The organism is Streptomyces iakyrus (genome assembly GCF_000717055.1).
Taxonomy (GTDB): Bacteria; Actinomycetota; Actinomycetes; order Streptomycetales; family Streptomycetaceae; genus Streptomyces; species Streptomyces iakyrus.
On record NZ_JNXI01000002.1, the window covers coordinates 230,687 to 568,187 of the forward strand.

General features: G+C 72.3%; 282 protein-coding genes and 8 pseudogenes (1 of these 290 only partly in view). 146 read left to right on the forward strand and 144 right to left on the reverse strand.

Annotated elements, in window-relative coordinates:
- Window positions 1-25 carry the final stretch of a VWA domain-containing protein gene (locus OO68_RS03580; RefSeq protein ID WP_033306608.1) on the forward strand. Its footprint begins 1,241 nt before the window's first position, so 25 of the gene's 1,266 nt are visible here — the last part of the coding sequence; the start codon falls outside the window, past its left edge; the stop codon is at window positions 23-25.
- Entirely contained in the window at window positions 25-813 is a 789-nt protein-coding gene (locus OO68_RS03585; protein ID WP_033306609.1) for a hypothetical protein, read from the forward strand. Before OO68_RS03580 ends, OO68_RS03585 begins: the two co-directional genes overlap by 1 nt.
- A 55-nt stretch (window positions 814-868) precedes the next feature.
- On the opposite strand, the gene OO68_RS03590 is transcribed toward OO68_RS03585, so the two are convergent.
- The gene (locus tag OO68_RS03590) at window positions 869-1,495 is read right to left on the reverse strand and encodes a winged helix-turn-helix transcriptional regulator (RefSeq protein WP_033306610.1); all 627 of its coding nucleotides are present in this window, start codon (window positions 1,493-1,495) and stop codon (window positions 869-871) included.
- Window positions 1,496-1,582: 87 nt separating this feature from the next.
- Between OO68_RS03590 and OO68_RS03595 the strand changes: the two genes are divergently transcribed.
- The 5 genes from OO68_RS03595 (at window position 1,583) to OO68_RS03615 (ending at window position 5,529) form a co-directional block, all read left to right on the forward strand.
- Window positions 1,583-2,791 carry a pyridoxal phosphate-dependent aminotransferase gene (locus tag OO68_RS03595; protein ID WP_033306611.1) on the forward strand — a complete coding sequence of 403 codons (1,209 nt, stop codon included), beginning with the start codon at window positions 1,583-1,585 and terminating at the stop codon, window positions 2,789-2,791.
- A 141-nt stretch (window positions 2,792-2,932) separates the two neighbouring features.
- The gene (locus OO68_RS03600) at window positions 2,933-3,499 is read left to right on the forward strand and encodes a DUF2243 domain-containing protein (RefSeq protein ID WP_033306612.1); all 567 of its coding nucleotides are present in this window, start codon (window positions 2,933-2,935) and stop codon (window positions 3,497-3,499) included.
- On the forward strand, window positions 3,499-4,350 hold the full coding sequence (locus OO68_RS03605; protein ID WP_033306613.1) for a cytochrome c oxidase assembly protein: 852 nt from the start codon (window positions 3,499-3,501) through the stop codon (window positions 4,348-4,350). The genes OO68_RS03600 and OO68_RS03605 overlap by 1 nt, the downstream gene beginning before the upstream one ends.
- 59 nt (window positions 4,351-4,409) lie before the next feature.
- On the forward strand, window positions 4,410-5,045 hold the full coding sequence (locus OO68_RS03610; RefSeq protein ID WP_033306614.1) for a hypothetical protein: 636 nt from the start codon (window positions 4,410-4,412) through the stop codon (window positions 5,043-5,045).
- A 58-nt stretch (window positions 5,046-5,103) separates the two neighbouring features.
- Window positions 5,104-5,529 carry an acyl-CoA thioesterase gene (locus OO68_RS03615; protein WP_033306615.1) on the forward strand — a complete coding sequence of 142 codons (426 nt, stop codon included), beginning with the start codon at window positions 5,104-5,106 and terminating at the stop codon, window positions 5,527-5,529.
- Window positions 5,530-5,574: 45 nt separating this feature from the next.
- On the opposite strand, the gene OO68_RS03620 is transcribed toward OO68_RS03615, so the two are convergent.
- From OO68_RS03620 to OO68_RS03630, 3 genes are all read right to left on the reverse strand, one after another.
- Window positions 5,575-6,120 (reverse strand): sigma-70 family RNA polymerase sigma factor, encoded by a 546-nt coding sequence (locus OO68_RS03620; protein ID WP_033306616.1) that lies wholly within the window; start codon window positions 6,118-6,120, stop codon window positions 5,575-5,577.
- 136 nt (window positions 6,121-6,256) lie between these two features.
- The gene (locus OO68_RS03625) at window positions 6,257-7,087 is read right to left on the reverse strand and encodes a hypothetical protein (RefSeq protein ID WP_033306617.1); all 831 of its coding nucleotides are present in this window, start codon (window positions 7,085-7,087) and stop codon (window positions 6,257-6,259) included.
- A gap of 21 nt (window positions 7,088-7,108) precedes the next feature.
- A complete protein-coding gene (locus tag OO68_RS03630) occupies window positions 7,109-7,948 on the reverse strand; it encodes a lytic transglycosylase domain-containing protein (protein WP_051814379.1) in 840 nt (279 codons plus the stop codon).
- Between the two features lie 647 nt (window positions 7,949-8,595).
- On the opposite strand from OO68_RS03630, the gene OO68_RS03635 reads away from it, so the two are divergent.
- The 8 genes from OO68_RS03635 to OO68_RS03670 all read left to right on the forward strand — a co-directional run bounded on the left by OO68_RS03635 (window position 8,596) and on the right by OO68_RS03670 (window position 17,027).
- Window positions 8,596-9,054: a DUF6668 family protein gene (locus OO68_RS03635; RefSeq protein WP_033306618.1), complete on the forward strand. Its 459-nt coding sequence runs from the start codon at window positions 8,596-8,598 to the stop codon at window positions 9,052-9,054.
- Window positions 9,051-9,341 carry a hypothetical protein gene (locus OO68_RS03640; protein ID WP_033306619.1) on the forward strand — a complete coding sequence of 97 codons (291 nt, stop codon included), beginning with the start codon at window positions 9,051-9,053 and terminating at the stop codon, window positions 9,339-9,341. The genes OO68_RS03635 and OO68_RS03640 overlap by 4 nt, the downstream gene beginning before the upstream one ends.
- 77 nt (window positions 9,342-9,418) lie before the next feature.
- Window positions 9,419-9,703, forward strand: coding sequence for a hypothetical protein (locus tag OO68_RS03645; RefSeq protein ID WP_033306620.1), 285 nt, complete (start codon window positions 9,419-9,421; stop codon window positions 9,701-9,703).
- A 22-nt stretch (window positions 9,704-9,725) separates the two neighbouring features.
- Window positions 9,726-10,544 (forward strand): DUF8175 domain-containg protein, encoded by an 819-nt coding sequence (locus tag OO68_RS42080; RefSeq protein WP_051814381.1) that lies wholly within the window; start codon window positions 9,726-9,728, stop codon window positions 10,542-10,544.
- Window position 10,545: 1 nt separating this feature from the next.
- The gene (locus OO68_RS03655) at window positions 10,546-11,766 is read left to right on the forward strand and encodes a hypothetical protein (protein WP_033306621.1); all 1,221 of its coding nucleotides are present in this window, start codon (window positions 10,546-10,548) and stop codon (window positions 11,764-11,766) included.
- A gap of 175 nt (window positions 11,767-11,941) precedes the next feature.
- The gene (locus OO68_RS03660) at window positions 11,942-13,435 is read left to right on the forward strand and encodes an SCO6880 family protein (protein ID WP_033306622.1); all 1,494 of its coding nucleotides are present in this window, start codon (window positions 11,942-11,944) and stop codon (window positions 13,433-13,435) included.
- Between the two features lie 218 nt (window positions 13,436-13,653).
- The gene (locus tag OO68_RS03665) at window positions 13,654-15,222 is read left to right on the forward strand and encodes a putative type IV secretion/conjugal transfer ATPase (protein ID WP_403551847.1); all 1,569 of its coding nucleotides are present in this window, start codon (window positions 13,654-13,656) and stop codon (window positions 15,220-15,222) included.
- A gap of 74 nt (window positions 15,223-15,296) precedes the next feature.
- Window positions 15,297-17,027: a type IV secretory system conjugative DNA transfer family protein gene (locus OO68_RS03670; RefSeq protein WP_078625178.1), complete on the forward strand. Its 1,731-nt coding sequence runs from the start codon at window positions 15,297-15,299 to the stop codon at window positions 17,025-17,027.
- Here OO68_RS03670 and OO68_RS03675 read toward each other — a convergent pair.
- Both OO68_RS03675 and OO68_RS03680 read right to left on the reverse strand, forming a co-directional pair.
- Complete coding sequence (locus tag OO68_RS03675; protein ID WP_051814385.1) at window positions 16,930-18,210, reverse strand: DUF418 domain-containing protein; 1,281 nt, start codon at window positions 18,208-18,210, stop codon at window positions 16,930-16,932. The genes OO68_RS03670 and OO68_RS03675 overlap by 98 nt on opposite strands.
- Window positions 18,207-18,602 (reverse strand): DUF3592 domain-containing protein, encoded by a 396-nt coding sequence (locus OO68_RS03680; RefSeq protein ID WP_033306624.1) that lies wholly within the window; start codon window positions 18,600-18,602, stop codon window positions 18,207-18,209. Before OO68_RS03680 ends, OO68_RS03675 begins: the two co-directional genes overlap by 4 nt.
- A 125-nt stretch (window positions 18,603-18,727) precedes the next feature.
- On the opposite strand from OO68_RS03680, the gene OO68_RS03685 reads away from it, so the two are divergent.
- The 5 genes from OO68_RS03685 (at window position 18,728) to OO68_RS03705 (ending at window position 24,401) form a co-directional block, all read left to right on the forward strand.
- Window positions 18,728-19,771 carry a C40 family peptidase gene (locus OO68_RS03685; protein WP_245236895.1) on the forward strand — a complete coding sequence of 348 codons (1,044 nt, stop codon included), beginning with the start codon at window positions 18,728-18,730 and terminating at the stop codon, window positions 19,769-19,771.
- Between the two features lie 42 nt (window positions 19,772-19,813).
- Window positions 19,814-20,299, forward strand: coding sequence for a DUF4913 domain-containing protein (locus OO68_RS03690; protein WP_033306625.1), 486 nt, complete (start codon window positions 19,814-19,816; stop codon window positions 20,297-20,299).
- Window positions 20,300-20,474: 175 nt separating this feature from the next.
- Window positions 20,475-21,380 carry a hypothetical protein gene (locus OO68_RS03695; protein ID WP_033306626.1) on the forward strand — a complete coding sequence of 302 codons (906 nt, stop codon included), beginning with the start codon at window positions 20,475-20,477 and terminating at the stop codon, window positions 21,378-21,380.
- 111 nt (window positions 21,381-21,491) lie between these two features.
- Complete coding sequence (locus tag OO68_RS03700) at window positions 21,492-22,769, forward strand: serine/threonine-protein kinase (protein ID WP_033306627.1); 1,278 nt, start codon at window positions 21,492-21,494, stop codon at window positions 22,767-22,769.
- 30 nt (window positions 22,770-22,799) lie between these two features.
- The gene (locus tag OO68_RS03705) at window positions 22,800-24,401 is read left to right on the forward strand and encodes a glycosyl hydrolase (RefSeq protein ID WP_033306628.1); all 1,602 of its coding nucleotides are present in this window, start codon (window positions 22,800-22,802) and stop codon (window positions 24,399-24,401) included.
- A gap of 116 nt (window positions 24,402-24,517) precedes the next feature.
- Here OO68_RS03705 and OO68_RS03710 read toward each other — a convergent pair whose 3' ends face one another.
- The gene (locus OO68_RS03710) at window positions 24,518-27,547 is read right to left on the reverse strand and encodes an AfsR/SARP family transcriptional regulator (RefSeq protein ID WP_329503643.1); all 3,030 of its coding nucleotides are present in this window, start codon (window positions 27,545-27,547) and stop codon (window positions 24,518-24,520) included.
- A gap of 203 nt (window positions 27,548-27,750) precedes the next feature.
- On the opposite strand from OO68_RS03710, the gene OO68_RS42950 reads away from it, so the two are divergent.
- Window positions 27,751-29,148, forward strand: coding sequence for a hypothetical protein (locus OO68_RS42950; protein ID WP_051814387.1), 1,398 nt, complete (start codon window positions 27,751-27,753; stop codon window positions 29,146-29,148).
- 11 nt (window positions 29,149-29,159) lie between these two features.
- Here OO68_RS42950 and OO68_RS03720 read toward each other — a convergent pair whose 3' ends face one another.
- The 8 genes from OO68_RS03720 to OO68_RS03755 form a co-directional block, all read right to left on the reverse strand.
- Window positions 29,160-30,806, reverse strand: coding sequence for a serine/threonine-protein kinase (locus OO68_RS03720; RefSeq protein ID WP_033306629.1), 1,647 nt, complete (start codon window positions 30,804-30,806; stop codon window positions 29,160-29,162).
- 82 nt (window positions 30,807-30,888) lie between these two features.
- The gene (locus OO68_RS03725; protein ID WP_033306630.1) at window positions 30,889-32,277 is read right to left on the reverse strand and encodes a nucleobase:cation symporter-2 family protein; all 1,389 of its coding nucleotides are present in this window, start codon (window positions 32,275-32,277) and stop codon (window positions 30,889-30,891) included.
- Window positions 32,278-32,546: 269 nt separating this feature from the next.
- The gene (locus OO68_RS03730; RefSeq protein WP_033306631.1) at window positions 32,547-33,926 is read right to left on the reverse strand and encodes an 8-oxoguanine deaminase; all 1,380 of its coding nucleotides are present in this window, start codon (window positions 33,924-33,926) and stop codon (window positions 32,547-32,549) included.
- 118 nt (window positions 33,927-34,044) lie between these two features.
- On the reverse strand, window positions 34,045-34,968 hold the full coding sequence (gene pucL / locus OO68_RS03735) for a factor-independent urate hydroxylase (protein ID WP_033306632.1): 924 nt from the start codon (window positions 34,966-34,968) through the stop codon (window positions 34,045-34,047).
- Window positions 34,969-34,974: 6 nt separating this feature from the next.
- Window positions 34,975-35,373, reverse strand: a complete 399-nt coding sequence (gene uraH, locus OO68_RS03740; RefSeq protein WP_033306633.1) for a hydroxyisourate hydrolase — start codon at window positions 35,371-35,373, stop codon at window positions 34,975-34,977.
- A gap of 7 nt (window positions 35,374-35,380) precedes the next feature.
- Entirely contained in the window at window positions 35,381-35,890 is a 510-nt protein-coding gene (gene uraD / locus OO68_RS03745; protein WP_033306634.1) for a 2-oxo-4-hydroxy-4-carboxy-5-ureidoimidazoline decarboxylase, read from the reverse strand.
- A gap of 132 nt (window positions 35,891-36,022) precedes the next feature.
- On the reverse strand, window positions 36,023-36,391 hold the full coding sequence (locus OO68_RS03750; protein ID WP_033306635.1) for a helix-turn-helix domain-containing protein: 369 nt from the start codon (window positions 36,389-36,391) through the stop codon (window positions 36,023-36,025).
- Window positions 36,388-36,639 carry a hypothetical protein gene (locus OO68_RS03755; RefSeq protein ID WP_033306636.1) on the reverse strand — a complete coding sequence of 84 codons (252 nt, stop codon included), beginning with the start codon at window positions 36,637-36,639 and terminating at the stop codon, window positions 36,388-36,390. Before OO68_RS03755 ends, OO68_RS03750 begins: the two co-directional genes overlap by 4 nt.
- Window positions 36,640-36,800: 161 nt before the next feature.
- Between OO68_RS03755 and OO68_RS03760 the strand changes: the two genes are divergently transcribed.
- The 5 genes from OO68_RS03760 to OO68_RS03780 all read left to right on the forward strand — a co-directional run bounded on the left by OO68_RS03760 (window position 36,801) and on the right by OO68_RS03780 (window position 41,526).
- Window positions 36,801-37,622, forward strand: a complete 822-nt coding sequence (locus OO68_RS03760) for a TIM barrel protein (protein ID WP_033306896.1) — start codon at window positions 36,801-36,803, stop codon at window positions 37,620-37,622.
- A gap of 25 nt (window positions 37,623-37,647) precedes the next feature.
- A complete protein-coding gene (locus OO68_RS03765) occupies window positions 37,648-38,538 on the forward strand; it encodes a 2-hydroxy-3-oxopropionate reductase (RefSeq protein WP_033306637.1) in 891 nt (296 codons plus the stop codon).
- A gap of 207 nt (window positions 38,539-38,745) precedes the next feature.
- Window positions 38,746-40,203: a catalase gene (locus OO68_RS03770; RefSeq protein WP_033306638.1), complete on the forward strand. Its 1,458-nt coding sequence runs from the start codon at window positions 38,746-38,748 to the stop codon at window positions 40,201-40,203.
- A gap of 309 nt (window positions 40,204-40,512) precedes the next feature.
- Complete coding sequence (locus OO68_RS03775) at window positions 40,513-40,749, forward strand: hypothetical protein (protein WP_033306639.1); 237 nt, start codon at window positions 40,513-40,515, stop codon at window positions 40,747-40,749.
- Window positions 40,750-40,908: 159 nt separating this feature from the next.
- Window positions 40,909-41,526 carry a hypothetical protein gene (locus tag OO68_RS03780; protein WP_033306640.1) on the forward strand — a complete coding sequence of 206 codons (618 nt, stop codon included), beginning with the start codon at window positions 40,909-40,911 and terminating at the stop codon, window positions 41,524-41,526.
- A gap of 93 nt (window positions 41,527-41,619) precedes the next feature.
- On the opposite strand, the gene gcl is transcribed toward OO68_RS03780, so the two are convergent.
- Window positions 41,620-43,404, reverse strand: a complete 1,785-nt coding sequence (gcl, locus tag OO68_RS03785; RefSeq protein ID WP_033306641.1) for a glyoxylate carboligase — start codon at window positions 43,402-43,404, stop codon at window positions 41,620-41,622.
- Between the two features lie 209 nt (window positions 43,405-43,613).
- Between gcl and OO68_RS03790 the strand changes: the two genes are divergently transcribed.
- Window positions 43,614-44,423, forward strand: a complete 810-nt coding sequence (locus tag OO68_RS03790; RefSeq protein WP_033306642.1) for a hypothetical protein — start codon at window positions 43,614-43,616, stop codon at window positions 44,421-44,423.
- Between the two features lie 39 nt (window positions 44,424-44,462).
- Complete coding sequence (locus OO68_RS03795; RefSeq protein WP_033306643.1) at window positions 44,463-44,969, forward strand: GNAT family N-acetyltransferase; 507 nt, start codon at window positions 44,463-44,465, stop codon at window positions 44,967-44,969.
- Between the two features lie 37 nt (window positions 44,970-45,006).
- Here the strand turns inward: OO68_RS03795 and OO68_RS03800 are convergent, their stop codons facing one another.
- Both OO68_RS03800 and OO68_RS03805 read right to left on the reverse strand, forming a co-directional pair.
- The gene (locus OO68_RS03800) at window positions 45,007-46,593 is read right to left on the reverse strand and encodes an AMP-binding protein (RefSeq protein WP_033306644.1); all 1,587 of its coding nucleotides are present in this window, start codon (window positions 46,591-46,593) and stop codon (window positions 45,007-45,009) included.
- Entirely contained in the window at window positions 46,590-48,269 is a 1,680-nt protein-coding gene (locus tag OO68_RS03805; protein WP_033306645.1) for an AMP-binding protein, read from the reverse strand. The genes OO68_RS03800 and OO68_RS03805 overlap by 4 nt, the downstream gene beginning before the upstream one ends.
- Window positions 48,270-48,394: 125 nt before the next feature.
- On the opposite strand from OO68_RS03805, the gene OO68_RS03810 reads away from it, so the two are divergent.
- The 3 genes from OO68_RS03810 (at window position 48,395) to OO68_RS03820 (ending at window position 53,270) form a co-directional block, all read left to right on the forward strand.
- The gene (locus tag OO68_RS03810; protein ID WP_033306646.1) at window positions 48,395-49,219 is read left to right on the forward strand and encodes a helix-turn-helix transcriptional regulator; all 825 of its coding nucleotides are present in this window, start codon (window positions 48,395-48,397) and stop codon (window positions 49,217-49,219) included.
- A 204-nt stretch (window positions 49,220-49,423) separates the two neighbouring features.
- Window positions 49,424-52,276 (forward strand): helix-turn-helix transcriptional regulator, encoded by a 2,853-nt coding sequence (locus OO68_RS03815; RefSeq protein ID WP_033306647.1) that lies wholly within the window; start codon window positions 49,424-49,426, stop codon window positions 52,274-52,276.
- Between the two features lie 202 nt (window positions 52,277-52,478).
- Window positions 52,479-53,270 (forward strand): S1 family peptidase, encoded by a 792-nt coding sequence (locus OO68_RS03820; protein WP_033306648.1) that lies wholly within the window; start codon window positions 52,479-52,481, stop codon window positions 53,268-53,270.
- Window positions 53,271-53,371: 101 nt separating this feature from the next.
- Here the strand turns inward: OO68_RS03820 and OO68_RS03825 are convergent, their stop codons facing one another.
- The 4 genes from OO68_RS03825 to OO68_RS03840 all read right to left on the reverse strand — a co-directional run bounded on the left by OO68_RS03825 (window position 53,372) and on the right by OO68_RS03840 (window position 59,965).
- Window positions 53,372-54,487 (reverse strand): winged helix DNA-binding domain-containing protein, encoded by a 1,116-nt coding sequence (locus OO68_RS03825; protein WP_033306649.1) that lies wholly within the window; start codon window positions 54,485-54,487, stop codon window positions 53,372-53,374.
- Between the two features lie 95 nt (window positions 54,488-54,582).
- On the reverse strand, window positions 54,583-56,496 hold the full coding sequence (locus tag OO68_RS03830) for a caspase family protein (protein WP_209442538.1): 1,914 nt from the start codon (window positions 56,494-56,496) through the stop codon (window positions 54,583-54,585).
- Complete coding sequence (locus OO68_RS03835) at window positions 56,493-57,665, reverse strand: hypothetical protein (protein ID WP_051814389.1); 1,173 nt, start codon at window positions 57,663-57,665, stop codon at window positions 56,493-56,495. The genes OO68_RS03830 and OO68_RS03835 overlap by 4 nt, the downstream gene beginning before the upstream one ends.
- A 77-nt stretch (window positions 57,666-57,742) precedes the next feature.
- Complete coding sequence (locus OO68_RS03840; protein WP_051814390.1) at window positions 57,743-59,965, reverse strand: CHAT domain-containing protein; 2,223 nt, start codon at window positions 59,963-59,965, stop codon at window positions 57,743-57,745.
- 6 nt (window positions 59,966-59,971) lie between these two features.
- Here OO68_RS03840 and OO68_RS03845 point away from each other — a divergent pair, with 6 nt between their 5' ends.
- Window positions 59,972-60,232: a hypothetical protein gene (locus OO68_RS03845; RefSeq protein WP_033306650.1), complete on the forward strand. Its 261-nt coding sequence runs from the start codon at window positions 59,972-59,974 to the stop codon at window positions 60,230-60,232.
- A 27-nt stretch (window positions 60,233-60,259) separates the two neighbouring features.
- On the opposite strand, the gene OO68_RS43700 is transcribed toward OO68_RS03845, so the two are convergent.
- The 4 genes from OO68_RS43700 to OO68_RS43705 are packed head-to-tail and all read right to left on the reverse strand — an operon-like array spanning window position 60,260 to window position 68,105.
- Complete coding sequence (locus OO68_RS43700) at window positions 60,260-64,663, reverse strand: AAA family ATPase (RefSeq protein WP_051814392.1); 4,404 nt, start codon at window positions 64,661-64,663, stop codon at window positions 60,260-60,262.
- Window positions 64,656-65,750, reverse strand: coding sequence for an effector-associated domain EAD1-containing protein (locus OO68_RS03855; RefSeq protein ID WP_033306651.1), 1,095 nt, complete (start codon window positions 65,748-65,750; stop codon window positions 64,656-64,658). The genes OO68_RS43700 and OO68_RS03855 overlap by 8 nt, the downstream gene beginning before the upstream one ends.
- Window positions 65,751-65,754: 4 nt before the next feature.
- On the reverse strand, window positions 65,755-66,786 hold the full coding sequence (locus OO68_RS03860; RefSeq protein WP_033306652.1) for a trypsin-like peptidase domain-containing protein: 1,032 nt from the start codon (window positions 66,784-66,786) through the stop codon (window positions 65,755-65,757).
- Window positions 66,787-66,824: 38 nt separating this feature from the next.
- Window positions 66,825-68,105, reverse strand: a complete 1,281-nt coding sequence (locus OO68_RS43705; RefSeq protein WP_051814394.1) for an alpha/beta hydrolase — start codon at window positions 68,103-68,105, stop codon at window positions 66,825-66,827.
- Window positions 68,106-68,427: 322 nt separating this feature from the next.
- Between OO68_RS43705 and OO68_RS03870 the strand changes: the two genes are divergently transcribed.
- The 3 genes from OO68_RS03870 to OO68_RS03880 all read left to right on the forward strand — a co-directional run bounded on the left by OO68_RS03870 (window position 68,428) and on the right by OO68_RS03880 (window position 70,595).
- Window positions 68,428-68,892: a hypothetical protein gene (locus tag OO68_RS03870; RefSeq protein ID WP_051814397.1), complete on the forward strand. Its 465-nt coding sequence runs from the start codon at window positions 68,428-68,430 to the stop codon at window positions 68,890-68,892.
- A gap of 186 nt (window positions 68,893-69,078) precedes the next feature.
- Window positions 69,079-69,648, forward strand: a complete 570-nt coding sequence (locus OO68_RS03875) for a cysteine hydrolase family protein (RefSeq protein WP_033306903.1) — start codon at window positions 69,079-69,081, stop codon at window positions 69,646-69,648.
- 62 nt (window positions 69,649-69,710) lie between these two features.
- The gene (locus tag OO68_RS03880) at window positions 69,711-70,595 is read left to right on the forward strand and encodes a bifunctional helix-turn-helix transcriptional regulator/GNAT family N-acetyltransferase (protein ID WP_033306653.1); all 885 of its coding nucleotides are present in this window, start codon (window positions 69,711-69,713) and stop codon (window positions 70,593-70,595) included.
- Between the two features lie 21 nt (window positions 70,596-70,616).
- Here the strand turns inward: OO68_RS03880 and OO68_RS03885 are convergent, their stop codons facing one another.
- Both OO68_RS03885 and OO68_RS03890 read right to left on the reverse strand, forming a co-directional pair.
- A complete protein-coding gene (locus OO68_RS03885) occupies window positions 70,617-71,990 on the reverse strand; it encodes a DUF1996 domain-containing protein (protein WP_033306654.1) in 1,374 nt (457 codons plus the stop codon).
- Window positions 71,991-72,120: 130 nt separating this feature from the next.
- Window positions 72,121-72,852, reverse strand: a complete 732-nt coding sequence (locus OO68_RS03890) for a flavodoxin family protein (protein WP_033306655.1) — start codon at window positions 72,850-72,852, stop codon at window positions 72,121-72,123.
- A gap of 124 nt (window positions 72,853-72,976) precedes the next feature.
- Between OO68_RS03890 and OO68_RS03895 the strand changes: the two genes are divergently transcribed.
- Window positions 72,977-73,978 (forward strand): NAD-dependent epimerase/dehydratase family protein, encoded by a 1,002-nt coding sequence (locus tag OO68_RS03895; RefSeq protein WP_033306656.1) that lies wholly within the window; start codon window positions 72,977-72,979, stop codon window positions 73,976-73,978.
- A 366-nt stretch (window positions 73,979-74,344) separates the two neighbouring features.
- Here the strand turns inward: OO68_RS03895 and OO68_RS03900 are convergent, their stop codons facing one another.
- Together OO68_RS03900 and OO68_RS03905 are read right to left on the reverse strand one after the other, a co-directional pair.
- The gene (locus OO68_RS03900) at window positions 74,345-75,457 is read right to left on the reverse strand and encodes a sensor histidine kinase (protein WP_033306657.1); all 1,113 of its coding nucleotides are present in this window, start codon (window positions 75,455-75,457) and stop codon (window positions 74,345-74,347) included.
- 2 nt (window positions 75,458-75,459) lie between these two features.
- Window positions 75,460-76,233 carry a response regulator transcription factor gene (locus OO68_RS03905; RefSeq protein ID WP_033306658.1) on the reverse strand — a complete coding sequence of 258 codons (774 nt, stop codon included), beginning with the start codon at window positions 76,231-76,233 and terminating at the stop codon, window positions 75,460-75,462.
- Between the two features lie 128 nt (window positions 76,234-76,361).
- Here OO68_RS03905 and OO68_RS03910 point away from each other — a divergent pair, with 128 nt between their 5' ends.
- The 3 genes from OO68_RS03910 to OO68_RS03920 are packed head-to-tail and all read left to right on the forward strand — an operon-like array spanning window position 76,362 to window position 78,477.
- Entirely contained in the window at window positions 76,362-77,072 is a 711-nt protein-coding gene (locus OO68_RS03910; protein ID WP_033306659.1) for a glycosyltransferase family 2 protein, read from the forward strand.
- Entirely contained in the window at window positions 77,069-77,722 is a 654-nt protein-coding gene (locus OO68_RS03915; protein ID WP_033306660.1) for a TIGR04282 family arsenosugar biosynthesis glycosyltransferase, read from the forward strand. The genes OO68_RS03910 and OO68_RS03915 overlap by 4 nt, the downstream gene beginning before the upstream one ends.
- Complete coding sequence (locus OO68_RS03920; RefSeq protein WP_033306904.1) at window positions 77,719-78,477, forward strand: class I SAM-dependent methyltransferase; 759 nt, start codon at window positions 77,719-77,721, stop codon at window positions 78,475-78,477. Before OO68_RS03915 ends, OO68_RS03920 begins: the two co-directional genes overlap by 4 nt.
- 316 nt (window positions 78,478-78,793) lie before the next feature.
- Here OO68_RS03920 and OO68_RS03925 read toward each other — a convergent pair whose 3' ends face one another.
- Complete coding sequence (locus OO68_RS03925; RefSeq protein ID WP_033306661.1) at window positions 78,794-80,035, reverse strand: molybdopterin-dependent oxidoreductase; 1,242 nt, start codon at window positions 80,033-80,035, stop codon at window positions 78,794-78,796.
- Between the two features lie 113 nt (window positions 80,036-80,148).
- Between OO68_RS03925 and OO68_RS03930 the strand changes: the two genes are divergently transcribed.
- Window positions 80,149-81,507 carry a hypothetical protein gene (locus OO68_RS03930; protein ID WP_403550911.1) on the forward strand — a complete coding sequence of 453 codons (1,359 nt, stop codon included), beginning with the start codon at window positions 80,149-80,151 and terminating at the stop codon, window positions 81,505-81,507.
- Between the two features lie 23 nt (window positions 81,508-81,530).
- Here OO68_RS03930 and OO68_RS03935 read toward each other — a convergent pair whose 3' ends face one another.
- Window positions 81,531-82,043: an ATP-binding protein gene (locus OO68_RS03935; RefSeq protein WP_051814401.1), complete on the reverse strand. Its 513-nt coding sequence runs from the start codon at window positions 82,041-82,043 to the stop codon at window positions 81,531-81,533.
- A gap of 224 nt (window positions 82,044-82,267) precedes the next feature.
- Window positions 82,268-82,633, reverse strand: a complete 366-nt coding sequence (locus OO68_RS03940) for a hypothetical protein (protein ID WP_033306662.1) — start codon at window positions 82,631-82,633, stop codon at window positions 82,268-82,270.
- Between the two features lie 258 nt (window positions 82,634-82,891).
- On the opposite strand from OO68_RS03940, the gene OO68_RS03945 reads away from it, so the two are divergent.
- The 5 genes from OO68_RS03945 (at window position 82,892) to argG (ending at window position 89,994) form a co-directional block, all read left to right on the forward strand.
- The gene (locus OO68_RS03945; RefSeq protein WP_033306663.1) at window positions 82,892-83,305 is read left to right on the forward strand and encodes a hypothetical protein; all 414 of its coding nucleotides are present in this window, start codon (window positions 82,892-82,894) and stop codon (window positions 83,303-83,305) included.
- A 154-nt stretch (window positions 83,306-83,459) separates the two neighbouring features.
- The gene (locus tag OO68_RS03950) at window positions 83,460-85,268 is read left to right on the forward strand and encodes a methylmalonyl-CoA mutase family protein (RefSeq protein WP_033306664.1); all 1,809 of its coding nucleotides are present in this window, start codon (window positions 83,460-83,462) and stop codon (window positions 85,266-85,268) included.
- Window positions 85,268-87,442 carry a methylmalonyl-CoA mutase gene (scpA, locus tag OO68_RS03955; protein WP_033306665.1) on the forward strand — a complete coding sequence of 725 codons (2,175 nt, stop codon included), beginning with the start codon at window positions 85,268-85,270 and terminating at the stop codon, window positions 87,440-87,442. Before OO68_RS03950 ends, scpA begins: the two co-directional genes overlap by 1 nt.
- On the forward strand, window positions 87,439-88,434 hold the full coding sequence (meaB, locus tag OO68_RS03960; protein ID WP_033306666.1) for a methylmalonyl Co-A mutase-associated GTPase MeaB: 996 nt from the start codon (window positions 87,439-87,441) through the stop codon (window positions 88,432-88,434). Before scpA ends, meaB begins: the two co-directional genes overlap by 4 nt.
- A 105-nt stretch (window positions 88,435-88,539) precedes the next feature.
- Complete coding sequence (argG, locus tag OO68_RS03965; protein ID WP_033306667.1) at window positions 88,540-89,994, forward strand: argininosuccinate synthase; 1,455 nt, start codon at window positions 88,540-88,542, stop codon at window positions 89,992-89,994.
- A 68-nt stretch (window positions 89,995-90,062) separates the two neighbouring features.
- On the opposite strand, the gene pntB is transcribed toward argG, so the two are convergent.
- Both pntB and OO68_RS03975 read right to left on the reverse strand, forming a co-directional pair.
- Complete coding sequence (gene pntB, locus OO68_RS03970; RefSeq protein ID WP_033306668.1) at window positions 90,063-91,496, reverse strand: Re/Si-specific NAD(P)(+) transhydrogenase subunit beta; 1,434 nt, start codon at window positions 91,494-91,496, stop codon at window positions 90,063-90,065.
- A 6-nt stretch (window positions 91,497-91,502) separates the two neighbouring features.
- Window positions 91,503-93,059, reverse strand: coding sequence for a Re/Si-specific NAD(P)(+) transhydrogenase subunit alpha (locus tag OO68_RS03975; protein ID WP_033306669.1), 1,557 nt, complete (start codon window positions 93,057-93,059; stop codon window positions 91,503-91,505).
- Window positions 93,060-93,359: 300 nt separating this feature from the next.
- On the opposite strand from OO68_RS03975, the gene OO68_RS03980 reads away from it, so the two are divergent.
- Window positions 93,360-94,889, forward strand: a complete 1,530-nt coding sequence (locus tag OO68_RS03980; protein WP_033306670.1) for an MFS transporter — start codon at window positions 93,360-93,362, stop codon at window positions 94,887-94,889.
- A 9-nt stretch (window positions 94,890-94,898) separates the two neighbouring features.
- Here the strand turns inward: OO68_RS03980 and OO68_RS03985 are convergent, their stop codons facing one another.
- The 3 genes from OO68_RS03985 to OO68_RS45250 form a co-directional block, all read right to left on the reverse strand.
- Window positions 94,899-95,351, reverse strand: a complete 453-nt coding sequence (locus OO68_RS03985) for a VOC family protein (protein WP_033306671.1) — start codon at window positions 95,349-95,351, stop codon at window positions 94,899-94,901.
- Window positions 95,352-95,412: 61 nt separating this feature from the next.
- Window positions 95,413-96,273 (reverse strand): helix-turn-helix domain-containing protein, encoded by an 861-nt coding sequence (locus OO68_RS03990; protein WP_051814403.1) that lies wholly within the window; start codon window positions 96,271-96,273, stop codon window positions 95,413-95,415.
- Window positions 96,274-96,310: 37 nt separating this feature from the next.
- A complete protein-coding gene (locus tag OO68_RS45250) occupies window positions 96,311-96,463 on the reverse strand; it encodes a hypothetical protein (protein ID WP_245236896.1) in 153 nt (50 codons plus the stop codon).
- Window positions 96,464-96,552: 89 nt separating this feature from the next.
- Here OO68_RS45250 and OO68_RS03995 point away from each other — a divergent pair, with 89 nt between their 5' ends.
- The 4 genes from OO68_RS03995 (at window position 96,553) to OO68_RS04010 (ending at window position 100,090) form a co-directional block, all read left to right on the forward strand.
- Window positions 96,553-96,969, forward strand: coding sequence for a substrate-binding domain-containing protein (locus OO68_RS03995; protein WP_245236904.1), 417 nt, complete (start codon window positions 96,553-96,555; stop codon window positions 96,967-96,969).
- A 264-nt stretch (window positions 96,970-97,233) separates the two neighbouring features.
- Entirely contained in the window at window positions 97,234-98,676 is a 1,443-nt protein-coding gene (locus OO68_RS04000) for a family 43 glycosylhydrolase (RefSeq protein WP_106974256.1), read from the forward strand.
- Between the two features lie 61 nt (window positions 98,677-98,737).
- A complete protein-coding gene (locus OO68_RS04005) occupies window positions 98,738-99,664 on the forward strand; it encodes a polysaccharide pyruvyl transferase family protein (protein ID WP_033306672.1) in 927 nt (308 codons plus the stop codon).
- A gap of 105 nt (window positions 99,665-99,769) precedes the next feature.
- Window positions 99,770-100,090 carry a DUF3040 domain-containing protein gene (locus OO68_RS04010; RefSeq protein ID WP_033306673.1) on the forward strand — a complete coding sequence of 107 codons (321 nt, stop codon included), beginning with the start codon at window positions 99,770-99,772 and terminating at the stop codon, window positions 100,088-100,090.
- A gap of 15 nt (window positions 100,091-100,105) precedes the next feature.
- On the opposite strand, the gene OO68_RS04015 is transcribed toward OO68_RS04010, so the two are convergent.
- The 3 genes from OO68_RS04015 to OO68_RS04025 form a co-directional block, all read right to left on the reverse strand.
- On the reverse strand, window positions 100,106-101,086 hold the full coding sequence (locus tag OO68_RS04015; RefSeq protein WP_033306674.1) for a glycosyltransferase family 9 protein: 981 nt from the start codon (window positions 101,084-101,086) through the stop codon (window positions 100,106-100,108).
- Between the two features lie 85 nt (window positions 101,087-101,171).
- Window positions 101,172-101,771: an HAD-IIIA family hydrolase gene (locus tag OO68_RS04020; RefSeq protein ID WP_033306675.1), complete on the reverse strand. Its 600-nt coding sequence runs from the start codon at window positions 101,769-101,771 to the stop codon at window positions 101,172-101,174.
- The gene (locus OO68_RS04025) at window positions 101,768-102,769 is read right to left on the reverse strand and encodes a glycosyltransferase family 2 protein (protein WP_033306676.1); all 1,002 of its coding nucleotides are present in this window, start codon (window positions 102,767-102,769) and stop codon (window positions 101,768-101,770) included. The genes OO68_RS04020 and OO68_RS04025 overlap by 4 nt, the downstream gene beginning before the upstream one ends.
- A gap of 145 nt (window positions 102,770-102,914) precedes the next feature.
- Between OO68_RS04025 and OO68_RS04030 the strand changes: the two genes are divergently transcribed.
- Window positions 102,915-103,703 (forward strand): polysaccharide deacetylase family protein, encoded by a 789-nt coding sequence (locus OO68_RS04030; protein ID WP_403550898.1) that lies wholly within the window; start codon window positions 102,915-102,917, stop codon window positions 103,701-103,703.
- A 28-nt stretch (window positions 103,704-103,731) separates the two neighbouring features.
- Entirely contained in the window at window positions 103,732-104,172 is a 441-nt protein-coding gene (locus OO68_RS04035; protein WP_033306678.1) for an Immediate-early protein 2, read from the forward strand.
- 33 nt (window positions 104,173-104,205) lie between these two features.
- Here the strand turns inward: OO68_RS04035 and OO68_RS04040 are convergent, their stop codons facing one another.
- The 5 genes from OO68_RS04040 to OO68_RS04060 all read right to left on the reverse strand — a co-directional run bounded on the left by OO68_RS04040 (window position 104,206) and on the right by OO68_RS04060 (window position 110,835).
- On the reverse strand, window positions 104,206-105,357 hold the full coding sequence (locus OO68_RS04040) for an XdhC family protein (protein ID WP_033306679.1): 1,152 nt from the start codon (window positions 105,355-105,357) through the stop codon (window positions 104,206-104,208).
- Window positions 105,358-105,394: 37 nt separating this feature from the next.
- Window positions 105,395-106,852: an NCS2 family permease gene (locus tag OO68_RS04045; protein ID WP_033306680.1), complete on the reverse strand. Its 1,458-nt coding sequence runs from the start codon at window positions 106,850-106,852 to the stop codon at window positions 105,395-105,397.
- Between the two features lie 109 nt (window positions 106,853-106,961).
- Window positions 106,962-109,361: a xanthine dehydrogenase family protein molybdopterin-binding subunit gene (locus tag OO68_RS04050; protein WP_033306681.1), complete on the reverse strand. Its 2,400-nt coding sequence runs from the start codon at window positions 109,359-109,361 to the stop codon at window positions 106,962-106,964.
- Between the two features lie 2 nt (window positions 109,362-109,363).
- Window positions 109,364-109,945 carry a (2Fe-2S)-binding protein gene (locus tag OO68_RS04055; RefSeq protein ID WP_033306682.1) on the reverse strand — a complete coding sequence of 194 codons (582 nt, stop codon included), beginning with the start codon at window positions 109,943-109,945 and terminating at the stop codon, window positions 109,364-109,366.
- On the reverse strand, window positions 109,945-110,835 hold the full coding sequence (locus OO68_RS04060; RefSeq protein ID WP_033306683.1) for an FAD binding domain-containing protein: 891 nt from the start codon (window positions 110,833-110,835) through the stop codon (window positions 109,945-109,947). The genes OO68_RS04055 and OO68_RS04060 overlap by 1 nt, the downstream gene beginning before the upstream one ends.
- 306 nt (window positions 110,836-111,141) lie before the next feature.
- Between OO68_RS04060 and OO68_RS04065 the strand changes: the two genes are divergently transcribed.
- Window positions 111,142-112,815, forward strand: coding sequence for a PucR family transcriptional regulator (locus OO68_RS04065; RefSeq protein ID WP_033306684.1), 1,674 nt, complete (start codon window positions 111,142-111,144; stop codon window positions 112,813-112,815).
- A 165-nt stretch (window positions 112,816-112,980) separates the two neighbouring features.
- Window positions 112,981-113,748: a hypothetical protein gene (locus tag OO68_RS04070; protein WP_245236897.1), complete on the forward strand. Its 768-nt coding sequence runs from the start codon at window positions 112,981-112,983 to the stop codon at window positions 113,746-113,748.
- 273 nt (window positions 113,749-114,021) lie between these two features.
- On the opposite strand, the gene OO68_RS04075 is transcribed toward OO68_RS04070, so the two are convergent.
- Complete coding sequence (locus OO68_RS04075; RefSeq protein WP_033306686.1) at window positions 114,022-114,858, reverse strand: GntR family transcriptional regulator; 837 nt, start codon at window positions 114,856-114,858, stop codon at window positions 114,022-114,024.
- A gap of 176 nt (window positions 114,859-115,034) precedes the next feature.
- Here OO68_RS04075 and OO68_RS04080 point away from each other — a divergent pair, with 176 nt between their 5' ends.
- Window positions 115,035-115,886 carry a (2Fe-2S)-binding protein gene (locus OO68_RS04080; protein WP_033306687.1) on the forward strand — a complete coding sequence of 284 codons (852 nt, stop codon included), beginning with the start codon at window positions 115,035-115,037 and terminating at the stop codon, window positions 115,884-115,886.
- 303 nt (window positions 115,887-116,189) lie between these two features.
- Window positions 116,190-117,230 (forward strand): DUF2637 domain-containing protein, encoded by a 1,041-nt coding sequence (locus OO68_RS04085; protein ID WP_033306688.1) that lies wholly within the window; start codon window positions 116,190-116,192, stop codon window positions 117,228-117,230.
- Window positions 117,231-117,287: 57 nt separating this feature from the next.
- On the opposite strand, the gene OO68_RS04090 is transcribed toward OO68_RS04085, so the two are convergent.
- Together OO68_RS04090 and OO68_RS04095 are read right to left on the reverse strand one after the other, a co-directional pair.
- Window positions 117,288-117,770, reverse strand: coding sequence for an ATP-binding protein (locus tag OO68_RS04090; RefSeq protein WP_245236898.1), 483 nt, complete (start codon window positions 117,768-117,770; stop codon window positions 117,288-117,290).
- A 427-nt stretch (window positions 117,771-118,197) separates the two neighbouring features.
- Window positions 118,198-118,818 carry a hypothetical protein gene (locus OO68_RS04095; protein ID WP_033306689.1) on the reverse strand — a complete coding sequence of 207 codons (621 nt, stop codon included), beginning with the start codon at window positions 118,816-118,818 and terminating at the stop codon, window positions 118,198-118,200.
- A gap of 189 nt (window positions 118,819-119,007) precedes the next feature.
- Between OO68_RS04095 and OO68_RS04100 the strand changes: the two genes are divergently transcribed.
- The gene (locus tag OO68_RS04100) at window positions 119,008-120,423 is read left to right on the forward strand and encodes a helix-turn-helix domain-containing protein (RefSeq protein ID WP_245236899.1); all 1,416 of its coding nucleotides are present in this window, start codon (window positions 119,008-119,010) and stop codon (window positions 120,421-120,423) included.
- Here the strand turns inward: OO68_RS04100 and OO68_RS04105 are convergent.
- Together OO68_RS04105 and OO68_RS43720 are read right to left on the reverse strand one after the other, a co-directional pair.
- Window positions 120,420-122,162: a pyruvate dehydrogenase gene (locus tag OO68_RS04105; RefSeq protein WP_033306690.1), complete on the reverse strand. Its 1,743-nt coding sequence runs from the start codon at window positions 122,160-122,162 to the stop codon at window positions 120,420-120,422. The two genes, OO68_RS04100 and OO68_RS04105, sit on opposite strands and share 4 nt — an antisense overlap.
- Window positions 122,163-122,228: 66 nt before the next feature.
- Window positions 122,229-124,232, reverse strand: a complete 2,004-nt coding sequence (locus OO68_RS43720; RefSeq protein WP_078625163.1) for a protein phosphatase 2C domain-containing protein — start codon at window positions 124,230-124,232, stop codon at window positions 122,229-122,231.
- A 210-nt stretch (window positions 124,233-124,442) separates the two neighbouring features.
- Here OO68_RS43720 and OO68_RS04115 point away from each other — a divergent pair, with 210 nt between their 5' ends.
- Complete coding sequence (locus tag OO68_RS04115; RefSeq protein ID WP_033306691.1) at window positions 124,443-124,925, forward strand: DUF456 domain-containing protein; 483 nt, start codon at window positions 124,443-124,445, stop codon at window positions 124,923-124,925.
- A gap of 17 nt (window positions 124,926-124,942) precedes the next feature.
- Here the strand turns inward: OO68_RS04115 and OO68_RS04120 are convergent, their stop codons facing one another.
- The 4 genes from OO68_RS04120 to rsgA all read right to left on the reverse strand — a co-directional run bounded on the left by OO68_RS04120 (window position 124,943) and on the right by rsgA (window position 128,556).
- The gene (locus OO68_RS04120; protein ID WP_033306692.1) at window positions 124,943-125,437 is read right to left on the reverse strand and encodes a methylated-DNA--[protein]-cysteine S-methyltransferase; all 495 of its coding nucleotides are present in this window, start codon (window positions 125,435-125,437) and stop codon (window positions 124,943-124,945) included.
- Entirely contained in the window at window positions 125,437-126,846 is a 1,410-nt protein-coding gene (locus OO68_RS04125) for a DNA-3-methyladenine glycosylase 2 family protein (protein WP_033306693.1), read from the reverse strand. Before OO68_RS04125 ends, OO68_RS04120 begins: the two co-directional genes overlap by 1 nt.
- A gap of 63 nt (window positions 126,847-126,909) precedes the next feature.
- Window positions 126,910-127,347 carry a hypothetical protein gene (locus tag OO68_RS04130; RefSeq protein ID WP_033306694.1) on the reverse strand — a complete coding sequence of 146 codons (438 nt, stop codon included), beginning with the start codon at window positions 127,345-127,347 and terminating at the stop codon, window positions 126,910-126,912.
- A gap of 90 nt (window positions 127,348-127,437) precedes the next feature.
- A complete protein-coding gene (rsgA, locus tag OO68_RS04135) occupies window positions 127,438-128,556 on the reverse strand; it encodes a ribosome small subunit-dependent GTPase A (protein WP_033306695.1) in 1,119 nt (372 codons plus the stop codon).
- Window positions 128,557-128,895: 339 nt separating this feature from the next.
- Here rsgA and OO68_RS04140 point away from each other — a divergent pair, with 339 nt between their 5' ends.
- On the forward strand, window positions 128,896-129,297 hold the full coding sequence (locus OO68_RS04140) for a DUF4234 domain-containing protein (protein WP_033306696.1): 402 nt from the start codon (window positions 128,896-128,898) through the stop codon (window positions 129,295-129,297).
- Window positions 129,298-129,311: 14 nt separating this feature from the next.
- Here the strand turns inward: OO68_RS04140 and OO68_RS04145 are convergent, their stop codons facing one another.
- The 3 genes from OO68_RS04145 to OO68_RS04155 all read right to left on the reverse strand — a co-directional run bounded on the left by OO68_RS04145 (window position 129,312) and on the right by OO68_RS04155 (window position 133,498).
- Complete coding sequence (locus OO68_RS04145) at window positions 129,312-130,805, reverse strand: cellulose-binding domain-containing protein (RefSeq protein ID WP_033306697.1); 1,494 nt, start codon at window positions 130,803-130,805, stop codon at window positions 129,312-129,314.
- A 233-nt stretch (window positions 130,806-131,038) separates the two neighbouring features.
- Entirely contained in the window at window positions 131,039-132,361 is a 1,323-nt protein-coding gene (locus OO68_RS04150; protein ID WP_033306698.1) for a radical SAM protein, read from the reverse strand.
- 129 nt (window positions 132,362-132,490) lie between these two features.
- Window positions 132,491-133,498 carry a hydroxyacid dehydrogenase gene (locus tag OO68_RS04155; RefSeq protein ID WP_033306699.1) on the reverse strand — a complete coding sequence of 336 codons (1,008 nt, stop codon included), beginning with the start codon at window positions 133,496-133,498 and terminating at the stop codon, window positions 132,491-132,493.
- 171 nt (window positions 133,499-133,669) lie between these two features.
- Here OO68_RS04155 and OO68_RS04160 point away from each other — a divergent pair, with 171 nt between their 5' ends.
- On the forward strand, window positions 133,670-134,926 hold the full coding sequence (locus tag OO68_RS04160; RefSeq protein WP_033306700.1) for an FAD-binding protein: 1,257 nt from the start codon (window positions 133,670-133,672) through the stop codon (window positions 134,924-134,926).
- A 29-nt stretch (window positions 134,927-134,955) separates the two neighbouring features.
- Here the strand turns inward: OO68_RS04160 and OO68_RS04165 are convergent, their stop codons facing one another.
- On the reverse strand, window positions 134,956-135,300 hold the full coding sequence (locus OO68_RS04165) for a helix-turn-helix transcriptional regulator (protein ID WP_033306701.1): 345 nt from the start codon (window positions 135,298-135,300) through the stop codon (window positions 134,956-134,958).
- Window positions 135,301-135,527: 227 nt separating this feature from the next.
- Between OO68_RS04165 and OO68_RS04170 the strand changes: the two genes are divergently transcribed.
- The 9 genes from OO68_RS04170 to OO68_RS04210 all read left to right on the forward strand — a co-directional run bounded on the left by OO68_RS04170 (window position 135,528) and on the right by OO68_RS04210 (window position 146,629).
- Window positions 135,528-136,232, forward strand: a complete 705-nt coding sequence (locus tag OO68_RS04170) for an ANTAR domain-containing protein (protein ID WP_403550881.1) — start codon at window positions 135,528-135,530, stop codon at window positions 136,230-136,232.
- Window positions 136,233-136,402: 170 nt separating this feature from the next.
- The gene (locus tag OO68_RS04175; RefSeq protein WP_033306702.1) at window positions 136,403-137,650 is read left to right on the forward strand and encodes an ROK family transcriptional regulator; all 1,248 of its coding nucleotides are present in this window, start codon (window positions 136,403-136,405) and stop codon (window positions 137,648-137,650) included.
- A 232-nt stretch (window positions 137,651-137,882) separates the two neighbouring features.
- A complete protein-coding gene (locus OO68_RS04180) occupies window positions 137,883-139,145 on the forward strand; it encodes an ABC transporter substrate-binding protein (protein ID WP_033306703.1) in 1,263 nt (420 codons plus the stop codon).
- A gap of 20 nt (window positions 139,146-139,165) precedes the next feature.
- The gene (locus OO68_RS04185) at window positions 139,166-140,131 is read left to right on the forward strand and encodes a carbohydrate ABC transporter permease (protein ID WP_033306704.1); all 966 of its coding nucleotides are present in this window, start codon (window positions 139,166-139,168) and stop codon (window positions 140,129-140,131) included.
- Window positions 140,128-141,009, forward strand: coding sequence for a carbohydrate ABC transporter permease (locus OO68_RS04190; RefSeq protein WP_033306705.1), 882 nt, complete (start codon window positions 140,128-140,130; stop codon window positions 141,007-141,009). The genes OO68_RS04185 and OO68_RS04190 overlap by 4 nt, the downstream gene beginning before the upstream one ends.
- Window positions 141,010-141,021: 12 nt before the next feature.
- On the forward strand, window positions 141,022-143,895 hold the full coding sequence (locus OO68_RS04195) for a glycoside hydrolase family 2 TIM barrel-domain containing protein (RefSeq protein ID WP_033306706.1): 2,874 nt from the start codon (window positions 141,022-141,024) through the stop codon (window positions 143,893-143,895).
- A 125-nt stretch (window positions 143,896-144,020) separates the two neighbouring features.
- Window positions 144,021-145,016, forward strand: a complete 996-nt coding sequence (locus tag OO68_RS04200) for an ABC transporter ATP-binding protein (RefSeq protein WP_033306707.1) — start codon at window positions 144,021-144,023, stop codon at window positions 145,014-145,016.
- A gap of 1 nt (window position 145,017) precedes the next feature.
- Entirely contained in the window at window positions 145,018-145,821 is an 804-nt protein-coding gene (locus OO68_RS04205; RefSeq protein ID WP_033306708.1) for an ABC-2 family transporter protein, read from the forward strand.
- A 1-nt stretch (window position 145,822) separates the two neighbouring features.
- Window positions 145,823-146,629, forward strand: coding sequence for an ABC transporter permease (locus OO68_RS04210; protein ID WP_033306709.1), 807 nt, complete (start codon window positions 145,823-145,825; stop codon window positions 146,627-146,629).
- Here OO68_RS04210 and OO68_RS04215 read toward each other — a convergent pair.
- Window positions 146,619-147,911, reverse strand: a complete 1,293-nt coding sequence (locus OO68_RS04215) for an MFS transporter (RefSeq protein ID WP_033306710.1) — start codon at window positions 147,909-147,911, stop codon at window positions 146,619-146,621. The genes OO68_RS04210 and OO68_RS04215 overlap by 11 nt on opposite strands.
- A 248-nt stretch (window positions 147,912-148,159) precedes the next feature.
- On the opposite strand from OO68_RS04215, the gene OO68_RS04220 reads away from it, so the two are divergent.
- The 3 genes from OO68_RS04220 to OO68_RS04230 all read left to right on the forward strand — a co-directional run bounded on the left by OO68_RS04220 (window position 148,160) and on the right by OO68_RS04230 (window position 150,607).
- Entirely contained in the window at window positions 148,160-148,942 is a 783-nt protein-coding gene (locus OO68_RS04220) for a hypothetical protein (RefSeq protein WP_051814408.1), read from the forward strand.
- 89 nt (window positions 148,943-149,031) lie between these two features.
- The gene (locus OO68_RS04225; RefSeq protein WP_033306711.1) at window positions 149,032-149,640 is read left to right on the forward strand and encodes a TetR-like C-terminal domain-containing protein; all 609 of its coding nucleotides are present in this window, start codon (window positions 149,032-149,034) and stop codon (window positions 149,638-149,640) included.
- Between the two features lie 52 nt (window positions 149,641-149,692).
- Window positions 149,693-150,607, forward strand: a complete 915-nt coding sequence (locus OO68_RS04230; protein WP_051814439.1) for a phosphotransferase enzyme family protein — start codon at window positions 149,693-149,695, stop codon at window positions 150,605-150,607.
- A 24-nt stretch (window positions 150,608-150,631) separates the two neighbouring features.
- Here OO68_RS04230 and OO68_RS04235 read toward each other — a convergent pair whose 3' ends face one another.
- From OO68_RS04235 to OO68_RS04255, 5 genes are all read right to left on the reverse strand, one after another.
- Window positions 150,632-151,453, reverse strand: coding sequence for an isocitrate lyase/PEP mutase family protein (locus tag OO68_RS04235; protein ID WP_051814410.1), 822 nt, complete (start codon window positions 151,451-151,453; stop codon window positions 150,632-150,634).
- A gap of 77 nt (window positions 151,454-151,530) precedes the next feature.
- Entirely contained in the window at window positions 151,531-153,213 is a 1,683-nt protein-coding gene (locus OO68_RS04240) for a DUF2264 domain-containing protein (protein ID WP_033306713.1), read from the reverse strand.
- Window positions 153,214-153,292: 79 nt separating this feature from the next.
- Window positions 153,293-154,336 (reverse strand): rhamnogalacturonan acetylesterase, encoded by a 1,044-nt coding sequence (locus tag OO68_RS04245; RefSeq protein WP_033306714.1) that lies wholly within the window; start codon window positions 154,334-154,336, stop codon window positions 153,293-153,295.
- Between the two features lie 218 nt (window positions 154,337-154,554).
- Complete coding sequence (locus tag OO68_RS04250) at window positions 154,555-155,967, reverse strand: RICIN domain-containing protein (protein ID WP_033306715.1); 1,413 nt, start codon at window positions 155,965-155,967, stop codon at window positions 154,555-154,557.
- 1 nt (window position 155,968) lies between these two features.
- On the reverse strand, window positions 155,969-157,090 hold the full coding sequence (locus tag OO68_RS04255; protein WP_033306716.1) for a glycoside hydrolase family 43 protein: 1,122 nt from the start codon (window positions 157,088-157,090) through the stop codon (window positions 155,969-155,971).
- A gap of 219 nt (window positions 157,091-157,309) precedes the next feature.
- Between OO68_RS04255 and OO68_RS04260 the strand changes: the two genes are divergently transcribed.
- The gene (locus tag OO68_RS04260) at window positions 157,310-159,403 is read left to right on the forward strand and encodes an autotransporter-associated beta strand repeat-containing protein (protein WP_033306717.1); all 2,094 of its coding nucleotides are present in this window, start codon (window positions 157,310-157,312) and stop codon (window positions 159,401-159,403) included.
- 12 nt (window positions 159,404-159,415) lie between these two features.
- Here the strand turns inward: OO68_RS04260 and OO68_RS04265 are convergent, their stop codons facing one another.
- From OO68_RS04265 to OO68_RS04275, 3 genes are read right to left on the reverse strand one after another with little or no spacing between them, the layout of a single operon-like run.
- Window positions 159,416-160,243, reverse strand: coding sequence for an MOSC domain-containing protein (locus tag OO68_RS04265; protein ID WP_033306718.1), 828 nt, complete (start codon window positions 160,241-160,243; stop codon window positions 159,416-159,418).
- A gap of 23 nt (window positions 160,244-160,266) precedes the next feature.
- Complete coding sequence (locus OO68_RS04270; RefSeq protein ID WP_033306719.1) at window positions 160,267-161,385, reverse strand: aminoglycoside phosphotransferase; 1,119 nt, start codon at window positions 161,383-161,385, stop codon at window positions 160,267-160,269.
- Window positions 161,386-161,394: 9 nt separating this feature from the next.
- Complete coding sequence (locus OO68_RS04275) at window positions 161,395-162,777, reverse strand: amino acid permease (RefSeq protein ID WP_033306720.1); 1,383 nt, start codon at window positions 162,775-162,777, stop codon at window positions 161,395-161,397.
- 130 nt (window positions 162,778-162,907) lie between these two features.
- Here OO68_RS04275 and mmuM point away from each other — a divergent pair, with 130 nt between their 5' ends.
- Entirely contained in the window at window positions 162,908-163,819 is a 912-nt protein-coding gene (mmuM, locus tag OO68_RS04280) for a homocysteine S-methyltransferase (RefSeq protein ID WP_033306721.1), read from the forward strand.
- 113 nt (window positions 163,820-163,932) lie between these two features.
- Here the strand turns inward: mmuM and OO68_RS04285 are convergent, their stop codons facing one another.
- Window positions 163,933-165,537 (reverse strand): carboxylesterase/lipase family protein, encoded by a 1,605-nt coding sequence (locus OO68_RS04285; protein WP_033306722.1) that lies wholly within the window; start codon window positions 165,535-165,537, stop codon window positions 163,933-163,935.
- A gap of 371 nt (window positions 165,538-165,908) precedes the next feature.
- Between OO68_RS04285 and OO68_RS04290 the strand changes: the two genes are divergently transcribed.
- Both OO68_RS04290 and OO68_RS04295 read left to right on the forward strand, forming a co-directional pair.
- On the forward strand, window positions 165,909-166,952 hold the full coding sequence (locus tag OO68_RS04290) for a LacI family DNA-binding transcriptional regulator (protein WP_033306723.1): 1,044 nt from the start codon (window positions 165,909-165,911) through the stop codon (window positions 166,950-166,952).
- 221 nt (window positions 166,953-167,173) lie between these two features.
- Entirely contained in the window at window positions 167,174-167,599 is a 426-nt protein-coding gene (locus OO68_RS04295) for a helix-turn-helix domain-containing protein (protein ID WP_033306724.1), read from the forward strand.
- Window positions 167,600-167,636: 37 nt separating this feature from the next.
- Here the strand turns inward: OO68_RS04295 and OO68_RS04300 are convergent, their stop codons facing one another.
- Both OO68_RS04300 and OO68_RS42085 read right to left on the reverse strand, forming a co-directional pair.
- Window positions 167,637-168,176: a peptidoglycan-binding domain-containing protein gene (locus OO68_RS04300; protein WP_033306725.1), complete on the reverse strand. Its 540-nt coding sequence runs from the start codon at window positions 168,174-168,176 to the stop codon at window positions 167,637-167,639.
- 241 nt (window positions 168,177-168,417) lie between these two features.
- Window positions 168,418-169,071: pseudogene (locus OO68_RS42085) on the reverse strand (ThuA domain-containing protein).
- 156 nt (window positions 169,072-169,227) lie between these two features.
- On the opposite strand from OO68_RS42085, the gene OO68_RS04310 reads away from it, so the two are divergent.
- Window positions 169,228-169,632, forward strand: a complete 405-nt coding sequence (locus OO68_RS04310) for a VOC family protein (RefSeq protein ID WP_033306726.1) — start codon at window positions 169,228-169,230, stop codon at window positions 169,630-169,632.
- Here OO68_RS04310 and OO68_RS04315 read toward each other — a convergent pair.
- Complete coding sequence (locus OO68_RS04315; RefSeq protein WP_033306916.1) at window positions 169,612-170,301, reverse strand: helix-turn-helix transcriptional regulator; 690 nt, start codon at window positions 170,299-170,301, stop codon at window positions 169,612-169,614. The genes OO68_RS04310 and OO68_RS04315 overlap by 21 nt on opposite strands.
- Window positions 170,302-170,379: 78 nt before the next feature.
- On the reverse strand, window positions 170,380-171,315 hold the full coding sequence (locus tag OO68_RS04320) for an AraC family transcriptional regulator (protein WP_033306727.1): 936 nt from the start codon (window positions 171,313-171,315) through the stop codon (window positions 170,380-170,382).
- Window positions 171,316-171,396: 81 nt separating this feature from the next.
- Here OO68_RS04320 and OO68_RS04325 point away from each other — a divergent pair, with 81 nt between their 5' ends.
- Window positions 171,397-172,266 carry an NmrA family NAD(P)-binding protein gene (locus tag OO68_RS04325; protein ID WP_033306728.1) on the forward strand — a complete coding sequence of 290 codons (870 nt, stop codon included), beginning with the start codon at window positions 171,397-171,399 and terminating at the stop codon, window positions 172,264-172,266.
- A gap of 12 nt (window positions 172,267-172,278) precedes the next feature.
- Here OO68_RS04325 and OO68_RS04330 read toward each other — a convergent pair whose 3' ends face one another.
- On the reverse strand, window positions 172,279-173,445 hold the full coding sequence (locus OO68_RS04330; protein ID WP_033306729.1) for a YihY/virulence factor BrkB family protein: 1,167 nt from the start codon (window positions 173,443-173,445) through the stop codon (window positions 172,279-172,281).
- 110 nt (window positions 173,446-173,555) lie between these two features.
- On the opposite strand from OO68_RS04330, the gene OO68_RS04335 reads away from it, so the two are divergent.
- From OO68_RS04335 to OO68_RS42965, 17 genes are all read left to right on the forward strand, one after another.
- Window positions 173,556-175,190: an acyl-CoA dehydrogenase family protein gene (locus OO68_RS04335; protein ID WP_033306730.1), complete on the forward strand. Its 1,635-nt coding sequence runs from the start codon at window positions 173,556-173,558 to the stop codon at window positions 175,188-175,190.
- A 264-nt stretch (window positions 175,191-175,454) separates the two neighbouring features.
- Entirely contained in the window at window positions 175,455-176,732 is a 1,278-nt protein-coding gene (locus OO68_RS04340; RefSeq protein ID WP_033306731.1) for a GAF domain-containing protein, read from the forward strand.
- A gap of 175 nt (window positions 176,733-176,907) precedes the next feature.
- Window positions 176,908-178,218 carry a hypothetical protein gene (locus OO68_RS04345; RefSeq protein WP_033306732.1) on the forward strand — a complete coding sequence of 437 codons (1,311 nt, stop codon included), beginning with the start codon at window positions 176,908-176,910 and terminating at the stop codon, window positions 178,216-178,218.
- A gap of 66 nt (window positions 178,219-178,284) precedes the next feature.
- Complete coding sequence (locus tag OO68_RS04350) at window positions 178,285-178,857, forward strand: GNAT family N-acetyltransferase (RefSeq protein WP_033306733.1); 573 nt, start codon at window positions 178,285-178,287, stop codon at window positions 178,855-178,857.
- A gap of 126 nt (window positions 178,858-178,983) precedes the next feature.
- Entirely contained in the window at window positions 178,984-179,067 is an 84-nt protein-coding gene (locus tag OO68_RS48420) for a putative leader peptide (RefSeq protein WP_311241247.1), read from the forward strand.
- A 127-nt stretch (window positions 179,068-179,194) separates the two neighbouring features.
- On the forward strand, window positions 179,195-180,892 hold the full coding sequence (locus OO68_RS04355; RefSeq protein WP_033306734.1) for a nitrite/sulfite reductase: 1,698 nt from the start codon (window positions 179,195-179,197) through the stop codon (window positions 180,890-180,892).
- A complete protein-coding gene (locus tag OO68_RS04360; protein ID WP_033306735.1) occupies window positions 180,889-181,077 on the forward strand; it encodes a hypothetical protein in 189 nt (62 codons plus the stop codon). The genes OO68_RS04355 and OO68_RS04360 overlap by 4 nt, the downstream gene beginning before the upstream one ends.
- Window positions 181,074-181,784 (forward strand): phosphoadenylyl-sulfate reductase, encoded by a 711-nt coding sequence (locus OO68_RS04365; protein ID WP_033306736.1) that lies wholly within the window; start codon window positions 181,074-181,076, stop codon window positions 181,782-181,784. Before OO68_RS04360 ends, OO68_RS04365 begins: the two co-directional genes overlap by 4 nt.
- Window positions 181,785-181,807: 23 nt before the next feature.
- The gene (cysC, locus tag OO68_RS04370) at window positions 181,808-182,344 is read left to right on the forward strand and encodes an adenylyl-sulfate kinase (protein ID WP_033306737.1); all 537 of its coding nucleotides are present in this window, start codon (window positions 181,808-181,810) and stop codon (window positions 182,342-182,344) included.
- The gene (gene cysD, locus OO68_RS04375; RefSeq protein ID WP_033306738.1) at window positions 182,341-183,276 is read left to right on the forward strand and encodes a sulfate adenylyltransferase subunit CysD; all 936 of its coding nucleotides are present in this window, start codon (window positions 182,341-182,343) and stop codon (window positions 183,274-183,276) included. Before cysC ends, cysD begins: the two co-directional genes overlap by 4 nt.
- Window positions 183,277-183,278: 2 nt before the next feature.
- Complete coding sequence (locus OO68_RS04380) at window positions 183,279-184,613, forward strand: sulfate adenylyltransferase subunit 1 (protein ID WP_033306739.1); 1,335 nt, start codon at window positions 183,279-183,281, stop codon at window positions 184,611-184,613.
- A gap of 222 nt (window positions 184,614-184,835) precedes the next feature.
- Window positions 184,836-185,939 (forward strand): aliphatic sulfonate ABC transporter substrate-binding protein, encoded by a 1,104-nt coding sequence (locus OO68_RS04390; protein WP_033306740.1) that lies wholly within the window; start codon window positions 184,836-184,838, stop codon window positions 185,937-185,939.
- A 49-nt stretch (window positions 185,940-185,988) separates the two neighbouring features.
- Window positions 185,989-186,777 (forward strand): ABC transporter ATP-binding protein, encoded by a 789-nt coding sequence (locus OO68_RS04395; RefSeq protein ID WP_033306741.1) that lies wholly within the window; start codon window positions 185,989-185,991, stop codon window positions 186,775-186,777.
- On the forward strand, window positions 186,764-187,660 hold the full coding sequence (locus OO68_RS04400; RefSeq protein ID WP_033306742.1) for an ABC transporter permease: 897 nt from the start codon (window positions 186,764-186,766) through the stop codon (window positions 187,658-187,660). Before OO68_RS04395 ends, OO68_RS04400 begins: the two co-directional genes overlap by 14 nt.
- A gap of 5 nt (window positions 187,661-187,665) precedes the next feature.
- A complete protein-coding gene (locus OO68_RS04405; RefSeq protein WP_033306743.1) occupies window positions 187,666-188,406 on the forward strand; it encodes a sirohydrochlorin chelatase in 741 nt (246 codons plus the stop codon).
- A 164-nt stretch (window positions 188,407-188,570) separates the two neighbouring features.
- Window positions 188,571-192,506: a WD40 repeat domain-containing protein gene (locus OO68_RS04410; RefSeq protein WP_033306744.1), complete on the forward strand. Its 3,936-nt coding sequence runs from the start codon at window positions 188,571-188,573 to the stop codon at window positions 192,504-192,506.
- Complete coding sequence (locus OO68_RS42965) at window positions 192,503-193,312, forward strand: hypothetical protein (RefSeq protein ID WP_051814412.1); 810 nt, start codon at window positions 192,503-192,505, stop codon at window positions 193,310-193,312. The genes OO68_RS04410 and OO68_RS42965 overlap by 4 nt, the downstream gene beginning before the upstream one ends.
- A 3-nt stretch (window positions 193,313-193,315) precedes the next feature.
- Here OO68_RS42965 and OO68_RS04420 read toward each other — a convergent pair whose 3' ends face one another.
- Window positions 193,316-194,143 (reverse strand): GvpL/GvpF family gas vesicle protein, encoded by an 828-nt coding sequence (locus OO68_RS04420; protein ID WP_033306745.1) that lies wholly within the window; start codon window positions 194,141-194,143, stop codon window positions 193,316-193,318.
- Window positions 194,144-194,291: 148 nt separating this feature from the next.
- Here OO68_RS04420 and OO68_RS04425 point away from each other — a divergent pair, with 148 nt between their 5' ends.
- Window positions 194,292-195,149 (forward strand): transglutaminase-like domain-containing protein, encoded by an 858-nt coding sequence (locus OO68_RS04425; protein ID WP_033306746.1) that lies wholly within the window; start codon window positions 194,292-194,294, stop codon window positions 195,147-195,149.
- Here OO68_RS04425 and OO68_RS04430 read toward each other — a convergent pair.
- On the reverse strand, window positions 195,130-195,504 hold the full coding sequence (locus tag OO68_RS04430) for a nuclear transport factor 2 family protein (RefSeq protein WP_033306747.1): 375 nt from the start codon (window positions 195,502-195,504) through the stop codon (window positions 195,130-195,132). The genes OO68_RS04425 and OO68_RS04430 overlap by 20 nt on opposite strands.
- On the reverse strand, window positions 195,497-196,045 hold the full coding sequence (locus tag OO68_RS04435) for a DUF1697 domain-containing protein (protein WP_033306748.1): 549 nt from the start codon (window positions 196,043-196,045) through the stop codon (window positions 195,497-195,499). The genes OO68_RS04430 and OO68_RS04435 overlap by 8 nt, the downstream gene beginning before the upstream one ends.
- A gap of 340 nt (window positions 196,046-196,385) precedes the next feature.
- Here OO68_RS04435 and OO68_RS04440 point away from each other — a divergent pair, with 340 nt between their 5' ends.
- Entirely contained in the window at window positions 196,386-198,638 is a 2,253-nt protein-coding gene (locus OO68_RS04440; protein ID WP_033306749.1) for an MMPL family transporter, read from the forward strand.
- Between the two features lie 104 nt (window positions 198,639-198,742).
- On the opposite strand, the gene OO68_RS04445 is transcribed toward OO68_RS04440, so the two are convergent.
- Window positions 198,743-199,060: a hypothetical protein gene (locus OO68_RS04445; protein ID WP_033306750.1), complete on the reverse strand. Its 318-nt coding sequence runs from the start codon at window positions 199,058-199,060 to the stop codon at window positions 198,743-198,745.
- Between the two features lie 200 nt (window positions 199,061-199,260).
- Here OO68_RS04445 and OO68_RS04450 point away from each other — a divergent pair, with 200 nt between their 5' ends.
- Window positions 199,261-200,211, forward strand: a complete 951-nt coding sequence (locus OO68_RS04450) for a zinc metalloprotease (protein WP_033306751.1) — start codon at window positions 199,261-199,263, stop codon at window positions 200,209-200,211.
- 26 nt (window positions 200,212-200,237) lie between these two features.
- Here the strand turns inward: OO68_RS04450 and mgt are convergent.
- The 5 genes and pseudogenes from mgt to OO68_RS04475 all read right to left on the reverse strand — a co-directional run bounded on the left by mgt (window position 200,238) and on the right by OO68_RS04475 (window position 205,607).
- Window positions 200,238-201,492 (reverse strand): annotated as a pseudogene (gene mgt, locus OO68_RS04455) (macrolide-inactivating glycosyltransferase).
- Window positions 201,489-202,268, reverse strand: coding sequence for an ErmE/ErmH/ErmO/ErmR family 23S rRNA (adenine(2058)-N(6))-methyltransferase (gene erm, locus OO68_RS04460; RefSeq protein ID WP_033306753.1), 780 nt, complete (start codon window positions 202,266-202,268; stop codon window positions 201,489-201,491). The pseudogene mgt and the gene erm overlap by 4 nt, the downstream one beginning before the upstream one ends.
- Window positions 202,269-202,543: 275 nt before the next feature.
- A complete protein-coding gene (locus OO68_RS04465) occupies window positions 202,544-203,824 on the reverse strand; it encodes an ABC transporter substrate-binding protein (protein ID WP_033306754.1) in 1,281 nt (426 codons plus the stop codon).
- A complete protein-coding gene (locus tag OO68_RS04470; RefSeq protein ID WP_033306755.1) occupies window positions 203,824-204,657 on the reverse strand; it encodes a carbohydrate ABC transporter permease in 834 nt (277 codons plus the stop codon). Before OO68_RS04470 ends, OO68_RS04465 begins: the two co-directional genes overlap by 1 nt.
- Window positions 204,654-205,607 carry a carbohydrate ABC transporter permease gene (locus OO68_RS04475; protein ID WP_033306756.1) on the reverse strand — a complete coding sequence of 318 codons (954 nt, stop codon included), beginning with the start codon at window positions 205,605-205,607 and terminating at the stop codon, window positions 204,654-204,656. Before OO68_RS04475 ends, OO68_RS04470 begins: the two co-directional genes overlap by 4 nt.
- A 159-nt stretch (window positions 205,608-205,766) precedes the next feature.
- Here OO68_RS04475 and OO68_RS04480 point away from each other — a divergent pair, with 159 nt between their 5' ends.
- On the forward strand, window positions 205,767-206,633 hold the full coding sequence (locus tag OO68_RS04480; RefSeq protein ID WP_033306757.1) for a phosphotransferase enzyme family protein: 867 nt from the start codon (window positions 205,767-205,769) through the stop codon (window positions 206,631-206,633).
- Window positions 206,634-206,693: 60 nt separating this feature from the next.
- Here OO68_RS04480 and OO68_RS04485 read toward each other — a convergent pair whose 3' ends face one another.
- The 4 genes from OO68_RS04485 to OO68_RS04500 all read right to left on the reverse strand — a co-directional run bounded on the left by OO68_RS04485 (window position 206,694) and on the right by OO68_RS04500 (window position 211,103).
- Window positions 206,694-207,416 carry a 3'-5' exonuclease gene (locus OO68_RS04485; protein WP_033306758.1) on the reverse strand — a complete coding sequence of 241 codons (723 nt, stop codon included), beginning with the start codon at window positions 207,414-207,416 and terminating at the stop codon, window positions 206,694-206,696.
- Between the two features lie 131 nt (window positions 207,417-207,547).
- Complete coding sequence (locus tag OO68_RS04490; protein ID WP_033306759.1) at window positions 207,548-208,789, reverse strand: DUF5919 domain-containing protein; 1,242 nt, start codon at window positions 208,787-208,789, stop codon at window positions 207,548-207,550.
- 102 nt (window positions 208,790-208,891) lie between these two features.
- Window positions 208,892-210,214 carry a copper amine oxidase gene (locus OO68_RS04495; protein ID WP_033306760.1) on the reverse strand — a complete coding sequence of 441 codons (1,323 nt, stop codon included), beginning with the start codon at window positions 210,212-210,214 and terminating at the stop codon, window positions 208,892-208,894.
- 58 nt (window positions 210,215-210,272) lie between these two features.
- Window positions 210,273-211,103: a hypothetical protein gene (locus OO68_RS04500; protein ID WP_033306761.1), complete on the reverse strand. Its 831-nt coding sequence runs from the start codon at window positions 211,101-211,103 to the stop codon at window positions 210,273-210,275.
- 181 nt (window positions 211,104-211,284) lie between these two features.
- Here OO68_RS04500 and glgX point away from each other — a divergent pair, with 181 nt between their 5' ends.
- The 3 genes from glgX (at window position 211,285) to OO68_RS04515 (ending at window position 217,277) form a co-directional block, all read left to right on the forward strand.
- On the forward strand, window positions 211,285-213,417 hold the full coding sequence (gene glgX, locus OO68_RS04505; protein WP_033306762.1) for a glycogen debranching protein GlgX: 2,133 nt from the start codon (window positions 211,285-211,287) through the stop codon (window positions 213,415-213,417).
- A gap of 105 nt (window positions 213,418-213,522) precedes the next feature.
- Complete coding sequence (gene treY / locus OO68_RS04510; RefSeq protein WP_033306763.1) at window positions 213,523-215,892, forward strand: malto-oligosyltrehalose synthase; 2,370 nt, start codon at window positions 213,523-213,525, stop codon at window positions 215,890-215,892.
- A 134-nt stretch (window positions 215,893-216,026) separates the two neighbouring features.
- Window positions 216,027-217,277, forward strand: a complete 1,251-nt coding sequence (locus tag OO68_RS04515) for a M14 family zinc carboxypeptidase (protein WP_033306764.1) — start codon at window positions 216,027-216,029, stop codon at window positions 217,275-217,277.
- 3 nt (window positions 217,278-217,280) lie between these two features.
- Here OO68_RS04515 and OO68_RS04520 read toward each other — a convergent pair whose 3' ends face one another.
- Together OO68_RS04520 and OO68_RS04525 are read right to left on the reverse strand one after the other, a co-directional pair.
- The gene (locus OO68_RS04520; RefSeq protein WP_051814413.1) at window positions 217,281-218,645 is read right to left on the reverse strand and encodes a M14 family zinc carboxypeptidase; all 1,365 of its coding nucleotides are present in this window, start codon (window positions 218,643-218,645) and stop codon (window positions 217,281-217,283) included.
- A gap of 177 nt (window positions 218,646-218,822) precedes the next feature.
- Entirely contained in the window at window positions 218,823-219,374 is a 552-nt protein-coding gene (locus OO68_RS04525; RefSeq protein ID WP_033306765.1) for an FHA domain-containing protein, read from the reverse strand.
- A gap of 172 nt (window positions 219,375-219,546) precedes the next feature.
- Here OO68_RS04525 and treZ point away from each other — a divergent pair, with 172 nt between their 5' ends.
- Complete coding sequence (treZ, locus tag OO68_RS04530) at window positions 219,547-221,292, forward strand: malto-oligosyltrehalose trehalohydrolase (RefSeq protein WP_033306766.1); 1,746 nt, start codon at window positions 219,547-219,549, stop codon at window positions 221,290-221,292.
- Window positions 221,293-221,305: 13 nt separating this feature from the next.
- On the opposite strand, the gene OO68_RS48235 is transcribed toward treZ, so the two are convergent.
- The 8 genes from OO68_RS48235 to OO68_RS04565 form a co-directional block, all read right to left on the reverse strand.
- Window positions 221,306-221,440, reverse strand: a complete 135-nt coding sequence (locus OO68_RS48235; protein ID WP_280922461.1) for a hypothetical protein — start codon at window positions 221,438-221,440, stop codon at window positions 221,306-221,308.
- A 397-nt stretch (window positions 221,441-221,837) separates the two neighbouring features.
- Window positions 221,838-222,836, reverse strand: a complete 999-nt coding sequence (locus OO68_RS04535) for an aminoglycoside phosphotransferase family protein (RefSeq protein WP_033306919.1) — start codon at window positions 222,834-222,836, stop codon at window positions 221,838-221,840.
- A gap of 46 nt (window positions 222,837-222,882) precedes the next feature.
- Window positions 222,883-224,010, reverse strand: a complete 1,128-nt coding sequence (locus OO68_RS04540; protein WP_033306767.1) for an aminopeptidase P family protein — start codon at window positions 224,008-224,010, stop codon at window positions 222,883-222,885.
- 212 nt (window positions 224,011-224,222) lie between these two features.
- Window positions 224,223-224,783 (reverse strand): PDZ domain-containing protein, encoded by a 561-nt coding sequence (locus tag OO68_RS04545; RefSeq protein WP_033306768.1) that lies wholly within the window; start codon window positions 224,781-224,783, stop codon window positions 224,223-224,225.
- 203 nt (window positions 224,784-224,986) lie between these two features.
- Window positions 224,987-227,155 (reverse strand): germacradienol/geosmin synthase Cyc2, encoded by a 2,169-nt coding sequence (gene cyc2 / locus OO68_RS04550; protein WP_033306769.1) that lies wholly within the window; start codon window positions 227,153-227,155, stop codon window positions 224,987-224,989.
- A 68-nt stretch (window positions 227,156-227,223) separates the two neighbouring features.
- The gene (locus OO68_RS04555) at window positions 227,224-228,408 is read right to left on the reverse strand and encodes a damage-control phosphatase ARMT1 family protein (RefSeq protein ID WP_033306770.1); all 1,185 of its coding nucleotides are present in this window, start codon (window positions 228,406-228,408) and stop codon (window positions 227,224-227,226) included.
- 79 nt (window positions 228,409-228,487) lie between these two features.
- A complete protein-coding gene (locus tag OO68_RS04560) occupies window positions 228,488-229,135 on the reverse strand; it encodes a ScbR family autoregulator-binding transcription factor (protein ID WP_033306771.1) in 648 nt (215 codons plus the stop codon).
- Between the two features lie 289 nt (window positions 229,136-229,424).
- On the reverse strand, window positions 229,425-231,224 hold the full coding sequence (locus OO68_RS04565) for a S8 family peptidase (protein WP_033306772.1): 1,800 nt from the start codon (window positions 231,222-231,224) through the stop codon (window positions 229,425-229,427).
- A 370-nt stretch (window positions 231,225-231,594) separates the two neighbouring features.
- On the opposite strand from OO68_RS04565, the gene OO68_RS04570 reads away from it, so the two are divergent.
- Window positions 231,595-232,524 carry a lytic polysaccharide monooxygenase auxiliary activity family 9 protein gene (locus OO68_RS04570; protein WP_033306773.1) on the forward strand — a complete coding sequence of 310 codons (930 nt, stop codon included), beginning with the start codon at window positions 231,595-231,597 and terminating at the stop codon, window positions 232,522-232,524.
- Window positions 232,525-232,541: 17 nt separating this feature from the next.
- Here the strand turns inward: OO68_RS04570 and OO68_RS04575 are convergent, their stop codons facing one another.
- Complete coding sequence (locus tag OO68_RS04575) at window positions 232,542-233,183, reverse strand: hypothetical protein (protein WP_033306774.1); 642 nt, start codon at window positions 233,181-233,183, stop codon at window positions 232,542-232,544.
- Window positions 233,184-233,706: 523 nt separating this feature from the next.
- On the opposite strand from OO68_RS04575, the gene OO68_RS04580 reads away from it, so the two are divergent.
- Window positions 233,707-234,378 (forward strand): DUF6230 family protein, encoded by a 672-nt coding sequence (locus tag OO68_RS04580; protein ID WP_033306775.1) that lies wholly within the window; start codon window positions 233,707-233,709, stop codon window positions 234,376-234,378.
- Window positions 234,378-234,824, forward strand: coding sequence for a DUF6114 domain-containing protein (locus OO68_RS04585; RefSeq protein ID WP_209442540.1), 447 nt, complete (start codon window positions 234,378-234,380; stop codon window positions 234,822-234,824). The genes OO68_RS04580 and OO68_RS04585 overlap by 1 nt, the downstream gene beginning before the upstream one ends.
- Before the next feature lie 33 nt (window positions 234,825-234,857).
- Here the strand turns inward: OO68_RS04585 and tatA are convergent, their stop codons facing one another.
- Entirely contained in the window at window positions 234,858-235,073 is a 216-nt protein-coding gene (gene tatA, locus OO68_RS04590; protein ID WP_033306776.1) for a Sec-independent protein translocase subunit TatA, read from the reverse strand.
- A 77-nt stretch (window positions 235,074-235,150) separates the two neighbouring features.
- On the opposite strand from tatA, the gene OO68_RS04595 reads away from it, so the two are divergent.
- A complete protein-coding gene (locus OO68_RS04595) occupies window positions 235,151-236,704 on the forward strand; it encodes an LCP family protein (protein ID WP_033306777.1) in 1,554 nt (517 codons plus the stop codon).
- On the opposite strand, the gene mgtA is transcribed toward OO68_RS04595, so the two are convergent.
- Both mgtA and OO68_RS04605 read right to left on the reverse strand, forming a co-directional pair.
- Window positions 236,695-239,205 carry a magnesium-translocating P-type ATPase gene (gene mgtA, locus OO68_RS04600; protein ID WP_033306778.1) on the reverse strand — a complete coding sequence of 837 codons (2,511 nt, stop codon included), beginning with the start codon at window positions 239,203-239,205 and terminating at the stop codon, window positions 236,695-236,697. The two genes, OO68_RS04595 and mgtA, sit on opposite strands and share 10 nt — an antisense overlap.
- Window positions 239,195-239,542, reverse strand: coding sequence for an ArsR/SmtB family transcription factor (locus OO68_RS04605; protein WP_033306779.1), 348 nt, complete (start codon window positions 239,540-239,542; stop codon window positions 239,195-239,197). Before OO68_RS04605 ends, mgtA begins: the two co-directional genes overlap by 11 nt.
- Window positions 239,543-239,716: 174 nt before the next feature.
- Between OO68_RS04605 and OO68_RS04610 the strand changes: the two are divergent.
- From OO68_RS04610 to OO68_RS04635, 6 genes and pseudogenes are all read left to right on the forward strand, one after another.
- Window positions 239,717-240,064, forward strand: a pseudogene (locus OO68_RS04610) (SAM-dependent methyltransferase); the annotation flags it as partial.
- 204 nt (window positions 240,065-240,268) lie between these two features.
- Window positions 240,269-241,273 (forward strand): sugar ABC transporter substrate-binding protein, encoded by a 1,005-nt coding sequence (locus OO68_RS04615; protein WP_033306780.1) that lies wholly within the window; start codon window positions 240,269-240,271, stop codon window positions 241,271-241,273.
- 191 nt (window positions 241,274-241,464) lie between these two features.
- Complete coding sequence (locus tag OO68_RS04620; RefSeq protein WP_033306781.1) at window positions 241,465-243,879, forward strand: nitrate- and nitrite sensing domain-containing protein; 2,415 nt, start codon at window positions 241,465-241,467, stop codon at window positions 243,877-243,879.
- Between the two features lie 14 nt (window positions 243,880-243,893).
- Window positions 243,894-244,325 carry a roadblock/LC7 domain-containing protein gene (locus OO68_RS04625; RefSeq protein ID WP_030838918.1) on the forward strand — a complete coding sequence of 144 codons (432 nt, stop codon included), beginning with the start codon at window positions 243,894-243,896 and terminating at the stop codon, window positions 244,323-244,325.
- Window position 244,326: 1 nt separating this feature from the next.
- A complete protein-coding gene (locus tag OO68_RS04630; RefSeq protein ID WP_033306782.1) occupies window positions 244,327-244,686 on the forward strand; it encodes a DUF742 domain-containing protein in 360 nt (119 codons plus the stop codon).
- Complete coding sequence (locus OO68_RS04635; protein ID WP_033306783.1) at window positions 244,673-245,257, forward strand: GTP-binding protein; 585 nt, start codon at window positions 244,673-244,675, stop codon at window positions 245,255-245,257. The genes OO68_RS04630 and OO68_RS04635 overlap by 14 nt, the downstream gene beginning before the upstream one ends.
- 54 nt (window positions 245,258-245,311) lie before the next feature.
- Here OO68_RS04635 and OO68_RS04640 read toward each other — a convergent pair whose 3' ends face one another.
- The 7 genes from OO68_RS04640 to OO68_RS04670 all read right to left on the reverse strand — a co-directional run bounded on the left by OO68_RS04640 (window position 245,312) and on the right by OO68_RS04670 (window position 251,748).
- Window positions 245,312-245,857 carry a hypothetical protein gene (locus OO68_RS04640; RefSeq protein WP_033306784.1) on the reverse strand — a complete coding sequence of 182 codons (546 nt, stop codon included), beginning with the start codon at window positions 245,855-245,857 and terminating at the stop codon, window positions 245,312-245,314.
- 124 nt (window positions 245,858-245,981) lie between these two features.
- Window positions 245,982-246,938, reverse strand: coding sequence for an ABC transporter substrate-binding protein (locus tag OO68_RS04645; protein ID WP_033306785.1), 957 nt, complete (start codon window positions 246,936-246,938; stop codon window positions 245,982-245,984).
- A 77-nt stretch (window positions 246,939-247,015) separates the two neighbouring features.
- The gene (locus OO68_RS04650; protein ID WP_033306786.1) at window positions 247,016-247,681 is read right to left on the reverse strand and encodes an ABC transporter permease; all 666 of its coding nucleotides are present in this window, start codon (window positions 247,679-247,681) and stop codon (window positions 247,016-247,018) included.
- The gene (locus tag OO68_RS04655) at window positions 247,678-248,394 is read right to left on the reverse strand and encodes an ABC transporter permease (RefSeq protein WP_033306787.1); all 717 of its coding nucleotides are present in this window, start codon (window positions 248,392-248,394) and stop codon (window positions 247,678-247,680) included. The genes OO68_RS04650 and OO68_RS04655 overlap by 4 nt, the downstream gene beginning before the upstream one ends.
- Complete coding sequence (locus OO68_RS04660) at window positions 248,391-249,515, reverse strand: ABC transporter ATP-binding protein (protein ID WP_033306922.1); 1,125 nt, start codon at window positions 249,513-249,515, stop codon at window positions 248,391-248,393. The genes OO68_RS04655 and OO68_RS04660 overlap by 4 nt, the downstream gene beginning before the upstream one ends.
- An 80-nt stretch (window positions 249,516-249,595) precedes the next feature.
- On the reverse strand, window positions 249,596-251,053 hold the full coding sequence (locus tag OO68_RS04665; RefSeq protein WP_033306788.1) for a sensor histidine kinase: 1,458 nt from the start codon (window positions 251,051-251,053) through the stop codon (window positions 249,596-249,598).
- Window positions 251,050-251,748 (reverse strand): response regulator transcription factor, encoded by a 699-nt coding sequence (locus OO68_RS04670; RefSeq protein WP_033306923.1) that lies wholly within the window; start codon window positions 251,746-251,748, stop codon window positions 251,050-251,052. The genes OO68_RS04665 and OO68_RS04670 overlap by 4 nt, the downstream gene beginning before the upstream one ends.
- Window positions 251,749-251,957: 209 nt before the next feature.
- On the opposite strand from OO68_RS04670, the gene OO68_RS04675 reads away from it, so the two are divergent.
- The 3 genes from OO68_RS04675 to OO68_RS04685 are packed head-to-tail and all read left to right on the forward strand — an operon-like array spanning window position 251,958 to window position 254,467.
- Window positions 251,958-253,244 carry a ferredoxin reductase family protein gene (locus OO68_RS04675; protein ID WP_033306924.1) on the forward strand — a complete coding sequence of 429 codons (1,287 nt, stop codon included), beginning with the start codon at window positions 251,958-251,960 and terminating at the stop codon, window positions 253,242-253,244.
- Window positions 253,245-253,257: 13 nt separating this feature from the next.
- Complete coding sequence (locus OO68_RS04680; RefSeq protein WP_033306789.1) at window positions 253,258-253,671, forward strand: FMN-binding protein; 414 nt, start codon at window positions 253,258-253,260, stop codon at window positions 253,669-253,671.
- A 4-nt stretch (window positions 253,672-253,675) separates the two neighbouring features.
- Window positions 253,676-254,467 (forward strand): FAD:protein FMN transferase, encoded by a 792-nt coding sequence (locus OO68_RS04685; RefSeq protein WP_051814416.1) that lies wholly within the window; start codon window positions 253,676-253,678, stop codon window positions 254,465-254,467.
- Here the strand turns inward: OO68_RS04685 and OO68_RS04690 are convergent.
- From OO68_RS04690 to OO68_RS04715, 6 genes are all read right to left on the reverse strand, one after another.
- Complete coding sequence (locus tag OO68_RS04690) at window positions 254,392-255,330, reverse strand: Dyp-type peroxidase (protein ID WP_033306790.1); 939 nt, start codon at window positions 255,328-255,330, stop codon at window positions 254,392-254,394. The two genes, OO68_RS04685 and OO68_RS04690, sit on opposite strands and share 76 nt — an antisense overlap.
- A gap of 132 nt (window positions 255,331-255,462) precedes the next feature.
- The gene (locus tag OO68_RS04695) at window positions 255,463-257,517 is read right to left on the reverse strand and encodes a beta-galactosidase (RefSeq protein ID WP_033306791.1); all 2,055 of its coding nucleotides are present in this window, start codon (window positions 257,515-257,517) and stop codon (window positions 255,463-255,465) included.
- A gap of 28 nt (window positions 257,518-257,545) precedes the next feature.
- Window positions 257,546-258,364, reverse strand: a complete 819-nt coding sequence (locus tag OO68_RS04700; RefSeq protein ID WP_033306792.1) for a carbohydrate ABC transporter permease — start codon at window positions 258,362-258,364, stop codon at window positions 257,546-257,548.
- The gene (locus OO68_RS04705; RefSeq protein WP_033306793.1) at window positions 258,361-259,302 is read right to left on the reverse strand and encodes a carbohydrate ABC transporter permease; all 942 of its coding nucleotides are present in this window, start codon (window positions 259,300-259,302) and stop codon (window positions 258,361-258,363) included. The genes OO68_RS04700 and OO68_RS04705 overlap by 4 nt, the downstream gene beginning before the upstream one ends.
- Before the next feature lie 114 nt (window positions 259,303-259,416).
- On the reverse strand, window positions 259,417-260,769 hold the full coding sequence (locus OO68_RS04710; RefSeq protein WP_078625164.1) for an ABC transporter substrate-binding protein: 1,353 nt from the start codon (window positions 260,767-260,769) through the stop codon (window positions 259,417-259,419).
- 20 nt (window positions 260,770-260,789) lie between these two features.
- Entirely contained in the window at window positions 260,790-261,848 is a 1,059-nt protein-coding gene (locus OO68_RS04715; RefSeq protein ID WP_106974259.1) for a LacI family DNA-binding transcriptional regulator, read from the reverse strand.
- 263 nt (window positions 261,849-262,111) lie between these two features.
- On the opposite strand from OO68_RS04715, the gene OO68_RS04720 reads away from it, so the two are divergent.
- Window positions 262,112-264,973, forward strand: coding sequence for a branched-chain amino acid ABC transporter substrate-binding protein (locus OO68_RS04720; RefSeq protein ID WP_033306795.1), 2,862 nt, complete (start codon window positions 262,112-262,114; stop codon window positions 264,971-264,973).
- 8 nt (window positions 264,974-264,981) lie between these two features.
- On the opposite strand, the gene msrB is transcribed toward OO68_RS04720, so the two are convergent.
- The 4 genes from msrB to OO68_RS04740 form a co-directional block, all read right to left on the reverse strand.
- Window positions 264,982-265,389, reverse strand: coding sequence for a peptide-methionine (R)-S-oxide reductase MsrB (gene msrB, locus OO68_RS04725; RefSeq protein WP_033306796.1), 408 nt, complete (start codon window positions 265,387-265,389; stop codon window positions 264,982-264,984).
- 14 nt (window positions 265,390-265,403) lie between these two features.
- Window positions 265,404-266,795, reverse strand: coding sequence for a UDP-N-acetylmuramate--L-alanine ligase (gene murC / locus OO68_RS04730; RefSeq protein WP_033306797.1), 1,392 nt, complete (start codon window positions 266,793-266,795; stop codon window positions 265,404-265,406).
- 168 nt (window positions 266,796-266,963) lie between these two features.
- Window positions 266,964-267,437, reverse strand: a complete 474-nt coding sequence (locus OO68_RS04735; RefSeq protein ID WP_181361211.1) for an indole-3-glycerol phosphate synthase — start codon at window positions 267,435-267,437, stop codon at window positions 266,964-266,966.
- Between the two features lie 244 nt (window positions 267,438-267,681).
- Window positions 267,682-268,497, reverse strand: coding sequence for a pyrimidine reductase family protein (locus tag OO68_RS04740; protein WP_033306799.1), 816 nt, complete (start codon window positions 268,495-268,497; stop codon window positions 267,682-267,684).
- A 37-nt stretch (window positions 268,498-268,534) separates the two neighbouring features.
- Between OO68_RS04740 and zapE the strand changes: the two genes are divergently transcribed.
- The 9 genes and pseudogenes from zapE to OO68_RS04785 all read left to right on the forward strand — a co-directional run bounded on the left by zapE (window position 268,535) and on the right by OO68_RS04785 (window position 277,742).
- Window positions 268,535-269,632, forward strand: a complete 1,098-nt coding sequence (gene zapE, locus OO68_RS04745; protein ID WP_033306800.1) for a cell division protein ZapE — start codon at window positions 268,535-268,537, stop codon at window positions 269,630-269,632.
- 198 nt (window positions 269,633-269,830) lie between these two features.
- Complete coding sequence (locus tag OO68_RS04750; protein WP_033306801.1) at window positions 269,831-270,259, forward strand: hypothetical protein; 429 nt, start codon at window positions 269,831-269,833, stop codon at window positions 270,257-270,259.
- A gap of 78 nt (window positions 270,260-270,337) precedes the next feature.
- A complete protein-coding gene (locus OO68_RS04755) occupies window positions 270,338-270,919 on the forward strand; it encodes a carbonic anhydrase (RefSeq protein ID WP_033306802.1) in 582 nt (193 codons plus the stop codon).
- Window positions 270,920-270,927: 8 nt separating this feature from the next.
- Window positions 270,928-272,412 carry a SulP family inorganic anion transporter gene (locus tag OO68_RS04760; protein WP_033306803.1) on the forward strand — a complete coding sequence of 495 codons (1,485 nt, stop codon included), beginning with the start codon at window positions 270,928-270,930 and terminating at the stop codon, window positions 272,410-272,412.
- Window positions 272,413-272,584: 172 nt separating this feature from the next.
- On the forward strand, window positions 272,585-273,469 hold the full coding sequence (locus OO68_RS04765) for a slipin family protein (RefSeq protein WP_033306804.1): 885 nt from the start codon (window positions 272,585-272,587) through the stop codon (window positions 273,467-273,469).
- 90 nt (window positions 273,470-273,559) lie between these two features.
- Window positions 273,560-274,966 carry an alkaline phosphatase PhoX gene (locus tag OO68_RS04770; RefSeq protein WP_033306805.1) on the forward strand — a complete coding sequence of 469 codons (1,407 nt, stop codon included), beginning with the start codon at window positions 273,560-273,562 and terminating at the stop codon, window positions 274,964-274,966.
- An 87-nt stretch (window positions 274,967-275,053) separates the two neighbouring features.
- Window positions 275,054-275,948 (forward strand): annotated as a pseudogene (locus OO68_RS42090) (PPK2 family polyphosphate kinase).
- 68 nt (window positions 275,949-276,016) lie between these two features.
- Window positions 276,017-277,534 (forward strand): FAD-dependent oxidoreductase, encoded by a 1,518-nt coding sequence (locus OO68_RS04780; protein ID WP_033306927.1) that lies wholly within the window; start codon window positions 276,017-276,019, stop codon window positions 277,532-277,534.
- 28 nt (window positions 277,535-277,562) lie between these two features.
- The gene (locus OO68_RS04785) at window positions 277,563-277,742 is read left to right on the forward strand and encodes a hypothetical protein (protein ID WP_033306806.1); all 180 of its coding nucleotides are present in this window, start codon (window positions 277,563-277,565) and stop codon (window positions 277,740-277,742) included.
- On the opposite strand, the pseudogene OO68_RS04790 reads toward OO68_RS04785, so the two are convergent.
- Both OO68_RS04790 and OO68_RS43730 read right to left on the reverse strand, forming a co-directional pair.
- Window positions 277,734-277,934: pseudogene (locus OO68_RS04790) on the reverse strand (ABC transporter); the annotation flags it as partial. The gene OO68_RS04785 and the pseudogene OO68_RS04790 overlap by 9 nt on opposite strands.
- Window positions 277,918-278,127, reverse strand: a pseudogene (locus OO68_RS43730) (ABC transporter ATP-binding protein); the annotation flags it as partial. The pseudogenes OO68_RS43730 and OO68_RS04790, both read right to left, overlap by 17 nt.
- Before the next feature lie 42 nt (window positions 278,128-278,169).
- Here OO68_RS43730 and OO68_RS04795 point away from each other — a divergent pair.
- Window positions 278,170-278,934: an aminoacyl-tRNA hydrolase gene (locus tag OO68_RS04795; RefSeq protein ID WP_051814418.1), complete on the forward strand. Its 765-nt coding sequence runs from the start codon at window positions 278,170-278,172 to the stop codon at window positions 278,932-278,934.
- Between the two features lie 70 nt (window positions 278,935-279,004).
- Window positions 279,005-279,466, forward strand: coding sequence for a DUF7144 family membrane protein (locus tag OO68_RS04800; RefSeq protein ID WP_033306807.1), 462 nt, complete (start codon window positions 279,005-279,007; stop codon window positions 279,464-279,466).
- Window positions 279,467-279,481: 15 nt separating this feature from the next.
- On the opposite strand, the gene OO68_RS04805 is transcribed toward OO68_RS04800, so the two are convergent.
- Window positions 279,482-280,054: a potassium channel family protein gene (locus OO68_RS04805; protein ID WP_078625165.1), complete on the reverse strand. Its 573-nt coding sequence runs from the start codon at window positions 280,052-280,054 to the stop codon at window positions 279,482-279,484.
- A 180-nt stretch (window positions 280,055-280,234) separates the two neighbouring features.
- Between OO68_RS04805 and OO68_RS04810 the strand changes: the two genes are divergently transcribed.
- Entirely contained in the window at window positions 280,235-281,773 is a 1,539-nt protein-coding gene (locus OO68_RS04810) for an MbnB/TglH/ChrH family RiPP precursor modification enzyme (RefSeq protein WP_033306808.1), read from the forward strand.
- A gap of 22 nt (window positions 281,774-281,795) precedes the next feature.
- Here OO68_RS04810 and OO68_RS04815 read toward each other — a convergent pair whose 3' ends face one another.
- From OO68_RS04815 to OO68_RS04825, 3 genes are read right to left on the reverse strand one after another with little or no spacing between them, the layout of a single operon-like run.
- Complete coding sequence (locus OO68_RS04815; RefSeq protein ID WP_033306809.1) at window positions 281,796-283,280, reverse strand: APC family permease; 1,485 nt, start codon at window positions 283,278-283,280, stop codon at window positions 281,796-281,798.
- Window positions 283,277-284,833, reverse strand: a complete 1,557-nt coding sequence (locus OO68_RS04820) for a GMC family oxidoreductase (RefSeq protein ID WP_033306810.1) — start codon at window positions 284,831-284,833, stop codon at window positions 283,277-283,279. Before OO68_RS04820 ends, OO68_RS04815 begins: the two co-directional genes overlap by 4 nt.
- Before the next feature lie 29 nt (window positions 284,834-284,862).
- Window positions 284,863-286,329 carry an aldehyde dehydrogenase family protein gene (locus OO68_RS04825; RefSeq protein WP_033306811.1) on the reverse strand — a complete coding sequence of 489 codons (1,467 nt, stop codon included), beginning with the start codon at window positions 286,327-286,329 and terminating at the stop codon, window positions 284,863-284,865.
- A 272-nt stretch (window positions 286,330-286,601) separates the two neighbouring features.
- Here OO68_RS04825 and OO68_RS04830 point away from each other — a divergent pair, with 272 nt between their 5' ends.
- Entirely contained in the window at window positions 286,602-287,372 is a 771-nt protein-coding gene (locus OO68_RS04830; RefSeq protein ID WP_033306812.1) for a TIGR04222 domain-containing membrane protein, read from the forward strand.
- Window positions 287,373-287,486: 114 nt separating this feature from the next.
- The gene (locus tag OO68_RS04835) at window positions 287,487-289,091 is read left to right on the forward strand and encodes an alpha/beta hydrolase (protein ID WP_033306813.1); all 1,605 of its coding nucleotides are present in this window, start codon (window positions 287,487-287,489) and stop codon (window positions 289,089-289,091) included.
- Here OO68_RS04835 and hemQ read toward each other — a convergent pair whose 3' ends face one another.
- A complete protein-coding gene (gene hemQ / locus OO68_RS04840) occupies window positions 289,092-289,823 on the reverse strand; it encodes a hydrogen peroxide-dependent heme synthase (protein ID WP_033306814.1) in 732 nt (243 codons plus the stop codon).
- A 4-nt stretch (window positions 289,824-289,827) separates the two neighbouring features.
- Window positions 289,828-291,273, reverse strand: a complete 1,446-nt coding sequence (hemG, locus tag OO68_RS04845) for a protoporphyrinogen oxidase (protein WP_033306815.1) — start codon at window positions 291,271-291,273, stop codon at window positions 289,828-289,830.
- A 157-nt stretch (window positions 291,274-291,430) separates the two neighbouring features.
- On the opposite strand from hemG, the gene OO68_RS04850 reads away from it, so the two are divergent.
- Window positions 291,431-292,414: a DUF4349 domain-containing protein gene (locus OO68_RS04850; RefSeq protein ID WP_033306816.1), complete on the forward strand. Its 984-nt coding sequence runs from the start codon at window positions 291,431-291,433 to the stop codon at window positions 292,412-292,414.
- 27 nt (window positions 292,415-292,441) lie between these two features.
- Window positions 292,442-293,830: an FAD-dependent oxidoreductase gene (locus OO68_RS04855; RefSeq protein ID WP_033306817.1), complete on the forward strand. Its 1,389-nt coding sequence runs from the start codon at window positions 292,442-292,444 to the stop codon at window positions 293,828-293,830.
- Window positions 293,831-293,953: 123 nt separating this feature from the next.
- Here the strand turns inward: OO68_RS04855 and OO68_RS04860 are convergent, their stop codons facing one another.
- The gene (locus OO68_RS04860) at window positions 293,954-294,286 is read right to left on the reverse strand and encodes a hypothetical protein (RefSeq protein WP_078625166.1); all 333 of its coding nucleotides are present in this window, start codon (window positions 294,284-294,286) and stop codon (window positions 293,954-293,956) included.
- 72 nt (window positions 294,287-294,358) lie between these two features.
- Here OO68_RS04860 and OO68_RS43735 point away from each other — a divergent pair.
- Window positions 294,359-294,751, forward strand: a pseudogene (locus OO68_RS43735) (MFS transporter); the annotation flags it as partial.
- 203 nt (window positions 294,752-294,954) lie between these two features.
- On the opposite strand, the gene hemE reads toward OO68_RS43735, so the two are convergent.
- Entirely contained in the window at window positions 294,955-296,022 is a 1,068-nt protein-coding gene (gene hemE / locus OO68_RS04865) for a uroporphyrinogen decarboxylase (protein WP_033306819.1), read from the reverse strand.
- Window positions 296,023-296,124: 102 nt separating this feature from the next.
- Here hemE and OO68_RS04870 point away from each other — a divergent pair, with 102 nt between their 5' ends.
- From OO68_RS04870 to OO68_RS04880, 3 genes are all read left to right on the forward strand, one after another.
- Entirely contained in the window at window positions 296,125-296,799 is a 675-nt protein-coding gene (locus OO68_RS04870) for a DUF3000 domain-containing protein (protein WP_078625167.1), read from the forward strand.
- A gap of 364 nt (window positions 296,800-297,163) precedes the next feature.
- Window positions 297,164-297,826 (forward strand): response regulator transcription factor, encoded by a 663-nt coding sequence (locus tag OO68_RS04875; RefSeq protein ID WP_003993737.1) that lies wholly within the window; start codon window positions 297,164-297,166, stop codon window positions 297,824-297,826.
- A 186-nt stretch (window positions 297,827-298,012) separates the two neighbouring features.
- Window positions 298,013-299,302, forward strand: a complete 1,290-nt coding sequence (locus tag OO68_RS04880) for a ribonuclease D (protein WP_078625168.1) — start codon at window positions 298,013-298,015, stop codon at window positions 299,300-299,302.
- Between the two features lie 15 nt (window positions 299,303-299,317).
- Here the strand turns inward: OO68_RS04880 and OO68_RS04885 are convergent, their stop codons facing one another.
- Genes OO68_RS04885 through OO68_RS04895 form a run of 3 tightly spaced genes read right to left on the reverse strand, consistent with a single transcriptional unit; the run spans window position 299,318 to window position 302,408 of the window.
- A complete protein-coding gene (locus OO68_RS04885) occupies window positions 299,318-300,148 on the reverse strand; it encodes a carbohydrate ABC transporter permease (RefSeq protein WP_033306822.1) in 831 nt (276 codons plus the stop codon).
- Window positions 300,145-301,095: a carbohydrate ABC transporter permease gene (locus OO68_RS04890; protein WP_033306823.1), complete on the reverse strand. Its 951-nt coding sequence runs from the start codon at window positions 301,093-301,095 to the stop codon at window positions 300,145-300,147. The genes OO68_RS04885 and OO68_RS04890 overlap by 4 nt, the downstream gene beginning before the upstream one ends.
- Window positions 301,095-302,408, reverse strand: a complete 1,314-nt coding sequence (locus tag OO68_RS04895; RefSeq protein WP_033306931.1) for an ABC transporter substrate-binding protein — start codon at window positions 302,406-302,408, stop codon at window positions 301,095-301,097. The genes OO68_RS04890 and OO68_RS04895 overlap by 1 nt, the downstream gene beginning before the upstream one ends.
- Before the next feature lie 163 nt (window positions 302,409-302,571).
- Between OO68_RS04895 and OO68_RS04900 the strand changes: the two genes are divergently transcribed.
- The 6 genes from OO68_RS04900 to OO68_RS04925 all read left to right on the forward strand — a co-directional run bounded on the left by OO68_RS04900 (window position 302,572) and on the right by OO68_RS04925 (window position 312,638).
- Window positions 302,572-304,941 (forward strand): glycoside hydrolase family 2 protein, encoded by a 2,370-nt coding sequence (locus OO68_RS04900; RefSeq protein WP_033306824.1) that lies wholly within the window; start codon window positions 302,572-302,574, stop codon window positions 304,939-304,941.
- Window positions 304,938-305,972 (forward strand): LacI family DNA-binding transcriptional regulator, encoded by a 1,035-nt coding sequence (locus OO68_RS04905; RefSeq protein ID WP_033306825.1) that lies wholly within the window; start codon window positions 304,938-304,940, stop codon window positions 305,970-305,972. Before OO68_RS04900 ends, OO68_RS04905 begins: the two co-directional genes overlap by 4 nt.
- 235 nt (window positions 305,973-306,207) lie before the next feature.
- Complete coding sequence (locus OO68_RS04910) at window positions 306,208-307,425, forward strand: thiolase family protein (protein WP_033306826.1); 1,218 nt, start codon at window positions 306,208-306,210, stop codon at window positions 307,423-307,425.
- Window positions 307,422-309,551, forward strand: a complete 2,130-nt coding sequence (locus tag OO68_RS04915) for a 3-hydroxyacyl-CoA dehydrogenase NAD-binding domain-containing protein (RefSeq protein WP_033306827.1) — start codon at window positions 307,422-307,424, stop codon at window positions 309,549-309,551. The genes OO68_RS04910 and OO68_RS04915 overlap by 4 nt, the downstream gene beginning before the upstream one ends.
- A gap of 163 nt (window positions 309,552-309,714) precedes the next feature.
- A complete protein-coding gene (locus tag OO68_RS04920) occupies window positions 309,715-311,154 on the forward strand; it encodes a cellulose binding domain-containing protein (RefSeq protein WP_033306828.1) in 1,440 nt (479 codons plus the stop codon).
- Window positions 311,151-312,638 (forward strand): polysaccharide deacetylase family protein, encoded by a 1,488-nt coding sequence (locus OO68_RS04925; protein ID WP_245236901.1) that lies wholly within the window; start codon window positions 311,151-311,153, stop codon window positions 312,636-312,638. Before OO68_RS04920 ends, OO68_RS04925 begins: the two co-directional genes overlap by 4 nt.
- An 85-nt stretch (window positions 312,639-312,723) precedes the next feature.
- Here OO68_RS04925 and OO68_RS04930 read toward each other — a convergent pair whose 3' ends face one another.
- The 3 genes from OO68_RS04930 to OO68_RS04940 all read right to left on the reverse strand — a co-directional run bounded on the left by OO68_RS04930 (window position 312,724) and on the right by OO68_RS04940 (window position 317,010).
- The gene (locus OO68_RS04930) at window positions 312,724-314,493 is read right to left on the reverse strand and encodes a glycosyltransferase (RefSeq protein ID WP_033306830.1); all 1,770 of its coding nucleotides are present in this window, start codon (window positions 314,491-314,493) and stop codon (window positions 312,724-312,726) included.
- Entirely contained in the window at window positions 314,490-315,761 is a 1,272-nt protein-coding gene (locus tag OO68_RS04935; RefSeq protein ID WP_033306831.1) for a nucleotide sugar dehydrogenase, read from the reverse strand. The genes OO68_RS04930 and OO68_RS04935 overlap by 4 nt, the downstream gene beginning before the upstream one ends.
- 229 nt (window positions 315,762-315,990) lie before the next feature.
- Complete coding sequence (locus tag OO68_RS04940; RefSeq protein ID WP_033306832.1) at window positions 315,991-317,010, reverse strand: PLL family lectin; 1,020 nt, start codon at window positions 317,008-317,010, stop codon at window positions 315,991-315,993.
- A gap of 82 nt (window positions 317,011-317,092) precedes the next feature.
- On the opposite strand from OO68_RS04940, the gene OO68_RS04945 reads away from it, so the two are divergent.
- A complete protein-coding gene (locus tag OO68_RS04945; RefSeq protein ID WP_033306833.1) occupies window positions 317,093-317,464 on the forward strand; it encodes a PIN domain-containing protein in 372 nt (123 codons plus the stop codon).
- Window positions 317,465-317,776: 312 nt separating this feature from the next.
- Here OO68_RS04945 and OO68_RS04950 read toward each other — a convergent pair whose 3' ends face one another.
- The 9 genes from OO68_RS04950 to ngcE form a co-directional block, all read right to left on the reverse strand.
- Complete coding sequence (locus tag OO68_RS04950; protein WP_033306834.1) at window positions 317,777-319,291, reverse strand: amino acid permease; 1,515 nt, start codon at window positions 319,289-319,291, stop codon at window positions 317,777-317,779.
- Between the two features lie 136 nt (window positions 319,292-319,427).
- On the reverse strand, window positions 319,428-321,350 hold the full coding sequence (dxs, locus tag OO68_RS04955; RefSeq protein WP_033306835.1) for a 1-deoxy-D-xylulose-5-phosphate synthase: 1,923 nt from the start codon (window positions 321,348-321,350) through the stop codon (window positions 319,428-319,430).
- A gap of 182 nt (window positions 321,351-321,532) precedes the next feature.
- Complete coding sequence (locus OO68_RS04960) at window positions 321,533-322,825, reverse strand: sugar ABC transporter permease (protein ID WP_033306836.1); 1,293 nt, start codon at window positions 322,823-322,825, stop codon at window positions 321,533-321,535.
- Window positions 322,822-323,613, reverse strand: a complete 792-nt coding sequence (locus OO68_RS04965) for an ATP-binding cassette domain-containing protein (protein ID WP_030838725.1) — start codon at window positions 323,611-323,613, stop codon at window positions 322,822-322,824. Before OO68_RS04965 ends, OO68_RS04960 begins: the two co-directional genes overlap by 4 nt.
- Window positions 323,614-323,802: 189 nt before the next feature.
- Window positions 323,803-324,903: an ABC transporter substrate-binding protein gene (locus OO68_RS04970; RefSeq protein WP_033306837.1), complete on the reverse strand. Its 1,101-nt coding sequence runs from the start codon at window positions 324,901-324,903 to the stop codon at window positions 323,803-323,805.
- A gap of 133 nt (window positions 324,904-325,036) precedes the next feature.
- Window positions 325,037-326,248 carry an ROK family transcriptional regulator gene (locus OO68_RS04975; protein ID WP_033306838.1) on the reverse strand — a complete coding sequence of 404 codons (1,212 nt, stop codon included), beginning with the start codon at window positions 326,246-326,248 and terminating at the stop codon, window positions 325,037-325,039.
- A gap of 499 nt (window positions 326,249-326,747) precedes the next feature.
- Entirely contained in the window at window positions 326,748-327,671 is a 924-nt protein-coding gene (locus OO68_RS04980; RefSeq protein WP_033306839.1) for a carbohydrate ABC transporter permease, read from the reverse strand.
- A gap of 3 nt (window positions 327,672-327,674) precedes the next feature.
- Window positions 327,675-328,601: a carbohydrate ABC transporter permease gene (locus OO68_RS04985; protein WP_033306840.1), complete on the reverse strand. Its 927-nt coding sequence runs from the start codon at window positions 328,599-328,601 to the stop codon at window positions 327,675-327,677.
- 43 nt (window positions 328,602-328,644) lie between these two features.
- Window positions 328,645-330,099, reverse strand: coding sequence for an N-acetylglucosamine/diacetylchitobiose ABC transporter substrate-binding protein (gene ngcE / locus OO68_RS04990; protein ID WP_033306841.1), 1,455 nt, complete (start codon window positions 330,097-330,099; stop codon window positions 328,645-328,647).
- A 382-nt stretch (window positions 330,100-330,481) separates the two neighbouring features.
- Between ngcE and OO68_RS04995 the strand changes: the two genes are divergently transcribed.
- Together OO68_RS04995 and OO68_RS05000 are read left to right on the forward strand one after the other, a co-directional pair.
- The gene (locus tag OO68_RS04995; protein ID WP_078625170.1) at window positions 330,482-334,279 is read left to right on the forward strand and encodes a GH92 family glycosyl hydrolase; all 3,798 of its coding nucleotides are present in this window, start codon (window positions 330,482-330,484) and stop codon (window positions 334,277-334,279) included.
- A gap of 20 nt (window positions 334,280-334,299) precedes the next feature.
- The gene (locus tag OO68_RS05000; RefSeq protein WP_078625171.1) at window positions 334,300-336,291 is read left to right on the forward strand and encodes an alpha-glucuronidase; all 1,992 of its coding nucleotides are present in this window, start codon (window positions 334,300-334,302) and stop codon (window positions 336,289-336,291) included.
- Here the strand turns inward: OO68_RS05000 and OO68_RS05005 are convergent.
- Window positions 336,285-337,406 (reverse strand): annotated as a pseudogene (locus OO68_RS05005) (beta-galactosidase); the annotation flags it as partial. The gene OO68_RS05000 and the pseudogene OO68_RS05005 overlap by 7 nt on opposite strands.
- Window positions 337,407-337,501: the final 95 nt, after the last annotated feature.

The following is a 337,501-nucleotide window of genomic DNA, read 5'->3' on the forward strand; positions in this document are numbered from 1 at the left end:
GGTCGCGGTCTGGAGGACCAACTGATGCGAGTGGTACGAGCGTTGAGCGCGGCGTTGCTGACCCTCGGCCTGGCGGCCGCGCCGGCGGCGGCCGACGCCTCGCCGAGTCCGTCGCGGGACGGCACGGCGGCCCCGACACGGGCCGGTACGTCGTTCCGCACGGCGGCGGAGATCGAGCAGGGACAGCCGGCCACGGCGAGCGGTTCCACGGGTGACTACCTGTACTGGTCGTTCCCCGCCGACACCGGGCAGCGGCCCACGGTCGAGGCGACGGTGAAGCTCCCGGAGAGCCACGCCTCCCAGACCTGGCAGATCGACGTCTACGACGGTCTGCGCCGCCGCCAGGCCTGCCAGTACGGGGCGCAGACACGCACCGCGGCGGCGGACGCCTCCTCCGTGGAGCTGGCCTGCGTGCTGCGCACGGTCCGCGCCTGGTCGGAGCCGTGGGCGAACGATCCGCTGCCCGGCACCTACTACGTCCGGCTGACGGCCACCGGCGTCGCCACCGCCGACCTCGGTCTCCCGGTCGGCAGCGACGTGCGGGTCGGCTCCCGGGACATCGGCGGCTCCGCGGCGGTGGACGGCTCGCTCGCCGAGCCGCTGGTGCCGGGCATCGCCACGAAGCCCGGGGAGGAGCGGGAGGACGCGGCGGTACTGGCCGGTCTCGAACCCGAGGACGGCTGGGCGTCCGGCCGGTGGTCGGACCGGTGGGTGTGGACCGCGGTCGGCGGGATCCTCGCCGCGCTGGCCGGGGTCGGCGGGTACGCGCTGACGCGCGGGACGGGACGGCCGTCCCGGGTGCCGTCCGCCTGACGATTCCGATCCCGCTGATGGTCACGCAGAAGGCCCGCCGACCGCGGGCCTTCTGTCATGTCTCGCGCAGCGCCTTGGCGAGCGCCCCCTCGCCGCTCACCTCGACCCGCCCCGCGCGCACGGCGTGGGAGAGGCTCAGCTCACCGCGGGCGATGGCCGTGCACGTGGCCGTGTCCAGGGCCAGCCGGGCGTCCGGCTCCCCGGGCGCGGGTCCGTCGCCGTACACGGGCCCCTCCCCGGCACCGGCGTGCAGATGGAACAGGCCTTCCTCCAGGCTGACTTCGACGAGCCCGTCCCCGTCCAGCAGGCGCAGCAGGGGCAGGGCGAACCAGTGCGCCCGGACCGCGTCCGTCGGCCGGCGTTCCCCGAGCCCGGAGCGCCCCCACTCCCCCAGCGCCTGCAACACCGGCAGCAACTCCCGCCCACGGGGGGTCAGTTCGTACACGAAGGCCGCACCGGGCGGCGGCAGCCGGCGCCGGGTCGACAGGCCGTCGCGTTCCATGTCCTTCAGCCGCGAGGCGAGTACGTCGGTGCTGACCCCGGGCAGGTCCGCGTGCAGGTCGGTGTAGCGGCGGGGACCGGCGAGGAGCTCCCGGACGATCAGCAGGGTCCAGCGGTCGCCGACGACATCGAGCGCACGGGCGGCGGAGCAGTACTGGTCGTAGCTTCGGCGAGGTGGCATGCGACGCAGTCTAGACAAGTTGTTGGACTTTCCAAGCGTGTACTTGGTAAAACCAAGCGACACAGTTCGGCAGAGGAGAAGCGGCGCATGGAGTTCCGGCAGTCGAGCAAGCTCAGCGAGGTCTGTTACGAGATCCGCGGCCCGGTCATCGAGCACGCCAACGCCCTGGAGGAGGCGGGCCACAGCGTGCTGCGCCTGAACACCGGCAATCCGGCGCTCTTCGGGTTCGAGGCTCCCGAGGAGATCCTCCAGGACATGATCCGGATGCTGCCGCAGGCCCACGGCTACACCGACTCGCGCGGCATCCTCTCGGCCCGCCGCGCGGTCGCCCAGCGTTACCAGACCCTCGGCCTGGAGGTCGGCGTCGACGACGTCTTCCTCGGCAACGGCGTCTCCGAACTGGTGTCGATGGCCGTCCAGGCGCTCATCGAGGACGGCGACGAGATCCTGATCCCCGCCCCGGACTTCCCCCTCTGGACGGCGGTGACCACCCTCGCGGGCGGCAAGGCGGTCCACTACCTGTGCGATGAGCAGGCCGACTGGTACCCCGACCTCGACGACATGGCGTCGAAGATCACCGACCGGACGAAGGCGGTCGTGATCATCAACCCGAACAACCCCACCGGCGCGGTCTACCCCAAGGAGATCGTCGAGGGCATCCTGGGCCTGGCCCGGCGGCACGGCCTGATGGTCTTCGCCGACGAGATCTACGACCAGATCCTCTACGACGACGCCGTGCACCACTCGGCCGCCGCCCTCGCCCCCGACCTGGTGGTCCTCACCTTTTGCGGCTTGTCCAAGACCTACCGCGTGGCCGGCTTCCGCTCCGGCTGGCTGGTGGTCACGGGACCGCGGCAGCACGCCAGGGACTACCTTGAGGGCCTCACCATGCTGGCCTCCATGCGGCTGTGCGCCAACGCGCCCGCTCAGTACGCCATCCAGGCCGCGCTCGGCGGCCGGCAGTCCATCCGCGAGCTGACCACCCCGGGCGGCCGCCTGCGGGAGCAGCGGGACGTGGCCTGGGAGAAGCTGAACGAGATCCCCGGCGTGACGTGCGTGAAGCCCAAGGGCGCGCTGTACGCGTTCCCGCGTCTCGACCCGAAGGTGCACAAGATCCACGACGACGAGAAGTTCGTCCTCGACCTGCTGCTGCGGGAGAAGATCCAGGTCGTCCAGGGCACCGGCTTCAACTGGCCGGCCCCTGATCACTTCCGCATCCTGACCCTGCCGCAGGCGGACGACCTGGAGGCGGCGATCGGCCGGATCGGCCGGTTCCTCGGCGGGTACCGCCAGTAGGCGCCGGGCCATTCCGGGAGCGTGCGGGACGGCCGGAAACGGGTCTTTGAGCCGGATGGAGGCCGAGCGCAGGGCGTGAGCGCCACGCAGAGGGGAACGTCGTCTTCGGTTCTTCCCCCCAGGCGAGAGCGGAGACGATCAATGGCCACCACGCAGGGTGAGTCCCGGGCCGGCACCGCACGACCGGCGGACCTACGGCTGCCGGGCATCGTGCTCGGGGTGGGGATGGGCGGATTCGCCGACGGCATCCTGCTGCACCAGTTGCTCCAGTGGCACCACATGCTCTCCAGCACCAACCAGGACCGCATCGGGGTGAAGTACTACGACCCCCACACCGTCTCCGGTCTGGAGATGAACACCCTGTGGGACGGCGTCTTCCACACCGTGTGCTGGCTGGCGGTCCTGCTCGGGCTGGCCGTGCTGTACGCGCGGGTCACCCACGACCGGCGGCGGGTGTGGACCTCCCGGGTGCTGTGGGGCTGGATGCTGGTCGGCTGGGGCCTGTTCAACCTCGTGGAGGGCGTCCTGGACCACCACGTCCTCGGCATCCACCACGTCTACGCCGGGGAGGGCCAGGTCTGGTGGGACATCGGCTTCCTCGTCCTGGGCGCCCTGCTGGTCGCCGGCGGCCACCTGCTCCAGCGCGGCGGCCGGTTCTTCGACCCCGGTGCGCCCGCCGCGGGCCGCCGTGCGGGCCGGCAGGGCTGATGGAGCACCACCACCCGCCCGGGCACGGGCAGGACGCGACCGGCGGCGCCCTGGACTGGCTGCCGCCCGCGCTCGTGCTGCTCGCCGCCGCCGGTGCCTACCTCCTGCTCGTCCGCCGGGCGCGCCACCGCAATCCGGTCCTCGGCTGGAGCCGGTGGCGGACCGGTTTCTTCCTCGCCGGGATCCTCCTGCTCGGTGTCGCGCTGCTGCCGCCCGTGGCCCCCTTCGCCCACGGGGACTTCCGCGGGCACATGGCCCAGCACCTCCTCATCGGCATGTACGCGCCGCTCGCCCTGGTCCTGGCCGCCCCCGTCACGCTCCTGCTGCGCACCCTGTCCGCGTCCCGTGGCCGACGGCTGACCGCGGTGCTGCACAGCCCGCCCGCCCGCGTGATCTCCCACCCGGCGGTCGCGCTGGTCCTCTCCACGGGCAGCCTCGTGGCGCTGTACTTCACCCCGCTGTACAACGCGACCACGGCCGGCCCGGCCGCGCACTGGCTGCTGCACGCGCACTTCCTGCTCTCCGGATGCCTGTTCGCCCACGCCATCGCCGGCCCCGACCCGGCCCCCGCCAGGCCGGGTGTCCGGGCCAGGCTGGTCTGCCTCGGCGTCGCGATCGCGGCGCACGCCGTGATCTCCCAGTTGATCTATGCCGGCTTCCGGGTCCACATCCACGCGCCGGTCGACCAGGTGCAGGGCGGCGCGGAGATCATGTACTACGGCGGTGACCTGGCCGAGCTGCTGCTGGCCGCCGCGCTGGTCGCCACGTGGCGGCCCGAGCCCCGGCGCGCGGCGAGCCGTGGTGGGTGGCGGGGAGTCGTCCCGGCCCGGAATGTCAGTGGCGGGTCGTAGCCTTCGAGCAGGTGGGGCGAGATGCCCCGAAACGGCCCGCGGCCGGAGAGGAGCACGCCGTGACCCGACCGCCGACCGCCGCGCAGCGGCGTGTCATCGACGCCGCCGACCCGGTGACCGGGCGGCTCCGGGGCACGGAGCCGCAGCTGACGGCACTGGTGAAGCGGGGGCTGGCCTTCCGGCACCCGCGGCCGCCGCACGACCACTTCCTGACGCCCGAGGGGCACCGGGTGCGGCAGGGCATCACGCCGGTGCCCGAGCCCGCCGGGCCCGGGGAGGCCCCCGCGTCGACGGGCGTGTTCGCGGCGCGCGTCGGCGGTGAGGAAGCCGCTGCGGATGCCGGGCCCGCCCGGCGCCGTGAGGTGCACAGCGCCTGGCAGGGGCTGCTGGAGCTGCGCCGGATGACGAACCCCGGCGGGGCCACGGACCGGCCGTGCGGCTGGGAGCGTACGCATCTGGTGCGGGCCGCCGCGCTGGCCCTGGAGGCGGCCGGGCACGCTCCGGCGGGGCGGGAGGGCGGGGGCTACCGCGTGCGGGAGACGCCGCAGCCGGAGGCCGTCGCCGTGCACGAGCCGGACGGCGCGGCGCTCCGGGCCTGCGCGGCCACCCTGGAAGGGGCAGGCTGGCAGGTGAGCGAGCACGGTGAGCCGCGCACCGGGAACCGGTATCTGCTGGCTTCACCGCGCCGGGCGTGATGGGCATGCCAAGATCGGTGGATCGTTGCGCAGTGCACGAGAACCCGAAGGGGAAGCCGTGAGCGAGCCGTTTTCCGTCCCTGTGACCGTCCGCGGATACGAGACGGACGTCCAAGGACACCTCAACCAGGCGGTCTACCTGAACTACGCGGAGCACGCCCGCTGGTCGCTGCTCCATGCCGCCGGGATCAGCCAGTCCGCCCTCATCGGAAGCGGCGTGGGCCCGGTTGCCCTGGAGACGACCATCCGCTACAAACGCGAACTGCTCGCGGGCGACGAGGTCGAGGTGACCTGCGCCTTCGAGTGGGGTGGCGGCAAGACGTTCCGGATCGAGCAGAGCGTCGTGAAGGCGGACGGCTCGGTGGCCGCGGAGATCACGGCGGTCGGGGGGATCCTGGACCTGGAGAAACGCAAGCTGGTCGCCGATCCCGCCGAGGTCTTCAGGAAGCTGGCGTCGGACCCGGGGCTGTTCGGGCTCTCGTAGGGCGGAGGGCCGGGCCCCGGCGGGCGGTCGCCCGGCGCGGGCCGGTCAGCGCACGCCGCGTTCCTCCAGAGCCACCCTCAGGCTGCGCAGGGCGTAGTAGACGCGGGACTTCACGGTGCCCTGGGGGACGCCCAGCGCGGTGGCCGCCTGGTGCGTGGTGCGGTCGGCGAAGAAGGTGGCCTCCAGGGCCTCGCGGTGAGCCGGCGTCAGGGCGCCGAGGGCGTCGTGCAGGACGATGGACGACAGCATGCGTTCGATGTCGTCGGCGTCGCTGCCCAGTTCGGTCAGCCAGTCGGCGCCGCCTATCTCCTGCGGGCGGGCCGCCTTCGTCCGGTGTGCGTCGATCACGAGGTTGCGGGCGATGCGGAACATCCAGGGGCGTACGGCCATGCCCTCGGCGTCGGCGAGCGTCTGCTTGTTCCAGCAGCGCAGCAGCGTCTCCTGGAGGATGTCCTCCGTGCGGTGGGTGTCCCCGCCCAGCATGCGCAGCACGTACGAGTAGAGGGCCGGGCCGTGCTCCAGGTAGAGGTTCCTCAGCGCCCGTTCCTCGGGCGACACGGCGCTCGCGGACCCGATCACCGTCACGTTCATGATGTGCTCCTGCTCCTTGGGGCGGCCCGCCCAGCCGTGGCGGCTGGAACCCGGGCCTCCGGTGGAACGGAGTGTGGTCAGGAGCGTTCCACGCTCGTTTGACGCTCGGTCCACGGCTCGTACATCGCCCGCCCGGTCACACGCGAGCCGACAGAGACTCCACCTGGGCGCGCACCCGGCGGGCCAGCCGTTCGTCGGCCGGCGCGAGGCGGCCATCGCCGCGCAACCGCTGCCACATGTGCAGCAGTTCGCCGCCGTGGATGACCGCCGCCCTGCCGTCCTCCAACCGCTGCCAGGCGGCCGCCGCCCGTGCGATCGCCGCTGGGGCCCCCGGGTCACCGGCACCGCACAGGATGCGCGCCACCGAGAGAGCCAGCACGGTCGCCTCCCTGTGGTCCCCGCGCAGGTGTGCCAGGTACGCCTCCATGGCCCGTGCCTCCAGCGCGTCCGGGTGCTCCGTGCCCGTCGAGCGCGTCAGTGCCTCGCGCAGGGCGGTCACCTCGGCGGACGCCTCCTCGATGCGGTCGGCGGCCGTCAGCGCGTTGATGTGCGCCACCCGGTCCGCGAGTTCCGGCGCGAGGGGGCGGGACGGCCGCGGAGGCGGGACCGCTGCGGGAGGGGCCGTCGCCGCAGCCCGGGCCCGGGCGACCGCCGCGGCGACGGCAGAGACGGGAGCGGGGGCGGCGACGGGAGCCGGCGGCGGTTCGGGGGTGCGGCCCGCCGCGTCCGTCCGCTCCGCCGGGTCGAGGAGGCGGCTGGAGCCGTCGGGTGCCACCTGAAGCACGAAGTGAGCCCCTGCGGGGCCGTCGTTCACCGTGGCCTCGACCGCGGCGCCGCGCTCCTGCGCGTGGCGTTGCAGACGGTCCAGCACGGCCTCGTGCACCGAACCGCCCTTTTCGACGACCAGGAGTTCGCCGTTGATCTCGGCGAGTCCCTCGCCCGGGATGCGTACCGCGAAGTGGGGCATGGCTGCGAGTCCTCCTGATGCTCACGTGCCGGAAGCGGCGGACGCGGACGGGGAAGCCGTGGGCACCGGGTCCGTTCCCGGGGTGACGCCCGGGGTGACTCCGGGGGTGGCACCGGGTGGCGGGGCGGCCACACCCGCGTACTTGGCGAACTGGGCCCGGACGGCGAGGACGTAGCCCTGTGCCTCGTTCGTCTGCGGCACCCCCTTGGCCGCGCGCACGGTGTCCATCCCCACGTGGTAGCCGGCCAGCGCGAGGTCAAGGACGCTGCCGGTGGCCTCGTTCGCGTCGATCATCCGCTGCGCCTGAGCGGCCAGATCGCACAGATGACGGCCCTGCGCCATGATCGAGTCCTCGGCGTCGAACGCCGAGGTCTCGTCGTTGTCGTCGTCGTCCTCGCCGTACTTCTCGAAGACCGCGGGCGGCAGCTGGGAGATGCCCTCCTCGCCGTTCTCGCCGACCAGTTCCCGGTTGAAGCCGGACTCCCGCTCGATCTGCGAGGCGATGACGACCGGGCCGATCGCCCCGCACAGGTCACCGGCCTCCTCGATCGGGTCCACGAGATCCTCCGGCACCGTCGAGGTGTCCAGCTCGCCGCCGCCGTCGCCGTTGAAGACGGCGATCACCTCGTCCGCGTCGTCCGCACCGGCGGAACCGTCTCCGCCTCCGCCCGAGAACAGCAGGATCAGCGCGATGAGCGGCGCCAGCAGCACCCCGAACCCGCCGATGATGATGATCACGACCAGGGTGCCGAGCAGCGCGAGCGGCGACAGCAGGCAGCCGCAGCCGGTGCCGGCGGCGATGGTGTTCCGGACGGCGGTAGAGGTCCCGCCCTCCCCGCTTTCTCCCGTGCCCGCGCTCATGTGGGCCCGCCTTCTTCCTCTTGCCTTGAACCGCGACGGCTGGACGGCCCGTTGTGCTGTCGACGGGCTCGGGAGATCGAAACGGGTCCGGGAGCAATTCAGTTCAAACCCGTGGACATCAGATGATTCAGCACACCGAACCACGAGCGGAGAAGGAGGGCTGACCGCACATGAGCACTCCTGAGACGACGTCGTCGAACCCGCAGTCATGGGTCCGGGGGCCGAAGCCCGGACGGCCGGCGGCCCCCGGTGGCGGTACCTCCGGCACGGGCGCACCGCAGAGCGCGGAACAGGGTCCGGCCCTCTCGGCGGGTCGTGCCCGCACGACACCTCCGAACGCCGCGCGGACGCCGGGGCCGGGCCCTGTGCCCGGCCCTGACCCCTTGCCGGCGCCGGGCACGGTGCCGTGGTCGGGCACAGAGCCCGGGCCGGACATGAGGCCGGCGCGGGGCACAGGGCCGGGGCCAGGCACGACGCGGGGGCCGGGCACGACACCGGGGCCGGGCAGGACCCCGAGGCCGGAGCCGAGGCCGAGGCCGGGCACGACACCGGGGCCGGGGCCGGCCACCCGAGAGGGCTCTGCCGTCTCCGCCCTCCGGACCCCGCCCCCTGCCCCCGGTGACGGCGAGGCTCCCTGGGACGAGCCGGTGCGGCGCACCCCGGTGCGCGGGAGGTCAGGGGAGGAGATCGGGTGGGTCAAGGCCCACGGCGGGGCCGGCGCCACCTCGCTCGCCGAGGCGCTCGGCGGGGTCGACGTGGGTGCGCGCTGGCCGGACCCCGCCCGGGGCGAGCCGCGCCGGATCATGCTGGTCGGGCGGACGAGTATGCGCGGACTGGGCGCCGTGTCCCGGGCGTTGGCCGCGCTGAGGGACGGCAGGGCCCCGCAGGGGGTCGACCTGCTGGGTGTCGTCCTCGTCGCCGACGCCCCCGGCAGGCTCCCGCTCGGCCTGCTGCGCCGCGTCCGCGTCGTCCGCTCGGTCGCGCGCGTGCAGCGCGTGCCGTGGATCCCGGCCTGGCGCGTGGGCGGTCAGCCCGCGCGTCTGCCCCGGCAACTCGGCGTGCTCGCCGGCCTGGTCGGCGCCGACGGTGAAGGAACCGAAGCATGACCTCACCCCTCACGGGCCTCGCCCTGCCCTTCGGCGGGCGGCTCGCCGCCTACAACCCGACCCCCGACGCGGGCGCCATCCTCGGGGTCCTCGCCTGGTGCGCCTCGGCCGCGGGCGTCGCCGGCCTGCTCATCGTCGGCATGCAGATGGCGATCCAGCTACGACGCGGCGAACCGGGCGAGGGCGGCACGTACTTCCGCGGCTTCTTCTTCGTCACCCTCGCCTGTCTGCTCGCCACGACGGCCGGCCCCATCGTCGCGTTCCTCGGTGACCTGTCCCTTCACTGAGGGACAGGCGCCTGCATGACACCACCCCTCTCACCCGCTTCCCGCGCCCGCCGCGGCGCCGACCACCCGGAGATGCCATGTCCCTGCTCCACGAAGCCACCAACCTGCTCGCCGCCGGTGTGCCCCAGCCGCAGAGCAACGCCCCCGGCGAACTCACCAGCAAGGTCAACACCGTGCTCGGCATAGCCGCCTGGGCGGGCACCGCCGCCGGCGTCGCCGGGGTGCTGATCACCGGCACGATGATGGCCATCTCGCTCAAGCGCGGTGAGAGCTCCGAGCACATGAGCCGTCTGGGCATGGTGCTCGGCGGCTGCGTCCTGGTCGCCACGGCGGGTCCGCTGGTCGGCTTCGTCTTCAACTGAGCGCGACGACGGGACGATCGAGATGTTCACGCGCAGGGAGTACCGGGAGCCACGCCGGTACCGGTCCGATCCGTCGGAGCCGTACTGGAAGCAGCGCGGCTGGCAGGTGTCGGCGGCGTTCCTCGGCGTCGTCGTCCTGCTGAGCGGGATCGTCGCCCTGACGGCGGGCCGGGGCACCGCGGACGGCGGCGCGGGCGCCCCGCCGTCGAAGGGGCCGCTGTCCGGCACCCCGGCCATGAAGGACGGCCGGCCCGACGGCTGCCGCACCGACGACAGCCGCGGCGACGTCATGCCCACGTCCCCGCCGGACGACGTCGACTGGCGCGCCCTCGGTGGCGCGCGCGTGCCCGTCTCCGCGTCGGCCGGTCCCACCCTGGCCCAGGGGCCCGTGTGGTGGTGCTTCGCGCACACGCCGGCCGGGGCCGTGCTGGCCGCCCACGTCATTCCCTCGCACATGAGCGGACCGGACTGGCGGACGATCGCACAGGAGCAGGTCGTGGCCGGCCCAGGCCGGGACCTGTTCGTCTTCAAGCGGTCCACCGTCCGGGACGACGCCCCGGGCGGCACGGGGGACAACGGCTCGGCCTCCGGCTCCCGCCCGGACGCCGGGTCCGGCAGCTCGTCCGCCGCCTCCTACGCGGGATTCTCGGTGCCCGCGTACTCCGGCGAGGCGGCGACCGTGGAGCTGCTGCTCAAGACCGGTCAGGGCTACGCCACGACCTCCGTCGCCCTGCGCTGGAGCGGCGGCGACTGGAAGGTGCAGCCCTCCGACAACGGTGCCCTGCACACCCCGGTGAAGGCGGTCCAGGGAACCAACGGCCATCTCCTCTGGGGGGTTTGACATGGCGTGTCCGACCGGTAATCCCATCGTCGACATCGCGGTCGGGTTCTTCAGCTTCCTCGGCGACCCCATCGGAACCATCGTCGAAGGGGTGGCCAACGCCGTCCTCGCGGGCGCCATCGCGGTGTTCGGGGCGCTGACCACCGGCATCCCGACCCTCTCGGGGACCACCACCGCCCAGGACATCAACAGCCAGACCCAGTGGATCGTGGTGTATCTGGCGGTCGGCTCGCTGCTGTTCGCGTCCGCCCGGATGGCGATCGAGCGGCGCGGGGCGGCCGGCACGACCGCGCTGAAGGGCATCCTGCGGGTCGTGCTGGTCTCGGGTGCCGCCACCACCGTGGTCACGGCCGCCGCCGCCCTCTCGGACGACTACTCCACCTACCTGTTCAACGCGGGTGCGGAGAAGCAGCTGAGCGCCGTGGGCGCCTGCTCCGACGGCAACGGCATCGAGGCCTTCCTGCTGCTGGTCCTCGCTTTCCTGCTGCTGATCGCCGGCATCATCCACACGATCCTGCTCTACATCCGGCTCGGCGTCATGATCCTGCTGCTGGGCACCCTTCCGCTGGCCGCCGCCGCGTCGATGACGGACTGGGGCGGCGGCTGGTGGCGCAAGCACCTCGGCTGGATGATCGCCTGGCTGTTGTACAAACCGGCGGCCGGGCTGGTGCTCTACGCGGGCTCGGCCATGATCAGCTCGGGCCGGGACGGCGGCAGCGACATCAACGAACGCATCGCCGGTATCGGCGTGATGCTGCTGTCCGCCGTCGCCCTGCCCGCCCTGCTGAAGCTCGTCGTGCCCGCCACCGCCGCACTCGGCGGGGCGTCCGCGATGTCCGGGGCGATGTCCACGGTCGGCGGGTCCCTGGCGTCCGGCGCCCGTTCGCTCGGCACCAGCGGCGCCGGCGGCGGGCAGAGCGGTCCGCGCGGCGCGTCGGGGGCGTCCGGTTCGGGCGGCTCGGGCGGCTCACAGGGCGCGTCCGGGGCCTCCGCCGCGCCGGGCGCGCCCGGTCCCGGCAGCGCGGGAGCCCCGGGCGCGCCGGGCGCCGGGGCGGGCGGCGGTGCCGGCGGAGGCGGGGCGGCCGCGGGCCGGGCCGCCGCGGCGGCGGGCGGCCCGGTCGGTGTCGCCGTCGGGGCGGCGGTGACGGCGGCGCAGGTCGTCGGCCGTACCGCCTCCGGCTCACTGGAGGGCGCCGACCCGGACAAGGGGCACAACACCTGACCCCTGCGGGACGGACGGTCCGACGCTCCTGCCGGACCGTCCGTGCCACCCCGATCGGCCGTCGGGCTCCCGATCCCCCCGGGAGTCCGGCGGCACCCCTCCTTCGCCGTGCCGCCCGTGTCCCGGCCCGTCACCCCACCACTCCAGTGCACTTCACGAAGGGAAAACGGACCCCATGTCCACGGAAGCCGTCACCCACCCGACCTACGGGAACTGGCGCCGTCCCCGGCGTCCCGGGCTCGGCCCGCTCGGGCTCGTCGGCACCTTCGGTGTCTTCGGCGGGCTCGTCCTCACGCTGCTCGCGTCCCTGATCTCGCTGTACGCGGCGATGGTGGTGTTCACCCCCATCGCGGTGCTCCTGGCCCCGCTCGCCGTCCGCACTCAGGACGGCCGCAACGTCTACCAGTTGATGGCCCTGCGCATCGGCTGGCGACGGCGCAAGGCCAAGGGGGCGCACCTGTACGTCTCCGGGCCGCTGTCCGCCCGGCCCGGGGGCCGGTTCCGTCCGCCGGGGCTGCTCAACAAGGTGACCGCGATCGAGGGCCGGGACGCCTACGACCGCCCCTTCGGCGTGCTGCACCACCCCCACCGCAACCTCTACACGATCGTGCTGGGCTGCGACCCCGACGGCGGTGCGCTCGTCGACCCCGACCAGGTGGACGTCTGGGTCGCGCTGTGGGGCGAGTGGCTGGCCCGGCTGGCCCATGAGCCGGGCCTGCGCGGCGCGTCGGTGATCGTGGAGACCGCCCCCGACCCCGGCACCCGGCTCGCCCACGAGGTGCTGCCCCGCATCCGGGCGAACGCGCCGGCAGCGGCCCGGGCCGTGATGGAGGAGGTCGTCGAGCGGTACCCCACCGCGTCCTCCGAGATGCACACATACGTCAGCCTCACCTACGGCGTGCCCGCCAACCAGCGCCGGAAGAAGGAGGACGTGATCACGGACCTCGCCATCCGCATCCCAGGCCTGCTCAGCGGTCTGGTGGCGGCCGGCGGCGGAGCGGCCTACCCGCTGTCGGCGGAACGGATCGCGGAGGTCGTCCGGGTGGCCTACGACCCGGCGGTCGCCGCCGACGTCCTCGACGCCCGGGCCCGGCACGGCGGCACGGGCCTGGAGTGGGAGGACGCCGGCCCGGCCGCCGCCGTCGAGACCGTGGGCAGCTACCAGCACGACTCGGGGATCTCCCGGACCTGGCTGATGACGCTGGCGCCGCGCGGCACCGTCCGGTCCTCGGTGCTGCGGGGCATGCTGGAGGCAGCGCCCGGCACCCGGCGCAAGCGGATCGCCCTGGTGTACCGGCCGATCGACCCGGCCACCTCGGCCCGGATCGTCGAGGCGGACCGGCGCAGCGCCCAGTTCATGGCGACGTCGGGCCGGGGCATGGTGCAGGCCCGTGCGGCCTCGGAGATGCGGGCGGCGGAGCAGACCGCGGCCGAGGAGGCGTCGGGCGCGGGGCTCGTGGAGTTCTCGCTCATGCTGACGGTCACCGTCGACACCATGGAGCAGCTCGCCGACGCGAGCGTCACCGTGCGCAACCTCACGGCCGCTTCCCGGGTACTGATGCGGCCCGCGGACCGGATGCAGGCGGCGGCGTTCAGCTGCACACTGCCCGCCGGGATCCTCCCGTGGGAGCAGACCCTGATCCCCCACGAACTTCAGGAGGCGCTGTGAGCCGGCGCGAGGAGAAGCGGGCCGAACAGGCCGACCGGCTGGCCGAGTTGCGGGCGGGCGAGGAACTGGCCGCGCTGCGCGCCGGAGCGGGTGCCGCCCGGCCGGTCGAGCCCGGACGGGGCGAGGAGCCGGGCGAGGACGGCGGCGGGCGGAGCCGTAGGGGCCGGAAAGGCCACAGAGGCCGGAAGGAGAGCGGGTCCCGTCCGCGCGAGATTTTCGTGCCGCCGCGCGGCTGGTACGGGCCCGGGGGCGGGCGGGTCGGTTACCTGGACCCGCCGACCATGTGGCGGGCCACCACCGTGCAGGCGTGCGGCATGTGGCCGTTCGCCGCCGGTTCCGGCTCGCCCATGACGGGCGTACCGCTGGGGCAGCACCTGTTCACCGGGGCCACGGTCTGCGGCGACCCGTTGAACTGGTTCACCCGGGCCCGCTACATCTCCAATCCGTCGCTGTTCATGCTCGGCATGCCGGGCCTGGGCAAGTCCACGCTCGTCAACCGCATGCTGATCGGTCTGTCCGCGACCGGCGTCGTCCCGCTGGTGCTCGGTGACCTCAAGCCCGACTACGCCGACACCGTCCGCGCCCTGGGCGGCCAGGTGATCTCCATCGGCCGTGGGCGGGGCGGCATCAACGTCCTCGACCCCGGCGCCATGGGCGCGGCGGCGGCCCGGATCGGCGGCGAGGCGGGCGAGGTGCTGAAGGCCGAGACGCACGGCCGGGTGCTGAACATGGTGGCGGCGCTGATCACGATCGTGCGCGGCCGGCCGATGGACGACCACGAGCAGTCCGTGCTCTCCGCCGTCCTGCACCACCTGCGCGAACGCACCCCGCAGGGCCGTACGGTGCTGCTGCCGGACGTGCTCAGGGTGCTCGCCGAGGGCCCCGACCGGGTGCGCGCGGTCACCCTGGACCGGGGGGACGACGCCCGCTACCGGGACGCCGTCGACCCGCTGCACCGCTCCCTGCTGGGCATCCTCGACGGTCCGCTGGGCGACACGTTCGCCTCCGAGACCTCCACGCGCATCGACCCGGCCGCCCCGGCGGTGTGCATCGACATCTCCGGCATCGGCGAGGCCGACACCCAGCTGACCGCCGCCGCGATGCTCGCCGCCTGGTCCGACGGGCTCGGCACGGTGGCCGCCTCACACGCTCTCGCGGACGCCGGCCTCGAACCGCGGCGCTGGTTCTTCACGGTGCTCGACGAGTTGTGGCGCCCGCTGCGCGCGGCCTCCGGCATCGTCGACCGCATCGACGCGCTGACGCGCCTGAACCGCTCCCTCGGCCTGGGCGACGCCAAGATCACCCACACGCTCAAGGACGCCGAGGCCCTCGGCACCGACGCCGACCGGGCCAAGGCCCGCGGGTTCGTCGAGCGGGCGGGGATGGTGGTGTGCGCGGGGCTGCCGAAGGCGGAGATGGAGGATCTCGGCAAGGTGGTGGGGCTGTCCCGGCGCGAGATCGAGCTCGTGTCGTCGTGGTCCTCCCCGCCCGGCTGGGGGGTCTCGGGGGAGCACGAGGAGCCGCCCGGCCGGGGCCGCTTCCTCATCAAGGTCGGCGGGCGCCCCGGTATCCCGATCAAGGTCGCCATCACCGACGCCGAACGCCGGCTGCACGACACCAACACCCGGTGGACGGCGAACGAGCAGACCGTCGAGCGGGCCGTCGAGCAGGAACTCGCCCACACCGCCGCGCAGGTGGCCCGGGCCGCCGGGGAGGGGGCGTACGCGCTGCCCGGCACGCCCGAGGGCCCGGCGCCCGGCGGCGGCGCGGGGAGGTGGACCGCGTGAGAGCCCCGGGCACCGGCAGCGCGCACGATCAGCTGCCGTGGGCCATCGTGGCGCTCGCCGGGACCGGTCTGGTCATGTTCGCCGTCGTCTGGTCCGGCGGGACCCTCGGGTCGGGGCTGACCGGCAACGGCTGGCACGGCCCCCCGTTCGCCCTGTCCACCGTCACGCGGCTGGTCACCGGCGGGCCCGGCGGCCTGTGGCCCGGGACACCGGCCGCGGCGCTCTACGGCGGCATGCTCGGGCTGCTGACGCTCGTCGCCCTGCCCGTCGCCCTGCTGATGCGCTCGCTGCTGGGCCGGGCCGGCCGCACCAAGGGCCTGGCCGGGCGGCGCGAGCTCGCCGCGATGTGTCCCAAGGGCATCGAGGGCCGCGCCCGCGCACTGCGCCCCTCCCTTCAGGGCCGTGACCGGCTCCACCCGGACGAGACCGGCAACCTGCTGGGCGACCTCATGCCCAACGGGCCCGAGTTGCGCAGCAGTCACGAGGACGTGGAGCTCGACCTGATGGCGCCGCGGGCCGGCAAGTCGACCGGCATCGCGGTCCCCCGGGTGCTGCGTGCCCAGGGCGCGGTCCTGCTCACGTCCAACAAGTCGGACGTGTACGCCGTCACCCGCGGTGAACGCGAGAAGGCGGGCACGGTCTGGACGTTCGACCCGCAGGGCATCGCGCACACCCCGCGCGCCCTGTGGTGGGACCTGCTGGGTGAGTGCCACACCATCGAGGGCTCCCGCCGCATGGCCGGTCACTTCGTGGCGTCCGTCAACGACGACACGGCGAAGAAGGACTTCTGGATCTCGGCAGCCCAGAACACCCTCACCGCTCTCTTCCTGGCGGCGGCCCGCAGCGGCACCCGCCTGCCCGAACTGCTCGGCTGGCTCGCCGACCCCGCCGACCGCACCCCGGTCGACCTGCTGCGCGACGCCGGACTCGCGGCGATGGCCGAGCAGTTGCAAGGCACCGTCCGCGGTGCCGTCGAGACCCGGGACGGCATCTACGAGACCGCCCGCCAGACCGTCTCCTGCCTGCTCGACCCGGAGATCCTCGCCTGGGTCACACCCGACCCCCGGCTCCCGGAGTTCCGCCCCGACCGGCACGTCCTCGGCCGGGACACGCTCTACCTGCTCTCCAAGGACGGGGGCGGTTCCGCGGCCGGCGTCATCGCCGGGCTCGCCGACGCGACGATGCGGGCCGGTGTGGTGGCCGCCGAGCGCATGGGCGGCCGGCTGGATCCCCCGCTGACCGCGGTCCTCGACGAGGCCGCCAACGTCTGCCGCATCTCCGATCTGCCCGATCTGTACTCGCACTTCGGCTCACGGGGCATCAACGTCGTCACGCTGCTGCAGAGTTACCGCCAGGGCGCCCGGGTCTGGGGCGAGGTCGGCATGGACGCGCTGTGGAGCGCGGCGACGGTCAAGCTCCTCGGCGCGGGTCTGGACGACGCCGACTTCGTGCAGAAGATCTCCACGCTCGTCGGCCAGCACGACGTGCGCACCCCCACCGTCTCGCGCGGCAAGGAGGGTACGTCCCGGTCGTACTCCTACCGCCAGGAGGCCGTCCTGCCGCCGGACCGTATCCGTGCCCTGCCCAAGGGCACGGCCCTGCTGCTGGCCACCGGCGTCAAGCCCGCGCTCGTCCGGCTGCGTCCCTGGTACAAGGAGCCCGGCGCGGCGGCGATCTCGGCTGCAGCGAAGGCGGAGACGGCGGCCATCACCGAGCGGGCCGCACGTCGTCTCCCGCCCGGTCGGCGCGCTGTTCCGGGTCTTCCGGGGCCGCAGGGCGTGCCGCTGTCGAAGCAGGTGTCGTGACCCCGCGCGACAGGGCCCGGGGGCGCCGTCCCCGGGTGACGGCGCGCAGCAGGTGCTCGGCCGGCCCGTACCGCGTCCGAGCCGCGAGCCACGCGCCGAGCGCCAGCTGCACGGTGTAGAGCGGGACGCACCCGCCCAGGACCGCGACCGTGCCGACGCGGCCGTAGAGGCCCAGCCCGTAGCCGGAGAACACCCAGGCGAGGACGAGCGACTGGGTGAGGTAGTGGCTGAGCGCCATGCGCCCGGCGGCGGCGAGCACACCGGCCGCCGCCGGGACGCGGGCCGTGGACCGGCGCGTGAGCAGCAGAAGCAGACCGCAGGCGTACGACGTGGTGAGCGCCGGGGCGGTCAGGACGGTGGCCGCCTGCCCGACGAAGAACCAGCGGCCGTCCAGCGGCCCGCTCGCGCAGCAGGCGGCGAGCACGCCACCGCCGAGGCCGAGCGGCAGCCACCGCAGGGCCGTCCGGCGCAGCCAGGCACGGTCCCGGGCGCGCCGTTCGGCCAGCCGGGACTTCGCCGCCGCCAGCCCGCCGAGGAACGCGGCCAGCATGGCGGGCGCGTACAGCAGGTCGGTGCCGAGCGCGGCCGGCAGATCCCGCAGGTGGGTGCCGAGCACCGAGGCGGCGTCGCCCCGGTAGGCGGCGGCGCGCTCGGCGGCCCGGGGCGCGTACGCGGTGGCGGTGACCGGCTCGGTGAGGGCGACGGTCAGCAGCCCGTACCCCAGCAGCAGCGCCGAAAGGAGCAGCAGCAGGGTGGCCGCGAGTCCCAGCGCCGCTCGGACGCCGAGCCCGCTCAGCCCGTACAGCACCAGGGCGAGGACGGCGTACGTCGTCAGGACGTCCCCGGGGTACAGCAGGACCGCGTGAACCGCGCCCAGCGCGAACAGGCCCGCCGTGCGCCGCAGATGACGGGGGGCGAAGGCAGCACCGGCCCGGCGCGCGGCTCGGGCCTGAAGGACGAAGCTGTAGCCGAAAAGGAAGGAGAACAGGACGTAGAACTTTGCGGTGACCAGCGCGGTCACGAGCCACCCGGCGACCCGGTCCGGGGCGGGGGTCCCCGGTCCGCCGCCGTAGACCGTGGCCGGGCCCGCCACGAGCAGGGCGTTGACCACGAGGATGCCGAAGAGGGCGAACCCGCGCAGCACGTCGAGTTCGCCGACCCGCTGAGCACCGGCCCGGTTCATCCGGCCGTCACGACCCCGGTGCCGAACGCCAGTGTGGCGGACAGGAACCAGCCGAACGACGGGGCCAACAGGTGCCGGGACGTCCACAGTCTGGCCCCGGTGGGCCGATCGCGCGCGTACACGACCGGCACGCTGTCGCCGACCGGGGGCAGGCCGCAGAACGGCCCGAGCGGGCCCGGATCGAGGACGAATTCCCTTCCCAGGTGGTCGGAGAACACCACCACCAGCCCCCCGCGCCGCGGGTCGGTCGCCGCACGGGCCGTCACGCGCCCCACCACCCGCCGGCCGCGCGCCCACAGGGCGGCGGCGGTCGCCAGCGCCCGGACCGCGGCCAGCAGGCTGCCGAGGCCGAGCCCCGTGCACAGCGCGAGCAGCACCACCTGTGCGTTCACATCAACCCCTTCGCCCGGCGCCCTGCTGGCACAACGGCCCGCGGGGCCGCCCGGTTCACACCGTCCTTGAACCTCCGCGGGGGAGGGGGCCGTTGTGCGGGCGTCCACGTGACCGCGAAGGAGCCATGAACCGCATGACACACATCCCGGGCGCGCACGGCCGTCGGACGGCGGCCGTCGTCACGCTGGCCCTGGCCCTGACGGCGACGCTCCACCAGCCCGCCGTCGCCGAACCGCAGACCCTCGCCGAGGCGCGCGCCGAACTCGACCGCCTCTACCACCGGGCCGAGGTCGCCACGGAGCAGTACAACGCGCTCGACGCCAAGGTCACCCGGCAGGAGAAGCGCCTCGGAACGCTCCGGACTCAGGTGGCCTCGGCCGAACGGAAACTGAGCCGTCTGAGCGGACTGGCCGGGGCGGCGGCCCGCTCCCAGTACCGCGGGGGCGGTGTCCCTGCCGAGGTGCAGTTCGTCCTCGCCGGTGATCCGGAACGCGCGCTGGACAACGCGTCCCTGGCCCGCCAGGCGCAGCTGGCCACCCGGCGGACGGTCAGCACCCTGACGACGGCGGAAGAGGAACTGCGCACCCACAGCAACGCGGCGGCCGAGGAGCTGAAGCGGCTGCGGAAGAACCGCGGCTCCCTCGGCTCCCACCGCAGGACGATCCGGTCGCGCATCGAAGAGGCCCGGAAGGTGGAGTCGCTGCTGGAGGTGAAGCAGCGCCGTGAACTGGCCGCACTGGAACGCAGGACGGCCGACGAGGCCCAGGCGGAGTGGGTGCGGTCGGGCGTCCTCGACGGCGCGGGCACCGAGGGCAGCAGCGCGGGCCGCGAGGCCGTGGCCTTCGCGACCAGGGAGCTCGGCAAGCCGTACGTCTGGGGCGCCGAAGGCCCCGGCTCCTACGACTGCTCCGGCCTCACCTCGCAGGCGTGGCTGGCGGCGGGCGTGGTCATCCCGCGCACCTCGCAGGAGCAATGGCGGCTGCTGCACCGCGTCCCGGTGGGGAAGATGCGCCCCGGTGACCTGATCATCTACAACGCCGACGCCAGTCACGTCTCGCTCTACACCGGCGGCGGCCGGATGATCCACGCCCCCCGCCCGGGGCGGCACGTGACCGTGGCGCCGGCCGGGTCGATGGAGATCCTCGGGGTGGTGCGGCCCGACGCCTGACCACCTCAGCCACCGTTTCCACCCCCTCGGCAGGAGATCGCCATGTCCACCACTCAGACGTCCCCCTCGGTCGCCGGGAGCCAGGCCGCCCCGCCCTCCCCCGCGCCCGGCGAGGAGAAGCCCTCCCCGCCGCGCTTCATCCTCTACCTCGACGGGCCCGCGTACGCGCAGACCCTGCGCCAGCTGACCCTGTGGACACACCACGTGCTGCTGCCGGTCTACGGCAGGGAGGTCAGCTCCCAGTCCCCCTGGTGCTCCGTCTGGTGGGAACACCCCGAGGCGGTCGCCCGGTTGCACGGCCTGTGGCTCGCCTGGGGCGATCTCACCGGGCCCGGCTCCGACATGACCGGACCGGCCGTCTGGCACCGCGACCACCTGTCGTCGGTCATGGACACCCTGCGCGACCCGCAGGGCCCTTTCGCGGGCTGCAAGCCCGGTATGCACCGCCCGAAGGCGGCACCCACCGTCGAGACGATGGATCCCTTCGGACCGCCGCCGCCTCCTCCGCCGCCGTCCCCGTGGTCATGACGGCCGCCGGGTGAACACCCGCGCCCCGCGCGGCGCGTGCGGGCGAAGGGGATGAACCGTCCGCCCCCGCGGGCGCGTTGTGTTCGCGATCGGTGCAGCCATCCGGTCGGCGGTGCCGGTCCCGGCACCGTCACAGGCTCCCCAGGAGCCCTCACCTCCCGGAAGGAAGGGTGACATGGCAGGATCCGAACACTCCGACGACAGCGCCAACTCCAACGCCAGTTCCTACTCGTCCGTCAGGATCTCCGACGACGGAAGGCAGGCGCGGGCCCGGGTCTCCAGCGCGGCGGTCCCGGACGACGCGCCCCCGCTGTTCGCCGGCGCCGGCACTGGCGTGTACGACCAGACCGCCCGGCAGTATTACGCGGTCAACACGGCCCAGCCGAAGGGCCAGCAGGTCGCGCGGTGGAGCAAGAGCGCCGCCGCGTGGGTCGCGGAGAACAAGTCCCGCGTCGTCAAGGCACTGGTCGACGTCGCCCCGACGATCATCCAGGGCGCCTCGGCGTTCACGTCCGGCCGGGCCGCCACGATCGTGAACGGCGTCGGCATAGCCGCGCAGGCCGGTGTGGCCGGCTACGAACTCTACGGCCAGCATCAGCAGTCGAGGGCGGGCGGCCACGTGGACCCGGTCCAGGTGAGCGCGAGCGTCGGCAGGCTCGTTTCCACGGCGCTGAACACCTACGCCGCCGTTGCCGACCAGGAGTCCTCGACGACCAAGATGGTCGGCGGAGCGGGTTCATGGGTGGCCGGAGGCGCCACGATGACCGACGTCATGCACCACGCCCACACCGACCCGGGACGGACGGCGCAGGACCCCGGCTACGAGATGTACGGGATGCACCGCAACCCGGTGCTCGGCAACCAGCCGGGACAGTATCCGCCCGGGTTCACCCCGGCCACGGCGCCGCCGTCCTCCACTTCGTCCCTGTCGGCGCCGGCCGGCAACGCCCCGGTCAACAACACCCCGGCCGGGAACTTCAGCCCGGCCGGCACCTCCAGCGGACGCGTGAGCAGTCAGCAGCCGGCACAGACGCAGCCGTCCGCGAAGGCCCAGGGCAAGAAGCCGGTCGGCCGCCGCTGAGGGACACCGCACCGCCGTACCGGCGCGGGCGTGCCGGGGCTGAACCGCCGGCCCCGGCACGCCCGCTGCTGTCCCCCTTGTCCGCACCTTCCGACCTGAGAGAGGGCCACCGTGGCGGATGACAACGCGGCCTCCCCGAACCGGAACGGGCCGGCCGCGGAGCGTCCCGAGGCCGCACTGGCGCGTCAGCTGATCGCGACCGAGTACCGCCTGCGGGAAGGGCGCCGCGGCACCGGACGCGACGCGGCGGACACGCCGGGCGTCTGGAGCCGCCTGGCGGAGCGCCTGCGCACGCTCGTCGGCCGGCTGTCCGGCCGGTACCGGGCCGGTGCCGGCGGCCCGGACGAAGGCGCGGCCGGGTCCTGGCAGCCGGTCCCGGCGCAGACGACCGCCCCCGACCCGACCCGTGTGGACGGGCTGTCCCCGGAGGGTGCCGGACCGTCGGCGCACCCGGACATGGTGCGCCTGGAACGGCGGATCGGCCGGCTGCCGACGCTTCGGCACGAGGCCTTCGAGGACGCGGTGCTCCACCTGCTGCGGACCGACGACCGGTTCAGGAAGGCGTACGAGCGGTCCCCGGAGAGCATGCCGACGGTCGCCCGGTACGCGGCCAACGCCCATATGCGGGAGGCGCTGCGGGAGTCGTCTGCGGGCGCGGACCCACAGGAGCGCGCGTCGCCGCGGGTCGGCCCGTCCCGGACCGCGTCGGTCGCGCGCGCGAACGTCACCACCGGCAGTGCTGCGCAGACGGAGACCGAGGCGGGCACCCGCACCGCCGCCGAGGCGCTGGACGCCGTCCGCGACCGGATCATGGCAGCCGACGCACGGCAGTTCGCGGCGCTGCGCGCACGCTGGGAGCGTGCGGCCGGCCGGGAGCGGCCGGACACCGCACCGCCCCCGGCCCGGGACCGGAGCGGATTCGGGGGCCCCGGGCAGGACGAGATGGCCGACGGGCAAGCCTTCCGGGCGGCCCAGCGGGGCCAGTGGGAACGACTCGGCACCGGCGCCACCGCCTCCTCCGCCTCCACCGCGGCCCTCGACGGCGAGGGCTTCCGGGCCGCCGTCGAAGCCCGGCGGGCGCAACTGGGCAACGGCCCCACCGCCGTTCCGCGCTCCACCGACGCCTTCGACGGCCAGGCCTTCCTCGCGGCCGAGCGAGCCGCTCAGGGAGCCGGGCGGGACCCGGACCGCGCCGGGCCGCCGACGGACGCCGTCAGGAGCACGCCCCCGCCGCCCCTGCTCAGCAGCGAGGGACACGCGACCGTACGCAACTCCCTCGACACCCTTCGGCCCTTCGCCACCTCCACGGCCCCGGACACGCCGACGCGTCCGCACCGCCCCGCGCAGGTCCACACCCCCACCACCCCCCAGAAGAGAGGACGGACATGACGTACGTCGCCCCGGAGGGAGGCGAGGTCCGTGCGTAGACCGCTCCCGCGCCGCCCCGCCTCGTTCCTGCTCGCACTGCTCCTGGTCGTGGCCGGTGTCACCGGTATCGCGCTGCTGATCCAGAACCAGCGCTCGGACGGCGTGAGTATCGCGGGGACACCGGCCGCCGGCGTCGGTTCCCCCGAGCACACCGTCACCTTCCGCAACACGACGGACCACCGCATCTGGATCGGCAGCACGGTCAACGCCGACGGGTCGGCCCCGCTCACCGGGCTGCCCACGCTGGACCCGGGCCGGTCCCCCACCGTCACCGTCCCCGAGCAGTCCGGCGCCGGGCACTGGCGCGGCAAGTTCTTCGCCCGCGAGGGCTGCACCGGCGAGGAGGGGAGCACGTTCCACTGCGCCGTCGGCGACTGTGGCCCCTACGCCGACCGGTGCTCGACCGGTGAACAGCCGACCGGTCTGGCCGAGTTCAACTTCGACCCGAAGGACGGCGCGACACCCTGGTACAACGTCAGCTACGTCAACGCCGTCGCCGCGCCGATCACCATCACGCCCGACGGCGTGACACCGCCCGACTCGGGCGAGTGCGCGCCGGCGGGGTGCGCCACGGACCTACTGGCCGCCTGCCCGGCGGACAACCTGGTCCGGGACGAGGCCACCGGCCGGCCCCTGGTCTGCGTCAACCCGAACCGGGACGCCACGACGCCCTACAGTGACGCGCTCGCCGCGAAGTGCCCGACCGCGTACAGCTGGTCCAAGCACGACACCGAGCAGGGCAACCAGGTCGTGTACCAGTGCCGGGAGTGCACGGGCCTGACCGTCACGTTCCACGGCAGCGGCGACGGCGCCACCGCGCCCGGCCCCGCCGCCCCCGGGCAGCCCCGTAGCGGCGACACCCCGGCGGCCTCCGGCAAGGGCGTCGCCCTGAACCCCGTGGCGGGCGCCCCCGAGGCCCTGGCCGACTCCGGTTCGTCCTGGTTCTACAACTGGGCCTCCTCCGCCGGCGGCGTCACCGGCACCACCGGCGCCGAGTACGTTCCGATGATCTGGGGGCCCGGGTCGGTGACCGACGCCGAGCTGGGGCAGGCGGCCCGCGAGGGGAAGGCGCTGCTCGGCTTCAACGAGCCGGACCGTCCGGACCAGGCCGGCCTGTCCCCCGAGCAGGCGCTCGACCTGTGGCCCCGCCTGGAGTCCACCGGCCTGAGGCTGGGCGCGCCCGCGGTCGCCTCCGGCGCGGACGTGCCAGGCGGCTGGCTGGACCGGTTCATGACCGGGGCCGAACAGCGGGGCCTGCGGGTCGACTTCATCCCCGTGCACTGGTACGGCGCCGACTTCGGGCCCGGCGCGGCCGACCAGTTGCGCGGCTATCTGCAGGCCGTCCACGACCGCTACAAGAAGCCGGTCTGGCTCACCGAGTACGCCCTCACCGACTTCTCCCGGGGTGCCCCGCGCTACCCGGGTGAGCAGGAGCAGACCGACTTCGTCCGGTCGTCGACCGAGATACTGAACAAGCTGGACTTCGTCGAGCGGTACGCCTGGTTCGCGCTGTCGAGGGAGACCAGCCCGACGGGTCTGTACGACGGGGCGGTGCCCAACGCGAGCGGGCGGGTCTACCGCGAGGTGCGCTGAGGCACCGCCCGGCAGTAAGGACGGGCCCCGGCGTTGAACCGTCCTCACCCCGCACGCGTTGTGCGGATGCCTGCCGGCGCATCGCCGGCAGGCATCACCCACGAAGGAGAGCCATGTCAGGCGGTCCGTCTCGGCGCGGCCTCCCGGGCGCGCGCGTCGGCCGGGCCGTCCGGCAGGCGGTCGAGCCGCTCACGAACCTGCTCGGCATCCGGATGGCCGAACTCCGCGAAGATCGCGAGGGCGTGCCGCCAGCTCGCCCGGGCCGCCTCGGGCTCTCCGCCGTCGAAGTGGACATCCCCGAGATGGCCCAGCGTGTGGCCCTCGCCCCAGCGGTTGCCGATGTCCCGGTGGGTCGCGAGCGCCCGGTGGTAGTGGCCGACGGACTCGCCGTGGCGGCCCAGCCGGTGATGGATCGTGCCGAGGATGTCGAGGGTGACGCCCTCGACCCAGCGGTTGCCGCCCGCCCGCAGGACGACCAGCGCCCGCTGGAGGCAGTCGAGGGCCTCGTCGTAGCGTCCCATCCGCTGGTAGGCGTCGCCCAGGTTGCTCAGGGCGATGCCCTCACCCCAGACGTTGCCCGCGATGCGGTCGAGGGCCAGCCCGCGGCGGGCGTACTCGACGGCTTCGCGGAGCCGGCCCGCGTGCAGGTAGGCGTCGCCGAGATTGGCGATCACCGATGCCCGGGCCACCCTGTCCCCCAGCTCCCGGCTCAGCGCCAGCGCCAGGCGCAGGTGCTCGACGGCCTCGTCGAACCGGCCGGCGCTGCGCAGCGCGGCGGCCGTGTCGGCCAGGCCCTGGGCCTCCCCTTCCCGATCCCCGGCGCCGCGGGCTGCGGCCAGTCCCGTCCGTGTGGTGTCCAGCCAGTCGTGCACGTGGCTGCGGAGGTAGAAGAAGCCCCACAGGACAGCGGGCAGTCGCCACGCGGTGCCGGTGTGCCCGGCCTGGGCGGCCTGGTGCACGGCGACGATCAGGTTGGGCCGTTCGGCCTCGCACCAGTCCAGCGCCCGTTCGTGCGTGGTGAACTCCAGCGGCCGGCAGTCCTGCGGCCGCGGCTCCAGCGGGATGCGACGACGGGTGGGGGTGATGTGCGGGTAGGCCGCGTCGGCGGTGTGCAGATACCAGGTCAGCAACCGCTGGAGCGCCAGATCCCGGTTTTGCGGGGTCTCCTCCACCCCCACGCGTTCGGCGGCGTACACACGGAGCAGGTCGTGCAGGGTATAGCGCCCCGGGAAGTGCTCGGTGAGCAGGTGGGCACGGGTCAGTTCGGCGAGGAGCCCACGCGCTTCACGCGCAGCGAGTCCGGCCAGGGCGGCCGCCGCCGGCGCGGAGATGTCCGGCCCCGCGTGCAGCCCCAGGAGCCGGAACAGACGCGCGGCCGGAGCGGACAGCGCCTTGTAGGACCAGGAGAAGACCGCCCGCACGTCGGTGGTGATGTCGTCGCCGCCGGTGAAGGCGTCCAGGCTGCCGTGGCTTTCGTTCACCTCGTCGGCGATGGCGCTCAGCGGGAACCCGGGGTGGGCGCAGGCGTGCGCGGCGACGATGGCGAGGGCGAGCGGCAGGCGGGCGCACCGCGCGATGATCTCGTCCGCGGCCCGTGGTTCCGCGGCCAGCCGGTCGCTGCCGAGGCGCCGGGCCAGCAGGTCGTGCGCCTCGGCCGGGGAGAGCTGGTCCAGCGTCAGGGGGTGTGCCCCCTCGCCGGCGACCAGACCCGTGAGCCGGTTGCGGCTGGTGACGATGACCAGGCAGCCCGGGGAGCCGGGCAGCAGCGGGCGCACCTGCTCGGTGTCGCGGGCGTTGTCGAGCAGGATCAGCACCCTGCGGCGGGCCAGCAGGCTGCGGTACAGCGCGACCTGGGCGTCGAGGCCGGCGGGTATGCGCATCGGCGGTACGCCGAGGGCGTCGAGGAAGCCGCGTACCGCTTCGTCCGGCGTCAGCGCGGAGCCGGTCGGGTCGAAGCCGCGCAGGTTGACGTAGAGCTGACCGCCGGGGAACCGTTCGGCGACGCGGTGGGCCCAGTGCACCGCCAGGGTCGACTTGCCGATCCCGCCCATGCCTCCGATGGCGCTGATCACCACGGTCGACGGGGGGCTGCCGTCCCGGGGCAGCAGGTCCCCGATCAAGCCGAGTTCGGTGTCCCGCCCGGCGAACGTGGGGAGGTCCGCGGGCAGTTGGGCGGGGCGGGCCGGCTGGAACGGCGACCCGTGCGGGTCGGCGGGGCCGGGCCGGGCCGCGTCGTCCGGCGCCGTCCCTCCCGCCGTGGCACCGTCGTCCGTCGTCCCGTCCTGCGCTGCGGCGCCGGACCGTGCCGCCCGTACGGACGGCCGGGCCCGCCCGGGCGCCGCCGGAGCCGGGCTCCGGGCCTGGTGCGGCATCAGGGCCGGGTCGGCCGCCAGGATGCGGTCGTGCAGGTCCTGGAGCGACAGCCCGGGTTCGACGCCCAGTTCCGCCACCAGGGCAGCGCGTGTCCCGCGGTACGCGGCCAGTGCCTCGGCCTGCCGTCCCGAGCGGTACAGGGCGAGCATGAGCAGGCGGCACAGCTCCTCGCGCAGGGGGTGTTTGGCGGTGAGCGGGAGCAGCTCGGCGATCACCTCATGGTGGCGTCCGAGTTCGATATCGGCGTCCAGCCGGGCCTCCAGCGCGGTCAGCCACTCCTCGTCCAGCCAGGAGCGCGCCGTCTCGGCGAGCGGGCCGGGGACTCCGGTCAGTGCGGCGCCCCGCCAGCCGTCCAGCGCTGCGCGCAGCAGGTCCGCGGCGGCGGACACGTCACCCGCGGCGCGCGTCTTCTTCGCCTCCGCGACCCGGCGCTGGAACACGGCGAGGTCCAGGCCGTCGTCCGGAACGCGCAGCAGATAACCGTCACCGACGGAGACGAGTGCCCGGGGCTGCTCCGCCGGACCGCGGTCGGGCTCCAGCACCTTGCGCAGGCGCGACACGTAGGTCCGCAGAACGGAGACGGCGGCAGCGGGCGGCTCCTCTCCCCAGACGGCGTCGATGAGGTCGCCGAGCGGCAGAGGGCGCCCGCGTCGTAAGAGGAGCGCCGCCAGCACCACCCTCTGCTGCGGTGAGCCGAGGTCGAGTTCCCGCTCCCCGCGCCATGCCCTGACCGGCCCCAGCACAGCGAAACGGAAGGTATTCACGTAGTCCACGTTCGGACTCTAGTGCGCACCAGCTCCGGCACGCCCACTGCCTCGGAACATGCCGTTCCGTCACCTGTCACCGCTGACGTACCGCTCTTTCCCCTTTTTACCCGCGAGTTGAACCGTGGACGACCGGTGTCCGTTGCGTACGCGGGCACCGCCGACACCGCCCCGGCCGCGCGACCGGCCGGGAACACCAGAGAGGAACGCCGATGAGCCCGGGCCAAGAGGAAGCGGACGAGCCGGTCACGGTGGCCGAACACGCCACGCAGCGGGGGCCGTCCGAGCCTTCCCCGCACTTCACGGTGGTCATCTCCGGCGACGGATCGGCAGCCGTCGACGGCGAACCGGTGCCGGTCGCGGAGGGGACGACGGTCGACGCAGCGATCCTCGACCTCCTGCACGCACACGCGCGCGACCGGAACACCGCCGTCACGGCGGCGATCTCCGACCCCGCCGCCGGGTATGTGGCACACGTCGAGGTCTTCCCCGACGGCTCCAGCGCGCTGCGGCAGCAGGAGGAAGCGGAGGGAGTGACGGATCCGGCGACGTCCCTCGTCCACGAGGCCGCCGGCCCCTCCGAGGACGACCGGGACGACCGGGACGATCCTGACGTCGTCGACGAGGCGGCCTACGCGCTGCCCGAGTCCGAGAGGGCCCCGGCCGCCCGCCCCGTACCACAGCCCGCACCCGCCCGCCGGCCCGGCGCACGCCAGTCGGACGACGAGTTCGGCGGGCCGGGACTGCTCGGCAGGCCGCTGGTGATCGGGCCGGTGGCGCTCGGTGTGGCCGCCCTGGTCGTCGTGCCGCTGGTGATCCTGGGCAGCGGCGGTTCCGGTGACGGCGGAAACCGGGAGGAGACGGCCGCGCGTGCGGGCGGTTCGCCTTCGGCCTCACCGGCTCTGTCGCCGTCCTCGCTGCCGATCCCGCCGCCGTCCGTCTCCCCGTCGGCCGGGTACAAGGACAAGACCAGGGACAAGGACAAGGACGGGGACAAGGAGGGGAACGGCAAGAAGCCGACACCGAAGGACACGTCGGGGGCGAAGGGCTCGGGCAAGGTCACCGTCACCGTCACGGCCAGGCCCCCGGCGGCCACCACCACCGTCACCGCCGAGCCCGCGCAGGAGACCGCGGCCAGTGCCGTGAAGCGGCTCGCCGCGAACGACCCCTCCGGACGGCACATCTGCTACCGCGCGTACGTCTCGGGGCAGGGCTGGCAGAAGCCGGTGTGCGACGGCACGATCGCCGGCACATCGGGCCGGAACCGGCCGATCAAGGCCCTCAACATCGCGGTGCACGGTGTCGGCGGATCAGCCGCCAACGCCTTCCGGCACTCGGCGAAGCCGGTCGACGGCCGCGGCGCGTGGCAGCCCAGCTGGACGGCCGTCACCGGCGACGGCCGGAACTTCACCATCGGCAGCGCCAAGCGGAACGCGCCGAACATGCTGGGCTTCGCGATGAACGTCGGTACCGGCGAGATCTGCAACACCGTCCGGCTGCGCGGCCACGACTGGGGCGAACGGGCGTGCAGCAAGCCCCGCCCCGACTTCACCTTCGGCGGCACCCTGGACAACGAGGTCTGGCTGGAGGCCGTGAAGCTCACGGTGTGAGCGTGTGGCGATCACGTCGCCGCACGCTGCCAGATCGTCATGTCCATCGTGAGGGCGGCGAGTTCCGGCAGCGCGGTCGACTTCGTCTGGACCGTGAGCAGGGCGATGTCCCCGGTTTTGTGCTTGACGCAGATCTGACCTGCCACCGGCACCGAGGCCAGCGGCCAGCGGCGCTGGTCGGCATGCGCCAGCATGAGCCGGCACTCGTCGAGGGAGACGCCCTCGTCGGTGAACATCTGGATGAAGACACTGGTGTCGCTCTCCAGCGCACATCCGGCGTCCTCGCAGTCGAAACGGATGTCGCCCTCGCGGTCGTCGCGCTGGAACGGCTCCTCGAAGCTCAGCGAGCTCTTCGCGTCCAGCCTCTGGAGCGTCCGGCCGATGGGGCGCGGCGTCCCGGAGGCCGTCGGGGAGGGCTGCGTGGCCCGCGGTGTCCGGCCCTCGGCATCCGCGACGGCCCCGGAGGCCGAAGGCGACGGCGTGGACGCGTCCCCCGACCGCCCGGACCTGCCCGGGTCAGGCGTCGCCGGTGCGCCGGCCACCCAATCGCGGAACCTGTTCCCCGCGTCCTGGACGGTCCACAGCAGGCCGCCCAGGGCCACCACCCCCGCCGTCACGGCCGCGGCCGTGATCAGCGCGGTGCGCCGGCCTCGGGCACGCCGCTTCCCCGGCCCGCCCGGCAGCGGCTGGGGCTGGGTGACGACCAGCGGCTGATGCTGGACGCGTGTGGGAGTGGAGAGACTCGTGGGAGCGGAGAACGGGGCCGGGACCGTCGGCTCCGGTCCCGTGACGTCCCGCCACACGGCCGGGCCCGCGCCCGCGTCGGCGTCCGCGCCCAGTCGCCGCCGGCACCAGTCGACGATCTCCGCCAGGTCCGCCCGGTCCTTCGGATCGGCGGCCAGGCATCGGTCGAACAGCGGTCGGAGCTGCTCGGGCAGCACGGACAGATCGGGCCGGTCGTGCACGATCCGGTACAGCACGCCGAGCGCCGATCCGTCTCCGTACAGAGGGCGGCCCAGGGCCGCGAACGCGGCCGTCTGGCCCAGGGCGAAGACGTCGGTCGCCGCCGTGACCTCGCCCACGGAGGCTTGCTCGGGGGCCATGAAGTGGGGCGTGCCGACAGCGGCGCCGGTGGCGGTGTGCGAGGTGAAGCCGGCGGCCAGCGAGATGCCGAAGTCGATCACGCGCGGCCCGTCGGCGGCGAGCAGCACGTTCGACGGCTTGAGGTCCCGGTGCACGATCCCGGCGGCGTGAATGGCCTGGAGTGCCTCGGCCACCCCCGCCACCAGCCACAGCACCGCGGGCACCGGCAGGGGTCCCCGGCTGGCGACCGCCTCCGCCAGGGACGGGCCGGGCACGTACAGCGTGGCCGCCCAGGGCGGTGTGCCGTCCGCGTCGGCGTCGATGAGCTCGGCGGTGTACGCGCCCCGGACCCGCCGGGCCGCCTCCACCTCCCGGCGGAACCGCCGCCGGAACTCCGGGTCGTCGGCCAGTTCCGGCCGGACCACCTTGATCGCCACCGGTCGGCCGCCCTGCGTGTGCGAGAGGTAGACCCGGCCCATCCCACCCGCACCGAGCCGGGCGGCGAGGCGGTATCCGGCCACCACGGGCGGATCGTCGCCCCGCAACGGCTGGAACACCTCGGTCGCGTGGTTCATCGGCTCGTCTCCCCCTCGTCCCCTGGTCCCCCGGTCAACCAGGAGTTGACCAAGGCAGAAGCCTAAGCGGAGTCCGGCGGGCTCATGACGCGGCCGGGGCCTTGGGCGGGCTGGTGAGTTCCTCGCCCGCCTCCATCGGGTGGGTGACGTCATGGGCGTCGCGGCCGTGCCGGCCCAGGTGGTTGAAGACCAGGTTGAGCAGCACGGCCGCCACACAGCCCGTGGAGATGCCGGAGTCCAGGACGATCCGGGCCGTCTCCGGGAAGGCGTGGTAGAACTCCGGCGCCGTGATGGGGATGATGCCGACGGCCAGGGAGACCGCCACGATCAGGACGTTGTTGTCCCGGTCCAGGGCGGCCCGGACCAGGGTCTGGATGCCGCTGGCGGCGACCGAGCCGAACAGGACCACGCCCGCCCCGCCGAGCACCGGGCGCGGTACGACGGCGATCAGCGAGGCCGCCATCGGGCACAGGCCCATCAGCACCAGGAAGCCGCCGCCCGCGGCGACGACGTACCGGCTGCGGATCTTCGTCATGGCGACCAGGCCGATGTTCTGCGCGAAGGCGCTGCACATGAAGCCGTTGAAGAGCGGGCTGATCGCCGAGCCGAGGGTGTCGGCGCGCAGGCCGGCCGCGATGGTCCTCTCGTCGGCCGGGCGGTCGACGATCTCGCCCAGCGCCAGCATGTCGGCGGTCGATTCGGTCATCGACACCACCATCACCACGCACATCGAGATGATCGCGGCGAGCTGGAACTGCGGGGCGCCGAAGTGGAACGGGGTGGGGAAGCCGATGACGGCCGCCTCCGCGACGGGGCCGAAGTCCGTGGCGCCGAACGGGATCGCGATCAGCGTGCCGATCACCAGGCCGAGCAGCACGGCGATCTGCTTGACGAAGCCCGTGGTGAAGCGGCGCAGCAGCAGCACGATCAGCAGGGTGACGGCCGCGAGGCCCAGGTTGGTCGCCGAGCCGTACTCGTGTGCCGTCGGATCGGGTCCCTGCGCCCAGCCGAAGGCGACCGGGAGCAGCGATATGCCGATCAGGGTGATGACCGTGCCCGTGACCACGGGCGGGAAGAAGCGGATCGCCTTGCAGAAGACGGGGGCCGCCAGGAAGCCCAGGAGTCCGGCGACGATGACCGCGCCGAAGATGATGGGCAGGGCGTCGGACTTGTCCTCCGTGGAGGCGACGATCGCGGTCATCGGGGCGACACCGGCGAAGGTGACGCCGTTGACGAACGGCAGCCGGGCGCCGATCTTCCAGATACCGAGGGTCTGCAGGAAGGTGGCGAGGCCCGCGGTGAACAGGCAGGCGCCGGTGAGGAAGGTCAGGTCGCCGGCGGAGAGGCCGATGGCCGCGCCGACGATCAGGGGCGGGGCGACGACGCCCGCGTACATGGCGGCCACGTGCTGCAGGCCGGTCGTCGCCATCTTGAGTGCGGGGAGTTTTTCGTCAACGGGGTGGTCGGCCACGGCGGCGTCCCTCCGGTCGGTTACACGGCTGGGCCCGAGGGCCGCCGTGGGTGTCAGGGAGGTGGTGCGGGGGTGGTCATGGGGGCACCTCCCTGCTCGAGCGAAGCCGAGAGCTTGGGGAGGGACCGGACATGCGGCGGACGGCGTGGGTGGCCGTTCCGGGGCGCGCGCGTGTACGCGCGCGCCCCGGAGACGACCGCCGTGGTCCCCGCTCGGGTCCACGGCCACCGGCCGGGAGCCGTCCCTCCCGGCCGGAGTCATCCGGGTGGTCAGGCCTCGGCGGCGATCCTCGCCAGGCGCCGGGCCTCGTCCCGCGTGGCGCGGGCGATGGCGTCCTCGTCAGCCGTGAGCAGCCGTCCGTCCTCGACGATCTGCCGGCCGTCCACGAAGGAGGCGGTGACCGGGGCCGCCGCGCCGAAGACCAGGGCGGTCACCGGGTCGGCGATGGAGGCGTGGGCGAGGGTGTCCAGCTTCCACAGCACGAGGTCGGCGAGCTTGCCGGGCTCCAGCGAGCCGGTCTCCGCTGCCCTGCCCAGGACCTGAGCGCCGCCGTACGTACCGAGCCGCAGGGCCTGACGGGCGTTCAGGGCGGCTTCCCGGTGGGCGCCGAGGCGGTTGATGAGGAGCGCGTTGCGCAGCTCGGTGTGGAGTTCGCCGGACTCGTTGGAGGCGGTGCCGTCGACGCCGAGGCCGACCGGGACGCCGGCCGCGAGCATGTCGGGGACGCGGGCGATGCCGGCCGCGAGGCGGGCGTTGGAGGAGGGGCAGTGCGCGACGCCGGTGCGGGACCGGGCGAAGGCGGCGATGTCGGAGTCGTTCATGTGGACGCAGTGCGCCATCCACACGTCCTCGCCGAGCCAGCCGGTGGACTCGAAGTAGTCGGTCGGGCCCATGCCGAACAGTTCGTGGCAGAACTTCTCCTCCTCCACGGTCTCCGAACCGTGGGTGTGCAGCCGGACGCCGAGGCGGCGGGCCAGCTGGGCGCCGTCGCGGAGCAGTTCGGTGGAGACGGAGAAGGGCGAGCAGGGCGCGACGGCGACCTGGGTCATGGCGTCGAAGGAGGAGTCGTGGTGCCGGCGCACGGTCTCCTCGGTGGCCGCCAGCGCACCGTCGAGGGTCTCGACGGCGAAGTCCGGGGGCAGGCCGCCGTCCTTCTCGCTGCGGTCCATGGAGCCGCGGGCGAGGGTGAAGCGGACGCCCATGTCGCGGGCGGCGCCGATGATCGCGCCGGAGAGGTCGCCGGAGCCGCGCGGGAAGACGTAGTGGTGGTCCATGGCGGTGGTGACGCCGCCGCGGGCCATCATCGCCAGCGAGCCCTGGGCTGCCGCGCGGACCATCGGCTCGTCGATGCGCGCCCAGGTGGGGTACAGCGCGACGAGCCAGTTGAAGAGGTTGTGGTCCGTGGCCAGGCCGCGGGTGATCCACTGGTAGAAGTGGTGGTGGGTGTTGATCAGGCCGGGGGTCACGAGGTGGCCTGAGGCGTCGATACGGCGTGCGACGTTCTCCAGGCCCTCGGGGGCCGCGCCCGCGCCGAGTGACTCGATGCGGTTGCCGGCGAGGACGACGTGCCCGGAGGCGTACTCGGTGTCGTGTCCGTCGACGGTCGCGATCGCGCAGTTCTCGATGACGATGCGCCGCTCAGCTGCCATGGTTCGTCCCTTTTCACGAAGTGTGCTGAATCGAAGAGGGCACGGCAGGACCCTGGGAGTTTTGAGTGCCGTGGCCGGGAGAAGGGTTCCCCGGCCACGGGTGCCGAAAGGGGGAACGTCAGAGGTTGGTGAGGTCCTCGGGGATCCGCGCCTCGCAGCCGTCCCGCAGGATCGTCGCCTCGATCAGGCCGTACGGGCGGTCGGCGGCGTAGTACACCTCGTTGTCGTTCTTCAGCCCGAACGGCTCCAGGTCCACCAGGAAGTGATGCTTGTTCGGGAGGGAGAAGCGGACCTCGTCGATCTCGCTGCGGTGGTTGATGATCCGCGAACCCATTTGGTACAGGGTCTGCTGGAGCGAGAGCGAGTACGTCTCGGCGAAGGCCTGGAGCATGTGCTTCTTCACCTGCTCGTAGGACTTCTCCCAGTTGGGCATGCGCTGCTCGTCGTCGGTCCAGTTGAACCGCCAGCGGCCGGAGACCTCGGTGGCCAGGATGCGGTCGTAGGCCTCCTTCAGCGTCGTGTACTTGTCCTTGACGTAGCCCCAGAACTCGGAGTTGGTCGAGTTCATCACGACGAGGTCCTTGAGGCCGGAGACGACCTCCCACTTCTCACCGTCGTAGGTGATCTGGGTCAGCCGGACCTCCTGGCCCTTGCGGACGAAGGAGTGCTTGACCTCGTCGGCGCCGATGAACTGCGAGGTGGCGTCGGAGGCCTCGATCCGCTCCCAGGCGTACTCCTCGATGCGGATCCGGGCCCGGTGGATCGGCTCCTGGCTGGTGACGAAGTGCCGGGCGAGGTGGATGCCGAACTGCTCGGCGGACTCGATGCCGTGCTCCTTGGCGAACGCGTACACCGTGTTCTTGGTGGTGTCGGTCGGCAGCACGTTGGCGTTCGAGCCGGAGTAGTGGACCTCGTCCATGTCACCGGAGAGGGCGACGGAGACGTTGAGGTCCTTGATGTGGTGGGTGGCGCCGTCCCGCGTGATTTTGACGACTCGGTTCTCGGCCTTGCCGTACTGGTTCTGTCCCAGAATGGTGGGCATCTCTAGCTAGCTCCCTCGGTATACGGAGTAGCCGAACGGGTTGAGCAGCAGCGGTACGTGGTAGTGCTCACCGGCCTCGACGGCGAAGGTGATCGCCACCTCGGGAAAGAACGCACCGCTGTCCCGATTCGCGGGGGCGTCCTGCTGCGCATCGGCTTGCTTCTTCGCAGATTCTTCGAAGTACGGCTCCACCGCGAAGTCGAGCCGTACGTGGGTGGTGCCCTCCGGCAGCGCCGGCAGGTCCTTGCACCGCCCGTCCGCGTCGGTCGCGGAGCCGCCGAGCGCCTGCCAGTGCGCGGTCCGGCCGGTGCGGGCGGAGAGCCGGACGGCGACGCCCTCGGCGGGGCGGCCGACGCTGGTGTCCAGGATGTGCGTGGACACGGACGCGGTGGCGGAGGTGCTCATGCGGCTGTCAGTCCTCTTCGACGAGTCGGGCCAGACGGATGCGGTTGATCTTCCCCAGTTCGGTGCGGACGATCTCCCGCTCCCGCTCCGGCGGGTTGCCGATCCGTTCCCGGACGGCGTCGCGCATCTGCTCGCCCGTCCGGCCGGTGGCGCAGATCAGGAAGACATGGCCGAACTTCTCCTGGTAGGCGAGGTTCAGTTCCAGCATCTCCGCCTTGAGTGCGTCGGAGGCGCCGGCCATGCCGCTCTGCTCCCGGGCCGAGGTGGGGTCACCCGGCATGGGGCGGCCGATGGGCGGATGACCGGCCATCGCCTCGTCGAGGTCCGCGGCCGTCAGCTCCGCCATGGCGGCGTCGCTCTCGGCGTACAGGTCCTCGCAGGTGGCGTAGGGGCGGGCGGCCAGCAGGCGCTTCGCCCACGCCGTGGAGGCGCACGCCTCGCGGAGGGCGGTGTACGCCGCGTGCTCCTCCAGGGCGTTGAACCGGGTCAGGCCCGGCGGCGTGGAAGTGGACGTCACGGGAGCCTCCGTGGCCGGTGTCGGCCTTCGTGCTGAACGGGCGTGCCGATAGCTAACGCCCTCCCGCGACAGCACGTCAACAGTTTGTTGAAAATTCGGTGGCGCGAAACCGGACCGCCGCGGGCCGGCCGGTCAGGCCCCCTTCTCGCGGTTGAGGTAGTTGTAGACGGTGAACCGGCTGACGCCGAGGGCGCTCGCCACGGTCTCCACGCCGTGCCGTACGGAGAAGGCGCCGCGCGCCTCGAGTATGCGCACGACCTCCTGCTTGGCCCTGCGGTCCAGGTCGGCCAGCGGCACGCCCTTGCGGCGTTCCATGGCGGCCAGGATGTGATCGAGGGAGTCGGCGAGCTGCGGCAGCCGGACGGCGACGGCGTCCCGGCCCTCCCAGGCGAGGACGACGTCATCGGGACCGGCCTCGTCGGGCGGGATCATCTCGCCACCCATGGCGTCGACCAGGGGTTTCACGGCCGCGATGAACGGCTCGTCCCCCGCGCCGCTCACGCCTCGCCCTCCTCGACCACGTTGACCTGGAGCGTGACCCGGGTGGCACCGGCCTCCAGGGTCTTGCGGAGCAGGGTGTCCACGGCGGTGAGCACCGCGTCGGCGCCGCCCTCCGCGGTGTTACCGAACGGGCCCACGTCCACGGCGTCCAGCTCGGCGCTCTGCACGACCTCGCGGGCCACCACCGCGTGCGCGGGCGCCTCGTCCAGGTCGAACGGCTCGGTCGTGAACTCCACTCTCAGTCGCACGCGCTCAACCTAACGCGCGGGACGGACTTTCCGGCAGCCCCTCTTGACAGCCCTCGCACCCCACAGGCAATCTTCCGTTAAGCAGAAATACGATTCCACCATACGGAATAAGCGCCATGGACGCTCGCACCATGGAAGACACGGAAGGGAGCGCCGCCCCGATGGGATTCGCAGACCAGCGCTTCAACGTCAACCTGTCGATCCTCTTCACGGAGCTGCCCCTCCTGGAGCGTCCCGCGGCCGCCGCCGCGGCGGGCTTCACCGCGGTCGAGCTGTGGTGGCCCTGGGTCGACTCGCCGGTCCCCGGGCAGTCCGAGCTCGACGCCCTCAAGCGCGCGATCGACGACGCCGGCGTCCAGCTCACCGGCCTGAACTTCTACGCCGGGCAGCTCCCGGGCCCGGACCGCGGCGCCCTGTCGGTTCCCGGTGCGGAGTCGGAGCGGTTCCGGGCCAACATCGACGTGGCCGCCGGTTTCGCCGCCTCCCTGGGCTGCACGGCCCTCAACGCCCTGTACGGCAACCGCGTCGAGGGCGTGGACCCGGCCGAGCAGGACGCGCTCGCCCTGGAGAACCTGGTTCTCGCGGCCCGGGCCGCCGACCGGATCGGCGCGGTCCTGCTGATCGAGGCGCTGAACAAGCCCGAGTCGCCGCTGTACCCGCTGGTGTCCGCGCCCGCCGCCGTCGAGGTCGTCGACAAGGTCAACGAGGCGACCGGCCTCGGCAACGCCCGCTTCCTGATGGACCTCTACCACCTGTCCATGAACGGCGAGGACCTCCCGTCGGTGATCGAGCGGTTCGCCGCGAAGACCGGCCACGTCCAGATCGCCGACAACCCGGGCCGGGGAGCCCCGGGCACGGGCTCACTGCCCCTCGAAGACCTCCTCGGCCGGCTGACGAAGGCGGGCTACGACGGCTGGGTCGGCCTCGAGTACAAGCCGGGCGACCGCCCGAGCGCCGAGGCCTTCGACTGGCTTTCCCGCTGACCCCGCATCTGAAAGGCACCCCATCATGAGCACACTCCCCAAGATCGCCTGGATCGGACTCGGCATCATGGGCTCCCCCATGTCCGAGAACCTGATCAAGGCGGGCTACCAGGTCACCGGCTACACGCTGGAGCAGGACAAGCTGGACCGCCTGGCGGCCGCGGGCGGCACCGCCGCCGGTTCGATCGCCGAGGCCGTGCGGGACGCCGACGTCGTCATCACGATGGTCCCGGCCTCTGAGCAGGTCGAGGCCATCGCCTACGGCCCCGACGGCATCCTGGAGAACGCGCGGTCCGGCGCGCTGCTGATCGACATGTCCTCGATCACCCCGCAGACCTCGGTCGACCTGGCGAAGGCCGCGCAGGAGAAGGGCATCCGGGTGCTGGACGCCCCGGTGTCCGGCGGTGAGGCGGGGGCCGTGGAGGCCGTGCTGTCCATCATGGTCGGCGGCGAGCAGGCCGACTTCGACCAGGCCGAGCCGCTCTTCGAGGCGCTCGGCAAGACCATCGTGCTGTGCGGCCCGCACGGCTCCGGCCAGACCGTGAAGGCCGCCAACCAGCTGATCGTCGCCGTCAACATCCAGGCGTGCGCCGAGGCCGTGGTCTTCCTGGAGAAGTCCGGGGTGGACCTGAAGGCGGCCCTGGACGTCCTGGGCGGCGGCCTCGCCGGCTCGACCGTGCTGACCCGCAAGAAGGACAACTTCCTCGGCCGGGACTTCAAGCCGGGCTTCCGGATCGACCTGCACCACAAGGACATGGGCATCGTCACCGACGCCGCCCGCAACGTCGGCGCGGCCCTGCCCGTCGGTGCCGTGGTCGCCCAGCTGATCGCGTCCCTGCGCGCGCAGGGTGACGGCGGCCTGGACCACTCGGCGCTGCTGCGGGCCGTGGAGCGGCTCTCCGGCGCCCAGGTCTGACCCTCCCCCGACCCTCGTGACCCCGGGGGTCCCCGATCCCGGGCGGCGCCGCCGCTGACACCTGTCCTGTCGCGCCCAAAGCGGCTGCGCCGCCCGGAACCAGCCATGCCCACCGCTTCAACAAATTGTTGACGCTCCGCTCGCCCCGACCCTAGGCTCCACAAAGCGGAAACATATTTCCGCTGCCCTCTCGTACGGAAGGTCACGATGCCGCAGCGCGTGCTCACCACCGAGTCCGGCGCCCCCGTCGCCGACAACCAGAACTCCGCCACCGCCGGTGCCGGTGGCCCGCTCCTGCTCCAGGACCAGCATCTGCTGGAGAAGCTGGCCCGCTTCAACCGCGAGCGCATCCCGGAGCGCGTGGTGCACGCCCGCGGCTCGGGCGCGTACGGCCACTTCGAAGTGACCGATGACGTCACGGACTTCACCCACGCCGACTTCCTGAGCGAGGTCGGCAGGCGCACCGAGGTGTTCCTGCGCTTCTCGACCGTCGCCGACTCGCTCGGCGGGGCGGACGCGGTGCGCGACCCGCGCGGTTTCGCGGTGAAGTTCTACACCGAGGAGGGCAATTACGACCTCGTCGGGAACAACACCCCGGTGTTCTTCATCAAGGACCCCATCAAGTTCCCCGACTTCATCCACTCGCAGAAGCGCGACCCGTTCACGGGCCGTCAGGAGCCGGACAACGTCTGGGACTTCTGGGCGCACTCCCCCGAAGCCACGCACCAGGTGACCTGGCTGATGGGCGACCGCGGCATCCCGGCCTCCTACCGGCACATGAACGGCTACGGATCGCACACCTACCAGTGGACCAACAGCCGTGGCGAGGCGTTCTTCGTCAAGTACCACTTCAAGACCAACCAGGGCATCCGCTGCCTGAGCAGCGAGCAGGCCGCCGAGATCGCGGGCAGGGACCCCAACTCGCACCAGACGGACCTGCTCCAGGCCATCGAGCGGGGCGTGCACCCGTCCTGGACGCTCCACGTGCAGCTGATGCCGGCGGCCGAGGCGGCGGAGTACCGCTTCAACCCGTTCGACCTGACCAAGGTGTGGCCGCACCAGGACTACCCGCTCCGGCGCGTGGGCCGGCTGGTGCTGGACCGCAACCCGGACAACGTCTTCGCCGAGGTCGAGCAGGCCGCGTTCTCCCCGAACAACTTCGTGCCGGGTATCGGCCCCTCCCCCGACAAGATGCTCCAGGGCCGCCTCTTCGCCTACGCGGACGCCCACCGCTACCGCCTGGGCGTCAACCACACCCTGCTGGCCGTCAACGCCCCCCGCGCCACGACCGCGCAGAACTACGGCCGGGACGGCCTCATGGCGTCCAACCCGCAGGGCCGGTACGCCAAGAACTACGAGCCGAACTCCTACGACGGCCCGGTCGAGACCGGCCGCCCCCTGTCGGCGCCGCTCGCGGTGCACGGCCACACGGGCACCCACGAGGCGCCCCTGCACACCAAGGACGACGACTTCTTCCAGGCGGGCGAGCTGTTCCGGCTGATGTCCGCGGAGGAGAAGTCCCGCCTGGTCGCGAACATCGCCGGCGGCCTGTCCCAGGTCTCCCGCGACGACGTGATCGAGAAGAACCTCGCGCACTTCCACGCCGCCGACCCCGAGTACGGGCGGCGCGTGGAGGAGGCGGTCCGCTCCCTGCGCGAGGACTGAACTCCCTGACCGTGTCCGACCGCCCGGGGCGACCCGGATGAGGGGTGGTCCCCCGGGCACGGACACGGTCAGGGCGCGGACCGCGGCGGCGTGCGAGCCAGTGCGGTGGTGAAGGGCCCGGCCCGGCTTCTCGACCTGAGGGAGGCCGGCCCCGGAGCCCGTCGCACCCGCCGCGGTCCCAGCACCGCCCACCCCTCTCCCCCCGACTCCGTCCGGCGGCGCGAACGTCCTGTCGCGCCCAGCCTCGCGCCGCCGGACGGCCTGCCTCCCCGGGGTGCGGAACCGTCCCGTTCGCAGCAGCCTGAAGGCATGGCACCTCCCACCGAACACCCGCATGTCGTGGTTCACGCCCCCGCCCTGGACGGCTCGCGCCGGGTCACCCTGGGCGAGGAGCCGCTGGGCGTCGCGACCCACGCCGACGACGTCTCCGAGATCCTGCGCCTGGCCGACCTGTACGTGACCGACGTCGCCGAGAGCGACCTCGTCGAGTGGCAGGGCGGCGGGCCGGACGACTGGCCGGGGCTGTCGGAGCACCACGAGGCGTGAGCGCGTCTACGGCACCGGCCGTACGTCCCGTACGGCACCCTCAAATGAACCTCTGAACCCGGCCCCGGGGGCTTCAACCGCCCCCGGGGCCGGGCACATTCTCGTCACACGGGGCCCGTCGGCACGGGGGCGGCGGGCCCCGGTACGGGGGGTGAGGCCATGAGCGACGGTACGGCGGTCCGGCTGGAGCCGCACGAGATCGCACTGCTGGGGGAAGGCCCGCGGGCCGCCGTCACCGTCGCCGTGGTGGAGCTGCGTCTGCGGGGCCTGGTGGAGGCGGACCTGCCCGGGACGATCCGGGCGCGTGCCGCGGACGGCTTGGAGGCGGTGCGGCCGCCTTCTCCTCTCGCGGCCGCGGTGCGCGCCCGGCTGCGCGAGCCGGCCGCCCAAAAGAGCCTCGTGAAGGATTCGGACATCCGGCTCGCGGTGGCCCTCATGCGGATCCCGCTCGCGGAGGCGGGGCTGCTGCGCTATCCCCTGCTCGGGCCGACCCGCGCCGCCCGCCGCCACGTCCGCGGCCTGCGACAGGACCACCCCCTGCCGGCGAGCAGGCACGGCCTGAGCGACGGTGAACGGCTGCTGCTGGTCGCCCTGCACGGCGAGGCGGCCCTGCGGCTGCTGGTGCCGCGCTTCGCCCTGCGGGCGGGTCTGGTCCGCCGAGCCGAGGTGGGCGGCAAGAGCCTCCTGAAGAACTCACCACGCGGCCGGGGTGGCGGGGGCGGGGGTTACCACTACTGCGGTGGCGGCGGGGGCGGCTGCGGAGGCGGAGGGAGCTGACCCGGTGCGTGCGGCTGCGGGCAGGCGGCACGGGAGATGCCTGAGGGGCGGTCCGTCCTCATGGACGGGCCGCCCCTCTGGCTCCGCTGTGCGTCAGGCCTTCAGCGTCCGGACCGCGGTCGGCGCGTGGCCGGGCTCGGTGGCGATCTCCTCGAACTCCACGACGTTGCCGATGTCGTTGGTCGTCGACATGGAGATGTTGGTGACGCGCTCCAGGATCGCCTCGACGACGACCGGGACCCGGTGCTCCGCGGCCAGCTTCTTGGCCTGCTCGAAGGCATCGCCCAGCTCCGCCGGGTCGGTGACGCGGATGGCCTTGCAGCCGAGGCCCTCGGCGACCTTGACGTGGTCGACGCCGTAGACGCCGAGCTCCGGGGAGTTGAGGTTCTCAAACTCCAGGTTGACCTGGAAGTCGATCTCGAACGCCCGCTGCGCCTGGCGGATCAGCCCCAGGTAGGAGTTGTTCACCAGGACGTGGACGTAGGGGATCCGGTGCTGCGCGCCGACGGCCAGCTCCTCCAGCATGAACTGGAAGTCGTAGTCGCCGGAGAGGGCGACGACGGACGCCTCCGGGTCGGCCTTGGCGACGCCGAGCGCGGCCGGGATGGTCCAGCCGAGCGGGCCCGCCTGACCGCAGTTGATCCAGTGGCGGGGCCGGTAGACGTGCAGCATCTGGGCGCCGGCGATCTGCGAGAGGCCGATCGTGGAGACGTACCGGGTCTCCGGGCCGAAGGCCTTGTTCATCTCCTCGTAGACGCGCTGCGGCTTGATCGGGATGTCGTCGAAGTGCGTACGCCGCTGGAGGGTCGCCTTGCGCTCCTGTGCGGCCTCGGCCCACGCGGAGCGGTCGGGCAGCGCGCCGGCGGCCTTCAGCTCGCGGGCGACCTCGACGAACAGCTCCAGGGCGGCCCGGGCGTCGGAGGCGATGCCGTAGTCGGGGGCGAAGATCCTGCCGATCTGGGTGGGCTCGATGTCGACGTGGACGAACGTCCGCCCGGCCGTGTAGACGTCGAGCTTGCCGGTGTGGCGGTTGGCCCAGCGGTTGCCGATGCCGAGGACGAAGTCGGACTCCAGGAACGTGGCGTTGCCGTAGCGGTGCGAGGTCTGGAGGCCGACCATGCCGGCGTTCAGCTCGTGGTCGTCGGGCAGCAGGCCCCAGCCCATCAGGGTCGGGACGACCGGGGTGCCGGTCAGTTCGGCGAACTCGACGAGGAGTTCGGCGGCGTCGGCGTTGATGATGCCGCCGCCCGCGACGATCAGCGGCCGCTCGGACGCGTTGAGCATCCCGATCGCCTTCTCGATCTGGGCGCGGGTCGCGGCGGGCTTGTAGACCGGGAGCGGCTCGTAGGTCTCCGGGTCGAACTCGATCTCCGTCAGCTGCACGTCGATCGGCAGGTCGATGAGGACCGGGCCGGGGCGGCCGGAGCGCATCAGGTGGAAGGCCTGCTGGAAGACGCCCGGGACCTGCGCGGCCTCCAGCACGGTGACGGCCATCTTCGTGACCGGTTTGGCGATGGAGGCGATGTCGACGGCCTGGAAGTCCTCCTTGTGGATCACGGCGGTCGGGGCCTGGCCCGTGATGCACAGGATCGGGATGGAGTCGCCGGTCGCGGAGTACAGGCCCGTGATCATGTCGGTGCCGGCCGGGCCCGAGGTGCCGATGCAGACGCCGATGTTGCCCGGGTGGGTGCGGGTGTAGCCCTCGGCCATGTGCGAGGCGCCCTCGACGTGCCGGGCGAGGGTGTGGGTGATGCCGCCGGAGGCTTTGAGCGCCGCGTAGAACGGATTGATCGCCGCGCCGGGGACACCGAACGCGTCGGCGACGCCCTCACGCTTGAGGATCTCAACTGCCGCGCGGGCAGCGGTCATTCGAGCCATCGAGTACTCCTGCTTCGGCTGTCGGATTCGCACTCCCGTCGCGCCCCGCGGTAAGCTCTTCCGTATTGCGGAATTTATTTTCTACTATCTGGAAGGAATGTATGCGGGGCGGGCGAGGGGCGTCAAGAGACGCCAAGCTCCGGACAGGGCGGGGAGCGAGGGAGCACGATGGGCACGCTGTCCCGACGCGACACGGTTCTGGAGTGGCCATGACCGAGACCGTTGCGGTGCGCTGCCCGGCCTGCCGCCGCGAGCACCGCTACACGGCTCCCGCGTACCCCTGCGCGTGCGGCGCGCCGGTCGCCCCGCGACTGGACCGCGACGGCTCGCCGACGCCCGTCTCGCACCGCGTCTGGCAGGACGAATGGGTGACGGTGCGATGCGGCTCCTGCGGGCGGCCCGGCGAGTGGCCGCACCCGGAGGTGGGGTGCGCGTGCGGGGTGGTGCTGCGGGTGGCGGTGGTGGAGGGCCGGGGCGGCACCGGGGACGAGGAGGCGGCGGCCGACGGAACGCCGCCGACCGAGAGCACGGGGACCGGCCGGACTGCGGCGGTGGGCCGGGGTGAGACATCCGCCCGGGAGATGTCGCCGGCCGGGGGCGGCCGGGAGCCGACGGCGGCCGCCCGGCCCCCTTTCCGCTCCGTCACCATCCGCACCGCCCTCGACGCCGTCACCGCCACCGCGCTGTATCTGCGCTGGCTCGGGTACCGGGGTGTCCGGCGGGCGGATCAGCGGCCCCCGTCCGGGATCGGACTGGCCGCCCGCGGTGTCGTCGCGCAGGTGGACCCCGCCGTGCGCCCGGCGGGTCTGCGGGAAGTGGAGTGCCTGTGGCTGACGGCCATGACCGAGTCCGCGGACGGCCTCTACTTCTCCCTCGCCGGGTACGCCGACGACGCCCGGGCCCGTGCCGATGCCCTGGGCGTCCCGCTGTTCGTCCTGGACCTCACCGGCACACCGAGGCCGGTGAACGCCCCGGCCGAGGCGCTGGCCGCGACCGGCTCCGCAAAACGGGCCCCCTGACCACGCCACCGCGCCGCACACTCACCGCATACTCACCGCATGCGCATCCGCCCCGCGACCCCGGCCGAACCCCCCGTCCTCCAGGACATCGAACGGGCCGCCGGCGCCCCCTTCCGCGACCTCGGCATGCCGGAGATCGCCGACGACGAGCCGCCCGCCCTCGACGTCCTGGAGCACTACCGCAGGGCGGGCCGCTGCTGGGTCGCCGCCGGCCCGGAGGACCGGCCGGTCGCCTACCTCCTCGCCGAACCGGTCGACGGCGCCCTGCACATCGAGCAGGTCTCGGTCCACCCGCGGGCCGCACGCCGGGGCGTTGGCCGCGCCCTCCTGGCCCACGCCGCCGACCGCGCCCGCGAGGAAGGGCTGACCTCCTTGACACTGACGACTTTTGCGGACGTCCCGTGGAACGCCCCTTACTACGAGCGCCTCGGCTTCCGCCCGATCCCCGAGGAGGACCTCACGCCCGGCCTCCGCGCGATCCGCGCCACGGAGGCCGCACACGGCCTGGACCGCTGGCCGCGGGTGTGCATGCGCGCACCGCTGTGACGGGCGGGCAGGCCTCCGCACCGCCGCACGCCGCCCCTCAGCCGTCCGCGAACCTCTCCCGCAGCTCCACCTTGCGTACCTTCCCGGACACCGTCATCGGGAAGGAGTCGAGGATCCGTACCCGGGCCGGCACCTTGTAGTGCGCCAACTGCCCCTCGCAGAAGGCTCGCAGCTCCTCCAGGGTCGGCGGGTCGTCCGGGTCGCGGGCGATGACGCAGGCCAGAACCTCCTCGCCGTAGCGCTCGTGCGGGACGCCGACGACCTGGACGTCCTGGATCTTCGGGTGGCCGTAGAGGAACTCCTCGATCTCGCGGGGGTAGATGTTCTCCCCGCCCCGGATGATCATGTCCTTGATGCGGCCGACGATCTCGACGTAGCCGTCCTCGCGCATCACGGCGAGGTCGCCCGTGTGCATCCAGCGGCCGGCGTCGACGGCCTCGGCGGTCTTCTCCGGCTCGTTCCAGTAGCCGAGCATCACGCTGTAGCCGCGGGTGCACAACTCACCTGCCGTGCCACGCGGTTGCGTGACCCCCGTCGCCGGGTCGACGATCTTGACCTCGATGTGCGGCAGGACCCGGCCGACCGTGCCGGTGCGGTGCTCCAGGTCGTCGTCCCGGCGGGTCTGGAGGGACACCGGGGACGTCTCGGTCATGCCGTAGCAGATGGAGACCTCCGCCATGTGCATCTCGGCGACCACCCGCTTCATCACCTCCACCGGGCAGGGCGAGCCCGCCATGATGCCGGTGCGCAGGGAGGAGAGGTCGTAGGAGGCGAAGTCGGGGAGGTTCAGCTCGGCGATGAACATGGTCGGGACGCCGTAGAGCGAGGTGCAACGCTCCTGCTGGACCGCGTCCAGGGTGGCCTTGGCGTCGAACGACGGGGCGGGGATGACCATGCAGGCGCCGTGCGAGGTGGCGGCGAGATTGCCCATCACCATGCCGAAGCAGTGGTAGAAGGGCACCGGGATGCAGATCCGGTCCTGCTCGGTGTAGGCGATCAACTCCCCCACGAAGTATCCGTTGTTGAGGATGTTGTGGTGGGAGAGGGTCGCGCCCTTGGGGAAGCCCGTCGTGCCCGACGTGTACTGGATGTTGATCGGGTCGTCGCAGGAGAGTTCGGCGTACGCCGCGTCGGGGGTCGCCCGGCCGAGCAGCGCCTCCCAGCCCGGATCGCCGAAGTAGACCACCTCCCGCAACTCCGGTACGCGACCGCGGACTTGCTCGACCATCGCCCGGTAGTCGCTGGTCTTGTGACCGAGGGAGGCGAACAGCAGGGAGACGCCGGCCTGCTTGAGGACGTACTCCACCTCGTGGGTGCGGTACGCCGGGTTGATGTTCACCATGATCGCGCCGATGCGGGCGGTGGCGTACTGGACGAGCACCCACTCGGGGCAGTTGACGGCCCAGATGCCCACCCGGTCGCCCTTGGCCACCCCGGAGGCGTGCAGGGCGGAGGCCAGCTCGTCGACCGCCGCACCGAACTCGGCGTACGTCCAGCGCCGTCCGGACGGCACGTCGACCAGGGCCTCGCGGTCCGGCCAGGCGGCCACCGCCCGGTCCAGACTGGCTCCGATGGTGTCGCCGAGCAGCGCCGTCCGGCCGGTGCCGTGGCTGTAGGAGTTCACCGGAAGTCCTCCTCGCGGTATTCGGCGTCCGACCCGGCCGCCGTGGCCTCACGCAGCTCGATCCGGCGGATCTTGCCTGAGACGGTCTTGGGCAGGGCGCCGAACTCCAGCCGGCGGATGCGCTTGTAGGGGGCCAGCGTCTCGCGGGAGTGCTCGAACAGGACCTTGGCCGTGTCGGGGCCGGGCTGCCAGCCCTCCGCCAGGACGACGTAGGCCTTCGGGACGGCGAGCCGCAGTTCGTCCGGGGCGGGCACGACCGCCGCCTCGGCGACCGCGTCGTGCTCCAGCAGCGCGCTCTCCAGCTCGAACGGGCTGATCTTGTAGTCGGAGGCCTTGAAGACGTCGTCACTTCGCCCGATATAGGTCAGACAGCCTTCTTCATCCCTGGCAGCGACGTCTCCCGTGCGGTAGTAGCCGCCCGCCATCGCCTCCGCCGTGCGGTCCGCGTCGCCGTGGTAGCCGGTCATCAGGCCGACGGGGCGGTCGGACAGGTCGAGCGCGATCTCGCCCTCCGCCGCGCCCGGCGCGCCGGACACCGGGTCGAGGAGTTCGACGCGATAGCCGGGGCTCGGCCGGCCCATGGAGCCGGTCTTGAGCGGCTGGCCGGGGCTGTTGGCGACCTGCACGGCCGTCTCGGTCTGGCCGAAACCGTCCCTGATGGTGCGGTTCCAGGCCCGGCGGACCTGCTCGATGACCTCCGGGTTGAGCGGCTCGCCGGCCGCGACGACCTCGCGGGGCGGGGTGCGCAGCTGCGTCAGGTCGGCCTGGATGAGCATGCGCCACACGGTCGGCGGGGCACAGAAGGTGGTGACGCCCGCCCGGTCCATCTCGGCCATGAGACGGACGGCGTCGAAACGCGTGTAGTTGTGCAGGAAGACGGTCGCCTCGGCGTTCCACGGGGCGAACAGGTTGGACCAGGCGTGCTTGGCCCAGCCGGGTGAGGAGATGTTCAGGTGTACGTCGCCGGGCTTCAGTCCGATCCAGTACATGGTGGACAGATGGCCGACCGGGTACGACGTGTGGGTGTGCTCGACGAGCTTGGGCCGGGCGGTGGTGCCCGAGGTGAAGTAGAGCATCAGCGGGTCGTCGGCCCGGGTGGGGCCGTCGGGGGTGAAGTCGGCGGAGGCGCCGTAGGCGTCGTCCAGCGGCAGCCAGCCGTCCGGCACGGCACCGGCGGCGCCTGCGGCGATGCGCGTGTAGTGGCCCGGGACCTCGGCGAACTTCCCGGTGTCCTCGGGGCGCGCGATGACGTGCCGGACCCGGCCGCGCTCGACGCGGTCACGCAGGTCGGCGGGGCCCAGCAGCGGGGTGGCCGGGATGACCACCGCGCGCAGCTTCATCGCGGCGAGGGCGGTGATCCACAGTTCGGCCTGGTTGCCGAGCATGACGAGGATCCGGTCCTCGGCGCGCACGCCCAGCTCGCGCAGCCAGGTGGCGAACTGCGCCGACCGTACCGACATCTCCCCGAAGGACAGCCGGGTCTCGCGGCCGTCCTCCTCGACGAGGTGGAGGGCGGTGCGGGCGTTGCCGTCGGCGATCTCGTCGAACCAGTCGAGCGCCCAGTTGAAGTACTCGGGGCGGGGCCAGCGGAAGCCCGCGTAGGCCGTCGGGTAGTCCTCGCGGTGCTCCAGCAGGAAATCCCGCGCGTCGCGGAACAGTGCCGTCGCCGATGTCATCTGTCCTCCTGGGTGCCGGACCATTGCCGGGCGGCTCCGAGCCATCGTGTAATCCGTGATGCAGGTCTCACTACCCCCGAACGGGGGGTGCGCCCGCGCAGGAACCGTAGTGAAGGGGCGATCAGGTGACGACAGACGCGTCCGACGCGGTCGAGATGCGCAACGCGCTGCTGCGTCTGCGGCGGGGCACCGGCCTTCCGATCGCCTTCGGCGGCCTGCTGGAGGCCGGGCAGCAGATGCGCATCACCGAACTGAGCGGCACGGCGACGCACGCCCTGCGGTCGCTGGTGGTGACGTCCGGCACCGGTCTGGGCGGCAAGACGGTGGCGCTGTCCCGGCCGTGCGTGGTGACGGACTACTCGGCGTCGCGGCAGATCAGCCACGAGTACGACGCCCCGGTGGCCGCGGAGGGGCTGCGCTCGGTGCTGGCCGTGCCGGTGGTGGTGCGGCACCGGGTGCGCGGGGTGCTGTACGGGGCGCTGCGCACGGCCCTGCCGCTGGGCGGCCGGATGCTGGACGCGGCGGTCGAGGCGGCGCGGGACGTGGAGCGGGCGCTGGTGGTCCGGGACGAGGCCGGCACGCTCGTCGCCGGGGCGGGTCCGGGGTGGGAGCAGGTGCGGGAGGCGCACGCGGCCCTGCGGGCGCTGGCGGGGCGGATCGCGGACCCGGAGCTGCGGGCGGAGCTGCTCGGCGCGTGCGCGCTGCTGACGGCCGAATCCGCGGGACCGACGGCCGAGTGCGGCGGGCCGGTCCGGGTCCGGCTGGCGCCGCGCGAGGTGGACGTCCTGGCGTGCGTGGCGGCGGGTGCGACGAACGCCGTCGCGGCCGACCGGCTGGGCGTGACGCCGGAGACCGTCAAGGGGTACCTGCGGTCGGCCATGCGGAAGCTGCGGGCCCGCACCCGTGGCGAGGCCGTGGTCGCCGCGCGCCGGGCGGGGTGGTTGCCGTAGGTTTGTGGTGTTTTCTGTCGCACGTGCTGATTCGAGCTGCCGGACGGTTCCCGACGGGGCACCGGCCTCGTGTCCCGCCGCATTCGGGAGACCGATGAATTCGCCCGCCGGCACCTGTTGTAATTTCCCTCACCACACCGTCCCTCCGAAATTCAAAGAGCCGTTGCCTAATATTGGCCAGGACACGACACAGGGAGGGGAGCCGTGACCGTGCGACGGGACTTCCAGGAGCCTCCCAGGAGCCGCCCCGACCTGGTCATCGGCCGGGAGGAACTGTTCACCTCGGCCCGTGAGCAGCTCGGCCGGGGCGGCAGTGTGCTGCTCCACGGTCCGGCCGGAATTGGAAAGTCCACGGTCCTGCGGGCGCTGGCCGCGGATTACGGCGGTGCGGCGCGGACGGTGTTGCGCTGCTCGGCGACCGAGTCGGAATCCCACCTGCCCTTCCTGGCGCTGGCCGACCTGTTCGGGCTGGTCCTGGAGGACGTGTCGGGTGCGCTGCCCGGCGCCCAGCGCACCGCCCTGGAGTCGGCGCTGACCGGACGTGGCGAGTCCACGCTCCAGCGGGACGGGCTCGCACTGCGCCTGGCGGTGCTGTCGGCGCTGCGCGTCCTCGCCGCGAAGGGCCCGGTACTGGTGGTCGCCGACGATCTCCAGTGGCTGGATGCCGCCAGTGCGGAACTGCTCGGCTTCGCGGCCCGCCGGCTGGGTGACACGCCCGTGCAGATGCTGTGCGCGGTGCGGACCGAGGGCCAGGAGTACGACCGGCACCTGCCGGCGTCCCCGCCCGACACGCTCGCCGTCCGGCTGGGCCCGCTGAACCGTACGCAGGTCTCGGCGCTGCTCGACCACCGCGGCTACACGCCCCTGTCGCGCTCCACGATCCGCGACATCCACCGCACCAGTGGCGGCAACCCGCTCTTCGCGCTGGAACTGGGCCGGGCCCTGGCCGAGAGCCCGGCCCGGCCGCGCCCGGGCGAGCCGCTGCCGGTGCCCACCTCGCTCCGGGCCCTGGTGCTGAGCCGGCTGGAGATGCTGTCGGACGAGGCGCGCCGCACCCTCCTGGTGGCCAGCGCCGGCGCCCGCCCCACCCTGGCGCTGCTGCACGCGGCCGGCCGGGAGCACGCCGAGGCCGAGACGGCCCAGGCGGCCGCCCTGGGGCTGCTCGCCACGGACCCCGAGGCGCCGGCCCTGCGGTTCGCGCACCCGCTGATCTCGGCGGCGCTGTACGCGGAGGCCCCGGCGCAGGAGCGGCGGGCCGTGCACGCCGCGCTGTCCACGGCGGCATCCGACCCGATCGAGCGGGCCCGGCACCTGGCCCTGGCCACCACCGGCACCGACCCGGACGTGGCGGCCCGGCTCGCCGAGGCCGGTGCGCTGGCCCGGGACCGCGGCGCCCCTTCCGTGGCCGCCTCGCTCGGGCTGCTCGCCGCCCGGCACACCCCGGTGGACAGCACCCCGGGCCCCGACGAACGCCGTCTGCAGGCAGCGGAGGACGCGATCACCGCCGGCGAGGCCGATCTCGCCCGCGACATCGCACGTGACGTACTGACGCGTGCCACCGTGCCCGCGGAGCGGGTGCGGGCGTGGATGGTCGTCATCGAGGCGGCCGGGCAGGCCCTCGGCGAGGTCGACGCCGTCTTCCCGCAGGTCCTGGCCGACGCGGGCGACGACCCCTGCCTGCTCGCGCAGGTGTACTACCAGCTGGCCTGGCGCGGCCTGGTCGTCGAGGGCGACTTCGCCGAGGCCCGCCAGGAGGCGGCGCACGCGGCAGAGCTCGCCGCCCGGGGCGGTGACCGCCGGACCGAGCTGATGGCGCTGTCCTTCCAGGCCTCCACCGAGACCCTGATGGGCCACCCGGACGCCCCCGCGACCGTCAAACGGGCGCTGAAGGAACCCCAGGACCCCTACGTGGCCTGCCACCACAACGGCGCCGGGTCGGCCCGGTTCCGCTGGCTGATCATGAGCGACCAGCTCCCCGAGGCGCGGGCGACGATCACCTCGCTGCTGCGCGAGGTGCGCCGGCGCGGGATGGTCGAGAGCGAGGTGCACTTCCTGCGTTTCCTCGCCGACACGGAACTGCGCTCCGGGCACTGCGGCCGGGCCCTGGACCTGGCCCGCGAGAGCCTGCGGCTGGCCCGGGACTCCGGGATCGGCGAAGGTGCCTCGGCCATGCTCGCCTCCCTCGCGGAGGCGTCCGCCGGGGACGTCGACCGGGCGCTGGCCCTCGCCCGGGAGGCGGCGGACCACGCCGAGGTCGACGGCGACCAGATGTACCTGTCCCGGGCCCTCGCGGCGCTGGGCTACGCCCAGTTGGTGGCCGGCGACCCGGCCGCCACCGTCCGTTCGCTGCGCCGGGTGCGGGAGCTGGAGCAGGGCCTCGGCATCAACGACCCCGGGCGCGGCCGCTGGCACGGCGACCTCGCCGAGGCGCTGGTCCGCATCGGCGAGCCGGGCGAGGCCCAGGACGTCATCGACACGACCCGGGCGCACGCGCTGCGGCTGGGCCGGCAGAGTGTGCTGGCCGTTCTGGACCGGGCCGAGGCGCTGGTGCGGGCGGCACGGGGCGAACACGAGGCCGCCATCGTCCGGTTGACGTCCGTGCAGGACCGGCTCGGCCGGCTCGGGTACGGCCTGGAGGAGGCGCGGGCCGCCTTCGCGCTGGCCCGCCTGCGCGCCCAGTCCGGCGCCTTCCCCCGTACCGGCGCGCGGCCTCTGCCGGGACCGGCGTCGTACGACGAGGCCGCCCGGCTGTTCCGGCGCTGCCGCGCGCTGCCGTGGCTGCGGCAGGTCGACGCCGCGGCCACGGCCGGTTCCGCCGCGGCGGAACCGCCCGCCGCCGCGCCGGCCGTCGCCCTGGACGCGCTGGAGGGGCTGGCCGCGATGGAGCGTCAGGTCGCCTCGCTGGTGATGGAGGGCGCGACCAACCGGGAGATCGCGGCGCGCCTGTTCATCAGCGTCAAGACCGTCGAGGCGACCCTCACCCGGGTCTACCGCAAGCTCGGGATCCGCTCCCGGGTGGACATCGTCCGGCTGGCCGCGGGCCGCCGGACGACCTGACCCACCTGGGTTTACGCGACCGGACCGAGGGTTATCCCTGCCCAACTCCCTTAGGGGGTTCCCTCATTGGGAGCCCCCTCGTCCGGGCTCTAGCTTTGGGGCGTGCCGCTCGCCGGGCACACGGAGATCCGAACAAAGGCGTCAGGGTCCCCGTGCACGACCACCCGCGCGACCCCCCACCGGCAACTCCCCAAGGAGACCCATGTTCGGGCTCAACGCTGCCAAGAAGGCCGCCGCCGTCGCCGCGGCGACCGCTGCCGCCGCCACGACCGCGCTGCTCGCCGCCCCCACGGCCGTCGCCGCGCCCCAGCCGATCGTCGGCGGTACCACCACCACGACGTCCGCGTACCCGTTCGTCATGCAGATCACGGACGCCTCACAGAACCAGTTCTGCGGCGGCACGCTCGTCTCGCCCACGAAGGTCGTCACCGCCGCGCACTGCATGGTCGGCGAGACGACCAGCAGCGTGCGCGTCGTCGGTGGCCGCACCTACCTGAACGGCACCAACGGCACGGTCGCCAGAGTCGGCAAGATCTGGATCCACCCGAACTACACCGACGCCACCAACGGCGAGGACGTGGCCGTGCTGACGCTGTCGACGTCGATGCCGTACACCCCGGCGAAGTACGTCTCCTCCTCCCAGACCTCGGTGTACGCGGCCGGCACCACGGCCCGCATCCTCGGCTGGGGCACCACCTCCTCGGGCGGCAGCAGCTCCAACCAGCTGCGCACCGCGACCGTACCGACCGTGTCCGACTCCAGTTGCGCGAGCTCCTACGGCTCCGACTTCGTGCAGAGCGACATGGTGTGCGCCGGAAAGACCTCCGGCGGCGTGGACACCTGCCAGGGCGACAGCGGCGGCCCCCTGCTCATCGGGGGCGTCCTGGCAGGCATCACTTCCTGGGGCGAAGGCTGCGCCCAGGCCGGTTTCCCGGGTGTCTACACCCGGCTGACCACCTTCTCCAACCTGGTCACGACGCAGGTCAACTCATGACCGCCCACTAGCTCCTGAGTACCCCTCAGGTGAAAGACCAGGGGGCGTTGCGGGCCTCCACGAGCGGCCCGCAACGCCCCCTCTCCATGCCGGGACGGGCTCTAGCCACGCACGACGCCGAACCTGATGTCGTACGACGACCCCGGGTGCATGACCCGCAGCATCCGCTCACCCTCGGCGGTGACCTCGTCCCGCCGGGCCCGGGCGAGGCGGTCGAAGGGCTCGATCACGAGCGCGTCCTCCTCCAGCCGCCACAGGCCCGCGAGGAAGCCGTCGACGAGGAGCGTGCGGTGGGCCAGGTTCCCCTGCCACGAACGGCCCCGGTGCTCGGGCGGGACGACGCGGGTGCGGTCGGCGTGCGAGAGCAGCAGGTTGTCGAACTCGGGGAGGAAGCGCGGCGGCGCGGGGGTCTCCGGGTCGGGGCGGGGGGCGTCCGGGAGGTCGAAGAGTTCGACGCCGGCTTCGTCCCGGAAGGTCACGAGCTGCGGGCGGAGGCGTTCGAAGGCGTCGCGCAGCCGGGTCATTCCGGCCCAGGCCTGCATGTCCCGCACCGAGGCCGGGCCGAAGGCGGCGAGATAGCGCAGGACGACCGCGTCGGGCGCGGGGGCCGGTCGCGCGGGCCGGCCGAGCCAGTGCTCGGCGGTGGTGAGACGGACCTGCCCGCTGCGTCCCCACAGCCCCCGGGGCGTCACCTGCACGAGCGGGAGGCGGCAGCGGGCGGCGACGGCCAGGGCCTGCGGATCGGCGTCGGGCCACTCCCGGAGCAGGGCCTCGCGCAGCTGCGTCATGGTGCGCGGCTCGGTCTCGACGAGGTCGCGGGCGATCGCGGCGAGCCGCTCCAGGTCGACACCGGCGAGTCCTTTGCGGAACGTGACGAGCTCCCGGTCCCGGGCGGGCTGCACCAGCGGGCGCAGCGTGAGGCAGTCGTCCGCGGTGTGGGTGTGGATGGTGGAGCGCATCGTGACGATCCGGACGGCCTCGCGGTCCGCCATCAGCCGGGACAACGCCTCGGGGGTGAACCCGTCGAGCCGGGCGGCGAGGGCGTAGTACGGCGGCTTGACGTTCTGCGCCTGGAGCCCGACCAGATGCTCGACGGCCGCCGCGACGGACAGCCGGGCGCGGCGCAGGAGCAGCTGGCGGTCGAGGGTCGCACGGTTCAGGGCACGCGTGCCGAGCAGGGGTGCCGTGCCGGTGACGCTCCGCTTGGTGTTCGTCATGTGAGGACGGTAGCGGGGCTTGCGGACAGGTTCTGTCCGCGACTCCGGGCCGCCACGGCTTCCCCCGGCCCGGCGACCGCTCCCGTCGGAGAACGCTAGAACTTCGCAGTACGGGAACAGGCCGGGCCGCACGGGCACAGCAGAAAGGTGACCCGGCGGACCGCGTAGCGGACGGAGCCGAGCCGTCCGCCGATCTCGCGGGTCCCGGTATGGACGAGGCGGGCGAGTGCCTCGAACACCGGTGAACCGCCGCGGACACCGACTCCAGCGCGAGTGAGCGCCCGCAGGTCCTGCGGGGCGTCGGAGAAGACCGCGATGAGCGTCTCGTAGCGTGCGGACTCGACGGGCACGCCCGCCGGCCATAGGAAGGGCATACCCGGATCGTGGCCCCCGGGCTCCTCGCCCAGCGCGCGTCGTTCTGCCGGGTCGAGGGTGATCCCGGCGGGTTCCGCCTGGTTCAGGACGGTGATGCGGCCCGCGACACCCACGTCGAGGACGTTGGCATAGACGGTCTCCCCGCAGGTACCGGCATGCGCGACGCTCACCCGCAACCGGTCGGTCAGGTGCAGCAGGGCGCCGTCCGTGACACGGCCCGCCCCGGCGGACACCGCCAAGTCGACCGGTGCCGGCAGGTCGTCGACACCGTCGCCCAGGCTCCGCAGCCGCAGCGAAGCGGCGAGATCCCGGACGTGGCCGCGGAGTTCGGCGAGACTGCCGGGTTCCAGGGCGCGGTGGGCCCGGTAGAGCGGCAGGCCCGTCGAGTCGTAGAGCATGTACGTGGGACCGGCGAGTGCCACGGTGGCGATGTCGGTCGGGTGCTCGGCGGCGTCGGACCGCACCCCGATACCGGGCAGCTCCGCGAGAGCGGCGACGACCGGTTCCGTGGGAGTCCCGTCGGCCGCGGTGACCCGCACATCGAGATCACGGCCCGCACTTCGCCACGGGTGCGCCATGGAGCCGTCCGGTACCGGCCGGCCGTCGACCGAGTCCAGCAGGGCCGCGTCCCCGACCAGATGGGTGACCCGCACGACCGGCGCGACCGACTCATCGGGGGCGCTTCCCGCGCGGCAGAGCAGGAACTGGTCCTCGGGCCCGATCCCGTGGAGCCGAGCGCCGTCGAGCCACGCCTGGCCGGTGCCGAGGTCCGTCCGTACCGGGTGGGGCTGCTCCGTATGGCGCACGCCGAGCGTGAACGGGATCCGGTCGACTGGCCCTTCCGCCTCGGGCCGCTGGAGCGGTGTCATGGCGAGGACCTCCTGACGGACGCGGTCCATGACGGCCCGCCAGGTCGTGTGCGCATCGGCCCGCAGCGCCGCGATCAGGGAGGCGGTGAACAGGCCGTGCGACCCGCCGAAGTCGAACGAGTAGTCCTCGTAGGCGCGCTGGTGCGAACCGCACGCAACGAGTCGTACCGCGTGCGGGTTGGCGTCGAACCAGTCCTCATGGGGGTGCTCGTCACGCAACCGCCGGAACTCCGCCCCCGCGCTGTCCCAGCGGCGTGCCACAGCGGCCTTCGGCCACTTCGCGTCCCACCCGCGGACCTGCATCCCGTCGCGCACACCCTCGCGCGCCATCCGGGCGCTGAAGCAACAGTCCAGAACGGTGGTCACGTCGGGTGTGCGCAGCGTCAGGCGCCATTGCAGGGCGCTCAGTTCCTCCGCGAGAATTCCGCGGAAGTCCTCCGCGTCCGTCCGAGCCACGTCCGTCGGCAGGATGAACCGCAACTCTCCGGGTATCCCGGGAGTCACGGTGGTCGAGCGGCTGCCGTGGCCGGCGTAGAACACCACGACGCTGTCACCCGGCTTCGTCACCCGGATGAGGTCTTCGTAGGCGCCGAGGATGCCGCTGCGCGACGCCGTCGCCTCCTGGAGCCGGTTCACGTCGAACCCGCGCTTCGCCAACAGGTCCACCACGAGCTCGGCGTCGTTGTGGCATCCCGTCAGGGCGCCGGTCTGACTGGCGATGACCAGCGCCCGGCGGGTTCCGGCAGAAGCCGGTTGTTCGCTCACGATGTCTGCTCCCTGGGTTCCGTTGGTATTGCACCCGCTCGCCCCGTCGGCCCGGCGCGCATGCCGGGGAGTTGGGCCAGCTCCGGTGGGAGTTCGTCGGGGTCGGTCGCCGGCAGCCAGGCCAGCCGGGCTTCCTTGAACTCCGCGGCCTCGGTGGCGCGCCCCGTGATGTGCAGGAGCCACCAGGTGGTCGTGGAGACCGTCGCGGTCAGCGCGTGTCGCTCTCCGAAGTGAAGGCAGGCCTCGTCCGCGGTGTCGTAGGCCAGGTCGACGCACAGGGGGACCCGGCCCAGTGCGTGCAGGGCCAGGCAGAGGTCTGCCTGAGCCAGGAGTACAAGGGGATGACGTGAACCCAACGTTCTGCGGCCGGTCTGCACCAGGGTGCGCAGACCCTCCTCGACGGCCTCGGCCTCGCCCGCCAGGAGCGCCTTCATCAGCTCCTTTTCCCGGTGCCGGAACTCCGATTCCATGTCGGGCGCGGGCGCGTCGGTCGGGGGCTCGTCCGCTGTCCGCCCGGATTGGGCCCCGGCTGCGCTCACCACGTGCAGGATCGAGGTCCCGGAGTGGGTCATGCCGATGGCGGAGAAGACCCGGTCCGCACGTGCGCGCGCAGTCCGGCACCAGTCCGCGGAGCCTCCGTCCCAGTCGCCGAGTTGCCGGAGCAAGGCGAGGAGTTGCTTGCGGAGCGCCGGCGACGCCCGCAGCCAGGCCGCCCGGGAGACGAGCACCAGGAGCACGTGCTTCAACAGAGGAACGACGCGTGCGAGTTCCCTTCGGTACGTGCCCTCGAAGTCGGTCTCCGGCAGTTCCTGCGGCGGCTCCGCGACGATGATGACGCACAAGGAGAAACGGGCCAGAAAGACGCCGGTGTCGTACCAGAACCCGGCATCGCCCGGCAGCGCGTTGCGGACGTCCACCATCAGGCAGTCGAAGGAGCGCTCGTGCACGGGGTCCACCGCCGTGGCCGGGTTCTCGTGTTCCTGTCCGAGCAGGTCGTCGAGACGCGGGACCAATGTCGACAAAGAGGGCAGCGAATACATCGTGTTGCGGACCCGAATGGCCTTGTCCTCGTGCAGGCGCGGCCCCTGGCCTGCCCCGACGATCATCTTGAGGTGTCGATGCCCCTCACCGAAGTCGAAGTACAGCTCCTCGATGTCGATGCCGAACACCAGGCCATCGGGAGGGCGCGCCTGCGATGAAGGGGGCGAGGGCGGCACGATGTCCCGGTCTCGCCGGGCGTTCCCGCTCACGGCAGTCCGAACGACTGGAACGCCGCCCAGTAGTAGGGGTGGGCGGTGTCCGGTCCGGAACGTATGACCTGCTGCGCACGGTGGAGGGCGGCCGCCGGACCGACCCGGCGCAGGCCGTTGTAGAAGTGGTGCATCAGCGTGGCCGTGACCCGGTCGTCGACCTGCCACAGCGGACCGATCACCGCTCTCGCCCCAGAGGCGAGGAGGACGCCGGGCAGGCCGGAGTACTCGTTGCCCGGGAGTGCCCGGGACAGCCCCGAGTGGCAGGCGGCCAGGACGATCAGGCGGGCGCGCAGCTGAAGCCGCACCAGGTCGGGCGCCCAGAGCAGATGACGATCGGCGCCCGTCCCGGTCATGTGCAGGGCGGACAGATCCGGATATCCGTCGAACGTGATGCCGTGGCACGCGAAGTGGACGACATCCGCCTCCGGCAGATCGGCGAGCACCGTCGCCTCGTCGATACCGGAACCGCTCTGGACCGTTCGGTCGTAGAAGCCCGAGGCCGCGTGGACGAGCTCGGCCGCCGCGTGCGGCAGGCTGCCGTCCGGATCACCGACGCCGACGAACCTTTCGACGCGGCGCCTGTGGCGCGACTGCTCCAGCATGGCCAGCAGTACCGAGAGGCTCGGCACGTACGAAACGGCGCGACCGGCGCCCAGCGGCGACGGATCGAGCACGGCCAGCGGTACGGACCACAGCGCACCGGAGGGCACGATCACGATGCGCCGCCGGTCCGCGACGACCTTCCGAACGGGGTCGACACAGGCCGCGGCGAGGGCGGCAGAGACCGTCGCGAGTCGGGAGCAGTCGTCGTGCGATTCCGGGGACGTCGCGAGCCGGTGGTAGTCGGTGCAGAGGCGCTCCGTGGCCTGGACGTCGTAGGCCGCGACGTTGTCGGCCCCGTCGCGGGTGATGCCGTAGATCTGGCCGATCGGCGTGTACACGAGGACGATGTCGTCTTGGGGAAGGCGCTCGGCCAGCGCGGCCGCCGAGGCCGGCCCGAACCGAGGGTAAGGCGGAAGAGCCGTCGTGAGGACGTGCTCGTCGTCGTCCGACAGCGCTCTGCGCAGTCGTTGCAGTGCCGTCCCCAACTGCTTGTGCGACCCGCCCGTTCCCGCGTCGGCAGCGGACTGGCCGAGGTAGCGGACCGCCTGCTGTTTGTACTGTGTCGACAGCGATGTGGCCGGGGCCTCGGCGTCGGCCCAGAGCCTGTTCAGCGTCAGCAGCCCGAGCAGGCTGCGGCTGGTGTTGCGCTCCAACGTGTCGAGGGCCTCGACCGGGCGTCCGGCACGTTGGGAGCTCTCCGCTGCCTCGAGATAGATCGCGCCCAGTGACACGGACCGACTGCGTTGCGTCGCGGCCGAGCGAACGTGGCGCCGGTCTTCCTCGGCGGTGCGGACGGCCTGGTGCAGACGATCGGCCGTCACAACGTCACCGGCTTGCCCGTCGAACGCGCGCAGTGCGGCGAAAAACTGGTCGTGGGCGCTCGTGGGCGACGCCTCGGCGACCGGTGTGCTCGGGTCGATGACCACCAGTTTGCGGGCGCACTCGTTGCGCCAGTGCGCCTGTGTCCCGGCGTCGTCGCTGAGCAGGTGCACGGAGTCCATGCACCAGCGCAGTGCCTCGGCCGCCTCTTCGGAGGCGGACCACAGGAGCCTGGTGCCGCGGACGTAGGAACGGAACCAGGCTCCGTAGTCGGCGTCCACCTCGGCCAGCCGGTCCAGGTAGAACTCGGACCTGCCGACGACCCGGGCGGTCGGCAGGTCCGAGTCGATGGCCAGGACGACGAGTGCCCGACGTAACCCGCCTTCGGAGCCGGCCTTCCGGAACGCGGCCTCCGCCAACTCCGCGTGACGCAGGGCCGCGCCGAGGTCACCGGTGGCACGGTCGCCGCGCACGAGTTCCCACAGCTGGAACTCGACCTCACCCTCCATGTCGTAAGCACGTCGCTCATGCAGTGCCCGGACCGCGCGCCGAAGATGAGCGATCGCCTCCTCGGTGCGTCCGAGCGACTGCAGGATGCCCGCCTCCCGCCAAGCGATCATGGCCGGGTCGGTGCTCAGCTCCGCCGGATCCCGCAGCCCCGCCCACTGCAGCGTGACCTGCATCGCCTCGCTCGCCGGGTCCGCCCCGGAAGCCACCTGAGCACGCACCGCGGCGACGCCGTGGGCACGGCAGTCCCGCAGGGTTCTGCGGACGCGTTCGAGCGTCAGCCGCACGCTGCTGTGCTGCGGATCGCTCCGCTCCCGTGCCGCCGCGTCCGCGACGAGCCGGTCGAGGACCGCTTCGGCCTCCTCGGTCAGGAGCTCCGGCCGTCGCTCGACGGCGGCGAGGAACGGCAGCGGGCCGTCGAACGACTCGGTGAGGAACGCATGGACCGCCTGGGCGGCGGTCGACGGCGCACGATCGTCCAGGGCGCGCTCCTGCTGTCCGGGGTCGGGCGGTGGCGAGAGGGACGAGGATACCGACTCGATTCCTCCCGCTGAACCACATATGCCGAAAGGGAAGTCCGGTCAGTCGCCATCCTCGGGGTCCACGACGAGGACGACCCGGCTGGCGGACCGGTTGCCCTCCTCCACCGCGACCCGGTAGAGCCCCGGCGCCGGGAAGGTGACCTCGGCGACCGCATACCCGTCGTCGTACTGGCGTGCCACAGCCACGAGCAACGGAGACGGATTGTCGATGTGGCGGCATCGGACGGACACCTGCGACCATGCACCGCGCACCTGGATCATGCAGCTCTTCCCCGCCTCCACGAGGTCGGACAAGGACAGGGAAAGCTCGTGCCGGTCGGACGAAGGCAGCCCGATGCCCCCGTCGTCCGACAGTGCGCGCGCGAGGCCTCGTCCGGACGAGCCGGGGACGGCCTCGGTCACGTGCTCCGCCGACAACATGAGTTCCACCCAGTTCAGGACAGTGCGATGCATCGTCAATGCGCCGTACTGGACCGGGACGAAGAAGTCCGCGCGCGTCGGCGAGCTCGCGGACTGGCAGGGCACCACACCGTCGCCGCCGAGGTCCCAGCGGCTGAGGTTGCCGTGCTGATCCCTGATGGGCTCCCCGTCGTTGTGCGTCCGCACCGAACTCAGCAGGGGGTGGACCGTGCCGTCTGCCCTGAGGTGGACGCTCTGCACAGTGGGCTGTCCGCTGCCCACCACGGCCCGGAAGAGTGACACCGGAGAAGCCGCGTCCGTGTCGCGCCGGGTGCGCATCGCATCCCTGGCGAGCGCCGTGTCGCCGCCCAGCCATCCGATGTCGTCGAGTTCCAGGCGTCGCACCTCCCCGTCGTGGTGCTCGACGCAGCGGTAGTCGGGCAGCAGGTCGTAGAAGCCGGGCAGGGTCCGCATGACCTGCCGCAACGCCAGGGTATGCCCGGCCGCCAATCCGGAGTTCCGGTAAGGACCCAGCATTTCCAGGGCTTTGGGGACACCGCGGAAGGGCGTCCCCAAGCACAGGACCTGCCGCGTGACCTCGGCGAGGCCGCGGGCCATCGCCGCGCGGACGACGAGCCCGCCCGTGGAGTGGGCGACGAACACCAGCCGCGGCTCGCGTGCGTCGTATCCTGCTCTGCCGCCCGTCCGGGCGACCTCCGAATGGGCTCGCCAGCGTTCCAGGTGGCGGGTGGCCGCCTGCGTCAGGAGGGCCGCGTTGTGTGCGGCGGACAGGCGCCAGTCATAGGGAAACGCCAGTACGGCATCGGGATGGACGGCGGAGTCCCTGACGGTCCGCAGCAGGTGGGCATACGGTTCCAGACCACCGAGGACGGGCGCCCAGGCGGGTGCCCGCAGGGGGCCGACGGGACGGACGCGACGGGTGTCGCCGGAGCGCTCGTCCGCCGTGAGCTCAAGAGCTCGGGCTGCGTTCCGCCACCACGTACTGAACAGGCCCGTCAGGCCGTCGTGTCCCCACAGCAGCCTGCCGGACTCCGTGTCCTCCAGAGCGCTGCCCATGAATCCGGGCACCACGACCACGGCGTCCTGGGCTGCCCCCGGCATCGGGATGGCCGAGCCAGGCCGGCTGCCGGTTCTGCTCCTCGTGTACGAAGCCTGGTCGACCTCGTACTGGTAGGTGCTGACCAGGGCGTGGTTCCAGGACGGTTGCCGCTCTGCGCGGCTGTCGATGTAAGCGCCGACGACCTCACCACGGACGGTGCTGTTGTGACCGGCCAGCCAGGTCGAGGAGCTCTCGTCCTGCCCGGTGTCCGTCTCGTCGTCGTCCTCCCCCCGGGCGGCCGGTTCCCTCTTCGCGGCCCGTGTCACCTCGGCGAGGTCTCGTACGTCGTCGTCGCTGAGCGACGTCCGCAGGATCTTGCCGGAAGCGCCCTGGACATCGACTCCGAGCAGCCGGGCGGCCTGTGACACCAGCTCCGGCACGTGATCGCCCACCTCGGCGGCGAGTTCACGGACGAGAGCGGGATGCCGGGCCCGCTCTCGTGAGCCGAGCCGGGAGACGTGCTCCACCACCTCGTCCCGCAGCCGCCGTGCCTCCACGGTGTCCGCGCGGTCCTCCCGCCGGTACAGGCGCAGTTCGGCCACGGCGACGCTCAGCGGGAGTGCCTCGCCGAGCTCAGGGGTCTCGGCCGCCCGGCGTGCCTGGCGCAGAAGAGTACGCGCGGCACCGAAGTGTCCGAGGTCCTCGTCGATCCGGGCGCCGCTCACGGCGATCTCCACGAAGCCCCGGGCGTCGGAGAGACGGGAGGCCAGTTCGAGCGCCGGCTCGACCAGCCGACGCGCCTCCACCATCCGGCCCAGCACGGCCAGCGCGCGGATGCGCAGTGCGGCCAGGGCGAGGTCCTCAACCACGTGGTCCGGACGTTCGTCCAGCAGGAGCAGGGTCTCCTCGGCCCTGCCTTCAGCCAGGCAGGCGGTGCCGGCGCGCAGCGCCTGCCGTGCCCAGGTCTCGTCATCGGCCTGGCGCAGCAGGTCGGGGGCGACGGTGAGGCCGAGCCGTTCGGAGAGGTAGATCCGGCCGCGAGCGGGCAGTTCTTCGAGGGCGGAGTCCAGCAGCGGGCCGGCTTCGATCAGCCACCGGCGATCCAGCGTCTTGGCCGACTGCCCCAGGCACAACCGGTGGTAGAGCTCTTCCGCCCGGTGCTCGACGGCGTTGACGGGATCTCGCTCGGCCAGGTCCGCATAGTAGGCGACCGCCTTGCGGTGGATGCGCTGGACGAGGGCGCGCCCCTCGTCTCTCAGCATCGGCAGCATCACGCGGCGCACATCGGCGCGGTGGACGACGGCTTCCCGCCCCGGTGTTTCCTCGACGAGAGCCGCCTCTTCCCGGAGCCGCCGGAACAGGGCTCGGGCGCGTCGCTCGTCGACCTCTCCCAGACCGCACGGTCCGGCCAGTACGTGGCGGATGACGTCCGGGGTGACACGGCGGACGGTGAGCCCCGGGCTGGCGATGCGTCGCAGCCCCGGATCCTCCAAGTGGTCGAGGATGCGCCGGTAGAGGATGCCCTGGCGCTCTTCCGGCTGGAGCCGCAGCTGCACTTGGCGGCGCAGCGACGCGTCGCGCAGGGCTTGCGGCCCTTCCCTGCGGAAGAGGTCTGCGGCCAGTTTCAGACTGAGCGGGTCGGATCCGACCGTCCGGATGACGGTCTGCAGCGCGGCTTCGTACTCCCGGCCACCGCCGGGCAGCAGCCGGCGCAAGTAGCCTTCCGCGGTGGCGGGATCGAAGCCCGCCAGCGGCACGCGCGCGAACCGTCCGTCGTCGACCGGTGCACGGCCCGCGGCGATGATCCGCAGCCACGGGCAGGAGTCCTGCAGGACTTCGAGGAAGTCCAGCAGCCGGGCCAGGGCGAAGGCCCCCTTCCGCTGGGCCTGTTCGAAGGTGTCGAGGACCAGAAGGACCGGCCGGTTTCCGGGATGCAGCACGCTGGTCACCAGATGGGCGAACCGGGCTACGAGGGCCGTCTCGTCGCTCCGGCGTCCCGTTCTCGGGCCTAGGGTACCCCGCAGCTCGCCCTCCGCCCTGCTGTCCGCCTGCAGGGTGGTGCGCACCGCTCCCAGGAGCTCGGGCACCGCGGGCCCGTCGAGTGCGGGTACCAGTGCCCGCAGCTGCCGCAGCATTTCGCCCAGCACCGTGAGCGGTTGCTCCGGCACCAGGTCGGTGCGATCGAAGGGGATATACGCGTAGAGCCGCCCATGCGACGGCCGAGCCCGTGTGACGCCGTCCAGCACGAAACGGGCGACGAGGGTGGACTTGCCCACGCCGCCGGGGCCGTGGATCAGCAGCCAGGGAGGCCGCCCCGGTGGGCCGTCCGCACCGGTGCGGACGTGCCGGGCCAGTTTCTCCAGTTCCCGCTCGCGCCCGCAGAACGTGGCATCGGCCAGCGCGTCCAAGGGCTGGAAGAGTCTCGCCAGATCGATGTGCCGGCTGATGTCCTGTACGCCGGGCAGGGTGAGGGATCGTTCGGCCAGGGCGGCGCGGGCGCGTGGCGCGTCGTCGAGCCAGCCGGCGACGGTGAGGGCGGCGTGCAGCTCTTCCAGGCGCAGTTCGTCGAGCGGCCGCGCGGTGCCGGTCAGGAGCCGCTCAGCGCAGTCCCGCGCGGTGTCCTGTCCTGCCCCGACCCCCGAGCGCAGGGCCGCCAGCAGGCGGTCCGGGGTGCCCAGTCGTTCCAGCGTCGTCGTTCGCGCGGCCGGAAGCAGTCGCCAGCGCCGGCCCTGACGGGTGGTCACCCGCTCGCAGTCGTGTGAGAGGAACTCACGCAAGGCCGCTTCCGCCGTGCGTCCGGCGGGCCCGTCTCCCTCCAGCTCGGCCGCGTCGAAGGCGCTCACCAGGACCGTCCTCTCCCGCAGCGCCCACCGCTGCGGTCCCGCGTCATCGGCGCCGGACACGGCACCGGCGGAAGGGGCCGAGCGCAGAAGGTTCAGGACATCGTCCGCGGTGATCTCCCTCCCGGGTGAGGACTCAGCCACCTGTTCCTCCGTACATCTGGTAGAGCTGCCGGCCGCGGAGCGCGGCCAGATGGGAGATCCGTTCGAGCGGCAGGGGCAGGCCGGGGTCGTGATCGCCGCCGGTGGCCTCGCGCAGCACCTCCTTGACGAGGAGATCGGCGACGGCCGGGTCGATCCGCGCCCCGGCGCTCACCGCGATCGAGCAGAAGAACTCATGCAGGTGCTCCACACCGATCGGGCCCAGGTGCGTGCGCCACACATACGGATCGGCGGACGGCTGGAGTTGTCCGTCGTAGGCGATGAGGACCATGTTGAGGCGGTCACCGGTCTCCCCGTCGACCACCGCTTCCGCGAGGCCCTCCACCATCCGCAGGGCCGATGGGGTCAGCGCCGTCCCGACCATGCCGTCGAAGACGAGCCAGTGGTCCTCCGACAGGGCGCGCATGTGCCGCTTGGCCACGTTCACCAGCCGTCTGACGTGGGTGGCTTCGGAGGCGAAGGGGTCACCGTGGCCCAGATCCCAGCCGAGCTGGTCGGTGAGCGCGGCAGCGATGTCGCTCACCTCGACGGGCGGCACGTACGCGGACAGATCAATCTTGTAAGGGGTGATCTTGCGATTGCCGAGTACGTGGCAGAGAAGGAACCACGTCCAGGTCTTGCCACACCTGCGGTCACCGTCGACGATCAGGACCCGGCCACCGGGGGCGTCAAGCATCTCACGCAGGGTCGCGCGCAGTTCGCCCCGGTCGATGAACGCCCTCGTCCGTCCGCCGCCGACCAGCAGCGCCGCGCAGGGGTCGCGCTCCGCCGCGGGCGGCTCCTGGGACAGGAGCACCTTGAAGATGTCGTACTCGGCACTGTTCGGGTGCTGCGCGACGACCTGAATCAGTTCCCGCAACTTGCGTGCGGAGGCCGCGTGTTCCAGCACGCGCGGCCAGATGTCGGTGAGGGGTCCTCTCCATTCGATGGCTGCGGGGAGGAGACCGACGGCCGCGACGAACTGCCGGACGGAGGCCTCTCTGTCGTGGACCTTCAGCAGCACGTCCAGGAGTTCGCGGGCTTGCGGATCGTCGAACGCGAAGACGGTCTGGTCGAGCAGGAGCGCCACTGTGTCACCTCAGCCCCGCGTTCGCCAGGCCCGCTGCGACCCGCTCGATCCTGACGCCCTCATTGCGGTACTCCGCCTGTGCGCTGAGCGGGCCGATCCTGGTCCAGCGGCGGTGCAGGGCGACGAGCCGCCACCGCTCGTCGAAGACGGGCGAGCCCGACGACCCGCGGTCGGTGTCGGTCCAGTACTGGACGATCTCGTCGTCGACGTAGCGCACGACGTTGTGCCGCGCGGCGAGCTTCTTCACCCCGCCGTTGGGGTGCTGGATGATGTAGAGGCGGTCGCCCACCTCCAGGGTGGCCCGCTCGGGCAGTTCGATCACGACCGCGTCGTCCGGCAGGGGTCCGACCGCCTTGACGACGGCCCAGTCGTCCGTCTCGTCACCGACCACGGAGCCGGGATCACAGGCGACGCTCACATGCTCCAGGTCGCGGCCGTCGAGGTCCTGCTCGTAGCCGAACCAGGCGTCCACCCGCCCCGGTCGGCTGCCGCTGCCGCACAGGACATGATGGTTGGTCAGCAGCAGGTCGGGGCTCACCCGGAACGCCGTGCCGTGGTAGCGGCGCCCGCCGTCGTCGGTAACGAGCAGTCGGCACACCGCCGTTGCCTGTTCCGTCCCCCGGCGCAGGAAGGCCACGTCCTGGAAGGTGTTGCTGCTGAAGATCCGCCGCTCCAGGGGATCGGGGTCGGAGAAGTCCTTCCAGGTGCCTGGCGGAGGGTCCGCTGCGGGCGCCTCCAGGACCGGCCTGTCGCCGATCAGTTCCTTGAGACGCTCCGCCACCGCGAGGTCCGGCCCGCTCTCGATCACTGAGAGCAGCGCCCTCAGTTTGCCCTGGTTGCGGGCGGCGGGGATGAGGTCGAACCAGATGCCGTAGACCGGCTGCCGCCAGTCCACGTGCCAGGTCGCGATGCCCGCCTTCCCCGCCATGGCCTTCACGGCCATCGGCTCGTCGTAGACGGAGACGAGCAGTTCCTGGAGTTCCTGCGCTCCGGGGGTGCTCCATTCGAAGGGAAGGCGGTCGAGGAAATGCGTCATCGCTGTCACCTTGCTGCGGGCTGGGCGGTCGGCAGGCGTCACTTCTGCGGCTGGAAGGACCAGTAGAACCCGTCGGCGTGCGGCACGGACACCAGCCCGAAGCGCCGGGACGGCGGGAGGGCCTGCCGCAGCAGGCCGTAGACGTCGGCGAGGACGGACGTGTGGTCGCCCATGTACGAGTGGCCCATCAGCCCGGTGTCGAGAGCGCCGGCGTCGATGGTGTCGAGCCCCGGGGCCACGACTATTCCGGCGCCGGCCTGCCCGGCGCGCGGTGCGGCAGCCATGGTGCGGGAGGCGGCCAGGGCGCGGTCGGCGGACGATGCGTAGAGGGTGCACCCGGCAGCCTGCCGGGTGATGCGCGGCAGGCGCCTACGGAACACCTCGGCGTCGACGTCGGGCGCGGCGAAGACCACCTGGCCGAGTCGGCCGGAGCCCTCGGGCAGGCTCGTGGTGTCGAAGTCGGCGAGCGCTTCGGTGAGCAGCCGGTTACCCATGCTGTGGGCCAGCACATGCACCTCGCTCACGTTCGTCTCGGCCAGAACCAGGCGCAGGAATTCCTGGAAGTACGGCACCGCGCGGCTGACGGAGTTCTCGTCCGCCACGTAGCCACCGACCGTGCCTTTCGACGGCCAGCTGTAGAGCAGGGGAACGCCGGTGAAGTTCAGGTCGTAGGCGATCTGGGCCGCGCGAATCGCGGCGGCGCGGAACGGGACGTTGTAGCCGTGGACGAACAGCAGTGCCTGGTTCACCTCGCACTCCGCGAGCCGTTTGCGGGTCAGCTCGGTGAACTCCTGGGCGGTTGACGTCGCCACGGCGCCGAGTGTCGCGACCCTGGCCGGATCGTCCCGGAAGCGCAGCCGCCACACGCGGGATTTCTCCGCGGCGCCCATACGGTGGTCGTCGGGAATGCCCACCCGGGCTTCCCCGTAGGTCAGTTCGCCACGTGCGGAACCGAAGCCGGCCCGCTTCTCGTCTAGCGCGCGGTCCGTGGCGTACAGCACCGGAACCAGCAGTGAACGCTGCCAGGCGACCCAGTGCGGCGGCGGGTCTGCGGGGCCGAACTGCTCCTGGCGGACCGCCAGAGCGTCGAACTCAGCAGCCAGCATGGCTCCGAGCGGAGCGTGGGCTTCGAATGCCAGGGCGACTTCGCGCGCCGCCGAGTCGATCGCCTCATGCGTCTCGGGCGTCGGCGTCTCCTCCGTGCCGCCGGCCGGGGAGACGTGCTGTGCGGTGTCCAGCGCCCGCAACGCCGTCAGGACCTTTGACTCCAGGCGTTCGAGCTCGGCCCCGTGCACGAACTCCCCGACCTTCGGCCACACTTGCGCGACTGCGGGAACGAGTGGTCCCCAGTCCTCCACTTTGCCCCCCCATGACTCCGAGAAGACTCTCGATACACGGACCGGATTCCTCACGGCCCCCCTCGGCATCATAAGGCGCGGTCGGCCGCCTCGGAGGGCAAGTGCGCAGGTAGCGGACGCGGTTGTGGCCACGGTGCAGAAGTGCCCGTGAGTACCCGGCCTTATCGGCCTTGAGTAGCCGCTCGGATACCCCACCGCAGGTCGGCAGGACAAAGTCGTCCTGGGCGACCCGATCCGGATACGCCCGGCGGGTGGCGCCCAGAGGCAAGAGGCGGGAAATCCGATGAGCAACGCGGCCGAGCAGACGCACATGCGGGTACATCCGCTGGTGCGGCGGTTTCTGTCACTGGAACTCGACCTGGATCAGTGCGCGGTTTTCGGAAGCGGTCCCATGCTGGCGCATGGACTCAAGATGTCGCTCGGGGACCTCGACATCGTCGCCCGAGGGCCTGCCTGGCAGAAGGCCTGCAAGGACGGTGACCTCGGTGTCTCAACCATCGGAGGAGACCCTGTGGCCGCCTTCTGGGGCGGCAGAGTAGAAGTGTTCGACGCCTGGTTTTCCCAGGATGTCTCAACGGATGACCTGATCGACGCGGCCGACGTGGTCGACGGAATTCGCTTCGTCCAGCTCCGGCACGTGCTCGCCTACAAGCGCCGGCTCCGACGAGCGAAGGACGTCCCGGACATCGCAGCGCTGGAGCATGCTCTCGGCACACCTGCGCATGCCGGCAGCCCGCGCGCGGCCTGAGCGCGGCTCCCTGCGGATCCGACCCCCGAGCGGGCCGTTAGGCCCACGGCACCCCCGGGTACTCAGCAGTACATTCCCGGAACCCGCACCACCCGCACCACTCGGGAGATCCGATGCTCCGACGCCCATCCCCACCGCATCCCACCGCAGCCCATGAGTGACGGCACCGGACGGGCGGTGGAGGGCATGGAACGAGGCGCTGACCCGGCGCGGGCGGCTCTGATCGTGATCGACATGATCAACACCTACGACCACGAGGACGCCGAGCTCCTCGTGCCGTCCGTCGAGGGGATCGTGCCGGTCCTGACCGAGCTGCTCGGCCGGGCCCGCGAGGCGGACGTTCCCGTGATCTACGTGAACGACAACTTCGGGCTGTGGCGCTCGCACCACGGGGAGTTGCTGGACGCGGCCCTGTCCCAGCCGAACGCCCACCTGATCGAGCCCATCCGGCCCGACGACCGGTCGCTCTTCGTCATGAAGGCCCGCCATTCCGTCTTCTTCGAGACGCCCCTGTCCTACCTCCTGTGGAGCCTGGGCGTCGGGCACGTGGTGCTGACCGGGCAGGTCACCGAGCAGTGCGTCCTCTACTCCGCTCTGGACGCGCACATCCGCCACCTGGAGGTGACGGTGCCGAAGGACGCCGTCGCCTCCATCCACCCCCACCTGGCGTCCGCCGCCCTGGAGATGATGGAACGCAACATGGGAGCCCGTATCACCTCCGCGAAGGAGACCGAGTTCGAGCCCCACGAGGCCTGAGACCCCCAAGCCCGCCTTGCTCTTCCTTTGCTCCGTCGCCATTACCTGACTAAGGTCAGAGAATGGCAGCGGATCAGGTGGAACAGGTACGGCGCTTCAACCGGACGGTCGCCGAGCGGGTGGGGGTACTGAACGACCACTATCTGGGCGGGGCGCGTCCCTACGGCCAGGCCCGGCTGCTCTGGCAGATCGGCGACGGCGGCACGCACGACGTGCGCGGCGTACGGGAACGGCTCGGTCTCGACTCCGGCTACGTGAGCCGCCTGCTGCGGGCGCTCGAACGCGACGGCCTCGTCACCGTCGAACCGCACCCCCGCGACAAGCGGGTACGCACCGTGCGGCTGACCGAGGCCGGGCAGCGCGAGCGGGCCTTCCTCGACGACCGCAGCGACGCCCTGGCCGCCTCGCTCCTCGACCCGCTCGACGCCCGGCAGCGGGAGCGGCTGACCTCCGCCATGGCCGAGGTCGAACGGCTGCTGACCGCCTCCATGGTCTCCCTGGAAGAGCTCGACCCCGGTCACCCGGACGCCGCGCACTGCCTGCGGTCCTACGCCGCCGAGCTGGGCGGGCTCTTCGACGGCGGGTTCGACCCCGGACACAGCCTGCTGCCCGACCCGGGCGAGCTGCGCGCACCGCGCGGGCTGTTCCTGGTCGCCCGCCTGCACGGCGAACCGGTGGGCTGCGGAGGGCTCAAGCTGCCGGCCGGGGCCCCAGCGGAGATCAAGCGCTTGTGGGTCTCCCCCGGGACCAGGGGACTCGGCCTGGCCCGGCGCCTGCTGTCCGAACTGGAGGCACACGCCGCCCGGCACGGCAGGGACCGGGTGCGGCTCGACACCAACAAGGCCCTGGAAGCGGCCATGCGTCTCTACCGCGACACCGGGTACACCGAGATCCCCGCCTTCAACGACGAGCCCTACGCCCATCACTGGTTCGAGAAGCGGCTGTGAGACCACGCGGGCCCTTCGACCTCAGCCGCAGCTGCGACCGGAGTTGATGCAGCGGACGGCCTGCTTCATCAGCCGCTCGGGCATCGCGTTGATGAAGTCGCCGTGGTCGGTGACGGGCTTGTGCAGCGACTCGGGGAAGCTGTCCACGGCGAAGGCGGTGCTGCCGGCCAGCCCACTGTAGGTGAGGCGCTGTACGAGCTGCGGCACCGCTTTGAATCCGGCCGGGCACCTGCCCCGGGCGTCGGCGAAGGCGACGTGGCTGCGGTGGTCGGCGCTGTCGGTGTTCCGGCCGTCCCAGCAGCTCTGGAAGCGCTCGGTGCGCACCAGCTCGCTGCCGGCCGGGCAGATCGGGTACTTGTCCTTGAGCTGGACCCGGTTCTCGAACCCGGTGCAGGACCAGGCCGCGTTGGCGTTGGCGCCGCCGTTCGCGTTGGCCTTGGCGTCGCCGGTGATGATGCGCAGGAAGCGCGGCATGGCGACCACCTTGGTGGTGGGGTTGCCGACGAAGGTGAGGCTCGCGGACGTGGGGGTGAGGATCTTGCCCACGTTGCCCTCGGCTCCGCCGCCGGGCTTGCCCGCGTCCGCCTCCTCGGCCCCCCTGCGGTCGCGCAGTACCGGCCAGTAGTAGGTCGACCGGTCGCCGTTGGTGCACGTGGTGCGGGCCGCGGCGAGGGTGTCGTCGGTGGTGAAGGCGTCGACGCCGATGGCGCCGACGTAGTCATGGGTGTGGTGGGCCCCGTTGCCCACCCCCGGGGCGACGATCACGTTGTCGGAGTTGTGCCTGCCTTCCGCGTTGACACCGCAGCGGGTCTTGAAGGCGCCCTTGGAGGCGTTGCGGCCGTTGCGGGGCCGGGCGGGCACGTTGGGGGCGACCTCGGTGATGTCCACGAAGTCCTCGGGCACCGGGCCGTTGCCGGCCGGGGACGGACTCGCTCCCTGCCCCTGCTGCCCCTGGCCTGCGCCGGCCTGTGTGCACGCGGCCAAGCTGCTCAGACCCTGCGGCCGGGGCGCGCCCGCGCGGCTGATCGCGATGGCGATGCGGTCGATCGTGGCGGTCCGCTTGTCCTTGAGGGGGCCGAGGACGGCGTTCCGCACGAAGTCGGCACCGCCCTGGCCCCGCGTGGCGGCCAGCCGGTCGCCCGCCTCGGTGATCTGGGACTGCAGCAGTCGCAGGTTGCGGTCCACTTCAGCACGCGCCTGCCGGGGTACGTCCGGCAGGCGGTCGGCCACGGAGGGGCAGGAGATGGGTGAGGCCGCGCGGGTGGTGGCACGAGGGGTGTCGGTCGCGTTGGCCTGCATGGTGACCAGCCCGAGTCCGACACCGCCCGCGGCCAGCCCGGCGACCAGGACGATCGCGTTACGGCGTTTCCGGTTGCGCCTGTGTCCCTGGTTCATGGTGGCCTTCCGTTCGTCTGGCTGGTGTGTCAGGTGTGACCACCGTGGCCGCTGGGACGAGGGCCGGCCCCGGGTTCCGGCCGGGCGTCACCGTCGCGTAAGAACTGGCGTCCCGCTCCGGCCCCGCCGGTCAGCGGTGCTCGGGGTTGTCCGCGCCCGGGCGGCACCCGGCGTCCCACTGCGAACGCTGGTTGCCGTGGGCGGGAACCCCTCCGGCGCGCTTCAGCAGGGCCGCGATGTGCATGAGGTTCCAGGTCATGAAGCTGGTGTTGCGGTTGGTGAAGTCGTTCTCCGGGCCACCGGAGTCCGGGTCCAGGTACGACGGTCCGGGCCCGGCCGCGCCGATCCAGCCGGCGTCCGCCTGGGGCGGGATGGTGTAGCCGAGGTGCTGGAGGCTGTAGAGGACGTTCATCGCGCAGTGCTTGATGCCGTCCTCGTTGCCGGTGATGAGACAGCCGCCGACCCGGCCGTAGTACGCGTACTGCCCTTGGGCGTTGAGCAGCGAGGAGCAGGCGTAGAGCCGCTCGATGACCTGCTTGGTGACCGAGCTGTTGTCGCCCAGCCAGATGGGGCCGGCCAGGACCAGGATGTCCGCGGCCATGACCTTCTCGTACAGCGCCGGCCAGACGTCCGTGGCGAAGCCGTGCTCGGTCATGTCCGGGTAGACGCCGGGTGCGATGTCGTGGTCGACGGCGCGGATCAGCTCCGTGGTCACGCCGGCGTCGTCCATGATCGACCGGCTCTTGTCGATCAGGCCCTGGGTGTGGCTGCGCTGCGGGGACGGTTTGAGGGTGCAGTTGATGTAGAGGGCGCTCAGGTCGTCGAAGCGGTGGGGCGCACCGGGTGCGGAGGGAGCTGTCATGGGGGCAGGGTCTCGTGCCGGGTCCGCTTTGTTGTGTTCCGGCACACCCGTGCCCGTCTTACGGAGTCATGACGTACGGCCGCGTTCCGATGAGGCAGCGGCGGTGGGCGCCTAGCGTGCCCGTATGCGCGTACTGGTCACCGGCGGTGCCGGGTTCATCGGGTCCCACGTGGTCGCCACTCTGCGGGAGCGGGGGCACGACGCGGTCGTGTTCGACGTACGGGAGGATCCGGCGGCCGACGTGCGGGACCCGGCAGCGGTGCGCCGTGCCCTGGCCGGTGTGGACGCCGTGTGCCACCAGGCCGCGATGGTCGGCCTGGGCGACGGGGTCGCCGATGCGGCGGACTACGTCTCGCACAACGATCTGGGAACGGCCGTGCTGCTCGCGGCCATGGCGGAGGCGGGCGTACCCGCCCTCGTGCTCGCCGGGTCGATGGTCGTGTACGGCGAGGGACGGTACGCGTGTGCGCTGCACGGGGTCGTGCGGCCCGGGCCGCGGGCCGTGGCGGGGCTCGACGCGGGCCGGTTCGAGCCCCCGTGCCCGGTGTGCGGCCAGGACCTCTCCCCCGGGCTGGTCCGCGAGGACGCCCCGGCCGATCCGCGGAACGTGTACGCGACGACCAAGCTCGCCCAGGAGCATCTCGCCGCCGCCTGGGCCCGCTGCACCGGCGGGTCGGCGGTGTCGCTGCGCTACCACAACGTGTACGGGCCCGGCATGCCCCAGGACACGCCCTACGCCGGGGTCGCCTCGTTCTTCCGCTCGGCGCTCGCCCGGGGCGAGGCCCCGCGGGTGTTCGAGGACGGGCGGCAGCGCAGGGACTTCGTGCACGTCCGGGACGTGGCGGCGGCGAACGCCGTGGCACTGGAGGCGGCGGCCGCCCCGGGCACGCTCACCGCGTTCAACACCGGCAGCGGTGACCCGCACACCGTCGGCGAGATGGCGCGAGCCCTGGCTGCCGCGTGCGGCGGTCCCGAGCCGGTCGTCACGGGTGAGTACCGGCTCGGGGACGTACGGCACATCACCGCCGACTCGTCGCGGCTGCGGTCGGAGTTGGGGTGGAAGCCGGTGGTCGGCTTCGAGGAGGGCATGACGGAGTTCGCGCGGGCGGGGATGCGGGGCGCGTAGGCGGCAGGCCCGGGGCGGACGGGGTAGCACCCGCAGCCGCCGATGTCGCCGGTCGCGGCGAAGGCCGCGGCGAGGCGGCTCGACGGGCCCACGGGAGCGGCCCGGACGCCCCCCCTGCCCCCCTGCCCGCGGGGTGACGGGACTCGACGGGCGGGGCGCGGTGGCGGCGCGGAGGCAAGGTGCCCACCATGGCGGCTCCCGGCGCGGGCCCCGCGCCGAGGGCGCCGGGCCACCGGTCAGACACAGCCGGACTAGGCCGCACGGAAGCGAAGGGCCCGCGCCCCCAGCTCCCGCCCCACGGCCGCCGGCCCACCAGGCGAGCCGAGCCACCGCCCCCGACGCGGAAAACGCAGCACCCTGGCCGATTCACGAGGCGGCCGCGGGCAGCACCACCTCGAAGCGGCAGCCGCCGGGAATGTTGCGTACGCCGGCCCGGCCCTGATGGGCCTCCACGATGCCGCGCACGATCGCGAGGCCGAGGCCCGCCCCGGCCGGGGGCGTCCGGGCGTGCGTGCCGCGCCAGCCGGTGTCGAAGACGCGCGGCAGGTCCTCCTCGGGGATGCCGCCGCAGCCGTCCGTCACCGACAGGACGACACCCTCGGGGGACCGCTCGGCGGCGATCGCGACCGTGCCGTCGGCCGGGGTCCGCCGGATCGCGTTGACCAGCAGGTTGCCCAGCACCCGGCTCATCTCCTTGCCGTCCACCTCCACCGGCACCGGCTCGACCCGGTCGCCCACCAGCCGCACCCCGTGCGCGCGGGCGAGGGGGTCGACGCCGGCGAGGGCGTCGCCGACCAGGTCGTACAGGGAGATCCGGGTGGGGGTCAGGGCCAGGGTCCCGGCGTGGACGCGGGAGAGCTCGAAGAGGTCGCCGACCATGTCGTTGAGGCGTTCGACCTCGGTCCGTATCTGCCGGAGATAGCGGTCGGGGTCGGCGGCGAGGCCGTCCTCCAGGGCCTCCGACATGGCACGCAGTCCGGCCAGCGGGGTCCGCAGGTCGTGCGAGATCCAGGCGACGAGTTCACGGCGGGAGGCCTCCAGGGCACGCTCCCGCTCCCGCGACTCGGCGAGTCTGGCGCTGGTGGCCGCAAGCTCCCGGCTCACCGCGGCGAGTTCGGCGGTGGCGGGCCCGTCGGGGACGGCGAAGTCCCCGCCGTCGCCGAAGGAACGTGCCGCCACGGCGAGTTCACGGCTGCGCGCGACGACCCAGCGGCCCAGCAGCAGGGCGGTGGCCAGGGAGACGACGGCCGCCATGGCGACGACGGTCGTGACGACGGTGAGGTCGTGCGCCGACAGGAACATCGCCCAGGCGACGGCGAGCGTGCCCGCGAGCATCGCGACGACGCCGACCGCCGCCACCACCGCGAGCGAGACGGTCAGCGAACGCCGGCGGATCAGGCGCAGGACTCCCGCCCCGACCAGCCCCGTCGCGGCGGCACCGGCGAAGGCGTACAGGGCGATGAGGAGGTTGGCGTGCACGGTCAGTCGCCCCTTTCACCGGGTTCACCGAGTCGACCGGGTCCACCGGGTCCACCGGGCTCACCGGGTTCGAAGCGGTAGCCCACGCCCCAGACGGTCTGGATCAGGCGGGGCCGGGCCGGGTCGTCCTCGACCTTGCCGCGCAGGCGGCGGACGTGGACCGTGACGGTCGACAGGTCGCCGAAGTCCCAGCCCCAGACCTCCCGCATCAGGTCCTCGCGGCCGAAGGCCCGCCCCGGGTGCCGCAGGAAGAAGGAGAGCAGGTCGAACTCGCGGAGGGTGAGGGCGAGTTCGGTGCCGTTCTTGGTGGCGCGGCGGGCCGCCGGCTCGACGGCCAGACCGGCCGCCCCCAGCCGGCCGCCCCCTGTGGCCGCGGGGCGGCTGCGCCGCAGCACCGACTCGACGCGCAGGACGAGTTCGCGGGGGCTGAAGGGCTTGGTGACGTAGTCGTCGGCGCCGACCTCCAGGCCGAGGATGCGGTCGTCCTCGTCGCCGCGGGCGGTGAGCATGATGACGGGCACGGGGCCGTGGCCGCGGATCCGCCGGCACACTTCCAGACCGTCCATGCCGGGCAGCATCAGGTCGAGCACGACCAGGTCCGGGCGGCGCGCGGCGGCGCTGCTGAGGGCGCTCGGGCCGTCGTCGGCGCGGTCGACGGCGTAACCGGCGCGGTCCAGATATCCGGCGACGACCTCGGCGACGGTCGGATCGTCGTCGACGACCAGGATCCTGGGGGCTCCGCCCGCCGTTCCGGGGGGCTCGTACGGCTGCTGCATGCGTCCAGCCTGGCACCACGCCGCCGCCCGCGGGGCCCGGGCACCGCTCCGGCCTCCCGACGTCCGCGTTTCGTAAGGAGCGATAGCCCGAAATGCCTGATTCGCGTTCGTAGGGTGAAACCGTGACGATGACACCTCCGGACGTCGACGTGGTGCTGCCCTGCCTGAACGAGGCCGAGGCCCTTCCCTGGGTGCTCGAACGAATTCCGCCGGGCTGGCGCGCACTCGTCGTCGACAACGGTTCCACGGACGGCTCGGCCGGCATCGCCCGGGCGTGGGGCGCGACCGTGGTGCACGAGCCGCGGCGGGGATTCGGCGCGGCCTGCCACGCCGGACTGACGGCCGCCACCGCCGACGTGGTGTGCTTCTGCGACTGTGACGCCTCCCTCGACCCGGGGCTCCTGGTCCCCTTCGTGCACGAGGTGCGCGACGGCGGGGCCGACCTGGTGCTCGGGCGGCGGCGTCCGCAGGGGCGGGGCGCGTGGCCGCCGCATGCCCGGGCCGGCAATCTCGCGCTCGCGCGGATGCTGCGCCGCCGCACCGGGCTGCGCCTGCACGATCTCGGCCCCCTGCGCGCCGCCCGGCGGGAGGCGCTGCTCGCCCTCGGCCTCAGCGACCGGCGCAGCGGCTATCCGCTCCAGATGGTCGTCCGCGCGGCGGACGCGGGGTGGCGGATCGCCGAGCACGACGTGCCGTACCTGCCGCGTGCGGGGACCTCGAAGGTGACGGGCACCTGGCGCGGCACCTGGCAGGCCGTACGGGACATGAGCCGCGTGCTGGCGGAGACGCCCGCGCACGAGAGGGGAACGATGGCGCGCGAAGGGGGAACCGTCCGTTGACCACGCTCCTCGTCATCGCCAAGGAGCCGCGACCGGGCCGGGTGAAGACGCGGCTCACGCCGCCCTTCACGCCCGGGGAGGCGGCCGAACTGGCCGAAGCGGCCCTCGCGGACACGCTGCACGCCGTGGCCGCCACGCCCGCCGCCCGGCGTGTCCTGGTGCTCGACGGCGCCCCCGGCCCCTGGCTGCCGCCGGGCTTCGACGTCGTGGCGCAGCGCGCGGGCGGTCTCGACGAACGGCTGGCGGAGGCCTTCGCGGGCTGCGCCGGCCCCGCCCTGCTCATCGGCATGGACACCCCGCAGGTGACCCCTGAGCTGCTCACCGTGGACTTCGCCGGCTGCGACGCCTGGTTCGGCCCGGCGGAGGACGGCGGCTTCTGGGCCCTCGGCCTGGCGTGCCCGGACCCCGCTCTGCTGCGGGGCGTGCCCATGTCGACGGCGGTGACGGGCGCCGTGCAGCGGGAACGGCTGGCCGCCGCGGGGCTGCGGGTGCGCGACCTGCCGTCCCTGCGCGACGTCGACACCGCCGCCGACGCCCACGCCGTGGCCGCACTCGCCCCGCGGGGGCGCTTCGCGGCGCGGCTGGCCCGGTGCCCGGCGGCCGGGGCACCGGCCACCGGGCCGGGTCCGCGCCCGGCCGGTCCCCGATGAGCACCCCGTCCGCGACCGCCCTGGCGTGGGCCGCCGCCGACCCCTACGACGCCGCCCTGCGGGCCGGCCGCGGCCCGCTGTTCCTGCGGCGCACGGACGGCTGGCTGCTGCCCCTGGAGGTGGAGCGCTGGTGCGCCGGGGCCGACCCGGTCGACCGAGATGTGCTGGACCGGTGCGAGGGGGCCGTGCTGGACGTGGGGTGCGGGCCCGGACGGCTGGTGGCCGAACTCGCCGCCCGGGGATGGGTCGCCCTCGGGATCGACGTCAGTGAGGCGGCGGTGGAGCACACCGCCCGGCTGGGGGGCCAGGCGCTGCGGCGGTCGGTGTTCGAGCAGCTGCCCGGCGAGGGCCGCTGGGACACCGTGCTGCTCATGGACGGCAACATCGGCATCGGCGGCGACCCGCGTGCCCTGCTGGAGCGGGTCGCCGGGCTGCTGCGCCCCGGAGGCCTGCTGATCACCGAGACGGCCGCCGCTGACGTCGACGAACGCGTGCGCGTGCACATCACCGACGCCCGTGCCACCACCGGCGAGCCCTTCCCCTGGGCGCGGCTGGGCACGCGGGCTCTGCTCGGCTATGCGCGAGGCTGGGAGCGGGCGGGTCAGTGGACGGCCGGCGGGCGGCACTTCGCCGCCCTGCGCAGCCGCAGCAGCCGCACCGCCAGCAGCAGGGCCGAGCCGCCGAAGAGGACGGCGGTGATCAGCAGCCAGCGCGCGAGGAACACGTCGGCGGGCAGACCGGTGGCGGACCGGTAGCGCCGCTCCACCGTGCCGCTGATCAGCGGGAACCACACGAGGAGCAGCAGCCCGGACAGGGCGGCCGGTACGCGCACGTACATCGCCCACTCCCGTCGGCGGACCGCGCCGAACCCGGACACCACCGCCCGGTCCGCCGCCGCGTACAGCGGCAGCAGCACGAGGTCGTGCAGCAGCGCCGCGCCCACGACCCACAGCGCCACGCCCAACCAGTCGCCGGCGAGCAGGCGCACCCCCGCGTAGGCCGCGAGGGCGAACGAACAGGACAGCAGCAGGAGGTGCAGGGGGCTGCCGAGCGGGAGCCGCGGTGCGCGCATCACAGGTCTCCGAACGTCATGCGGACCACCCACTTGGTGTTCAGCACACCGGGCGCCGCGGGCACGATGATCCGCGCCGGGTAGCCGTGATCGGGGGACAGCTCCTCGCCGTTGACGTACAGGGCGAGCAGGGAACGCGGGTCGGCCACCTGGTTGGCGCGCAGGGCGGCCTTGCGGAAGGCGCCGCGCCGCTGGAGGGACTCGACGAACACGTCCGGCGGGTCGTCCTCGTATCCGACGAGGGCCGCGAGGTCGCGCAGCCGCACCCCGCGCCACCACTGGTCCGGTGTGGACCAGCCCTCCACACAGGCGATGGGCAACGCCGAGCTGTGCAGGGGGAGCCCGGCGAGCCGGGCGCGGCTGAGGCGGACCGTTTCCGTACGCCCCGTCACCACGAGCCGCCACGCGTCCCCGGCCGTTTCCGCCGTGTCGATCCCGGCGTACGCGGCGGTCTTGTTGATCTGGAAGCCGCCCGGTCCGCTGCCGGGTTCGGCGCCGCCGTGCGGGGCGAGGAGGGCGGTGCGCCGCAGCGGGCCACCGAAGTTCTGTCCGACGGTCGTGGCGAACAGCAGCAGTGAGCCGCCCCCGACGAACCACAGGGCGCCCCGCCGGGAGACGGTCGGCTCGGCGGGACGCGGGGACACCAGGTCGTTTCTCTCCTCCCGCAGCCGCCGCAGGTTGCGCAGTGCCGTGGGCGCCTTCAGCACGGCGTGGGCCACGAAGGCGGCGAAGAACACCCAGGCGCCGTAGAAGTGCAGGGGGTAGAACGAACCCGGGAAGACGTAGTCGAGCTGGACGTTGAGGACACCCGTCACGAACTCGAACAGGCCGCCGCCGACCAGCAGGAGCAGCGAGATCCGCTCCAGGGCGTGAGTGAGCGAGCGGGCCGGGGGCAGGGCGAACAGCCTCGGCACGACGGACCACAGCTTGGCGAGCAGGACGGGGATCAGGGTGATGCCGAGGGTGACGTGGACGCCCTGGTTCAGCCGGTACAGCCAGTGCGGGTCCGTCGGCCAGGTGAAGAGGTAGAAGCCGAGGATCCCCTTGTCCGGGGTCTTGTCGTTGACCGGCGACAGGTTCGGGTTGTAGGCGGCGTACGAGAGGAGTCCCGTCACGAACAGCACCGTGATGCCGGCGAGCAGGACCAGGCCCAGCACCGAGGTGAAACGGGGGCCGCGCAGGGGACTGCGCCAGAAGCCGGGGGACGTGGGGAGCCGTGGGTCGCGTGGATCGTCTCGCATGAGCCGACGGTAGGCCGCGGGCACCCCGCGGGAGGGTGTGCGACCCATGACGAAACGCTGACGTCGGGCCCGGTCGGCGGTCCGCGGCCGGATGCGCGGCCTAGCGTGCCGGTGTGATCCGCACCCCGCCCTCCGCTCCGCCGTCCCTCGACCTGCGCCGTGACCTGTACGCCGTCGTGGCGGCCGTGCTGCTCGTGACGGTGTCCGTGGCGGTCGGCCGCCACATCGAGGACACCCGCCGGACGCTGTTCGTCGACTGGCCCCCGCTGCTGGCGTCCTGGGCGCCGCACCTGGGCCCCGGCACGCCGGCCGCCGTCCTGGTGGCGATCGCCACCGTCTCCCAGGGTCCCGCGCTTGCGGCCCGCCTCCCCTGGCGTGCCCTGCTCCCGGCCGTCTGGGGCACGGCCACGGCGTGGATCTTCTCCCTCGCCCTGATCGACGGCTGGGACCGGGGTATCGCGCGCCGGCTCACCACCCGCCACGAATATCTCCAGGTCGTCGACCGCTTCCCTGACATCCCGGCGGCGCTGCGGGGCTTCACCGGGCACATCCTGCTGGACTCCCCCGACAACTGGCCGGCCCATGTCGCCGGGCATCCGCCCGCCGCCACCCTCACCTTCGTGCTGCTCGACCGGATCGGGCTGCGGGGCGGGGGGTGGGCGGGGATGTGGTGCATCACCGTGGGGGCGACCGCCTGCGTGGCCGTGCTGGTCACGGTCCGCACGCTGGCCGACGAGACGCTCGCCCGCCGGGCGGCCCCCTTCCTGGTCCTGGCCCCGGCGGCCGTGTGGATGGGCACCTCGGCCGACGCGTACTTCGCGGCGGTGGCGGCATGGGCGGTGGCGCTGATGGCTCTGGCCGTCACCCGCGGGTCCCTGGCGTGGGCCGGCGCGTCCGGGCTGCTGTTCGGCCTGACCTGCTACCTGTCGTACGGCCTGACGCTGGTCGCGCTGATCGCCGCGGCGGTCCTGGTGCCCGGCCGCCACGGGATCCGGGAGCACCCGGCCCTGGCGGTGCCGTGGCTGGCCGGACTGGCCGTGGTTCCCGCGGCGTTCACGCTCGCGGGCTTCGACTGGTGGGAGGCCTACCGCCTGCTGGTCACTCGCTACGGCCAGGGCGCGGGCGGCATCCGCCCCTACGGCTACTGGGTGTGGGCCAACCTGGCCTGCACGGTGCTCGTCACGGGACCGGCGACGGCGGCGGGACTGCGGCGGACGGCGGCCGCACTGGTCCGGCGTCGCACCGGACCCCGGGCCGGCGTCCGCCTGGCGTTCCTGGTCTCCGCCGCGCTCCTCGCCCTGCTGGTCGCCGACCTCTCCGGTATGAGCAAGGCGGAGACGGAACGCATCTGGCTCCCCTTCGCCCTGTGGCTGCTCCCGGCCTGCGCGTTCCTCACCCGGCCCCGTGCCTGGCTCGCCGCCCAGGCGCTGCTCGCGCTGCTCCTCAACCATCTGCTGATCACCGGGTGGTGACCGCTGCCGGCGCGTCGGGGGCGTCAGGCGGCCGGGTCGGCGTCGGTGAGGGCGTCGGCTTCGGCCTCGGCCTCGGGGGCGAGGTCGGGTGCCGTGCGCAGGCAGGCGGTGATCTGCTTGCCGGTGACGAGGGGCGCGACGGCGACTTCCGCGCTGACCGCGTGCACCACGTGCATGCCGTGGCCGCCGAAGCGCTGCCCGTCGCGCTTGCGGACCACCGGCTGCTCGGCGGAGGTGTCCCACACGGTGATGGCCAGTCCTTCGCCGGAGAGCCGCAGGATCATCCCGCAGGGGCCGGGTGCGTGCCGGATCGCGTTGGTGACGAGTTCGCTGACGACCAGTTCGGCGTCGATCGCCAGCGGGGCCGGCACGGGCGTGCGGCCGGTGCACGGTACGTACGCCAGGAACGCCTGGAGCGCCCGGCGCGCCTCGACGGCGCAGGCCGCGCCGTCGGCCCAGACCGTGCCGTAGCGCAGGGTGGCCTGCTCGTCCGTGCCCGGCTCATCTGCCGCCTGCTTCATAAGCGGGATGACCATGTGGGGCTCTTTCGTTGTGGTTCGTGTTGCTCAGGGGTGCTTCGGTCGCTCGTCTACCCCAGCGCGGACCGGGCATACTGCCCGGCGCCCGCCGTTGTGGTGTGCTCTGCGCCGCACTCGCCGGTCCGCGTCCCCCGCCACTTCGCCCGGCCGCGCCGGACTGAGCTGCTCACCCCTTCGTCAGGAGCTGCTGCTCCTGCCCCTGCTCCTGACGGGCCTCCTCTTCAGCCGGCCGCCGGCGTGAGGAGGTCCGCGCACCAGGTGAAGCTCGCCGTCCCCGCTTCGTGCGCGACGACGAACCCCGTGCCGCGGGCGGCGGTCGAGGAGTCGGGGGCGGGCAGGTGGTACGGCGTGGCCAGCTCCCGCCGGGTCACGAGGTCCCGGACCACGACACACCGGTCCTCGCTGCCGCCCACGGCGAGGACCCGGCCTCCCGGCAGCCGCGCGGTGGCCGGTGCGGTCACCCGCCGCCGCAGACCGGTGAGCGGTTCGGTCGCCCCCGGACGGCCGAGGTCCAATACGCGGGCCTCTCCGCCGTCCCCGCCGGACAGGGCCACCGTCCGTTCCCCGGGCAGCTCCGCGGTGGCCACCGCACCGATCCGCCCCGCCGGAGCGGGTCAGCGCCGCGACCTCGCACCCGGTCGCCGCGTCCCCTGTCAGCAGGGCGCCGCGCGGTTCGCCGGGGGCGGCGAGCGGGGCGCGGAGGTGCGAGACCTGGCGACGGGCGAGCACCGGCACGCGCTGGCGGACTCAGGGCGACGGCTGCTGGTGCGGGCGCTGGCGAGGGCCGAACTGCCGGACGTGGGGCCGGTCGTCGTGGCGGGCGGCCGGGACGGTTCACTGCGGATGTGGGAGCTGACGCGCGGCGGTCTGGTCCGCGCGTTCCCCAACTGCACGGAACGGATCAGGGCGGTGGCGCGGGCCGGGCCGCGGACGGCCGGCTGGTCCTGGTCGTCGGCGGGGACTTGGCCCTCGCGACGGTGTGGGACCTGGCGACGGGGGCGCCGCTGCGCACCTTCACCGGGCACCGCGACTGGGTTCCGGCGACGGCCCTGACCGCCGACGGCTGCACTCCTGGCCTCGCGGTCAGCGGCGACGCACAGCGCCGGCCCCTCCTCCGGCACGACGAGGGCCACGGCCTCCTCGCCTCCTCGTGGCCGGGCTCCGGGGCGTCGGGGCGGGCGTCCGTGACGTTCCAGACGACGGCGTGCCCGTCGGCGCCGCCTCTCGCCGCCGCGAGACCGTCGTCGACAAGCGACTGAGTGCCGGCACCTGAGCACCGACCCCGCTCCTCTAGTGCCTGACCTGCCCTGATTCAAGAGCGGCAGGCGGAGATCGAGGCCACATTCTCGGCGAGGGAAACGTCACAGCCGTGCCCACTGCTGCTCCTTCGTTAACGTGGCCTAACATCCGAGCATGACGGTCCTGCCTGACGACGGGCTCGAGCTGGCCGGCGAATTCCCTGACGTGCCCCACGAGCAGTGGCAGCGCCTTGTGGCGGGTGTCCTGCGCAAGTCGGGCAAGGACGTGGAGGGCGCCGAAGCCGAGGAAGCCCTGTCCACCGCCCTGGAGGACGGGTTGTGCACCCGCCCCCTCTACACCGCCCGTGACTCCGCGCCGGAGCCGGGCCTGCCCGGGTTCGCTCCTTTTGTGCGCGGCGGCCGGGCCGAGGGCAACACCCTCGGCGGCTGGGACGTACGGCAGCGGCACACGGTGGCCGACCCCGGCCCGGTGCTGACGGACCTGGAGAACGGCGTCACCTCCCTCTGGCTGGGCGTGGGCGGCTCCGGCATCCCGGTGGCGGAGCTCGGCCGGGTGCTCGACGGGGTCCATCTCGACCTCGCCCCCGTCGTCCTCGACGCCGGGTCCGACGCCGAGCCCGCGGCGCGGGAGTTGCTGCGGCTCTACGAGGAGCGCGGTGTCGCCCCCGACCGGGCGCGCGGCAACCTGGGCGCGGACCCGCTGGGCCAGGAGGCCCGCAGCGGGCAGCAGGGCGACTTCGCGCCGGCGGCCGGACTCGCGCGGCTGTGCGCCGAGGGGTACCCGGGGCTGCGGGCGCTGACCGTGGACGCGCTGCCGTACCACGAGGCCGGGGGCTCGGCCGCCCAGGAGCTGGGCTGCTCGCTGGCCACCGCCGTGGCGTACCTGCGGGAGCTGACCGGCGCCGGGCTCAGTGTCGAACAGGCCTGCGCACAACTGGAGTTCCGGTACGCGGCGACCGCCGACCAGTTCCTGACGATCGCCAAGCTGCGGGCCGCCCGCCGGCTGTGGGCCCGGGTGGCCGAGGCCTGCGGGGCGCCGCGCGCGGGGGCGCAGCTCCAGCACGTCGTGACGTCGCCGGTGATGATGACGCGCCGCGACCCGTGGGTGAACATGCTGCGCTCGACGATCGCCACGCTGGCCGCGGGGGCGGGCGGGGCCGACGCGGTCACCGTGCTGCCCTTCGACCACGCCCTCGGCCTGCCGGACGCCTTCGCGCGCCGGATCGCCCGCAACACGTCCACGATCCTCATCGAGGAGTCGCACCTGGCCCGGGTGATCGACCCGGCGGGCGGCTCCTGGTACGTGGAGCGGCTCACGGACGAACTCGCGCACGCGGGCTGGGAGTTCTTCCGGCGCATCGAGCGGCTCGGCGGCCAGGCGGCGGCCCTGCGCTCCGGGGACCTCGCCCGGGACCTGGCCGAGACCTGGCAGGCGCGCACCGGCAGGCTGGCGAAGCGGCGCGAACCCATCACCGGTGTCAGCGAGTTCCCGTTCCTCGCGGAGAAGCCGGTCGTCCGGGAGAGCGCGCCCGAGCAGCCGTCCGGCGGGCTGCCGCGGGTGCGCCGTGACGAGGCGTACGAGGCGCTGCGCGCCCGCTCCGACGCCCACCTCGCCGCGACCGGCTCCCGGCCCCGGATCTTCCTGGCCGCGCTCGGCCCGGCAGCCGCCCACACCGCGCGCCTCACCTTCGCCTCGAACCTCTTCCAGGCGGGCGGCATCGAGCCCGTCACGGAGGGCACCTTCGAGGAGAGCGGCGCCACCGAGGCGTGCCTGTGCTCCAGCGACGCCCTGTACGAGGAGCAGGCGGAGGCGGTGGCCGGGCAGCTGAAGGCCGCCGGTGCCGCACACGTGTTCCTCGCCGGGCGGCCCGGGGACCACCCTGGTGTCGACGGTCACGTCTTCGCGGGCTGTGACGCCGTCGCCGTGCTGTCCGCCACCCTCGACCGCATGGGAGTGTCCTGATGGGAATCCCCGACTTCTCCGGGATCGAACTGGGGATGCCGGCCCCCGACGGCGGCGCCGACGAGTGGCGTACGGCGGTCAAGAACGCCTCCGGCGGGGACGACCTGCTGTGGGAGACCCCCGAGGGCATCACGGTCAAGCCGCTGTACACGGGCCGCGACCTGGAGGGCCTGGACTTCCTGGAGACGTACCCGGGCGCCGCGCCGTACCTGCGCGGCCCGTACCCGACGATGTACGTCAACCAGCCCTGGACGATCCGCCAGTACGCCGGCTTCTCGACGGCCGAGGAGTCCAACGCCTTCTACCGGCGCAACCTCGCGGCCGGGCAGAAGGGTCTGTCGGTCGCCTTCGACCTGCCCACGCACCGCGGTTACGACAGCGACCACCCGCGGGTGACCGGTGACGTCGGCATGGCGGGCGTGGCGATCGACTCGATCTACGACATGCGGCAGCTGTTCGACGGCATTCCGCTGGACAGGATGACCGTGTCGATGACGATGAACGGTGCCGTGCTGCCGGTGCTGGCGCTGTACATCGTGGCGGCGGAGGAACAGGGCGTACCGCCGGAGAAGCTGGCCGGAACCATTCAGAACGACATTCTGAAGGAGTTCATGGTCCGCAACACCTACATCTATCCGCCGAAGCCGTCGATGCGGATCATCTCCGACATCTTCGCCTACACCTCGCAGCGGATGCCGCGCTACAACTCCATCTCCATCTCCGGCTACCACATCCAGGAGGCGGGTGCGACGGCCGACCTGGAGCTGGCGTACACGCTCGCGGACGGCGTGGAGTACATCCGGGCGGGCCGTGAAGCAGGCCTGGACGTGGACGCGTTCGCGCCGCGGCTGTCGTTCTTCTGGGCGATCGGCATGAACTTCTTCATGGAGGTCGCCAAGCTGCGGGCGGCGCGCCTGCTGTGGGCGAAGCTGGTGAAGCAGTTCGACCCGCAGAACGCCAAGTCGCTGTCCCTGCGCACCCATTCGCAGACCTCGGGCTGGTCGCTGACCGCGCAGGACGTCTTCAACAACGTCACGCGCACCTGCGTCGAGGCGATGGCGGCGACCCAGGGCCACACGCAGTCGCTGCACACCAACGCCCTCGACGAGGCGCTCGCGCTGCCGACCGACTTCTCGGCGCGCATCGCCCGCAACACGCAGCTGCTGCTCCAGCAGGAGTCCGGCACGACCCGGGTGATCGACCCGTGGGGCGGCAGCGCGTACGTGGAGAAGCTGACGTACGACCTGGCCCGGCGGGCCTGGCAGCACATCGAGGAGGTCGAGGCCGCGGGCGGCATGGCCAAGGCCATCGACGCGGGCATCCCGAAGCTGCGCATCGAGGAGGCCGCGGCCCGTACCCAGGCCCGGATCGACTCGGGCCGCCAGCCGGTCATCGGCGTCAACAAGTACCGGGTGGAGACCGACGAGCAGATCGAGGTCCTGAAGGTCGACAACTCCTCCGTGCGGGCGCAGCAGATCGAGAAGCTGCGGCGGTTGCGCGCGGAGCGGGACGAGCGGGCCTGCCAGGACGCTCTGGACGCGCTGACCCGGGCCGCCGGCGGCGAGGGCAACCTGCTGGAGCTGGCCGTGCACGCGGCCCGCGCGAAGGCGACCGTCGGGGAGATCTCCGACGCCCTGGAGAAGGTGTACGGCCGGCACGCGAGCCAGATCCGTACGATCTCCGGCGTGTACCGCAACGAAACCGGAGAGTCCCCGAGCGTGGACCGCACCCGCACCCTGGTGTCCGCCTTCGAGGAGGCCGAGGGCCGCCGCCCGCGCATCCTGGTCGCCAAGATGGGCCAGGACGGTCACGACCGCGGCCAGAAGGTGATCGCCACGGCCTTCGCCGACCTCGGTTTCGACGTGGACGTCGGCCCGCTGTTCCAGACACCGGCCGAGGTGGCCCGGCAGGCCGTCGAGGCGGACGTGCACATCGTCGGCGTCTCGTCGCTGGCGGCCGGTCACCTCACCCTCGTCCCGGCGCTGCGCGAGGCGCTGGCCGAGGAGGGGCGCGAGGACATCATGGTCGTGGTCGGCGGTGTGATCCCGCCGCAGGACGTGCCGACGCTGCTGGAGATGGGCGCGGCGGCCGTCTTCCCGCCCGGGACGGTGATCCCGGACGCGGCGTACGACCTGGTGCGGCGGCTGTCGGACGGTCTCGGGCACGACCTGTGATCGATGTCGACGCGTATGTGAAGGGCGTGCTCGACGGGAAGCGGGCGATCATCGCCCGTGCGATCACGCTCGTCGAGTCGACGCGGCCCCAGCACCGGGTGCTGGCCCAGGAGCTGCTGACCGCGCTGCTGCCGCACAGCGGCCGGGCCCGGCGGATCGGCGTCAGCGGGGTGCCGGGCGTGGGCAAGTCGACGTTCATCGACGCCTTCGGCACGCTGCTGACCTCGCTCGGGCACCGGGTCGCGGTCCTGGCCGTGGATCCGTCCTCCAGCCGTACGGGCGGTTCCATCCTGGGTGACAAGACCCGGATGGAGCGCCTGGCCGTGGACCCGGCGGCGTTCGTGCGCCCCTCCCCCACGGCCGGCACGCTGGGCGGGGTCGCCAAGGCCACCCGCGAGTCGATCGTGGTGATGGAGGCGGCCGGCTACGACGTGATCCTGGTGGAGACGGTCGGCGTCGGCCAGTCCGAGACCGCCGTCGCGAACATGGTCGACACCTTCCTGCTGCTCACCCTCGCCCGCACGGGCGACCAGCTCCAGGGCATCAAGAAGGGCGTGCTGGAGCTCGCCGACGTGATCGCCGTCAACAAGGCGGACGGGCCGCACGAGCGGGACGCCCGGGCCGCCGCACGCGAACTGGCGGGCGCGCTCCGGCTGATGCACGGCAAGGACGCGTTCTGGACGCCGCCGGTGCTGCACTGCAGTGCCCGCGAGTCGACCGGCCTGGACACCCTGTGGGAGCGGCTGGAGCAGCACCGCACGCTGCTGGACTCCACGGGCCGCCTCACCGCCAAACGCCGCGACCAGCAGGTCGACTGGACCTGGAGCATGGTCCGCGACGAACTCCTCGGCCGCCTCCGCGCCGACCCGGCGGTACGGGCCCTGGCGCCCGTGCTGGAGCAGCGGGTCCGGGAGGGCGAGCTCACCCCGACGCTGGCCGCCGAGCGGATCCTCGGTGCGCTGGGCGGGGACTCCGGGGCGCCGGGTTCCTGAAACCGGCAGGCCCCGGAAGCCCCCGGACGGCATCGCAGAGCAACCGGAACGGCGATTTCGCATACCCGGCTTGCATGACTATGCAAAGTGATACATACTCTTTCTATGTCCAAGGTCCTCACCTCCCTGCCCGCCGGCGAACGCGTCGGCATCGCCTTCTCGGGCGGTCTCGACACCTCCGTCGCGGTCGCGTGGATGCGCGACAAGGGCGCCGTCCCGTGCACCTACACCGCCGACATCGGCCAGTACGACGAGCCCGACATCGCCTCGGTGCCCGGCCGTGCCAAGACCTACGGGGCCGAGATCGCGCGTCTGGTCGACTGCCGTGCCGCGCTGGTCGAGGAGGGCCTGGCCGCGCTGACCTGCGGCGCGTTCCACATCCGCTCGGGCGGGCGGGCGTACTTCAACACCACCCCGCTCGGCCGCGCCGTCACCGGCACGCTGCTGGTGCGGGCGATGCTGGAGGACGACGTCCAGATCTGGGGCGACGGCTCGACGTTCAAGGGCAACGACATCGAGCGGTTCTACCGCTACGGCCTGCTCGCCAACCCGCACCTCAGGATCTACAAGCCCTGGCTGGACGCTGCCTTCGTGACCGAGCTCGGCGGCCGCAAGGAAATGTCGGAGTGGCTGCTGGCCCACGGCCTGCCCTACCGGGACAGCACGGAGAAGGCGTACTCCACGGACGCCAACATCTGGGGCGCCACCCACGAGGCCAAGACGCTGGAGCACCTGGACACCGGCGTCGAGACGGTCGAGCCGATCATGGGCGTCCGGTTCTGGGACCCCTCGGTCGAGATCGCCGCCGAGGACGTGACGATCGGCTTCGCCGAGGGCCGCCCGGTGTCGATCAACGGCAAGGAGTTCGCCTCCCCCGTCGACCTGGTGATGGAGGCCAACGCCATCGGCGGGCGGCACGGCCTCGGCATGTCGGACCAGATCGAGAACCGGATCATCGAGGCCAAGAGCCGCGGCATCTACGAGGCGCCGGGCATGGCCCTGCTGCACGCCGCCTACGAGCGGCTGGTCAACGCGATCCACAACGAGGACACCCTCGCCCAGTACCACGCCGAGGGCCGGCGTCTCGGCCGGCTGATGTACGAGGGCCGCTGGCTGGACCCGCAGGCGCTGATGATCCGCGAGTCGCTCCAGCGCTGGGTCGGCGCCGCCGTCACCGGCGAGGTGACGCTGCGGCTGCGGCGCGGCGAGGACTACTCGATCCTCGACACCACGGGCCCGGCGTTCAGCTACCACCCGGACAAGCTGTCCATGGAGCGCACCGAGGACTCCGCGTTCGGTCCGGTGGACCGGATCGGCCAGCTCACCATGCGCAACCTCGACATCGCCGACTCGCGCGCCAAGCTGGAGCAGTACGCCGGCATCGGCCTGATCGGCACCGGCAGCCCCACCATCGGCGCCTCCCAGGCCGCCGCGACCGGGCTGATCGGCACCATGCCGGAACTGCCGCAGGGCGGCGCCCAGGCCATCGCCTCCCGGGGCGAGGTCTCGGAGGAGGACGCCTGGCTGGACCGGGCCGCGATGGAGTCCGGCACGGACTGACCCCATGGCAACGCCGGAAGGCCGGCCCGACACACGTCGGGCCGGCCTTCCGGCGTTCGGTCGCGGGCTCAGCGCGACGTGCCGGCCATCTCCGGAACCGGTGCGTCCAGGGCGTCGAGGCCGCGCAGGATGTCCTCGACACGCTGCTTGGCGTCACCGAAGAGCATCTGGGTGTTCTCGCGGAAGAACAGCGGGTTCTGCACACCCGCGTACCCGGCGGCCATGGACCGCTTGAAGACGATCACATGGGCCGACTCCCACACGTGCAGCACCGGCATCCCGGCGATGGGGCTGGAGGGGTTGTCGGTGGCGGCCGGGTTGACCGTGTCGTTGGCGCCGATGACCAGCACGACCGAGGTCGCGGCGAAGTCGTCGTTGATCTCGTCCATCTCCAGGACGATGTCGTAGGGCACGTTCGCCTCGGCCAGCAGCACGTTCATGTGCCCCGGCAGCCGCCCGGCCACCGGATGGATGCCGAAGCGGACCTCCACCCCCCGCTCGCGCAGCTTGCGCGCCAGTTCGGCCACCGGGTACTGCGCCTGCGCCACGGCCATGCCATAACCCGGCGTGATGATCACCGAGGTGGCGTTGCCGAGGAGTTCCGCGGTCTCCTCGGCGTTGATCTCCCGGTGCTCGCCCTGCTCGCCCTCCTCGGCCGCTGCCGCCGGGGTGCCGAAGCCGCCGGCGATGACGGAGATGAAGGAGCGGTTCATCGCCTTGCACATGATGTACGACAGGTAGGCACCGGAGGAGCCGACCAGCGCCCCGGTGACGATGAGCAGGTTGTTGGCGAGCAGGAACCCCGACGCCGCAGCCGCCCAGCCGGAGTAGCTGTTCAGCATCGAGACGACCACCGGCATGTCACCGCCGCCGATCGAGGCGACCAGGTGCGCGCCGAGAGCGAGGGCGATCACGGTCACCGCGATGAGCAGGCCCATGCCCGGGCGGGCGACGAACGCCGCCGTGAGCCCCACGAAGGCCACGAGTGCGCCGATGTTGAGGACGTGCTTGCCGGGCAGCGTCAGCGGCCGGGAGTTGATGCGCGCCGACAGCTTCAGATAGGCGACGACGGAACCGGTGAACGTGACGGCGCCGATGAACACCCCGATGAACACCTCGGCGTGATGGATGGCCAGCAGCGAGCCGGACAGTTCGGCGTCGACGTCGAGGTAGCCGTTCCAGCCGACGAACGCGGCCGCCAGACCGACGAGGCTGTGCATGATGGCGATCAGCTCCGGCATGCCGGTCATCTCCACCACCCGGGCCCGCCACAGGCCGATACCCGCACCCAGAGCGGTGGCGGCGGCGATCAGCACCAGCCCGGTCGTGGTGATGCTGCGCGAGGCGAGCCCGACCGTGGCGGCCAGCGCCACGACCATGCCCGCGATGCCCCACACGACTCCCGAACGGGACGTCTTGTGCTGGGAGAGGCCGGCGAGGCTGAGGATGAACAGCAGCGCCGCGACGACGTAGGCGGCCTGAGCGGCCGTGTCTGTGGTCATCCCTGATCAGCCCTTCGAGAACATGCCGAGCATGCGGCGGGTCACGGCGAATCCGCCGAAGATGTTGATGCTCGCCAGCAGGATCGCGGCGAACGACAGCACGGTCACGGCGGTGTCGCCCTGCCCGATCTGCAACAGCGCGCCGACCACGACGATGCCGGAAATGGCGTTGGTGACCGACATCAGCGGGGTGTGCAGCGCGTGGTGCACATTGCCGATGACGTAGAAGCCGATGACGATCGCCAGCACGAACACCGTGAAATGGCCCAGCAGTTCACTCGGCGAGAAGGCCGTCACGAGGAACAGTGCGAGCGCTCCGGCGCCGACCAGGGCGTAGGAGGCCCAGGCCGGGCGGGCGGTCTTCGCCGGTGCCTCGGCAGGGGCCGGCTCCGGCTCCTTCGCCGCGCCCGGGGCGGGTGCGGCGGACACCTGGACCGGGGGCGGCGGCCAGGTCTTTTCGCCCTCGCGGACCACGGTCATCGACCGCTGCACCACATCGTCGAAATCAAGAACGAGCCGGCCGTCCTTGCCCGGCGTGAGCAGCTTCATCAGGTTGACGACGTTCGTGCCGTACAACTGCGAGGCCTGAGCTGGGAGCCGGCCCGGCAGATCCGTGTAGCCGATGATCGTCACATCGTTGTCGGTGACGACCGCCTTCCCGGCGACCGTGCCCTCCACATTGCCGCCCTGCGAGGCCGCCATGTCGACGATCACGCTGCCGGGCTTCATACGCGCGACGTCCTCGGCGGTGATCAGCCGCGGCGCCGGACGGCCCGGGATGAGCGCGGTGGTGATGATGATGTCGACGTCGGCGGCCTGCTCGGCGTAGAGCTGCGCGGCGAGCCGGTTGTAGTCGTCCGAGGTGGCCTTGGCGTAGCCGTCGGTGCTCACCTCCTGCTCGGCGGTCACCGTCAGGAACTCCCCGCCCAGCGAGCGCACCTGCTCGGCGACCTCGGGACGGGGGTCGGTGGCGCGGACCACGGCGCCGAGGCTGCGGGCCGCGCCGATCGCCGCGAGCCCGGCCACGCCCGCGCCGGCCACCAGCACCTTCGCGGGCGGCACCTTGCCCGCGGCGGTCACCTGGCCGGTGAAGAACCGGCCGAAAGCGTGCGCCGCCTCGACCACGGCCCGGTACCCGGCGATGTTCGCCATCGAACTGAGCACGTCCAGCGACTGGGCACGCGAGATGCGCGGCACCGCGTCCATGGCCAGCACCGTGATCGGACGCCGCGCCAACTCCTCCACCAGCTCCGGGTTGAGGGCCGGGCTGATGAGCGCGATCAGTGTCGCCCCATCGCGCAGCCGGCCGGTCTCCTCGCTGGAGGGGGCGTTGACCTTGAGCACGATCTCCGCCTGCCACGGGTCGCCGAGTTCGGCGCCCGCCTCCTGGTAGGCCGCGTCGGAGAAGCGGGACGAGGCTCCCGCTCCCGGTTCGACCACCACGTCGAACCCGAGGGCGACAAGTCTCCCCACGGTGGCCGGCGTGGCCGCCACCCTGGTCTCGCCCGCAGTGGATTCGGCCGGTATGCCGATCCGCTGGGGTTGCGGTTCCGCTGGGACCATCGTGTGCCTCTCCCGTCGTTCGACTGCCTGTCCTCTGTGGTGCCCGCATCCTGCACCTTCGACGCGGCATCCGTGGCGGGCCGTGGTCACATGGCCGAGGAGGCCGTCCTCACACCGCCGGGGGGTTGCCGAGAGAGCGTTTCGGCGGTATCACTGTGACCCCCGGGACGGAAAGAGTCCTGTGATGCGACATGCCACGGCCGGGCTCAGACTGATGTCGTGAGCAGCACGCGCCCGGGGCGCGGCGAGGCCGCGGCCCCCTCTCGATCCGCACCGCAGCAGACTCTCGCGCTGGCGGCGATGATGTTCGCGGTCGCGATGACCTTCATCGACCAGACCATCGTGTCGATCGCGGCCCCGGACATCGTCCGCGAACTGGGCCTGTCGTCCTCCGGTATGCAGTGGGTGGTCAACGCCTATCTGCTGGCCCTCGCGGCGTTCTTCGCCCTCGGCGGGCGCCTCGCCGACCTCTACGGGCCGCGCCGGGTCGTCGTCATCGGCACGCTGGTGTTCGTCGTGTCCTCGGTGCTGTGCGGCTGTGTGCCCGAGGGCGGCGCCGCCCAGGCCTGGCTGATCGTCTTCCGCGCCACCCAGGGGCTGGGGGCGGCACTGCTGTTCCCTGCGGCGCTGGCCGTGGTGGTGGCGGTGTTCCCGGTCGAGCGGCGCGGGCGTGCCCTCGCGCTGTTCTTCGGTGTCACCGGGGCGCTGACCGCCATCGGCCCGCTGCTGGGCGGCTGGCTCACGAACTGGACCTGGCGGGCGGTGTTCTGGGTCAACGTGCCCGTGGCGATCGTGGCGCTGGTCCTGACGGCCCTGGCGCACATCTCCGACCGGCGGCGCTCCGGCACCCTGGACGTCCCGGGCGCCGCCCTGATCGCGGCCGGCATGGGCCTGAGCGTGCTCGGGTTCCAGCAGGCCTTCTCCTGGGGCTGGGACAGCTGGGCGACCTGGGTGTGCATCGGGGGCGGCCTCGCGATCCTGGCCGGATTCGTCCGTTTCGAGCGGAAGGCCGGGCATCCACTGATCGACCTGCGGGTCTTCCGGGACAGGGCGTTCACCATGGACGCGGCGGTGCTGTTCTTCTCGATGCTCGCCTTCGTGCCGCTGTTCTTCTTCACCTCCGTCTACGCCCAGGTGTCCCTCAGTGCCTCGCCGAACCAGGCGGCGCTGTTCCTGCTGTACTTCTTCGTCGGTTTCGCCATCGCCTCGCAGTGGGGCGGCCGGATCCTCGACAAGAAGGGCGCCCGCCCGGCCCTGAAGCTGGGCACGGCCGTGGGCTGCGTCGGCTTCGCCCTGTGGGCGAACAAGCTCACCGACCTGTCCATGCACGACCAGTGGCCCTACGCGGCCCTGGCCGGGGCCGGTATCGGCTTCGTCCTGGCACCGGCCTCCACGGACGCCGTCAACCGGGCCATCGGCGCCTCGTACGGCGAGGTCACCGGCATCACCCAGACCGTGCGCAACTACGCGGCGAGCGTCGGCCTGGCCGTCTACGGCACGATCCTGACCCATGTGACGACGGACAAGGTGGTGGGCACCCTGACAGGCAAGGGCATGTCCGCGGCGGACGCGGACACCGTGGCCCGCGACGTCACCGAGTCGATCACCGGCAGCGGCGACTCCCGGCCGCCCCCCGGCACCGGCCCCGCCGCCGAGGCGACCCGGGAGTCGATGTCCGCGATCCGCATGGACTTCGCCGAGGCCAACCAGTGGGTGTTCTACGGCATGGCCATCGCCCTGGGCATCGGCTACCTGTGCGCACTGCGCCACCCGGGCGGCAGGGTGGACGCGAACGCGAAGGTCGAGGAACCGGCCGGGCAGGCCCGCTGACGCCGGGCGTCAGGTGAACAACTCGTCCGTCCGCGCCTGGATCTGCTCGGGCGTCAGATCCTCGGTCGTCCGGGAGATCATCCAGAGATGGCCGAACGGGTCGGCGAGACGGCCCCCGCGCTGCCCGTAGTGCTGGTCGGCAACGGGATACACCACGGTCGCCCCGCCGCGCAGCATGGCCTCGGCCACGGCGTCGGCGTCGGACACGTCGAGGGCCATGATGACCGGGCTGCCGCCGAGGGACGCCGGTGCCGGGTCGCCCTCGTCGGCGTCCTTCACCGCGATGACCGAGCCGCCGAGCCGCAGCAGGGCGTGCACGATCCTCCCGTCGGGGCCGGTGTACCGCTCGATCTCCTCGGCGCCGAGGGCGGACCGGCAGAAGTCGATCGCGCGGGAGCCGTCGGGAACCACGAGCCGGGCGTAGAGCCGGGTGACGGTCTGCTGGGCGGATGTGTTCGTCATGCCTTCACGATCGCCGGGCGCGGGGATCGTGGATTGTAGAAATCGGCCGGCCCGGGGCCGTTCACCCGTCCAGCGGAACGTGGTTGCGTTCGAGCGGCGAACGCGGTGCGTACGCGGTCGGAGTGATCCCGGCCAGCGCGCGGAACTCGTGGATCAGGTGCGCCTGGTCATGGTAGCCGCAGTCGGCGGCGAGCGCCGCCCAGTCCGGCGGCTGCGGCCCGGCGTTGACGCGGCCGAGGAGCCGCTGGAAGCGGCGCAGGCGGGCGTACCGCTTGGGCGCGAGTCCCAGCTGGTCGGTGCAGCGGCGGGCCAGCCGCCGGGTGGTCCAGCCCAGCCGGTCGGCGACCTCGGCGACGGGTGTGCCGCGGTCGAGCAGCGCGGCGGCGCGGCGGACCGCCGGGTCGGGTTCCAGGGGGCGTCGCGCGCGGGCCAGCAGGGCCGCCTCCAGTTCCCGCAGCCCGGCCCACGGGCCCCCGGCGGCCATGGCCTCCAGCAGCCGTTCGCGCAGCACCGCGCCGTCCGTGCCCCACAGCTCGTCGAGGCCGACCAGGTCGTCGCGGACCGCGGAGAGCGGGACGGTGAGGAAGGGGTGGGCGCCCGCGGGCCGGAACGCCACCCAGACGACGGCCCGCTGCTGCGCCGGGTCGATCAGGGCCGGCTGCGTGTGCGGGCCGTGCACGGCGGCGCCCCCGGTTCGCCGGTCCGGGCCGCGCAGCGGGGAGGAGGACAGGGCGTCCCCGTCGAGGTTGACCAGCAGCTGTGCCCCGCCCGTCGGCAGGGCCAGCTCGGCGGTGTGCGCGAACCGCGCCTCGGCGTAGCCCATCGCGCCGATCAGCGGCGCCAGGGCCGCTGCCGACGGCCGGACGGTGAGCTGGGCCGGTGCCTGCTCCGCCCCGGGAGCCGGACGGGCCGGACGGGTCATGGATCCAGCGTACGGCCGGGCGACGCCGGTGCGGGGGTTACACCGCCAGCCACACCGCCCGGTCCGGCTCCAGCACGCCGCCCTCGACGGGGCCGCCGGCCAGCAGGAGCGCGGTGTGCGCGGGCTCGTACGGCGCTCCGGAGAGGTTGACCACGCAGACGAAGCCCGGCTCGCGGCGGAAGGCCAGCACCCCCTCGGGGGTGTCCAGCTGCCTGCGGGTTCTCCTCCAGCTCGCAGGAGCGGCTGCTCGGGTACCGACAGGCGCTGGCCGAGGCCGGCCTGCCCCTCGACGACGACCTGGTGGTCGCCACCCCGGAAGGCGACAAGCGGGGCGCCGCCGAGGCGGTCGGCCGGCTGCTCGGGCTGCGGGAGCCGCCCACCGCGGTCTTCGCCGAGCAGGACGAGGTGGCCGTCGCCGTGATCTGGACGCTGCGGGCGACCCGAATCGAGGTACCCGGGCAGATGTCGGTCGTGGGCTTCGACGACCAGCCGGTCGCGCGGTGGTTCCATCTGACCACGGTGGCTCAGTCGCCGTCGCGGATCGGCCGGGAGGCCGGTGAACTGGCCCTGTCCCTCATCGACGACCCGGGCGCGGACCGTGGGCGGCACCTCGTGCTGCCGACCCATGTCATCCCCCGGACCACCACCGCCCCGCCTCCCGCCCCACGGCCCGAGCCCCAACTGCCGTCGGACTGACGGAAACACCGACACCGGACACGCTCGCCACTTGGCTCCGGGACGTCGTCGGCCGCGTGCCCGGGCCGTCCGGCGGCAGTCGGCTTTCCACTGTTCGGATCCGGGCCGTTCGGCGTGCTCGTGCGTCACGCCTGCGCGAACCGTTGACGACGGTTAAGGGCCCCCTTATCTTCTGACCACTTCTTGGCCGAATTCACGAACTACGTTCGAAATCACGGACAGAGGCGGCTCGTTCCCACCCCGATCACCCGCTGGAGAACCTCCTTGAGACGCATAGCCGTTCGGCTGCTCCTGGCCGCCCTGACAGCCTTCGCGACCTGCCTGGCGTCAGCGCCCGCCCGGGCCGCCGTGCCCGATTCTCCCGCCGTCACCTACACGAACCCGGTCGCGGAGAAGCGGGCCGACCCGCACATCTTCAAACACACCGACGGCTACTACTACTTCACCGCGAGCGTCCCCGAGTACGACCGCATCGTGCTGCGCCGGGCGACCACCATCCAGGGCCTGACGACGGCACCCGAGACGACCATCTGGACGAAGCACGCCGGCGGCGTGATGGGCGCCCACATCTGGGCGCCGGAGATCCACTTCATCGACGGCAAGTGGTACGTGTACTTCGCCGCCGGCGCCACCGACGACATCTGGGCGATCCGGATGTACGTCCTGGAGGGCACCGGCGCCAACCCGCTCACCGCCTCCTGGACCGAGAAGGGGCAGATCAGGACCCAGTGGGAGAGCTTCTCCCTGGACGCCACCACCTTCGTCGTGAACGGCGTGCGCTACCTGGCCTGGGCGCAGCGCGACCCATCCGTGAACAACAACACCGACATCTACCTCGCGAAGATGGCCAACCCCTGGACGATCACCGGCACTCCGGTGATGCTGTCGCGGCCCACCTACTCGTGGGAGACCGTCGGCTTCAAGGTCAACGAGGGCCCGGCCGTGATCCAGCGGGGCGGCAAGGTGTTCATGACGTACTCCGCGAGCGCCACCGACGCCAACTACTGCCTGGGCATGCTCACCGCCTCCGCGAGCGCGAACCTGCTCAGCCAGGCGTCCTGGAGCAAGAGCCCCACCCCGGTGTTCGCCAGCAACGCCGCGACCAGCCAGTACGGCCCGGGCCACAACTCCTTCACCGTGTCCGAGGACGGGAAGAGCGACATCCTCGTCTACCACGACCGCAGCTACAAGGACATCAGCGGCGACCCGCTCTACGACCCCAACCGCCGCACCCGGGTGCAGAAGGTCTACTGGAACGCCGACGGCACCCCGGACTTCGGCATCCCGGTGGCCGACGGCGTCACCCCGCAGCGCTTCTCCTCGTACAACTTCCCGGACCGGTTCGTCCGGCACTACGACTACCGGGCCCGGATCGAGGCGAACGTCACCAAGCTCGCCGACTCGCAGTTCCGCGTCGTGCCGGGCCTCGCGGGCAGCGGCACGGTCTCGCTGGAGTCGGCCAACTTCCCCGGCTATTACCTGCGGCACGAGAACTTCCAGGTGTGGCTGCGCAAGAACGACGGCAGTGCGCAGTTCGCGTCCGACGCGAGCTTCCGGCAGCGCGCCGGACTCGCGGACCCGGCGGGCGTGTCGTACGAGTCGTACAACTACCCGGGGCGATACGTCCGCCACTGGGAGTACCTGCTCAACGTGCAGGCGGTGAGCACCGCCACCGACCGGGCGGACGCCACCTTCTACGCCCAGTGACGGCACGGTAAATGCGCGTAAGGCCCTGAATGTCTTGCCGAGAGGCGGGCACTCAGGGCCTGTGCAGACACAACAGGGCAAGCGACCGCGCAGGGTGCTGCTCACCGGCTGGTTCAGCTTCCGGGACAGGGAGGCGACGGCCGGGGACGTGCTGGCCCTGCGCCGGGTGGAGGACGTGCTCCTGGGGACGGGCATCCCCTACGACGTCGCCTGGAGTCCCCGTTTCCGTCCGGAGGCACTGCATCTGGACCGGCTGTGGCCCGAGGACTACACCCACCTCGTGTTCGTCTGCGGCCCGCTGCACGGACCACAGGTGGAGGAGCTGCACCGGCGCTTCGCGCACTGCGTGCGGATCGCCGTGGGCACCTCGGTGATCGACCCCGCCAGCGCGGCCGTGACCGGCTTCCACCGGGTGCTGCCCCGGGACGGGCCGGACAGCGAGCCGGTGGAGGACCTCGCGGCCCGCGCCCCGGACGTGCCGGCGCGGCCCGTCGTCGGGGTGATCCTCGCGCACGGGCAGCACGAGTACGGGCAGCTGCGGCGGCACGGGCAGGTCGCCGAGGAGGTGACGCGCTGGCTGGCCACCAAGGACTGCGGACGACTGGAGCTGGAGACCCGGCTGGACACGCACGACTGGCACCTGAGCGCGACGCCCGCCCAGCTGCAGTCCGTCCTCGCCCGGCTGGACCTCGTCGTCACCGACCGGCTGCACGGGCTGGTGATCGCGCTGCGGGTGGGCACACCGGTGCTGGCCGTCGACCCGGTCGCGGGCGGCGCCAAGCTGACCGCACAGGCCCGGGCCTGCGGCTGGCCCGCCCTGGTACCCGCCGAGCAGCTGGACGTGCGGCAGTTGGACCGCTGGTGGGACTGGTGCCTGACCGGCGGCCGGGTGACCGCGCGGCAGATCCGCGACGGGTTCCGCGAGGGCTCCGTGCCGGACAGCGCGGACCGGCTCGTCGAGGCACTGGCGCGGCCGGTGCCCGGTTAGCGGGGCGCCACCACGGGGCACCCGCTTGTACGTCCCCCGCTGTACTTCCCCCGCCGCACGTCCCCCCGGGAGGAGAGACGGTCCGGCCGCCCGGAAGGAGAGAGCGTGTCCATCGGCCGACTTCCCGAGAACGAGCAGCGCATCCTCGACGAGATGGAACGCGCTCTGCGCCGCGACCGTCGCCTCGACCGCAAGCTGCGCACCCACCGAGTGAGCCGCCGCCCCGACCCCGCCCGCGTCCTGGCCCGACTGGCCGCCTACCGCCCCCGCGTCTGGACCGTCGTGGTCCTGCTCGCGGTCTCGGTCGGGCTGATGGTGGCCGGGATCGTCACGTCCGAGCCGGGTGTGATCTGGGCGTTCGCCACGCTGTGGCCCCTGACGATGTTCGCCGCGTTCCGGCTGATGTGCCGGTGCTGCGACGGCTGAGCACGGGCGCTGTCCCTAGGACCGCGGGGTGTCGGGCAGTTCGCCGACGGCTCTGAGGACGTCCTCGACGGTGACGCGCAGGAGAGCCGGGTCGGGCCGGCGGCCGTGCGGGTCGCCCTCCGGGCCGTACCACAGGGCGCGGTGACGCGGGTCGGGCGGCGGGCCCCAGCGGCTCGGCGCGACCGGGCCGAACAGGGTGACCGAGCGTGTGCCGTGGGCGACCGCGAGGTGGGCGATGCCGGTGTCGCCGCTGATCACGGTGTGGGCGCCGGCCACGAGAGCGGACAGCCGTTCGAAGGGCAGGCCGCCGTCGAACACGTCCGTGCCCGGCAGGCCGGTCTGCTTGGCGAGCCTGGCCACCAGGTCGCCCTCGGCCGGGCCGCCGGTGACCACGACCCGCAGGCCCCGGCCGCGCAGTCCGGCCGCGACGGCGGCGTACCGCTCGACGGGCCAGCAGCGCGCGGGCGACCCGGCGCCGGGGTGCAGAACGACCGCTCCGGGGGCCGGGGACGCGGTCCGCGGACGGGGCAGCAGCAGATCGCCCGGGTCGGCGTCGATGCCGTACGCCCGCAGCAACCGGCACCAGCGGTCACGTTCGTGCTCCTCGGGGTACCAGGGCGGGCCGTCGATCCCGGGCAGGTCCGGGTGCGCGAAGGCCAGCAGCCTGAGCGGGCGCAGGCCCAGGAGCAGCCGGTGGCTGGGCGGGCCGTTGCCGTGCAGGTCGACGGCGATGTCCGGGGGCGGGCCGGTCCAGTCGAGGGTGCGCGGGACGGCCCGGCCGGGGGCGGAGGCGGGCAGCAGCCGGTCCACGGCCCCCGTCGCCTCCGCGACCGGCGCGAGTTCGGCGGGGGCGGCCAGCACGAGTTCGTGCCCCGGATGGGCCCGCCGCAGGGCGCGCAGCGCGGGGACACCGGCGAGGAGGTCCCCGAGCCCGAGGGCGCGCAGGACGAGGAGGCGGGGTCGTACGGGCTGCGCTGTCCGGTCCGGGGTCGTCATGCCAGCAGCCTGCCGCCCGCACGCGGCATCCGCCGCCGCAGGCCCGCCCATCGGGTGCACCGGGGTCCGGCTGCGGCAGCAGCCGTCACCGATGCCCGTCCGGCTCCGGGTCCGAGGTGAACGCCCTCTGGATGGGACGTTCGTCGGCGAGGACGCGGCCCCGGGGCGGTTCGTCCAGGACCGCTCGTACGGCGGTGAGCAGGTCCGGGGCGATGTGGTCGGCCCGTGCCGTCTCCTCGGGGCGGGTGCGGCCGTTCGGGACGAGGATGCCGTGGGCGCCCGCGCGGCGCGCGGCCTCCGCGTCGGCGGCGGTGGAGCCGATGACGACGAGTCCGGCGGGTCCGGTGCAGATCCGGCCGCCCGCCCACAGCAGCATGCCGGGCTGTGGCCTGCGGCAGTGGCAGCCGTCCTCGGGGCCGTGCGGGCAGACGGCGAACACGTCGAAGGGGCCGAGGAGTTCGTCGACGCGGTGGTTGACGCGGCGGACGTCGGCGTCGCTGAGCAGCCCCCGGGCGACGCCGGGCTGGTCGGTGACGACACCGGTGCGGATGCCGTGCTCGCGCAGCAGGGCGAGTGCCTCGCGGGCGCCCTCCACCGGGCGTACGCGGTCGGGGTCGGCGGGGTCCGGGACGTCGTCGACGAGCGTGCCGTCCCGGTCGAACAGCACGGCCTTCACCGGGCTCACGGGGTGGCCTCCTCCTGCCAGGCGGGGGTGTGACGGTGGCGCCAGGCACCTGCCAGCCGGTGCCAGGTCGCGGTGGGCGGGATGAGCACGCTGGTGGCCAGCATCGTCGCCACCTCATGGCGGGTGCGCGGCCCGGGGACGATACGGGCGCGGGCGAACTCCGCCGTGCCGGCCGCCCAGCCGAGCGCGCAGGCCGTCGCGGCCCGGCCGTGCCCGGTGGCGGCGAGGGCGCAGGCCGCGACCCCGGCGGTCGTGATGGCCGCGTGGGTGCGGATCCGGCCGCGCGGCGCGACGGCCTTGTCCCACCAGTCGGGTCCGTGCAGATGCCGCATCAGGGCGTCGTCCGCGTTGCCGCGCTGCTGGCGCACGGACGCCCAGCGGGACGCGGAGCGCACGGGGTGCCGGGTGGTGCGGCGGCCCTGCCGGATGCGCCAGCCCGAGTCGAGGACGCGCAGCGCGAGGTCGGCGTCCTCTCGGAAGGCGCGCCGGAAGCGTTCGTCGAAGCCGCCGACCTGCCGGAGGACGTCCGTGCGGTAGGCCATGTCGGCGGTGACCCAGTGGGCCCGGACGAGTCCCGCGGTGCCGCGTTCCCAGTCGGTGGGGCGGCGTTCGCCGGGCAGCGGCACGGCGAGGACGCCCTGGACGCCCGCGGTGTCGTGGGACGCCTCGGTGAGGTCCTCGGCCAGCTGCTCGCACCAGCGGGCCCCGACCTGTACGTCGTCGTCGAGGAACACGGTCCACGGCGTGCTCACGGCGCGCAGCCCGGTGTTGCGGGCGGCGGCGGGCCCACGACCGCCGCCGGCCAGCACGGTGGTCCGCTCCCGCAGGTCTCCGAGGACGCTCAACGGGTGCTCCAGCGGCCCGGGTTCGCGGTCGATCCGGTCGTCGACGAGGACGATCTTTGCGGGGTGCGGCCCGGTCGCCGCGGCGAGCGCGGCGAGACAGTCGGCGAGGGTGTCCGCTACGAGGGTGGGGATCACGACGGCGTACGAGGTCATGCGTGCGACCCTCCCTCCTGCGGCGTGCGCGGACTCCGTGCTGGCGAGTGCCGCGGTACGGCTCCCTCAAACACCAGGTCAGGGCCTTCCGGGCACGCCTCGGCGACTATAAACCGCGTGTATACACGCGATATATAGTCCCGGCATGCCTTCTCTGACCAAGAAGATGACGAAAACGGGGACCGCGTTCCGAACGGCCGGAACGCTCGTGGCGACCGCCGCCCTCACCCTCGCCCTGAGCGGCTGCACGGGGACCGACACCACGGCTCCCAGCGCCGTCCGGGCCCGCCCGGCCACGGACATGCAGCCGGCCCGTTTCGGCGCCGTCGACTGCCGCGAGGTCAAGTGCATCGCGCTCACCTTCGACGCCGGACCGAGCGAGCACTCCGCGCGGCTGCTGGACATCCTGAAGGAGAAGCAGGTCCCGGCGACCTTCTTCCTCCTCGGGAAGCGGCACATCGAGAAGTACCCGGAGCTGGTGCGGCGCATGGCCGACGAGGGACACGAGGTGGCCAGCCACACCTGGGACCACAAGATCCTGACCGAGCTGAGACCCGAGGAGATACGCGAGGAACTGGAGCGCCCCAACGAGGCGATAGAGCGCCTCACCGGCCGGCGCCCGACCCTGATGCGCCCGCCGCAGGGCCGCACCGACGACACCGTGCACGCCATCTGCCGCGAACTCGGCCTCGCCGAGGTGCTGTGGAGCGTGACGGCGAAGGACTATCAGACGACCGACTCCGACCTGATCACCCGCCGTGTCCTCGCCCAGTCCTCCCGGGACGGCATCATCCTCCTCCACGACCTCTACGACGGCACGGTGCCGGCGGTGCCCGGGATCATCGACGCGCTGAAGGAACGCGGCTACGTCTTCGTGACGGTGCCTCAGCTCCTCGCACCGGGGAAGGCCGAGCCGGGCGAGGTGTACCGGTGACGCCCCGCTGGTTCCCTACGATCGGGGGGTGGCGAACTTCCTGATCGAACGCACCGTTCCGCTCCCCCTCGACGAGGCGTGGCGGCGGATCACCCGGTGGCAGCGGCACGGTGACGCGGTGCCGCTGACGGTGGTCGGGGTCGTGCCGCCCGGGCCGACACGCGAGGGAACGCTCGTCGTGGCCCGCTCGGGCGTCGGGGTGCTGGCCTTCGAGGACCCGATGGAAGTGACGGTGTGGCAGCCGCCTGCGGACGGGGGCGCCGGCATGTGCCGGCTGGAGAAGCGGGGGCGGGTCGTCCTCGGGTGGGCGGAGCTGGAGGTGCGGCCGGGGCCGGGAGGGCGTTCCCGCGTGGTGTGGCGGGAGGAGATCCGGGTCCGGTTCGTGCCGTCGGCCTTCGACGCGGTGGTGCGGCGCTCCTCGCGGTACGTGTTCGGGCGGGCCCTGAACCGTCTGCTCAGGCAGGCCTGAGGCCCGGCCGCCGCCCGGGGTTCCCGGCCGGGCTCAGGCAACCGACCCGATCCGGCCGACCGCCTTCGACTCCGGCTCGTGGTGGATCGGCGTGTGCGCCCCGGTCAGGGAGACTCCGCTGCCGCCCCGCCGCGCGGCGACGATCTCCGCCGCGATCGACAGGGCCGTCTCCTCCGGCGTACGAGCGCCGAGGTCCAGGCCGATCGGCGAGTGCAGGCGGCTCAACTCCAGTTCCGTGACGCCGACTTCCCGCAGGCGGGTGTTGCGGTCCAGGTGGGTGCGCCGGGAGCCCATGGCGCCGACGTACGCCACCGGAAGGCGCAGCGCCAGCTTCAGCAGGGGCACGTCGAACTTGGCGTCGTGGGTCAGCACGCACAGGACCGTGCGGGCGTCGACGTCCGTGCGCTCCAGGTAGCGGTGGGGCCACTCGACGACGATCTCGTCGGCGTCCGGGAACCGCGCCCAGGTGGCGAAGACGGGGCGCGCGTCGCACACCGTGACGTGGTGGCCGAGGAACTTGCCGACACGGACCAGGGCTGCGGCGAAGTCGATCGCGCCGAACACGATCATGCGGGGTGCGGGGACCGAGGACTCGACCAGGACCTGGAGGGGGGCTCCGCAGCGCGAGCCCCGCTCGCCGATCTCCAGGGTGCCGGTGCGGCCCGCGTCCAGGAAGGCGCCGGCCTCGGCGGCGACCGTGCGGTCCAGTTCCGGATGGGCGCCGAAGCCGCCGTCGTGGGAACCGTCGGGGCGGACCAGCAGGGCCCGGCCCGTCATTCCGGGCGGGCCCGACACGATCCGCGCCACCGCCGCCGCCTCCCCTCGGGCGGCGGCGGCGAGCGCGGACGCGACCACCGGGCGGGCCGGATCGGCGGCCCGTACCGGGGTGACCAGGATGTCGATGACGCCGCCGCAGGTCAGTCCCACGGCGAAGGCGTCGTCGTCGCTGTACCCGAAGCGCTCAAGGACGGATCCGCCGTCCCGCAGCGCCTGCTCGCACAGTTCGTAGACCGCGCCCTCCACGCAGCCGCCGGAGACCGAGCCGATCGCCGTGCCGTCGGTGTCCACCGCGAGCGCGGCGCCGGGCTGCCGGGGCGCGCTGCCGCCGACGGCCACCACGGTGGCCACGGCGAAGTCACGGCCCTGCTCGACCCACCGGTTCAGCTCCTCGGCGATGTCCAGCATCTGTCTCGGCCTCCTTGAGGTTGCGGGAAGGCCGGCGTCAGTGGACGCCCAGCCAGCTCTCGATCGGGTTGAGGGCGAAGTACACGAGGAACACCGCCGTGAGGATCCACATGAAGGCGCCGATCTCACGCCACTTGCCCTGGGCGGTCTTGATGGCGACGTAGGAGATGACGCCCGCCGCGACACCGGTGGTGATGGTGTACGTGAACGGCATCAGCACGACGGTGAGGAACACCGGGACGGCGGCGGCCCGGTCGGACCAGTCCACGTGCCGGGCGTTCATCAGCATCATGGCGCCGATGACGACCAGGGCGGCGGACGCGACCTCCTGCGGCACGATCGCGGTGAGCGGGGTGAAGAACAGGCAGGCCGCGAAGAACAGGCCGGTGACCACGGAGGCGAGGCCCGTGCGGGCTCCCTCGCCGACCCCCGTGGCCGACTCGATGAACACCGTCTGGCCGGAACCGCCGGACACGCCTCCGATCGCGCCGCCGGCCCCGTCGATGAACAGCGCCTTGGACAGGCCCGGCATGCGGCCCTTGTCGTCGGCGAGCTTGGCCTCGGTGCCGACGCCGATGATGGTGGCCATCGCGTCGAAGAACCCGGCGAGCACCAGCGTGAAGACGATCATGCCGACGGTCATCGCGCCGACCTCGCCCCAGCCGCCGAACCGCACGTCCCCGAAGAGCGAGAAGTCGGGCATGGAGACGGCACTGCCGTGCAGTTCGGGCGCGCCGCCCGCCCACTGCCTGGGGTCGATGACGCCGGCCGCGTTCAGGATCGCCGCGACGACCGTGCCGCTGACGATGCCGATGAGGATGGCGCCCGGGGTGTTCCGGGCCTGGAGCATGAAGATCAGCAGCAGGGTGCCGGCGAACAGCAGCACGGGCCAGCCGGCCAGTTCGCCCGCCGGACCGAGCGCTAGGGGGGTCGCCTCGCCCTGGTGCACGAAGCCCGACTTGTAGAAGCCGATGAGGGCGATGAACAGGCCGATGCCCATCGTGATGCCGTGCTTGAGCGCGAGCGGGATCGCGTTCATGATCATCTCGCGCAGGCCGGTGACGACCAGCAGCATGATGACCACGCCGTACATCACGCACATGCCCATCGCCTGCGGCCAGGTCATCTCGGGCGCGACCTGGGAGGCGAGGACCCCGGAGACGGACAGGCCGGCGGCGAGCGCCAGAGGCACCTTGCCGACGAAGCCCATGAGCAGGGTGGTGAAGGCCGCCGCGAACGCGGTCGCGGTGATCAGGGCCGGCTGGGCGAGCGTGTCCCCGGCGGCGTCCTTGCCGGACAGGATCAGGGGGTTGAGCAGCAGGATGTACGCCATCGCCATGAAGGTCGTGATGCCGCCGCGCACTTCACGGGCGACCGTCGACCCTCTGTGGGATATGTGGAAGTACCGGTCGAGCCAGGACCGTCCGGCCGGGACGCGGGTGCCTTCACCCGCGTCTTCGGCTGTGGCCCTCGGCTCCAGTGATTGCTGGGTCATGGGTGCCGTCTCCCAAGTTTCAAAGGGGGTTGGGATGTTCACGACCCGGGGGACGGCCCGAGACGAACAAGGGACCTGGGGGACGGAGCCCCCAGGGGATCGTGACTGCTCAGCCCTCGGAGAGCTGGGTACCCGTCAGGTGCTCGGGCCTCACCGGAGTCCGGTTCAGTTCGAGCCCGGTCGCGTTCCGGATCGCCGCGAGGACGGCCGGGGTCGACGACAGGGTGGGTGCCTCGCCGATGCCGCGCAGCCCGTACGGGGCGTGCTCGTCGGCGAGTTCGAGCACGTCGACCGGGATGGTCGGCGTGTCGAGGATGGTGGGGATCAGATAGTCGGTGAAGGAGGGGTTCTTGACCTTCGCCGTCTTCGGGTCGACGACGATCTCCTCCATGACCGCCACGCCCAGGCCCTGCGTGGTGCCGCCCTGGATCTGGCCGAGCACCGACAGCGGGTTGAGCGCCTTGCCGACGTCCTGGGCGCAGGCCAGTTCGATGACCTTGACCAGGCCGAGCTCGGTGTCGACCTCGACGACGGCCCGGTGCGCGGCGAAGGAGTACTGCACGTGCCCGTTGCCCTGGCCGGTGCGCAGGTCGAAGGGCTCGGTCGGCCGGTGCCGCCATTCCGCCTCGACCTCCACGGTCTCGCCCTCCAGCACGTCGGCCAGGTCGGAGAGGACCTCGCCGCCGTCGGTGACGACCTTGCCGCCCTCCAGGAGCAGTTCGGCCGTCGCCCAGGCCGGGTGGTAGGAGCCGAACTTGCGGCGCCCGATCTCCAGGACCTTCTCGCGGACCAGCTCGCAGGAGTTCTTCACCGCGCCGCCGGTGACGTACGTCTGCCGCGAGGCCGACGTCGAACCGGCGCTGCCCACCTGGGTGTCGGCCGGATGGATGGTCACCTGCGTGACGCCCAGCTCGGTGCGGGCGATCTGCGCGTGGACGGTGACACCGCCCTGGCCGACCTCCGCCATCGCGGTGTGCACCGTGGCGACGGGCTCGCCCGCGACGACCTCCATGCGGACCTTGGCGGTGGAGTAGTCGTCGAAGCCCTCGGAGAAGCCGACGTTCTTGATGCCGACCGCGTAGCCGACCCCGCGGACGACGCCCTCGCCGTGCGTGGTGTTGGACAGGCCGCCCGGCAGCTGCCGTACGTCGGCACCCTCACTGGACTCCCACTGGCGCTCCGGCGGCATCGGCATCGCCTTGACGCGGCGCAGCAGTTCGGCGACGGGGGCCGGGGAGTCGACGGGCTGCCCGGTCGGCAGGAGCGTGCCCTGCTCCATGGCGTTGAGCCGGCGGAACTCCACCGGGTCCATGCCGAGCTTCGCGGCGAGCTTGTCCATCTGTGCCTCGTAGGCGAAGCACGCCTGGACCGCGCCGAAGCCGCGCATCGCGCCGCAGGGCGGGTTGTTGGTGTAGAGGGCGATGGCCTCGATGTCGACGTCCTCGACCACGTACGGGCCGACGGACAGGGAGGAGGCGTTGCCGACGACGGCCGGGGAGGCGGAGGCGTAGGCGCCGCCGTCCAGGACGATCCGGCACTTCAGGTGGGTGAGCTTGCCGTCCTTGGTGGCCCCGTGCTCGTAGTGGAGCTTCGCGGGGTGGCGGTGGACGTGCCCGAAGAACGACTCGAACCGGTTGTAGACGATCTTGACGGGCTTGCCGGTGCGCAGGGCCAGCAGGCAGGCGTGGATCTGCATCGACAGGTCCTCGCGGCCGCCGAACGCGCCGCCGACGCCGGAGAGCGTCATCCGCACCTTGTCCTCGGGCAGGCCGAGCACGGGGGCGATCTGGCGCAGGTCGCTGTGCAGCCACTGGGTGGCGATGTAGAGGTGGACGCCGCCGTCCTCCTCCGGCACGGCGAGGCCGGACTCGGGGCCGAGGAAGGCCTGGTCCTGCATGCCGAAGGTGTACTCACCGGTGACGATCACGTCGGCCCGCTCGCGCGCCGCCGCCACGTCGCCGCGGACGATCGGCTGGCGGTGCACGATGTTGGGGTGCGGGACGTGGCCGGCGTGGTGGTCGTCGCGGTTCTCGTGGACGAGGAGCGCGTCCGGGGCGGTCGCGGAGGCCTCGTCGGTGATGACGGGCAGCTCGCGGTAGTCGACCTTGATCTTCGCGGCGGCCCGGCGGGCCGTCTCCGGGTGGTCGGCGGCGACGAGCGCGACCGGCTCGCCGTGGTGGCGGACCTTGCCGTGGGCGAGGACCGGGGTGTCCTGGATCTCCAGGCCGTAGTTCTTCACGTCGGTGGGCAGGTCGTCGTACGTCAGTACGGCGTAGACGCCCGGCATGACCAGGGCCTCGCTCGTGTCGATGGACACGATCTCGGCGTGCGCGACGGTCGAGCGGAGGATCTGCCCCCACAGCATGTCCTCGTGCCACATGTCGGACGAGTACGCGAACTCGCCGGTGACCTTGAGGGTGCCGTCGGGGCGGAGCGTGGACTCGCCGATGCCGCCCTTGGTCTGAGAGCCCTGGGTGATCTTCGTGGGGGTTCCGCTGGGGGACGCCATGATCAGACCGCCTCTGACTGCCGGGCGGCCGCGAGGCGGACCGCGTCCATGATCTTCTCGTAGCCGGTGCAGCGGCACAGGTTGCCCGACAGCGCCTCGCGGATGTCCGCGTCGGTCGGGTTCGGGTTGCGCTCCAGCATCTCGTCGGCGGCGACCAGCAGACCGGGCGTGCAGAAGCCGCACTGCACGGCGCCGGCATCGATGAACGCCTGCTGGATCGGGGACAGCTCGGTGCCCTCGCCGGTCTGCGAGTCGGTGCCCTGGGCCTGCCACTCCTGGGCGTTCTGCAACGACGTACCGCAGGCGCCGGACGCGCAGCCGCCCTCGGCGCGCTGCTTGGCGAAGTCGGCGAGCCCTTCGACGGTGACGACCTCGCGGCCCTCCACCTGCCCGGCGGCGACCAGGCACGAGCACACCGGCACACCGTCCAGACGGACCGTGCACGAGCCGCACTCGCCCTGCTCGCAGGCGTTCTTCGACCCCGGCAGGCCGAGCCGTTCCCTCAGCACGTACAGCAGGGACTCGCCCTCCCACACGTCGTCGGCTTCCTGCGGACGGCCGTTGACCGTGAAGTTGACGCGCATCAGGCAGCTCCCTCGGTGGTGCGGCGGGCGCCGCGGTAGGACTCCCAGGTCCAGGTCAGCGTGCGGCGGGCCATGACGCCGACCGCGTGGCGGCGGTAGCTCGCGGTGCCCCGGACGTCGTCGATCGGGTTGCAGGCGGCGGAGCACAGGTCCGCGAACTGCTTGGCGACCGACGGGGTGATGATCCGGCCGTTGTCCCAGAAGCCGCCCTCCTCCAGCGCGGCGTTCAGGAACTCCTCGGCGGCCCTGGCCCGGACGGGTGTCGGGGCGGCCGAGCCGATCCCGGTCCGCACGGACCGCGTCCCGGGGTGCAGCGCGAGCCCGAAGGCGCACACGGCGATGACCATCGCGTTCCGGGTGCCCACCTTGGAGAACTGCTGCGGCCCGTCGGCCTTCTTCACGTGCACGGCGCGGATCAGCTCGTCGGCCGCCAGCGCGTTGCGCTTCACGCCCGTGTAGAACGCGTCGATCGGGATGCGGCGCGAGCCGCGCACCGACTCGACCTCCACCTCGGCGCCCGCCGCGAGCAGCGCGGGGTGGGCGTCACCGGCGGGGGAGGCGGTGCCGAGGTTGCCGCCGACGCCGCCGCGGTTGCGGATCTGCGGGGAGGCGACCGTGTGCGAGGCGAGGGCGAGACCCGGCAGCTCGGCGCGCAGGTTCTCCATGATCTTCGTGTACGGCACGGAGGCACCCAGCCGCACGCTCTCCTCGCCGACCTCCCACTCGCCGAGGTCGCCGATGCGGTTCAGGTCCAGGAGGTACTCGGGCCGGCGGTGGTCGAAGTTGATCTCGACCATCACGTCGGTGCCACCCGCAATCGGCACAGCGGTGGGGTGCTCGGCTTTCGCGGCGAGCGCCTCCTCCCAGCTGGCGGGGCGAAGGAAGTCCATGACCGGCTCTCTTCTTCGTCTTCTCGTGGGGCGTTCGGTTTGAGCCAATCCGTGTGCGGCGGTCCCGGCTCGTTCATGTGCTGTTCACGCGTAGTGGCCTCAGTACACAGCGGTGTGCTCCGACTGAGTCAGTCACGGAAACCATGAAGGAGTTGGCTGGCCAGGACAGGCATCTTGTAGATTCGTATGAACAGAGGCCCTCAGAAACCTCCTCGTTCTCCTGTGGAAACGCGCGACACAACCGCGTGACCTGGAACACAGCCGGGGCAGGGTTTGATTTCGAGACAAAGATCGGCGGCGACGAGAATGCGGCTGCGCGCACTGCTGGACACCGACGCGCTGGGCCTCAAGCTGCTCGGCGGCGAGGACGAGCTGGACCGCACCGTGCGGGGTGTGATGACCACCGATCTCCGCGACCCCAGCCACTACCTCGCGGGCGGCGAGCTGGTGCTCACGGGCCTGGCCTGGCGCCGGGACGAGAACGACTCGGAGCCTTTCGTCCGGATCCTGGTTCAGGCGGGCGTGACGGCCCTCGCCGCGGGCGAGGCCGAGCTCGGGGACGTCCCAGAGGACCTGGTCGTGGCCTGCGCCCGCCACCGCCTCCCGCTCTTCGCTGTGCACGAGTCGGTGGCGTTCGCGACCATCACCGAGCACGTCGTACGGCAGGTCTCCGGCGAGCGCGCCGGGGACCTCGCGGCGGTCGTCGACCGCCACCGCCGGATGATGACCTCGGGCCCGGCCGGCGGCGGCCCCGACGTGGTCCTGGACCTGCTGGGCACGGACCTGGACCTGCGGGCCTGGGTTCTCTCCCCCACCGGCCGCCTGATCGCCGGCTCGAAGGCGGCGGGCCCCGCCCTGCCGGCCGAGACGTGCGCCCGGCTCGCCGGAGAACACCTGGCCGCCACCCGCACGGGCCGCCGTGGCCCCCACCGCGTCGCCCTGGGCGCCACGACGTACTCCCTGTTCCCCGTCCGCTCCACGGACCGCTCCCCGCAGCCCGCCCGGGACGTCCGCGAGACCGTCCTGTCGGACTGGCTGCTGGCCGTGGAGGCGGACGCCGGGGACTGGCCCGAGGAGCGCCTGGACCTGCTCTACGGCGTCACCCAGCTGATCGCGGTCGAGCGAGACCGCCGCGACGCGGCCCGCACCGTCCGCCGCCGCCTGGCCCAGGAGGTCCTGGAACTGGTCCAGACGGGCGCGGCGCCCGCCGAGATCGCCGCCCGGCTGCGCGTGGCCGCGCCGGTGCTGCTGCCCGGCCTGGGGGCCGCGCCGCACTGGCAGGTGGTCGTGGCGCGTGTCGACTGGGAGGGCGGGGAGATCGAGGGCGGCCCGGTGGCGCAGGCGCTGCTGGAGGAGGTTCTCGTCGACCCCGCGGTCGCCGGCCCTGAGCACTCCGACCGCATCGCCGTGGCCCACACGGGCGGCGAGGCCATCGCCCTGGTGCCCCTCCCGGCCGTCTCGGCGGAGCACGACGGCACGGAGACGGGCGTCCTCGCGGACACCCTGCTGGGATCGGTACGCGGCCCCCTCACGGCGGGCCTCGACGACGACGGCCGGCTCACCCTCGGCGTCAGCGCGGCCGTCCACTCGGCGGAAGGCCTGCGCGGCGCCCTGGAGGAGGCCCGCCACGCCCGGCGCGTCGCCGCGGCCCGCCCGGGCCGGGTCTGCGCGGCCGGCCACCAGGAACTCGCCTCCCACGTCCTGCTGCTGCCGTTCGTCCCGGACGACGTCCGCCGGGCCTTCACCGCCCGCCTCCTGGACCCGCTGCGCGACTACGACCGCCGCCACCGCGCCGAGCTGATCCCGACGCTGGAGGCCTTCCTCGACTGCGACGGCTCCTGGACCCGCTGCGCCGCCCGTCTGCACCTGCACGTCAACACGCTGCGCTACCGCGTCGGCCGGATCGAGCAGTTGACGAGCCGTGATCTGTCGCGGCTGGAGGACAAGCTGGATTTCTTCCTGGCACTGCGCATGAGCTGATACGCGAGGTGTCCCGGCGGCAAACCCGGGGCACCCCCGAGTCCCACGACTTTGTGAAATCCTTCACCCACCCTCTTGGCCCGGCCCGCCGATTCGTGCTGAGATGCCGCCACCACTCAACAGCTCGATGGCGTGCTCGGGGAGGGCAACGTGGCGCATACCGCCATGTCTGGTAACGGAACGACCGCCGGTGACGATCCCCTCCAGACCGCGGTATGGCGGCTGCGCTCGCGCGGATGCTGGGCCGACGCGGCCACCCTGCTGCCGCCGACCACACCGGCGGCGGCGCTGCAACGCGCGTCGTTGCTGGTGGAACGGTGTCTGTACACCGAACAGGGCTGGGAGGAGGCCGAGGACGCGCTGCGCACGGCCGAGGCGATGGCCCACAGCGACGACGAACGCGGCGCGGCCGCTTGTGAACGCGGTTACTTGGCCTACGCGGCGACGCTGCTCGCGGTGCGGGACCGTGCCGACGAGGCGCGGGCCGCGCTCGGACGGGCGGCGGCGCTGGTCCCTCCGGGGGCTCCGGCGCGGGCTCTGCTGGACTTCCGGCGCGGGCTCCTGGCGGAGAACCTGACGAGCGCGCCCCAGGCCGCCCGTGCGGCGTACCGCCGGGCGCATGCGGGCGCGACGGCGCACTCCGACCCGCTGCTGCTGTCGTTCACCTGGCGTCATCTGGCCGGACTCGCCCTGCGGGAGGGGGAGTTGGCGGAGGCGCGGCACGGTTTCGCGGAGTCGCTGCGGATCCGGGAGGAGCTGGGCTACCTCGTCGGGACGGCTCCGGCGCTGGTGTCCCTCGCCGACACCGAGACGGAGCCGGAGGCGTCCCGGCTGCGGGAGGAGGCCCGGCGGTTGTTCCGGCTGCTCGGGGGCGTACCGACGTGGCTGTCCCGCCAGTTGGCTCCGCCGGTTCCGCCGGCTGCGACGGCTTGAGGGGGTTGGGGGTACTCGGCGTTGTCGCTGAGGCCGGGTGGGTGCGCAACTCGGCGCGACGAGGTGCCGCCTGCGCCCACCCGTGCCGCCCCTAGCGGCACGCATGCCCGCAGGCTGGGCGGACCCGCAGCCGCCGTCGTACGCAAGGGGACGTGTCGGGAGGTGTCCGCCCGCAGCGGTTGGCGCGTCGACGCCAGTCAGTCGGTAAGGGGGTCCATCGCGCCGTTCCGAGGACGGACACCCCCCGGCGCGGCCCCGACCCACCCCCGGCGGTCAGGCGCCGCCCGCACCCGCACCCGCACCCGCGAAGTGCTCGCCCACCAGCGCCCGCACCACCTCCAGGTCCCGTGCGACCAACGCGTCCAGCAACGCCGTGTGCTCGTGCGCGTCCGCGACCAGGTCGGCACGCCCCCGAAGCCCCGGCCCACCTCCGACCAGCGGCCACTGCGCCCTGCGGTGCAGGTCCTCCGCGATCTGGACCAGCTGCTCGTTGCCCGAGAGGGACAGCACGGCCCGGTGGAACCCCCGGTCCGACTCCGCATAGGTCGCGCGGCAGCCGGTGGACGCCGCGCGGACCGTCGCCTCGGCGAGGGGACGCATCTCGGCCCAGCGTTCGGCCGGCACGGTACGAGCCAGCCGCAGCATCACCGGGACCTCGATCAGCGCCCGGACCTCGGCCAGTTCGGCCAGTTCCCGCACACCCCGTTCGACCACCCGGAACCCGCGGTTCGGCACGACCTCGACGGCCCCTTCGAGGGCCAGTTGCTGCATGGCCTCCCGGACCGGCGTCGCCGAGACCCCGAACCGCTCGCCCAGCACCGGCGCCGAGTAGACCTCGCCCGGCAGCAGATCCCCCGCCACCAGCGCCGCCCGCAGCGCGTCCAGGATCTGCCCACGCACGGAGGCCCGCTGGATCACCGGCCGGGCCCGGGGCGGGACCGGCACGGCCGGCGCGGGCGGCTCGCTGTGCGTGTGCTCCCCGCGCACCGTCCCGGCCGGCTGCGGCACCCGCGCGGACCCGGCCGGTGCCGCCGGCTGCGCCGGCTCCGCCGCTGCCGTCGCCGCCCACGGAGTTCCCGTGTCCGCGGAGCCCTGCGCTCCCTGCCTCACGGGTCCTCCTCCGGACGTATCGGTACTTGGGGTCATTACGGCGGGTTGTTACTCGTCCGTCAAGCACCATAAGCGCCCCAGGGCCCAGTTCAAATCCCGGTTCGATTTCAGGAGATTTTGAGTAAGGTTAGGCTTACCTTCAAAAGCCCCGTGCACCCCGACGGATCGGTGATCACATGCCTGCGCCCCTTTCGGCCGCCTCCGGCGCCTACGCCCGCCTGGCAGAGGTCCTCCCGGGGCTGGCCGTCACCGAACTGGGCGCCGGGGACGAGACCCCGCACGGCGGCGGCTGGACCGCCGTCGCCGACCTCGCGGCGGCAGGACCCGCCCTCGACCGCTACCTGGCTTGGGACGTGGACCAGGTCCAGCGGGACTACGGCCGGCGGGCCCGCCCCGACGTCGTCGCCACCTTCGGCCTGCACCGCTACGCCTGGCCCGCCTGCCTGCTGATCACCGTGCCGTGGTTCCTGCAGCGCCGGGTCCCCCGCTACCCCGTGACACACGTCTCGTACGACCGCACCGCCCCGGGCCACGCCCTCGGGCACCTGGCCGTCCGCCCCGCCGGCTTCGCCTGCCTGCCCGGCGACGAGGCGGCCGCGCTGCCCGGCGCCCGGGTCGTCCCCGACGAGGAAGCGCTGCGGGCCGAGGTGCGGTCGGCGGTCGCCGAGCACCTGGAGCCGGTCCTGGCCGGTTTCGGCCCCCGGATGCGGCGGCGCGGCCGGGCCCTGTGGGGCATGGCGACCGACGAGATCGTCGAAGGCGTCTGGTACATCGCCCAGCTGCTCGGCGAGATCGAGGAGCGGCGCGCGATGCGCGAGCTGGAACTGCTCCTGCCGGGCGCGACCAAGCCGTACGTCGGCACGGCGGCGTTCCGGGAGCTCACCGGCCCCGGCGGCGAGCCGCTGCTCACCCGGGACCGCGCGAGCTGCTGCATGTTCTACACGCTGCGCCCGGAGGACACCTGCGCCACCTGCCCGCGCACCTGCGACACGGAGCGGGTCACCAAGCTGCTGGCCACGGCCAGTTGACGTAGCGCGGGGTCAGTCCGTCCCGTCGTCCCGTAAGATCATCGCGGTACCGCACACCCACACGCCTCCAGGCGATTCACAACTTCCTCACGCGTCACGGGAACTTTCCGGGGAACCACTCGTACGGGTAGTCTTGTTCGAACTCAACTCCCGCCCCTCAAGCGGCAGTTCGAGCAGAACGCCGCCCTGAACAATCCCTTGCACTTCCTTGGCGGCCTCTTGCCCCGAAACCCCCTGAGGGCCGATGGGATTGGGCCACTATGGCGGGCGTTACGCCCTATCCCAATGCAAGGGACCACCCAGATGAGACTGACCGACATATCGCTGAACTGGCTGCTTCCGGGCGCCGTGCTTCTCCTGGGCATGCTGGCGGCGGTGGCGGTGCTCGCGCGCGGCAAGCGCTCCTCGGTCAAGGACACGAGCGCGGACGACTCCTGGGAGCGCAGCGAGGAACGCCGCAGACGCAAGGAAGCCGTCTACGGCACCCTCTCCTACCTCCTCCTCTTCTGCTGTGCGGCCGTCGCCGCCCTGCTCTCCTTCCACGGCCTGGTCGGCTTCGGCGAGCAGAACCTGGGACTGTCCGGCGGCTGGCAGTACCTCGTCCCGTTCGGCCTGGACGGCGCGGCGATGTTCTGCTCCGTCCTCGCGGTGCGCGAGGCCAGCCACGGTGACGCCGCGCTCGGCTCCCGGATACTGGTCTGGACGTTCGCCTTCGCCGCGGCCTGGTTCAACTGGGTGCACGCGCCCCGGGGCGTCGGCCACGCCGGTGCCCCCCACTTCTTCGCGGGCATGTCCCTGTCGGCGGCGGTGCTCTTCGACCGCGCGCTGAAGCAGACCCGCCGGGCCGCGCTGCGGGAGCAGGGCCTGGTGCCCCGCCCGCTGCCGCAGATCCGTATGGTGCGCTGGCTGCGGGCCCCCCGGGAGACCTACCGCGCCTGGTCGCTGATGCTCCTGGAGGGTGTGCGCAGCCTGGACGAGGCCGTCGACGAGGTGCGCGACGACAAGCGCAAGAAGGAAGAGGCCCGGCAGCGGCGGCGCGACCAGCAGCGTGTGGAGCGGGCCCAGCTGAAGGCGATCAGCCGCGGTCACCGCGGTCACTTCGGCCGGGGTGCCGGACGGGAGCTGGAGGTGCAGGTGGAGCGAGGCTCCTCACAGGTCACCGCGGAGCCTGCCATATCCGCGCCGGAGCCCCTGCCCGTGCGCTCGCGTCCCTCCCTTCAGCCGGTACGCAAAGGAGCTGACCCGGTGACCGTCGACCTCACCGCGGAGGACGACACCATGGCGCTGCCGCGTCTGGACTCCCTGGAGCGCAAGCTCAAGGACCTGGAGCAGCAGTTCGGTTAGCCCGGCCGCATCGACGCGACGAGGGGGCGTGGCCTGCGGGCCGCGCCCCTTCGGCGTTCACGCCGCCCCGGCCTCCAGCTCGAACCAGACGGCCTTGCCCACGCCGTGCGGCCGGACCCCCCAGGCGTCCGCGAGGGACTGCACGAGGAACAGGCCCCTGCCGTTCGTACCGTCGTCGGCGACCGGTACGCGCAGCCGGGGCCTGCGGGCCACGAAGTCCCGTACCTCCACCCGCAGTCCGCGGGGCCCGACGGTGGCCGTGAGGAGCGCGTCGTGGTCGGTGTGGACGATCGCGTTGGTGACGAGCTCGCTGGTGAGCAGTTCCGCCACGTCCGACTGCCCCTGCTTCCCCCACTGTCCCAGCAGTTCCCGCAGGGCCCTGCGGGCTTCCGGGACGGCCCGCAGGTCCGCCCGACCCAGTCTGCGCCGCAACTGCGGTGCCGGTTCCCGCTCCGTGACGTCGTCGGTCCCGTCCTCCACCGTCTTCGCCGAGAAGCCCCCGATCGCTATGGGACCGCCTCGTCGTGCCTGCCTCTCCATGACCCCCGCCCGCGCGCCGATGTCGGTTCCCCTCCTGCTCGAACACGTTCACGGGGATCCATGCCCCATCGCGAACGCGGCAGTCATGCCGGATCGTCGACGACCGGGTGTTCGGCCACCGGAACGGCGCGGGCGGCCCGGGCGGCGGGCCGCCGAGCGGTACTGCGATGGAGGGGAGGGGGACAAGAGGGTAGCCGGTCATCGTCCCCGGACGGATCCTGACCGCCGGAGATCGGACGATGGACCGACGGCCGGCTGCCGATCCGTGCGTACGCGGGGAAGGGCCGTGGCGGCGGGCGGGAGTCCGCGGTGTTGCGGTGAAGTTGGCCGAAGTGCGACGGTCCTGACGGGCGCCGGGACGGGTACGGGGCCGTCCTCCCCCACCCCCGTGGCGGGAGGACGGCCCCGGTCTTCCGGCGGAGTGCCGTCAGTACAGCTTGTTGACGGCGGTGGTCGTCGTCTTCTTGAAGGCGCCGACGGGGGCGTCCCCGAAGTCGCCCATCTGGCCCCACGACACGACGGTGACGGTCCTGCCGTCCCGTCCGACGGACAGCAGCGAGATGTCCGAGGCACCCCAGGAGGTCTCGGTGTGCAGGCCGCGGACGCGGGCGCCCTCCTCGACCGGCAGGGAACCGTAGTCCCGGCCCTCGGCCCTGACGTCCGGGTCGTTCCGCTCGATCCGCTCGGCGCAGGTGCGGATCAGGTCGTCGTAGTGCTTCGCCAGGGCCTTGGCCAGGGTGGCTGTGTCCGCCACGACGGTCAGCTGCACGGCGCTGGTGTCCAGGTCGGTCCGGAACTCCCGGTGCCGGTAGTCGTAGGAGAGCACGCCCTCCGTGTCCACGCAGCCGAGTCCGTCCGGGAATCCTTCGGCGACCGGGCCGGCCGTCCAGGCGGAGGTCGGGTGCGGCGGCAGCTGGGACGCCGACAGGAACGTGGGCGCGGCGGCCTTCGGCGCGGCGCCGGCGGCCGGTGCCGTGACGACGGAGCCCGCCGCGAGGGCGGCGACGGCGAGTGCGGTGAGAGCGCTCGTACGGATGCGCATGGACATGGGTGATCCCCCGTGGATGAATGCGTGGACGTGGATGCCGCGGCGAGGCCGGCTGGTCGGCCCGGACCTGCTCGGTGCGACACCAGAAGCATCAGCGGTCACACCGGGCGGACGCAACAGCCCGCATCCGATCCGGCACGGTGGAACCATCCCAGCCCGTCTGACGTGCAGGTACATGGGGTGCCTGGGATGCCGTTCCGGGCCGGGACCGAGCACGAGGACGGGGGAACGGTGTCGGCACAGGACGACGTCGACGAGGTCGGGGAGTTCGCGGCGCTGCTGCGGGGGCTGAAGGAGCGCACGGACCGCAGTTACGGTTCCCTGGCCCGGCGTCTGGCCATGAACACCTCGACCCTGCACCGCTATTGCGCGGGCGAGGCGGTCCCGCTCGACTTCGCGCCCGTGGAACGCTTCGCCGCGCTGTGCGGGGCGACCCCGGGGGAGCGTCTGGAGCTCCACCGCCGCTGGCTCCTGGCGGTGGCGGCGCGACAACGCCCCCGCACGGCGAGCCCTGCCGCCACGGCGCAGGCGGACACGGAAACGGACACCTCCGCGGCGGACACGGAAACGGATACGGACGCCACCACGATGGCGGTGGACACCGGCACCGGCACCGGCACCGACAAGGTGGACGGCCCTGTCGACAGCCCCGCGGAAGCGGACCCCCTCCCCCGCCGCCCCTGGTATCGCCGCGGGCGCGTCGCGGTCGGGCTGGCAGCCGTCTGCGCCGTGCTCGCGGTCCTCGGGAGCCTCGCCGCCCTGCCGGACGGGCGGCGCGCGTCCGCCGACGGTCGCGCCCCGTCGTCAGGCCCGGCCCCGTCCGGTACGGCGAGGTCGAAAGCCCCGGACCGCGAGAGCGCGTCCCCCACCCCGCGCGGCAGCTCCTCCCCCACCACCAAGCCGCCCTCGCCCTCAGCCACTCCGAAGAAGAAGCCGTCCCCTTCCCCGTCGGACCGCACCACCCCGCCCGCCGGCGCGGCCGACCCCGCCGTCCCCCTCACCTGGTCGGCCAACTCCCAGGCCTGGAAGCTCGGCTGCGGTCACGATTACGTCGTCGCCCGGCCGCCCGGGCAGGTGGCACCGCCGCCGGTCCCGCAGGACGCCGGCGTCTGGGCCGCCGCGCACAACGCGGTGCACGGCGGCGAGACGCTCGTGCGGCTGTCCGTGCAGGGGCGGACCGACACGGCGGTGGTGCTGGAGGCGCTGCGCGTGCGCGTGGTGGGGCGCTCGGCGCCCGCGCAGGGCAACGCGTATGCCATGGACCAGGGCTGCGGCGGTTCGATCACCCCGCGCTCCTTCGACGTGAACCTGGACAAGGACCGCCCCATCGCCCGCGCGGTCGCCGGGAGCGACGCGGGCACGCCGATCCCGGCGGTGCGACTGCCCTACAAGGTCTCCGCGCGCGACCCCGAGGTGCTGCTGGTCAACGCCAGGACGCAAGGGTGCGACTGCCGCTGGTACCTGGAGCTGGACTGGTCCTCCCAGGGCCGCACGGGCACGGTCCGGATCGACGACGCGGGCCGCCCGTTCCGGACCAGCGGCATCAAGGGCCTGCCCCGCTACACGTACGACACCTCCGCGCGTCAGTGGGCGCCCTACAGCTAGAACCGGGGCACGTTGCGCAGGTTGGAGCGGGCCATCTGCAGCATCCGGCCGACCCCGCCGTCCAGCACGATCTTCGAGGCCGACAGGGCGAAGCCGGTCACCATCTCGGCCTTGATCTTGGGCGGGATGGACAGCGCGTTGGGGTCGGTGACGACGTCGACGAGGGCCGGTCCCTTGTGCTTGAAGGCGTCCTTGAGGGCTCCGGCGAGGTCCTTGGGCTTCTCGACGCGCACCCCGTACGCACCACAGGCGCGGGCGACGGCGGCGAAGTCGGGGTTCTTGTTGGCGGTGCCGTACGACGGGAGACCGGCCACCAGCATCTCCAACTCGACCATGCCCAATGAGGAGTTGTTGAACAGGACGACCTTCACGGGGAGGTCGTACTGCACCAGCGTCAGGAAGTCGCCCATCAGCATGGAGAAGCCGCCGTCGCCGGACATCGACACGACCTGCCGCTTGCGGTCGGTGAACTGGGCGCCGATCGCCATCGGCAGGGCGTTCGCCATCGAGCCGTGGGAGAAGGAACCGATGACGCGGCGACGGCCGTTGGGTGAGATGTAGCGGGCTGCCCAGACGTTGCACATGCCGGTGTCGACCGTGAACACGGCGTCATCGGCGGCCACTTCGTCGAGCACGGACGCCACGTACTCCGGGTGGATCGGCGTGTGCTTCTCGACCTTGCGCGTGTACGCCTTCACGACCCCTTCCAGCGCGTCGGCGTGCTTCTTCAGCATCCGGTCGAGGAAGCGGCGGTTCTTCTTCTCCTTCACCCGCGGGATCAGGCAGCGCAGCGTCTCCCGTACGTCGCCCCACACCGCGAGGTCCAGTTTCGAGCGGCGGCCGAGGTGTTCGGGCCGGACGTCGACCTGGGCGATCTTGACGTCGTCCGGGAGGAAGGCGTTGTAGGGGAAGTCGGTGCCGAGCAGGATCAGCAGGTCGCACTCGTGGGTGGCCTCGTAGGCGGCACCGTAGCCGAGCAGTCCGCTCATGCCGACGTCGTACGGGTTGTCGTACTGGATCCATTCCTTGCCGCGCAGGGCGTGCCCGACCGGGGACTTGATCTTCCCGGCGAACTCCATGACCTCGGCGTGCGCACCGGCCGTGCCGCTGCCGCAGAAGAGGGTGACCTTGCCGGCCTCGTCGATCATCTCGACGAGCCGGTCGATCTCGGCGTCACCGGGGCGGACCGAGGGCCGGGAGGTGACGAGGGCGGTCTCGGCGGCCTTCTCCGGGGCGGGCAGGTCGGCGATGTCGCCGGGCAGGGTGACGACGCTGACGCCGCTGCGGCCGACGGCGTTCTGGATGGCGGTCTGGAGCAGCCGCGGCATCTGCTGCGGGCTGGAGATCATCTCGCTGTAGTGGCTGCACTCGGCGAACAGCCGGTCGGGGTGGGTCTCCTGGAAGTAGCCGAGGCCGATCTCGCTGGACGGGATGTGCGAGGCGAGGGCGAGGACCGGGGCCATGGAGCGGTGGGCGTCGTAGAGGCCGTTGATGAGGTGGAGGTTGCCGGGGCCGCAGGAGCCGGCGCAGGCTGCGAGCCCGCCGGTGATCTGCGCCTCGGCGCTGGCGGCGAAGGCGGCGGTCTCCTCGTGCCGGACGTGGATCCAGTCGATGGCGGAGTTGCGGCGGACGGCGTCGACGACGGGGTTGAGGCTGTCGCCGACGACGCCGTAGAGGCGTTTGACTCCGGCGCGGGTCAGGATGTCGACGAACTGTTCCGCGACGTTCTGTTTGGCCATGGTTCTCGTCTGCCCCTTCGGTCTCCTGGGATCCCTCCGGGTTCCATCAAGTCACACGGGCAGCGCTCACGCCTCCCACACCGCGGCGGCCGTACGGTCGTCCGCATAACCCTTGACCCGTACTTGGGAGTCGGCGAGGAACGCGGCGAGGCCGGGCGGGTCGGGGCGGGACCACCGTTCGGCAAGGTACTCGCCCAGTTCGGGCTCGCCGCGCAGGGGCTCGGCGAGGCCGCCGCTGCACATCAGGAGCGTGTCACCCGGGCGGGCGACGGAGGTCCGGAAGCGGAAGGGCTCGCGGGGCGGCTCCGGGGCCGGTTCGTACGGGCTGGGCGGGGTCGGGATGCCCAGGTCCATGGTGAGCCGGTCGCCCTCGGGCGTCTCGGAGGGCGGCGAGCCGAAGCCCAGGACCGGTTCGCCCTTGGCCTCGGAGACCTGCGGCTCGATGTCCTGCCACTCGCCCTCCCGCAGCCGGAACAGCCCGCCCGGCCCGACTCCGAAGAACACCCGCGTACGGCACCCGGGGTCGGCCGACAGCAGCAGGCAGCGCAGGCTGGCCGCGTACTCGCCCGGGTCGACGCCCTGCTCGGAGGCGCTGGCCCGGAGCTTGCCGAGGCTGCGGTCGGTGAGGCGGTGCAGCCCGGACTTCAGGTCGCCGCGGCGGCCGTCCCTTATGTCCTCGACGAGCCGTGCGTGGCTGCGGCCGACGGCCCGCCCGATCCAGTGACAGGCCTCGGCGGCGGCCCGGTGCGCGCCCGGCGTGGCCCGGGCCCCGGTCGCCATCGCCACGAGCAGCAGCGCGTGCTCCCCCGTGCCGAACCGGGCGGTGAGCAGCGCGTCCCGGCGGGGCTCGCCCCGGTACCGCGCGGAGTCCCCCCGCACGGAAACGGCCCGCAGCGTGCAGGCCCCGTACCGGGCCCCGTCCAGCACGGTGTCCGCCACGAGGTCGTCGAGATCGTCCGGATCGGCGGCCGGGAGGGCGGTGGGTTCGGCGTCGTAGGTGGGCGGCCGGGTGCCGACGTGACCACGGGCCCGGGGGGTGGGCGCGGGGCGCTCGATCCGGTCGGCGACGGGCGGGTCCGGCGGCTCGGGCGTCTGACCGGCCGGGTCGGACGGCTCGATGCCGGGTCCGGGAGGCACGGGCGGCGGCTGGTCGGCCGGGGGTGCGGGCGGTGCGGGCGGTGCGGCGGGGCGCGGCGGCACGGGTGGCCGGTCGGCCGGGGCCTCCCCGAAGCCGGTGGCGGGCGACGCGGTCCCGCCGGGCTCGGTGGCAGGAGCCGGAGGCGCGGGACGGCCGGGCGGGTCCGCAGTCGCGGCCGGCCAGGCCGGAGGGGCAGCGGGGGGCGGGGGAACCGGAGCCGGGCGCGAGCCGGAGACGCCCGGCGCGGGGAGCTGCCCGGGGTTCTCCGGGGGCGTACGAGGGCCGGCTGAGGGCGGGGGCACGTCACCAGGCCACTCACCCGCGGCCCTGCCACCGTCGGCCGCGAGACGGCTCGCGTCCGAGGACGCAGGAGGGTCGGCTGAGGGCGGGGGCCCAGGCGGGCCCGCTGAGGGCGTGGGCCCACCACCCGTCCCCGGGCCCGAAGCCCTGCCGGGGTCGGCCTGGGGCGGGCTCGTGGCCGGAGGCGTGCGGGGGCCGGTCGGCGGGGCTGTGTCGTCCGGGCGGCCTTCCAGGGGGGCCTGGCCGGGTGGCTGCCCGGTGTGTGCCGGGGGTTTCGCCGCCGTCGGGAAACTCGTGGGGCCGGGGGGCCGGGCCGGGGGCGGCTCCCAGGGGGCGCGCTGCGGGGGCCGGGCGTTCGGGCGGGGCGTGTCCGGTACGTCGTCGGCTCCCGTCCGGGGCGCCGGAACGGTCGACTCCGCGCCGAAGGGCCGTGCTGCCGACCGGTCCTGGGGCCGGATCCGCTCCTCCGCCCCGTCTCGCACGGCGTCTCCCACGGCTCCCGACGCCGACGCGAACCGGTCGTCGAGGGAATCGCGTGCCGGTGTGGGGCCCGTGTCGTCGGTGGAGTCGTCGTACAACTCCCTCCACCAGTCGTCCTCGTGACCGGTGGGCCTTCCCCCCTGCTGACTCATGCCCTGATTGTCCACCGCACGAGCGGGATGAAAACGGGGCTTGTGGAAAAAACCGGCCCGTCGCGGGAGGGTGAACGGCACGTCGAGTGAGCCGTAGAACGGTCATGCGAAAACGCGGGCCCGCCCGGCGGCGGGCGGCTGACCTGCGGGTCCGGTCTCCTGACACGCTTCTGACCTGCGCGTTCTCGCGTGTTCCGGCAGGCTGGTCAGATGGGAGTGTGGGACCTCCTGCTGGTCGGGCTGGTCATCCTGCTCGGGCTGTGCGGAGTGCTGCTGCCCGCGATGCCCGGGTCGTTGCTGGTGTGGGCCGCGGTCATGTGGTGGGCGCTGAAGGATCCGCAGCCCGTCGCCTGGTGGGTGCTGGTCGGGGCCACGGTGCTGCTGCTCGTCTCCCAGGCCGTCCGCTGGTCGTTGCCGCCCCGGCGACTGCGCATGAACGCCACCACCCGCCGCATGCTGGCCTGCGCCGGAGCCGGTTCCCTGCTCGGATTCGTCCTGGTCCCCGTCCTGGGTGCGATCCCGGGATTCCTGGCCGGGGTCTACCTCTTCGAACGGGTCCGTCTCGGCCGTCACGCGGACGCGGTCGCCGCCCTGCGCACGGTCATGCGCGCGGGCGGCTCCGGCATCCTGGCCGAACTGTTCACCTGCCAGCTGATCGCGGCGGCCTGGGTGGGCGCCGTCTTCTGGGGCTGAGCCCGCCGGGCCGTGTCCTACGCGGGCAGCACACCCTCGTGCGTCAGCAGCCGCACCTTGCGGTCCAGACCCCCCGCGTAGCCGGTCAGCGTGCCGTCCGCCCCGATCACCCGGTGGCAGGGGCGGACCACGAGCAGGGGATTCGCGCCGATCGCACCGCCGACGGCCCGCACCGCCGCCCGGGGCGCCCCGATGCGCGCGGCGATCTCGCCGTAGGTCGCGGTCGAGCCGTAGGGGATGTCGTCCAGCGCGGCCCAGACCCTCTCGCGGAAGGCGGTGCCCTCGGTCCGCCAGGCCAGCCGGAACTCCTTCAGTTCACCGGCGAAGTAGGCGGCGAGCTGCTCCTCGGCCTCCCGGAAGGGCCCGGGGTCGCGCCGCCAGTCGTCCCGCACCTCGCGTCCGCCCTTCTGGCCGGGCACGGACAGGGAGGTCAGCTCGCCGGTCGGGGCGGCCGTGAGGAGCAGCGGCCCGAGCGGGCCGGTCACACTCGTCCAGTAGGTCGGGTCGGTCATCACAACTCCCACTCCCCTGCTGCGCGCAGGTGGTTCACGGCGTACGAGCGCCAGGGGCGCCAGTGGTCGGGGACGTCATGGCCGGGCGGCGCCACGTCCGGGTCGCCGAGGGCGCGGGTGCGGATCTCGGCCACCGTACGGGCGTCCAGTCCGGGCACGGCACGCAGGGCGTCCTGCGCGTCGTCGCGGTCGGCTCCCGGATCGAGCCGTACGGCGTGGTCGGCGAGGGCGGCGGTGAGCGCGCCGAGGGTGCCGCCGGGTTCGGCCCCGGCGAGGACGGCCGGCTCGGGAAAGAGGTGGGTGAGGCTGCCGCAGGGGGTGTCGAGGGCCTTGCCGTAGCGGCGTACGAGCCGTTCCGCCTCCGTGCGGCCGGTCAGCGCGCGCACCGCGAGTTCCTGCGGGTCGGCGGTGCCCGGTGAACGCAGCCCGGGCCGGGCGCGGACCAGGGGTGCGAGCCGCGGGTCGGCGGCGAGGCGTTCGTCGACGGCGTAGGGATCGGCGTCGAGGTCGAACAGCCGCCGCAGCCGCTGGACTGCGGTGGTGAGGTCGCGCGGGTCGGTGAGGTGCAGCCGGGCGTCGAGCCAGCCGCCCGGGTGGGCGCCGGAGCCGGTCCGGGCGGTGCCCGGGCGTTCGTCGACGGCGACGATGCCGGTGCCGTACGGGAGGCGGAGGGTGCGCCGGTAGGTGCGGGTGCCGGGCGGGCCGCTCACGTCCTCGATGCCGGGTACGGCCTCGCGCGCCAGCAGGTCGAAGACGGGTCCGGCCTGGTAGGGGCCGCGGTGGGCGAGCCGGAGCGGGATGCCGGCGTCGGGGGTGGCCGCGCGGCGGCCCCGGCCGGCCTTCGGCGCGGCGGCGCGCAGCTCGCTCGGGGTCGACGCGTACACGGCCCGGATCGTGTCGTTGAACTGCCGCACGCTGGCGAAGCCCGACGCGAACGCGATCTCGGTGATCGGCAGCTCTGTGGTCTGCACCAGGACGCGTGCGGTGTGGGCCCGCTGGGCCCGGGCGAGGGCGACCGGCCCGGCGCCGAGTTCGGCGGTGAGCTGCCGCTGCACCTGCCGTGCGCTGTAGCCGAGGCGTCCGGCGAGCCCGGCGACGCCTTCCCGGTCGACCACGCCGTCGGCGATCAGCCGCACGGCCCGGCCCACCACGTCCGCACGGACGTTCCACTCGGCGGAGCCGGGCACGGCGTCCGGGCGGCACCGCCGGCAGGCCCGGAAACCCGAGCCCTGCGCGGCGGCGGCCGTGGCGAAGAACCGTACGTTGGCCCGCTTCGGGGTGACAGCGGGGCAGCTCGGCCGGCAGTAGATGCCGGTCGTCTCGACGGCGAAGAAGAACACGCCGTCGAAACGGGCGTCGCGGCCGCGTACGGCCTCGTACCTGGTGTCTTCGTCCGTTCCCTGGTCCATCACCCGTCCAGTCTCCGCCGTGGGCCGGGAAGCCGCTGGCGGAAATCGGACATGACGATGGACCTAGGGGGCGTAGAACTCGGTGTCGTAGTACCAGTCGTCGACCCCGTTGAGCCGCAGCCGGGCGGCCACCGTGAAGATCGACTCGTTGCCGACGTACTTGGTCGGGGCGAGGCAGCCGCGGGTGAAGCCGGGGTTGAGCGTGGAGCTCGCGCAGTCGACGTTGCTGCCGAAGTTGCTGCTCACCGCGCCACCGATGGACACCGCCACGCTCGCCGCGTTCTGCACGACCAGGACGGCCTGGGCGTACCTGCTGCCGTTGACCACGGCGCAGACCTTGAACTTGACGTTGTCCGACACCTTGTGGGTCTTGTAGGCACTGCAGTGCCAGGTGGAGTTGGTGCTCACCGTCTGCCAGTTCTGCGCGGCGCCGACGGGCGCCGCGGTGAGCGCGAGAACACCCACCGCGGCGGCGACCGCACCCAGAGCCCTGACACGCATGTCGTTCCCCCTCAATCCGAACACGTGTCGGTTCGAACACGTGGCCCCCCTTCGGGGGCCGTTGATCATAACCGGCCGGTCATGACGTGGCTACGAACGCCAGTGTGCTCCCCGCTTGGCCTCCATCGCGGCCTTGCCCATCGCCCCCTTCCGCTTCCAGTCCCTCCGGATCTCGGCCCGGAGCCGGGCGTCGGTCTTGGCGACGATGCGCTGGTTCTCGCGCTGGAGCTTGCGGTAGCTCTGCAACCGCCGCTCCGGCAGCTCACCGGTGTCGACGGCGGCCAGAACGGCGCATCCCGGCTCGGCCTCGTGGGCGCAGTCGTGGAAGCGGCAGCGCTCGGCCAGCTCGGCGATCTCGGAGAACACCTGACCGACGCCGGTCTCCGCGTCCCACAGGCCGACCCCGCGCAGGCCGGGGGTGTCGATCAGGACCCCGCCGCCCGGCAGGGCGAGCAGGTTGCGGGTGGTCGTGGTGTGGCGGCCCTTGCCGTCGACGTCCCGGGTGGCCCGGACGTCCATGACGTCCTCCCCGAGCAGCGCGTTGGCGAGGGTCGACTTGCCCGCGCCGGACTGGCCGAGCAGCACGGACGTCCCCCCGCCGACGATCGCGGCGAGGGTGTCGAGCCCTTCCCCGCCGAGGGAGCTGACGGGCACGACCGCCACGCCGGGCGCACTCGTCTCCACGTCCTGGACGAGGTACGACAGGGTCACGGGGTCCGGTACGAGGTCGGCCTTGGTGAGGACGACGACGGGCTGGGCCCCGGATTCCCAGGCGAGCGCGAGGAAGCGCTCGATGCGGCCGAGGTCCAGCTCGACCGCGAGGGACACGGCGATGACGGCGTGGTCGACGTTGGCGGCGAGGATCTGCCCCTCGGACCGCTGGGAGGAGGTGGAGCGGACGAAGGCGGTGCGCCGCGGCAGGTAGGTGCGGACGTAGCGCGGGTTGCCGCCGGGTTCGACGGCGACCCAGTCGCCGGTGCAGACGACGCGCAGGGGGTCGTGCGGAGTGACGAACGCGGTGTCGGCGCGCAGCGGCCCGTCGGCGGTGACGACGTCGCACTGCCCGCGGTCGACCCGGACGACCCGGCCGGCCAGCAGGCCTTCGGCCTCGTACGGGGCGAACTCGGCCGCCCAGCCCGCGTCCCAGCCGTACGGCTGGAGCGGATGCGAGGTGGACGAGGACGAACCCGGGAGAGAAGAGAAAGACAAGGGGTGACCCTTCACAGGGGTGGCCCCGGCACCGCGCTCGAAGGCGCTGAGGGTAAGAGGTCAGCCGGAGGCCACGGAGGTGGACTTGATGAACTTCCGGATGCGGGCAGCGCCCATCTCAGAGACAGCCATCGATCACACCTCCTGCTCGTCACACAGCCGACGGCGGCAGCAACGGGCCGCCGCGCGATTCGCCCCCACCATAGAGGGGCACGCCCCCCGGGCGCCACGGAATTAACCCCGCCCTGGCGGGGCCCGCCGGGAAGGCCTTCTCCGTCCCTGCGCACGACGCGCACGTGGTGGCCGGACGTGGTGCACTGGAATCACGGGAGGTGCAGCATGTCAGGTCGCGCGGGCAAGACCCGCAACATCATTCTCGTGTGGCTGATCTGGCCGCTGATCACCCTGGGCATCTACCACCTGGTCTGGTACTACAAAGTGAACCGTGAGGCCCGGGACTTCGACTCACGGATCGAGGTCAACCCGGCCATGGCGGTGCTTGCCATCACCGTCGGCTGGCTGGTGATCGTCCCGCCCTTCGTGTCGGTCTACAACACCGGTCTGCGGGTGGCCCGGATGCAGCAGTCGGCCGGGATGCAGCGGAGCTGCAATCCCTGGATCGGCCTCATCCTCTTCATCGTGGTCGTTCTGTTCCCGCTCTACTACCAGCATGAGCTGAACCAGATCTGGGACCGGTACCAGGGCGCGGAAGAGGGCGAGCAGGTGCCACTCGCAGCCTGACGCCGGGCGGTTCGTCAGCCGCTCTTCGCGCAGGCGTGGCCGTTCAGCTCGAAGTCGTACGGCGGTGAGTTCTTGCCCCGCCAGGAGGAGATGAAGCCGAAGGCCAGGTCGCCGCCCGCGGGGACCGACTTGTTGTAGTCGGCGGCGGTGGCGGTGACGCGGGAGCCGTCCTGGGAGACCGAGGCGTCCCAGATCTGGCCGACCCGCTGGCCGTCCCGGAAGGACCAGGCGACCCGCCAGGAATCGAGGGACTCGGTGCTGGTCACGGTGACGGTGGCCTGGAAACCGTCGGGCCACTGGTTGACCAGGTCGTACTCGACCCGGCAGACGGGGTCCGCACTCTCGCCGGGTTCGGTCCGGGCGGTGGGCGAGGAGGTGCCCTGCGGTTCGGTGTGGCGGTTCTTGCCCTCCGGCTTGCCGGACTTCTCCGGCTTCTTCGTGCCCTGGGTGGTCCGTTCGGCCGGCTTCGAGGTCGCGGGCGGCAGGGAGGGGGCGGACGGAAGGGGCGGCGCGGGGTCGGCCACCGGCTGGCGGTCGGTGCCACCGGGCGCGCCGAGCTCGTCGCTTCCGCCTCCGAAGGGCATCAGTGAGACGCCGAGGGCCAGCACGGAGACCAGGACCGCGGCGACGAGGAGGCTGTTGCGGGCGACGCGCGCCTTCTGCTCCCCGTCCTCCGGTGCCCCGGCCGCCTTGTCCGCGGAGCCGGGCCGGCCGGCACCGAGCCGTACCTCGGCGGCCCGGCGGCGGCGCTCCAGGTAGGCGAGGCCGCCCCAGCCGATCACGCCGCCGGCCAGCGCGCCGGGCAGGGATCCGCCGTGCAGGCGCAGGCAGGCGGCGGCCTCGGCGCACTGCACGCAGGTGGCCAGGTGCCGGGAGAGGTCGCCCGGGGTCTCGGCGGCGGAGGAGCGGGTGACGGCGTCCAGCAGCCGGGCGTAGCTGCGGCACCGGGCGTCCATCGGCGTGTCGAGGTGGTTGCGGTGGCAGCGGTCCCGGAACAGGGTGCGCACCTGCTGGAGTTCCTCGGCGGCGCCGGCCGGGTCGAGGCCCAGGCGGCCGGCGACCAGGGGCAGCGGCAGCGCCTCCACCTCGGTGAACCACAGCAGTTCGGCGTCCGCCTGCTGGAGGTCGCGCAGACCGCGCAGCGCGAGCGGGCGCTGCAAAGGCGGGCCGGTGTAGCGGGCGGCCTTGTCCGAGTTGAGCCACAGGCGCAGGTCGGGGTCGAGTTTGTGACCCTGCCCCTCCTCCTCCCAGGCCGCGGCGGTGGTGCGTACGGCGGTGAGCAGCAGGGGTATGCGGGGCAGCCGGGCCGGGCGGCGGCCGGTGCCGCGGACCGGGCCGCTGTCGGCGGCGCGGGCCTCGCGGATGCCGTGTGCGAACGCCTCGCGGCCCAGCTGTGCGGCGGCCGTGGAACCGGACGTGCACAGGTCCGCGTACGCGAGGACCGCGTCCCAGCACTCGGAGAACAGCGCGGCCTCGGAGGCGTCCTGAGGGGTCGGCAGGTCGGGCATGAGTCTCCTGCGTGGACAGGCGAGGTCAACTCACCACATCGGCATTGGAGTTGGGGGGACCCTCGCGGCAGTGCAAGAGCTTTTCACGCCTCCTGCACAACTGACAAGCGCCCTGTTCAGATATCAGGACAGGGCGGCCGCACCCCCATGGCTCCGGCCTCGGAGTGTCATACGGGTGCGGCCGCCCTGTGACTCAATGCCCTGTCGTCCCGGGCGACGACGTGATCGAACTGTTATCGGACGGCGGTCGGTTCGTCGGCCGGCAGGCTGTCCATGAAGGAGCTGACGGAGAAGACCGCGTTGCCGGCGCCGGGCGGGCCGTAGCCGGGGGGCGAGGAGAGGCCGAAGTCCTCCATGGTCTGCCGGTAGGCCTGGAGCAGGCGGATGTGGTACTCCAGCGGCGCGCCCTGCGGGTTGGCCTTGCCGAGCGGCGTCGTGGGCTCCGGGCACCAGGTGGTGAAGCGGGGCGTGATGCCGTGCGACATGAAGAAGCGCAGGCCCTCGGTGGTGGACGCGATGGCCTCGTCGACGGTCGTGAATCCGGAGGGCGCCGCCATCTCCACGCCGGCCACGAAGTTGGGGATGACGTTTCGGGCGCCGAAGACCTCGGCGGAGTCGAGGATGCGCTTGTGCCACTCGTCGCGGCCGACGTACCGCTCCTTGCCCGGGCAGTACAGCTCGAACAGGCGGCGGTCCCACACCTCGTAGTTGGGGTGGTAGATCTGCACGCCGTAGTCCTTGAAGCGCTGGACGTCGTCCTTGGGCAGCGCCTGCGCGACGACCTTGCCGATCCAGCGGCCCGGGAAGTGCTCCTCGATGGCCTTGGCGTACATGCCGTAGAAGTCGGCCTCGTCGCGGCCCTGGAGCTTGGAGGTGATGGCGCCGCCGGTGAGCGTGTACGCGGTCGACGCCTTCGCGGTGTCGTACCGGTTGATGATCTCCAGCGCCTCCAGGACCTCGTCGACGTCCTTCACGCCCGTGTAGGGCCGCCCGGCCGCCTTGTGCTGGCGCCAGTTGTGGTTGATGTCGCAGTACTGGCACTCCTCCTTGGCGCCGAAGTACTGGCAGACCCGGAAGACGGTCAGATAGATCAGGTAGCCCCACTGGATGGTCGGGGCGACCTCCATGACCGACTTACCGCTGGCGAGGGTGTGCCGGTAGTACTCGGGCATCGGCGGCACGCCGACGTCGGAGATCCGCTTGCCGTCGAGGTAGAGGCCGAGCACGCCGTCCTCGTTCGCCGCGACGCGGTAGGGCGAGGACGGGTTCACGCGCACCGAGACCACGGTGCGGCGCAGGTCGTAGGGGCCGCCGGTGAGGATGATCTCCTCCGGCGGGCGGCGCAGCGCGGCCTCGCCCAGTTCGGGCAGGGTGCCGTGGTCGAAGGAGAAGATGAAGTACGACTTCGGCTTGACCTCGCCGCCCTCGTTGTCGCTGAGCGCGGACGGGTCGAAGGCGACGCCGCCGCGGAGCAGGTCCTCCTTGAAGACGGCCTCCCGCGGCACGTGCGGGAACCGCTCCATCAGATCCTCGACCAGCGCGGTACGGCTGCCCATCCCGACTCTCCTCCCGGTTCGGACGTACGACTCCTCACGGTATGCCCATCGGTGTACGCGGCCGGTACCGGGTCCCCCCGAGCCGGTGGAATGTCCCCTTCGCGGCGGTTTGGCCGGGGGCTGCGCGGGTCAGGCTTCGCGTTCCAGCGCCGCCCAGTCGACCGCGTGCGCCGGCTCCTCCCCGGCCAGCAGCCGTTCCGCCTCCTCGGCGACGGCCAGGCCGAGCCGGGCCAGCTCGTTGCCCTGGGAGCCCGCGAGGTGCGGGGTGACGAAGGCGCCGGGCAGGTCGTAGAGGGGCGAGTCGGCGGGGAGCGGCTCCGGGTCGGTGACGTCGAGGATCGCGCTCAGACGCCCGGTGCGCAGCTCCGCCACGAGGGCGTCGTGGTCGACCAGCGCGCCGCGCGCGGTGTTGATCAGCACCGCCCCGTCGGGCATCAGGCCCAGCTCGCGACGGCCGATCATGCGGTGGGTCTCGGGCGTCTCGGGGGCGTGGACGGTGACGATGCCGGACGTGCGCAGCAGCTCGTCCAGGGGCAGCAGGGGGACGCCGAGCGCGGCGGCCCGGCGTTCGTCGACGTACGGGTCACTGAGGACGGGCCGCAGGTCGAAGGGGCGGAGCAGGTCGAGGACGCGGCGGCCGATGCGGGAGGCGCCGATGACGCCGACCCGGCGGCCGTAGTTGCCGATGCCGGGGATGACGCCCCAGCCGGCACAGGCGCGGGTGGTGCGCATCCGGTCGCGGGCGGCGAGGACGTCCTTCCCGGCCAGCAGGATCATGGCGAGGGTGTACTCGGCGACCGGCAGCGCGTTGGCGACGGCCGCCGAGGAGACGGCGATGCCGCGCTCGCGCAAGGCGTGGGTGGCGAAGGACTTCACGGATCCGGCCGAGTGCAGCACCGCCCGCAGGCGGGGAGCGGCGTCGAGGACCGTCTCGTCGAGCCGGGGGCACCCCCAGCCGGTCACCAGGATCTCGGCCCGGGCCAGCGTGTCGAGGACGCCCGGGTCGGCGAAGTCCTCGGCCACGAGGTCCGGTTCGATGTCCACGGACGCGCGCAGCCGCGCCAGCACCTCGGGCGGGAAGACCTGCGGCACGTTCTCGGCGGCCATGGCGAACAGTGCCTGGGGGCGCTGGCTCAAGGAGGTGACCTTCCGGCTCGGCGGACAGGGGCGAAGCGGATGCTGTAGAAAACGCTCTCTACCCTGCCCACCGTAGGCCGAGCCGGGCGGCGGCGGCAATGGACACCGGGGCCGGGGTAGGTTCCGGCGGGGGCTTCCCGGTCCCCGCTGCCTCGGGGAAGGACGACGTGGATGAACGGGACCGTGACCAACTGGGCGGGCAACATCACCTACGCGGCCAAGGAACTGCACCGGCCCGGCTCGCTCGCCGCGCTGCGCGCGCTGGTGCGGGACAGCGCCCGGGTGCGGGTGCTGGGCAGCGGGCACTCGTTCAACGAGATCGCCGAACCGGGCCCCGAGGGCGTCCTGCTGTCGCTGGCCGGCCTGCCCCAGGAGGTGGACGTCGACACGGCGGCCCGGACGGTCCGGGTCGGCGGCGGTGTGCGCTACGCGGAACTGGCCCGCCGGGTGCACGGGGAGGGACTCGCACTGCACAACATGGCGTCCCTGCCGCACATCTCGGTGGCCGGGTCGGTCGCGACCGGCACCCACGGCTCGGGGGTGCTCAACGGGCCGCTCTCGGTGTCCGTGCGCGAGGTGGAGCTGGTCACGGCCGACGGCTCGGTGGTGACGATAGGCCGGGACGAGGAGCGGTTCGGCGGCGCCGTCACCTCGCTCGGTGCGCTCGGGGTCGTCACCGCGCTCACCCTGGACCTGGAGCCGGCGTTCGAGGTCGAACAGCACGTATTCACCGAACTGCCGTTGTCGGGGCTGGACTCCGGTGCGTTCGAGACGGTGATGGCGACGGGGTACAGCGTCAGCCTGTTCACCGACTGGCGGGAGCCGGGCTTCCGGCAGGTGTGGCTCAAGCGGCGCACCGACCAGCCGCTGCCCGCCTTCCCCTGGGCCGCTCCCGCCACCGAGAAGATGCACCCGGTGCCGGGCATGCCCGCGGTCAACTGCACCGAGCAGTTCGGCGTGCCGGGGCCGTGGCACCAGCGGCTGCCGCACTTCCGGGCGGAGTTCGTCCCGAGCAGCGGGGCGGAGCTGCAGTCGGAGTACCTGCTGCCGCGCGGGCACGCCGTGCGGATGCTGCACGCGCTCGACGCGATCCGGGAGACCGTGGCCCCCGTCCTGCAGATTTGCGAGGTGCGCACGGTCGCCGGCGACGACCAGTGGCTGAGCCCCTCCTGCGGGCGCGACACCGTCGCGGTGCACTTCACGTGGGTCGAGGACAGCGAGGCGGTGCTGCCGGTGGTCCGGCGGGTCGAGGAGGCACTGGAGCCCTTCGAGGCGCGGCCGCACTGGGGGAAGGTGTTCACGGTGCCCGCGCCGGTCCTGCGCGGGCTGTATCCCCGGCTCGGCGACTTCCGGGGGCTGGCGCTGGAGCTGGACCCGGAAGGGAAGTTCGCCAACGCCTTCGTGCGGGAGGTGCTGGCCCCGGCGTAGGGGCCGCCCCGGGGCGCGCCGCCCGGAGGTCAGGCCGTGGCGTGCGGCTGACCGCCCGGGGCCGTGGCGCGGTCGGCCTCGGCCTGGACGAGCAGGGAGAGCAGTGACGCCACGGTCAGACCCGCCTCGGCCGGGTGGCGCAGCACCTTGCCGGGGTCGATCCGGTAGGTGTTGCTGCGTCCCTCCCGGGTGTGGGAGAGGTATCCGTCCTGCTCCAGGTCGGCGATGATCTTCTGCACGGCTCTTTCGGTGAGCCGGCAGTGGGCGGCGATGTCCCGGATTCGAGCAGTGCGATCGTCGGCAATGGCGGCCAGCACGCGGGCATGGTTCGTGAGGAACGTCCATCCGCTGTGTGGCTCGGGCACTCCATCCATGCCCCAACTCTAACGACCGAACATTCATGCACCCAAAAACACGTACTCCATTTCATGTATCGATTGACGTGTATGGGGTAGAGGGGCAACGCTGGAAGCGGAGGCAAGGCGGAAGAGCGAGGGAGAACAGGGCCATGCCGGAGCCTGCGTACTCTGCGCGGTCTCACACGCAGGAGGGCGCCGTACCCACGGCGGGCGACAGTGCGCCGGCGGCGGTTCCGCCCTGCATGGCGACCATGGACGTGGTTCCGGACGGCGACCGTATGACCGTGTCCATGTGGGGCGAACTCGACCTGGGCAGCAGGCGGTTGCTGCCCGAGCTGTACGACATGCTCACCCTGTCCGGCGGCGGCGTCGACCTGTGCCTGGACGCCGTCGGGTTCTGCGACTGCTCCGGCCTCAACGCGCTGCTCGATCTGCGTACACGCGCGGTCGACCAGGGCAAGACGGTCACCATCCGCTCCTGCGGCGTCGCGGTCGAGCGCCTTCTCGACCTGACCGGCACGCGGGAGCTGTTCACCGACTCCACCCTCCCGGAGCGCCCCGCTCCCCCGCCCCCGCCTGGCACCGGCCCCCCGGAGGAGAGCAGCCGGGAACTCCGCGCCGAAGTCGCCCAGCTGCGCCGCGCCATGCAGACCCGGCCCACCATCGACCTGGCCCGCGGCATCCTGATGGCCTCCTTCAACCTGACCCCCGAGGCGGCCTGGAGCGTGCTGGTAAGGACCTCCCAGAACACCAACACGAAGCTGCACCACCTGGCCCGGGACCTGGTGGGCACGGTACGCGGCAGCACCCTGCCGGAGCAGGTGCAGCGGCAGCTGTCCGCCGCCGTCGCCGGCGCGAACCGCCCGGGCGAGGTGGCCGCCTGCCCGACGGGCGGCCCGGTGGCGGACCCGGACGACACACCGGTGGGGCCGGCGCACCCGGCCTGAGGCATCATGAGCAGGCCATGCCCGGCCACCCCCGCTCCTCCCCCGGCGGGCACTTTATAAAGCCCCTTTCCAAACCCCTTGTCGAAAGTCACGGCAGCCCATAGCCTTGCGCCGCGCCGGTGCCGACGTCGACCCGGCCCGGCCGGTCTGGGAAGGAATGGGGCACCCCGGTGAAGCGCACATCACGTGACATCCGCACCGCGAACCGCTACGAGGTGCTGCGCCAGATCATCGCGGAGTCACCCACCTCCCGGCAGGAGCTGGCGGCGGCCACGGGCCTCAGCCTCGCGACGGTCGCCACCCTCGTCGGCGAACTGCTCGACCTCCGCATGATCACCGAGGTCGGCTTCGAGGACTCGGCGGGCGGGCGCCCCCGGGGCCTGGTCGCGGTCAACTCCTCGGGCGGCGCCCTGATCGGCGTCGACATCGCCGAGACGTACGTCCATGTCGAGCTGTTCGACCTCGGGCTGAACGTGCTGGCCCGCGCCGAGGAGGACGTCCGGCCCAGCGAGAGCCTGCCCGAGCAGGTGGTGGGCCATGTGGCCACCGCCGTCGGCTCGGTGGTCATGCAGGCCGGCATCGAGGGCGCCCGGGTGCTCGGGGTCGGCGTGAGCGTGCCGGGGCAGGTGGACCGCGCGACCGGCATCTCGGAGTACGCGCCGAACTGGGACTGGCACGACGTACCGCTCCTCGATCTGCTCACCGAGCACATCGCCTACCCGCTGTACCTGGACAACCCGCTGCGCGCCAGCGCGGTCGCCGAGCTGTGGTTCGGGGCGGCGCGCGGACGCGGGAACGCCGTGGTGGTCAACCTCGGGACCGGCGTGGGCGCCGGGCTCGTCCTGGGCGGCGGGCTGCACCGGGGCGTCAGCAACAGCGCCGGCGAGTGGGGCCACACCACGATGGTGCTGGACGGGCGCCTGTGCCGCTGTGGCAACCACGGCTGCGTGGAGACGTACGTGGGCGCGCGCGGCATCATGCTGAACCTGCGGGAGATCGGCCCCGACAGCGCCCTGCTGCACGCGGACGACCAGACGGCGACCATCGACGCCCTGGCCCGCGGGGTCGCGGCGGACGACCCGGTGGCACGCCGGGCCGTCCACGAGACCGCCCGCTACCTGGGCGCCGGTGTCGCGGACCTGGTGAACCTGTTCAACCCCGAGATCGTCGTGCTGAGCAGCTGGGTGGCCCGCACCCTGGGCGAACCGCTGCTGCACGAAGTGCGCGAGGCCGTGACCCGGCACGCGCTGCCGCGGCCGCTGGCCGCCACCGAGATCGTCCTCTCCCCGATCCCCACCGACCCGGTGTGCCTGGGCGCGGCGACGTTCGCGCTGGAGGGCGCTCTCCAGGCCGTCGGGCAGAAGAACGGCAAACGCACCGCACCCGTGAGGAGCCGCACCGCCACCCCACCGTCGTAGCGACCTTCGCGGCGGCGGAACCAACTCCTCCACACCCCCCGCCTGTTCGAAATCGCGAACCGGACACAACGCTTCGCACAGACTTCGTCCAACCCCTTGCCGAAGCCTTAGCCGAAGCTCTAGCGTCCCGCACCGCACCTCTCTTTGAGCCATCTGGCGCGAGCCCCCGGGCCGTGAGCCATCAGGCAGTGAGCCGCAGAGCCGCAGCCGCACTCGAGACAAGGACGTCAGCATGTCGGCATCGAGCAACATGAACTGGGACCGCCGAAACGTACTGCGGGCCGCGATGGGCCTGGCCGCCGCGGGCGGACTCGCCGCGTGCGGCGGCAACACAGGCCGCAGTGGTGGCGGGTCGGGCGACGCCCTCGTCCAGTACTTCCACGCCTACGGCGAGGCCGGCGTCGAGCAGGCCGTCAAGCGGTACGCGAAGGCGTACAAGGGCGCCAACGTCACCACGCAGTGGATCACCGGTTCCAACTTCGAACAGAAGCTGTTCGCCGCACTGCTCACCAAGAACGCGCCGGACGTCTTCGAGTTCCACCCGCAGATCCAGCTCGTCAAGAGCGGTCAGGTGGCCGACCTGACCGACATCATCGAGCCGGTCAAGGACGACTTCAACCAGGCCGACATCAAGTCCCACACGGTCGACGGCAAGATATACGGCGTCCGGATGATCGACGACCCGCAGTTCTTCTTCTACCGTCCCTCGATGTTCGAGAAGGCGGGGGTCGAGGTGCCGAAGACCCTGGAAGAGCTGATCGAGGCCGCCGCGAAGCTGAAGACCAGCAAGGTCAAGGGCGCCTACCTCGGCAACGACCTCACGCCCGTGCAGCACAACCTGATCTGGTCCGCCGGTGCCGACACCCTCACCGCGGACAACAAGCCCGCCTTCAACACCGACGCCGTCGCCGAAGGACTCAAGCAGCTGCGCGGTCTGTTCACCAGCGGTGACCTCCTGCTCGGCGCCCCCGCCGACTGGTGGGACCCGTCGGCCTTCACCCAGGGCCTGACGGCGATGCAGTGGTGCGGCATGTGGGCCATGCCGGTCATGCAGAAGGCGCTCGGCGACGACATCGGCATCTTCCCCTTCCCGAAGGTCGGTTCCGCCGGCAAGGAGTCCGTCTACAACGGCGGCTGGTCGATGTTCGTCAACGCCAAGGGCAAGAACGTCGAGGCGGCCAAGGAATACGTCAAGTGGCTGTGGATCGACCAGAAGAAGTACCAGGAGGACTTCGCCACCTCCTACGGCTTCCACATCCCGCCGCGCACCTCCCTCGCGGAGTCCGCCACCAAGCTCAAGTCCGGTCTGCCGGCCGAGGGCGTGAAGCTCTTCAACGAGTTCGGCCACTTCGACAACATCGGCTGGACCCAGGCGATGATCGCCGCGATCAACGATGTCATGGCGAACTCCGTACGCAAGAACGGCGACCCGAAGGCCCAGCTCGCCGCCGCTGAGAAGAAGGTCGACACCGAGCTCAAGAAGCTCTTCGGTTAGGCCGCCGGACGGATCTCGACATGTCGACCACCACCACGCGCGGGGTCGCCCAGCCCGCCCCGGCCAAGGTCTCCAAGACCCGGCCGCGGCGGGGCCTGAGGGCGAGCAGCACCTTCAACTTCTGGCTGTTCACCGGGCCGTTCCTGATCGGCCTGATCATCTTCGTCTTCGTGCCCATCGGCTGGAGCATCTGGCTCAGCTTCTTCGAGGCACGCTTCACCGTCACGCCGAGCGAGTTCGTCGGCTTCGAAAACTACAAGCAGGTCCTGACGGACGCGGACTTCCGGGGCTCGCTCGTCACGTTCACCGTGTTCGCCGCGTTCATCGTGCCCGCCACCTGGGCCCTCTCCCTGGGCCTCGCGCTGCTGGTCAACCGGCTGCGGTTCATGCGGGCGTTCTTCCGGTCGGTGTTCTTCCTGCCGACGGCGGTCAGCTACGTCGCCGCCTCGCTGATCTGGAAGATGTCCCTCTTCAACGGCGTCCGCTTCGGCCTGGCCAACACCGTCCTCGGCTGGTTCGGCGTCGAGAACATCGCCTGGCTCTCCAATCCCGATCCGCCCTGGTACTGGCTGGTCATCGTGACCGTCCGCCTGTGGCTCCAGTCGGGCTTCTACATGATCCTCTTCATCGCGGCGCTGCAGAACATCCCGCGGGAGCTGTACGAGGCAGCCTCCCTCGACGGCGCCAAGCCGGGCTGGCAGACCTTCCGGCACATCACCCTGCCCCAGCTGCGGGCGACCTCGACCGCGGTGATCCTGCTCCTGCTCGTCGCCGCCTACCAGGCCTTCGACGAGTTCTTCAACCTGCTGAGCAAGGCCACGTGGGGCCAGCCGCCGCTGGTGGAGCTCTACAAGATGGCCCTCGGCGAGAACCAGAACTACGGCGCGGGCAGCGCGGGCGCGGTCGTCCTGACCCTGCTCATCTGCGTCGTGACCCTGGTCCAGGGCAAGATCATGGGCTTCGGAAGGGGTGAGGAGTCCAAGTGACCATCACAGCGCCCGACATCGACAAGGCCGCGAAGCCGGTCAAGGTCAAGCGCGGCGGAGTCCTCGGGAACACCGGTCTCTACATCGCGACCGGCGTCGCCGCCGTCCTGTTCCTGATCCCCTTCTACCTGATCGTCCGCAACGCCTTCATGACGGACCCGGAGATCACGGGCGAGGAGTGGAAGTGGTTCCCCACCTCCATCCAGTGGGGCAACATCACCGAGCCCTTCGACGACGTCACCGTCGACTTCGCCCGGTCCCTGTGGAACTCCGTCGTCGTGGCCGTCCTGCACACCGCCGGCATCCTGCTGATCTGCTCGCTCGCCGGGTACGGCCTCGCCCGCATCCCATACAAGCACGCCAACAAGGTGTTCTACGCCGTCCTGGCGACGCTGATGGTTCCGACAGCGGTCACCTTCGTGCCGAGCTTCGTTCTGGTCTCGTCCCTCGGCTGGGTGGACAGTTACCGGGGTCTCATCATCCCGGGCCTCTTCAGTGGTTTCACGTGCTTCCTGTTCCGGCAGTACTTCCTCGGGTTCCCGAAGGAGCTGGAGGAGGCGGCGCGTGTGGACGGGCTCGGCTACTGGGGCGCGTACTGGCGGGTCGTCGTGCCGAACTCGCTGAACTTCTTCGCGGCCATCGCCACGATCACCTTCATCAACGGCTGGAACGCCTTCCTGTGGCCCCTGGTCATCGGACAGGATCCGAGTGCCTGGACCGTCCAGGTGGCGCTGTCGTCGTACATGACGAACCAGACCGTCAACTACCACCTGATCTTCATGGCCACCGCCATCTCGATCCTGCCCCTGATCTTCGTGTTCCTCTTCCTCCAGCGCTGGCTGGTGCAGGGGATCGCACAGACCGGCATCAAGGGCTGAGCTAGGAGACCGATGTCTTTCCGCACGACCCCATCCGTCGACTACGTCGAGGACGTCTCCCCGGGCAGCGGTGCCCTGCCGCCCCGTGCCTGGTACGCGTCCTCGGACGCGCGGTCCCTGTCGCTGAACGGCAGCTGGCGCTTCCGGCTGTCCGCGACGGCCGGCGCCGAGGACGACTCGTTCGCCGAGGAGGGCTACGACGCCGGGAACTGGGCCGAGGTCACGGTCCCCGGGCACTGGGTCCTCCAGGGCGAGGGGGCGTTCGGCTCCCCGATCTACACCAACCACCTGTACCCCTTCCCGGTGGACCCGCCGTACGTCCCGACGGAGAACCCGACCGGTGACCACCTGCGCGTCTTCGACCTGCCGTCCGACTGGCCGTCGGACGGCGGGGCGGTGCTGCGCTTCGACGGTGTCGAGTCCTGCGCCCGCGTCTGGCTGAACGGCACCGAGCTCGGCGAGTTCAAGGGCTCCCGGCTGGCGCACGAGTTCGCGGTCGGTGAGCTGCTGAAGCCGGGCGCCAACGTGCTCGCCGTGCGCGTGCACCAGTGGTCGGCGGGGTCGTACCTGGAGGACCAGGACCAGTGGTGGCTGCCGGGCATCTTCCGTGACGTGACGCTGCTGCACCGCCCGGCGGGCAGCGTCGCCGACTTCTTCGTGCACGCCTCCTACGACCACACCACCGGCGAGGGCACCCTGCGCGTCGACTCCGACGTCGACGGGCGGGTGCTCGTCCCGGCCCTGGACATCGATGTCGCCACCGGCGAGCCGGTGACGGTGGCGGTCGAGCCGTGGACCGCCGAGACGCCGAAGCTCTACGACGGTGTGCTGGCCACGGACGGGGAGCGGGTGCCGCTGCGCATCGGCTTCCGGACGGTCGTCCTGGAGGACGGGCTCGTCAAGGTCAACGGCACGGCCGTCCTCTTCAAGGGCGTCAACCGGCACGAGTGGCACCCCGAGCGGGGCCGCGCGCTCGACCTGGAGACCATGCGCGAGGACGTGCTGCTGATGAAGCGGCACAACCTCAACGCCGTGCGCACCTCGCACTACCCGCCGCACCCGGCCTTCCTGGACCTGTGCGACGAGTACGGCCTGTGGGTCATCGACGAGTGCGACCTGGAGACCCACGGCTTCACCGAGCAGGACTGGCGGGACAACCCGGTCGACGACGACCGCTGGACCCCGGCCCTGCTGGACCGCGCCGCGCGCATGGTCGAGCGGGACAAGAACCACCCGTCGATCGTGTTCTGGTCGCTGGGCAACGAGGCCGGCACCGGCCGTGGCCTGACCGCCATGGCCGAGTGGATCCACGGCCGCGACCCCGAGCGGCTGGTGCACTACGAGGGCGACTGGAACTGCCGCGACACGGACGTGTACTCGCGGATGTACGCCTTCCACGACGAGGTCGAGAAGATCGGGCAGCAGCTCGACGGCGGCACCCACAAGCGCCGCGACCTGCCGTTCATCCAGTGCGAGTACGCGCACGCGATGGGCAACGGCCCCGGCGGGCTCGCCGACTACCAGGAGCTGTTCGAGAAGTACGACCGGCTGCAGGGCGGGTTCATCTGGGAGTGGATCGACCACGGCGTCAAGCACGCCGAGCTGGGCTACGCCTACGGCGGTGACTTCGGCGAGGAGCTGCACGACGGCAACTTCGTGTGCGACGGGCTGGTCTTCCCGGACCGGACGCCGTCGCCGGGCCTGATCGAGTACAAGAAGGTCATCGAGCCGGTCCGGATCGAGGGCGACGGGGCCAACGGCATCGTGCACGTCACCAACAAGCAGGACTTCGCCGATCTGTCGGCGCTGGCCTTCGAGTGGTCGTGCCAGGTGGACGGCGAGACCGTCGAGTCGGGTTCGCTCGCGGTGCCGGCGCTCGCGCCGGGTGAGAGCGCCGAGGTCAAGCTGCCGGAGCCGCCCGCGGACGGCCGGGGCGGCGAGCGGCAGTGGACGGTGCGGGCGCTGCTCGCGGACGACACGTCCTGGGCCGCGAAGGGCCACGTCGTGGCCTGGGGCCAGTTCGCTGTGGGGGCGCGGCCGCTGCCGTCCTTCCCGGCGACCGACCGGCCCGTGGTCGAGGAGGGCCGGATCACGCTGGGCCCGGCCGGCTTCGACGCCCGCACCGGTGCGCTGCTCTCGGTCGGCGGGGTGGAGGTCGGCGCGACGCCGCGGCTGGACGTGTGGCGGGCGCCGACCGACAACGACGACGGTGCCGAGTGGCAGACGGACACTCGCTACGGGGTGCTGTGGCGCACGCTCGGCCTGCACCGGATGCGGCACCGCCTGGTCTCGGTCGAGGCCGGCGACGACGCGCTGACGGTGCGGACGCGGGTGGCACCCGCGGCCCGCGAGGTGGGCCTGGACACGGTGTACCGCTGGACGTCCGACGGCGAGCGGCTGCGGCTGTCCGTGTCCGTGACACCGGAGGGCGACTGGACGGTGCCGCTGCCCCGGCTCGGCGTCCGCTTCGGGCTGCCGGAGGCGGACCGGGTCGAGTGGTTCGGCGGCGGTCCCGGCGAGGCGTACCCGGACAGCAGGACGGCGTCCATGATCGGACGTTGGCAGTCGACGGTGGACCGGCTCCAGACGCCGTACGTCCGCCCGCAGGAGAACGGCGCCCGCGCCGACGTCCGGTGGGTGGAGCTCGGCGGTCTCCGCATCGAGGGCGACCCGGAGTTCTGGTTCACGGCGCGGCGCTGGACGACCGAGCAGCTGGACGCCGCGCAGCACCGGACCGACCTCGCGGCCGGCGACACGGTGTGGGTCAACCTCGACCACGGGCTGCACGGCATCGGTTCGCAGTCCTGCGGCCCGGGCCCCCTGCCGCAGTACTTCCTGAGGGCGGAGCCGGTGGAGTTCTCGTTCGTGTTCTCGACCACCAGGTAAGAAACTGATTAATCGATTGACCGATTGATCGACATTCCGAGAGTGTCGGGATGTCATCCGCGGCCGGTCGGCCCTCGTGCCGACCGGCCGCTGCTGTGTTCACCGCAAGGGAGTTGGTGGGTCAGTTGAGTGTCGCCATCGAGGTCCGCGGGCTGTCCCGAACCTTCCACACCACCGTCCGCCGCCCCGGCTTCGCGGGCGCCGTCCGGTCCCTGGTCAACCCCGAGCGGGTGGCCAAGCACGCCGTCTCCGACATCACCTTCGACGTGGCCGCGGGGGAACTCCTCGCCCTGCTCGGGCCGAACGGCGCCGGCAAGTCCACCACCATCAAGATCCTCACCGGCATCCTCACGCCCACCTCCGGCGAGGCCCGGGTCGCGGGCGTGGTGCCCTACCGGGAGCGGGAGCGCAACGCCCGCAACGTCGGGGCGGTGTTCGGGCAGCGCACCCAGCTGTGGTGGGACCTGCCGGTGCGCGAGTCGTTCGCGATACTGCGGGACATCTACGAGGTGCCGAGGGCCGAACACGCGGCCCGTCTCCAGGAGTTCGACGACATCCTGGAGCTGTCGTCGTTCTGGGACACCCGGGTCCGTCATCTCTCGCTCGGCCAGCGGGTGCGCAGCGATCTGGCCGCCGCCCTGCTGCACGACCCGCCGGTGGTGTTCCTCGACGAGCCGACCATCGGCATGGACGTGGTCGTGAAGGAGCAGGTGCGGGAGTTCCTGCGGCACCAGGTGGAGCAGCGCGGCCGTACGGTGCTGCTGACCACGCACGACATGACGGAGGTCGAGCGGCTCGCCGAGCGGGTGGTGCTGGTCAACCACGGGCGGCTGATGCTGGACGGCTCGCTCGACGAGATCCGCCGGAAGTTCGGCTCGACCTGGCAGGTGCGGGCCACGCTGGCCGATCCGCAGGCCGAGGTCGTACCGCCGCCGGGCACCGCGCTGCTGCGGCACGCGGGCGCGCAGGTCGTGTTCGGTCCCGACGGGCCCGCCGCGCTCACCGTCCAGCAGGCGCTGAAGGCGGTGATCGAGCGGTTCGAGGTGACGGACATCGCCCTGGACGAGGCGGACCTGGAGGACGTGATGCGGGCCGCGTACGCGCACGCCGGGGAGGTCTGACATGGCCGTGCTCCATGCCTGGCGCGCCGCCCGGGTCACCCCGCTCGGCGAGCTGAACGCACCGCCCCGGATGACCGCCGTCGCCCTCCGGCTGGCCGTGCAGGTGGTGCTGGTCTGGTCGCTGTGGCGGGGCCTGTACGCGCAGACCGGCACGACCGCGGGGCTGAGCCGCGACCAGGCGGTCACCTACGCCGTGCTGGCCGTCCTGGCGTCCCGGCTGCGGGAGCTCGACCAGTACGCGGGCCGGGACACGGTCCTGCAGCACATGCACTTCGGCACCATCGTCTACTGGTACCTGCGGCCGCTGCCGCCGCAGCGCTACTACGCCCTGCGGGCCGCCGGCGAGCAGCTGTACGGGCTGGCGTGGGCGCTGACCGGGTACCTGATCTGCCTGGCCGCGGGCGTCGTCGAACCGCCCGCGTCGGCCGGCGCGGCCGGGGTGTTCGTGCTCAGCATGCTGCTGGGCCAGTGGGTCCTGTACTACGTCATGCTGGTGCTGGACCAGTTGTGCTTCTGGACGGTCCGCAACACCGCCGCGATGCTCATCCTGATGTTCGCCCAGAACCTGCTGTCCGGGGTGTACGCGCCGCTGTGGTTCTTCCCGGACTGGTTCGTGACGATGAGCGCGTTCCTCCCCTTCCAGGCCACGCTGAGCGTGCCGCTGTCGCTGTACGTGGGGCGCATTCCCCTGTCCGACGCCGGGTTCCAGCTGTCCGTGCAGGCAGCCTGGGTCGTGGTGCTGGCGTTGTTCACCCGGTTGCTGTGGCGGCGGGCCGCCCGGCGCGTGATCTCGCAGGGAGGCTGAGATGTCGCTCAAGGCTCTGCGGATCGTGTGGCGCGTGACAGCGCTCAACTTCCGTGCGCAGCTGGAGTACCGCACCGAGTTCCTGCTGATGATCGCGATCGGCGCGATCTGGCAGGTGTCGGTGATCGTGTTCGCGACGGTGCTGCTGTCGCGGTTCGCCGGGATGGGCGGCTGGGACAGCTCCGACGTGCTGCTGATCCCGGCGACGCGGATGCTGGCGCACGGGCTGTTCGTGCTGTTCCTGGGGCGCATGCACTGGGCCGGCCGGCAGATCCAGGAAGGCCGCATCGACATCTACCTGATGCGTCCGATGCCGGTCCACCGCCAGGTGCAGCTGGCGTTCTTCCCGACCAACGCCATCGGTGACCTGACGGTCGCGGCGGGCCTGATGGTGGGCGCGCTCTCCCGCAGCCAACTGGACTGGACGGCGGGCCGCACCGGCTACCTCGTCGCGGCCGTGCTCGGCGGGATGCTGCTGGAGGCCGCCCTGTTCACGGTCGTGGCCAGCGCGTCCCTGCGCTTCCCGGCCGCCGACATGTGGGGCCGCTGGCTGGAGGAACTCCTCGGCACCTTCGGCAGCTACCCGCTGAACGTCCTGCCCAAGGCGGTGGGCGGACTCCTCACCTTCGGCCTGCCGCTCGCGTTCGTCGCCTACTTCCCGGCAGCGGTCCTGACGGGCCACGGCCACTCGACCGGCGTCCCGTACTGGGTGGCGGCGGCCTCACCCCTGCTGGGGCTGCTGGCGTATCTGGCGGCGCGGATGCTGTGGAGGTGGAGCCTGAAGCACTACAGCGGGATCAACGGCTGACGGTCCGGCCCGAGCCCCGGATCGGGGTGAGCAGGCCCGTGGCGGCCAGGGCGACGCAGGTCGCCCCGGCCACCAGGGCGACCGGGGTCGTGCCCTGCTCCTCCGCGGCCCAGGTGAGAACGGCCGCGCCGATGGGGGCCGCCGCGTACTGGAGGGTCCAGAAGGCGGAGGTGACGCGGCCCAGGAGGTGTTCGGGGGTCACCTCCTGGCGCAGCGACATCGAGCAGGTGCCCGCCATGCCGGCGCAGGCGAGGAAGGCGGCGCTCAGGGCCGCGACGACGGGGACGTCGCGCGCCCAGCCGAGACCGGCGAAGGCCAGGCCGCACACGGCGACCGAGCCGGTCCACGTCGGGCCGAAGCCGAGCCGGCGGCGGACCCGGGCCACCAGCAGGGCGCCGGTGATGGCGCCGAGCGCGCCGACCGCCATGACCGTGCCGACCGTGCGGTCGTCATGGCCGAGGTCATGCTTGAGGTGGTAGATGACCAGGTCGTTCAGGCCGAGGGTGAGGAAGCTGAAGCCGAACAGGAGGACGGTGAGGGAGCGCAGCACGGGATGGCCGTGAAGGAAGGCGATACCGGTGCGCAGGTCCTGCCAGAGGCCGGTACGGCGGTCCTGCCGGTCGTCGGGGGCGCGCTTGCGGAAGCGGACGAAGAGCAGACAGGTGGCGGAGAGCCCGAAGCTGGCCGCGTCCACGCCCACGGCCGCCGCCGGGCCGGACCAGGCCGCGACCAGACCGGCGCACAGCGGGCCGAGGACGCCCGCCGCTGCGGCCGTGGCGTTCAACCGCCCGTTGGCTTCCGTGAGTTGCCCGGTGCCGACCAGCGCGCGCACGACCGTGACGTAGCCGACCGCGAACAGCATGCCGACCGCTTCGCACAGCGGCAGCACCACGTACAGCAGCCAGAGCTGCGGGCCGAGCAGCCACACCAGCGGGATCAGCCCGTAGAGCACCATGCGCACCAGGTCGCAGGCGATGAGCAGCCGGCGCCGGTCCACCCGGTCCACGACCGCCCCGGCGAACACCGCCGCCACGACCGCCGCCGCCCCTCCCACCGCCGTCAGCAGGCCCATCCGCGCGACCGATCCGGTGGCCTGAAGCACCAGCAGGGGCAGAGCGATCAGGGCGAAGGAGTCGCCGAGCACGGAGAGGGTCTGGGCGGCCCAGAAGATCGCGAAGTCGCGTTGCCGCCACAGCGGTCGCGTACCGCGCGAGCCGTCGCCGGAGGGGGCGTCGGCGGAGCTGCCGGGTTCGTCCTCGCGCCGCGCCGCCCCGTGCGTCATGCCGCCTCCCCCGAGCCCCGTCTTCCCCGTAACCCTACGGCTGTCGGGCGACCGGGGGGGCGCCAACCTCCGCCTGTCCGCGGCGAGTTGTCCAACGGGCTGAATGCGCAAGCCCGGACAGGTAGCCTCGGCACCGTGAAGTGAATCTCTCCGGCGGCGCTCCCCGGGCGCCGCAGAAGCGAACCGATCCGTCTCCGCGGCCGCCGCCTGCGCGTGAGCCGCGGACGTATCCGCATGGAGAGATCATCATGGTGCGCGACAGCTACGCCCCCGTCCCCGGCCGGACCCCCGAGGAGACGCTGCACGCCTTCACCTCCCGGGCGACCGCCGATCCCGGCGTCGTCGGGCTCGTCCTCAGCGGCTCCCGGGTGCACGCCGGCATGCCGACGGTCCACTCCGACTACGACCTGCACGTCGTCGTGCGCGACGAGAGCGTGCCGGTCCTCGCCGCACTGGACCGCTTCCGCTCGGCCCACCTCGACCTCGTCGTCCTCACCCTCGCTCAGTTCCGCATCCGCGGCATGCCCGGCCGCCCGGACAGCTTCGCGCGGTACTCCTACGTCCACGCCGAGGTGCTGTTCGACCGGCTCGACGGGACCGTCGCCGGGATCCTCGACGAGAAGCGGACCCTTGGCGCCGACGAGGCCCGGGAGGCCTCCGCCGGCTGGCTCGACGCCTATGTCAACCAGACGTACCGCTCCCTGAAGAGCTACCGCGACGACCGCCCCGACCTGGGCCATCTGGACGCCGCCGAGTCCGTCCCGTACGCCCTGGAGGTGCTCTTCGCCCTGCACCGCCGGGTCCGGCCCTACAACAAGTACCTGCGGTGGGAGCTGGCGCGGCAGCCGCTGGGCGACCCCCGGTGGGACGCGGACCGGCTCCTGCCCGCCCTGCGGCGCATCCTGGCCGACGGGGACCCGCCCACCCAGCGGGCCCTGTTCGCCGGCGTCGAGGAAGCGGCGCGCCGGGCCGGTCACGACGAGGTCCTGGACGCATGGGGCACGGACCTGGGTCTCCTGCGCCCCCGGTGACAGCAACCGGCCCCGCCGGTCCGTGCCCCGTACTACGCTCGATCCCTCGAACTGCGCTGATGGACACCGAGAGGTAACCCCGAACTCCCATGCCCAGAGCCGGTCTCACCCCCGAGCGTCTCGTCGCGGCCGCAGCCGATCTCGCCGACGAGACCGGTTTCGAGCACGTCACCCTCTCCGCGCTGGCCCGTCGTTTCGGGGTGAAGGACGCGAGTCTGTACACCCACGTCCGGGGTCTGAAGGACCTGCGGACGCGTATGGCCCTGCTGGCCGGTGGCGAGATGATCGACCGGATCGCGGAGGCGGTGGAGGGGCGGGAGGCCGGCAGGGACACCCTGGGCGCCTTCGCCACCGCCTACCGGGCCTACGCCCTGGACCACCCCGGCCGGTACGCCGCGACACAGATCCGCATCGACCAGGATCTCGTCACCGGCTCCCCCGCACTGCGCCGCACGGCCGACGTCACCTACGGCATGCTCCGCGCCTACGGCCTGGAGGAACCCGACCTCACCGATGCCGTGCGCCTGCTGCGCAGCACCTTCCACGGCTACTGCGCCCTGGAGTCCACCGGAGCCTTCGGGGCGGCGCGTGACGTGCAGGCCTCCTGGGACAGGGCCATCGACGCCCTGCACGTACTGCTCCTGAACTGGCCGGGCGAGAAGGGGAAAGACATTGGCCGACCGCACCCGATCCGATGACAGGGCCGGTGCCATAGCCCAGCTCTACGCCCTCGGCACCGGCCCCTGGACCATGGTCCCCGTCATCCGGGGCGCCCTCGGCCAGATCTGGAAGCTCTCCGGGAACGGCCGCTCCTGGGCCGTGAAGGAACTCCTCTTCGGCTGCGACGAGGCCCAGGTCGCCCGCGAGGCCGCGCTGCGGGACTCCGCGGAGGGCCTGGGCATCGCGTCACCCCGCCTCCACCCCGCCCGGCACGGCGCGCACGTCTCCCGCGTCGACTCCCCGGGCGGCGGGTCCTGGGTGAAGCTGTACGACTGGATCGACGGCGCCGAGGCCGATCCCTCCGACCCGGCCGTCCTGGACTGGTTCGGCCGGACCATGGCGCTGCTGCACCGGGCCGGTGAGGGAGCCGTCGAGGGCCCGGGTGCCTGGTACGAGCGGTGTCCGGACGACGCCGAGTGGCAGGAGGTCGCCAAGAAGGTGCGCGACGCCGGCCTGACGTGGTCGGACGAACTGGACCGGTTCATCGCCACGTCCGTGCCCCGGCTCGGCCGGTGGGTGACACCCTCGGCGCCCGGCGGCCTGGTGACTTCGCACCTCGACCTCCGGCCCCAGAACGTCCTGGTCGGCCGGGACGGACCGGTCCTCCTCGACTGGGACAACGCCGGACCCGTCTCGGCGGAACGGGAGTTCGCGCGGGCCGTCCACGTCTGGTCCGGCGGCAACGACGTGGACATCGCGTCCGCTCGGCGCGTGGCCCGGGCCTACCGCGAGGCCGGTGGCCTGGCCGTCCCCACCGGGCCGGAGTCCTTCTCGATGCTCTTCGCCACGGCCCTGAACTACATCCACGTGCAGGCCGAGACGGCCGTCGCCCCCGGAGTCACGCCCGAGCAACGGGACTTCGGGGCCCGGCAGGCGGTGACCTGCCTGCGCGAGGTGCCCGACCTCGGCGCGGTCTCCCGGCTGGTCGCCGCGCTCGACACGTAGGACCGGGCGTCTCCGAAGTACGCCTCAATGGTGCGCCACGGGGTCGAACCCGGCGGGTGCCGGCGCGGCGAACCCCGCCACGTCGTCGTAGGACGGTGTCGCCCCCGTCGGCGTCCGGCCGGCCCGGAGGTCCGCCGCCGCCTCCAGGGCCGCGCCCAGCGCCCGCCGGTACAGCAGCGAGCCGAGGCTGACGCGGCGTACGCCGAGGCCCGCGAGGCGGGCGACGGGCGGGCCGCCGGGCGAGTAGAGGACGTTGAGGGGCACCTCCAGGTGGCGCACCAAGGTCTCGATGCCGCGCGGGTCCGTGAGGCCCGGCACGAACACCCCGTCCGCGCCCGCCTGCTGGTAGGCGTCGAGGCGCGCGAGGGTGCCGTCGCCGTCGCCCAGCCAGTGGGTGTCCGTGCGGGCGTTGACGAACAGGCCGGGCGCGGCCCGCTTGACCGCCGCGATCTTCGCGGCGTGCCGGGCGGCCGGTCCGAGGCCGTCTTCGAGGTTGATGCCGACCGCTCCGACCGCGTACAGCTCCCGCGCGAACTCCGCCACCTCGTCCGGGTCGTCGCTGAAGCCGCCCTCCGCGTCGACGGACAGCAGGAACGGCCCGGACCCGAGGGCGACGGCCAGCCGCAGCGTCTCCTCCCGGGTCGCCGCCGCCCCGTCGGGCAGACCGGCCGCCGCGGCGACGCCCAGGCTCGTCGTCCCGACCGCCGGGAAGCCCTGCCCCGCGAGAGCCCGGGCGGATGCGTGATCCCAGGCGTTCGGCAGGAGCAGGGGCTCTCCGGCACGGTGGAGGCCGGCGAAAGCGGTCCCGGCCCGGTTCGACGGCGTCTGCTGCGGTTCTGCGGTCATGCCGCCATGATGGGCCCGGTTCGCTTCGGCGCGGGCCGAACCGCGGCTGCCGCAGGATCGGCCTGGCAGCGATGGACTCAGCCGACCTGCACGCCCGCCCCGTCCAGCCGGACCCGCACCTCACCTCCCGTACTCCAGCGGACCGTCAGCTCCCCGTCCGCGGAAGCGGTTACGGCGACGGTTTCCCGCAGCGGGACGGGGTCCGCCTCGGCGGTGAGCCGGGCCAGGGCGACGAACAGGGTGGAGTCCCCGGCGGTGACGCCGGTGAGGTCGTCGTCGAGGCCGGCCGCGGGGAGCAGTTCCGCCCGGAGACCGTCCGGCGCGCTCCAGCCGGTCACGCGGACCGCCGTCCCCGGCTCCGCCCCGGCGACCAGATGCGCACGCACCTCCACCGCCCCGTGCGCCAGCACCACGCTCGTCACCCGGGCTCCCCCGCCCGCCGTGTGCCGGGACGCCGCCCAGCCCTCACCCGCGCCGAGCGGTTCGATGCCGGTGCGGCTCGGATCGCCGGCGACGAGGACGCTGTTGTCGTACGAGTCCGCAGGTGTCGTCACGGTGGAGTACGCGAGCCGCGTGTAGTACGGGTCGTAGCGGACGTCCTCACTGCCGTGGTTGTGGAGGCGGACCACGCCGTCGGAACGGGTGGACTGGAGCAGCCAGTTGGGCGGACCGACGGGGATGACGAAGTCCGCCCGTTCGGCGGGGGCCGGTTCCTCCGGTGCCGTCCAGACCTCGTGGTCGGGGGGCAGGAGCAGGCCGAGGAAGCCCTTGCTCGCCCAGTACGGGGAGGCCGGGCCCGAGTAGCCCTGCAGGACGGACGCGTCGGGGCCGTGCCAGCCGAGGGTGAGCAGGCCCCGGTCGTCCACCGCGCCCCGGTCGAGGAAGTACTTGAGAGCGCCGGAGGCCAGCCGCCGGGTCTCGCCGGGCGGCAGGGGCGTCCGGCCGGTCAGCGCGCCCAGCCAGAGCGGGGCCGTGGTGGCGAAGCGGTACGTCAGGGAGCGGCCCTGGTGCATGGGGGCGCCGTCGCCGCCGAACAGGCGGGCGTAGTCGCCGAGGTGCCGGGAGAGGCGGTCGCCGTACACCGTCAGCAGCCGTTCGTCCTGCTCCAGCCAGGCGTGCAGCACAGGGTAGAGGTGCATCGCCCAGCCGTTGTAGTAGTCGTACTTGCGGCCGTCGCCGTCGGTGTACCAGCCGTCGCCGACGTACCACTGCTCGACGCGTTCCAGGCCGCGGTCGATCGCCGCGCGGGACGCGTCCGGCTCGTGGCCGATCTCGGCCAGGAAGCCGCCCACGGTGACCGGGAACAGTTCCCAGTTGCAGGGCCAGGGCTCCGCCGTGAGGGCGTCGCCCAGCCAGGCGGCCGTCCGCTCGCGTACGCCCTCGTCGAGACGGTCCCAGAGGAGGTCGCGCGTGAGGCGGAGGGCCAGGGCGATGGAGGCCGCCTCCACCAGGGGCTGGCTGCGGTCCTCGATGCGGGGCCAGACGCCCGAGACGCCGGCGGCGAGCCCGGTCGCATAGCGCTCCAGGGCCTTCTCGTCTCGGCGGAAGGCGGCGAGCAGCAGGGTGCGGGCGTAGCCCTCCAGGCCGTCGGAGAGGCGGCCCGACCAGCTGGCCCGGTCGCCGGGCAGGAAGTAGAGCGCCCGGTCCTCGCTCGCGTACGGCTCCACGGCGGTGAGCAGGGAGTCGGCCGCCGCCTCCCAGTGGGCGCGGGTGTAGCCGGTGAACGGGGACGTCGTGCGGTCGGCGGGAGGCAGCTGCATCGGATGTCTTTCGTGCTCGGACCGGTGGATACGGATCGGACCTGGAGCGCCCCGGTTCCGGTCGGGGCGCCCCAGGGGTTCATCCCACCCTCACCTTGCCCTTGGGCACCAGATGCCGGGTGACGAGTTCGTCGCGGACCAGGGCCGCGTAGGCCGTCGCACCGCGCACGGAGGTGTGCGTGTTGTCCCGCGCCTCGTTGGTGAGGTACAGCGGCTTGGAGCCTTCCACGCCGAGGGACTCCACCAGCGCCTTGGTCTTCGCCGTGAGGTCGATCAGCGGAACGCCTCGCGCCGCCGCGACCGAGCGGATGACGGCCGGGTGGTCGACACCGAGGCCGTTGACCAGGAGCGCGGTTCCGTTGTTGAGCGTGCCGTCGGGGCTGAACCAACGCCGCACGATGGGAGTGACAAGGACCGGCTGTCCGCCCCGCTCCCGGACGCCCGCGACCAGGGCCTCCAGGTTGGCCCGGTAGGTGGCCTCGTCCGTGGTCTTGTCGTTGTGCGCGAGCTGGACGAGCACCAGATCACCGGGGCGGATCAGGGGCCGTACGGTGGCCCACAGCTGCGGGTTCCCCAGATACGAGACCGTACTCTCCCCGGAATCGGCGTAGTTGGCGACAGACACCCCCTCGCGGAGGTACTGGGGCAGCTGCTGACCCCAGCCGGAGTACGGGTCGCCGGGCTGGTCGCAGACGGTGGAGTCGCCGACCAGGAAGATCTGGCGGGCCTGCCGGGCCCGGGTGACCCTGATGTCGGCGAGGGCCGGGGCGGAGCCGCCGATCCGCAGGTCCAGGCCGGGCGTTCCCGCGGGGCCGGTGGGCTCGCCCTCGGGGGTGCGGACGTTCACCGTGAAGCTGCGGGTGACGCGTTCGCCGGCCGGTACGGCCGTCTCCGGCAGCAGGGAGCGGCGGGTCTCACCGCTGACGCTCGTGCCGGACGCCGCCTGCCCGCCGAGGGTGACCCGTACGTCGTAGGTGCCCGGTGGGACGTCGAAGTGGCAGGTGCCGGCCGTGCAGTGGGCGAGGCCGCGGCCGCCGTTCCCCCCGCCCGCGTGGGCGGGTGCGGACGACAGCGCGGTCCCCAGGGTCACCGCTGCCACGACGGCGATGCTGAAACGTCTCACTCCGGGCTCCTCCCAGCACACGACAAGACCTGGAGGGGGACCGTACCGCTCTGAGCAAGCGCTTTCTAGACCTCGAGCAGCATTCACCAGATCTCCGGCCGTGCATGAGTGAAAGCTCTTTCACGAAGCGGCAAGACGGCGGCCTTCCCCTGCTGCCTCCGGAAGGACCAGACGTTCAGCGTCCCGGCGTCCGCCTGGAGGGCGGACGCCGGCCAGGGTCATGTCCCGCGCGTCCACTGCTGGTTGGTGCCTCCGTTGCACGTGTACGTGATGAGCGCGGCGCCGTTGGCGGTGGACGCGCCGTTCGCGTCGAGGCACTCGCCGCTCGCGCGGGACTTGACGTTCACGTACGAGCCGGTGGTGGTCAGCGACCACTGCTGGCTCGTCGCGGTGGAGGCGCAGTTCTCCTGTGTGACCGTGCTCGCGTTCTCCTGCACACAGAGGCTGCTGTTGCGGACCATCAGCTGGTAGTAACCGCTTCCGACGGACTTGAACCAGTACTTCTGGTTGGCGCCGCCGTTGCAGTCGTACTGCTTGAGCTGGGCGCCCGCCCAGAGCGACTGGCTCGTGACGTCCGCGCACTTGGAGGAGTGGCGGGCGATCAGCGTGTTGTACGTGGCGGCCGTGCCGGTGACGGTTCCGGCCGCCGTGTCGATGGTGACCTCCGGCGACCAGGACATGGACATGGTGGTCGAGCCCGAGAAGGTCAGCGGCAGCCACACGTACCGGGAGTCGTTGACGGTGCCGCCGAAGGAGTTGCCCCAGCGGTCGCCCATGTAGAGGTACGAGGTGCCCGAGCTGCCCTGCACGGGCAGGACGAACGCGGTCTGCGAGCCATACGTCGTCGAGTCGCCGACGTTCTTCATGGCCGACCAGGGCCCGGCGATGTTCGTGGCCGTGGCGTACTGCTGCTGGTTGGGGTTCCAGCCCGTGGCGCCGGAGGTCAGCATGAAGTACACGCCGTTCCGCTTGAACAGGGCGGGGGCCTCGCGGTGTCCGCCGGGCCAGGGGTTGGCGACCAGGCTCGCGATGCCGGTGTAGTCGGCGGTGAGGCGGTAGATCTGGAGGTCGTAGTTCTCGCGGGCGGCGGAGATCATGTAGCCGGCGCCGTCGGTGTCGGTGAAGACGGTGATGTCGCGGGACATGTGCTGGCCGAGCGGCCGGAAGCTGCCCTTCCAGGTGTAGGTGCCGTCGACGGTGTCGGAGACGGCGACGGCGGCGCGGGCCTCGCTGTAGTCGGTGCCGTTCTCCTTGTGCATCCACATGACGAACTTGCCGGTGGAGGCGTTGTACATGACCTTCGGCCGCTCGATGTTGGCGGTCGCGAGCTCCGGGTCACTGGCCTCGGTGAGGACGTGGTTGCGGAACTCCCAGTTCTTCAGGTCGGTCGAGCGGTAGGCGTCGACGTACCGGAAGGTGTTGTCGGCGTTGCGGTGCTCGCCGAACCAGTAGTAGTAGCTGCCGACCTTGAGGACGCCGCCGCCGTGCGCGTGGACGGGGCTGCCCGAGGTGTCCGTGAACTGGGTGCCGTTGGTGATGGTCTGGGGCGCGGCCTGGGCGGGTCCGGCGGTGGCGAGGGCCGTGAACAGGCCGAGGCACAGGGCGAGGAGGGTGGCGTACGCACGTCTCATGTCAGTCGCTCACTTTCACCGCGTCGGCGACGGGGACGCCGAAGTCGGGGGTGCCGTCGCGCTTCCAGCCGAGTTTCTGGACGCGGGTGTGGCGGTTGGGGTCGTTCAGTGGGTCGCCGTTGATCTCCTTGTACTGGCGGGCGTGGTAGACGAGGACGTCGGTGCGGCCGTCCTCGGCGACGGTGAAGCAGTTGTGGCCGGGGCCGTACTGCTTGGTCGTGTCGTTGCTGGTGAAGACCGGGCTCGGCGACTTGCTCCAGCTCAGGGGGTCCAGGAGGTGGCTGTCGGCGTCGGCGGTCAGCAGGCCCACGCAGTAGTTGAAGTCGGTGGCGCTGGCTGAATACGTCATGAAGAGGCGGCCGTTGCGCTTGAGGACGTAGGGGCCCTCGTTGACCTTGAACCCGATGCACTCCCAGTCGTACTCCGGGGTGGAGAGCCGCACCTGCGGCCCCTTCAGGGTCCACGGGTTCGCCATCTCGGAGAGGAAGATGCCGGTGTTGTTGTCCATGCCGGGCTCGTGCTGGGCCCAGGCGAGGTAGCGCTTGCCCCGGTGGGTGAAGGTGGTGGCGTCCAGGGAGAAGGTTTCCCACGCCGTCTTGATCTGGCCCCGCTCCACCCAGGTGCCCTTGAAGGGGTTGGGGTGGGCGTTCTCCAGCACCCATATCCGGATCGCCCAGACGTCCTCGGCGGGCGCGGAGGCGAAGTAGATGTACCACTTGCCGCCGATGCGGTGCAGTTCGGGCGCCCAGATGTGGGCGCCCATGGGGCCGGTGGGGTGGGCGCGCCAGATGACGGACTCGTCCGCCGTGCCGAGTCCGCCCAGGGTGCGGGAGCGCCGCAGGATGATGCGGTCGTACTCGGGGGCGGTGGCGGTGAAGTAGTAGAGACCGTCCTTGTGCCGGTGGATGTGCGGGTCGGCGCGGTTGCGGACGAGGGGGTTCACGAAGGGGGCCGGCTTGGGGCGCCCGGCGGGTGTTCCGGCAGCGGTTCCACCCTGGGGCGCCGCCTCGGCGACGCCGGGGAGGGCGGGGACTGCGGCCAGGGCACCGGCGGCTGCGGCGCCCTTCAGCAGCAGTCTGCGGCTGGGGGGTTCGGGCAGAGCGTGGTCGCGGTCGCGGCTCATGCGGTGGGGCCTGCCTCTCGCTGGGGGGACACACGGCGTCGTCGTCCAATGCGCCGTCTGAGATTTCGAACACCATCTGTCATTACGAACGGTGGAAAGGTAAGGGGGTGACACGAGCAGGTCAACGGGTCTGACGGGACGAACCCGTCCGGCCCGTTCCGGAAACGGCGGCCGCCGAAGTTTCTGTTATCGAAGGGGACATGGCCCGTCTCCGGTGATGTGCCCCGCCTCACCCACACCACAGCAGCGGCCGCGGGCGTCCTCGCGGCGGTCGCCTCTCTGCTCACCGCTCCCCCGGCGGCCGCCGCCGGCCCCCGGGACGTCACGGCCGACGTGCTGGCCGGCCGGAGCGTGAGACTCGACGGCGACACGGTCGTCACCGTGCCGCCCGGGACGACGACGTACGACGGCGTCTTCCGCGGCGAGGGCACGCTCACGGTGCGCGGCGGCGGAACGCTGGTCCTCACCAGGGACAGCGACTTCACGCTCCCCGAGTCCCGGCAGCGGCAGCAGGTACGGACGCCGGGCGGCCATCACCCGTACGTCACCGTCACCCATCCCGACCCGCCGGCGGTCACGGTGGAGCGGGGCGCGACGCTCCAGTACGGCAACGGCGGTACGACGGGCCTGATCGGCCGCTTCCCGTACGACACCCCGGCGTTCCGCCTCAACCAGGACAACATCCGGGTCGACGGCACCCTGCGGCTGTCGCTGAAGAGCGCCTACAACCTGGGCACGATCAGCGGCTCGGGCCTGATCACGCAGCCGCGGTTCCTGTGGGGCACGTGGGACCTGTCGGGCACCCACTCCTTCTCCGGGGTGATCGACAACGGCACGCAGGCCAACGCCGGACGGCCCGAGTACGCGACCTCGCTACCGCGCGTGCGCAAGATCCTCAACCAGGGCACCTGGACGGTCGACACGCCGCTGGGCCGGACCGTCACGATGGGCATGGACTTCTACCAGCGCCAGTACGGCAGCGACATCAACGTCCAGTCGCGGCCGGGCGGGAAAGTCGTCCTGACCGGGCAGTACAGCTGGTCGGACCAGGGCGGTGACACGGACCCGTCGCTCAGCGACCCGGCCCTCAACTGGACGCCGGCCCGCAGACACGTCAACAAGCGCGGCACCAACATCAAGGGCGCGGACGTCCGGTGGGGCGACGGCACGACCGCCCGGATCTTCATGCCGGGCACGGCGGAGACCGTTTACATCAACCTGCTGGCGGCCCGCTCCCGCTCCCGGCTCACCTTCGACTACAACGGCCCGGTGACGCTCGGCGCCCCCATCGGCGGCGGCCGGTTCCACGACACCCTGTCGGCCCCCGGCGCGGGCGACGTCGTCATCGCGGGCACCCCCGGCAACGACGTGACCTTCGCGGCCGTGCAGTACTACGACGGCGCCACCACGGTGGAGAAGGGCGCGGTCCTGCGCCTGGGCAGCGGCGAACGGGGCGGCGACGGCGGCCTGTACACCGGCGGCGCCCACTACGGGCTCGTCAACGACGGCTCCCTGGTCCTGCGCAACCGGACCAGGCCCCTCACTCTGTCCCGCATCGGCGGCAGCGGCTCCCTCACCCAGTCGGGCACCGCCCCGACGACCCTGACGGGCCGGGCGGTGACGTACACCGGGCCGACGACGGTCTCCGAAGGCACCCTTGCCCTGCGCGACGGAGCCGCTCTCACCCGCAGCAGCTCGATCCGGCTCACCTCGGCCGGCGCACGGCTGGACGCGGGCCGGCCGGGCCTGCGGGTGGCGACGACGCTGACCGGCAAGGGCACCGTGAGCGGCACGGTCGCCAACGACGGCACCGTCACGACGGGCCTCACCGTCGACGGCCCCTACACCCAGAGCCCCGAGGGCACACTGGTCCTGCGGGACAAGCCGCTGACGGTGACGGGCCGGGCCCGGCTGGCCGGGCACCTCGACGTGCCGGCCGCCCCTCGCGCGGCTCGCGAGATCACCGTGCTCGACAACAAGGGCAAGGCCGCTACCTCGGGGGCCTTCACCGGCCTGCGGGAAGGCGCCCTTCTGAAGCGGGCGGACACGCCCTACCGGATCAGTTACCGGGGCGGCGACGGCAACGACGTCGTCCTGACGGCCGTCACCTCCCCCGGCCGCTCCGCCCCTGCCCCGGCCGCCCCGGTCCCCGCGAACCCGCGCAGCGCCGGCGTCTCGAAAGCCGTCGGCTTCGGCTGGTGGCCCTACGCCCTCGCCGCCGGCCTGACCATCAGCCTCGCGGTGCCGGTGGCGGCACTGCGGGGGCGGGGCGGCCGCCGGGGCGGACGGCACGCGGGCCGCGCGCGGCGTTGACCCGCCCGGTGCTCACAGCTCCGCATCCCCCCACACCGTCACCGTCACCTCGTCCCCCACCGCCATCCGGCCGGGCCGGAGCACCGCGTACTTCGTGCCGAAGGCGACTCCGCCCTGGGCGGCGCGCCGGTAGGCGGCGAGGGTGCGCAGGGGTTCCGGGCCCGCTCGGGTGGCGGTGTGCTGGTCGACCAGGGTGACCGCGCAGCGGATGGCGAGTTTGGCGTAGCCGAGGTCGGTGTCGCCGATGCGGAGGCGGTGGGCACGGTCCTCCGTGTGGGGGGCGTCCCAGCCGTCGATGACGATGTTGGGGCGGAAGCGGTTCAGTGGGAGGGGGTGGACGCCGCGGGCGGTCAGCCGGGTGTTGAGGTGGTCGAGGGTGGAGCGGGAGATGACGTGCAGGGCGCTGCTGTCGGCGTAGCCCGAAGTGCCGGGTGTCCGGCCGTCGGTCACCCGGTCGTGTTCCGGTGGTGTCCGGACCAGACGGCTCGGTGCGCCGAGCACGTACGTGAGCCAGTCCGCCGCCTCGTCGCCCTGGTCGATGCCCTGGTAAGCGGTTCCGAACAGGTCGACCTTCCGACGGGTGCCGGAGGTGTCCACCCGGAGGTGGAGGGACGCGGCCCCGGGCGCGGTGAGCGCGAGGTGGTCGCCGTCGGGGGTGATGCGGGGCCGGATGACGGCCAGCAGCGGGTCCCGGCGCTGCGTCCGGTACACGCCGTCCTCACTGACGACCATGAAGCTGCGGTCGTGCGCCAGTCCGGCCGGCGTCAGCAGCGCCTCATCGGCCGACGTGCCGGCGCAGCCCTTGACCGGGTAGTACGACAACTCGACGACGCGTGCCATGACCTTCCCTTCCGTTGCGGGCCTCAGCGGCCGCTGGGGGCTTCGGGGAATCCGAGGCGGGGCGCCAGTTGGCGTGCCTCGGCCGCCCATTCGGCCAGGAAGGCCAGGGCCAGGCCCCGTTCCCGGTAGCGGAGTGCGGCCGGCACGGTGCCCTGGCCGCCGTAGGCCACCTGCTCCTCCTCCGCCCGCGCCAGCATCAGGGCCGTGAGCCAGTCGTACTTCACGGCGGAGGCGCACACGCCGAGTCGTACGAGGTGTTCGTCGCCGCGCCAGCCGCTCTCGCGCAGGCCGTGCAGATAGGCGTCGTACGCCGACTTGGCCAGGCCGGGCAGTTCTGCGGCGGGCACGAACAGGTCGAAGACGGAGGCCGGGAGGTAGTTGCCGAGGTCCTCGCCGAGGGCGCCGTCGCCGGTGAACGCCCAGTCGAGCAGGACGGCGGCGCCGGCGCCGCCGGAGCTGACGTTCGCCGGCCACTGGTCGAGGTGGCACAGGGCGCGGGGCAGCGACTCCATGACCGTGAGGAACCACTCGCGGTCGTGGTGGAGGCGGACCATGTCCTCGCGCAGGCCGGGCGGGAAATGCCGCCGGACCAGGGGGTGCTGCCACGCCTCGTCGGTGTCGAGCAGGGCCTCGCCCGTCGTCTTCCCCGCCGTGTAGTCCCGCAGGAAGCGCTGGGAGAGCCAGGGGGTGTCCTCCCCCGCGCCCACCGCGCCGTGTGCGGCGCCCAGGCGGTGGGCATAGTCGACGTGGCGGCTGAGGGGCCAGGTCGTCGCCGGTTCGCCCGGCACGTCCTCCAGCCACAACGCCACGTCGCCGTCCGGGCGTTCGGCGCACTCCAGCAGCCGGGGCGCGCGGATGCCGTGCCGCTGCCAGAGCCGGGCGAGCCCGGACCGGTAGACGTACGCCTCGCGGCGCCAGAAGTTCCAGTGCCGCGGGTCGTTGGAGGCCGACCACGCGACGCTGGTCTCCTTCGTGCGCGTCAGCACCTTCAGGACGGCCGAGTGGCCGCCGCCGGTGACCCGCCACACCCCGGCCGTGACACCGTTGGACGGGTTGTGCGGGAGCGGCTCGAACACCGCCTCGTGCGCCGGGACTCCCAGGACCTCACGGACTTCGGCATGCGCTGCAACGACCTCGGGCATCCCCCGATGCTATGCCGCCGCCTCCGCCGTGTCCTTGCGTCCCCGCAGCCACACGTACACCGGGATACCGGCGAACAGGAACAGCACGCCCTGGTACACGGCGGCGTACCCGGCACCGGCGATCAGCCAGAACGAGAAGCCGAAGGAGAGCACGGCGACCGTCAGGTCCCGGGCCAGGCCCGCGGGGCGGACGCGCTCGCGGGTTCCGCGGGCCAGCCAGTACAACTGGGCGGCGGCCGACAGCAGGTAGGGCACGCAGCCCGTGAACGTCGTGATCAGGACGAGGACGCGGAAGGTGGTGTCCGGGCCGGCCGTGTAGTTGAGGCCGATGAGGAGGGTGCCGAGGACGGCGCAGGCCCACACCCCGAAGCCCGGGACGCCGCCCTTGCCGAGGCGGGCGAACGGCGCGGGGAAGAGGCCGTCGCGGGCGGCGGCGTACGGCATCTGCGCGGCCATGAGGATCCAGCCGTTGAGGCAGCCGGTGATCGAGGCGACGGCGACCAGGGCGATGGCGGTGCCGCCCCAGCCGCTCCCCGTGATCGCGTTCACGGCATCGGCGAAGGGGGCGCCCGAGTCGACGAGCCGGTCGTGCGGGACCAGTCCGAAGACGGCGACGGTGCCGAGGACGTAGACGAGGGCGGAGGCCAGGGTGCCGAGGACGCTCGCGCGGCCGACCGTGCGCTCGGGCTCACGGACCTCACCGGCGCTGACGGCGGCCGACTCGACGCCGAGGAAGCTGTACAGCAGCAGGGCGGCGGAGGCGGCGAGCGCCCCGGCGACGCTTTGACCGGATGCGTTGAACGGGCCGAAGTTGTCCGCGTCGACGAAGAACAGGCCGACCGTGGCGAGCAGGAGCAGCGGGACGAACTTCAGGATCGTGGAGACGACCTGCACCGTGCCGACCCAGCGTGTGCCCGCGAAGTTGGCGGCGGCGGGCAGCCAGAGGGCGGCCAGGGCGACGAGGGCCTGGAGGGCGTGGTTGCCGTGCAGGGGTATCAGGACGTCGACGTAGCCGACGACCGCGACGGCCAGGGCGGCGATGCTGACCCAGCACATCGTCCAGTACGACCAGGCCGACAGGAACCCGGCGAACTCGCCGAAGGCGTCCCGTGGGTAGACGTAGAGGCCGCCGGTGACGGGGCTGCGCCGGGCCAGCTTGCCGAAGAGCAGCGCGAGCAGGACGGCTCCGACCGAGAGCACGAGGAAGGCGAGGAGGCTGACCGTGCCGTAGGGGGCGACGGTGGCGGGCAGGGCGAAGATGCCGCCGCCGATGATGTTGCCCATGACGAGGGCCGTAGCGGCGGCGAGGCCGAAGGTGCGGCGGGGAGCGGGCGCCGCGGGGGTGGCCGGCTCGGCGGGTTCGGTGGCCTCGGTGGGGCTGGGGACGGTCATGAGGGTTCCTGTACAAGCGGAGGGGGAGGGTCCTGATCGTAAACGGTCATCCCATATGCTGGTCGACCTGTTCATCTAATGGACACAGTCGGCAGGGGGGCGCGGGCGGATCTCGGTTACGGTCGTTCGCATGACGCGCACCATCACCCTCGCCGAAGCCCTTGCCGCCGGGACGGTCGTCCTCGACGGCGGCATGTCCAACCAGCTCGAATCGGCCGGGCACGACCTGAGCGACGAGCTGTGGTCGGCGCGGCTGCTCGCCGAACAGCCGGAGGCGGTGACCGAGGCGCACCTCGCCTACTTCCGGGCAGGTGCGGACGTGGCGATCACGGCCAGCTACCAGGCCACGTTCGAGGGGTTCGCCCAGCGCGGGATCGGCCCTGAGCGGGCGGCCGGACTCATGGCGCTGAGCGTGGAGTCGGCCCGGGAGGCGGCCCGGCGGGCGGGTGTGTCACGGCCCCTGTGGGTGGCGGCCTCGGCCGGTCCGTACGGGGCGATGCTCGCGGACGGTTCGGAGTACCGGGGGCGCTACGGGCTGAGCGTGGACGAGCTGGAACGTTTCCACCGGCCGCGCCTTGAGGTGCTGGCCGCGGCCGGGCCCGACGTCCTCGCACTGGAGACGGTCCCGGACGCGGACGAGGCCGCGGCCCTGCTGCGGGCGGTGCGCGGGCTCGGGGTGCCGGCCTGGCTGACGTATTCCGTCGCCGGGGACCGCACCCGTGCCGGGCAGCCGCTGGAGGAGGCCTTCGCCCTGGCCGCCGAGGCGGACGAGGTGATCGCGGTCGGGGTGAACTGCTGCGCTCCGCAGGACGTGGACGGCGCGGCCGCGACGGCGGCGCGGGTCACCGGCAAGCCGGTCGTCGTCTACCCCAACAGCGGGGAGACCTGGGACGCCGGGGCCCGTGCCTGGACCGGCCGGTCCACCTTCACCGTCGGCCAGGTGAAGGGCTGGCAGCAGGCCGGGGCCCGGCTGATCGGCGGCTGCTGCCGGGTCGGTCCGGACGGCGTCGCGGGCATCGCGGGGGCGCTGGAGGCGGCGTAGCGCGCCGGCGGACCGCACTCCCGGCGGTCCCCATGACGAGGAAGAACCGCCCCGGGCCCGCTGAGCCCCGCGGGGCCCCGCTGAGCCCTGCCCGCTCGGCGAGTGAGCAGCCGTCAGTGACGCCGCAGGGCGCCGGAGCGGCGCAGCCGCCGTACGGCCGAGCGCAGTTCGGTACCGCGGGCGGGCGAGACATCGGCCGGGACCGTCACGGGGGCGGGTTCCGGGAGCCTGAGGGCGTCTGCCTGCCAGAGGGCGAGTTCTCGGTCCCGGGGGCCGTACGCCGTGTAGGAGACTCCGTCCTCGGCGTCCGGTGCGCGGTCTCCGAAGACGCGCACCGGGTGGGCCGCGTCCCAGCGCTCCCAGCCCGGGTCGCCGTCCGTGGCGAACCGCACCCAGGCCGCGTGCATGGCGTCCGCCAGTTCCTGCGGCGCGCCCTCGCCCGCCAGTTTCCGGGACTCCGCGGCCTCCCCGGTGTCGAAGACGAAGCCCAGCTCCAGCGCGTGGCACGAGCCGAGGCCGGGCAGGTTCGAGGGCCAGGCGAACTCATAGACGTACGACGGTTCCGTGCGGGCGTCGGCGAGGTGGTGCAGGGGGAGGCGGAGCAGGTGGTCGGTGACGAGCTGGCCGACGATCTCCGCCGTGCCCGCCTCGGGGTGCAGGGTGCGGTAGCCGCGCGGGACCTCGCTGCCGCAGTGGCAGCGGGCCATGGCGCCCGCGACGGCGACGGCCCCGAGCCGGTCGACGCGCTCCAGCAGACCGCCCGGCACCAGCCACAGCCGGTACTCGTCGCGGGTCCAGCCCAGCAGCAGCTCGACGCCGGGGGCGGCGCCGCCGTCCGTGAGGGCCTCCAAGGGGTCGCGGGGGACGACGTCGCCGTCGACGACGAGGCCGAAGGCGGGGCCGCCGACGACCGGGCTGCTCCGCTTCCCCACCTCGGCCTGGGTGCGCAGCAGCAGGTCGCGGTCGACGGCGGCGAAGGCCTCCGCGGTGGCGGGGATCTTCAGCCGTGCGGCCATCCGGCGCACCATCCGCCGCACCTTGGCCCGCTCGGACGCCTCGGGCGGTCCGCTCTGCAGGACGGCCCGGCGCACCAGCCCCTGGGTCTGCGGGGCGGCTAGGAGGGCGCCGATGCTGATCGCCCCGGCGGACTGGCCGAACAGGGTGATGCGGCCGGGGTCGCCGCCGAAGGCCTCGATGGCCTCGTGCACCCAGGCCAGAGCGGCGATCTGGTCCCGCAGGCCGGGGTTCGGGGGCGTATCCGGGAACAGGCCGTAGCCCTCGACCCCCAGCCGGTAGTTGATCGACACACAGACCACGCCGTCGCGGGCGAAGGAGTGGCCGTCGTAGACGGGTACGGCGGAGGATCCTCGGGTCAGGGCGCCCCCGTGCAGCCAGATGAGGACGGGCAGGCGGGCCCCGGGGGCGGGCTGCGGGGTCCAGACGTTGAGGTTGAGGCAGTCGTCACCCGGCACGACCGGGTCGGACAGGTAGTGGGCGAAGGCGTCGGAGTACGGCGGTTTCGGCGGGGTGGGGCCGAAGGCGCCCGCGTCGCGGACACCGTCCCAGGGCGGCACGGGCACGGGTGGGCGGAAGCGGCGGGGGCCGAAGGGCGGGGCCGCGTACGGGATGCCGCGGAAGACCGCGACACCGCGTTCGTACCGGCCCCGCAGGGCACCGAAGGGCGTCCTCACCACGGGGTCCGTCTGGTCTGCCGTCATCCGTCCACCAGCCTCCTCACCGCGCTCGTGCACCGTGAAGATCAGAGCAACTCATTGTGTTCCGGTATTCCGGTGCACGGGCGGGCGGGAGGGCTGTTCGGGTTACTCGGCGACCTGGCCGCGCGAGACGGAGCCGATCGCGGTGTGCGACTGCCTCGTTTCGGCTGACCTGCACACCCTGCTGAGCGAGTTGTTCGGGGTTTCGAAAGTTTTGACCGGCGTCAAGCGGCGAATTCACTTCTCTTCCACCCGTCCTGCGCCGCACCTACAGTAGGAAGCGCTTTCTGCCCTGCGGTCCTCCGTGTCCGCCGTGCGCAGAGCTGGTCGAAACTTTCCACGGCCCTCGGGCGGGCCGGAGAGGTGGGTTCCCGATGGTCCGTACGGCGAGTGCGAGCACGGCTGCCGGTCCGACGCTGGCGGTCGTGGCGCGCGAGGCGGGGGTGTCGGTGCCGACCGCGTCGAAGGTGGTCAACGGCCGCGAGGACGTGGCACCCGAGACCCGCCGCCGTGTCACCGAGGCACTCGACCGGCTCGGCTACGTGCGCAGACCCCGCTTCGAAGCGGCGAAGGCACCCCGGCTGGTCGATCTGGTCGTGCACTCGCTGGAGAGCTCCTGGTCGGGCGCGGTGCTGCACGGGGCGGAGGACGCGGCGCACGACGCGGGCCTGGAGGTCGTGGTGTCGGCGGCCCTGATCCGCTCCCGGGTCGGCCGCCCGGAACGCGGCTGGCTCGACAAGCTGGTCGCCCGCGGTTCCTCCGGGGTCCTGTTCAACCTGGCCGAGCTGAGCGACTCGCAGTACGCGTGGCTGGAGCAGCACCGCATACCGTTCGTGATGATCGACCCGGTGCAGGAACCGCCGGAGGGCGTGGTCTCGGTGGGCGCCGCGAACTGGCAGGGCGGTCTGACGGCCACGGAGCATCTGCTGTCCCTGGGCCACGAGAGGATCGCGGTCATCGCCGGTCCACGGCGCACGATGTGCAGCAGCGCGCGGGTCGCCGGATACCGTTCGGCGCTCGCGTCGGCCGGGGTCCGGCACCGCGCCGAGTACGTCCGGCACGCCGGTTTCGACGAGAGCGTGGCCCACCGCCGCATGCTGGAACTCCTCGACCTGCCCGAGCCGCCGACCGCCGTCTTCGTCTGCTCGGACCGGATGGCGCTGGGTGTCTACGAGGCCTTGGCCGAAAGGGGGTTGGGGGTCCCGGACGACATCAGTGTGGTCGGCTTCGACGACCTGCCCGAGGCCCGCTGGGCCTCCCCCGCCCTGACCACCGTCCGCCAGCCGCTGTCCGAGATGGCCGCGACGGCCCTGCGGTCGCTGCTGCGCATGATGGACGGGCACCGTCCCGAGAGCACGCGCACCGAGCTGTCGACGCGCCTGGTGGAACGGGCGAGTACGGCGGCGCCGCGCACGTAGGAGCGCTCCGGGCCGCGCACGAGCGGTCGGCCCCAGCGCCTCGCCCCGACCGGCGCACAGGGCCCGGCCCGTGGTCGTGCGGGCGTCTGCCGCACACCCCTCGTACGCGTCGCGCGCCCGCCACCCGGGGGAACTGGCCGGGACGGACCGGCGTCGAACGGTGCGGTGGGGAGGGGCCGGTGTCCGGGGGCGGGGCGGCGGCGAGCAGTGGGGGGACGACCATGACACGCTGGCGGCCGCTTCCGGACGTTCTGCCGCGGGAGGCGCGGCACCTGGTCGAGCAGCTGCGGACCCTGAAGGACCGCACCGGGCTGAGCCTCGCCGAGCTGGCCCGGCGGACCGCCTACAGCAAGTCGTCGTGGCAGCGGTATCTCAGTGGGGCCAAACAGCCGCCGCGCGGAGCGGTGCAGGCGCTGTGCCGGGTGGCGGGGGCCGACCAGGCACGGCTGCTGGCGCTGTGGGATCTGGCCGACACGACGTGGCCCCACGGGGTGCCGGCGGCGGCCGGGCCCGCGGGGCCGGTGGCGGACGCACCGCCGGCCGGTGCCGAGTACAGGCGCTGGCGGGCGGCGGCCCTGGTGTCGTTCGGGGTCATCGTCGTGCTGCTGGCCGGGCTGTTGTGGATGCTGCCCTCGGGGAGCGGATGACCGTCACGGCCGGCCGCTCCCCCGGCGGCGGTGCGGCTCAGCCGACCGTGCGGTAGTGGGCGTACTTCCACGGCCCGACGTTCTTCAGCTTCACCTGGTACTTGCCGCCCACGCGCTTGAAGTTGACGTTCCGCACGAGGCCCTTGTACTGGACGATGTTGCCCGGGAGGCTCTGGAGCCGGCTCTGGGCGAAGTCCCAGCTCTCACTGTCGACGGTGCCGTCGGTCTCGGGGAGGTTGTGCCGGCTCTGCCACCACTGGGTGGCCGACTCGGTCTCCGGCCCGAAGGAGCCGTCGATCCGGCTCTTCCTGAAGGGCTGCGACTCGCCCTCGTCGTCCTCCCACTCGGCGCCGTCCGCCCACAGCACGGTCTCCCACAGGGCGATGGCGTTGCCCCTGGAGTAGGCGTCGACGCCGAGGTTCTCCTCGTCCTCCCAGTCGTTGGTCACGATGCCCTTGCCGTCGATGCCGAAGTAGGCGGGCGCGGCGTTCGCCGCCGGGGCCAGGGCGATGCCGGTCCCCCCGGCCCCCAGCACCACGGCCGTCGCCATCGCCACGGCCCGATTGCGCATGCTCATGCGGTTGTCCTTTCCGAACCGCCGTCCCCCGGCGGGTTTCCCCTGGGGCGGCTCGTCTCGTCTGGCACGGCACAGCCTCACGGGCCGGCGGTACCCGCGGCGAGCCCTGCCGGCGTCCCCGGACCGCCCTGGGACGGTTCACGCGCGGTGCGGCGGCGTCCCGGCCGGGGACGGGCCGGCGGGGACCGCGCCCGGGCCGGAGGGCCGACGGCGGCGGGCGCGGCAGCGGTGCCGGGCGCGGTCAGGGGGCCGGGAGCCGGGCCGCCCAGGTGATGCCGCCCAGGAGGTGGGCGCGGAAGGCCGGGTCCTCGTAGGCCTCGCGGGCGTGGCCGAGGGCCGTGGAGAAGACACGGCCCTCGCCGTGGTCGCGGCACCAGACCAGGGGGTGGTCGGCGCCCATGCCGCCGCCCTCGTAGGAGGACTCGTCGGCGGCGGCCAGGACGCGGACCCTGCCGCGTGGGCTGGTGCGGAAGTCGTACCACTCGTCGGTGACGTCCCGGACGGCGGGCAGGTGACGGGTCGCCGGATGGTCGTGGTCCTCGACGACGGCCTTGCCGGGCTGGTGCAGCGGGTGCCGGGCGAACCGCGCGCCCAGCAGGTCGCCGTAGTACGGCCACTCGTCCTCCGTGCAGGCGGCCGCATGCACGCCCACGAAGCCGCCGCCCGACTCCACTTAGGCGGCGAGCCGTTCCCGCACGGCCGGGGTGAGGATCTCGCCGCTGGTGGAGAGGAACACCACGGCCGCACAGGTGTCCAGGCGCTGTTCGAGGGCGGCCGGGTCCTCGGTGGCGTGGACCTCGAAGTCCCCGAGGGTGCGCAGGGCGGCGATGCCGGCCGGGATGGAGTCGTGCCGGTAGCCGGTGGTACGGGTGTGGGCGAGCAGTCGCGGTGCCATGGGATCCGAACCCAGGAGACCGGGGGCCTCCGGGGAGGACCGTGGGACGACCGAAATTTTCGGACCGGGCGCAACCGGCGGGCATCCGGGGGGGGGCGGCGCGGGGCGTCCGTTTTCTTCAAGACCGGGCCGTGCCGGCCTGCCTACGGTGGCTCCATGACTGCACGATTCGATGCCATCGGCCTGGTCGTCTCCGACATGGCCGCCTCCGTCGCGTTCTACCGCCGGATCGGGTTCGCCTTCCCGGACGGCGCCGAGAACCAGCCGCACGCCGAGGCGGAACTGCCCGGCGGGCTGCGGCTGTTGCTCGACACCGAGGAGACGGTCCGCTCCTTCCTGCCCGGCTGGCAGCCGCCCGCGGGCGGGGGCAGGACTTCGCTGGCTCTGCGCTGCGACAGCCCGGAGGAGGTGGACGCGCTGTTCGAGGAGCTGGTCGGCTCGGGGTATCACGGCGAGCTCAAGCCGTGGGACGCCTTCTGGGGGCAGCGGTACGCCGTGGTGGACGACCCGGACGGCAACGGGGTGGACCTGTTCGCCCCGCTAGCCGCCGCGGCCGAGTAGCTCACCCAGCGGCAGACCTGACAACTCCCTCACGTCGCGGGCCAGATGGGCCTGGTCGGCGTAACCAGCCCGGGCGGCGGTCTCCGCGAAGGACACGCCGGCCCTGGCCAGGGCGAGGGCGCGGTGCAGCCGCAGGATGCGGGCCAGGGTCTTGGGGCCGTAGCCGAAGGCGGACCGCGAGCGACGGTGCAACTGACGTGCGCTCACGCCGAGTTCGTCGGCGGTGGCGGCGACCGGACGGCCCGCGTCGAGGGCGGTGACGATCTGCCGGAGCAGCGGGTCGGGGGGTTCGGCACCGGCCGCACGCCGCAGCGCCAGTTCCTCCAGGCCGCTCGCCGGGTCGGGGGCCGCGTTCACCCGGCCGGACATGCGCCGTACCTGCGCGGCCGGCCACAGGTCCGCGAGCTCGACGCGCCGGTCGCGCAGCTCGTGCGCCGGCACGCCCAGGAGCGCCGGGGCCGTGCCCGGGTAGAAGCGGATGCCGGCCCAGGGCCCGGTCACACCGTCCGGGAGGTACGCGCGGGTATCGGGCCCGGCGACCATCAGCCGCCCGTCGTGCCACAGCAGATCCATGCACCCGTCGGGCAGGACACGCCCCGTCCCGGGCCCCGTCGGGGTGTTGGTCCACACGACGGCCCCGGGCAGCCGCGACGCCCGCTCCACGTACACGAGGGCCAGGCTACGCCGCGGCACGGCGACGGGCACCGGCAAACCGGACCGGGGGTCGGCCGGGTACGGCCCGTGCCGCTACGTCACCCGCCCCCGGTACTCCACCGGGCTCACCCCGTAGACGCGCTTGAACGCCGTCGACAGGGCGAAGGCGCTGCCGTAGCCCACCCTGCGGGCCACCGCGTCGAGGGTGTCGGCGGAGTCGCGCAGGCGGTCGGCGGCGAGGGCGAGGCGCCAGCCGGTCAGGTAGGTCATCGGCGGTTCGCCCACCAGGGCGGTGAAGCGGCGGGCCAGCGCCGCCCGGGACACCCCGGCCTTCGCGGCGAGCGAGGCGACGGTCCAGGGGTGGGCCGGGTCGTCCTGGAGCAGGCGCAGCACGCCGCCGACGACCGGGTCGGCGAGGGCCCGGTACCAGGCCGGTGCCTCCGCCTCGGGGCGTGCGAACCAGGCCCGCAGCGCGGCGATGACCAGCAGGTCCAGCAGCCGGTCCAGGAGGACCTCCTGCCCGGGCTCGTCCCGGACGATCTCCTCCATGAGGTACGGCGTGAGCGGGCAGTCCCACACGTCGGACGGGAGGGTGAGCAGCGGCGGCAGGGCGTCCAGCAGCCGCCCGCCGACCTCGCCCCGCATCGGGTAGGTGCCGATCAGCATCACGGTGTCCCCGTCGAGCCGGTCGCCCCAGGTGCGCACGCCGAGGTCCATGGAGCCGTTGAGGGGGCGTCCGTCGGGGTAGCGGCACTCCTGGTGCGGCAGGATCACCGCCTGCGGTGCCGTGCCGGGCGCGTCGGAGCAGGTGTACGGGTCCGGGCCGCGGGCGACGGCGAGGTCCCCGGCCTCCAGCCGCGTCTGCTCGCCCCGGTCGGGGACGATGCAGGCCTCGCCGCGGACGACGAGCATCACGGTGAGCGGGGCCCGGTCCTCCACGCGGACCGCCCACGGCGGGTCGAAGCAGGCCCGGATCATGAACGCGCCCCGCGCTCGGGGCCCCTCCAGCAGACCGGCGAGAGCGTCCATGTGGCCAGCGTAGACGCGGGCGTATGGGAATGAGCCGTTCGGCGATGGTTCCGTGCGGCGTACGGCAGTTGACTCGGCGGTATGACGAACACAGCGGAGAACTCAACAGAGAACACAGCACGGGACACGCAGGTCACGACGGTGGTGGTGACGGGCGCAACGGGGCGTACCGGCAGCCGGGCGGCGCGGGCCGCAGAGGCGGCCGGGCTCACGGTCCGGGCGGCTTCGCGGGCCACGGGCTTCGACTGGTGGGACGCCTCGACCTGGGCGGACACCCTGCGCGGCGCCGACGCGGCGTACCTCGCCCACCCCTCGGACGTCGGCGCCCCGGGCGCCGCGGAGGTGGTCGGGGCACTCGCGCGGGAGGCGGTCGGGCTCGGGGTGCGGCGGCTGGTGCTGCTGTCCGCGCGGGGCGAGGACCAGGCCCTGCCCACCGAGGAGGCACTGCGCGCCTCGGGGGCGGACTGGACGGTCGTGCGGGCGGCCTGGTTCGCGCAGAACTTCAGTGAAGGACCGCTGGTGGCGGAGCTGCGGGAGCGCGGCGAGCTGGTGTTCCCGGCCGACGGGGTGCGCGAGCCGTTCCTCGACGTGCGGGACATCGCGGACGTGGTGGTGAGCGTGCTGACCTCCGGCGACCGGTACGCGGAGCGGATCCTCACCCTCTCCGGGGCCCGGCTGCTGACCTTCGGGGAGGCCGTCGCGGAGATCGCCGCGGCGACGGGGCGCCCGCTGACGTACCGGGCCGTCTCGACGCGGGACTACGGTGAGGCGCTGGCGGGGTTCGGTGTGCCGCCGGAGGAGGTGGCGGGGATGACGGAGGTCTTCCGCACGCTCCTCGACGGCCGCAACGCGCACCTGTCGGACGGCGTGCGGGAGGTGCTGGGCCGCGCGCCCCGGGACTTCGGCGACTTCGTGCGCGAGGAGGCCGCGGCCGGGACCTGGAAGGCCTGAGTGGGGGCGCCCTCACCGGTCCTCGGGCGGGGGTCCCTCCCCGTTGACCTGGGTGCTCTTCAGCTGGGTGTTCTTCACGTGGGTGCTCTTCACGTGGGTGCGCAGGCGGGCCGACACGTCCTCCGGCGGCAGGAAGCGGGACCAGCGTTCCGGGAACTCGGAGGGCATGTCCGGGTCGGCCTCGCCCGCGGCACTGGCGCGGGCCACGTACTCGGCGACCTGGGCCTGCCGCAGCCGTTCGTTGGCCTCGCGGGCCGCGGCCGTCGCGGCGGCCGGCCAGACCCGGTCGATGGCGGCGTTGACCGCGGCCCCGACCAGGACGGCGAACGCGGACACACCGATCCACAGCAGCACGGCGACGGGCGCGGCGAGGGAGCCGTAGATCGTGGGGCCCTCGACGGTGCTGGTCAGGTAGATCCGCAGCAGGAAGCTGCCGAGCACCCACATGCCGAGGGCGACCAGCGCGCCGGGCACGTCCTCGATCCACGGGGAGCGGACGGGGACGGACACGTGGTACAGCGTCGTCAGGAAGGCGATCGACAGCAGGATCACCGTGGGCCAGTAGAGGACCTGTACGACCGTCGTCGACCAGGGCACGACGTCCACCACGGCGTCGGGCCCGGCCACCATCAGCGGCAGCGCGACCGAGCCGATCAGCAGGGCCACGATGAACAGCAGGAAGGCCAGCAGGCGGGTCTTGACGATGCCCCGGACACCGTCGAGCCCGTACATCACGGTGATGGTGTCGATGAAGACGTTCACCGCGCGGGAGCCCGACCACAGGGCGAACAGGAAGCCGATGGAGATGACGTCGGGACGGCCGCCCTTCATCACGTCGTGCAGGATCGGCTGGGCGATCTCGCGGACGCCCTGGTCGGACAGGACGGTGCGGGAGGCCTCCAGGAGGTTGGTCTGGAGGCTCTGGATGGTGTCGGCGCCGGTCCAGGCGTCGACGTAGCCCAGCAGCCCGATCATGCTGAGCAGCAGCGGCGGCACCGACAGCAGCGTGAAGAAGGCGGCCTCGGCCGCGAGGCCCAGGATGCGGTACTCGATGCAGGAGTTGACGGTGTCCTTGAGCAGCAGCCAGGCGGTCCTGCGCTTGGAGACGTTCCGGTAGAGGGCCCGCGCCCGGTGGAGGCGCCCGGAAGGTGTGTCGGGGGTTTCACTTGCTGGCTGCACCCCCTAACGGTATCCGCCGTGCCCGGCCCCACTCACCCACAGGCCGGGTCTTCGCGGACCGGTGCGGGTCCGCCGGGTGCCAAGGTGCTACCGCGGGGTACTTTCGCAGCATGGCAGGCAGCACGCACACCGTGACGAACCAGGTCCCGCCGCTGGTCGGGTACGATGTCTTCTCCGCCGACCGGGCCCTGGCCGACGCGGTCGCCCGGCATCTGGACCCGGACCTGCGCGAGGAGGTCCTCGGCGAGCTGACGGCACTGGGCCGCACCTCCGGCTCGGCGCAGGTGCAGGACTGGGGCAGGCTGGCCAACGAGAACCCGCCGCGGCTGCGGACACACGACAGGTACGGCAACCGCGCCGACGAGGTCGAGTTCCACCCGTCCTGGCACCGGCTGCTCGGCAAGGGCGTCTCGGCGGGCCTGACGGCGGCGTGGGGCCGGCCGGCCGGGCACCTGCGGCGGGCCGCCGCCTTCGTGCTGTGGACGCAGGTCGAGGCCGGCAACGGCTGCCCGCTGTCGATGACCCACGCCGCGGTGCCCGCCCTGCGCACCGACCCGGAGCTGGCCGCCGAGTGGGAACCGCGGCTGACGTCCATGGTCTACGACCAGGAGCTGCGGCCGGCGGACCAGAAGGCCGGGGCGCTGTTCGGGATGGGGATGACGGAGAAGCAGGGCGGCAGTGACGTCCGGGCCAACCGCACGTCGGCGCGGCCGCTGGCCGAGGACGGGACGTACGAGCTGACCGGCCACAAGTGGTTCTGCTCGGCGCCCATGTCCGACGGTTTCCTGGTGCTGGCGCAGGCTCCGGGCGGGCTGACCTGCTTCCTGGTGCCGCGGGTGCTGCGGGACGGCACGCGCAACGTGTTCCGGATCCAGCGGCTCAAGGACAAGCTGGGCAACCGGTCGAACGCCTCCGCCGAGGTCGAGTTCGACGGGACGTGGGGGCGCCGGGTCGGCGAGGAGGGGCGCGGGGTGCGCACCATCATCGAGATGGTCGCGGCGACCCGGCTCGACTGCGTGCTCGGCTCCGCCGGGCTGATGCGGCAGGCGGTGGCGCAGGCGGTGCACCACTGCACGTATCGCGAGGCGTTCGGCGGGAAGCTCGTCGACAAGCCGCTCATGCGCAACGTCCTCGCCGACCTGGCGCTGGAGTCGGAGGCGGCGACGGCCCTGGCGCTGCGGCTCGCTGCGGCCTGGGACGACGGCGGCGAGCAGGAGCGGGCGCTGCTGCGGATCGCGGTGCCGGCCGCCAAGTACTGGGTGACCAAGCGGTGCCCGCCGGTTGCCGTGGAGGCGGCGGAGTGCCTCGGCGGCAACGGGTACGTGGAGGAGTCCGGGATGCCGCGGCTGGTGCGCGAGTCGCCGCTGAACTCGATCTGGGAGGGCGCGGGCAACGTCCAGGCGCTCGACGTGCTGCGGGCGTTGCAGCGGGAGCCGGGCGCGCTGGACGCGTATCTGCGGGAGGTCGGGCAGGCGCGGGGTGCCGATCACCGCCTCGACGGGGCGATCAAGGACCTGCTGACCGAACTCGCGGATCTGGAGGGCGTGGAGGGGCGGGCGAGGCGGCTCGCGGAGCGGCTCGCGCTGGTACTCCAGGGCTCGCTGCTGGTCCGCTTCGCGCCACCGCAGGTCGCCGACGCGTTCTGCGCGGGGCGGCTCGGCGGCGACGCGGGCGCTGCGTTCGGGACGCTGCCGCACACGCTGGACCTGGCGTCGGTGGTGGAGCGGGCGCGGCCGGTGTGCTGATCCGGCGGGCCCTCACGCGCGTGCGCGAAGGAGCGGGGGTGGTGCTGCGCCGACACGGCACCACCCCCGCCGCACAGGCCCGTTCGAGCCGCTGAACGCCGCTCGGGACGGCGCCGCTCAAGTTTCGGACACGGCCGGGCCGTCCACCAGGGTTGCAGGGGGTTGCAACTTGCTGCTGACTGTGTGCGGAGTGTGCGCGCGCCACCAGGGGCAGACGGCACTATGAGACGCACAGTCAGAAGCGACTCCGGGGGGCGCACGCGTATGGACGTCACGCACTTGGCCGCCGTCGACAGCACGCGCGCGGCCCGGGTTCTCCAGCAGGTCCGCTCGGCGCGGCTGGCCGGGCGGCCCGCTCCGGTGGCGCCGCGTCCGGTGATCGAGCGGTCCTGGGAGCGGATGATGCGCAGCGGGGTGGATCCGGACCACGACGTGCGGGCGGATCCGCTGTCCCGCGAGGAGGTGCAGCGGCGGCGCGAGACGTCGGTTTTGCGCCATGTGCTGCCGGTGCTGAGGGAGGGGCTGCTGGCGGCCGCGGACGTCGCCCACCACATCATGGTGGTGGCCGACGAGGACGGTCGGGTGCTGTGGCGCGAGGGCAGCCCGCCGGTGCTGCGCAGGGCCGACGGGCTGGGTTTTGAACTCGGCGCGGACTGGCGTGAGGACGTCGTCGGCACGAACGGTCTGGGCACCCCGGCGGTGGTGCGCCGGCCCGTGCAGGTCTTCGCCTCCGAGCACTTCGTGCGCTCCCAGGCCGGCTGGACCTGCGCGGGCGCGCCTCTGACGGATCCGCGGGACGGCCGGCTGCTCGGCGTGGTGGACGTGAGCGGTCCGCTGGAGACGATGCATCCGGCCACGCTCGCCTGGGTGGGCTCGGTGGCCCGGCTCGCCGAGGCCCGGCTGCGGGAGATGCACACGGAGTCGCTGGAGCGGCTGCGGGCGGTGGCGGCGCCGGTGCTGGCCCGGATCGGCGGCCGCGCCCTGGTCGTCGATCCGGACGGCTGGACCGCCGCGGTCAGCGGGATGCCGTACGCGCGGCGGGTGGCGCTGCCGAAGTCGCTGTCGGCGGGCCCGAGATGGCTGCCGGCGCTCGGGCTGTGCTCGGTGGAGCCGCTGGCGGGGGGCTGGCTGGTGCGGGCGGCAGAGGACGAGCCGGTGCGGCGCGGCCCGGCCCGGATCGTGCTGGACCTCAGGCAGGCGCGGCGCTGGTCGGTGGAGGTGCTCGGCGGGGCGGGCTCCTGGACCCGGGAACTGAGCCCGCGCCACGCGGAATTGCTGTATCTGCTCGCGGTTCACCGCTCCGGCCGCAGCGCCTCGGGCCTGGCCGGGGATGTGTTCGGCGATCCGGCCCGCACGGTGACGGTCCGTGCCGAGATGTCGCGGGTGCGACGGTATCTGGGGGCGTTCCTGGAGCACCGGCCGTACCGGTTCGCCGAGGACGCCGAGGTCGAGGTGCTGCTCCCGGACGATCCGCGGGATCTGCTGCCGCACTCGACCGCACCGGCGGTGAGCGGGCGGCGGGGATCCGCAGCGACCCCCTGAGGTTCACCGCGCGTGCCGTGCAAGGCGCATCGAGGGGTGCATCTTTCGCATATTTGCAGGGTCTTCGTCCCGTGCGCCGCTCACCTGCCGTAGCATCCCTCTACGGGCCACCCCACCTGCTCCTCCGTCAACGTGCGGATCAACAGGCGCAGTTGGTCCGTCTCGGGAGGACGTTATGAAGCATCGCGGCAGACACCGGCGGCGCAAGCGGGGCAGGGCGCTGCGCGCGACCCTGGCCGGGACGGCTCTCGCGCTCACCGCCGCCGCCACCCTGATCAGCGCCTCGCAGGCCACCGTCGCCGACGCCCCCGGGGCTCTCAAGCCGGTCTCCGCGTCCGACGGTGCCGGGCGGTTGCCGCTGGCCGAGCACCGGGTGCCCGGGCGGTGGCTGGACCGGCTCGCGTCGGAGATGGGCCGGCCCGTCGGTGTCGGCACGGTCCTGGACAACGCCGACGTCCCGCTGCGGGAGGCGGCCGACTGCCCGGCCCCCGAGAAGCACGCCCTGCCGGTGGAGCCCGCGGCCACGCGCGCGTACTGCTTCGGCGGCTCCGGCACCCGTGGCTGGCGGGCCGGCGCGGTCACGACCTCGGGCGACGCGGACGACGACGGCCGCTGGGGAGCGAACCGCGTGATCCTGTCCGGCTGGACCCGGGGCGCCGAGGGCGGCTCCCTGGACGGCCCGGCCCCCGGGCAGGGCCTGGCCAAGGTCGCCTTCGTCGACGCGAACGACCCGGGCGCGCCGCGCTACACGTGGGCTCTGCTGGCCGTCCCGGTGGACGGCGGGCGGGACTACCGGGGGCTGGTCTCCCCCCTGTCCGGCATGGTCTGGTACCAGGACAAGCTGCTGGTGACGACCCGCGAGGGCGACCGGAACGCGCTGTACGTGTACGACATGGACCGCATCCAGCGCGCCACCGTCGAGTCCGACGCGGTCGGCCGGGTGCGGGGCGGCTGGGCCGCGCACGGCTACCGGTTCGTACTGCCGGCCGTCGGCTCGTACACGCTGCCCGGCGGGGACGACGCGGCCCGTCCGGCCACCGTCTCCCTGGACCGCAGCACCTCCCCCGACAGCCTGGTCGCGAGCGAGTGGGTGCCGGCGGACGGCGACCGGCACACCCGGCTGTGGCGCTACGCGCTGAGCCGGGACCCGGCCCGCTCCGGGCTGCTCGCCACCGACTCCGCCGGGGACGCGGACCCGGTCGAGGCGTACGAGACGAAGACGGCCGACGTGCGGGGCGTGCTGGCCCACCGCACCGGCTGGTACCTGGACCGGGCGTCGGGCGGTCCGGGCGGGCACGGCACGCTGTGGCGCCAGGACACGGACGGCGCACGGGCGACGGAGTGCGGCACGGACGGGACGCGGCACTGCTGGAGCGGCCGGTCGGGTTCCCTGTCCTACTGGGAGGAGACCGGCGAGGTCTGGTCCCAGTCGGGGCGGATGCTGTTCGCGGTGCCGCTGAGGTCGATCGACCGGGCGCTGGACTGACCGGAGCGGCCCGCCGGACCGGGGACCGATCGACAGATGAGCGGGTCGGATGATTTTCTGGCCCGCATGACCTCCATCGCCGTGACCACCTGGTCCCTGGAGCAGACCGCCCCGACCGACCTGCTGCCGGCCGTCGCGCCGGACGGGGACGTCCGGGTCGTCCGCTCCGAGGTGCCCTCGCCCGAGTTCAGCCGGTTCCTGTACGCGTCGGTGGGCGGCGACATCCTCTGGACGGACCGGCTCGGCTGGCCGTACGCGCGCTGGGTGGAGCACTTGGAGCGGCCCGGAGTGGAGACGTGGGTGGCCTACGACCGCGGCACGCCCGCGGGGTACGTGGAGCTGGAGGCACAGGACGACGCGGTCGTGGAGATCGTCTACTTCGGGCTGCTCCCCGCCTTCCGGGGCCGGCGCATCGGCGGTCACCTGCTGTCGTACGGCACGGCCCGGGCCTGGGACCTCGCGGACCGCTGGGCGGGACTGGCGCCGACGAAGCGGGTGTGGCTGCACACGTGCAGCAAGGACGGCGAGCACGCGATGGACAACTACCTGCGGCGGGGCTTCACGCTGTTCGACACCAAGGTCGAGGAGGAGGCGGAGGCCGCCGCTCCGGGACCGTGGCCTGGGGCGTTCCCCGTCTGACCTGGACGGACACCTCAAGGCCGCCCGATGTGACCTACACCACCCTTGTCTTGCCCTGCAAGACAAGGGTGTCCGCATCTTGGACGAAGCTGGACTGTGTCCAGATCGCCGTGACACGCTTCCGTCATGTCTGGAACTGGAATTGCCTTGGTGAGTCGGCGGCACGTCGACCTCGGCCGCATGTCCAGCGCCATCTGTCCGGCGCACTGAGCGTACTCAGCCCGCGCCCGACATCCCCTTTCTCCTCTCCTTTCCCGCGCAAGGACGCGCACGTATGCCCGTGCGCGCACGCGCAGGTCAGAGCCGCATTCCCGCCTGTCCGAAGGACGTATCAACCATGGCCGCCACCCCGCAGAAGCCTGCCGACGCGACTCCCCGCCGCAAGGTGAGCCGTCACCGCGGTGAGGGTCAGTGGGCCGTGGGGCACCACACCCCGCTGAACGGCAACGAGCAGTTCAAGAAGGACGACGACGGTCTCAATGTGCGGACACGCATTGAGACGATCTACTCCAAGCGCGGTTTCCACTCGATCGACCCGAACGACCTGCGCGGCCGCATGCGCTGGTGGGGTCTGTACACCCAGCGCAAGCCCGGCATCGACGGCGGCAAGACGGCGATCCTGGAGCCGGAGGAGCTGGACGACGAGTACTTCATGCTGCGCGTCCGGATCGACGGCGGGGCGCTGACCACGCGGCAGCTGCGGGTCATCGGTGAGATCTCGCAGGAGTTCGCGCGCGGCACCGCCGACATCACGGACCGGCAGAACGTCCAGTACCACTGGATCCGCATCGAGGACGTCCCCGAGATCTGGAACCGGCTGGAGGGCGTGGGCCTGTCGACGGTCACCGCCTGCGGCGACACCCCGCGTGTGATGATCGGCTCGCCGGTGGCGGGCATCGCCGAGGACGAGATCATCGACGGTACCCCGGCCCTGGAGGAGATGAAGCGCCGCGTCCTGAACAACCCGGCGTACTCGAACCTCCCCCGGAAGTTCAAGACGGCGATCTCGGGCTCGCCGGTGCTGGACGTGGTGCACGAGATCAACGACGTCGCCTTCGTCGGTGTCGTCCACCCCGAGCACGGCCCCGGCTTCGACGTGTGGGTCGGCGGCGGCCTGTCCACCAACCCCAAGCTGGGCGTGCGGCTGGGCACCTGGGTGTCGATCGACGACGTCCCGGACGTCTACGAGGGCGTCATCTCGATCTTCCGCGACTACGGCTACCGCCGGCTGCGCACCCGCGCCCGCCTGAAGTTCCTCGTCGCGGACTGGGGCGCGGAGAAGTTCCGGCAGGTCCTGGAGGAGGAGTACCTCAAGCGCAAGCTGGTGGACGGGCCCGCCCCGGAGCAGCCGTCCCAGCTGTGGCGCGACCACATCGGTGTGCACCGGCAGAAGGACGGCCGGTTCTACGTCGGCTTCGCCCCGCGGGTGGGACGCGTCGACGGCGCGACGATCACGAAGATCGCCGACCTCGCCGAGGCCCACGGCTCGGGCCGGGTGCGCACCACCGTCGAGCAGAAGATGATCGTCCTCGACGTCGAGGAGAACCAGGTCGACTCGCTCGTCGAGGCCCTGGAGGCGCTCGACCTCACCGCCCGGCCCTCCACCTTCCGGCGCGGCACCATGGCCTGCACCGGCATCGAGTTCTGCAAGCTCGCCATCGTCGAGACCAAGCAGCGCGGTGCGCAGCTGATCGACGAGCTGGAGCGCCGGCTGCCGGACTTCGACGAGCCGCTCACCATCAACCTCAACGGCTGCCCGAACGCCTGCGCCCGTATCCAGGTCGCGGACATCGGTCTCAAGGGCCAGCTCATGCTCAACGACCAGGGCGAGCAGGTCGAGGGCTACCAGGTGCACCTGGGCGGCGCCCTGGGCCTGGAGGCCGGCTTCGGCCGCAAGGTCCGCGGTCTCAAGGTCACCTCCGAGGAACTGCCCGACTACGTCGAGCGCGTCCTGAAGCGGTTCCAGGCCGAGCGCGAGGACGGCGAGCGGTTCGCCGCATGGGCGGCGCGGGCCAGTGAGGAGGCCCTGTCATGAGCGAGCGGGCGGCACCGTTCTACTGCCCCTACTGCGGCGACGAGGACCTGCGTCCGAGCGAGGCCGCGGAGGGCAGGCACGGCGCGTGGGAATGCGCGGCGTGCAGCCGGGCCTTCTCGCTGAAGTTCCTGGGCCTGCTGGCCCGGGGACAGAAGCGATCCGATTCCGGAGGGGCACAGATATGACGACCGCTCAGGAAGAGCGCGCCACCGAGGACCTGAAGCAGCTCGCCGAGCAGGCGGGCCGCGATCTTGAAGACGCCTCCGCACTGGAGATCCTCCAGTGGGCGGCGAAGACGTTCGGCAAGCGGTTCTGCGTGACCTCCTCCATGGAGGACGCGGTGGTCGCCCACCTCGCCGCCCGTGCCATGCCCGGCGTCGACGTGGTCTTCCTCGACACGGGCTACCACTTCGAGGAGACCATCGGCACCCGCGACGCGGTCGAGGCCGTGATGGACGTCAACCTCATCACGCTCACCCCGCGCCAGAGTGTCGCCGAGCAGGACGCCGAGTACGGCCCGAAGCTGCACGACCGCAACCCCGACCTGTGCTGCGCACTGCGCAAGGTCCAGCCGCTGGAGCAGGGCCTGAAGGACTACCAGGCCTGGGCGACCGGTCTGCGCCGCGACGAGTCCCCGACCCGGGCGAACACCCCGGTGGTCGGCTGGGACGAGAAGCGGCAGAAGGTCAAGATCTCGCCGATCGCCCGCTGGACCCAGGACGACGTGGACGCCTACGTCACCGAACACGGCGTGCTGACCAACCCGCTGCTGATGGACGGCTACGCCTCCGTGGGCTGCGCGCCCTGCACCCGCCGGGTCCTGGAGGGCGAGGACGCGCGCGCCGGCCGCTGGGCGGGCCGCAGCAAGACCGAGTGCGGGCTGCACGGATGACGACGACGATTCAGGAGAGTGACGTGACGACCGGAGCCACCGTCTGGCTCACGGGTCTGCCGAGCGCCGGCAAGACCACGATCGCCTACGAACTGGCCGGCCGGCTCCGCGAGGAGGGCCACCGGGTCGAGGTGCTCGACGGCGACGAGATCCGCGAGTTCCTCTCGGCGGGTCTCGGCTTCAGCCGCGAGGACCGGCACACCAACGTGCAGCGCATCGGCTTCGTCGCCGAACTGCTCGCCCGCAACGGCGTGCTGGCCCTCGTCCCGGTCATCGCGCCGTACCAGGACAGCCGGGAGGCGGTGCGCAAGCGTCACCAGGCGAACGGCACCGGCTATGTCGAGGTGCATGTCGCGACGCCCGTCGAGGTGTGCAGCGAGCGGGACGTGAAGGGCCTGTACGCCAAGCAGGCCGCGGGCGAGCTCACCGGGCTCACCGGGGTCGACGACCCGTACGAGGCGCCCGAGTCGCCCGACCTGCGCATCGAGTCGCAGAACCAGACCGTGCAGGAGTCCGCGGCTTCCGTGTTCGCCCTGCTGACCGAAAGGGGACTGGCATGACGACCGTCGCCACCGTTTCCGAGGAGACCGGCAGCCCCTACGCGCTGTCGCACCTCGACGCCCTCGAGTCCGAGGCCGTGCACATCTTCCGCGAGGTGGCGGGCGAGTTCGAGCGGCCGGTGATCCTCTTCTCCGGCGGCAAGGACTCCATCGTCATGCTGCACCTGGCGCTGAAGGCCTTCCGGCCGGCGTCGGTGCCGTTCTCGCTGCTGCACGTGGACACCGGGCACAACTTCCCCGAGGTCCTCGACTACCGCGACCGCACGGTCGAGAAGCACGGGCTGCGGCTGCACGTGGCCTCCGTGCAGGACTACATCGACCGCGGTGTCCTCAAGGAGCGCCCGGACGGCACCCGCAACCCGCTGCAGACGCTGCCGCTGACCGAGAAGATCCAGGCGGAGAAGTTCGACGCCGTCTTCGGCGGCGGGCGCCGCGACGAGGAGAAGGCCCGGGCCAAGGAGCGGGTGTTCTCCCTGCGCGACGAGTTCTCCCAGTGGGACCCGCGCCGCCAGCGCCCGGAGCTGTGGAACCTGTACAACGGCCGGCACGCGCCCGGCGAGCACGTCCGCGTGTTCCCGCTGTCCAACTGGACCGAGCTGGACGTGTGGCAGTACATCGCCCGCGAGGGCATCGAGCTGCCTCAGATCTACTACGCCCACGAGCGCGAGGTGTTCTCCCGCAGCGGCATGTGGCTGACCGCCGGCGAGTGGGGCGGGCCGAAGGACGGCGAGACGGTCGAGAAGCGGCTCGTGCGCTACCGGACCGTGGGTGACATGTCCTGCACCGGCGCGGTGGACTCCGACGCCGACACCATCGAGAAGGTGATCGTGGAGATCGCCGCCTCCCGGCTCACCGAGCGGGGCGCCACCCGCGCCGACGACAAGATGTCCGAGGCCGCGATGGAAGACCGCAAGCGCGAGGGGTACTTCTAGAGATGAGCACCATCACCACCGAGGAACTCGCGGAAACGACGCTTCTGCGGTTCGCCACCGCCGGCTCCGTCGACGACGGCAAGTCCACCCTCGTCGGGCGGCTGCTGCACGACTCCAAGTCGGTCCTGACCGACCAGCTGGAGGCCGTGGAGCGGGTCTCCGCGAGCCGCGGCCAGGAGGCCCCGGACCTCGCGCTGCTCACCGACGGCCTGCGGGCCGAGCGGGAGCAGGGCATCACCATCGACGTGGCGTACCGCTACTTCGCAACGCCCCTGCGGCGGTTCATCCTCGCCGACACCCCGGGCCACGTGCAGTACACGCGCAACATGGTCACCGGCGCCTCCACCGCCGAGCTGACGGTCATCCTGGTCGACGCCCGCAACGGCGTGGTCGAGCAGACCCGCCGGCACGCGGCCATCGCCGCCCTGCTGCGGGTGCCGCACGTGGTGCTGGCCGTCAACAAGATGGACCTCGTCGGCTACGAGGAGAAGGTGTTCGCGGCCATCGCCGAGGAGTTCACGGCGTACGCGACCGAGCTGGGCGTCCCCGAGGTCACCGCGGTCCCGATCTCGGCGCTCGTCGGCGACAACGTGGTGGAGCCTTCCGCGAACATGGACTGGTACGGCGGCCCGACGGTGCTGGAGCACCTGGAGACGGTGCCGGTCAGCCACGACCTGAGCCACTGCCACGCCCGGCTGCCCGTGCAGTACGTGATCCGCCCGCAGAACGCGGACCATCCGGACTACCGGGGCTACGCCGGGCAGATCGCGGCCGGCTCCTTCCGCGTGGGCGAGTCCGTCACCGTGCTGCCGTCCGGCCGGGCCTCGAAGATCTCCGGCATCGACCTGCTGGGCGAGCCGGTGGACGTGGCCTGGACGACGCAGTCGGTGACGCTCCTGCTGGAGGACGACATCGACATCTCGCGCGGCGATTTGATCGTGCCGAGCAAGGACGCGCCCGCGACGACGCAGGACATCGAGGCGACCGTCTGCCATGTTGCCGACGCGCCGCTGACGGTCGGCCACCGGGTGCTCCTCAAGCACGGCACCCGCACGGTCAAGGCGATCGTCAAGGACATCCCGTCCCGCCTCACGCTCGACGACCTGTCCCTGCACCCGCACCCGGGACAGCTCGTCGCCAACGACATCGGCCGGGTGAAGGTCCGTACCGCCGAGCCGCTGCCGGTCGACTCCTACGCCGACTCGCGCCGCACCGGCTCGTTCATCCTGATCGACCCGAACGACGGCCAGACCCTCACCGCCGGCATGGTCGGCGAGTCCTTCGCGGCGCCGGAGCCGGTCAAGGACGAGTCCGAGGACGACGGGTGGGACTTCTGACATGACCTCCCCGGACTTCTACTCGATGTTCGCCAAGGAGGGCGGCCGCGTCGGCAGCGGGGCTCTCGGCAGCGGGCAGGGCGGAGTGGCGCGATGTGTGCGCTGACGTACGCGCACTGCCCGCGCGCCCTCGCCCCCCACCGCCGTAGACGAAAACCTGCCGACCTCCCGGCCACGACCTGAGAGACCGTGACCGCCGGGCCTCCGAGAGGACCACCTCCCGTGCCTGCTTCATCCGCTCTTCGCCGCAGTCTCGCGGCCATCGCCGCGCTTCCCCTGCTCACCCTGGCCGCCTGCGGCTACGGGTCCGAGGCCAAGGACGACGGCGCCGCCAAGGTCGCCGCCGGGGCGAAGAAGATCGACGGTCTCGACACCGTCAAGATCGGCTACTTCGGCAACCTGACCCACGGCACCGCGCTGGTGGGCATGGAGAAGGGCTTCTTCCAGAAGGAGCTCGGCGCCACCGAAGTCGAGCCGGCCGTCTTCAACGCCGGCCCTTCGGAGATCGAGGCGCTCAACTCCGGCTCCATCGACATCGGCTGGATCGGCCCCTCCCCCGCGATCAACGGCTACACCAAGTCCGCGGGCAAGAACCTGCGCATCATCGGCGGTTCGGCGTCCGGCGGCGTGAAGCTCGTGGTCAACCCGGACAAGATCAAGTCGCTGAAGGACGTCAAGGGCAAGCGGATCGCGACCCCGCAGCTCGGCAACACACAGGACGTGGCGTTCCTCAACTGGGCGGCGGAGCAGGGCTGGAAGGTCGACCCGCAGAGCGGCAAGGGCGACGTCACGGTCGTCCGCAGCGACAACAAGGTCACCCCCGACGCCTTCAAGGCCGGCTCGATCGACGGCGCCTGGGTGCCGGAGCCGACCGCGTCGAAGCTGGTCGCCGAGGGCGGCAAGGAACTGCTCGACGAAGCGACGCTGTGGCCGGACAAGAAGTTCGTGATCACGAACATCATCGTGCGGCAGGAGTTCCTCCAGAAGCACCCGAAGGTCGTCGAGGCCGTGCTCAAGGCCTCGGTCACCACCAACAAGTGGATCAACGCCAACCCGGACGCGGCCAAGGAGGCGGCGAACAAGCTCCTGGAGAAGGAGACCGGCAAGGCGCTGCCCGCCGAGGTGCTCGACCCGGCCTGGAAGTCGATCCGGTTCACCGACGACCCGCTGGCCTCGACCCTCAACACCGAGGCGGAGCACGCGGTGAAGGCGGGGCTGCTGGAGAAGCCGGATCTGAAGGGCATCTACGACCTCGCGCCGCTGAACAAGGTCCTCAAGGCCGAGGGCGAGCCCACGGTCGACGACGCCGGCCTCGGCGTGAAGTAAGCCCGCGTCCCGAAGCCGCATTGTGAAGAGTTCCCAGGAGGTGACGACCATGGCCACGACCCTCGCCAAGGCCGCCGACGGCACCGAGTCGGCCACGCACGCCGCCCGGATCGACCACGTGTCGAAGTCGTTCTCGGGCCCCGCCGGGCAGCAGCTCGTCCTGGACGACATCACCCTCGATGTCGCGCCCGGAGAGTTCGTCACCCTCCTGGGGGCCTCGGGCTGCGGAAAGTCCACGCTGCTCAACCTGGTGGCGGGCCTGGACCGCCCCAGCGCCGGCGAGATCGCCACGGACGGCCGTCCGGCGCTGATGTTCCAGGAGCACGCGCTGTTCCCGTGGCTGACCGCGGGCAAGAACATCGAACTCGCCCTGAAGCTGCGGGGCGTGCCCAAGGCCGAGCGCCGCGTGCGTGCCGAGGAACTGCTCGAACTGGTGCGGCTGAAGGGCGCGTACGGCAAGCGGGTCCACGAGCTGTCCGGCGGTATGCGCCAGCGTGTCGCGCTGGCGCGTGCCCTCGCGCAGGAGAGCAAGCTGCTGCTGATGGACGAGCCGTTCGCGGCGCTGGACGCCATCACGCGGGACGTGCTGCACGACGAGCTGACCCGGATCTGGCGCGAGACGCAGGTGTCCGTCCTGTTCGTCACGCACAACGTGCGCGAGGCGGTGCGGCTCGCGCAGCGCGTGGTGCTGCTGTCCTCCCGCCCCGGGCGCATCGCGCGCGAGTGGCGGGTGGACATCCCGCACCCGCGCCGCATCGAGGACACAGCGGTGGCGGAGCTGTCCGTCGAGATCACCGAAGAACTGCGTGGGGAGATCCGCCGTCATGGCCAGCACTGATTCGACGACCGTCGCCAAGGACGGCAACGATCTCGCCGGGCTGGAGGCGGGCCTCGACGCGCTGGAGACGCGGCAGACGGGCCGGACCCCGTTCCGGCAGACCTTCACCGAGAAGATCCTGCCGCCCGTCCTCGCCGTCGCGCTGGTGCTGGCGGTCTGGCAGGCGCTCGTCTCGTTCAAGGTCGTCGACGACCCGACCAAGCTGCCCGCGCCGTCCGCGGTGTGGGACGTCGTCCAGACCGCATGGCTCCAGGGCGAGCTGCTCGGCTACATCTGGACCAGCGTCTCGCGCGGCCTGCTCGGCTTCTGCTTCGCCCTGCTGATCGGCACACCGCTGGGCCTGATCGTGGCCCGGGTGAAGTTCGTCCGCGCGGCGATCGGCCCGATCCTGTCGGGCCTGCAGTCCCTGCCGTCGGTCGCCTGGGTGCCGCCGGCGGTGATCTGGCTGGGCCTGAACAACTCGATGATGTACGCGGTGATCCTGCTCGGCGCGGTCCCGTCCATCGCCAACGGCCTGGTCTCCGGCGTCGACCAGGTGCCCCCGCTGTTCCTGCGCGCGGGCCGCACGCTCGGCGCGACGGGCCTGAAGGGCACCTGGCACATCGTCCTGCCCGCCGCCCTGCCCGGCTATGTGGCGGGCCTCAAGCAGGGCTGGGCCTTCTCCTGGCGCTCCCTGATGGCCGCCGAGATCATCGCGTCCTTCCCCGACCTCGGTGTCGGCCTCGGCCAGCTGCTGGAGAACGGCCGCAACGCCAGCGACATGGCCATGGTCTTCGAGGCGATCCTGCTCATCCTGATCGTCGGCATCGCCATCGACCTGCTGATCTTCAGCCCGCTGGAGCGGTGGGTGCTGCGCAGCCGCGGACTGCTGGTGAAGAACTGAGTCCCATGACGAACAAGCCCGTCCTCCTCGTCATCGCCCACGGCAGCCGCGACCCGCGGCATGCCGCGACGGTGCACGCCCTGGTACGCCGGGTGCGCGCGACGCGCCCCGACGTACGGGTGGAGACCGGCTTCCTGGACTTCAACGTCCCCTCGGTGCAGGGGGTCCTGGAGTCCCTGGCGGTGCAGGGCGTGCGTGACGTCGTCGCCCTGCCCCTGCTCCTCACCCGGGCGTTCCACGCGAAGGCGGACATCCCGGCGGTCCTCGCGGACGCGCCCCCGCAGCTGCGCATCCACCAGGCGGACGTCCTGGGCCCCTCCCCCCTGCTCCTGGCAGCACTGGAACGGCGCCTGTACGAGGCGGGCCTGACGCCTGCCGACAAGTCCTCGACCGGGGTCGTCCTGGCCTCGGCGGGGTCCACCGACCCGGAGGCGATCGCAGTGATCGCAGAAATCGCGCGGGAGTGGCGGCACACCGGCTGGTGCGCCGTGCGGCCTGCGTTCGCCTCCGCATCCCTCCCGCGCACGGAGGACGCCGTCCGCGAACTCCGCACCCTCGGCTGCACCCGCGTCGCCGTCGCCCCCTACGTCCTGGCCCCCGGCTTCCTCCCGGACCGCATCGCCCGGGGCGCCAAGCGGGCGGACGTCCTGGCGGACGTCCTGGGTCCGGCGCCGGAGGTGGCGCGCGTCGTGCTGGAACGGTACGAGGCGGCACGGATGCCGCTGCCGTCGGCCGTGAGCGCCTGACGACTTCCCTGCCCCGCCCTGCCCGGTCCGCGACCGGCCGGCCCCCGTGCCCGTCCCGGGCCCTTCGATCGGCCTTGTGCCCGGCGGGTGATCGGGTAGCGTCGGAGAGCGACGCTGACCACTCGCCCCGGCGCCGCTTTGAAACCAGGCGCCTGGGAGGCCACTTGGAGAGCGAGACCCGGCAGCCGGCAGCTCCTGACGTCACCGTGCTGTCGATCGGTGTGGGGAGCTTCGACGACGGCGCCGACCTTGAAGAACTCGGTTTCGTTGCGGGGCGGATGCGCGAGCTGGAGGAGGCCTTCGACCGGCTCGGCGCCACGGTCGGCACGTCGCTCGATCCGACGGAGATCGAGGTGGAGGCGCTCCTGCGCGGGCAGCTCGTCGACAGTCCCCCGGTTTCCGGTGTCGTGGTCGTCCATCTCATCGGGCACGGCAGGATCGACCGGGGTCACCGGCTGTCCTTCGTCGCCCGCGACAACCGCGAGGTGGACGTCGACCGGTGGATCGAGAAGGCGCAGCAGGAGATCGAGCGCGGCGGCAAGCGGCACCGTGTCGTCTTCCTCGTCGACACCTGCTCGGCCGGCGTCGCGACGGGCAGGCAACCGTTCACCGAGATCGACGCGGACCGGGGCGTCTGGGCCCTGGGCGCCGCCGTCAGCAACTCCCCCACGGAGCAGGGCCGGTTCAGCAGCAGGATCGCCGCGGCCCTGCACCGGCTGGCGGACCTGGACCTCCACATCGACGAGGAGTCGATCGGCTTCAGCCGGTTCGTCCGCGAACTGATCCGGGTGATCCGCAGCGATCCGGCCGACCAGCGCCTCTCCCTCGGCTTCAGTGTGGAACTGGGGGACGCCGACTGGCCGTTCCTGCCGAATCCCCGTCTGGTCTCCCTGACCCCGGAGCAGCTTCAGGCCCGGCGGCGCTCGCTGGGCCACGTCCCCGGCGAGGGCGATCCCGGCCGGCGGACCGACGACACCGCCTACTTCGCCGACCGCGCCTCGGGCCGCGGCCTCGTCCCCGTAGACACCGGCACCGGCTTCTTCTCCGGCCGCACCGCGGAACTCACCCGCTATATGGAGTGGCTGTCCGGGGCAGGTCCTCTGCTGACCGTCACGGGTGCGGCCGGTGCGGGGAAGTCAGGGCTCCTGGGGGTCATCGTGTGTGCAGCGGACCCGGGACTGCGCCGGCGCTTCCGCGAGCTGTGGGAATCGTCCGGGCTCGACCTGCCCGAGGTGCCGGACGTCGTCGCGGTGCATGCGCGGCAGCGGTCGGCCCGGCAAGTGGTCGAAGCCATCTCGTCCGTGGTGGGGGCGCGGGGGCCGAAGCAGGCGGATGACCAGGAAGCGGGCGGCCGGGAGTGGAGCGCGCCGCCTCAGACGGCCGAAGCGCTGCGCTTCCTGCTGGACCGGGAGCAGAAGAACCGCCTCATCGTGCTCGACGCCGTGGACGAGTCCACCGAGCCGCAGGCGGTTCTCCGTCTCGTGGCCGAGCTTCTGGCACCTCGTGCAGTGGGTGGGCAGACCCTCCGCGTGCCGTGCAGGATCCTGCTGGGCGGCCGCCGGGAAGTGGTCACCGCGCTGTCGGCGCTGGAGGAGGCGGCCGACATCGACGGCGTCCACATCGATCTGGATTCCGCTGAACCCGCCGCGGTCGAGCAGGACGTCCAGCGCTACATCCAGCGGCTCCTCGCCACCCGGGAGCCCTACGCCACGGGCGAGTCCTCTCCGTTCACCGGACTGCTCGCCAGGAAGGGCGCGGCACACATCGTGCGCGGCGGGCGACCGGACGAACCGTGGGGTCCGTTCCTGCTCGCCGGTCTGTACGTGCATTTCCTGCTGACCCTGAAGTACCCGCCCCGCGACGAGGTGGGTGCCGACATGTACGCGAAGGCGGCGTCGCCCGATCTGCCGGCGCTGCTGGAATCGATCCTGAAGACACGGCGCGACGACTACCCGCACATGCGGGCGGTGCTCGCGGTGCTGGCCCGTTCTCGCGGTGACGGCATGCCACGCACGACCCTGAAGCGCTGCTTGCGGGCTCTGGGCGTCGACGCCCTCGACGAACGGCACTTCCAGGACACCCTGTGGGAGGCCTCGCCCTTCCTGCGGTACGGGAGCGACCCGCAGAGCGGGGAGACGCTGTACCGGCTTTTCCACCAGGGTCTGGTCGATTACCTCCACGGCCATCCGACGAGTGAGGAGCCGCTGGAGGAGGCGGGAAGCCTCGCTCTCGAAGGAAGACTGCTGTCGGAGCTCATCGGGCCGTACACGTCGGACGAGCCGGGGCAGGGCGACTCGTGGGAGGCCGCCGAGAGCGAACCGTACGCGCTGCGGCACGCGTTGGGGCATGCCGCACGGGCACGCTCCGTAGCGCACGCCGAATCCCTGCTCGCCGATCCGTACTTCCTCGTCCGGTTCGACCTCCGTGAGGACCATCGCGCTCTCGACCTCGTCCACTCGGTGCAGGCTTCGGACTTTCTGCGACTGCTCAGTGCTTCGTGGGCCACCCACGCTCGGTTGCACGGTGCCGCCGAACGCGCGTCGGTGTTCGCCTTCGACGCCGACCGGCTGGGACTGCCGGACGCCAGGGAGCGGTTCGGCCGTATCGCGCAGGAGGTCGCCGTCCGGCCCGGGAATGCGACGTACTCGCTCCTGTGGTCACGCGGCGGTCCCGTGAACTCCAGCAGCCGCTCGGTCACGACCGCGGGCAGCGCGGTGTACGACATCGCGTTCTCCCCGGACGGCTCGCTGCTCGCTGCGACGACCAACCGCGGTGTGCAGGTGCTGGAGACGGAGACGTGGCGGTCTGTTGCACCGCTCTTCGGCAGGACGCCACCCGCCGGGGTCCACAAGGTGGCCTTCTCCCCCGACGGCCGCCTGCTCGCCTTCTCCCGGAACTCCTTCACACGAAGCGTGCAGCTGTGGGACGTGGAGAACCGCGTGCCGGCCGGGCCGCCCTGGGAGTGCAGAACCGGCATGGTACGGGCGCTCGCCTTCTCGTCCGACAGCCGATGGCTCGCGGTCGTGAGCGAGGAACTCGGCGTCTCCGTGTGGGACATCACCGGTGACTGCCCGTCCGAGGAGGCGCGGTGGGACCTCGGGGAAACGGACGACTTCACCAGAGTCCGTGCTGTGGCCTTCAGCCCCAAGGGGCATCTGCTGGCAGTGTGTTCTTCCAACGGCACGACTCTCTGGGACGTCGCGGGCGGTGACCGCACACTCGTGGACGGTGAGGGGTACATCCGGTCGGTCTGCTTCTCCCCCGATGGCGGCCTCGTGGCGGTGGCGGCCCAGCGCCGCGTCGCCCTGTACTCGGTGGCCACGCGCACCCAAGTCGGCAGCGTGGATGTGCCGAATGGGAACGACCTGGCCTTCACCTGCGACGGGAGCCTGCTGGTCGTAGGCGGCTGGAGGGAGTTCCACGTCATCGACACGGCGTCGATGCACGTCGTCAACCGGTTGCCGGTCGCGGCCAGGTCGTCCTCCATCGCCATGCATCCCGACACGTCGGTCCTCGTGAGCGGTGATGAGGACGGTCATCTGCGGCTGTGGAAAAGCCTCACCGGAGAGGCGCGTCTGCCGGAGCTGCCGCGCTTCCACGAGGGCGTCGTCGGTTCACCCGACGGGCGCTTCATCGCTGTCCAGGATGTCGGCAACAGGTTGCTCAGTCTGCGGAACCCGGTCACCGGCGAGGAGATCGTCAGCTGGCCCTGGGCGGAGCCGCTGGCACATCTGGCAAGCTCGCCCGACGGTTCCCTCCTGGCCGCCAGGTCGTTGCAGCGACTGCGCGTCTTCCCGACCGACCCGGCGCTCCTGACGGACTTCAGAAGCGTCTTTCTGTCCGACGATCCTGCCTCCTTGCTGCCGCTCGTCTTCTCTCCTGACAGCAGGCTCATCGGCGTGGCCCTCGGACAGCGAGGGAACGTTCAGTTCGTCGAGGTCCGGGAGGCCCGGACCCTGGCTCTCTGCGCCAGGATCCCGGTCGCCGGGCAGCTGTCCTCGTTCGGGTTCGCCGGCCCTCAGCTCGTCTACGTCGTCGTCGACGGCGCCCTCGGCACCTACAGCTGCACTCCCCCGGACCCGGAGGCCCCGCTGCCATGACCCGCCTCCTCGGCATCCACGGCGTCCGCAACTACAAAGCCGCCGACACCACCCCCGGCCTCGGCGCCAAGCGCCTGCGTGCGGACTGGCTCGAAGCGCTGGGCGACAGGGTCCCCGGGCTCGATATCGAAACGGCGTACTACGCCGACCTCCTGCGCAGTGAGCGGCAGAGTGACGAGCTGGACGACGCCGATGTGGTGCTGATCGAGCAGTGGGCGCTGGCCTGGGGGGTCGACCCGAGCGGTGTGCAGGGGCGGGCGACCGGCTGGGTCCGGTGGGTGTGCGGGCAGGTCGCTCGGCGATCCGGGCAGCGCCCGGCGGTCGTCGAGAGGACGGTCCGGATGTTCTTTCCCGAGGTGGGACGTTACTTCGCCGGCCGGCGTGCGGCGGTGCGCGAGCGGGTGCGGGACGCACTCCTCCGGCACCGGCCCGACATCGTCGTCGCGCACTCGCTGGGCAGCGTCGTCGCCTACGAGGCCCTGCACGGACTGGCGGACGAACTGGACGTGAGGCTGCTGCTCACGCTCGGCTCGCCGCTGGCGCTCCCCCACGCGGTGTTCCACCGCCTCGACCCCGGCCCGCGCGACGGGAAGGGCACGCGGCCCGCGGTCGTGCGGCGGTGGGTGAACGTCGCCGATGCCGGGGACTTCGTGGCCATCCCCAAGGGGGAACTGGCCCGGGTGTTCACGGGTGTCGAGGAACTGCCGGAGATCAGCATCGCGCCGGCCTGGCCGCACGGCGTGCGCGACTACCTGCGCCACCGCACGGTGGCCGAAACCATCACGGCGGGCTTGCGGGCGGGGTGACCGTCACGCGGCCGGTTCCTCGTGGGGTTCCGGCTGGAGCGCGAAGGAGTACGGGGCCCACGGGCCGGTGACCTCCACGCGGAGGCCGGGCACGCCCTGGGCGGCCGCCAGGATGCCCGCGCGGAAGGCGACGACTCGGTCGGCCGGGACGAGGTAGGCGTCGTTGGCGACGTTGGTGCCGGGGGCCGTGCCCGCCAGGCTGCCGCGTTCGGGGGTGTGGGCGACGCGGTCGACGGCGAGGGCGCCGGCCGTGTCGGTGAGGCGGGCGGCGGCCTGGGCGACCGTGCGCCAGGCCTCCTCGTTGCGGCGCTGTCTGCGGCGGCGGATCACCTGGTAGGCGCGGCCCACCCCGATGCCGGTGACCGGGTCCTGGACGGGCTCCGGGCCGTCCTCGGGCGGGGTGATGTCCGGGGCCGCGTAGATCTTGACGCCGAGTTCGACATGGCCCGTGAGGCGGTCGAGGAGGGAGAGGAAGTACCCGCGGCGGGTGTCGAGGGCCTGCCGGGCGCGGTCCTCGTCGCGGTAGACGGTGGCCAGGCGCAGGGGCAGTACGGCGGCGCCCGAGGCGACCAGGGCGGCCACCACGGCGTGGTGGGTACGGACCGTCGACTCCAGCCAGTCCACGTCCGCGAGGTGCGCCTGGAGTGGAGCGTCGGCGTAGTCGGCCGGCGGGACGTGGCCCACGGCGAAGGCGAGCTGGGGGCCGCTGACGGCCGGGTCGACCAGGTGGATCGGCTCTCCGGCGACACCGCGCAGGTGGGCCGTGGCCGCCGCGGCCTCGGGGGTGCGGCGCAGGACCGCGTAGGTGTAGACGAGGTTCGTGTCGCTCATGACTGCGGGCTCCTGTCGGTCGCCGTGCGATTCCTCTCGCGAGACTCCGTTCTCGTGCCGTCCGTAGGTACGCAGGGCGCGGCGGAGGCGTTCACAGGAACGGCTGGTGCGTTGACCTTGCCCCAGGGGCAGGGCCGAGGGTCGCGGCATGAACGAGGACTTCTTTCTGCGGCAGACGCCGTACAGCGATCCCGGGGACCTCGACACGGGGGGCCTGCCCCGCGAGCCGCGCACCCTGGCCGCGATGGTCAGAGGCCTGGTGGTCCACCGGGGCGAGGGCGGCCGCTTCGGGTACACCGTGCCCGAGGAGCGGCTGCACCACGACGCCGAGTCCCGGTACGTCACGGAGATCGTGCGGCTCCTGCGGGAGCGCGGAGACACCCCGCTCACCGAACGGCGGGCGCCCGACGGGAGGTTCGTGGGGACCTGCCGGGACTTCTCACTGCTGCTGTGCTCGCTGCTGCGGGCCACGGGGACGCCCGCGCGCCTGCGCTGCGGGTTCGCCGGCTACTTCGCCGACGGCTGGTACGAGGACCACTGGGTCACAGAGTACCGGGCGCGGGACGGCGGTTGGCGGCTGGCCGACGCTCAGGTCCACAGCGGGTACGACGTGCCCTTCGACCCGATGGACGTACCGCGGGACGCCTTCCTGGTGGCCGGTGAGGTCTGGCGGGCCTGCCGCGAGGGGCGGGTGGACCCGCAGACGTGCGGCTTCGGCTCTGTCGAAGGACTGCGCGGCCTGTGGTTCGTACGGGGCAACGTCCTACGCGACCTGGCCGCGCTGAACGGCGTGGAGCTGCTCCCCTGGGACGGCTGGGAGCCGGGGCTCCGCAAGGGCCCGCCGCTCACCGAGGACGATCTCGCGGCGGCCGACGCGGTCGCCGCGGCCCGCTCCGAGCACGACTGGCCGCGGCTCTTCGCGGACCCGCGGCTGACCGTGCCGGCCGAGATCACGTCGTACACGTCCTGGCTGGGGGACCGCCGGGTCAGGTTGCCCGTGCGCTGAACGGCGTCGCCTGGTGGAACCAGAGCAGCCAGCGGCCCTCCGTGCGCCGCCACAGCGAACTGCGGTGGGCGTGGCTGCCGTCGTACTCGGTGTCGTAGGTGAGGTGCACCAGGTCCGGGGCGAGCTGCACGCCTCTCAGGGCGGAGACGGTGACGGGCTCGGCGCCGGACTCGGCGGTGGCGGCCAGGGAGGCGATGATGGCGGCCCGGCTCCAGTGCCGGCCGGAGGCTCCGAACTCGTGGAAGTCGGGGTGCAGCAGCGCCCCGACCCGCTCGGGCGACCGGCGGACCTTCGGGGTGAGCAGGGCGAGTTCGCCCTCCATCGCGGACTCGACGGCCGGGTTGCGCTCAGGCACCTGTCATCTCCACCAGCTTGACGACGGTGTTCCAGTTGCGGGTCGTGGCGATCACGCCCTTGTTGATGCGCGGTTTCGACAGGTGCTCGGCCAGCTTGGAGCGGCCGAGGCCGTTCGGGGCGTACAGGTACAGTGCCCGGTCGCCGAGGCGGAACTCCTCGGGGAGGTAGGCGTCCTGGTCGATCTCCGCGAAGCGGCCGGGGGTGACGGGCGCGGAGAAGTAGGTGACGTGGAGCTGCTTGGGCTCCAGGTCGGCGGCCGGGAACGGGCAGGCCTCGGCGATCGCCCGCAGGTAGGCGTGGTCGCGCACGATCACGTCGACGCCGAAGCCGAAGCGCTTCTCGATGGCCTGCGCGATCTCGCCGGCCAGCGACTCCTCGCCGCCGTGGCCGGAGGAGAACACGGCCTGGCCGCTCTGCAGGTAGGTGCGGACGTCGTCGTGGCCGAGGTCCGCCAGGAGCATGCGCAGGTCCGCCATCGGGACCTTCCGGCTGCCGCCCACGTTGATTCCGCGCAGCAGGGCCGCGTATGTCGTCGTCATCCGCTCACGATAAGGCGGCCGTCGTGCCCCGTGGGGGTGGGCACGACGGCCGCCGCGGGCAGCTGCCCGGCCCCGTAAATTACTCACCCGTCTTCGCGGGGCACAACCGTCTGCTCAGGATCCACACACCCGAGGAGACCGATATGTCTGGCGATAGGTGTAAGGGGCCACGGCCTGTTGGGGTCCTCCCCAGTGGGGAGACGGCTCGCTCCATGGGGATGAGTCCGGGTTCCGCCACTTCACCGGACAGCACGACGAGATGGCCTTATCCGGCCCATACCTTCGAAGCGAAAGGGGGCGGCAGGGGGCCGCCACCGCATCTCGAGGGGGCAAGCCCGTCATGGGGAACGGAGACATACGGGTGCGGGGCCTCGCCGCCCGGGCCGGCGGCTGGAGCGCCCGGCACCGATGGGCTGCCGTCGGTATCTGGGTGCTGTTCGTCGTCCTGGCGATGGGGCTCGGTTCGGCAGCGGGCCGGGTCGACGTCAAGGACAGCGACCAGCTGAAGGGCGAGACGCACACCGCCGCGCGGATCATCGAGGACGCCGGGATCGACGAGCCGGCGAGTGAGAACGTACTGATCCAGGCCAAGGGCGGTGACCTGAAGGCGACGGACGCCGAGTTCCGGGCCGCCGTCGACGCCGTCGTGCGGGCGGTGGAGGGGACCGGCCGGGTCACCGAGGTGGCCTCGCCGTACGACACGAAGACGATCTCGAAGGACGGCCGCAGCGCGCTCGTGCAGTTCGACATGCGCGGCGAGTCCGACACCGCCGGCGAGCGGGTCGAGCCGGTGCTGAAGGCCGTCGAGGGCGTCCAGCGGGACCACGAGGCGCTGCGGATCGAGGAGATCGGCGGCGCCAGCATGATGAAGACGTTCGACGACGCGTTCGGCGACGACTTCAAGAAGGCCGAGTACTCCGCGGTGCCGGTGGCCTTCGGCATCCTGCTGATCGCGTTCGGCGCGCTGGTGGCGGCGCTGCTGCCGGTGGTGCTGGCGATCACCGCGATCATGGCGACGATGGGCCTGATGGGCGTCGTCAGCCATGTGATGCCGATGAGCGACACCGCGAACTCCGTGATGCTGCTGGTCGGTCTGGCCGTCGGCGTCGACTACTGCCTGTTCTACCTGCGCCGCGAGCGCGAGGAGCGCGAGGCCGGCCGGGACGCGCAGACGGCCCTGAGGATCGCCGCCGCGACCAGTGGCCGGGCGATCGTCGTCTCGGGTGTCACCGTGTGCGTGGCGATGGCGGGCATGCTGTTCACCGGCCTCGCCGAGTTCGAGGCGATGGGCCTGGCGTCGCTGATGGTCGTGGCCGTGGCGATGGTGGGGTCCGTGACGGTGCTGCCCGCGCTGCTGTCGCTGCTCGGCGAGCGCGTGGAGAAGGGCCGCATCCCGTTCCTGCGCCGGCGCAGGAAGAGCGGCGGCAGTCAGGACAGCCGGTTCTGGACGGCCGTGCTGCGGCGCGTCCTCGCCAGGCCGGTGATCGCGGTGGCGGTCGCGACCGGAGCGCTGCTGGCCATCACGGCTCCCGCGCTCGGCATGAAGACCCAGCAGCTCACGCTGGACCAGGAGTTCGGCGACTCGCTGCCGATCGTCCAGACGTACAACCGGCTCAACGAGGCCTTCCCGGGCGGTTCCGAGCCGGCCGAGGTGGTCGTGAAGGCGGACGACATCAACGCGCCCGAGGTGAAGTCCGCGCTCGCCGACTTCCGTGACCGGGCGATCAGTTCGGGCGCCTCGCGCGGCCCGGTGGAGATCAAGCTGCACGACGCGCAGAACATGGCGTTCGTCTACGTCCCGCTCGTCGGCGGTTCCGATCTGGACAAGGCGGGTGCGAGCCTGGACAAGCTGCGTGACGAGGTGCGGCCGGCCACGCTCGGCAAGGTCGACGGGGTCGAGGCGCCCATCACCGGGCAGGTCGCGGGTTCCAAGGACTTCAACGACCAGTTGGCGGGCGCTGTCGTCCCGGTGTTCGCGTTCGTCGTGGTCTTCGCCTTCGCGCTGATGCTGCTGTCGTTCCGCTCGCTGACCATCGCCATCACGTCGATCGTGCTGAACCTGCTGTCGGTGGGCGCCGCGTACGGCATCCTCGTCGCCGTCTTCCAGCACGGCTGGGGCGCGTCCCTGGTGGGCGCAGAGGGCGTCGGCGCGATCATCACCTGGCTGCCGCTGTTCCTCTTCGTGATCCTGTTCGGCCTGTCGATGGACTACCACGTGTTCGTGGTCTCCCGGATCCGCGAGGCGCGGCTGCGGGGACTGGCGACGAAGGACGCGATCCGGCACGGCGTGGTCACCACGGCCGGGGTGGTCACCAGTGCCGCGGTCATCATGGTCGCCGTGTTCGCCATCTTCGGGACGCTGTCCATGCAGTCCATGAAGCAGATGGGTGTCGGCCTCGCGGCGGCGGTGCTCATCGACGCGACGATCATCCGGGGCGTGCTGCTGCCGGCCGTGATGGCGCTGCTCGGCGAGCGCAACTGGTACCTGCCGAAGTGGCTGCACCGGCTGCCGGACCTCACGCACGACGAGACACCGCAGGCGGTCGCCGGAGCGGCGGCGCGGGACGACGAGGGCGAGCCCGTCAAGGTCTGATCTCCGCTGCGGGGTCGACGGCCCGTTGGTTGCCGGGGCAACCAACGGGCCTTTCGCTGCCCCGCATCAGGTACCCCGCGCCGGCCCGTGTCAGGCGCCCCGCGTCAGGTCAGGCGCCGCACCTGGAGGATGTCCGCGTCGCAGCGCACGATCTCCAGTTCCCGGTCCGGGCGGTCGCCCCCGAAGGTGAGCTCGATACGGCGGTCCGGCACGAGCCGCCAGCGCCCGGGCACGGCGCCGGGGGCGTCACCGCGTCCCAGCGGGTGGTCGACGAAGGTGCCGTCGGGTGCGAACTCCATGCCACGGCGTCCGCGTGCGGGCGGGAAGGGGAAGTCGTCGGGCCGGTAGACCCGCACGTCCTCGTGGTCCTCCTCGTAGGAGTGGAGCCACGAACGGAACAGGCCCGACGGGGGCTCTCCCATGACCCGGCCACCTCACTCATCCGAAGTCGTCCGCATTGCCGCTCTTACACCGAAGTGACTAGAATTAACAGTGTATGGGTTCGGAGGGAACGGGCAACCGAACGCTCCGCCCGGCGTCGCCCGGCCCTCGCGGCGCGTGACACACGCGCACTTCCGCAGCCGCGTGCGCGGCACACCCCAGCTCCCCCGAGGGGCAAGCCATGTCCGATGCGCAGGCATTCCATCGCGCCACCTCGCCCGACTACAGCCGCTGGTGCGGCGCCATGGAGGTGCACCGCAGACTCCTCACCCTGAACCCGGAGTACGCCGAGAACCGGGCCCTGATCGAGAACACCGCCTTCGCCTACGAGTCGATGGACCAGGTCACCGCCCGCCAGGGCCTCATCGACATCCCCGTCGTGGTGCACGTCGTGCACAACACCCCCGAGCAGAACGTGAGCGACGCCCAGATCCAGAGTCAGATCGACGTGCTCAACCAGGACTTCCGCGCGGGCAACCCCGACGTGAGCAAGGTGCCGGCGGTCTGGCAGGACCTCGTCGCCGACGCCCGCCTCCAGTTCCACCTCGCCCGGACCGACCCGCTGGGCCGCCCCACGGACGGCATCACGCGGACCCGGACCACGAACACGGGCTGGGACACCGACGACCTGGTCAAGTTCAGCCTGAGCGGCGGTCAGGACGCCTGGCCGGCGGACATCTACCTGAACCTCTGGGTCTGCCAGCTGCGCCGCGGACTGCTGGGCTACGCCCAGTTCCCGGGCGGCGCCGCCTCCACGGACGGCGTGGTCGTCACGCACACCGCCCTCGGGACCACCGGCACCGCCACGGCTCCCTTCGACGGCGGCCGCACGGCCGTGCACGAGATCGGGCACTGGCTGAACCTGCGGCACATCTGGGGCGACGACGACGAGGGGTGCAGTGGCAGTGACTTCGTCGCGGACACCCCCAACCAGGCAGGCGCGAACGTCGGTTCGCCCACCTTCCCCCATGTGACGTGCAGCAACGGGCCCGACGGCGACATGTTCATGAACTACATGGACTACACCGACGACGCCGCGATGTTCATGTTCACCAAGGGCCAGTCGGCGCGGATGGACGCCACGCTCGACAACGCCCGCCTGACCCTCACCCGCCAGGCCGTCGCGGTGTGACGGCGGCCTGAGGCGTCAGGGCGGCTTCAGGGCCTGCGTGCGGCCAGTTCGGCCTCGATGAGGTCGGCGGCCCGCCGCGTGCCGCCCTCCTCGGCGGTCTGCGCCTGGAGTTGCTTCAGCCGGCGGGCCACCTCGGGGTCGCCGGTCAGGGCGAGGGCGGCCGCGCGCAGGGTCTCGCCGGTCGCCTCCTCCGTGGGCAGGTACCGGGCGACGCCCAGGCCCTGGAGCATCTCCGCGTTGCCGAACTGGTCCACGGCCTGCGGTACAGCGATCATCGGTGTGGCGGTGGCGAGGCCCTCCTGGCTGCCGCCGGCGCCCGCGTGCGTGACGAACAGGTCGGCCTGCTTCAGGATCGCCAACTGTGGTACCCAGGGGCGCACCTCGACGTTGCCCGGGACGTCCGCGAAGCCGGCCGGGTCGACGTGCTTGCCGACCGAGAGCACCAGGTGCCAGCCGGGCAGGTCGCCGAACGCCGCGACGCACTCCCGGTAGAAGCCGGGCCGCTTGGTGAAGGCCGACCCGAGGGACACGAGCGCGACCTTCTCCGCTCCGGCCGGCCGCTGCCAGTCGCCCTCGGCGGTGCGGCCGCCCTGGCAGGCGCCGACGAAGGAGTACACGCGCTCGTCGACGCGGTCCGCGTTCGGCTGGAGCGCCTTGGGGAGCAGGACGATCGAGCGGTCGGGCCGGCCGGCGAAGTCGTCGGGGTCCAGGGTGATCCCGTTCTCCTCCAGCCAGGCGTGGAACCGGGCGTAGTAGGCGCGTCCCCGCTCGGTCTTCTTCGGCTCCTCCCACATCGGCCGGGCGACCTCCTCCTCGTACCCCTCCCAGGCGACCATGGCCGGCGAGAGGGAGACCGCGGGAACGCCCCAGCGGTGGGCGAGGACCCGGCCCGGGTAGGAGGCGATGTCGTGCAGGACGAGGTCCGGCTCGTCGCCCCCGTAGGCCTCGATCAGCTGCGGGAGAGCCTGGATCGCGTCGTCGAGGAACGGCTCCACGTTGTCCAGCAGCGTGTCCCCCCACGCCTCCGGGTCGTCGTCGGGTGAGGGCAGCGTGGACGTCCAGGGCTTCACCTCGGCTCCGGTGCCCGCGACCTTGTCCGCGAAGACGGGCGGGACGGCGTAGGTCACCCGGTGGCCGCGCGCCACGAGCTCGCGGATCACCTCCAGGCTGGGGTTCACGTGGCCGTGGGCGGCGATGGAGAACATGGCGATGTGCGCGCGACTGGTCATGCGCCCGACCGTACGCGAGACGAGACGTCTCGTGCAACCTCTTGGTGTTCACGAGGTCAGGACCTCGTGCAGACGCAGCCAGGTCGCCGGGGCCACCTCGCCCACCAGCACGCCCGGGTCCAGCCGTGCCACCCGGAACGCCGCGTCCACCCGACGCCTCGGATGGGCCCTGCGCAACGAGGCGTACAGTGAGCCGCCCACCCCGGAGAAGCCCAGCTCGACGAGGGACCGCCAGCTGCGGCAGGCGCCGTCGTCGAGCAGCGGGATCCCGCGCCGCTCCAGGCGGAGCACACCGGCGTCCACGCGCGGCACCGGCCGGAAGCTGCGCCGGCCGACCCGGCCGAGCAGCCGCCACTCGAAGCGGGGCCAGCTCCGGACCGTCAGCAGCGTCCAGCTGCCGTAGTCCCCGGTGCGTTTGCGGGCGTACTCGAGCTGGGTGAGCAGGGTGGCGTCGGTGAGGGCGGAGGCGCGCAGACACCAGTCGACGACGTCCGCGGTCCGGGAGAACGGCACGTTCCCGGCGACGGAGAAGGCCGTACGGGGCGGACGCGCGGCCAGGAAATCCCCCTCGACGACCCGCACCCGCGGGGTGCCGGAGAACCGGGCGCGCAGCACGGACACGAGCCGCGGGTCGATTTCGTAGGCGCGCAGCTCCCGGCAGCGCGCGGCCAGCGGGGCGGTCAACGCCCCCTTGCCCGCGCCGACTTCGAGCAGCAGCGGGACGGATCCGGACCGTGGGACGGCGAGCCGGGCGAAGCGCTCCGCGGCGGCACGGTCGGCGAGGAAGTTCTGCGAGAGGGCGCGGGACAGCGTGGTGGGGCGGGCCATGGCCTGCGGGTCCTTGTCTTCCGGAGAGAGGGAGAAGGGCAGACGAGGGCCCTGACCGGAAGACAGGTGGGAACGAGGGAAGGCGGGACGCGGGACGCCGGGCTCAGTGGCTCAGCGGGCGTGGCTCCCCGGGCCGGTCAGGGCTCCGGGGCGGCGGCGCGTCCTGGCGGCGTGCGCGCAGCCCCGGGCGTGACCGGAGATGCAGATCGCGTTGATACCCACGAACAGCACGCTAGGCGGACCGGGTGCGGACGGACAACGGGTTTTCCGCCGGGTCAGCGCTGATAGCGGGCGAGCACCAGGTTGCCGTCGTCCACCAGCCGTTCGCGCAGTTCGCCGAGACCGATGGCTCCGCTGTAGTACTCCTGCAGGGCGGGGGTCGCCACCTTGTCCTTCCACTCGGGGTAGCCCCGGATTGTCTGCGCGGGGGCCGGGCGCAGGTGGGCGGCGAGGGCCGTGCCGGCGGCCCAGCCGTGCCGCGTGGTGCGCAGGGCGGGGTCTTCCAGCGCTTGCGTGCCGGTGGGCAGCATCCAGTCGCCGAGGGCGAGGCGGACCATGTTCTGCGGCCGCAGCAGGAAGCCGAGGAACTCCGCGGCCTCCTTCTTGTGCGGGCAGTCCTCGGCGATGGAGAGGGTCTGGGGGCTGACGCCCTGGGTGAGTCCGGCGGCGCCCGCCGGGGCGGGCAGCACCTTCCAGTCGAAGCCCTTCGGCGCCTGCTGGACGATCTGCTGCCGGTAGGAGAAGCCGAGCGGGACCATCGCGTACCGGCCGCCGAAGAAGCCGGGCAGCGTGTCGGAGCCGCCGCTGCCCAGGGTGGTGGGCGAGGCGCTGCGGTCGGTGTTCGCCTGGTCGTGGATGGTGCGCGGCACCGTCTGGTCGGCCGCCTCGAACCGGACCGTCACCTTGCCGTCCGGCCCGCGGTGAAAGAGCCGGCCGCCCGCCGAGAGGGATAGGTTGAGCGTGGCAGAGACGGGTTCCTTCAGCGGCCAGGCGACGCCGTACTTCCCCCCTCCGCTGAGGCGCTCGGTGATCCGGCGGAACTCGGCCCAGCTCCACGGCTTGTCCGGCGTCGGGATCCGCACGCCGGACTTCCTGAGCCAGGTGGCGTTGGCGATCAGCACGCGCGGTTCCTGGAGGAACGGCACACCGTAGACGCCGTCGCCGAAGGTGGTCGTCTCCCAACTGCGCTGCGGGATGTCCGACTTCAGCCTCGCGGGCAGCAGGCCCTTGAGGTCGGCGAGGTAGCCGCCGTAGGCGAAGTCCGCGAGGTCGTCGGAGGCGTCGTGGATGATGTCGGGGGCCTCGCCGCCCTCGAAGGCGGTGAGGAGCTGGTCGTGGACGCTGTCCCAGCTGCCCTGGACGTACTCGACCCGGACGTCCGGGTGGGCGGCGTTCCACTCCGCGACCAGTTGCCGGTTGGCCTCGACGGACTCCTCCTGCCAGGCCAGGGACTGGAAGCGCAGGGTGATCCGGCCGTCGTCGCGGGTGCCGCCCGAGGAGCAGCCGGCGAGCAGCAGCATCAAGGCCAGGACCAGGGCCTGCAGGCGTGCGCGCATCAGCTCTTCACCGCCCCGGTGAGCATGCCGCCCGTGATCCGCCGCTGGATGAGCGCGAAGACGACCAGGGAGGGCAGGGTCGCGAGGAACGCGGCCGCCGCGAGCGGGCCGAGGTCGGCGACGCCCTCGGCGCCGATGAAGTGGGTGAGCACCACGGGAAGAGTCTGTTTCTCCGGCGTCTTGAGGAGCACGAGCGCGAAGAAGAACTCGTTCCACGCGGTGATGAACGCGAACAGCCCGGTCGCCACGATGCCGGGCGCGAGCAGCGGCGCGGTCACCGAGACCAGGGTCCGCACCCGGCCCGCCCCGTCGACCGCAGCGGCCTCCTCCAGTTCGGGCGGCACGGCCCGTACGTATCCGGCGAGCATCCACAGCGCGAAGGGCAGCGCCCACACCACGTACACCAGCACCAGCCCCGGCACCGCGTTGATCAGGCGGAGGTTCTTCAGCACGAGGAACAGCGGGATGATCAGCAGCACGAACGGGAAGGCCTGGCTGACCACCACCCAGCCCGTCACCGCCTTGGCGAGCCGGGTGCGGCGCCGGGCGACGACGTAGGCCATCGGCGTCGCGATCAGCACGGCGATGACGGCCGCTCCGAGCGCGGCGAGCAGGGAGTTGAGGGCGGCGTGCAGCAACGGCTGTTCGTCGAAGGCCTGCCGGAAGTTGCCGAGGGTGGGGTCCTCGGGAATCCACGTCGGGTGCAGGCTGCCCAGCTCGCGCGGCGGCTTGAACGCGGTGGAGAGCAGCCAGAGGAAAGGGAAGGCGAGGAAGACGAGGTAGGCGAGCAGTGCGGTGTACTGGCCGATGCGCGCCGGGCGGCTGGTCCTCACGCGTCGTCACCTCCCCTGAGACGGCCGGCGAGGAACACGGCCAGGGCGATCGAGATCACGGCCACCATCACGCAGCCCATCGCCGCCGCGTAGCCGAACTGCCCGTAGCGGAAGGCCTCTTCGTAGGCGAAGAGCATGGGCAGCCGCGTCCGGCCGCCCGGGCCGCCGTTGGTCAGGACGTAGACCAGGGCGAAGGAGTTGAAGTTCCAGATGAGGTTGAGCGCGGTGATGGCGAGGGCGATGGGTCTGAGGGCGGGCCAGGTGACCGTGCGGAAGCGGCGCCAGGCGCCCGCGCCGTCGACCGCTGCCGCCTCGTGCAGCTCGCGCGGGGTGTTCTGCAACCCGGCGAGCAGGGCGACCGTCGTCTGGGGCATGCCCGCCCAGACGCCGACGACGATCACGGCGGGCAGCGCGGTCGCCAGCCCGCTGAGCCAGTCCCGGCCGCTGCCGAGGCCGAGGTCGCGCAGGGTCTCGTTGAGGATGCCCGCGTCCGGGTTGTAGACGAGCCGCCACATGATGCCGACGACGACCTCGGGCATGGCCCACGGGACGATCGCGAGGGCGCGGGCCAGCCAGCGCAGCCGCAGGTCCTGGTTGAGCAGCAGGGCGAGGCCGAGCGCGAGGAGGAACTGCGGCACGGTCACGCCGACCGCCCACACCAGCCCGATCCGGAACGACTCCCAGAACAGCGTGTCGTGCAGCAGGTCCTGGAAGTTGAGGCCGCCGATCCACCGGGTGGGTTCGGTACGGCCCGACTGGGCGTCGGTGAAGGCCAGCAGGACGCCGTACAGCAGCGGCCCGACGCTGAGGACGAGGATCGGGATCAGAGCGGGCAGCACCAGGAACCAGGCGCCGTGGTCGACGGCCTTCCGGGGACGCTCCCGGCCTGGTCCGCGGCCGGCCCGCCGCACCGGTGGCGGAGGGGGCGACGCCTCGGTCACCGATGTCACGGAATCAGCCCCTTTGCACGCTCGGTCGGCCTGGTCATGCTCGTGAAGGCCGTGTGCCTCGTCAAGGCACCGCGTACGCCGCCCGACCTGTGCCGATGCGACACTGACCGGTGGATGGCCGGAACCCGACGGTCGAGGCGTGGACGACGGAGGCGGACGATGGACGAAGCGCGGGCGCGGGACGTACTGGCGGCGGCAGGGGTGCTGCCGCCCGGTGCGGCCGGGGAGGCGCGGCTGCTCGCCCTGGGCGAGAACGCGGTGTTCGCCGCCGGTGACCTGGTCGTCAAGGTCGGCCGCGACGCCGAGCTCCTGGACCGGGCGCGCCGCGAACTGGACATCGCGGTGTGGCTCGCCGGGGCGGGCGTGCCGGCGGTGCGGGCCGCCGAGCCGGAGGCGCTGCTCGCCGACGGTCATCCGGTGACGGTGTGGCACCGGCTGCCGGATGCCGTACGGCCCGCGGAGCCGCGGGATTTGGCCGAGCTGCTACGGGTCGTGCATGCCACGCCTCTCCCTCCCTTCGATCTTCCGGCGCGTGACCTGCTGGGCGGTGTGGAGCGGTGGCTGCGGCTCGCGGGGGACGCGGTCGATCCCGCGGACGCCGCGTATCTGCGCGAGCGGCGGGACGGGTTCGCCGCCCGGGCGGCCGCGCTCACGCCGCACTTGCCGCCGGGGCCGATCCACGGGGACGCGCTGCCGCGCAATGTGCATGTCGGGCCCGAGGGTCCCGTGCTGGTGGACCTGGAGACGGTGTCCGCCGATCTGCGCGAGCACGATCTCGTGGTGATGGTGCTGTCCCACGACCGCTACGGGCTCGGGGACGAGGCGTACGCGTCGTTCGCGCGGACCTACGGCTGGGACGTACGCGAGTGGGAGGGCTGCGGTGTGCTGCGCGGGGCCCGGGAGACGGCCAGTTGTGCCTGGGTCGCCCAGCATGCGCCGGGCAACCCCAAGGCGCTGGCCGAGTTCGAGCGGCGGGTGCGGTCGCTGCGGGACGGGGACGAGACGGTGCGGTGGTATCCCTTCTGACCGCCCGCCTGAACGCCTGACCGCCCAGTCGTCCGCTCACCCGGTCGCCGGGCAGACGCCTCAGACCGGCTCGTCCGCCAACTCCCGCAGCGGCCACGTCCCGTCGACGGAGGCGGTCGGGTCGCCCTTGCCGCGCAGGAAGGCCTGGAAGTCCGCCGCCCACTGCGCGTACCACTCGATCTGGCGGTGGTGCAGGGCCGCCGGGCCGAGCATGGCGATCTTGGGGTGGCGGTCGGCTATCGCCCCGGCCAGGCGGGCCGCCGCCAGGGCGTCGGCCATGGCGTCGTGCGCCGCGTCGAGGACGACGCCGTACTCGGCGCAGACCGCTTCGAGGTTGCGTTTGCCGCGGCGGTAGCGGTCGACCCAGCGGTCGATGGTGTAGGGGTCGATGACCGGCGCCGGGTCCACGCCGCCCAGGCGGTCGCGCAGGGAGGGCAGGCCGTGCCGCCGCAGCTCGGCGGAGAGCAGGGTGAGGTCGAAGGCGGCGTTGTAGGCGACGACCGGCACGCCTGTCTTCCAGTAGGAGGTGAGGACGTCGGCCAGGGCGTCCGCCACCTGGTCGGCGGGTCTGCCCTCGGCCGCCGCGCGTTCGTTGCTGATGCCGTGCACCGCCACCGCGTCCTCGGGGATCGGCACGCCCGGGTCGGCCAGCCACTCCCGGCGCCCGATCGGCTCTCCGCCCCTGACCTCGATCACGGCTCCCGTGACGATGCGCGCCTCACGCGGATCGGTGCCCGTCGTCTCCAGGTCGAAGCCGACGAGCAACTCCCGGTGCCAGCCCATGGGCGGCCCCCCTTCTTGTGGTGCGTTCCCCCAGTGGTCCCCACCTTCCCACGCACCACTGACAATCAGAGGACCGCGTTCCGGTTACCCGCGGCGGCACGCCCGGGAACCACCGTGCAGCACGGCACAGTTCAGGACACCGGCCGTGAATCCGCCCACATCACCTCGAACTCCTCGCGGTAGGTGGGGAAGAGGCCGCTTTCGTCCGCCTCGCCCGACTTCACCACCTTGCTGCCGTTGCGCAGCACGAACACCGGTGCCTCCATGCCCCGGGTGCGGCGCAGATAGCTCTGCACCACCGCGATGCCGTCCGCCCCGTCGCCATCCACGAGGTACGCCGTGAAGCGGGGCGTCTCGTCGAAGACCTGGATCTCGAAGGCCCCCGGGTCGCGCAGCCGGGCGCGCACCCGGCGCATGTGCAGGATGTTCATCTCGACGGCCCGGCTGAGCTCGCCGCGCTTGATGCCGAGCTCCCGCTCGCGGCGCTTGGCCGCGCTGGAGGCCGGGTTGAGGAACAGCAGCCTGACCCGGCAGCCGGACTCGGCCAGCCGCACCAGCCGCCGGCCGGAGAAGTTCTGCACGAGCAGGTTGAGGCCGATGCCGATGGCGTCGAGACGGCGGGCACCGCCGAATATGTCCTCGGCCGGGAACTGCCGCATCAGCCGCACCCGGTCGGGATGGACGGCGACCACATCTGCGTACCGGTCGCCGACCAGGTCCTCGACCGCGTCGACGGGCAGCCGGCGCGCCGACGGCACGTCCCCGCCCGCGCCGAGCATCTCCAGCAGCCGCGCCGAGGCCCGCTCGGCCTGGGCCAGTACGGCCTCGGACAGGGCCCGGTTGCGGGAGACGACGTTGCGGGTCACCTCCAGCTCGTCCAGGGCGAGTTCGACGTCCCGGCGGTCGTCGAAGTACGGCTCGAAGCAGGGCCAGTGCTGCACCATCAGCTCACGCAGTTGCGGCAGGGTGAGGAAGGAGAGCACGTTGTCGTCGGCCGGGTCGAGCAGATAGCCCTTGCGGCGGCTGACCTCGCGGACTGCCACCGCGCGCTGCACCCACTCCTGGCCGGCCGGTCCGGCGGCCGCCACCACCCAGTCCTCACCGTGGACGGGTTCGTAGACGGGCCGCAGCACAGCGGCGACGACCGCGCGCAGCCGCTGTTCGACGAGGTTCAGCCAGATATAGGCCCGGCCGGCCCGCTGGGCGCGGGTGCGCACCTCGCGCCAGGCGTCGGCGTCCCAGTCCAGTTCCGGGCCGATCGAGCCCGTCGCGTCCATCGGCCGCGCCAGGGACACGGCACCGGTCGGGACGTCTGTGGAGTTCCCCTCGTGACCCTCGTCACCAGGGGGCAGCTCCAGCCCTCCCGAGCCCACCCGCGCACCGCCTTCCGCTCCCCCGAGCACTCCCCTTGCCAACGATCAAGGAAGGGTACTCCGGGAGCGGTCGGCGGTGCAGCCGGATGGGCAGGGTCGTTCTCAACGACGGGGCCGCCAGTGCCCGTTCTGCCAGTTGAGCTCGGCCGGAGTGAGCGGGTTCATCGCGGTGACGTCGCGCGGGGCGATGGAGAAGCCCTGCCAGTGGACGGGCATGGGCTGCTGGTCCTCGTCCCGGGCTATGTGGTGGAAGCCGATGTTCATCCAGACCACCGGGTGGGTCAGGGTCTGTCCGTTCACCCACTTGTCGACGGACTTCCCGGCTCCGGGGCCGCAGTTGCCCGGATTGTGGCTGGCGAACAGTTCGCACTTGTTGTACTGCGTGACGTACAGGTCGCGCTTGGTGTAGCTGCGGCCGGGGTACTTGGTCGTGACCCCGGGGACGATCTCGTAGGAGCGCGCGTGTCCGTCCTTGTTCTTGCCGGTCGCGCTGACCATGCGCCACCAGCGGTAGGCCTTGCTGTCCCCGGCCAGTTCCTTGGTCACCTTGGTCACCTTGGTCTTGGTGGTGGGGGCGCGCTGGCCGCGGGTGGGCGCGCTGACGGTCGAGTCGTACTGCTCGACCTTGTTCTTCGTGGAGCCGTCCAGGGCGAAGTCGAGCCGCCAGAAGGCGTTGTGGCTGTGGCTGGTGGCCTTGGCGCTCGCGCCCTTGCCGATGGGCCAGCCGCGGCCGTCGCCGGCGTCGTAGTCGTCCCAGGACAGGCTGCCGGTGGCGCCGACGTTCATGGTGATCGCGCCGTCGTCCTGGAAACGCCACTCGGTCATGTACTCGTACCAGCCGACCTGGTTGACCGTGTAGACGAGGAGGTCCTTGCCCTGGGCCTGGAAGACCTTGTTCGCGGTGTCGCCCTGCATGCGGTAGGCGTGGCCGCGGGAGCGGGTGGTGGTGCACAGGCCCTTGACGTTCGGGTCCTCGTTCCAGGAGTCCGGGACCTTGACGGTCTTGATGGTGCCGCCGGGGCACTCGCCCGGCGCCAGGTTCATCAGACCCTGGGCGAAGTCGAAGCCGGTGAGGTCGTCGTACTCGACGGAGCCGTCGTCGTAGGGGACGTGGATCTGGCCGAGCCGGGCGCTGTTGAGGACCCTGATCGGTTTGGGCTCGCCCTTGGGCTGGTACGAGATCTTCTCCAGCACGAGGCCGGCCTTGCCGTCGTAGCGCCAGCACATCCGCCAGGTGGTTCCGGAGGAGAGCTTCTGCTCGATGCGGTAGGCGGCGCTGCAGTCGGCCGCCGCCGGGGCTGCCGGGGCGGCCTTCGGCTGGGCGGTGGCCGGTCCCGCGCCGGCCGTGGCACCCGCGGCCAGCGCGGCCACGGTCAGGCCCGCGGCCGCCCGGGTACGGGCCTTGGTGTTGCTGTTCACGCGCATGACGAGATGACTCCCTGACGAGGAGGAGCGGGGTGGACGGGTGAGCGAAGAGGGTGGGTCAGCGGTCGAGCCGGGCGACCTTGCGGGCGCTCAGGTCGATCACCAGCTGCCGGGCGTCGACCCACGGGCCGTTCTTGATCTTCGGGAACAGCCGGACGCAGCGGTGCTCTCCGCACTGGTCGAGCACGGCGGGCTGGGCGCCCGGCGCGGCCCGGTAGACGGCTCCGCTGAGCTGGAGCTGGTCCGGGGAGGTGAGCGCCTTGCCGGTGGCGTCCTGGTAGTCGGCCTTCAGGCCGGAGCCGAGCGGGTCGGCGATCAGGAGACCGGCCGCCTCGGCCTTCTCGGCGCGGCTCAGGGGCGGCTGGACGCCATGCTGGGTGCCGGTCGCCACCACCTTGCCGGTGCCGAGATCGACGGTCCGGGTGACGAGGGTGTCGTCCCGGTAGTCGTAGAAGGTCACGTCGGCCCGGCGAGGCGCGTCCGGACGGCCCGCCTCGTCGGCCTCGGGCTCGGCGAGGTCGACGCCGAGGGGCTGCGGACCGCGGTCCCCGTCCACGCTCTCGCTGCTCTGGAACAGCTGCCGGCTGAGGGCGATCTTCTCGGCCCGCTGCAGTTCGTCGTCGGTCAGCGGATCACGGCCCTCGCCCCGCTGCCCTTCGGCGGGCGCCGCCTCGACGACCCCCGGCGCCACGGCCCGGCCGCCGGCCGCCGCCTCACCGGCTCCGGCGGCCCCGGCCGCCTGCGGGGCGGACCGCCCCGCCCGGGTCCCGTTGTCGTCCGCGCCCGCCGTGCCCGGCAGGGTCACCGCCATCATCACGGCGGTCCCGGCCACCGCGATGGCTGTACCGGCCACCATCTTGCCCAGGTGGCGGTGCACTATGTTGCGCACGTCTTCCCCCTACTCCCCCAACAGCCCCGGGAGTATGTGTTGGCCCCACTAGTTCGGCATACCGCGTATGCACTGGTCACTCGGTAAGAGGGAGATAAGTCATAGGAGGTTCCCTCACTTTCGGGGAGACTCGGGACCAAGGCGTCCCCACCGGCGCCGCACACCTGAAAGAGTCGTATCCATGCAGGTCTGGCCTGGCGAGGCGTATCCACTCGGTGCCACGTACGACGGCGCCGGTACCAATTTCGCGGTCTTCTCGGAGGCCGCGGACCGAGTAGAGCTGTGTCTGCTGCACGACGACGGCTCGGAGACGGCGATCGAGCTCCGGGAGAGCGACGCGTTCGTGCGGCATGCGTACGTGCCCGGCATCATGCCGGGGCAGCGGTACGGGTTCCGGGTGCACGGCCCGTACGCCCCGGAGCGGGGGCTGCGCTGCAACTCCGCGAAACTGCTGCTCGACCCGTACGCGCGTGCGATCAGCGGTTCGATCAACTGGGGCGAGGAGGTCTACGGCTACCACTTCGACGATCCCGACCGGCGCAATGATCTCGACTCGGCGCCGCACACGATGACGTCGGTCGTGGTCAACCCCTACTTCGACTGGGGCGACGACCGGCGCCCGCGCACCGAGTACCACCACACGGTGATCTACGAGGCCCACGTCAAGGGCCTCACCATGCGCCATCCGGGGCTCCCGGAGGAGCTGCGCGGCACCTACGCGGCCCTCGCGCACCCGGCGATCATCGAGCACCTCACCGAGCTCGGGGTCACGGCCCTGGAGCTGATGCCCGTACACCAGTTCGTGAACGATCACCGCCTGGTCGACATGGGCCTCAACAACTACTGGGGCTACAACACGATCGGCTTCTTCGCCCCGCACAACGCCTACGCGTCCTGGGGCGACCGGGGCCAGCAGGTGCTGGAGTTCAAGTCGGCGGTCAAGGCGCTGCACGAGGCCGGGATCGAGGTGATCCTCGACGTGGTCTACAACCACACCGCCGAGGGCAACCACCTGGGCCCGACGCTGTCCTTCAAGGGCCTGGACAACTCGCGCTACTACCGGCTCACGGACGACCCCCGCTACTACATGGACACGACAGGGACGGGGAACTCCCTGCTCATGCGCTCCCCGCACGTGCTCCAGCTGATCATGGACTCGCTGCGGTACTGGGTCACGGACATGCACGTGGACGGGTTCCGCTTCGACCTGGCGGCGACGCTGGCCCGGCAGTTCCACGAGGTGGACCGGCTGTCGTCGTTCTTCGACCTGGTGCAGCAGGACCCGGTGGTCTCGCAGGTCAAGCTGATCGCCGAGCCGTGGGACGTGGGCGAGGGCGGCTACCAGGTGGGTAACTTCCCGCCGCTGTGGACGGAGTGGAACGGCAAGTACCGGGACACCGTGCGCGACCTGTGGCGGGGCGAGCAGCGCACCCTCGCGGAGTTCGCCTCGCGGCTGACCGGCTCGTCCGACCTGTACCAGGACGACGGGCGCCGTCCGCTGGCCTCGATCAACTTCGTGACCTGCCACGACGGCTTCACCCTGCACGACCTGGTGGCCTACAACGACAAGCACAACGAGGCCAACGGCGAGGACAACCGGGACGGCGAGAGCCACAACCGGTCCTGGAACTGCGGGGCCGAGGGCGAGACCGACGACCCGGACGTGCTGCGGCTGCGGGCCCGGCAGATGCGGAACTTCATCGCGACGCTGATGCTGTCCCAGGGCGTGCCCATGATCAGCCACGGCGACGAGTTCGCCCGCACCCAGCGCGGCAACAACAACGCCTACTGCCAGGACAACGAACTGGCCTGGGTGGAGTGGCCCGAGGAGTCGGAGGACGCCGAGGGGGGTCCCAGCAGGCAGCTGCTGGGCTTCACGCGCGCGATGGTGTGGCTGCGCCGCAACCACCCGGTCTTCCGCCGTCGGCGCTTCTTCCACGGCCGGCCCGTGGAGGGCACGCACGACGACCTGTCCGACATCGCCTGGTTCACTCCGGACGGCCGGGAGATGACCCAGCGGGACTGGGACTCGGCGCAGGCGTCCGCGCTGACGGTCTTCCTCAACGGCAACGCCATCTCAGAGCCCGGCGCACGCGGGGAGCGCATCACCGACGACTCGTTCCTGTTGATGTTCAACGCCTCGCCGAAGCCGCTGGAGTTCGTGGTCCCGGTCAATCACGGGCGCCAGTGGGAGGTCGTGGTCGACACGGCCCACCCGGACGGGGTGCCCCCGGACACCGGCCCGAAGGTGCAGGCCGGCGACCGGCTGACCCTGACGGACCGGAGCATGACGGTGCTCCAGCGGCCCGTCTGACCGCCCGGCGCCGTGCGTCGCCCGGAAGCCACTCGTCCGGGCGACGCGCGGCGCACCTGGCGCGGGGGATGACACGAACGGCGGCGGGGCGGGTACGTACGTTCCATGACACCTGAGCGACTTGACCCGGTGGTGCCCACGGCCACGTACCGGCTGCAACTGCAGCCCGAGTTCCCGTTCGGAGCAGCCGCGGCCGTCGTGCCGTACCTGGCCTCGCTCGGCGTCTCGCACCTGCACCTGTCCCCGGTCCTGGAGGCGGTGCCGGGCTCGACGCACGGCTACGACGTCGTCGACCACGCGCGCGTGCGCGAGGAACTGGGCGGCGAGGAGGGGCTGCGGGCACTGGCGCGCGCCGCGCGCGAGCACGGTCTCGGGCTGGTCGTGGACATCGTCCCCAACCACATGGCCATGGCCCCGCGCCACAACCGCGCCCTGTGGGAGGTGCTGCGCGAGGGCCCGAAGTCGCCGTACGCGCGGTGGTTCGACATCGACTGGGAGGCGCAGGACGGCCAGGTGCTGCTGCCGGTCCTCGGCGGACCGCTGGGCGAGGTGCTCGACGAGCTGCGCGTCGACGGCGACGTGCTGCGCTACTACGACCACGTGCTCCCGCTGCGGGAGGGCACCGAGGACCTTCCGCTGCCGCATCTGCTGGACGCCCAGTGGTACCGCCCGGTGTGGTGGCGGCTGGCCCGGACCGAGCTCAACTACCGGCGGTTCTTCAGCATCTCGGAGCTCATCGGGGTGCGGGTGGAGGACCCGGAGGTGTTCGAGGCCACCCACGACAAGATTCTCGAACTGCTGAACGAGGGTGTGATCGACGGACTGCGCATCGACCACCCCGACGGCCTGGCCGACCCCGACGGCTACCTCCGGCGGCTGCACGAGGCGACCGGGGGCCGCTGGACGGTCGTGGAGAAGATCCTGGCCGACGGTGAGCACCTGCCGGCGTCCTGGCCGGTCGCGGGGACCACCGGCTACGACGCCCTGCGGCAGGTGGACGGGGTCTTCACGGACCCGGCCGGGTTCGGGGACCTGCTGGGCCGCTACCGGCGCTTCGCGGCCCCCCAGACGGACCGGGGCGGACAGTGGGACGCGACGGTGCGGCGGGCGGCGTACAAGGTCCTCACGCACGAGCTGGCGACCGAGACCGAACGCCTGACGCGGGTGGCGGCCCGGCTGTGCGCGACCTCGCCGGAGCCGGCGCTGCGCGACCGCGCGCCCTGGGCGCTGCGCACCGCGCTCCAGGAGCTCCTGGTCCGCCTGGAGGTCTACCGGCCGTACGAGTCGGTGGACGCCGCGTCCGTGGTCACGGAGGAGGCCGCGGCCGAGGCCCGGCAGGCCTTCACCGTGCCCGAGGAGGCCGGTGCGGTGGACGTCGTACGGGACCTGGTGCTGGGGCGGTACGGCGACGGGCCCGCGCAGCTGGAGTTCCGGACGCGGTTCGCGCAGACCTCGTCGGCGCTGCGGGCCAAGTCGGTGGAGGACACGGCGTTCTACCGGTACGTGCCGCTGCTGTCGGCGACCGAGGTGGGCGGCAACCCGGGTGCTCCCGCGCTGTCGCCGGAGGAGTTCCACGCGTACTGCGCGCGCGTGCAGCGCGACTGGCCGGCCACCGGGACGGTGGCCACCACGCACGACACCAAGCGCAGCGCGGACGTCCGGGCGGCGCTCCAGGTCCTCACCGAGTGCCCGGAGCGCTGGGCGGACGTCCTGGCGGAGGTGACCCGCGCCGGGGAGGGGGTGCCGGACGCGCAACTGGCGTGGGCGGCCTGGCAGACGGTGTTCGGCCTGGGACCGGCCTCCGGGGTGCGGGAGCGGGTGCAGGGGGCGCTGCTGAAGCACGTGCGTGAGGCGGGCCTGTACACGAGCTGGACCGAGCAGGAACCGCCGTACGAGGAGGCGGTGGAGCGGTTCGTGGCGGACGGGCCGTGCGGGGCGCCGGGCGAGCGGGTCGCCGCGTTCCGGGAATCGCTGGCGCCGCACATCCGGGCCAACGTGCTGGGCACGGCCCTGGTGCACCTGACGATGCCGGGCGTCCCGGACGTCTACCAGGGCACGGAGGCCGAGTACCGGGCGCTGGTCGACCCGGACAACCGTCGGGCGGTGGAGTTCCCGCCCGCAGAGTCCGGCGGCACGTCCGGGGAGAAGGCGGCGGTGACCCGGGCGGCGCTGGGGCTGCGGGCCCGGCGGCCCGACGTCTTCGGCGACACGGCGACGTACATGCCGTTGCCGGCCGAGGGCCCGGCGGCGGCCCACTGCCTGGCCTTCGTCCGCTCCGGCGTGGCGCTGACGGCGGTGACCCGCCTGTCCCTGCGGCTCGCGGAGGCGGGCGGCTGGCAGGACACCCGCCTGCCGCTGCCGCCGGGCCGCTGGGCGGACGCGCTGGATCCGGGGCGGGAGTTCACGGGGCACGCGCGCTTGGCGGACCTGTTCGCGAGGGTGCCGGTGGCGTTGCTGGAGAGGGTGGACGACTGAGCTCAGGCCGTGCATCGATACCGGGCCGTCGCCGGTGCTTCCGGGCGCCCCCCGGAGCCTCCCCCACCGGGCCCTTGACACCGCACCATGGCCGTGGGGTACTGCGATGGCGAACTCGGGCGGATGTGACGGGGGTGAGTGTCCTGCCGGAGCTGCGCTACCCGACGGTGACCGAACAGCTCATCGCTGCCCGGACGTTGACCGCTCAGCGTCCCGGCGTGAGCACCCTGCGGGAGGTGGGGGCCTCGCGTGCGGGCAGGCCCCTGCACCTGCTGTCCGTGGGCCGTGCCCACCGCGCCGTGCTGGTGGTGGCCGGTGCCCACGCCAACGAGCCCACCGGTTCCTGCACGCTGCTGGCGCTCGCCCGGCGGGTCCTGGAGCAGCGGGAGCTGCGCGACGGCATCTCCTGGCACTTCCTGCTCTGCGCGGACCCCGACGGGGCGAGCCTGCACGTGACGCCGGCGCCGCGCAGTCTCTACGACTACCACCTCGGCTTCTTCCGGCCCGCGGGCCCGGAGCAGCCCGAGTGGGCGCCGTCCGTGCTGCCGCCGGACCGGCTGCCGCCCGAGACCCGGGCCCTGACGGGCGTCATCGACGAGCTGCGCCCCTATCTTCAGGTCACCCTGCACGGCACGGACCTGGGCGGCAGCTGGGTGCAGCTGACGAAGGACGTGCCGGGACTCGCCGAGCCGTTCGCGAAGTCCGCGGCGGAGCTGCACATCCCGGTGGAGACCGGCGCGTCGGACGCCGCGGGCTGGCCCGCGTCCGGGCCGGGTGTGCACGTCATGCCCGCGCCGGGGATCGGGCCGGCGTACCCGAGCCTGCCGGACGACGCGCGGCTCAGCACCTGGTTCCACGCCCACCGGTACGGCGGGATGACCGCGGTGGTGGAGGTGCCGATGTGGGCGAGCGACCTGGTGGACGACCCGGCTCCGCATCCGGCTCCGGCGGCGGCGATCGGGCGGCTGGCGGGCCGGCTCCAGCGCGACGCGCTGGAGGTGACCCGGGTGCTCGACGGTGCGCTGCCCCGGCTGGCGGAGCTGGACGGGCCGTTGCTGCGGGCCGCCCGGTGGGGGCTGGAGCTGGTGCCGGGCCTGGCCTCCGACCTGCTCCACACCCCGCCCGCCGACCGCACCCGGGCCTACGTCGGCAGCGTGGACGCGTTCGCGCGGCGCGTGCCGCTGCGGGCGGCGGCCATGCTGCTGCGGGTGCTGCGCGGGACGGACGACGCGGCGGCCAAGCAGCTGGAGGAGCTCGTCTCGACCTGGAGCGGCGCCTTCGCGGAGCGCTTCCGCGCCCGCTGGGTGCCCTTGGAGCACCAGGTGGAGCACCAGTCCCGCACGGTCGTCGCTGCGGCGCTGCACGCGCGCGAGAGGGCCTGGTAGGCCTCAGTCCCGCTGCATCGGCACCGGCTCGCCCGATCCGGAGCGATCTCGCGCCCGGCGCCCGGCCAGGTCGAACGCGGCGAGCACCACGCGCGCCTGGTACTCGGCCTGGCGGGCCACCGGGATCCAGCGCGCCCCGCAGCCGTCGCGGTACTCGGCGCACCACCGGTCGATCAGCCGGTCCAGCTCCGGCAGCGCCCCGGCCGGGTCGCGGCCGGCGGCCCGTACCAGCTGGTGCAGCAGCCCCGCCGGGCGCAGCGCCAGCCGGCGCCCGGAGATGCGCAGGGCGGCCAGGTGGGCGGTGCTCAGCGGCGGCAGGGGGTGGGCCGGGCTGTCGCCGGTGTCGGGGTCCCAGGCATCGGCGAGGCCGGGGCACACCAGGAGGTAGTCGTCGACGGGGGCGAGCAGGCGGGCCGCGCCCGGAACGGTGGCGAGGTGCGGCCGGATCCGGGTCAGCAGGTGCCGCAGGAGGTCCGTGTCGTGGCGCAGGGTGTGGCTGACCGCCCGGAGCACGGTGTCCCGGTCCACGGGCGGGGAGCCGTCCGCCACGGCCGTCACGCCCCACATGGGCGCCTCGACCACCGCGGTGACGGTGCCGTGCCGGTAGGGGTGGTACCACGTGGACTCGACGGCGGCCTCCGTGATGGCCGCGGCCAGACCGGCCCGGCGCGGTGGCGGGATCCGGTAGACGGCGGGCCCGAGGCCGGGCCAGTACAGGGCGTCGTACGCGCCGAGTTCGCGGGGGATGCCGAGCCGGGCGGCGATGTGCGCGAGGCGCCGGTCGAGACCCGGCAGGTCGTGGGTGAGCTCGACGAAGCCGCCGCCGATGTCGACGCCGTGCAGCGAGCACTGCAGGAAGGGGCGCAGTTCGTCCTGGAGGCCGAGCAGGACGCGGGTCTCCGGCAGGGCGGCGCCGGCCGCCCCGTCGGGCAGCCACTCGGGCTGCTCCAGGAAGCCGGGCCGGAAGAAGTTCCGGATGTACCGGCCGAGGGTGTACGGGCCGGGCAGCCAGCCCTCGTTGCGGCGCGACCCGTCCGGGTCGAGGCACAGCAGGAGGTTCCAGGTGGCGTCGGCGCCCTCGGTGAGCCGCGGGTCGGCCAGGGTGCGCTCGGCCAGGCGCAGCACGGTGGCACCGCCCACGGGTTCGTTGGCGTGCGGGCCGGCGACGACCAGGGCCTGACGGCTGCCGTGGCCGACGGAGAGCAGCCACATGGGGGTGCCGGCGCGGGAGGTGCCCACCCGGCGCAGCCGGGCGTCACGGGGATGGCGGGCGACGAGGGCGGCGGCCCGGGCGCCCAGTTCGTCGACGGTCGGGTAGCGCAGGAGAGGCGGCAGGGCACACCTCCCCTGTGGGTGCCGTCGGTTCACCAGGTGTAGATGGCGTACGCACAGTGAGTCACGACTTCGGGGGTACGTCAACACCGTGAGCAGCACAGGGATTTCAGCCACCCTCGCTCGACGGACTTTCGGTAAGGCCCAGGCCAGAGCTGAGGCATGGCTCCGTTTCCGGTCAGCCGGACCTTCGGACGGACGGCGGCCGAACCCTCAGCCGGCCGACAGCCGGAACGTCATCCGGCCGAAGCCCACCTGGTCGCCCTCGCGGACGACGGCCGCGCCGACGACGCGCCGTCCGTTCACCGTCGTGCCGTTGGTGGAACCGAGGTCGCGCAGCACCCACATGCCACCCTGGTGACGGAGTTCTGCGTGCACGCGGGAGACAGTCTCGTGGTTGAGGCGCAGTCCGCTGGCGGGGTCGCGCCCTATGCGCAGCGGATGGCCGAGCGACGGGTGGGGCAGTTGCAGCTTGGGCAGCCGCTCGGCCTGCCAGGCCCGGCGCAGCCGTACGGAGAATCCGGACACGGCCTCGACGGTGCCGAACACCAGGCGCGCGAGGCGGCTCTCCGTGCGCAGGTCGGCGGTGAGCGCGGCGAGTTCGTCCGGGCGGCGGGCGGCGAGCGCCAGCTCCATGCGGCGGACGAACGTGTCGTGGGACAGACGGCCCACGGCGACGCCGTCGCGGAGCACCTTCAGCACCCGGTCGCGCTCCGCGTCGGAGAGCCGAGCGGGGAACGTGTTGAACTCGAAGGACGACGTCACTGGGTGATTGTCGGGCAGCGCGGCCGGGGTGTCCAGAAAACGGGAAATCGGCCGCCACACGCGCGTAGCCGGTGAGACCCGCCGCAAATGGGTGGATGCACCAGCGGATTGATCTCGTTTGCCGCACCATGGACGGGCTACATCACGGTGAGCAGACGAAGGGGAACCGTCCGTGCAGTTCGAGGTGTGGGCACCACAGGCCGGCCGAGTGACGCTCCGGTGCGATGACGTCACGCACGCGTTGGAGCGCGATCCGGAACGGGCGGGGTGGTGGCGGGGCGAGGCCGAGGCGCGCGAGGGGTCCCGGTACGGCTTCGCGCTGGACGACGGGCGCGTGCTGCCCGATCCGCGCTCGCGGCGGCAGCCGGACGGCCCGGACGGGCTGAGCGCGGTCGTCGACCACGAGCGCTACGCGTGGCGCGCGGCGTGGCAGGGACGGCCGCTGCCCGGCGCGGTGCTGTATGAGCTGCACGTGGGCACCTACACGCCCGAGGGCACCCTGGACGCGGCCGCCGGACGGCTCGGCCACCTCGCCGAACTGGGCGTCACCCACGTGCAGCTGATGCCGCTGTGCCCCTTCCCGGGCACCCACGGCTGGGGCTACGAGGGTGTCTCGCTGTGGGCGGTGCACGAGCCGTACGGCGGGCCCGAGGCGCTGAAACGCTTCGTCGACCGGGCCCACGAACTCGGCCTGGGCGTGGTCCTCGACGTGGTGCACAACCACTTCGGCCCGTCCGGGAACTACCTGCCCGTCTTCGGCCCGTACCTCACGGACACCCACCACACCCCCTGGGGCGCCGCGGTCAACCTGGACGCGCCCGGCTCGGACGAGGTGCGCGCGTACCTGATCGGCAGCGCGCTGGCGTGGCTGCGCGACTACCGGATCGACGGGCTGCGCCTGGACGCGGTGCACGCGCTGGTGGACACCCGCGCGCTGCACTTCCTGGAGGAGCTGTCGACGGCCGTGGACGCCCTGGCCGCAGAGACGGGGCGGCCGCTGTTCCTGGTCGCCGAGTCGGACCTGAACGACCCGCGGCTCATCACCTCCCGCGCCGAGGGCGGCCTCGGGCTGCACGCGCAGTGGAACGACGACTTCCATCACGCCCTGCACGCCACGCTGACCGGCGAGTCGCAGGGCTACTACGCCGACTTCGCGCGTGCTTCGCTCGGCGGGCTCGCGAAGACCCTGACCGGCGGCTGGTTCCACGACGGGTCGTACTCCAGCTTCCGGGAGCGCCACCACGGGCGTCCGCTGGACCGTACGCGGGTGGCCGGGCACCGGCTGCTCGGCTACGGCCAGACCCACGACCAGGTCGGCAACCGGGCCCAGGGGGACCGGCTTTCGGCCCTCGTCTCCCCGGGGCTGGCCGCCTGCGCGGCCGCGCTGGTCCTGACGGCGCCCTTCACACCGATGCTGTTCATGGGCGAGGAGTGGGCGGCGGGCACGCCCTGGCAGTTCTTCACCGACCACACCGATCCGGAACTGGCCGACGCCGTACGGCGGGGCAGGCGGCGGGAGTTCGCCGCGCACGGATGGAAGGAGGAGGACGTGCCGGACCCGCAGGATCCGGCGACCCGGGACCGCTCCTGCCTCGACTGGTCCGAGCCGGAGCGCGAGCCCCACGCGCGCGTGCTGGCCTGGTACCGGGAGCTCCTCGCCCTGCGCCACCGGCTGCCGGACCTGACCGATCCCGACCTCGCCGACACCAGGGTGGCCTACGACGAGGAGCTCCGCTGGATCGCCTTCCGGCGCGGGGACGTCCTCGTCGCGGTGAACCTGGCCTCCGAGCCGGCCGTCCTGCCGCTCGGCGTGCCCCACGCGCGCGTGCTGGCGGCGTGGGAGCCGGTGGAGACGCCCGGGGCGGACGGTGCGGTGCGGCTGCCCGGGGAGTCGGCCGTGGTGCTGGCCCAGGACTGACAGCCGGGCGGGGTCAGCCGAGTTTCGCGTCCTGCACCGCCAGGACGGGCGTGAGGAGCGCCGGCCTGGCGATGCGGGCGCCGCCCACCGCGGTGCAGACGGCGATGACGTCCCGTGGCGTACGACGGTGGTGCGGGCCGGGGCGCACCGCCCTCGGGCGTGACGAGGCCGCGGGAGGCGAGGGCCTCGTCGCCGGCCGCCGGGGTCTCCTCGGGCTCGAACGGGTAGTACCGCTCGCTCTTGCCGTGCGCCTGGACGGTGAAGCCGAGGGAGCAGCTCTGCGCGGCGTCGGCGGGCGAAGGCGGACTTCCCCCCGGCCGGGTCGAAGGGCCGCACGGAGTAGTCGGTGCCGAGGTCGGCCGCCGTGACCATGAGCGTGGAGAGGCGCTCCGCGGGGTTCTGCTGCCGTGCCGGTGACGCCGCGGCCCTGGGTGGGGCGGAGCAGCCGGTCAGGCAGCTGAGGGACGGCGGTCAGCAGGGACACGGCCGCGGCGGTGCGCTTCGTGGGCGGAGGACAGCCGTGCGGCCTCATACCGCTCGGCCCGCTACAGGGCGTCGTCCGTGTCCCCCAGGTCCGTCACCCGTTCCAGCAGGATCGGCTCCCAGGCGCGGCGCAGCCAGGTCCGCAGGAGGGTGGCGTCCTTGCCGGTGAGGTCTTCGGCGAGGCGGACGACGGTGTCGCAGCGGGCGAGCCACAGGCCGCGCAGGCAGGGGCGGGCGCCGTAGCCGGCGAGGGTGGCGGCGCGTACGGCGGCGGGCGATCCGACGGAGAGCGCGAGGCCCGCGATGTCCTCGGCCGGGTCGCCGACGACCGCGCCGGCCCAGCCGAGGACGCCGCGCACCCGGCCGTCGGCACTGACCACGAGGTGGCTGCCGGTGAGGGCGTGGTGGGTGAGGACGGCCGAGCCGGGCTGGGCGGCGAGCTGGGACGCGGCCGGCGGAGTGAGCTGGTTCAGGCGTGCGGCGTCGAACTCGTCGGCCGCGGCGAGGCGTTCGGCGGCGCGTACGGCGGACCGGCGCAGCGCCTCCAGGGAGCGGGGCGCGGCGCGCGGGAGACCGAGCGTCTCGGCCTGCCGGACCGGCACCTCGCGCAGGCCCGTCAGGAGCCCGGCCAGGTCGGCCTCGCCGACGGCCGACACGTCGTGCTCCTCCCCCGAGCCGCCGGGCACCTTGGTGTCCAGCGTGTAGCCGAGTCCGGGGGCCCACTCGCCCTGTGCGACGCTCACGGGCACCGCCGTGGGGAGGTGCGGACGGACGAGGTCGCGCAGTCGCAGTTCGCGCCGCTGGCGCAGGGTGGCCTCACGGTCGGGGGCGAGGCGCAGGACGTGGCGGGAGCCGACCCACCAGGTGACGGGTTCGGCGCCCTCGCCGGCGGGCCGGACGTCGGGGCCGGGGCCGCTCCCGCCCTGCCGGGCGTCCTTGTCGCCCCGGCCGGCTTCGGTGCCCCCGGTGTCCTTGGCGTCCTTGCCGTTCTTGGTGTCCTTGAGGAGGGACAGGACCAGCCGGCGGACGGTGTCCGCCGTGGGTGTGGGTGCCTGGGTCATGGTCGCGCCGTTGCCGTTCGGGAGGCGTGCTGGGGACATCGGGGCCTCACTCCACTATGACCAGCTCACGCGTGGTGGTGTTCAGGCGCCGCCCGCCGTCCTCGGTGACGGTCACGATGTCCTCGATGCGGACACCGAACCGGCCGGGCAGGTAGATGCCGGGTTCCACGGAGAAGCACATGCCGGGTACGAGGGGCCGCTCCTCGCCCTCGATCATGTAGGGCGGCTCATGGGTGGTGACGCCGATGCCGTGTCCGGTGCGGTGGATGAAGTACTCGCCGTAACCGGCGTCGGCGATGACCCGGCGGGCGGCCCGGTCCACGTCCTGGCAGGCCGCGCCGGGCCGCACCGCCCGGAAGCCGGCCTCCTGGGCCTCGCGCACGATGTCGTGGACGCGGCGTTCCTCGTCGGTGGGCTCGCCGACGTGGACCGTGCGGGAGGTGTCGGAGCCGTAGCCGGCAAGCAGGCCGCCGAAGTCGAGGACGATCATGTCACCGCGGGCGATCAGGCGGTCGCCCGCCTCGTGGTGCGGGTTGGCGCCGTTCGGGCCGGAGGCGACGATGGTGAAGTCGACCTGCTCGTGTCCGTGTCCGCGGAGCAGCCGGTCGAGGTCCGCGGCCACCTCGGACTCCCGGCGCCCGGCGAAGGGGACGTTCCGGATCTCCTCGAAGGTCGCGTCGGCGGCGGCACCGGCGGCGGCCATGAGGTCCAGCTCGGCCGCGTCCTTCACGGCGCGCAGCATCGGCAGGGCCTCGGTCAGCGAGGCGTAGGAGCTGCCGGGCAGAGCCTGCTGGAGGGCCAGCAGGTGCAGGGCCCAGGCGTTGTCGCTGATGCCGAACCGGCCGGAGGAGTCCAGGAGGGCGGCGGTGGCGGCGTAGGGGTCCTTGCCGTCGGTCCAGTCGCGCAGTCTCAGGGCTGCCGCGCCGGCCGCCCGGTGCGCGTCCGGGGCCTCCAGGGCGGGGACGGCGAGGACGGGGTCCTGCCCGGCGGTGAGGACCAGCAGGGTGAGCCGCTCGGTGACCGCCGGGGGCGTGTAGCCGGTGAGCCACACCAGGTCAGGGCCCGGGGCCACCAGCAGGCCGGCGAGACCGGCCTCGGCGGCCGCCCGCGCGGCGCGGTCCATGCGGGCCCGGTAGTCGTCGGCGGTGAAGGTGGCGGCCGTGCTTGCGGTCATCCGGGCCTCCCAGGACGGACGAAGGGGCTACGGGCAGCATCCTGCCCGGCCGGAGGGGGCGGCGCGAGCCGTCTGCGGGCATTGACTCGGGCAACCTGTCCGACGGCGCAGGGCTGCTCAGGCGCCCCCGCTCGTGCTCGGCACCGATTTTTCCATGAGGGATCGGGCGGGGGACGCTCCCGGGGTTCCGGGTCGTGCCCTGCGGGCGGGCGTCAGGCGGCGACGGCCGGTACGAGGATCAGCTGTTCGTAGCCGCCGCTGCGATGGCGCACCGTCAGCCTGACCTCGGCGCCCGGGCGGGTGCGGGCGACGGCCCGGACCAGATCGGCGGCCGTGTCGATCCGGGTCGTGCCGAAGGCGAGGAGGACGTCGCCGCGCACCAGCCCGGCGGCCTGGGCCGGACCGGGGACGTGCAGCCCCACGACCACGGCGCCCGGCTTCCGGGCGTCCATGACCTGCACCCCGAGGGTCGCGGCGGCGGGCACGGAGGGGGCGGTGGAGGGTGAGGGGCCGGGGAGCGAGGCCGAGTGCCACCCCCGCGGGTCGAAGCGCCCGCCTTTGCCGAGCACCGTGGCGCCCATCGCCCCGAGGCCGATCCCGGACAGCACCAGGACCGCGCCGGTGCATCCGGCGAGCAGCACGTTGAGGAGCCGCCTCCCCCGTCGCCTGGCGGCGTGCGGGCGGGGCCGTGACGGGCCGGGTCCCGTCGCCGGGGCGGGCCCGTCGGGCTCCTGCCCCGGCATCGGCTTGGGTCGCAGCGCGGTCTGTTCCATGGCTCGCCTCCGGATGGTGCCGATCGCCTCCGGCGGATCCCGGAACGATCACGGCAGGTGCTCTACCCGGCACATCGGCGGCCGACGAGCCACGAACGAGTGAGACTGACCGGGGCCGGGGCGGTCCCAGGGCCCGGACACGGGCACGGCTCGTACCGCACCGGCCGCCGGGTGCGGTACGAGCCGTGGAGCGGGCGGGGCGGTCAGCGCAGGGCGGCGACGGGCGAGGCCGGCGGCCGGTCGGGGAGGAAGCCGTGGGCACGGCGGGACAGCCACGCGTCCTTGTAGCGGTCCACCTCGCGATGCCAGTGGAGGATGCCGGACAGCCAGTTCCGCAGGTCCGCCACGTACGTCCCCATCGCCGCGCGCGCCTCTCCCGAGAGCCGGAAGTCGTCGTAGAGGACGGGCAGTTCGTGCTCGACGACGTGCTCGAACTGGCGCATGCGCTGGCTCATCAGGTCGTGCACGATGCCGAGCCCGGTCGGGTAGTCGCAGCCGAAGAAGGTCTGCACGACGAGGATCGCGTTGTGGATCTCGCCCTCGTACTCGATCTCCTTCTGGTACGAGAAGACGTCGTTGAGGAGGCACGCGAAGTCCATCGCGGCGTTCTCCAGGGAGCGGACCGGTCCGCTGCGGTAGACCTCGGGCGGGACGGCCGGGCCGTGTCCCATCCGGCACAGGCTCAGGGTCAGCTCGGAGCCGAAGGTCGCCCGGCGCATCTCCAGGTAGTCGACCGGGTCGGGCACGCGGTTGTGGAGCTGGTTGGACAGCTCCCACACCCAGCTCTCGGTCATGACGTCGACCGCGGCCCTGAACGTGCGCCGCGCGTCGGGCGTCATGTCCGCGGTGGTGCGCGCCCACAGGTCGGCCAGACCGCGCTCCATGGCGTTGGCCGGGGGCGGTGGCTCCGCGCCGTCGAGGGGCATGCAGGCGGACAGGCGGGCCGTGGTCAGCCGGGCGGCGGCGAGGTCGCGGCGGTGTCCGTGGACCAGTGGGTAGTAGTCGTCGCCGTAGGTGCCCCAGGCGAGCCACTGCGCGCTGAGGTCGAGGGCCTCGCGGGTGGCGTCCGGGTCGAGGCCGGCCGAGCAGAGCGCGAGGTCGTAGGCGCGGAGCTTGTCCTCGTCCCAGACGCCCTCGGCGAGGATGCCCATGCGCTCCACCCAGTCGCGCAGGCCCCGGCGGGCATGGTCCAGGTGCGGGCTGAGCTCCAGCGGGAACGGCATGCGGATGTCGGGGATCCGCGCCGGCCCGACCTTCTGGTACGGCACGTGCGTGTACGAGCGCAGCCGCCGCTCGGCACCGGCCGACGCGAGCAGGGCGCGGACGTCGGCGGCGGAGGTGCCGATGGCGGAGCATCCCGGCCACGGGCCGTCACCGCGCGGCGCGTTCTCGTTCATGTAGCGGCTGGAGCGCAGATGCCACTCGTGGCCACCGGACTGCCAGTCCTGCAGCCCCTTCGTGTAGGCGGCCACCGCGGCGAGTTCGTCCGGCCGCAGGCCCTTCTCCAGGGCCAGGGCGGGCACTTCGGTGAACGCCGTGTGCTCGAACTGGTGGAGGCGGGAGGTGAGGACGTCGTTGACGGTGTCGGCGGCCTCCTGGGTGGTGCAGCCGAAGAAGGTCTCCAGGACGAGCACGCCGTTGCTGTTCTCTCCCTCGTCCTCGACCTCGCGCTGGTAGGAGAACAGGTCGTTGCGCAGGTGCACGGCGTCGGAGAACGTCTCCATCAGCACCCTCAGCGGCCTGGACCCGGCCACGGCGGCGGGGACTTCGGCGGTCGCGTACTCCACGAGCCCCGCCGACCAGGGGGCGCCGCCGACCTTGCGGCGCATCTCGATGTACTCGACGGGGTTGGCGATCCGCCCCTCGTTGATGTTGGACAGCTCCCACATCGACTCGTTGAGGAGGTGCTCGGTGGCCACGGCGAAGCGGCGGCGCCAGTCCTCCGACATCTTCGGCACCGTGCGGGCCCACAGGTCGGCGAGGCCCGCCTCGACCGGGTTCTGCGGTTCCGGCACGGGAGCGAACAGGTCCAGCGGCATGAACAGCGGCAGCCGGTCCAGGTGGGCCTTGCCGGCGGTGCGGTCCTGGCTGCGCTTGTACATCTCCAGGAAGTGGTCGTCGAAGAAGAAGACCCACACGTACCAGTCGGTGATGAGGGAGAGGGCGGGGCCGTCGCAGTCGGGGTGGGTGTAGGCGCAGAGCAGGCCGTAGTCGTGCGCGTCGAGGTCGGCCTGCTCCCAGACGCCGGATCCCTCCAGCATGCCCATCTCGCGCGCCCACTCCGTCGAATGCGCCCTGGCCTCGTCGACGTGCGGGTTCAGCCGCGCGGGATGCGGCAGGTAGAAGTGCGGGAGTTCGAACGGCTGCGTCATGGCCGGGCCCTACCCGGTGCCCCGCGACGGCATCCGCCGAGTCGCACATGATCACACCATCGCGTGAATCAGGGGGCATCCCGTACCTGGATCAGCGCGTGCGTGCCACTGGTGCGCCAGCGCTGCTCCTCCGCCGCGACCAGGGCGGCCTCGGTGTGCGCGTCGAGGCCGGTGATCACATCGGACTTCAGGGTGCGCAGGGCGGCGACCGGGCAGGGGAAGCAGGTGGCCACGTCGGCGAAGGGCGTGGTCGGGTCCCAGAGCCGGTCGCCCACCAGACGGCGGTAGTTGAGGTCGCCCTTGACGATGGTGAGGGTGGCCGCGGCGAAGTCGGCGCGCAGGTCCCCGGGCATCTCCGCGTACGGCAGCGGGGCGCTGGAGAAGGGGTGGGCGCGCAGAGTGAGCCGCCCTTCGCCCAGGGCGGACCACAGGTCTCGGCCGTACGCGGCGGCCGCTCCCCCGGCCCCGGTCAGCCGGCGCAGGGCGTCGACCACGTCGGCGGTGGTGGCGTCGGAGACGTAGTAGGGGTACGGCTTGACGTGCAGGACCGCCTGTCCGATGCGGCCGCTCCGCAGGAGGTGGGCGACGAGGAGGAGATCGGGGACGAGTTCACGGCCCGCGTTGTCGGCGACCAGGTACAGCGTGCCCCCGTCGGCCTTGTCCAGCAGCGACCAGAGCCGTTCGCTGTCGTCGGCGACCAGCCCGGGCGCGGCGTCCGTGGCCCGCGCGCCCTCGGCGGAGAGGCGGAAGCCGAGGTCGGCGCGGTTGCCCCACAGGGAGCCGTGCAGCAAGACCTGGGCCTGTTCGGCGGCGGGGCGGCCGGCGAGGTCGTCGAGTGCGGCGAGTTCCTCGTCGGTCTCGGGGGAGTCGAGTTCGGCGAGTTTGAAGGGGCGGAACGGGTCGACGCCCTGCCACGCTCCGGGGCCGAAGTAGCCGACGGCCTGGAGCAGTCGGCGGTAGAACCAGCTCTCGGACCAGAGCCACGGCACGTCGAACCAGGAGCGGCCGGTGTACTCGCCGAGCCCCCAGGTCTCCCAGTGGTCCCGGTCGTGCGCGTCGGTGGGGAGGGGCTCGATCTCGCCCCCGGTGCAGTTGGCGAGCAGATCGTCGAGGGCGCGGTGCTGCGGGGGTTCGTAGGGGAAGGCCTCGCGGACCTGCCGGATGATGGCGGGGTGCCGCTCGGCCAGCACGCTGTGGGGGAAGGAGCCCGGCTGGTTGCCGAGGAGCAGGGGTGCGGAGGGGGTGTCGGGCATGGGCCACACGGTAACGCGCGGGTACGCCGCGGTGCCGTGCTCGCCCGCCGCGCGGTTCCGGCCGCCGGGCCGGCCACGGTCACACAGGGGCGATCTCGCGCTCCAGACGGGCCGCCAGGCTCAGATAACGGGCCCGGCGGGTCACCGGGACGAGGCCGCGGATGAGTATGTTCCACATCTCGGCCGTGCGGCGGGGCTGGCGCGCGACCGGCTCGCGGGAGCGGCCCACGACCCGGGTGCCGACGAAGAAGCAGACCAACGAGTGGGCCACGACGTCGACATCGACGTCCGGGTGGACGTCGGACTCCTTGACCGCGCCGACGAGCCGGGCCGTGACGATGTCCAGCCACTCGGTGAAGGGGTGGCTCAGGGGCGGCTTGGGCCGGATCCCTCCCGTGGCGAGCCGCAGCCCGGCCCGCAGCACCGGGTCCTCGACGGACATGCGGGTGATGCCGAACGTGAGGCGCATCAGCGCCTCCAGGGAGGTGTGGCCGCGGGTGTCCGTCTCCGTCGCCAGCCGGCGGGCGGTGTGCGACTGGAGTTCGAGGATCGCGTGGGCGAGATCCTCCTTCGCCGCGAAATGGAAGTACAGGGCGCCCTTGGTGACGTGGGCGTGCTCCACGATGTCGCTGAGACTGGTCGATTCGTAGCCGCGACGGTCGAACAGGTCAGCGGCGGCCGTGATGATCGTCGAGCGGGTCTGCTCGGCTCGCAACTGCCTCGCCATCGGCTGAACTCTCCCGGGACGGAAATGAACGGGTCATGCCGTTTGTTTTTACCCCCCGTACACGATAACTCACCCTGAGACGGCACCCATCACACCAGTATGCCGGTGTGCGGGTGCACATCCGGCATAACAAGCGCAACCGGTGAAAGAAAACAGCGCGTTCGGTATCTAACTGTGGGGGATCCGGGGCCAGACGTAAAGGCGGGCCGGCCGGTGCCCCATCCGCACCGGCCGGCCCGCCCGTTCGCGGCCTGCCTCGTTCAGCGTTCCCGAAGGAGGTTCACAGGGATCAGAAGGTCAGCTTCCAGCCGTTGAGGGTGCCCGTGTCCTGGGCGGCGGTGTCCTGGACGCGCAGCTTCCAGGTGCCGTTGGCCACCTCACTGGAGGCGTTCACCGTGTAGGTGGTGTTCACGTTGTCCGCGGAGTCCGACGCGGCGGCCTTCAGGCGGTACGCCGAACCGTCCGGAGCGACCAGGTCGATGACGAGGTCACCGCGGTAGGTGTGGGTGATGTCGACGCCGACCTGAAGGGCCGAGGGGGCGTTGCCGGTGCGGCCGGTGACGCTGATCGGGGACTCGATCGCGGCGCCGTTGTCCGGAATGGCGACGGCGGTGGTGCTGGCGAACGTCGTGCCGGTGGACGTACCGCCCTTGACGGCCTGGACCGTCTTGGCGGCGTCCGCGAGGCCCGCGCCGCAGCCGCCGGAGCAGGTGCCCGGCAGGGCACGGGCGTTGGCCTTGATGGCCGACTCGATCTGCGCCGGGGTGAGGGCGGAGTTGGCCGACTTCATCAGGGCGGCGAGGCCCGCGACGTGCGGGGTGGCCATGCTGGTGCCCTGGTAGTAGGTGTAGTTCTCGCTCGACGGCGTCTTGGTGCCGGAGTTCAGCGTGGAGAGGATGCCGTTGGCGGTCGTGGTGCGGGTCTCGCCGCCGGGGGCGGAGATGTCCACGACGGTGCCGTAGTTGGAGTACGAGGCACGGCTGCCGGCGCGGTTGGTCGCGGCGACGGTGATGACGTTGTTGCAGTTCGCCGGGGACGAGGACGAGGCGTTGGTGTTCTCGTTGCCGGCCGCGACGACGACCGAGGTGCCGCGGTTCACGGCGCCGTTGATGGCGCTCTGGGTCGCGCTGGAGCAGGCGCCGCCCCCACCGAGGCTCATGTTGATGACCTTGGCGACGTTGGTGTTGGCGGGCACGCCCGAGACGGTGCCGCCGGACGCCCAGGTGATGGCGTCGATGATGTCGGAGTCGTAGCCGCCGCACTTGCCGAGCACGCGGACCGGGGAGATCTTCGCGCCGTAGGCGATACCGGCGACACCCTTGCCGTTGTTGGTGGCGGCGGCGATGGTGCCGGCCACGTGGGTGCCGTGCCAGGAGGACGTGGAGGCCGGGATGCCCGCGCCGCACTCGTTGGCGTTGTACCAGTCGCCCGGGTCGGCCGGGTTGCTGTCACGGCCGTTGCCGTCGACGGAGACGGCGGTGTCGGAGATGAAGTCGTAGCCGCCGACGATGTTCGCGGCCAGGTCCGAGTGGGCGACGTAGCCGGTGTCGATGACGGCGACGGTCACGCCGCTGCCGGTGGTGGTGTCCCAGGCGGCGGGGACGTTCATGCCCGCGGTGGACTCGAACAGGTCCCACTGCTTGCTGTACTCGGTGTCGTTCGGGGTGACGGCCGTCGGCTTGTTCAGGCGGTCCGGGACGACGTAGGCGACCTGCGGGTCGGCCTGGTACGCGGCGACGACGTCGGAGACGGACGCCCGGGTGGGGTCGGAGCCCAGCTCGACGAGGGCGGCGCCGGTGCCGAGGCGACGCTGGAAGTCGACGTCCTCGCCGGTCTTGTCCGCCTTGGACGCGGCGTCGGCGGCCGCCGCCTTGTTGGACTTGGCCTCGCTCGCGCCGGACTTGTAGCCGACGATGAGGCGCTCGGCCTGGACGCCCGGGGCGGCCTCGGTCTGCGCGGCGGGAACGGCGGCCGGGCGGGGAGCCGGCTCCTGGGCGACGGCGACCGAGGCGGGGGCGGCGGTCAGCAGGGCGGTGGAGACGACGGCGACGGATATCAGCTTCCGTCTGAGCTCTGGGGAGATACGCACGGTCGTTGCCTTTCGTGGCCGGACTCCGGGCTGGGCGGAGCGGCGGTGGAGTCGCTTCGTCCTCGAAGCGGAGGGGGGTCGTTCGAAAAGCGAAGAGCGACGCGATGGCCGGCCAGGCGTGTGGGGAGCGGACCGTTCGGGGTTACCTGTGGGTCAGCTGTGGTCGAACGATAGGCAAAGGAAAGGTCAGCGGGATACGGGGGAAACCCTCGATCCAGCTGCCGCCCCACCCTCGATGGCGGGCCTACGGCGGGCAGTTGGGCGCCCAATGGCCCCTTTTGCAGCAGGTCGTGGCGCGATGAACACGTCGGGCCGATTTCCCGTACTGCACTACCGAACGTCGCCGCCCGGGCCGAGGAGAAGCAGACGGATGCCTCGTACGACCGCACACCGCACCGCACTCGCCGCGGCTCTGGTGACCCCGCTGCTGGTGCCGCTCGGGACGGCGGGGCCCGCCCGCGCGCACGGGGCGCCGTCGGACCCGGTGAGCCGGGTGGTGGCCTGTTCGCCGGAGGGCGGTGACCGGGCGGGCACGGCGGCGTGCCGTGCGGCCGTCGCCGCGAACGGCGCGCCTTTCACGGCATGGGACAACCTGCGGGTGGCGAACGTGAACGGCCGGGACCGCGCTGTGATCCCGGACGGGAAGCTGTGCAGCGGGGGCCTGCCCGCCTACCGGGGTCTGGACCTCGCCCGCGCCGACTGGCCGTCGACCCGGACGGCGCCCGGCGCGAGGCTGACGATGCGGTACGTCTCGACGATCCCGCACGCCGGCACGTTCCGGATGTACCTGACGAAGCCCGGCTACGACCCGGCCGGGCCGCTGTCCTGGTCCGACCTGCCCCCAAAGCCGTTCGCCGAGGTGACGGACCCGGCCCTGCGGGACGGCGCGTACCGCTTCGAGGTGACTCTGCCGTCCGGCCGGACCGGGCGGCATGTGCTGTACACGGTCTGGCAGAACAGCAGCACGCCGGACACCTACTACTCGTGCTCCGACGTGGTGTTCCCGGAGAAGGAGCCTCCGCGGGAGGAGGCCAGCCCGGAACGCAAGGCGCAGGAGCCGGAGAAGAAGGAGCCGGAGAAGAAGGAGGCAGGACAGAAGAGGCAGCCGGAGCAGGAGGAGCCGGTGGCGAGCCCCGTCGTGGACTCCCCCGGCCCGCAGCCCCAGGGCGACCACACTCCGCTGGCCACCACGTCCGGCCCGTCCTCCGGCCCGTCCGCGCCCGTGCTGGCGGGCGGCGCCGCGGCGGTGCTGCTGCTCACCGGCGGCGCCGCCCTGGCCGTACGGCTACGGCGACGCTGAACTACCGCTGTGTACGCCTAGTTGACGACGACGGCGACGCCGCCCTTGGTCACCGGGGCGTACTTGGCGGTGAAGAAGGCGTTGCTGAAGCACAGCGACGAGCCGGACACCTTGGTGAACTGCTGGTTGGTGAAGGAGATGCTGTTGTCGGCGTTGCTCGCCGTGCCGGTCAGGCCGGGGGCCTGGTAGACGCAGGTGATGGTGCCGAGCAGGGTGCGCAGCTTGACCGTGGACTGGACGGCGGAGCCCGCGGCCGGGGTCACGGAGACGGTGCCGTCGGAGGACACGCTGGTGGTGTAGGGCAGGTTGTCGACGGTGATGCCGCTGACGCCGAGCACCCCGACGACGTTGGCGGTACAGCCGCTGGTGTCGAAGCTGTGCGAGGTCAGGGACTCGGTGGCGGTGCCGGGGGCGGCGGGGTTGTCGGTGACGGCGGCGGAGAACGCCGACTTGGTGCAGGAGATGCCGCTGGTGCCGGTCGCGCTGGAGTAGAAGGTGGCGGCGGTGCCGCTCGCCAGGGAGGCGTCGAGGACGTCGCCGACCGCGACGGCCGCTCCGTCGGCGGTGGTCAGGACGGGGGTGTCGGCCGCGGAGGCGGGGGCGGCGAGGCCCAGGGCGGCGACGGCGGCGGTGAGCGTGAGGAGGGTGCGCGTACGCATGAGGTGTACCTCTTTCCATAGCCGGGCGGGTGGGGGTGGGGGGTGCGCCGGGCGTCCGCCGTTGCCGGCCCGTCACGCCTTCTCCGTACATGACGGGCCGGCAACGGCAGGGCGGGCACCCGCCGGGGGGTTGCACGGGGAGGGAACTCCCGCCGGGCCGGGCGGGGGGGGGGGACACGCGGACGTGCCGCGTGGCGGATCCGGCGCCACGGATCCGGTGGGACGAGGAGAGTTGTAGACCTGCCTCTCCGTCAACGTCAAGGGTTTGCAGGGCAGTTGTGCATGCGGTGAGCGTTCCGGGAAACCGGCGACTCACCCGCGGCGCACAATCACCACTCTTTGTTCACACTTCCCTTGACCCTTCATGTAACCCCCGGTAACTTCCTCGACGGCTACTGCGGCGTAACGAGAAAGCCCTTGCAACCGCCGGGAGTTGCGGGAGCCGTGCGTACGCGGTCGGTGTCCGCGCCAGGGCAACGTGCCACCGAAGTCCGATCCGCACCGACATGCACCTGGAGCAGACATGACCTCCTCCGCCGAGCACACCCCCGAAAGACCGGACGGCGCCGCCCCTCCGGACGTCAGCGACGCTCCCGCGCGACGCGGGCGGGTCCGGGCACGCAGGGCCGCCGTGATGGCGGTGCCGGCCACCCTGGCCGCCGCGGGCCTCGCGGTCCTCACCGCCGAAGGCGCCTTGGGTGTGCAGTTCGCCATCTCCGGCATGCCCTTCACGGTCACCGCGACCGAACTGGACGGCACCGGCTTCGCACAGTTCGGCGGCCTGGACGAGATGGCCGAGGGCAGCCCCAACGCGGGTGAGACCGGCGGCCAGGTGCTGGTCGTCACGTCCGTGATCAAGAACGCGACGCTCACCAAGCTCTGCCAGAGCGTCGACCTGGGCGGCACGAACCTGGTCATCAGGGCGGGTGAGGGCTCGCAGAAGGTGCGCGCCAGCGATCTGACGACCGACTCGACCGAGCTGTCCGGCGACGCGGCCTTCACCAACATCGAGATCGGCAACGACGCCAGCACCCTGAACAAGGCGGGCCCGAAGGGCCGCGGGCCGATCGGCGTCTTCAGCCAGCAGTCCGACACGGTGCACATCGCCAACCTGCGGCAGACCAACTACGCGACGACGGCCGGCGTGTTCAAGCTGCCGGGCCTGAAGCTGGGCTTCAGCGGATCGGGTTGCTGATGACGCGCGGCCCGCGTGAGGGAGTCCGGCCCGCCTTCAGGCAGTGGCGGGCCGGCCGCCCGTTCTGGGGCGGGCTGCTGCTCGCCCTGGGCGGGGCGGAGGTCCTGCTCACCCTGAAGGCGTCGCTGGACGTCATCCTGCACGTCGGCATGCAGGGCGTGGCCGGCTATCTGCTCCCGGTGGTGATGCTGCTGTGCGGCGTGCTGATCCTCTTCAACCCCACCCAGCGCCTGTTCTACTCGGTCATCGGCGTCCTGGTCTCCCTGGCCACCTGGATGACCTCCAACCTGGGCGGCTTCTTCGTCGGCCTGCTCCTGGGCGTGACCGGCAGCTGCCTCGCCTTCGGCTGGCTCCCGGACCAGGAGCCCCGCGTCAGCCGCAGACAGCGCCGGAAGCAGGCCCGGGCGGCCAAGACCCTGCCCCCGACGCCGGCGCGGCAGGTCTGAGGGCATGGCCGTGCCCGGTCCGGGCGACAGGCCCTAACCGGCGTCGGCGGGCGCGGTGGGCCGGGTCTGCTCGCCGGGTGCCGCGTCCGAACCGCCCTCCTCCTTCAGCGCCTTGGCCTCGCTCTTGAGGATCCGCATCGAGCGGCCCAGCGATCGCGCCGTGTCCGGCAGCTTCTTCGAGCCGAACAGGACGATCACGACGATCGCCACGATCAGCAGATGCCAGGGCTCCAGTCCGTTGCGCAGCACGTCATGCCCTCCCTCTCGTCGACAGTTGCTACATTGCGCAACTGTACAACCCCCGGGCGAGAGGCAAGCAGACGCCGATGACGGTCACCAGCAATCGGAGGACGGACCCGCCGCGGCACCGGAGCGGGGGCGCCGCCCACGGCAACCGGGGCGCGCCACGCGACCGCAGGCGCCGGCGCGGCCGCCGCCGCGGCCGGGGCATACGCTCTGCCCTCCTGGTCACCCTGGCCCTGCTCGTGCTCGCCGCGGGCGGCGCCGGCTGGCTGTACCTCAAGCTGGACGGCGACATCAGCACGTTCGACTCCGGCGGCCTGTCCGACCACCGCCCCGACGCCGGCTCGTCGAAGGGCGAGAACGTCCTGGTCATCGGGTCCGACACCCGCACCGGCGGCAACAACGCGCTGGGCGGCGGCGACAAGGACGACGTCGGCCGCTCGGACACCGCCTTCCTGCTGCACGTCTACGCCGACCACCGGCACGCGATCGCCGTCTCCATCCCCCGCGACACGCTGGTCACCATCCCGCCCTGCCAACTCCCCGACGGCACGTGGACCAAGGCACGGCCGGACACGATGTTCAACGCGGCCTACTCGGTCGGCCAGACGCCGAAGGGCAACCCGGCCTGCACCCAGAACACCGTCGAGCAGCTCACCGGGCTGCGCGTCGACCACACCGTCGTCGTCGACTTCAAGGGGTTCGCGGACCTGACGGACGTGGTGGGCGGGGTGAAGGTGTGCCTGCCGCAGGACGTCTACGAGAACGACCTCGATCCGCATCTCACCGCCCCGGGCAAGCTGCTCTTCCACAAGGGCGAGCAGACCGTGTCGGGGCAGAGGGCGCTGGACTACGTCCGGATCCGGCACGGCATCGGGGACGGCTCCGACATCGGCCGGATCAAGCGCCAGCAGGCGTTCGTGGCGAGCCTGCTGAAGGAGGTCAAGAGCAAGGGCCTCACCCCCACGAGGCTGTTGCCGCTGGCCGACGCCGCGACGAAATCGCTCACCGTCGACCCCGGCCTCGGCTCCGCCGACAAGCTGATCTCCTTCGTGATGACCCTGAAGGACATCGACCTGCACAACACCAAGTTCGTCACCCTGCCCTGGCGTTACGAGGGGTCGCGGGTGGCGATCGTCCAGCCGGACGCGGACGCCCTGTGGGCCGCGCTCCGGTCCGACCGCACGATCGACGGCGAGAACGCCGGCGGCAAGAAGACCGGAAATGCCGGTTCCGGTGCCGCCGCCTCCCCCACGCCGGTCTCCGGTGCGGGCATCGACGTCGCCGTCTACAACGGCACCGCCGTCCCCGGCCTGGCCGCCCGCGCCGCCGCCGAACTCACCGGCGACGGCTTCACCGTCACGGGCACGGCGACGGCGGCCGGCCAGGACCACACCACCACGCTGGTCGAGTACGGGCCGGGCCTGGAGGACCGGGCCAGGACCGTCGCGCGGGCGTTCCCCGGGGCCGAGCTGCGGCCGGTGACGGGCAGCGGGATCAGCGTCGTCCTCGGGCAGACGTACGCGGACAGCCCGGCGCCGGGCGCATCCGCCTCCCCGGCCGCCGTGCCGTCCGAGGTGGCCGACGGGGCCCGCTCCGCGGACGACAACCCCTGCTCGAACCTCACCTACGGCTGACGGCGCCGGTGCCGGGCCCGTATCGCCGCCAGGGCCAGCGCGTACAGGCCGAGGACGACGGCCGGCAGCAGGTAGTACGCGGCGGGCAGGGCCGTCATGCCGAGGGCCGATCCGAGGGGGCTCGGCGGGAGCAGCACGCCGACGGCGGCGAGACCGGCCGCCGCGAGGCCGACCGGGCCCGTCGCACGGCCCGGTCCGCCGCGCCGGCCGGTGCGCAGGAGCAGCATGACCACGGCCTGGGTGAGCAGGTTCTCGGTGAACCAGGCGGAGTGGAACACGGCCTCGTCGTCCACGGCGGCGTCCGGGCCGTGCAGCGCCAGCGCGAGGACGGCGAAGGTGGCGAGGTCGGCCAGCGCGTTGAGCATCCCGAAACCGACCGCGAAGCGGAGGAAGGAGCGCGGTCTCAGCACCGCCGGGCGGCGCAGGCCGGCCGCGCCGGGACGGTCGTGGGCGAAGGCCAGCTGGGCGGCGTCGAAGCACAGGTTCTGCGCGAGCACCTGGGCGGGGAGCATCGGCAGGAAGGGCAGGAGCAGCCCGGCGGCGAGCATGGCGACGACGTTGCCGAGGTTCGAGGAGAGCGTGACGCGCAGGTACGAGGCGATGTTGCCGCTCGCGTGCCGGCCGGCCGTGACCGCGTGGCCGATCGCCGTGAGGTCCTTGTCGGCGAGCACGACGTCGGCGCTCTCCCGGGCCACGCCTACGGCGGAGCGGGGCGCGATGCCGACGTCGGCCGCGCGCAGCGCGGCCACGTCGTTCACGCCGTCTCCGAGGAAGCCGACGGTGTGCCCGGCCGCCCGCAGGGCGCCGACGAGGCGGGCCTTGTCCTGCGGGGTGCAGCGGGCGACGGCGGTCGCCCCGCCGGGCCCGTCGAGGAGTTGTGCCGCGGTCCGTACGTCCCCGGGGTCCAGGCCCAGGTCCCGGCAGGCCCGCGCCGCCGTGGCGGGGTGGTCACCGGTGAGGACCTTGACGGTGACGCCGCGTCCGGCCAGTTCGCGCAGGGCCTCGGCGGCGGTGGGGGCGAGGGCGTCCCGGAAGGTCACCAGGCCCTGGAAGGCCAGGCCCTGGGGGTCGGCGGTACGGGCATGGACCGTGCGGGCGCCGGCGGGGCGGTCGGCCGTGGCGACGGCCAGGACCCTGAGCCCGGCGTCCGCCTGCCGGGCGGCGAGGGCGAGCAGCCGGTCGCGCTCGCCGGGCGCGGTGGCGCAGCGCTCCAGGACGGCTTCCGCCGCGCCGGTGACGACGACGGCGTGCCGCCCGAGGTCGCCCCGGACCACCGCCGCCGCCCACCGCCGCTCGGGGTCGAACGGCACGGCGTCGACCCCGTCGTACTCCTCGCCCACCGGCCCGGCCGCCTCCAGCAGGGCCTCGTCGAGGGCGTCGGGTGCGGGCAGTTCGGCTAGCTGGAGGGTCCACCAGGCGCCCACGGCGGCCCAGCGCAGTACCTCCGGGTCGTCCCGGCCGGCCGCGTCGAGGGCCCGTTCGACGACGGGGCGGTCCTGGGTGAGGGTGCCGGTCTTGTCGACGCACAGCACGTCGACCGCGCCCAGGTCGTGCAGGGCCGGCAGCCGTTTGACGATGACGGCGTGCGTGCGGGCGAGGAGGGCGGCGCCGCGGGCCAGGCAGGTCGTGACGATCACCGGCAGCATCTCGGGTGTCAGCCCGACGGCGACCGCGACGGCGAACGGCAGGGTCTCCAGGCCGCGGTCGCGCAGGGTCGCGTTCGCCATCAGCACGAGCGGCGGCGTCAGCAGCATGAACCGGATCAGCACCCAGGAGATGCCGTGCACGGACCGGTCGAAGGCCCCGCCCTCCCGCGGTGCGGCCGGGGTCCGGTGGGCGGCGGCGAACCGTGTCGCGGCCCCGGTGGCGACCACGACGGCGGTGGCGCCGCCGGCGGCGACCGTGCTGCCCTGGAAGCACAGCTGGGGTTCGTCGGGATCGTCCTCGTCGACGGCTCGCTTCGCCACCGGCGCGGACTCCCCCGTGAGCGCCCCCTGGTGCACCGCGAGTCCGCGGGCCCGGAGCAGTCGTACGTCCGCCGGGACCAGGTCACCCGGGCCGAGCCGGAGCACGTCGCCGGGGACCAGCTCACCGACGGGCACCTCCCGGGGTTCCGGCGGCTCCTCGGGTCCGGGGCAGCGCAGCACCGTGGCGGTCCCGGCGACCAGTTCGCGCAGGGCCGTCAGGGACCGGTCGGCCCCGTGCTCCCCGCTCGCCCGCAGCGCACAGCTGACCACCACCAGGGCGATGATCACCACGGCGGTGCCCCACGAGGCGACGGCGGCGGAGACCAGGCCGAGGCAGAGCAGTACGGCGGTGAAGGGGTCGCGCAGGGCGCGTACGCAGCGGCGGGGCCAGGACGGGGTACGGCGGTCCGGCAGGGTGTTCTCGCCGACGGCGGCCAGCCGCGACGCGGCCTGGGTCTCGGTCAGCCCCCGGGGGCCCGACTCCAGCCGCCGCAGCACCTCCAGGGTGGTGCCTGAAGCGGTCTCAGAGGCCACGGAGGCGGCGGCGCGCCGGTGCCGCGCGGTCCGAGAGCCGGTCCACCAGGAGGTGTACGACCTCGACGATGTCGGGGTCGTCGACGTAGTACACCTGCCGGCGGCCCTCGCGGCGGGAGCGCACGAGTCCGGCCAGCTTCAGCTTGGTCAGGTGCTGGCTGACCGCGGGCAGCGCGCCGCCGACCCGCTCGGCGAGGCCGGTCACGTCGCTCTCGCCGCGGGCCAGCGCCCAGACGATGTGCAGCCGGGCGGGCGAGGCCAGCAGACCGAAGGCCGCGGCCGCCTGGGCGAGCACGTCCGGGGAGGGGTCCTCGAAACCACCGCCGGCTGCCGCCACCCTCACCGCCCCTTCCGTCGCCTCCGTCGCCCTGCGCGCCGCCCCAGTCTAGGCGGGCCCCCAAGGCCACCGGAGCAAGCGGTTCCTTCCCTCGCGGGGCCGACAGTGGTGGAATCGCGTGCGGCGGCCAACTACCGTGGTGCACAGATCAGTTGAGCATCGGGAGGTCTGCACGCGGTCGTGCACCTCATGCTCGACGAGCACGACGCCGTCGGCACCGTCCGCCGGCTCCTCGAACCGCTGCCCTCCGGCAGCTGTCTGGCGATGCCTGTCGGCACCGCCGACTTCGCCCCGGACGAGGTCGGCCGCGTCGCCCGGGAGTACGCGGCCCGGGGCATGCCGATGCGGCTGCGCACCCACGCGGAGGCGGCGGAGTTCTTCGCGGGGCTCGACCTGGCGGAACCCGGCGTCGTCCAGGTCCACACGTGGCGTCCGAACCGCACGGACGGTATGGAAAGCGGAGGTGAGAGCATCCGCGACGAGGACATCGCGATGCACGGGGCGGTGGCGCGCAAGCCGTAACCGGAATCCCGTCGTTCGACCGGTCGGACAGATCATCACGATGCGGCAGCATCACCTCACGGCATGTGGCCGCTCACTTGACGACCGGTGGTCACACACGGTTGGCTCCGGGCCAGCGAGAGTCATCAGGCCGGTGCACACCCAGCGGCCCGGCACGCACTCTCACCCTGCTCTTGCTCGGCCGCACAGCGAGGTCCGCGTCTCATGAACACTCCTCCCCCGCCGCACACTTCCGTGAGACGCACTCGTGTCGCCGCCCTGGCGTCCGTCCTGTGTCTGCTGGTGTCCGGCTGCTCCCTCCTCGGCGCGGCCGACGACGGAACGGACGCGGCGGACGGAGCCGGCGGCGGGATGAAGGTCACCCTGGTGACGCACGGCGGCAAAGGCGACGCCTTCTGGGACCTGGTCCGCAGGGGCGCCGAGGCGGCGGCTGCCAAGGACGGCATCGACCTGACGTACGTCAGTGACGCCGACCCGGCCGCGCAGGCCGATCTGATGCGGGACGCCGTGCGCGCCAAGGCCGACGGCATCGCGGTGACCCTCGCCAAGCCGGCGGCGATGCGCGGCCCGGTCGCCCAGGCCAAGGCGGCCGGCATACCCGTCGTCGGGCTCAACTCCGGCATCGACGCCTGGCGGCCGACCGGGCTCCTGGAGTACTTCGGCCAGGACGAGTCCGTCGCGGGCAGGGCCGTCGGCGACAAGCTGGACGCCTTCAAGGCCCGGCACGCCCTGTGCGTGGTGCACGAGCGGGGCAACGTCGCGCTGGAGGCCCGCTGCGCCGGTGTGCGCAAGACCTTCCAGGGCGACACCGACAACCTGTACGTGGACGGCAGCGACATGAACGCGGTGACCGCCACGATCGCCTCCCGGCTGCGACAGGATTCCAGCATCGACGAGGTCGTGACCCTGGGCGCCCAGTACGGGCTGAGCGCCGTCAAGGCGGTGCGGCAGTCCGGCAGCCGGGCGAAGGTCGCCACCTTCGACCTCGACAAGGAGCTCGTCAAGGCGGTCCGGGACGGCGAGGTGCAGTTCGCCGTGGACCAGCAGCCCTACCTGCAGGGCTACCTCGCAGTGGACGCCCTGTGGCTGTACCGGACCAACGGCAACGTCAGCGGCGGCGGGACAGCCCCGGTGCTCACCGGCCCCGCGTTCGTGACCAGGTCGAACGTGTCCGCCGTGGCACGGTTCGCGGCCGCCGGGACCCGGTGACCGGACACATCCTGTGACGGTGTCGCCAAAGATTCGGTCAGGCCCGGCCCGCACGCCCACTTGTACGGATAACATCCTGCGCATCCCATGTGCCGTGCCCGGGACGGCACCACCCCCGCGCCCGTCCCCCACACCCCCCGACCGCTCCGCCTCCCCGTTCCTCACCCCCCGCTGATCGCCCTAGGACGACGATGTCTCGACGGACAGGTGCCCGGCGCCGCCTCGGTTCCATACGCCTCTCCCTGGTGCTCCTGGCCCTCGTGCCCAGCGTCACCCTCGCCGCCATGTGGGGCGTGACGACGATCCAGATGTTCTCGGAGGGTCTCAGGCTGCGCGACCAGACGGAGCTCAGCCGCTCGACCGGCGCCATGGGCACCGACGCGACGCTCGCGCTGCAACGGGAGCGCAGTCTGTCGGCCGCCTGGCTGGCCTCGCCCAAGGGCTCCCGGGCCGCCCTCGACGCGCAGCGCGCGGAGACCGACAAGGCGGTCGCCAAGCTGGTCGGGCAGGCTGACGCGATCGAGAAGGCACCCTCGCGCATATCCGACCGGCTGTACTCGGTGCTGGGCTCGGTGGGCAGCCTGGAGTACTACCGGGACCAGGTGGACGACCCGACCGACATCACCGCGCAGCAGGCGCTGGACCAGTACTCCTCGATCATCGACGACCAGATCCACGCCTTCCAGGAGCTGTCCCAGGTCGACGACGGCGACCTCACCTCGCAGGCGGGCCCGCTGGTCGGTCTCGAGCACGCCGCGGAGCTGGTCTCCCGGGAGGACGCGCAGCTGACCCTGGCCTGGCCCACCGGGCATCTGGACGACCAGACGTGGACGCAGTTCACGGAGCTGGTGAACACCCGGCGCTGGCTGGTCAAGGACCAGGTCGTGCCGCAGCTGACGGGCAGCGCCAAGGCGCAGACCGAGCAGATCCTGGCGAGCCGGGACTGGCAGACGCTGCAGTCCGTCGAGGACCAGGTGCTGGCGGCGCGCAACGCGGGCGCCGCCCCGGACCGGATCGCCCTGCCGGACGCGCAGAAGCGGTGGTCCGCCGCCATGGACACGCTGTCCGAGCAGTACGCGGGCCTCATCCAGCAGCAGACGACGGGGCTGCTCCAGCGCAGTGCCGACAAGGCGGACGCCCTGCTGCTCAAGGCGGCGCTGCTGAGCGCGGGCGGGCTGCTCGCGCTGCTGGTGTGCGTCGGCATGTCCTGGCGGATCACGCGTTCGCTGTCCCGGCGGCTGCGCGGCCTGCGCCGGGCCGCCGTCAGCCTGGCGCAGGAGCGGCTGCCCGACGTGGTGGCGCGGCTGGAGCGGGGCGAGACGGTCGATCCGGAGTCGGCGACGACCGAGCTGGACTACGGCCACGACGAACTCGGCCAGGTGGCCCGGGCGTTCAACACCGCCCAGCGCACGGCCGTGCACACCGCGGTCGAACTCGCCGACACCCGGCGCGGCTTCCAGAAGATCATCCTGGGCATCGCGCGGCAGAGCCAGAACCTGGTCAACCTCCAGCTGAGCAAGCTCGACACGCTGGAGCGCGAGCACACCGACCCCGACATCCTCAAGGGCCTGTACGAACTGGACTCCACGGCCAGCCAGTTGCGCCGCTACGAGGAGAACCTCGTCATCGTCAGCGGTGAGCGGCCCGGCCGGAGCTGGAGCGAGCCGGTCGCGCTGATGGACATCCTGCGCAGCGCGGTCGGGGAGGTCGCCGAGTACCAGCGGGTGGAGGTACTCACCGAGGAGGAGGTGTACGTCGCGCCGCCCGCGGTGGCCGACGTCATCCATCTGCTGGCCGAGCTCATCGACAACGCGACCGCGTACTCCCCCGCCCCGAGCCCCGTCACGGTGCGGGCCGGGATGGTGGCCAAGGGCCTGGCCGTGGAGGTCGAGGACCGCGGCCTCGGCATGTCGGAGGAGGACTACGCGTCCTTCAACGAACAGCTGGCGGTGCCGCCGCAGTTCGACGTGGTGGCGCTCGCCGACGACCTGCGCCTCGGCATGTTCGTGATCGGCCGGCTGGCCCACCGGCACGGCATCGCCGTCACCCTGCGCTCGTCGCCGTACGGCGGGACCACGGCGATCGTGCTGGTGCCGCACGAGATCGTGGTGCGGGAGGCTCCCGGCGTCGCCGTGAAGGGCGGCGACGCCCCGGAGGACGAGAAGGCGGCCGTGAACGGACGGGATGCGGCGGACACCGAGCGGAGTGAGGCACCCCGGCCGGCCGAGGCGTCCCGCGGGACGGAGCCCGCCGCCGGACCCACTCCGGAGCCCCGGCCCCTCGTCGCGGCCCGCACCGCCTCCGCCACCGCATCGGCCCCCCGCGAGGTCGTCCCCCGGCGGGACGGTCTCGCCCCGCTCCCCCGCAGAGTGCCGCAGACCAGCCTGGTGGAGGAGCTGCGCGAGGAGTCCGCGCCCGCCGGTGACGACGGCTCCCTCGACGACTTCACCGCCGAGGCCGCCGCCTCCTCCCTGGCCGGTTTCCAGCGCGGCACGCTCCGGGCCCGTGACGACGACGCCGAGCCGCCCCACGAAGAGGAGGCGGCCGCGGTACCCCGGCAGGCCGCCGCCGGCCCCGTCCCCTCGACTCCGCCCGCCGACCGCTGACGAAGGACACCGCAATGACACGCCCCATCCCCGCCACGCACACCCAGCTCGACCAGCTGCTGACCGGACTCGTGGAGCGGGTCGCCGACGTTAACCAGGCCGTGGTGCTCTCCGAGGACGGCCTGGTGGTCAGCAAGTCCACCGGATTCCTGCGCGACGACGCCGAGCGGCTCGCTGCGACCGCCTCCGGGCTGATGAGCCTCAGCAAGGGCGTCAGCATGGATTTCCGGGGCGGTCCGGTGCGCCAGGCCCTCATCGAGATGGCCAACAGCTATCTGATCCTGACCTCCGCCGGGCCCGGCGCGCATCTGGTCGTGCTGACCGGGCCGGGCGCGGACGTCGGGGTGGTGGCGTACCAGATGAACATGCTGGTGAAGAAGATCGGCGAGCACCTCAGCGCGGCACCGCGGGGCACGGCCGGACCCGTCGTCGATCCCGGCGTGTGAGGTGACGGTAGGTGATCCGGCGGGCCGGCTCGTCCGGCTGTTCGCTCTGACCGGCGGGCGGACCCGCCCCAGCCGCGCGGACTTCACGCTCATCTCGACGGTCACGGCGGTCGATCCGCCGCCCGCCACGGCTTCGCGGTGCCAGCCCGAGCACACCCGGATCCTGCGGCTGTGCGCCGAGCCGGTCGCCGTGGCCGAGCTGGCCGCCCGGCTCGACCTGCCGGTGAGCGTGGTCGTCATCCTGCTGTGCGACCTGCTGGAGGCGGGCCGGATCACCGTCCGCCCGCCGCGTCCCGTCTCCCGTACCACTCCGGACCTGGACCTGCTGCAGAAAGTGAGGGACGGCCTTGGCCGGCTCTGACCTTGCCACTGACGCGTCTTCGGCACCCGACACGGTCAAGATCCTCATCGCCGGGGGCTTCGGCGTCGGCAAGACCACCCTGGTCGGGTCGGTCAGCGAGATCGTCCCGTTGCGCACCGAGGAACCCCTGACCATGGCCGGTCTGGGCGTCGACGACCTGGAGGGCATCGAGGAGAAGCGGGCCACCACCGTGGCCCTGGACTTCGGCCGGATCACCATCAGCCGGGAACTGGTGCTGTACCTGTTCGGCACCCCGGGGCAGCAGCGGTTCTGGTTCATGTGGAACGACCTGGCGCTCGGCGCCCTCGGTGCCGTGGTCCTGGTCGACGTGCGCAGACCCGAGTGCAGCTTCGCCGCGATCGACTTCTTCGAGCGCCGGGGCATTCCCTTCGTCGTCGGCGTCAACGGCTTCCACGGCGAACACCCCTACCCGCCCGAGGACATCAGGGAGGCACTCGCCCTGCCGGAGCACGTGCGGGTGCTGCTGTGCGACGCCCGGGACCGGGAGTCGTGCCGGGACGTGCTGATCGCGCTGATCGACCAGCTGATCGCGGCGGCGGTGCAGGCCTGAGCCGAGGGCGGCTCGATTCCGGTAGGGTGCCGGTCGGTTCCGGGTGGGTGCGGCTCAGCTCCCGGCGGGTGCGGGCCCGGCCCCGTCGGGCACGGGGCGGCCCGTGAAGGCGTCCAGGACGATGCGGTCGCCGACCGGTCCGTCCAGCTTCACCGTGACCTTCTTCCCGCGCAGTTCACTCGTGCAGGGGCCGTCGTGGAGGCCTGTCACGGCGGCGGACAGCACGACGCTGCCGCTGGTCTCCAGCACGTCCACGACGGGGCCGTCGTCGCAGGAGCCGTGGTGGGCCTCGACGGTGAGGGTCCGGCCGTTCCCGGCGACCTGGGTCAGGCCGCCGAGCGGGGCCAGCACGTCGGCGGGTACGTTCTGCCCGAGCGGCCCGATGGGCGGTGCCACGAGGCGGTAGCCCGCGCGCCACCGATCGGCGGCCCGGGAGCCGTCCCAGGCCTTGGCCACCTGCTGGGCGCGGGCGTCGGAGCGCGGGGACGGTTCGGTGCCGCCGGCCTCCGCCGAGCCGCACCCCGCGGCGGCTCCGGCTCCGGCGGCGGACAGGGCGAGGACGAGGAGGAGGCGGGCCGTGCGGGTCATGTCGGTACGCATGACGCTCCCAGGGGTTCGCGGTGACCGGGGATGGTTCCGTCCCTGTGACGCCCCACCCCCGGCCCGCGTTCGGCCCCTTCCGGATCCGCCCGGGCCCGTTACCGCACCGTGACGGGCGGCGCGGTCAGCTCAGGCCCGCCGACTTCAGCCACGCCGTCGCCACATCCAGCGGGTCCTTCTTCTCCAGCTGCACCTGCGCGTCCAGCTCCAGGAGCGTCTTGGTGTCCAGCTTCGCCGAGACCGCGTCGAGCGCGTCGACGCCCTTCTGGGAGAGGCCGTCCTTGTGGACCAGCGGGGTCACGTTGGCGAATCCGAAGAGGTTCTCCGGGTCCTTCAGGACGACGAACTTCTCCTTCACGATGGTGGGGTCCGTGGTGAAGATGTCGGCGGCCTGGACGGTGTTCCTGGTGAGCGCCGCCTGGGTCAGAGGGCCACCCGCGTCGAGCGCCTTGAAGGACTTGAACTCCAGGCCGTACACGGACTTCAGGCCCTCCAGGCCCTGGTGCCTGGTCTGGAACTCGGGCGAACCGCCGATCACCAGGTCCGGAGCGGCCTTCTTGAGGTCCGCGAGGGTGGACGAGGAGGTGAGCTTGTACTTCTTGGCGGTCTGGGCGTTGACGGTCACCGAGTCCTTGTCCTCGGCCGGCGAGGACTTCAGCAGCGTCAGCTTCTTGTCGAGCTTGGCCTTGACGGCCTCGTTGACCGCCTCGGCGGACTTCTGCTCGGCCTTGGGGTCCAGGTAGGCGAGCAGCGAACCGTTGTACTCCGGCAGCACGGTGACGGAGCCGTTCTTCATCAGGCCGTACGTCGTCTCGCGGCTGCCGATGTTGTGCTTGTAGGTGACCTTGATGCCCTTGGCTTTGAGGGCCTCGCCGTAGATGTCGGCGAGCAGGGTGCTCTCGGCGAAGTTGTTGGAGCCGACGACGACGGTGCCCGCCTTCGCCTTCTCGCCCGCCAGGGGGTCGTCGGAGGTGTCGCCGGACGAACAGCCCGCGAGCAGTGCCGCAGCGGCGGTGAGCGCGGCCACTGCCGCGCCGGTGTGCCTCGTCCTGGACCAGCTGCTCTTCGCGGTAGAAGTCATTCACCGATCCAATCCAGCCCCTTTACGATCAGTCAAGGGACGCCTGGTCACGGTTTCTTACAGACCTCGTGAGGACGTCAGCGCCTGCGCACTCCCGGTGACACGGCCAGGCGGCCCACCGCCCAGAACACCGCCAGCGTGAGGAGTGCCAGAACGGCCACGAGGGTGGCGCCGCCGACCACCTTCTCGTAGTTGCGCTGGTAGAGCCCGTCGACGATGTACCGGCCGAGGCCGCCCAGGCTGACGTAGGCGGCGATGGTGGCCGTCGAGACGATCTGGATGGCCGCCGAGCGCAGTCCGCTCAGGATCAGCGGCAGCGCGACCGGCAGTTCGACCTGGAAGAGGATCCGCGACTCGTGCATGCCCATGCCGCGGGCGGCGTCCACCGGGGACGGGTCGACGGTGCGGACGGCCTCGTAGGTGGTCACCAGGATCGGCGGCACGGCGAGGATGACCAGGGGGATCATCACGGGCAGCAGCCCGAAGCCCATCACGATGACGATCAGCACGAGCAGGCCGAAACTGGGCAGCGCGCGGGCCGCGGTGGCGATGAACGCGAGGGCGTTGCCGCCCCGCCCGGTGTGCCCGGTGATCAGGCCGACGGGCAGGCCGATCGCGGCGGCGAGGGCCAGCGCCAGAGCCGAGTACTGGATGTGTTCGAGCAGGCGCTGCGGGATGCCGTCGTAGCCGTGCCAGTGGGCGCTGTCGCTGAAGAAGGCGTTGACGAAGTTCAGTACGTTCACCGGGTCACGTCCTGGGGGGCGGGCAGCTTCTGCCGCGTGCTCGGCTTCGGGCGCCTGCGGGTGCCGTTCGGCATCCACGGGGTCAGCACGACGCGGAGCAGCACCAGCAGGGCGTCGCACAGGATGGCCAGGACGGCCGTCGTGATCACGGAGTTCACAGCCAGCTCGGGCCGGTCGTACTTCTGCGCGTCGGCGAGCAGGTTGCCGAGGGCGCCCTGGTTGCCGATGAGGGTGCCGACGCTGACCAGGGAGATGCTGGAGACGGTGGCGACCCGGAGCCCGGCGATGATGGCCGGCACGGCGATCGGCAACTGCACCTGGAGGTAGCGGCGTACCGGCCCGAAGCCCATGGCGGTGGCCGCGGCCAGGGTCTCCTGCGGCACGGACCGCACACCGTCGACGATGGCCGGCACGAGCACCACGAGGCTGTACACGGCCAGCGGGATCATCACGGTCAGCTCGGTCTGGCCGGTGTAGTCGATGAGGACCACGAAGAAGGCCAGCGACGGGACGGCGTAGAGGACGGTGGTGGCGCCGAGCACGGGCGGGTACAGCCAGCGGAAGCGGACGCAGAGCTGGGCGAGCGGCAGCGCGAGCAGCAGGCCGGCCAGCACGGGCAGCAGCGCCTCGCGCAGGTGCAGCCCGATCAGGCCCTGATAGCTGTGCTGGAGGTCGCTCGGGATGTCGAAGAAACCGTCGAAGAAGCCGTTCACGACGCGACCTTGGCCTCGTCGGCGTGACCGGCGGCGTGGGCGCTGCGGATCGCCTCCCCGATGGTGGCCTGCGAGACCACGCCGGTCACGCGGCCGGTGCCGTCGACGGCGACGGCGTGGCCGGACGGGGAGAGCACCGCGCAGTCGAGGGCGGCCCGCAGGGAGTCGGTGCCGGGGACGAAGGGCCGTCCGTGCGGGATGAGCCGGTCGGTCCTGATGTCACCGGCCGTCAGGTCGTCCCGCTCACCCCAGCCGAGGGGACGGCCGTCGGCGTCGGTGACCAGCAGCCAGGGTTCGCCGGGGGCGGCGAGCTGCTCGGCGGTGGCGTCGGCCGGGACCACCGGGCCGGTGGACAGCGGGAGTTCGGCGGAGGGGAAGAACGACAGCCGCCGGATGCCGCGGTCGGCGCCGAGGAAGTCCTCGACGAAGGCGTCGGCGGGGCTGGACAGCAGCTCGGCCGGGGGCGCGTACTGGGCGAGGTGGCCGCCCTCACGCATCACGGCGACCATCGTGCCGAGTTTGATCGCCTCGTCGATGTCGTGCGTGACGAAGACGATGGTCTTGCCCAACTCGTCCTGAATGCGCAGCAGTTCGTCCTGGAGTCCCTTGCGCACCACCGGGTCGACCGCGGAGAACGGCTCGTCCATGAGCAGGACGGGCGGGTCGGCGGCGAGCGCCCGGGCCACGCCGACGCGCTGCTGCTGGCCGCCGGAGAGCTGGTACGGGTACCGCTTGGCGAGCGCGGTGTCGAGGCCCACGCGTTCCATCAGCTCCGCCGCCCGGGCCCGGGCCTTCTGCTTGCCCCAGCCGAGCACGCGCGGCACGGTGGCGATGTTGTCGAGGATCGTGCGGTGCTGGAAGAGGCCGGCGTTCTGGATGACGTAACCCATGGACCGGCGCAGGGTGGTGACGGGCCGGCGCTGGATGTCCTCGCCGTCGAGGAGGATGGTGCCCTCGCTCGGTTCGACCATGCGGTTGATCATCCGCAGGGTGGTGGTCTTGCCGCAGCCGGAGGGTCCGACGAGGACGGTGATCGAGCGGTCGGGTATCTCCAGGGAGAGCCGGTCGACAGCCACCGTGCCGTCCGGATAGCGCTTGGTGACTGATTCGATCCGTATCAAGGCGCCGGAGCCCTTCGGGTTGGCGGAAGCGTTGGCCATGGTCGTACGGGCTGTTTCCGGACGAGTCTAGAGGGCGCCTCTCACCGGTCGGCGGGGTGGACGCCCGGCGCGGGCAGGCGCACCGTGAACACCGTCGCTCCCGGTGCGCTGTTCAGCTCGATGCGGCCGCCGTGGGCGCGGACCAGGGACTGGGCGACCGCGAGGCCCAGGCCGCTGCCGCCGCGGTCGCGGGTGCGGGCCTTGTCGACGCGGTAGAAGCGGTCGAAGACCCGCGCCCGGTCGTCGGGCGGGATGCCCGGCCCGGTGTCGGCGACCCGCACCTCGGCGGCGCCGGGCAGGAGGGCGACCTCCACCGACACCTTCGTCCCGGCGGGGGTGTGCACCGCCGCGTTGGTCAGGAGGTTGTCGACGACCTGGCGGATGCGCAGCGGGTCCATCGGCAGCATCACCGGCCCCGGTCCCGCGAGGACGGTCAGCGGATGGTCCGGGCGGCCCGCGCGGAAGGCGTCCGCGGCCTGGCCCACCAGCTCCACCAGATCGGCGTCCTGCAGCCGCAGCGGCGCCTCGACCTCCGCCGCGTCCAGCCGGGCGAGCAACAGCAGGTCGTCGAGGAGGATGCCCATGCGGGCGGCCTCGGCGCGCAGCCGGGCCAGGTGCCGGTCGCGTTCCTCGGGGGCGTTGGCGGCGGCGTACTGGAAGAGGTCGGCGTAGCCGCGCACGGACATCAGCGGGGTGCGCAGCTCGTGCGAGGCGTCGGCGACGAAGCGGCGCAGCCGCTGCTCGGCCTCGGCACGGACGGCGAGGGAGTCGTCGATGTGCTCCAGCATCGTGTTGAAGGCGGTGCGCAGTTCGTCCACCTCGGGGCCGCCGTCGCGGCCGTCGGCGCGCAGCGGCAGCCGGGCCGCCGACTCGGTCAGGTCGTGCGAGGTGATGCCGTGCGCGGTGGACGCCATGTCGCTGAGGGGCTTCAGGCCGCGGCGCAGCATCCGGCGGCCGAAGACGACCAGCGCGAGGAGTGCGAGGGCGAAGGTGACGACCTGGAGCGTGATCAGCTGCCCGACGGTGTCCTCGATGTCCTCCAGGGGGGCGGCGCTGACCAGGACCACGCCGGGCTCGACCTGGCAGGCGCGCAGCCGGTAGGAGCCCGCGCCCTTGAGGTGCTCGGTGCGCAGGAGTTCGGTGTGCGCGGCGGTCTGGGCCCGGGCCAGAGAGGTGAAGTCGTCGACGTCCTTGGGCAGGTCGGCCGGGTCCTCGGGCCGGCGGAGCTCGGGGGTGCCGTCCGACACGTCGTACACGGCGTAGAACCAGCTGTAGTACTTCTTGCCCGAGAGGGTGCCGTAGTCCGCGATGCTCTTGGACTGGGCGATCTGGGCCTGCGCGAGCTGGGTGTCGAGCTGGGCCGACAGGTAGTCCCGCATGTACGTGGTCAGGGCCGTGCCGACGACGGCGAAGACGACCAGGGACAGGGCGCCGAGGCCGAGCGCCATCCGGGTGCCCAGGCGCATTCCCCGGTAGGCCCGGCGCAGCCGGGCGATCACTCGGCGGCCTGTCGCAGCACGTACCCGAAGCCGCGCACGGTGTGGATGAGCGGCGAGCCGCCCTCGTCGGTCTCGTCCAGCTTGCGGCGCAGCCGGCTGACGACCAGCTCGACGACGTTGGAGCGGCCGCCGAAGCCGTACTCCCACACGTGGTCGAGGATCTGCGCCTTGGTGAGCACGGTGGGCGACTTGCGCATGAGGTAGCGCAGCACCTCGTACTCGGTGGGGGTCAGCGACAGCAGCCGCTCGCCGCGCCGGACCTCCCGGGTGTCCTCGTCCATGGTGAGGTCGCCGACCTGGAGCACGGACCGCTGGAAGGCGGGCCCGGCGCTGCGTCGCAGCACGGTCCGCAGCCGGGCCATCAGCTCCTCCACGGCGAACGGCTTGACCAGGTAGTCGTCGCCGCCCCGGGTCAGGCCGGCGACCCGGTCGGCGACGCCGTCGCGGGCGGTGAGGAACACCACCGGCACCATCGTGCCGGAGGCGCGCAGCCGGTCCAGGACGCCGAAGCCGTCCACACCGGGCAGCATCAGGTCGAGCACCACGATGTCCGGGTGGAACTCGGCGGCCCGCCGCAGTCCGTCCTCGCCGGTGTACGCCGTGACCGCCTCCCAGCCCTCGTAGCGGGCTACGGTCGCGACGAGATCGGCGATGGGCGGGTCGTCGTCGACGACGAGTAGTCGTACTTTTTCCACGAGCTCATAGTGCTGCACGGGCCGGGCGCCGCCATAGCCGCGTGACCTGCCGCCGCGGGATCGATAAAAACTTGAAAGTTGAGCGACAGCTTCCCGACAGCTCCCCCGCGCCAAGCTCGGTGTCCCAGGAGCCGATCAAGGAGCTGCCGACCGTGACGACCCTCCGACAACCTCCCGTGGCGGCGACCCGCCCCGGTGTGCGCCCCAGAGTGGTGGGCCGCGCCGGCCTGTACGCGGTGCTGCTGGCGAACGCGGTCGTGGTGGCCGTGTTCTTCGCGCAGGCCGGTTTCGCCTCGAACGCGCTGATCGTGCTGGGCCGGCTGACCGGTCTGTACGCGGCGCTGCTGATGGCGTTCCAGCTGCTGCTGGTGGCGCGGCTGCCCTGGTTCGACCGGCGGATCGGCATGGACCGGCTGACGTCCTGGCACCGCTGGACGGGCTTCTCGGTGCTGTGGCTGCTGCTGTCGCACGCGGTGTTCATCGTCTTCGGCTACGCGCAGGCCTCCTCCCTGGACCCGGTGAACCAGCTGGTGGACCTCGCCGAGACGGTCGAGGGGGTGCTGCGGGTGATCGTCGCGCTGGCGATCATCCTCGTGGTCGGGGCGGTCTCGGCCCGCTGGGCCCGGCGCCGGCTGGCCTACGAGACCTGGCACTTCGTCCACCTGTACACCTACGTGGCGGTGGTGCTGGCGTTCACGCACCAGGTCACGGCCGGGACGACGTTCGCCTCGTCCCCGGTCGCGACGGCGTACTGGTACGCCGTGTGGGGCGTGGCCCTCGCGTCGGTGTTCACCGGCCGGCTGGTGCTGCCGCTGTGGCGCAACCTGCGCCACCGGCTCCGGGTGACGGCCGTCGTCCCGGAGAACGACGACGTCGTCTCGGTCTACATCACGGGCCGCGACCTGGACCGGCTGCCCGCCCGGGCCGGGCAGTTCTTCCTGTGGCGGTTCCTGACGAGGGACCGCTGGTGGCAGGCGAACCCGTTCTCCCTGTCCGCCGCCCCCGACGGCCGCACCCTGCGTCTGACCGTCAAGCGGGCCGGTGACGGCAGCGCCGCCCTGCGACACCTGAAGGTCGGCACGCGCGTCTTCGCCGAGGGCCCCTACGGCGCCTTCACCGCCCTGCACCGCACCCGCCCCGACGCCGTACTCATCGCCGGCGGCGTCGGTGTCACGCCCATCCGGGCCCTGCTGGAGGAGCTGCACGGCCACGCGGCCGTGATCTACCGCGTGGCCACCGACCAGGACGCCGTCCTCTACGGCGAGCTGCGCGATCTCGCGCTCGCCCGGGGTGCCGAACTGCACTTGGTCACCGGCCCGCCGGTGCCGGACCGGCTGGCGCCGCGGGAGCTGGCCCGGCTGGTGCCGGACATCGCCGAGCGGGACGTCTACCTGTGCGGTCCGCCGCCCATGATGAACGCGGTGCTCGGCAGCCTGCGCGAGCTGGGCGTGCCGAAGCCGCAGACCCATTTCGAACGCTTCAGCCTGGCCGGATGACGAGGAGAGACCCGTGAAACGAGCCCTGCCCGTCCTCGTCCTGAGCGTCGCCGGTCTGATCCCGCTCTGGCGCTACGCGCCCTCGCACGACACCGGGTCGTCGTCGGCCCCCGCGCAGGCGGCGGCACCGGCGTCCACTCCCTCGGCCTCCTCGTCGGGCGGCACCACGACCACCGTCGTAGCGGGGTCGCTCGTCGACACCGAGAAGGGCCCGGTGCGCGTCGAGGTCACCTTCGACGGCGACGAGATCGCCTCGGTGCGGATGCTCCGGCAGCCGGACCACCCGCAGACCACGGCCGCCGTGCCGAAGCTGATCGAGGAGACGCTCCAGGCGCAGAGCGCCGACATCGACACGGTGTCCGGCGCCACGGTCACCAGCGACGGCTACAAGGAGTCCCTCCAGGCCGCCCTCGACGCGAAGGGCTGACGGGATGCGGCGCGTCGAGCACGTCATGGGGTTCCCGGTGTCGGTCCGGATCGACGACGAGGACTTCCCCGGGGCACCGGTGGACGCCCTGTTCGCCTGGCTGCGCGAGGTCGACGCCCGCTTCAGCCCGTTCCGCCCGGACAGCGAGGTGTCCCGGCTGGACCGGGGCGAGGTGCGCGAGCCGAGCCCGGAGCTGCGCGAGGTCCTGGACCTGTGCGAGGCATACCGGATCGCGACCGGGGGCGCCTTCGACGCGCGCCTGCCCGGTCGCGGCCTCGACCCCTGCGCCGTGGTGAAGGGCTGGTCGGTGCAGAAGGGAGCGGAGCTCCTGCTGGCTGCCGGGGCGAGGCGGTTCTGCCTCAACGCGGGCGGTGACGTGATCGCCTCCGGCGGGCCCTGGCGCGTCGGCGTGCGCCACCCCGAGCGGGCCGACCGGCTCTGCGCGGTCCTGGACCTGACGGACCGGGCCGTCGCGACCTCGGCCCGCTACGAGCGCGGCGACCACATCCTCGACGGCCGGACCGGCCGCCCGGCGACGGGGCTGCTCGGCGTGACCGTCGTGGCCCCGACCCTGACGGAGGCGGACACGGTCGCGACGGCGGCGTTCGCCCTCGGCGTGGAGGGCGTCGCGTGGGCGGCGGCCCGGGAGCACTGCGAGGTGTTCGCGGTGGACCCCGGGCGACGGGTGCTGCGCAGCCCGGGCTTCCCGGTGGCGGAGGATCAGCCGCCGGGCAGCGCCTCCAGGAAGCCCGCCGGCGGGATGAAGAACAGGCTGCCGGTGACGGCACGCGAGTAGTCCAGCAGCGGGTCGGGCCCCGCGCCCGGGCCGCCCAGGAACATCTTGCGCAGCATCGTCTCGGGTATCGCGGGGGTGCGCGCGTAGGCCACGAAGTACGTGCCGAACTCGCCGTGTCCGGGCCTGCCGAACGGCATCGCCGGGCGCAGTATCCTCTGCTCCGCGCCGTCCGGGCCGAGGACGGTGTTGACGTCCTTGTGCGAACCGGGCGCGTCGAGTTCCAGGTTGGTCAGCTTGGTGCGGCCGATCACCTTCTCCTGCGCCTCGACGGCGAGGGCGTCCCACGCGTCCACGTCGTGCAGGTACTTCTGCACCAGCGCGTAACTGCCGCCCGGGAAGCCGGGATCCTCCTCCCCGACCAGCGCCGCGTCGGCCGCGGCCGGCCCGACCGGGTTCTCCGTGCCGTCGACGAACCCGAGCACGTTGCGCGAGTCGACGTAGGAGAAGGCCTGAGTCTCGTCCCGCACGGTGACCGCCCCGCGCAGCCGCCGCACCAGTTCGGCGGCGAGCGCGAAGCACAGGTCGGTGCGGGCGGCCCTGATGTGCAGGAACAGGTCGCCGGGGGTGGACGGCGCGTGGTGCCGGGGCCCGGCCAGCTCCCGGAACGGGTGCAGCTCGGCGGGCCGCGGACCGTCGAACAGCCGGCCCCACGCCCGGGACCCGACCCCGGCGACGCAGCCCAGCCCGCCGTCGGGACTGGGGAAGCCGACGGAGCGCACCAGGCCCGCGAGGGAGCCCAGCACCTCCCGTACGGCGCTCTCCCCGCCGGGTGCGATCGTGGCGACCAGGAACACCGCGACCGACGCCGGCGGGTTCAGGACCGGTTGCGGCAGCGTCTCTCCCGAGGGCAGCGGTGACGTCATGGCTTCTCATCCCTTCGCCCGGACGGCACGGCCCGCCCGCTCCCCCTCCGGGAGGGCGCGGCCACGCCCCTGACACGATGCCCAGGGAACCGGCGGCCCGAACTCCCGGCAGCCGGGGGATGGTTGGCGGCGCTACTCCTCGCGCAGCACCTTGACGTCCCACGGTCCGAGCGGCACCGCGTCGGCGTACACGGCGTCCGACAGCACGTCCCGCAGGGCCGTCGGCACCGGTACGGACACCGCCTCCCACGACCAGTTGTGCAGGAAGCGCACCCGGCGGCCGTCCCGGGCGGTCGCCGAGGTCGCCGTGACGCTCGGGTGGGCCGGGCGCCAGGCGCCGTCCGGGGCGTAGCGGTCGAACAGGGCCCGGGCGAAGGCCGGATCGGGCACGGTGCCGACGTAGGTGATGCGCCCGGCGCCGTGGCGGCGGGTGGTGGCGGCGGGCCAGCGGCCGAAGTGCGGGTGCTCGTAGGCCGCCAGGATCTCGGCGCCCCGCGGCGACAGCCCGTCCGCCCAGTGCAGGGCGTGCGCGCCGGGCGGAAGGGGGAGCGCGTGCGTGCCGGTGACGGGCAGCGGGTCGCGCAGGTTGCTGAACTCGTCGTACGTCACCCCGGCCGCCTCGGCCAGCCGGCCCGGCTGGAGATCCGTGCGCGCCCGGGCCTCGGTGTCGCCGTAGCCGGTGCGCGGGCCGAGGAGGAGATGCCCGCCGGCCTCCGCGTGGGCCCGGAGCCGGTCGAGGACGGCGTCGTCGGCGGCGTAGTAGGCCGGGACGACCAGGAGGGGCGGCAGGTCCGCGTCCGGGAGCTGCCCGGGGTGCAGGACGCGCGCCTGGAGCCCCGCGTCGAACGCGCCCCGGTAGAACGCGTCGAAGATTCTCTCGTACGAGCGCCCGTCCGGTCCTCCGTCCGCCGCGGCGAGCGGCGGCTGCCCCTGGAGCGCCCACTTGCTCGGCCCGTCGTACAGGAAGGCCACGTCGGCGTCCGGGGTGAGGGACGCGGCGAGGTCACCGGCCCGTTCCAACTCCGCTCCCAGTGAAGCGAGTTCGCGGTAGACGCGGCCGGGGCGGCCGTTGTGCGGGAGGATGCCGCCCCAGTAGGTCTCGGCACCGAAGTGCAGGGTGTGCCAGTGCCAGTACTCGATCATCGAGGCGCCCCGGGAGATCAGCGCCCAGGCGGCCTGGCGCCACTGGCCGTCGTAGGCGGGGCGGTTGTCCCACGGCCCGCCGATGGCCTGCGCGTCGGTCTCCGTGACCAGGAACGGCTCCTGGCGTGAGGAGTACATGCGGTCGGCGCTGCGGTACAGCGCCCAGGTGCCGTTGGTCGTCCAGTCCTGCCCGCCGGTGCCGGTGTCCGGCAGGGCGAGGGCGTCCTGCATCGTGTAGTACGGGTTGCCCGCGGTGACGTCGAGGTGCTCGGTGAGCCGGTCGTCCTCGACGCCCCGGCGGTCGTAGGAGATGCACGTCGTGACGAACTGGCCGGGGCGGGCGTACTCGCGCACGATGCCGGCCTGCCAGGCGATGAACTCGGTGGTGAGCCGGGCCTGGAAGCGCCGCCAGGCGAGGTCGTACTGCGGCTGGGCGTTGCCGTCCGGGGTCCACAGGTCGGCCCAGGTGGACAGCCGGTGCGACCAGTAGACCAGGCCCCACTCGCGGTTGAGGGTCTCCACGTCGCCGTAGCGCTCGCGCAGTTCGTCGGTGAAGCGCTGGAAGACGCCGTGGTTGTGGAAGAGGTGCAGGCCGGGTTCGTTGTCGACCTGCCAGCCGATGACGGCAGGGTGACCGGCGTACCGCTCGGCGACCTTGCGGATGATCCGCTCGGCGTGGAAGCGGAACGCCGGGTGCGTGAAGTCGACCTCCTGCCGGGCGCCCCAGCCGATGCGCTCGCCCGTGCGGGACTCCCCCGCGATCTCCGGGTACTGCCGGGCCAGCCAGGGCGGCACCGCGTACGTCGGCGTCCCCAGGATCACGGAGATGCCCCGCTCGTGGGCGCCGTCCAGGACCGGCTGGAGCCAGTCGAGGTCGAAACGCCCGTTCTCGGGCTCCCAGGTGGACCAGACGGACTCCCCGACCCGGATGACGGTGAAGCGGGCCTCGGCCATCAGGTCGAGGTCGTCCTTGAGACGGTCGTACGGCTGGTACTCGTGGTAGTAGGCGGCACCGAACAGGACGCGCCGGGGCAGCTCGAACATGCTTCTCCTAGTCGGGGGTCGGGGTGGTTCAGCCCTTGACCGCGCCCGTGGACAGTCCTTCGAGGAGCTGCTTGCGCAGCAGCACGAAGAGGGCGACGGCGGGCAGGACGGCGAGGACGGCTCCGGCGAGCACGAGGTCGTACTGCCGCTGCTCCGACACGAACAGGGTCTGCAGCCCCAGCGGCAGTGTGTACTGGGAACTGTCGGACACCAGCACCAGCGGCCACAGGAAGCTGTTGTAGCTCTGCAGGAACTGCCAGACGCCGAGCGCGCCCAGCGAGGGCCGCAGCAGGGGCAGCACGATGGCCCGGAAGATGCCGAACTCGCTCGCCCCGTCGATCCGGGCGGCCTCCAGCACCGAGTCCGGGACGGACTGCACGATGTACTGCTGCATCATGAAGATCCCGAACGCGGGCGCCACCCACGGCACGATCAGCGCGAACCAGGGGCTGCCGAGCCCGGTCTTCACCAGGATCACGAACAGCGGCACGAGGATCACCGCGAACGGTATCGACAGCGAGCTGAACATGACGTTGAAGAGCAGTCGCCGGCCCGCGAAGCGGAACTTGGCGAAGGCGTACCCGGCGAGCGCGCACACGAAGACGGACACGAGGGTGGCGACGACGGCCACCACGGTGCTCATCAGGAACCAGCGCCCGAAGGGCTGCCCGGTGAGCAGGGTGCGGTAGTTGGCCAGTGTGAAGGGGTCGGGGACGAGTTCCGGCGGGTAGCCGAAGATCTCGCCGCGGGGTTTGAACGAGCCGCTCAGCGCCCAGACCAGCGGGGCGAGGAAGCCCACGAACAGCAGGACCAGGAAGGCGTAGAGCGGCATCCGGGCGCGTGTCACGAGGCGGCCCTCCCGATGCCGAGGAGACGGTTGAAGAGCCGGCTGAGGCCGAAGACCAGGACGAACAGCACGACGGCCGCCGCGGCGGCGTAGCCGAACTGCTGGCGCTGGAAAGCGGCCCGGTAGATGAACATCGTCACCGAGAGGGTGGACTCGGCCGGCCCGCCGCCGGTCAGCAGGTACGGCTCCTCGAAGATCTGGGCCGCGCAGATGAAGGAGGTGACGACGACGAACGCCGTCACGGGCTTCAGCGCGGGCAGGGTGACGTTGGTGAAGGTGCGCAGCCGCCCGGCCCCGTCCAGGGCCGCGGCCTCGTAGAGCTCCCGGGGCACGTTCTGCAGCCCGGCGAGGAAGAAGACGGTGAGGTAGCCGGTCCAGCGCCACAGCATCACCAGGGCGATGCTCACCCTGGCCAGGTCCGGATCGCCGAGCCAGTCGACTCCGCCGGAGCCGAACAGGGCGCGCAGCACGGCGTTGGCCAGCCCGAACTGCCGGTCGAAGACCAGGCCGAAGATGAGCGCGACGAGGATCGGGGAGACCACGATCGGCACGAAGTAGGCGGTCCGCCACAGGTCGCGCACGCGCAGGCCGCGGGTGTTGAGCGCCTGGGCGATCAGCAGGGCGAGCGGCACGACCAGACCGAGGGCGACCAGCACGAACACGCCGGTGTTGGCGAGGGCCCGGTGGAAGCTGATGTCGGTGGCGAGCAGCCGGTAGTTGCGCAGCCCCACCCAGCGCGGCGGCCCGAGCCCGACCCACTCCGTGAGACTCAGCCACAGAGAGACCCCGACGGGGACCAGCATGAACAGGACGTAGAGGAGGTAGAAGGGCGAGATGAAGAGGTAGGGCGCCCAGGACCGGCGGCGGCGTCGCGCCCCACCTTTCGTGGCGCTGCGCGCGCGGGCGGTACCGGGCGGCCCGGCAACGGTGGTGGTCATGTGGGTCTGCTCCCATTCCGCCGAGTCCGGCAGCGGGCCTCAAGGGGCGCGGGGCTGAATCGACTTGCGGCTCCGCCGCGGGGCGCGACAAGCCACGACGAGGCCGCAGACGAATCACCGCCCGGCCTGGTCACGAAAATCCGCAGCCGTCTGCTTCAGCGCCTGCCGAGGCGACAGATCCCCGTGGTACGCCCGCAGCAGATTCCCCCCGAGCACGTCGTAGAGAATCGACTGGTCGGGGCTCTGGTGAAACGGCGGGACATCCGGCAGCAGCGAGCGATACAGCCCGAACAGCCGCTGGCCCCCGCAGAAGTCGTCCTCGTACGCCCCCAGCCGCGCGTCCTCGTACACCGACCGCCGCGTGGGCAGATACCCGGTCTCGGTGAACCGCCGCACCTGGCCCTCGTGGGTGAGCCAGGTCCTGAAGAGGAACTCCGTCGCCGCCCGGGTGTTCGCCTTGCCCTCGACGACGCCGAACCCGGTGCCGCCGAGCGCGGCGGTCACCCCGCCGCCGCCCGCGAACCGCGGCAGCGCCCGCACCCGCCATCTGCCCTTCTGCTCGGGCACGTTGGTGACCAGGCCGTAGTTCTTGTACCAGATGGCCATGGGCAGACCGATGACCCGGCCCGTCTTCAGCGCGGTCTGCATGCCCGCCCCGTAGTAGTCGGACACCTCCACGACGAAGCCGCTGCGCAGCCCCTCGCAGAGGAACCGCAGCACCTCCTCGGCTTCCGGCGAGTCCAGGACCAGCGTCCCGTCCGCGTCGAAGAAGGCGCCGCCGCGCTGGTAGAGCAGCATCTGGAAGGACTGCACGACCTGGCCCGGGTCGCTGCCGACCGTGGAGACGACGCACATCGAGGCCCCGTGGTCCCGGTGGACCCGCGCACCGGCGTCGGCGAACTCCTCCCAGGTGCCGACGTCCTCGGGCAGGCCGTACTTCTCGAAGAGGTCACGGCGGTGGAAGTACACGACCATCGGGGTGTCCGAGTCGAAGGCGTAGATGCGGCCGTCCCTGCTGAAGGGGGCGGTGCGGGCCGGCAGCAGGTCCTCCTTCAGCCCGGGCACGGCCGCGATGTCGGGCGTGAAGTCGTGCAGCAGCCGCTCGGCGATGTCGCCGCGCAGCATGCGCGGGAAGCTGCCGATCTCGAACCCGACGAGGTCGGGGGTGCCGCGCCCGGCGACGGCCTGGGCGAGCAGCTTGGTGACGATGTCCGGGGCGCCGGCGCGGGTGACCTTCAGGTGGTAGCGGAAGTCGCCGGCACGGTCGGCCTCCGGGACGCCCTTGCCGAAGAACGCCTCGTAGCCCGGGTCGTGGGTCCACAGGCCGAGGGTGACGTCGCCGGAGGTGCGGGGCGTGGTGCCGGCGCCACCGCAGGCGGAGAGGGCGGCGGCCGTGCCGAGGCCGAAGGCGCCGCGCAGCAGGGCGCGTCGGGTGGGCGGGGCCGGTGCTGCCGGGAGGTACGACACGTGACTCCTCACGTGGTCGGCTACGGGCGGGGGCGGGCGGAGTCCGGTTCGCGTACCGGCCCGGTGGAGGCCCGTACGGTCAGCTCGACCGCCCGTCCAGCCGGTCCGGCCGGTGCGGGGCGGCCCTCGATCAGGGCGATCAGTACGTCGACGGCGCGGTCGGCGACGGCGGCGAAGTTCTGCCGGACGGTGGTCAGCGGCGGGGTGAGGTAGGCGGCGGCGGGGATGTCGTCGTAGCCGACGACGCTCACGTCACCGGGGACGGCGCGGCCCGCGTCGGCGAGGGCGCGCAGGGCGCCGATGGCCATGTCGTCGTTGGCGGCGAACACGGCTGTGACGTCCGCGAGGCGGGCGAGTTGCCGTCCGGCGGCGTACCCGGAGGCCGGGCTCCAGTCGCCCGGTGACGGCAGCGGCGGCTCGGGCGCACCGGCGGCGGTGAGGGCCTCACGCCAGCCGCGCAGCCGGTCGCGGGCGGCCCACCAGTCCTGCGGGCCGGGTATGTGCCAGACGGTGCGGTGGCCGAGGGACAGCAGGTGCTCGGTGGCGAGCCGGGCCGCCGCGACCCCGTCGGCGCCGACCAGCGCCCCGGCACCCGGCTCCAGTTCGACGCCCTCCCCGAGGCTGACGACGGGCACGTCCGCGGTGAGCCGCAGCGGGGGGCCGTCGTCGATCGGTTCGGACAGCACGATCCCGTCCACGCCCTGCTCCAGCAGCGCGTCCACGGCGACCGGGATCCGCTGCCCCTCCAGGGTGCTGGCCAGGGCCACGGAGTAGCCGGCCCGCTGCATCGCCCGCTCCAGGGCGATGAGCAGGGTCGAGGGACCGTAAAGGGAACTGCCCAGCGAGACCACGCCGATACGCCGGTAGCGGCCGAGGAGCAGGGCCCGTGCCGCGGTGTTGGGACGGTAGTCCAGGTCGCGGACGGCCTTCAGCACGCGGTCGCGCACCTCGGGACTGACGTGCGGTTCGCCGTTGACGACCCGCGACACGGTCTTCTGCGACACCCCGGCGGCCCGGGCGACCTCGGTCATGCCCGGCCCGCGGCGGCGTCGCCCGCCGGCGGCTCCGGTCGGCGTCATGAGGGCTCCCAGGGTTCGGGCGAGGCGTGACTACGTAGTCACCCATGCAGTCGCCGGATGGAAGGCTTGCTTGACTACGTAGTCAGCCAGTGTCGTGATCCGGGCGGGCGGCGTCAACGCCCAGGGCGGAACAAGAGTTCGTGCATCACCCACTCGCACCCCATCGGCACCGGTTAACCTCGTAAGTCACCGAAGGTAAACGGGGGTTGCCCATGGTGAACGCCGATCGCACGCCGCCTGACTGCCCTGGGGGCCATGACGGCATGCCGGAGAGCGACGCCGGGCGCCACCTCCAGAACCAGCTCGAGATCCTCATCCAGGACTTCCGCCGGAGCACCGAACCTCCGATGCCGGTGTTCGTCGTGCACGCACAGGAGAACGGGGACGACGACGCGGTGGCCGGACTGGTCCGGCAGCTGCACGCGGGCCAGGAGGCGCACGGCACCCGCTGCGCGGTGGTCCAGGACACCTACGAGGGCACCACGGAGGTCCGCAGGGCCGCCGCCCTGGTGCGGGCGCTGAGCGACCCGCGCAGGTGGGGCGGCCCGAAGGCGGTCTACCGGCGTTACGCCTTCCCGCGGCTGCGGCTGGTGCACGCCATCGACGACGCGGTCGCGGCCCTCGGCGACAGCTGGCCGGCACCCGCCCCGGGCAGTCCCGAGGCCGGGCAGGACCAGCGGCAGCGGCTGCTCAACGAGCTGGCGCAGCAGCGCTGGCGGCCGAAGAACACCGCCCGCTGGCGTTCGGGGCTGCCGCTGTTCGACATGGCGCACATCCTCCCGGCGAGCCTCGTGACCGTGCTCGCCGCGCTCCTCGCCCGCAGCGAGTGGTACGTGGCGGTGGGCGCCGGTCTGGTCTTCCTGCTGCTGCTGACCGTCCTCAACTACGTCCTGCCGGGGCGGGCCCCGATCTTCCTGTGGCTGCGCCGCGAGAGCCGCTGGTTCATGACGACGACCTTCCTGAGGGCCGCGGACCAGGAGGAGTCCACCGAGGTGTCGCTGCTGCGGCCGGTTCGCTCCTGGAAGGCGATCGCGGCCCGGGCCTACGACGTGGCCGAGGCGCTCACGGCGGGCGGGGACTTCCACCTCCAGCTGTGCGTGCTGGCGCTGCGCGAGGACCTGCGGGACAACCACCGCCGCTGGAGCTGGGACCTGCGGGGCTTCAAACGGCCGCGCCCGCCGATGCTGTTCCTGCCGCATGCGGACGACCGCAACGGCGGTATCGAGCTGATCCGGGCCATCAGCGACGTCCGCAGCCGGCGCAGCGAGCTCGACCCACTGCTCGTGGTCGCCGCGGTGCGCACGGACGACGTGCCGCGCCTGGAGCGCAGCGTCGTCCAGACGGCCCCCGCTCCGCAGACGGCGCCGCCCACGTTCGGCGTCCGGCTGCGCACCTGGTACCGCGAGTGGGGCCGCAACCTGCGCGCCGAGCAGTCACCCAGCCGGGAACGCTCCGTCCTGCCGTGGGTGATGAAGATCCCGCTGCCGCACGACCAGCTGGGCCCCATCGAGGAGGGCCGTCACCATCTGCGGGCCTCCGCACGGCCGACGCTCGCCCGGCTGGTGTGGGCCCTGCACACCCTGGTCCTGGTGATCGCCCTGCTGTCCGCGGGGACCGTCATGCGGGCCGACTCCCTGAACGACCGCTACTGCTCGGCGTCCGTGCTCACCGCCAACCGCGACTCCCGGCGCGAGCAGGGACCCGACGGCCGGACGGAGTGCATCGGCATAGCGACGGACGAGGTCCGCTTCGCCGACTGGCTGCCCGCCCCCGAGCCCGGCGACGACGACGTCAAGGCGCTCACGGCCGGCGACGAGACGCCCTGGACGGTGGCCGACCTGGAGGACCGCATATCCCGGCAGAACGCCGACGTCCTGGCCCGGCACGCCGGGAAGTACGTCACCGTCGTCTACGCCGGGCCGCTCAGCGCCGACACCTCGGCCGGCTCGTCTCTGGTGAAGGGTGCCGAGGAACTGGCCGGCGTGTATCTGGCGCAGGCCGTCATCAACGAGAACTCCAGCGTCAAGCTGCGCGTCCTGATCGCCAACGGCGGCGTGGACCTCGGCCACCAGGAGGAGATGGCGAAGGCGATCGCCGGGTACGCCGCCCACGACCCGACCGTGGTGGGGGTCGTCGGCACCGGCCGCGACCTGAAGTCGAGCAGGGCGACGACCCGAACCCTGATGGAAGCGGGCCTGCCGGTCGTCTCCGGCACGAATTCCGCGACGTATCTGCCCCGCGAGTTCGCCAACTGGTTCAGCCTGGCCGCCACGGACGAGTGGCAGACGAAGCAACTCGGCCTGATCGCGGCCCAGTTGCGCAGACCCGACCGGCGGCAGTACGCCCTCGTCCTGGCCCGTGACACGGCGAGGACCGACGACCTCTACACCGACGAACAGGCGCGCTACGGCCAGGGGATGCTGGCACGCCAGGGCTTCACCCCGCTCCCGCAGCGCCGCTACACCCTCAGTGGCGGCAAGCCCGAACTCCGCTCGCACGCCCAGGAGATCTGCCGGGGCGGCCGGGTCCCGTCCGTGATCTACTTCGCGGGCCGGGTGGAGGACATCGACCCCCTGATGACCCAGCTGGGCACTGAGCCGGGCTGCGCCGGAAAGCCGCTGGCCATCCTCACCGGCGATGACCTGTCCAAGGCCGACTTCGCCGGCGGCGGCCATTCCGTCGCCCCGGAGGTCACGCTGTACCACGCGGCCCTCGCGGAGCTGGAGAAGGCCGCCGGCACAACGTCCTTCTACCAGGACGCCGCCCAGCACCTGCCGGGTCTGCGGGGCCGCCGTCTGCGGTACGACAGCCCGGCCCTGGCCAGCGGCCAGACCGCCCTCGCCCATGACGCGACCCGCGCCCTGTTCTGGGCGGCCACCCGCGGCGACCGGCCGCAGAGCCGCGCTTCGACCTGGGTGAACCTGCGCAGCGTCAAGATCGAGGGCATGGCCACCGGCACCATCGACTTCACCGGCGCCCCGCTCTACGGCGACCGCACCGGGCACAGCATCGTCCTGAAGGAGGTCCGTCGCTACAACGACGGCACCTCCAAACCCCGGGTGCTGTGCAGGCGCACCGCGGGGGACACCAAGCGCCTCACACAGCAGGAGTGCCGGATCCGCTGAGCGTCGCCTCAGCCCTGCTCGGGGGCCAGCCGCAGCGCGATCGAGTTGATGCAGTACCGCTGGTCCGTGGGCGTGGGATACCCCTCGCCCGCGAACACGTGCCCGAGGTGCGAGCCGCACCGGGCGCACCGCACCTCGGTCCGCACCATGCCGTGCGACCGGTCCTCGATCAGCTCCACCGCGTCGGTGTCCTTGGGGTCGAAGAAGGACGGCCAGCCGCAGTGCGACTCGAACTTGGTCTCCGAGGTGAACAGGTCCGCGCCGCAGGCCCGGCAGGAGTAGACGCCCCGGGTCTTGGTGTCGGTGTACTCACCGGTGAAGGCGGGCTCGGTGGCCGCCTGCCGCAGCACCGCGTACTCGCCCGGGGTCAGCTCCGCGCGCCACTGCTCGTCCGGCTTCTCGACGTCGTACGCCATGAGCTTCCAGCCCCTCAGTTCGACAGACGGTCCAGGATCTGCGGGCCGAGGTCGGTGACGTCGCCCGCTCCCATGGTGAGAACGAGATCACCCGGCTTCGCCATTCCCGCGACGACCGACGGGACGTCCGCCTTGTCGCGCACCGGCGTGACGTCGGCGCCCGCAGCTCGGGCCGCCTCGATGATCAGCTCGCTCGTCACGCCCGGGATCGGGTCCTCACGGGCCGGGTAGATGTCGAGCACGACGGAGGCGTCCGCGAGGGCCAGGGACTGGCCCATCTCCTTGCCGAGCTCCTGCGTGCGCGAGAAGAGGTGCGGCTGGAAGACGACGAGGATCCGGGCGTCACCGGCCGCGGCGCGCATGGCCTCCAGGTCGGCGGTCATCTCGGTGGGGTGGTGCGCGTAGGAGTCGATGACCTGCACGCCCGCGGCCTCGCCCTTCAGCTGGAGCCGCCGCTTCACGCCCGTGTACGCGGCGATCGCCGGGGCCAGCTCGGCCGCGGGGACGCCGAGGGCCACGCCCGCCGCCAGCGCGGCGACCGCGTTGTGCGCGTAGTGCCGGCCGGGGACGGAGACTGCGAAGGTCAGCTCCTGTCCCTCCAGCACCACGGTGACCTCGCTCTTCAGCCCCTGCGGAACGACCGACAGGATGCGCACGCCGGCGTCCTCGGACTCGCCGTACGTCACCACGCGCACGCCGCGCCCGGCGACCCGGCGCGTCAGCTCCCGGGCTCCCTCGTGGTCGGCCGCGATCACCAGCGTGCCGCCCTCGGTGATCCGGTCCACGAACGTCTCGAACGAGGCGTAGATCTCGTCCATCGACGCGTAGTTGGCGTGGTGGTCGAGCTCGACGTTCAGGATGATCGCGACGTCGGGGGCGTACTTGTGGAAGCTGCGGTCCGATTCGTCCGCCTCGGCGACGAAGATCTCGCCCTCGCCGTGCAGCGCGTTGGAGCCGGGCGCGTCCAGGTCACCGCCGATCGCGTACGAGGGCTTCAGACCCAGCTCGCTCAGCGCCACGGCCAGCATCGACGTCGTGGTCGTCTTGCCGTGCGTACCGGCGACGGCGATCGGCCGCAGCCCGTCCATCAGCGCGGCGAGCGCGTCGGACCGGTGGACGACGGGGATGCCGAGCTCGGCCGCGCGGGCCAGCTCGGAGTTGTCCTGCCGGATCGCCGACGACACGACCACACAGCTGGCGTCGTCGGCGAGGTGCTCCGCGGCGTGCCCGATGTGCACGGTCGCGCCCAGCGCGCGCAGCGCCTCGGCCGTGGCCGATTCCTTGGCGTCACTGCCGGCCACGACGGCCCCTCGCTGCGCGAGGATCTTCGCGATCCCCGACATCCCGGCCCCACCGATCCCGATGAAGTGCGGTCGGTCCATGGCGGGAGGAAGGCCGGCTGCCATGCAGATCTCCAAGAGCGAGCGACGACGGTGAGCGCCCCTACCCTATTTCAGGAACGGGGAGTGCTGTGGCCGGCCCCGGGGCGCGGGGCTGCATCGATATGCGGCTCCGCCGCGTGGGCGCGAGCGACCACGACCGGCCCGCACCCGGCGAACCACGGCAACCCGCCCCTACGCCTTGCTGTGCGAGAACAGCTTCAGCACCGGCACCCCCACCTTGTGCCGGGCCCGGGAGGCCCAGTCCCGGTGGAAGAACTCCTCCACGTAGTGGGGATCGGTCAGCACGATGACCTCGTCGGCCCCGGCCTCCTCCACCAGCGACTTCAGCGCGTCCAGCGGATGGTCCTCGATCAGCCGCCCCTCGGCGGCACTGCCCGAGGAACGCAGCGCGGCGAGTGACACCTCCAGCGCCCGCTGCCCCACGCTCAGCGCCTCCTCTCCCTCCGGCGTCTCGCCCTCGCGGACGGCCTCGTCGAGCTCGCCGAGCGCCACGTCGTCGATGGCCCGCAGCAGGCGGTCCGCCTGCTCGCCGCGCGGCTGGAGCAGCACCTGGAAGGAGACCTGCTCCTCGCCGTGCAAGGTGGTGACGAACTCCACGTCGGCGGACGTCAGCGCCTTCTCGATCATCAATACGCTTGTGAACACCAGGCGCCCCTTCTGCTCCGGGGCCGGTGGCCCCACTCCTCCGCGGGCCGCACCGGGCCCTGCGGAAACCATCCTGCCCCGCGTTCGCACGGGTACTGCCGGATCCAGTGTGCCCTCCCGAATCCAAACGGAACGGCATATTCCATCGATGAACGGACCAACGGCGGCGTTTGCCACCGCTTCCGGACGTACCGGCCGGCCGGCCTTCCCGGCCGCCGGCACCTTCTACCCCCGCCCCGGCGTTTCAGTACGCCGGCCGGGTCCGCCCGTACCGCGTGAACAGGAAGCCGTCCTCCTCCAGCATCGACACCAGCCCGAAACGGTGCGGGACCGTGACCGCGGGCCCCCCGGCGATGCGCTGCGCCTCGCCCGCCGTGAGCATCGGGGCGACGGTCAGGCACAGCTCGTCGAGCACGCCGGCCGCGACGATCTGCCCGAGCAGCCGCGGGCCGCCCTCGGTGAGCAGCCGGGTGTGGCCGAGGTCGGCGAGGGCCCGGACGGCACGGGCGGGGTCCACGCCGATGCCGTCTCCGGCGGTCACCACCCGGGCGCCCGCCCGCTCGGCGGTGGCGACCCGGTCCGGGTCGGCCGAGGCGCCCGTGAGGATCAGGGTGGGCACCAGGGGCGAGGTGAACAGCGGCAGCGAGAAGTCCAGGTCGAGGCCGGCGGTGACCACGGCGATCGCGGGTGCGGGCGGCTGCCCGGCCGCCTCCCGCCTCGCCGCGAAGTCCTCGCGCGCGCGGGCCGGCCGGTACCCCTCCTTGCGTACCGTCTCCGCGCCGACGACCACGACGTCCGCGAGCGCCCGCAGCGTGCCGAAGATGCGCATGTCGGTGGCGCTGGAGATGGGCTGCGAACGGCCGTCGTGCTGGGCGGCCCCGTCCAGCGTGGACACCATGTTGGCGCGCAGCCACGGCGCCGGGCCCCCGGGCCCCGGCTCGGGATAGGCGTACGCGGCGGCCAGATCGTCCAGGCTCCACTCCCGCCCGGCGCCCCCACCGGACGCACCACCCGGCGCCGGAGCTGCTGTTTCATCGGTCACAGGGAACAGACGTCGCATGCCGTGCAGTGTTCCACGCGCCGTAGCATGGTGAACCGTGTCTTCTCCCCTGGCCCCCTCCGGAAGCGGCCCCATAACCGACCCGGCCCCGCTGTCCCTGTGCGCCCGTGAGCCGCATGTCCCCGCGGACCGGCTGGTCGCCGAGATGGTGCCGCCGCCGCGGTTCGACTCGGTCCGCTTCAGCACGTACATCCCCGACCCGAACCAGCCCAGCCAGACCGAGGCGGTCCGGGTCCTGGAGGGTTTCGCTGCGGGCCTCGGCGCGGCCGAAGGCTCCGGCAAGCGGCGGCTCTTCGGTTTCGGCAGGGCACCGAAGAAGGCCCCCGCCGGCCCGCGCGGCGTCTACCTCGACGGCGGCTACGGCGTGGGCAAGACCCACCTGCTGGCGTCCCTGTGGCACGCCACCCCGGCCGAGCCCGGGCTGAAGGCGTTCGGCACGTTCGTGGAGCTGACCAACCTGGTCGGCGCCCTCGGGTTCCAGCAGACCGTCCGGACGCTGTCCGGTCACCGCCTGCTGTGCATCGACGAGTTCGAGCTCGACGACCCGGGCGACACCGTGCTGGTGTCCACCCTGCTCGGCAAGCTGGTCGACGCGGGCGTGGCCCTCGCCGCCACCTCCAACACGCTGCCCGGCAAGCTCGGCGAGGGCCGGTTCGCCGCGGCCGACTTCCTGCGCGAGATCCAGGGCCTGTCGGCCCACTTCCGGGCCCTGCGCATCGACGGCGAGGACTACCGCCACCGCGGTCTGCCCGAGGCGCCGCCGCCCCACTCCGACGACGAGGTGACCCGCGTGGCGCACGCGACCGAGGGCGCCTCCCTCGACGCGTTCTCGCCCCTCCTGGAGCACCTGGCGCGCGTCCACCCCAGCCGGTACGGCGCTCTGACCGACGGGATCAGGGCCGTGTGCCTCACCGGTGTGCGGCCGGTTCCCGACCAGTCGACGGCCCTCAGGCTGGTCGTCCTGGCGGACCGGCTGTACGACCGCGAGGTGCCCGTGCTGGCCTCCGGCCTGCCCTTCGACCAGCTGTTCAGCGACGAGATGCTGAACGGCGGCTACCGCAAGAAGTACTTCCGGGCCATCTCCCGGCTCACGGCTCTCGCCCGCGACGCGGCCAAGCTGGCGAACCACCGGTAACGACAACCCCAATACCGTGCCAACCGCCCGGTAGGGAGGGCCTGTTCAAGCCAGCCCACCTACGGTTTTCAGGCTCTCTTCAGCTTGAAACGTTAAGTTAACCCTGCAAACGACCTTGCAGGGTTAACGTGTTTCTTGACCAGCCGTTGACCAACCGTTGGTCCGCGCTAGACGTGTGAAGCACCTGAAGGGAGGCGCATGTACCGAGGTACGACGGCACGGACCGTGGTTTCGCTCCTCGCCGCCGTCCTGCTCGCCCTTCAGTTCTTCGCACCGACCGCGTCCTTCGCATCCGCGCACACGCAGAGCCAAGCCGAGGCCAACGCTCAGGCCGGAACCAAGCCTTCCGGCAAGTCCTCGCGTCCCGGGCACAAGTCTCCCGGGAAGGCCCTGCGCGACGAGATGGCCGGCTGTCGTGCCGGACACCACGGGGACCCGACCGGTCCCCTGCGGACCCGCGACCGGTCCCACACCGCCGACTCGGCGCCCTCGGCGCCCGAGCGGCCCGTGCGGCGGCACATCCAGCCGACGGCACAGGAACCGGCCGGACCGGGCGCCGCGCATCACCGCGCGTCGAGATCCTCGGCGTCGCACACCCCGGCAGCACTGCAGGTCTTCCGCTGCTGAGCGGCAACGCAGTTCCCCCCACCCCGTCATGCCCGTCCGACGCGCCCCCACTGCGCGCCAGGAGGAGTCACCACACTCATGCAACCCCTCATCGACAACGCCCGCACCTTCGGACAGCGCCCTGAGGAGTTCGCCCACCTCGCCGAGGGCCAGTCCCCCGACGTCCTGTTCATCACCTGCTCCGACTCCAGGGTCGTACCGGCCCTGATCACGGGCGCCCGTCCCGGCGAGCTCTTCGAGCTGCGCACCGCGGGCAACGTCGTCCCCCCGCACTCCTTCGAGCACCCCACCTCGGAGGCGGCCACGATCGAGTACGCCGTGGAGGTCCTCGGCGTCAAGGAGATCGTGGTCTGCGGCCACTCGCACTGCGGCGCCGTGGGCGCGGTGGTTCGCGGCGACGACCTCGCCGCCGTACCGGCGGTGCGCGACTGGCTCGCCCGCGCGGCCGACGAGCCCGCGTGCTCGGACCCGGCCGACCCGACCGTCACCGAGGCCGTGCAGAACCACGCCCTCACCCAGGTGCTCCGGCTGCGGTCCTACCCCTGCGTCGAGCGCCGGCTGGCGGAGGGCCGGCTCGGCCTGCGCGCCTGGTTCTACGAGGTCCACACCGGGACCGTGCGCGAACACCGCGCGGACACCGACACCTTCGAGAAGCTGTGAGGGGCACCATGACCAAGTTCCCTTACCTGAAGCAGGACTTCCTCGCCTCGATCGTCGTCTTCCTGGTCGCGGTCCCGCTGTGCGTCGGCGTGGCGGTCGCCTCCGGCGTCCCCGCGGAGCTGGGTCTCATCACCGGCATCGTCGGCGGGCTCGTCACCGGGCTGATGCGCGGCAGCAGCCTCCAGGTGTCCGGCCCCGCCGCCGGACTCACCGTGCTGGTCTTCGAGGCCGTCAGCCAGTTCGGCGTGGCCACGCTCGGCGTGATCGTGCTGCTCGCCGGCCTGCTCCAGCTCGCCATGGGCTTCCTGGGGATCGGCCGCTGGTTCCGGGCGATATCCGTCTCCGTCGTCGAGGGCATGCTCTGCGGCATCGGACTGGTGATCATCGCCGGGCAGATCTACGCGGCGGCGGGCCTGAAGGCACCGGAGTCCGGGCTCGGCAAGATCGCCGGCCTGCCCGGGATGTTCGCCGACACGCTCGGCAGCACCAAGGCCCTGACGTCCCTCGCGATCGGCGCGGGCACCATCGCCGTCATCGTGCTCTGGAAGAAGATGCCGAAGGCGGTCCAGACCGTGCCCGGCGCCCTCGCAGCGGTCGTCCTGGCCACGGTCGCCACGCTCGCCTTCAGCCTGCCGGTCGCCACCGTCCAGGTGGAGGGTCTGCTCGGCGTCATCCAGCCGCCCGGGGCCGAGGCCTTCGGCGAACTGGCGAACCCGGCCATCTGGGGCACCATCATCGCCTTCGCACTGATCGCCTCCGCGGAGAGCCTGTTCAGCGCGGCCGCCGTGGACCGGCTGCACGACGGTCCGCGCACCGAGTACAACAAGGAGATGATCGCCCAGGGCGCGGGCAACACCCTGTGCGGCCTGCTCGGCGCGCTGCCGATGACCGCCGTCATCGTGCGCAGCTCCGCCAACGTCAACGCGGGCGCCAAGACCAAGGCCTCCCGGGTGCTGCACGGCGTGTGGCTGCTGCTGTTCGCCGCCGCGATGCCGTGGGCCCTGGCCCTGATCCCGATCCCCGCCCTCGCCGGCATCCTCGTGCACGCCGGCTGGAAGCTGATCCCGTTCGGCCAGATCACGGCGCTGTGGCGGACCCACAAGGGTGAGGCGCTCATCCTGGTCGTCACGGCCGTGTCGATCGTCGCGGTGAACATGTTCGAGGGCGTGCTCATCGGTCTGGCCCTGTCGGTCGTCAAGACCGCCTGGGAGGCCTCGCACGTCAAGATGGAGATCATCGACAAGGGCGCCGGCCCGATCCAGGCGTACCTGTCCGGCAACGCGACCTTCCTGCGCCTGCCGAAGATCCTCGACAGCCTGGAGAGCCTGCCGCAGGACCGCCCGGTCGAGCTGGACCTCTCCGGCCTGCACCACCTCGACCACGCCTGCCGTACGGCCCTGGAGAACTGGGCCGCACGCCACAGCGCGACGGGCACGGAGCCTGTGAAGGTCACGGAGCCCGAGGAGGCCCCGGCGGAGAAGGTCACCGCCTAGCCGCCCGACCGGAATCGCCCAGGCCCTGGTCCGGGGCGCGCATCCCGCGCGCCCCGGACCACGTGCGTCCGCCCCCGTTCCGGCCCGGGTCCCGGGGCATGGCCCCGCGTGCCATTCCGGGCATATCGTTACATGAGCAGACGGATTCGGACCTCTGAACCGGGAGGTCGGCATGGTCGAAGAGCTGGTCGGCGTGGTGGCCGCCGTCGGGGCCGGCGCGCTGGTGTACGTGGTCTCCGCGGCGCGGGTCGTCAAGCAGTACGAGCGCGGGGTCGTCTTCCGGCTCGGGCGCCTGCACGGGGACGTGCGGCGGCCCGGGTTCAACCTCGTGGTCCCCGCGGTGGACCGGATGCGGAAGGTCAACCTGCAGATCGTGACCATGCCGATCCCGGCCCAGGAGGGCATCACCCGCGACAACGTGACGGTGCGGGTCGACGCGGTGGTGTACTTCAAGGTCGTGGACCCCGCGGCCGCGATCGTCAACGTCGAGGACTACCGCTTCGCCGTCTCGCAGATGGCCCAGACCTCGCTGCGCTCGATCATCGGCAAGAGCGAGCTGGACGACCTGCTGTCCAACCGGGAGAAGCTCAACCAGGGCCTGGAGCTGATGATCGACAGCCCGGCCGTGGAGTGGGGCGTGACCATCGACCGCGTGGAGATCAAGGACGTCTCCCTGCCGGACACCATGAAGCGCTCCATGGCCCGCCAGGCCGAGGCCGACCGGGAGCGGCGGGCCCGGCTGATCAACGCCGACGCCGAGTACCAGGCCTCCAAGAAGCTGGCCCAGGCCGCCCACCAGATGGCCGACACGCCCTCGGCCCTCCAGCTCCGGCTGCTGCAGACCGTCATGGCGGTGGCGGCGGAGAAGAACTCCACGCTGGTCCTGCCCATTCCGGTGGAACTCCTGCGGTTCCTGGAGCGGGGCCAGCAGCCCGCGGCGCAGGCCCCGGGACACGCCGAGGCGGCGGAACAGGCGGAGATCGCGGAGGGCGCCGTCGACCGCATGGAACAGGCCGAAGAGGCCATGGAGCAGCTGCGGCGCGCCGTAGAGCAGTGACCCGTGCTACGCGCGTGGTTCCCGCCGCCCGCACCAGGTGATAGACACAGCGGGATCACAGTTCCTGTCCGCCAGCAGGAAGGTTTCCCCATGACCGCATCCGGTCACTCCGCGACACGACGTCAGATGCTCGCCGGAACGGGCGCCCTGGGCCTCGGGATCGCGTTCTCCGGTGCCCTGTCCGAACTCTTCGCCGGCACCGCGTCCGCACAGGGCCTCGGCCGCACCGGCTACGGCCCGCTCGTCCCCGACCCGAAGGGCGTCCTGGACCTGCCGGAAGGTTTCCGCTACCGGATCCTCTCCCGCGAGGGGGACGAACTCCGGTCCGGAGAGGGCCGGGTGCCCTCCAACCACGACGGCATGGCGGCCTTCGGAGGCAGAGGCGGCCGGGTCCACCTGGTCCGCAACCACGAGAACCGCGCCGACGGCAAGGTCCCGGTCCCGGCCGTCGAGGGCCTCACCTACGACCCGGCCGGCAAGGGCGGCTGTACGGCCCTGACGGTGGACTCCCACAACCGGGTCCTGTCGGAACGCGTCGCGATCGCCGGTACGGCGGTGAACTGCGCGGGCGGCCCCACCCCTTGGGACACCTGGCTGACCTGTGAGGAGACCGAGGACAAGGCCGGGACCAACGGCTACACCAAGGACCACGGCTTCATCTTCGAGGTCGACCCGGCCGACCCGCACCGCACCGGGGCCGTGCCGCTGACCGCGATGGGCCGCTTCGCACACGAGGCGATCGCGGTCGACCCGCGGCGGGGCGTGGTCTACGAGACCGAGGACGCCTTCGAGAAGCCCTTCGGCCTCTTCTACCGCTTCCTCCCGGACCGGCCGCTGGGCGGCAGGGGTTCGCTGCGCGCGGGGGGCCGGCTCCAGGCCATGCGCGTGCCCGGGGTGCCGGACCTGTCCTCCATCCAGGACGTCGGCGCCGAGTTCGACAAAATCGAGTGGGCCGACGTCCCGGACCCGCAGGCCGCGCAGACGCCGATCCGGTTCCAGGACTTCGGCCGCAAGGGCATCACGCACGCGCAGAAGCTGGAGGGCTGCTACTGGGGCGGCCGTTCGGTGTACTTCGTGTCCTCCTTCGCCCGCCGGTCGGACGGTTCGGCCGCCGACCACTTCGGGCAGGTCTGGCGCTACGACCCGGAGCGCCGCCGGCTCACCCTGGTCATCGTCTTCGGCCCGGCCACCGATGTGCAGCTGCCGGGCGAGTCGCCGGACAACATCTGCCTGGCGCCGAGCGGCGGTCTCATGGTCTGCGAGGACGGCGAAGGCGCCCAGCACGTCTACGGGGTCACCCGGCGCGGCGAGGTCTACGCGATGGCGCGCAACCGGCAGGCGATCACATCAGCCGCTGACGCGGCGGGCGGCACCGAGCAGCAGCCCGAGTGGGGTGAGTTCGCCGGGGTGACCTTCTCCCCGGACGGCGACACGATGTATGTCAACTGCTACCGGCCCGGCACCACGTTCGCGGTGACGGGCCCCTGGCGCCGCTAGCCGGCGCTCCGCCCGGCCGGGGCGGCGGGTGCGAAGCCCGGCGCCCCGCCCGGACCGTCGAGGCACTCACCCGCGAAGGGGGCCCCGGTGACCCACAAGGACAGCACCTCGCTGCGGGAGCGGCTGCGCCTGCCCACCGGTGAGCCGGTCGACCTGGCCCGGCACGACGCCGCCGGCACCCCCGCCGGCCCGCACGGCAAGGCGGCGGGCAAGGCCGCCACGGCCCGGACCGGCGAGCGCCTCGCCGTCCTCCAGGAACGGCTGTGGGCGGCCAGCACCAAGGGCGACCGGCGCCGCGTGCTGCTGGTGCTGCAGGGCATGGACACCAGCGGCAAGGGCGGCACGGTCAAGCACGTCATCGGCCTGCTCAACCCCTCCGGCTGCCGTATCACGGCGTTCAGGGCGCCCACCGCCGAGGAGCGCTCCCACCCCTTCCTGTGGCGGGTCGAGCAGGCGCTCCCGATCCGCGGCGAACTGGGCATCTTCGACCGCTCCCTCCCCCGCTCTCGACTTCGCTCGAGCGGGCGGTGCCCCCATCGAGGACGTGCTGATCACCCGTGTCCGGGAGCTCGCGCCCGCCCCCGAGATCGCCCGGCGCTACGAGCAGATCAACCGCTTCGAGCGCTCCCTCGCCGACGACGGCACGACCCTGATCAAGTGCTTCTTGCACCTGTCCTCCGAGGAGCAGCGCCGCCGGCTGCTCAAGCGCCTCGACAAGCCGGAGAAGCGCTGGAAGTTCGCCGCGTCCGACATCGACGACCGCGCCCTGTGGCCGGCGTTCCAGGAGGCCTACGAGATCGCCCTGGAGCGCTGCGGCACCTCGTACGCACCCTGGTACCTGATCCCGGCCGACCACAAGTGGTACCGCAACTGGGCGGTCAGCACGCTGCTCCTGGAGCACTTCGAGGAGCTGGATCCGCGGTACCCGAAGGCCGACTTCGACGTGGCCGAGTGCCGGAAGCGGCTGCTGGAGCGGCCCTGATCGACCCGCCCGGTCTGTGGAGCGAACCGTCCGACACTGAAGCCGGCGGACGGGGGTACTCGGCGGCCATGAGCGAGAAGCAGCAGGTCAGCAGCTCGTACTGGCTGGAGACGGCACCGGACGGCCGCCACCCCGCCCTCACGGAGGACGTGGAGGTCGACGTGGCGGTGATCGGCGCGGGGATCGCCGGACTGTCCACGGCGTGGGAGCTGACGCGGGCCGGGCGGAGCGTGGCCGTACTGGAGGCCGGACGGGTCGCGGCCGGCGTCACCGGGCACACCACCGCCAAGGTCACCGCCCTGCACACGCTCGTCTACGACAAGCTGCGGCGCACCCGCGGCCCCGAGGGCGCGCGGCTGTACGCGCGGTCGCAGTCGGAGGCGATCGAGCACGCGGCCCGGATCGCCCGGGAGCTGGGCGTGGACTGCGAGTGGGAGACCCGGAGCGCCTACACCTACGCCGTCGACGAGAGCCGCGTGGAGGAGCTGCGCGCCGAGGCACGGGCCGCGGCCGAGGCCGGGCTGCCCGCCTCGTTCGTCACGGAGACCGGGCTGCCCTTCGAGGTGGCGGGCGCCGTCGAGGTCACCGGGCAGGCCCAGTTCCACCCCCGCAAGTACCTGCTGGCCCTCGCCGCCGACCTGGTCGAACGCGGCGGGCACATCTACGAGGACACCACCGTCCTCGGCCTGGACGAGGGCGAGCCGTGCAGGCTGTCGACCACGACCGGGGCGACGGTCCGGGCCCGGGACGTCGTCGTCGCGACGCACTACCCGATCTTCGACCGGGCCCTGCTCTTCGCCCGCCTCTCCACGCGCCGCGAGCTGGTCGTCGCCGGGACGATCCCGGCGGACCGGGACCCGGACGGCATGTTCATCACGCCCGACGAGGACACCCGCTCGGTGCGCACCGCACCCCACGAGGGCGACCGGCGGCTGCTCATCGTCACTGGTGAGCACTTCACTCCGGGCACGAGCGACCCGCGGGCCCGTTTCGAGCGCCTCACCGCCTGGGCCACCGGCCACTTCCCGGACCTGGAGGTCACCCACCGGTGGGCCACCCAGGACACCGAGCCCACGGACACCGTGCCGATGGTCGGCCCGCTGCACCCGGGCACCCGGCACGCCTACGTGGCCACCGGCTTCGGCGGCTGGGGCATGACCGGCGGCATCATGGCGGGCCGGCTGCTGAGCGCGCAGATCACGGGCGAGCAGTGCGAGTGGAGCGGGCTGTACGACCCGCGCCGCGTGAAGCCCGCACTGCGGGAGGCGCCGACGTTCCTCAAGACGCAGGCCAAGGTCGCCGGACACTTCGTGGGCGACCGGCTGCGGCCCTCCCCGCCCGTGGAGTCCCTGCCGCCCGGCGAGGGCGCGGTCGTCCGGGCCGACGGCCACCGGGTCGCGGTGTACCGGGACGACGACGGCGGACTGCACGCCGTCTCCGCCCGCTGCACCCACCTGGGCTGCCTGGTCGACTTCAACGCCGCCGAACGCGCCTGGGAGTGCCCCTGCCACGGCTCCCGTTTCGACACGGACGGCAAGGTGATCCAGGGCCCGGCGACCAAGCCCCTGGAACAGCGGGACCTGTGAGGGCCCGCCCCGGGCCTACGCTGGACGTATGAGCGAGGACGACTACTGCCTGATCGACGCGACCAGGCCGCCCCTTGCGGACGGTCCGCCGTACGCGGAGTGCGTGCTGTGCCGGGAGCCGACGGAGCACCCCGAGTCGTACAAGGGCATCACGCTCTGCCCCGCCTGCGAATGGCAGGAGGCACAGCGCACCGCCTGCTCAGGGTGATCTGCGGGAGGCCAGCGCTCCGGCCAGGGCCAGCGCCGCGGCCGTGACCAGCGCCGCCCCGGCCAGGGGCAGCAACGGCAGCGGCACCTCGCCCTGCCGCGAGCCGGTCACCAGGCCCTGCACGGCCGCCTGGGCGGGTGAGCCGGTGGCGACCAGGGACAGCAGCGCCGCGAGCAGCAGGGCGAGGACGGCCGGTGACGCGGCCCTCGCTGGGGGCGTCGATGCCGGCGAGCAGCCGCAGCAGGGTGGACTTGCCGCTGCCGTTGGCGCCCTCGATGCGGACGAGCCGGCCCGGAGCCACCGCCAGGTCCACACCGCGCAGCACCCAGCGGCCTCGCAGGCCGTAACGGCGGCCCGCGTTCCGCAGGCACAGGTCGGGTCGCATGCGGCCATCCTGCACGATCTTCCGGCTGGCACACTGGGATTCGTGAGTGAAGACCCGACGACGCCCGTGAGCGACAGTCCCTTCCGGTCCGAGCCTTCGGCGCGCGACGAGGCGCCTCAGTTCGTGCTGCCACTCGTCGTGCGGATCGAGAAGGCGGAGCCGCCGGCGCGCACGGACGCGCTGGAGACGGCCGCGCGGGCCGTGCTGACGATCCTGGCCGACGAGCGGTCGGCCGGTGCGGGCGAGTGGGCCGGGGCGATGCGGGACTGGCAGGACGCCCGGATCCGCAAGGTGGTGCGGCGGGCGCGCGGGGCCGAGTGGCGGCGGGCCGAGGCGCTGCCCGGCATCACGGTCACCGGCAAGTCGGCCGAGGTGCGGGTCTTCCCGCCCGTCCCGCTGGACGGCTGGCCCAAGGACCTGGCCAGGCTCCAGGTGTCCGGCACCGACCTGGACGACCCGGAGCCGCCGGTGGACGCGGACCCGGCCGCCCCCGTGCTGTGGCTGAACCCGGACCTCGGCATGTCGGCCGGCAAGGCGATGGCCCAGGCGGGCCACGCCGCCCAGCTCGCCTGGTGGGAGCTGTCCGACGAGGAGCGGGCCGCCTGGCACGACGCGGGCTTCCCGCTCGCCGTCCGCACCGCCGACCCGGCGCGCTGGTCCGGAGTCACGGGCGCCGGGCTGCCGTTGGTGCGCGACGCGGGCTTCACGGAGATCGCGCCCGGCTCGTGCACGGTGGTCGCGGACCACCCGGCGCTGCGCCGGGAGCCGCACGGGCCCGGCCGCGCGGCGTCCACCCGTTCGGAGTAGCCGCAGGCGCGCCGGTCCCGGACGAATGCTCCAGTGGGGTTACCAGCCGAACCGACCCCCGGAGGCAGCCATGACCAGCGCCGCGCCCCCTCCCCCCGCCCCGCCGGCCCCCGATGACCGGACGCCCGGCGGCTCCGGCCCGGGCGGTTCCGGCGACCCGCTGGCGGCCGGGGGGCTCGCTCTCGGCGGCATCCTGATGGTCGTCTACGGCCTGTTCGCGGTGCTCCAGGGCATTGCGGCGATCGCCGGCGACGAGGTGTACACGAGCTTCGGCCAGTACTCGTTCGAGTTCGACCTGACCGCGTGGGGCTGGATCCACGTGATCGTCGGCGCGCTCGTGGTGGCGGCCGGGCTCGGCCTGTTCACCGGGGCCGCCTGGGCGCGGGTGGTGAGCGCGGTCGTCGTCGGCCTGGCGCTGATCGCGAACTTCCTCTGGCTGCCGTACCAGCCGTTCTGGTCGATCATCATGATCGTGACCGGTCTGTTCGTCCTCTGGTCGGTGTTCAACTACCGCCCGGCCCGCCCGATGTAGGGCACGCCTCCTCGGTCAGGGCGGCGGCGGGCGCCTCTCGCGCTCCGCGACCACCGCGTGCATCCGCCGGGACAGCGCGGTGGCCGCCGCCGTGAGGAAGACGAACGTGTACAGGATCTGGGCGACTGCCACCAGCCGGGCCTCCTGCCCGCGCGGGGCGATGTCGCCGTAGCCGACGGTCGCGAGGGTGACGACGGTGAAGTACAGCGCGTCGACCCGGGTGCGCAGGCCGGTGAACTGTCCCGGCTGCTGCGCGAGGGCGTAGTACCCGGACGAGAAGACCAGCACGGCCAGGCACATCAGCAGCGAGATCATGATGCCCGACCGGGCCTGCGGCTTCTCCAGCACGATGTCGCGCACATGGCGCAGCAGCAGCGCGGCCACGAGCGCCAGGCACAGCACGAACAGCGGCCAGCCCAGCCACGGGCGGTCGGCGCCGAGGCGCTCCAGCGGCAACAGGAAGTAGGCCGTGACGCCTGCCACGAGCAGGGCCCCGGCCACGATCCGCAACCGGCGGACGGCGGCGGCCCGGGATTCCGGTTCCCGCTTCCGCGCGGCGCGGTGGGGCTGCTCGCTGCCTCCGGACATAGGACCGGTCTACGGCGTCTCGGGGCGGGACGCGACCCGTGCGCCTCCGTCGGTGGCGACGGGCGCGGGGCCCCGAACCTCAAATGTTGCTCTGAAGGAGGGCGGCATGCGGTTCGGGGGCGGGCGGCTGGGCCATACCCCCCTCACGTTCGAGCAACGGGCCGGGTGGAGGAGGGGACGATGGAGCGACTGGGGACGGGCATCGGGTGGCGGCCGGAGATCGCGGACGCCGTGGAGCGGATGCCGGGGATCGACTGGGTCGAGGCGGTGGCCGAGAACGTCTGCCCCGGGCACCTGCCCGACTCGCTGCGGCGGCTGCGCGAGGGCGGGGTCACCGTGGTGCCGCACGGCGTGTCGCTCGGCCTCGGGGGCGCGGACCGGCCCGACGCGGGCCGGCTGACCGCACTGGCCGAGCGCGCCGAGGCGCTGGGCTCCCCGCTGGTCACCGAGCACATCGCGTTCGTTCGGGCGGGCGGTCCGCTGACGGCCTCCCCGCACCTGGAGGCCGGCCACCTGCTGCCCGTCCCCCGCACCCGGGACGCCCTGGACGTCCTGTGCGAGAACGTACGCATCGCGCAGGACGCGCTGCCGGTGCCGCTGGCCGTGGAGAACATCGCCGCGCTGATCGGCTGGCCGGGCGAGGAGATGACGGAGGGCCAGTTCCTGTACGAGCTCGCCGACCGCACGGGCGTCCGTCTCCTCATCGACGTGGCCAACCTGCACACCAACCACGTCAACCGCGGCGAAGGCCCCTCCAAGGCCCTCGCCGAGCTGCCCCTGGAGGCCATCGCCTACGTCCACGTCGCCGGCGGCTTCGAGCGCGACGGCGTCTGGCACGACAGCCACGCCCACCCGGTCCCCCGGCCGGTCCTCGACATCCTCACCGACCTCGCCTCCCGCGTCAGCCCGCCGGGCGTCCTGCTGGAACGGGACGAGAACTTCCCGGCACCGGCGGAGCTGGAGCACGAGCTGAGCACGATCCGCCGGGCGCTGGAGGCGGGCGCCGTCGAACGCGTGAAGGCGGAACTGCGTGCGGCGGCCGGAACAGGGCCCGGCCGCCGGGGCGATGAACTGTTCGCGGCCGCCGGGGCCGGACGGCGGGAAGCGGCCGGGGGCGGCGGCGGAGAGCTGCTCGTGGAGGCCGGCGCCGCGCGGCAGGAGGGTGCCCGGAGCGTCACCGGCGGGCCCGGGACCGGGGCGGTACGGCGGGGCGATGAGACCGGGGCGGTGCGGCGGGGCGATGAGACCGGGGCGGCCGGGGCGACACGGGGCGCCTTCGGCCGGCCCCACCAAGAGGAGGTCGACGGCGCCCGGCAGCGGCTCGCGCTGGCACAGGCGGCGCTGCTGTCGGCGCTGGTCGCGGGGACGCCCGTGCCCGAGGGGTTCGACCGGGTGCGGATCGGCGTACAGGCGAGGGCGCTCGCCGCGAAGCGGGCGGACGTCGTGGCCAAGGTCGCGCCCGAGCTGCCGGTGATCCTCGGCGACGGGTACCGCACGGCGTTCCTCGGCTACGCCCAGACCCACCCCATGACCTCCGGGTACCGGCGTGACGCCCTGACCTTCGCCGAGCACCTGCTGTCCACCGGGCGCCCCGGGGACACGGGGGCACGGCGGGAGCTGCGGGATTGGTGGCTGGACCGGTCGGGCCCGGCGCCGCGCTCCTCGCGGCCTGCCCACCGGCTCGCCCGCGCCACGCGCCGGGTGCTGTCGCGGCGGTGAGGGGTGAGGTGCCCCGGGCCCCTCACCCCTGCCCCGAAGCCCCGGCCTTCCCCGGCACCGCGTCGCCCGCCGGGGCGTCACCGCGGCCGTAGTGGTGCGTGGTGAACATGTAGAGCAGGCCGGTGCCCAGCACGATCGCACCGCACAGCAGCACGATCCAGTTCTCCCACCAGGGCTTCTCCGGGGTGCGGGCCCAGCAGATGTTGACGATGGCGAAGACGCCGTAGGCCAGCGCACCGATGTTCACCGCGAGGCCCCAGCGGCCCAGGGTGAACTCCCCCGCCGGGCGCCACCCCTTGAGCCGGGCGCGCAGTGCGGCCAGGACCACCATCTGGAACGAGCCGTAGATGCCGAGGATCGCGAACGAGACGATGTTGGTGAGGGCGTCCTCGGAGGCCAGTGAGGCGAAGGCGATGAGCAGCGGCACCGCCGCGGAGACGAACAGGGCCCAGCTCGGCACCGCACGGGCGTGGACGAACCGCCGCAGCAGCCGGTGCCCGACGATCATCTCGTCACGGGCGTAGGAGTAGATGAGCCGCCCGGCCGCCGCCTGGAGGCTGATCGTGCAGGACAGGAAGGAGATCAGCACCACGGCCATCACCAGCCGCGCCCCGGTCTCGCCCATGGCGTCGTACAGCACGTCCACCACCGGGTCGGCCTGTTCGCCCGAGATGACCGCGTTGTAGTCGGTGACCGACAGCAGCAGCGACATACAGGTGAACGTGGCCGCCGCGCCGCCGATGTAGATGGTGCGGCGCATCGCCTTGGGGATGACCCGGCCCGGGTGCTCGACCTCCTCGGCGGTGTCGCCGCACGCCTCGAAGCCGTAGTACTGGTAGAAGCCGATGATGGCAGCGGCGAGGAAGACCGGCAGATAGGAGCCGTTCCCTTCGGTGCCGTAGGTATCGAAGATGACGCCGATGTTGTGGTGGCGGTGGGTGGCCAGCAGGTAGATGCCCACGACGAGGGCGCCGATGAGCTCGCCCGCGAAGCCGATGATGGCGGCCGCCGACAGGGCCTTGGTGCCCAGGTAGTTGATGAGGATGGCGACGACGATGAGCACGGCCGTGCACAGCACGGTGGTGTGCACGGTCGGGTCGAAGCCGAAGAGGATGGCGATGTAGGGCCCGGCGCCGTAGGCGACCGAGGTGATGGTCACCAGCAGCGCCCACATGTACACCCAGCCGGTCATCCAGGCCCAGCGCTTGCCCCACAGGCGCCGCGCCCAGGGGTAGACGCCGCCGGCGATGGGGTACTGCGCGACGACCTCGCCGAAGATCAGCGCGACCAGGAACTGGCCGCAGCCGGCGAGCACGAACGCCCAGATCATGGGCGGTCCGCCCTCGGCGAGCGCGGTGCCGAAGAGCGTGTAGGTGCTGACCACCGGGGAGAGGTAGGTGAAGCCGAGGGCGAAGTTGGCCCAGGGGCCCATGTCCTTGCGGAACTCGGAGCCCGGCTCGCCGCCGGGGACGCCGGCCGCCGGAGCGGGAGGCTGCGTGCCGGTCACCGCTGCGCCTTCCGTCCCGCGGTGATCAGGTCGGCCGCGCGTTCGGCGGCGAGCAGCACGGTCACCATCGGGTTGATGGTGGGCATCGTCGGGAACACCGACGCGTCGACGATCCGCACGCCCTCGAAGCCCCGCAGTCTCAGCTCGGGGTCGCAGACGGCCGCCGGGTCGTCAGCGGCGCCCATGCGGCAGGTGCCGGCCGGGTGGTAGACCGTGTGGGCCGCACGGCGTCCGTACTCCGACAGGTCGGTGTCGGAGACGACGTCCGGGCCGGGCGCGACCTCGCGGACGAGCCAGTCGCGCAGCGGGTCGGTCGCCGCGACCTCGCGGGCCACCTTCAGCCCGTCCACGAGGGTGCGCTCGTCATGGCCCCCGGGGTCGGTGAAGTACCGGAAGTCCAGGGCGGGATGCTCGGCGGGGTTGTTGCTGCGCAGCCACATGCGGCCGGTGGAGCGGGCCCGCGGCACGTTCGGCGTCATGCACACCCCGTGCCGCGGTACGGGGTAGCCCAGGCGTTCGGTGTTGACGGTGAACGGCACCTGGTAGAAGTGGAACATCAGGTCGGGGCGCGGCTGGCCCTTGTCGCGGCGCAGGAACAGGCCGGCGTCGGAGTCCATCGCGGAGTTGGGCGGCAGCGGTCCCGCGGTCTCCCAGACGATCACGGACTCGGGGTGGTCCAGCAGGTTCTCCCCGACACCGGGCAGGTCGGCCCGCACCTTGATGCCCAGGGCGCGCAGGTCGTCGGCCGGTCCGATGCCGGAGAGCAGCAGCAGGCGCGGGGTGTCGATGGCTCCGGCGCACAGCAGGAGTTCGCGCTCGGCGCGCACGGTCGCGGCTTCGCCGTCGGCGCCCCGCACGGCGACCCGCGTCAGCCGGCCCGACTCGTCGGGGATCAGCCGGTGGGCCCAGGTCTCCAGCTTCAGCGTGAGGTTGGGCCGGTCCAGCACCGGGTGGAGGTAGGCGACGGACGCGGAGGAGCGCAGGTTGCCCTCCGGCTGATAGGCCAGGGAGAAGAACCCGGCGCCGTCGGCGAAGGGTTCGGCGTTGAAGTCGTCGACGACGGGGACGCCGAGGGCGCGGGAGGCGGCGGTGACGAAGTCCTTGGCGATGGGATTGCGGTCGGCCTCGGCCACCGGGACGATCTGCGTGAGCAGCCGGTCGCGGTAGGGCAGGATCGTCGCCGGGTCCCAGCCGGCGCAGCCGTGGCTCACCCAGTCGTCCAGGTCCTGCGGCAGCGGCAGGAAGCTGATCAGCGTGTTGTGCGAGGAGCAGCCGCCGAGCACACGGGCCCGTGAGTGCAGGATGTGCGAGTTGCCGCGCGGCTGCTCGACGGTGGTGTAGCCGTAGTCGAACTCCGAGCCGAGCAGGTTGATCCAGTTGCGCAGGCGCAGGATGCGCTCGTCGCCCACGTCGCTGGGGCCGCCCTCGATGACGCAGACGCGGCAGTCGGGGTCCTCGCTCAGCCGGGCGGCGAGCACGCAGCCGGCGGTGCCGCCGCCGACGATGACGTAGTCGTAGGCGGACTCGGCGCCGTGCGCGGGAGTGGTGGCCATGCCGTGCCTTTCGTGCGGTGTGGCGTGGATCAGCCCTTGAACCAGCCGGAGGGGGCGGGGGCGAGGTTCTGGTAGATGTGCTTGGCCTCCTGGTACTCGCGCAGCCCCGTCGGGCCGAGTTCGCGTCCGACGCCGGAGCGGCCGAAGCCGCCCCACTCGGCCTGCGGCACGTAGGGGTGGAAGTCGTTGATCCACACGGTGCCGTGCCGCAGTCGCTGGGCCACGCGCTGGGCGCGGCTCGCATCCGAGGTCCACACGCCGCCGGCGAGGCCGTAGCGAGTGTCGTTGGCGAGTTCCACCGCCTCGTCCTCGGTGCGGAAGCGTTCGACGGTGACGACCGGGCCGAAGACCTCCTCCTGGACGATGCGCATGGACCGGTCGCAGTCGGCGAAGATCGTCGGCAGCAGGAAGAAGCCGTCGGCGAGGGCGGGGTCGTCGGGGCGGGTGCCTCCGGTGACGAGCCGGGCGCCCTCCTCCTTGGCGACGGCGATGTAGCCCTCGACCTTCTCGCGGTGCTCGGCAGAGCTGAGCGGGCCGCTCTCGGTGCCCTCGTCGAGGCCGTTGCCGAGGCGGATCGCCCGGGCGCGGTCTGCATAGGCCTCGACGAACCGGTCGTGCAGGGAGTCCTCGACGAGCAGGCGTGAACCGGCCGAGCAGACCTGCCCGGAGTGCAGGAAGGCCGCGTCGAGGGCGTAGTCGACGGCGGCCTCGAAGTCGGCGTCGGCGAAGACGATGTTGGGGTTCTTGCCGCCCAGTTCCAGGGCGATGTTCCGCGGCCCGTCGGCGGCACTGGCCATGATGGCCCGTCCGGTGTTCAGGCCGCCGGTGAAGGAGACCAGGTCGACGTCGGGGTGGGCGGTCAGGGCCGCGCCGACGGTCGCCCCGGAGCCGAGCACGAGGTTGGCGACGCCGGGCGGGGCGCCGGCCTCCTCGATGAGCCGGATCATGGCGATCGTGGTGAGCGGGGTGGTCTCGCTGGGCTTGAGGACGAAGGTGTTGCCGGCGGCGAGCGCGGGCGCGACCTTCCAGGAGGCCTGCAACAGGGGGTAGTTCCAGGGGGCGATGAGCGCGCACACGCCGACGGGCTGGTAGACGACGCGGCTGAGGACGTCCGGGCCGACGTCGACGACCCGGCCGCCGTCCTTGCCCGCGAGTTCGGCGTAGTAGCGGAAGGCGTTGGCCACGTCCTCCACGTCGATCCGGGCCTCGGTGAGGGTCTTGCCGGTGTCGAGCGTCTCGGTGCGTGCGATGTCCTCCCGGTCGCGCAGCAGCAGGTCGTGGACGCGCAGCAGGAGGTCGGCCCGGCGGCGCGAGGGGGCGTTCGCCCAGTCCTCCTCGGCGAAGGCGCGCCGGGCGGCGCGCACGGCGCGGTCGACGTCGGTGGCGTCGGCCTCGTCGACGGTGGTGACGACCGAGGCGTCATAGGGGTTGATCACGTCCCGGCGCCCGCCGGCCGCCGCCTGTGTCCACGCGCCGTCGATGTACAGCTCACCCACCGCGGGGCCTCCTTCGCGTCCGTCCGGAGCCCGATCGGCCCGACGGTCAGCAACATGGCCCATCGGGCGGGCGGCGGCCACGGGGCGCACCGCCGCGACGGCGTCCGGACGGCCCAGAGGACCCGGCTGGGCTAGTCGCCCGGGCCATGATGCCCGCCACCCACTTACAGAACGCCACCAGAGGGAAACGGAACGTCACGTACCGACAACACTCCGTCCGGATTGTGAACGAGGCATGGTGTTTTCGGGACGGTGTCACATACAAACAACATATGCTCTGGGTTCTTTTCCTCCTGGCGGCCTGGGCCGTGGCCGGCACCGCGTGTACACGCCTGTGCCTGGCCGCCGTTCGGGCCGCGGCCGTGGACGCGGACACCGGCCGGGGTCGTGAACTCACGCTGTACGAGGCGGCGTTCCTCTCCGGCGGCCCCCGGCGGGTCGCCGACGTGACCCTGGTCGCCATGGCGCGCCAGCGCCGTCTGCTGCTGGCCCACACCGGCTGGGCGACGGTCGTCGACCCGCGCGGGCGGGACGAGATGGAGCAGTCGGTGATAGGCGCCATCGGCCCCGAAGGGCAGTCCCGGATCGCGCCGGTGCGGGCCACGGCCGCGACGGCGGAGGCGGTGCGCGGGATCGCCGAGGGGCTGGAGCGCGCGGGGCTCGCGGTGCCGGACAGCGCCCGCACGACGGTCACGGCGGCCGTACGGCAGGTGCGGGTCGCGGCCGTCGCCGTCCTCGGGCTGGGCGCGGCCGCGCTGCTGACGCCCGCTCCGCCGGACATGCCGCGGCACCTGGTCGCCCTGTGGTTCGCGCTGCCCCTGGCCCTGGCCCTGAGCTGCCTGGCCGTCGCGCGGGTCGAGATCCACCCCTACTCGCGCTGGGCCTCCCCGGCCGGACAGCGGCTGCTCGGCGGGCTGACCCGGACCGCCGACGGCGCCGCCGACGACCGCACGTACCTCACGTCGGTGGCCGTGCGGGGCGTCGGCGCGATCGGCGAACCGGAGCTGCGGGCCGCGTTCGCGCACCGCGAGCCGCACGACTGACCGACCGGGGGCGCACAGGCGCATCGGGCACGACACCGGCGGACGGTGCTTGCCTTCCCCCCGCACCGGACGAAACATCCCTTTCGTCGCCACCGTGCACCGAAGGGATACGCGATGAGAGCCGCCCTCCTCTACTCGGCCGCCGGGTCCTTGCTGTTGAGCACTCTCACCGCGGCCCCGGACACCGAGGACCGCACGGGGGCGGCCGAACGACGCGGCACCGCCGTGGCCGCCGCGCGCGCGAAGGCGGCCGGTGTCGCCTTCGGCCCGTGCCCCGACGCGCAGGACCTGCCGGGCAGCATGCAGTGCGGCACGGTGAGCGTCCCGCTGGACTACGCCCGCCCCGACGGCCGGCAGATCGAGCTCTCCGTCAGCAGGGCCCGCGCCACGCGGAAGGACCCCCACAACAGCAAGCACAAGGTCCCCCGGCAGGGCGCCCTCGTCCACAACCCGGGCGGTCCCGGCGCCACCGGCCTGTACTTCCCGCTCATCGGCCTGCTCCCCGAGTGGAAGCGGATCGCGGCCGCCTACGATCTCGTCGGCTACGCCCCGCGCGGGGTAGGCCGTTCCGCGCCGCTGTCGTGCAAGGACCCGAAGCAGTTCTTCGACGGGCCCTCGCAGGCGCCGTCCCGCCCCTCGGAGTCGTACAAGCGGGAACGCGTCGCGCAGGCGCGGGCGTACGCGCGCGGCTGCGCCGAGCGGACCGGCGACGCGCTGCGGCACTACCACTCGCTGAACAACGCCCGTGACCTCGACGTGCTGCGCGCCGCGCTCGGCGAGGAGCGGCTGACCTTCATGGGCTCGTCGTACGGCACCTACTTCGGTGCCCTGTACGCGACGCTGTTCCCGGCGCACGTACGGCGGATGGTGTTCGACTCGGTGGTCCACCCCGGCCCCGGGCGGATCTGGTACCGCAACAACCTCGCCCAGTCGGCGGCGTTCGAGCGCCGCTGGGCGGACTTCCGGGCGTGGATCGCCCGGCACGACGACGTCTACGGGCTGGGCGGCACCGCGCGGGAGGTGCTGCGCAGCTACGAGCGGGCGAGCGCGAGGCTGGCCGCCGAACCGGCGGGCGGGAAGGTCGGACCCGGGCAGTTGCAGTCGGCGTTCCTGCAGGCCGGGTACTACGACGACCAGTGGCCGCACCGCGCGCACGCGCTGTCGGCGTACCTCAAGGGCGATCCCCGGCCCCTGGTCGAGCAGGCGGCGCAGCACCCGGAGGCGGCGGCCGAGGCGGAGAACTCACGCGCGGTCTACCTCGCCGTCGAGTGCAACGACGCGCCCTGGCCCACGGACTGGCGGGTGTGGGACCGGGACAACACCCGGCTCGCGCGGGTGGCGCCCTTCGAGACCTGGAACAACGTGTGGACGAACCTGCCGTGCGCCTACTGGAAGGCGCCCCGGCAGCGGCCGCTCGACGTCGGCACCGGGCCGGGCGAGCTGCCGCCGACGCTGATCCTGGCCGCCGAGCGGGACGCCGCCACGCCGTACGACGGCGCCCTCGAACTGCGCGACCGCCTCGCCGGTTCGGTGCTGGTGACGGAGCGGGACGCCGGGGCCCACGGCCTGGTGGGCGGCCCGAACGCCTGCGTCAACGGCCACCTGGAGGCCTACCTGCTGGAGGGGCGGCTGCCGGGACGGCGCGCGCAGTGCGCCCCGCACGCTGAGCCGAAGCCGACGGCCCCGGACCGGTCCGGGACCGCCGAACGCATCCGCTGATCAGGCCAGAGAGGCGACCAGCTCGGCGATGTCCTTGCGGCGGCCCGTGTAGAACGGCACCTCCTCGCGGACGTGCATACGGGCCTCCGAGGCGCGCAGGTGACGCATGAGATCGACGATGCGGTACAGCTCGTCGGCCTCGAAGGCGAGGATCCACTCGTAGTCGCCGAGGGAGAACGAGGCGACGGTGTTGGCGCGCACGTCCGGGTAGCCGCGGGCCATCTTGCCGTGGTCGGCGAGCATGCGGCGGCGGTCCTCGTCCGGCAGCAGGTACCAGTCGTAGGAGCGCACGAAGGGGTAGACGCTCACGTAGTCGCGGGGCGTCTCGTCGGCGAGGAACGCCGGGATGTGCGCGCGGTTGAACTCGGCGGGGCGGTGCAGCGCCATGTTCGACCAGACGGGCTCCAGGGCGCGGCCCAGCTTCGTCCGGCGGAAGAGGTTGTACGCCTCCTGCAGCGCGTCGCTGGTCTCCGCGTGCCACCAGATCATGAGGTCGGCGTCGGCGCGCAGGCCCGAGACGTCGTACGTGCCGCGGATCGTCACGTCCTTGGCGGCGAGCTGGTCGAACAGCTCCTGGACCTCTCCGGCGTACCCGGCGCGGTCCTCGGGGAGGACGTCCTTCAGCTTGAAGACGGACCAGAGCGTGTAGCGGATGACCTCGTTGAGGTCCTTGGCCAGCTTGCCCTTGTTCGGGATCCTGCCGGACTCGGGGGTAGGGGCGTCGTTGCTCATGGCCTCATTCTCCCGCTCCGCCGTGCAGGCTCTGCACCGGGTGGGCGGTGAGCTGCTCCACACCGCGCAGGTCGCCCTGGACCTGGTCCACGGCCGCGTACGCGCTCGCGATGCAGGCCGGGATGCCGACGCCGTCGTACGCGGCACCGCAGACGGCGAGGCCGGGGAGGCGGGCGACGTGCTCGCGGATGCGGGACACGCGCGCGTGGTGGCCGACGGGGTACTGGGGCAGGCCGTCGTCCCAGCGGGTGACGCGGGTGGCGACGGGTGTGGCGTCGAGGCCGGTCGCCGCCTTCAGGTCCTGCCGGGAGACGTCGGCCAGCTCGCTGTCGTCGCGCTGGAGGATCTCCGTCTCGCCGTACCGTCCGACGGAGGTGCGCAGGACGACCAGGTCGGGGTTCTCGTCGGCGATCCAGCCCCATTTCTGCGAGGCGAAGGTGGACGCCTTGATGGTGTGTCCGTCGACCGGCGGCACGAGGAAGCCGCTGCCGTCGGGCAGGGCCGTCCCGGCGCGGCGGTAGGCGAGGGTGATCAGGGCCATGGAGGCGTACTCGACGCCGTCGAGCTCGGCGGCGGCCGCCGGGTTCTCGGCGCGCAGCAGCCGGGCGGCGGCAGGGGCCGGGGCGGCGAGGATCACGGCGTCCGCGCGCCACTCCCGCTCCCCGGAGCGGACCTGCCAGCCGCCCTCGGGCGTGCGGCGCAGCTCCGTCACCGGCGTCCGGGTCAGGATCTCGCCGCCACGCGCCCGGACCGAGTCGGCCACCGCGAGCGGCAGGGTGCCGATGCCGCCCCGGATGCCCATGAAGACCGGGCCGGTCTGCTGGGCGACGGCGGCCTTGGCCTGGAGCTCGCGGACCCCTTCCGTCAGGGAGGTGTGGGTGCGGGCCGCCTGGAAGAGCTGCGGGACGGCCGAGCGCATGGAGATGCGGTACGCGTCGCCCGCGTAGACCCCGCCCAGCATGGGCTCCAGCAGGCGGTCGACGACCTCGCGGCCGAGGCGCTCCGCCACGTACTCCCCCACCGCCACGTCGTCGCCGACCTCGGTGCGGGGCAGCTCGGCGTCCCGCTCGATGCGGGCGAGGCCCTCCTCGGAGACCACACCGGCCAGGGCGGACGCAGTTCCGGGCACGCCCATCACATGCCCCTTGGGGAAGGGACGCAGGGCGCCGCGGGTCCAGAGCGAGGCGGTCGCCGTGGCCGGGGGCTGGAGGCGGTCGGCGAGGCCCACCTCGCGCGCGAGCGCCACCGCCTCGAGGCGGCGGGCCAGCATCGACTCGGCGCCGAGGTCCACGCGCGCACCCGCGACCTCCCCGGGCAGCAGCTTGCCGCCGACCCGTCCGGAGGCCTCCAGCACGGTCACCCGCGCCCCGCGCTCCAGCAGCCGGTGCGCGGCGGCCAGCCCCGCGATGCCCGCCCCGATGACGACGACCTGCCCTTGAACTTCGCGCATGGCCCCAGCCTCTCAGACCCCACCGGCGGCGTCGCCGCGCCCCGGTGTCCTTCACGAGTCCCGACCGTGACCGCATCGGAACCGTCCCGGGCCAAACGTCCGGCCCCGTCCGGGCGTCGAAGAAGCGTCAGCAGAATCGACCCCGGGGGATGCCCGCATGCGCACACGACGATCCGTACGACGCCTCGCCCCGGCCCCGGTGGCCCTCCTGCTGGCCGCCGGCCTCGCGCTCACGGGGTGCAGCGCCGGGGACGACGCCTCGGGCGGCAGCAACTCCGCCGCCGACCGCGGGGCGGACCACAAGGGCGTCTCGGGCGAGGCCGCCCCGGGCGGCACCGCGAGCGGAGCCAAGGCCACGGCACCGCCGAAGCTCACCGCCGGCCACATCATCCGTACGGCCTCCCTGACCGTGCAGGTCAAGGACGTCCCGAAGGCCTTGGAGCAGGCCCGCACCGGCACCGAGAACGCGGGCGGCTACGTCGGCAACGAGACCACCACCCGGGACGCCGAGGGCCATGAGCGCACCCGGGTCGTGCTGCGGGTGCCCGTCGAGAAGTACGACGAGGTCCTCGCCGAACTGGAGGGCACCGGCAAGCTGCTCGACCGCAGCGCGAAGGCCGAGGACGTCACCGACCAGGTCGTGGACGTGCAGAGCCGCATCACCTCGCAGCGTGCCAGCGTGGCCCGGATCCGCGAGCTGATGGACCGGGCCGGCAAGCTCAGCGACGTGGTGACCCTGGAGGGCGAGCTGAGCACCCGCCAGGCCGACCTGGAGGCGCTGCTCGCCCGGCAGGAGTCCCTGAAGGACCGCACCAGCCTGGCCACCATCACCCTGTCGCTGTCGGAGACCCCGGTGAAGAAGGCGGCCAAGGACGACGACCCCGGGTTCGTGGACGCGCTCGCGGGCGGCTGGGACGCGTTCGTGACGATGCTGCGCTGGCTCGCGGTGGCCATCGGCGCCGTGCTGCCGTTCGCGGCGGCGGCCGCGCTGATCGTCCTGCTGTGGGTGAGGGTCGTACGCCCCCGCCTGCCGCGGCGTCCCGCACCCGCCGCCACGCCCGTGACGACCGCGATGGGGCCGCTGCCGACGGCCCGCCCGGCACCGGAGGCACCCTCGTCGAAGCCCGGCGGGCAGGACTGAAATGCCGCGCTCCCGTAGCGTGTTCGCATGAACATGAGCGGTGCACGGGAGCGACTGGTCGTCATCGGCGGCGACGCCGCGGGCATGTCCGCGGCGTCGCAGGCGCGCCGCCTGAAGGGCCCCGACGAGCTGGAGATCGTGGCGTTCGAACGGGGCCACTTCACGTCGTACTCGGCGTGCGGCATCCCCTACTGGGTCGGCGGCGACGTCACCGACCGGGACCGGCTCATCGCCCGCACCCCCGAGGAGCACCGCGCCCGGGACATCGGCCTGCGGCTGCGCACCGAGGTGACGGAACTGGACCTCGACGGGCAGCGGGTGCGCGCGCGTGAGGTCGACACCGGCGAGGAGTCCTGGACGTCGTACGACCGGCTCGTGATCGCGACCGGCGCCCGGCCGATCCGGCCCGACATGCCCGGGGCCGACGCGGCCGGGGTGCACGGTGTGCAGACGCTGGACGACGGCCAGGCGCTCCTCGACACGCTGGAGGGCACGCGGGGCCGCCGCGCGGTGGTCGTCGGGGCCGGCTACATCGGTGTGGAGATGGCCGAGGCCCTCATCAACCGCGGCTACGAGGTGACGGTCGTCAACCGCGGCAGCGAACCCATGTCGACCCTCGACCCCGACATGGGCTGCCTGGTGCACGAGGCCATGGAGGGCCTGGGCATCACGATGGTCAACGACGCCGAGGTCACGAAGATCCTCACCGGCGACGACGGGGCCGTGCGGGCGGTGGTCACACAGGACCGCGAGTTCCCCGCGGACGTGGTCGTGCTCGGCATCGGCGTCAGCCCTGAGACCACCCTCGCGAAGGCCGCCGGCCTCCCCCTCGGCCCGCACGGCGGCCTCCTCACCGATCGCGCGATGCGGGTGCGCGGCCACGAGAACATCTGGGCGGGCGGCGACTGCGTCGAGGTCCTCGACCTGGTCTCCGGCCAGGAGCGGCACATCCCGCTCGGCACCCACGCCAACAAGCACGGCCAGGTCATCGGCACCAACGTCGGCGGCGGCTACGCCACCTTCCCGGGCGTGGTCGGCACGGCGGTCAGCAAAGTCTGCGACCTGGAGATCGCCCGCACGGGCCTGCGCGAGAAGGACGCCCACCGGGTGGGCCTGCGCTTCGAGTCGGTCACCATCGAGTCGACCAGCCGCGCGGGCTACTACCCGAACGCCTCCCCCATGACGGTCAAGATGCTCGCCGAGCAGCGCACGGGCCGCCTGCTCGGCGTGCAGATCGTCGGCCGGGAGGGCGCGGGCAAGCGGGTCGACATCGCGGCGGTCGCCCTCACCACGGGCATGACGGCGGAACAGATGACGGCCCTGGACCTCGGCTACGCCCCACCCTTCTCCCCGGTCTGGGACCCCGTCCTGGTGGCGGCCCGCAAGGCGGCGGCGAAGGTGCGCGGTTCGCTGTGAGACGGGCGGCTCCGTGCCCACAGAGGGGCGGGGCTGCATCGATGTGCGGCTCCGCCGCGTGGGCGCGGACGGCCACGACGAACCCGCACCCGGCGACCGCCCCCGCGCCCCGACGGCGAAGCCCTACGCCGTCCCCGCCGTACCGGTGATCCGGTCGATCGCCTGCCGCGCCTGCTCCGCCGGCGGCCGTGACGGCAACGAGGACACGGAAGCCGGCGCAGCCGTCACCGCCGGCGGCTGCTCCCCCGCCGGCTTCGCGTGCGAGGCCACCCGGGTCGACCGCAGCCGGTGACTCACCGCCTCCTCCAGCGTCACGGGCCGCCGCATCTGGGTGGCCAGCCGCCCCGCCTCCTGGCCGAGGCGTGCCACGTCCTCCCAGGGCAGCCGCACCACCAGCGTCAGCTCCGCCTCGCCGTCGGGCAGTGCGTGCATCGCGGGAGTAACTCGGTCGTTCATCGCCTGTTCCTCACGTCGGCCCCGCGACCCGCCTTCCCCGCGCCGCGGGCGGTTGCCGAGACATACGCACGCGTGGACGACTGCGTTCACCGGCGCCCCCTCCGGTGCCGCACAGGTGTCGGAAATCCTTCGGATCCTCCTCCTGGATGTCGGTTCCCCGGGCTCCGCGGGCTGTGGCTGGCCCCTGCCGTGGACTGGCTGAAAATCTCACAACTGTCGTGGATATCCGACGCGTTCGTCCTGCCCATGGCGGCCCTCATCCTGACCGCCGGTGTCTTCGGAGACGTGCACGGCCGCAAGAAGGTCTTCCAGGCGGGCCTGGTGTTCGCCGCCGCAGGGGCGACCGTGGCGCTGTGCGCGCAGTCGGTCCAGGTGCTGTGGGCGGGGCAGGCACTGGCCGGGCTGGGGGCGGCCGCGCTGCTGCCCACGACACTGGCGCCGATCAGCCACGCGGTGCCCGACCATCACGTGACACGAACACTTCGGCAACGACGTCGTCGCCGCCACCCTGCATCCGAGCACCGGCGACCTCTACCGCTACCTCAGCGGCACCATCGGAGCCCTGGACGGGGTCCGCTCCGCCGAGACCACCCTCACGCTGCGCCAGGTCAAGCAGCTCGCCTACGAGCCCGCCCGATGAGGGAGGGCGAGGGCGCCGGGGACCGTCGTCAGCGGGCCGTCCGCGTGTGGACGTACTCCACCAGCCGGGTCAGCGCGTCCGGGTCGGTGGACGGCATGACGCCGTGGCCGAGGTTGAAGACGTGGCCCTCCAGGTCCTTCGCCGACTCCAGGACCTCGCGGGTCTTGGCCTCGACGGCCTCCGTCGGGGCGAACAGCACGGTCGGGTCGAGGTTGCCCTGGAGGGCCTTGCCGGGCCCGACGCGGCGGGCGGCCTCGTCCATCGGCACGCGCCAGTCGACGCCGACGACGTCCGCGCCGGCCTCGCTCATGAGCGGGAGCAGTTCGCCGGTGCCGACCCCGAAGTGGATGCGCGGGACGCCGTAGCCGGCCACGGCATCGAAGACCTTCGCCGAGGCGGGCAGCACCGAGCGGCGGTAGTCGACGGGGGCCAGCGCACCGGCCCAGGAGTCGAACAGCTGCACCGCCGAGGCGCCCGCCTCGATCTGCACCTTCAGGAACGCGGCGGTGATGTCCGCGAGGCGGTCGAGCAGGTCGGCCCACAGCTCGGGGTCGCCGTACATCATCGCCTTGGCGTTCTCGTACGTGCGGGACGGGCCGCCCTCGACGAGGTAGCTGGCGAGGGTGAAGGGGGCGCCGGCGAAGCCGATGAGGGGCGTGGCGCCGAGCTCGCGGGTGAGCAGGCCGATGGCCTCGGTGACGTAGGAGACGTCCTCGGGGGTCAGGTCGCGCAGCTGCGCGAGGTCGGCGCGGGTGCGGATCGGGTGCTCGACGACCGGGCCGACGCCGGGCTTGATGTCGAGGTCGATGCCGATGGCCTTGAGCGGGACGACGATGTCGCTGAAGTAGATCGCCGCGTCCACGCCGTGCCGGCGCACCGGCTGGAGGGTGATCTCGGTGACCAGTTCGGGCCGCATGCAGGATTCGAGCATCGGGATGCCCTCGCGCACCTTGCGGTACTCCGGCAGTGAGCGCCCGGCCTGCCGCATGAACCACACCGGCGTGTGCGGTACGGGCTCGCGCCGGCAGGCCTTGAGGAAGGCGGAGTCGTACGCGGCGGACGGCTGCTGGGCCCTGGGGGCGTCGTTGGCACTCACGGGGCCAAGTTTCGCACGCCGCCGGACAGCACTATTCAGCCCCTGGAGAGGCGCGGGGTGTCTAGCCCCGCACCCGGGCTCCGGTCCCCGTAATCTTCCCGCATGGCTGCGGCTCAGGGACGACTGTCGGACGGCGCTGGCGGTATGGACGAAGCGAAGGACACCGAGAACGACCGGCGGGAGGCGGACTCCGCCCCGCCGCCCTTCCGGGCCGCCGTCGACGCGCTGAGGGCGGCTCGGCTGCGGCCCCAGATCGAGGTCGAGCCGACGCCCGCGCCGAAGCGGCTCGCCCCGTACTCCTACGCGCTGGAGGCGGCGGTCGTCGACGGCGACCAGGACCTGGCCGACGGCCGGCTGGTGCTGCTGCACGACCCGGCCGGGCACGACGCCTGGCGGGGCACGTTCCGGCTGGTGACGCTGGTGCGTGCGGAGCTGGAGCCGGAGATGGCGGCGGATCCGCTGCTGCCGGAGGTGTGCTGGTCGTGGCTGACCGGCGCGCTCCAGGCGCGCGGGCTGACCTACGGGGAGCCGAGCGGCACCGTCACGCGCGCGAGCTCCCACTACTTCGGCGGGCTGTCCGCGCGACCGGCCGCCTCGCAGATCGAGATCCGTGCGTCGTGGACGCCGCGCGAGGGCCTGGGCGGGGTCCCGGACACGGCCGCGCATCTGGCGTCCTGGTGCGATCTGCTCGCCCAGATCGCGGGGCTGCCCCCGGCCGGTCCGGGCGACGCGTCCGTGGTGACGCTCCCCCAGCGGCGAGGGCCGCAGTCCCGCTGACCGGCCCTCGTAACACCCCCTGGGCCCGCTGATCGACCTCTGATCAACCCTTGACCGCCTCGCACTGATCGACCTTGTGCGGGGCGGTCAACCATGTCCTGCCGACGATCACACCTGAGTACCCCTCTTGGCCGAATCACTTTGTCGATACGGCCACTTTCGACCGCGTACCGACGCAGATCGAAACCGTTCCACCTTCGAATGATCGACCGCGTGTCCGAATTGCGCGGATTGTTATCACTGAATCGTGATCATTCTCTAAAGGCGGACGGGTTCGGTGCCGAAGACGACTGTGACCTTGAAAGCACGGTTCGTCCCGGCTTCACCCCCACGAGCCGGCCCCGTCCCGCACCCAGGAGGCCTGGTGTCCGTTCTCCTCGAGCAGCCCGCAAGCCTGGTCGCCTACCGCCCGAACAAGCCGACCGCCATGGTGGTCGTGGCCGACCCGCGCGTCCGCTCCACCGTCACCCGCCATCTGTGGGCGCTCGGTGTGCGCGACGTCATCGAGGCCTCGTCCATCGCGGAGGCTCGTCCCCGCATCGGCAACCCCCGTGACATCTGTGTCGCCGACGTCCACCTGCCGGACGGTTCCGGCCTCACCCTCCTGTCGGAGACCCGCGCCGCGGGCTGGCCCAACGGGCTCGCCCTCTCCGCCGCCGACGACATCGGCGCCGTGCGCAACGCACTCGCCGGCGGGGTGAAGGGATACGTCGTCACCGGCACCCGTACCAACGTCGGGCTCCCCACCCGGCCGGGCGCCGCCCCCATCGGCGCCGCCGCCGCGCGACTGCACCGCCGCCCCCCGGGTGCCCCGAGCCACCCGGGCGGCTACCGCGAGCTGTCCGGCCGCGAGGTCGAGGTGCTGCGGCTGGTCGCGGAAGGCCAGTCGAACAAGGCGATCGGCGTCTCGATGGGCCTGTCCGCCCTGACCGTCAAGAGCCACCTCGCCCGCATCGCCCGCAAGCTCGGCACGGGCGACCGCGCCGGCATGGTCGCGGTGGCGCTGCGGACCGGGATCATCCACTGACCCGCTCCGCCGTGACCCTTCGTGACCCCACCCGCACGTGAACGGGACCGGCCGTCGGCCCCGTTCACGTCACGCACGGTTCGCGAACCCGCCGCTTCCCCGACATGACTGGTTTGCGACCCTCGGGCGCCCGTCGACGGAACGTTCCGTCGGCGGGCGCTGTCCATACATGGATACCCTTGACAGGTGACCGACGCCCACGACACCGCAGCAGACAGCTCACTGCGAACCACCGGAGGCGCCCCTCCGGACGACGGCGGATCTTCTGTTACGGAGGCGCCGATCCCCTTGCTTGAGCCGCGAGAGGGCATTCCGCCCGTCATCGCGGACGAGGCCGCCCTGGCCCGGATGATCGCCGCCTTCGAGGCGGGATCGGGGCCCGTCGCCGTCGACGCCGAGCGCGCGTCCGGCTACCGCTACGGGCAGCGCGCCTACCTCGTGCAGCTGCGCCGCGAGGGCGCCGGAACGGCCCTGATCGACCCCGTGGCCTGCCCCGACCTGTCCGCCCTCGGTGACGCCCTGTCCGGCGTCGAGTGGGTGCTGCACGCCGCCACCCAGGACCTGCCCTGCCTGCGCGAGATAGGCATGGTGCCGACCCGGCTGTTCGACACGGAGCTGGCCGGGCGGCTCGCCGGGTTCCCCCGGGTCGGGCTCGGCGCGATGGTCGAGAGCGTGCTGGGCTTCGTCCTGGAGAAGGGGCACTCCGCCGTCGACTGGTCGACCCGGCCCCTGCCCGAGCCCTGGCTGCGCTACGCGGCGCTGGACGTCGAGCTGCTCGTCGACCTGCGCGACGCGCTGGAGAAGGAGCTGGACCGGCAGGGCAAGCTGGAGTGGGCCCGCCAGGAGTTCGACGCGATCGCCTCGGCTCCCCCGCCCGAGCCCCGCAAGGACCCATGGCGGCGTACGTCCGGCATGCACAAGGTGCGCCGCCGGCGGCAGCTGGCCGTCGTACGGGAGCTGTGGCAGACCCGGGACCGGATCGCCCAGCGGCGGGACGTCTCGCCGGGCAAGGTGCTCGGGGACGCGGCGATCGTGGAGGCGGCGCTGGCCCTTCCGGCCAATGTGCACGCCCTGGCCGCGCTGAACGGTTTCGGACACCGCGTGGGCAAGCGGCAGCTGGAGCAGTGGCAGGCGGCGGTGGACCGGGCGAAGGCGCTGAGCGAGGCCCAGCTGCCGCAGCCGGGGCAGCCGGTGACCGGGCCTCCGCCGCCGCGCGCCTGGGCCGACAAGGACCCCGCGGCCGCAGCGCGGCTGTCCGCCGCCCGGGCCGGGGTGTCGGCGCTGGCCGAGCAGGTCGGCATGCCGCAGGAGAACCTGATCACCCCGGACACGGTGCGGCGGGTGTGCTGGGAGCCGCCGGCGGTGGTGGACGCGGAGTCCGTCGCGGCGGCGCTGGCCGGGCACGGTGCCCGGCCGTGGCAGGTGGAGCAGGTGACCCCCGTGCTCGTGGAGGCGCTGTCCGTCAAGGAGGCCTAACCGCCGGCAGGGCGTCTACTTCGTGGCTCCCCGGGTGAAACCGTTGTAGATGAACCGCTGGAGGAACAGGAAGACGACCAGCGTGGGGACGATGACGAGGATCGCTCCCGCCGAGATCGTCTCCCAGTGGGCGCCGAACGGGCCCTTGAAGCGGAACAGCGACGTCGAGATCACGCCAAGATCTTCGGAGGGCATGTAGAGGAAGGGGATGTAGAAGTCGTTGTAGACGGTGATCCCCTTCACGATCACGACCGTCGCGATCGCCGGTTTCAGCAGCGGGAAGATGACCTTGCGGTAGACGGTGAAGGCGTTGGCGCCGTCGATGCGGGCCGACTCGTCCAGGGAGACCGGGATCGAGCGGACGAACTGCAGGAAGATGTAGATCGAGACGATGTCGGTGCCCATGTAGAGGGCGATCGGCGCCCAGAGGCTGTCGAACATGCCGAAGCTGTTGACGATCTGGAAGGTGGCCACCTGGGTGGTCACGCCGGGGACCAGCGCGGCGATCAGGAACAGGGCCAGGACTAAGGCGCGGAAACGGAAGCGGAAGCGGTCGATGGCGTAGGCCGTCATCGAGCCGATCAGGACCGTGCCGCCGATGGCGACGACCAGGATGACGGCCGTGTTGCCGAAGGCCGAGAGCATCCGGCCGTCCTGGAACGCCGTCACGTAGTTGTCGAGGTGGAACGGGTCGTCCGGCAGCGCGAGCGCGCCACTGCCGTCCGCCATCTCCCTCTCCGACTTCAGGGACGTCAGGAACACCGCGGCCAGCGGGAGCAGGACCAGCGCGGTCGCGGCGATCAGCGACAGGTACACGAGGACGCGGCTCACCGCGCGGCGGGTCATACGAGGTCCGCCTTGTCGTCGGGGGCGAGGCGCCGCTGCACCCAGGTCACCGCGAGGACGATCAGCAGCAGCACGACCGCGGCCGCCGAGGCGAGCCCCGTCTTGTTGAACTGGAACGCCAGCTTCACGGTCTGGATGACGAACGTCTCGGTGCCGGTCGCGCCGCCGGTCATGATGTAGGGGATCTCGAAGACCGAGAGCGAACCGGAGATCGAGAGGATCACCGTCAGGCTCAGGACCGGTTTGATGCCGGGCGCGATGATGTGGCGGAACTGGTGCCAGCGGTTCGCGCCGTCCAGTTCGGCCGCCTCGTACAGCTCCCCGGGGATCGACTGGATCGCGCCCAGGAAGAGCACGAAGTTCAGGCCCAGGTAGCGCCAGACGGAGACGGCGGCGAGAGAGGTGTTCGCCGACTCCGGGGTGCCCAGCCAGGCGCGGTCCGTCTGCACGCCGAGCAGGCTCAGCACCGAGTCGAGGGTGCCGCCGTCCTGGAAGAAGTAGAGGAAGACGAAGCCGATCGCGACGCCGTTGATCAGGTACGGGAAGAACAGCACGCCCTTGAAGAAGTTCCGGAAGCGGACGTCGAAGCTGAGGATCGTGGCGAAGTAGAGCGCAGCCACGATCTGGATCACGGACGCCGCCAGGTAGTAGCCGCTGACCCAGAAGACCTCGAACAGCTCGGAGCGGGTGAAGAGTTCGGTGTAGTTCTCGGCGCCCGTGAAGTTCAGTTCGGGGCTCACTCCGTCCCAGTCGGTGAAGCTGTACGCGACCATGTTGGCGATCGGCGCGTAGGTGAAGACGATCAGGAGAGTGAGCGGGGCGAGCAGGAAGAGCCAGGGGGTGGCCCCGCGCCACAGGCGTGCCGGGCGCGGGGCGGGTGCCGGGGCCGGGGCGGAGGCCGCCCCCGCGGCTGCCTTGACGGCCGCCGTCTCGGTCGTGCCCGTCATCAGTACCCCAGCGACTTCTGGGTCTCGGTCCACTTCTCACCGAGGCCGTCCAGGTAGTCGTCCGGGTCGCCCTTCCGGGCGCCGCGGGCCATGTCGACGAGTTCCTTGCGGTAGTCGGGCTTGTTGATGCCGACCTCGGACTGGTTCTCGAGGGTCTTCAGCTCGGCGCCCTTGCTGTCGTCGAGGTCGAGGAGCTTGACGCCCGCCTCCTCGTACGGCTTCAGCATGCCGGGCAGCGGGGCGTCCTTGAGCGGGGACAGCGCCAGGTTGTCCCGCGCGTAGCCGGACTTGTCGGTGAACCAGTCGATCCAGGCGCGGGCGGCCTGCTTGTGCTCGGAGTGGATGTTGACGGCCTGGTTGTAGTCGGGCGACGTCACCGCGCAGAACGTGCCGTCCTTCTGGGCGGGGAAGGGCATGAACCCGATGTCGTCCGGGTCGGCGCCGGCCTGCTTCGCCGCGCCCTGCATCTGGATGACCGCCCAGGATCCGAGCCACATGGTGGCGATCTCGCCCTTGGCCAGCTTGGGCTTGGACGCCTCCCAGTTGGTCGTCGTCGGGTCCTTCTCTGCGAGCCCCTCGTGCACGATGTCGTACAGCAGGCCGTCCGCCACCCGCAGTTCGCCGCCCTCGGCCCAGGGGTTGCCCTCGGCCCACCTGGTGGTGGCCTGCTCGTCGCAGCTGACCGAGCCCCGGACGCCCGTCCACTGGCTGAGCGGCCAGCCGTCCTTGAAGTTGGTGTAGTAGGGCACCGCGTCGGTCTTCGACTTGATGGCCTTGAGGCCGGCGAGGAACTCGTCCGGTGTCGTGGGCCAGTCGGTGACCCCGGCCTGGCCCCACACCTTCTTGTTGTAGATGAACCCGGGGACCGCGCCGAGCGGGCTCTGGCCGTACACCTTGCCGCCGACGGCCGTGTAGTCGGTGAAGCGGTACTTCTCGCTCCGCTCGTCCTTGCCGCCCAGGGAGGCGAAGAACCTGGGGTAGTCCTTCTTCTCGATCACCGCGGGGATCATGAGGACGTCGCCGTAGTTCTCCGTGTTCATACGGATCTTTACTTCGCCCTCGTAGTCGGTGATGCCGTCGAACTCGACCTTCACCTTCGGATACGTCTTGTTGAACTCGGCGGCGTACTTCTTCATCGTCCCGTCCTGCACGAGGTCGGTCCGGTGGGTGAGGACGGTGATGGTTCCGTCGGCCTTGGAGGGATCGTCGGGCGCCTTCGCGTCGGCGCCCTCGGCAGGGCCACCGGAGCCGGTGCAGCCGGAGGCCAGCAGGGCGGCGCCCACGGCGAGGGCGAGGAGGGTACGGCGGTTCATGTGCATCAGCTCCGTTCGCGGAGGGGAACTCGGGACGGACGAGCACGTGCGGTATGGCTGGTTCGGAACTCTGGCAGCGTGTACTCAACCGGTAAAGTCCCAATCCCGCCAACGATGCGAAACCGTCACACGACTCTTCACTGGACCGGTTAAGGGAGTGCGCATGCTGGAGGCGACACCGCTCGGCGAGGGATGGATCCTGCGACACGACTCGGACACGCTGCCCGCCGTCGTGCCGGGATGCGTGCACACCGACCTGATGGCCGCGGGGGTGATTCCGGACCCGTTCCTCGGCCGGAACGAGACCGAGGTCGCGTGGGTGGGGCGCCGGGACTGGACGTACGAGCGGGAGATCGGCGACTCGGAGGGGCAGGAGCAGACAGACCTGGTCTTCGACGGGCTCGACACCGTCGCCGAGATCTCCCTGGACGGGCGGCTGCTGGGGAAGGTGCGCAACATGCACCGCTCGTACCGGTTCGACGTGACGGGCCTGTCCGGGCGGCTGTCCGTGCGGTTCGTCTCCGCCTACGCCGAGGCCGAGGCCGTGCGGGGCCGGGTGGGCGAGCGGCCCGCCGCCTACGCCGAGCCCTACCAGTACTTGCGCAAGATGGCCTGCTCCTTCGGCTGGGACTGGGGGCCGACCCTGGTGACGGCCGGGATCTGGCGGCCGGTGCGCCTGGAGCACTGGTCGACGGCCCGGATCGCGCGGGTCCGCCCGCTGGTCACCGTCGAGGACGGCTCGGGCGTCGTGGAGCTGGCCGTCGACGTCGAGCGGACCCGGGTCGAGGCACCGCTGGCGGTGGAGGCGTCCGCCGCGGGGGTGCGGGCGCGGGCCGAGATCGAGGGGTCCGGCGGGGTCGTACGGCTGCGGGTGCCGCACGCGCGGCTGTGGTGGCCGCGCGGATACGGCGAACAGCCGCTCTACGACGTGGAGTTGAAGCTGATGCACGGCGAAGAGGCGCTGGACGTGTGGCGGCGGCGGATCGGCTTCCGGACCGTGGAGCTGGACCGGCGGCCCGACGCGCACGGCACGGGCTTCACCCTCGTCGTCAACGGTGAGCGGCTCTTCGCACGGGGCGTCAACTGGATCCCCGACGACGTCTTCCCGTCCCGGATCACCCGAGAGCGCTACCGGGAGCGGCTGGAGCAGGCAGCCGGCGCGGGCATCGATCTCGTCCGGATCTGGGGCGGCGGGATCTATGAGAGCGAGGACTTCTACGACGCCTGCGACGAACTCGGGCTGCTGGTCTGGCAGGACTTCCCGTTCGCGTGCGCGGCGTACCCGGAGGAGCAGCCGCTGCGCGGCGAGGTGGAGGCCGAGGCGCGGGAGAACGTCGTACGGCTGATGCCGCACCCGTCGCTCGTGCTGTGGAACGGCAACAACGAGAACCTGTGGGGCTTCCGGGACTGGGAGTGGGAGCCCCACCTGGCCGGGGACTCCTGGGGCGAGGGCTACTACCTGGGCGTGCTGCCGCGTGTGGTGGCCGAGTTGGACCCGACCCGGCCGTACACCGCGGGCAGCCCCTGGTCCGGGTCCTGGGACCACCACCCGAACGACCCGGCGCACGGCACCCACCACTCGTGGGAGGTGTGGAACCGGCAGGACTACGCAGACTACCGGCTGAGCGTGCCGCGGTTCGTCGCCGAGTTCGGCTGGCAGGCGCCGCCCGCGTACAGCACGCTGCGCCGGGCACTGCCCGGGGAGGAGCTCGCGCCGGACTCCCCCGGCGTCCTGCACCACCAGAAGGCGGACGACGGCAACGGCAAGCTGGAGCGGGGGCTCGCACGGCATTTCGCCGTGCCGGACGGGGACTTCGACCGCTGGCACTACCTCATGCAGCTCAACCAGGCGCGGGCGGTCGCGGCCGGGATCGAGCACTGGCGCTCCCACTGGCCGGTCTGCGCGGGCACGGTCGTCTGGCAGCTCAACGACTGCTGGCCGGTGACGTCCTGGGCGGCGATCGACGGGGACGGCCGGGAGAAGCCGCTTTACCACGAGCTGAAGCGCCTGTACGCGGACCGGTTGCCGACGTTCCAGGTGCGCGACGGCGAGCTGGTGCTGGCCGCCGTCAACCAGGGGCCGACCGAGTGGCGGGGAACTCTGACCCTGCGGCGGTCGTCCGTCGAGGGCGAGGTGCTGGGCCGGAAGGACGTGGACCTGGCGGCCGGGAGACGGGCCGTGGCCCGTGTCGGCGTGCCGCGGGAGCTGGTGCCCGCCGGGCCCGGGGAGTTCCTGGTCGCGGACGTCGACAGGCTGCGGGCGCTGCACTTCCCGGTGCCCGACCGTGAGGTGCCCTACCCCGTGCCGGAGTTCGACGTCGGGCTCACGCCGGGCGGCATCACGGTGACCGCCCGCACCCTCGTCCGGGACCTGCTGCTCCAGGCCGACCGGCTCGACCCCGGGGCGCGGGCCGACCGGGGGCTGGTCACGCTGCTGCCGGGCGAAGAGGTGACCATCGGGGTGCGCGGCTGGAAGACTCCGGACGCGAAGACCGCCCGTTCGGCCCTGTACTGCGTGGAGCCCATCCGATGACGGCAACGCCGACCCCTCGCGTCACCATCAAGGACGTCGCCGCGCGCGCCGGTGTGTCCAAGGGCGCGGTGTCCCTCGCCTTCAACCACAAGCCGGGGCTGTCGGAGGCCACCCGGGACCGGATCTTCCTCGCGGCCCGGGAGCTGGGCTGGTCGCCGAGCCTCACGGCGCGGACGCTGGCCGGGTCGCGGGTGGACGTGGTCGGTCTCGCCGTGTGCCGGCCGGCGCGGGTGCTCGGCCTCGAACCCTGGTACATGGAGTTCGTCTCGGGTGTACAGAGCGTGCTGACCGAGCACTCCAGTTCGCTGCTGCTGCGGCTGGTACGGAACATGGACGAGGAGGTGGGCGTCCAGGAGACGTGGTGGCGGGGGCGGCAGATCGGCGGGTCGATCCTCGTCGACTTCCGGGCGGACGATCCGCGGGTGGCCATGACAGAGCGGCTCGGGATGCCGGTGGTCGCCGTCGGGCACCCCTCGCTGACCGGGGGACTCACCTCGGTGTGGACGGACGACGCCACGGCCGTGACGGAGGCGGTGCGGTACCTGGCCGCGCTGGGGCACCGGCGGATCGCCCGGGTGGGCGGGGCGGCGGACCTCGGGCACACGGCGATCCGGACGGCGGCGTTCGACGAGACGGCGGGGGCGCTGGCGCTGGCCGGGGCCTGGCAGGTGGCGACGGACTTCTCGGGGGACGCGGGGGCCCGGGCGACGCGGTCGCTGCTGACGGCGGCGCCGGCCGACCGGCCGACCGCGATCGTGTACGACAACGACATCATGGCGGTGGCGGGTCTTTCGGTGGCGGCGGAGATGGGGCTGCGGGTGCCGGAGGACGTGTCGCTGCTGGCGTGGGACGACTCGCAGCTGTGCCGGCTGACGCATCCGACGCTTTCGGCCATGAGCCATGACGTGCACGGTTTTGGAGCGGATGTGGCGAGGACACTGTTCTCGGTGATCAGCGAGGGTGAGGGTGGGTCCCATCCTGTGCCGACACCGGTGCTGACGCCTCGGGGGTCCACAGCGCCGCCTCGGTGAGCGCCGTTCGGGGGTGCGGGTGCGTCGTGGCTGGGCGCGCCCGCGCGGCGGAGCCGCACATCGATACGGCCCCGCGCCCCTGAAAAGCGGGGCGTCGCACCACCCGGAGGTGTGACCTTCGCCGCTCCCCCCGCCAGGACTGTGCAGCTACGTTACCCATAAGTAGCATGGGCCTGAGCGCGCGCTCAGCGCATCGCAGCAGCAATGCAGATCCTGACCCTGGAGGAGAGCCATCGTGCCTCGTACCGTCAGGGACGTCGTCTTCGTCGACGGCGTCCGCACCCCGTTCGGCAAGGCGGGCCCGAAGGGCATCTACCACGAGACCCGTGCCGACGACCTCGTCGTGAAGGCGATCCGGGAGCTGCTGCGCCGCAACCCCGGTCTCGACCCGAAGAAGATCGACGAGGTCGCCATCGCCGCGACCACGCAGATCGGTGACCAGGGCCTGACCATCGGCCGCACCGCCGGGATCCTCGCGGGTCTGCCGCAGTCCGTGCCGGGCTACTCCATCGACCGCATGTGCGCCGGCGCCCTGACCGCCGTCACCTCGGTCGCCGGTTCCGTGGCCTTCGGCGCCTACGACATCGCCATCGCGGGCGGTGTCGAGCACATGGGCCGCCACCCCATGGGCGAGGGCGTGGACCCCAACCCCCGGTTCGTCTCCGAGAAGCTGGTCGACGAGTCCGCCCTGTTCATGGGCATGACCGCGGAGAACCTGCACGACCGCTACCCGCAGATCACCAAGCTGCGCGCCGACGAGTACGCCGTGCGCTCCCAGGAGAAGGCCGCCAAGGCGTACGCCAACGGCAAGATCCAGGCCGACCTGGTGCCGGTCTCGGTCCGCCGTACCAACGCCGAGGCCGGTGAGACGGGCTGGGGCCTGGTCACCGCCGACGAGCCGATGCGCCCGGGCACGACCCTGGAGAACCTCCAGGGCCTGAAGACCCCGTTCCGCGTCCACGGCCGGGTCACCGCCGGTAACGCGGCCGGTCTGAACGACGGCGCCACCGCCTCGCTGATCGCCTCCGAGGAGTTCGCGCGGGAGAACGACCTCCCCGTGAAGATGCGCCTGGTCTCCTACTCCTTCGCGGGCGTGGAGCCGGAGGTCATGGGCTACGGCCCGATCCCGGCGACGGAGAAGGCGCTGGCCCAGGCGGGCCTGTCGATCTCCGACATCGGCCTGTTCGAGATCAACGAGGCCTTCGCCGTCCAGGTCCTGGCCTTCCTCGACCACTACGGCATCGCCGACGACGACGAGCGCGTCAACCAGTACGGCGGCGCCATCGCCTTCGGCCACCCGCTGGCCTCCTCCGGCGTCCGCCTGATGACGCAGCTGGCCCGCCAGTTCGAGGAGCAGCCGCACGTCCGCTACGGCCTGACCACCATGTGCGTCGGCTTCGGCATGGGCGCGACGGTCATCTGGGAGAACCCGCACTTCGAGGGGGACAAGTGAGCACCACCGCCGAGCTTCTCAAGCAGGCTTCCGAGCTGTTCCCGGACGAGGTCGTCACAGTTGCGCACGTACGCCACTTCGACCTCCCCCTCGGTGCCGGGCGCTTCGCCCTGATCACCCTGGACAACGGCCACGACCACACCAAGCCGACCACCTTCGGCCCGGCCTCGCTGGCGAACCTGAACACCGCCATCGACCAGGTCGAGAAGGAGGCGGCGGACGGCGAGATCATCGGCGTCGGCATCACCGGCAAGCCGTTCATCTTCGCGGTCGGCGCCGACCTCAAGGGCGTGGAGATCCTCAAGGAGTACGAGCACGCGCTCGCCATCGGCAAGGGCGGCCACGAGGTCTTCAAGCGGCTGTCCCAGCTGGCCGTGCCGACCTTCGCGTACTACAACGGCGCCGCGATGGGCGGCGGTGTCGAGGTCGGTCTGCACTGCACCTACCGCACGGTCTCCGCGGCCCTCCCGGCGTTCTCGCTCCCCGAGGTCTTCCTCGGCCTGGTGCCCGGCTGGGGCGGCTGCACGCTGCTGCCGAACCTGATCGGCCCCGAGAAGGCCGTCTCGGTGATCATCGAGAACAGCCTCAACCAGAACAAGCAGCTCAAGGGCAAGCAGGTCTACGAGCTCGGGATCGCCGACGCGATCTTCGAGGGCGCGGACTTCCTGGAGCAGTCGCTGATCTGGACCGCCGCCGTCCTCAAGGGCGAGCTGGAGATCGAGCGCCCGGTCATCGACCGCGGCGAGGCCTGGGACCAGGCCGTCGCCAAGGGCCGCTTCATCGCGGACTCCAAGGTGCACGGCGCCGCCCCGGCCGCCTACCGCGCCCTGGACATCATCGCCGCCGCCAAGAACGGCGACCTCCAGCAGGGCTACGACGCCGAGGACAAGGCCCTCGCGGACCTCATCATGGGCGGCGAACTGCGCTCCGGCATCTACGCCTTCAACCTGGTGCAGAAGCGCGGCAAGCGTCCCGCCGGCGCCCCGGACAAGTCCCTGGCCCGCCCGGTCACCAAGGTCGGTGTCGTCGGCGCCGGTCTGATGGCCTCCCAGCTCGCGCTGCTGTTCCTGCGCCGCCTGGAGGTCCCGGTCGTCCTCACGGACATCGACCAGGAGCGCGTCGACAAGGGTGTGGGCTACGTCCACGCCGAGATCGACAAGCTGCTCGGCAAGGGCCGGATCAACCAGGACAAGGCCAACCGTCTCAAGGCGCTGGTGTCCGGTGTGCTGGACAAGGCCGAGGGCTTCGCGGACGCGGACTTCATCATCGAGGCCGTGTTCGAGGAGATCGGCGTCAAGCAGCAGGTGTTCGCGGAGGTCGAGGCGGTCGCCCCGGCGCACGCCATCCTCGCGACGAACACCTCCTCGCTGTCGGTCTCCGAGATGGCGTCGAAGCTCAAGAACCCCGAGCGGGTCGTGGGCTTCCACTTCTTCAACCCGGTCGCGGTCCTCCCGCTGCTGGAGATCGTGCGCGGCGAGAAGACCGACGACGCCTCCCTGGCCACGGCCTTCGCCGTCGCCAAGAAGCTGAAGAAGACCGCGGTCCTCACCAAGGACGCCCCGGCGTTCGTCGTGAACCGCATCCTGACCCGCTTCATGGGCGAGATCCAGAACGTCATCGACGAGGGCACCCCGGTCGAGGTGGCCGAGAAGGCCGTCGAGCCGCTCGGTCTGCCGATGTCGCCGCTGGTCCTGCTGGAGCTCGTCGGCCCCGCGATCGGTCTGCACGTCTCGGAGACCCTCAACCGGGCCTTCCCGGACCGCTTCACGGTCTCCCCGAACCTCGCGGCCGTCGTCAAGGCGGGCAAGCGCGGCTTCTACGTCTACGACTCCGGCAAGCCGGAGCTGGACCCCGAGGTCGCCGCGCTGCTGAAGCAGGGCGACACCGTCCTGACGGAGGAGCAGGTTCGCGACCGTGTGCTCGACGCGGTGGCGCAGGAGATCGGCATCATGCTCGACGAGGGCGTCGTCGCCGAGGCGCAGGACATCGACCTCTGCCTCATCACGGGCGCCGGCTGGCCCTTCCACCTGGGCGGCATCACGCCGTACCTGGACCGCGAGGGTGTCTCCGAGCGCGTGAACGGCAAGAGGTTCCTGGCACAGGGCGTCGCGAGCGTCCCGGCGTAACGCGTTACCCCTGAGGGGGGTGGGGCGTACGGTAACAATCCGTGCACCCGCCCCCCTCTCTGCATGCCGCCACAGATAGGATCCTCACACAATCCGACCATTGCTTACCTGACTCTGACGGTCTCCACCCCCAGACCGCCGGGTGTCCTCGAAGGAGTCCTGCGTGGCGTCCCCTCGTCGCCGAACACCCCGACGCCGGGTCTGGCCCAAGATCAGGCTCCTGCTCCTCGTGGCGGTGGTCGCCGCAGGCGGCACGGCGCTCTATCCCGTGTGGAAGGCCGCGAACCCGGACCCGCCCGAGCTGAAGGTCCGCTACCGGACCGACACCCCGGCGACGGCGACGGCGGCCAAGCCGTCGCTGGAGGTCTTCAACGACACCGGCAAGCCACTGCCGTTGAGCGATGTGACGCTCCGGTACTGGTTCACCGCCGACGGCTCCGCGTCGTACGCCTTCAACTGTGTCAACGCCGTGTTCGGCTGCTCCAACGTCGCCGGTCGGATCGTAGCGATGAACAAGCCCACGGACACCGCGGACCACTACCTGGAGGTCCGGTTCACGGCCGCCGCGGGTGACCTGAAGCCCGGCGCCAACAGCAAGGGCATCGACCTCCAGCTCTTCCGCACCGACCACAAGAAGCTGAAGCAGTCCGACGACCGCTCCTTCGACGCGGAGATGACCAGCTACAAGGAGGCGGAGAACGTCACCGCCTACAAGCGGGGCGTCCTCGCCTGGGGCGAGGAGCCGGACGGCACCAAGGCGAGCGACGAGAAGAAGACGGCGGCGAAGTCCGCGCCCGAGCCGCTGCCCGCCCTGCCCGCCGGGGTGCTGTTCGACGACTTCACCTATCAGGGCCCCAAGGACCCGGCCCTGTTCAAGCACGGCTGGCTGGTCCGCACCAGCAAGGGCGGCCCGGGCGTCGAGAACACCTGGTCGGCGAAGGGCGTCAGCTTCCCCACCGCCGAGGGCGCGCACGCCGGCGGCCAGGTGCTGAACCTGCGGGCGAGCACGGACGGCACCAAGGCCGGGACGCGGCAGGCGAGCCTCGGCACGGCCGCCAGCAAGTTCCGCGACGGCACCTACGCGGCCCGCATCCACTTCAGCGACGAGCCGACCACCGGGGACGCCGGCGACCACGTCAACCAGACCTTCTACACCATCGGCGGCACCGGCTCGAAGTACAGCGAGCTGGACAACGAGTACATGCCGAACGGCGGCTGGGGCCGGGCCGGCCCCAAGCTCGACACCGTGACCTGGTACGACCACAAGACCAACGACCGGGTCTACGAGACCACGAACAAGAGCCTCGACACCTGGCACACCGTGCTGATCAGGGTGAAGGACGGCGTCGTCGCCTACTGGCTCGACGGCAAGAAGCTTTTCCTCAGCAACGGCAAGTACGCCCCGCGCGCGGACATGTCCGTGAACTTCAACCACTGGTTCATCGATCTGCCGTTCGAGGGCGAGCGCGCCTGGGACATGAAGGTGGACTGGCTCTACTACAACGCGAACGACACCCTGTCGGCGAAGCAAGTGCAGTCCGCTGTCGAGGACTTCACCGGCGAGGGTGTGAACTACTTCGACACGGTTCGGGAGTCCCGGTGAGGAACAGTCGGTCCGGCGCCCACAGGCACGCCGCCGAGGCAACGGAGAACAAGCCGGTGGTGAGCAGGCGCTCCGCCCTGCTGATGGGCGGTACAGGAGGCGTCGCCATGGCCGGCGGCGGCGCGTGGCTGGGCAAGGTGGTGGCACAGCCCGCCGCCGCCCCGGCCGCCGGGGCCGGCATCGGAGGCCTCACCACGCCTCCCCTCTACGCTCCCTCCGGCCGCCGCCCCAAGTACCGCCGGGCCAGTTGGTCCCAGCAGTTCCAGTCGGGCCACGGCTGGACGCCCGGGGGCACCGGCACCGCGTCGGCCGAGGCTAACGACACGTCCGCCTTCGTCCGCGGCACACAGTCGGTCCGGGTGACCACCAACGGCACCGGCAAGCAGAGCTACGTCCGCAGGACGGGCATGCCCGCGATGAGCCTGACGGGCAAGATGATCCGGCTGGTCTTCCGCGTCGACGACGTGACGAACCTGGCCAAGTGCGTCTTCTACCTGGGCAGCGGTTCCCTCGCGAACCACTTCGCCTGGACGCACCACGTGCACTCCAAGACCTCGGCGAACTACGTACAGTCCGGGGAGTGGGTGACCGTCCACCTCCAGTGGGCGGACGTCAACGCGGCGGCGGGTACGTACTCCATCGGCGCCAGTGGCAAGCCCTCCACGAAGACCGGCTTCACCGACATGTCCTTCGCCGTGTACGACAACGCGGGCGGCCCGGTGACCTACCGGCTCCAGGCCGTGGAGCTGATACCGGACACCGTCTCGGTCTTCCCCAAGGGCGTCGTCTCCATCACCTTCGACGACTCCCACAAGTCGGTCCACGACCTGGCCCGGCCGGTCATGGACCGCTTCGGCTTCCCCGGCACGGTCTACAACATCGCCGACGCCATCGGCACCGGCAGCTTCCTGACGCTCGACCAGATGCGGTCGATGCAGGACTTCTCGGGCTGGGAGATGGGCGGCCACTCGTACGCGAACGCCGTCCACACGGCCAGCTACCCCAAGCTCACCGCAGAGCAGGCCGACGACGACTTCCGCAAGCTGCGCGAGTGGCTGGTCTCCAACGGCTTCACCAGCGAGCACTTCGCCTATCCGCACGGCGCGTTCCAGAAGACCTCCGACGGGGTCCCGGTCGACCAGATCGCGAGCCGGCACTTCACCACGGCCCGGTCGATCATCTCCGAGACCATCGAGTCGTTCGCCCCGGCGATGCCGTACCGCCTCAAGGCGCTGACGGGCATCAACGACGGTACGGGCATCGGCGGTACGGCCCTGTCGAAGCTGACGGGCGCGGGCGGCAAGCTCGACCGGTGCGTGAACAACGGCGACTGGCTGATCCTGTGTCTGCACAAGGTCGTCGACGGCGCTCCCAAGACGAGCACCGAGATCGGCACCGCGGGCCTGGAGGCGCTGATGAAGGCGATCGAGGACCGGGACATCCCGGTGCTGACGGTCGAGGAGGCCATGGCCTCCTACACCTGAGGCCTGGCCCGCCCGCACGCCCAGCGCCCGAACGCACAAGAGAGGGGCGGCCCCCCGGCCGCCCCTCTCTCCGTTGCTCGCGGCTCTACCAGCCGCCCTGCCCGTAACCGCCCTGGCCCTGTCCGTGGCCCTGCTGCCACGACGGGTCCTGCGGCGGATAACCGCCCTGCTGCGGGACGTGGCCGCCCTGCCCCGGGTACTGCTGCTGGTACGGGTCGTGGTGGCCGGGGTATTCGCCCTGCCACTGCTGCTGGCCGGCCGGCGCCGGAGCCCCCCAGCTGACGCGCTGCTGCGGAACGGCGGCGTGCTGCTCCTCGTCGTAGCCGGGGATCGGCTGCGGCTGGGAGGGGATGCCGCCCGCCGGGCGGGGCCGGGTGCGCAGCGCCACGCCCTCCAGACGCATCAACTGGAGCGTCTCGGTGACCTTCTTGTCGGAGTACGGGTCCTCTTCCTCGAAGATCTCCGTCACGTCGTGCTCGTGGTCGCCTGCCACGGACACCTCGACACCGCCCTGGCGGGTGCCCCAGCTGCCCTTGTGCAGGGTGAACAGGGCGTAGAAGCGCAGCGGCGTCAGCAGCGTCAGCTGGATGACACCATAGATCGGCGCGAGCAGGAACATGCCGAAGCGCTTGATGAAGCCCATGCCGCGGCGCGGGAAGTCGAGGTAGCGCACATTGCGCAGGTAGCCCATCAGGACCATGAAGACCAGGTAGTCACCGATGTGGTTGACGAACTGCTGGGGCTTCATGATGGGCAGGATGACCATCGAGTAGAACATCGCCGAGCCGAAGACCAGCCACAGCGCGAGCTCCATGCAGGTCAGCCAGAAGGCCGGCCGGTACTTCTTCTGGTGGCGGAACGCCCACAGCGACTCGCGGAAGAAGGACTTGTTCCAGCGCACCTGCTGGCGCAGGAAGTGCGGCAGCTTCTCGGGGACGGCCGTGTAGCCGACGGCCGTCTCCTGGAAGACGACCTGGCCCTCCATCAGGCAGTAGTTGGTCATGCGGCGGTCGTCGCCGAAGACGGCCGGCTTGCCCAGGAACTGCTGGTTGAGGAAGTCCGGCAGGTACTTGCGCACCAGCGTGCCGCGGTACGCGGAGAGCGCGCCGCAGCAGCACAGGACCGACTTCAGCCGGGAGTAGGCGGCCCGTTCGAACAGGAACGAGTTGCCGTAGCGCAGGTCCTGGAGGCGGGTGAAGATGTTGCTGTCGTGGTTGAGCGCCAGCACCATGCCGGTGGAGGCCATGATCTTCTCGTCGGCCAGCGGCAGCAGCAGCTCGCGCACGGTGTCCCGGGACAGCACGGTGTCCGAGTCGACGCAGAGGAAGATGTCGGAGTACGGCGCGGCCTCGAAGCCCAGCGCCAGCGCCTCGCGCTTGCCCTTGTTCTCGGGCTGGACGCTGACGGTGTACTTGACGCCCTTGGCCTCGAACTCGCGGCGCAGCTTCTTGGCCGCCCGGATACCGGAGTCGTTGGCGCTGGCGTCGTCGATGATGTGGATCTCGTTGGGCAGGCGGCTCTGCGCGAGGAGGCTGCGCATGCCCTGCTCGAACATCACCGGGTCCTCGTTGTAGATCGGGATGACCGCGGTGACCCAGGCGTTCTCCAGGTACTCCAGTTCCTCCCGCCCGGCCTTGGCCGGACGGTAGAAGAGGGCGCCGAACATCTTCAGGGCCAGCAGGCCCATGGCACCCATCGAGTACAGGTGCAGCGAACCGGCGTCGAGCCGGGTGGCGATCAGCGCGGCCAGGCCCAGGAAGACGAAGTACGAGACCTTCAGATGCCGCCGCTTCCGGTGCGCTCGACGCCCACCGGACTCGACGGCACCGGGTATGAACGTATCTTCGGAAGTCACAGCTTGACCACCCGCGGATGGTCGGCGGATTTGCCCCGGGTGTCGAAGAGCGCCCGGGCGCGGTCGGCCAGCTCGTCGAGGTCTATCTCGCGGTGCGGCTGGAGCAGGATCGTCAGGTCGGCGGCCTCGGCGGCGGCGAGGTAGTCCCCGGCCCGCTCGACGGGGTCACCGCCGACGCGCCAGTCCTCGACGCGCGGATCGAAGTAGACGAGTTCGGCACCACGCGCGAGGAGGTTCTCCGCGACGGCCAGGGCCGGGCTCTCGCGCTGGTCGGAGATGTCCGGCTTGTAGGTGACGCCGAGCAGCAGAACCCGGGAGCCGCGCACGGCCTTGCCCTGGTCGTTGAGCAGATCGGCGGCGCGGTTCACCACGTGCACGGGCATGCGCTGGTTGATCTCCTGCGCCAGCTCCACGAACCGGAACGGGATGCCCAGCGAACGCACCTTGTACGAGAGGTAGTTGGGGTCGATCGGGATGCAGTGCCCGCCGACGCCCGGGCCGGGGTAGAACGGCGCGAACCCGAACGGCTTCGTGGAAGCACACCGGATGGCGTCCCACAGATCGACGCCGATCTCGCGGCAGAACATCGACATCTCGTTGACGAGCGCGATGTTGACGTGCCGGTAGGTGTTCTCCAGCAGCTTGGCCATCTCGGCCTCGCGGGTGCCCTTGGCCTCGACGACCCGGTTCACGAACCGCTCGTAGAGGGCGCGGGCGGCCTTGGTGCAGTCGGCCGTGATGCCGCCGACGACCTTGGGGGTGTTCTCCAGGCCGAAGGAGGGGTTGCCCGGGTCGATGCGCTCGGGCGAGAAGGCGAGGTGGAAGTCGATGCCGACCCGCAGGCCCCCGGCCTCCAGACGCGGCCGGACCACCTCGTCGGTCGTGCCCGGATAGGTCGTGGACTCCAGGACCACGAGCGTGCCGGCGGTGAGGTGGGCGGCGATGTCGTCGACGGCGGCGTGCACCGCGCCGAGGTCCGGGGCTCCGTGCTCGGTGAGTGGCGTGGGGACACACACCACGACAGCGGCGGCGCCGGCGATCACGTCCGCCCGGTCGACGGCCTCGAAGCCCTGCTCCAGCATGGCGCGCACTTCGGCGTCGGTGATGTCGTCGACGTGTGAACGGCCGGCGTTCAGTCCGTCGATCACCCGTCGGCTGCGGTCGAGACCGACCACCTTCAGGCCCGCGGCTGCGGCAGAACGTGCCAACGGCAGCCCCACGTAACCGAGTCCGACAACGACAAGATCCACCGTGGAGGATCTGCTCACGACATCATTCCCCAACCCCGTTGCCAAGGCGTCGGCCAGACGCTGTAGCAACCGGCCCCCCGAGCAAATCGAACAAGTCCGATGAGGTTAACAATACCTTCACCTTTTGACCATGTTCACCCGAGGTGCGCCTTGTCACGCACACATCTGTACAACCCTTGACACACCTCGTGTGTCTGGTGCGTCAAGAGCCACAAAAGGAAGTGATCCGTTCCGGGTCCGGCGGAGGTCAGATCTCCCGCCAGGCCTCCAGCGCGAGCCCCGGCTCGTCCTTGCGCCGGGTGAGCAGCACGGTGCCCGTAGAGGGCGACTGGGAGGCCGCGACGACCTCCCCGTGCTCGTCGAGCGCCACCGACACCACGGCGTCCGCGGGCAGCCGGGGCCCGGACTCGGTCCACCAGGCACCGGCCGGCTCCTGCTCGGTGGGATACGCGGCGAAGGCGACCCTGCCGCTCGCCGACCGCTGCGCGAGCACGGTGCAGTCGTGCCCCTCGATCTCACACCGTACGGCGGAGACCGGGCCGGGTCCTGCGGACGTGAGGAGGGTCGCCGGCTTCTCACCGGGGCGCCAGGCGCACAGGTCCCCCGAGGTGTCGGTGAAGAAGAGGGTGGTGTGCTCGGCGGACGTGGCGAGCGCGCGCAGGGTCCCCGGGCGCACGGGCGCGTCGACGCCCTCGGTCTGCACCGGCCTCTTCCCGTCCCCCTCCTGCCGCCAGTGCAGGATTCCGCCGGGGACGGCGGCGTACAGCTCCACCAGCCCCGACTCCCCCGTCACCGCGGCCAACTCGCCCTCGACGTCGTGCCCTTCGAGGTTCTGCCAGGAGCTCCAGCCACCCTTGACCTTCTGGTTGCGCAGGCTGACCCCGCCGTTGCCGTTCCGGACGAAGACGTAGCCGCGCCCCACGCCGTCGACGGCGACGGCCGGCGGGCCCGTCCGGTCGCCCTTCTGGTCCGGGTGCCCGATCGGGACCCAGTCCAGGGCCGCGAGCCCGGGCCGGAAGTGCGTGGAGTGCACGAGCCCCGACTCCCCGGGCACGGTGGGCCGCCACGCGGCCAGGTGGGCGTACCCGTCCCGGCCCTGACCGAGCGCCGCGCCCGGGTGCAGCTTCTGGCTGCCGCCGACGGGGCGGGGGACGTCCTCCCAGGGGCCGGCGGGGCCGCGTTCCGCACGGCACAGGACGGCGTCGCCGGAGGGCAGGTAGACGGTGAGGCGGCCGTCGCGGCCGCGGATGAGCCAGTCGCCGTTCACCTGTTCACTTTATGCGGCCGACGGGGCCCGGCGCGCCCGCCCGGCCCCGCACGGCGCCCATCCACCGTGCGACCCTGGCCACATGAACGCCCACACGCCTGTCCTGGTCGTCGTCGACGCGGCGAACGTCGTCGGGTCGGTGCCGGACGGCTGGTGGCGGGACCGCCGGGGTGCGGCGGAACGGCTGCGGGACCGGTTGGCGTCGGAGGGGGTCCCCGCCGTCTCCGGCCCGGTGGAGATCGTCCTGGTGGTGGAGGGGGCGGCGCGGGGAGTGGAGTCCGTGCCGGGGGTGCGGGTGTCGTCCGCCGCGGGCAGCGGAGACGACCACATCGTCGAGGTGGTGGCGTCGGCCGGTGACCGTTCGGTCCTGGTGGTCACGGCGGACCGGGAGCTGCGGAGGCGGGTCGGGGAGCTGGGGGCGGAGGTGACGGGGCCGCGGTCTGTTCGTCCGTAGGTACTCGGCGAGGGGGCTGAGGTCGGGTGGGTTCGCAGCCCGGCGGAGCGGGGTGCCTCCCCCAAGCTCTCGGCTTCGCTCTAGCAGGGGGACCCCCACGCCCACCCGTGCCGCCCCAGGCGGCACGCATGCCCGCAGCCAGGACAGAGCGCGCCCGCACCCGCCGTCCTACGCAAGGGGACGTGTCGGGGGTGTCCGCCCGCAGCGGTTGGCGCGTCAACGCCAGTCAGTCGGCGTCCGACCCCATCGCGCCGTTCCGAGGACGGACACCCCCCGGCGCGGCCTCGGGCCACCCCCACGCGAAGGCGGAGCCTAAGCCCTGCCGCCGCCCGCGCTCGGCTGCTCCTCCCCCACCTCGCCGCGCGCCAGGCGGCTGTGCGTGCGTCCGTACAGGAAGTAGACGAGGAAGCCGGCCGCCATCCAGATGGCGAAGCGGACCCACGTCTCGGCGGGAAGGTTGATCATCAGCCACAGGGAAGCGCAGACCGACAGGATCGGGATCACCGGCACCCACGGGGTGCGGAAGGCCCGGGGCAGGTCGGGGCGGGACTTGCGGAGGATGATCACGCCGATGGCGACGACCACGAAGGCGAACAGCGTGCCGATGTTCACCAGGGCGGCGAGCTCGGTCAGCGGCGTGAACCCGGCGAGGACGGCGATGATCACGCCGAGCAGGATGGTCGGCCGGTGCGGCGTCTTGAATCGCGGGTGGACGCGCGAGAAGAACCGCGGCAGCAGTCCGTCCCGGCTCATCGCGAAGAACACCCGGGTCTGGCCGAGCAGCAGGATCATGCAGACCGTGGTCAGGCCGACCGCGGCGCCGAAGCTGATGAAGCCCGCGAACCACGGATGCCCCGTCGCCTTGAACGCGTCGGCCAGCGGCGCGTCGACGGACAGCTCGCTGTAGTGCTGCATGCCGGTGACGACGATCGACACGAGGACGTACAGCGTGGTGCAAATTGCGAGGGAGCCGAGGATGCCGCGGGGCATGTCACGCTGGGGGTTCTTGGTCTCCTCGGCGGCCGTGGCCACCACGTCGAAGCCGATGAAGGCGAAGAACACGACCGAGGCGGCGGTGAAGATGCCCATCACGCCGAAGTTGGAAGGAGCCCAGCCGAACATGAGCTGGATCAGCGGGGAGTCGAGACTCGCCCCGGCCTCCACGGGCTGCTCCTTCGGGATGAAGGGGTCGTAGTTGTCACCCTTGACGAGGAACGCACCCGCGATGATCACGACGAGGACGACCGTCACCTTGATGGCGACGACCAGCGACGTGATCCGCGCGGACAGCTTCATGCCGAGCACGAGGATGCCGGTGAGGACGAGGACCAGCGCGGCGGCGAGGATGTCGAAGCCGAAGGCGTCGGCGCCCTCCCGGCTCCCCAGGCCCGCGGGCATCGTCCAGCCCGCGTTGTCCATGAGCGACTGGATGTAGCCGGACCAGCCGACGGCCACCACCGCCGTACCGAGCGCGAACTCCAGGACGAGGTCCCAGCCGATGATCCAGGCGGGCAGTTCACCGAGGGAGGCGTAGGAGAACGTGTAGGCGGACCCGGCGACCGGGACCGTGGACGCGAACTCGGCGTAACAGAGGGCGGCCAGGGCGCACGCGACGCCGGCCGCCACGAAGGCCAGAGCCGTCGCGGGCCCGGCGTTGTCCTTGGCGACCGTGCCGGTGAGTACGAAGATGCCGGTACCGATGATCACACCGACGCCGAAGACGGTCAGATCCAGCGCTGACAAGGACTTCTTGAGCGCGTGCTCTGGCTCCTCGGTGTCGAGGATGGACTGCTCGACCTTCTTCGTCCGGAAGAGGGTACTGCTCACGGGGTACCTCCCACGCTTGTCGTCCTCGACATGATCGAGAGGGGGCACCATCCGTATGCCCCGGCAGGGGCGGATTCACGCCAATGGGCCGGTTTCACCACCCTTCACGGTGGTGAAACCGGCCCATTCAGCGGTGTCAGTCGCGCGCGGACTCCACGGCGCCCGCTGCGGACTGCTCATAGCGGCCGTCGAGCCGGGCGACCAGCCCGGTCACCTGACGGGCGATGTCCGGCGCGGTGAGCCCGATCTCGGCGAGGACCTCGGCACGCGAGGCGTGGTCGAGGAAGCGCGGCGGGATGCCGAAGTCACGCAGCGGCACATCCACACCCGCGTCACGCAGCGCCTGCGCGATCGCCGAGCCGACGCCGCCCACGCGGCTGTTGTCCTCGACGGTCACGACCACGCGGTGCTCCTCGGCGAGCGGGGCCATGGCCTCGTCGACGGGCTTGACCCAGCGCGGGTCGACGACCGTCGTGGAGATGCCCTGCTTGTCGAGCAGGCCGGCGATCTCCAGGCACATCGGCGCGAGGGCGCCGACGGAGACCAGCAGAACGTCCGGCCGGTCGGTGCCGGGCTCGCGCAGCACGTCCATGCCGCCGACGCGGCGCACGGCCGGTACGGCGGGGCCGACGGCGCCCTTGGAGAAGCGGACCACGGTCGGCGCGTCGTCGACGGCGACGGCCTCGCGCAACTGCGCGCGCACCTGGTCGGCGTCGCGCGGCGCGGCCAGCCTCAGGCCGGGCACGACCTGGAGGATCGACATGTCCCACATGCCGTTGTGGGAAGCCCCGTCGGTGCCGGTGACCCCGGCCCGGTCGAGGACGAAGGTGACGCCGCACTTGTGCAGGGCCACGTCCATCAGCACCTGGTCGAAGGCGCGGTTGAGGAATGTGGCGTACACGGCGAACACCGGGTGCACGCCGCCGGTGGCCAGGCCGGCCGCGGAGACGGCTCCGTGCTGCTCGGCGATGCCGACGTCGTAGACCCGCTTGGGGAAGCGTTTGGCGAACTTGTCCAGGCCGACCGGCTGGAGCATGGCGGCCGTGATGGCGACGATGTCCTCGCGCTCCTCGCCGAGCTTGACCATCTCCTCGCCGAACACGGACGTCCAGTCGGCGCCGGAGCTGGCGATCGGCAGGCCCGTGTCGGGATGGATCTTGCCGACGGCGTGGAAGCGGTCCGCCTCGTCCTGGAGGGCCGGCTGGTAGCCGCGGCCCTTCTCGGTGAGGCAGTGCACGATGACCGGCCCGCCGAACCGCTTGGCCTTGGCGAGCGCGGACTCCAGGGCCTCCAGGTCGTGTCCGTCGATCGGTCCGACGTACTTCAGGCCGAGGTCCTCGAACATGCCCTGCGGGGCGATGAAGTCCTTCAGCCCCTTCTTCGCGCCGTGCAGGGTGTCGTAGAGCGGCCGTCCGACGACGGGAGTGCGCTCCAGGACCTCCTTGGTGCGGGCGAGGAACCGCTCGTAGCCGTCGGTGGTGCGCAGGGTCGCCAGGTGGTTGGCGAGGCCGCCGATGGTCGGGGCATAGGAGCGCTCGTTGTCGTTGACGACGATGACGAGCGGGCGGTCCTTGGCGTCGGCGATGTTGTTCAGCGCCTCCCAGGCCATGCCGCCGGTCAGCGCGCCGTCACCGATCACGGCCACGACGTGGTCGTCGCGCTCCATGATCTGGTTGGCCTTGGCGATGCCGTCGGCCCAGCCGAGGACGGTCGAGGCGTGCGAGTTCTCGATGACGTCGTGCTCGGACTCGGCCTGTGAGGGGTAGCCGGACAGGCCGCCCTTCATCTTCAGCTTCGAGAAGTCCTGGCGGCCGGTGAGCAGCTTGTGGACGTAGGACTGGTGGCCGGTGTCCCAGAGCACCTTGTCCTTGGGCGAGTCGAAGACCCGGTGCAGGGCGATGGTGAGCTCCACCACGCCGAGGTTGGGGCCGAGGTGACCGCCGGTCTTGGAGACCGCTTCGACGAGGAAGCTGCGGATCTCCTCCGCCAGCTGGTTCAGCTCCTCCAGGTTGAGCCGGTCCAGATCGCGCGGTCCCCTGATACGGGTCAGCAGCGGCACCCGTGCCTCCTTGCAGTAGAGCTGTTGCCGGGCTTGTCGAGTCTAATGTTCCGCCTTCGCGGGCGGCGCCGAGGCTGTGCGTCGTACGTCACGCGTTCGGCTCTACCCATGGTGCGCCACCCCTACGACACAGCTGTGCCCGGTACCTGAGAGGTACCGGGCACAGAGGGTGTTCCCCGGCGCTACGCGCGCCCTGCGGTCTTCTGCGTCTTGCGGGTGACGGCGTCGATGACGACCGTGGCCAGCAGCACACCACCGGTGATCATGTACTGCACTGGGGAGGCGATGCCCTCCAGGGCGAGGCCGTACTGGATCGACACGATCACCAGGACACCGAGCAGCGCGTTCCAGGTGCGTCCACGGCCGCCGAACAGCGACGTGCCGCCGATGACCGCCGCGGCGATCGCGTTCATCAGCAGGTCACCGCCGCCGGCGCCCTGGTTGGCCGCCGCGATCTTGGAGGCGATGAACAGGCCGCCCACCGCAGCGAAGGTGCCGGAGATCGCGAACACCGAGATCCGGACCATCTCCACGTTGATGCCGGCCCGGCGGGACGCCTCGACACTGCCGCCGAGCGCGAACACCTTCCGGCCGTACGAGGTACGGCGCAGCACGAAGTCCGTGACCAGCAGCACCGCGATGAAGATCACCACGGCGAGCGGCAGGCCCTTGTACTGGTTGAAGACGATGGCGACGGTGAAGGCGAGCACCGCCAGCAGCACGGTCCGCACGATGGTCTCGCTCAGCGGCCGCGACGGCACACCGGCGGCCTCGCGGCGCCGGTTGCCGAGGAAGGAGCTGAGGAAGAACCCGGCGGTCACCACCGCGGCCAGACCGTAGGCGGCGGCCACGTCGGAGAAGTAGTAGCTGGTCAGCTGGGCCACGACCCCGTCGGGGTCGAGGTTGATGGTGCCGTTGTCGCCGAGGATCTGGAGCATGAAGCCGTTCCAGAACAGCAGACCGGCCAGCGTGACGGCGAAGGCGGGCACGCCGATCTTCGCGAAGAAGAAGCCGTGCAGCACGCCGGCGACCGTGCCGGTGAGGATGGCCAGCACGAAGGCGAGCCACTCGTTCATGCCGTTGGTGACGTTCAGCACCGCGAAACTCGCGCCCGCCACACCGGAGACCGAACCGACCGACAGGTCGATCTCGCCGAGCAGCAGCACGAACACGATGCCGACGGCGATCATGCCCGTGCCGACCATGGCGACGGACATGTCGGACAGGTTGCCCGCGGTGAGGAAGTTGGAGTTCAGGCTCGTGAAGATGAGCCAGATGATCGCCAGGCCGATGACGACCGGGATGGAGCCCAGGTCACCGGACTTCATCTTCCGCTTGAACTCGCTGACGTAGCCCTTGAGGCCCTGCTCGCGCACCAGCAGCCGGGGGTCGACCACGGTGACGGCGGCCTTGGCCGCCTCGGGGTTCTCCACGACGTGGTCGTCCGGAGCCGCGGAGGTCTTGTCGATGCTCACTTGGAAACCTCCCCGTTCGTGCGCGCCGCACGGCGGGTCACGGCGTTGTCGGTGGCGCCGGTGATGGCGGAGATGATCTCCTCCTGCGAGGTCGACTTGACCTCGAAGACGCCGTTGTTGCGGCCGAGGCGCAGCACGGCGACCTTGTCCGCGACGGCCTTCACGTCGGCCATGTTGTGGCTGATGAGGATCACGGCGTGGCCGCGCTCGCGCAGCCGCTCGACCAGGTCGAGGACCTGTGCGGTCTGCTCGACGCCGAGGGCGGCGGTGGGCTCGTCGAGGATGACCAGCTTGGGCTCGCCGAGCATGGAGCGGGCGATGGCCACGGTCTGGCGCTGACCGCCGGAGAGCGAGGCGATCGGGATGCGCACGCTGGGGATGCGGATCGACAGCGTGTCGAGCAGCTCGCGGGAGCGGCGCTCCATCTCCACCTCGTCCAGGACGCCGCGCTTGCGGATCTCCCGGCCCAGGTAGAGGTTGCCGACGACGTCGATGTTGTCGCAGAGCGCGAGGTCCTGGTAGACGGTCGCGATGCCCAGGTTCTGGGCGTCGTGCGGCTTGGTGATCTGGACGGACCTGCCGTCCCATTCGATGACGCCCTCATCGATGGGGTGCACGCCGGCGATCGTCTTGACCAGCGTGGACTTTCCGGCTCCGTTGTCGCCGACCAGGGCGACCACTTCACCGGCGTGGACCTCAAGCTCTACGTCGGTGAGCGCCTGAACGGCACCGAACCGCTTGGAGACCCCGCGCAACGCCAGCACGGGCGTAGCGGACACGTGAACCATCTCCTTCGCCGCCTGACCCGGCGGGAGGTTGTGCAGAAGGGTGGGAGGAGTGATCACTCCGGCGCCCCGCGTAGCTTGCGGGGCTGATGTGGCGGGGCGCCGGAGGAACTCGGGGGCGAACCGGTCCCCGCATGGAGTCACGGGAGTCCGGCTCGGACTCCCGTGCCCCACGGGGGACTTGGCGGCTTCTTACTTGAGGCCGATCTTGTCGCAGGCGGCCTTGTACTTGCCCGTGCAGATCTCGTTCACGGTGTAGATGCCGTCCTTGATGACGGTGTCCTTGATGTTGTCCTTGGTCAGCGAGACGACCGGGACGAGGACGGAGGGGATGGCCTTGGTGGTCGGGCTGTCGACCTTGTCCTTGGCGATCGAGTCGAGCGACTTGCCCTGGGCGAGGGCGACGGCCATCTCGGCCGCGACGTCCGCCTCCTGCGGGTAGGGCTTGTAGACGCTCATGTACTGCTCACCGGTGACGATGCGCTGCACACCGGCGAGTTCGGCGTCCTGGCCGGTGACCGGGATGTCGGCGATGCCGGCGGCCTTCAGGGCGGTGATGATGCCGCCCGCCATGCCGTCGTTGGCGGAGTAGACGCCGACGATCTTGTCCTTGCCGAGGGCGGAGATGGCGCCTTCCATGTTGGCGTTGGCGTTCTCCGGCTTCCACTCCTTGGTGTCGTACTCGCGGCCGATCTTCACCTTGCCGTCGAGCACGGAGTGCGCGCCCTTCTTGAACTGGGCGGCGTTCGGGTCGGTGGAGGACCCGTTCATCATGACGATCTGGCCGTCCTTGGCCTTGTCGCCCAGGGCCTTCAGCAGGGCCTCGCCCTGGGTCTTGCCGACGGTCTCGTTGTCGAACGAGGTGTAGGCGTCGATCGGGCCCTCGGCCAGGCGGTCGTAGGCGACGACGGGGATGTCGGCGTCCTTGGCCTTCTTCACCGCGCCGGCGATCGCCTTGGAGTCGACGGCGTCCACGATCAGCACGTCGACCTTGTTCGACACCATCGTGTCGACCTGCTGGTTCTGCTTGGCGGCGTCCTGGTTGGCGTTGGCGTAGACGACCTCGCCCTTGCCGTTGGTGAGCTCCTTGACCTTCTCCTCGATGAGGGGACGGTCGAACTTCTCGTAACGGGCGGTCGCGTTCTCGGGAAGGAGCAGGCCGACCTTGATGTCGTCGCCCTTCTTGGCGGACCCGGTGGAGTCGGCGTTGTCGCCCGACTCCTTGGCGCTGCCACAGGCAGCAAGCGAAACAGCCATCGCACCGGCGGCAAGAGCAACAGCGGCGCGACGCATACGCGTGTTCACTTCAGAAACCTCCCTGACGAGGCCGCGACATTGCGGCCGAGGTGGCTGGAAGTCAACTCGGCCACACGTGCGACGTCAAGAAGTAAATCCTTAACGAGATGGCAACGGTGCCATCCGTTCTCTAAGTGAAGGCAGGAGTGACTGCCTGAAGTGCACTGGGAGCCGTCCCGTCCAAAAGGGTCGAATCACCCATCTCGCTGAGGGCGAGGGCGAGCGCTCCGAGCACTTCCGCACGGCCGCCGAGGGCACCGGGGAGAACGGACAACTGGCGTGCCGCGCTGGGGATGGCGTAGCGGCCGACGGACTCCCGGATCGGCCCGAGCACCAGCTCACCGGCCTCGGCGAGATCACCGCCGAGGACCACGCGGCTCGGGTTCAGCAGGTTGCAGAGATTGGCCACTCCACTGCCGATGTGGCGGCCGACGTCGGCGATCACCCGACGGCAGCCCGGGTCTCCGTCCCGCGCCAGCCGTACGACGCCCTCCATGGTCAGATCGGTGCCGTGACTGGACTGGAGGAGCGGGAGCACGTAGCGCGCGGCCGCGAAGGTCTCCAGGCAGCCGCGGTTTCCGCAGCGGCAGACGGGGCCGGACTCATCGAGTGTAATATGCCCGATTTCTCCTGCGGTGCCGCCCGGGCCGCGGTAGATCTTGCCGCTGATCACCAGGCCGGCGCCGACACCGCTGGCGACCTTGATGTAGGCCAGGTCGCGGACGCCCCGGCCGCTGCCCCAGACCATCTCGCCGAGGGCGCCGAGGTTGGCGTCGTTGTCCACGTGCACGGGGACGCCGAGGCGGCCGCGGAGCTCCTCGGCGGGCTTGGTGCCGGTCCAGCCGGGGAGGATCGCCGTCGAGCCGAGGGTGCCGGATTCGACGTCGATGGGGCCGGGGACGCCGAGGCCGACGCCGGCGATCTTGGAGCGGTCCACGCCGGTGGCTTCGATCAGGCGGGTGACCAGCTGTTCCGCGCGGTCGAAGCCCTGGGTCGACGAGGCGTCGACGTCGAGGGGCTCGGACTCCTCCGCCAGGACCTGGTGGGCGAGGTTGCCGATGGCGACGCGGAGGTGGGTGTGGCCGAAGTCGACGCCGATGACGATGCCGGCGTCGCCGCTCAGCGACACGCTGCGGGCCCTGCGGCCGCCGGCGGAGGTCGGCGTGACCTCGACCGTGCCACCGTCCTTCAACTCCCGGACGATGTTGGAGACCGTCGCCGCGGACAGGCCTGTCGTCCGCGCGATCTCGGCCTGGGTGAGGGAGCCCGCCAGGCGCACGGCACGTACGACCCGCTCCAGGTTGGCTCGGTGCAGCGATGACTGCGACCCCGGAGTCTCCACGACGACCTCCTGCGCACGGGGCCGCTTCGATGAGACCCCGTCTATGTCCAACTAGTGAACTCTAAGCTGAGCCGTTCGGGTTGCCTCCCGTCAAGAGGTTGAACTGATTCCGCGGTGTGTGCGGCTCGTCGCGGAGCGCTATGTGGGGGTACGCGCTTTCTGACTGTGCGGCTTGGCAGGGGTGCGCGTCTTCGCCTGCTCGCCGGTGGTGGGTCGGGGCCGCGCCGGGGGGTGTCCGTCCTCGGAACGGCGCGATGGACCTACTTACCGACTGACTGGCGTCGACGCGCCAACCGCTGTGGGCGGACACCCCCCGACACGTCCCCTTGCGTCGTCCGGCGGGTGCAGGCCGCCCGAGCTGCGGGCATGCGTGCCGCTGGGGGGGCGGCACGGGTGGGCGATGGGGGTCCCCCCTGCTCGAGCGAAGCCGAGAGCTTGGGGGAGGCACCTCGTCGCGCCGAGCTGCGCAACGCCCCGGCCCCGGCCCCACCGGCCCGGGCTACTTCAGCGCACCCGCCGTCAGCCCCTGCACCACCTGGCGCTGGAAGATGATGTACGCCGCCAGCACCGGCAGCATCGCCATGACCAGACCCGCGAACAGGCCCGACCAGTCGCCCTTGTAGCCCTGGCTGACCGCCAACTGCACCAGCCCCTGCGTGAGCACCCGCTTGTCGGGGTCGGTGTTCAGGACCGTCGGCAGCATGTACTGGTTCCACTGCCCCAGGAAGTTGAAGATGCCGACGCTGATCAGGCCCGGCTTGGCCATGGGGAGCATGATCTGGAAGAACGTGCGGCTGTGGGAGGCCCCGTCGACGAACGCCGCCTCAGCGATCGACGTCGGCAGCGTGCGGAAGAACGCCGTCAGGAAGAAGACCGTGAACGGCAGCGAGTAGGCGATGTAGACGAGGATCAGGCCGTGGATGGTGTTCAGCAGGCCCATGTTGTTCACGACGTAGAACAGCGGGACCAACGCGAGCATGATCGGAAAACTCATGCCGCCGATGAACAGGTAGTAGATGAACCGGTTGCCCGGGAACTCGAAGCGGGCCAGGACGTAGGCCGCCATGGAGCCGAGGACCAGGGTGCCGATGAGTGAGCCGCCCACCACGAGCACCGTGTTGAGGAAGTAGTCGCTCATGTTGGCCTGGGTCCACGCCCGCGACCAGTTGTCGAAGTGCAGGGAGTCCGGGAGCGACCAGGGGGAGCTGAAGATCGAGCGGTCGTCCTTGAAGGACGTCATGACCGCCCAGAGCAGCGGCATGACCACCATGAACGCCCAGATGACCAGGACGCCGTGGGAGAAGACGTTGAGGACGGTGCCCTCTTTCTTCTCCTTGGGGGGTGCCGGCGGCCGGACGTCCGTCTTGGTGATCGGGGCTCCGGACTCCGCCGGCAGCGGCGCGGGGGTTTCGGTCGTCTTCATCGGTCAGTACTCCAGCCGCTCGCGACGGCCCAGCCGCATCACCACGGCGGCGAAGGCCAGCGTGACGACGAGCAGGGCGACACCGATGGTGGTGGCGTAGGCGGCCTGCCCGTCACGGAACGCCTTCTGGTACACGTACAGGACCATGACGGTGGTCGAGTAGTCGGGACCGCCCGGCCCGGTCGTCATGATCTGCACGACCGCGAACGACTCGGCGCCCAGGGCGAGGATGCCCATGTAGACCCAGCCGGACTGCACCGTGTCCCAGAGGAGGGGCAGGGTGACCCGGAAGAACGTGGTGACGCGGTTCGCGCCGTCCAGCAGCGCGGCCTCGTACATCTCCGCCGGGATGGAGGCCATGCCCGCGGAGAAGAGGACGACGAAGAAGCCGACCGTCGACCAGACGAGGACCGCCATCACCGCCCAGAGGGCCAGATCGGGGTCGCCCAGCCACAGGGGCTGGACGTCGTCCAGGCCGATGCCGCGCAGCAGCGAGTTGAGCGCGCCGCTGTCCGGGTTGTACGCGAACGCGAACAGCAGCGCGACGATGGCGATCGAGAGGACCTGCGGGAAGAAGTAGACGATCTTGTAGAAGGAGGAGCCGCGGACACCGGTGATCACCGGGCCGTTCTTCCTCTTTCTGCCGCCCACGTTGATCATGAAGGCGAAGAACAGCGCGAGGCCGATCGTCACCACCGGCAGCAGGAGGGCGAACAGCAGGCTGTGCTGCAACGACTTCCAGAAGATGTCGTCGTCGAGCATCCGGCTGTAGTTGTCGAAACCGACCATCTTGAATTCGGGGCTCAGGCCGGTCCAGTCCGTGAACGAGTAATAAATGGACTGGATGAACGGCCAGACCACGAAGAGCGCGTACAGTCCCAGGGGCAACGCCAGGAACCCCACGATGAACCGGTACTTGCCGTGCTGCATCGCCACTCCGGTGCCGTGTGCGGAATTTGGTTTTCCGGTGCCGTTACTGGTGCTTGTAGTGCTTGATGGAATCGTCCTTGGCGGTCTCGTCGGCGAAGGCCTGGATCTTCTTGATGGCCTCGGCCGGGGTCACGCGGCCGGCCATCATCTCGCCCAGCCCGGAGACGCCGATCTTCTCCTTCTGCAACTGCACGTACCAGTCCTGCATACGGGGATTCACCACGTTCTCACCGGCCTTGTCCAGGGCCGCGACGCCGGATTTCAGACCGGGAGTGAGGGCGATGCCGTCGGTGCCGCCGTTGTAGGCGGTCAATGACTTCACCTTGCCGGTGAAGTTCTTGGAGGATGCCTCGCTGAGCATGATGCGCAGTTGCTCCATGCCGCCGGCGGCGTTCTTCGCCTTGGCCGGGACGATGAAGGGCTCGCCGCCGGAGGCCCAGATGGTGCCGAAGGGCATCTTGTCGGAGGAGTCGAGGCCGGTGGGCGCGGAGACGGCCAGGTTGAAGTCCTCGGGGATGACGTTGGCCGACTCGTTCTCCACCCAGGAGCCGTTCGGGATGAACAGCGCCTTGCCCTCGGCCCACGCGGTCTGCGACTGGATGTGGTCCAGGCCCGGGGTGCCTTTGAGGACGTAACCCTTCTTGTACAGCTCGTAGTACGCGTCGAAGCAGGCCTTGACGGCCGGGTGCTTCCAGGCGTTGGGCTCCAGGTTGTCGATGGCGTCGAGGACTTCACGGCCCCCGACCTTGCCGATCATCGGGTAGAGCGAGAAGGGGAGGTAGTACGGGTATTTGCCCGCGTACGTCCAGCCCGCCATGCCCTTCTTCTTGGCCTTCGCGCAGACGGCGAGCATCTGGTCCCAGGTCTCGGGGTACTGCTCGTCGAGCGAGTCCAGGGCCTTCTGCGAGTACCAGACGCCGTAGACCGTGTAGGCGTAGTACAGGATCCAGACCTTCTCGCCGTCGAACTGGCCCATCTCCACGATGCCGGGGCGCAGCGTGTCGCGGACCTTCTTGGCCGGGTCGTCGTAGGAGGGCGCGTCCAGCAGCGGGGTGAGGTCGGTGAGCTGGTTCTTGCCGACCAGGACGCCCATGTCCATCTGCTCGGCGCCGGAGTTGTCGATGAGGTCCGGCGGGGTGCCCTGGTTGAAGCGCGGCTGGAGGGTGGACTGGATCTTCTGGGTGGCGGAGAACTTCACCGACGCCTTGGGGAAGTTCTTCTCGTAGATCTTCACGGCGTCCTCGGCGTACTCCTTGCCGAAGCCGCCGTCGAACAGGACGAATTCCATGCCGGCCGTGTCGTTGACGGCGAGCGGGTTCTTCGCGGTCTTCTTGCCGGCCTTGGCCTTGTCCCCGCTGTCGTCGCCGCCGCTGCTGGCGCAGGCGGACAGGAAGCTCATGGTGGGGACGGAGATCAGCCCGAGCGCGGCGGACCGTTTGATCAGATCACGGCGGCCGACACCCTCGGTGCCGTGGTTCTCGGCGGAAGTGGATCCCATGCTCAAGTCCTCGCCTTCTCCAGGACTCAGGCGGTGAACCGGATCCTCCCCGGCACCGCGATCGGGTCAAGCTGGGTCGTGCAGGAAAGTGCGGGTGGTGACGTGCGGGCACTGAAGTGCGGATCGTGTGAAGCGTCCGACAGGTATAGTCCACTTCCCGCCAGCGGATCAAGATCGAACGCAAGGTTGGCCGTGGGTCTTATCCGAGTTGAGACCTCGCGGAAGTATGAGTGACCTGCGGGCGCTCCGCCGGAAATATCCCGGTCACCGCGCCCGAATGCCACAGGCAACACCCTTGACACTCCCCGCCACTTGGGCAACTACTGGTCCTTGCGCATCGAAGGTGACAACGTTGTCCACTGCGCAGGGAGGGTACCCGTTGATGCAGCGGAAAGCTCGGCACAGATGGGGTTCGGCGGTCGTGTCGGCGACCGCCTTCGCTTTGGCCCTGGGTTCGCAGGGCGTTGCGGTCGCACTGCCGCAAGCCCCTGATCGACCCGATCGGGGGTTCGCGTCCTCGTTCGAGGCGGACGACCCGCTTCCGGACTGGCTGAACACCGTCGATACCGGTCCCGACGGCGCCAAGCGCGCCTCGGGCGTGGACGGCGGCTACAGCAGCGGCATACCGGGCAATGTGACGGACCAGGTCACGGAGGTCCGGGCCAGCGCCGAGAACACGGGCGGCGGCGAGGTGAAGGAGAACCTGGTCGACCTCGAACCGAGCACCAAGTGGCTCACCTTCGAGCCCACCGGCTGGGCCGAGTTCGACCTGGACAAACCCGTCAAACTGGCACGTTACGCACTGACGTCGGCCAATGACGCCGAAGAGCGCGACCCCAGGGACTGGACCCTGAAGGGTTCGGCCGACGGCAAGGAGTGGACGACGCTCGACACCCGCTCCGGCGAGAGCTTCGCGGAGCGGTTCGAGACCAAGACGTACGACCTCGCCGAACCCGGCGAGTACCGGCACTTCCGGCTGGACGTCACCGGGAACAACGGCGGCGGCATCCTCCAGCTCGCCGACCTCCAGCTGTCCACGGGCGGCGGCGAAGGGCCGGTCCCGCAGGACATGCTCTCCCTGGTCGACCGCGGCCCGAGCGGCTCCCCCACCGCCAAGGCGGGCGCCGGGTTCACCGGGAAGCGGGCCCTGCGGTACGCCGGACGGCACACCACCGACGGGCGGGCGTACTCGTACAACAAGGTCTTCGACGTCAACGTGGCCGTCGGCCGGAACACCCGGCTGGCCTACCGGATCTTCCCGTCGATGGCGGACGGCGACCTCGACTACGACGCCACGAACGTCTCCGTCGACCTCGTCTTCACCGACGGCACCCACCTGAGCGATCTGCGCGCCACCGACCAGCACGGTTTCCCGCTCACCCCGCAGGGGCAGGGCGCGGCGAAGATCCTCTACGTCAACCAGTGGAACGACGTGGCCTCGCGGATCGGGTCGGTCGCTGCCGGCAAGACCGTGGACCGGATCCTGGTGGCGTACGACTCCCCCAAGGGCCCGGCGAAGTTCCGGGGCTGGCTGGACGACGTGACCATCGAGTCCGTCGCCCCCGAGCGGCCGAAGGCGCATCTGTCGGACTACGCGGTGACGACCCGGGGCACCAACTCCAGCGGCGGCTTCTCACGCGGCAACAACTTCCCGGCGACGGCGGTGCCGCACGGCTTCAACTTCTGGACGCCGGTGACCAGCGCGGGCTCGCTGAGCTGGCTGTACGACTATTCGCGGGCCAACAACGCCGACAATCTGCCGACGATCCAGGCGTTCAGCGCGAGTCATGAGCCCAGTCCCTGGATGGGCGACCGGCAGACCTTCCAGGTGATGCCGTCCGTCGCCTCCGGCACTCCGGACCTCGGCCGGGAGGCGCGGGAGCTGGCCTTCAGGCACGAGAACGAGACGGCGCGGCCGTACTACTACGGGGTGCGGTTCGAGAACGGGCTGAAGGCCGAGATGGCGCCGACCGACCATGCGGCGGCGCTGCGCTTCACCTACCCCGGCGACGACGCGAGCGTCCTCTTCGACAACGTGACCGACCAGGCCGGTCTCACGCTCGACAAGGAGAACGGGGTCGTCACCGGCTACTCGGACGTGAAGTCCGGGCTGTCGACGGGGGCGACCCGGCTGTTCGTCCACGGCGAGTTCGACGAACCCGTGACGGAGGGCGGCTCCAGCGGCGTCAAGGGCCATCTGCGCTTCAAGGCCGACGACCGGACCGTCACCCTGCGCCTGGCCACCTCGCTGATCAGCCTCGACCAGGCCAAGGACAACCTGCGCCAGGAGATCCCGGAGGGCAGGTCCTTCGAGGCGGTGAAGAAGAGCGCCCAGCGGCAGTGGGACCGGCTGCTCGGCAAGGTCGAGGTCGAGGGCGCGACCCCCGACCAGCTGACGACGCTGTACTCCAGCCTCTACCGGCTGTACCTGTACCCGAACTCCGGGTTCGAGAAGGTCGACGGCACGTACCAGTACGCCTCGCCGTTCTCCCCCATGCCGAAGCCGGACACCCCGACGCACACCGGCGCGAAGATCGTCGACGGCAAGGTGTACGTCAACAACGGTTTCTGGGACACCTACCGGACGACCTGGCCCGCGTACTCGTTCCTGACCCCGTCCCGGGCGGGTGAGCTGGTCGACGGGTTCGTGCAGCAGTTCAAGGACGGCGGCTGGACCTCCCGCTGGTCCTCCCCCGGCTACGCGGACCTCATGACGGGCACCTCCTCGGACGTGGCGTTCGCGGACGCGTACGTCAAGGGCGTCGACTTCGACGCGAAGGCAGCCTATGAGGCGGCCGTGAAGAACGCGACGGTCGTGCCGCCGAAGCCGGGCGTCGGCCGCAAGGGCATGGCCACCTCCCCCTTCCTCGGCTACACGAGTACCGAGACGCACGAGGGCCTGTCCTGGGCGCTGGAGGGCTACCTCAACGACTACGGCATCTCCCGCATGGGCCGGAAGCTGTACGAGGAGACCGGCGAGCGGCGCTACAAGGAGGAGTCGGAGTACTTCCTGGACCGCGCCCGGGACTACGTGAACCTCTTCGACGCGAAGGCGGGCTTCTTCCAGGGCCGGAACGCGAAGGGCGACTGGCGGGTGGAGTCCGCGAAGTACGACCCGCGGGTGTGGGGCCACGACTACACCGAGACCAACGGTTGGGGCTACGCCTTCACCGCCCCGCAGGACAGCCGGGGCCTGGCGAACCTCTACGGCGGCCGCAAGGGCCTCGCCGACAAGCTCGACGCGTACCTCTCCACCCCCGAGACGGCCTCCCCCGAGTTCGTCGGCTCCTACGGCGGTGTCATCCACGAGATGACCGAGGCGCGGGACGTGCGGATGGGCATGTACGGGCACTCCAACCAGGTCGCCCACCACGCCCTGTACATGTACGACGCGGCCGGGCAGCCCTGGAAGACGCAGAAGAACGTCCGCGAGGTGCTGTCCCGGCTGTACACCGGCAGCGAGATCGGGCAGGGCTACCACGGCGACGAGGACAACGGCGAGCAGTCGGCCTGGTACCTGTTCTCCGCGCTCGGCTTCTATCCGCTGGTGATGGGCAGCGGCGAGTACGCCATCGGCTCGCCCCTGTTCGCGAAGGCGACCGTGCACCTGGAGAACGGGCGCGAGCTGGTGGTGAAGGCGCCCCGGAACAGCGCGCGGAACGTCTACGTGCAGGGGCTGAAGGTCAACGGCCGGACCTGGTCGAAGACCTCCCTGCCGCACGCGCTGGTCGCCAAGGGCGGTGTCCTGGAGTTCGACATGGGCCCGCGGCCGTCGTCCTGGGGCACGGGCGGGCATGCCGCGCCCGTGTCGATCACCCGGGACGACGAGGTGCCGACGCCCCGTGCGGACGTGCTGGAGGGCGACGGTGCCCTGTTCGACGACACGTCGGCGACGGACGCTGCGGTGACGTCCGTGGACCTGCCGGTCCGGAAGGGCGCCGAGGCGGTCCAGTACACGCTGACGTCGTCGGCGGACCGGGCGAAGGCACCGGACGGCTGGACGCTCCAGGGCTCCTCGGACGGTGAGACCTGGCAGACGCTGGACCGGCGCTCCGGGGAGTCCTTCGCCTGGGACCGGCAGACCCGTGCGTTCTCGGTGAAGTCACCGGGTACGTACGAGAGGTACCGCCTGGTCCTCGACGGTGAGGCGACCCTGGCGGAGGTCGAACTGCTGGGCTGAACAACCGAGTTGGGGGTCTCGTGCCACTTCCCGTGCCCGTCCTGCCCGAGGGTGTCGACCCGGCCTGGCTGCCGCCCGCCGCCTTCCGGGCGATCGGTGGCCGCCGGACGCTGATCCGGGGGGCGGCTCCCCTGGTGGAGACGGTGCACGGGGAGGTGGCTCAGGCCTGCCGGCGGTTCGGGGGCCGGGTCGAGCGCGACGCCGTACCGGACGGCGCGTACGACCTGGTCCTCGGCCTCGGCGCCGACGGTCCGGAACTCCTCGGCGAGGAGGGGTTCACCTGCGCGCGGGAGGGCGGCACGACGACCGTCACCGCCTCCGGCGGACGCGGACTGCTGTACGGGCTGTTCCATGTCGTACGCCTCGGGGAGGCGGCCTTCACCGGCGAGCACGCGAGGCAGACCCACCGTCCCGCACTCGCCCTGCGCATGCTCGACCACTGGGACAACGTGGCCGTGCACCCGGTCATGGGCCAGGTGGAGCGCGGGTACGCCGGCGGTTCGCTGTTCTGGGACGACGGGCGGGCGCGCGGCGACCTGGAGCGGGTGCGGGCCTACGGACGGCTGCTCGCGGCGTGCGGGATCAACGCCGTCGCCGTCAACAACGTCAACGTGCACGCCACCGAGGCGCGCCTGCTGACCGACCGCATCGGTGAAGTGTCCGGCATCGCCGCGGCGTTGCGGTCCTACGGCATCCGCACCCACCTGTCGGTCTCCTTCGCCGCACCGGTCACGCTGGGCGGGCTGCCCACCGCGGATCCGCTGGACGGGGCGGTGCGCGACTGGTGGGCCGGGGCGACGCGGCGGGTGTACGAGGCGATACCCGACTTCGGCGGGTACGTGGTGAAGGCGGACTCGGAGGGGCAGCCGGGGCCGTTCGCGTACGGCCGTAGTCACGCCGAGGGGGCGAACCTGCTGGCGGCGGCGCTGGAGCCGTTCGGGGGCACGCTGCACTGGCGGGCGTTCGTCTACGACCACCGCCAGGACTGGCGGGACCGCACGACCGACCGGGCCCGGGCCGCGTACGACCATTTCGTGCCGCTGGACGGGGAGTTCGCCGGCAACGCCGTACTCCAGGTGAAGCACGGGCCGATGGACTTCCAGGTGCGTGAGCCGGTCTCGCCGCTGATCGGTGCGATGCCGCGGACCCGGCTGGCGGTGGAACTGCAGGCCACCCAGGAGTACACCGGGCAGCAGCGGCATGTGTGCTGGCTGGGGCCGATGTGGAGTGAGGTCCTGCGGTTCCGGCCCGAACACGACCGGTCGGTCGGCGCGTTGGCCCGGGGCGGACTGGTCGCCGTGTCGAACGCCGGTGACGATCCGTTCTGGACGGGGCATCCGCTGGCGCAGTCGAACCTGTACACCTTCGGGCGGCTGGCCTGGCGGCCGGACGCCGAACCGCGCGCGGTGCTCGACGAGTGGATCGGGCTCAGCTTCCCGGACGCGCCCCCGCAGGTGGCCGACGGGCTGCACGCCGTGCTCGACGGCTCCTGGCGGACGTACGAGAAGTACACCGCTCCCCTGGGCGTGGGCTTCATGGTGCAGCCGGGGCACCACTACGGGCCGAGCGTGGACGGCTACGAGTACAGCCCTTGGGGGACCTACCATTTCGCCGACCGGGACGGGATCGGCGTCGACCGCAGTGTGGCGACCGGCACGGGCTACGCGGGCCAGTACGCCAAGCCGTGGGCCGAGCTGTACGAGTCGCCGGACACCTGCCCCGACGAGCTGCTGCTGTTCTTCCACCACGTGCCGTACGGGCACACCCTGCACAGCGGCAAGACGGTGATCCAGCACATCTACGACACCCACTTCGAGGGTGTCGAGATGGTCGAGGAGGCCCGGTCGGTGTGGGCGTCCCTGGCCGGGCTGGTGGACCCGGCGCGTCACGCGCTCGTGGCGCAGCGCTACGAGGAGCAGCTCCGCGGCGCCCGCGAGTGGCGCGACCAGGTCAACAGCTACTTCTTCCGCAAGTCCGGGGTGCCGGACGGGCGGGGGCGGCGGATCTACTGAAGGATCGCGACGCCCAGGGGATCGAGGACCAGGGGTCCGCCCTGGTCCAGCCGTTTGCCGGTGAGCAGGTCGGTCGCGGCGGTGTGGGCGGTGAGGCGGGCCGGTTCGGGGGTGTGGTTGAGGAGGAAGAGCAGGCGGGTGCCGTCGGGGGTGACGCGGGTGGCGGTCTCCACCTCGGGGTGGCCGGCGTAGGGGCCGAGCAAGTCGTGCCGGGTCAGGATCCGGCGGACGACCGCCTCGACGCCCGGCCGGGCGAGGGCGGTGGCGACGTACCAGGCCTCGCCGCCGTGGTCGCCGACGGGGTTGCGGGTCACGGCCGGGGTGCCCGCGTAGAAGTCGGTGCCGTACGTGGCGACGGGCTCGGCGCCGCGCGGGAGCACGATCTCGAAGACGAGCCGGGCCTCCGTGCCCAGCTCGGGGACGGTCTGGGTGAACTCCGGCGGCCGGGCGTCCCCTTCGTCCACGCGGATGCCCATGAGGGGGGCGAGCGGCCCGGGGACGTCGGTGAGGAACGCGCGGTCGTGCTCGTCGACGCGGCCGGAGAGGAAGGTGGCCAGGACCGTGCCGCCGCGGGCGGCGACGGCTTCGAGGCGGGCGGCGAGGTCGCCCTTGACCATGTGGAGGGCGGGGGCGAGGACGACGTCGTAGGGCGTGAGGTCGGCGGTCTGCGGGATCACGTCCACGTCGGCGCCCGCCTCCCGGGCGGCCCGGTAGTAGGCGTGGACCACGTCCGGGTACTTCACCAACCGGGACGGACCGTCGGAGATCTCCAGGGCCCACCAGCTGTCCCAGTCGAAGAGGAGCGCGGTGCGGGCGGGGGTGCGGGCGCCGAGCGTCCGGTCTCCCAGGGTCTCCAGTTCCCGTCCCAGGGCGGCGACTTCGCGGAAGACGCGGGTGTCGTCGCGGCCCGCGTGGCCGATGACGGCCCCGTGGTACTTCTCGCAGGCGCCGCGGGAGGCGCGCATCTGGAAGTAGAGGGCCGCGTCGGCGCCGTGGGCGATGGCCTGGAAGGTGGCGAGGCGGAGTTCGCCGGGCCGCCGCAGCGGGTTGACGTCGCGGCAGGCCGTCGTGGACGGGGTCTGCTCCATCAGCCAGAAGGGGGTGCCGTCCTTAAGAGGTCATCTCGATTGGTGGATCGAAGTGCCGGCGCCCCGGCGGACTGAGCCACTGGGTGCTGGTGCGACGATGCAGGGATGCGCGAGGTCAATGA

Coding starts and splice junctions, on each gene's coding strand:
- OO68_RS03600 (WP_033306612.1), top strand. CDS start 2,933: ATGGCCACCACGCAGGGTGAGTCCCGGGCCGGCACCGCACGACCGGCG.
- OO68_RS04025 (WP_033306676.1), bottom strand. CDS start 102,769: ATGACCTCGTACGCCGTCGTGATCCCCACCCTCGTAGCGGACACCCTC.
- OO68_RS04165 (WP_033306701.1), bottom strand. CDS start 135,300: ATGGATGGAGTGCCCGAGCCACACAGCGGATGGACGTTCCTCACGAAC.
- OO68_RS04325 (WP_033306728.1), top strand. CDS start 171,397: ATGACGAACACAGCGGAGAACTCAACAGAGAACACAGCACGGGACACG.
- OO68_RS42965 (WP_051814412.1), top strand. CDS start 192,503: ATGACCCGCCTCCTCGGCATCCACGGCGTCCGCAACTACAAAGCCGCC.
- OO68_RS04220 (WP_051814408.1), top strand. CDS start 148,160: ATGGTGCGCGACAGCTACGCCCCCGTCCCCGGCCGGACCCCCGAGGAG.
- OO68_RS03720 (WP_033306629.1), bottom strand. CDS start 30,806: ATGAACCACGCGACCGAGGTGTTCCAGCCGTTGCGGGGCGACGATCCG.
- OO68_RS04300 (WP_033306725.1), bottom strand. CDS start 168,176: ATGAGCATGCGCAATCGGGCCGTGGCGATGGCGACGGCCGTGGTGCTG.
- OO68_RS04355 (WP_033306734.1), top strand. CDS start 179,195: ATGGCCGCCACCCCGCAGAAGCCTGCCGACGCGACTCCCCGCCGCAAG.
- OO68_RS04120 (WP_033306692.1), bottom strand. CDS start 125,437: ATGACCGACCCGACCTACTGGACGAGTGTGACCGGCCCGCTCGGGCCG.
- OO68_RS03890 (WP_033306655.1), bottom strand. CDS start 72,852: ATGACAGCTCCCTCCGCACCCGGTGCGCCCCACCGCTTCGACGACCTG.
- OO68_RS03765 (WP_033306637.1), top strand. CDS start 37,648: ATGAGCACACTCCCCAAGATCGCCTGGATCGGACTCGGCATCATGGGC.
- OO68_RS04805 (WP_078625165.1), bottom strand. CDS start 280,054: ATGTCCGGAGGCAGCGAGCAGCCCCACCGCGCCGCGCGGAAGCGGGAA.
- OO68_RS04895 (WP_033306931.1), bottom strand. CDS start 302,408: ATGAACCGCCGTACCCTCCTCGCCCTCGCCGTGGGCGCCGCCCTGCTG.
- OO68_RS04225 (WP_033306711.1), top strand. CDS start 149,032: ATGCCCAGAGCCGGTCTCACCCCCGAGCGTCTCGTCGCGGCCGCAGCC.
- OO68_RS04215 (WP_033306710.1), bottom strand. CDS start 147,911: ATGACGCACGGGGCGGCGCGGCGCGAGGACGAACCCGGCAGCTCCGCC.
- OO68_RS04040 (WP_033306679.1), bottom strand. CDS start 105,357: ATGCTGGACATCGCCGAGGAGCTGAACCGGTGGGTCGAGCAGGGCCGT.
- OO68_RS04900 (WP_033306824.1), top strand. CDS start 302,572: ATGCTGGAGGCGACACCGCTCGGCGAGGGATGGATCCTGCGACACGAC.
- OO68_RS04335 (WP_033306730.1), top strand. CDS start 173,556: ATGGCAGGCAGCACGCACACCGTGACGAACCAGGTCCCGCCGCTGGTC.
- OO68_RS04890 (WP_033306823.1), bottom strand. CDS start 301,095: ATGACGGGCACGACCGAGACGGCGGCCGTCAAGGCAGCCGCGGGGGCG.
- OO68_RS04465 (WP_033306754.1), bottom strand. CDS start 203,824: ATGCGCGCACGCCTGCAGGCCCTGGTCCTGGCCTTGATGCTGCTGCTC.
- OO68_RS04420 (WP_033306745.1), bottom strand. CDS start 194,143: ATGAGCGACACGAACCTCGTCTACACCTACGCGGTCCTGCGCCGCACC.
- OO68_RS03805 (WP_033306645.1), bottom strand. CDS start 48,269: ATGACATCGGCGACGGCACTGTTCCGCGACGCGCGGGATTTCCTGCTG.
- OO68_RS04785 (WP_033306806.1), top strand. CDS start 277,563: ATGAGCGAGGACGACTACTGCCTGATCGACGCGACCAGGCCGCCCCTT.
- OO68_RS03870 (WP_051814397.1), top strand. CDS start 68,428: ATGAGCAACGCGGCCGAGCAGACGCACATGCGGGTACATCCGCTGGTG.
- OO68_RS04255 (WP_033306716.1), bottom strand. CDS start 157,090: ATGAGCCGCGACCGCGACCACGCTCTGCCCGAACCCCCCAGCCGCAGA.
- OO68_RS03605 (WP_033306613.1), top strand. CDS start 3,499: ATGGAGCACCACCACCCGCCCGGGCACGGGCAGGACGCGACCGGCGGC.
- OO68_RS04770 (WP_033306805.1), top strand. CDS start 273,560: ATGACCGCATCCGGTCACTCCGCGACACGACGTCAGATGCTCGCCGGA.
- OO68_RS04295 (WP_033306724.1), top strand. CDS start 167,174: ATGACACGCTGGCGGCCGCTTCCGGACGTTCTGCCGCGGGAGGCGCGG.
- argG (WP_033306667.1), top strand. CDS start 88,540: ATGTCCAAGGTCCTCACCTCCCTGCCCGCCGGCGAACGCGTCGGCATC.
- OO68_RS04150 (WP_033306698.1), bottom strand. CDS start 132,361: ATGGGCAGCCGTACCGCGCTGGTCGAGGATCTGATGGAGCGGTTCCCG.
- OO68_RS04405 (WP_033306743.1), top strand. CDS start 187,666: ATGACGAACAAGCCCGTCCTCCTCGTCATCGCCCACGGCAGCCGCGAC.
- hemQ (WP_033306814.1), bottom strand. CDS start 289,823: ATGAGCAACGACGCCCCTACCCCCGAGTCCGGCAGGATCCCGAACAAG.
- OO68_RS04160 (WP_033306700.1), top strand. CDS start 133,670: ATGAACGGGACCGTGACCAACTGGGCGGGCAACATCACCTACGCGGCC.
- OO68_RS04555 (WP_033306770.1), bottom strand. CDS start 228,408: ATGCCCGACACCCCCTCCGCACCCCTGCTCCTCGGCAACCAGCCGGGC.
- OO68_RS03760 (WP_033306896.1), top strand. CDS start 36,801: ATGGGATTCGCAGACCAGCGCTTCAACGTCAACCTGTCGATCCTCTTC.
- OO68_RS04985 (WP_033306840.1), bottom strand. CDS start 328,601: ATGCAGCACGGCAAGTACCGGTTCATCGTGGGGTTCCTGGCGTTGCCC.
- OO68_RS03905 (WP_033306658.1), bottom strand. CDS start 76,233: ATGCAGCAGCCGTACGAGCCCCCCGGAACGGCGGGCGGAGCCCCCAGG.
- OO68_RS03910 (WP_033306659.1), top strand. CDS start 76,362: ATGACACCTCCGGACGTCGACGTGGTGCTGCCCTGCCTGAACGAGGCC.
- OO68_RS04140 (WP_033306696.1), top strand. CDS start 128,896: ATGTCAGGTCGCGCGGGCAAGACCCGCAACATCATTCTCGTGTGGCTG.
- OO68_RS03885 (WP_033306654.1), bottom strand. CDS start 71,990: ATGAACCAGGGACACAGGCGCAACCGGAAACGCCGTAACGCGATCGTC.
- OO68_RS04575 (WP_033306774.1), bottom strand. CDS start 233,183: ATGCGTACGCGCACCCTCCTCACGCTCACCGCCGCCGTCGCCGCCCTG.
- OO68_RS04765 (WP_033306804.1), top strand. CDS start 272,585: ATGGTCGAAGAGCTGGTCGGCGTGGTGGCCGCCGTCGGGGCCGGCGCG.
- OO68_RS04195 (WP_033306706.1), top strand. CDS start 141,022: ATGTCTTTCCGCACGACCCCATCCGTCGACTACGTCGAGGACGTCTCC.
- OO68_RS04850 (WP_033306816.1), top strand. CDS start 291,431: ATGCGCACACGACGATCCGTACGACGCCTCGCCCCGGCCCCGGTGGCC.
- OO68_RS03825 (WP_033306649.1), bottom strand. CDS start 54,487: ATGACGAACACCAAGCGGAGCGTCACCGGCACGGCACCCCTGCTCGGC.
- OO68_RS04545 (WP_033306768.1), bottom strand. CDS start 224,783: ATGGAACAGACCGCGCTGCGACCCAAGCCGATGCCGGGGCAGGAGCCC.
- OO68_RS03790 (WP_033306642.1), top strand. CDS start 43,614: ATGACCGAGACCGTTGCGGTGCGCTGCCCGGCCTGCCGCCGCGAGCAC.
- OO68_RS04350 (WP_033306733.1), top strand. CDS start 178,285: ATGACCTCCATCGCCGTGACCACCTGGTCCCTGGAGCAGACCGCCCCG.
- OO68_RS04760 (WP_033306803.1), top strand. CDS start 270,928: ATGACCAAGTTCCCTTACCTGAAGCAGGACTTCCTCGCCTCGATCGTC.
- OO68_RS03985 (WP_033306671.1), bottom strand. CDS start 95,351: ATGACGAACACATCCGCCCAGCAGACCGTCACCCGGCTCTACGCCCGG.
- OO68_RS04270 (WP_033306719.1), bottom strand. CDS start 161,385: ATGCCCGAGGTCGTTGCAGCGCATGCCGAAGTCCGTGAGGTCCTGGGA.
- OO68_RS03660 (WP_033306622.1), top strand. CDS start 11,942: ATGTCCACGGAAGCCGTCACCCACCCGACCTACGGGAACTGGCGCCGT.
- OO68_RS04820 (WP_033306810.1), bottom strand. CDS start 284,833: ATGGCCACCACTCCCGCGCACGGCGCCGAGTCCGCCTACGACTACGTC.
- OO68_RS04965 (WP_030838725.1), bottom strand. CDS start 323,613: ATGGTTCACGTGTCCGCTACGCCCGTGCTGGCGTTGCGCGGGGTCTCC.
- OO68_RS04585 (WP_209442540.1), top strand. CDS start 234,378: ATGACGCGCGGCCCGCGTGAGGGAGTCCGGCCCGCCTTCAGGCAGTGG.
- OO68_RS04535 (WP_033306919.1), bottom strand. CDS start 222,836: ATGACCCAGGCACCCACACCCACGGCGGACACCGTCCGCCGGCTGGTC.
- OO68_RS04740 (WP_033306799.1), bottom strand. CDS start 268,497: ATGCGACGTCTGTTCCCTGTGACCGATGAAACAGCAGCTCCGGCGCCG.
- OO68_RS04090 (WP_245236898.1), bottom strand. CDS start 117,770: ATGGAGAGGCAGGCACGACGAGGCGGTCCCATAGCGATCGGGGGCTTC.
- OO68_RS04115 (WP_033306691.1), top strand. CDS start 124,443: ATGGGAGTGTGGGACCTCCTGCTGGTCGGGCTGGTCATCCTGCTCGGG.
- OO68_RS04030 (WP_403550898.1), top strand. CDS start 102,915: ATGCCTTCTCTGACCAAGAAGATGACGAAAACGGGGACCGCGTTCCGA.
- OO68_RS04400 (WP_033306742.1), top strand. CDS start 186,764: ATGGCCAGCACTGATTCGACGACCGTCGCCAAGGACGGCAACGATCTC.
- cyc2 (WP_033306769.1), bottom strand. CDS start 227,155: ATGACGCAGCCGTTCGAACTCCCGCACTTCTACCTGCCGCATCCCGCG.
- erm (WP_033306753.1), bottom strand. CDS start 202,268: ATGGCCCGCCCCACCACGCTGTCCCGCGCCCTCTCGCAGAACTTCCTC.
- OO68_RS04235 (WP_051814410.1), bottom strand. CDS start 151,453: ATGACCGCAGAACCGCAGCAGACGCCGTCGAACCGGGCCGGGACCGCT.
- OO68_RS04750 (WP_033306801.1), top strand. CDS start 269,831: ATGTACCGAGGTACGACGGCACGGACCGTGGTTTCGCTCCTCGCCGCC.
- OO68_RS04290 (WP_033306723.1), top strand. CDS start 165,909: ATGGTCCGTACGGCGAGTGCGAGCACGGCTGCCGGTCCGACGCTGGCG.
- gcl (WP_033306641.1), bottom strand. CDS start 43,404: ATGGCTCGAATGACCGCTGCCCGCGCGGCAGTTGAGATCCTCAAGCGT.
- OO68_RS04625 (WP_030838918.1), top strand. CDS start 243,894: ATGACACGCCCCATCCCCGCCACGCACACCCAGCTCGACCAGCTGCTG.
- OO68_RS04560 (WP_033306771.1), bottom strand. CDS start 229,135: ATGGCGAGGCAGTTGCGAGCCGAGCAGACCCGCTCGACGATCATCACG.
- OO68_RS04435 (WP_033306748.1), bottom strand. CDS start 196,045: ATGACGACGACATACGCGGCCCTGCTGCGCGGAATCAACGTGGGCGGC.
- OO68_RS04780 (WP_033306927.1), top strand. CDS start 276,017: ATGAGCGAGAAGCAGCAGGTCAGCAGCTCGTACTGGCTGGAGACGGCA.
- OO68_RS03880 (WP_033306653.1), top strand. CDS start 69,711: ATGGCAGCGGATCAGGTGGAACAGGTACGGCGCTTCAACCGGACGGTC.
- OO68_RS03690 (WP_033306625.1), top strand. CDS start 19,814: ATGTCCACCACTCAGACGTCCCCCTCGGTCGCCGGGAGCCAGGCCGCC.
- OO68_RS04130 (WP_033306694.1), bottom strand. CDS start 127,347: ATGCGTGTCAGGGCTCTGGGTGCGGTCGCCGCCGCGGTGGGTGTTCTC.
- OO68_RS04715 (WP_106974259.1), bottom strand. CDS start 261,848: ATGACGCCGACCGGAGCCGCCGGCGGGCGACGCCGCCGCGGGCCGGGC.
- OO68_RS04065 (WP_033306684.1), top strand. CDS start 111,142: ATGCGGCTGCGCGCACTGCTGGACACCGACGCGCTGGGCCTCAAGCTG.
- OO68_RS04045 (WP_033306680.1), bottom strand. CDS start 106,852: ATGACCCAGCAATCACTGGAGCCGAGGGCCACAGCCGAAGACGCGGGT.
- OO68_RS04620 (WP_033306781.1), top strand. CDS start 241,465: ATGTCTCGACGGACAGGTGCCCGGCGCCGCCTCGGTTCCATACGCCTC.
- OO68_RS03645 (WP_033306620.1), top strand. CDS start 9,419: ATGTCCCTGCTCCACGAAGCCACCAACCTGCTCGCCGCCGGTGTGCCC.
- OO68_RS04095 (WP_033306689.1), bottom strand. CDS start 118,818: ATGTCCATGCGCATCCGTACGAGCGCTCTCACCGCACTCGCCGTCGCC.
- OO68_RS04365 (WP_033306736.1), top strand. CDS start 181,074: ATGACGACCGCTCAGGAAGAGCGCGCCACCGAGGACCTGAAGCAGCTC.
- OO68_RS03670 (WP_078625178.1), top strand. CDS start 15,297: ATGTTCGCCGTCGTCTGGTCCGGCGGGACCCTCGGGTCGGGGCTGACC.
- pucL (WP_033306632.1), bottom strand. CDS start 34,968: ATGCCCACCATTCTGGGACAGAACCAGTACGGCAAGGCCGAGAACCGA.
- scpA (WP_033306665.1), top strand. CDS start 85,268: ATGGGAATCCCCGACTTCTCCGGGATCGAACTGGGGATGCCGGCCCCC.
- treY (WP_033306763.1), top strand. CDS start 213,523: ATGACACCTGAGCGACTTGACCCGGTGGTGCCCACGGCCACGTACCGG.
- ngcE (WP_033306841.1), bottom strand. CDS start 330,099: ATGGGATCCACTTCCGCCGAGAACCACGGCACCGAGGGTGTCGGCCGC.
- OO68_RS03780 (WP_033306640.1), top strand. CDS start 40,909: ATGAGCGACGGTACGGCGGTCCGGCTGGAGCCGCACGAGATCGCACTG.
- OO68_RS04615 (WP_033306780.1), top strand. CDS start 240,269: ATGAACACTCCTCCCCCGCCGCACACTTCCGTGAGACGCACTCGTGTC.
- OO68_RS43720 (WP_078625163.1), bottom strand. CDS start 124,232: ATGAGTCAGCAGGGGGGAAGGCCCACCGGTCACGAGGACGACTGGTGG.
- OO68_RS04265 (WP_033306718.1), bottom strand. CDS start 160,243: ATGGCACGCGTCGTCGAGTTGTCGTACTACCCGGTCAAGGGCTGCGCC.
- OO68_RS03685 (WP_245236895.1), top strand. CDS start 18,728: ATGAACCGCATGACACACATCCCGGGCGCGCACGGCCGTCGGACGGCG.
- OO68_RS04755 (WP_033306802.1), top strand. CDS start 270,338: ATGCAACCCCTCATCGACAACGCCCGCACCTTCGGACAGCGCCCTGAG.
- OO68_RS04360 (WP_033306735.1), top strand. CDS start 180,889: ATGAGCGAGCGGGCGGCACCGTTCTACTGCCCCTACTGCGGCGACGAG.
- OO68_RS03655 (WP_033306621.1), top strand. CDS start 10,546: ATGGCGTGTCCGACCGGTAATCCCATCGTCGACATCGCGGTCGGGTTC.
- OO68_RS04885 (WP_033306822.1), bottom strand. CDS start 300,148: ATGACCCGCCGCGCGGTGAGCCGCGTCCTCGTGTACCTGTCGCTGATC.
- OO68_RS04830 (WP_033306812.1), top strand. CDS start 286,602: ATGCTCTGGGTTCTTTTCCTCCTGGCGGCCTGGGCCGTGGCCGGCACC.
- OO68_RS03625 (WP_033306617.1), bottom strand. CDS start 7,087: ATGCCCCACTTCGCGGTACGCATCCCGGGCGAGGGACTCGCCGAGATC.
- OO68_RS04800 (WP_033306807.1), top strand. CDS start 279,005: ATGACCAGCGCCGCGCCCCCTCCCCCCGCCCCGCCGGCCCCCGATGAC.
- OO68_RS04230 (WP_051814439.1), top strand. CDS start 149,693: ATGGTCCCCGTCATCCGGGGCGCCCTCGGCCAGATCTGGAAGCTCTCC.
- OO68_RS04060 (WP_033306683.1), bottom strand. CDS start 110,835: ATGGACTTCCTTCGCCCCGCCAGCTGGGAGGAGGCGCTCGCCGCGAAA.
- OO68_RS04995 (WP_078625170.1), top strand. CDS start 330,482: ATGCAGCGGAAAGCTCGGCACAGATGGGGTTCGGCGGTCGTGTCGGCG.
- OO68_RS04080 (WP_033306687.1), top strand. CDS start 115,035: ATGCCTGCGCCCCTTTCGGCCGCCTCCGGCGCCTACGCCCGCCTGGCA.
- OO68_RS04855 (WP_033306817.1), top strand. CDS start 292,442: ATGAACATGAGCGGTGCACGGGAGCGACTGGTCGTCATCGGCGGCGAC.
- glgX (WP_033306762.1), top strand. CDS start 211,285: ATGCAGGTCTGGCCTGGCGAGGCGTATCCACTCGGTGCCACGTACGAC.
- OO68_RS04570 (WP_033306773.1), top strand. CDS start 231,595: ATGCCTCGTACGACCGCACACCGCACCGCACTCGCCGCGGCTCTGGTG.
- OO68_RS04380 (WP_033306739.1), top strand. CDS start 183,279: ATGAGCACCATCACCACCGAGGAACTCGCGGAAACGACGCTTCTGCGG.
- OO68_RS04240 (WP_033306713.1), bottom strand. CDS start 153,213: ATGCAGCTGCCTCCCGCCGACCGCACGACGTCCCCGTTCACCGGCTAC.
- OO68_RS04170 (WP_403550881.1), top strand. CDS start 135,528: ATGGCGACCATGGACGTGGTTCCGGACGGCGACCGTATGACCGTGTCC.
- OO68_RS04085 (WP_033306688.1), top strand. CDS start 116,190: ATGAGACTGACCGACATATCGCTGAACTGGCTGCTTCCGGGCGCCGTG.
- OO68_RS04340 (WP_033306731.1), top strand. CDS start 175,455: ATGGACGTCACGCACTTGGCCGCCGTCGACAGCACGCGCGCGGCCCGG.
- OO68_RS04100 (WP_245236899.1), top strand. CDS start 119,008: ATGCCGTTCCGGGCCGGGACCGAGCACGAGGACGGGGGAACGGTGTCG.
- OO68_RS04105 (WP_033306690.1), bottom strand. CDS start 122,162: ATGGCCAAACAGAACGTCGCGGAACAGTTCGTCGACATCCTGACCCGC.
- OO68_RS04690 (WP_033306790.1), bottom strand. CDS start 255,330: ATGACGTCACCGCTGCCCTCGGGAGAGACGCTGCCGCAACCGGTCCTG.
- OO68_RS04395 (WP_033306741.1), top strand. CDS start 185,989: ATGGCCACGACCCTCGCCAAGGCCGCCGACGGCACCGAGTCGGCCACG.
- OO68_RS04070 (WP_245236897.1), top strand. CDS start 112,981: ATGTCTGGTAACGGAACGACCGCCGGTGACGATCCCCTCCAGACCGCG.
- OO68_RS03820 (WP_033306648.1), top strand. CDS start 52,479: ATGTTCGGGCTCAACGCTGCCAAGAAGGCCGCCGCCGTCGCCGCGGCG.
- OO68_RS04425 (WP_033306746.1), top strand. CDS start 194,292: ATGAACGAGGACTTCTTTCTGCGGCAGACGCCGTACAGCGATCCCGGG.
- OO68_RS03860 (WP_033306652.1), bottom strand. CDS start 66,786: ATGACGCATTTCCTCGACCGCCTTCCCTTCGAATGGAGCACCCCCGGA.
- OO68_RS03925 (WP_033306661.1), bottom strand. CDS start 80,035: ATGCGAGACGATCCACGCGACCCACGGCTCCCCACGTCCCCCGGCTTC.
- OO68_RS03795 (WP_033306643.1), top strand. CDS start 44,463: ATGCGCATCCGCCCCGCGACCCCGGCCGAACCCCCCGTCCTCCAGGAC.
- OO68_RS04285 (WP_033306722.1), bottom strand. CDS start 165,537: ATGACGGCAGACCAGACGGACCCCGTGGTGAGGACGCCCTTCGGTGCC.
- OO68_RS04440 (WP_033306749.1), top strand. CDS start 196,386: ATGGGGAACGGAGACATACGGGTGCGGGGCCTCGCCGCCCGGGCCGGC.
- OO68_RS03770 (WP_033306638.1), top strand. CDS start 38,746: ATGCCGCAGCGCGTGCTCACCACCGAGTCCGGCGCCCCCGTCGCCGAC.
- OO68_RS04180 (WP_033306703.1), top strand. CDS start 137,883: ATGTCGGCATCGAGCAACATGAACTGGGACCGCCGAAACGTACTGCGG.
- OO68_RS03630 (WP_051814379.1), bottom strand. CDS start 7,948: ATGAGCGCGGGCACGGGAGAAAGCGGGGAGGGCGGGACCTCTACCGCC.
- OO68_RS04835 (WP_033306813.1), top strand. CDS start 287,487: ATGAGAGCCGCCCTCCTCTACTCGGCCGCCGGGTCCTTGCTGTTGAGC.
- OO68_RS04640 (WP_033306784.1), bottom strand. CDS start 245,857: ATGCGTACCGACATGACCCGCACGGCCCGCCTCCTCCTCGTCCTCGCC.
- OO68_RS04210 (WP_033306709.1), top strand. CDS start 145,823: ATGTCGCTCAAGGCTCTGCGGATCGTGTGGCGCGTGACAGCGCTCAAC.
- OO68_RS03620 (WP_033306616.1), bottom strand. CDS start 6,120: ATGAACGTGACGGTGATCGGGTCCGCGAGCGCCGTGTCGCCCGAGGAA.
- OO68_RS04205 (WP_033306708.1), top strand. CDS start 145,018: ATGGCCGTGCTCCATGCCTGGCGCGCCGCCCGGGTCACCCCGCTCGGC.
- OO68_RS03585 (WP_033306609.1), top strand. CDS start 25: ATGCGAGTGGTACGAGCGTTGAGCGCGGCGTTGCTGACCCTCGGCCTG.
- OO68_RS04645 (WP_033306785.1), bottom strand. CDS start 246,938: ATGACTTCTACCGCGAAGAGCAGCTGGTCCAGGACGAGGCACACCGGC.
- OO68_RS03975 (WP_033306669.1), bottom strand. CDS start 93,059: ATGGTCCCAGCGGAACCGCAACCCCAGCGGATCGGCATACCGGCCGAA.
- OO68_RS04495 (WP_033306760.1), bottom strand. CDS start 210,214: ATGCGCGTGAACAGCAACACCAAGGCCCGTACCCGGGCGGCCGCGGGC.
- OO68_RS03875 (WP_033306903.1), top strand. CDS start 69,079: ATGGAACGAGGCGCTGACCCGGCGCGGGCGGCTCTGATCGTGATCGAC.
- OO68_RS04695 (WP_033306791.1), bottom strand. CDS start 257,517: ATGTTCGAGCTGCCCCGGCGCGTCCTGTTCGGTGCCGCCTACTACCAC.
- OO68_RS04450 (WP_033306751.1), top strand. CDS start 199,261: ATGTCCGATGCGCAGGCATTCCATCGCGCCACCTCGCCCGACTACAGC.
- OO68_RS03920 (WP_033306904.1), top strand. CDS start 77,719: ATGAGCACCCCGTCCGCGACCGCCCTGGCGTGGGCCGCCGCCGACCCC.
- OO68_RS03675 (WP_051814385.1), bottom strand. CDS start 18,210: ATGAACCGGGCCGGTGCTCAGCGGGTCGGCGAACTCGACGTGCTGCGC.
- cysD (WP_033306738.1), top strand. CDS start 182,341: ATGACGACCGTCGCCACCGTTTCCGAGGAGACCGGCAGCCCCTACGCG.
- OO68_RS03980 (WP_033306670.1), top strand. CDS start 93,360: ATGATGTTCGCGGTCGCGATGACCTTCATCGACCAGACCATCGTGTCG.
- OO68_RS03950 (WP_033306664.1), top strand. CDS start 83,460: ATGACGGTCCTGCCTGACGACGGGCTCGAGCTGGCCGGCGAATTCCCT.
- OO68_RS04445 (WP_033306750.1), bottom strand. CDS start 199,060: ATGGGAGAGCCCCCGTCGGGCCTGTTCCGTTCGTGGCTCCACTCCTAC.
- OO68_RS03990 (WP_051814403.1), bottom strand. CDS start 96,273: ATGACCCGTCCGGCCCGTCCGGCTCCCGGGGCGGAGCAGGCACCGGCC.
- OO68_RS03730 (WP_033306631.1), bottom strand. CDS start 33,926: ATGGCAGCTGAGCGGCGCATCGTCATCGAGAACTGCGCGATCGCGACC.
- OO68_RS04275 (WP_033306720.1), bottom strand. CDS start 162,777: ATGACCGTCCCCAGCCCCACCGAGGCCACCGAACCCGCCGAGCCGGCC.
- OO68_RS03895 (WP_033306656.1), top strand. CDS start 72,977: ATGCGCGTACTGGTCACCGGCGGTGCCGGGTTCATCGGGTCCCACGTG.
- OO68_RS04320 (WP_033306727.1), bottom strand. CDS start 171,315: ATGGACGCTCTCGCCGGTCTGCTGGAGGGGCCCCGAGCGCGGGGCGCG.
- OO68_RS04685 (WP_051814416.1), top strand. CDS start 253,676: ATGCGGCGCGTCGAGCACGTCATGGGGTTCCCGGTGTCGGTCCGGATC.
- OO68_RS04595 (WP_033306777.1), top strand. CDS start 235,151: ATGACGGTCACCAGCAATCGGAGGACGGACCCGCCGCGGCACCGGAGC.
- OO68_RS04015 (WP_033306674.1), bottom strand. CDS start 101,086: ATGACGACCCCGGACCGGACAGCGCAGCCCGTACGACCCCGCCTCCTC.
- OO68_RS03695 (WP_033306626.1), top strand. CDS start 20,475: ATGGCAGGATCCGAACACTCCGACGACAGCGCCAACTCCAACGCCAGT.
- OO68_RS04705 (WP_033306793.1), bottom strand. CDS start 259,302: ATGACCACCACCGTTGCCGGGCCGCCCGGTACCGCCCGCGCGCGCAGC.
- OO68_RS42080 (WP_051814381.1), top strand. CDS start 9,726: ATGTTCACGCGCAGGGAGTACCGGGAGCCACGCCGGTACCGGTCCGAT.
- OO68_RS04980 (WP_033306839.1), bottom strand. CDS start 327,671: ATGAAGACGACCGAAACCCCCGCGCCGCTGCCGGCGGAGTCCGGAGCC.
- pntB (WP_033306668.1), bottom strand. CDS start 91,496: ATGACCACAGACACGGCCGCTCAGGCCGCCTACGTCGTCGCGGCGCTG.
- OO68_RS42950 (WP_051814387.1), top strand. CDS start 27,751: ATGAGCCCGGGCCAAGAGGAAGCGGACGAGCCGGTCACGGTGGCCGAA.
- OO68_RS03595 (WP_033306611.1), top strand. CDS start 1,583: ATGGAGTTCCGGCAGTCGAGCAAGCTCAGCGAGGTCTGTTACGAGATC.
- OO68_RS04810 (WP_033306808.1), top strand. CDS start 280,235: ATGGAGCGACTGGGGACGGGCATCGGGTGGCGGCCGGAGATCGCGGAC.
- OO68_RS04050 (WP_033306681.1), bottom strand. CDS start 109,361: ATGGCGTCCCCCAGCGGAACCCCCACGAAGATCACCCAGGGCTCTCAG.
- OO68_RS48420 (WP_311241247.1), top strand. CDS start 178,984: ATGTCTGGAACTGGAATTGCCTTGGTGAGTCGGCGGCACGTCGACCTC.
- OO68_RS04485 (WP_033306758.1), bottom strand. CDS start 207,416: ATGGGCTGGCACCGGGAGTTGCTCGTCGGCTTCGACCTGGAGACGACG.
- OO68_RS04185 (WP_033306704.1), top strand. CDS start 139,166: ATGTCGACCACCACCACGCGCGGGGTCGCCCAGCCCGCCCCGGCCAAG.
- mmuM (WP_033306721.1), top strand. CDS start 162,908: ATGACGCGCACCATCACCCTCGCCGAAGCCCTTGCCGCCGGGACGGTC.
- OO68_RS04580 (WP_033306775.1), top strand. CDS start 233,707: ATGACCTCCTCCGCCGAGCACACCCCCGAAAGACCGGACGGCGCCGCC.
- OO68_RS04860 (WP_078625166.1), bottom strand. CDS start 294,286: ATGAACGACCGAGTTACTCCCGCGATGCACGCACTGCCCGACGGCGAG.
- uraH (WP_033306633.1), bottom strand. CDS start 35,373: ATGAGCACCTCCGCCACCGCGTCCGTGTCCACGCACATCCTGGACACC.
- OO68_RS04870 (WP_078625167.1), top strand. CDS start 296,125: ATGGCTGCGGCTCAGGGACGACTGTCGGACGGCGCTGGCGGTATGGAC.
- OO68_RS04345 (WP_033306732.1), top strand. CDS start 176,908: ATGAAGCATCGCGGCAGACACCGGCGGCGCAAGCGGGGCAGGGCGCTG.
- hemG (WP_033306815.1), bottom strand. CDS start 291,273: ATGCGCGAAGTTCAAGGGCAGGTCGTCGTCATCGGGGCGGGCATCGCG.
- OO68_RS04125 (WP_033306693.1), bottom strand. CDS start 126,846: ATGGACCAGGGAACGGACGAAGACACCAGGTACGAGGCCGTACGCGGC.
- OO68_RS04480 (WP_033306757.1), top strand. CDS start 205,767: ATGGACGAAGCGCGGGCGCGGGACGTACTGGCGGCGGCAGGGGTGCTG.
- OO68_RS04540 (WP_033306767.1), bottom strand. CDS start 224,010: ATGACCGCAAGCACGGCCGCCACCTTCACCGCCGACGACTACCGGGCC.
- OO68_RS04720 (WP_033306795.1), top strand. CDS start 262,112: ATGCCGGAGAGCGACGCCGGGCGCCACCTCCAGAACCAGCTCGAGATC.
- OO68_RS04970 (WP_033306837.1), bottom strand. CDS start 324,903: ATGCGTCGCGCCGCTGTTGCTCTTGCCGCCGGTGCGATGGCTGTTTCG.
- OO68_RS04310 (WP_033306726.1), top strand. CDS start 169,228: ATGACTGCACGATTCGATGCCATCGGCCTGGTCGTCTCCGACATGGCC.
- OO68_RS04145 (WP_033306697.1), bottom strand. CDS start 130,805: ATGCCCGACCTGCCGACCCCTCAGGACGCCTCCGAGGCCGCGCTGTTC.
- OO68_RS03640 (WP_033306619.1), top strand. CDS start 9,051: ATGACCTCACCCCTCACGGGCCTCGCCCTGCCCTTCGGCGGGCGGCTC.
- OO68_RS03590 (WP_033306610.1), bottom strand. CDS start 1,495: ATGCCACCTCGCCGAAGCTACGACCAGTACTGCTCCGCCGCCCGTGCG.
- OO68_RS04945 (WP_033306833.1), top strand. CDS start 317,093: ATGAACGCCCACACGCCTGTCCTGGTCGTCGTCGACGCGGCGAACGTC.
- murC (WP_033306797.1), bottom strand. CDS start 266,795: ATGGCAGCCGGCCTTCCTCCCGCCATGGACCGACCGCACTTCATCGGG.
- msrB (WP_033306796.1), bottom strand. CDS start 265,389: ATGGCGTACGACGTCGAGAAGCCGGACGAGCAGTGGCGCGCGGAGCTG.
- OO68_RS04905 (WP_033306825.1), top strand. CDS start 304,938: ATGACGGCAACGCCGACCCCTCGCGTCACCATCAAGGACGTCGCCGCG.
- OO68_RS03935 (WP_051814401.1), bottom strand. CDS start 82,043: ATGGTCATCCCGCTTATGAAGCAGGCGGCAGATGAGCCGGGCACGGAC.
- OO68_RS03775 (WP_033306639.1), top strand. CDS start 40,513: ATGGCACCTCCCACCGAACACCCGCATGTCGTGGTTCACGCCCCCGCC.
- OO68_RS04250 (WP_033306715.1), bottom strand. CDS start 155,967: ATGAGACGTGCGTACGCCACCCTCCTCGCCCTGTGCCTCGGCCTGTTC.
- OO68_RS04055 (WP_033306682.1), bottom strand. CDS start 109,945: ATGCGCGTCAACTTCACGGTCAACGGCCGTCCGCAGGAAGCCGACGAC.